The organism is Denitratisoma sp. (genome assembly GCA_032027165.1).
Classification (GTDB): Bacteria; Pseudomonadota; Gammaproteobacteria; order Burkholderiales; family Rhodocyclaceae; genus Desulfobacillus.
In genome coordinates this window covers 849,495-1,299,347 of record JAVSMO010000001.1, presented here as the reverse complement: position 1 = coordinate 1,299,347, position 449,853 = coordinate 849,495, and the positions used below count along the sequence as shown (strand labels likewise).

Below are 449,853 nucleotides of genomic sequence, written 5' to 3'. Positions count from 1 at the left end.
TTCGGCGACCGGCAGACGCGGATGCGCACGCTGCTCGGCTCCTGCGTCTCGATCACCTTGTGGCATCCCGGGCTGCTCATCGGCGGCATGTGCCATTACATGCTGCCGGAACGCGCCGCCCGCCGCCAGTCCAGCCCGGACGGGAAATACGCGGACGAGGCGTTCTGGCTGCTGCTGCGCGAAATCGAGAAAAGCGGCACGGCGCTGCACGAGTACGAGGTAAAGATGTTCGGCGGCGGCAACATGTTCCCGTCCCAGAAACGCTGTCGGCAGGACCACATCGGCCAGAAGAATGCCGCCTTCGGCAGGCAGCTGCTGCACAGCCATGGCGTGCGGGCGAAAGCGTCCGACCTGGGCGGCATCGGCCATCGCACGGTGGTCTTCGACATCTGGAGCGGGCATGTCTGGGTGAAGAAGTTTTCGCAGAACGTGGCGGCGGCGTGCGGCGACTGCGAGATTCGCGATGCGTGCTTCGATCCCGGCCGGAGCGAACCTGCGCGGGGAACGGTGAATGCTTAAGAACGGTTCAAAGGTTGGCGTCTTCATCGTCGACGATTCGGCGGTCGTGCGCCAGGTCGTCTCCGAGGTGCTGGGCGGCGATCCCGGCATGGAAATCTTCGGGGTCGCCTCCGACCCGATCTTCGCCCTCGACAAGATGAACAAGCGCTGGCCGGACGTGATCGTCCTCGACATCGAGATGCCGCGCATGGACGGCATCACTTTCCTGAAGAAGATCATGGCCGAGCGTCCGACGCCGGTGGTGATCTGCTCCTCGCTCACCGAGAAGGGCGCCGAGACGACCATGGAGGCGCTGGCGGCCGGCGCCATCGGCGTGGTGACCAAGCCGGGCATCGGCGTGCGGCGCTTCCTGATGGAGGATTCGGCCGCCGAACTGGTGCATGCCGTCAAGGCAGCCGCCAGTGCCCGGGTCAGGCGGAGCAACGGCAGCGCACCCGCTGCCGCCCCGGTCGCGCCCAAGCTGAATGCGGACGTGATCCTGCCCAAAGCGGAGCACGCGCTGAAGCAGACGACCGAACGCATCATCGCCATCGGCACCTCGACCGGCGGCACCCAGGCGCTGGAGGTGGTGCTGACCGGCCTGCCGCGCACGGCGCCCGGCATCGTCGTCGTCCAGCACATGCCGGAGAAGTTCACCGCCTCGTTCGCGGCGCGGCTGAACTCTCTTTCGCAAATGGAAGTGCGCGAAGCGCAGAACAACGACCGCGTCGTGCCCGGACGGGCGCTGATCGCCCCGGGCGGACGCCACATGCTGCTCAAGCGCAGCGGCGCGCAGTACTACGTCGAGGTGGTCGACGGACCCCTGGTCAATCGCCACCGTCCCTCAGTCGATGTGCTGTTCCSCTCGRYRSMKMWRKWYGYSKRYAAGARMSMSRTRSKMSKYMKMRKKRSYSGMMKGRSCSMYGRYSRMKCGCSMSSSYYSMWSRRWMKRYRYGMTGYYSSSSYCKRYRSCGWRGYKCRSSRSSARGMRMGCMRYGKSSKYYAYSRYRWSCSGMAKGRGSSRSKRMRRCKCGSSSSGSCKGAWSGAARTSYWSSMYKCSGSCRSMTMYMCSGYGRSRYMGKMCGMKKCGMSYRRYRKCGWCYRYSGCMKSCMSRRSRMSSCSRKGRMACKCGRYKSRRYSSATSSRRSWYWWGSMYTMKGMYMGMYYTMCGRYGMGRYMRTMMGMWKMSMMKSMKMKYKRCCSYMGCSRMSWCGSYMMMSCSWRGSCAMGMSWYYSRMTCSMWGMKSSMKAWSGMWTATSRTYKYSYYRMKWYGSKRCAWTMWSMWGMCMRGMMSCWKYRSSCCAKMSMRSTSSYYCAWGCGWMKSYWMGMSWMSSRSKCGYWSMWYGMGMYYRYWKRTSSWWKWSYSKWYYSSKTWSWYYSKSCWKSSCRKRASCMGSRKSYSRYWSYGCYGSYYMWTGCGWCYGWYSSYSRRSRAGRMRTTCYWYSWGMYTWTYGSTKYMMKRSYGYTSMSCKKYSTSSSSRMMTGGCATSWSSYSGRYMYGGCYRTGYCGRMYAYKSSGKSCRWSGCYSSSSWRRWAAWTSTKMCYGRYWKYYKSYKYYSKSKSRSYSASCGSMYYSRYSMMSWGRCRKYWCGKCKWSWYSRSSRTGWCRMRCRSGMKSGGSRTSSCMKCSRYRMYWAWYKKGMCCGGCWGSWYGMRSYGRYTSASYCMSYGSAKYMMKGCSGMRRSGKKMMKGSYWKYKMRRKSKSRSMCKYGSSMKMRRRSYYSSMKSSRSAYMTMKCYSKSMYSGSYSRRMSRRSCRAYKSMCTSCSYRGRSTRSSSSGRCAGGKKSYRKSGSATSRARAKSGYGGCMWKGMCSSMARRMCKSKSSKSRRMKAKCKSYMYSATSSSSSARMSKSSMWWCKGSMKSSGSMGGMYGSSMKSRCMGSWKCYSKYRSRKSRRAAKSSKRSMARGSMSRSCRGSAMGCYRSKGAAMRWSYKGTMMMRYKCSGSWWSSTSGAYTYKSKRKYGSKSRKWMSSGWYCKSCKYRYCMYYYRCSKSSGRATCSKMSRMSSSYKRRSGSMAMKSSMGKSRRMMWSYRSKYMAKYTSSRSKYGSKSRRCKYGMYRKKSSYRRYKRCKKTCSYKCKYKCSAYSMGMYYGSRSAKCKYSSSYCSGYYKWSGMMRSYRKSGYCRRCCAGMWCGWSMTYKRCWKKCGSSMARYGSSMSMSGMKSMGCRGSWWYYSCKSRMKCGMSRRGAKSKGWYRSSYMRMYTYKSCCTKSSRSKSSAKSRYMRMCCRGWKYSRGYKSKRMTYWCSSMWRMKGRMSGCMGRWKYGMAKRWRYYMMKRMARMRYKWKSRGRWRYKRCSSRMWWYKYSCSKGRMGRKSSRRYWKRSCSCSSTSYCGSYRKYSWKMRSYSMKGCSKRRRGCMGGAKKSRRTWTKYSAMKASAWWWKKYWCRSMMWCSRMYSSSKMCGSSMRKGRMGMGGCGAWYKGCYGMSCYSSMRMMAKMMTGRSGWSCSGYYYKGRGMSRGMGKCRGYWTYYSMCSMSWTYWGGMMSAMCYKSSSAKSMKSMCSSMWWTSGYSSGSMKMAMYRMKGAKSYSRMMRARSRMWRGCRRGCCGWKSYGGRRRWSSKYMRGCAKMWCSCCSYWYYRGRRCRAASKGKGSMSGAKCRCMCRYKKCRKCKSMRYSAAYMRRRMYGKSAMCKRGMRSMMKYMRGCYRWKSCGKWGMYCRYSASSYRSRMSSSCSKMYKSGMGSRAWSRRYGGYYKWGCSMRYSYGSYRGMKSAGMRMWKCRARSSKKGMRCYRRRASSSWWYMGCTRKWCYRTTKMSCMCGMMYYSSGMGYGCSRCYSYGCGSRWKSRMSRSYTKWKCSASKMYSYKSKMGRMSWRYYSCRMGKGTYRCGCMRRGAMRKMMKCRSKGRRCYRWTYRRCCYGMRYMYGRWGTSSSRYYCKGYKCWYGRKSSACYKGMWCRMSSRCMKSCKYSMMSKSWSSYGCRKGTCWCSMWSGRRRAYSSSCWGSRRGCSGATSGMSMYRMRMMYSWTKTSSMSKWYGKYWYKSRAWRCMYKSKCRSMMRCGCMKSSRWSYWSRCRGSKRMRSGYSWYMRKSSASRMMKKSCYRYMGGCKGMYGSMRRSASRRCSSYKWWSSWSKMTKYYWYGKRMRMSMYRMYSGSSMMSGMYTSGAMRTKMASKRCGMMGMSMRRYWGKKCRSMCMYTKCCAKCGGCTGCMSSRASSRSRGSRGYKMRMGKGKMYYSKYMKYGSSCKWSMRMKGSKCCGSMKYMKMSWYGMMSTRCRYSGMSRMSSYGTYYGGSCSSWWYCRGCRKYKGMMSRRRSSGCMRSWKTYYRWKKSRMCCKGSRWCSSSMWTKSKMKSRWCSRCSKYMYCGWMSCSMYGCWTSGCSGSCGMSKSWKGSCKGAAWCGSYRYKSRMCSWRSRRGMCRCYYTSYMKKWSRCSMTSSGRSMMRAMKKSWMKYWMCKMMGYKCSCSRMMSGASRYYKMGCSKGCSMYGGWKSCSKKRWACRYYKYSSACCCKGMAARWYKCSCYRYMSKMGSSGMKMMSGSMRMWSSRYWRWKKYYKYASSGCKMYRCRGRRGAKSRRKYKYKYCSYSKKRCCRKYSTMSAYMTYCGRCCSSSRRAWKWWSSSSAKMSKMSCRKSSRMYKCCKSYGSRKYGRSSKKSYMSGSSKRYWMKGRKRWKSRGKYKCYTSGCSKSACCRKSCKMRRMAYSSSSSCGYMKKMKSRRKCRRWGCSRWSSRYSYGMKYMYYSSSSGSSGGSSSSSSCSGSSGRYYMTGGYRWTYGKKYSCSWKSYGRCRCMGRSSSWRSAMSSGCYRSGYAYTMSCGKYSAMKSSSRYKRSMYKSWKYWYCCRYYSSSSGRGMMGRYSRGCGAKSCYKRCKRKYKKYKCYSAKCKGMSGMWGRSSMYRYMSKYKMYMKSMAYYMSSSYYKMSRSSGKSTRYWYGSTYTKYCMMKKSRSMSRGMMKATGMSSRWSRCSWASYSGYTGYGMKSAKSRKYSKWYSGGMRSAYSRYKKWSCYYWMYSSSGCYWYCGRSMGKRKSWKMSGTCKGKSMCGGSRRASRKCSWATKCCGMWYMCGRMGSCSKKRTGRRGAKSWKYSYTSSRKAKSRSSACGSTSYYTTCCKSYSSWRSMSGCRRSRGSWGASSKSSKGGYSGSMGRARWTYSMRWKSMSMWYMCSGMKSSCRRRYKGRSMGMKSMGCWSSRKATCGRSRCGCTCKWKKCSYMKCGMGRWSSCSWSGKGYGRGMRGYKSRTSRCMGSAWYWWSMRMRGMCWKCASSGMKYGMMMGSYSKSCKRSSMSMRYYKGMYSKMGSSSMTCSRGRYSYMGCKCSMYKYCYKGSYGCSGSWRSTGSMYMRSYGCAKMRMGWRSMSMYKGYRSRKSGKSWSCRGSSYSSYKCGSCAKYKKGCCGKSKSGMRYYCKGMKMTCKCKYYCSYWSYGKCSSYSSSWGCKKGSMARSYKYRRWGCRKRSCCRKRKYGCMKSKGMYGYMSSSYCKSWMKGCRYCSSSYSSKKKSKRRYTSTSSRRTCKSRTKCGSWKCSKSKCKSSSWGSKKSKRAACSWWSWKRYMKWCMMKGMYSKCMRSTRWSGYSCYSKCKGMAWRMSSMYMCKSSTYGCYGWTTSTSKMGWYGSAKSSGGKKCCRGYSSYGMWGKYSSKRWMSKMAMTSMYSKYCAAYKSCSKCMRGKATKSSSYKGSCKGCRRMASSMKRSSMRTSGMCKYYWSTKKSKRKGCMKSSKGSKYCMKCSCYGRRGKSCGRAYCKTSMATSSCRGSMAMSKGMYGSCGRGRTTMSSKSSMCTKYGSYWSYSKGSCARYSGRCKMYMGWKSSYSRKYYYSSWSCKKCCTSMSCGGKSGGMRMMCCKYKYRWRRMRKSARYSSSRYSRSKASGKYRCGGCMWYKWKKCYTYTKKKCYWKMCSSSSWTSKWGCSSSAWTKMSGACMRRSYYRMRMSKTCGSMAMSSSGMWWRWRAWRWSMKTSSMSMMAKTRMKGYKYGKCAWYRAKKMMTTWWKWMWKYMYSMRMYWKTYGMRGGRWKKMSRRYWRRRKSASMRMTKYKSMWRRRKSAMMRKRAWARSCWKGRRSMARKYGRYGWYWRKSAWYWWKSMRTTRAYMWRSCSYGWMRCRTYYKWMGKSKSWYCARKYGGMRKRSSSMKSTKSMKKMMKSACMGSMRARSMMRGRAGRSMKGMSGMRRMARSKRYWKYGYYKYKRMCYYKYCGCSWMGCKYCYKKCKYSSSWYCWMGCSGMAYKSGYSGYYGCCGYMMRGRYWSMMGMSYWMSGWRSMGSYGAMKAMRWMKSKSMMSMSWWYSRRSCKSWTCGCCRMGYKMYSKKCWYSSRKCMKSGCYKMRYYRRKGSKSSSCGCMRMRRYYSMRRSSKKSYSWGCCGSMSMWWMSRYCTGKMWSSMCMRSGMGRCKSRWYGSSSMKYKWYGYYMWYYGRGCRGGSMTKMRKYAMSSSRSCGMKSCGSWMSCSMKRRRSGRYSRSMYGMMSSYAMKKYYYRTAKRGMCSGRKSSRMTSSWYRRGYWYSYYSRSMAWYWKSSSSGSCWKGMMGKRCCSSWSCGMWKCGRKMKCSRWSAMYKWMSSSAKGMSKKCAWYYKYMAKAKMGASRKMKKCRRYGCYSRMRYYSKSCSRSARMKMYYSGCGSYKSKSMKGRCCRYKSYGMWYSRMSRYYRSRSMSTKKACMRRRRMGKYMRYMMGSMRSRYCKRSMKMKYMMSCKSMSSCWSSRKSMSSYMRSSSMKRKCRKYGSYGWYSRCCWKGMKRMKSKRSCGCKMMKSMKKRGMMRMKRRARGCRSSAAGGCKSGCYKRCSRWYSAYSCYRACSSYKGMSMWKYYMMGCGMSWKSAYMRGSKKCSSSMWSKRSWYSSYGRYKMGCRKCWWGMGSRKMTKSRASYGCGMMGGMWRGSYGWCGAKSKMKRCCWWCGGCTGCSRTTTCMMGCSYYTSKWSMRGKKKYSCGMMMYSMYYSYSGWKWARMKKCYMSCGSGYAYKYRRMWSYKSSSSRWMRGSSKCRWGRWSSRCSKYCGGSTSSSSTTKSCMRSSTYKYYKRSGRTGYKSYKSSWSMMSSSYKSKKRRAAKKCSCCCKCGYWSSKRRARSWYSRSMSKYAGRSSYWYRRRSYSYKSMSKKSKMSSCWKGKCCRKKYCGKMRWGKAWKCGRKYRSYRRSGKSSYSRWRKMMGGCKSYCYSGTYKYSGRRSRAMSRSASGTRRAKYYYSRRRYTYYYMWGTKMRWCRSRKRKYCSYKCSSSRRYKYMRKMKWGSRMMAGGKTKSMRRRMTYYKSSWRKSYKKKSWWSGSRYRMMGGYRGGTKMRKWSYGRRWKKYSMAKRTGRWWYWRKWAGYMCCSMRMCSSCTSCGGMKYGGSAWMSRTTTCRMGRCKTTYCSMARSWWWRRMAGRSMYKYCKGWGRSKTSSGWKTRASYRRSSWRRAWSKTRYYRKRWKCAMSMMMWYCSYYGMSSCGMSSYMYSYMYTKMSSSMSGKYCMSCWMGWKGKSKWKRWSRGMCMCAACGGCTGCGGCAAATCCAACGTGATCGACGCCGTGCGCTGGGTGCTCGGCGAATCCAAGGCCACCGCCCTGCGCGGCGAGTCCATGCAGGACGTCATCTTCAACGGTTCCGGCCAGCGCAAGCCCGTCGGCCGCGCCAGCGTCGAGCTGCATTTCGACAACAGCCAGGGCCGCGCCAGCGGCCAGTGGTCGCAGTACGCCGAGATCGCCGTAAAGCGCGTGCTCGACCGCGACGGCGAGTCCTCCTACTACATCAACAACATGCACGTCCGCCGGCGCGACGTGATCGACCTCTTCATGGGCACCGGCCTGGGCCCGCGCGCCTACGCCATCATCGAGCAGGGCATGATCTCGCGCATCATCGAGGCCAAGCCGGAGGAGTTGCGCTTCTTCCTCGAGGAAGCGGCGGGGGTGACCAAATACAAGGAGCGCCGCCGCGAGACGGAGAACCGCCTCTCCGACGCCCGCGAGAACCTCGCCCGCGTCGAGGACATCCGCAACGAGCTGGGCAATCAGATCGAAAAGCTGGAAGGCCAGGCCGAGGTGGCGAAGCAGTACCACGAGCTGCACGCCCAGCTGACGCGCCGGCAGAACCTGCTCTGGCTCTACAAGCGCAACGAGGCGCGCGACCAGCGCGAGAAGCTGGCGCGCAACGTCGAGCAGTCCGTCACCAGGCTGGAGGCCGAGACGGCCAGCCTGCGCGACCTGGAAGCCCGCGTCGAGACGGCGCGCAGCGCCCACTATGCGGCCAGCGATGCGCTGCATGGCGCACAAAGCGAGATGTTCGCCGCCAATGCCGAGGTGGCGCGGCTGGAATCCGAACTCAGCCACCTGCGCGACCTGCGCCAGAAGGTCGAGTCGCGCCTCGCCCAGTTGGAGGCCGAGGACAGCCACTGGCGCGGCCAGTCGGAAACGCTCGACCGCGACGAAGCGCGCTGGAAGGAGTTGCTGGAGAATGCCGCGCAGCGCGTGCAGGGTGCCGCGGCGCGCCACGCCGAGGCCGCCGCCCGCCTGCCCGAGGCGGAGAGCGCCCTCAAGGCGGCCGAGGAAACGGCCCAGGCCCTGCGCCGGGAGCTGGCCCAGGCCGAACAGGGCCTGCGCGTCGAGGAAGCGCACAAGAGCCACGCCGACAAGACCCTTGATGCGCTGGGCCAGCGCCGCGGCCGGCTGGAGGCCGAACGCGGCCAGATCGAGCAGCCCGACGCCGCCGCGCTGGCGGCCCTGCAGGCCCGTGTCGCCGAACTTGGCACGCAAGTCGAGGCCAGGCGCAGCCGCGTCGAGGAACTGCAGCGGCGCCTGCCCGAGCACGAGGCACAGCGGCGCGAGGCGGCCGAAACCCAGGCCAGCGCGCAAAAGCGCCTGACCGAGGCGCGCGCCCGCCGCGACGCCCTCAAACAATTGCAAAGCCGCGTCCAACAGGAAGGCAAGCTGGGCGACTGGCTGAAGCGCCACGGCCTCGATGCCGCCGAGCCGATCTGGTCCAGCCTGAAGGTCGAGCCGGGCTGGGAGACGGCGCTGGAAGCCGTGCTGCGCGAACGCCTCGGTGCGCTCGCCGGCGTAGACCAGCCGACCGCCGAGCGCGTGCTGGCCGATCCGCCGCCGGCGACCCTGGCGCTGGTCTTCGCCAGCGACGTCGCCTCGGCAGGCGAGACCACCGGGCTCGATGCCGACACGCCGCTGCGCGACAAGGTCCGCTGCAGCGACCCGCGCTGGGAAGCCGCCCTCACCGAGTGGCTGTCCGGCGTCTATGTGGCGAACGATCTGGCCGGATTGGCGGCACGCCGCGCCGGCCTGCCCGGCGGACGCCTGTGGGTAAGCCAGGCCGGCCACGTCGTCTCGCGCCACAGCTTCGTGCTTTATGTTCCCGAGGCGCGCACCCATGGCGTCATCGAGCGCCAGCGCGAGATCGAGCAGCTCGACGCCGAATGCATCGGCCTCGAGGACGAGGCGCAAATTGCCGCGGCGACGCTGGCGGCGGCCGAGTCCGGCCTGGCCGAACATCGCGGCCACCTTGCCGAGGCGCAGCGCGAGGCGCAGGAGCTGCAGCAGTCGGCGCATGCCGCCCAGGTCGAAGCGGTCAAGCTGGGCGAGGCGGTGCAGCGCTACGAGGCCCGCATTGCGCAGATCAATGCCGACCTGAATGAAATCAACACCGGCGAGGAAACAGAGCGCAGCCGCCGGCAGCTGGCCGACGGCGAGGTGGCGCGACTGACTTCCGTCGTGCAGGAACTGCGCGCCAAGCTGGAGGCGGCGATCGAGGAAAGCCACAAGCGCGATGCCGCCCTGCGCGAACAGCGCACCGTCGAGCAGGCGCTCTCGCGCGAACTGCAGGAATCGCGCTTTGCCGAGCGCGAGTGCGCAGGGAAACTGGAAGAGATCGGCCGCTCGCGCGAAGTCGCGCGGGAGCAGGTCGAGCGCATCACCGGCGAGACGGCCGCACGCCGCCAGGAGAGCGAATCCATCAGCGAGGGCGCGACCGAGCAGCAGTTGCAGCAGGCCCTGGCGGCGCGCCAGGGCTGCGAGAGCACGCTGGCGAGCCACCGCGATGCGCTGGAAGGCGCCGCCACCGAGTTGCGCCAGCTCGAGGAAGCGCGCCTGAAGACCGAGCAGGGCCTGAACCCGTTGCGCGATCGCATAAGCGACCTGCGCCTGAAGGAGCAGGCTGCCCAGCTCAACGAGGAGCAGTTTTCGGCCCGTCTCGCCGAGGCCAATGCCAACGAGGAGGAACTGTCGCCGGAACTGACGCGCGAGGTGAAGGAGCCGCTCCTGGCCGGCGACATCGCGCGCCTCGGCGCCGAGATCGAGGCGCTCGGCCCGGTGAACCTCGCCGCCCTCGACGAACTGAACACTTCACGCGAACGCAAGGGTTTCCTCGACAGCCAGACCGAGGACCTGACCCAGGCCATCAACACGCTGGAAGACGCCATCCGCCGCATCGACCGCGAGACGCGCGAGCAGCTGCAGGATACCTACAACAACGTCAACCGCCAGTTCGGCATCCTCTTCCCGCAGCTCTTCGGCGGCGGCGAGGCCAAGCTGATCCTCACCGGCGAAGAGATCCTCGACTCCGGCATCCAGGTCATGGCGCAGCCGCCCGGCAAGAAGAACAGCACCATTCACCTGCTTTCCGGCGGCGAGAAGGCGCTGACCGCGATCGCCCTGGTGTTTTCGATGTTCCAGCTCAATCCGGCGCCGTTCTGCATGCTCGACGAGGTCGATGCGCCGCTCGACGACAGCAATACCGAGCGTTTCTGCGAGATGGTCAAGCGCATGTCGGCGCAGACGCAGTTCCTCTTCATCACGCACAACAAGATCACCATGGAGATGGCGCGCCAGCTGGTCGGCGTCACCATGCAGGAGCAGGGCGTCTCGCGCGTCGTCGAGGTCGATATCGAGGAAGCGCTGCGCATGAGCGACGAAGCCGTGCCGGCCTGAGCGGGGTACAGACATGAGCGACCTGCAACTCTCACTGATCGGCCTGGGCATCGTCCTGGTGGGAGGCGTGTTCGCCTACAACAAGTGGCAGGAACGCAAGCACCGCATGCTGGCCGACCGGGTTTTCCGCGGCGACCATCCGGATGTCCTGCTCGGCCGAAAGCAGGCCGAGCCTCCCGCCTCCGGCGAGGCGGCTGCGGAACGCCTCGAACCCGGCATCCAGCCGGCACAGGGCGACATGGGCGAGCCGATGGCCGCAGTGTCCGGCAGCGAAGCACCGGCCGACCTGCAAGGCATGCAGACTGCGGCGGAGCCGCCGGAGGAGTTGGCCGATCCGGCCATCGATTGCATTGTCCGCTTCGAGTCGGCCGAACCGATCGGCGGACCCTATTTGTGGCAGGCCCAGCACCAGGCCATGGGCAAGCTGACCCGGCCGCTCGCCTGGTGCGGCCTCAACGAGCGCACCGGCACCTGGGAGCGGCTGACGGCCAATGGCGTCGGCGATTACCGCCGCTTGCGCGCGGCGCTGCAACTGGCCGACCGGCGCGGCCCGCTGACGGATTCCGAGCTGACCCTTTTCTTCAACGGCGTGCAGCGGCTCGCCGACGAATTCCTTGCCGTGGCCGACCTGCCGGTGCGCAACGACGTGCTGGCGCGCGCGGCCGAGATCGACCGCTTCTGCGCCGGCGTCGACATCCAGATCGGCGTCAATGTCGTCGCCAGCGGCGCGCCGTTTGCCGGCACCAAGCTGCGCGGGCTCGCCGAGGCGGCCGGCATGGTCCTGCGCGAGGACGGCATGTTCCACGCCGTCGACGACAACGGCACCACGCTCTACACCCTCTCCAACCTCGAGGCGGCGCCGTTCGCCGCCGAGGAACTGAAGTCGTTCGCCACCCACGGCATCACGCTCACCCTGGACGTGCCGCGCGTCCTCGGCGGACCGCGCGTCTACGACAGCATGATCGTGCTGGCCAAGCAGTTCGCCATCAGCCTCGGCGGCTCGCTGGTCGACGACAACCGCGCGCCCCTGCCTGACAGCGCGCTGGCCCTCATCCACGACAAGATCGTCGAGATCGAGCAGCGCATGGCGGGACAGGGCCTGACCGCCGGCGGAACGCAGGCGCTGCGCCTCTTCTCCTGACCGCCATGCCGGCGACGCGCGAAGCCGCCGAGAGGGCCGAGGCGCTGCGCGCCGAGATCGAGCGCCACAACCGCGCCTATTACGTGCTCGATGCGCCGACCGTGCCGGACGCCGAGTACGACCGCCTCTTCCGCGAACTGCAGGCGCTGGAGGCGCAATACCCGGAATTGCAAACGTCCGATTCGCCGACCTTGCGCGTCGGTGGCCGTCCGTTGCCGGAGTTTGCACCGGTGCGCCATGCCGTGCCGATGCTCTCCATCAAGACCGAGACCGATACCGGACCGGAAGGCGCCAGGAGCTTCGACGCGCGCGTGCGGCGCGCGCTGGGACTGGAAGAGGGCGCACCCCAGGTCGAGTATGCCGCCGAACTGAAGTTCGACGGTCTCGCCATCAGCCTGCGCTACGAGGACGGCGTTCTGGCGCGGGCCGCGACGCGCGGCGACGGCGAGACCGGCGAGGACGTCACCCAGAACGTGCGCACCATCCATTGCATCCCGCTGCGTCTGAAGGGACGGCCGCCCGCCCTTCTTGAAGTGCGCGGCGAGGCCTACATGAGCCGTCCGGACTTCGAGCGCTACAACGCGCGCCAGCGCGGACTGGGCCGGCCGGCGCTGGTCAATCCGCGCAACGGCGCCGCCGGCAGCATTCGCCAGCTCGACCCGAAGATCGCCGCGGAACGGCCTCTGTCCTTCTACGCTTACGGAGTGGGCGAGATGCGCGGCTGGGACATGCCGCCCCGGCACAGCGCAGTGCTCGATGCGCTGGCGGCCTTTGGCATCCCCGTCTGCGAGCATCGCGCCGTGGTGCGGGGCGCCGACGAACTGATCGCCTTCCACGCCGGCATTCTGGCAAATCGCGATGCGCTGCCCTTCGACATCGACGGAGTGGTGTACAAGGTCAATTCCATCGCCCTGCAGGAACGTCTTGGATTCGTCAGCCGCGAGCCGCGCTGGGCGGTGGCACACAAATATCCGGCGCAGGAGGAGCTGACCATTGTCGAGGGCATCGAGGTTTACGTCGGCCGCACCGGCGCCATCACCCCCGTGGCGCGACTTGCACCCGTCTTCGTCGGCGGCGTTACGGTGACCAACGCCACGCTGCATAACGAGGACGAGGTGCGGCGCAAGGACGTCCGCATCGGCGACACGGTGATCGTGCGCCGCGCCGGCGACGTCATTCCCGAAGTGGTCGCCGTTGTGAAGGATAGGCGCAACGGCAACGAGACTCCTTTCGTCATGCCGGTCACCTGCCCTGTGTGCGGCTCGGCCATCCGCCGTCTGTCCGATGAAGCGGTGGCGCGCTGCACCGGCGGCCTCTACTGCCCGGCACAGCGCAAGCAGGCCATTCTGCACTTCGCCTCGCGCCGTGCCCTCGACATCGAGGGACTCGGCGAGAAACTGGTGGACCAGCTGGTCGAGCGCGGCCTCGTCAGGAACGCCGCCGACCTCTACCGGCTGGAGGCTCCGACCCTGGCCGAACTCGAACGGATGGGCGATAAGTCGGCGCAGAACATCGTCGACGCCATCGGACGATCGAAGAAGACGACCCTGGCGCGGCTGATCTTCGCGCTGGGCATCCGCAACGTCGGCGAAGCCACCGCCAAGGATCTGGCCCGCCGCTTCGGCAGCCTCGAGGCGCTGATGAACGCCGGCATCGAGGACCTGCAGCGCGTGCCCGACGTCGGTCCGGTGGTGGCCGAAAGCATCGCCGGATTCTTCGCCGAGGCGCACAATCGCGAGGTGATTGCCCGCCTCGAGGAGGCCGGCGTCAGCGGGCATGCCGAATCGCGCTCGGCCGCCGTGCTGCAGGGACTGACTTTTGTCCTGACCGGCACCCTGCCGCGGCTGACGCGAGAGGACGCGACGGCACTGATCGAGGCGGCCGGCGGCAAGGTCAGCGGCTCGGTGTCGAAAAAGACCAATTATGTCGTTGCCGGCGAAGAAGCCGGCTCGAAGCTGGACAAGGCCCGCGCGCTGGGCGTCCCCGTCATCGACGAGGGCGGACTGCGGCAGCTGCTCGGAACGTAAAACAAATGGAGCTTGTTAGATGAAGAAAATCACCAAGGCCGTCTTCCCGGTCGCCGGCATGGGCAGCCGCTTCCTGCCGGCAACCAAGGCCAGCCCGAAGGAGATGATGCCGGTCGTCGACAAGCCGCTCATCCAGTACGCAGTGGAGGAGGCGGTGGCCGCCGGCATCACCGACATGGTCTTCATCACCGGCCGCAACAAGCGCGCCATCGAAGACCACTTCGACAAGGCCTACGAGATGGAGAGCGAGCTCGAGGCGAGGGGCAAGCACGAGCTGCTGCGACTGGTGCAGGACACCGTCCCGTCCCACATCAACTGCATCTACATCCGCCAGGCCGAGCCGCTCGGACTGGGCCACGCCGTGCTGTGCGCCGCTCCGGTGGTGGGCGACGAGCCCTTTGCCGTGCTGCTGGCCGACGATCTGATCGACGCCGATCCGCCGGTGCTGCGGCAGATGGTGGAGGCATTCGGCAAGCATGAATGTTCCCTCCTCGGCGTGCAGAACGTGCCCCTCAGCGATACCGGCGCTTACGGCATCGTCAGCGTCGAGCCGGATCGGCACGGCCTGCAGAACGTGACGGCCATTGTCGAGAAGCCGGCGCCCGAGAAGGCCCCCTCGAATCTTGCCGTGATCGGCCGCTATGTCCTGACGCCGCGCATCTTCCATCATTTGCGCCGGGTGCAGGCCGGCGCAGGCGGGGAGATCCAATTGACCGATGCCATCGCTGCGGTGATCGAGGAGGAGCCCGTGCTGGCCTTCCCCTTCCATGGCGTCCGTTACGACTGCGGCTCCAAGCTGGGTTATCTCAAGGCGACCATCGCCTATGGCCGGAAGCATCCGGAGGTCGGCCAGGCCTTTACCGAGTACCTTGCCAGCCTGAACGTCGGGGGGCGCGCCTGATGCTTTCCGCGGAGGAGGCACAGCGGATTCTCGACGAGGCCGACCTGGTCGTGCCGGAAGGGATGGCAGCGACGGCAGTACGCCGCGTCGCCGGCGAGATTGCCGCGGCAATGCGCGGCACGCATCCGCTGGTGCTCTCGGTGATGGGCGGTGCAGTGATCTTCACCGGCCAGCTCCTGCCGCTGCTGGATTTCCCGCTGGAATTCGATTACCTGCACGTTACCCGCTACGGCGACACCACCACCGGCGGCGAACTGTCCTGGATCGTCGCGCCGCGCGCCAGCATCGCCGGCCGCACGGTGCTGGTGGTGGACGACATCCTGGATGAAGGCATCACGCTGGCGGCGGTGAAGCGGCGCCTGCTTGAGCAGGGCGCGAAGGATTGCCGGATCGTCGTCTTCGCCGACAAGGACCTCGGCCGCGCGAAGCCGGTGGCGGCGGATTTCGTCGGCGTACACCTGCCCAACCGCTACGTCTTCGGCTTCGGTATGGACGTCAAGGGTGCCTGGCGCAACCTGCCGGCGGTCTATGCGGTGAAGGGCCTGTAGGCCCGTATCCGGCTCAGGCGGCCTCGCGGCCGGCGCGGCGGCGCTCGTGTTCCTTCAGGTGGCGCTTGCGCAGACGGATCGACTTCGGCGTGATCTCCACCAGTTCGTCGTCGGCGATGAACTCGACGGCGGATTCCAGGGTGATCTGGATCGGCGGCACCAGCATGATGGCCTCGTCCTTGCCGGAGGCGCGCACGTTGGTGAGCTGCTTGGTCTTGACGGGGTTCACCACCAGATCGTTGTCGCGGCTGTTGATGCCGATGATCATGCCCTCGTACACCGGCTCGCCGGGGCTGACGAACATGCGGCCGCGTTCCTGCAGCTTCCACAGCGCGTAGGCGACCGCTTCGCCCTGCTCGGCGGAGATCAGCACGCCGTTCCTGCGCTCGGCGATGTCGCCCTTCATCGGTGCGTAATCGTCGAAGACGTGGCTCATGATGCCGGTGCCGCGCGTCATGGTGAGGAATTCCGACTGGAAGCCGATCAGGCCGCGCGCCGGGATGCGGTACTCGAGGCGCACGCGGCCCTTGCCGTCCGGCTGCATGTCCTGCAGGTCGCCGCGGCGCTCGCCGAGGGCCTGCATGACGGCGCCCTGGTTGGTTTCCTCGCAGTCCACCGTCAGCATCTCGTAGGGTTCGCACTTCTCCCCTTCGATTTCCTTCAGCACCACGCGCGGGCGCGAGACGGCCAGTTCGTAGCCTTCGCGGCGCATGTTCTCGAGCAGGATGGTCAGGTGCAGTTCGCCGCGGCCGGAGACCAGGAAGATGTCGGCGTCGGGCGTGTCCTCGACGCGCAGGGCGACGTTGCTCATCAGCTCGCGGGCGAGGCGCTCGCGCAACTGGCGGCTGGTGACGAACTTGCCTTCCTTGCCGGCGAAGGGCGAGGTGTTCACCTGGAAGTTCATGGTCAGCGTCGGCTCGTCCACCGTCAGGAGGGGCAGGGCCTCGGGCTGCTCGGGGTCGCAGAGGGTGACGCCGATGCCGACTTCCTCGATGCCGTTGATGAGCACGATGTCGCCGGCCTCGGCGACGTCGGTCAGCACGCGCTCGAGGCCGCGGAAGACCTGCACCTGGTTGACGCGCGCCTTGACCGGCTCGTCGTCCTCCGGCCCGTTCATGACGAGCACGTTCTGCAGGGGGCCGAGGCGGCCGCGCGTGATGCGGCCGATGCCGATGCGGCCGACGTAGCTGGAATAGTCGAGCGAGCAGATGCGCAGCTGCAGCGGGCCCTCGGCGTCCACCTTGGGTTCCGGCACGTGCTTGAGGATGGCCTCGAAGAGCGGGCGCATGTCGCTGCCGGGCTTGTCCGACTCGAGCATGGCGTAGCCGTTGAGGGCCGAGGCGAACACCACGGGGAAGTCGAGCTGCTCCTCGGTGGCGCCGAGCTTGTCGAAGAGGTCGAAGGTATGGTTGATGACCCAGTCGGGGCGCGCGCCGGGACGGTCGATCTTGTTGATGACGACGATGGGCTTCAGGCCCAGCGCCAGCGCCTTGCGCGTGACGAAGCGCGTCTGCGGCATGGGTCCCTCGACGGCGTCGACCAGCAACAGCACGCCGTCGACCATCGAGAGCACGCGCTCGACCTCGCCGCCGAAGTCGGCGTGGCCCGGCGTGTCGACGATGTTGATATGGGTGCCTTCGAACTCGATGGCGCAGTTCTTCGCCAGGATGGTGATGCCGCGCTCCTTTTCCAGGTCGTTGGAATCCATGACCCGTTCCGCCACCTGCTGGTGGGCGGCGAAGGTGCCGGACTGTTTGAGGAGCTGGTCGACGAGCGTGGTCTTGCCGTGGTCGACGTGGGCGATGATGGCGATGTTGCGGATGGCGCGGGTCATTGTGCGGTGCGGCAAGAAAAAAGTCCGGCAGTATAACACCTTAGCGCATCCCGGCTAAGCCCCATGCTAGAATTATCCACAATCGCCATTTTGATAAATAGATTTAAAACAAATGCTTGCAATCATCGGAGGCAGCGGCCTGACCCAGCTGGCGAATTTGGCCGTCGAAAGGCGCGAAGTTGTGCGCACCCCCTACGGCGAGCCGTCCGGCCCGCTCACCTTCGGACGGCTCTGCGACAGGCCGGCCGTGTTCATCGCCCGCCACGGTTACGGCCATACCATCCCGCCGCATGAGGTGAATTATTGCGCCAACCTGTGGGCGCTGAAGCAGGCGGGCGCCACCAGCATCGTTTCAATCGCCTCGGTGGGGGGCATTCGCGCCGATCTCGGCCCAGGCAACATAGTGATTCCGCACCAGATCATTGACTACACCTGGGGCCGCAAAGCCACCTTTCACGAAGGCGGCGACACGCCGGTGGTGCATATCGACTTCACCCAGCCCTACGACCCGGAACTCCGCCAGGTGCTGCTGGAGGCGGCGCGCGACGCCGGACAGGCGGTGACCGACGGCAGTATTTACGCAGCGATGCAGGGCCCGCGCCTGGAGACGGCGGCGGAGATCGATCGCCTGGAGCGCGACGGCGCCGACATCGTCGGCATGACCGGCATGCCGGAGGCGGCCCTGGCGCGCGAACTCGAGCTGCCGTATGCCGCCATCACCGTGGTGTCGAATCACGCCGCCGGGCGCGGCGACAGCAAGCTGGGCATCCAGTTCGCCACCCTGGAGGACATCCTCCGGGAATCGATGGAACGGGTGCGTCGCATCATCGAGATGATCTGCATCGAGCAATAGATAGGCTCTCATGATCCGGGAAATACTCAGGATGGGCGACCCGCGCCTGTTGGAGAGGGCGCGTCCGGTGGAGGCCTTCGGCACGCCGGAGCTGCATGAGCTGATCGACGACATGCAGGAGACCATGCGTGCCGCCAATGGCGCCGGGCTGGCGGCGCCGCAGATCGGCGTCGGCCTGCGCGTGGTGATCTTCGGCTTCGAGTCGAACCCGCGTTATCCGCAGGCCGAGCCGGTGCCATTTACCATTCTCGTCAATCCCATGCTGGCACCGCTCGCCGATGAAATGGAAGAGGGCTGGGAAGGCTGCCTGTCGGTGCCGGGTCTGCGCGGCGTGGTGCCGCGCTGGGCACGCCTGCGCTACAGCGGTTTCGATGCCGACGGCGCGCCGATCTCGCGCGAAGCAACGGGCTTTCATGCCCGCGTCGTGCAGCACGAGTGCGACCACCTGGATGGCATCCTGTATCCGATGCGCATCCGCGATTTCACGCAGTTCGGCTACACCGATGTCCTCTTCCCGGACGCCGACATCCCGGAAGACTGAATCAGGCTTGCTGCAGAAGGGTGCGATCCGCCTCGCGCAGCCGGCGCGAGAGGATGCGCGAGATGTTGCGGAAGATCTTGGCGCTCACCACCGGGTTCTTCCAGCAGGCGCTTTCCGGGATGCGGATCAGCACGCAATCCGCGGTGGCGGTGACGGAAGCCGAGCGGGGATCCTTGTCCACCAGCGACATCTCGCCGAAGCTGTCCCCCGAACCGAGCGCCGCCAGTTCGCTGGCTTGTCCGCCACGGCCCTTCTTGGCGACCGTCGCCGCACCCTCCATCATCACGTACATGAAGTGGCCCGTGCTGCCCTCGTTGAGGATGGCGTCACCCGGTCCGAAAGTGCACTTTTCGGCATTGGCGAGGAGGTCGATCAGTTCCTGCTGGCTGAGTTCGGCAAAGACCGGCACGCGGTCGATCAGCCTGGACATGATCCGTTGCAGATCCTGGAAGGTGAAGGCCTCCTTGATCCAGGTTCCCATGCCCGTCCCGCGGATCAGAGGAAGATGCAGGACTCGAGGTGGCCGGCAAGTTCCTTGTCGGTGGCCTTCGTGTAGTCCTTCTCGAAGCGGTCGGAGACGATGTTTGCCGTCGGACCATCGAGCTTTTCGTTGAGCAGTCCCATGAAGGCGGGCGGGGCGACCAGGATGACTCGCCCTGCCTGACCGCTGCTGCGGCCATGGTTCAGTTCGCGCGCCAGTTCCTGGGCGAAGTGGCGGGCCTCGTTGGTTTTCGGGTCGGTCTTCGGCTGGCTGGCACGATGACCGTTGCCCGGGCTGTGCATCTGGCCGGGCCGGTCGCTGACGAGGTCGGAGGCCTTTTCGCGGCTCTCCGGGTGTTTCATGTCCTTGACGAGTACGAGCCCCTTCTTGGGACCGGTATTGGCATAGAGCTTGGCTTGGCTGGCGTTGGCGACAAGAATCCAGGTGGTGGCCATGTAGGTACTCCCTTGAAGATGCTAGACTTATTCCGAACGACTGAATGCAACGTTTTCAGTTTGTCACAAAACCGTCCTCATGGCGACAAGCCGGCAGGGGGCAGCCAGAGGCGACAGGGGATAAAAGCAGTCATGTTTCTTTTCAGCAAAGACGAAGATTCACCCCGCATCAAGCAGTTGCGGACATTGTCGCTGTTTTCAACCCTGAGTCCGCGCGAACTGAAGACGGTCGATGGATTGCTGCACGAGCGCAGCTTTCTCAAGGACGAGGTGATCTTCGACCAGGGCGAGGAGGGGCAGGCGCTCTATATCATCGAGTCCGGCAAGGTGCTGATCTGCCGGCAGGGCCAGGCGACTGGCGGCAAGATCGCCGAACTGGGCGAGGGACGCCTCTTCGGCGAACTGGCGCTGCTGGACAATTCGCCGCGCGCCGCGCAGGCCCGCGCCGCGGAGAACTGCGCCATGGCGGTGCTGTTCCGCGCCGATTTCCTCGGCCTGCTGGAGACCCACGCCGTCATCGCCTCGAAGATCTCCCTGCAGTTGGCGCGCCACATCGGCCAGCGCCTGCGCGAGACCGTCACCGCACCGGGAAGCCAGTCGGAATGAACCGCAGTTCGGGGCCGGTCGTCTGGATCGGCATCATCGCGTCGACCTGCCTGCTGCTGCTCCTCTTCAAGAAGATCCTCTGGCTGGTGGTGCCTTTCCTGCTGGCGCTGATCATCTATTATTTCCTGCAGCCGGCGACGCACCGCCTGGTGCTCAACGGCTTCCATCGCAAGACCGCTGCCGCCATCACCGGCGGCGGCTTCATCGTGCTGCTGCTGATCTGCGCCGCCCTGCTGTTCCCCTGGGTCAGTTCGCACGCCGTCAGCTGGCAGGCCTCCCTGGCGCGCTACGTCGAGGGCGGCAGCCTGCTGCTGCAGAAGACCATGGACGGGCTGGAGGCGCAGTTCGATTTCCTCGAGCGGGCCAGCCTGAGCCGCAACGTCAGCGAGCAGATCGCCGCCTTTACCGAAACCTTCGCCCAGCGCTATCTGGCCGACTTCGTCGTCACCCTGGCCGCCTGGCTGCCCTCGCTGCTCCTGGCGCCCTTCCTCGCCTTTTTCTTCCTGCGCGACGGGCGCCGCTTCACCAAGTTCATCGCCAATGCCGTGCCCAACGCCTTTTTCGAGCGCACGCTCTACCTGATGCACGAGATGGACAAGACGGCGCGCGCCTATTTCCAGGGCCTGATCAGCCTGACCATCCTCGACACCATCGCGCTCGCCATCGGCCTGTGGGTGATCGGCTTGTCGGCACCCCTGATGCTCGGCCTGGTCTGCGCCGTGCTGGCCTGGGTGCCCTATGTCGGCTCCATCCTCGGCTGCCTGCTGGTGGTGCTGGTGGCGGCGACGGACTTTCCGCTCGACCCGTGGATGGCCTACGGCGCGATCATCGTGTTCATCCTGGTGCGGCTGCTCGACGATTTCGTCTTCATGCCGCTCACCATCGGACGCAGCCTGCGCATGCATCCCTTGCTCACGGTACTGATGATTTTCGTCGGCGGCGCGGTGGCCGGCGTGGCCGGCCTGATGCTGGTGCTGCCCCTGCTCGGCATCGCCATGGTGGTGGGTGAAACGGTCGGCATGATCGTCACCGATCCGCGCCTCCAGGCGCGCCATGCCTACGCCCGGCGGCTCAAGGCGCAGCAGGCGGCGGCCGACCTTCAGGCCTGATTGCGCATGCGGTCGGCGAGGCCGTCGTTGGCCTCGTAGGGCCTGCCGCGCAGCGCTCCATCCTTCACGTGCCGTTCCATCGCTTCCCGCGTTTTGAGTTCGCAGGGCGTCTTCGTTGCAATTCCGGAAGTCTCAGACTGACCGTGCCGGCAGGGTGACGCGCGCGATCAGCCCGCCGCCCTCTCGCGGCAGCAGGTCGAAGCGGCCGCCATGGCCTTTTGCGACGCGGTCTACGATGGCCAGGCCGAGGCCGGCCCCGGATGCGCCGGTTCTGGCCGCGTCGAGGCGCGTAAATGGCTGCTTGAGGCGTTCGATTTCCTCCTGCGGAATGCCGGGTCCGCGGTCCATGACGTCCAGCACGACGTTCGTCCCCTCGCGTCGCGTCGCGACCTCGACCGCGCCGGCCTCGCCGCCATGGTGCAGGGCATTGTTGATCAGGTTGCCGGCGAGGCGGAGCAGGGCCAGCGGGCGCAGCATGAACGGGGGCAGTTCGGCCAATCGCAGGTCGATGCGGGCGCCGCGCCGCTGCAGTGGTGCGGCGACATGGGCGATCACGGCATTCAGGTCCGTCGGCTCCGCCGGCTCGCCTTCCGTGTCACGAGCGAAGTCGAGGAACTGGCCGATGATCTTGTCCATCTCGTCGATGTCGGCAGCGATGCCTTCCCGCGCGGCTTCGTCAGCGGTCATCTCGGCAGCCAGGCGCAGCCGGGTGAGCGGGGTGCGCAGGTCGTGAGAGATGCCGGCGAGGATGAGCGCGCGGTCCTCGTCCAGACGTGCGAGGTCGCTCGACATCTGGTTGAAGGCGTGCGTCACGCTGCGGATCTCGCCGGGGCCGGTTTCGGCCAGCGGCGGAGGGCGGCGGCCGAGGCCGATGTCGTGCGCGGCGCCGGCCAGCGCCTTGAGCGGCCGCGTGACCCGGAACATGATGAGGTAGGCGCCGGCCAGCGCCAGCAGAAGGGCGGCAGCGCCCCAGCCCAGCCATTGCAGGGGAATGTTGCGCTCGACGCGTTCGCGCGGCAGCATCAGCCAGTACTCGTCGCCGCCATCGATGCGGAAACTGACCCAGAAGCCGGCCTTGCCGTCGCGGTTTCGCGTCATGCGCGTGTCGCCGCCGAGCTGCCGGCGCACCTCGGCGGCGACCAGCTGGAGGAATTGCGAGCGCTCCGGCAGCGGCGCGACCACCTCGTTCTCCTCGACCGGGTAGATGCGGATACCCTCGCGGTCCGACAGTTCCAGCAGCAGTTCGCGCCGTTTGTCGGGCTGTGCGGTGACGAGGGCGCTGCGCGTGAGATTGACGACGCTGACCACCATCTGGGCGAGCTGGCGGGCACGCGGCTCCCGCTCCAGGCTGTTGAAGATCGCCGCCCAGGCCGCCACGGCCAGGATCATGAGCGTGGCAAGCAGGAGGAAGGTGCGCCAGAGGAGGGTCTGCGGCAGCAATTTCATTGCTGCTTGCCGTCGGGGACGAACACGTAGCCGTATCCCCAGACGGTCTGGATGTAGCGCGGCTTGGCGGGATCGTCCTCGACCAGCTTGCGCAGGCGCGAGACCTGTACGTCGATGGCGCGGTCGAAGACCTCGTATTCTCGGCCGCGCGCCAGTTCCATCAGCTTGTCGCGCGAAAGCGGCTGGCGCGGGTGTTGCAGCAACACCTTGAGCACGGCGAACTCGCCGGTGGTCAGCGCGTGTTCCTTGCCCTTGCGTGTCAGGATCCGCGTGGCGAGGTTGACGCTGACCGAGCCGAAGCTGACTTCACCTTCCTCGGTTGCGGGCGCGCCGGCGGGCAGCGGCGCGGCGCGGCGGCGCAGAACGGCATGGATGCGCGCGACCAGTTCGCGCGGATTGAAGGGCTTGGGCAGATAGTCGTCGGCACCCATCTCCAGGCCGACGATGCGGTCGACGTCGTCGCCCTTGGCGGTGAGCATGATGATGGGTATGTCGTCCTTGCTTCCGCGCAGGCGGCGGCAGACCGATAGGCCATCCTCGCCGGGCATCATCAGGTCGAGCACGATCAGGTCATGGCGTTCGCGTACCAGCGCCTTGTCCATGGCGGCGGCGCCATCCACCCCCTTCACGGCGAATCCCTGTTCGTCGAGGTAGCGCTGGAGCAGGTTACGCAGCCGCTGGTCGTCGTCCACGACGAGAATCTTCAGTCTGTTTTCAGGCATGGGCGAATCCTACCGTCAGTGTCCCTGCCTTTCCAGTCGGATCGATCGACTTGGTAAGAACGTGTTGCGGTCAGGCAAGCATGAAACAAATTTTTACAAACTACGGGGAATCGTTCACAGGCTGCTTACAGGGGCCGCTTACGATGCCTCCAGTGCCCGGGCGATCGGGTGCCGGGAACCGAACGGGGAGACGGAAGACGACCTTCGTCGGTCGGTGCTCCCGACCGCGGCCTGCAACGCGGCCTTAACAGGCCGGGCCGGCACATTTAGAATGAACGGCATGACAACCGGCAACGTCAGGCGAAGCATGCGGTGCATGCCTGCAATGAAAGGATGAGCGCGTGAAGCAACTGGTTTTGCTCGCAGGAGTTCTCGTGGCACTGGCGGCGAGCATGCCGGCACTGGCTCAGCCGGGCGGCCGCGAGCGCGCCTGGGGTGACGAGCGGCAGCAGCGCGAGTACCGTCCGGATGAGGGCAGGCAGCGCCGGCAGCAGGACGGCATGTCGGGCGAGCAGGGCCGCGCCGGGCGCCTTACGCCGGAAGAACGCCTGCAATTGCGCCGGGATATCCGCGAGCATGGACGCGATGTTTATCGAGATCGCCCGAAACGTTTCTAGAGGGATGCCATGAAAGCCGCCGTTCGCCTGATGTATTTCTCATTGCTTGCAGTCCTTTCCATGCCGCCTTCTTCCCTGGCCGCCGGGGCACCCAGGGAAGGCGCACCGCCCCAGGCCAGCGCCGAGAAAGGCCAATCGCAACAGAAAATGAAGGAGCGTGTGCTCGAGCATATCGATGCCAAGATCAGGATCCTGCAAAAGGCGCGGTCGTGCGTACGCGCCGCATCCGGCATGGCTGCCATGGCCGTCTGCCATGCGCAGGAACGGAAACAGATGAAGGATCTGCGCGACAAGGACCGCCAGGCAATCCAGGCCGGCAAGGGCTGAGGGCAGGGCCAGGTGCCGGCAGGCAGGACGCGCAGTTCGCCGAAGGAAACGCCATGGATATGAAGCAGGTCAACGCCGGCAAGCTGCGCGCCATCGGCTACGATCCCGGCAAGCGGCTCCTGCGCGTCGAGTTCGACGACCGCAAGCTGGTCGAGTATGCCGGCGTGCCGCAGGAAACCTGGCGGCGCCTGAGCACCTCGGGATCGATGTGGAGCTATTTCCGCGACAACGTCGAGGAAGAGTATGCGGCGCGGCGCGTGAAGTAGCAGGCTTGTCCTTGATTCGGACGCCATCGGACGCGTTCGACGTTGCGGCGCAGGCTAACATCGGCGCAGCCGATGTTAAGCGCCGAAATCGCGGCCGGAGCCACAACGTCGAGGATGAGTATGCAGCCCGGCGCATCGGGTAATTCCCCCGTGGAGTCCGACGGCGTCGGGTAAAATCCCGCACGTGAAACTCCTCGCCCTCGAATCCTCAACCGATCTTTTCACCGCTGCGCTTTTCCTCGATGGCCGCGTTGTCGAGCAGGAAGGCGCGCGCGGTCTCCCGCATTCGGAAATCGCCTTGCCGCTGGTGCAGGCCCTGCTGGACGATCAGGGTACGGCACTGGCCGACCTGGACGGCATCGCCTTCGGTGCCGGGCCCGGGGCCTTCACCGGCCTGCGGCTCGCCTGCAGCATGGCGCAGGGACTGGCCGTTGGCGCCGGCCTGCCCGTCCTCGGCATCGCCAGTCTCGAAGCCCTGGCGCTGGGAGCGGGCGATGGCCTGGTGTATGCCTGCGTGGATGCACGCATGAACGAGGTCTACAGCGCCGCCTACCGGGTTTGCGGGGAGTCCATCGAGACGGCCGTGGCGCCTGCGGTGACCGCGCCGTCGCAGGCGCCGGTGCCGCCGGGGCAGGGCTGGATCGGCTGCGGCAGCGGTTTCGCCGCCTATGGCGCGGCGCTCGCCGCGCGGCTGGGCCCGTCGATGCTCCGCGTGGACGGCATGGCGCGTCCGCGAGCCGGCGCCCTCTTGCGGTTGGCCGTGCCGCGATTCGCGCGGGGCGAAGGCGTCGATGCCGCGCTGGCGGCGCCCCTGTACGTGCGGGACAAGGTGGCACGGACCACCGTCGAGCGCCTCGCCGCGGGGGGCAAGGCATGAGCGCCGTCCTGAGAAACGTGCCGGATTTCGAGCCGATGCGGCCGGAGGACATCGATGCCGTGCTGGCCGTCGAGCAGCGTGCCTTTCCTTTCCCGTGGTCGCGCGCCAATTTTGCCGACTCGCTGGCGTCCGGCTACAGCGCCTGGTGCTGCAGGATCGAAGGCGAACTGATCGGCTATGCCGTCATGATGCTGGTGCTCGACGAGGCGCACCTTCTCAACATCACGGTGGCGCCCGACTGGCAGCGGCACGGCTATGGCCTGCTCATCATGCATCATCTCTTCAGCCTGGCGCGCACGCACGGGGCCAGACGCATGTTCCTCGAGGTGCGGCCCTCCAACGTGTCCGGGCAGGGCCTGTACAGCCGCCTGGGGTTCGAGACGATCGGCCGGCGGCGCGGCTACTATCCGGCCGGGGAAGGGCGTGAGGACGCCGTGGTGATGGCACTGACTTTATGAGCAGGCGAGAGAGCATCCTGAGGGAGATGGGCCTGGCGCCGCTGTGGCGGCTGCGGGACAAACCTGCCGCTGCGGCAGAAACGCCGGCGGAAACCGCCCCGGCCGCCGCCCCGGCGGGGGACGAGCGGGCACTGCGCATTGCCGCCATGGGCTGGGACGAACTGAAAGACGCGGTAGCCGGCTGCCGCGACTGCCGCCTGTGCGAGCGGCGCAAGCAGGCGGTGCTCGGCGTCGGCGACGTCGACGCCGACTGGCTCTTCGTCGGCGAAGGGCCGGGCGCAGAGGAGGACGAGAAGGGCGAGCCCTTCGTCGGCCAGGCCGGCAAGCTGCTCGACGCCATGCTGGCTTCGATCGGCCTGCAGCGCGGCCGCAAGGTGTACATCGGCAATGCAGTGAAATGCCGCCCGCCCGGCAACCGCACGCCCGAGCCGGAAGAGACGGCCGCCTGCTTCCCCTACCTGCAGCGGCAGATCGAGTTGATCCGGCCGAAGCTCATCGTCGCCCTGGGCAAGCCGGCGGCGGAGACGCTGCTCAACGCCGAAGTGAAGGTCGGCGCCGCGCGCGGCCGGCTTTTCGATTACCGGGGCATCCCGCTCATCGTCACCTACCACCCGGCCTACCTGCTGCGCAACCTGACGGACAAGGCGAAGGCCTGGGAAGACCTGTGTTTCGCGCGGCGCACCATGCAGGGATCTTCCGATGTCGTCGCATAACGAAGGTTCGGTCCGGGCCATCCTCTACGCGCTCGGCGCCAACTTCGGCATCGCCGTGTCCAAGTTCGGCGCCGCCTGGTGGACGAACTCCGGTTCCATGCTGGCCGAAGCGATCCACTCGACGGCCGATTGCGTGAACCAGGTCCTGCTGCTGCTTGGCATGAAGGAGGCGAGGCGGCCCGAGAGCGTCGACCATCCTCTGGGGCATCACCGCGTCACCTATTTCTGGTCGATGATCGTCGCGCTGCTGCTGTTCTTCATGGGCGGCGCCTTCTCCGTCTACGAAGGCCTCGAGCGGCTGCGCCATCCGCACCCGCTGGAAAACGGGCTGGTGGCGCTGCTCGTGCTCGGCGTCGCCGTCGTGCTGGAGGCCTTCTCCCTGGCCGGTGCCATGCGCGAGATCCGCAAGGTGGCGCACGGCAAGCCCTTCCTGCGCTGGTTCCGCGAGACGCGCGAATCCGAGCTGATGGTGGTGGCGGGCGAGGACATCGCCGCCCTAGCGGGACTGACTTTGGCTTTCTGCGCCGTCGCCGCCGCGCTGCTGACCGGCAACCCGCTGTGGGATGCGCTCGGCACGATCAGCGTCGGCGTGGTGCTGATGGCCATCGCCGTGCTGGTGATGATCGAGGTGAAGGGGCTCATCGTCGGCGAATCCGCCTCCCCCGAACTGCGCGAGGACATCCAGCGCTTCGTCGCCGCGCAGCCCGAGGTGGCCGAGGTGCTCAACGTCATCACGCTGGCCTGGGGCGACAAGGTGGTGATCGCCGTCAAGGCGCGCATGGCGGAGGCGGAGCGCATCAGCGGCGCCGAGCTGGTCGGGCGCATCAATGCCGTCGAGGCGCGCATGCAGGAGCGTTTCCCCGCGGCGAAATGGGTATTCTTCGAGCCGGACGTCCGTTGAGCGCCTTGAAACCGGCGCCTCCGCCCTTACGTTAAACCCGCACCACAACCGAAGGAGATCGCGATGCGCCTCAAGCTACTTGCCCTGCTGGTCCTTGCCGCCAGCCTGCTGTCCGGCTGCGGCTACAACCGGATCCAGACGACCGATGAACAGGTCACGGCTGCCTGGTCGGAGGTGCTCAACCAGTACAAGCGCCGCGCCGACCTGATCCCCAACCTGGTGCAGATCGTGCAGGGCTATGCCGCGCACGAAAAGGAGGTGCTGACCAAGGTGACCGAGGCGCGCGCCCAGGTGGCTGGCATCAAGGCGACCCCGGAACTGGTCAACGATCCCCAGGCCTTCGCCCAATTCCAGGCTGCCCAGGCCCAGCTCTCCGGCGCGCTGTCTCGCCTGCTGGTGGTGGTGGAGAATTATCCGAACCTGAAGGCCGACGCCAGCTTCCGCGACCTGCAGGCGCAGGTGGAGGGGACGGAGAATCGCATTACCGTCGCCCGCAACCGCTACATCAAGGCGGTGCAGGAATACAACACCACCGTGCGCGTCTTTCCCAGCAATCTGACCGCCATGCTGTTCGGCTACAAGACCAAGGCCAACTTCACGGTCGAGGACGAGAAGGCGCTGTCGACGCCGCCCGCCATCAAGTTCGACGGCGGCGCCAAGCCGGGCGCGGCCGCCGGCAAGCCGGCAGGCAGCGCCCTTTCGGCCGGCTATTGAGCCTGCATGGGTTTCGCCGCGAGGCTGCTGCTTGCGCTCTGGCTGCCGGTTGCCGGCGCCCTGGCGGCGGATGACCTCGTTGCCGTGCCGCCGCTCAAGGCGCGGGTCACCGACCTTGTCGGCATCTTGAGCCGCGACCAGGCGGCGGCGCTGGAAGCCGACCTGGCCCAGTTCGAGAAAAGCCGCGGCAGCCAGATTGCCATCCTGTTGCTTCCCTCCACGAAGCCGGAATCCATCGAAGCCTATGGCATCCGCGTCGCGGAAGCCTGGAAGATCGGGCGGCAGGGCGTCGACGACGGCGTCATCGTTCTCGTCGCCCGCGACGACCGCGCCCTGCGCATCGAAGTCGGCCGGGGCCTGGAAGGGGCGCTGCCCGATGCCGTGGCAAAGCGCATCATCGAGGAAACCATGCTGCCGCGCTTCAGGTCGGGCGATTATTTCGGCGGCTTGCAGGACGGCGTGTCGCAAATCATGACGGTCATCGCCGGCGAGCCGCTGCCACCGCCCCGGAGACGCATGCAGGGCGCTGCAACCGCCGATTCCTGGGAGGACCTCCTGCCGCTGGCCATGTTGTTCGTTTTCGTCGGGGGCGGCCTCCTGCGAGCCCTCTTCGGCAGGCTGCTCGGCGGCGCGCTGGCGGGCGGCGTGGCCTTCTTCGGCGGCTGGCTCCTGCTCGGCAGCGCATCGGTTGCGCTGGTGATCGCCCTGGTCGTGTTCTTTCTGACGCTGTCGGGCATTGCCGGTGCGCATGGCCTGCACGGCTACGGGGGGCGGGGCGGGTCCGGCGGCGGCTTCTCCGGTGGCGGGGGCGGATTCGGCGGCGGGGGGGCATCGGGACGATGGTGAGCCTTTCACGACTGCTGCGACATCTGCTGACGCCGGACTGGCAGGTGGGCAAGTGTTTTCCTGCGCGGGTCATGCAGGCGGTGGAGGCGTCCATCGCCGCCTCCGAAACGCGCCATGCCGGCGAGATCCGCTTCGCCGTCGAAGCCGGTCTGCCGCTCGCCTCGCTATTGCATGGCGAGACAGCCCGGCTGCGTGCCGTAGAGGTTTTTTCCCGGTTGCGCGTGTGGGACACCGAGAACAACAGCGGCGTCCTGATCTATGTCCAGCTGGTCGACCGCGAGGTGGAAATCCTCGCCGATCGCGGCATCAACGCCCTGGTGCCGCAGGCCGAGTGGGACGCCATCTGCCATCGCCTCGAGGAGAGCTACCGCAACGGGAACTTCGAGCAGGGGACGATTGCCGCCATCGAGGAAATCGGCATCCGCCTGGCGCGGCACTTCCCGCCGCTTGGGGCCAATCCGAACGAACTGCCGGATCGGCCGGCGATTCTCTGATCAGTGGTGGGCGTTGACGTTTTTCGCGGCGGCGAGGAGCTGCTGCAGTTCCTCGCCGTGCTCGCGCATGTTGCGGCGGTGCCAGAAGCCGACCAGCAGCATGGTCAGGCTGACGAAAACGCCGAACAGGATGATCACCGCGTAGATCGACAGGTCCAGATAGACCAGCAGGGCGTACAGGCCGAGCATGACGAGGATGCTGGTGTTCTCGTTGAAGTTCTGCACGGCGATGGAATGCCCGGCGCCCATCAGGATGTGGCCGCGGTGTTGCAGCAGGGCGTTCATCGGCACGACGAAGAAGCCGGCCATGGCGCCGACTGCCACCATCATCACCAGCGCCACCGGCAGACCGGTGACGAAGACCATGCCCATGACGACGATGCCCATGGCGATGCCGACCGGCAATACCCTCACCGACTTGTCCAGCGAGACGGCTTTTGCGGCGATGACCGCGCCGGCGGCGATGCCGAGCGCCACGACGCCCTGGAGCACGGTGGCCTTGTCGAGCGGCAGGCCGAGCGCCTTGTCGGCCCACTTCAGCACGATGAACTGCAGGGTGGCGCCGGCGCCCCAGAACAGGGTGGTGACGGCGAGCGAGATCTGGCCCAGCTTGTCGCGCCAGAGCAGGCGTACGCAGTGCCAGAACTCGCGCATGAGGTACATCGGGTTCCTGTGCAGCGGCTTGTGGTCGACGCCGGTGTCCGGGATGTAGAAGTTGAAGACGGCGGCGATCAGGTAGAGCAGGGAGATCACCAGCATGGCCACTTCAGCGGGCGTGTCGACCGTGGTTTCGATGCCAGGCAGGTCGACGGTCAGGAGATAGCCGCTCACCGTCGGGTTGATCAGCACGCCGCCCAGTACCGTGCCGAGGATGATGGCGGCCACCGTCAGGCCCTCGATCCAGCCGTTGGCGATGACCAGCTTGTCGTGCGGCAGGTACTCGGTGAGGATGCCGTATTTCGCCGGCGAATAGGCTGCGGCGCCGAGGCCGACGATGGCATACGAGAGCAGCACGTAGTAGTGAATCGGGATGCCGAGAAGATCCAGGTTCGGCACCGTCGACACCAGCAGAAGGAAGCAGCCGGCGATCTTGATGGTGTTGCTGATCAACATGACGCGTCCCTTGGCCATCGAGTCGGCGAAGGCGCCGACGAAGGCCGCCAGGGCGACGTAGGAGACGGTGAAAAACAGTTTCAGCAGCGGCTCGTACTGGGCGGGCGACTGGATGTCCCGCAGCATGGCGATGGCGGCGATGAGGAGGGCGTTGTCCGCCAGCGCAGAGAAGAACTGCGCCGCCATGATGATGTAGAAGCCGAGATTCATTCAGCGATATGCCGCAGAGCGGTGTGTACGGCCGGCATCTTTTCTTATAAGACTGGGGTGGCGGCTTTATACCATGAAGCGGAAAGCGTGTCAGAACCCTGCGCCCACGACGGAATTTCGTAATGGATTCAGTCTGCAACTGAAGTAAAACTGGCGAATCAGGCTACCTTATGCTTCCAATTTGTGCTTGAATAACAGCTTATAAGAATTATGAGGGGAGCCGATTATGGCCGATCGGAGATTGCAGGTCTTCCACGCAGTTGCTAAGCAACTGTCGTTTACCAAGGCGGCGGAAGTGCTGTTCATGACGCAACCCGCCGTGACCTTCCAGATCAAGCAGTTGGAAGAACATTTCAACACCCGGCTGTTCGACCGCGGCCACGGCAAGATTTCGCTGACGCCGGCCGGCGAGACGGTGCTGGAATACGCCGAGCGCATCCTCGGCCTGTCGTCGGAGCTGGACGTGCGCCTGGCAGAAATGACAGGGCAGATCGGCGGGCCGCTGCTGGTCGGGGCCAGCACGAGCATCGCCGAATTCATGCTGCCGCGCATCCTCGGCGAATTCAAGTCCCAGTATCCCAATGTCAAGCCGCGCCTGATCGTCGCCAACTCGGAATCGATCGAGACGCGCGTGGCCGAGCATACGCTGGACATCGGCCTGATCGAGGCACCCTCGCACCAGGGCAACCTGCAGTGCGAAATATGCTGCGACGACGAATTGCTGGTCGTCTGCGCGCCGGGTTCCCCGCTGGCCAAGAACAAGGAGCTCACGCCGCAATTGCTGGCGACGCACCCCTTCGTCAGCCGCGAGCCGGGTTCCGGCACGCGCGAAGTGACGGACAACTACTTCCGCAGCGCCGGCGTGCCGCCGGAGAGCCTGAACATCGTCATCGAATTGGGCAGCCCGGAGGCGATCAAGGGCGTGGTCGAGACCGGCATCGGCTTCGCCATCGTCTCGCGCGCCTCGGTGGCCAAGGAGAAGCGGCTCGGCGACCTGCTCGCCATCCCGCTCAAGCCGCGTCTGACCCGCACGCTGTCGATGGTCTACCCCAAGGAAAAATTCCGCTCGCGGCTCGTCAACACCTTCGTCGAGTTCGCCACGGCCAAGCTCAAGCAGTTCGCGGCGAAACAAGGCTGACCAGCCGGCTTCGACTTGACCCGCCCGATCCGCGCCACCATCGACCTGTCCGCGCTGCGCGGCAACTTCGCCGTTGCCCGGCAACGCGCGGGAGGGGTTGCTCTGTGGGCCGTCATCAAGGCCAACGCCTATGGCCATGGACTGATGCGCACGGCCGAGGCACTTGACGATCTCGCCGACGGTTTCGCCTTGCTCGACATCGACGATGCCGTTGCATTGCGCGAAGCCGGTTTCCGCCAGCCCATCCTTTTGCTGGAAGGTTTTTTCGAGGCCGACGAACTGCCGCTCCTCGTCGAATACGGCCTGACGCCGGTGGTGCACTGCCTGGAGCAGGTGGAGATGCTGACGGGCGCCGCCTTGCCGGCGCGGCTGCCGGTTTACCTCAAGCTCAACACCGGCATGAACCGCCTTGGTCTCTCCGCCGAGGAATTCCTTGCCGCCCTGACTGCACTGGAGACGACGCCCAGCGTGTCCGGCATTACCCTGATGACGCATTTCGCCGATGCCGACCTCGCCCGAGGCATCGACTGGCAGATGGCGCGCTTCGAGGAGACCGTGCAGGGCTGCGACCATCCGGTCAGCCTGGCCAACTCGGCGGCGCTGCTGCGCTATCCCGAGGCACGCCGCGGCTGGGCGAGGCCGGGCATCATGCTCTACGGCTCCTCCCCATTTCACCAGGACGAGAGCGCGGAGGCGCTCGGCCTGCGCCCGGTGATGACGCTTTCCAGCCGGCTCGTTTCGGTGCAGGAACTGGCGGCCGGAGAGCGCGTCGGCTATGGCGGCATTTTTACGGCGGAGCGGCCGATGCGCATCGGCATCGTCGCCTGCGGCTACGCCGACGGCTACCCGCGACACGCCCCGAGCGGTACGCCGATCCTCGTCGAGGGCCGGCGCACGCGCACCGTCGGCCGCGTCTCGATGGACATGATCATGGTCGACCTCGAGGGCATCCCCGACGCCGGCATCGGCTCGCCGGTCGTGCTGTGGGGCGAGGGCCTGCCGGTCGACGACGTTGCAACGGCCGCCGGCACCGTCAGCTACGAGTTGCTCTGCGCGCTGGCCCAGCGGGTCCCCGTGATCGAAAAGGAATAGCGGGCTCACGCAGCGAGCCCGCCTGCCGGTAGTATTCCCGCATGGCCAAACAAAAGACCGTCTACACCTGCACCGAATGCGGCGGCAGCGCGCCGAAGTGGCAGGGCCAGTGCCCGCACTGTTCCGCCTGGAACACCCTCGTCGAAACCCTGGCAGAGTCTGCGCCGACCAACCGCTTCTCGGCCATCGCCGGCAGCGGCCGGCTGCAGCGCCTGGCCGAGATCAGCCCGCGCGAGGAATCGCGCGTCGCCACCGGCATCGAGGAATTCGACCGCGTGCTTGGCGGCGGCCTGGTGGCCGGCGGCGTCGTCCTGATCGGCGGCGATCCCGGCATCGGCAAGTCCACCCTGCTGCTGCAGGCGCTGGCGCAGCTGGCCGGGCGCCAGCCGGCGCTGTACGTCTCCGGCGAGGAGTCCGGCGAGCAGGTGGCCCTGCGCGCCCGGCGCCTGCAACTGGAGGTCGGCGGCCTGCAGCTGCTGACGGAGATCCATCTCGAGAAGATCCTCGCCGCCCTGGCCGAGCACAAGCCGCGCATCGCGGTGATCGACTCGATCCAGACGCTGTACTCCGATGCCCTGCAGTCGGCGCCCGGCTCGGTGGCGCAGGTGCGCGAATGCGCCGCGCAGTTGACGCGTTACGCCAAGCAGGCCGGCACCTGCATCGTCTTCGTCGGCCACGTCACGAAGGAGGGCGCGCTGGCCGGGCCGCGCGTGCTGGAGCACATCGTCGACACCGTGCTCTATTTCGAGGGCGATCCCAATTCCAGCTTCCGACTGGTGCGCGCCGTGAAGAACCGCTTCGGCGCGGTGAACGAGCTGGGCGTCTTCGCCATGACCGACAAGGGCCTGCGCGGCGTGTCCAATCCGTCCGCGCTGTTCCTCTCCCAGCACGACCGGCAGGTGGCCGGCTCCTGCGTGCTGGTGACGCAGGAGGGCACGCGGCCCCTGCTGGTGGAGATCCAGGCGCTGGTGGACGAGGCGCATTCGCCCAGCCCGCGCCGGCTCTCCGTCGGCCTCGAGCAGAACCGCCTGGCCATGCTGCTGGCGGTTCTGCACCGCCATGCCGGCATCGCCTGCTTCGACCAGGACGTCTTCGTCAACGCCGTCGGCGGCGTCAAGATCAACGAGCCGGCGGCCGACCTTGCGGTGATGCTGGCCATCGTCTCCAGCCTGCGCAACCGGCCGCTGCCGCAGAAGCTGATCGCCTTCGGCGAGGTCGGCCTGGCCGGCGAAATCCGCCCGGCGCCGCGCGGGCAGGAACGCCTCAAGGAAGCCGCCAAGCTCGGCTTCACGCACGCGCTCATCCCGAAGGCCAACGCACCGAAGCAACCAATCCGCGGCATCGAGGTCATAGCCCTGGAACGGGTCGAGCAGGCGGTGGACAAGATGCGGGAACTGCAGTGAACAGCTGGCACCTGTCGTGGCAGATGCTGAAGCGCGATTTCCGCGCCGGCGAGTTGCGCCTGCTTGGCCTGGCACTGCTGATCGCCGTCGCCAGCCTGTCGAGCGTCAGCTTCTTTTCGGATCGCTTGTCGCGCGCCCTGGCACGAGAGGCGCACCAGTTGCTCGGTGGCGATCTGCTGCTGCTGGCCGACCATTCCTGGGACAAATCCTATCGCTCGGAAGCGGAACGGCTCGGCCTGCGCGTCATCGGCAGCGTCAGTTTCCCGAGCATGACGGCGGTGAATGGCGCCAGTCACCTGGCCGACATCAAGGCGGTCGAACCGGGCTACCCCCTGCGCGGGGCGCTGAGGATTGCGCCGGCGCTCAACCAGCCCGATGCGGAAACGCAGGAGACGCCGGCGCGCGGCACGGTCTGGCTGGACGAGCGGCTGGCGGCGGCACTGGAGGCGAAAGTCGGCGACGTCGTGCAGCTCGGCAACGCCAGGCTCGCCGTCTCGGCGGTACTGACTTTGGAGCCGGACCGCGGCGTGAACTTTTTCAACATCGCGCCGCGCCTGATGATGCAGGCCACCGACCTGCCGGCCACGCAGCTGATCCAGGTCGGCAGCCGCGTCACCTGGCGCCTGCATCTGGCCGGCGAGGCCAAGGCCGTCGCCGCCTACCAGAAGTGGGCGGAAAAGCGCCTGGGACGCGGCGAGCGCATCGAGAGCCTCGACAATGCGCGGCCCGAGGTGCGCAACGCCCTCGACCGCGCCGAGAAGTTCCTGCGCCTGGCGGCGCTGCTGGCGGCGGTGCTGGCGGCGGTCGCCGTCGGCCTGGCATCGCGCCGCTTCATGCAGCGGCACCTCGACGGCTGCGCCGTGATGCGCTGCCTCGGTGCGCGCGAGGGCCAGCTGCTGCGCATCTACCTCGGCGAATTCCTGCTCTTCGGCGCCATCGTCTCGGCCCTCGGCTGCCTGGCCGGCTTCGGCGCCCAGTATGCGCTGGAGCGCCTGCTGGCGAATCTGCTGACGACCGCCTTGCCGGCGCCTTCTCCGCTGCCGCTCGTCTATGGCTTCGCCCTTGGACTGGCGCTGCTGGCCGGCTTCGCCCTGCCGCAGCTGATGCGCCTGCGCAACGTGCCGACGGTGCGCGTGCTGCGGCGCGAGTGGGCGGATGCCGAGCCGCTGGCTTGGGGCGGCTATGCCTTCGGCGCTGCAGTGCTGGCTGGCCTGATGCTGTGGATGGCGGCCGACCTCAAGCTCGGGCTGTGGGTGCTCGGCCTGTTTTCGCTCGCCGTCGCCATCTACGCTGGCGTGGCGCGCCTGGCGCTGGCGGCGGCCGGTCGCCTGCGCGGTGCGGCGGGCGCCGGCTGGCGCTACGGCATCGCCTCGCTCGCCCGTCGCCTCGGCACCAGCCTGATCCAGGCGGTGGCCCTCGGCCTCGGCATGACGGCGCTGCTGCTGCTGACCCTGGCGCGCGACGACCTGCTGGCCTCCTGGAAGCGCAGCATGCCGCCGGACGCGCCCAACCGCTTCATCATCAACATCCAGCCGGAGCAGCGCGAGCCGGTGCGTGCGCTGTTCGCCGCCAAGGGGCTGGAAAAGCCCGAACTGCTGCCGATGGTACGCGGCCGCCTGGTGGCGGTGAACGGCCGGCCGGTCGCAGCGGCCGACTACGCCGAGGAGCGCGCCCAGCGCCTGGTCGAGCGCGAGTTCAACCTGTCCTGGATGGCCGAGCTGCCGGAGGGCAATTCGCTCACGGCCGGCCGCTGGTTCGCCGCACAGGACGCCGGCCAGCCGCAATTCTCGGTGGAGCAGGGGCTGGCCGAGACGCTGAAGCTGAAGATGGGCGACGTCCTGAGCTATGAAATCGCCGGCCGGCGGCTGGAGGCGAAGATCACCTCGCTGCGCAAGCTCGACTGGGATTCGATGCGCGTGAATTTCTTCGTCGTCACGCCGCCCGGCGTGCTGGAACCGTTTCCGACCAGCTACATCACCAGCTTCCATCTGCCGCAGGAACGGGCCGGCTTCGTCGGCGAGCTGGTGGCGGCGCATCCCAACCTGACGGTGATCGACGTCGCCTCCATCCTGCGCCAGTTCCAGTCGGTCATGGACCAATTGGCGCAGGCGGTGCAGTTCGTCTTTGCGTTTTCCCTGATCGCCGGGCTGGCGGTGTTGTACGCCGCGCTGGAATCCACCCATGACGAGCGGGAATACGAGATCGCCGTGCTGCGCACCCTCGGCGCGCGCAACCGCCAGTTGCGTGCAGCGCTGGCGGCGGAGTTTGCGGCGCTGGGCGCCATCGCCGGCGTGGTGGCGGGGGTCGGTTCGGCCATCATCAGCTGGCTCCTGGGGCGTTTCGTCTTCCAGATGCCCTATGAGCCGGCCTGGCTGGTGCTGCCGGCGGGGGTCTTGGGCGGCATTCTCGGCATCACCCTGGCCGGGCTGGCCGGTACCGCACGCACCCTGCGCGCACCGGCGTTGCAGAGCCTGCGTGCGCTGGCGTGATTTTCGTGATAAATATCACGAAAGGGATAGGCAATCGAAAATCCCGCTGCTATACTCGGCATTAAAAATATAATGTAAACCTCTGTGATGGCGTGGTTTTTCCGTGCCTGGGCTCCATGGGGGGATATGAGGGGTTCATGCCCGATTTCTGGACGGCGGCCGCACTGCTCCTGGCAGTCGCGGCGGTAAGCTTCATCCTCTGGCGAATCGCCGCGCTTCACGCGGCGACGAAGGACCTCCCATCCCGCATCGAATCGGCACTGGCCGAGAATCATCGCGCCATGCTGTCCGACCTGCACGACGGCCTCAACCGCCAGGGCGACCGGCTGCTGTCGCAGAGCGCCGAATCCGGCGAGCGGCTGCAGAAGACGCTGGCGGAGCTGAATGCCTCTTTCCAGGCGAAGCAGGACCAGTTGCGCGCCGAAGTCCTCGAACAGATCATGCTGAAGCTGGCGGAGCAGGCGCGTGCCGACCGCGAACTGCTGCAATCGGGACTGGCGCAGGCCACGACCCAGCTGTCCGCCAGCATGGAAAGCCTCACCCGCAGCATCAACGAGCGCCTCGAGCAGATCAGCGGCCGCGTCAGCGAGCGGCTCGACGAGGGCTTCAAGAAGACCAACGAGACCTTCGCCAACGTCATGGCGCGACTGGCCACCATCGACGAGGCGCAGAAGAAGATCGACGGCCTCACCACCAACGTCGTCAGCCTGCAGGAACTGCTCGGCGACAAGAAGGCGCGCGGCGCCTTCGGCGAAGTGCAGCTCGAGGCCCTGGTGCGCAACACCCTGCCGCCCGGCAGCTTCGAGTTCCAGTACACCCTCTCGAACGGCACGCGCGCCGACTGCGTGCTGAAGCTGCCCGAGCCGACCGGCCTGGTGGCGGTGGACTCGAAATTTCCGCTGGAGAACTACCACCGCATGTTTGCGCCGGAGGCCTCGGAGTTCGAACGCCGTGCCGCGCAGACTGACTTTCGTGCCGACCTGAAGAAGCACATCGACGCCATCGCCGCGAAGTACATCCTGCCCAACGAGACCTCCGACGGCGCGGTCATGTTCGTGCCGGCCGAGGCGGTATTCGCCGAGATCCACGCCTATCATCCCGAGACGGTCGGCTACGCCATGCAGAAGCGCGTCTGGATCGTTTCGCCGACGACGCTGATGGCGGTGCTGAACACCGCGCGCGCCGTCCTGAAGGACGTCGAGACGCGCCACCAGATCCACATCATCAAGGACGCCCTCGGCAAGCTGTCGAAGGACTTTGTCCGCTTCGACGAGCGCATGCAGAAGCTGGCGGCGCACATCGACCAGGCGCAGAAGGACGTGCAGGACGTGCAGATCAGCAGCCGCAAGATCAGCGGCCAGTTCGCCCGCATCGAGGGCGTCGAACTGGACGGACTCGAGACGCCGCCGGCGATCGCTGCCGTGCCGTTGCGCAAGGCGGGCGAGGAATGATGTCGGCGCGCCGCCAGCTGATCGTCCGGCGTGCCCTGGCTGCCCTGGCCGTCCTCGGCTCCTGCGGCGCGGCCCTGGCGTTGGGTCCCGCCGACGAAGGCCGATCCATCAATGTTTTCTGGTTTGCCGGGCTGGGCGGAGTGAGCGCCTTCGGCGGCTGGCTGGCCTGGAACTCGATCGCCTCGTCCGGCCGGCTGCGCGACCAGCTCAACCTGATCGATACCGCCTTCCGTTGCGTCGACGTCGCCGTGGTCGGCCTCGACGACCGCGGCAACATCTTCTTTGCCAATGCCGCCGCGGCCAAGCTGGCGGACGTCGAGCCAATGGCGCTGACCGGTCGCGCCTTCGCCGAGGCTTTTCCTCTGCGCAGTGCCGCGGACGGGTCGCCGGTCGAACTGGCGCAGCTGCAGGCGGCCTGCGGCGAGGAGGCGTCTGCCGTGCGGGCAGTGCTGCGCGACGCCGCCGACAACGAGCATGTGCTCGACATCAGTTGCGCCTGCGAGGACAGCGGCCGCAGCCAGGTCAGCTTCCTCGCCATGGAAGACGTCTCCGTGCCGCGCGGCATCTCGCTCGAGCTGTTCTGGCAGGCCAATCATGATGCCCTGACCGGCCTGGTGAACCGCCGCGGCTTCGAGGACCAGCTGCGCAAGGCGATCGCCGTCGGCGGCGAACCGGACAAGCAGCATACGCTGCTCTTCATCGACCTCGACCGCTTCAAGCTGATCAACGACAGCGGCGGCCATGCCGCCGGCGACGAATTCCTGCGCCAGATTGCCGCCGTGCTGCGCCATCGCGTGCGCACCACGGACGTGCTGGCGCGCATGGGCGGCGACGAGTTCGCCGTGCTGTTGCACGCCTGCCCGGTGGAGCAGGCGCTGCGCATTGCCAACGCCATCCGCATGGATGTTTCCAATTTCCGCTTCGTCTGGCGCGAAAAGGTCTTCCATGTCGGCGCCAGCATTGGCCTGGTGGTGCTGTCCGACCCGACCGCCAGCGCGGAAGAGGTGATGGAACAGGCCGACGCCGCCTGCTACACGGCGAAGGAGGCCGGCCGCGACCAGATCCGCGTCTATCACGCCAAGGCCGCCAACCATCAGCCGCGCGCCGACATGAACATCGTCGAGACGATCCACGACGCCATCGAGCGCAACGGCTTCCGCCTGTTCCGCCAGCGCATCGCCGGCCTCGGCGAGGCGGGCGCCAAGGCGCGGCATTTCGAGCTGCTGCTGCGCATGGTCGACCGCGAAGGCAAGATCGTGCCGCCGATGGTGTTCATCCCGGCCGCCGAGCGGCACAACATGATGCAGGCCATCGACCGCTGGGTGCTGGCCAACGCGCTGCCGGCGATCCGCCGCGAATGCGAGGCGACGCCGGACAGCCTGCCGGTGTTCGACATCAACCTGTCCGCCGAGAGCATCAACGACAGCCGCTTCCCCGCTTTCGTGCGCGAGCAGATCGCCCTGCACAAGGTGCCGGCCGCGGCCATCTGCTTCGAGATCACCGAGACGCTGGCGGTGGCCAACCTGACCAAGGCGGCCGAGCTGATCCGCGAGCTGAAGGAGCTGGGGCTGCGCTTCGCCCTGGACGACTTCGGCGCCGGCATGTGCTCCTTCGCCTACCTGAAGCACCTGCCGGTGGACTACGTCAAGATCGACGGCGCCTTCGTGCGCGACATGTTCGCCGAACCGATGAACATCGAGGTGGTGTCGGCCATCAACAACATCGCCCACTCGCTCGGCATGCAGACCATCGCCGAATTCGTCGAAACCGAGGGCGCGCTCAACCGCCTGCGCGAGATGGGCGTCGACTTCGCCCAGGGCCACGCCGTCGGGCGGCCGTTCTTCTTCAGTTAAACCAGTCCCTCGAAGGGCTGCACGTCGACCGCTTCGCCCGGCTCGACGTTGCCGCGCTCGTGTTCGACGACGATGATGCAGTTCGCCTCCGACATCGAGCGCAGCACGCCGGAGCCCTGCGTGCCGGTTGCGCGAACCTTCCATTCGCCGTTTTCCCGGAACAGGATGCCGCGCTGGAATTCGCTGCGGCCGGGCCGCTTCTTCAGCGGCGTGACGCAGGGCACGCGGAATTGCGGCAGCGGCTCGACCGGCGCGACGCCCATCATCTTCAGCAGCGCTTCGCGCACGAACTCGTAGAAGGTCACCATCACGGCGACAGGATTGCCCGGCAGGCCGAACAGCCAGGCCGTATTTTTGTCGCTGCCGATCTTGCCGAAGGCCATCGGCCGGCCGGGCCGCATGGCGATCTTCCAGAACGCCACTTCGCCCAGCTTTTCCATCATGCCGCGTATGAAGTCCGCCTCGCCGACCGAAACGCCGCCGCTGGTGAGGATCACGTCGGCCTGGACGGCGGACCGGCGAAAGGCCGCTTCCAGTGCGTCCGGATCGTCGCGCACCACGCCGAGGTCGATCGCCTCGCAGCCCAGGCGCGTCAGCATGCCGTAGAGGGTGTAGCGGTTGCTGTCGTACACCTCGCCCTCCCCGAGCGGCGTGCCGACCGAACACAGCTCGTCGCCGGTGGAGAAGAAGGCGACGCGCAGGCGCCGCCTGACGTTGACTTCGGCGACGCCTAGCGAAGCGATCAGGCCGAGCTCCGCCGGGCGGATGACCTTGCCGGCGCGGATCGCCGGCGTGCCGGCGCGCAGGTCCTCGCCGGCGCGGCGGACGTGCTGGCCCTGCCGCTGCTTCGGCGGGACGACGATGCGATCATTCTCGGCGCGCACCAATTCCTGGATCACCACCGTGTCGGCGCCCTCGGGGATGACGCCGCCGGTCATGATGCGCACGCACTGGCCGGCCTCGAGGCTGCCCGCGAAGGTGCGCCCGGCGAAAGCCGTGCCGGCGAGCCGAAGCATGGTTTCGCCCTCGGCGGCGAGGTCGGCGTAGCGCACGGCATAGCCGTCCATGGCCGAGTTGTCGTGGCCGGGGACGTTGGCCGTCGCGAGGACGTCCTCGGCCAGCACCCGGCCCAGTGCATTGCGAACGAAGAGGCGTTCAGTGCCGGCGACCGGCTCGACGAGGCCGAGGATCAGTTTGCGGGCCTGCTCGACGGAGAGGGATTCCGGATCGTAGCCGTCGGCGCAGGAGAGTGTCTTCAGAAGCGAAGTCATGGTTCGAGTTGGTTCAGTTCTTCAAGCGTGTTGATGTTGGCGAAGGCGCGCTCGTCGGGGAACGGCACCTCGGCCACCTTGAGCGCGGCATACCAGGCGTCGACCTTGCGGCCGCCCGCCTCGAGAAAGGCCGTCAGGCCGTCCAGCACCTCGCGGCGCACCAGGGAGAATACCGGATGCGGCTGATCGCCGGTCTTCGCCACCGCGAGGTCGGCGCCGGCCGCCTCCAGCGCGCCGCGCAGTTTGCCGACCAGGTCCTCGGGCAGGAAGGGCGAGTCGCAGGGCGCCGTGACCAGCAGCGGCGTCTCGCAGGCGAGCAGGCCCGTGTGCAGGCCGGCCAGCGGGCCGGCGAAGCCGGCGATGCGGTCGGGGACGACCGGGTAGCCGAAGGCGGCGTAGGCCTCCAGGTTCTGGTTGGCGTTGATGAGCAGGGCGTCCACCTGCGGCGCCAGGCGCGCGATGGCCCACGCCGCCATCGGCTTGCCGCGGAAGGGCTGCAGGCCCTTGTCGCGGCCGCCCATGCGCCGGCCGAGTCCGCCGGCGAGGATGAGGCCGGTGATCTTCATGCGGTCGTCGCGTGCGATTTGTGAAAGCGCTGCGCGCCGGTGAACAGGAGGTAATGCTTGCCCTGGGCGCGTCCGATCATGGTGAGGCCAAGCTTGCTCGCCAGGTCGTAGCCCATCTGCGTCAGGCCCGAGCGCGAGACGAGGAAGGGGATGCCCATCTGCGCCGTCTTGATGACCATTTCCGAAGTGAGCCGGCCGGTGGTGTAGAAGACCTTGTCGCCGCCCTCGAGGCCGTCCAGCCACATCCGGCCGGCGATGGCGTCCACCGCGTTGTGGCGGCCGACGTCCTCGACGAACGTCAGGATCTCGCAGCCGCGGGCGAGGGCGCAGCCGTGCACCGCGCCGGCCTGCTTGTAGATCGATTCGTGGTGGCGCACCGCATCGAGCAGGCCGTAGAGCGTGGCCTCGTCGAGGCGGGCCGCCGGCAGCGAGATGCTCCCGATTTCATCCATCAAATCGCCGAATACCGTGCCCTGGCCGCAGCCGGTGGTGACGGTGCGCTTGCCCATGCGTGCCTCGAGATCGCCGGCGGAGCGGGTCGTCGTGACGGCCACCGAATCCGTCTCCCAGTCGACCTGCACGGCGGCGATGTCCTCCAGGCGCTCGACCAGGCGCTGGTTGCGCAGGTAGCCGATGGCCAGCGCCTCCGGCGCGCCGCCCAGCGTCATCAGGGTGACGATCTCGCGCTTGTCGAGGTAGAGCGTCAGGGGATGCTCGCCGGCGATGGGCGTCGGCACCACTTCTCCGTGCTCGTTGACGGCGGCGATGGTGACGGTGGCCGGGCGGGCGGCGTCGGTGAGTAGCGGGCGGTACGACACGAGGGATCAGCCCCCCGTCATCGACATGAAGCGGACGACCTTCGGGTCCTGCATCTGTTCGTTGAAGTCGTGGCCCTTCGGCTTGATGCCCATCGAGTCGACGATGGCCTGGCGCAGCGGCGCGTCGTCGCCGGGATGGGCGCGCAACACCGGCATCAGGGGCAGGGCATCGTTCTGGCCGAGGCAGGGATACAGCTCGCCCTTGCAGGTGATGCGCACGCGGTTGCAGCTGTCGCAGAAATTGTGCGAGTGGGGCGAGATGAAGCCGACCTTGGTCTTGGTGCCAGGGATGCGCCAGTAGCGCGCCGGCCCGCCCGTGGTCTCGGCCGAACTGACCAGCTCGAAGTGCGGCCGCAGCAGCGCCAGGGCGTCGTCCGAGCTGAAATAGGTATCGGCGCGCGGGTGGTCCACCGTGCCGAGCGGCATCTCCTCGATGAAGGACAGGTCGATGCCCTTGCCGACGGCGAAGCGCGCCAGGTCGGCGAACTCGTCGTCGTTCACGCCGCGCATCATCACCGTGTTGAGCTTGATGCCGTCGAAGCCGGCGGCGATGGCGGCGTCGATGCCGCGCAGCACCTTGTCGATCTCGCCGACGCGGGTGATCGACTTGAAGCGGTCTGCGCGCAGCGTGTCCAGGCTGATGTTCACGCGCTTGACGCCGGCCTCGCGCATTTCGGCGGCGTAGCGCTCGAGCTGCGAGCCGTTGGTGGTGACCACCAGTTCCTTCAGGCCTTCGAGCTTGCCCGCCTCGCGCATCAGCCAGAGGGCGTTTCGCCGCACCAGCGGCTCGCCGCCGGTGATGCGCACCTTGGTGACGCCCATGCCGACGAAGCTGCGGATGACGCGCAGGCATTCCTCCAGGCTCAGCAGATGGTCGCGCGGCAGGAATTCCATCTCTTCCGCCATGCAGTAGAAGCAGCGGAAGTCGCAGCGGTCGGTGATCGACAGGCGGATGTAGGTGATGTGGCGGCCGTACTTGTCCACCAGCGTGCCGGGGGCGTGGCTGGAGGTGGCCGGCGTCGTCGTCGGCACGAACTGCTCGAGGCCGACGGGAACCGATTCGGGATTCAGGGATTCGTTGCGCATGGCTGTTTCACATTCGACATTTCAACTTTCCGACAATTCATGACTATATGCAAGGGGCTGCATCAAAAACGAAACCCTTTCCTTTACAGGGACATGGGGCGCCGTGCCGGAGTGACTGACTTTGCCTCCGGACGCAGTGAAAGCCATAAGGAAGACAAAGTGTCCTAAGAGCGCGGGACAAAATGTCTCAACCGGGACGAAAAATCGCTGCGGCTTATGCATAACTACTTGAAATATAAAAAGCCTTTTTTTCGGCATGGATATTGCAAACATTTGTCCTGATTCACCAAACCGGCCCGCGAGGCCACCACAAGAGGAGGGAACGACGTGCAAGTCACCAGGCGGCAGTTCTTCAAGATCTGCTCCGCCGGGCTAGGGGGATCCAGCATCGCCATGCTGGGCTACTCTCCCACGGCAGCCCTGGCGGAAGTCAGAGAATTCAAGCTGGCCCGCGCCACCGAAACGCGGAACATGTGTCCGTACTGCTCGGTGAGCTGCGGCGTATTGGCCTACTCGATCGGCGACAAGTCGAAGAATGCCAAGGCCGAGATCATCCACATCGAGGGCGATCCGGACAACCCCGTCAACCGCGGCACCCTGTGCCCGAAGGGCGCGGGACTCCTCGACATGGTGCACAGCCCGAACCGGCTGAAGCATCCGGAAGTGCGCGAGGCCGGCAGCAGCGAGTGGAAGCGCATCTCCTGGGACGAGGCTATCACGCGCATCGCCAAGCACATGAAGGCGGACCGCGACGCGAACTTCATCGAGAAGAACGCGGAAGGCACCACGGTCAACCGCTGGAACACCTTCGGCTTCCTGGCGAGCTCCGCTGCGGCCAACGAGCCCGGTTACCTGACGTCGAAAATCCTGCGCGGACTCGGAGTCGTAGCGCTCGACACCCAAGCACGCATCTGACACGCCCCCACGGTATCCAGTCTGGGTCCGACATTCGGGCGTGGCGCGATGACCAACCATTGGGTTGACATCAAGAACACCGATCTCGCCATCATCATGGGCGGCAACGCCGCCGAGGCCCACCCCTGCGGCTTCAAGTGGGTGATCGAGGCCAAGAAGGAGCGCAAGGCCAAGCTGGTCGTCGTCGATCCGCGCTTCACGCGCTCGGCATCGGTGGCGGACTTCTACGCGCCGATCCGCGCCGGCACCGACATCGCCTTCCTCGGCGGGGTCATCAATTACCTGCTGGCGAACGACAAGATCCACCACGACTACGTCAGGCACTACACCAACGCGGCCTTCCTCATCGACGAGGGCTTCAAGTTCGACGACGGCCTCTTCTCGGGCTACAACGCCGAGAAGCGCAGCTACGACAAGTCGACCTGGAAATACCAGCTCGACAAGGACGGCTATGCCAGGGTCGACGAGACCCTGCAGGACCCGCAGTGCGTCTTCCAGCTGATGAAAAAGCACTACTCGCGCTACACGCCGGAGCTGGTGAGCAAGGTCACCGGCACGCCGAAGGAGGACTTCCTCAAGATCTGCGGCATGATCGCGGAGACGGCGGCGCCGAACAAGACCATGACGGTGCTCTATGCGCTGGGCTGGACCGAGCATACCGTGGGCTCGCAGAACATCCGCACCATGGCCATGATCCAGCTGCTGCTCGGCAACATGGGCATGGCCGGCGGCGGCATCAACGCGCTGCGCGGCCACGCCAACGTGCAGGGCATCACCGACATGTGCCTCTACTCCGAGGTGCTGCCGGGCTACCTGTCGGCGCCGACCGACGCCGACAAGACGCACGAGGAGTACCTCGCCAAGCGCACGCCCAAGGCGCTGCGGCCGGGGCAGATGAACTTCCCGCAGAACTTCCCGAAGTGGTTCAACAGCCTGATGAAGGCCTTCTACGGCAACGCCGCCACCAAGGAAAACGGCTTCTGCTACGACTGGGTGCCGAAGAAGGACGGCGCCTACGACGCCATGGCGATCTTCGAGCGCATGCACCAGGGCAAGATGACGGGCTTCGCCTGCCAGGGCTTCAACCCGCTGGCGTCGATGGCCAACAAGCGCAAGATCGGCGACGCGCTGGCCAAGCTGAAATACCTCGTCATCATCGATCCGCTGGCGACCGACACCTCGGAGTTCTGGAAGAACTACGGCGAGTTCAACCAGGTCGACTCCGCGCAGATCCAGACCGAGGTGTTCCGCCTGCCCGCCAACCTGTTTGCCGAGGAGTCCGGCAGCTTCACCAACTCCGGCCGCGTCGTGCAGTGGCACTGGAAGGCGGCCGACGGTCCGGGCGAATCGAAGGGCGACGCGGAAATCCTGGCGGCGCTGTTCCTCAAGCTGAAGGAGATGTACGCCAAGGACGGCGGCAAGTTCCCCGACGCCATCCTCAACCTCGCCTGGCCCTACCGGCAGCCGTCCAGGCCCGCCCCCGAGGAACTCCTCATGGAGATCTCCGGCAAGGCCCTGGCCGACGTCACCGATCCGGCCGACAAGACCAAGGTGCTGGTCAAGGCCGGCGACCAGGTGCCCGGCTTCGCCCTGTTGCGCGACGACGGCTCCACCGCCTGCGGCAACTGGATCTACGGCGGCTGCTGGTCGCAGGCGGGCAATCTCACCGCGCGGCGCGACGCCTCCGATCCGTCCGGCCTCGGCCAGACGCTCAACTGGGGCTTCGCCTGGCCGGCCAACCGGCGCATCCTCTACAACCGCGCCTCCGCCGACCTGGCCGGCAAGCCGTGGGATCCGAAACGCACGGTGATGAAGTGGACGGGCACGGCCTGGGGCGGCAACGACATTCCGGACATGCGACCGAACGCCGCGCCGGAAGAGCACGTCATGCCGTTCATCATGGCGCCGGAAGGCGTGGCGCGGCTGTTCTCGCCGATCATGGCCGACGGCCCGTTCCCCGAGCACTACGAGCCCTTCGAGTCGCCGCTGGACAACAACCCCTTCCACCCGGGCAACGCCAAGGCGAAGAGCAATCCGGCGGCGCGGGTGTTCAAGGGCGACATGGACAGTTTCGGCACGGCCAAGGACTTCCCTTACGTGGCGACCACCTACCGCCTGGTCGAGCACTTCCACTTCTGGACCAAGCACGCGCACATCAACGCCGTGCTGCAGCCCGAGCACTTCGTCGAGATCGGCGAGGCGCTGGCGAAGGAGAAGGGCATCAAGGCCGGCGACAAAGTGAAGGTGCGCAGCAACCGCGGCTACATCAAGGCCGTCGCGGTGGTGACCAAGCGCATCCGCAGCCTGGACGTGGACGGCAGGAAGGTGCACACCATCGGCATTCCGCTGCACTTCGGCTTCAAGGGGGTGACCAAGCCCGGCTTCATCACCAACACCCTGACGCCGTACGTGGGCGACGCCAACTCGCAGACGCCGGAATACAAGGCGTTCCTGGTCAACATCGAGAAGGCCTGAGGGAGGAACCATGGCACTGCAATCGCTAGACATCAAGCAGCGCTCGGCGACGACCACTCCGGCGCCCTCGGTGCGCAAGACCACGGAGGTGGCGAAGCTGATCGACGTCTCCGCCTGCATCGGCTGCAAGGCCTGCCAGGCGGCCTGCATGGAGTGGAACGACATCCGCGACGAGGTCGGCATCAACTACGGGGTGTACGACAACCCCGTCGACCTGACGGCCAAGTCGTGGACGGTGATGCGCTTCGCCGAAGTGGAGGAGAAGGGCCGGCTGGAATGGCTGATCCGCAAGGACGGCTGCATGCACTGCGGCGATCCTGGCTGCCTCAAGGCCTGCCCGGCGCCGGGCGCCATCGTCCAGTACGCCAACGGCATCGTCGACTTCCACGAGGAGAACTGCATCGGCTGCGGCTACTGCGTCACCGGCTGCCCCTTCAACATCCCGCGCATCTCCAAGGAGGACAGCAAGGCCTACAAGTGCACGCTGTGCTCCGACCGGGTGGCGGTGGGCCAGGCGCCGGCCTGCGCCAAGGCCTGTCCGACGGGCGCCATCCAGTTCGGCTCCAAGGAGGACATGAAGGACTACGCCGCCAAGCGCATCGGCGACCTCAAGGAGCGCGGCTTCGACAAGGCCGGGCTCTACGATCCCGCCGGGGTGGGCGGCACCCACGTCCTGTACGTCCTGCACCACGCCGACCGGCCGCAGCTCTACAACGGCCTGCCGGCGGACCCGGGCATCAGCCCGCTGGTGTCGCTGTGGAAGGGCATGGCCAAGCCGCTCGCCTCGCTGGCATTGGGCGCGGTGGCGCTGGGCAGCCTGTTCCACTACGTCATGAAGGGTCCCAACGAGGTGTCGAAAGAGACCGAGAGGGAAGTCGAGAAGGAGGGAAGCCAATGATCCGCGATCCGAAGGACCTGCAGCGCTACACCCCGCAGGAGCGGGCCAACCACTGGGTGGTGGGGATCAGCTTCATCCTCCTCGCCCTCTCCGGCCTGGCCTTCTTCCACCCGGCGTTCTACCCGCTGACGTACCTCTTCGGCGGCGGCACCTGGGCGCGCATCCTGCATCCCTACATCGGCGTCTTCATGGCCTTCTTCTTCGTCCTGATGTTCCTGCGCTTCAGGAAGCTCAACGCCATGACGAAAACCGACAAGGAGTGGCTCTCGCGCATCGGCGAGATGGTGGACGGCGACGACCACAACATGCCCGAGCAGGGCAAGTACAACGGCGGCCAGAAGGCGATGTTCTGGGCGTCGGTGGTCTGCATGGTGCTGCTCCTCGTCTCGGGCGTGCTGATCTGGCGCGCGCAGTTTTCGCCGCCGCTCGAGCTCGTCCGTTTCGGCGCCGTGGTGCATGCGGTGGCCGGCGCGGCCATGATCGCCCTGATCATGATCCACGTGTATGCCGCCATCTGGGTGAAGGGCACCATCCGCGCCATGTGGTACGGCACGGTCACCCGCGCCTGGGCCAAGCAGCACCATCGCGCCTGGTACCGCGAGATGACCGGCAAGTAATGAGGTAAGCTGCAACAACCTGCGGGCTGCGACGCCCGCAGGTTTTCTTTTCGGAAAAAATGACCACACTCCTCGAACCCGGACAAATCCCCCAGGCCAGCGGCGAGCCGCCGCGTGTCCTCACCGCCGATGCCAGGGACGTCTTTGCCCACCGCGCGCGCCGCTTCGCGCAGCTGGCGGAGGGCCATCCTCTCGGCGACTACCTGCGCTTCATGGGCCGCCTCGCGCAGGCGCAGCAGAAGGCGCTCGATGCCATGCCCGCCGTGCCGGTGCCGGACGACGCGGCCAAAAGTCAGTCGCGCCAGCACGGCATGCCGCTGGTGCCGGCGCAGTCCTGGCCGCGCGACGCGGCCTGGCGCGGCGCCTTGCGCGCCATCCTCGATGAAGTCGCGCCGGCGGCCAGCGAATCGGCCGCCGCGACGATCAAGGCCTTGCAGGCCATGGACCATGCGGCCCTCGATGCCCTCGCCGAACGCGTGCTGCGCACCGAGCTCTATGGCGAGCAGGCCGACAAGCTGCCCTTCGTCGCCGCCGCCCTGCAGGCCTATTGGACGAAGCTGTCCGCGCAGCTCGGCCATGCCGCCTTGGCGCCGCTCGACGTGCCCGGCGTCTGCCCCTGCTGCGGCGCGCTGCCCTCGGTGAGCGTCATCGGCGCCAACGCCGAGGTGCCGGGCCTGCGCTACCTGCACTGCTCGCTGTGCAACACCGAATGGCACATGACGCGCGCCCAGTGCACCGCCTGCGACGCCGGCGAGAGCGCCGTCGCCTACCAGCGCATCGAGGGCGATCAGGGCCTCGTCCAAGCCGAGACCTGCGACGTCTGCAAGTCCTACCTGAAGATCGTCCGCCGCGACAAGGACGCCGCCGCCGATCCGGTCGCCGACGACCTCGCCACGCTGGCCCTCGACATCCTGGTCGACGAATCGGGCTGCTCGCGCAGCGGGCCCAATCTCCTGCTGGTGCCCGGCGGGGGTTAATATTCCTTTTTCACTTTCTGCCCGGTCCGGGTGAAAGCATGAACGAACTCAAGAACCTTCCGTCCGTCGACCGCCTCCTGTCCGAGGCGACCCTGCAATCCCTGCTTGCCGAGCATGGCCGCGCCGTCGTCACCGACGCCGTGCGCACCGAACTGACTTTCGTGCGCGAGGCAGTGAAGGGCGGGGCGGCGCTGCCTTCGGCTGCCGCGCTCGTTGCCGCCATCCGGCGGCGCGTCGCGCACCGCATGCGGCCGCGCCTGCAGCCGGTGTTCAACCTCACCGGCACCGTGCTGCACACCAACCTCGGCCGCGCCGTGCTGCCCGAGTCCGCCGTCGACGCCATTGCGCGCGCCGCGCGCGCGCCCTGCGCCCTCGAGTACGACCTGGAGAGCGGCGGGCGTGGCGACCGCGACGACGTCGTCGACGGCCTGCTGCGCGAATTGACCGGTGCGGAGGCCGCCACGGTGGTGAACAACAACGCCGCGGCGGTGTTCCTGCTGCTCAACACCCTGGCGCAGAGGAAGGAAGTCGTCGTCTCGCGCGGCGAGCTGGTCGAGATCGGCGGCGCCTTCCGCGTGCCCGACATCATGCGCCGCGCCGGCGCGAAACTGGTCGAAGTCGGCACAACCAACCGCACGCATTTGCGCGACTTCGACGAGGCCCTCGATGCGAAGACGGCGATGGTGATGAAGGTGCACACCAGCAACTACGCCGTGCAGGGCTTCACCGCCGCCGTGCCGGAAGCCGGGCTGGCCACCTTGGCCCACGCACACGGCGTGCCCTTCGTCGTCGACCTCGGCAGCGGCACGCTGGTGAACCTGGAACAGTGGGGCCTGCCGCACGAGCCGACGCCGCGCGAATCCATCGCCGCCGGCGCCGACCTTGTCACCTTCTCCGGCGACAAGCTGCTCGGCGGGCCGCAGGCGGGGCTGCTGGTCGGCCGCCGCGAGCTGATCGCGAAGATCAAGAAGAACCCGCTCAAGCGCGCGCTGCGCGCCGGCAAGCTCACCCTCGCCGCGCTGGAGGCGACGCTCGCCCTCTACCGCGACCCCGAGCGCCTGCCGCAGCGACTGGAAGCGCTGCGCCTGCTGACGCGCCCCGAGGCCGAGATCCGCGCCCAGGCCGAACGCCTTCTGCCGGCCTGGCAGTCCGCGCTGGCCAAGTGGCCGCTCGACGCCGCCATCGAGCCGACGCTCTCGCAGATCGGCTCCGGCTCGCTGCCGGTCGACCGCCTGCCCAGCGTCGCACTCGTCGCGCGCCCGCGCGGCAAGCGCTCGGGCATCCTGCACAAGCTCGAGGAGGCGCTGCGCCTCCTGCCCGTGCCCGTCATCGGCCACATCGCCGACGACGCCCTGCGCCTCGACCTGCGCTGCCTGCGGCAGGAGGACGAGGCCGCCTTCACCGCGCAGCTGCATTTCCCCCCTTTGGAAAAGGGGGGCCAGGGGGGATTTAATCCGGCCGCTGTCGACGCTGGACCGCAAAAAATCCCCCTCATTCCCCCTTTGCCAAAGGGGGAGGACTAGTGATCGTCGGCACCGCCGGACACATCGACCACGGCAAGACCACGCTGGTCAAGGCATTGACCGGCGTGGACTGCGACCGCCTGAAGGAAGAGAAGGCGCGCGGCATCACGCTCGACTTGGGCTACGCCTATGCCGACGAGGGGCGCCTCGGCTTCGTCGACGTGCCCGGCCACGAGCGGCTGGTGCACAACATGCTGGCCGGGGCCACCGGCATCGACTTCGTGCTGCTGGTGGTGGCCGCCGACGACGGGCCGATGCCGCAGACGCGCGAGCACCTCGCCATCGCCGACCTGCTCGACCTCGGGCGGGGCGCCGTCGCGCTGACCAAGGTCGACGTCGTCGCGCCCGAGCGGCGCGCGGCGGCGCGGGCGGAGATTGCCGCGCTGCTGGCCGGCACCGCGCTGGACGGCGCGCCCGTCTTCGAAGTCTCCGCCACGCAAGGCGAGGGCGTCGCAGCGCTGCACGACCATCTGCTGGCCGAAGCCGGCCGGTTCGCCGCGCATGCCGCGGCCGGCGGCTTCCGCCACGCCATCGACCGCTGCTTCACCCTGCAGGGCGTCGGCCTGGTGGTGACGGGCACCACCTTTTCCGGCGCGGTCGCCGTCGGCGACGATGTCGTCGTCACGCCGCCCGGCTTCAAGGCCCGCGTGCGCGGCATCCACGCCCAGGACCGCAAGGCCGAGTCGGGCGGGGCGGGCGAGCGCCTGGCCCTCAACCTCGCCGGCGATTTCGGCAAGGAGGACATCGCCCGCGGCATGTGGATCGTCGATCCGTCCCTGCATGCGCCGGTCGCGCGTTTCCACGCCCGCCTGCGCGTCCCCGCTTCGGCGGAAGCGCCGATCCGCCACTGGATGCCGGTGCATGTGCACCTCGGCGCCTCCGACATCCTCGGCCGCGTCGCGCTGCTCGAAGGCGAGCAGTTGGCATCGAGCGAAGCCATGCTGGCGGAGATCCTCCTCGAGAAGCCGGTCGGCGCCCTGTGGGGCGACCATTTCATCCTGCGCGACCAGTCGGCGACGCGCACCCTCGGCGGCGGCCGCGTGCTCGACATCTTCCCGCCCACGCGCCACAAGCGCGCGCAGGAGCGCCTCGATTACCTGCGACTGCTCGACCAGGCCGATCCGCGGCCGGCGCTGACGCATGCGCTCGCGCGCCAGCTCGCCGGCGTGAACCTCGACCGCTACGCGCTCAGCCGCAACTTCGCGGCGGAAGAGGCGCAGGCGCTGTGGCGCGACATGGGCCTGGTCGTCGTCGACGAGGCGGGCGGCCGCAACGGCTTCTCGCCGGAGAACTGGCAGGCCCTGCGTCAGCGGCTGCTGGATGCGGCGCGCGCCGAGCATGCGCGCGCCCCCGACATGATCGGCGTCGAGCGCGACCGGCTGCGGCGCCTGGCGCTGCCGACGCTCTCGCGCGCCGCCTTCGACAGACTGATTTTCGAATTGCTCGGCAGCGGCGACCTTGCGCAGAGCGGCAGCTGGCTGCACCTGCCCGAACACCGCGCCGCGCTCGCCGTCACCGACGCCGACCTCTGGCGCACGTTGAAACCTTTGCTGGAAGCCGAGCCCTGCAACCCGCCGCGCGTGCGCGACGTCGCCCGTGCCACCGGCATCGCCGAGGAAACCGTGCGCGGCCTCATGAAGCGCGTCGCCCGCGTCGGGCAGGTTTACCCCGTGGCGCACGACCATTATTTTGCGGCGGAGGCGGTGGCCGACCTGGCGGGGCGCGTCGCCCGCCTGTGCGCGCGCGACGGCACCGCCCGCGCCGCCGCGTTGCGCGACGAGATCGGCGGCGGCCGCAAGGTCGCCATCCACATCCTCGAATTTTTCGACCGCGTCGGCTACACTCGCCGCGTGCGCGACGAGCACGCCCTGCGCGGCGAAAGCGAACGGCAATGGATAATTTGAACAACGGAAGAGATCGCACCCCGGTGGGGCGCTCGGTCTTCAAAACCGGGAGGGGCGGCCAAGCGGTCCCTGGTGGGTTCGACTCCCACTCTCTTCCGCCATCCAGATATGGCGACTGAAACCTTCCGCGGCAGCGTCCCCGCCAACCTCCTCTACGACACCCGCCACGACATGTGGGTGCGGCGCGAGGGCGATGAGGTCGTCATCGGCGCCACCGCCTTTGGCCTGCACCTCGCCGGCGAGGTGCTTGCCTTCACGGCCAAGCCGAAGGGCGCCGAGGTGGCGGCCGGGCGCGGCCTCGGCACCGTCGAATCCGCCAAGACCGTGCTCGCCGTGCACTCGCCGGTGGCGTTCCGCCTCGACACGCCGAACGAGGCCGCCGAGGAGCGGCCCGACCTCATCAACCGCGATCCCTACGGCGCCGGCTGGATGGCGCGCGGCGCGCCGCTCGATTGGGATGCCGACGCCGCGCGCCTCGTCGATGCCGCCGCCTACGTCGCCCACATCCGCGCCATCGAGCCGGCGGCGGTGATCGAGCCATGATCGGCAAGCTCGCCATCCTCGTCTGGTCGCTCTCGCCCGAGCGGCCCGAGCTCGCCGCCTCGCCCTTCGTGTACGCCGCCACCGCCTGCGCCATGGACTGCGAGGTGGAGATCCATTTCGCCGGCACCGCGGTGAAGCTGCTCGCACCCGGCGTGGCGGAAGCCATGCACCCGAGCGCCGGCCGCGAGCGCTCGATTTACGATTTCATGCGCGATGCGGCAGAGCAGGGCGCTGCCTTCTACGGCTGCCAGATGGCGCTGCGCGCCCACGGCCTGGTCGATTGCCCACTCATCCCGGAGTATTCAGGCGCCGCGGGCGCCGCGGCCTTTGTTGCGCGCACCCTCGATCCGGAATGGCGCACCATGATTTTTTAAAACAGAGAGCCGCACCCCAACCCCAACAGAGGAGAGACAACATGAAAACCACCCTGATCCTGGCCGCCGCCGCGGCCGTCCAGCTGTCAGCCTGCGCCGGCAGCTCGCGCAGCAACTCCTCGGCCGAAGCCCTGCTCGGCCCGACGAAGGGCCATACCGCCACCGGCACCGTCGTCTTCGTGCAGAAGGGCCACGACATCGAGGTGACGGCGCACGTCGCCGGCCTCACGCCCGGCGCGCACGGCTTCCACATCCACGAGAAGGGCGATTGCAGCGCGCCCGACGGCATGAGCGCCGGCGGCCACTTCAATCCGACCGGCCAGCCGCACGGCCACCCGCACAAAGGACCGCACCACGCCGGCGACATGCCGATGCTGGAGACCGATGCCTACGGCAATGCGAAGCTCATCGCCGTCCTGCCGGGACTGACTTTCGAGGGCGCCAACGGCATCGTCGGCAAGGGCGTCATCGTGCACGCCGCGCCCGACGACTTCAAGACCCAGCCCACCGGCAACTCCGGCGCGCGCATGGCCTGCGGGGTGATCGTCAAGCGCTAGGTCGTGTCAGTCCCCGGCGGCCTCTGGCCGGCGGAAGCTGACGAAGTTCGGCGCGATCGGCATGGCGTGGTCCACGCGCATGTTCAGCGCAAAGGGTTGGCCGAAGTCGTGCATCTCCTTCAGCGCGATGCGCTGCGGCGCGCAGGTACTGCCGGGTTCGGTCTGCTTCAGCGTGTCGACGAAGGGCGAGCCGCCGCCCGGCCTGGCCCACGACAGCGTCACCACGCCCTTCGGCACGGCCACCGGCAGGACCAGTTCCGTTTCGTTCCATGCGGGCTCGAAGGTCTCGGCGGCTGCGGCCGGTGCGGCCACCGTCCAGGTCGAGCGGTGCGCCGTGCCCGAAGCATCCTTCCAGTAAACCTGCAGCGTCGGGACGGGCCGCTCGGCCGGCCACAGCAGGTGCACGTCGCCGCCGCGCACGCACAGCGTCGAGAAGTCGCCGCGCGAGACGTCCTCGACCCGCACCCCCTGGGTCTCGAGCGCCACCCGGCTGACCCGGATGCCGGCGGGCGCCTGCCAGTGCACCGCCCACAGTTCGAATTTGTCCGGCAGCACCAGGCGGCGGGCGGCAGATTGCGTGTAGGGCGAGGGCGCCTCAGGCGTCGTGTCGGGGGGCGGCCGGTTGCGCATCGAATGCAGGTGCGCGCCGAGAGACTGCGTCAGCACGCTGCCGATGGCCGGCGGCATGCCGGCGATCAGCAGGCCGCTGAAGGCGATCCAGGCCGAGGCGCCGCGCGACAGACCCGCCATGCGCCCGACCAGCCAGTGCAGGCCGAAATAGGCCAGCGGGCCGACGGTAAGCAATACCAGGTAGGCCACCGCCAGACCCTCCATGCCGCGGATTCCAATGGCGGAGAAGGTGCCGTACATCGCCGCGATGGTCAGCGCCATGATCGGCAGCGTGGCGACGCGCAGCTTCAGCCAGGGCGAGCCCAGCCCGAGCTTGCGGAAGTGGCGGCCTTCGTAGGCGATGATCAGCGCCATCGCGACCAGCGCGACAAGCGCGATAAGGCCCCAGAGCATCAGGGTCGAGGGCGGGGGGTTGTCCGGAAAACCGAGCATGGCCGCATCCTAACCCATCTGCCAGCTTGACAGCGCGCGCGCCGTCTCCTACATGTGAAGTATCCGAGTCGAGTCGGAATGGCCAGGTAAGGAGATCGCGATGATGAACCCGACAACAGAGAGAAATTCAAACAGACAAGGCATTGCCGACAGCAGGGCTTTTCCCCATGCGCCGGAGGACTGGTCGCCAGGCACCGCCGAGGAAATCGCCCGCGCGGAAGGGATCGAACTGAGCGACGATCACTGGGAAGCCGTGCGCGGCCTGCAGGAATATTTCGCCCGGCACGAGGGCGACCCGATCATCTCCTTGCGCGAGCTGCATGACGCCCTGGACGAGCGCTTCCACTCGCGGGGCGGGATCAAGGCGCTCTACCTGATGTTTCCGGGCGGGCCCATCGCCCAGGGCTGCCGCATCGCCGGCCTGAAGGCGCCCTATCTTTCCAAGGACCTCAGCTTCGGCAGCGTGTCCTGAGCCAGCACCACCGACGTCTCGTTCTGCCGCTCGGAGATCGTCCAGTATTTCCGCAGCAGCGCCGTCTTCTCCGCCGCGTCGACGAGGCGGAAGCCGTGGCGCGCGTAGAAGTCGATGGCCCAGGCGGCGGCGCGCCAGGTGCCGACCAGCACCGGGCGGTCGGTCAGCGACAGCAGGTGCTTGAGCAATTTGCCGCCGATGCCGCCGCGCCGCGCGCGCGTGGCGACGTAGGCATGGCGGATCAGCGTCACGTCCTGCACATCCTGCATGCCCATCACGCCGAGCAGTTCGCCGTCCTCGAACCAGCCGAAGAAGCGCACGCCGGCGGCGATCTCGCCGCGCAGCTCGGCTTCGGACATGTACGGCTCGTGCAGGCAATCCTCCGGCACATGGCCGCGATAGGCCCGCGCCGCGTCGTTGATGACGGCGAACATGGCGGGGATATGGGCTTCGCTGCAGGGCGCGATCATTTGTCCGGCAGCGTCCCGACGAACTTCAAACTTTCCGCCACCCACCGCTTCAAATCGCGGTCCTCCTCGTAGCCGGGCGGGTCGACGAACACGTAGCCCTTCATCGGCCGGCCGGTGAAGTCCATCGGCCGCGCATGCGGCCGGCGCAGCGCCTTCTCGTAGTTCGCCGGGCCGACGCGCGCCATCAGCGCCTCGCCGACGATGCCGACGAACATGTGGCCGCGCGCGAGCAGGCACAGCCCGCCGAACATCTTCTTTTCAGTGATGCCGGGGTTGTCGGAACAGAGTTCGCGCAGGCGCTCGGCCAAGCCTTCGTCGTAGGCCATGGTTATCTCCCACCTGCCACGTCGAGGATCGCTCCCGTCGAATACGAGGCCTCGTCGGAGAGCAGCCACAGGATGGCCTTCGCCACTTCTTCCGGCTGTCCGCCGCGCAGCATGGGCACGGCCGACTTCACCCGATCCACCCGGCCCGGCTCGCCGCCGTCGGCGTGAATGTCGGTGTAGATCACGCCGGGCCGCACGGCGTTCACGCGGATGCCCTCGGCGGCGACCTCCTTGGCCAAGCCGACGGTGAAGGTGTCGATGGCGCCCTTCGAGGCCGCGTAGTCGACGTACTCGTTCGGCGAGCCCAGCGTCGAGGCGACGGAGGAGAGGTTGACGATTGCGCCGCCCGATCCGCCGTGGCGCGTCGACATGCGCTTCACCGCCTCGCGCGCGCAAATGAAGCTGCCGGTCACGTTGGCGGCGAGTACGCGCGACAGGCGCGCGGCGTCCATCTCGTCGACGCGCATGTGCTTCTCAAGGATGCCGGCGTTGTTCACAAGCGCCGTCACGCGCCCCAGCTCCGCATCCACCCGCTCGAAGAGCCGCACTACATCGGCTTCGGCGCTCACGTCAGCGGACACGGCAATCGCCTTCCCGCCGTCCTGTGCGATCTCCCGCACGACCGCCTCCGCCGCCTGGCTGTTGCGCAGATAGGCAATGCACACCGCGTAGCCCTCGGCCGCCGCCAGCCGCGCCGTTGCGGCGCCGATGCCGCGGCTGCCGCCGGTGATGAGAATGATCCTGTCCATGCCGCTAATTGCCTGCGCGCCTCGCCAGGAAATCGAAGATCCTCTTCCGCGTGTCTTCGGTCACGGCCTGGTCGTACAGGTAGGTCACGCGCTCACCGTTGTAGGCGGTCTTGGTGAAGCCGTGAAGCTCGGACTGGTCCCAGCCATGGGTGGCATCCGGGTACAAGTGCCATTCGACCGGCGCGCCGGCTTCCTTGAGCCTGGGCAATCGCTCCAGGCATGAAGCCGGGGGCGTTTCGTTGTCCTTGCCGCCCATGAGCATCAGCAGCGGGCGATCGCTGTCGGGCTGGAGAATCTGCACGCCTTGCGGCCGCTTGCGCGTGGGCGCCAGGGCGCAGAAACCGTAAACGGAAACGGCCGAGGCGATCGGCGGCACGCCCGGCCGCAGCGCATTCGCGACGCTTGAACTGGCGGCCCAGGTGGCGACCAGCGCGCCCTTCGAAAAGCCCAGGATGGAAATGCGCCTGGCGTCGACATACGGCAGCGTGGCGAGATGGGCAACGGCGTCGAGCGCATCCTTGATCAGGCGCGCATTCGCGATCTGCGGCGGCGAGCCGCAATCGTTCTTGAGGCCGCGCATGGCATCCGGCACCAGTACGACGTAGCCTTCCTTCAGTGCCTCTTCCGCCCAATAACGGATGTGCTGCTTGACGCCCCCGCAGGTGTGGAAGACGACGAGTGCGGGCAGTTTCCCGGAGCCCTTGCCGCCCGGCGTGAGCAAGGCGTTCGACAGGCTGGTAAAGGTTCCCAGTTCCGTTGCCTCTGCCGGGAAGGAAAGGTCGTCGCCTTGCTTCAGTTCGGCCTTCAGCGTTTCCGGCGTCCCGTATTGGGCAAGCGCATTCGCGCCGGGCACGCCCAGCAGGAGCAGAGCCAATCCAAGCATGAAACCGTTTTTCTTCATCGCATTTTCCTTTCTGGTCCGGGCTGAAGCATGTGTCGCTGGAAAAAAGTCAGTCGCCGGAACACGCCTCGGCGCACAGCTCGTCGGCCGTCCGCACCCGGGCGAACAGGCCGTTCAGGCCGGCGAGGTAGGCGAGCTGCACGGCGGCGGCCTCGATGCGCTGCGCACCCAACTGCAGATCGCGCGTGGCGCAGGCATCCGCCGCGAGCGAACACTGGAAGCCCAGGTCGACCGCCGCGCGCACCGTGGAATCCACGCACATGTGCGTCATCATGCCGGCGAACATCAGCTTCGTCGCCCCGGCCGCGCGCAGCGCCTCGAGCAGCCCCGTCTCGCGGAAGCTGTTCGGGAAATGTTTCACTACCACCGGCTCGCCCTCGTTCGGCCGCACCGCGTTGTGGATCTCGGCGCCCGGCGTGCCGGGCAGAAAGAAGGTCGCCCCGGGGCGCGTGGCGATGTGCTGGACATGGAAGACTGGTTGCCCTTGCTGCCGAAAGGCCTGCAGCAGCCGCGCCGCCTGCGCGACTGCGGCTTCCGCTCCAACCAGTTCCATCGTGCCGCCGGGGAAGTAGTCGTTTTGCAGGTCGATGAGTACTAGGGCTGTGGTCATGTTGCGTCTATTGGGGTTGGGTGTAGATTTGGGCTAGCCTCAATCAATTGAATTGCAGCCGATTCCGCAAATTTAATCATTTCTGAGGCACTTGCACACCGTCGATGAAACGTAGCGCGGGCGCGTCGAGATCCGGATCTGTGCTTGCGCCGCGGTGTGAATAAGCAGCAAAAAAACCGACCTCCTTCTGCGAGGGGTGGCGACAATACATGGAAACGACCTGCAATTTCATCGGCTCTCGCGTTCCGGATGTCGTCAGTGCCTCCTTGTCGTTGTAAAGGCACTTGTAACGCACGCATGGGTATCCGCGCAGGTCGGTGAACTCATAATTCGCCTCTAGAGGCTCGAAACGGGACGGAGGGTTGACCATGTCGATCCGTTCCCTGATCAGTTGGACGAACTCCACCCTGTTTTCGGCCGGAGTGAGTCTGAATAATATGGCCTGTGCTGCGTAGGTTTCGTCCCGCTCAGCACCTCGGCGGACGAATGCCAGGCCGCTGTTCCCGGCGGGGGCGAACACCCATCCTTCGGAGTCAGGCGCTCGAACACTGAGCAAGCTGCCTGTAAACACTTGTCCGGGCGTGATGGGTTGCCCGGGGGATTGGGCTTGAACTGCAGCTGACCATGTCGCGCAAAGAAAAAAAACCAATCCTGCAAGGCTGCGTGTCATATTTCCCCTTCATAAGTCAGTTGGATCCTGTGACAGGACGTTGCCGTTCGATTCGTCAATCAGCCTCATTCGGCAATAGACATCCCAGACGGCTTCGATACGGTATTTCCCTCCGGACACCAGCCTGACGGTGTGGTACGTGAACAATCTCGGCGTGTCGCTCCCACCGGGCTCCGGCGAGGCGGTGCAGACGAAACGGAATGTATGCAGACCGGGATCCACCTCGATGCTCGAAGCCCACATGCTTGCACTTTGGCCGTCGACCGTAAAAACGCGCGCTCCGCAGACTCGACTCGTGCGGAATGCAGATAAGGGGCCGCATAAGATCGAGCCGAAATTGGAAACAACCGCTGGCGGGCTGCCGCCCTTCGGGCCTTCATAGCTTGGGATGTTCGTGCAGCCGGTCAGGAAAACGACGATACCCAGCATTCGGAGGGTTGCTTGCATATCCGGCTCGATGTTTATGAAGTGGCCAAGGGTTAATTGTCGGCACCAAGGCCGCCCTTTTTGTACCATGTCATCGCTTGCTGCACGTCTTTCTCGACCCCCCATCCGAGTTCATACATGGTTCCGATTGCAGTGCACGCTTCACGATAAACATGGGTGCCTTCTTCAAGCGCCTGTGCCCGCATGAAGCATGCCAAGGCGGATTGGTACTCGCTTCGTGAGGACAATATCTTGCCGCGACGCAAAAGGTTCTCTGGACTGGCAAGCGGGTCGTCCGTCCCGCAATGCCTTCCTCCGAGTTCGTCGAGTTTCCTCGTTTGAGCCTCATCCTCTTCCATGGCCCTACGCTTCGCCTGTTCGTCCAGATAGGCGATTGCCTGGCTTCTGGTCATTCCGGAATTGTTGCAGAGGATGTGGCCGGTAATCGTGGTGTTGTAGTGTGGGGCGGACAGCGGTATGCCCGGTCGAACGTAGACCGTTGCCGCTCCCTGGTATCCGGCATCCTCTGATGCGACAATCTCCTGATACTGGTTGTGTCCGCAGAGCTGGTCGGCTCGAGCCCGCCATGTATCGATGGCTGCGCCAAAGGTTGGCCACAATGATCGGTTCGAGGAAGCCGTCATGCGATACAAACCAGGAAGGATTTCCTGGTCATAAAAGCCACCGCCGGAAGGATTGAAGCCATCCGTTTTCCGATTGTGGGTCGATGCGCAGCCGGCCTGGATGGCCACGACAATCATTGCGCACCATGTCAGAAATTTTCTGCCTAGCATGCTGCACTCATTGCGGCGAAACAGACAATATGATTTGGCCAATGTATCCGCATTGATACTTTTCCTGGCCGGCTCCCCCGCTTTGGTAGTAGGCAAACCCGGGGCCCACAAGAAGCAATGGCGGGGCCACAGTTCCCGTCGTAATGGCCAGTAAATTGCCTATACGGCGGGTTTCGGCGTGCATGACGGCGTATAGCGCTTCGGAAGGCACCGGGGCCATTGATCGCCATTGCCCACCTTCTTTTGTTGCTCCTGGGTGGTAAGACAGCATGAATAATTCAGTCGTGATGGGCTTGAAGTCCTCATCGTAGAACGTAACTGATGGACAGAAAACCTGAGGCTGCTCCAGTTTGGTGGCAGCCCAAAACGTACGCACGGATAAATTGGATCCGGCGCGATTTGATGGCGGCAGCTGGAAAGCGGCGAAATAGCTCTTCCCTGTATGGAAATTGAAAACCGGGCTAGATTCCGAAAAGGATGTCTTGATTTCTTCACCTTGTTTCAGAACTTCGAATCTGAATTGCGAGGCGTCAACGCAGCAAGGTGCAATCCCTGAAAGTTGCTCAATTTGACGGGGGAGGGACGAACATCCATAAAGTCCGATGGCAATAACGGTAGTAACCAACACCCATGCCATATTTGGCGATCTGATCTTGGAGGCGAGAAGTCTGTTCGGCAAAGCAAAGATGGGAATCATTGGCGATTATTGCCCAACATGCTAGTTCAGGAGCGCCATAGCCCGAAGGGCGGTGGGAGCAGAGTGGTGCAGTTCCCGGCAGCCGCCTCGAGGCGATTATTAAGGCGAAATCGCACGTGAATTCTGATGTTACGGATTGGCATCGACTTTGCTGCACGAGAGGATGCCAGCAACAGGCAGTTCATCAATGTGTCTTTCGGATATTTCCCATTTTCGAACGTTCACACTGGTCGATTCCGTGACAATGGGAACTGGTACATTCGATTTGCCGGCTGCTATAGGCAGAATGTCCACCATCGTGTTCGTACGTTCGGTCTCACTGACTTCAACGAAATATTCCATGTTCGGCCGAACCTCAAGAGTAGTCGTACCAACGTACCGGCGGTTGGAGCCTACCGGCGAATTGGCCGCCAACGCATACGGCCCTGGCTTGATGGAAATGACAAAGTATTCGCCTGCCCCAAGGAGGCCAACCCTTCTTCCGTCAAGAAGGATTTCAACGTAAATGTGCGATTTATCCTGTTGCGTGGCGCGGAAGAAATAGAGATTGGCCCTTCCTGTCTCTGGCCTGGATTCACGCAAGAACATTGTTTGTCCTAAAGCGGAAAGCGAAAGCATTGCGACGAGGATGCCAAGAATTCGAAATCGAAATGGACAGCGCATCGGACGGGGATCTAATGTCATAGATAACCGGTACGTCTTTATGAGTTCCTTATCTTTGCTGCTGAATGACCTTTAGCGCGTCTGCAAGGGACAGACCTGATGATGCACACACTATGTAACCTCGCCGTGTAGCAACAAATCTACCCGCCCCCCAAGGCTCTGCGGACGATTCCTCAACCTGCAATTCCTCATATTCCATACCTTTACAAAGCGCCATGGCTCGTGCCTTCCAAGTCTTCCGAGCAGAAGAATAATTCGGAAAAGGCGCAAAATTGCTATCTGCTTGCAACCAGTGAAGGCCCGGTTTGATTTCGTTGTCGTAAAACCCACCTCCGAGTGGGTTGAAGCCATCCGTTTTGATGTTGTGCATTGAGGTGCAAGCGGAAAGAAAGACGAGAATGCCTTGGATTGCAGTAAGGAAGCATGAACGCATAAAGATGATTTCAACGTGTTTGGAGTTGAGCGGCCCCCCGCCAGGGGCGAAGTCGCGAACGCAGTTCGCGAGGCCGCTCGAACGACGCGTTAGGCGTCATTTGTGCCGGCGAGAGTAAATCAGCAATTCTTAATCGCTCGAATGCCAAATTTTCATGCGGTTCCCTTGCTCTTTTCGCGGAGCGCGGAAGATCGGGATGCATAACTCCGTTATGCCTCGCGCTCTGCAGCGCTCCGCTATATAGCAGAGCGGTCCGCACTTTATAAAGCATCTTCAATGCATTTATCATTATCTGTTTTGCGTACGGCCGAGGCGCATATGATCGTCTAACGTAAAGTAGTCGTCATTAAAAGGTATCCATATGTGGATACAAGCATCCATATATGGATACTGGTGTCTATATATGGCAACCGGGAGGTATCCATATCTAGGCACATTCAGGAGCGTTGCCTATATCGGCAAATCGGGAAATCATTGCAGCAATATACCATCCGGATACCTGTGCCAACAGGCTTCCTGGCAGGCGGGGACATCCGAGGAAAAGTCAGTCCCCGCAGGACGGCGGGCAGGGGGTGTTACGGCGCCTTGCGGACGACTTCGAGCCGCGCCGGCGGCAGGGGGCGATAGCCTTCGGCGCGGCCGGTGATTTCCTGCCAGAGTTCGCCGAAGGGGATCTTGCGTTCGCGGTCGCGGGCGACCCATTCGGTGGGGACGGGCTGGGCGGGCTTGAAGCGCACGCCCCAGATCGGTTCGAAGGCGTCGGTGGCGAGCGAGTAGCGGGCGTCGGCGACGACGCTCGCGTCGCGCGACGCGCGTGTGACCCAGCCGGCGGAAAAATAGCGGAAGCGCTGGAAGTCGCGGCGCACGCGCGGGTCGGCGCGCTCGGCGTCGGTGAGGTGGCGCTCGTCCATGTGCGCCATGCGCGGGCCGGCCTTCCATTGCGCTTCGCCCGAGAGCGGCACGCGCACGCGGTCGGCGAAGAGGGTGTCGCCGCTGCGGTAGAGGGTGCGCCAGACGAGCGGGTTGCCGACGGTGGGGAAGAGTTCCCGGCGGTCGACGGCGTGGCCGCGCGATTGCGCGATGCGGTCGAGGGCTTGCTCCGCGCGGTCGCGCTGCCAGCCCGCCGCGCCGACATAGGCCAGGCACAGCGTCAGCGCGGCGACGGCCGGCGCGCGCGATTGCCTTCGCGCGGCGAAGAACAGGCCGAGCAGCAGGAACAGGGTGAACAGCGGCCCGATGGTGGTCATCAGGTTCCACGATTCGCGCACCGGCGAGAAGGGCCACGCGAGGTGCGTGCCGTAGGTGGTGCAGGCGTCGAGCACGCCGTGGGTGGCGTAGCCGAGGAGGCCCGCCGCCAGCACGCCGCGCCATTGTTCGCGGAATTTCCGCAAAGTCAGCCACGGCAGGGCGGCGAGGGCGCCGCCGAGCGGGATGGCGACGAGGGAGTGCGTGAACTGGCGGTGGTATTCGATGTTGAGCAGCGGGTCGGCGTCGCTGCGGATGAAGAAGTCGACGTCGGGCAGCATGCCGGCGGCGGCGCCGATCATCCAGCCGGCGTGGCCAAGGCGGCGACCGAGCACGGCCTTCGCGGCGACGGCGCCGAGCAGGCCGTGGGTCAGCGGGTCCATGTGCGAACGCAGCCTTGCGGTTGGCGCATGTCGCCTACTTGCGCTTGCAGGCCACCGGCCAGACGGTCTTGCTGCCCGGCGGGAAGATGCCGCCATCTTCGCCGACGATGGCGGGGCGGACGGTGCGGCGCGCCTCCGGCAGCTTGCGCACTTCGGACAGGTCGCGGAAATCCCGCAGGTAGAGGAGCAGGGCGTCGTCGAGGACGGCGTCCTTGCCGCTCACCATCGAGGCGAACATGCCCCTGATCTCGTACTCGCCGCTGGGGCCGAAGTAGGTGGACAGGTGCAGGTGCGGATAGCCGGTCGCGCCATAGTGTCCACCGGCCGTGCCGGTCGCACCCGAGGGGCCGACCGTCTGACCGGCCTTCACGCGCTCGCCGACCTTCAGCTTCGGCAGGGCGGAAAAATGCTGGTATTTGCTGAACACCCAGTACGGCAGGCCGGTGTCTTCCGGCGAATGGCGCAGCCAGAGATAGATGCCTTCCATGCGCCCGCCTTCGCCGAGCGCGATGACTTCGCCGTCGGCGATGGCCAAGAGCGGCGTGCCCTCGTCCAGGCTGAGGTCGATGCCGCCGTGCAGCCCGCCGTTGCGGTCGTTGGGCCGGCGGCTGCCGTCGTAGCGGGTGGGAGACGCGAAGGGGCAGGAGATGGGCTGGCAGGCATGGCCTTCGGGGAAGGCCGCTTCCAGGCCGCTGGCGTCGATGGCGTGGTCGCGCCGCTCGACGGTGTCGCGGGCAGGCGCGGCCGCATCTTCGCCGTTGCGCTTCCCCTGCATGGCATCGGCCCGTCCGCCGCCCATGCCCTTGCGTCCGAAGCCGCCCATCTGCGCCTGCGCCGGCATGGCCAGCAGCATGGCGAGCAGCACGAGCGGCAAAGCCGACGGTATTTTCGTCATGGCCGGCGCCTACGCCTTCAGCTTGGCGTTGAGGTGCGGCGCGATGATCTGCAGCAGCTGCACGAAGACCTTCGGGTTGCCGCCGACGATGTTGCCGGTGTCGAGGTAGTTGGCTTCGCCGCCGAGGTCGCCGACGAGGCCGCCGGCCTCGGTGATGAGCAGCGCTCCGGCCGCCATGTCCCAGGGCGCAAGGCCGAGTTCCCAGAAGCCGTCGATGCGGCCGGCCGCCACCCAGGCGAGGTCGAGCGCGGCGGCGCCGGGGCGGCGCACGCCGGCGGTCTTGTGCATCATGTCGCGGAAGATGCCGAGGTAGGCGTCGACGTGCTCGAAGTAACGGAAGGGGAAGCCGGTGCCGATCAGCGCCTCGTTCATCTTGGCGCGCTTCGAGACGCGGATGCGCCGCTCGTTGAGGTAGGCGCCGGCGCCCTTGCTGGCGGTGAACAGCTCGTTGCGGTTCGGGTCGTAGATCACCGCGTGCTGCAGCACGCCCTTGTGCGACTGGGCGATGGAGATGGCGTACTGCGGGAAGCCGTGGATGAAGTTGGTGGTGCCGTCGAGCGGATCGATGATCCAGACGTGCTCGGAGTCGCCGGAGGCGCCGGACTCCTCTGCTAGAATCGCGTGGTCCGGATATGCCTCGCGCAGCACGCCGATGATGGCCTCCTCGGCGGCCTTGTCGACCTCGGTGACGAAATCCTTGTCGCGCTTGGCGCTCACCTTGATCTGTTCGACGTCGCGCGAGGCGCGGTTGATGATGCCGCCGGCGCGTCGCGCGGCCTTGACGGCGATGTTGAGTGTCGGGTGCATGGGCGTCCGTTAATGAGCGTGCCGCATCGGCTGCGGCGAAGAAGGCCGCATTGTATATGAACAACACACTCGACCGCATCCGCATCGTCCTCTCCCACACCAGCCACCCGGGCAACATCGGCGCCGCCGCGCGCGCCATGAAGACCATGGGGCTGTCGCAGCTGTACCTGGTGAATCCCTGCGCCGATCCCGACGGCGTGGGGCGCGCCCGCTCCTCGAATGCGCGCGACGTGCTGGAAGGCGCCGTCGTCTGCGGATCGCTGGAGGAGGCGCTCGAAGGCACGGTACTCGCCGCGGCGATGACGGCGCGCATGCGCGAGCTCGCGCCGCCGCCGCTGTGGGCGCGCGAGGCTGCGCCGAAAATCGTCGGCGCAGCCTCGCATGGCGATGTTGCACTGGTGTTCGGCAACGAGACGGCGGGGCTCTCCAACGAGGAAGTGGCGCTGTGCCGCCTGCCGGTGATGATCCCGACCAATCCCGACTATTCCTCGCTCAACCTCGGCGCGGCGGTGCAGGTGATGAGCTACGAGCTGCGCCTGGCGGCGCTCGACCCCGGCGCGCCGCCGGCGCCGGAGAACCCGCCGGCGACGGCCGAGGAGATCCGCCATTTCTACGCGCACCTCGAAGCCGCCGTCACGCAGAGCGGCTTCCTCGACCCGGCCCACCCGAAGCGCCTGATGCCGCGCCTGCGCCGCCTGTTCGACCGCATCGCACTCGAGCGCGACGAGGTCAGCCTGTTGCGCGGCATGCTGAAGACCTTCATGAAAAAACCCGGCGATAAAGTTGACTAAAACCGAGGGTTTTTTGTAACATTTCAGCGTTTGCTGATACTAGGAATCCGAGATGTTCAGCCGCCTGCGTGAAGACATCGCCTGCGTTTTCGACCGCGATCCCGCCGCCCGCAACACCTGGGAGGTGCTGACCTGCTATCCGGGCCTGCATGCGCTGATCTTCCATCGCGTTTCGCACTGGCTGTGGGGCCACGGACTGAAGTGGCTGGCGCGCCTGAACTCGCATTTCGCGCGCTGGATCACCGGCATCGAGATCCATCCCGGCGCGACGATCGGCCGCCGCTTCTTCATCGACCACGGCATGGGCGTGGTGATCGGCGAGACGGCGCTGATCGGCGACGACTGCACGCTGTACCACGGCGTCACCCTGGGCGGCACCTCCTGGAACAAGGGCAAACGCCACCCGACCCTGGAGCGCGGCGTGGTGATCGGCGCCGGCGCCAAGGTGCTGGGCCCGATCACGTTGGGCGAGGGGGCCAAGGTCGGCTCGAACGCCGTGGTGGTGCGCGACGTGCCGGCGCGGGCGACCGCCGTCGGCATCCCGGCCCGCATCGTCGAGGACCGCAGCGAAATTGCCCGTGAAATCAAAGCCGGCCAGATGGGCTTCTCGGCCTACGCGGTGACGCGCAACGAGGACGACCCGCTGTCCCAGGCCATCCACGGCCTGCTCGACCATGCTGTCGAGACCGACCGGCGCCTGGATATGTTGTTGAAATGCCTTGAACAAACCGGAGTCTGCAAGGCGGACGAGTTGGCCACGGCCGACAAGTTCGATCCGCAGTACTTGAGCAAAATAGTTGACTAAATAGTTGACCGAACTTATTGGTCTTTGTATAGTCGACTTAAATGTTCAAGTATTAGGCGCGCAAGCGTCTTTTTTGGAGAGGATCCAAACATGAGACTGACGACGAAAGGCCGCTTTGCGGTGACGGCAATGATCGATCTGGCCCAGCGCCAGACCAACGGACCGGTGACGCTGGCGGGCATCAGCGAGCGCCAGAAGATTTCCCTGTCCTACCTGGAGCAGCTGTTCGGCAAGCTGCGCCGCCACCACATCGTGGCGAGCGTGCGCGGCCCCGGCGGCGGCTACCGCCTGGCGCGCGGCATGAACGAAGTCTCCGTCGCCGACATCATCGCGGCGGTGGACGAGCCGCTGGACGCCACCAACTGCGGCGGCCGCGAGAACTGCGCCGACGAGCAGCGCTGCATGACCCACGACCTGTGGACCAACCTCAACAAGCGCATGCACGAGTACCTGGCTTCGGTGTCCCTGCTCGACCTGGTGAACCAGCCGAAGGCCAAGGCCATCGCTTCCACGGTGGCGATCGACGACCGCCTGCGCGGCGCACGGCACGGCAACGTGGCGGTGTCCGCCTGAGGAAAGCTTCTCCGTGTTCGCCCCGGCCTACCTCGATCACAACGCCACGACGCCGCTCGACGCGCGCGTGCTGGAGGCCATGCTGCCGTTCCTCGGGGAACGCTACGGCAACCCGTCCAGCCGCCACGAGTACGGCCGCGCGGCGCGCGCCGCCATCGATACGGCGCGCCAGCAGGTCGCGGCGGCGGTGGGGGCGCATCCGACCGAGGTGGTGTTCGCCAGCGGCGGCTCGGAGGCCAACAACCTCTTCATCAAGGGCGCGGCGGCCTGCCTGAAGCCCGGCACCGTGGCGGTGTCGGCCATCGAGCACCCCTGCGTGCGCGAGCCGGCGGCCGACCTGAGGCGGCTCGGCTGGGACCTGCACGAGATCGCCGTGGATGCCGAGGGCCGTGTCGTGGAGACTGACTTTTCCGCGGCGCTGGCGAAGAAGGCTGCGCTGGTGTCGGTGATGCTCGCCAACAACGAGACCGGCGTGCTGCAGGACATTCCCGCGCTGGCGGCGCAGGCGCGCGCCGCGAAGGCCTGGTTCCATACCGACGCGGTGCAGGCGCTGGGCAAGGTGGCCATCGACTTCCGCGCGCTGAATGCCGCCGGGGTGAACGCACTGACTATATCGGCGCACAAGATCTACGGCCCGAAGGGCGCCGCCGCGCTGGTGCTGGACAAGCGCATCGAGTTGAAGCCGCTGATTTCCGGCGGCGGCCAGGAGCGCAACCTGCGCTCGGGCACCGAGAACGTCGCGGCCATCGTCGGCTTCGGCGCGGCCTGCGAACTGGCGACGGCGCGGCTGGAAGCCGATGCCGCGCAGCTGGCGGACCTGCGCGGCCGGCTGGAGCAGGGCCTGGCGGCCTCGGGTGCGGCAATCTTCAGCCGCAATGCGCCGCGCCTGCCGAACACGACATTCTTTGCGCTGGCCGGCATCGACGGCGAGACCCTGGTGGCGCAACTGGATCGCGCCGGCTACGCCGTGGCGAGCGGCTCGGCCTGCTCGAGCGTCTCGCCCGAGCCCTCGCACACGCTGCTGGCGATGGGCGTCGAGGCCGGCATGGCGAAGGGCGCGCTGCGCGTCTCGCTCGGCCGCGCCAATACGGAAGAAGACGTCGCGCGCTTTTTGCAGGCGCTCGGCGAAACGACGAGAAAACTGAAAGGGCTGGCCGCCGTGGCCGCCTGAGAATATTGGAGAAGAGCATGCTGAAATTCCCCATCTACCTCGACTATTCCGCGACGACCCCGGTCGACCCGCGCGTCGCCGAGCGGATGATTCCCTGGCTCGTCGAGAAGTTCGGCAACCCGGCCTCGCGCTCGCATGCCTACGGCTGGGAGGCGGAGAAGGCCGTCGAGGAAGCGCGGGAGAATGTCGCCGCGCTGGTGGGCGCCGACCCGAAGGAGATCGTGTGGACCTCCGGCGCCACCGAGTCGAACAACCTCGCCATCAAGGGCGCCGCCTTTTTCTACCAGGGCAAGGGCAAGCACCTGGTCACGGTGAAGACCGAGCACAAGGCGGTGCTCGACACCATGCGCGAGCTGGAGCGGCAGGGCTTCGAGGTGACCTACCTCGATCCGCAGGAGAACGGCCTGGTCGACCTGGAGCAGTTCAAGGCGGCGCTGCGCCCCGACACCATCCTCGCCTCGGTGATGTACGTGAACAACGAGATCGGCGTCATCCAGCCGATCGAGCAGATGGGCGAGATCTGCCGCGGCAAGGGCGTCCTCCTCCACGTCGACGCCGCCCAGGCGACCGGCAAGGTGGCGATCGACCTCGGCAAGCTGAAGGTCGACCTGATGTCCTTCTCGGCGCACAAGACCTATGGCCCGAAGGGCATCGGCGCGCTCTACGTGCGGCGCAAGCCGCGCATTCGCCTGGAAGCGCAGATGCACGGCGGCGGCCACGAGCGCGGCCTGCGCTCCGGCACCCTGGCGACGCACCAGATCGTCGGCATGGGCGAGGCCTTCCGCTTCGCGCGCGAGGAAATGGCGAGCGAGAACGAGCGCATCCGCATGCTGCGCGACCGCCTGTGGAAGGGCCTCTCCGACATCGAGCAGGTCTTCCTCAACGGCGACCTCGAGCAGCGCGTACCGCACAACCTCAACGTCAGCTTCGCCTTCGTCGAGGGCGAGTCGCTGATGATGGCGATCAAGGACGTGGCGGTGTCGTCCGGCTCGGCGTGCACCTCGGCCAGCCTGGAGCCGTCCTACGTGCTGCGTGCGCTGGGCCGCCAGGACGAGCTGGCGCACAGCTCGATCCGCTTCACCATCGGCCGCTTCACGACGGTCGAGGAAATCGACTACACGATCCAGCTCCTGCACCGGCAGATCGGCAAGCTGCGCGAGATGTCGCCGCTGTGGGATATGTACAAGGAAGGCATCGACCTGAACACCGTCCAGTGGGCGGCGCACTGAGTTTTTGAAGGAGCAGCGAAAATGTCATACAGCGAAAAGGTTCTCGACCACTACGAACATCCGCGCAACGTCGGCGCCTTCGACAAGGAGGAAGACGGCATCGGCACCGGCATGGTCGGCGCGCCGGCCTGCGGCGACGTCATGAAGCTGCAGATCAAGGTGAACAAGGAGGGCGTCATCGAGGACGCCAAGTTCAAGACCTACGGCTGCGGCTCGGCCATCGCCTCCAGCTCGCTCGTCACCGAGTGGGTGAAGGGCAAGACGGTGGACCAGGCGCTGGAGATCAAGAATACGCAGATCGCCGAGGAACTGGCCCTGCCTCCGGTTAAAATCCACTGCTCGATACTGGCCGAGGACGCCATCAAGGCGGCTGTGGCCGATTACAAGAAGAAGCACGACGCGTAAAGGTGAGGACATGGCAGTCACATTGAGCGAAAGGGCGGCGAAGCACGTCTCCAATTTCATCGCCAAGCGCGGCAAGGGCGTCGGCGTGCGCATCGGCGTGAAGACCTCGGGCTGCTCCGGCATGTCCTACAAGCTGGAGTTCGCCGACGAGGCGGCCGCGGAGGACATCGTCTTCGAGAGCCACGGCGTCAAGGTGCTGGTCGACCCGAAGAGCCTGCCCTACGTCGACGGCACGGAACTGGACTACGCGCGCGAGGGCCTCAACGAGGGGTTCAAGTTCAACAACCCCAACGTCAAGGACCAGTGCGGCTGCGGGGAAAGCTTCAACGTCTGACCGCCAGCGCACGATGGTTCCGGATTTCAGCCAGGATTTCTTCGCGCTGTTCGGCCTCAAGCGCGCCTATCGCATCGACGCGTCGCAACTCGACCAGGCGTACCACGCGATGCAGAGCAAGGTGCATCCGGACCGGCATGCCCACCTGCCCGAGACGGAGCGCCGCCTGTCGATGCAATGGGCGACGCAGGTCAACGAGGCCTACCGCACGCTGAGGAAGCCGCTCGCGCGCGCACACTACCTGCTTCGGCTGGCCGGCACCGATACCGAGCACGAGAGCAACACGGCGATGCCGCCGGCGTTCCTCATGGAGCAGATGGAGTGGCGCGAGGCGGTGGCCGAGGCGCGCGCGGCGGGCGACCATCACGAGCTGGAGAAGCTGATGCAGCGCCTGGAGAAGACCGCCGACGGCATCCTCGGCGAGATCGAGCGCGACATCGACGCGAGAAAGGACTATGCGTCGGCGGCCGACGCGGTGCGCCGCCTGATGTTCATCGAGAAACTGGAACATGAAATAGAAGACGCGCTCGAAGCGCTCGAAAGCCAAAACTAACAACTTCCTCATGGCGCTACTGCAGATTTCCGAGCCGGGCATGTCCGCGGCCCCGCACCAGCATCGGCTGGCGGTGGGCATCGACCTGGGCACCACCAACTCCCTCGTCGCCACCGTGCGCAACGGCATCGCCGTCGTGCTCAACGACGAGAACGGCCGCAGCCTGCTGCCCTCCATCGTGCACTACAAGGCGGATGGCGGCGTCGATGTAGGCTATGTCGCGCAGGGCACCCAGGCCAGCGACCCGCGCAACACCATCGTCTCCGCCAAGCGCTTCATGGGACGCGGCCTCAAGGACGTCTCCCACATCGAGTCGATGCCCTACGACTTCCTCGACGCCGAGGGCATGGTGCGCCTGCGCACCGTCGCCGGCGTGAAGAGTCCGGTGGAAATCTCCGCGGAAATCCTCAAGTCGCTGCGTCTCCGCGCCGAGGCGAGCCTCGGCGGCGAGCTGGTCGGCGCCGTCATCACCGTGCCGGCCTATTTCGACGACGCCCAGCGCCAGGCCACCAAGGACGCGGCCAAGCTGGCCGGGCTGAACGTGCTGCGCCTGCTCAACGAGCCGACGGCGGCCGCCATCGCCTACGGCCTCGACAACGCCTCGGAAGGCGTCTATGCCGTGTTCGACCTCGGCGGCGGCACCTTCGACATCTCCATCCTCAAGCTCTCGCGCGGCGTCTTCGAGGTGCTCGCCACCAACGGCGACGCGGCGCTCGGCGGCGACGACTTCGACCAGCGCGTGTACTGCTGGATCCTCGACGATGCCAAGATTCGCTTCCCCAGCATCGAGGACACGCGCAGCCTGCTGCTGAAGGCGCGCGAGGCCAAGGAGATGCTGACCGGCCACGACGTGGCGCCGATCCACGCCGAGCTGTCCACCGGCGAAAAGGTCGACCTGACGCTGAATATCGACACCTTCGCCGACATCACCAAGACCCTCATCTCGAAGACCCTCGGCCCGACGCGCAAGGCGCTGCGCGACGCCGGCCTGACGGTGGACGACATCAAGGGCGTGGTGATGGTCGGCGGCGCCACGCGCATGCCGCAGGTGCAGCGCGCCGTCGCCGACTACTTCAAGCAGGAGCCGCTGACCAACCTCGACCCGGAGAAGGTGGTGGCGCTGGGCGCGGCCATGCAGGCCAACGTGCTGGCCGGCAACCGCGCCGGCGCCGACGACTGGCTGCTGCTCGATGTCATTCCGCTCTCGCTCGGGCTGGAGACGATGGGCGGCCTCACCGAGAAGGTGATCCCGCGCAACTCGACCATCCCGATCGCCAAGGCGCAGGAATTCACCACTTTCAAGGACGGCCAGACGGCGATGAGCTTCCACGTCGTGCAGGGCGAGCGCGAGCTGGTCGCCGACTGCCGCTCGCTGGCCAAGTTCGAGTTGCGCGGCATTCCGCCCATGGTGGCGGGGGCGGCGCGCATCCGCGTCACCTTCCAGGTTGACGCCGATGGCCTGCTGGCCGTGTCGGCGCGCGAGATGACCTCGGGCGTCGAAGCCTCCATCATGGTGAAGCCGTCCTACGGCCTCACCGACGACGAGATCGCCGGCATGCTGAAGGAGTCCATCGACAAGGTCGACGCCGACGTGCAGGCGCGCAACTTGCGCGAGCAGCAGGTCGAGGCCGAGCGCCTGATCGAAGCCGTCGAGGCGGCCCTGGCCGCGGACGGCCGCCTGCTGCGCGCCGGGGAACGCGCCGACATCGACGAGGAGATCGCCTCGCTGAAGAAGCGCATCGCCGGCACCGACCATCGCGCCATCAAGGCGGGCATCGACTCGCTGAACGCCGCCACGCAGGATTTCGCCGCCCGCCGCATGGACCAGGGCATCAAGCGCGCGCTCACCGGACAAAAAATAGTCGAGTTCAAGATATGACCCAGATCATCGTTCTCCCGCATGTCGAGCTGTGCCCGGACGGGGCGGTGATCGACGTCCCGCCCGGCACTTCCATCTGCGACGGCCTCCTGCAGAACGGCATCGAGATCGAGCACGCCTGCGAGAAGTCCTGCGCCTGCACCACCTGCCATGTGGTCGTCCGCGAGGGCTTCGACGGGCTGGCCGAGGCCGAGGAGAAGGAGGAGGACCTGCTCGACAAGGCCTGGGGCCTGGAGCCGCATTCGCGCCTGTCCTGCCAGGCGCTGGTGACGCAGACGCCGCTGGTCGTGGAAATCCCGAAGTACACCATCAACATGGTGAGCGAGGGTCACAAGAAATGAAGTGGACCGACATCAACGACATCGCCATCGAGCTGGCCGATGCCCATCCGGACGTCGACCCGATGAAGATCAACTTCGTCGACCTGATGAACTGGGTGAGGGCGCTGCCGGACTTCGACGACGACCCCGGCCATTGCGGGGAGAAAATTCTGGAGGCGATCCAGACCGCCTGGATCGAAGAGAAGGAATGAACCGCGACGAAGGCGGCCTGCAGCGCAACGTGCTTGGCGGCCCGCTCGGCGTGTGCAGCGAGAAGCCGGTGACCGGCTTCTTTCGCACCGGCTGCTGCGACACCGGCCCTCAGGACGTCGGCCGCCACACCGTCTGCATCGTCGCCAGCGAGGAATTCCTCGCCTTCTCGAAGAGCCGCGGCAACGACCTGTCGACGCCGATGCCCGAGTACGATTTCCCCGGCGTGCAGCCCGGCCAGCGCTGGTGTCTGTGCGCCGCGCGCTGGGTCGAAGCCTACAACGCCGGCATGGCGCCGCAGGTGGTGCTCAACGCCACCAACGAGGCGACGCTGGATCTGATCCCGCTGGAAGCGCTGAAGCGCTACGCCGTCGACCTGCACTGACCATATGCCCAGCAAAAAGGCCGCCCTCGGGCGGCCTTTTTGCCTGCACGGAACGGCTCAGTCCAGCACGTGCGACACCAGGCCGTCGGCCAGCTTGGGCTCGAACCAGGTCGACTTCGGCGGCATCACTTCGCCGGCGTCGGCGACCGACATCAGGTCTTCCATGTCGGTGGCGTGCAGGGCGAAGGCCGCCGCCATCTCGCCGCTGTCGACGCGGCGCTCCAGTTCCTCCAGGCCGCGAATGCCGCCGACGAAGTCGATGCGCTTGTCGCGGCGCAGGTCCTTGATGCCGAGCACCGGCCCGAGCAGGTGGTCCGAGAGCAGGCTGACGTCGAGCCGCGCCACCGGGTCCTCGGTCGGGATGTGGTGCGGGTGGATGGTCAGGCGGTACCACTGGCCGGGCAGGTAGAGGCTGAACTCGCCGCGCTGCGACGGTTTCGTGCGCGGCGCGCACATCGAGACGACGAAGCGCTCGGTCAGGCGCGCCAGGAAGCCGTCGCGGCTGAGGCCGTTGAGGTCCTTCACCACGCGGTTGTAGTCCATGATGCGCATCTGGTGGTGCGGGAAGATCACGGCGAGGAAGTAGTTGTAGTCCTCCTCGCCCGTGTGGTGCGAGTTCTTGGCGTGACGCGCGGCGGCGACGCGCGAGGCGGCCGCCGAGCGGTGGTGGCCGTCGGCGATGTAGAGCGCATGCATGGCGTCGAAGGCCAAAGTCAGCCGCTGCAGCACGGCGGCGTCGCGGATCGCCCAGATCGTGTGGCGGATGCCGTCGTCGGCCGTCACGTCGGCGTCCGGCTCCCCGGCCGAAGCCTGCGCCAGGATGGCGTCGACTTCCGACGAATCGGGATGGGCCAGCAGCACCGGACCGGTCTGGGCGTTGAGCGCCTCGATCTGGCGCACGCGGTCGTCCTCCTTGTCCGGCCGCGTGAACTCGTGCTTGCGGATGCGGTTGCTGTCGTAGTCGGCGACCGAGGCGGCGGCGACCAGGCCGGTCTGGCTGTGGCCGCCCATCACCAGGCGGTAGGCGTAGTAGCAGGGCGCGTCGTCCTGCTTGAGCACGGCCTCCCGGATCATGCGGTCGAAGTTTTCGCGCGACTTGGCGTAGACCTGCGGCGAGTAGTGGTCGATCTCCGGCGGCAGGTCGATCTCGGCCTTGGAGATGTGCAGGAAGCTGTTCGGCTTGCCGGCGGCCCGCACCCGGGCCTCCTCGGCGGAGAGCACGTCGTAGGGCGGGGCGGCGATTTCGGCGGCGCGGCCGGGCGCCGGGCGCAGGCCGCGGAAGGGTTTGATGAGCGACATGTTGCTTGTTCTTCTGGTCAGGCGTTGCGGTTCGGCAGGATGTCCTTCAGCACCTCGCGGGCCTTGCGGATCATGGTTTCGGTGGTGGGCCAGTCGACGCAGGCGTCGGTGACGGAGCAGCCGTACTTCAGCTTGGAGAGGTCCTCGGGGATCGGCTGGTTGCCGCCCTCGATGTTGCTCTCGATCATCAGGCCGACGATGGACTGGTTGCCCTCGCGGATCTGGTGCACGCAGTCCGACATCACCAGCGGCTGCAGCGCCGGRTCCTTCAGCGARTTGGCGTGCGAGCAGTCGATGACGATGTTSGGCGCGATCTTCGCCTTGGCSAGSGCSCGYTCGACCATGCAGACGCTGACGGTGTCGAAGTTSGAGCGGCCGTCGCCGCCGCGCAGCACGACGTGGCCGTAGGGGTTGCCCTGCGTGCGCACGATGGCSGAGCGKCCCTGCATGTTGATGCCGAGGAAGCTGTGCGSGCTGGCGGCSGACTTGATGGCGTTGATGGCCGGCTGGATGTCGCCGTCGGTGGCGTTCTTGAAGCCGACCGGGGTGGACAGGCCTGAGGACATCTCGCGGTGGGTCTGCGATTCCGAGGTGCGCGCGCCGATGGCCGTCCAGGAGATCAGGTCGCCCAGGTACTGCGGCGCGATCGGGTCGAGCGCCTCGGTCGCCGTCGGCAGGCCGAGCTCGGTCACCTGGAGCAGGAATTCGCGCGCCTTCTGCATGCCTTCCTCGATGTGGAAGGAGTCGTCCATGTGCGGGTCGTTGATGAAGCCCTTCCAGCCGGTCGAGGTGCGCGGCTTCTCGAAATACACGCGCATCACCAGGTACAGCGTGTCGCTCACCTCGTCGGCCAGCTTCTTCAGGCGCTGCGCGTAGTCGTAGCCGGCGACCGGGTCGTGGATGGAGCAGGGGCCGACGACGATGAAGATGCGCGGATCCTTGCGGTCGAGGATGGCCTTGATGGCCTCGCGGCTGGCGAAGACGGTGTCCGAGGCCTTCTCGGAGAGGGGCACGCGGGCGTGGATTTCCTCGGGGGAGGGCATCAGGTCGAAGGCCCCGATGCGGACGTTTTCTAGCGGTTGCTGGGTCATGACTGCTTTTTGGATGGTGAAACGGGGGTATTCAATAGCGAAATGATCTCACGGATCGCCGCTGCACGCTCGGGCAGGGCGGCGGTTTCGCGGGAAACGACGAGCCTGTCCGGTCCGGCCAGCTTCCAGCGGCGGTCCTGCTGCACGAGCTGGATGATGCGCGCCGGATCTATCGGCGGGTTCGGTATGAACTGCAGCTTGATGACGGCCTCGGTGGCGTCGATCTTGGCCAGCCCGACGGGACCGGCCAGGATGCGCAGGCGATGGGTCTCGAGCAGGGTGCGCGCCTGATCCGGCAGCTCGCCGAAGCGGTCGATCAACTCCTCCTGCAGGCGCAGCAGTTCCTCCTCGCTGTCGCAGTTGGCGAGGCGCTTGTACAGCGTGAGCCGCTCGTGCACGTCGCTGCAGTAGTCGCTGGGCAGCAGGGCCGGGGCATGCAGGTTGATTTCCGAGGTGATGCCGAGCGGCTGGGAGAGGTCGGGCTCCTTGCCTTCCTTCAGCGCGCGCACGGCGGCGTTCAGCATCGAGGTGTACAGGTTGAAGCCGACTTCCTGGATCTCGCCGCTCTGCGATTCGCCCAGCACCTCGCCGGCGCCGCGGATCTCCAGGTCGTGCATGGCGAGGAAGAAGCCGGARCCGAGCTCCTCCATGGCCTGGATCGCCTCSAGSCGGCGCTGCGCCTGGGCGCTSGGYTTSGCRYTGCGGTCGGTGAGSAGGTAGGCGTAGGCCTGGTGGTGCGAGCGGCCGACKCGSCCGCGCAGCTGGTGCARYTGSGCCAGGCCGAACTTGTCGGCGCGGTTGATGAKGATGGTGTTGGCGTGCGGGTTGTCGATGCCGGTCTCGATGATGGTCGTGCACAGCARCAGGTTGTGGCGCTGCTGSGTGAATTCCTTCATGACGCGCTCSAGCTCGCGCTCGGGCAGYTGGCCGTGGCCGACGACGATGCGCGCCTCGGGCAGSAGCTTSGCCAGGCGCTCGCGCACCGTCTCGATGGTATCCACCTCGTTGTGCAGGAAGTACACCTGGCCGCCGCGCTTGAATTCGCGCAGCACCGCCTCGCGCACGATGCCGTCGGAGTGGGGCACGACGAAGGTCTTGATGGCCAGGCGCTTCTGCGGCGCGGTGGCGATGACGGAGAACTCGCGCAGGCCCTCCAGCGACAGGCCGAGGGTGCGCGGGATCGGCGTGGCGGTCAAAGTCAGCACGTCGACCTCGGCGCGCAGCGCCTTCAGCGCCTCCTTCTGGCGCACGCCGAAGCGGTGCTCCTCGTCGATGACGACGAGGCCGAGGCGGGAGAATTTGACGTCTTTCTGCAGCAGGCGATGGGTGCCGATGGCGATGTCGACCTTGCCCTCGGCGAGCTGCTGCAGGGCGGCCGTCTGTTCCTTCGCGCTCCTGAAACGGGACAGCTCGACGATTTTCACCGGCCAGTCGGCGAAGCGGTCGCTGAAGGTGTTGAAGTGCTGCTCGGCGAGCAGCGTGGTCGGCGCCAGCACCGCCACCTGCTTGCCGTCCATGACGGCGGCGAAGGCGGCGCGCAGCGCCACCTCGGTCTTGCCGAAGCCGACGTCGCCGCAGACCAGGCGGTCCATCGGCTTGCCGGACTTCATGTCGGCGACGACCGCGGCGATGGCGGCGGCCTGGTCCGGCGTCTCCTCGAAGCCGAAGCCGTCGGCGAAGGCCTCGAGGTCGTGTTCCTTGAAGCTGAAGGCATGGCCCTGCCGCGCGGCGCGGCGGGCGTAGAGGGCGAGCAACTCGGCGGCGGTGTCGCGCACCTGCTGGGCGGCCTTGCGCTTGGCGCGGTCCCAGCGGTCGGTGCCGAGCTTGTGCAGTTCGACCAGCTCCGGCTCGGAGGCGCTGTAGCGCGAGATGAGGTGCAACTGCGCCACCGGCACGTAGAGCTTGTCGCCGCCGGCGTATTCGAGGTGCAGGAATTCCGTTTCGCCCTCGCCGAGGTCGAGGTGCACCAGGCCCTGGTAGCGGCCGATGCCGTGGCTCTCGTGCACCACCGGGTCGCCGATCTTCAGCTCGGTGAGGTCGCGCAGCCAGCCTTCGAGGCTGGCGCGGCGGGCGTCGGTGCGCCGTCCGCGTGGCCGCGCCGTGGCGGCGTACAGCTCGTTTTCCGTGACGACGGCCAGGTTCGCCCCGGGCAGCAGGAAGCCGGCCGAGAGCGGCGCCACCGCCAGCAGGAGTTTCTCCCCTGTTGTCGTGCAGCCGGCGAAGTCCGCGCAGGAGGCGGGCGTCAGGCCGTACTCGGCGAGGTACTGCAGCAGGGTCTCGCGCCGGCCCGGCGATTCGGCCAGCAGCAGGATGCGGCCGTCGAAGGAGGCGGCGAAGGCCTTCAGCTTGTGCAGCGGGTCGTCGGCGCGGCGCTCGACGGCAAGATCGGGCAGCGGCTCAGCCGGCGTGCCCGCTTCCGCCGTGCCGGCAGGCAAAGTCAGTCTGCCGAAGACGGCGGCGGCGACGAAGAACTGCTCGTCTGAGAGGAACAACTCGGCAGGCGGCAGCAGCGGCCGGCTGCGGTCGCCGCCGAGCAGGCGGTAGCGCGAAGCGGTGTCGGCCCAGAACTCGCGGATGGCGCCGGGCACGTCGCGGTGCAGGCACAGCACCGTGTCCTTCGGCAGGTAGTCGAAGACCAGCGCCGTCTTCTCGAAAAACAGCGGCAGGTAGTACTCGATGCCGGCCGGCGCGATGCCGTTGGAGACGTCCTTGTAGATCGGGGAGCGCGAGGGATCGCCCTCGAAGGTCTCGCGGTAGCGGCCGCGGAAGCGCGTGCGGCCGGCTTCGTCCAGCGGGAATTCGCGCGCCGGCAGCAGGCGCACCTCCGGCACCGGATAGACGGTGCGCTGCGAGTCGACGTCGAAGCTGCGCAGGGTCTCGACTTCGTCGTCGAACAGCTCGATGCGGAAGGGCAGCGTCGAGCCCATCGGGAAAAGGTCGATCAGCCCGCCGCGCACGCTGTACTCCCCCGGCGAGACGACCTGGGTGACGTGCTGGTAGCCGGCCAGCGTCAGTTGCGCGCGCAGGGCGTCGACGTCGAGGCGCGCGCCCTGCTTGAGGAAAAAGGTGTGCGCCGCGAGATACTCCGCCGGCGGCAGGCGGTGCAGCGCCGTGGTGGCCGGGATCAGCGCGATGTCGCAAGCGCCGCGGCTGATCTCGTAGAGCGTGGCCAGGCGCTCGGAAATCAGGTCGTGGTGCGGCGAGAGCGTGTCGTAGGGCAGGGTCTCCCAGTCCGGCAGGAGATGCACGCGCAACTGCGGCGCGAACCAGGCGATCTCTTCCTGCAGGCGCTGCGCATCGAGCGGATTGGCCGTGACCACCGCCAGCATGCGGCCGCTGCCCGCGGACTGCGCCAGGGCGAGGGCGTCCGCCGATCCCGCCAGCGCGGGCAGATCGAGGCGCGCGCCGGGCCTGGGCAAAGCGGGCAGCTGCGGCAGGAGCGCAGAGGAGGCGGTGATCATGGGAGGCGAATCGGGAGGGCTTGCAAAACGCGGCTTTTCAAAGAGCGAATTATACCGGTCTGGACAGGCGTTCAGGGCGGGGTTAAGGTGCTTCGGTCAGAGGGAGGAGCAATGATTTTCAGCGACAGGGAAGAGGCCGCCCGCCGGCTGGCCGACAAGCTGGCCGCCTACAAGGGGCAAAACCCGCTGGTCCTCGCCATCCCGCGCGGCGCCGTGCCGATGGCCAAGATTGTCGCCGACGCGCTCGGCGGCGAGTTCGACGTGGTGCTGGTGAGGAAGCTCGGCGCCCCCGGCAACCCGGAATTCGCCATCGGCGCCATCGACGAGACCGGCTGGGCCACCCTCGGTCCCTATGCCGCCATGGCCGGCGCCGATTCCGGCTACATCGAGCGCGCCAAGGCGCGCGAGCTGGAGACCATCCGCAAGCGTCGCGCCCAGTATTCGCCGCTGCACCCGCCCATCGATCCCGGGGGCCGCATCGTCATCGTCATCGACGACGGGCTGGCCACCGGCTCGACCATGCTCGCCGCCCTGCATGCCCTGCGCCAGCGTGCGCCGCAGAAGCTGGTCTGCGCCGTGCCCGTGGCGCCGCCCGACACGCTGGAGAAGGTCGGGGAACAGGCCGACGAAGTCGTCTGCCTCTACGCCCCGGAGAACTTCCAGGCCGTCGGCCAGTTCTACGCCGACTTCGGCCAGGTCGAGGACGATGAAGTGATTGCTCTGCTGTCTGAAAGGAAAAATCCATGAAACTGCTTGCGATGGGATTCGCCCTCGCACTCGCCGCCTGCGGCGTTTCCGAAACCGCCACCGTTGCCGCCACCGCCGGCTCGGCCAAGGCCAAAGAGGCCGAGCAGGCCAAGAATGCGCCGGCGCAGGTGCAGGGCAGGGTGGACGAGTCGTTCAAGCAGGCGGAGCAGAAGCGCGAAGCGGCCGAAACGCGCTGAATCCAGTCGGCGCGAAGCCGGAACCAATCGCCCGCTGCGCCATCAAATCGGCGTGGCTCATGCAAGGATCCCAACATGATCGGCGGCATTGCCTGGATCGCGGCCGCGGTGGCCAGCCTCGCCGCAGGTGCCTTCCTGGTTTGCCCCGCCGGAGAATGCCGCACGCTCGCCTTCGACGAGGCCGCCCTCGTGCTGGCTCAGGGCTGGCAAGCACGATGGCTCGATGCCGGCTTTGCTGCGCTCACCTGGCTGGGTTCGCTGTATGTCCTGATTCCGCTGTCGCTGCTGCTCGCCTGGCGGACGCGGGCGCCATGGCGCGGCTACCTGCCGCTGGCGGTGGTCGGAGCGGCCGTGCTGGCGCATGCGGCCAAGCTGATCGTCCTGCGGCCGCGCCCGGATCTCTATCCCGCGCTCGCCGACATGCCGGCTGATGCCAGCTTTCCGAGCGCCCACGCCATGCAGGCGGCGGCCTTCGTCGTCGCCTGGTTGTGGCGTCCGGGCGCCAGCCCCGGCATCGGCGCGTTGCTGGCCGCCGCCAGCCTGGCGCTTCTGGTTTCCTTCTCGCGCATTCACCTGCAGGTGCATTTTCCCAGCGACGTCGTTTTCGGCGCAGCGGCCGGTATCTGCTGGGCGATGGCGCTGCGGAGTCTGTTTCTTCGCAGGGCGGCCCTGACATGAGGCACAAGTTCCTCGGCATCGGCGAGCCGGGCTACCACCCCGTGCGCAAGCTGCGCACCATCGTCTCCGGCCTGCGCTACGCCATCCTCTACGACTGGTCGGTCACCTACAAGCTGGTGCTGTCGGCCTTTGTCCTCGCCGGCGCCTTCGCATTGCGCGCCTGGGTGGACTTCCTGCTCATCCTCGTCGCTACGGCCTTCGTCGTCTTCGCCGAGATCGTCAACAGCGCCATCGAGGCGCTGTGCGATTTCGTCGAGGAGCGCCACAACGAGAAGATCAAGGTCATCAAGGACATGGCGGCCGCCGCCGTCGGCATCGCGATGTTCGCCTGGCTGGCGGTGATCGTCGTCGAGCTGGCGCGCTATTTCCAGCGCTAGGCGGCGACCAGCCGCCGCAGGCCGCGCATCAGGCAGCCGACGGCGGGCAGCTTCATGTAGAGCTCCTCGGCGGCGTCCCAGTAGTCGCGGTGGTAGGTGACCTTGCCGGCGGCGTCGAAGCGCAGATGGCTGACGCCGCGCAGGACCTGGTCGCCGCCGCCGGCCAGGCGCCGGCTGCGGAAATGGAAGGTCCACACCAGCACGGCGCCGTTGTCGGCGACGATGCGCTCCTCGACACGGAAGCGCGGCGCCTCCACCTGGCCGAACATGTGGCCGAAGATGCGTTTGATCGCCGGCAGGCCGCGCACCTCGTTGAAGGGATCCTTGAACCAGGCGTCTTCGGCGTAGAACGCGCCGAAGCGCGCGATGTCCGCTGACGAGAGGTTTTCGTAGAAAGCGATCAGTTCGTCGAGTTGCGCCATCTCACGCTCCCGTGAATCGCTTGACGAGGGGGAAGTAGAGGCGGTGCGGCAGCAGACGAAGCAGCTTGAGCACGCAGGTGAAGCGCTTCGGGAAATGGATCTCGAAGGCATCCGTGGCGAAGCCGCGCAGGATTTCGCGCGCCGCCTCCTGCGGGGTGATCAGCGCCGGCATGGCAAAGTCGTTCTGCACGGTGAGCGGCGTGGCGACGAAGCCGGGGTTGATCACGCGCACGCCGACGCCGCGCGGAGCGAGGTCGAGCCAGAGCGTCTCGGCGAAGTTGATCAGCGCCGCCTTGGTCGGGCCGTACACCAGCGCCTTGGGCAGGCCGCGGTAGCCGGCGACGCTGGAGACGAAGGCGAGCTGGCCGGTGCCCTGCTTGAGCAGCAGCGGCGCCAGCGCCGCGGCGAAGGCCATGGCGCCGGAGAGGTTCACCGCGATCATGCGCGCCGCCGCCGCCGCGTCGTAGTTCCAGGCGCGCATCGGCACGTAGTCGCCCGCCAGGTAGATCGCGACATCGACGCCGCCCCAGTCGGCGGCGAGCCGGTCGCGCGCGCGGGCCGTCGCCTCCCCGTCGGTGGCGTCGCAGGGCAGCGCCAGGGCCTGCGGCAGTTCGCCGGCGAGCGCCGCGATGCGCTCGGTGCGCCGCGCCGAGAGGGCCACCTGCGCGCCGGCCGCAGCCAGCGCGCGCGCCAGCGCCTCGCCGATGCCGCTGGAGGCGCCCATCAGCCAGACGCGTTGGCCCCGCCAGTCGCGGATCGGCGCGTTCATCGCTTGCGGAAAGAGAGCGTCACTTCGCCGAGACGGAAGCCCCATTTCGACATGACGGAGCGGTTGAGCATCACCTGCTCGTCCATGAGGAACATCCAGTCGTCGAAGTCGACGTGCCAGGTCCTGCCGTCCACCGGCAGCGCCAGCACGTAGCGCCAGCGCAGGGCGTTGCCGGCCGCCTCGCCGACGGCCGTGCCGATGACGTCGTCGGCGCGGCCGCTGTAGCGTCCCCCGGCCTCGCGCACGATGGTCCACACGCGGCGAGAGGTGCTGCCGTCGGACCAGGCGAATCTTTCATCGAGCGTGCCGGTGTCGCCCTGCCAGCTGGCCTCGATGACGACGTGGAAGCGCTTCACCACCTCGCCCGAGCGGTCCTGGAACATGCCCCAGCCGTCGAGCGTGCCGTTGAAGTAGCGGGCGAGGTCGAGTTGCGGCTGCTCGGCGCGGTATTTCTCCACCGGCACGCCGGCGCAGCCGGTCAGCCCGAGGGCGAAGGCGAGGGCGTACAGGGTCTTCATGGCGATTCCTCCAGGGTGTGGCGCCAGCGCCAGGCGAGCGCGGCGGAGACGAGCTTGAAGCCGACCGGCAGCAGGCAATACACGGCGGCCAGCGCCGCCGTGCCGCCGGCCTCGCTCGGGCGGTAACCGAGCCAGGCGAGCAGCGGCAGGCCGATGCCGGCGGCGAGCGCAAGATTCAGTTTGGTGGCCAGGCCCCACCAGCCGAAGTAGCCGCCGGCGCGTACGCCGGTTCGCTCGCGCTCGGCCAGGTCGGCGAGCAGCGCCGGCGGAAAGGCGAGGTCGGCGCCGAGGGCAAGGCCCGACAGCAGGCAGATGGCGGCGAAGGCAGCGACGTCGCCGGCGCCCAAGCCGTAGGCCCAGACGAAGGCCAGCGAGGACAGCGCCATGCCGACGATCCAGGCGCGCACGCGGCCGATCTTCCGCGCCAGCGTCACCCAGGCGGGCAGGCCGGCCGCGCCGGCAACGAAATAGAGGGCGAGGAAGGCGCCGCCCCAGGCTTCCGCCTGCAGCACGTCGGCGACGAAGAACAGCACCAGGGTGGCCGGCAGCGCGGCGGCGATGCCGCTGGCGAGGTAGACCGCGAGCAGGCGCCGGAAGGCGGCGTCGCCGAGCGCGGCGAGCGGCGGCGCGGCATTCTGCGTTCTGGCCTCGAGCCGCGGCGGGCGCGGCGCGCCGAGCAAAGTCAGTCCCGCCAGCACGGCGAGCGTGGCGACGAAGACCCAGGCCAGGCGCGACAGCCCGCTCGCGGCATCGGCGGCGAGCAGGCCGGGCAGCACCGCGGCGATGACGACGCCGAGCAGGCCGAAGCCCTCGCGGCTGGCAGTGAGCAGGGTGCGCTCGCGCGCGTCGCGGCCGAGTTCGGCGCCCCAGGCCTGCAGGGCGATGGTGGCCAGGCTGTAGCCGAAGTAGGTGAGGGCGAGCGCGCCGGCGAGCCACGGCAATGCGTGCGCCGCGGGCGGATGCATGAGCGCCAACATGCCCAGCGCCAGGCAGGGCAGCGCCAGCAGGATCATGCCGCGCCGCGCCTGGCGCCGGTCGCCCCACCAGCCGATGAGCGGATCGAGTCCGGCGTCGAGCAGGCGCGCGGCGAGCAGGACGGCGCCGAGCAGGGTGAGGTCGATGCCGACCGACTCGGCGTAGAAGCGCGGCACATGCACGTACACCGGCAGCGCCGCCATCGCCAGCGGCAGGCCGAGCGCGCCGTAGGCGAGCCAGTGGCGCGGCGCGAGTGCGGTGTTCACTCCGGCGGCCCCTGCAGCAGGGCGCTGCGCACGGCCGGTGCGCGCGTGCGCGGATCGAGCCAGATGTCGAAGAAGCGTTGCGCGAACTCGGCGTCGGCGATGTCGCCGAGCAGCCGCTCGCGGAAGTAGAAGCGCGTTCCGCCGGACGGCAGGTGGATGCCGGTGAGGGTGTCGCCCGGCGCGACGTCGGGAAACAGCGCGCGCATCGCCGCGCCCCAGCGCGCCAGCGCCGCTTCGTCGGCGCCGAGGCGGCGCATCTCCTCCTCGCTGGCGCGGACGATGCGCTCGCCGGGGATGGCGCGCCGGTATTCCAGCACCAGGGCGAGCGGCGGCCGGGGTTCCGCCGGCGCTTCGCCCGCCACCCACAGCGTGGCGCGGTAGAGCTTGAAGCCGAGCCAGCTCATCTCGCCGCTGCCCCAGCGCCGCCAGTCGGTTTCGGCGCGCACCGCCTCGGGCAGCGCCTGCGCCGGCGCGGCGAGCAGCATGAGTAGGAGCAGCCAGGGCCTCATCGCGCGCGCGCCAGCTCGAACTGCACGACGTCGGTGGAGCCGGCGGCAAAGCCGGCCTCGCAGTAGGCGAGGTAGAAGCGCCAGAGGCGGCGGAAGCGCTCGTCGAAGCCGAGGCGGGCGATCTGCGGCCAGGCCGCCTCGAAGCTGCGCGCCCACTCGGCCAGGGTGCGCGCGTAGTCGCGGCCGAAGGCGAAGGCCTCGCGCACCTCCAGTCCGGCCTTGTTCGCCTGTTTCGTGAAGGCGGCGGCGGACGGCAGCATGCCGCCGGGAAAGACCATCTGCTGGATGAAATCGGTGCCCCTGCGGTAGCGCGCGAAGAGGTCGTCGCGGATGGTGATGACCTGCGCCACGGCGCGACCGCCCGGCGCCAGGTTGCGCGCCACCGCATCGAACCAGGCCGGCCACCAGCGCTCGCCCACCGCCTCGAACATCTCCACCGAGACGATGTGGTCGTAGCGGCCGGCGAGGTCGCGGTAGTCGGTGAGCGAGAGCCGCACGCGCTCGCCGAGGCCGGCGCGCGCCATGCGCTCGCCCGCATAGGCGAGCTGGGACGGCGAGAGCGTGATGCCGTGCACTTCCAGCCCGTCGCGCGCCGCCAATTCGGCGAAGCCGCCCCAGCCGCAGCCGATCTCGAGCACGCGCTGGCCGGGCCGCGCGGCCAATTTTGCGAGGATGCGGCGGTTCTTCGCGTCCTGCGCGTCCTGCAGCGGCCGCTGCGGTTCGTTCGCATAGAGCGCCGAGGAGTAGCTCATGCTCGGGTCGAGCCAGAGGCGGTAGAAGTCGTTGCCGAGGTCGTAGTGGGCCAGGATGTTGCGCTTCGCGCCGGCGCGCGTGTTGGCGTTGAACAGGTGGCGCAGGCGCGCGCCGGCGAGTGCCCAGGCGCTGCCGTAGAGGGCGCGCGCGATGACATTGCGGTTCTCCGCCAGCAGGGTGAGCAGGGCGGCCGGGTCGGGCGAGGTCCAGCGGCCGTCGATCCAGGCCTCGGCCAGGCCGATGTCGCCGCGCGCCAGCACTTCGTCGAAGACGCCCCAGTCGGCGACGTCCATTGAAGCCTGCCGTGGCCCCTCGCCGCAGCGCTGGCGCAGCCCGCCCGGCAAAGTCAGTTCCAGCGCGCCGCCGCGCAGTCCATCGAGCAGGCGCAGCGCTGCCCGCGCGCGGCGCGGCAGCGCGGTGTTCGGCAGGTCGAGTGTCAGGGTTTCGTTCATCGCGTCGTCTCCTCGAGCGGGGGTTCGGGTTTGCGGAAGAAGGGCACGCGCTTCAGCCACAGCCGCAGCGCCTGCCAGTGGATGCGCGCCATCACGCCCAGCGTCATCCACGGATAGCCGAAGAAGGCGCGCATGAGGCGCGCGCCGGTGAGCGGCGCGGCGCGGCCGGAAATCGCCGTGTGCAGCAGGTCGCCGGCGGCATCGGCGAGGTCCACGCGCGCCAGGCGGCGCGGGTCGTCGAGGCGGGCGCGGAAGCGGAAGCGGTAGACGCCGTCGAGCGCCATGAAGGGCGAGACGTGGAAAACCTTTCGCGCCGCCAGCGTCTCGTCCTCGCCGATCGGGCGGCCGTCGGCATGGGCGACGAGGTAGTTGTGGCGCTCGCCGAAGGTGTTGTTCACCTCGGCCAGTACGGCGAGGAGGCGGCCTTCGCGGTCGTGGCAGTACCAGAAGCTGACCGGGTTGAAGACATAGCCCAGCATGCGCGGAAAGCACTGCAGCCAGATCTCGCCGTCGGCGGCGATGCCCTCGCGCGCCAGCAGCGCACGGATCCAGGGCAGCGGATGAGAGCCGTCGCGCGCGCCGTGGTCGGCGTAGCGGAAGGAGAACAGGTTGGGCCGGTTCAACGAGAAAAAGGGCGCCGCGGCTTCGTCCAGCCGGTCGAGCGGCAGCAGCAGGCCGAACACCGGATAGACGAAGCGGTGCTGCGCCGGCCGCAGCCGGCGGTGCATCACCGTGCCGAAGAGGATTTTCGCCGAGCTCATGCCGCCTTGCCCAGCTTGCCGTGCCAGGGCGCGCGGCAGCCGAAGGCGCCGGCCACGGCGAGCCCGGAGCGCAGGCCGTCCTCGTGGAAGCCGTAGCCGCTCCAGGCGCCGCAAAACCAGACCCGGTCGCGCCCCGAGAGGGCGGGCAGCTCGTGCTGGGCGGCGATGGCCGGGCCGTCGAAGATCGGGTGCGCGTAGGTGAACGAAGCGAGCGTCTTGTCCTGCGCCGGCGCCCGCTGCGGATTGAGCGTCACCACCACCGGATGGCGGAAGGGCAGCGGCTGCAGGCGGTTGATGAGGTAGGACACCGACACCGGGCCGGCCTCGGCGCCTTCACGGCGCGACAGGTAGTTCCAGGCCGACCAGAGGCCGCGGTCGCGCGGCAGCAGCGCGGCATCGGTGTGCAGCACGGCGTGGTTGGGCTGGTAGCGGATGGCCGAGAGCACGCGCCGCTCGTCCGGGCTGGCGTCCTCGTCGAGGATGTCCAGCGCCTGGTCGCTGTGGCAGGCGAGCACGACGTGGTCGAATTCCTCCGTCTCGCGGTCGTGCGCCAGCAGCAGGCCGCGCGGCGTGCGGAAGACGCGCCGCACCGGCGTGCCGAGGCGAATGTCCTCGATGCCTGAAGCGAGCTTGCTGACGTACTCGCGCGCGCCGCCCTTCACGGTGCGCCACAGCGGCCTGTCGAAGACCTGCAGCAGGCCGTGGTTGTGGCTGAAGCGCACGAAGGTGGCGAGCGGGTGATCGAGCATGCGGCCGGCCGGGCAGGACCAGATCGCCGCCGCCATGGGCAGCAGGTACCAGTCGCGGAAGGCGCGCGAGTAGCCGCCGGCGTCGAGGAAGGCGCGCAGCGTCAGTGACTCGTCGGCCTCGCGCTGCAGCCAGTCCACGCTCTCCCGGTTGAAGCGCAGGATGTCGGACAGCATGCGCCAGAACTCCGGCCGCACCAGGTTGCGCTTCTGGCCGAACACCGTGGACAGGCTGGAGCCGGCCCATTCGAGCCGCGGCGCCTCGAGGCTGACGGCGAAGGACATCTCGCTCTCGACGCTGTCCACGCCGAGATGCGCGAACAGTGTCGTGAGGTTGGGGTAGGTCTTGTGGTTGAAGACGAGGAAGCCGGTGTCGACCGGATGGGTGACGCCGTCGAGCGTGACGTCGACGGTGTTGCTGTGGCCGCCCAGGCGCGGCGCCGCCTCGTACAGCGTGACGGCGTGGCGCTGCGCCAGCAGCCAGGCAGCGGAGAGGCCCGAGATGCCCGCGCCGACGACGGCGATGCGCTTGCGCCGGGAAATCATTCCGCCTCCCCGTTGCTGCCGCTGATCTCGGCGTAGGCCGAGTGGTTGTGGATGGATTCGAAGTTCTCCGACTTGACGGTCCATGCGGCGACGCGCGGCTCGCGCTTCAGGCGCAGGGCGATGTCGCGCACCAGGTCCTCGACGAACTTCGGGTTGTCGTAGGCGCGTTCGGTGACCCACTTCTCGTCCGGGCGCTTGAGCAGGCCGAACACCTCGCAGGAGGCTTCCTCCTCGGCCAGGCGCAGCAGTTCGTCGGGCGACATCGGTTCGCGCAGGCGCACGGCCAGCGTGATGTGCGAGCGCTGGTTGTGGGCGCCGTAGTCGGAGATCTTCTTCGAGCATGGGCACAGGCTCGTCACCGGCGCCACCACTTCCATGTGCAGCTCGGCGGCGCGGCCCGGGCGCTTTTCCGCGCGCAGGCGGACGTCGTAGTCGAGCAGGCTCTCGACGCCGGAGACCGGCGCCTCCTTGGAGACGAAGTAGGGGAAGGCCAGCTCGATCTCGCCGCTGTCGGCCTCGAGGCGGCGCAGCATCTCGTCGAGCAGGCGCAGCAGGCGTTCCATGGTCAGGGCCGGGCGCTTCTTTTCCAGCAACTCGACGAAGCGCGACATGTGCGTGCCCTTCACTTCGTGCGACAGGCCGACGGCCATGTTGACCTCGGCCACGGTGTGCTGCACCTGGCCACGGCCGTCGAACAGGGCGAGGGGATAGCGCAGGCCCTTGACGCCGACCTTGTCGATCGCCTGCTGGCGATGGTCGGCGCTGGCCTGGATGTCGGGCAGGAAGATTCTTTCGGGTGCGTTCATGCTTGTCTCCATTGCGGTTGGGTCGTCGAAATCATTTGTTCAGCCGGCTACTGTGTCCGGACGCGGTGGCGCTTTGCCGCAGGGCGACGGCACCGCGCCCCGGACGGGGTTGTGATAGAGCAGCATCAGACGGATGCTTTCGCTGTCCTGGACAAAGCTGCAGCCTCTGGGTTCGGCTGCCTGTGGCGCTGACGACGCCTGCTCCATGCCTACAGCCATGAATGCTGCAAATAGCGCGCCGACAAATAGAATGGAGTGAGCCGTTTTCATATGATGTCCTGGACAAACATTGAACTTGTGGCTAATATAGACATCAGATCTTTACTTGTCAAGTAATTGTCCAGGACAAATATGAACAAAACTTTTCTGAGCATCGCGGCCGTGGAGCGTGAAACCGGGCTGGGCAAGGACACCCTGCGCGTCTGGGAGCGCCGCTACGGCTTCCCCCGGCCCGAACGCGACCAGCACGGCGAGCGTGCCTATCCCCTTGAACAGGTGGAGAAACTGCGTCTGATCAAGCGCCTGATGGGGCAGGGCTGGCGTCCCGGAAAGCTGCTGGCGACGGCCGATGAGGACCTGGCCAGCCTGGCCGGGGCGGCCCAGACGCCCGTCGCGGCGGAAGACAAGGGTGCCCTGGCGGCCGGCGTGGTCGAACTGATCCGCAGCCACGACACCCCGGCCCTGGGCAGCGCGCTGCGGCAAGCCCTGCACCGCCAGGGCCTGCAGCAGTTCGTCCTCGAGTCGGTCAGCGCACTCAACCGCGCCGTGGGCGAGGCCTGGATGCGCGGCGAGATACAGGTCTTCGAGGAACATCTGTACACGGAACAGATGCAGGCCCTGCTGCGCCAGGCCATCGCCTCGCTGCCGCCGGGCACGGGACGGCCGCGCGTCCTGCTCACCACGGTGCCCGAGGAGCAGCACGTCCTCGGCATCCTGATGACCGAGGCGCTGCTCACGCTGGAGGGCGCGGCCTGCGTCTCGCTCGGCACGCAGACGCCGCTGGCCGACATCCGCCAGGCGGCGCTGGCGCATCGCGCCGACATCGTCGCCCTGTCGTTCTCGTCGGCGTTCCCGCAGCGTCAGGTGCTGCCGCTGCTGGAGAAGCTGCGCGAGATGCTGCCGCCCGCCATGGAGATCTGGGCCGGCGGCGCCGGCGTCGAGCGGCTCGCCGCACCGGACGGCGTGCGGCTCATCACCGAACTGGCGCAGGCGGTGGAAGCGCTGGCGGTCTGGCGCACCGGCACACCGGCGGCCTGAGCATGGCCCCGCGCCAAGGCGGCGCGCTGGCCTGGCTGCGCCGCGACCTGCGCCTGGACGACAATGCCGCGCTCGGCCATGCGCTGGAGAAACACGAGCGCGTCTTCTGCGCCTTCGTCTTCGACACAGAGATCCTCGACCCACTGGCATCGCGCACCGACCGGCGCGTGGATTTCATCTGGAATTCCGTGCGCGAGCTGCGCGAGCGACTGCGGGAGGCGGGCGGCGACCTGATCGTGCTGCACGGGCGCGCGCGCGATGTGCTGCCCAGGCTGGCGGCCGACCTTGGCGTGGGGGAAGTGGTCGCAGCGGAGGATTACGAGCCGGCGGCGGTGCGCGACGACGAGGTGGCCGAGCGGCTGCGCGCTTCAGGCATCGGCTTCACTGCCGTCAAGGACACGGTGGTCTTCGCCGGGAGCGAGCTGCTCACCCAGGGCGGACGGCCGTTCACGGTGTTCACGCCCTACAAGAATGCCTGGCTGAAGCTGGTCGGCGAGGCGGAACTGGCGCCGCGGCTGGACGAGGCGAATCTGAAGCGCCTGGCGCGGCCGCCGCACGAGACGCACCTGCCTGAGCTGAACGAACTCGGCTTCGCACCGACCGATCTCGCCGCTTCGGGCATCCGGCCGGGCGAGACGGGCGCCCAGGAAACCCTGGCGGCCTTCCTCGGCCGCATCGACGCCTACCACGAGCAGCGCGACTACCCGGCGCTCGATGCCGGCTCGGGACTCGCCATCCACAACCGTTTCGGCACGATCTCCATCCGCCGCCTGGTGCACGCGGCGCGCGAACGCCGCACCGCGGGGGCTGACCTTTGGCTGGCGGAACTGATCTGGCGCGACTTCTTCTTCCAGGTGCTGCACCATCACCCGCGCGCGGCGCGGGAGGCCTTCCGGCCGCAGTTTGCGGACATCCCCTGGCCGAACGACGAAGCCCTGTTTGCGGCCTGGCGAGAGGGGCGCACCGGCTACCCGCTGGTCGATGCCGCCATGCGCCAGCTGAACGCCAGCGGCAACATGCACAACCGGCTGCGCATGGTGGTCGCCTCGTTCCTGGTCAAGGACCTGCTGGTGGACTGGCGCTGGGGCGAGCAGTACTTCGCGGCGAAGCTCAACGACTTCGACCTTGCCGCCAACAACGGCAACTGGCAGTGGGCGGCCTCGACCGGCTGCGACGCCCAGCCTTATTTCCGCATCTTCAATCCCGTCGCGCAGTCGGAGAAGTTCGACAAGCAGGGGGAGTTCATCCGCCGTTACGTGCCGGAACTGGCGAACGTCCCGGTAAAATCCATCCACGCGCCGTGGCGCATGAGTCCGGTCGAGCAGGCCGCCATCGGCTGCGTCATCGGCCGAGACTATCCCGCGCCGGTGGTCGACCACGCCGTCCAGCGCGAACGCGCCCTGGCGCTCTACAGGAAGGCCCGCCCATGAAGACCCGCCACGCCGACGTCGAACCCTACGTCACCAAGGACGGCTCCGAGATCCGCGAACTGATGCACCCCGACCTGCACGGCAGCCGCAACCAGAGCCTGGCCGAGGCCGTCGTGCCGGCCGGTACGCGCACGCTGCTGCATCGTCACCGCGAGACCGAGGAGCTCTACCACGTTACCTCGGGCGAAGGTCTGCTCACGCTCGGCGAGGAAAAGATAAAAGTCAGTCCCGGCGACACGGCGCTGATTTCGCCCGGAACGCCGCACTGCATCGAGGCGACCGGCACGCAGGCGTTGCACATTCTCTGCTGCTGCAGCCCGGCCTACCGGCACGAAGACACTGAAATTCTCGATCAGTCCTGATGCCTTTCGCGCCAGTGGCGCGCCGCGAACACCGTCAGCGTGACGGCGGTGAGGGGGATGACCACGGTTGTCATCGCCGTGCCGAAGGTGTCGAGCAGGTCGTGCTGCTGCGATGCCAGCAGCAGGTAGGCCGTGTAGGCGAAGAAATAGGCCAGGAAGAGCGCGCCTTCCCAGCGCGCGATGACGTGCCCCGTGAAAAAGATCGGCAGGCAGGCCAGCGCGACGCCGATCATCACGAGAAGGTCGAAGTTGAGCATCGCCGGCGGCACCGGCAGGGCGTGCGGCGCCGCCAGGCTGGAGAGGCCGAGCACGCCGAGCAGGTTGAAGGTGTTGCTGCCGATGACGTTGCCGACGGCAATGTCGCGCTCGCCGCGCAGCGTGGCGACGAGCGAGGTGGCCACCTCGGGCATCGAAGTCCCGGCGGCGACGATGGTCAGGCCGATCACCATCTCCGAGAGGCCCAGCGCGCGGGCGAAACTCACCGCCGCATCGACCAGCCAGTTGGCGCCGAGCACCAGCAGCGCCAGTCCGCCGCCGATCAGCGCCAGCTGCACCGCCCAGTGACGATCCCAGGCGCCGGCGGCCGGCGCGGCGAATTCCTGCGCGTATTCGTCCTGCGTCGCCCGGCTCTCCCGTCGGCTCTGCCGGATGAGGAAAACCGTGTAGGCGGCGAGCAGGCCGAACAGCAGGGCGCCGTCGGCGCGGCCGATGCCGCCATCGAGGGCCACTCCGAACACCAGCAGCGAGGCGCCGATCATCAGCGGCACCTCCTGGCGGATCAGCTGCGGCGCCACCAGCAGGGGCGCCACCAGCGCCGAGAGGCCGAGGATGAAGAGCACGTTGAAGATGTTGCTGCCGACCACGTTGCCCAGCGCGATATCCACCTGGCCGCCCCAGGAAGAGCGCACCGACACGGCCATCTCCGGCGCACTGGTGCCGAAGGCGACCACGGTGAGCCCCACCACCAGCGGGGAAATGCCGAACGACAGTGCCAGCTTCGAGGCGCCGCGCACCAGGAGCTGGGCGCCGGCGACCAGCATGGCCAGGCCGAGCACAAACATTGCGATGGTCATTTGGATATCCAGGCTGTTGCGGACGCGGCAGCATAGCCGAATTCGGGCCCGTTCTGAAAAATCGGCCCGTGCGGGGCGCCGGAGCGTCTGGCGGCCTGTAGAATCCGCGCGACAGCGGCAAGGCGCACGGGGCCTGTAGCCATTTTTCCTGACGACATGCAGAAGCGGGCGATCCTAGAAAGCGCGGAAGGCTACATGCTGGTCGCCGGCCTGGTCCTGGCCGGCCTGCTGCTGCTCGGCTTCGGCATCGGCTGGACCCTGTTCCCGGACGACATCCTCCAGTACGCCGCGATGACCGGGCTCAACCTGCTGATCGGCCCGGGGGCGGGCATGAGCTTCGGCTACGCCAGCGGCATGAGCCACCTGCAGGTGGTGCCCCTCAACATGCTGGTCGAGACCCTGCACGTTCTCGTCTTCTACCCGCTGTTCGTCCTCGGCTGGCGACACCTGCTCGACCTGCCGGCGCTGAAGTCCTTCGTCGCCCGCATGCGCGAGGCGGCCGAAATGCGCGGCGGCATGGTGCGCAAGTTCGGCATCGCCGGCCTGATCGTCTTCGTCTTCGTGCCGTTCTGGATGACCGGGCCGGTGGTCGGCTCGATCATCGGCTTCCTGATCGGCCTGCGCCCGTGGGTGAACCTCGCCATCGTACTGACGACCACCTACGTGGCCATCAGCCTGTGGGCCCTGCTGCTGAACGAACTGAACGCCTGGGCGGCGACCTTCGACCGCCTGGCGCCGTGGGCGCTGCTGCTGGCCATCGTCCTGATCGTCGCCGCCGGCCACCTGCTGCATCGGCGCCGGAGCAGCCGTGCGGCAGGCCCGGCGGGGCGAAACTGAATCGGGCGCGAGACGCGTTCAGGCCGCGCGGTCGCCGGGCGGTTCGTCCTGCGGGACGTAGCGGTCCAGCCAGATCCAGTGGAGTGCCTTGTCCTCGGTCAGCTTCGCCAGCGACTCGCCGTAGCCGAGCAGGTTGCGCAGCGGTCCCTCGGCGCGCAGCACGCACACGCTGGGATGCTCATGTTCCTCGAGGATTTTCAGCTTGCGGCCGGCGAGGTCGTTGCGCACGGCATCCAGGTGGCGGGGGGCGGTGCGAACGCGCAGGAGCATGATCGGCTCGTACACCCGGTTGCCAAGGCTCATGTAGCGAACCCTGGGCGGCAGCAGCTTCAAATCGTCGCCGTAGAGATCGCACAGCATGGCCATCGGCTGGGCCAGGGCGTCTTCGTTTTGCGCGCGCATCAGCAGCCCTTCCAGGGTGGCCTCGAAGGCGATCAGGTCGGAGGGATGCAGCACGCGCATGACCTGGCGGGCGAAGCCCATCTGGAACGGGCTCGAGGTAAGCTGCACCAGTTGCTCGATGGGAAACTCGGAATGCTCCATGCGTCCGCCTATGTGAGCGAGGCCTCGGGCTGGTAGACCAGCGCGGCGATCCGCAACTGCAGGTTGCCCCGTTCCGTCTCCACCACCACGGCGTCGCCCACCGCGCGTCCCAGCACGGCGCAGCCGATGGCGGACAGCACCGACAACCTTCCGGCGGGCGGATCGGCCTCTTCCGGGAAGACCAGCTCGATCTCCTTCGAGGTGCCCGAGAGGACATCCTCGATGCGGATGCGCGAGTCCAGGGTGACCACGTTGCCCGGCGTGTCGGACGATTCCATCAGACGCGCCATCGTCATCAGCTCGTCCAGGACATGCAACTGCCTCTGGATGCGCTGCGACTGCGATTTCAGCGCTTCTGCCATGTGGGCGAGGCGTTCGGCATCGGGCCGGGTGAGTCGGATCGCGTGCCGCATGCTCATTCCAGGGGGGCTACCGTGCGCTCGACGCGAAGCTGCCGGCTGCGTCCGTCCGGAAACGGCCAGTCGATGGCCTGGCCTTCCGCCAGTCCGAGCAGGGCGGAGCCGACCGGGGCCAGCACCGAGATCTTTCCGCTGGCCATGTCCGCCTCATCGGGGAACACCAGTTCCACTTCGCGCCGTTCGCCCGAGCTCTCGTCCAGGTAGGTCACGCGCGAGTGCATCCTGACGACATTCTCAGGCATCTGTTCCTTCGGGACGACAGTAGCCCGGCTCAGCTCCTCGGCCAGGTTCTCGCCGGCGGCCAAGGCGCGCAGGCGGACATAATCCAGGTCGGCAATCATCAGGTCTTCGGATTTCATGTCTAACATCCCGTTCCAAAAAGGAAAAGCCCCGCCGCTGGGGTGGGGCACGGGAGTAATCATACGCAGGGTGGCGGTGCCGGATAAGCCTCTTCAAACGAACATTACTGTTTCCGTGAGGGATACAATGCCGGCATGCGCGACCTGAACCTCATGGCTGTATTTGCCCATGTGGCGGAGACCGGCAGTTTCTCGGCTGCCGCCCGCCGCCTGGGCATGTCGCGCTCGGCGGTGAGCAAGGCCGTGGCCAAGTTGGAGAAGGAACTGGGCGCGCGCCTGCTCAATCGCAGCACCCGGCACCTGAGCATGACCGAGGTGGGTGCGGCCTACGTCGAGCATTGCAGCCGCATCCTCGACGAGGCCGTTCGCGCCGAGCAGGTGGTCGACCACCTGCATGCGCAGCCGCGCGGCGTGCTCAAGGTGGCGGCCTCGGTGGCGTTCGGCACGCTGCATGTCGCGCCCGCGCTGGCGGATTTTCTCGGCCGCTATCCCGAACTGGACATCGACATGACCATCACCGACCGCGCCATCGACATGGCGGAGGAGGGCTGCGACGTCGTCGTGCGCGTCGCGCGCGACCTGCCGCCCAATCTGGTCGCGCGCCGCCTGGCGCCGGTGCGCCGCAAGCTGTGCGCCACGCCGGCGTATTTCGGGAAGCATGGCGTGCCGCGCATTCCGCAGGACCTGGCGCGCCACAACTGCCTCGACTACACCCATTCCGGCGAGCAGGGGCTGTGGCGCTTTACCGGACCGGAGGGCGACATCGCCGTGCCGGTCTCCGGCCGGCTGCGCATCAACGACGACGAAGCCCTCTCGCAGGCGGTGCTGGGCGGGCTGGGCCTGGCGCTGCTGCCGACGTTCATCATCGGCAAGGACCTGCAGGCCGGGCGCCTGCGTGCCGCGCTGTCCGAATACATCCCGGTGGAACGGCACGTGTATGCGCTCTACCTGCCGACGCGGCACCTGCCGGCCAAGGTGCGTGCCTTCATCGATTTCCTGCTGGAACGCTTCGGCCCCGATCCCGACTGGGACCGGGATTAGCGTCGCGTATGAGCCGCGGATCGGTGCGGACGGCCGTTCAATGCGGCATCGGTTCCGGCGCCGCCAGGCGCAGGCCGACGTTGAGGACGGTCACGCGGTGGCCGAGCAGGACCACGCTGCCGCGGCGGCGGTTGTCTCCGGTGTCGCTGTACTCGAAGGCATAGGCCCGCTGCAGCAGGAGGCGGCCGTCCTCGTTCCGTGCCGGCTTCAGGCCGGCGATGGCGACCGTGTCGTCGAGCAACTGCAGGCCCTCCGACTGGCAGGCCGCCCGCGCGGCGGCGATGCCGATATCCCTGGCCTTGAGGCTGTCCAGCCACAGCCAGATGCCGCCGGCCACGAGCAGCAGGCCGAACAGCTCCAGCAGGGGCAGGCCGCTCATCGGTTGGAATTCTGCATCAGCCTCGCTTTGCTCTGCGCGCCCGCCTTGTTCTCGGCGCTGACGCGCCTGCCGAAGCCGTCGCGCTCGGCCGTGCTGCGCTTCGTTGCCTCGATGCTCTTGATGCAGCGCCAGCGCTTGCCGGACTTGGTTTCGATCTGCCGCATTTCCGCCCGCGGGTGGTGGACGCCGCAGTGATAGCAATAGGCTGTTTCAGACATCTATGCCCTGGTCTTTCCCGGTGTTTCGAATCAGGCTTCGTACTTGAACGACATCGACACGCGCGCACGGTAGGCGACCACCTTGCCGGACTTGTCGATCTTCATGTCGAGCTTGGTGATTTCGGCGACGCGCAGGTCGCGCAGCGTCTTGGCGGCCGCCTCGACCGCGGTACGGGCGGCGTCCTCCCACGATTTCGGGCTCGAGCCGACCACTTCGACGATTTTATAGACGGCGTCCCCGGATTTCTTCGATGATTTCTTGGCCATTTCAAGTCTCCTGACGGTTCGATATCGTGGTGGTCCGGCGCCTTGCGGACCATGCTTGATCATAGCCCTTTTGGGCGGTTTCAGGCAGGGGTTCCTTTGTTAGGATAGGCGACCCGGCGGCAGTCCGGCCCGGTGCATGAGTCACTGAGATACGCAGCCATGACCCTGAACGGCACGCCCGAGTTTCGCCCCCTGACCGGCCTTTACGAGCCGTCCGCCATCCAGCAGCTTCCCGATGGGCGTTTTCTCGTTCTCGAAGATGAGAAGGCGCATCCGTTCAGCCTGGTCACGATCGGCCCCGATGGCGCCGTCTCGGCCACGCCCCTTCGCCAGAAGCCGCCGGACCTGCCGAAGCTGAACGATCTCGAAGGCATCGCCCTCGACCGGTCGGGCCATGTCTACGCCATCACCTCGCATTCGCGCAACGGCGACGGCGACGAGAAGTCCTCCCGCGAACGGCTGGTCCGCTTCTGCATCGAAGGCGACCGTGCGCTCGCGCCCAGGGTGTCGAAGGCGCTCAAGCCCGCCCTGCTGGCGGCGCACCCCGTACTGGCCGCCGCAGCGGAGATACGCGACGTCAAGGACGCCGGCGGGCTGAACGTCGAGGCGCTCGACCTCACTCCCGACGCGCAGCGCCTGCTGATCGGCTTTCGCAGTCCCTTGCTCGGCAAGCGGGCCCTCGTCGCCTGCGTCGAGAACCCCGCGGCGATTTTCGAGTCGGGCGAGGCGCCCCGAATCTCCGCCACCCTGGAGAAGCTGGACCTCGGCGGCAACGGGATACGCGGCATGTCCTATTTCCCGGGCCTCGACGGATACCTCCTCATCGGCGGGCCGGTCGCGCGCGAGCCCGTACAATTCCATCTCTGGTTCTGGAGCGGCCGCTCCGGCACCCCGGCGCGCCGCGTCACGATTTCCGGACTGTCCGGCCTGGAAAGGGCCGAGGGCGTCTGCCCGGCGACGATCCATGGCCGCCAGCGGATCATGATCGTCAGTGACGACGGCAACCGGAAGGAGGGGCGCTTTGCCCGCTTCCTGCTGCTCGATCCCGGGCAATTGCGGATTGCGACCTAGCGTCCCATGTGCCCTGTTACCCGCGGCGGGAAGGGGGATAATGTCCGGCGTCGCCACCTTCCCGTCATCCAAAAAGGAGGACCGCCATGACACCGCTGCCCAGCCGCCTCTGCCTCGCCCTGTTTGCCGCCAGCCTCTCGACTGCCGCGCTGGCAGAAGTCCTCTCGCCCGTCGGCGCCTGGACCACCATCGACGACGAGACGAAGAAGCCGAAGTCCGTCGTCCGCATCGTGGAAAAGGACGGCGTCTATTCCGGCATGGTCGAAAAGATCTTCGACCCGGCCAAGCAGGACTCGAAGTGCGACGAATGCGCCGGCGACGACCCGCGCAAGGGCAAACCGGTGATCGGCATGACCATCCTCACCGGCCTGAAGCAGGACGGCGACAACGTCTACGCCGGCGGCACCATCCTCGACCCCGCCAACGGCAAGACCTACAACGCCAAGGTGACCGTCACCGAAGGCGGCAGGAAGCTCGAGATGCGCGGCTCCGTCCTCTTCATCGGCCGCACCCAGACCTGGGTGCGGGCGGACTAGCGTCGCAGTTTCTTTATCAGGGGAGGCCGGCATGAGCGAAGGCGTCATGAGCAACCCGGTGGTCATCCAGATTTTCCTGGAGACCCTTTACCAGTTTTTCTTCGTGTTCGGCCTCATCGGCATCGCGGTCGGCATCGGGCTGGTCTTCAGCCACGCGCGCATGCAGCAGCTTTCCAGCCGCGCGAACCAGTGGGTATCCATGCGCCGCAGCACGAAATGGCTCGCAATCCCGCGCGACAGCGCGGCGGCGGAACGGCGCTTCCGCTACCTGCTGGGGACGGTCTTCGTGCTGCTCCCGGCCTTCTCCCTGTTTGTCCTGATCGCGAAAATCGACGGCAACACGCTCGCCGCGGCCTTGCACCTGGCGGCTGCTTATCCGAATGCCGCCATGCTGCTGGAGAGCGTGCGCTGGTTCCTGATCGCGGGCAGCATGTTGGCGGTCGCCGTCGGCGTCATGCTGCTTTTCTTCCCGAAGGCCCTGCAGGCGCTCGAGGCGCGCACCAATCGCTGGTACTCCACCCGCAACATGGCGCGCGGCGGGGAAGTCGAGCATTTTGGATTTGACGCGTGGGTCGAATCGCATCCCCGCGCCATGGGCCTGGCCATCGCGCTGGGCGCCCTCTTCGTGACGGCCCATTTCGGCATGCTGCTGTTCCAGCGCGGCTGATCTGCGTCAGACCTTCTTCAGGTAGCACGCCTTCAGCATGAAGCTGCCGGCGTCCATCCTGCAGCCCACCTCGTGGTCGCCGCTGCCGGCCAGGCGGATGCTCTTCACCTTGGTGCCCATCTTCAGCGTGATCGACGAGCCCTTCACCTTCAGATCCTTGATCAGTACCACGGCATCGCCGTCGGCCAGCACGTTGCCGTTGGCGTCGCGCACCACCGCCGCCGCATCCTCATCCGCGCCCGCCGCCGCCATCGGCCACTCATGGCCGCAATCGGCACAGACATGGTTGGCGCCGTCCTGATAGACGTTTTCCATGGCGCATTGGGGGCAGGGCGGAGTGGTGGGCATGGTTGTGTCCTGATTGGGTTCGTCGGGGGGGCTGCAAGGGTAAACGGAACTAACGGCGTTCGGCAACCTGCCGGGGAAAGTCGGTCTGCGTGACGCCCCGAAGGAAGTCCCCTTGGGGGATACGGCGGCTTGCGGACACGGCGCCGCTTAATCGTCCTTGCGCCTTATCGGCCTCGCGGGTTCAGGTGCTCGCGGTTGCCTGACCGTCGGCTGTTCGGGCCTGATCGGGGGCGGCGGCCTGTGCGGGGCGGCGCGCGGCCGGGTGAGGATCACGGTCTGGCCGGTGCCGGCGCCGGCGTCGGCGGGCGGGTCCATCCCGCAGGCCTCGTACATCAGGTGCTTCATTTTCTCGATGGCCTCGGGCGAGCGCGACTCGAGTTCGTAGTTCCGCCGCGCGTCGCGGCATTCCTGGCTGGCGCCTTTCTCTGCGCGCAGGTCGGCCTGGGTGCGGCCCGTGACGGGCTGCACCTGCTGGTTTTGCTCGGCTTCCGCTATCCACTCCCAATGCTGTGCGGTGACGGCCAGCCCCTTGGCGCGCGGCAGGTCGCGGGAGGCGATCGCCGCCTTGACCGCTGCGTCCAACTGGCGCATGACCGGCGAGGAGGCGCTGTCGGTGGCGGGGTGCGCTGCGCTGCCCGGGGGCGATTCCGGCGTGCCGATGCGGGGTGACTGGCCGCAGGGAAAATCCTGGTAGGTGACCTTGCCCCTGGCATCCACGCACTTGTGGAACTGCCCCTGCGCGGAAACCGGCGCTGCGGACAGGGTCAGCAGAAACGCGAATGCGAGGCGGGCGGGATGCGGGGCCATGCGGTCCGTCGGGTGAAGGAGGTCGGCAGCAGACTACACCGGGCCCGAACGTGGAACAAGCTGGACGCTCAAGCCTTCGCGGTCTTGAGATGCGCGGCAAACCACCGCGCCGCGTGCTCCGCCGCCTGCTCCAGCGTGCCCGGCTCCTCGAAGAGGTGCGTCGCGCCCGGCACGATCTCCAGCTTCTTCTCGCAACGCAGCAGGTCATACGCCAGCCGGTTGAGGTCTATCACGACGTCGTCCCGGCCGCCGACGATGAGCAGGGTCGGTGCGTGGACCAAAGTCAGTGCCTGCGGGCCGGCGAGGTCGGGGCGGCCGCCGCGGGAAACCACGGCGGCAATGCCCGGTCGCTTGGCCGCCGCCTGCAGGGCCGCGGCGGCGCCGGTGCTGGCGCCGAAGCAGCCGAGCTGCATGGCCTTCGTTTCCGAATTGCCTTCCAGCCAGGCGAGGGCGGCGAGCAGGCGTTCGGTGAGGAGGCCGATGTCGAAGCGCGTTTCGTAGGTGCGGTCCTCCTGCGGCGTGAGCAGGTCGAAGAGCAGGGTGGCGATGCGGTGTTCGTGCAGGACGCCGGCGACGTACTGGTTGCGCGGGCTGTGGCGACTGCTGCCGCTGCCGTGGGCGAAGGCGACGACGCCGAGCGGCTTGTCCGGCAGGGACAGCGTGCCGGGGAGACTGACTTTTGCGGCCGGGATGAGGACTTCCATCAGGCGCCCATGCGCACGCGGACGGGAATGCGGCGGCGGCCGAACTGGCCTTCGTATTTGCCGAAGCGGCCGGCAACGGGCGTGCCGCAGTGCTGGCAGTGGCCTTCCTCGGTGAGGTCGTAGGCGAGGATCTGGTGCCAGTCGCGCACGATGACGCCCTTGCCGCAGCCGGGGCAGAAGGTGGTGCCGCCCTCGGCGTCGTGCACATTGCCGGTATAGACGTAGCGGATGCCCTCGTCGAGGGCGATGCGGCGCGCGCGCTGCAGCGTGGCGGCCGGCGTCGGCGGCAGGTCGTCGAGCTTGTAGTCGGGATGGAAGGCGGTGAAGTGGATGGGCACGTCGCGGCCGAGCTCCCTGACGATCCACTTCGACATGGCCTCGATCTCGGCGGCAGAGTCGTTTTTGCCGGGGATGAGGAGCGTGGTCAGCTCGAACCAGCAGTCGGTCTCCTGTTTCAGGAAAGTCAGTGTGTCCAGCACGGGTTGCAGGTGGGCGCCGGTGAGCTTGAAGTAGAAATCCTCGGTGAAGGCCTTCAGGTCGACGTTGGCGGCGTCCATTTTCGCGAAGAACTCGCGCCGCGCCTCCGTCCCGATGTAGCCGGCGGTGACGGCGACGGTCTGTACGCCGCGTTCGTGGCAGGCGTCGGCGACATCCATGGCGTACTCGGCGAAGATCACCGGGTCGTTGTAGGTGAAGGCCACGCTCCTGCTGCCGCCCTCGGCGGCGACGCGGGCGATCTCTTCCGGCGAGGCCTGGTCCATCAGGCGGTCCATGTCCTGCGACTTGGAGATGTCCCAGTTCTGGCAGAACTTGCAGGCCAGGTTGCAGCCGGCGGTGCCGAAAGAAAAGACGCTGCTGCCGGGGAAGAAGTGGTTGAGCGGCTTCTTCTCGATCGGATCGATGCAGAAGCCGGAGCTGCGCCCGTAGGTTGTGAGCACCATGCCGTCGCCTGCGCGCTGGCGCACGAAGCAGGCGCCGCGCTGGCCGTCGCGCAGTTTGCAGTCGCGCGGGCAGAGGTCGCACTGGATGCGGCCGTCGTCGATGAAATGCCACCAGCGGCCGGGATACTGCTCCATTACCGGCCTTCCTTCCACTTGGTCACCTCGTAGCGCGAGATGCTCACTTCTTCGTGCCAGAAGTTGGGCGGCAAGCCGGCCTTGCGCTTGAGCTGCTGCATGAACTGCTGCGGTTCGGGCAGGCTTTCCCACACCTGCGGCAGGAAAGTGCTGCGGTGGCGGCCGTACTGGAAGACGATGCCGTCGACGCCGGGTCGCAACTGGGCCATGAAGTCGGCCTCGTCGCGGAAGGCCAGCGGCAGGGCCGGCGTCAGCAGCGAGACTTCGACCGAGGTGAATTCGAATTCCCCGGCCGAGAGAGGCGTGAAGCGCGGGTCGCGGAAGGCGGCGGCGAGGGCGTTCTCGCGCACGTCCTGAGCGAGCGGCCGGTGCGCCTCGAGCGAGCCGATGCAGCCGCGCAGATTGCCCTGCTGGGTGAGGGTGACGAAGGTGGCACCCGGATCGTGCAGCCGCGCGTGGCTGGCGTCGGCCGCAGCCGGTTGGCCGAGCCGCTCGCCGATGGCGGCGCGGGCCAGGCGCAGGAGGATGGCGCCGAGTTCAGTGTTGGGCATGGGGCTTCTCGGTGAGGGCAAACGAGGCGTAGCCGACGACGCGGGAGCGGTCGCCGGCGGTGTCGCCGGAGTTGCGCAGGTCGAGCAGTTCGATCTGCATGCCGCGCCGCTTGGCGCAGAGCAGCAGACCGTTGATCGGCGTCGCGCCGCAGGCCTGCTCGTGCTCGACGGACGGCTCGAAGGCGAGGATGGCGCCGACCGTGCCCTTGTCGATGCCCTGCGCCGTGGCGTAGGCATGGAAATGCGAGAGGTCGGAACTGATGAGGATCAGCGTTTCCGGCCCGCCCCAGAGGAGATCGAGCACCTCGGCGACTTGGGCGGGCGTCGCCGTGCCGACGGCGAAAGGCAGCAGGGCGAAATCGTCGAGCACGCTCTGCAGGAAGGGCACCTGCACCTCCAGCGAGTGCTCCAGGTTGTGCGCCACGTCGCTGGCGGTGACTTGTGGCAGCTCGAGTGCGGTGGCGGCCCCTTCGGCATCGATGCGCACGCCGCCCAGCGGCGTGGCGAAGGCTTCGGCCACCGGGAGGGCGAGGCCGCGGATCGGCACGCGATGCGCCGGGCCGAGCAGCACGACGCGGCGGATGCTGCTGTGCGCCGGGGCGAGCAGGGCATAGGCACTGGCGGCGACCGCGCCGGAATAGGCGTAGCCGGCGTGGGGGACGATGAGCGCCTTCGGCGCCGCATGCCTTGCGGCTGGCACGGCGGCCAGGTAGGACTGTATGTCCCGGGCGAGTTCCGCCGCATCGGCCGGGTAGAACATGCCGGCGACGGCAGGCGGGCGGATGTGCAGGGAAGGGTTCATTGTCGTCACAGGTTGGGCGATTGTTGAAGGAATCAAGCCTCTCTTTTAATTATAGGAAGCCGGCTACGATGCGCTTATCGCCGTATTGCGGCGCAGCATCGAAATCTTCCCGGTTTGAGAAATATTGTTTTACTATATGAAAAACAAGTCCAACTGCCCGCCACGTATAAGAAAAACTTTGGGTAATCATATATAAGACTTTGTTGTTGCAACGCCGCGAAATTCCTATACTTCCTCAAACACGAGCGTAAGTAGCGCAACCGCGCTGTTTGCGTGTCACCCGGCCTGGCGCACCACGCCAGGCTGTCCAGTAAGCCGGATCCGATCTCCGGCTGCACCGTGAGTGGCTGCCGCCGCCGCGCCCGCAAGGCAAGGTCCGGTACCCGCCAGGTTCCAGAGTCTGTTTTTTTTGCCCGGGACGCGCTCGGTGTGTCCGCGTGGCTTCCAGACCCTGGTGTAGTCATGGTTATTTGAACCTTAAAGGTTTTGACTCGCAGCATGGGATCGATCTCGAACCTCGCTTATGCCGGCGCCTTCATGGCGCTGCTCGGCGTTGCCCTCGCGGGCGTGATCGCCTTCGCCAACCGGCGGCTCTACGTCTATGAAGACCCGCGCATCGACCAGGTCGAGGAACTCCTGCCGAAATCCAACTGCGGCGCCTGCGGCACCGCCGGCTGCCGCAACTTCGCCGAGAAGGTCGTCGCCGGCGAGATCATGCCGGCGCAGTGCACGGTGAATGCGCCGGCGCAGAACGTCGTGATCGCCGACCTGCTCGGCGTCGATGCCGGCTCGGTTGAGAAGCGCGTCGCGCGACTGGCCTGCGCCGGCGGCCGCCACGTCGCCTTCATGCGCGCGCGCTACGCGGGCCACACCTCCTGCCGCGCCGCGGCGGTGGTGAGCGGCGGCGGCAAGGACTGCGCCTGGGGCTGCCTGGGGCTGGCCGACTGCGCCGAGGTCTGCGACTTCGACGCCATCCACATGGACGCCCACGGCCTGCCGGTGGTGGACGCCGACAAGTGCACCGCCTGCAACGATTGCGTCGAAGTCTGCCCGAAAGGTCTGTTCTCGCTCGAGCCGGTCTCGCGCAAGCTGTGGGTGGCCTGCAAGAACCTCGCCGACGGCGATACCGCCGAGAAATCCTGCGAGGTGGCGTGCACCGCCTGCGGCAAGTGCGTCGTCGATTCCGCCCCCGGCGTGATGAAGCTGGAGAACAACCTGGCGGTGATCGACTACGCGCAGAACGCGCGCGCGGCGAAGCAGGCCATCGAGCGCTGCCCGACCGGCGCCATCGTCTGGTTCGACAACCCGAATTTTTCCATCAAGGGCGCGGAAGCGAAAAAGATCCTGCGCCAGAACGAATTACCACTTATCTCCGCGTGAGGTGATGCCATGCTGAAGAAGCTCAAGGAATACAAGCTGTTCGAGACCGCCCCCGGCTCCGGCAAGGAGAAGGCCAAGGTGAAATACCCGGGCGTGCGCGACGCGGTCGACGGCAACACCGCCGTCATCCATGTCGAGCGCGAGGCGTCCGACGCCGCCGGCGCCTACCCGATCACGCCGTCCACTCAGATGGGCGAATACTGGGCCGAGGCTGTCGCCCAGGGCCACCTCAACATCTCCGACCGCCCGCTGATCTTCATCGAGCCGGAATCCGAGCACGCCGCCGCCGGCGTCACTGCCGGCATGTCGATGACGGGCCTGCGCGCCACCAACTTCTCGTCGGCGCAGGGCGTCGCCTTCATGCACGAGTCGCTCTACGCCGCCGTCGGCAAGCGCCTGCCCTACGTGCTCAACATGGGCTGCCGCGCCATCACCAAGGCCAGCCTCAACGTGCACTGCGGCCACGACGACTACCATTGCGTGGACGACACCGGCTTCATCCAGGTCATGGCGAAGGACGCCCAGGGCGCCGCCGACCTCAACCTGATCGCGCGCAAGGCCGCCGAACTGTCGCTCACCCCGGCCATCGTCGGCCAGGACGGCTTCCTCACCACCCACCTGATCGAGTCGGTGCGCCTGCCCGAGCGCGAACTGGTGGCCGAATACCTCGGCAAGCCGGACGACCTCATCGACACGCCGACGCCGGCCCAGGCCATGCTCTACGGCCCGAAGCGCCGCCGCGTGCCGGCGATCTGGGACGTGGACACCCCGCTGCTCTCCGGCTCGGTGCAGAACCAGGACGCCTACATGCAGGCGGTGGCCGGCCAGCGGCCGTATTTCTTCGACCACATCGAGCAGATCACCGACCGCTGCATGACAGAGTACGCCGAGCTGACCGGCCGCCAGTACAAGCGCGTGTCGACCTACCGCTGCGAGGACGCCGAGTACCTGATCCTCGGCATGGGCAGCATGATCGTCCAGGCCGAGGCCGTCGCCGACTGGTTGCGCGAAAACCGCAAGCTGAAGGTCGGCGTGGTCGACCTGACCCTGTTCCGTCCCTTCCCGGGCGACCTGCTCGGCGCCATCCTCAAGGGCAAGAAGGGCGTGGCGGTGCTGGAGCGCACCGACCAGCCGCTGGCCGAGGACCTGCCGCTGATGCGCGAGGTGCGCGCCACGGTCACCAAGTGCCTGGAGAACGGCGCCGCAGACGGAAAACTTCCCTACGAGGGCTACGCCGCCTACGCCTCGGCGAAGGACATGCCGCGCCTCTACTCGGGCTGCTACGGCCTGGGTTCGCGCGACATGCAGCCGGAGGCGCTGATCGGCGCCGTCGAGAACATGCTGCCGAACGCGCCGCAGAAGAAGTTTTTCTATCTTTCCGTGGACTTCGTGCGCGACACGCCGGCCAACCCGAAGGACGAGATCCACAACCAGAACATCCTCGAGGCCTACCCGCGCATCCGCGAGATGGCGGTGCGCGGCAGCGAGAACCCGAACCTGCTGCCGAAGGACTCGATCACGGTGCGCATGCACTCGGTCGGCGGCTGGGGCGCCATCACCACCGGCAAGAACCTGGCGATGACGCTGTACGAGCTGCTCGGCTGGGACATCAAGGCCAACCCGAAGTACGGCTCGGAGAAGAAGGGCCAGCCGACCACCTATTACCTGTCGGCGGCGCCGGAGCCGATCCGCGTGAACTGCGAGTACGTGTACGTCGACGTCGTGCTCTCGCCCGACCCCAACGTGCATGAGCACTCCAACCCGGTGGCGGGCCTGAAGAAGGGCGGCGTCTTCATCGTGCAGAGCAACCGCTCCGCCGAGGATCTCTGGGCGAGCTTCCCGCTGTGGATGCAGAAGCAGATCGTCGACAACGACATCCGCGTCTTCTACCTCGACGCCTTCCAGATCGCCCGCGAGGAGGCCGGCTCGGCCGACCTCCAACTGCGCATGCAGGGCATCGCCTTCCAGGGCGCTTTCTTCGCCGCCTCGCCGGTGATGAAGAACGCCGGCCTGACCGAGGAGAAGCTGTTCAAGGCCATCGAGGACCAGCTGCAGGCGAAGTTCGGCGGCAAGGGCAAGCGCGTGGTGGATGACAACCTGCGCGTGGTGCGCCGCGGCTTCAGCGAGCTGAAGGAAATCACCGAAAAGTCAGTCGGCGCGACACGGCGCAACCTGCGCGACAAGGCCGCCGGCCTGCCGGTGATGCTCAAGCAACTGCCCGAAGGCGACGGCCGTGTCGCCGACATCCACCGATTCTGGGAGCAGACCGGCAGCTTCTACGCCTCCGGCAAGGGCTCGGACAACCTGGTCGATCCCTTCATCGGCGCCTCGCTGGTGCCGGCGGCAACCGGCGTCTTCCGCGACATGACGCAGATCCGCTTCGAGTACCCGGAATGGATCGCCGAGAACTGCACGGCCTGCGGCAACTGCTACACGGAGTGCCCGGATTCCGCCATCCCCGGCCTGGTCAGCACGGTGGCCGACGTCTTCAACACGGCGGTGACGCGCGTCGAGCGCGGCGGCCGGCCGACGCGCTATCTCCGCCGCGCCGTGCGCACGCTGGAGAAGAAGCTGCGCGGCATGATCGACGGCGACGGCGTATCGGTGCGTCCGCTCATCGACGACGCCATCAACGCCACCGTCGCCGAGGCGCCGGAGGCCGAGCGCCAGGGCCTCGCCGAGGAGTTCCGCCTGTTCCGCGAGTCGCTCGGCGACTTCCAGTTCGGCACCACCAAGCCCTACTGGACGCAGAAGGAGAAAAAGGGCAAGGGCAGCGGCGGCCTGTTCTCGATCACCATCAACCCGTACACCTGCAAGGCCTGCGCGCTGTGCGTGAAGGTCTGCGAGGACGACGCCCTGCGCATGGTGACGCAGACCGAGGAATCCACCGAGCGCCTGCGCCGCGACTGGAACTTCTGGCTCGACCTGCCGACGACGCCGAAGGAGTACGGCCGTATCGACAGCCTCGACGAGAAGATCGGCGCGCTGGAGACGCTGCTGCTCGACAAGCAGAACTACGGCTCGATGCCCTGCGGCGACGGCGCCTGCCTCGGCTGCGGCGAGAAGACCGCCATCCACCTGTTCACCGGCACCGTGACCGCGCTGATGCAGCCGCGCGTGGAGAAGCACGTCGCCCACCTCGAGGACCTGGTCGGGCGCCTGGAGAAGCACATCCGCATGAAGCTGACCGAGTCGGTGGACCTCTCCGACACCGGCGCCGTGCTGCAGGCGGTGAACGCCACCAAGGACCAGGACCTGACCCTGGCCAGCCTGGCGGCGAAGATCATGGAGAACAAGCCGTCGCGTCCGCTCGACCCGGCCTGGGTGAAGTGGGCGACCCAGCTGATTGAGAAGCTGAAGGACCTGAAGTGGCGCTACGCCGAGGGCCCGGCCAAGCGCGGCCGCGCCGCGATGGGCATCGTGAACTCCACCGGCTGCACCTCGGTGTGGGGCTCGACCTATCCTTTCCATCCGTATCCCTTCCCCTGGACCAGCCACCTGTTCCAGGACAGTCCGTCGGTGGCGATGGGCATCTTCGAGGGCCACATGGCGAAGATGGCGGAGGGCTTCAAGGCGGTGCGCATGGCCGAGCTCGAGCTCGCCGGCGAGTACAGCGCCGAGAAGCACGAGGACTTCTTCCGCCGCTTCAATTGGCAGCAGTTCTCCGAGGAAGAATGGCTGCTCTGCCCGCCGGTGGTCTCGCTCGGCGGCGACGGCGCCATGTACGACATCGGCTTCCAGAACCTGTCGCGCGCCCTGATGTCGGGCATGCCGATCAAGGTGCTGGTGGTCGACACCCAGGTGTATTCGAACACCGGCGGACAGGCCTGCACCTCGGGCTTCATCAGCCAGATCTCCGACATGGCGCCGTTCGGCGCCGCCCAGCGCGGCAAGCAGGAGACGCGCAAGGAGATCAGCCTGATCGGCATGGCGCACCGCACGTCCTACGTGATGTCGGGCACCATCGCCCACACCAACCACCTGATCGAGAGCTACATCGACGGCCTCAACTCGCGCCGGCCGGCGCTGTTCAACATCTACGCGGTGTGCCCGCCGGAGCACGGCATCGGCGACGACAAGAGCGTGGACCAGAGCAAGCTGGCGGTGGAGGGACGCGCCTATCCGCTGTTCCGCTTCAATCCGGATGCCGGCACCACCTTCTCGGAGTGCGTCAGCCTCGAGGGCAACCCGGCGCTCGAGCAGGACTGGCCTACCTACACGCTGAAGTACGTCGACGAGCAGGGCGCCGAGCAGAAGATGGAGCTGCCGATGACCTTCGCCGACTTCGCCGCGACGGAAGGCCGCTTCGGCAAGCAGTTCAAGAAGGCGCCGCCGGAGACCTGGAACGACGACATGGTGGCCATCGCCGACTTCCTCCAGCTCGGCAAGGACGAGCGCGAGGGCAAATTCCCCTTCATCTGGGCGACCGACCAGAAGAACCGCCTGACCCGCCTGCTGATCACCGAGGACCTGGTGCGCGCCACCGAGGAACGCCTGAACTTCTGGAAGCAGCTGAAGGACGTCGCCGGCCTCAATCGGGCCGAGGTGGACACCGAGATGCTGGCCGACCAGGTGCGCGCCGAGTTGCTGGCGAAGATCACCGCCAGCCTGGGCGTCGGCGGCATGGACATGCCGGCAGCGAACGCGCCGCTGCCGCTGGCAGCCCAGCCCGCCGCCCCGGCGGCGGACGGCTACGAGCCGGTGTGGGTCGAGTCGCCTGAGTGCACCGCCTGCGACGAGTGCACCAGCATCGCGCCGAAGGTGTTCGTCTACAACGACCAGAAGCAGGCCATCGTGGTGAACCCGAAGGGCGCCAGGTTCGCCGATATCGTCAAGGCGGCGGAGAAGTGCACCGCCGGCTGCCTGCATCCCGGCACGCCCTGGAACATGAGCGAGCCGGGCATCGAGAAGCTGATGGCGAGGGCGGCGAAGTACAACTAAGCCCGACATGAAGCTGCTCTCCTACTTCCGCGGCGAGGCTTTCCAGCGCGGCGTGCATCCGCCCGGCTGCAAGCACACCGCCGACACGCCGATCCGCCGGCTGCCCTTCGCGCCGCGGCTGGTGGTGCCGCTGTCGCAGCACATCGGCAAGCCGTCGCGGCCGATCGTGCGCGTCGGCGAGGAAGTGCTGCGCGGCCAGCCCATCGCGGAAGCCGAAGGCTGGCTGTCGGTGCCGCAGCACGCGCCGGCCACCGGCGTGGTCGAGGCCATCGAACTGCGGCCGAGCGCGCGCGGGCCGTGGACCGAGTGCATCGTCATCCGCGTCTACGAGGCGTCCACCCAGGAAGTGCTGTGGGGCACGCCGCAGGACCTGGACGCCTTCCCGCCGCAGGAGATCGTGCTCGCCGTGCAGCGCACCGGCATGGTCGGGCTGGGCGGTGCCGCCTTCCCCAGCCACGCCAAGCTGACGGTGCCGGAGGGCGCCAAGGTGGAGACGCTGGTGGTGAACGGCTGCGAATGCGAGCCGTACCTCACCTGCGACCACCGCCTGATGGTCGAACAGGCGAACGACCTGATGATCGGCATCCGCCACGCCATGCGCGCCACCGGCGCGCGCCGCGCCATCATCGGCGTCGAGGACAACAAGCCGGAAGCGGCCGAAGCGATGCGGCGAGCGCTGCCGCCGGGCAGCGAGATCTTCGTCGAGGAAGTGCCGACCAAGTACCCGCAGGGCTCGGAGAAGATGCTCATCACGGCGCTGTTCGGCGTCGAGGTGCCCTCCGGCAAGCTGCCGCTGTCGCTCGGCATGGTGGTGAACAACGTCGGCACGCTGGCGGCGCTGGGCAGGCTGCTGCCGGCCGGGCAGGGGCTGATCGAGCGCGTCGTCACCGTCACCGGACCCGGCGTGGCGCGGCCGGGCGACTACCGCGTGCCGCTCGGCACGCCGATCTCCTTCGTGCTCGACTACGCCGGCGCGCCCGCGCAGGCGAGACAAGTGATCCTCGGCGGGCCGATGATGGGCCAGTCGGTGGCCTCCCTCGACGTGCCGGTGACCAAGGGTGTTTCCGGCGTGCTGGTGTTCCGCGGCGAGGACATGGCGGGCCGGGAAGGGCGGCGCAGCTATCCCTGCATCAAGTGCGGCGAGTGCGTCGAGTCCTGCCCGATGGGGCTCAACCCTTCCATGCTGGGCATGCTCGCCGCGCGACGCGAATACGACGCGATGGGCGAGCAGTACCACCTCGGCGACTGCTTCGAGTGCGGCTGCTGTACCTATACCTGTCCGTCCAACATTCCGCTGGTGCAGCAGTTCCGCGTCGCCAAGCAGATCCTGCGGGAGAAGGCGGCAGCGTGACTGTTCAGACCGAAATCCGCAGCGCCCCGCACATCAAGGGGCCGCGCAGCGTCGAGCAGATCATGGCGAACGTGGTGTATTCGCTGCTGCCGATCTGCGCCTTCTTCGTCTACCAGTACGGCATCTCGGCGGCGGCCTCGATCCTGGTCGTCACGGCGTCCTGCCTGCTGGCCGAGCGGGCCTTCGTGCGCACCGGCACCCAGGCCGGCAGCCTGTCGGATTTCTCCGCCACCATCACCGGGTTGCTGCTGGCGCTGACTTTGCCGCCCGGCTTCCCGCTGTGGATGGGCGTCGTCGCCGGCGTTTCCGCCATCGCGCTGGGCAAGGCACTCTTCGGCGGCATCGGCTTCAACGTCTTCAACCCGGCGCTGGTCGGCCGCGCCTTCGTGCAGGCAGCCTTTCCGGCGGCGATCGCCACCTACACGCCTTCGTTCCTGCCCGGGCGCTTCACGCAATTCATCCCGTCCTCGCTGGCTTGGCCGCTGATGGCGCCGGCCGATACCGCGGCCTGGCTGAAGGCCATGCAGTTCGATGCGCTGGCCAGCGCGACGCCGCTCGCCAAGTGGAAGTTCGAAGGCACCCTGACCGCCGCCGGCGACCTGCTGACCTCGCTCGCCGGCCACATGGCGGTGGGGCCGTCGCCGGTGCTGATCCTCGCCTGCGGCGCCTATCTCGCCCTGCGCCGTTTCATGGACTGGCGCATTCCGGCCGCCGTGCTCGGCAGCGCCGGCCTGACCGCCTGGCTGATTTATCTCGCTGGCGGCACGAAGTACCCCGATCCTTTCTTCATGCTGTTCTCCGGCGGCCTCATCCTCGGCGCGGTCTACATGGCCACTGACATGGCCACTTCGCCGGTGACGCCGCGCGGCATGTGGGTGTACGGCGGCCTGATCGGCGTGCTGACCGTGGTGATCCGCTACTACAGCGGCCTGCCGGAAGGCGTCATGTACGCCATCCTGATCGGCAACGCGGCGACGCCGCTGATCGAGCGCATCACCCAGCCGACGCCGTTCGGCAAGGGCGCCTCGATCCGGGCGCGCAAGTCGGCGTCCTACACGCTGCATCCCGACTACATCTCGCGCGAGGAGGCCGGCGCGAAAACGCCGAAGAAGCGCTTCTTCAAGAACAAGCCCAAATGAGCGCACCCGCAACCCCGCCCCAGGCCACGCCGGCGACCTCGCTGCTGAAGACGCTCGGCCTCGTGTCGACCGTCTGCGGCCTGATCATCGTCGGCGCCTACCAGGGCACCTACGATGCCGCCGCGGCGAACCGCCGCCTGGCATTGGAGCGGACGGTGTTCAAGGTCGTGCCGGCGGCGAAGTCGATGGTCGAATGGCAGTCGACGCCCCAGGGCATCCGCCCGGCCGGCGGCGAGGCTGTGGCCGGCGCGGTGAAGTTCTATGCTGCCTACGATGCAGAAGGCGTACTGGCCGGCATCGCCGCCGAAGGGGCGGCCAAGGGCTACGCCGACACGGTGCGCATCCTCTACGGCTACTCGCCCGCCTGCCAGTGCATCACCGGCTTCGGCCTGGTGTCGTCCAAGGAGACGCCGGGCATCGGCGACAAGATCGTCACCGACCAGGAGTTCCTCGCCAACTTCGCGGCGCTCGACGTCAAGCTCAACGCCGAGCTGTCGGCGCTGGCCAACGAGGTGAAGGCCGTCAAGCACGGCACGAAGACGAACCCCTGGCAGATCGACGCCATCGCCGGCGCCACGGTGACCTCGCGTGCCGTCGGCAAGGCCATCAACGACAGCGCGCAACTGCTGCTGCCGAAGCTGCTGCCCGAGATGGAAAAACTCCGGAAAAACGAATCATGAGCGATCTCTCCCAGGCGCGGACCTTCGACGAATTCATGGAGGGCATCTGGCGCCAGAACCCGGTGTTCGTCATGGTGCTGGGCATGTGCCCGGTGCTGGCAGTCTCGGTCTCGGCCATCAACGCGCTGTCGATGGGCCTGGCGACGATGTTCGTGCTGGTGTGCTCCTGCGGCCTGGTGTCGCTCATCCGCAAAATCGTGCCGAAGGAGGTGCGCATCGCCACCTACATCGTCATCATCGCCACCTTCGTCACGGTGGTCGACTACGTCATCCAGGCGGTCAGCCTCGAGATCTACGAGGCGCTCGGCGCCTTCATCCAGCTGATCGTCGTGAACTGCATCATCCTTGGCCGTGCCGAGGCGCACGCCTCGAAGCACCCGCCGGTTACGGCGATGGTCAACGCGCTGGGCATGAGCATCGGCTTCGTCATCGGCCTGTTCGCCCTCGGCGCCGTGCGCGAGGTGCTCGGCGCCGGCACGCTGTTCGGCGTATCGCTGTTCGGGCCAAACTTCCAGCCCTGGGTGGTGATGGTGCTGCCGCCCGGAGGCTTCATCGTGCTGGGAGGCTGGCTGTTGCTGTTTTCGGCGCTGAAGCGCCGCAAGGAAGCGCGTCTGGCGGCGCAGGGGGGCGGCCATGGCGACTGAATCGCTCGGCCAGATCTTCCTTGCCGCGGTGCTGGCCAACAACTTCGTGCTGGCGATGTTCCTCGGCCTGTGCCCCTTCCTCGGCGTCTCGGCGCGGCTCGACACGGCTTTCCCGATGGGCGTGGCGACGACCTTCGTCATGCTGGTGGCCTCGCTCTGCGCCTTCGGCTTGAACCTGCTGCTGACGATGTTCCAGCTGGAATTCCTGCGCCTGATCTCCTACATCGTGGTGATCGCCTCGGCGGTGCAACTGGTGGAAATGTTCCTCAAGAAGACCAGCCCGGCGCTGTTCCGCGCACTCGGCATCTACCTGCCGCTGATCACCACCAACTGCGCGGTGCTCGGCGTGGCGCTGTTCCAGACGGCGCGCGAGTACAGCTTCGCCCAGGCCATGGTGTTCAGCTTCGGCGGCGGCGCCGGCTTCACCCTGGCGCTGGTGCTGATGGCCAGCGTGCGCGAGCGCCTGCAGCTCTCCAGCGTGCCCGGCGTCGTGCAGGGCACGGCGCTCTCGCTGATGCTGGCGGGGCTGCTGTCGATGGCCTTCATGGGCTTTGCCGGGCTAGGCGGCTAATGACGACCTACCTGCTCACCATCGGGCTGATCTTCGCCCTCCTGGCGGGCGGCATTGCCGTGCAGAATCTCTACCGGCGCTTCGCTAAACGCCATCCCGAGCTGGGCCCGTTCCGAGAGGAAAAGGCTTGCGGCAGCTGCTCTGCCGGCAGCGGCTGCAGCGGTTCCTCCTGTTCCACGATTTCCCGTTAATCCGGCCTGGTTCCGTCGTCGCGCGACGACACTCGCCGCCGTTCGATTTGGCGTCTAGAATAGTTCCGTCAGAGGGGGTGGCATGCTGCTTGGAAGGGTACTGCGGGATGGGGTTTTGGCTCCCCGACCTGGGCTCGAACCAGGGACACACGGATTAACAGTCCGTTGCTCTACCGACTGAGCTATCGGGGAATTGCCGAGGCGCGAATGTTAGACATTTCGTCGCAGTGCGTCAAGCCGTTTGCTTCCGAATAATGTGTAGAATCGCCGCAATTACCTGGTTCGCATAAAAATGGACAAGAAAACGGTTTTCGTCAAAACCAAGGAGGGGGAAGAGGCGATGCGCCAGCGCACCCGCCTCGTCCAGCGCAACCTGCGCAGCATTCTCATCATGGTCGACGGTCAGACCACGGTGGCGGAGTTGTCCAGGCGATTCGGCGACAAGAATGCCGCGGAGGCTGCTCTTGCCGAACTGCTGGCCGGCGGCTTCATCGCCGAGCAGTTGGACCAACTGGACTTCACCAAGGTGCAGCCTCCTGAACTGAAGAAGGAGCCGGTCGAGGATGTGCCTGAGCTGACGAGCCAGATCACGCCGCCGCCCGCCCAGAATCCGCTGCCCGCTCCGCCACCTGCGGCCGAACCGCCGCCCCTGCAGCCGGTGATCGAGGAAATCGAGCTGACCGCCCCGGAATATGAATCCCTGCCGCCGCCCGCTCGGCCGGTGCCGCGCCCCCAGCCTGAGCGGGCTGCAGCCGGAGCAGGCTGGATGGGCAGGATCAAGACACTCTTTGCCAAGCCGGAAAAGCCGGCAATCCGGCCTCAACCGGAAAAGGAGAAGAGGAAAGCGGAGCGACAGGAGGAAGAGTACGAGGGGGAGTCGATCGGCGGCGCCGACCTGGAGCCGATCAGGCGCGGTCGGAAATTCAATATCGGCTGGCCTGTTCTGGCCTTGTCCGCCGTCGTCGGCATTCCCGTCCTGCTGGTGCTGACTTTGCTGCTGTATCCCTATGGCCGCCATCTGCCGGCCATCGAGCGAAATGCCTCGGCCTATCTGCAAGCTCCCGTGAAGGTCGGCGATATCGGCTTTTCATTCCTGCCGCGCCCGCATATCGCGCTGCGCAACATCAGTGTCGGCAAGGACGAGGCGCCCCTCAGCATTGCGTCGGTGCGAGCGGTGCCGGATTTCTTCTCCCTGCTGGGCGAGAGGAAGGTTTTCCACGAACTGACCTTCAGCAAGATCGCCGTAAAGGATGCCGGGCTGGGGAAGTTGGCCTTGGCCGCTGCCGGAAGCCCGCCTGCGGAAATCCGTCACATTTCGCTGAGAGAGTTGAGTCTGGCGGCGGGCGATGCCAGACTGGGTGGTCTCAACGGCGAGATCAAGATGACCGCTTCGGGCACGGTGGAGACCATCCAGTTGAGCAACTCGGATGCGTCCCTCAAGGTCGACCTGCAGCCTCAAGGCGAGGCTTATCGGGTCGCAGCCACCGGGAACAACTGGACATCTCCTTTCAATCCGAAACTGACATTCCAATGGCTGGAGGTACAGGGCGAATTGCGGCCTGCCAGCCTGGCGCTGGGCAAGATCGACGGCAGGGCCTACGAGGGATTGGTCGAGGGGAAGGCCTTGCTGGGCTGGTCCGGCGGCGCGACGCTCAGCAGCGATCTGGAACTCAAGCGACTGAGTGCGGACAAGCTTCTGACTGCACTTGGATCGGCGCTTTCCGCCGAGGGCGAGCTGAGCGCACGACTGAAACTCGCTGCCAAGGCGGGCAGTCTTGGCAAGCTGGCCGAGGCGCTGCACGTCGACGGAACCTTCGAAATGAAGCGCGGCACGGCCAAAGGCTTCGATCTGGGCGAGGCCGTGCGCAACACCGGGCGCGGTCCGACGCGGGGCGGCGAGACGAAATTCGAACAGCTGTCGGGAACCGTCGATGTTGATCCGAAGGATTGTCGCCTGGGCAATCTGCACCTGGTGTCCGGCCTGCTGACGGCCGGGGGCAGTGTCGGCATCGCCCGCAGCGGTTCGTTGGGCGGCGCCGTGAATGTCGAACTGAAGAGCTCGGCGGCGACGCTTAGAGTGCCGCTGGCTGTCGGCGGCACGACGAAGGATCCGATGCTGACGCCGAGTCGCCGATAATCCGCGCAGGATTGCAAACGGAAACGGGCGCCCGAGGCGCCCGTTTGCTTTCGGCGCTTGCGCGCGTTATATCTTGATGACGGCGGCAATCGCGTCGGCGACATAGTCGAGGTTACGCGTGTTCAGCGCGGCAAGGCAGATACGCCCGGTGCTGACGGCATAGATGCCGAACTCGGTCTTCAGGCGCTCGACCTGCTCGGCAGTCAGGCCGGTGTAGGAGAACATGCCGCGCTGCCTGGCGACGAAGGAGAAGTCCTGTGCGACCCCGCGGGCCGCGAGCTTGCCGACCAGACCGGTGCGCATGGCGCGGATGCGGTCGCGCATGCCGGCCAGTTCCTCTTCCCACGTCTTGCGCAACTCGGGGCTGGAAAGCACTGCCGCGACGACCGCGCCGCCGTGGGTCGGCGGGTTGGAGTAGTTGGTGCGGACGACGCGCTTCACCTGCGACATCACGCGCGCCGATTCGTCCTTGCTTGCGGTGACGATCGACAGCGCGCCAACCCGTTCGCCGTAGAGCGAGAAGGACTTCGAGAAGGAGCTGGAGACGAAGAACTGCAGGCCGGAGGCGGCGAACAGCTTGAGGACCAGCGCGTCGGGCTCGATGCCGTCGGCGAAGCCCTGGTAGGCCATGTCGATGAAGGCGACCAGGCCGCGTGCGCGGACGACTTCGAGCACTTCCTTCCACTGCGCTTCCGAGAGGTCGGCGCCGGTCGGGTTGTGGCAGCAGGCGTGCAGGACGATGATCGAGCCGGCTTGCAGGCCTGCCAGGCAGGATTTCATTCCGTCGAAGTTCACGCCCTTTGTGGCGGCATCGTAATAGGGATAGTTTTCCACCGCGAAGCCGGCTGATTCGAAGAGGGCGCGATGGTTCTCCCAGCTCGGGTCGCTGATATACACCTTAGCCGCCGGCAGCAGGCGCTTCAGGTAGTCGGCGCCGACCTTGAGGGCGCCGGTGCCGCCGAGCGCCTCGATGGTGACGACGCGGCCGTCCTTGACCAGGGCGGAGTCGGCTCCGAACAGCAGGTTCTGCACGGCCTGGTTGTAGCTGGCCGGTCCCTCGATCGGCTGGTACCCGCGCGCGGGCATGGATTCGAGGCGGGCCTTTTCCGCCGCACGCACGGCGGCGAGCAGGGGAATCTTGCCGTTGTCGTCACAATATACGCCGACGCCGAGGTTGACCTTGGTGGTGCGCGTGTCGGCGTTGAAGGCTTCATTCAGGCCGAGGATAGGGTCGCGGGGGGCCAGTTCCACCGCTGCAAAAATCGAGGATGTCATGACGAATCGAAAACCGGGAATGAAAAGGCGGGCGTATTGTACCTGCGGCGCGGCTCTGCCCCAAGTGAAGGCGTTTATCGGCTTATAGGGCAAGGAACGGCTTTGCGCCCGCCTCCATTACGGCGGATTCCAATGCGATTACAATCGCATCATGACGCGCAATTTTGCCTTGGTGCCTGCTGCCGGAACGGGTACCCGCATGGGCGACGGACAGCCCAAGCAATACCATCTGCTCGCCGGGCGGCCCATGATTCGGCACGCCCTCGAGGTGCTGTGCGCCTCGCCCCGCATCCAGCGGGTGTTCGTCGTCCTGGCCGAGCGGGACGATCTCTGGGAACGCTTCGACTGGTCGGAACTGGGCGTCAAGCTTTCCATCCTGCGCTGCGGCGGGCCGACGCGGGCGGACAGCGTGCTGAACGGCCTGACGGCCATCTCGGCCGTGGTGAAGCCGGACGACTGGCTGCTGGTGCACGATGCGGCGCGGCCCTGCCTGTCTGCGGCGCAGCTCGATGGTTTGATCGAACGGGTCGGCAATGACGAGACGGGCGGCATTCTTGCCGTGCCGGTGGCCGATACACTGAAGCGGGCCGGTCCAGATGGCCGCATTGAGGCGACGATGCCGCGCGAGCACCTGTGGCAGGCGCAAACGCCGCAGATGTTCCGCTACGGCCAGCTGCACGAGGCGCTGTCCCGCTGCCGGAGCGTCACCGACGAGGCCGGCGCGCTGGAGGCGCAGGGACACCGTCCGCTGCTGGTGGCTTCAGACGCCAGCAACCTGAAGGTGACCTATCCGGCCGACCTGGCCCTTGCGGAAAAAATCTTGCTGGAAAGGAAAGGAACGTGATGCGCATCGGCCAAGGCTTCGACGTACATGCCCTTGTGCCGGGCAGGAAACTGATCATCGGCGGGGTGGACATCCCCTTCGAGCGCGGTCTGCTCGGCCATTCCGACGCCGACGTGCTGCTGCATGCCGTGACGGACGCCTTGCTCGGCGCTGCCGGCCTCGGCGATATCGGGCGGCATTTTCCCGACAGCGATGCGCGTTTCAAGGGGGCCGACAGCCGCAAGCTCCTGCGCGAGACGGCGCGCTTGCTGGAAGCGGCGGGCTATCGCACGGTCAACCTTGACGCCACGGTGATTGCCCGCGCACCGCGCATGGCACCGCACGTGGCGGCGATGGCGGCCAACATCGCCGCCGACCTCGGCATCGCGCCCGGCGACGTCAACATCAAGGCCAAGACCACCGAGGGCCTCGGTTTCACCGGCCGCGGGGAGGGCATCGCCGCCCAGGCGGTCGCCCTGGTCGAGCGTGTCGGCGGGTAAGACGCACCGCGTCTTCTTTGCCCTCTGGCCCGACGACGACGTCGCGCGACGGTTCGACGAGGCCGGGCGCCGGGCACATTGGGCGCTGGGCGGGCGCCGCATGCGGCGGGAGACCCTGCACCTGACCCTGGCCTTCGTCGGCGACGTCGCGCCCGATCGTCTCGCTGAATTGTGTGAGATCGCCGGCGCAATATGCCTGCCGGCCTTCGATCTCCTGTTCGACCGTGGCCAGTGCCTGGCGCGCAAGCGGATCTTCTGGGCGGCGGTCGGCACGATTCCCGTGGCATTGCGCGATTTGGCTGTCGGGCTCAAGGAACGGCTCGGGTCGGCGGCGTTTCGCACCGAAGACAGGCCTTTTGCCGCCCATGTCACGCTGCTGCGCCATGCCAATTGCGCGGTGGCGCCCGGAGACGACCTGCAGATCGAATGGCCGGTGCGGGATTTCGTGCTGGTCGAATCGGAACTGAAGCCGGAAGGTGCAAGCTACCGCATCGTCGGCCGCTGGCCCCTGCAAACCGGCAGTTGACAGGAAGCTGTCAGACCTGCAGCCTTTCGAGCAGCTCCGTCTCCAGACGCAACAGGGTGGCCGTCTTGGCCAGTTCCACGCCGCTGATCAGGAAGGTGTCTTCGACACGTTCGCCGAGGGTGGCGATCTTGGCGGTGTGAACATTGATGTTGTGTTCGTCCAGAGTGCTCGCCACGGTGAACAGCAGGCCGGGCCTGTCCGCCGCGATGACCGACAGCAGGCATTGGCCGGCCTTTTCCGTCGAACGAATTTGCACTTCCGGGCTGATCGGGAAGTTGCGCACCTGGCGCGAGATGCGGCCGCTTGACACTTTTTCGGGCGCCACTCCGCAAGCCAGCCGGGCCGCCAGGTCATGCTCGATTAGGCTGATCATGTCCCGGTAGGCCAGTGTGCCGTCCGGATCGAGCAGCATGAAGCTGTCGAGCGCGTAGCCGTGCCGGGTAGTGTGGATTTTCGCTTCGACGATGCTGTAGCCGAGTCGGCTGAAGAAACCGCACAGGCGGGCGAAGAGGTGAGGCTGGTCCGGTGCATAGACCATCACCTGCAGGCCTTCTTCGCCGATGTGAGGCAGGCGTGCCTTCACTACGGGCTGCAGCGGCGAGGGCCGGTGGTAGAGGGCGCGCGTGTGCCAGGCGATCTCCTCGGCGTCGTGGCGCAGGAAGTACACCGTATCCAGTTCCTTCCAGAAGGCGTCCTCGATGCCCTGGCGCAGGCCGAAATAGCGCAGGAGGCGGCGCGCCTCCTCCTGCCGCTCGCTGATGCCCATGGCCTGCTGCGGCGAGGCGCCGCGCAGCAGGCGCAGGCTGGCGTTGTAGAGGTCCTCCAGCAGCTTGCCCTTCCAGCCGTTCCAGACTTTGGGACTGGTGCCGCGGATGTCAGCTACGGTGAGCAGGTAGAGCGCCGTCAGGCGGCGTTCGTCGCCGACCAGGTCTGCGAAGGCGCGCACCACGGCAGGGTCGGCCAGGTCCTGTTTCTGCGCGACGTTCGACATCGACAGATGGTGCTCGACCAGCCAGACCACCAGCGCCGTATCCTCTTCGGCCATCTCATGCTCGCGGCAGAAGCGACGTGTGTCGGTCATGCCCAGTTTCGAGTGATCGCCGCCACGTCCCTTGGCAATGTCGTGGAAGAGGGCGGCAAGGTAGAGCAGCCAGTGCTTCTCGAAGCCGGCCATGAGGCGGCTGCAGAAGGGGTATTCGTGGGCGAACTCAGGCAGGGTGAAGCGGCGCAGGTTGCGCACCACCATGAGGATGTGCTGGTCCACGGTGTAGACGTGGAACAGGTCGTGCTGCATCTGGCAGACGATGCGGCGAAAGGCCGGAATGTAGCGGCCGAGGATGCCGTACTGGTTCATGCGCCGTAGCTCGTGCACCAGGCCGCGCTTCTGCTGGAACAGCTGCAGGAAGGCGGCCCGGTTGCAAGGGTTCCGGCGAAAGTCAGGCCCGACGAGACGGCGCGCCCGCCACAGGGCGCGCAAGGTGCGCGCCGTCATGCCCTTCAGTTCGGACCGTTGCTGCATGAGCAGGAAGCTCTCGAGGATGGCCGAGGGGGTTTTCTCGAAGACGTCCTCGTTGCGCACGTCCAGCAACTCGTGGTCCATCTGGAAGCGGGCGTTGATGATGATCGGCACCCTGTTCGGTTCTGGGAAGATTTCTGCACCGAGGTTCTGCAGCAAGATGGTGTTGAGCTGGGTGACGGATTTCGCCGTTCTGTAATACCGCTGCATGAGCAGTTCGGATGCGCGCCGGGTTCTGCCGGCGGCGATGCCGAAGCGGCTGGCAATGGCTTCCTGGTGATCGAAGAGGAGCCGGTCCTCGCGCCGCCCGGTGAGGTAGTGCAGACGGATGCGGGCATGCCTGAGGAAGGTCTCGAGGCCCTTCAGTTGCAGCGCCTCGCCACGGGTGATGTAGCCGCGGCGGGCCAGATCATTCCAGGATTCGCCCAGGCCGGCCGCGCGGCTGATCCACAGGATGACCTGCAGGTCACGCAGGCCGCCGGGACTCTCCTTGCAGTTGGGCTCCAGGGCGTAGGGCGTTTCCTGGTGTCGCACGTAGCGTTCGTCCTGCTCCAGACGCTTGCCCTTGAAGAAGGCCTTGGGATCGAGCTGTGCCCGCATTTTTCCGGCGAAATCGGTGAACAGGCTGCGACTGCCGCAGATCAGGCGGGCTTCCAGCAGGTTGGTCTGCACGGTGATGTCGCGCGAGGCCTCGTCGGCACATTGCCAGACGGTGCGGACGCTGTGGCCGATGTCCAGGCCGATGTCCCACAGCAGGCCGATAAGATCCTCGAGCTGGCGCTCGGTGTCCCGGGCGACGCTGTCCGGCAGGAGGAAGAGGAGGTCAACATCGGATGCAGGGAACAGTTCGCGCCTGCCATAGCCGCCGACTGCGACCAGGGAGAGTCCCAGCGGCAGGCGGGCCTCCTGCCAGAGTGTTCTGAGAACATCGTCGACCAGCTGGCTGTGACCGCGCAGCAGCCTGAGCGCATCGCCTTTGGCTTCGTAAGACTGGCGCAGAGCTGCCTGGCCGCTGGCCAGTACGCTCTTGAGACGGCCGGCATGTTGCCGCAGGGGGGTGGTTTCCCCGGTCGGCGCAGACTGCATGCTCAGCCCCGGAGCTCCGGTTTGGGCGGCGAGCCGGCAGACAAGGTCAGCACTTCAGCACCGGATTCGGTCACCAGCACGGTATGTTCCCACTGGGCGGACAGGCTGCGATCCTTGGTGACGATGGTCCAGCCGTCGGGAAGTTCCGAGATGGCTGCCTTGCCGGCGTTGATCATCGGCTCGATGGTGAAGATCATGCCGGGGCACAACTCCGGCCCGCTGCCCGGTCGGCCGTAATGCAGCACTTGCGGTTCTTCATGGAATTGGCGGCCGATGCCGTGGCCGCAGAACTCGCGCACGACCGAAAAACCGTTCGACTCGGCGTGGCGCTGGATGGCATGACCGATGTCGCCCAGATGGGTGCCCGGCCTCACTTGTTCAATGCCCAGCCAGAGACACTCGTAGGTCACCGCGCAAAGCCGCTTGGCCAGGATGCTGGCTTCCTTGCCGACGATGAACATGCGCGAGGTATCGCCGTGCCAGCCGTGCTTGATGACGGTGATGTCGAGATTGACGATATCGCCTTTTTTCAAGGCCTTGTCGCCCGGCACGCCGTGGCAGACCTGGTGGTTGACCGAGGTGCAGATGGACTTGGGGTAGGGCTTGTAGCCGGGCGGGGCGTAGTTCAGGGGTGCCGGAATGGTGCCTTGCTCGTTGACCATGTAGTCGTGGCACAGGCGATCGAGTTCCGCCGTGGTGATGCCCGGTTTGACGTGGGGTTCGATGTAATCGAGGACTTCCGAGGCCAGTCGGCCGGCGACCCGCATCTTTTCAATTTCTTCGGGGGTCTTGATGACGATGCTCATGTCTCTGGGGGTGCGGTACATAGGGGTGCTCAAAGATGAATTATGCTTGAAAATGCAAGGAAAAAACCGTTATAATGCGCGACTTGCCAGCCTTCGGGCCGGCAAAATTCACACGCCCGGCGCCGAAAGGGTGCCCGCAACAACGCAGCACGGCCGGGCGGAGGCCAACCCTTATCGGAGAATCTGATGTCTACGACCATGCGTCAAATGCTGGAGGCGGGTGTCCATTTCGGCCACCAGACCCGTTTCTGGAATCCCAAGATGGCCCCCTTCATCTTCGGCCATCGCAACAAGATCCACATCATCAACCTGGAAAAGACCCTGGTCAAATACCAGGAGGCGATGAGTTTCCTGCGCAAGATGTCGTCGAACAAGGGCACCGTGCTCTTCGTCGGCACGAAGCGCCAGGCGCGCGAGATCGTGCGCGAGGAAGCCCTGCGTGCCGGCGTGCCTTTCGTCGACGAGCGCTGGCTGGGCGGCATGCTGACCAACTTCAAGACGGTCAAGCAGTCGATCAAGCGCCTGAAGGAGCTCGAGACGATGTCGCAGGACGGCACCTTCGAGCGCCTTGGCAAGAAGGAGGCGCTGATGCTCCAGCGCGAGTTGGTCAAGCTGGAGAAGAGCATCGGCGGCATCAAGGACATGAACGGCCTTCCCGACGCGATCTTCGTCATCGACGTCGGCTACCACAAGATCGCCATCACCGAAGCCGGCAAGCTGGGCATCCCGGTGGTCGCCGTGGTCGACACCAACCACACCCCCGAAGGCGTCGCCTACGTCATTCCGGGCAACGACGATTCCAGCCGGGCCATCCGCCTGTATGCGCGCGGCGCGGCCGATGCGGTGCTGGAAGGCCGCAGCCAGTCGGTGCAGGAAGTCGTCGCCGCGGTTTCCGACGACTTCGTCGAGGTTGACGAGGGCGGCGAAAGCGCAGCGGCCTGAGCATCGGACAGAAAGAACCCCGCGGGGCGGCACGGCCGCCCCGCTGTGCATCAACAGCATGAATTCAGGAGCAAGCATGGCGGAAATCACCGCTTCGATGGTTAAAGAACTGCGCGAGAAGACCGACGCGCCGATGATGGAATGCAAGAAGGCCTTGACCGAAGCCGGCGGCGACATGGCCAAGGCCGAGGAGATCCTGCGCGTCAAGCTGGGCAACAAGGCCAGCAAGGCCGCCTCCCGCGTGGCGGCCGAGGGCATGGTCGGCGTCTTCATCGCCCCGGATGCCAAGCTGGGCGCGATCATCGAGGTCAATTGCGAAACCGATTTCGTCGCCAAGAACGACGACTTCCAGGCCTTCACCAAGGCTTTGGCCGAACTGGTGGCGAAGCAGAACCCGGCCGACGTCGCCGCCCTGTCGGGACTGACTTTGAACGGCGCCACGGTGGAAGCCACGCGCACGGCGCTGGTGGGCAAGATCGGCGAGAACATGTCAATCCGCCGCTTTGCCCGCTTCGAGGCGAAGGGCAAACTGGTGAGCTACATTCACGGCGGCGCCAAGATCGGCGTGCTGGTGGACATGACGGGCGACGACGCCTTGGCCAAGGACGTCGCCATGCACATCGCCGCTTCCAAGCCGAAGGCGCTGGACGCTTCCGGCGTGCCGGCCGACCTGCTGGACACCGAGCGCCGCATCGCCGTCGAGAAGGCGCGCGAAGCCGGCAAGCCGGAGGCTATGCTGGAGAAGATCGCCGAGGGCACGGTGCAGAAGTACCTCAAGGAAGTGACCCTGCTCGGCCAGGTGTTCGTCAAGGCCGAGGACGGCAAGCAGACCATCGAACAGTTGCTCAAGGCCAAAGGCGCCTCCATCGCCGGCTTCCAGCTCTACGTGGTCGGCGAGGGCCTGGAGAAGCGTTCCAACGACTTCGCTGCCGAAGTGGCCGCCCAGGCCGCCGCGGCCGCCGCCCGCTAAGCATGGGAACACCCGCCTACAAGCGCATCCTGCTCAAGCTGTCGGGCGAGGCCCTCATGGGCAGCGAAGCCTACGGCATCAACCGGGAGACGCTGGCGGGGATCGTCGCTGAGATCAAGTCGGTCGCCGACCTGGGGGTCGAGATCGGCGTGGTCATCGGCGGCGGCAACATCTTCCGCGGCCTGGCCGGCAGCGCCTCCGGCATGGATCGCGCCACCGCCGACTACATGGGCATGCTGGCGACGGTGATGAACGCCATGGCGCTGGCCGACGCCCTGCGCCAGGCCGGCCTAAACGGGCGCGTCCAGTCGGCGCTGAACATCGAACAGGTGGTCGAGCCCTACATCCGCGGCAAGGCCATCCGCTACCTGGAAGAGGGCAAGATCGTCGTCTTCGCAGCGGGCACCGGCAACCCGTTCTTCACCACCGATACCGCCGCCGCGCTGCGCGGCTCCGAGATCGGCGCCGAGATCGTCATCAAGGCGACCAAGGTAGACGGCGTCTATACCGCCGATCCGAAGAAGGATCCGACAGCGAAACGCTACCACCGCGTCAGCTTCGACGAGGCGATCGGCAGGAACCTGCAGGTGATGGATGCCACGGCGCTGGCCCTGTGCCGCGACCAGAAACTGCCGATCAACGTCTTCAGCATCTTCAAGTCTGGCGCGCTGAAAGCGGTCGTCCTCGGCGAGGACGAAGGCACCATGGTTCATTGTTGAGGAGAGATCAGGATGATCCCGGAGCTCAAGAAATCGACTGAACAGAAAATGCAGAAATCGCTCGAGGCGTTGAAGAACGACCTCGGCAAGGTGCGCACCGGACGGGCCCACGCCGGCATCCTGGACCACGTTCAGGTGGACTACTATGGTTCCATGATGCCGATCAACCAGGTGGCCAACATCAACCTGATCGATGCCCGCACCATTGGCGTGACGCCTTGGGAAAAGAAGCTGGCGCCGGCCATCGAGAAGGCGATTCGCGATTCCGATCTGGGGCTCAACCCCTCCTCGGTGGGCGATACCGTGCGCGTGCCCATGCCGGCCCTGACCGAGGAGCGCCGCAAGGACCTCATCAAGGTGGTGCGCGGAGAGGCGGAAAATGCCCGCGTGGCCGTGCGCAACCTGCGGCGCGACGCCAACCATGCCCTCAAGGAGGCCATGAAGGCGAAGACCATTTCCGAGGACGACGAGCGGCGCGCGCAGGAAGACGTGCAGAAGCTGACCGACCGCACCATCGCTGAGATCGACAAGGCGCTCGCCCAGAAGGAAAGCGACCTGATGGCCGTCTGACGGTCCATCACGCGGCGCCCGGAGAAGCTGCCGTGACCCTTTTTCCCAGTTCCACGCAGGAAATTCCGACGGTCGGCGACGTGCCGCGCCATATCGCCATCATCATGGATGGCAATGGCCGCTGGGCCAAGAAACGCTTCATGCCGCGCGTGGCCGGCCACAAGCGCGGCGTCGAAACCGTGCGCGAAATCATCAAAGCCTGTGTTCAGCGCGGCGTTTCCTACCTGACCCTGTTCGCCTTCAGTTCCGAAAATTGGCGCCGGCCCCAGGAGGAAGTGTCGTTCCTCATGCAGCTTTTTCTGCGAGCACTGGAAGATGAAGTGGTCAAGTTGCATGAAAACCGTATCCGTTTCCGCGTCATCGGCGACCTCTCCCGGTTTGATCCGCAGATCGTTGCGCTTATCAAGCGAAGCGAGGCGCTGACGGCCGGGAACTCCGCACTGACCCTCACCATTGCGGCCAACTATGGTGGTCGATGGGATATCCTGCAGGCGGTGGAGAGGATGCTGGCCGCCAATCCGGACAAGAGGGGCAGCTTCACCGAGGCCGATCTAGCCGCCCATCTGACCCTCAATTACGGCCCGGAACCCGATCTTTTCATACGCACCGGCGGAGAGCAGCGGGTCAGCAACTTCCTGCTGTGGCAACTGGCCTACAGCGAGTTCTATTTCACTGACACGCTCTGGCCGGAGTTCGATGCGGCCGCGCTCGATCTGGCCATTGCCTCATACCAGCAACGGGAACGCCGCTTCGGCCGCACTTCCGAACAGCTCCAGACGGATGGCACGCCGGCAAGGCCGGAGGATCCGGCCCGTTCCTCGGCCGCAAGCGAGAATGCTTAAGGCGCGGGTCGTCACCGCATTGCTTCTCCTGGCGGGTTTCCTCGCCGTGCTTTTCCTGCTTCCGTTTTCCGGCTGGCTGCTGTTTGCCTCCGTGGTTGCCGGCGTTGGAGCCTGGGAGTGGGGTGGCCTGATGAAACTGGACGCCCCTGGCCGGCGGAACTACGCATTGGCCTTGATGGCCTTGTGCGCTGTTCTCGGCTGGCTTGCTTTCGACATCGGGACGGGGGCCACCCGCCAGGTGGCATTGCTGTCGGCGATTTTCGTTCTGGCTACGGTGTTTTGGCTGTTGGCCGTTCCGCTCTGGCTGAGAACAAAATGGCCGACCTCCGCCCGAATTCCCGGCCTGCTGGCAGGAGCTGCCGTTCTTATTCCAGCCTGCCTGGCGCTGATGCAACTGCGTGTATTTGCACCGCTTTTCCTGCTGGCTTCCATGGCCTCCGTTTGGGTGGCCGACATTTCAGCCTATATCTGCGGACGCACCTTTGGTCGCCATAAACTGGCGCCAGCCATCAGCCCGGGAAAGACCTGGGAAGGAGCGATGGGAGCTGTTGCCGGGGTATTGATCTATGGATTGGCAGTCGCATGGGCCGCCGGCAGAATGCCGACCACTTCAGGTGCCTGGATCCTGTTCACGATGTCTCTGGTCGTGCTCACGGCCGTCAGCATTCTTGGCGATTTGTTCGAGTCGCTGGCCAAACGACAGGCAGGCGTCAAGGACAGCGGAGCGACCCTGCCGGGGCATGGCGGTGTGCTTGATCGAATCGACAGTCTGACCTCCACCTTGCCTCTGGTCGCCCTTGCAGTGCTTCTTTGGGAAAGGCAGACGCCATGAGCCCCCCCAGGCAAAAGCTAGTCGTGCTGGGCGCAACCGGGTCCATCGGCGTCAATACCCTCGATGTGGTCTCGCGTCATCCCGATCGCTACGAGGTACTCGCGCTTTCGGCCCTGAACAGGATCGATCGACTGGCCGAGCAGTGTGCCCGGTTCCACCCACGTTTTGCAGTGGTGGGGTCGGATGAGGCGGCTGCCAGCCTGAAAGAGTTGTTACGCCAATCCGGTAGCGGGACAACCGTTCTGGCCGGTGTGGAATCTCTGGAAAGAATTGCCAGCCTGCCCGAGGTCGATACCGTCATGGCAGCCATCGTCGGTGCCGCTGGCCTGCGTCCGACCTTGGCGGCGGCCGGGGCGGGCAAGAGAATTCTCCTTGCTAACAAAGAAGCGCTGGTCATGGCTGGGCCGGTCTTCATGAAAGAAGTGCAGCGGAATGGATCTGTCCTGCTTCCGATAGATAGCGAGCATAACGCGATATATCAGTCACTTCCAAGAAATTATTCAAGTAATTTAGAGGACAGCGGAGTGCGCCGTATATTGCTTACTGCCTCCGGCGGGCCGTTCAGGCAAATCCCATTAGAGGATCTCGAACAGGTGACACCCCAGCAGGCTTGTGCCCATCCGAACTGGGTGATGGGTCGCAAAATATCGGTCGATTCGGCAACCATGATGAACAAGGGCCTGGAAGTAATCGAAGCACATTGGCTGTTCAATGCCCCCCCTGATCGCATCGAGGTCGTCATCCACCCGCAAAGCGTAATCCATTCCATGGTCGAATACGCCGACGGCTCGGTCATCGCCCAGCTCGGCAACCCGGACATGCGCACCCCCATAGCCTATGCGCTGGGTTTTCCAGAGCGCATTGAGGCGGGCGTCGAGCCTTTGGATCTCTGCAGAATCGGCACCTTGAATTTCGAGCGCCCCGATTTTCAGCGCTTCCCCTGTCTCAGGCTGGCATACGAGGCTTTGGCAGAGGGAGGAAACGCACCGGCCGTCCTGAACGCTGCAAATGAGGTTGCGGTCGAAGCTTTTTTGGGCGGGAACCTTGGATTTACCCGCATTCCTGGGGTGATCGCCCAGACGCTGGCTGATGTTCCTTGGAAAGAGGTCGCAAGCTTGGAGGACGTTCTGGCGGCCGATGACGCCGCGCGCGAAGTGGCGCGACTTCATGTAGCCGTTCTCGGCCATTCCGCATGAGCAATTTCCTGTTTTATCTGGGTGCGTTCGCCTTGGCTTTGGGGTTGCTGATCGTGGTGCACGAAGCCGGGCATTTTGCGCTTGCCCGCTGGTGCGGCGTCAAGGTGCTTCGCTTTTCCGTCGGCTTTGGCAAGCCCCTTCTGTCGTGTCGCTTCGGTCGGGATCAAACAGAACTGGCTTTGGCGATTTTCCCCTTGGGCGGGTACGTCAAGATGCTTGATGAGCGGGAAGGGGAGGTCGAGGCCGCAGAGTTGCCGCGCGCATTCAATCGACAGCCGGTGTGGAAGCGATTTGCCATCGTTCTGGCCGGCCCCGTGGCCAATTTCTTGCTGGCGATCTTCATGTACTGGGTTCTCTTCGTCCATGGCGTGGAAGAACCCAGGCCCGTGCTGGGCAAGCCTGCGGCACAGTCGATGGCCGAACAGGCCGGGTTCAAGGAGGGGGAACTGGTTCGCAGCATCAATGGCCAGGCAATTGCTTCATGGCAGGAGCTGCGCTGGGAACTGTTGCAACAGGCGATTGCCAAGAGCGGAGTCACTATGGAAGTGATCAACGATAGGCAAGAGGTATCCTTCCGAAAACTCGACCTTGCCTCAATCGACACCTCCGACCTGGAAGGGGACATCCTTCAGCAAATGGGTTTCCGCTTCTTCCGGCCGCAATTACCGCCGGTTGTCGGCAAGATTGCTCCCGGCGGGGTGGCCGACTTGGCTGGCCTGCGCGAAGAGGACAGAATCCTGGCCATCGATGGCGTGCCGATTGCAAGCTGGACGCAAGTGGTGACGATTATCCGAGAGGCGCCGGGACGGCCCCTCGGTCTTGCTGTGGACCGCCAGGGCAAGACAATCAGCCTGTCGGTAACGCCGACTGAAGTGGATGATCGTGGCAAGCGCATTGGCCGCATCGGCATCGGAGTGCAGGAGGTGGCGGTCGACCGTGCGGCACTGACGATCGTAGTCAGATACGGACCGCTCGAATCCCTAGTCAAGGCCTCCGGCCAGACTTGGGAAACTTCCGTTTTCAGCCTGACAATGTTGGGACGGATGATCGTGGGGGGAGTGTCCTGGAAAAACCTGAGCGGGCCCGTAACGATTGCGGATTATGCAGGGCAATCGGCAAAGCTCGGGCTGGCGTATTACATCAAGTTCCTGGCTCTGATCAGCATCAGCCTGGGTGTCCTCAACTTGCTGCCTATACCCTTATTAGATGGCGGACACTTGATGTATTATATTGTCGAGATAATCAAAGGTGGTCCGGTTTCCGAACGCGTGATGGAGATTGGCCAGCAGATCGGCTTGGCGTTGCTGGCCATGCTGATGGCTTTTGCCTTTTATAACGATATCAACCGCCTTGTTTCCGGCTGAATCAATGAAAAAGAAAATACTCCCGGGCCTGCTAGCCGCGCTCTTTTCCGCTTCCGGCTTCGCCTTTCAGCCTTTTGTGGTGAAAGACATTCGAGTCGAGGGCATTCAGCGTACCGAAGCCGGCACGGTATTCAGCTATCTGCCGGTAAAGGTCGGCGAAACCATGACCGACGAGAAGGCAGCCCAAGCCATCAAGGCGCTTTTCGCCACGGGATTTTTCAAGGATGTTCGGATCGAGGTCGAGAACGATGTGATCGTTGTCGTCGTGGAAGAACGCCCGGCCATTGCCACCGTGGATTTCGTTGGCATCAAGGAGTTCGACAAGGACGCCCTGAAAAAAGGTCTAAAGGAAATCGGCCTAGCCGAATCACGCATTTTCGACCGCTCGATGCTTGAAAGGGCCGAACAGGAGCTTAAGCGGCAATATCTGAGCCGTGGCCGTTATGCCGTCAATATCACCACCACCGTAACGCCCCTCGAGCGAAATCGGGTCGGCATCAACTTTGCGGTTGATGAAGGCGATGTTGCCAAGATCCGGCAAATCAATATCGTCGGCGCACAAGCCTTCAAGGAAAAGGATCTGCTCGACTTGTTCGCTCTGCGCACCCCAAACTGGATCAGCTGGTACACGAAGAACGACCAGTATTCCAAGCAGAAATTGTCCGCCGATCTCGAATCGCTCAAGTCGTATTATCACGACCGCGGCTACATTGAATTCGACATCGAATCCACCCAAGTTTCCATCAGCCCCGATAAAAAAGACATTTACATCACCATCAACGTCAAGGAAGGCGAAAAATACACGGTTTCCGCCGTCAAGCTGGCGGGCGAACTGACTTTGCCTGAAGACGAGTTGCGCAAATTGGTCAGGATCAAGCCAGGTGAGGTGTTTTCCAGGGAAAAGCTGACCGAAACCACCAAGCAAATCAACGAAAAGCTTGGCAACGATGGCTTCGCGTTTTCGAATGTCAATGCGGCGCCGGAGATCGACAAGGAGAAGAAACAGGTTGCCTTTACGATCTATATCGACCCAGGCCGGCGTGTTTATGTGCGGCGGATCCACGTAACCGGCAACACGCGGACCCGTGACGAGGTCATCCGTCGGGAGGCCCGGCAGATGGAAGGGGCCTGGTACGACGGTGAGAAGATCAACAAGACCCGGACTCGTGTGGACAAGCTGGGTTATTTCGACGAGGTTAACGTCGAAACGCCGGCTGTGCCCGGCACTACCGATCAGGTAGACGTTAACCTGAATGTGAAAGAGAAGCCAACCGGCAATGTGATGCTCGGCGCCGGCTTTTCAAGTTCCGAAAAACTTGTGCTGTCCGGCTCTGTATCGCAGAACAATATTTTCGGTAGCGGCAAACATCTGTCTGTTAACGTCAATTCAGGCAAGGTCAACAAGGTTTACTCGGTCTCCTTCACGGACCCCTATCACACTGTTGACGGCATCAGCAGGGGGTTTGACTTTTACCGGCGAGACACCGACCCAACTTCGACAGCGATTGCGAACTACAAAACCTCATCGTATGGATTGGGTGTCCGGTACGGATTCCCCATCGCAGAGGACAATTCCATTGGCGTCGGTTTGTCGTTCGATTCCACCAAGGTAAAAACTTTTTCCAACAGCCCTCAGCGATACATCGATTTCGTAAATCAGTTCGGCTCAACGAACACCACATTACTGCTGAATACCACCTGGGCAAACGACCAGCGGGATAGTCTGATTTACACTACGAAAGGATCGTTACAGCGGGCCTACGGCGAGGTGGGCTTGCCCGGCGGCGATCTGAAGTTCTACAAACTCAACTACCAGCATCAGAAGTTCTTCCCGCTCACAAAGGACATTACCCTGATGCTGAATGGCGAATACGGTTTCGGTGACGGCTACGGCGGCGAACCGTTGCCGTTCTTCCGGCATTTCTATGCCGGAGGCATCGGATCGGTCAGGGGTTTCAAGTCCGGCACTCTCGGCCCGCACGACGTCTACCCAAACCACAAGGATGCGCTGGGCGGAAACAAGCGGCTTGTTGCAACAGCCGAATTCCTGATGCCTATTCCAGGCATTGGCTTGGATAGGTCTTTCAGGTTCGGAGGATTCGTCGATGCCGGGCAGGTTTGGGCTACGGGGGCAAAAATGCGCCTGTCCGATTTGCGGTACAGTGTAGGGGTGTCCGTTGCCTGGTCTTCGCCGTTCGGGCCACTCAAGTTCAGTATTGCTCAGCCCATTAATAAAAAATCAGGTGACCAGATCGAGCGCTTCCAGTTTCAGATGGGTACGGCATTCTGAGATTATTTATTCGCAGGAGAATTATGTTGAAAAAAATTGCTATTGTTGCCTTGGCCGGTCTCATGGTGATGGCCATGCCGGCACATCATGCCGCTGCCGCAGAGACCAAGATCGGCTTCGTGAATACGGAGAAGATCTTCCGCGACGCCGCTCCCGCGGTGCGGGCGCAAAAGAAGATCGAGAAGGAATTTGAAAAGCGCGATCAGGAAATGCAGCGCCTTGCCAAGCAACTCCAGACCACCCAGGAGTCCTTGGAGAAAAACTCGGTTACCATGTCCGAGTCGGAGAAACGTAACCGGGAACGTGAATTCAATGAACTGAATCGCGAATTCCAGCGCAAGCAACGCGAGTTCCGCGAGGACCTCAACCAGCGTCGCAACGAGGAACTCGCTGCCGTTCTCGAGCGGGCAAACAAGGCAATCAAGGCGATTGCCGAGGCCGAAAAGTTCGATGTGATCCTTCAGGAAGCCGTGTATGCCGCCCCGCGCATCGACATCACCGACAAGGTCATCAAGGCCTTGGCTGACGGCAAGTAAAGCAGCACATGCATGAGCGAGCGTGCTGACGGCTTTGCGCTCGATGAAATCGTCTCGCGCTTCGGTGGTGCGCTGATCGGCGACGGCAGCCTCCGCGTAGTTCAGGTGGCAACACTTGAGAATGCGGGGCCTGCCGAGATCACTTTTCTGGCAAATCCAAAGTACCGCAAGCAGCTCCAGGCCTGCCGGGCCGGTGCTATCGTGCTTTCTTCCGAAAACGCCCGCGATTGCACACTCCCCTGCATCGTCAGCGACAATCCCTATGCCTACTATGCGCGGGTCGCACAGTTGCTCAATCCGCCCCCGCGACTCCCTGGGGGTATTCATCACTCGGCAGTTGTCGAAGCGGAGCTTCACCCCAGCATATATGTTGGAGCAGGAGCTTATATCGGCAGAGATGTGCGCATCGGTGAAGGCAGCGTCATTGGCCCGGGCTGCATCATTGGGGACGGCGTCGAGCTCGGTGCGCAGGGGCGACTTTACGGCAACGTCACGATCTACTCGGGATGCAGGATCGGCATGCGTGCCATCGTCCATTCCGGCGCCGTGATCGGTGCCGATGGCTTCGGGATTGCGCGCGAAGCCGATGGGAGCTGGACCAAAATTCCGCAGATTGGCCGCGTAATCGTTGGCGATGACGTTGAAATCGGTGCCAACACCACCATTGACCGCGGTGCGCTCGACGACACGGTCATCGAAGACGGCGTCAAGCTCGATAACCAGATCCAAATCGGTCATAACGTGCGCGTCGGTGCCCACTCTGCAATGGCCGGCTGCGTCGGCATTGCTGGCAGTGCCCGTATCGGGCGACGCTGCACCATTGGCGGCGGTGCAATCATACTGGGACACCTGACCATAGCCGACGACGTGAATATTTCCGCTGCCACGTTAGTCACGCGGTCGATCAACCAGGCCGGCACCTATACGGGTGCCATCCCGTTCGAGTCGCATCGAGACTGGCTGAAGAATGCCGCCCATGTCCGCCATCTGGATGCGATGGCGGATAGAATCCGCGAACTTGAAGCGCGGCTGGCACAACTGGAGAAAAAAACTTGAGCCGAATGGACATCCACGAAATACTCGAACACCTTCCGCATCGGTATCCGATTTTACTGGTCGACCGGGTTCTTGAAGTCATACCCGGTGAGCGCATCGTCGCCCTGAAGAACGTCAGCGTCAACGAGCCATTCTTCCCCGGCCATTATCCGCACCATCCGGTGATGCCGGGAGTGCTGATCGTCGAAGCTCTGGCGCAGGCCGCCGCCATCCTTTCCTTCAAGACGCTGGGCGGCAAGCCGGACGACAAATCCGTGTATTATTTCGTCGGCATTGACGGAGCCCGCTTCAAGCGCCCCGTCAGCCCCGGAGACCAGTTGATTCTGGAGGTGTCCATCCAGGCGAACAAGCGCGGTCTCTGGAAATTCGCGGCGCAAGCCAAGGTCGAGGATCAGGTCGCAGCCGAGGCCGAGCTCATGTGCACGGTGCGTACCATCGAATGAGCAACCCGCTAATTCATCCGACGGCCATCGTCCATCCGAATGCGCGTCTAGGCAGCAATGTTGCAGTTGGCGCTTATACGATCATCGGAGAACACGTCGAGATCGGCGACGACACCTGGATCGGACCGCATGTTGTCCTCAACGGACATACCCGCATCGGGAATGGCAATCGGATTTTTCAGTTTTGCTCGATCGGGGAGATGCCCCAGGATAAAAAATACGCCGGAGAGCCGACACAACTCGAGATCGGGGATCGCAATACCATCCGCGAATTCTGCACGTTCAACTGCGGTACCGCGCAAGACGTCGGAGTAACCCGGCTTGGATCTGACAACTGGATCATGGCCTATGTGCATCTGGCCCATGACTGCCAGATCGGCAACAACACCATCTTCGCCAATAATGCCCAGTTGGCCGGCCACGTCCATGTCGGCGATTTCGCGATACTGGGCGGGTTTACCGTAGTACACCAGTTCGTGCGCATCGGCGCCCACAGCATGACGGCGATGGGCAGCATCCTCCTGCAGGATCTGCCGCCATATGTCACGGCCGCCGGCAATACAGCCAAGCCCTTCGGCATCAATTCGGAAGGGCTCAAACGTCGTGGTTTCAGCAGTGACGCCATTGCAGCCCTCAAGCGATCCTATAAACATATCTATCGCTCCGGGGCGACTCTGGAAGAAGCGAGGTCGACGATATCCCGGGAAGCCGAGGCCCAGCCGGCGCTGGCCTTGCTTGCCGATTTTCTCGCCACGCCCGGCCGGGGCATCATCAGATAGGTTTCGTTCGTGTCAGGAAAGATCCGGATTGCGATGGTCGCCGGGGAGGCCTCAGGCGATTTGCTGGCCAGCCACCTCATCCAGGCCCTCAAGCGCCGTCTTCCGGACGCTGACTTTTACGGCATTGGCGGGCCGAAAATGCAGGCGGCCGGCTTCCAGGCGCAGTTTCCCTCGGAGAAACTCGCGGTGCGCGGCTATGCGGAAGTGCTCCGGCATTACCGCGAGATCACGGGCATCCGGCGGCAACTGCTGACCGGATTGCTTGCCGATCCGCCGCAGGCCTTCATCGGCGTCGACGCGCCGGATTTCAACCTCTTCCTCGAAAAGCGGCTGAAGGCGCGCGGCATCCCGGCCATTCACTACGTCAGCCCCTCCATCTGGGCCTGGCGCGGCGGCCGCATTCGCGGCATCGCCCAATCCGTGTCGCATATGCTGGCCTTGTTCCCCTTCGAAGAAGAAATCTACCGGCACAACAACATTCCGGTCAGCTACGTCGGCCATCCCCTGGCCGACGTCATCCCGCTCGAAGTGAATCGCCCGGCCTTGCGCGAGAAGCTCGGCATCCCGCAGGATCAACTGGTGTTTGCGCTGCTGCCCGGCAGCCGGCAGTCGGAACTGCAGTACCTGGCCGACACCTTCATCGAAACCGCCAAGCGCCTGAACCAGCGCTTTCCGCATGCGCGCTTCCTCGTGCCGCTGGCCACACGCGAAACGCGGGACATGTTCGAACTGGCGCTCTACCGCTTGTCGGCCCAGGACCTGCCGATCACGCGCCTGTTCGGCCATGCCCAGGATGCGATGGGCGTGGCGGACGGCGTGCTGGTCGCCAGCGGAACGGCCACCCTCGAGGCGGCCCTCCTGCAAAAACCGATGGTCATCGCCTATCGCATGTCGCCCTGGTCCTGGCGACTCATGCGCCGCATGAAGTATCAGCCCTGGGTGGGACTGCCGAACATCCTGTCAGGGCGCTTCGTCGTGCCGGAATTCCTGCAGGACGATGCAACGCCTGACAATCTGGCGCAAGCCTTGGGGAATCTGGTCGAAGATCAGGAAACCTGCCGCCGCATTGCCGCAACATTCGACCGACTGCACCAGCAACTGAGGTTGAATTCGGCGGAGCGGGCTGCCGACGCGATCCTGCCCTACCTGAACGGGACGGAAGCATGGGCCTCGGCGCCGCAGGCAGTCTGATTTGCGGCGTCGACGAGGCGGGCAGGGGCCCGTTGGCCGGTCCGGTCTATGCCGCCGCCGTCATCCTCGATCCGGCGAATCCCGTCGAGGGGCTGGCCGACTCCAAAAAGCTCAGCGAGAAAGCCCGCGACAGGCTCGCGCCGCTGATCCGCGAGCGCGCCCTGTCCTGGGCAGTCGCGAGTGCTTCAGTTGAGGAAATAGATGCCCTGAACATCCTGCAGGCCACGCTGCTGGCCATGCGCCGCGCCGTCGAGGCGCTGGGCCTGCAGCCCGAGGAAGTCCTGGTCGACGGCGCGCACTGCCCGCGAATAGCGTTGCCCGTCAGGGCAGTGGTGAAGGGCGACAACACCGTAGCCGCCATTTCCGCCGCCTCGATATTGGCGAAGACGGCGCGCGATGCGGAGATGCTTCGTCTGCATGTTCAGTACCCCCAGTACGGCCTCGATCGGCACAAAGGGTATCCAACGGCCGCACACCTCGCGGCCCTGCGGGAACATGGGGTAATCAGCATCTACCGCCGCAGCTATGCCCCAGTACGGAACTTGCTCAAGCAGTCCTGAAGCCCAATTCCATCATCAGGTTCTGCCAGGATCGGCGTTCGCGTGCGGGAGCGACCAAGGAACGCCGCCGCTTTACTGCCGCTCCAAGGCGAGACAGGAACCTGCGATTGCCCATGATCTGCTCCAGCATCCTGGCAAGACAGGCATCGTCGCCTACCGGGAAATAGGCCGGGTACTCTTCGCCGAGAAGTCCGCGATTGCCGGGGATATCCGATGCGATCACGGGCACACCTACGGCGACCGCCTCCGAAACCACATGCGCACCGCCCTCCATTTTCGAACTGATCACCATGACGTGACTGCGAGACAACAGACGCATCGATGCCCAGTGGGGCAGCTCACCGACCCAACGGTAACGCGGCTCGTTGCGCATGTGCCGGTTTGCTTCGCGGCCAAACTCCGGCGCAAGTGACTGTCCGGCCTGGACAACCTCGATTTTCGCATCGGGCAGCAGACGGATCGCTTTGACAGCGCAAAACGGATCTTTTTCCTCGCGCAAATGGCCAAGGACACAAACGCGGAATGTGCGAACTGGAGGGCAAGGAGCGAGGGATGTCCTGACCGACTGATAAATAACGCGTGTCTTGCGTCGCTGTTCCGGCGTCAATTCCGCAAGGGCATCCTCCTGCAGCACGACCAGCCGGGTTGCCATGTTCAAGGATGCCGCGGCAGCCACATCCTCGTGGATATCTCGGTAGAGATCGGTGCCGGTCAACGCCAGTACGGCCGGAAGGTCAGGGTGATGTTTGCGGAAGGCGCTCAGATCACGATGGCTTTTGCGCGCATGAAGGGCGATTAGCAGATCGCAAGGCTGGCCATCCCATCGCGTCAGGACCGAGACACGACAGCCGAGATCGCGCAGGATCCGTGCCCAGCGTACCGCGGTATTGCGGTTGCCGGCCCGAGAACCGGCCGGGGCTGGAGTAACGATGACGACTTTGGCCACAGGCATGAGATTGTCACTATACTTTTGAACCACGATGAAGAAAATTACTTCCCGCGACAATGCCACCTTCAGGCAGCTTAGGCTGCTTGCGGAATCCTCGCGTGAAAGACGCAAGCAGGGCAAGACCGTACTAGACGGCATTCACCTGGTATCAGCCTGGATCGATCGCTTTGGCCCGCCAAGCCTGCTTGCCGTCAGCGAGAGTGGTGCGCAACAGGCCGAAGTAGTCGATTTCCTTGCGTTGCATCCGAAAACCGTGGCGCAAGTGTTCAGCGACGCCCTGTTCAGGGAAGTCAGTCCCGTCATCACGCCGACCGGCATTCTCGCCGTGGTTCCCATTCCGCACCCGCCTTCGTCTGAAACGGGAAAGGGCTCCTGCGTCCTTCTTGAAGCCATACAGGATGTCGGCAACCTGGGCTCGATCTTGCGCTCCGCTGCAGCGGCCGGGATCGTCGACATTTTTCTTGGCCCCGGCTGTGCCCAGGCCTGGTCTCCACGGGTCCTCCGCGCGGCCATGGGGGCTCATTTCCAGTTGCGAATTCACGAACATGCCACGCTGGCTGAGGTTATCAGCAATTTCAACGGGACCAGCGTGTCCACCCGGCTCGACGCGGCTGCCACGATCTTCGAACTCGACCTGGCCGGGCCTGTGGCGTGGGTGTTCGGCAATGAAGGAAGCGGGCTGACGGCGGACATGGCCGTCTTGACTCACCAAGCTGCTCGCATTCCCATGCCAGGAAAGTCCGAATCGCTCAATGTTGCGGCGGCGGCCTCGATCTGCCTGTTCGAGGAAGTACGCCAGAAACTGTCCGCGCGCGTCCCTCAGAACACGTGACGATCGAGCTTGACTTCCTGCATGATCGTCGCAGCGATTTCCTCGATGGATTTCGTTGTTGAGTCCATCCAGCGCACGCCTTCCCGCTGCATCAGCTTCTGAGCCTCCTGGATTTCAAACCGGCAGTTGGCCAGGGAGGCATACTTGCTGTCGGGTCGCCGCTCCGTACGTATCTGGTGCAGCCGCTCCGGCGTAATGGTCAGGCCAAAAAGCTTGTCGCGATGACGATAGAGCACCTCTGGCAGCCTCTTTCGCTCAAAATCCTCTGGAATCAATGGGTAATTCGCGGCACGGATGCCGAACTGCAGGGCCAGGTACAGGCTTGTGGGTGTCTTGCCGCTGCGCGAAACGCCGACCAAAATCACCTCGGCCTTGTCCAGATTCTGATCGGAGGCGCCATCATCATGCGCCAGAGTGAAGTTCACTGCCTCGATCCGATTGGTGTAATCCTGGCTGCTGGCCTGACCATGAGAACGGCCGATGGTGTGTGAGGATTTCGCCCCCAACTCGTCTTCAAGCGGCACGATAAAAGTTTCAAAGAAGTCGAGGAAAAGCGCATCGGCTTCGCTCAGCAGCTTTCCGATATTGGGATCCATCAATGTCGTGATGACAATCGGACGAGTCCCATCGCGTTTTGCGGCTTGCTGGATTTGCATCAGGCAGTCCTGCGCCTGGGCCAAGGTGGAAACGAAGGGAATCCGCACCTGGCGAAAGCGGATACCTTCGAATTGCGTGAGCAGGCTGTGTCCCAACGTTTCCGCGGTGATGCCGGTGCCGTCTGAAATGAAGAAGACGGTTCGGGCTTGTCCTTCCGGCATTGGCAAATCCCCAGACGATAAAAGCGGTAAAATTTGTATTTTATAGCCCTTGGCACTCTGGAAAGCGTGAAATGAGTCAATACGTAATCGCGTTCGACGCCCTGCGCATGAACGACGTCGATAAAGTGGGTGGCAAAAATGCCTCCTTAGGCGAAATGATCAGCCAACTCGCCCACTTGGGCGTGCGGGTTCCCGGCGGCTTCGCCACGACGGCCCAGGCCTATCGGGATTTCCTGATGCATCAGGGCCTGGATCGGCGCATCAATGCCTTGCTCGACAGCCTGAACGTCGATGATGTCGAGGTATTGGCCGCGACCGGAGCCAAGATCCGCGGCTGGATTGCCGATCAGCCCTTTCCGGAGCAGCTCGAACAGGAAATCAAGACGCATTACCAAGCACTGGCCGGAAGCGGGGCGGCGGATGCCTCCTTTGCCGTCCGCTCAAGCGCCACGGCAGAAGACCTGCCGGATGCCTCCTTCGCCGGGCAGCAGGAAACCTTCCTCAACATCCACGGCCTGGACAATGTGCTCCATGCCGTCAAGCACGTCTTCGCGTCGCTGTACAACGATCGCGCCATCGCCTACCGCGTGCACAAGAGTTTCCATCATGCCGATGTCGCCCTGTCCGCGGGAATCCAGCGCATGGTGAGAAGCGACGTCGGGGCGGCCGGTGTCATCTTCACCCTGGACACGGAGTCGGGTTTCCGCGATGTCGTTTTCGTGACGGCTTCATACGGTCTTGGTGAAACCGTCGTCCAGGGTGCGGTCAACCCCGACGAGTTCTATGTGCACAAGCCCAAGCTCGCCGAAGGGCGCCCGGCCATCATCCGCCGCAACCTGGGTTCGAAGCTGATCAAGATGGAGTTCGCCGACGCCAAGCAGGCGGGCCGCTCGACCCGCACGACAGACGTCGCCGAGTCCGACCGCAACCGCTTCGCCCTCACCGATGCTGACGTGCTGGAACTGGCCCGCTATGCCGTCACCATCGAGCAGCACTACGGCCGGCCGATGGACATCGAGTGGGGAAGGGACGGCAACGACGGCAAGCTCTACATCCTGCAGGCGCGGCCGGAAACCGTGAAGGCGGGCGAGAGCCAGCACGTCCTGCAGCGCTACCGCCTGAAGCAGCATTCGAAGGTGATCGTTTCCGGACGCGCCATCGGCCAGAAGATCGCCACCGGCCCGGTGCGCATCATTCCCGACGCTTCGCAGATGTCCAAGGTGCAGCCGGGCGACATCCTCGTCACGGACATGACCGACCCGAACTGGGAACCCGTCATGAAGCGCGCAGCGGCGATCGTCACCAACCGCGGCGGCCGCACCTGCCACGCCGCCATTATCGCGCGCGAGCTGGGCATCCCCGCCGTGGTCGGCTGCGGCAACGCGACCTCATCCATAACGGAGGGCGAATCGGTCACCGTCTCCTGCGCCGAAGGCGATACCGGCTACATCTACCGCGGCATCCTCGACTTCGAGGTGACGACGCAGGAACTGGGCAACCTGCCCAAGCTGCCGGTGAAGATCGCCATGAACGTCGGCAATCCCGAGCTGGCCTTCGAGTTCCAGGGCATTCCCAACGCCGGCGTCGGCCTGGCGCGCATCGAATTCATCATCAACAACGTCATCGGCATCCATCCCAAGGCGATCCTGGAGCTGGATCGCGTGCCGGCCGGCCTGCGCGACGAGATCAATCGCCGTTCGCGCGGCTACGCCAGCCCTAAGGATTTCTTCATCGAAAAGCTGGCCGAGGGCGTGTCGACCATCGCCGCCGCCTTCTGGCCGAAGCCGGTCATCGTCCGCCTGTCCGACTTCAAGTCGAACGAATACCGCAAGCTGCTGGGCGGCGAGATCTACGAGCCGGAGGAGGAAAACCCGATGCTCGGCTTCCGCGGTGCCTCGCGCTACGTCGCGCCGTCATTCCGCGACTGCTTCGAGCTGGAATGCCGCGCCCTGAGAAAGGTGCGCGACGACATGGGCCTGACCAACGTCGAGATCATGGTGCCGTTCACCCGCACCGTGGAGGAAGCGAAGGGGGTGGTCGGCCTCCTGGCGACGAACGGACTCAAGCGTGGCGAGAACGGGCTGCGCCTGATCATGATGTGCGAGATTCCCTCGAACGCCCTGCTGGCGGAGCAGTTCCTCCAGCACTTCGACGGTTTCTCGATCGGTTCCAACGATCTGACCCAGCTCACGCTGGGCCTGGATCGCGATTCCGGTCTGGTCGCCAACCTGTTCGACGAACGCGATGCCGCCGTGAAATCCCTGCTCAGCATGGCCATCAAGACCTGCCGCCGGCTGGATAAATACGTCGGCATCTGCGGCCAGGGCCCGTCGGACCACATCGACTTCGCCGAATGGCTGATGGATGAGGGCATCGTGACGATTTCGCTCAATCCTGATACGGTGGTGGATACCTGGATGCGGCTGGGCGCGCATCTGGCGCAGCAAGGCAAGTAGGCAACCTACAAGGAGGCGGCATGCAACCCGAGTGGTGGCATTGGGCGGTACTGGGCATCGGGCTGATCATCGCGGAACTCGCCATTCCGGCGTTCTTCATCGTCTGGTTCGGCCTGGGCGCGCTGTTGGTGTCGCTCGTGCTGCTGGTGGCGCCTTCCCTCAGCCTCACCACACAGTTGCTGACGTGGACGCTCGCCTCGGTGGCGATGGTCGTGCTCTGGTTCCGCATCTTCAAGCCCGGCATGCACAAGACGCGAATCGGCATGTCCGACTCGAACATCGTCGGCGAGGTCGGCATGCTGATCCGCGACGTGGCACCCTTCCAGAAAGGGCAGGTGCGCTTTCAGAAGCCGCTGGTCGGCTCAGAGGTGTGGGAATGCATTTCCGATGAATCGATCAAGTCCGGCGAGCGCGTCCGGGTGCTCGGCATCGAGGGCAGTTTTCTCAAAGTAGGCAAGGCCTGAGGGGGAGTCATGAGCGCAGGATTTATCGTTGTCGTAGCGGTACTGGTTTTCGCCTTGGTCACGGTCTGGAAGGGCGTGCGCATCGTGCCGCAGGGCGAAGAATGGATCGTCGAACGCCTGGGAAAGTACAACGGCACGCTGCATCCGGGCCTCAACATCGTTGTTCCCTATATCGACCGCATCGCCTACAAAGTAGTGACCAAGGACATCATTCTCGACGTGCAGGAACAGGAAGTCATCACCAAGGACAACGCGGTGATCCTCACCAATGCCATCGCCTTCATCAAGGTCACCGATCCGGTCAAGGCCGTTTACGGCGTAGTGGACTTCGCCGAAGCCATCCGCAACCTCATCATGACGACCCTGCGTTCGATTACCGGCGAGATGGAACTCGACCAGGCACTGTCCTCCCGCGACAAGATCAAGGTGCGCCTGCGCGAGAGTATTGCGGATGAGGCAGTTGACTGGGGGCTGACGGTGAAGTCGGTGGAAATCCAGGATATCAAGCCTTCAGCCTCGATGCAGAAGGCCATGGAGATGCAAGCCTCCGCAGAACGCGAAAGGAAGGCCATGGTCACGCGGGCCGAAGGGGAAAAGCAGTCGATGATCCTGCAGGCTGAGGCGCGCGTCGAATCCGCGCGTCGCGATGCGGAAGCACAGGTCACGCTGGCAGAGGCTTCGTCTGAGGCAATCAAGCGGGTCGCCCAGGCGATCGGTGACCGAGACACGCCGATGCTCTACCTGCTGGGGGAGAAGTACATCACCTCGATCACCCGCTTGGCCGACTCGGAGAACGCCAAGATGATTGTCCTGCCGGCGGACGTTCAGGAAGCCGTGCGCGGGGTGCTGGGCAGGTTCAAGGCCTGATCAGGCCTTCACCCGCATCAGGCGCTGCTTCTCGCGCTCCCAATCGCGCTTCTTCTCGGTTTCACGCTTGTCATGCTGTTTTTTGCCGTGGGCCAGCCCGATGGCGATCTTCACGCGTCCTTTGGCGTAATGCAGATCGAGGGGAACCAGGGCATAGCCGGCGCGCTCGACCTTGCCGATCAGCTTGCTGATCTCTTCGGCATGCAGCAACAGCTTGCGCGTGCGCACCGGATCGGGATGGATATGAGTCGAGGCCGTTGGCAGCGGGCTGATATGGCACCCGATGAGGAAAACCTCCTCGCCGCGCAAAATCACATAAGCCTCCTTCAACTGCACCCGTCCGGCGCGGATCGCCTTGACTTCCCAGCCCTCCAGGACCAGGCCCGCCTCGAAGCGCTCCTCGATGAAGTAGTCATGGAAGGCCTTCTTGTTGTCGACAATGCTCATGATGGCTTTTGCGCTAGAATTCGCAGGATTCTATAGCATGTGGCGATCATGGCCGAAGTCAGGAAGTCCGTCCTGATCGAATACAGCGCCGGACAGATGTTCCGCCTCGTCGATCAGGTGGAGGATTATCCCCGGTTCCTGCCGTGGTGCGGCGGCACGGAGTTGATTCATCGCGACGAATCCAAGACGGTTGCGACACTGCACATCAACTACCACGGGATCAAGGCGGATTTCTCCACCGAGAACGACAAGGAAGCTCCTCATTTCATGAAGATCAACCTGCGGCACGGCCCCTTCGAGCACCTCGACGGTTGCTGGCATTTCAAGCCCCTCGGCGAAACGGCCTGCAAGGTCGAATTCCAGCTTCATTATGAATTTTCCAGCAAACTGCTGGAGAAGGCCCTGGGGCCGGTTTTCCACCATATTGCCAACACCTTCGTTGACTCGTTCGTAAAGCGGGCGGGGCAGATCTATCCTCAAAATGGCTGAATCCGAATCGCTGTTGATCGAAATTGCCTTTGCCCTGCCGCACAGGCAGGAACTGGTGCATGTACAGCTGCCCGCCGGCAGCACCGTCCAGCAGGCTATTGAAGCTTCAGGATTGATGCAGAAGTATTCCGAGATCGACCTAAAAAGAAACAAGGTCGGCGTTTTCGGCAAACTGAGCAAACTCGACGCGCCGCTGCGGGATCGCGACCGCGTCGAGATTTATCGGCCTCTGATCGCCGATCCGAAGGAAGTCCGCAAAAAGCGTGCGGACGAGGGCAAGGCGATGAAGAAGGGCGGGGGAGACCTGGAAGAAGGCTAGGGCGAGCCTATTTGCACCAGGACTGAACGGATTTCCTGGCTTTTTCGATCTCCTGGGCCCGCATTTCGTCGTCCAGCGGAATGCGCTCCCCTGTCGAATCAATCCGGCTCATGCGCTGGCCGGACTCCAGCGCATTGAGCTGGTTTCTGGCGTCGTCGCAATTACGCCTGTTGTCTTCCGCGGTGCTCCTTTCCTCCGCCGCCTTGGCTCGCGTCTTTTCCGCCTCAGCCTGACGTTTGCGGAATTCCGCCTCTTGCTCAGCCAGGCTGCGTCCGGCGGCACCGGATGTCTGCGCAGAGTCGGACTGTACTCCTGCACGCATTCGCTTGGCATCGACACCCGGCGGCGGGGTATCCGAGTAATGGACCTTCCCGCTGGCATCGCGCCACGTATAAACCTGGGCTGAAGCAGCAGTCGCCAGACAGGCCAGGATCAACAGGGTTATTGCGCGCATTACCTTCACCTCCGTTTGCCGCCAAAAGGCCACCTGCGTATAATACGGATTTGGAACTGAGGTTGAAAGCCATGCGAGTGATAACCAAGGCACTCACATTCGACGACGTCCTGCTCGTCCCCGCGCACTCCACCATCCTTCCCCGCGATGTCAGCCTGGCGACCCAGGTATCGCGCAACATCCGCCTGAACATCCCGCTGGTGTCGGCGGCCATGGACACCGTGACAGAGGCGCGCCTCGCGATCGCCTTGGCGCAGGAAGGCGGTATCGGCATCGTGCACAAGAATCTGCCACCCCGTGCCCAAGCCGCAGAAGTGGCCAAGGTCAAGCGTTTCGAGTCAGGGGTGCTGAAGGATCCGATTACTATCCCGCCCGACATGCCAGTGCGGGAAGTGCTGGCCCTGACCCGGCAGCACAAGATATCGGGCCTGCCGGTGGTCGAAGGAAACAAGGTTGTCGGTATCGTCACCAACCGCGATCTGCGTTTCGAGACCAAGCTCGACCAGCCGGTGCGCAATATCATGACCCCGCGCGAACGCCTCGTTACCGTGAAGGAAGGCTGCAATCCGGAAGACGCCAAGGCACTGATGCACAAGCACCGGCTCGAGCGAGTGCTCGTCATCAACGGCGACTTCGAGCTGCGCGGCCTGATCACCGTGAAGGACATCCTCAAGTCCACCGAGCACCCTTCCGCCTGCAAGGATAACTTTGGACGCCTACGGGTCGGTGCGGCCATCGGCGTCGGTCCCGGCACGGAAGAACGCGCAGAACTGCTGGTTGAGGCCGGCGTCGACCTGATCGTAGTCGATACCGCACACGGTCATTCACAGGGTGTGCTTGACCGCGTCAAGTGGGTCAAGACGCATTTCCCCCGGGTGGATGTTGTCGGCGGCAATATTGCCACCGCCAATGCGGCGCGCGCCCTCGTCGATCACGGCGCCGACGGCGTCAAGGTCGGCATCGGCCCCGGTTCGATCTGCACCACCCGCATCGTCGCCGGTGTCGGCGTGCCCCAAATAACGGCAATCGACAGCGTCGCCACTGCGCTGCGTGATTCAGGGGTTCCTCTCATCGCCGACGGCGGCATCCGCTATTCCGGGGACATCTCCAAAGCCATTGCCGCCGGCGCCTATGCCGTCATGCTGGGCGGCCTGTTCGCCGGTACCGAGGAAGCGCCCGGCGAGATCGAGCTGTTCCAAGGCCGTTCCTACAAGTCCTACCGCGGCATGGGCTCCCTCGGCGCCATGCAGCAGGGGGCGGCCGACCGCTATTTCCAGGAAGCCGACGCCAATGTCGAGAAGCTCGTGCCGGAGGGCATCGAGGGACGCGTGCCCTACAAGGGGCCGGTCGGCGCCGTGATCCATCAGCTGATGGGCGGGCTGCGCGCCAGCATGGGCTATGTCGGATCGAACGGCATCGACGAGATGCGCAGCCGCGCCGAGTTCGTCGAGATCACCTCAGCAGGCGTGCGCGAATCGCATGTCCATGACGTGCAGATCGTCAAGGAAGCGCCCAACTACCGCGTCGAATAGCGCCACGAGGCGCACCACCCATGCATAAAAAAATCCTGATTCTCGATTTCGGGGCGCAATACTCGCAGCTGATCGCACGCCGCGTGCGCGAGCAGCAGGTCTATTGCGAACTGCATCCCTACGACGTTTCGGAAGCCTTCATCCGCGAGTTCGCGCCTGTCGGCATCATCCTCTCCGGCGGACCGAACTCGGTGTATGAAGAAGAGGCCTATCGCGCCTCGCAGGCCGTCTTCGAGCTGGGCATACCGGTCCTGGGCATCTGCTACGGGATGCAGACCATGGCGGCACAACTGGGCGGCAAGGTGGAAGGGGCGAAGAAACGCGAGTTCGGCTATGCGGAAATCCGCGCCCGCGGCCACTCCAGGCTGCTGGAAGGCATCCAGGACAGCGTCAATGCCGAAGGCCACGGCCTGCTCGACGTCTGGATGAGCCACGGCGACAAGGTCACCGAGCTGCCGCCGGGCTTCAAGGTCATCGCCAGCAACGAAGCGACGCCCATCGCCGGAATGGCCGACGAGTCACGCCGTTTCTACGGCGTTCAATTTCACCCGGAGGTCACCCACACCATCCAGGGCAAGGCCATCATCGCCCGTTTCGTGCTGGACATCTGCGGTTGCACGGGCGACTGGAACATGCCGGATTACATCGGCGAAGCCGTCGACAAGATCCGCGCCCAGGTCGGCAATGAGGAAGTCATCCTCGGCCTGTCGGGCGGCGTCGATTCGTCCGTTGCGGCAGCACTGATCCATCGCGCCATCGGCGACCAGCTCACCTGCGTTTTCGTGGACAACGGCCTGCTGCGCCTGAACGAGGCGGAGCAGGTTATGAAAACCTTCGCCCGCAGCCTCGGCGTCAAGGTCATTCATGTCGATGCCAGCGACCAGTTCCTCGGCCGGCTGGCCGGCGTCACGGAACCGGAGCAGAAACGCCGTATCATCGGGGCTGACTTTGTCGAGGTATTCCAGGCCGAGGCGAAAAAACTGCCGAAGGCCAAGTGGCTGGCGCAGGGCACCATCTACCCGGACGTGATCGAATCCGCCGGCGCCAAGACCAAGAAGGCCCACACCATCAAGTCGCATCACAACGTCGGCGGACTGCCGGAAACGCTGCATCTCAAGCTGCTGGAGCCGCTGCGCGAACTGTTCAAGGACGAGGTGCGCGAATTGGGCGTGGCGCTCGGACTGCCGCACGACATGGTGTATCGCCATCCCTTCCCGGGCCCCGGCCTGGGGGTGCGTATCCTCGGCGAGGTGAAGCGCGAATACGCCGATCTTCTGCGCCGCGCCGACGCCATCTTTATCGACGAACTGCGCGCGGCGGACTGGTACGAAAAGACCTCCCAGGCCTTTGCCGTCTTCCTGCCGGTGCGCTCGGTCGGCGTCATGGGCGACGGCCGCACCTACGAGAACGTGGTCGCCTTGCGCGCCGTGCAGACACAGGACTTCATGACTGCCCAATGGGCCGAACTGCCTTACGGTCTTCTGGCCAAGGTCTCCAACCGCATCATCAACGAGGTGCGCGGCATCAACCGCGTCGTCTACGACATCTCCGGCAAGCCGCCGGCGACCATCGAGTGGGAGTAGGGCGGTTCAGTCGAAGCGGTTGGATAGCCTGCCTACACCCTCGATCTCGATTTCCACCAGATCGCCTTCCTCGATCGGGCCGGCCCCCAGTGATGTGCCGCAGGCGATAACATCGCCCGGCATCAACGTCATGTCCTGGGACAGGCGGCTGACGATGGCGCGCGGCCTGAAGAACATGTCGGCCACGGGGTAGTTCTGCTTCTCCACACCGTTCACCAGTGTCCGGACGAAAAGGGTGTCAGGCTCGATGCCCGTGGCGATGGTCTGCCCGAAAGGCCCGAAGGTGTCGAAGCTCTTGGCGCGGCTCCATTGCGGAAAGCTCGGATCGCTGCGCAAGATTTGCCGGGCGGTGACGTCGTTCACGCAGGTGTAACCGAAAACATACTGGTCGGCTTCCGCCTCGCTGACATTCCGGCAGGGCTTGCCGATGACCACGCCCAGTTCCCCCTCGAAGACCACCGGGCCTGCGTAGCCCACAGGCCGCCGGATCGGCTCACCATGCGCCATGAAGCAGTTGTTCGTCTTGACGAACCAGAGGGGATGATCGGGGCGCTGCAGCTTTTCAAATTCCGCTCGAGCCGCAAAGTTGTTCCAGAGCCCCAGCATCTTGCTCGGCTGGCAGGGTGGCAGTAGGGTTACCGCATCCAGGGCCAGGCGCTCGCCGCTCGGGTTCGCGCCGGCAAACAGATCGCCCAAACAGACCTGGATGGTATCCTTGTCCACCATGCCGAAGCCGATCGAGCCTTGGTGTGCAAACCGCAACCAGCGCGCCATGATTTATCCTTCCTTGTGTCCACGAAACCGGGGCGTGACATGCCAATCGAATTGAATGCTACAGCACTCTTCATGGCAAGGGGAAGCCGTAAATGACCGAATCCGCAGCAATGGACGAGGGCTACATGACCGAAGCGCTGCGCTTGGCGCGTGAGGGCGGCGCGCTGGGGGAGGTGCCGGTCGGGGCCGTGGTGGTCAAGGACGGCGAAATCATCGGGCGCGGCTTCAACGCGCCGATTTCTCGTCAGGATCCGACCGCCCATGCCGAAATTGTCGCCCTGCGGGATGCTGCCCGCAAATTGGGAAATTACCGCCTGCCCGGCTGCGAGCTCTACGTCACTCTGGAACCCTGCGTCATGTGCGCCGGCGCCATCATCCACGCACGAATCGCCCGGGTGGTGTTCGGCGCGCGAGATCCCAAGACCGGGGCCAGTGGCAGTGTTGTGAATCTTTTTGGCGAGTCGCGCCTGAATTTTCATGCGATAGTGAAAGAAGGCGTGCTCGCCCAGGAGTGCGGCGCGCTCCTTACCGGATTCTTCGCTGCAAGGCGCGGCAGGACGGAAACCGCCTGAAATGAAGATCCGCGTCTCGCTCTCCCGCCAATCTCTCGAACTATTCGACGACTCGGGGAAACGCCTGCGTTCCTACACGGTCTCGACCTCCAAGATGGGGCCTGGGGAACAACGCGGCAGCTACCGTACGCCGCGCGGCCGCCATATCGTGCGTGCGAAAATCGGTGCAGGACAGCCCGAGAACGCCGTGTTCGTCCGAAGACGGCCGACAGGCGAAATCTATTCACGCGAACTTGCAGACAAGCATCCGGGGCGCGACTGGATCCTGACGCGCATCCTCTGGCTTTCCGGCTGCGAACCCGGCCGCAACCGATTGGGCGATGTCGACACCATGCGCCGCTTTGTCTACATCCATGGCACGCCCGACGGTACCGAGCTGGGCCAGCCCGGCTCGATCGGCTGCATCCGCATGCACAACCGGGATATTGTCGAGCTCTTCGACCTTGTTCCGGCGAGAACGGCGGTGGAGATTACCGAATAGCCGGTCCGGAAACGGCGAAAGCGAACTCGCGCCTCTCGCCTGGCGAGGCATCCGGCAGGAACCCCTGCTCGATGAAGCGAACCCTGCCGGATCGGTCTCTCAGCAGGACGGTGGCCGAACGCGTTCCATATTGAGGTGAACGGACAAAAGCTGCGGACAACAGCCGCTCCCACTCCAGGCTGACCCCGGTGCGCGGCAGCGCCTCGTCCGGCGCGATGCTGTCGTCGCGCAACAGGGCGAAAAGCAACGCTTCGTCGGGCAAGGCCTGAAGGGCGCCGCTCAGGGCCGACTTGCCCCGCGCAACCTTTGGCCAGGGTGTGTCGAGCAAATGGTTCGACAGGCCATACACGCCGGGCGCGAGCGCCTGTTCTCCTTCGCCACAATTCGAAAAGCACCATAGGCCATTCAGGTCGCCGAAGACAAGATTGAAGCCGTTGTAACGATGCGCGCTGGATTCGAGCTCCGACAAATAGTTCTCGGCAGGCTGGTCGTCTGCCAGGAAGCGACTAACCAGTCCGCCGCGCGTAGGTGCGCCCGTCTTGTTCCGCGCAGGATCACGATAGTTGGTCAGCGCGGCAAAGCGCCCGCTTCGGGTCACGCCCAGCCAGGTGCCGCCTGCCTCGAGATCGCGTCCAGCCAGAACGTCCGGCGCATCGCTCCAAAAGTCAGCCGCTGCAGTACGGCGGGAAAAGTACTCGTCGCGATTGGCCGCCACCACCAGGGGGTAGTCGGGGTGGGCCTGCCAGGCAAGCAGGATCAGGCACATGGCCTGTGACGGCTATTCGAGCGCGTAGGGCAGGGAGCGGAATTCCAGCCGCGGGCCGTCAGCGCTGCCCAGGCGCACATCGCCCGTTTCGGCACTCGACATCAGCATCGAGGCCAGCATCTCGCACCCCCCCGCAGGACTCGGCACGGCCTCGATGACTTTGCCGCACGACTGGTCCGGCAGATCGGGGCTGAAAAGATCCGTGCCGGGCAGGGGGCAGTTTCCCTGGACATGCGCGCGATAGGCGCGGCGCTTGACCTTGCCGAGATATTTCGTCCGCGCCACCACTTCCTGGCCGGGATAGCAGCCCTTGGTGAAACTGACGCCGCCGATCAACTCGAGGTTGGCCATTTGCGGCACAAACTCTTCCTGGGTGAAAGAAGTGATGTGCGGAATGCCCGCCGCAACCTCCAGCCAGCGCCAGGTTGTCGCGCCGGCCGGCGTCATCAGGGTAGCCAGCTGATCCCACATCCGGACAGCCGCGTCAGGCCGCAGCGCCAATTGGTAGCGGTGCGCGTCCAGACGGATGGCCGAACCGTCGGCGAAATGCGCCACATCGAACGGCGCAGCAGGAATTTCCAGTCCCAGAGCCTTAAGGGCGACTGCTGCCCCATCGCCGGCAATGCCGAGCAGGACGGTATCGACGCTCGCATCCGAGAGCTTCACTTTCGAGCGCAGAACATACATGCCGAGTTTCTTGAGGATCGCCGGCTTGATGTCGGTGGACAGCTGCAGCAGGTAATCGTTGTTCTCGCGCCAGATCAGAAAGTCGGCCAGGAGGCGCCCCTTCGGGCTGCAGAACCCGCATCGTTCGGCATGATTTCGTCCGAGGTGCTGGATGTCGTTGGAAAGCAGATTGTGCAGGAATGTCGCGGCATCTTCGCCGGTCGCCCGGATCAGACCGAACTGAGTCAGGGGCGCTAGCACGGTGCCAGATTCGGCAGCTGCAAGCTCAGACTTGGCATCGCCGAAATCAAGCACCTGGCCAGCTTCAAAGCGCGCGCCACGGGTTGCGAGGAAGTTCTGCCAGTTCGAATTCATGTTGTCTTCGTCAGATTGGGGGTGGGTTATTATATCTTTTTGCGGACCTGCCCCTTTTCAATCCCTGTCCGATAATGCGCTGGATGTTTCGCCTGTTCGGCTTGATGTTTGCCGTAGCGCTCCTCTTTGTTGGCTGGATGGGGTATTTCGCCATCTCGCCGATCTTGTTAAAAAACAGCCCGCTCGACTTCACGATCAAGGCGGGCAGCCCCCTGCGCAGCGCCTCGCGCCAGATCGAGGAGGCTGGCTTCTCGATGCCGGCCTGGCAATTCACCTTGCTTGGGCGTGCCTTGGGCAAGGCTGCAGAGATCAAGGCAGGCAGCTATGAGGTTTCCCGGGGCATCACCCCATTGCAGTTGCTGGAAAAACTGACGCGGGGCGACGTCACCCAGGCGGAAGTCGTATTCCTGGAAGGATGGACGTTCCGGCAGATGCGATCCGCCCTCGATGCCCATCCGGATATCCGCCATGACACGGCTGGCTGGACGGAAAGTCAGATCATGGACAGGCTGGGCATAGAAGGACCGGCCGAGGGCCGTTTTTTTCCGGACACCTATCTCTTCGCCAAGGGGTCGGGCGACATCGACATACTCAGGCGATCGCATCGACAGCTGAACCAGATACTGCAGGCTGAATGGGCAGGCCGCGAGACCGGCCTGCCCTACGCATCAGCGTATGAAGCCCTGATCCTGGCTTCGATCGTGGAAAAGGAAACCGGACAATCCCGGGACCGCACGCAAATCGCCTCCGTTTTCCTCAACCGGCTGAAAAGGGGGATGTTGCTGCAGACCGATCCCTCGGTCATCTATGGCCTGGGCGATAAGTTCGACGGCAATCTGCGCAAGCGCGACCTACTGGCGGATGGCCCCTACAATACCTACACGCGGCCCGGCCTGCCGCCGACACCCATCGCCATGCCCGGACTGGCCTCGATCCAGGCGGTACTGCATCCTGCAAGAACCGAGATGCTGTATTTCGTCGCGCGCGGCGACGGCTCCAGCCAGTTTTCCCGCACTCTGGACGAGCACAACCGGGCCGTGGCGAAATACCAATTGCGAAAAGGGAATTGAATGCGCGGCAAATTCATCACTCTGGAAGGCATCGACGGAGCAGGAAAGAGCACCCATCATGCCTGGCTCATCGATTTTCTGAAGCACCAGGGCAGGGAAATCGTCGCAACCCGTGAGCCCGGCGGGACGCCGCTTGGGGAAAAACTGCGCGCCTTGCTGCTGTCCGAACCCATGCATATCGAAACGGAGGCGTTGCTGATGTTTGCCGCTCGGCGGGAGCATCTGGACAAGTTGATCCTGCCGGCCTTGGCAGCGGGGAAATGGGTGGTTTCAGACCGCTTTGCCGATGCCTCCTATGCCTACCAAGGCGGAGGAAGGGGGCTGGCTCCGGAGAAAATCATGGCGCTGGAAAGCTGGGTCCAGGCCGGCTTCCAACCTGATCTCACGATTGTTTTCGACCTGCCCCCCGAAATCGCCTGCGGGCGATTGGCAAAAACCGGAAATGCACCTGATCGTTTCGAGAAGGAAACGCAGGAATTCTTCGAACGCGTCAGAGACACATATTTGCAACGGGCAGGCGCCGAACCAGATCGCATCAAGGTGATCGACTCCAGGAAAAGCATACCCGAAATACAGAAATCACTTGAACTAATAATTGCAACATTATAATTATAATGATTTATTCGTGGCATAGCGAGCACTGGAACCGACTTATCGGGCAGGCTGATCGCCTACCGCATGCACTCCTTCTTGGAGGTCCGCAGGGTGGTGGCAAAATGGATTTTGCACGAGCCATGGCGGCCAGGCTGCTGTGCGAGAGTGCAAGCGGGATTGCGGAGGCTTGCGGGAAATGCCCGTCCTGCACCTGGTTTTCGGCTGGCAATCACCCCGACTTCAGGTTGATTGAACCAGGTAGCGACGAATCTGACGGGGCGGATGACGATACGGAACCGGCCACCCAAAAGAAAAAGTCAGAGCAGATCCGCATCAATCAAATTCGCGTCCTTGACGACTTCCTTGGCATCGGCACCCACCGCCAGGGGGCCCGCATCATCATCATCCAACCAGCCGAAGCAATGAATCAGGCCACCGCAAATGCACTTCTTAAAATGCTTGAAGAACCATCATCAAGTACATTGTTTATATTGATAACTAATAACAAAAGAAGGTTATTGCCGACGATACTCAGCCGGTGCCACACATTCAACTTCCCGAAACCAACAACCTCTCAGGCAATGGCCTGGTTACGGGAATCGGGCATCCCGCATGCCGAGGACCTGCTGGCCCACGCCGGCGGTATGCCGCTGGCCGCTGCAGGAGAAGCTGGAAACTGGGAGCGCCTGGATGGCTTTTATCGGGATTTGGCGCAACTTGAACTTGCCGGTCCCGTCGCGATAGCCGGGCGTTGGGAGGTCTGGCTGAAGGAAAACAAGGAAGGGGAGGCCTCGGTAGATAGGCGCACGCTGGTAAGCTGGTTGCAAAAATGGGTGTTCGATCTGGTCATCATGAAACTATGCGGTCTGGCAGTTTTTCACACCCATAAAATGCAGGAAGTTCGCGCAGCTGCGGGACGAGCTTCGATAACGGCTTTAATTGACTGCTACAATGAGTTGCTGCGGATAAAGGCCGTATCGCAACACCCATTGAATCCTCGACTGTTCCTTGAAGACATGCTGTCTCGTTATGCGCGAGCAGCCTTGAGTGGGAGATAACGGACTTCATGTCAGAGCCTGCAAAACCCCAGCCTGTAGGTGCCCGCCCAAGCGTTCTATCACTAAACATCAATTCAAAATCAGCGCTTTATGCAGCATACATGCCCTATCTGAAGCGCGGGGGGATCTTTGTGCCCACCGCCAAGCCTTATGCGATCGGCGATGAGGTATTCATGCTGCTGTCGCTGATGGATGAACCCGGGAAACTGCCCATCGCTGGATCAGTTGTTTGGGTCACCCCGGCAGGCGCGCAGAACAACAAGACGCAGGGCATTGGGGTGCAATTCAGCGAAGACGAATCCGGACAGGCGGCCAAGCGCAAGATAGAAACCATCCTGGCCGGCTATCCTGCCGGCCGCCAGACCCATACCATTTAGCAGTGTCGCACCTTGATGCTGGTTGACTCGCATTGCCACCTTGATTTCCCTGAACTCGCCGGCAGAATCGACCAAGTCCTCAATTCAATGAAAGATGCCGATGTTGGCGCAGCGCTTTGCATTGGCGTCAGCCTGGAAAAGTTGCCGGACGTGCTTGCTCTAGCCGAGCAGCACATGAATCTTTTTGCATCGGTTGGCGTGCACCCAGAACACCAGGATTGCTCCGAGCCAGGTGTGGCGGAACTAGTGCGCTATGCTCAGCACAAACGTGTCATAGGGATTGGCGAAACCGGACTTGATTACTACTGGCATAAGGACCGACCGGAATGGCAACGGGAGCGTTTCCGAGTTCATATCAGAGCCGCCAAGGACTCAGGTAAGCCTTTGATTATTCATACAAGAGATGCCGCGGAGGACACCCTGAAAATCATGCGCGAAGAGGGTGCCGAAGCGGTTGGAGGGGTAATGCATTGCTTTACGGAAACCTTGGCCGTAGCAGAAAGTGCAATTGCCCTCGGTTTTCATATTTCGTTTTCTGGAATTGTTACCTTCAAGAACGCCAAACAACTTAAGGAAGTCGCAAAATCTATCCCTCTAGATCGGATATTGGTGGAAACTGATTCGCCGTATTTGGCTCCCGTACCGTATCGCGGCAAGACCAACGAACCGGCTTATGTCCGCTATGTGGCAAATGAAATTGCCAACCTCAGAGGCTTGGACGTCAAGGAGGTAGAACGGACCACGACCGCAAACTTCTGTCGCTTATTCAAGGTTGCAATAAATTGACCAAATTGACTTTGTTTCTAATAAGGAAGGTGACAAGGATTGCAGCGCTTGGCATGGCGCTGGTTATCTCTTCCGGCACAGCTTCCGCGGGCATTTATGAGGACTTGTTGCTGGCTATCGAGAATGACGATACGCGGACTGTCACCTCGATTCTGCAGCGTGGAATGGACGTCAATACCGTCGACAGGTCGGGGAATTCCCTGCTTATGCTGGCGGTACAAAAGGGGAATGTAGAGCTCGTGCAATTCCTGGTTGAGCATCGGGCGCGTGTGCGGATAAGGAATCAATATGGGGACACGCCCCTGATGTTTGCTGCCCTGAAGGGACATCTGGATATCGTGAAACTTCTGGTGGCGGCTGGGGCAGAAATCAATCACTCTGGATGGACGCCTTTGGCCTATGCCGCTTTCGATGGGCATGAAGAAGTCGTTGCGTACTTATTACTCAAGGGCGCTGATGTCGATGCGCTGGTGCCTAACCAGGCAACTGCGCTGATGCTAGCCGCAAAGAATGGTCACATAGAAACGGTCAAGTTGCTGCTCAAGGCACATGCCGACACTGACATTCGCACCCCAGGGGGAGGGACCGCATTGAAGTGGGCATTTGAAGGCGGCCACAGGGAGATCGTTGATTTACTCAAAGAGGCTGGAGCAAGGGAATAGTTAGCGCGCGGCTGGAACAAAGTCAAACAGAGTTCAGTTATCGACATCTTGTTCGTATAATCTGTATTATGTTAAATTTCTTAAAGGATACAAAAGCCTTATCTATATTCAATTCAGTATGCTGGGCACAAGTAAGCTTTGATGGTGCCCGGAGCCGGAATCGAACCGGCACGCCATTGCTGGCTAGGGATTTTAAGTCCCTTGCGTCTACCAATTTCGCCATCCGGGCGAGGAAAGGAACGAAACCGTAAAGGATTGGAGGCGGGGGTCGGAATCGAACCGGCGTAGACGGCTTTGCAGGCCGCTGCATAACCACTTTGCTACCCCGCCGCGGAATATCCGGGCTTGATGAAGCTAAAAGGGGAAAACGCAGTTGGCTACGCTTTCCCCGGAAATCTGGAGCGGGAAAGGAGTCTCGAACTCCCGACCTCAACCTTGGCAAGGTTGCGCTCTACCAACTGAGCTATTCCCGCGGAACAGGCGAGCATTATAGCGGCGCTGCCTGGAGTGTCAAGCTTCCCTGCCCTATCCTTACGCCCTTTCCACGATGTGCGGCCACGCCATTCGCATGTAATAAATCATCGACCACAAAGTGAGTACGGCTGCAAGATAAATCAGCCACGTTCCAACGCGCTGCGGATCGAATAGCGACAAAGGATCGTGATAGAGCAGCATTGGAATGGCGACCATCTGGCTGGCTGTTTTCACCTTGCCCAGGAAGGATACTGCGACACTTCGGGAGGCGCCGATTTTGGCCATCCACTCGCGTAACGCGGAAATGGTGATTTCCCGGCCAATGATGATGAAAGCAACGATTGTATCCGCACGGTCCAATTGGACCAGCATGATCAGGGCCGCCGCTACCATTAGTTTGTCCGCCACAGGATCAAGGAACGCACCGAACGCTGAAGTCTGCTTCAAGGTGCGCGCCAGATAGCCATCTAGCCAATCGGTCAGAGCCGCCACGATGAAAATGGCCGTCGCCGCCAGGTTTTGCTCCTGCGGCGCCAGCCAATCGTGATGAATGTAGAAAACACCGACGAAAAGCGGAATCAGGAGGATGCGGCCCCAGGTCAGCAGGTTGGGAATGTTGAGTGGCATCGTCCGTTCTCTTCGCGGTCAGTGCAGCTGATTGTAAATCGCTTCGGCCAGTTTGCGGCTGATACCATCCACCCGACACAAGTCTTCGACCGTAGCCGACCTTACGCCCTGCAAGCCACCGAACTGCGCCAGCAGTCGCTTGCGCTTGGCAGGGCCGACCCCGGGAATATTCTCAAGGCTTGAGCGAATTCGCACTTTGGCGCGGCGTGCGCGATGACCCGCAATCGCAAACCGGTGCGCTTCGTCGCGAATTTGCTGGATGAGATGCAAGGCCGGATCGTTTGCCGGCAAGTTGAGTGGCAACTCGGTATCCGGCAGCAGCAGGGTTTCCAGTCCGGGTTTGCGCTCTTCACCTTTCGCCACACCGATGGCGGGCAAGTCGGCCAGCCCCAGCTCCGACAGGACTTCGCGCGCGGCACCCACCTGCCCCTTGCCGCCATCGATCAGGATCAGGTCGGGGCGGACCCCCTCCCCCGCTGCAACTTTTTCGTAGCGGCGCGCCAACGCCTGGCGCATCGCCGCATAGTCGTCGCCGGGCGTGATCCCCGCGATGTTATAGCGCCGGTATTCACCCTTCTTCATGGCGCCGTCGACGCACACCACGCAGGAAGCGACTGTCGCCTCCCCCATGGTGTGGCTGATGTCGAAGCACTCGATGCGCCGCAGCGCCTCCGTGCCACCGAGCGCATCGCGCAGCCGTTCCAGACGTCCTTCAACATTGAATTGTTGCGTGGCCTGCGCTTCGATGGCGAGGCGGGCATTACGCTCCGCGACGGCCAGCCAGGCGCGTTCCATCTCGTTGCGGGGACGCTGCAGGGAAACCGCATGACCTGCCGCCTCTGCGAACATCGCCTCGCGGTCTTCCGGCGCCTCCAGATTGAGCAGAATGCGCGGCGGTGCAGGGTGATCCGCGTAATGCTGCTCAAGGAAGGCCAGCAAGCCCTCCTCGGGAGAGCACTCCTGGGCATTTAGCGGGAAGTGCGCCTTGTCGCCGAGATGCCGCCCGCCCCTCACCATGGCGTGATTGATGACCAGCATGCCGCGCTCGGCTACGGCAGCGACGATATCGACGTCCTCCTCACGTGCGCTCTCGGCATATTGCCGATGCAGCACATTTTGCAGGGACCGAATCTGGTCGCGCAGCGCTGCCGCCTTTTCGAATTGCAGCCGATCCGCCTCAACCTGCATGGCCTCGGTCAGGCGATCGATGACTTCGCCGTGCCGGCCCTTGAGGAACATCTCGGCCAGGCGCACGTCCGCTGCATAATCGGATTGGGAAATCAGCCCAACGCAGGGTGCGCTGCAGCGACGGATCTGGTGCAGCAGGCAGGGGCGCGACCGGTTCTGGTATACCGAATTCTCACAGGTGCGCAAAAGAAAGATGCGCTGCAAAAGGTGGATGCTCTCGCGCACGGCCTGGGCATGCGGAAACGGCCCGAAGTAGCGCGCACCCTTGTCGAAGGCGCCGCGGTGGAAGGCGATGCGCGGGCAGGCATCGGCCGACAGTTCTATATATGGATAGGACTTGTCGTCACGGAAGAGGATGTTGAACTTCGGCGACAGGCTCTTGATAAGGTTGTTCTCGAGGATCAGCGCCTCGGCTTCGGAACGGGTGGCGGTCACCTCGACGCTGGCCACCTGCCCGACCATGAGCCGGATGCGCGGGCTCAGGTTGGTCTTCTGGAAGTAGGAGGCGACGCGCTTCTTGAGGGCTTTGGCCTTGCCGACGTAGAGCACGCGGCCCTCGGCGTCGAGCATGCGGTAGACCCCGGGTTCCTCGGGCAGGGAACGGATCAGGGTCTTGCTGTCGAACATGTCAGCGCTTCAGATCTGAGCGAATGGATTCGAAGACGGCGTGAAAGGCCGGTTCGGTCAGCCGACCGGTCTGCGTGTTGTAGCGACTGCAGTGATAGCTGTCGTGCAGGATGCGACCGTCCGGCAGGACGTGACGGGCGCCGTGGGCGAACTTGCAGGCGCTGCGCTTCAAAGTCAGCGCCTGCAGCACGGCGTTGTGCGCCACCAGGCCCAGCGCCAGGACGACACGCGCCTGCGGTGAGGCGGCCAGTTCGGCGGCCAGATAGCGATTGCAGGTCCTGATCTCGTCCGTTTCCGGCTTGTTCTCCGGCGGCACGCACTTCACGGCGTTGGTGATGCGGCAGCCGGCGAGCTGCAGGCCGTCGTCTGCCGAGATGGACTGCGGACGGTTGGCGAAGCCGAAGCGATGCAGGGTGGAATACAGCAGCACGCCGGCGTAATCGCCGGTGAAGGGTCGCCCGGTGCGGTTGGCGCCGTTGTAGCCCGGCGCCAGGCCGACGATGAGCAGGCTTGCTTTCGGGTCGCCGAACGGCGGCACCGGCCGTGCGAAATAGCCGGGCTGGGCGCGGCGGCAATCCGCGAGGAAGCCCGCCAGACGCGGGCAGGCACGGCATTCGAGCAGCGTCGTCGCGGTCGCCACCATGCCCTACTCCTTGACCGCCTCGAGCATCGCCAGCGCCTGCCGGTAGGCGGGCTCGCTCTGCTGGGCCACAAGGGAAGGCGCCGGCGTGGCAGGAAGCAGCTCCTCCAGCCGTCGCGCGGAGACGGGGTCGTGCTGCGGCCGCCACTCGCGCAGCAGCCGCCGCGCCGCGTCCGGGTTGTTGCACACCAGCACCATGTCACAGCCGGCGGCGAGGGCGGCATCGGCGCGGTCGACGAAGCCGCCAGCGACGCTGGCGCCCTCCATCGACAGATCGTCGCTGAAGATCACGCCGTCGAAGCCGAGTTCGCCGCGCAGCACATAGCGCAGCCAGTAGGAGGAAAAACCGGCCGGGCTGGGATCGAGGTCTTCGTAGATGACGTGCGCCGGCATGACGGCGGCGAGATCCATCTTGCGGTGGGCGCGGTAAGGTGCAAGGTCCGGATACAGCGCCTGCACCGGCCGCGTGTCGACCGGGATCGCCACGTGGGAATCGGCGGCGACGAAGCCGTGGCCGGGGAAATGCTTGCCGACATTGGCCATGCCGGCGCGGCGCAAGCCGGCGATGAGAGCGCCGGCGAGCGCCGTCACCGCGGCGGGATCGTGATGGAAGGCGCGATTGCCGATGATCTCGCTGGTGCCGTGGTCGAGGTCGAGCACAGGCGTGAAGCTGAGGTCGATGCCGCAGGCGCGCAGCTCGGCGGCCAGCACGTAGCCGGCTGCCTCGGCCGTCTCGAGGGCATGGGCGGGGTCGCTGTCCCACAGCGCGCCCAGCGCGCGCATCGGCGGCAGCACGGTGAAGCCGTGGCGGAAGCGCTGCACGCGCCCACCCTCGTGGTCGATGGCGATCAGCAGCGGTGGCTCTCGCAGCGTGTGAATCTCGAAAGTCAGTTCCTGTAATACGGCGAGCGACTCGAAATTGCGTTTGAACAGGATGACGCCGCCGACCAGCGGATGCTGCAGGAGCTCGCGTTCTTCATCAGTGAGGCGCGGCCCCGCCAGGTCGAGCATCAGCGGGCCGAGCGGCAGGGAAGCGGTCATGGCGTGTCTTCCTTTTCCACGACGACGAAGGCGATGGCGGTGTCGGATTCGTCACTCAGGCTGAGATGGGCCCGTAGCCGCCTTGACAGCATCCAGTCGGCGAGCGGCGGCGCGTACTCAAAGCTGGGGCGGCCGATGCCGTCGCTCTGCACCGCGATGTTGTGCAGCGTCGCCGGATCGCGCAGGCCGAGGCCGAGGGCCTTGCCGAGCGCCTCCTTGGCGGCGAAACGCTTGGCCAGGAAGGCGGCCGGCCGGGACGCCTGGCGATAGCGGTCCATCTCGGCGGCCGCCAGCAGCTTGGCGGCGGTGCGTTCGCCGTGCTCGGCCAGCATCTGCTCGATGCGCGCGATGGCGACGATATCGGTGCCGACGCCGTGGATCACCGCCGTGCCTCCAGCATCAGCTGCTTCATGCGGCGCACCGCCTCCTGCCAGCCGCAGAAGATGGCCTCGGCGACGATGGCATGGCCGATGTTGAGTTCGACGATCTCGGGGATGGCCGCCATCGGCTTGACGTTCTCGTAATGCAGGCCGTGGCCGGCATTCACCTTGAAGCCGAGCTTGTAGGCGTAGCGCGCCGCCTCGGCGACGCGCTCGAGTTCCTCGCGGATTTCCGCCGGCGCTACGGCCTCGGCGTAGCGGCCGGTGTGGATCTCGATGGCCGGCACGCCGCATTCCCGGGCGGCGTCGATCTGGCGCGCCTCGGCATCGATGAAGAGCGAAACACGGATGCCGGCCTCGGTGGCGGCGCGGCAGGCGGCGCGCACGCGCTCGAAGCCGCCGATCACGTCGAGGCCGCCTTCGGTGGTGAGCTCCTGCCGCCGCTCCGGCACGAAGCAGACGTCGTGTGGACGGATGCGCAGAGCGAAGGCCACCATCTCGTCGGTAACGGCCGCCTCCAGATTCATGCGCGTTTTCAACCTGCCACGCAGGATCTCGACGTCGTGATCCTGGATATGCCGGCGGTCCTCGCGCAGGTGCAGGGTGATGAGGTCCGCCCCGCTCCCCTCGGCCAGCAGCGCCGCGCGGACGGGGTCGGGATAGGAGGTGCCGCGCGCCTGGCGCAGCGTCGCCACGTGGTCGATATTGACGCCGAGTTCAATCACAATTCCTGCAGCTCCATGAAAACGCGGCGCGAACTCAGTCGCTGGCCGCCGAGGTAATGGTGTAACAGCATGCGCATCAGCTGCTTGCACTGCGCCAGTGTTTCGGCCTCGCTGTAATCGTCCCGCGCGATGGCCAGCAGCGCGCGTCCGGAAAACGATTCGGCTGCGCTCGCCTCGGCAGACAGGGGCACCGGCCCGCGCTCGAGGACGTAAGCGTAGTGCCTTTGCGGGTCCACCGGCCGGCCGCTGTCCGCCTCGCGGTCCAGCGTCAGGCCGTAGCCCAGCTCCTTCAGCAGCGTTTTCTCGAAGCGCCTGAGCGAGGCTTGGCTCGGCTCGCCCACCGCTAGGGCATGCACCGCCTCGGCATAGGCCTGGAACAGCGACGGATGCGCATCTTCGCGCGGCAGCAGCTTGAGCAGCAATTCATTCATGTAGTAACCAAGCAGCAGCGCCTGCGCCTGCAGTAGCGGTTGGCCGCCAATCCATTCGACCTTGGCTAGGGTGCGCATTTCGCCCTGGCCGAACCAGCCTAGTTCGAGCGGCTGGAAGGCCATCAGCAGCCCGCGCATCGCCGAGCGCGGCCGGCGCGCGCCGCGCGCCACCAGTGCGATCCGGCCGTGATCCCGGCTGAAGGCCTCGACGATCAGGCTGGTCTCGCGGAAGGGATGGGTATGCAGGACGTAGGCCGCCTGCCCATCCATCCTGCCCTTGCCGGACCCGCTCATTCGTAACCCAGGCTTTTCAGCGCCCGCTCGTCGTCCGCCCAGCCGCCCTTGACCTTGACCCAGATCTCGAGGAACACCTTGCCGCCGAACAGTTTCTCTAGGTCGCGCCGCGCGTCGCTGGCGATGGCCTTCAACTGCTCGCCGCCCCTGCCGATGACGATCGCCTTGTGCGCCGGCTTGTCGACGATGATGGCCGCATGGATCCGCCGCAGCGCGCCTTCCAGTTCGAAGCGCTCGATCTCCACCGTCATGCCGTAGGGCAGTTCCTCGCCCAGGCGGCGGAACAGCTTTTCGCGCAGGAATTCGGCCGCCAGGAAGCGTTCGCTGCGGTCGGTCAGGTCGTCCTCGCCGAACAGCGGTGCCGATTCGGGCAGGTAGCGGGCTGCCGCATCGAGCAATTCATCGCCGCCGATGCCGCTGGCGGCGCACACCGGAACGATCTCGGCGAAGGGATAAGTCCGGGCCATTTCCGCGATGAAGGGCAGCAAGCGTTTTTTGTCGGCGAGACGGTCGATCTTGTTGATCACCAGCAGCACCGTCTTGCCCTCCGGAATCATCCCAAGGATGCGCTTGTCGTCTTCCGTGAAGCGCCCCGCCTCGATCACCAGCAGGACGATGTCGACGTCGTGAAGCGCCTGCGACACGCCGCGGTTCATCAGGCGATTCAGCGCATTTTTGTGCCTGATCTGGAATCCGGGCGTATCGACGAAAATGAATTGCTGTCCGGTCCGGGTGAGCACGCCAGTAATGCGATGGCGTGTCGTCTGCGCCTTGCGCGACACAATGCTGAGCTTTTGGCCAACCAGACGGTTGAGCAATGTCGACTTGCCCACGTTCGGCCTGCCGACGATGGCAATGTGGCCGCAGCGAAAACCGTCCGATACGTTCATTTCGTACCTATCTGTTCGAACGCACGCCTCGCGGCTTCCTGCTCGGCGGCACGGCGGCTCGAACCGTGTCCGGTGGCGGATATGCCGAGTTCGGGTATCAGGCACTCGACTTCGAATTCCTGGGCATGGGCCTCGCCCCGTGTGGCGCGCAATTGGTACTGCGGCAAGGCCAGCCTGCGTCCCTGCAGGAACTCTTGCAGAGTTGTCTTGGCATCCTTGCCCGAACGTTGGGGGTCTAGGTTTGAGAGAGAGGGTTCGTAGAGGCGAAGAATCGTGTGCCGGGCCTGATCGAAACCGCCATCGACGAAGACAGCGCCGAAGACAGCCTCCAGCGCGTCGGCAAGAATCGAGGGGCGGCGAAACCCGCCGCTCTTCAGTTCTCCTTCTCCGAGGCGCAATTGCTCGCCAAGGCCTAGCCTTTGTGCGATTACCGCCAAGGTCTCCTGACGTACCAGATTGGCGCGAAGGCGGGACAGATCCCCTTCGCGCACCCCCGCAAAACGCTCATACAAGGCTTGTGCGATTACGCAGTTGAGAACGCTATCGCCGAGAAACTCCAGCCGCTCATTATGCTGCGCGGCAAAGCTGCGATGCGTCAGCGCCTGATCCAGTATGCCTCGGCTAACGAAAACGTAGCCGATGGCACGCTCAATGGATGGCAGGCTCATTCACCAGCGACTTACTCGATCGGTCGTTTGCTGCCGGAACTGCTGCCCGCATAATCAATGAGGATGCTGACGTTGCCGGCAATCGGGATTTTCTTCGCGTATTCGAAGGAGATGACCAACTGGTTGCCTTCCTTGGTCACTTCCAGATCGGCGCCAGTGATGCTGGGGGTTTCATCTACGGTGGACTGACGATCATAGGCACTCCGCACCTCTGCCACCGTGGCGGCCCCGCTGTTCGCGATGGTTTTGATGTGCTTGATGATCGTGAAGTACTCAATCACCGAAGGCACCACCTTCATGCCGATGACGGCAACGCCAATCAAGACGACACTGACTATGATCAGGCCTATCAGGCTCAAACCCCGCTGCTTTTCAATCATACCGTGCTCCTTCAATGGAAGCTGCCGATGCGTTTCAGGTCGCCAAAGTTGAACCAGATCAGGAAGGCCTTGCCGACGATGTTCTGATCCGGCACGAATCCCCATACCCGGCTGTCGCTGCTGGCGTCGCGATTATCACCCATGACAAAGTAATGTCCAGGGGGAACCTCGCAAATCACTCCGGCGCTATTGTAGATGCATTTGTCGCGGCCGGGAAACTGCAGCACCTGGGTAACGAAGGCTGGCGCATCCTTGTCCAGAATGATTCTATGATCGACCTCGCCCAACCTTTCCTGATACTGGGACGAATAGTAAAGGCGGTCAGGGTGCAGGTAATCGGATTGCTTGGTGAGGGGGATCTCCTTGCCGTTGATGGACAGGCGCTTGTTCTGCCAGGCCACTTTGTCGCCTGGCAAACCGATCACACGCTTGATGTAATCAAGGGAGGGGTCCTCCGGCCAGCGGAACACCATCACGTCGCCACGCTGCGGGGTGTTCAAATCAAACACCTTCTTGTTGATGACCGGCAGGCGAATACCATAGGTGTACTTGTTTACCAGTATGAAATCGCCGACCAGCAGTGTCGGTATCATCGAGCCGGAGGGGATTTTGAACGGCTCCACCAGAAAGGACCGCAGGAGGAATACAACAAGGATTACCGGGAAGAAGCTGGCACCGTATTCCACCCACCACGGCTCGCCGGCATCCGCCCCTCGCCTTTTCTTCATCACCAATATGTCAAGTAGCCAGATGGCGCCGGTTGCAACTGTGAGCAGAAAAAGAATGAGAGCAAAGTTCAAGATCAAATCCCTATTTTGAGTCGACACGCAGCACGGCCAGAAAGGCCTCCTGCGGGATTTCGACACTGCCAACCTGTTTCATGCGCTTCTTGCCAGCCTTCTGCTTCTCCAGCAGCTTGCGTTTGCGGGTAATGTCGCCACCGTAGCATTTCGCCAGGACGTTCTTGCGCAAGGCCTTGATGTTCTCGCGGGCGATGATGGTGGAACCGATGGCCGCCTGGATCGCCACGTCGTACATCTGGCGTGGGATCAACTCACGCATCTTGGCGGCGAGTTCGCGGCCGCGGTATGGCGCATTGGCGCGATGCACGATGACGGAAAGCGCGTCGACGCGGTCGCCATTGATCAGGATGTCAAGCTTGACGACGTCGGCCGAACGATACTCCTTGAACTCATAGTCGAGCGAGGCATAGCCGCGTGAGACGGACTTCAGCTTGTCGAAGAAGTCCATGACCACCTCGGCCATAGGCATGTCGTAGGTCAGCATGACCTGGCGGCCGTGGTACTGCATGTTCACCTGTGTGCCGCGCTTCTGCTCGCACAGGGTGATGACCGCACCCACATAGTCCTGCGGCACAAATACTGTCGTGGTGATGATCGGCTCGCGGATTTCCTCGACTTTCGAAGGATCCGGCAGCTTGGAAGGATTCTCCACGGTCAGCACCGAACCGTCGCGCAACAGCACCTCGTACACCACGGTGGGCGCCGTCGTGATGAGGTCCATGTCGTATTCGCGCTCCAGGCGCTCCTGCACGATCTCCATGTGCAGCAGGCCGAGGAAGCCGCAGCGAAAACCGAAGCCCAGCGCCTGCGACACCTCGGGCTCGTACTGGAGCGAAGCATCGTTGAGCTTGAGTTTCTCGAGGGCCTCGCGCAGGGCATCGTACTGGTTCGCCTCGACCGGATAGAGGCCGGCGAAGACCTGCGGCTTGATCTCCTTGAAGCCGGGCAACGGTTCGGCGGCACGGCGGTCAGCCAGCGTGATGGTGTCGCCAACCTTGGCGGCCTTCAGTTCCTTGATTCCTGCAATGATGAACCCGACTTCGCCTGCCGAGAGCGCGCTACGCGACTGGGATTTCGGTGTGAACACGCCAACCTGTTCGCACAGGTACTGGGAATCCGTGGACATCAGCAGGATCTTGTCCTTAGGGCGCAGTGCGCCGTCCACCACCCGCACCAGCATGACGACACCGACATAGTTGTCGAACCAGGAATCGATGATGAGCGCCTTCAGGGGGGTGGCCGGATCGCCCTTGGGCGCCGGGATGCGGGCAATGATGGCCTCGAGGATGTCCTCGACCCCCAGCCCGGTCTTGGCGCTGGCCAGCACGGCCTCGGTGGCGTCGATGCCGATCACGTCCTCGATCTCCTCCCGCGCGCGATCCGGGTCCGCTGCCGGCAGGTCGATCTTGTTCAGGACCGGGACGACCTCGACCCCCTGCTCGATGGCCGTATAGCAATTAGCCACCGTCTGTGCTTCGACCCCCTGCGAAGCATCCACGACCAGCAGCGCGCCTTCGCAGGCCGACAGCGAACGCGACACTTCGTAGGAAAAGTCGACATGCCCGGGCGTGTCGATCAGGTTGAGGTTGTAGATGCGGCCGTCGCGAGCCTTGTACTGCAGGGCAGCGGTCTGCGCCTTGATGGTGATGCCCCGCTCGCGCTCAATGTCCATCGAATCGAGCACCTGCGCTTCCATCTCGCGCTCGGACAGGCCGCCGCACAGCTGGATGATCCGGTCGGCCAGCGTTGACTTGCCGTGGTCAATGTGGGCGATGATTGAAAAATTGCGGATGTGATCCATCAGAGACGAAAGGGTGCTGCAAAGCACCCTTTCGGAGGCATACGAAAGCGAGAAATTTTACCGGAAACTCAGCAAATAAGCACGAACTGCCGCAGTATCCAGAAAGTAGTGGCAGAGCTCGGTTCCGCCACCTACAACGACCGGAACCCGCTCGCCGTGCGCATCCTCGTGCTCGGGATGGGCATCGACGTCGACGACTTCGACATCTGCGCCCAGTTCTTCGCAAATCGGTCTGAGGGCGGCCAGTAGTTCGTCGCAGAGATGGCACCAGGCCCGGCTATAGACCGTCAGGTGCGCCCTCTGCCTACTTGTCATCGTTACCTTTGAGCGTGATGTAGGTCTGCTGCTCGCCGCGTTTCACCAGGAGGGTGATCGTCGCCGACTTGTCGAACTGGGACAGCAACTTGTTGAACTGGTCGACGCTCTTCGCTTCCGCGCTCGACCCCTTGTGCACGACAGCCAGGATTACGTCTCCCGGGCGCAGGTCGGCCCGGCTGCCGTTGGCGCGCACGTCTTCGACCAGAAGACCATTGGCGACTTTCAGATCGCGCTTCTGCTCGGGTGTCAGCTCGCTCAATACCAGACCCAGCCGGTTTGCCGTAGCTTCCGCCTGCTTCCCTCGTTTTTGGCCGCGCTGCGCCGTTTTTTCCTCTGGGATTTCGCCGACTGTCACCGTCAGGTCTCGGGAGCCCCCTTTTCTCCAGACTTGCATGGATACCTTGCTGCCGGGCCGGGTGGCACCGACAATTCGCGGCAGATCGCTGGAAGCATTCACAGTCTTGCCATCGAACTTCAGGATGATGTCGCCCGCCTCTACACCGGCCTTCTCGGCAGGACCGCCCTTCTCCACGGAATTCACCAAGGCTCCCGCAGCCTTGGGCAGGCCAAAGGAATCGGCCAGTTCCTTGGTCAATTCCTGAATGACCACGCCGATGCGCCCACGGCTGACGCGGCCACTGGTGCGCAGCTGGCTCTGCACTTCCATAGCCACATCAATGGGAATCGCGAACGCTACGCCCATATAGCCCCCAGTGCGGCTGTAGATCTGCGAATTGATGCCGACCACCTCGCCTTTCATATTGAACAATGGCCCGCCGGAGTTGCCCGGATTGATCGCCACGTCGGTTTGGATGAATGGAACGAAGTTTTCCTGCGGTAAAGCCCGCCCCTTGGCGCTGACGATTCCCGCAGTCACTGAACTCTCGAAACCGAAAGGCGAGCCGATCGCCACCACCCATTCGCCGACTCGGAGCTTGCCGGGGTCGCCCAGCTTGACGGTCGGCAGACCATTCGCCTCGATCTTGATCAACGCCACGTCGGTTCGCTTGTCGGTACCGATCACTTTGGCCTTGAACTCGCGCTTGTCGGTGAGCTTGACAGCGATCTCATCGGCCGAATCGACGACGTGGGCATTCGTCAGGATGTAACCGTCCGAACTGATGATGAAGCCCGAGCCCAAGGATTTGTTCTGGAAATCATGCGGTATCCCAGGCTGGCGTGGAATAAATCGCTTGAAGAACTCGAACATCGGATCATCCTCGTCGAGCTCCGGGAACTGTGGAAAGGCGCGGTTGCCCCGAATCGTCTGCGTAGTGCTGACGTTGACGACCGCCGTCCCATGCTTGTCGACCAAATCGGTGAAGTCGGGCAACTCCCGCCCTTGTGCAGCGACGTTCAGCGCAATAATCGACAGCAAAGCGGCGAAAAACAGTCTGATGCTCATCGACAGGCTTCCTTGGTAAGACAAGATGATGTGTTACGGCGGATGAGAACGGGCTCCGCCGCTGCGCCGATCCGGGCCCTGCGCAAAGTCAGTCCCGCCAGGACGCCGAGGGCAAGCCCAGCCAGCGCGCCCAGCGCTGCCAAGGCTTCGCTGCGCCCTGCTTCGCCCAAGTGGTTACCCGCAACGGCCCCCGACAGCAGAAACAGCACAGGCAGGATATACGTCAGTAGCGCAGCGCGCAGGGTCGCCCCATCGGCTACGCGCACAACAACATGATCGCCAGGCACGGCGCCAATGCGGTTGGCAATGCGGAATTGCCGCGGCTTGCTGCTGAAAAGCTGACCGAGAATGCCGCTTTGGCAGCCGCCAGTCTCATGACAACGCCCGCATCCGCCGCCGCCACCTACTTCAACATAGGCGTGATCGCCCTCGACGCGGGCGACGATGGCTTCCTGATCCATCATTTCTTCCTGAGTTCCATGCCGTCGCCCAGACGCATCAGGGTCGTCATGGGCACTTCGCCCAGCACCGTCAGCAGATGCTTGCCGGCCACGCGTTTGTACACATTGATGGCGCCCACGGAATAGGTCGCCTTTTCCGCCTTCTCGTCCCCCAGTGGCTCGATGAATACGGAGATGGAGGCCAGACCATCGGTAAACACGAAATGGGTGGTTTCCGTGCCGCCTCCCCGCCTTGCCTGCCGTTTCATGCCGGAGCTTTTCTTGAAGCCCGGCAGTTGGGCCTTGAAAAGCCAGTCGCTCCCGGCCGAAAGACTTTGCGATGCCCGGGCGTTGTGTATCCGCCAGGCCTTGCCCTCCGTGTCGAACCTGGGTTTCAGCGTTGCCCTGTCGATGATCCCGTTGATCTGAAGCTGGTTGAACGCGAATTGCTCAATGGTTTCGTTGCGCTCATTGACCGTGCGCGCCTTCAGGATCAGACCAGAAGCGATATCCGCCCAGAGATGATGGCCATAGCGCAGGGAGTCCTTCGGCTCAAGGATGACGAGTTGGCTGTCCAGTCCGGCCACCCGCGACACGTCTCCCTTGCGGATCTGGTAATGCTCTCCCAGGCTGCCGACTGATGCCGGCAGCAATGCCGGAAAAGCCTTGTGCTGGCCGCGTTTCTCGACAATGACGACCTTGTCGTCGGGCAGGAAACACTTGACCTCGTCATTGCTGCGCACCACTTCTCGGGGGCTGCCATCCAGCACTTCGAGCCTCTCCTGTTCGCCCGACGCGTCCACGAGGTGGGTAATGCGCGATGTTTCGGAACTGTCCCCGCTTTGATAGGTGAACGTGCCGGTGTAATTCAATTTTTGCGCAGCGGCTGCCATTTTCTGTAGCCAAGCCAATGCATCCCCGTGCTGATCGCCGTAGGCTGGGGCGGCAAGGGCGCCACCGAGGGCAAGCAGCATCAGCATACTCCTCATGGCCTGCCGCCTTGGCGAATCTCCGAAACCGAGCGCACGTAAGGCGCTACGCCCTGAATACCGCCGCTCGGGGAATGCGCCTGGTGGGCAACAAGGTATTCCTTCAGAGCACTGGAAGGGGATCGCTCTACGACAGGAGCCGCCTGCCCACTCAAGGGGCGCGGCTTGGCGGCAAGCTCCGTCGGCGGCAATGGCGAGTTGAGTGACAGCGCCACCCACCCTACTGCAGCCATCCCCATGACCGCGGCCGCCAGGGGCAGTGCGAAACGCAAGGGGGCGCGTTTCGGTTGGGCGGAAGGAGCGAACAAGACAGGCTCCTCCGACAGTCGCGCCATGACCCTTGCTGACAGATCGGACGAATAAGCGGGGGAGCGGCGAAGAGTGTCGCCAATCAGGTGATAGACATTCCAGGCCTTCCGCAACTCCCGGTCGCGCCGCAAGGCATCAATCGCACGGCTTGCTTCACCCGGTTCCAGTTCATCATCCAGCAGAGCGGATATGTCAGATTTCATTCTCACCACCTCTTGTCCGGAGCCGTATCGAGCAACGGCCTGAGTTTCTCGGCAACGGCCTCACGCGCCCGAAATATCCTTGAACGCACCGTTCCGATCGGGCAATCCATCATTTTCGCGATGTCCTCGTAGCTCATCCCTTCGATCTCGCGCAGTGTAATGGCCGTGCGCAGTTCCTCGGGCAACGCCTCCATTGCAGCATTTACCGTCTCTCCGATCTCTTTCGAAAAGAGCATGCGCTCAGGCGTATTGTTGTCCCGCAGCAACTCGCCCTCTTCGAAGCTTTCCGCCTCCTCGGAGTCGAACTCCGTGCTGGTTGGCGCCCGCCGGCCTTGCGACACCAGATAATTCTTCGCGGTATTTATGCCGATGCGGTACAACCAAGTGTAGAAGGCGCTGTCACCCCTGAAACTGCCCAAGGCTCGGTAGGCCTTGATGAAGGTTTCCTGCGCCACATCCTCCACTTCGGCCGGATCCCGGATCAGCCGCGACAGCAGTCGTGCCAGCTTGCGCTGGTATTTAGACACGAGCAGCCCATAGGCCTGCTGGTCCCCGTGCTGAGCACGGACGACCAACTGCTGGTCTACTTCACGTTCTCCCATTCGAGCGGCTGTGTTATTGGAAGTTCATTCGGACCGAAGGGCCGGACCGGAAGCCGCAAGTATAGCCGACGCGCTCCGCGCAGCGTCGCCGACAACCAAATGACAATGCAGCCCAAGAATAGTTCATTGGGAAGGGCCTTTTCCCGGCCCTGCCGCCCAGTGGTATAGTTTCGGGCCCTCAATTACCTTGTCCCTCACGTGCAGGTTTTCGACGTTCTGATTATCGGCAGCGGCTTGGCAGGGCAATCCTTGGCTCTACAGCTGGCCCCGCACAAAAAGGTCGCCCTGGTCACCAAACGCTCACTCGAGGATAGTGCCAGTAGCCGCGCCCAAGGTGGCATCGCTGCCGCCCTGGACGATGCTGACTCGATCGAGGCGCACATCAAGGACACCCTGGTTGCCGGAGCCGGCCTCTGCAACCTCCGCACGACCCGCTTTGTCGTGGAACGTGGGAAGGCGGCGATCGACTGGCTTATCCGCCAGGGAGTGCCGTTTACGCGCGACGCTTCCGGTGCCGGCTACCACCTCACCCGCGAAGGGGGACACAGCCATCGCCGCGTCATTCACGTGGCGGACGCCACCGGCTCGGCGGTGCAGGATACCCTTACGCAGCAACTGCGCATCCATCCGAATATTTCGGTGTTCGAGCACCATATCGCCATCGACCTCATCACCGGCGCCAAGTTCGGACTGCCCGACAGCGGCTGTTACGGGGCCTACGTTCTCGACAAGCAGGCGGACCATGTGGAAACCTTTTCCGCCCCGCACACGGTGTTGGCCACCGGCGGCACAGGCAAGGTCTATCTCTACACCACAAATCCGGATACTGCGACGGGGGACGGCATTGCCATGGCCTGGCGGGCCGGGTGCGCTGTCGCCAACATGGAATTCATTCAGTTCCACCCCACCTGCCTGTATCACCCGCATGCAAAGTCCTTTCTCATCACGGAAGCCATGCGGGGGGAAGGCGGAATCCTGCGCCTGCCCAATGGCGAGCGCTTCATGCCGGAACATGATCCGCGCGCTGAATTGGCGCCCCGCGATATCGTCGCCCGGGCCATCGATCTCGAGATGAAGAAACGCGGCCTCGACTGTGTCTATCTGGACATGACGCACAAGCCGGCCGGCTTCCTGATCGAGCACTTCCCGAACATCCATGCCCAATGCCTCGAACTGGGCATCGACATTACCCGCCAGCCCATACCGGTCGTACCGGCGGCGCACTATTCGTGCGGCGGCGTCGTCACGGATTTCTCCGCCCGAACCGCCCTGCCCGGCCTCTATTCGGTAGGCGAAACCGCCTTCACCGGCCTGCACGGCGCCAACCGCCTGGCCAGTAATTCGCTGCTTGAATGCCTGGTGTTTTCCGCCGCAGCGGCCGAGGACATCCTCAGGTCGGGACGCCGCCACCTGTCTGCCCTCCCGCCATGGGACGAGAGCCGCGTCACGGATGCCGACGAGGAAATTGTCCTGTCGCACAACTGGGATGAATTGCGCCGCTTCATGTGGGACTACGTCGGCATCGTGCGCACCAACAAGCGCCTGGAGCGAGCTCGCCACCGCATCCGCCTGCTGGAGCGGGAAATCGACGAGTACTACGCCAATTTCCGCGTCACGAACGACTTGATTGAATTGCGCAACCTCGTGCTGACCGCCGACCTCATCGTGCGCTGCGCCCAGCGGCGTCGGGAAAGCCGGGGCCTGCACGCCAGTCGCGATTATCCGGAGACCCTGTCCGCGGCACGCAACACCCTGTTGCGAAACCGCCTCAATTAAGCTTCCAGCAAAGCCAGGAACGCAGGATACGGTCATCCTCCTCTGGCAGAGAATCGGGCAGGATCAGCAGTGGCTGCAAACGGCGTGAACCGGGTAACTGGAGCAGCATAACGATCAGCCAAGGCAGGACGGCGGTTTGCCCGGACACCGAGGCTTCGAACTGTCTGCCATCATTCCGTCGTACCTCGATCGAGCCATCGTCCCTCAGGACCAGTTCGCATATTGCGGACGTTGTCAGGAGCAAGGCATGATGGCGAATCGACATCCCAAGCGAGGCCATTATTGCGCTTGCGAGAGCCAGCTTAAGCCAGATATGGATATTGAGCGGCACCAGACTGCCCAAGGCTGCAAGGTGCAGCAGGGCAAGCATTAGTGCTAGGCAAGGCGAGGAACGGAGCCCTAGCCGATGCGGGAGAAGCATCCGGCTAGGGGATCGGTCGCATCAGACCCGCCGGAAAGCCAGCGTGCCGTTGGTACCGCCGAATCCGAAATTGTTCTTCAGGGCGACATCGATCTTGAGCTGACGCGCCGTGTTGGCACAGTAGTCGAGATCGCACTCCGGATCCTGTTCGAAGATGTTGATGGTCGGTGGCGATATCTGATGATGTACCGCCAGCACCGTCAATGCCGACTCGAGTCCGCCAGCGCCGCCGAGCAGATGGCCTGTCATGGACTTGGTCGAATTCACCACTAGATTGCGAGCAGCGTCGCCAAACGCCAGCTTGATGGCATCCGTCTCGTTCTTGTCGCCCAGCGGGGTCGATGTGCCGTGAGCGTTTAGATACTGGACCTGATCCGCGTTGATCCCCGCATCCTGGAGCGCATTGATCATGCTGCGGCGCGGCCCATCGGTGTCCGGTGCCGTCATGTGGAAGGCATCCCCGCTCATGCCGAATCCTGCCAGTTCGGCATAAATCCGTGCCCCGCGCTTCATCGCATGCTCGTATTCCTCAAGGACCAACACACCCGCGCCTTCGCCGAGCACGAACCCATCGCGCTCCTTGTCCCACGGGCGGCTGGCCGTCGCCGGGTCGTCATTGCGGGTGGACAAAGCCTGCGCCGAAGCAAAACCGCCTATGGCCAGTGGCGTCACGGTGGATTCTGAGCCGCCACAGACCATTGCGTCGGCATCGCCGTACTGGATCATGCGGTAACTGGTGCCGATGGCATGCAGACCCGTCGTGCATGCCGTCACGACGGCGAGATTCGGCCCCTTCAGCCCGAACATGATCGAGAGGTTTCCCGAAATCATGTTGATGATGGTGCCCGGGATGAAAAACGGCGAAATCTTGCGTGGGCCACCGCCGAGGAAGTCGTTGTGCGTATCCTCGATCATCGGGAGTCCGCCAATGCCGGAGCCGATATTGACGCCGATTCTGTCGGCGTTTTCTGGCGTCACTGTCAGGCCGGAATCCTTTATCGCCTGGATTCCCGCCGCCATGCCGTAATGGATGAAGACATCCATTCGACGCGCCTCCTTGGGAGGAAGATAGGCAGTCACGTCGAACCCCTTCACCTCGCCAGCAATGCGCGACTTGAAGGTCGCTGCATCGAAGCGGGTGATCGGGCCAATACCGCTCTTGCCTGCAACGATGCTGTCCCAGGTTTCCTGAACCGAATTGCCCACGGGCGAAATGACGCCCAAACCGGTGACCACTACCCTGCGGCGTGCCACTTCGCTCTGCTCCTGCTCGGGGAATTTAAGGGGTTACTTCTTACTTCTTGAGGTGGGCGTTAATGTAATCGATCGCCTGCTGGACGGTGGTGATCTTCTCGGCTTCCTCGTCCGGAATCTCACACTCAAACTCCTCTTCCAGGGCCATCACCAGCTCCACCGTGTCAAGGGAGTCCGCTCCGAGGTCATCCACAAACGACGACTCGATTTTGATCTCGGACTCGTTGACGCCAAGCTGCTCGGCGACGATCTTCTTGACGCGTTGCTCGATGTTCTCCATGTGTTTTGCTCCTTCCCTTTTTAGCGGGTATGACGAGAAAAAAACCGGGCTATTTTAACAGAAAGGGCTCGCCCGACCAAACCCGATGTCAATCCATGTACATGCCGCCATTGACATGCAAGGTCGTGCCGGTGACATAGCCCGCCCGCGGAGAAGCGAGGTAGACCACAGCCGCCGCAACCTCATCTGCATGTCCGAGCCGGCCAAGCGGAATCTGGCCTAGCAGCGCATCGCGCTGCATATCCGGCAAGGCCTTGGTCATGTCGGTATCGATGAAACCGGGCGCCACGCAATTAACGGTGATATTTCGGCTGCCCAATTCGCGTGCCAAAGCACGGCTCATACCGGCTACACCAGCCTTGGCGGCTGCATAGTTGGCCTGCCCCGGATTCCCCGAACTGCCCACCACTGACGTGATATTGATGATGCGGCCATAGCGTGCCTTCATCATGCCGCGCATCACTGTCTTGGACAGACGGAACACCGCCTTGAGGTTGGTCTCGATCACGGCATCCCACTCTTCGTCCTTCATGCGCATGGCCAGATTGTCGCGCGTGATGCCGGCGTTGTTCACCAGCACCGAGACGGGGCCGAAACGCTTTTCGATCTCCCCCATGACTGCATCGCAGGAGGCGGCATCGGTAACATTCAGCACCGCGCCCCACCCTTGAATCCTGGCGGCATCCAGCGCCTTCTGGATATCGGCGGCGCCCGCTTCAGTCGTGGCCGTACCGATCACCGTGGCGCCTTCACGACCCAGATCCAGCGCGATTGCACGCCCTATACCGCGCGAGGCCCCCGTCACCAGTGCTATCTGACCTTTGAGCACATTGCCCCCTATGCGTTCGTCGCAGCCAAGGCCGCTTCAAGCCCGGCCAGATCGGCCATGGCACCGCCTACCAGCCCGTCGGCGCAACGTTTGACGAGCCCCGCAAGCACCTTGCCCGGGCCGCATTCATAGACGTGACTGACACCCTGATTCGCCATGGCCTGCATGATCTCGACCCAGCGCACCGGGGAAGCAGCCTGCCGCACCAGCGCATCCTTGATTGCCTGCGGATCCGATAGGCAAGCCACGTCTGCGTTGTTCACGACAGGTATCTGCGGCATCGACAGAGACAACTCAAGCAGCCTTTGGCGTAGCCGCTCGGCAGCTGGCTTCATCAGCGAACAGTGAAACGGCGCCGACACAGGCAGCATGACGGCACGCTTGGCACCCTTTGTTTTCGCAGTATCGGCGGCACGCTGGACAGCGGCGGCATGACCGGCAATCACGGTCTGTTCTGGGGTGTTGAAATTGACGGCTTCGACAACCTGGCCCTGGGCGCTTTCCTCGCAAGCCGTTTTCACTGCGGCGGCATCGAGTCCGAGAATGGCTGCCATTGCGCCCTCCCCAGCCCGCACCGCTTCCTGCATCGCCTTGGCGCGGAGCTCGACGAGGGGCACCGCATCAGCGAAACGCAGCACCCCGGCAGCGACCAGCGCCGAGTACTCCCCCAGGCTATGCCCGGCAACCATGTTGGGTACCCTGCCGCCCTTTTCCCGCCACAGGCGAAAGACGGCAATGCCGGCTGTCAGCATCAACGGCTGGGTATTCACCGTCTGGTTGAGCGCCTCTGCCGGGCCCTCGGAAACCAGCTGCCAGAGATCGCGTCCCAACGCAGCAGATGCTTCAGCAAACGTATCGCGGATGACTGTACTGTCACCGTAGGCGGCCATCATGCCGAGTGACTGCGAGCCCTGTCCAGGGAAAACAAGTGCAAATTTCATGAGATCGTCGGAGTCAGAATTTGAGAAGCACTGCGCCCCAGGTGAAACCGCCGCCGACACCTTCCAGCATCAGGGTGTCGCCACGCTTGATGCGCCCATCCCTGACGGCAGCATCCAACGCCAGCGGAATCGAGGCAGCCGAGGTATTGCCGTGGCGATCCACCGTCGTGACGACCTTGTCCATCGGCAGGCCGAGTTTCTTTGCAGTCGACTGGATGATGCGGATGTTTGCCTGATGCGGAATCAGCCAATCGATGTCGGCGGCGCTCATGCCGGCCCGATCCAGCACCTCCTGTGCAACCTCGGCCAGCACCTTGACGGCGAACTTGAACACGGCCGGACCATCCATCTTCACGAAAGGCTGGCCGACCACCTTGCCGCCGCAGATATTCCCGGGCACTTCGAGGATGCCGTGCTGCGAACCATCGGCATGCAGTGCGCTGGCGAGAATGCCCGTCTCTTCACTGGCTTCGAGGACCACCGCACCAGCACCGTCTCCGAAGAGGACACAGGTCCCCCGATCATTCCAGTCAAGAATCCGTGAAAAAACCTCGGTACCAACCACCAGTGCGCAGCGGTGACTGCCGGACTGGATGAATTTCTCGGCCATGGTCAGCGCGTAGGCAAAACCGCTGCAGACAGCCTGTACATCGAAGGCGGCTGCGCCGCTGATGGCGAGCTTGGATTGCAACAGGCAGGCAGTGCTGGGGAAAATGTAATCCGGCGTCGATGTGGCCACAATGATGAGATCGATCTTCTCTGCGCTGATGCCGGAAGCTTCGATAGCCTTCAGGCTGGCCGCCAGAGCAAGATCGCTCGCTTGCTGCCCCTCATCGGCGATGTGACGGCAACGGATGCCTGTGCGCCCGACGATCCATTCATCCGAGGTATCAATGCCACGCGCAACCAGATCGTTGTTGGTTAGCGCAGTGGGGGGCAGATAGCTGCCCGTGCCGGTTATGCGTGCATGCATTTACTGGACCATTTGTGGCGCGTTACGCGCCATGCGTTCGCTGATGCGATCGACCAGGCGGTTGCGAGCGGCTTCTGCTGCACGCTCGATGGCTTTGGCAAAGGCCATCTGATCCGCCGAACCGTGGCTCTTGACGACTATGCCGCGCAGTCCGAGCAGACTGGCGCCATTGTAGCGGCGAGGATCAGCGCGCTTCTTGAAGGCCTTGAGTGCCGGCAAGGCGATAAGTGCAGCGATATTTCTGAATAGGCTACGACTGAACTCCTCGCGCAGGAAGGTTGCCAACATGTGCGCCAAGCCTTCCGAAGTCTTCAGGAGGACATTCCCGACAAAACCGTCGCAGACCACGATATCTGTCGTGCCTTTGTAGATATCGTCCCCCTCGATATTGCCGAAAAAATTGAGGCCGCTTTCCTTGAGCAACTCCCCGGCCTGCTTCACCACCTCATTGCCCTTGATATCCTCTTCTCCAATATTGAGGAGACCGACCGAAGGGCGATCTTTGTGTTCCACCGCCGAAACAAGCATCGCCGCCATGATGCCGAACTGGAGCAAGTGCTGCGGCTCGCAATCTACATTGGCGCCCAGATCGAGTACGTAGGTATGCCCCTTCAAGGTGGGAAGGGCAAATGCAATGGCTGGGCGATCGATACCGGGCAGCGTCTTCAACACGAAGCGGGAAATTGCCATCAATGCGCCGGTATTGCCGGCAGAGACTGCCGCTTGAGCATCACCGGATTTGACCAGATCTACGGCGACCCGCATCGAGGAATCTTTCTTGATTCGTAGCGCGGTGGCTACCGGGTCGTGCATGCCGACCACTTCGCTGGCCGCCTGAAAACGCAACCGATTGCCAAATCGCTCCTTCTCCTTCAATACCGCGGACTCCACCTCGCCGGGCAGACCAACCAATATCACGCCTGCCTGTGCGTCGCTCTGGAGAAAATGAAAGACGGCAGGCAAGGTGACGGATGGGCCGTGGTCGCCGCCCATGCAGTCGATTGCGATGGTGACGTCCATCGACGCGCTTTGGATTCCGGAGGAGGCAGATGACGGCCGCTCCACCCCAAAGGGTGGGTGCCGGCAACCACGAATTACTCGCCCTTGGCCTTGACGACCTTCTTGCCGCGGTAATAGCCGCTCGGGCTGATATGGTGGCGCAGATGCGTTTCCCCGGTGGTCGGCTCGACGGCCAGCGGCGGATTGGTCAGGAAGTCATGGGCGCGGTGCATGCCACGCTTCGAAGGCGACTTCTTGTTCTGTTGGACAGCCATGTTGTACTCCTCAAAAACGTATTCGAAAAAACTAGTTGCACTTGATCCGGGCCAATTTCGCAAACGGTGAAGCTTCCTTCGAAGCTGTCGTCGCCACCGGCGGCTCGCAATGTTCATGCCGCGGCGCGATCGGCAAGGCAAGCAGGATTTCCTCCTCCAGCAGGGGAGCGAGATCCAGGTCGCCCGAGACCTGGATCGCATCGCAGGCCTCGTCCTCCAACCCGCCGGCTTGACCGTCATCGGGCCACGGCGAACCCGGCTCGACCAGCATCATCCGGCTGCTCACGTTCAATGCAAACACCAATTCGCCCAAGCAGCGCTGGCAGATCAGTGGCAGTGTCCCTTCTAGCTTCACTGCGAGAAAGGCATCGCCTCCCGCTGTTTCGCCAGATACCTCAAAACCGAGGCTGCCGGAGGCATCGAAAAGCACCTCGGCCAGCCGCGGCAGTGTGCTGAGTTGAAGACGGCCGGACAATGCCTCATGCCGTCGTGCAAACTCAAGGCTGTCGATGACCATGCCCCGTTGCGACATAAGCACGGAATGATATCATTCCACGACTTTTCCTGTCAAAAGAATAACATCCGAAATACGGACCAATCCAATGCCCCGTCTCGTTCTTGCCTCCACCTCGTCGTTCCGCCGTGAATTGCTGGCCCGCTTGCAAATCCCGTTTGAGATAGCCAACCCTGAAACGGATGAATCCGAATTGCCGGGGGAAGACCCGGCCGCGACGGCCGAAAGGCTCTCCGTCGCCAAGGCCATGGCCGTCGCCGGCCGTTTTCCCGACGCCCTGATCATCGGCAGCGACCAAGTCGCCTATCTGGACACCCAGCGTTTCGGAAAGCCGCTCACGCACGATCGCGCAGCCCAGCAGTTACGCGCCATGCGCGGCCGAACGGTGATCTTTCATACCGGGCTTTGTCTCTACAACAGCGCCAACGGCAATACCCAGGTTTGCGGCATCCCCACCGAGGTGACCTTTCGCCAACTGACAGATGCCGAGATCGAGCGCTATCTGGTCAAGGAGCAACCCTACCACTGTGCCGGCAGCGCCAAATCCGAGGGGCTGGGAATTTCCCTGCTAACCAGCATGCGCGGCGACGACCCGAACGCCCTCATCGGCCTGCCATTGATCGCACTTGGCGAAATGCTTCGCGCGGAAGGCGTCCAGGTCCCCTGATGTCGGCGGGTTTGCTTTATCTTGTGCCCGTCGCCGTTGGCGACAGCAATCCTGACTCCATACTGCCGGAGGAAGTGCAGCGCATTGCACGCAGCCTGCGTTATTTCGTTGTCGAGAACGCGAAATCCGCACGAGTCGAGTTGAAACGCATCGGCATTACCCATCCGATCCGGGAGATCGACATTCGGGAACTGCCACGCGGGCCGAGCCAAGCCGATCTTGACGCCCTCCTCGCCCCCCTTGCTGCGGGGCAATCCGCCGGTCTGATGTCCGAGGCCGGTGCCCCGGCCGTGGCGGACCCCGGCGCCTTGCTTGTGCATGCTGCCCACGCCAAGGGCATTCGCGTGGTGCCGCTGGTAGGTCCCTCCAGCCTATTGTTGGGGCTGATGGCATCCGGCCTCAACGGCCAGTGCTTCTCCTTTCACGGCTACCTGCCGGTGCGCGAACCGGAACGCTGCAAGCGCATCATCGAACTGGAAAGGCAATCGCATCGGGAAACGCGCACCCAAATCTTCATCGAGACGCCATACCGCAATGCTACGTTGTTCGCTGCGCTGCTTGAGACCTGCCGACCGGATACTCGGCTCTGTGTGGCGTCCGAACTGACGACTAGCAGGGAAAGCATTGCAACGAAACGGATTGATGATTGGCGTGGAGGCCCGGTCCCCACACTTGATAAAAGACCGACGGTATTCCTGCTGCTGGCCGCTTGACCCTATCTGAGACCTACCTTGCCGACGACATCCATGATGCCTTCGGCCAGGTCCGTGCCAAACTGCTTTGCAAAACGCTCGGTCAGGCTGGCCCGCATCGTGTAGTCGCGGATGTCCTCGGCCTTGATCACATCGCGCGCTACGTATTCAACGCTGCCCAGTTCGTCGGCAAGCCCGAGTTCGATGCTCTTGGCACCGGTCCACATGAGGCCGCTGAACAGTTCAGGTGACTCCTTCAGACGCTTGCCTCTGCCTTTTCGCACTACGTCGATGAACTGCCTGTGGATATCGTCGAGCAATATTTGGGCATGCTGTTTATGCTGGGCGTCCTGGGGCGAGAAGGGATCCAGAAAGCCCTTATTCTCTCCGGCGGTCAGCAGGCGCCGCTCAACCCCGAGCTTGTCCATTGTCCCAGTAAAGCCGAAACCATCCATCAAGACGCCGATAGATCCCACGATGCTGGCCTTGTCTACGAATATCTTGTCGGCCGCAGCTGCGACGTAGTAGCCACCCGAGGCGCACACGTCCTCCACCACGGCATACAGCGGAATGTTCGGGTGCTTGGCGCGCAGGCGACGAATCTCGTCGTTGATGATGCCGGACTGGACCGGGCTTCCTCCCGGGCTATTGATGCGCAGGATCACTCCCTGCGTGCCATGGTCCTTGAACGCCGCCTGAAGCGATTCGGTGATCTTTTCCGCACTCGCCTCACCGGTCGGCTTGATGACGCCATTCAGCTGGACCAGCGCCGTATGCTTCTTGCCATCGCCGAGCGTATCGGAAGCCCCCCCCCAGTCACCCAGGGCAACGATCAGAAAGGTCAGGTACGCAAAACCCAGAACCCTGAAGAAAATGCCCCAGCGACGACGGCGCTTTTGCTCGGCCAACGTCTCCAGTGCCAGCTTTTCGATGATCTTCCGCTCCCAGACGGGATCGTTGTCGGGTGTGTCTGGCATATTGCTCAGGTCGCTATTTCAGGTAAACAACGCCATCATGCTCATGGATGTCCAGTCGCGTCAGCCTGGCTCCCCGGCAGGGTCCGGCAATGCACTCTCCGCTATCCGGCAGATAGGCCGCGCCATGCGTCGCGCAAACCAAGTATAGCCCGGAATCGTCGAAGAACTCCCCGGGCTGCCAGTCCAGCTCGACACCAATGTGCGCACAACGATTGATGTAGCCGTACACCTGCCCGCCATGCCGCACGACAAAGGCCGGTTGCAGGCCTGATTCCGTCGGAATCTCAAAGCGAACCCCCTTGCCACCGTCTGTCACTTCGACACTGGCGCAAATCATCCGTGTCGTCTCAGCCATTCCGTCAATTGTGCAAATTCATCAAACAGACCGAGGGGCCGTTCCGCCTGCAGCGCCTCGCGTGGATGCGCACCATAACCAACCGCCAGCGCATCAACGCCTGCATTTTTTGCCATCTGCAGATCATGCGTCGTATCGCCAACCATCAGGGTCTGGTCCGGCGCCGCACCGAGTTCATCCATGATCTCCAGCAGCATGTCGGGTGCAGGCTTGGAACTGCACTCATCGGCGCAACGCGTGGCATGAAAGAATCCCTTGAGGCCGGAGGCCTCCAGCGCTCGATTCAAGCCCAGCCGGCTCTTGCCGGTGGCGACCCCCAGGAGGCATCCGGATTCGTGCAATTCCCCCACCAGTTCGTGGGCGCCGGAAAATAGCGAAAGCTCATGGTCCCGGGAAAGATAATGATGCCGGTAACGTTCGGCAATGCGCTTGTATTCGCCGGAAGGCACGCCCGGCAAGGCTTGCGACAGTGCGTCGTGCAAGCCAAGGCCAATAACCTGCCGCGCTGTTTTTTCGTCCGGCGGGGTCAATCCGAGATCGATGGCTGCCGCCTGCATGCAGGTGACAATCGCCCCTGCCGAGTCCAGCAGCGTGCCGTCCCAATCAAACACCACCAATTGGTAATTCCGCCCCATACTCTCTCTTTTCGCTTTCTTCCAGTCGCTGGAGAAACGCCGACAAATCCTCCGGCAGCGCTACGGCCAGATCCAACCGCTCGCCCGTTGCAGGGTGGTTCAGCGCCAGCTTCGCCGCATGCAAAAACATGCGGCCGAGGCCCCGTTTTTGCAAGGCCTTGTTCAGGGCAAAATCGCCATACTTGTCATCTCCGCAGATAGGATAGCCAAGATGTGCCAAATGCACTCGAATCTGGTGCGTCCTCCCCGTTTCAAGTTCCACCTCGACCAGGCTGAAGTTTTCCCAGCGGGCGACCAAGCGAACGATACTATGCGCAAATTTCCCTTCTTTCGACACGCTGACGCGGCGCTCCCCTTCCTCGGTCAGGTGCTTGTGCAACGCCAACCTGACATGCCGCAGCGGCTCACGCCAGCGGCCCTTGACGAGGGCCAGATAACGCTTTTCGATACGCCCCTCTCGGAACATGTCATGCAACGCCGTCAGAACCGAACGTTTCTTGGCAATCAGCAGCAGGCCGGAGGTCTCCCGATCGAGCCGATGCGCGAGTTCCAGGAAGCGCGCCTGCGGCCTTTGCCGGCGCAACTGCTCAATGACACCGAAGCTCACCCCGCTGCCGCCATGCACCGCCATGCCTGCCGGCTTGTCGACCACCAGCAGGCCATCGTCCTCGCGAACGATGCAGTATTCCCGCCCAGCCGGCACCACCGGTTTCGGCTCCGACCCAAGCTTCAGGGGCGGTATGCGCACTTCATCACCGGATTGCAGCCGGTACTCCGGTCCGACCCGCTTGCTATTGACCCGTACCTCGCCGCTTCTGAGGATGCGATAGACGTGACTCTTCGGTACGCCCTTGCAGACGCGAACCAGATAGTTGTCGATTCGCTGGCCCTCCGCCTCCTCGCCGATCTCCCGGCGGGTAACGGAAGCTTTGCTTAACTCCTTCATTTTGAATATACTGCCGGCTGGTTTGCCCATTCTTGGGGACCGGCCATGAAGAATAATTCAGGTTGGTTCCGGATGCGCGCCCCATGACCCGAAGCGGCATTGGACGGTACGCCGGAATGCAGTCGGTCAATCGACTCAAGCGAGCCGCACAAAGGTTAATTCGCTCACCGCAAGCAGCGATACTACTTGATTTGCGCGCACTTAGCACTCGCGGAACACACAGTCCTGACGTCATTTCAGGACAAAAAAGACAAACCTGACATTAGTTTGCCCTTGACGACTTTGATGATTTCAAACCAGCCAAACTAATTACAATCCGTCTGAACCGGATGCGGCTTGTCTTCCCGTGTTTGCGCGCGGGAGAACAAAACAATGAAACGCATGCTGTTCAATGCGACGCAGGCCGAGGAACTCCGCGTCGCGATCGTCGATGGCCAGAAACTGATTGACCTCGATATCGAATCGGCCGCCAAGGAACAACGCAAGAGCAACATCTACAAGGCCGTGATCACCCGCATCGAGCCCAGCCTCGAAGCGGCCTTCGTCGATTACGGCGCYGAGCGTCACGGCTTTCTCCCCTTCAAGGAAGTCTCCCGCGCCTATTTCAGGGAAGGCGTCGAGCCGAACCGCGCGACCATCAAGGAAGCCCTCAAGGAAGGCCAGGAACTCATCGTCCAGGTGGACAAGGACGAGCGCGGCAACAAGGGCGCCGCACTGACGACCTTCATCTCGCTGGCCGGCCGCTACCTCGTCCTGATGCCGAACAATCCGCGCGGCGGCGGCGTCTCGCGCCGGATCGAGGGCGAAGACCGCAACGAACTGCGCGAGGCCATGGACCAGCTCGACGTGCCGCAGGGCATGAGCCTGATCGCCCGCACCGCCGGCATCGGCCGCAACGCCGAAGAGTTGCAGTGGGACCTCAATTATCTGATGCAACTGTGGCGCGCCATCGACGGCGCCGCCGGCAGCCAGAAAGGGCCCTTCCTGATCTACCAGGAAGGCAGCCTGGTCATCCGCGCCATCCGCGATTATTTCCAGCCGGATATCGGCGAGATCCTCATCGACACCGACGATATCTACGAGCAGGCGCAGCAGTTCATGAGCCACGTCATGCCGGGCAACGTGGCGCGCGTGAAGCGCTACCGCGACGACGTGCCGCTCTTCTCGCGCTTCCAGATCGAGCACCAGATCGAAACCGCCTTCGGCCGGCAGGTTACCCTGCCCTCCGGCGGCGCCATCGTGGTGGACCACACCGAGGCGCTGGTCGCCGTCGACGTCAACTCGGGACGCGCCACTCGCGGCGCCGACATCGAGGAGACTGCGTTGCGCACCAACCTCGAGGCGGCCGACGAGATCGCGCGCCAGTTGCGCCTGCGCGACCTGGGCGGCCTCATCGTCATCGACTTCATCGACATGGAAAGCCCGCGCGCGCAACGCGAGGTGGAAAACCGCCTGCGCGACGCCCTGCACTACGACCGTGCCCGCGTCCAGACCGGCAAGATCTCCCGCTTCGGACTGCTCGAATTGTCGCGCCAGCGCCTGCGCCCGGCACTGGCCGAGATGACCTACATCCCCTGCCCGCGCTGCACCGGCACCGGTCATATCCGCAGTACCGAGTCGGCCGCCCTGCACATCCTGCGCATCCTCGAGGAAGAGGCGATGAAGGAGAACACCGGAGCCGTGCATGTTCAAATCCCGGTCGATGTCGCCACCTTCCTGCTCAACGAGAAGCGCGACGACATCCGTACGATCGAACTGCGGCACAAGGTGAATATCGTCCTGATTCCGAACATCCACCTCGAGACGCCGGCCCACGAAATCGTCCGCCTGCGCCATGACCAGTTGAACCAGGAAGACCAGGCCCTGCCGAGCTACAAGATGGTCGAGGCGCCGCCGACCGAGGCTTACCAGCCGCCTTCGGCGCAGACCGAGGCGCGGCCCAGCCGCCCCGAGGCTGCCGTGAAGGGCATCACGCCATCTCAGCCAGCGCCCGTGATCGAGCCCAAACCCGCAGCACAAGCGGCCCAGTCTGCCCAAACCAGCGCAGCGGTACAGCCCGGTATCATCGACAAGATCTTCGGCTGGTTCCGCGGCAATCGCAAGGCCGAGCCGGCGCCAGTCGCCAAGGCGGAACCGCCAGCGCGCCGCGAGCAGACGCGTGAAGGCCGGGGCGAACGTGGCCGCGGGCGTGACCGTGGCGAGCGCGGGGAACGCGGCCGCCAGGAACCGCGCGAGCGGCAGGAACAGCGCCAGCGCGGCCAGCAAACGCCTCGCCCCGAGCAGGAAGCGCGGGGCGAGCGCCGTCCGCGTCAGGAGCGGCCCGAGCGGCAGGAGCGTGGTGAGCGCACGGAACGGCAAGGGCAGGAACCGCGCCAACCCAGACAGCCCCGCCAACAGGAGCAGCGCCCGCCGCAACCGCAGCCGACGGAGTCGCCCATCGCACCCATGGCTGGAGCCCTTGAGTCGCCCCCCCACGGAACCGAGCAGCAGGAAGAACGTCGCGGCCGCCGCGGCCGTCGTGGCCGTGGCCGGGACCGCGGTGAGCGCCGTCCGGAGGGACAAGCTCCCGAAGCGCCCCCCCCCCTGGCCGAGCAGCATGCCGTTTTGCCTGAAAGCGAACAGCCCGTCCTGCCTTTCGAGCCAGCCATGCCGGCAGCACCTGTGGTCGAGACCGCGCCCGCTCCGGTCCCCCTGCCCGTCGAGGCCACAATGGCCGATGAGGTTGCCAGCCCGCCTGCCGAACCGGCCCTGGCACCTGTCCCGGTCGAGATGGCACCGGTGCCGATTGAAGAAGCCGCCGCTCCTGAGTCTGCACCTGCGCCGGTCGCGGCAGCCGAGCCGGTGCCCGCTCCGGTTTCCATGCCCTCCCCGGTCAAACCGAAAGTCGATATTTCCGTCAGTTTGCAGGAAAGCGGCTTGGTAATGGTGGAAACCAGCCGGGAGAAGGCATCGATGTCGATCCCGGCCGAGCCGGAAATACGCCTCGGGCGCAAACCCAAGGCTGCGGTACCCGTCAGCAGCGAGCCCATGATGCAGGTGGAAACCCGCAAGTAACCGAAGGGGCTCCTGGACAGAAAAAGGCCAGCTTTGAGCTGGCCTTTTTTCATTTGCGGCGCTGCAAGGCCTCGATCAATCCGCGAGCGGCGTCCTCGGCCATATCCAGCACGAGTTCAAATCCTTGTTCACCACCGTAGTAGGGGTCGGGCACCTCGTCTGTATCGAAACGGGAAGCATAGCTCATGAATAACCCCAGCTTGGCATGGTGTTCAGGACGTGCGCCACGCTTTAGCAGTTCCAGATTGTCGCGGTCCATGGCCAGCAACAGGTCGAAATGCTCAAAGTCCTGCGGGATCACTTTGCGTGCCCGCAAGCTCGACAAGTCGATGCCCCGCCTCAAGGCTGCCTTGCGGGTGCGCGGATCCGGCGGTTCGCCAATGTGGTAGCCATGCGTCCCCGCAGAATCTACTTTAATTATTTCATGCATTCCTCTGTTTATTATTATTTTTCTAGCAACACCTTCAGCGGTGGGAGAACGGCAGATGTTACCCATGCAGACAAACAGGATGCGAGTCATGCGGCATCCTTCTTGTCGACTGCATCGTGTTCCTCCACCCCGAAAGCATGCTTCCTGAGCCGGAACAGTTCATCCCGGGCGGCAGCGGCTTCCTCGAATTCCAGGTTCTTGGCGTGCCCCTGCATGCGTTTCTCGAGCTGACGAATTGCCTTTGCCAGGGACTTTTCGTCCATTGCCTCGTAGCGTGCCCGCTCTTCCGCCACTTCCAGGGCTTCGGCAGCGATCTCATGGTCATAGACGCCGTCGATGATGTCCTTGATGCGCTTGGAAATGCTTTTCGGGGTAATGCCGTTCGCCTCGTTGAAGATGACCTGCTTGGCACGCCGTCGCTCGGTCTCGGCTATGGCGCGCCGCATGGAATCGGTCATCGTGTCGGCATAGAGGATGGCTGTGCCATGCAGGTGGCGTGCCGCCCGGCCGATAGTCTGGATCAGGGAACGCTCGGAGCGCAGGAACCCCTCCTTGTCCGCATCCAGGATGGCCACCAGCGATACCTCGGGAATATCCAGCCCCTCGCGCAGCAGATTGATGCCGACCAGCACGTCGAACTCGCCCAGGCGCAGGTCGCGGATGATCTCGACCCGCTCCACCGTTTCAATGTCCGAGTGCAGGTAGCGCACCTTGATGCCGTTCTCGCCGAAGTAGTCGGTCAGGTCCTCGGCCAGTCGCTTGGTCAGGGTAGTCACCAGCACGCGCTCGTTCTGCGCGGTGCGCAGCTTGATCTCGCCAAGCAGATCGTCCACCTGGGAGGAGGCCGGCCGCACGATCACCTGCGGGTCGATCAGCCCGGTTGGCCGCACCACCTGCTCCACCACCTGGGATTGATGGGTCCGCTCATACTCAGCAGGTGTGGCCGAAACGAAAACGGTCTGCGGCATCAGTTTCTCGAACTCGTCGAAGCGCAGCGGCCGGTTGTCCAGCGCGGACGGCAGCCTAAAGCCGTACTCGACCAGGTTCTCCTTGCGCGAACGGTCGCCCTTGTACATGCCGCCCAGTTGCGGCACGGTGACATGAGACTCGTCGATGAACATGAGGGCATCCGGCGGCAGGTAGTCGATCAGGGTTGGCGGCGGCTCGCCTGGCTTGCGCCCCGAGAGATGGCGCGAATAGTTTTCGATGCCCTTGCAGAAGCCGAGTTCGTTGAGCATTTCCAGGTCGAAGCGGGTGCGCTGCTCGACGCGCTGGCATTCCACCAGTTTCTGGTTTTTCTGGAAATGCTCGATCCGTTCGCGCAACTCGAGCTTGATGGCTTCGACGGCACGCAACACGGTCTCCCTTGGCGTAACGTAGTGGCTGGAGGGATATACCGTGAAGCGGCCGAGCTTCTGCCGCAAGTGGCCGGTGAGCGGATCGAACAGTTGCAGCGACTCGATCACGTCATCGAAAAGCGACAGGCGCAGGGCGTATTCCGCGTTCTCGGCCGGAAAGATGTCGATCACGTCGCCCCGCACGCGAAAGGTGCCGCGCCGGAAGTCCACCTCGTTGCGCTCATACTGCATCTCGGCCAGTCGCTTGATGGCGTCGCGCTGGCCGATGCGCTCGCCCTCCCTCAGGTGCAGGATCATGCCGTGGTAGTCGACCGGGTCGCCGATGCCGTAGATGGCCGAGACGGTGCCGACGATGACCACATCGCGTCGCTCCAGGAGGGATTTCGTCGCCGAGAGACGCATCTGTTCGATATGCTCGTTGATCGAGGAATCCTTCTCGATGAACAGGTCGCGCGAAGGGACGTAGGCTTCCGGCTGGTAATAATCGTAGTAGGAAACAAAATACTCGACGGCGTTCTCCGGAAAGAACTCGCGAAATTCCGAGTAGAGCTGCGCCGCCAGCGTCTTGTTCGGCGCCAGCACCATCGCCGGCCGGCCCAGCCGGGCGATGACATTGGCCATGGTGTAGGTTTTGCCTGAACCGGTGACGCCGAGCAGCGTCTGGTACATCAGGCCGTCCAGGATGCCTTCGACCAGTTTTTCGATAGCCTCCGGCTGGTCGCCGGCCGGCGGAAACGGCTGATGCAGGGAAAACGGGCTGTTGGGATAGGTGACGGTCACCGGGTTGCGTGATCTGAGTGAAGGATGTGAATTCTATCAAGCCGGTTGAGTCTCGCGCACTTCCAGTTTCCCCGAGAACAGGCTTGCGGCAACGATCATCGCGCCGCCGACCCATTCCTTCAGGGTCATGGCTTCCCCCGCCAGAAGCCACGAAGACAGGGCGGCGACCACCAGTTCGAACAGGAAGATGACGATGGCCCTGTTGGCGGGCGTGTGGGTCAGGCCGTACTGGACGAAGAGATTGGTCGCCAGCAGGACCAGACCGATCACGCCAACGAGCAGCCAGCCCGCCATTGGCGGCAGCACGATGGTGCCCGGTTCGAAAGGCAGCGCAACGAGTCCCACCGCCACCACTCCCGCAAAAACGGCCATCGACTTGACCTCGATCGACAGGTCGTGCGCTTTCCGTATGAGTACGTTGGCAAGAGAAAACAGAAAACCGGCCGCCAGGCCAAGCCATTCGGCCTTGTTCTGGGGCAGAGGCATGCCGAGTTGCGGCTGCCAAAGCATGACGACGGCGCCGGCCAGCGAAAGCGCGATCACCGCCGTACCGGCAGGACTGACTTTCTCCTTCAGCAGCATCCGGGCCAGCAGGACGGTCCACAGCGGAGCCAGATAGAACAACAACAGCACCCGCATCACCTCGCCATGCACCGTCGCCAGGACATAGCCCAGGTTGCAGCCGCCGGCGACAAGCGCAATCGACGCCAGCATCCAGCTCGGCCTGAACCCGGCCAGCTGCTTGCGAAACAGCGCAAATCCAATGAGGAACGCGATGAAATAGGTCAGCGTAGCCCCCAGTGCGGCAGACACGGCCATGCCTTCCAGAACGCGATAGGGATGCCAGATGAGGCCCCAGATCGTGGCCCCGGTAATCAGCGAAACCAGAGCGACGGTGTTTTTGGCGAAACTCGCTTCGCTCATTTTCTTGGCCGGCATGGCGGGCGCACTTATAATTCGCGTTTTACCGAGAAGAAGCGGCGGAACAGATCATGCCGCGAACCTGACGTGAACCCCAATCTCGCCAAACTCCATCCCTACCCGTTCGAGAAGCTGCGCCAGTTGTTCCTGGGCATCCAGCCCCCCCGGGGCCTCGGCGAGATAAGGCTTTCGATCGGCGAACCGCAGCATGAGACACCGGCCTTCATCAAGGAAGCGCTCGCTGCCAATCTCCAGGGCCTGGCGAATTATCCCACGACATCCGGCAGCGATGCCCTGCGCAACGCCATCGCCGGCTGGCTGGGGCGGCGCTACGGCATTCCCGCGCCCGACGCCCAGGACCAGGTGCTCCCGGTCAACGGTTCACGAGAGGCGCTGTTCGCCATAGCCCAATGCGTCGTCGACCCCTCGCGCGGCGACGCCCTGGTGCTCAGTCCGAATCCCTTCTACCAGATATACGAGGGTGCCGCGCTCCTCGCCGGTGCCCAACCGGTGTTTCTGAACCACCTGCCGGGAAGCGACTTCCACTCCGACTTCGACGCAATTCCTGAATCCGTCTGGAAGCGTATCCAGCTCGCCTATGTCTGCTCGCCGGGGAACCCTACCGGCAAGGTGCTTGGGATCAGTGAGTGGAATCGCCTGTTCGAACTGGCCGACCGTTACGGCTTCGTCATCGCCAGCGACGAATGCTATTCCGAGATCTACTTCGACGAGGCTGCCCCGCCGCTCGGCGTCCTGCAGGCGGCACATGCCCTCGGCCGCGACGATTACCGCGGCATCATGATGTTCTCCAGCCTCTCCAAGCGCAGCAACGTCCCCGGCCTACGCTCCGGCTTCGTGGCTGGTGATGCCGCCCTTCTGAGGAAATTCTGGCTTTACCGCACCTATCAGGGCTGTGCAATGAGCCCGCCAGTTCAGCATGCCAGTGCCGTGGCCTGGAACGACGAGGTTCATGTGCGCGAGAATCGCCGCCTCTACCGTGAGAAATTCGACGCCGTCACCCCGCTCATCGCCGCGCACCTCGGCACGGCCCGGCCGGACGCCGGGTTCTACCTGTGGGCGCGCACGCCGATCGCTGACACCGAATTCGCCCTCGGCCTCCAGCGTGAATATAATGTGACCGTGCTGCCCGGCAGCTACCTTGCGCGCGAGTCGGGCGGCGTCAATCCGGGCGAAAACTTTATCCGCATCGCGCTGGTTGCTTCCCTCGATGAATGTCTGGAAGCTGCGCGGAGAATGCAGGAATTTTGCAGGAAACTATAAAGGGAACCGCAATGCAGGACTATCAGCAGATCATCGAGCAGGCCTGGGAAGACCGCACTGCCATCCAGCCCGGCAAGGCACCTGCCAAAGTGGGCGAAGCGGTCGAGTTCGTCCTTGCCCAGCTCGACTTGGGCAAGCTGCGCGTCGCCGAGAAGATCGGCGGCGAATGGACCACCCACCAGTGGATCAAGAAAGCTGTCCTTCTCTCCTTCCGCCTCGAGGACAACCGCATCATGGAAGGCGGCGCGCTGCGCTACTGGGACAAGGTGCCGACCAAGTTCCAGAAGTACGACCAGGAACAGTTCGAGCGCGGCGGCTATCGCGTCGTGCCGGGTGCCGTGGTGCGCCGCGGCTCCTACATCGGCCGCAATGCAGTGCTCATGCCCTCCTTCGTGAACATCGGCGCCTACGTCGACGAGGGCACCATGGTGGATACCTGGGCGACGGTCGGTTCCTGCGCCCAGATCGGCAAGAACGTGCACCTTTCCGGCGGCGTCGGCATCGGCGGCGTGCTGGAGCCCCTGCAGGCCAACCCGACCATCATCGGCGACAACTGCTTCGTCGGCGCCCGCTCCGAGGTGGTCGAGGGCGTCATCCTCGAGGACGACTGCGTCATCTCGATGGGCGTCTTCATCGGCCAGAGCACGCGCATCTACAACCGCGAAACAGGCGAGATCACCTATGGCCGCGTGCCGGCCGGATCCGTCGTCGTGTCGGGCAGCCTGCCATCGGCCGACGGCAAGTACAGCCTCTACTGCGCCGTCATCGTCAAGCAGGTCGACGCCAAAACCCGCGCGAAGGTCGGCATCAACGAACTGCTGCGCGGCATCTGACCGATACCCCACTCGGGAGGCAAGGCATGATCTTCGACAAGCTCTTCCAGCTGATGGCCGAGAAAAGGGCCTCCGACATCTTCGTCTCCGCCGGGGCGCCCATCCACATCAAGATTCAGGGCAGCACCATCCCGATCAACCAGCAGATCATGGATCCGGAAACGATCCAGCGCATGGCCTACGAAATGCTGAAGCCGGAGCAGATCAAGCATTTCGAGGACGAGAAGGAGATCAATCTCTCCTTCGGCATCCGCGACGTTGGCAACTTCCGCGTCAACATGTTCTGGCAGCGCGGCACCATCGCCATTGTCGTACGCTTCATCCAGGGCGAAATCCCCAAGCTGGACGAGCTCGGCCTGCCCACGGTGCTGGCCGACGTCATCATGGAAAAGCGCGGACTCGTGCTGGTGGTCGGCTCGACCGGCTCCGGCAAGTCCACCACGCTCGCTGCGATGATCGACCACCGCAACGCCAACCGATCCGGGCACATCCTGACGGTCGAGGACCCGATCGAGTACCTCTTCAAGCACAAGAAATCGGTGGTCAACCAGCGCGAGATCGGCCTGGACACGAAGATTTGGGAAAACGCGCTGAAGAACGCCATGCGACAGGCTCCGGACTGCATCCTCATCGGCGAGATCCGCGACCGCGAGACCATGGCGGCGGCGCTGGCCTATGCGCAGACCGGACACCTGTGCCTGGCCACGCTGCACGCCAACAACAGCTACCATGCGCTGAACCGCATCATCAACTTCTACGCCCTGGAAAACCGGCCCGCACTGTATCTCGACCTTTCCGTCAGCCTGAAGTGCATCATCTCCCAGAGACTCGTGAAGAAACCGGATGGCAAGCGCCTCCCGGCGGTGGAAATCCTGCTCAACACCCGCCATATCCAGGAACTGATCGAGAAGGGCGAGATCAACGGCATCAAGGAGGCCATGGAGCAGAGCCTGGCTCCGGGGTCCCAGACCTTCGAGCAGGACCTGTTCCGTCTTTACAAGGAAAGCGTCATCACGCTGGAAGAGGCGCTGGCGAACTCCGACTCGCCGACCAATCTTTCGTGGCTCATCAACAACTCGCAGCTCGATGCGCCCTCGCCTGGCGACAAGAAGTCGAACGCGTCCGCCCCCGCGCTCGATTTCGACCAGGCGAATGGCGGCGCCTCCTTCACCGAATTCACCCTCAACGTCGACGACGCCGCCGGATAATGGCCGGATCCGCATTCGAACTCGCCTGCGAACTGATTGCGTGCCGTTCCGTCACGCCGGCGGACGGCGGTTGCCTGGAGCTCGTCTCCCATAGGCTCGCCCCGCTCGGCTTCAACCTCGAACGGATGGATCGCGAGGGCGTCTCCAACCTGTGGACGCGTCGCGGCGGCGCTGGACCTGTTCTCTGCTTCGCCGGCCATACCGACGTCGTGCCGCCCGGCCCGCTCGACCAGTGGCGTTCCGATCCCTTCAAGCCCGAGGTGCGCAACGGCTTCCTCTACGGACGCGGCGCGGCAGACATGAAGACCAGCATCGCCGCCTTCGTCACGGCGGTCGAGCGCTTTCTCGCTGCCCGCCCCGATCACGCCGGCGCCATCGCCTTGCTGCTGACTTCCGATGAGGAAGGACGCGCGGTAGATGGCACCGTGCGCGTCGTCGAAGCACTGAAGGCCCGCGGTGAAACGCTCGACTACTGCATCGTCGGCGAACCGACTTCGGCGGAGAGACTGGCCGATACCATCAAGAACGGCCGCCGGGGCTCCCTGTCCGGCAAGCTTGTAGTCAAGGGCGTCCAGGGGCACATTGCCTATCCTCACCTCGTGAAAAATCCGGTGCACAAGGCGGCCCCTGCCATTGCCGAGCTCGCTGCAACGGTATGGGACGCCGGCAATGAATATTTCCCGCCCACCTCCTGGCAGATCTCCAACTTTCACGCCGGCACCGGGGCGGACAACGTGGTGCCCGGCACGGCGGAGATTCTCTTCAATTTCCGATTTTCCACCGCCAGCACGCCAGACGGATTAAAGGCTCGGGTGCATGAGATCCTCGATCGCCACGGCGTCGAATACATACTGGACTGGACCCTATCGGGCAAGCCGTACCTCACCCCGCGCGGCAGGTTGGTGGAGGTGGTATCGCAGGCGATTCGTGAAACCGTGGGCATCGAAACCGAACTCTCCACCAGCGGCGGCACCTCGGACGGCCGCTTCATCGCCGACATCTGCCCGGAGGTGATCGAACTGGGTCCGCTCAACGCCACCATTCACAAGATCGACGAGTGCATAGCGGTCGCCGACATCGAGCCGCTCTCCCGCATCTACGAGCGCGTCCTCGAACTCCTGTTGAAATGATCCCGCACGAATTGGTCACGCTGCGCGATATCCTGCGCTGGTCAGTCAGCCGATTCAACGAAGCCGGACTGCACTTCGGCCATGGCACGCAGAATGCCTATGACGAGGCGGTCTATCTCCTGCTGCACGCCCTGCACCTGCCGCACGAACGCATCGAGGTCTTTCTCGACGCAGTCCTGACCGGCAGCGAACGGCAAACCGTTCATGCCCTGCTGGAACGGCGCATCCGGGAACGCATACCGGCCGCTTACCTGACGCACGAAGCCTGGCTGGGGGACTTTCCCTTCTACGTCGACGAACGGGTGATCGTTCCACGTTCCCATATTGCCGAACTGCTGCTGGACGAACCCCTGGCGCCGTGGATTACGGATCCCGACGCGATCGAATCGGCACTCGACCTGTGTACCGGCTCGGGTTGCCTGGCCATCCTGCTGGCGCACGCCTTCCCGAACGCCCACGTCGATGCCGCCGACATTTCTGCGGGGGCTCTCGAGGTTGCCGCCCGGAACGTCAACGACTATGAACTGGGCGACCGCATCGAATTGGTTTGCTCCGACCTCTTCGCCGGCCTTGCCGGCCGCCGCTACGACGTCATCATTTCCAACCCGCCCTATGTCACGGGGGAGTCGATGCGTACCCTCCCCGAAGAATACCGCCACGAACCGGCACTCGCCCTGGCCTCCGGCGAGGATGGCCTGGATGCGGTGCGGGGCATCCTCGCCGGCGCCCGTGCGCACCTCGAGCCGAACGGCATGCTTGCCGTAGAGGTAGGCGGGAACCGTGCTATCGTTGAGGAAGCCTTTCCGCGCCTGGGCTTCACCTGGCTCGAGTCGGAAAGCGGCGAAGGCATGGTTTTCCTGCTACAGCGGGAACAACTCCCCAATTAACCCGCAGCCTCAGGCTGCGCGCCATGGGAACCGCCGTTGATGCGTATTCTGCGCATTCTGCTGATCCTGAGCTTCGCCAGCCTGTTGCAGGTTGCGAAGGCCAGCGAGCCCAGGCCGTTCGAACTGGGCGTCGTCCCGTACCTGCCGACCACCAAGCTGGTCATGGCCTATCAACCCCTGCGTGCCCACCTGGAAAAGGAGCTGAAGCGCCCGGTCGTGCTGTCGACGGCCCCCGACTTCGTTACCTTTCTGGAGCGCTGCCTGCGCAAGGAATACGATGCCATCGTGCTGGGGCCCGGTCTGGGGCGCTACGTGCAGCTCGAAGCCGGTTACCAGCCGCTGGCCGTGACGCGCCGTAACGTCAAGGCCATCATCATCGTCGAACGCAATGCCCCGCACTCCAGGCTGAAGGATCTATCCGGCAAGCGGGTGGCGATGCTGGACCCCATGATCGTCCTATCGCAACTTGGCAGGGAAACCTTCCGCCGGTCCGGCATGGAACCCGATCGCGACTATCGCATTCGGATCGTCAAAACGCCCAGCAACGCGGTCCACGCCGTGCTGCAGGGTGAAGTCGAGGCCGGCGTCACAACGGCCAACCTCGTCCCGCAACTGGCCGAGGACATGAAGCACCGGCTGCGCGTCCTGGCCGAATCCAGGGAGATCCCGGGCTTGATGTTCATGCTGCAGCCGACACCTGCCCTTGGCGTCGGCCAAGCCCGGGATATCCTGACGAGATTCGAGAAAACCGAAGCGGGGCGTCAATTCATCGATGCCATGGTTATGGATGGCTTGCGCTTGCCGAGCGAGCGGGAGATCAAGGCACTGGACGTCTTCCTGCCCGAGTTCAGGAAGCGCTTCAAGCGCTGAACCGTCGCCATGCGACCTATTTTCGACTGGCTCGCACAACGATCCTTCCGCCTCAAACTGGTCGGCGCTGCAGTGCTGACTGAAATTGCCGTCATCGCCATGCTGGCGTATCTGGGCATCCGGCAGATGGACAGCGCCCTGACCGACCAGGTCCGGGTGCGGATCGAACAGGGAACCGTGCTCTTCAATGCCGCATTCGGGCCGGAACTGGTCGAACGGAATTATTCCGCCCTGCAACTCGCGCTGGAACATGCGCGCAGCGAGCGGGAAATCGAGTATGCGGTGCTCCATGACAGACGCGGGAATCTGATCGCCACGACGGGATGGGATTCTCGGCAGCCTCTCCCGGCCGTGGATACGGACGTGCGCAAATCCGCGGATACCGGCATCGTGAACCTTCGGCAGTCCGTGATGCTGGACGGGCAGAACGTCGGTGAATTGCGCTATGGGCTGTCCACAGCGTTCCTCGTGGAAGCCCGGCAGACCCTGCTCAGGCAGACCCTGATCGTTGCTACAGCAGGCATCCTGGTTTCCCTTCTGGCCCTGACTTTTCTGGGCTTCGGCATGATGCGGCGCCTGGGCAGCCTGGCCAATGTTGCCCGCCGGCTGGCCGATGGCGACCTCTCCGTCAGGGTCGGCAATGGCAGCCGTGACGAAATCGGCCGTCTCGGCGCAGCCTTCAACAACATGGCGGAGGAACTCGAAGGACGCGTACGCGAACTGCGCGCCAGCGAGGCGCGGCTGGCATTGGTCATGCGCGGCACATCCGACGGCATCTGGGATTGGAATGTGGCACTGGATCGCTACTACGTCTCGCCGCGCTACCGCGAATTGCTCGGGTATTCGGAGGACGAACTGCCGAACAGGCGATCCAGTTTCCTCGACATCGTCCACCCCGATGACCGTCCGGCCGTCGAGTCAGCCGTCAGCCGGCATTTCAAGCAACGCATACCCTACGACGTCGAATACCGCATGCGCCACAAGGATGGCGGCTACCGCTGGTTCCGCGGTCGCGGCCAGGCGGTATGGAATGCCGAAGGCCGGGTCATCCGGTTTGCCGGGGCAAGTTCCGACATCACGGCTCAGCGAAAGGCGCAAGACGACCTCCAGACCCTGCTGGCCGAACAGAAAGCGCTGCTCGACAACGTCATCGTCGGCATCGTCTATCTCAAGAACCGGGTCATCCAGCGCTGCAACCGGCGTTTCGAGGAACTTTTCGGCTACGAGGAATACGGCATGGTCGGCCACACCACCGAACTGGTCTACCCGACGCGAGAAATCTTCGAGGCCACCGGCGAGCGGGCGTATGCCGTCCTGGGACGGGGCGAGACCTACAGCGAGGAGCTGCAACTGCGTCGCAAGGATGGCAGCCTGTTCTGGGGTTTCATCACCGGACGGGCCATTGATGCCGCCCATCCTTGGGACGGCAGTGTCTGGATTTACGTCGACTTCACGGAGCGCAGGCTGGCACAGGAAGCGCTGCAGGAGGAAAAGGATCTGTCCGAGGCACTGCTGGCGGGACTCCCCGGCATTTCCGCCCTGTACGATCCTGAGTTGCGCCTGCTGCGCTGGAACCGCAACCTGGAAACGGTAACCGGCCATGCGCCGGAACGGCTGCGGGACATGCGTGCGAACGAGTTGTACGAGGAGGCAGCGGCCGTGCGCAAGGCCAGCCTGGTTGCGCTCGAACGGGGCATCGTCACCCATGGCGAGGCCACGTTGGTCACCGCGGACGGCAACCGCATACCCTACTATCTCTATGCCGCCCCCATCCTCCGCAGCGACCGCAAGCTGGTCGTCGGGCTCGGCTTCGACATTTCCGGCCGCAAACAGGCGGAAGCCGCCTTGCGCGAAAGCGAGGAACGTTTCCGGAAGTTCTTCGAGGAATCAGCCGACGCCTCGCTCATCATCGAAGGCGACCGTTTCGTGGATTGCAACGCGGCCGCCTTGGCGATGCTCCGCATGCGCTCCAAGGACGAGTTGGGAACCGTCCACCCCTCTGAACTCTCGCCGGAGCGGCAATTGGATGGCCGCCCTTCCGCCGAGAAGGCCAACGAAATGATCGAAATCGCGTTCGCACGCGGCAGCCACCGCTTCGAATGGCTGCATCGCCGCGCAGACGGAGAGATCTTCCCGGCCGAAGTGCTGCTCACGCGCATCGTCCACCAGGGGAAACCGCTCCTGTACACCGTCTGGCGCGACATCACCGACCGCAAGAAGGCCGAAGCAGAAATCAGCAAGCTCAACGAGGAGCTTGAACAGCGCGTCCGTGAGCGCACCGCGGAACTCACGGCCGCAAACAGGGAACTTGAAGCCTTCAGCTATTCCGTCTCCCATGACCTGGTCGCGCCTTTGCGCGCCATCGACGGCTTTTCGCGCATGATCGAGGAAGACTACGGCCCCCTGGTGGACGCGCGGGGGAAGGGATATATCGACCGGATCCGGGGCGGCACCCAGCGCATGCACCGGCTGATCGACGATCTGCTGGCGCTGTCGCGGGTGACGCGCGACGAAATGAAGCGTGAAAGCGTCAGCCTGTCAGGCATCGCAGAACAAATCCTTAGTGATTTGAAGCAGATGCAGCCAAACCGCAAGGTGACGACGCGTATTACCTTGGATATACACGCCAATGGCGACCCCAACCTACTGCGCATCGCCCTGGAGAATCTCCTGCGCAATGCCTGGAAGTTCACTGCGCGACAGAATGACGCACACCACTCTGCGAAAATCGAATTCGGCGTCTTGCGCGACGAAGACAAACCGGTGTATTTTGTCAGGGACAACGGCGCCGGTTTCGACATGCAGTATGCCGGCAAGCTGTTCGGCGCCTTCCAGCGCATGCACGGGGCGCAGGAATTCGAGGGAACCGGCATCGGCCTGGCGATCGTCCATCGCATCATCCTGCGCCACGGCGGCCGCATCTGGGCAAAAGCTGCGCCGGAACAGGGAGCAACGTTTTTCTTCACGCTGTCGTAACTGGATCAGAACATCAAAATGGCAAGCGACCGACCGATACTGCTGGTGGAAGACAACCCCGACGACGAGGCGCTGACGCTGCGCGCCTTCAACAAGAACCGCATCAGCAACCCGGTCGTCGTCGCACGCGACGGTGTCGAGGCGCTCGACTACCTTTTCGGCAACGGCCACCATGCCGGCCGCGATCTTTCGGTCATGCCGGCCGTGATTCTGCTCGACCTGAAACTGCCCCGCATCGACGGTCTGGAAGTGCTGCGCCGCATCCGCGCCAACGAGCGCACCAGCCTGCTCCCGGTGGTCATCCTGACGACATCGAAGGAACAGCAGGACATCTACGAAGGCTACAGCCTCGGCGCCAACAGCTACATCCGCAAGCCGGTGGATTTCGAGAAGTTCATCCAGGCCGTCGGACAACTCGGCCTCTACTGGCTGGTCCTCAACGAAGCCGTCGAAGTCGCGGCCGCCTGAGCGTTCCGTTGCGCCCCCGAATGTCAGTCGCCGTGGTACGGCGGCTGACTTTTTATTTCCAACCCTTGAAGTAGTTCCCCCGGCAGGCACCGGCGCGCACCGCCGCCACGAAGCTTGCCATGTCCGTCACCGGCTGCAGGAACTCGGTCGCGCACCGTCCCACCGCGGCCACCTTGTGGCAGTCGCTGCCGCCGAGGCCGGGCAACGCCATGTGCCGCGTTGCGGTGACGGCCAGGTCGTTGTCCGAATCGACATTGCCGCCATTGTGGGTTTCCACGGCGGCAATGCCCTTCAGTTCGAGCAGCCCGTCGAGCAGGCTGCAAACGCCGAATTCGCGGTAGGGATGCGCCGGCACGCATATGCCGCCAAGGTCGAGGATGCGCCCGATCACCTCGTCGAGCGGCAGCCACGTGTCCCGCCCCCAGGAATTCCATGAATCGTCCTCGACACCATAGGCCAGGAGATGGCCGCGATCGGTTGAAATCTCCACGCCGCGCAGCACGAGGAACCCCTCGTCGCGTCCGATCGCCTCGACCGGCGCCGAGGCCTCGTAGGAATGGTGCTCCGTGATTACCACGCCATCCAGGCCTATCGCCCTGGCACGGCGAATGAGATCAAGCGGCTCCAGCCAGTTGTCGTAGGAGTACTTGGTGTGGCAATGGCAGTCGATCCACATAAAAAAAAGCGGCGCGCATCCGCGAGAACGCGCGCCGTCTCCTCTTCCCCGGATCTGGTCAGAATCAGGGAAGCTGAAGTTCCAGGCTGATGCGCTTGGAGGGCACGAACTTGTGCCGGGAGAAGAAGCTCTCCAGCGCGAAGTCGCTCCAGTTCACCAGCGTGTAGACCTTCTTGACGTTGGCCGCCTTCATGTTCATGAGGAACTGATCCATCAGATCCGAGGCGACACCATGCTTCTGGAAGTCCGGGTGGACGCCAAGCGTATCGATGGTGGCCGAGGAATCGGCGATGCCATATTCGCCGAACAGCACGTCGCCCATCATGAAGCCGACCACCTTGCCGCCGACCTCGGCCACGACAGATGCGTTCACATTGTTTTCATTGTCCAGCGCCATCGCCAGTTTGCGCTGGTAGTACTCGCGCCGTTCCTGGCCGGTAATGATCTTGTCGATCGCCACCACCGCATCGAGATCGTTCTTGCGGATCATCCGCACGCTAACCTGCACTGCCATCGCATTCTCCTCGTTAAAACAATTCGTCTGCAGCGGCGTTCTTGCCGCCCTTCCCCTTGCGGATAAACACGTCACCGTAAACCTGGCCCAGCTCCGCGCCAGCGGTGAAACAGGTGTTGCATCCGCCGCTGGACTCCTCTTTGTGCTCGATCACATGCACCTCGTAGCCGAGCTGGCGGTAGTTCTCGACGATCTCCGACAGCCGCGGCTCGCCGATGGTGGTCTGCTTGACCCAACCCGCCGCCAGCAGGTCGGCCTCCTTGCCGTCCTTCACCAGTTTGAGCGGTATTTTCACGACCGGGTCGTTCCTACCAGGAATGCTTGATGGCCCCCGGCGTGCAGGCCGTACTGCACGGCAGGCTGGTGTAGCCCCCGGCCGGCTTGCAGTCGGAACAATCGAAGGCCAAAGAGCGGCGGAAGGCCTGCTTCACCGCCGCCACCTCGTCGTCGTAATCGTCGGTGATGGTCTCGAACATGCCTTTCGGGCACGCCGTCAGGCAGGCGCGTCCGGCGGAACACGAGGTGCACTTGTCCGTATCGATGCTGATGTAGTACTCGCCCGATCCGTCCTTGTAGCCGTAATTCGCTATCATGTCTGTTCCCCTGCCCCTTTTCGGGGGGTTAGAATCGTGAATCCCTAGGCTCCGGCCCGCTCAGTGGGAGAGGGGTACTTCGCGGACCGGAGCGTCGGGATCTTTCAAAGCCGCCTGCCTTCCGGTTCAGGCGGCTTTCGCTGAGGCGCCCTGCTTCTGCATCAGCGTGTAGCCGAACAACGCAGCGCCCAGGGCGCCGGCGATCTGGCTATCCAGCTTGGTTTCGACGGCCTTGGTGCCGAGCAGCTTCTCGATGCGCTTCACAACGCCGGGGTTCTTGGCAATCCCGCCAGTGATGAAGAAGTCGTTTTCCACGCCGATGCGCTCGATCAGCGACACCACGCGCTCGGCCATGGCCTGGCAGTAGGCGGCAATCACCTTGTTCTTCGAATAGCCGGCCTTGAGCAGGCCCAGCGCCTCGGACTTGGCAAACACCACGCAAGTCGAGGACACGGCTTCCGGCTCCTCGTCCACATCGAAGGAGCGCGGCCCCAGTTCGGCGATCGGGATCTGCATCAGGTCGGCGATCACCTCCATGCCGCGGCCGGTGCCGGCCGCGCACTTGTCGTTCATCAGGAAGTTGGTGACCTTGCCCTTGTCGTCGCAGTGGATGGCCTTGCAGTCCTGGCCGCCCATGTCGAGGATGGTGCGGACGGTGTTGCCGCCCATGTAGTTGGCGCCGCGCGCATGGCAGGCGATCTCGGTGATGGCCTTGTGTGCGAAGGGCACGTTGACGCGGCCGTAGCCGGTGCCGATGACATAGGTGATGTCCTCGAGCTTCATGCCGGATTTCTCCAGCACGCCGTTGATGGCGTTCCTGGCCGAGTCCGGGCTGTTGTTGCCCGTGCGCATGCTGTTATAGCCGTACAGTTCGCCGTCGACGCAGATGACTGCCTGCGAGCTCACCGAACCGACGTCGATGCCGGCCGTGATGATCTTGGCGTCGCGCCAGTTCTTCGATTCGTCGATCCAGCAGGTTTCCTGCCAGCGCCAGTATTCCTTCTTTTCTCCAGCGGTCATTTTGCTCTCCTTTCCGATTATCGGCTGACGCTCAGTCGTTGCCTTCGGCTGCGATCAGCGCGGCGCCGAGGGCGCTGACATATTCCGGCATCTCCGGCAGATGCACCTTTTCGACCCCGAGCGCCCCTTTCAGGGACTGGACGAAGCCTGGATTGTGAACCATGCCGCCGATCAGGATCACTTCATCCTCAATGCCGACGCGGCGCACCATGGCGCAGACGCGGCTGGCCACGGCATCCAGCACCGCCTTGGCGATGTCCTCTTTCGGGGTCGCGGAGTGGATCAGCGAAACCACCTCGGACTCGGCAAACACCGTGCACTGTGCGTTCATCGGGATGGTCTTGTCGGAGCGCAGGCTGGCTTCGCCGAATTCCTTCAGGCTCAGCTGCAGGGCGCGCGACATGGACTCCGCAAAGGCGCCCGCGCCGGCGGCGCATTTCTCGTTGCCCGCGAAGTCCACCACCTTGCCCTCGGCGTTGGCCTTTACGCCGCGTCCCTCCTCGGCGCCGACATCGACCACCGTCTTCGCCGTCGGGCACATGAACACTGCGCCGCGGGCCCCGGCACCCACCTCGGTCACATCCGAAGTGGCAAACTTGACCTGTTTGCGCCCGGCCCCGGTGGCGACGACCTTCTTGACCTGGTCGCGCGACAGGCCGGCGCCCTTCAGCGCGTCCTCGAAGGCCTTGTCGGCTGCCTGGTCGGCGTCGAGATCCTCCGGGAACATGATGTGCTTGCCCTTGACGCCCCAGCGCAACTGGGGGGCGCCGTCCACCTTCAGCTCCTCCAGGAACACCACCTTGACGGTGCGGGAGCCCATGTCGATGCCAGCGGTAATCATCTTTTGCTTCCTCCTTGCTTAGATCAGGCGTGCGCGAATTCGCGCTTGAGGCCGAGCGTTTCCATGAACGAGTCGACGCGGTTCTGCGTGCGGCCGAGGTCGAATTCGCGCTCGTCGCCCATGTTGCCCTCGAATGTCATCACCGGGATGCCGGCGGCAGCCAGGCCGAGGCGGTTCTCCATGATGCCGAGCGAAAGGCCCTCGCAGCCGCGGTTCAGGTGCAGCATCACGCCGTCGACCTGCCATTCCTTGACGATGGTCTTCATCATCTCGGTCTTCAGGCGCGGATCGTAGAAGTGCTGCCACTGCGGCTTCGACAGGTTCCAGTCGGCGTACAGGCGCATCGCCTGCTCGCGGGTGTTCATTTCGATGCCCTTCTCCCAAGGCAGGGTACGCGGACCCCAGGTACCGTCCGGCTTGGTTTCCCAGATGCCTTCCAGGCCGAAGGTGTAGAGCGAGCCGATGGAGACGGCGCCGAACTCCTCGAGGTAGCGGAACACCTTGAGGAAGCCCCAGGGCGGCTGCGTGTCGGACATGACGCGGCAGCGCTCGTTGGGCACGGCGGCGATGCCGCGCTTGACGCGGTCCTTCACCTCGTCGAGGCACTCCTGGTAGAAGTCGGCGCACCACTTCGACGACTTCGACAGCGTCGCCAGCACGTAGAGCGAGTACATGGTCTTCTCGTCGAGCGGCGCCGGCTTGACCTTGTTCTCGCAGCAGATGGCGGCCCACAGGGAGGTGGAACGCATCTCGTTCTTCACCGCCTCGATGAACAGCTCGTCGTTGAACTTGCGACCGGTGGTCTTCTCCAGCCACTCGACGGCTTCCAGGCCCTGGTTGGTGACGTAGTCCAGGCGCTCGGACGTCATCTCGTTATAGGGGCCGACGGAGACGTCGATGAAGAAGGTCGGCGTATCGTGCTCCAGCTTCGACGCCGCCTGGTACCACTTGGCGTGGGAGCAGCAGATCTGCGTCTGGAAGTTGAAGTCGGGCTTGGGGAACTCGCCGCCGAACGGATACTTGTTCAGGATGATCGAGCCCCAGTAGGTGCGCATGTAGGCACACAGGTCGCGGGCGAAGCCGTAGGACTCGGCCGCATCCTGGCATTCCTTGTTGAATTTCTTGTCGATCGCGATGGCGGCGCCGTAGGGCTCGCCGGTCAGCGAATAGACGTCATTGCCGAGGCCGGCGGGAATCGCGTCCAGCGCCCAGGCCGAGCCGGACCAGCGGATGCCACCCTTCTCCTTGGCCTTGGCGAAGTTGATGTAGTACTGCTCGCGCAGCTCCTTGGCCTTCTTCCAGCACTTGAGCGGCTCGGTCGGATAATTTGCCATTTCGTGTTGCTCCTCTTCTCTCTCGTCCTGATCAGAACAGCTCTTCTTCACCCAGCGTCTCGAGGAAGGCCTCGATGCGGATGCGGAACGGCCCGAGCGGGTTGGTGATGTCGAACTCCAGGAACAGCGTCGGGATGCCGTTGGCCTCCAAGTGACGCTTCAGGTCCGGGTAGTCGCCCTCGTGCGGATCGCAGAATTTCTGCTGCAGGAAGACCGCCGCCCTGGCGTTGTAGTCCTTGGCCAGCTTCAGCACATGGTCGAAGCGGGTGTGCGCCGGGTAGTCCTTGGTCGGGCAGGCCGGCCGCTCGCAGTAGCGGTCGGCAATGGTGGCGATCGGGTCGTCCTGCACGCGCGCCTCGTTCCAGAAGTAGCGGGTGCCCGAGCACTGGTCGTCGATGACGATGGTGGATCCGACAGACTCGACCATGGCCATGAAGGACACGTCGTCGTTCTCCGAGCCGATGGTCATGAAGCGGATCCCCTCGGGACGGTCGTTCTTGCGCTTCGGCAATTCGGCCAGCACGCGCTTGAGCTCCTTGTTGTGCTCTTCCTTGTCCACGAACTGGGCGGTGATCGATGCGTAGAGCGCCTCGACACCGGTGACGCGCGGGTTTGTTTCCTTGCGATACTCGAACAGCTCGCGCAGCAGGCGGCGGTTCTCGTTGACGATCTCGATGCCGCGCTTGAGGTCGGCATCCGGCAGCTTCCTGCCGATGACGCCTTCCATGTACTCGCGGAACTTCTTCACTTCCGCGTAATGCTGGGCGCGGGCGAAGCGCGACTGCACTTCGTTCGGCATCGGCAGGTAATAGTCCCACTTGACGGTCGGCACGTGCATGCGCCAGGAATTGAAAGCCTGGCGGTACTGGATGCACGACTGGGTCAGCGTCACGCCCTCGCAGTATTCGTAGCGGCCGAGCAGACCCTGCGCCAGCGAGTCGCGGCAGAACGGGCAGAACATGCCGAAGATGTGCGGCTCGGTCACGTTCTGGGGTTCATGGGCGCCCAGCACGCGAACCGGCAGCATGCCGGCGGCGATCAGGATTTCCTCGGGCGTGTAGGTGCACATGGTTGCCACGACCTGGCCGCCGGTACGGCTCTTCCAGGCGCGGGCATAGTCGTGGCGCTTTTCGTACCACTCCTTGAACTGGTCAAACAATCCGCTCATCGTCGATCCCCTGGTGTTTGGCGCGAGAGCCTGAGCCCTTCACGCCGTTGTTCCTCGTTGTATGCATTATCATGCGTTTGCATTAATTACTATGCATGATAAAGCATTGGTGCCGATTCTAGAAACCATTTTGGCCGCAAGGTTTGACCTGCATCAAGAAAACCGCATTATCCGGATAAAAGCGTACTAAATAATTTCTGAAGAGGAAGGATAAATAAGCAGTTACGAATACTCTGGATGACAACCCGGAATTCGATCCCATCCATTAATCTTTATTTGGCATGGCAGACGGAGATTTAATTGGCGGCTTGAGGCTAGTTCGACGGAAACGATATCAATCCTTATTTTTCATAATGTTATAATCCAAGTGGAAATACAAAGGCCTGTATGTGCGGAAGGTTTTTGCGTTTTCGCTTGACGCAGATCAAATATAGGGATGCATCTCCTCTCCTAGAATCGCCACAATGCATTCTAATACCTGCTAAATTATATGCATGCGCTATTTTGCATGCATATAAACGCAGGATGCGAGGGAAGCCGAACATGGAAACAATCACGCAAACGGTCAGATGGTGGAAGCCCGCCGCGAAGACGGCCCCGCCCGCGTCCTTGGTAACGATCACCCTGGACGGCAAGAAGGTCGAAGCGCCCGCAGGGTCTTCCCTGCTCTCTGCCGCTACCGCCGCCGGCATCTACATTCCCTCGCTGTGCGCCCATCCGGATCTGCCGCCTTCCTGCCAGCGCGGCGCCGGCGACAGCGGCTGCAACCTCTGCGTCGTCGAGATCGCGGGCAGTTCCGGCATGCGCACCTCCTGCTCCATTGCCGTGGAGGACGGCATGGTGGTCGCGACGAAATCGCCCGCCATCGACAAGCTGCGCCAGGAGCGCATCGCCAAGATCCTCGGCAACCATCCGCACAACTGCCTCACCTGCCCGCAGCGCGAGGGCTGCAGCCGCACCACCTGCTCCTTCGGCAACCCCGTCGAGCAGCGCTGCTGCTCGATCTTCCATACCTGCGAGCTGCGCAAGGTGTCCGACTACATCGGCATCCCGGCGACGACGCCGAACTACAAGCACATCCAGCTGCCCGTCATCAAGGACGAGCCCTTCTACGACCGCGACTACAACCTGTGCATCGACTGCCGCCGCTGCCTGGTGGCCTGCAACGAAGTGCGCGGCGTCGGCTGCCTCGAGGTGAAGGAGACCGAGGGCCGCAAGTGGGTCGGCACCATCGCGCCGACGCTGATCGAGTCCGGCTGCAAGTTCTGCTCGGCCTGCGTCACCGTCTGCCCGACCGGCGCCCTGATGGACCGCACGCTCGACGTGGCGCGCAAGGAGGAGTCGCAGGTGCCCTGCAAGCACACCTGCCCGGCCGGCATCGACGTGCCGCGCTACGTGCAGTTGGTCGGCCTCGGCAAATATTCCGAGGCCGTCGCCGTGGTACGCGAGAAACTGCCCTTCCCCGGCATCCTCGGCCGCGCCTGCTTCTCCCCCTGCGAATCGGCCTGCCGCCGCAAGCACCTCGACGAGCCGGTGTCGATCCGCAGCCTGAAGCGCATCGCCGCCGACAACGACACCGGCCTCTGGCGCCAGTACTCGAAGCAGCTGCCGCCGACCGGCAAGAAGGCCGCCATCATCGGCGCCGGCCCGGCCGGCCTCACCGCCGCCTACTACCTTGCCAAGAAGGGCCACAGCGTCACGGTGTTCGACGCCCTGCCTGCCGCCGGCGGCATGGCGCGCTACGGCATTCCCTCCTACCGCGTGCCGCTGGAGGTCATCGACAAGGAAGTCGCCGAGGTGACTGCTCTCGGCGTCGAGATCCGCTACAACAGCCGCGTCGAGAAGATCGACGACCTCTTCGCCCAGGGCTATGAGGCGGCCTTCATCGGCATCGGCGCCCAGGGCGGCGACAAGCTCGGCCTACCCGGCGACAACCTGCCCAACGTCATCGACAGCCCGACCTTCCTGCGCGCCGTGACGCTCGGCCTCATCGGCACGCCGGGCACCGACATCGTCATCGGCAAGAAGGTGGCCGTCATCGGCGGCGGCAACGTCGCCACCGACAACGCCCGCTCCTCTCGCCGCTTCGGCGCCGAGGTGGACATGGTCTATCGCCGCACCCGCGAGGAGATGCCGGCGCGCGAGGACGAGGTGCAGGGCTGCATCGACGAGGGCGTCAACCTGCGCTTCCTGCTGGCGCCGAAGAAGATCGAACTCAACGAATCCGGCTCTTCGCGCCTGAGGATCACCTACGCCAAGATGGAACTGGGCGAGCCCGACGCTTCCGGCCGCCGCCGCCCGGTGGAAATCCCCGGCAGCGAGTTCACCGAGGACGTCGACCTGGTCATCGCCGCCATCGGCCAATACCCGAAGAAGCATGAGGGCTTCGGCGTGCAGACCGACGGCAAGGGCCGCATCACGGTGCGCGCCGATTCCATGCTGACCTCGAAGCCGGGCGTCTATGCCGGCGGCGACTGCGTGCTCGGCCCGTCGACCCTGATCGAGTCCGTCGCCCAGGGCCGCATCGCCGCGGCTGCGATGGATAGTCAGCTCGGCGGGGACGGCGACATCGAGGAGACCCTGCTGCCCGACTGGGACACCGACCCGCACATCGGCCGCGACGAGGGCTTCAACCAGGTCAAGCGCTTCCACCCCATCTTCATCGACCCGGCCAAGCGCAACAACTGGGACGAAGTGGAGCTCGGCTTCGACGAGAAGACGGCGCAGGCCGAGGCGCTGCGCTGCCTGAAGTGCAACCTGGCGGCGAAGATCGAGGACATGGTGCTGCCGCCCGAGTCGTGGCTGGAACTCAGCGAGGGCAACGTCGCCGGCGTCACCACCGAATCCGGCGTCTACCAGCTGCTCGATGCCGACAAGAAGGTGCTCGCCATCAAGGGCGTGGAGAACCTGCGCGAGGGCCTGCAGGGCATGATCGGCAAGTCCGACGAGGCCAAGTACTTCGTCTTCGAGGAGGCGCCCTTCTTCAGCCAGCGCGAGAACCAGCTGGTGCAGGCCTTCATGGAGCAGTACGGCGTAATGCCGAAGGGCGTCGGCGCCGACGAGATGGACGACCTGTTCTGAACGAACGGAAATAGGGGAGCAAATGGAACAATTCAAGTTTCTCGAGTACACCGTCGCCGATGCGCTGGCGACCATCACCATCAACCGGCCGCCGCACAACGTCCTCGACATCGCCCTGATGGAGGAACTGAACCGCGCGCTGGACATCGCCGCGCGCGAAGAATCCGCCAAGGTGCTGATGATCACCGCCGCCGGCGAGAAGGTGTTCTCCGCCGGCGTCGACGTCATGGACCACACGCCGGACAAGGTGGTGCAGATGATCGACGTCTTCCACGGCATTCTCAAGCGCCTGATGGTGTTTCCGCTGCCGACGGTGGCGGCGCTCAACGGCTCGGCCATGGGCGGCGGCTGCGAACTGGCCATCGCCTGCGACATGGTGGTCGCCACCGAGGACGCCAGGATCGGCCAGCCGGAGATCAAGCTCGGCGTCTTTCCGCCCATCGCGGCGATCCTGATGCCGCGCATCATCGCCCTGCCGAAGGTGATGGAACTGCTGCTCGGCGGCGGCCTGATCACCGCCCAGGAGGCGCTCGGCCTCGGCCTGCTCAACCGCGTCTTCCCGCGCGCCAGCTTCGCCCAGGACACGCGCGCCTTCCTCGACCAGTTCCTCGGCCTGTCGCGCGTCGCGCTGATGTACACCAAGAAGGCGGTGCGCGAGGCGGCCGGCAAACCCTTCTTCGAGGCGCTGTTCACCGTCGAGCAGATCTACCTGAAGGACCTGATGGCCACCGCCGACGCCGTCGAAGGACTGAACTCCTTCATGGAAAAGCGCAAGCCGGTCTGGCAGAACAAATAAATCCACTGGAGGAGCGATGATTCCGAAAACCATCCAAACCTGGCAGATGACCGAGCCGGGCAAGCTCGTGCGCACGGAGATCCCGATGCCGGCGCTCGGGCCCGGCGAGGCGCTCGTCGAGATCCGCGGCTGCGGCGTCTGCCACACCGACCTGTCCTACTTCTACATGGGCGTGCCGACGGTGCAGAAGCCGCCGCTCTCCCTCGGCCACGAGATTTCCGGCGTGGTCGTCGCCGGCGACGACCCGCGCCTGGTCGGGCAGGAAGTCATCGTGCCGGCGGTGCTTCCCTGCAACAACTGCGAGATCTGCCGCTCCGGCCGCGGCAACCGCTGCCTGAACCAGAAGATGCCGGGCAACTCGATGGGCATCTACGGCGGCTACTCCAGCCACATTCCGGTGCCGTCGAAGGACCTCTGCGTCGTGCATGGCCGCGGCAACATCCCGCTCGAGCACCTCTCGGTGGTGGCCGATGCCGTCACCACGCCCTACCAGGCGGCCAAGCGCGCCAACCTGAAAACCGGGGACCTGGTCATCGTCATCGGCGCCGCCGGCGGCGTCGGCAGCTTCATGACGCAAACCGCCAAGGGCTTCGGCGCCAAGGTGGTGATCGGCATCGACATCAACGACGAGAAGCTCGAGTTCATGAAGGGCTATGGCGCCGACGCCGTCATCAACCCGAAAGGCAAGAGCGCCAAGGAAGTGAAGGAGCTCTTCAAGGCCATCTGCAAGGAGAAGGGCGTCCCCTCCAACTACGGCTGGAAGATCTTCGAGGTGACGGGAACCAAACCCGGCCAGGAACTGGCGCTGTCCCTGCTCTCCTTCGTCGGCACCCTGGTCATCGTCGGCTACGGCACGGACGAAACCTCCTACATGCTGTCGAAACTGATGGCCTTCGATGCCGAGTTGATCGGCACCTGGGGCTGCCCGCCCTCGGCCTACCCGCAGGTGCTCGACATGTGCGTCGACGGCCGCATCGCGCTCGGCCCCTTCGTCGAGACGCGGCCGATGAGCCAGATCGAGCAGGTCTTCGACGAAGCCCACCACGGCAAGCTGAAGAAGCGCGTCGTGCTCACCCCCGATTTCTGAAGCGAACACGAAACTAACAGGAGAAACCACATGGCACTCGAATGGCTGCGCCGCGACAACGAGCTGAAGGACCACCAGCTCTTCGACAATTCCCACTTCGGCAAGGAAGCGCCGACGGTGATCTACGAGGAGCGCCCGGTCCTCGACGAAAAGGGCGCCAAGGTCGACGGCCTCTACTCGGCGTGGATCTGGCTGAACAACCCGTCGCAGTACAACTCCTACACCACCGAGATGGTGAAGGGCGTCATCGCCGGCTTCCAGCGCGCATCGAGCGACCGCAAGATCGTCGCCGCGGTGTTCACCGCCGTCGGCGACAAGGCCTTCTGCACCGGCGGCAACACCGCCGAGTATGCCGCCTACTACTCGCGCCGGCCGAATGAATACGGCGAATACATGGACCTCTTCAATGCCATGGTCGACGGCATCCTCAACTGCAAGAAGCCGGTAATCTGCCGCGTAAACGGCATGCGCGTCGCCGGCGGCCAGGAGATCGGCATGGCCACCGACATCACCGTCTCCTCCGACCTCGCCGTGTTCGGCCAGGCCGGGCCGAAGCACGGCTCGGCGCCGGTCGGCGGCTCGACCGACTTCCTGCCCTGGTTCCTCTCGATGGAAGATGCCATGTACAACTGCATCTCCTGCGAAACCTGGAGCGCCTACAAGATGAAGTCCAAGGGCCTCATCACCAAGGCCGTGCCGGTGCTGAAAAAGGACGGCAAATGGGTGCGCAACCCCCTCGTCCGCACCGACACCTACGTCGACGACGGCGAGATCGTCTACGGCGAACCGGTGTCGAAGGACGAAGTCGCCAAGGCCAAGGAACTGATGGCCGCCTGCACCACCGACTTCGAGCAGCTCGACGCCGAGGTCAACCGCCTCGTGTGGAAGTTCGCCAACCTGTTCCCGAACTGCCTGATCAACTCCATCGACGGCATCCGCGGCAAAAAGAAGTTCTTCTGGGACCAGATGAAGCTCGCCAACCGCCACTGGCTGGCCGCCAACATGAACCACGAGGCCTGGCTCGGCTTCAACGCCTTCGATGCCAAGAAGCCCACCGGAAAGGACGTCATCGACTTCATCAAGTTCCGCCAGCTCGTCGCCGAAGGCGCCCTCTTCGACGAGAAATGGGCAGAGCAGGTGATGGCGAAGCCGAAAGGCTGAGGCTGTCCGGCCCGCTTCGGCGGGCCTTTTTTGAATTTCCAGGCATTCGCGAATTGACTTGCCCGGATGCAATGTATACAGTATCCAGAGTAACGCCGAGCCCCCGGAAACAGGAGTCCGGCACTAAGGAGGACAGACGTGACCCGACCCGGTGAACTCAAGCTCAAGCACCTCTTCCAGCCCGGCCAGATCGGCAAATACAAGACCAAGAACATGGTCAAGTACGGCGCCTGCTGCGTTTCCAACTACAACACCCGGGACGGCTACATCACGCCGCGCGAACTGGCGCGCATGCGCGTCATCGCCGCCACCGGCTGCGGCATCATCACCAACCAGGGCGCTTATCCGGATCCGCTCGGCGAAGGCAAGTCCTACTTCCGCCAGGTGGCGATCTTCGACGACAAGTTCCTGCCGCAGTTCGAGACCATCGCCCAGTACATCCACGACGGCGGCGCCGTGGCGATCCAGCAGATCCTCCACGCCGGCCGCTACGGCGGCATCGACCTCGGCTACTGCGTGCAGCCTTCGGTGGTACCCCAGACCCTGCCGCACTTCCGCCCGCCGCGCGAGCTGACCAAGGAACAGATCAAGGCCGTCGTCCAGCAGCACGCCGACGCCGCCAAGCGCGCCATCCGTGCCGGCTTCGACGGCACCGAGGTCACCAGCTTCATGGGCTACCTGCTCGCCAACTTTAACTCGCGCTTCACCAACCAGCGCACCGACGAGTACGGCGGCTCGCTGGCCAACCGCGGCCGCTTCATGCGCGAACTGATCGACGCCATCAAGCAGGCTACGCCCGAGCACCCGCTGGTGATCCGCCTCAACGGCGCCGAGCTGATGGACCGCTGGGGCGGCAACACCGAGGATGACTGCTTCGAGCTGATGCAGCAGGCCGTCGACTGCGGCGTCGACATGATCTCCGTCACCGTCGGCTGGCAGGAAGCACCGGAGTCCTCCATCGGCCGCGACGTGCCGCCGGGCCACTGGAACTACCTCTCGGCCAAGGCCAAGAAGCTCTTCCCGAACACCCTGATCACCTTCGGCAACCGCCTGCCCGACCCGCGCATGGCCGACGAGTGCATCCGCGACGGCGTCTTCGACTACTGGGAAGTCTGCCGCCCGCTGCTCGCCGACCCGGAGCTGATCCACAAGGCCGCCGAGGACCGCCTCGACGAGGTGCGCCGCTGCATCGGTTCCTTGAACTGTTTGTCGCGCCTGTTCCGTGATTTGCCCTACACCTGCGCCATGAACCCGGCGCTGGGCCACGAGGTCGAGCCCGAGTACGCCATCACCGAGGCGGCGGTGAAGAAGAAGATCATGATCATCGGCGCCGGCCCCGCCGGGCTGGAAGCCGCCATCACGGCGAAGAAGCGCGGCCACGACGTGACCATCTACGAGAAGGGCGACAAGATCGGCGGCAGCCTGCTCGGCTATGCCGGCAACGACCTCGCCCGCCCCGACGACCTCTTCAGCGTGGTGCGCTACTACGAGACCATGGTGAAGAAGCTCGGCATCGAGGTGAAGTTCAACACCGAGGCCAACGCCAAGTTCATGAGGAGCGTGCTGCACCAATACGACGTCTGCCTCGTCGCCGCCGGCGCGCGCACCGACATGGCGGCTTACCGCCACATCGAGGGCCACGAGCGGCTGGTCGATGCGCTGGAAGTGGCCAAGGGCAACGTCAAGGCAGGCAAGCGTGTCGTCATGATCGGCGGCGGCAAGATCGGCCTAACGCTCGCCGAATCCCTCAAGAAGCAGGGCCACGAGGTGGTCCTCGTCGAGGAGGAGAAGCGCATCGCCGGAGACGTCATGCCCTCCTTCAAGTGGCGCCACACTGCCTGGATCGAGGAACTGGAGATCCGCACCCTCACCTCCTCGCAGCTCACCAAGGTTACCGAGGACGGCGCCCGCGTCAGGAATGCCAAAGGCGAAGAGACCTTCCTCCCCGCCGACACCGTCATCGTTTCCGGGCCGCGCAAGCCGAATCACGACCTCTTCCACGAATTCCAGTGGATGGTGGATGAACTGCATGGCGCCGGCGACACGGTGATCGCGCGTGGCCTCGACGCGGCGATCCACGAAGGCTACCGGCTCGGCTGCCGGATCTAGGGCGTTCATGCAAGCGGGACGGCACTTTGCTTCATCTTTACACGCCCATAAGGCGTGTATACAGTATCCACCGTACAGGGCCGATTCATCCAATCCATCCCGCAGCGGAGGACCATCCGTGGTTACGTCCATCAAGCCGCTCCAACGTCCCCTCGCCCTCGGCGATCAGGTTTACCAGACGCTCCGCGCCCACCTTCGCGACGGCACCATCGTCGCCGGGCAGCCGCTGCAGGAAGTCCAACTGGCGGAAAAACTCGGCGTCTCGCGCACCCCGGTGCGCGAGGCCCTGACGCGACTGGCCAGCGAAGGCCTGCTCGCCTCCGACGGTCGCAGCTTTGTCGTGCCTGCCCTGACCTTGAAGGATGTCGAGGACATCTACGAGGTGCGCTTCCTCCTTGAGCCGGCCGCCGTGCGCCGCGTCGCCGAGACGACCACCGACGCGGCGGTCCGCGCCCCGCTCGACGAAGCGCTCGCCGCAGCGATGGCCGCCTACAAGGCGGAGGACGCCGACGCGTTCCGCGAGGCCAATATCCGCTTCCGCAATGCCTGGAAGGACCTGGTGCCGAACCGCCGCATGGTGCGCGCCATCGAGCAGTACGCCGACCACATGATGCGCATCCGCGCCCTGACGCTGGGCGACGCGAAGGTGCGCAACATCGTCCTCAAGGGTCTCAAGCGCATCGCCGAGGCGCTCGCCGCCGGCGACGGCGATGCCGCCGCCGGCGCCATGCGCGACCATCTCGGCGAGGCGAAGCGCTGCTTCATCGCCGCCACCGGCCTGGATCGTCCGGACAACGAAACCAACAAGGAAAACGCATGAGCTACAAGGCCGAAATCCCCTACGGCGCCTACTGGAGCACGCCCTTCGCGCGCTGGCAGGGCAGTTTCGCCAACCTGCACAGCATCGAGTTCGCCGCCCACGTCGCGAAGAACGAACTGGCAAAGCGCAACATCGACCCGAAAATCTTCGACTACGGCGCGCTCGGCTTCTCCGTGCCGCAGAAGCATTCCTTCTACGGCCTGCCCTGGCTCGCCGGCCTCGTCGGCGCCGGCCAGGCCGGCGGCCCGACCCTGATGCAGGCCTGCGCCACCGGCGTGCGCACCCTGCTCGCGGCGGTGCAGGAGATAGAAGTCAGTCTCTGCAGCACGGCGCTGGTGGTCAATTGCGACCGCACCTCCAACGGCCCGCACCTCTACTACCCGAACCCGAAGGGCCCGGGCGGCACCGGCATCGCCGAGGACTGGGTGATGGACAACTTCGGCTGCGATCCGCTCGGCCGCCACTCCATGCTGCAGACGGCGGAGAACGTGGCGAAGAAGCACGGCATCGGCACCGCCGAGCAGCACGAGGTGGTGCTGCGGCGCGAGGAGCAATATCGCCAGGCACTGGACAACGGCGCCGCCTTCCTCAAGCGCTTCATGACCCTGCCCTTCGAGGTGCCGGCGCCGAACTTCAGGAAGACCGTCGGCACGATGGAGGCTGACGAGGGCATCAACCACTCGACGGCGGAAGGCCTGGCCAAGCTGAAGCCGGTCATGGAAGGCGGCACGGTCACCTTCGGCGGCCAGACCCACCCGGCCGACGGCAACGCCGGCATCGTCGTCACCACCGCCGCAAAGGCGCGCGAGCTCTCGCGCGACCCGAAGATCGCCGTGCGCCTGCATGGTTTCGGCCTGGCCCGGGCCCCGCTCGCCTACATGCCCGAGGCCACCGTGCCCGCGGCGCAGCGCGCGCTCGAGCAGGCCGGCAAGTCGATCAAGGACCTGGCCGTGATCAAGACGCACAACCCCTTCGCCATCAACGACCTGTTCTTCGCGCGCGAGACCGGCGCCGACCTGAAGAGCATGAACAACTACGGCTGCTCGCTGGTCTGGGGCCACCCGCAGGCACCGATGGGCACGCGGGCGATCATCGAGGTGATCGAGGAACTGGCCCTGCGCGGCGGCGGCTGGGGCCTGTTCACCGGCTGCGCGGCCGGCGACACGGCGATGGCCGTGGTGCTGGAAGTGACCGGCGCCTGAGGCCTGGCCGACATGATGCGTCTCACAGAATGGATCGACCACCATGCCGGCGCAACGCCCGGCAAGACGGCGATCCGTTTCGGCGGCCAGGACATCAGCTATGCTGCGCTGGCGCAGAAAATCGAGCGGCTCGCCTCGGCGCTCGCCGCCGCCGGCGTCAGGCGCGAAAGTTGCGTGGCCTGGCTCGGCTACAACAGCCCGGAGCTGCTGGCGCTGCTGTTCGCCTGCGCCCGGCTCGGGGCGATGTTCATGCCGCTCAACTGGCGGCTGGCCGCCCCGGAGCACAAGCAGATGCTGGAGGACTGCCCGCCTGCGGTGCTGTTCGTCGAGCCCGACTTCGTCGCCCAGACGGAACCCATCCTTGCCGAACTCGGCGATCTGCGCAGCGTCGTCATGGGCGGCCCCCGCGCAGGCTGGCAGGCGTGGGAAGCCTTTTACGCAACCGGCACTGCAGCCGCGCCGCGCGCCGAAGCCGACCCGCATTCGCCCCTGCTGATCTGCTATACCTCTGGCTCGACCGGCAGGCCGAAGGGCGTGCTGCTCTCCCAGGACGCGCTCGCCTGCAACGCCGTCAACAGTGCCGACATGCACGACCTGACGGCGGAGGACCGCATCCTCACCACCCTGCCGCTGTTCCACGTCGGCGGCCTCAACAACCAGACCACGCCGGCACTGGCTGCCGGCGCAACGGTGGTGCTGCATCCGCGCTTCGAGGTCGAGGCCACCTTCGACGCCATCGCACGCGAGCGCATCACCCTTACCGTGCTGGTGCCGGCCCAGCTCGACATGATGATGGCGCACCCGCACTGGCAAAGCGCCAACCTCTCCAGCCTGCGCTCGATCACCACCGGCTCCACCATCGTCCAGGAGCGCCTGATCCGCGCCGTGCATGCCCGCGGCGTGCCGCTGATCCAGGTTTATGGCTCGACCGAGACCTGCCCCATCGCCGTCTATCTGAAGGCCGCCGACGCCGAGCGCAAGCTCGGCTCGACCGGCAAGGTGGCGGCGCACTGCCGCATGCGCATCGTCGACGATCTCGACCGGGACGTGGCTGCTGGCGCCACCGGCGAGATCCTGATCCAGGGGCCGAACGTGATGAGCGGCTACTGGCGCAACCCGCAGGCCAGCGCCGACGCGCTGCGAGGCGGCTGGTTTCACAGCGGCGACATGGGCCACCTGGACGCCGAAGGTTACCTGACCGTCGACGGCCGCAAGAAGGAAATGATCATCTCCGGCGGCGAGAACATCTATCCGGCCGAGATCGAGAACGTGCTGCTCGACTGCCCCGACATCGCCGAAGCCTCCGTCGTCGGCCGGCCCGACCCGCGCTGGGGCGAGATCGTCGTCGCCGTGGTGGCGCCGAAGGAGGGCCGCCGCCTCGAGGCGGAACAGGTGCTGCGCCTGTTCGAAGGCCGCATCGCCCGCTACAAGCATCCCAAGGAAGTCGTCTTCGTCGGCCAGCTGCCGAAGACCGCCCTGGGCAAGATCCGCAAGGAAGACGTGCGCCAGATGGTGGCGCGCGAGACAACTGCCTGAACAAACATCTCGTGCCAATGCATACGGAGCCAAACTCATGGCATTAAAGATCGGAATCGACGTCGGCGGCACCTTCACCGACTTCGTCGTCACCCGCGACGGCGAGGAGCCGGCGATCTTCAAATCGCTGTCCACCCCGTCCGACCCGTCCATCGCCGTCGTGAACGGCCTCACCGACATCGCGGCGGCGCAGAATCCGCCGATGACGCTGGAAGCCTTCGCGCCGACCATCGATACCATCGTGCACGGCACCACCGTCACCACCAACGCCACGCTGACGCACACCGGCGCCAAGTCCGCCCTGCTGACGACGGAAGGCGTGCGCGATGCGCTGGAGATGCGCCGCGGCATCCGCGAGGAACAGTACAACAACCGCTACGCCAACGTGAAGCCGCTGGTGCCGCGCTACCTGCGCGCCGGCATCAAGGGCCGCCTCGACCGCGCCGGCCGCGAAGTGGCGCCGCTCGACCTGGCGCAGGTGTGCGAGGCCATCGCCCTCTTCAAGCAGGAAGACGTACAGGCCGTGTCTGTCTGCTTCATGAACTCCTTCGCCAACCCGGCCCACGAGCAGGCGGCGGCGGAGATCGTGAAGAAGGAGATGCCCGGCGCCTACCTGTCGGTGTCCACCGACCTGCTGCCCTCGATCCGCTTCTACGAGCGCATCAGCACCACGGCGCTGAATTCCTACGTCGGCCCCAAGCTCAACCACTACCTCGATCAATTGGTCGGGCGCCTGAAGGGCATCGGTTTCAAGGGCCTCCTGCTCATCATGCAATCGAACGGCGGCGTCATCTCGCCGCAGCTGGCGCGCGAGAAGGCGGCGCTGACCCTGCTCTCCGGCCCCGCCGGCGGCCCCGGCGCCGGCCTCTTCTACGTGCGCCCGCACGGCCAGGACAAGTGCATCACCACCGACATGGGCGGCACCAGCTTCGAGGCCTCGGTGGCGGTCGGCAGCCCGATGATCAAGAACGACGGCGAGATCGCACGCCACAAGATCGCCCTGCCGATGCTCGACATCCACACCATCGGCGCCGGCGGCGGCTCGATCGGCTGGCTCGACGAGGGCGGCCTGCTGCGCATGGGCCCGCAGAGCGCCGGCGCCGACCCCGGCCCGGCCTGCTACGGCAAGGGCGGCACCCTGCCCGCCACCACCGACGCCAACGTCGTGCTCGGCTACCTCGACCCGAACTATTTCGCCGGCGGCAAGATGAAGCTCGACGTCGCCGCCGCGCGCAAGGCGATCGAGACGCACATCGCCAAGCCGATGGGCCTCAGCATCGAAGAGGCTGCCGCCGGCATGTACCGCGTCGCCTGCAACAACATGGCGCAGGGCGTGCGCGAGGTGACCATCAAGCGCGGCTTCGACCCGCGCGAATTCCCCTTCATCCCGGCCGGCGGCGCCGGCCCGATCCATTCCTGCCTGATCTGCGAGGAGCTGGAGATCCCCTTCCAGATCGTGCCGCGCGAGTCCTCCGTGCTGTGCGCCTTCGGCATGCTGATGAGCGAGCTGAAGCACGACTTCGTGCGCACCTTCGTCGCCCGCCTGGAAGCCATCGACTGGCCGCGCCTGGCGAAAATGCTCGACGAGATGTCGGCCGAGGGCGCGCGCCAGCTCACCGAGGAGCGCATCCCCGAGGCGCGCCGCCGCCACGACATCAAGTTCGACTGCCGCTACATCAAGCAGTACCACGAGGTCTCCTTCCTGGTGCCGCGCGAACTGATCGACAAGCGCGACGTCGCCGCCATCGCCCGCCTCTTCCACGACGAGCACAACCGCCTCTACGGCTATTCGCTGGAGCAGGAGAACGCACCGATCGAGATCATCAACGTGCGCGTGCAGTCCATCGGCTTCACCGACAAGCCCTCCTACCGCGAGGAAGCCTGGGCCGGCGCCGACGCCTCGAAGGCCGTCAAGGGCCGCCGCAGCATGTACATCCCGGAAACGAAATCGTTCCTCGAGGTGCCGGTCTACGACGGCCACAGGATGCGCCACGGCAACCGCATCGCGGGCCCGGCCATGATCGAGCAGGAGACCACCGCCATCTTCGTCAGCGATTCCTTCGACTGCGTGGTGGACGCCCTCGGCTCCTTCGCCCTCTTTCGCAAGGGGCGCGAAGACCTCGTCAAGTCGTGTTTGAGCAAGGAAAAGGTGACCGCATGAGCGCCAAGATCGACCCCATTCTGTTGTCGGTGTATGCGCGGACCTTCAAGTCCATCACCGACGAGATGAGCATCTCGATGGAGCAGACCACCCGCTCGCCCATCCTGTGCGAGGCCAAGGACTACGTCACCGGCCTCTACGACGGCGACGGCAACATGCTCGAGCAGACCGAGAACCTACCGATCCTCGCCTTCTCGCTGGCGCCGGTGTGCAAGTACATCAAGGACTACTTCGGCGACGACCTGCATCCCGGCGATGTCATCTTTCACAACGACGTCTTCAGTCTCGGCAACCAGAATAACGACGTCGCCGTGTACAAGCCGATCTTCCACTCCGGCAAGCTGGTCGCCTGGACCGCCGTCAAGGGCCACCAGGCCGACATCGGCGGCAACGTGCGCGGCGGCTACAACCCGAACGCCGTAGAGGTCTGGCAGGAGGCGCTGCGCATCCCGCCGATCAAGGTGGTCGAGAAGGGCAAGCTGCGCAAGGACGTCTGGAACCTGATCTTCGCCAACATCCGCCTCGACATCGTGCAGCACGACATGAAGGCCGAGATGGGCGCCTGCACCGTCGGCGAGCGGCGCCTGCTGGAACTGCTCGACAAGTACGGCCTGGAGAGCTACGAGTCGCACAAGCAGGCCCTCTTTGAGGCGACGCGCAAGATGATGGAAGCCGAGATCGCCAAGATCCCCAACGGCAAGTACAGCGGCGAAGGCTTCATCTACTACGACGGCCGCCACGAGGGCAGCAAGTTCACCATCCGCGTCGACATCGAGGTCAGGGACAAGCACATCAAGTTCGACTACTCGCGCACCGACGCCCAGACCAACGGCTTCGTGAACGGCACCTTCACCTCGAGCGCCTCCGCCACCATCCTCACCTTGCTGCAGATGGTGAACCCGGACATCCCGCACAACGAAGGCATGGTGCAGCCGATCGAGATCGTCATCCCCGAGGGCACGGTGCTCAACGCCGCCTACCCGAAGGCCACCACCTTCGGCAACCACCTCTGCCCGCCCAACGCCGACGCCATCCAGCGCGCCTTGGCGCCGGTGATGCCCGACCGCGTCACCGCCGGCTGGAACAACCTGCTGTGCTCGCTCACCACCGGCACCGACCCGGAGAAGAACGAGCAGTACGTCGACATCGGCTTCATGGGCCTGAAGGGCGGCTCCGGCGCCATGCAGGGCATGGACGGCTACGACCACATCGGCATGATCGACGCCTCCGGCGGCGTGCTCGACCAGGACTACGAGATGTTCGAGCAGCAGACGCCGCACCGCCTGGTCAAGCACGAGCTGCTCACCGATTCGGCCGGCGCCGGCGAGTGGCGCGGCGGCCTCGGCGTGGAAACGATTTTCGAGATCGGCTCCGAGGACACCCAGTTGGTCACCTTCGGCGACGGCGACTTCGAGCCGGCCTTCGGCCTGTTCGGCGGCAAGGACGCCGGCCTCAACTTCATCCGCCTGCACTATCCGGACGGCAGCACGGTGGTGCCGAAGAACAAGGATCTCATCACCGGCGTGCCGAGGGGCACCGTCTACCATCAGGTCGCCAGCGGCGGCGGCGGCTACGGCGACCCGAAAAAACGCGACCGCAAGGTATTGGCCGAGGAGATCCGCAACGGCGTGATCTCCAAGGAGGCGGCGATGCGGGATTACGGCATGACGGAACAGGAGTTGAAGTGAGATCTTCTCTGGAGTCGAGGTGGGTGCGCGATCGGGACGGCGGGGTGTTCTGCTGCGCTCATGTCCCCCGGCAGCAGCCTGCGGCCGCTGCCTCCTCCTTTACTTCGCTCCGCAGAACACCCCGCCGTCCCGATCCGGACAGGCTTGCGCAGTTTTACGGTTTGGAAGCGCAGACGTATCCGGCCCGGGGTGTCGGGTGTCCGATTCCCGGAACTAAAGGGGGAGGAACAGGCGAAGCCCGTTCCGGAGGACATGGAGGGAATCGGACACCCGGCAACCCGGGCACGCGACTCCCTCAGGAAAACTAAGATGAATTTCGACCTCACAGACGAACAAAAACAAATCCGCGACACCTTCGCCCGCTTCTGCGACGAGCGCATCGCGCCGCAGGCGGCGGCGCTCGACGAGGCGCGCGCCTTCCCGCGCGCCCTCTTCCAGGAACTGGCCGACCTCGGCTTCTTCGGCATGCGCTACCCGGAGGACGTCGGCGGCTCCGGCCTGGCGCTGACCGAGTTCGCCCTTGCTCTTTCCGAAATTGCGCGCGGCTCGATGTCGCTCGCCGGCGCGGTGGCCATGCAGTCGCTGATGGGCACCAAGTTCCTGCACATGCTCGGCAACGCCGACATCCTCGAGCGCCTGTTCAAGCCGGCCCTGCGCGGCGAGAAGATCGGCGCCATCTGCATGACCGAGCCGAACGCCGGCTCCGACCTCGACTCGATCGCCACCACGGCGAAGAAGGTCGACGGCGGCTATGTCATCAACGGCCAGAAGACCTGGATCACCTCGGCGCCGCTGGCCGACTTCTTCACCGTCTTCGCCAAGGCCGGCGAGGAGAAGAAGCTCACCATCTTCCTCGTCGAGAAATCCTTCAAGGGACTCATCGTCGGCCGCGAGATCCACAAGATGGGCGTCTGGGCCCTGCCCACCTCGGAAGTCGCCTTCGACGAGTGCTTCGTGCCGGACAGCCACCGCCTGTCGCAGGCGGAAGGCGACGGCGAGGGTCACCTGAGGAAGACGCTCGCCGAGATCCGCATCATCACCGGCGCCATGGGCCTCGGCGTGGCCCAGGCCGCGCTCGACGAGGCAGTGCGCTACGCCGCCGAGCGCAAGCAGTTCGGCAAGCCGATCAACCGCTACCAGGCCATCCAGTTCAAGCTGGCCGAGATGGCCACCGACCTCGAGGCGGCCCGCCATCTGGTGTACTACGCTGCCTGGCTGCGCGACGCCGGCCGGCCGCACCACAAGGAGGCCGCCATGGCCAAGCTCAACGCCACCGAGGCGGCCGCGCGCATCTGCGACCAGGCCGCCCGCGTGCTCGCCTCCTACGGCTACGCCATGGAATACCCGGTGCAGCGCTACCTGCGCGACGTCCGCTTCACGCTGATCGGCGGCGGCACCAGCGAGATCCTGAAACTCATCATTGCCAAGGAAGTCAGCTCATGACTGCTGCGCAAAAGTCAGTCGCCACGGAACGGCGAATTAAAGTCCTCCTGGCCAAGCCCGGCCTCGACGGCCACGACCAGGGCGCAAAAGTCGTCGTGCGCGCCCTCATGGACGCCGGCATGGAGGTCATCTACACCGGCCTGCGGCAGACGCCGGAAGCCGTCGCCCGCATGGCGCTCGACGAGGACGTCGATGTCATCGCCCTGTCCAGCCTGGCCGGCTCGCACGTCCCCTTCTGCACCAAGCTGAAGCCGCTGCTGGAAGCCAACCACCTGCAGGACAAGCTGTGGGTGATCGGCGGCAACCTGCCGGCGCAGGACCACGACGCCCTGCGACAGCTCGGCTTTTCAGGGATCTTCCCGACGGGCAGCAAGCTCGACGCCATCGTCGATTACATCCGGGAACACGTCAAATGAACGACCGCGCCAAAGACGATCTTAAGCCGATCACCAACGAGTCTGGCATCGAGGTCAAGCCGCTGTACACCGCGGCCGACGTCGAGGCGAGCGGCGGCCTGTCGATGCTCGGCCAGCCGGGCGAATACCCCTTCACCCGCGGCATCCACCGGCTGATGTACCGCAAGCAGCCGTGGACCATGCGCCAGTACGCCGGTTTCGGCAACCCGGCCGACACCAACAAGCGCTTCAAGTACCTCATCGCCAACGGCCAGACCGGCCTCAACGTCGCCTTCGACCTGCCGACGCAGATCGGCCTCGACTCCGACGACCCGCTCGCCGAGGGCGAGATCGGCCGCGTCGGCATGTCGGTGGACACCTTGCGCGACTTCGAGGTGGCCTTCGACGGCATCGACCTCAACAAGATCACCGTCTCGCTCACCATCAACGGCGCGGCGGCCATCCTCATCGCCATGTACCTGGCGATGGCGGAAAAGCGCGGCTACGACGTCAAGCAGCTGCGCGGCACGGCGCAGAACGACATCCTCAAGGAGTTCATCGGCCGCGGCACCTGGATCTTTCCGGTCGAGCCCTCCATCCGCCTGGTCGGCGACACCATCGAGTACTGCGCCGAGCACGCGCCAAAGTACAGCCCGGTCTCCGTCTGCGGGTACCACATCCGAGAATCCGGCGCGAATCCGGCGCAGGAGATGGCCTACGCCTTCTGCATCGCCAAGGCCTACGCCGACGACGTCATCAAGCGCGGCCTGCACGTCGACGAGTTCGCCGGCCGCCTCTCCTACAACTTCAACATCTTCGGCAACATCTTCGAGCAGGTGGCCAAGTTCCGCGCCGGCCGCGGCCTGTGGGCGAAGATCATGAAGGAGCAGTACGGCGCCGAGAAGCCCGGCTCTATGTGGCTGCGCATGATCGCCGCCGGCGGCGGCGGCGGGCTGACCTTCGAGCAGCCCGAGGTGAACATCGTGCGCGGCGCCTACTACGCGCTGATCTCGGCGCTCTCCGGCACGCAGACCATGGCGCTGTGCTCCTACGACGAGGCCTACACCATCCCCACCGAGTACTCGGCGCGCATCTCGCTCAGGACGATGCAGCTGCTCATCGAGGAGATGGGCCTCACCGAGACGGTCGACCCGCTCGGCGGCTCGTTCTACGTCGAGACGATGACCAACCAGATGCGGCAGAAGATGGAGGAGATCATGGCCGAGGTCGATGCCCAGGGCGGCATCGTCAAGCTGGTCTCCGAGGGCGCCATCCAGTCCAAGGTCTCGGCCCAGGCCTACAAGATGCAGCGCGACATCGAGTCCGGCAAGTTCCGCAAGGTCGGCGTCAACTGCTACCGCAACGAAAAGGAAGAAGAGCATCCCGTCGAGTTCCACCCCTACAACGAGGAGGACACGCGGGTGCAGATCGCCGGCCTCGACAAGATTCGCGCCGAGCGCGACCCGGCCAAAGTGAGCCAGGCGCTGGCGCGCCTGTCGGCCGATGCCTCGGCAGGACGCAACGTCATGCCGGCCCTGGTGGAAGCCGTCAAGGCCTACGCCACGGTCGGCGAGATGACCCAGGAGATGGTGAAGATCTTCGGCCGCTACCAGGAACCGATCCGCTTTTAAGAAGGAAGAAGCATGACAGCACTCGACAATTACGTGGCGCCCACCAGCCTGGAGCAGGCCGTGGTGCAGCTGCAGGAACTCGGCGAGGTGACCATCCTCGCCGGCGGCACCGACCTGATGCCGCAATCGCACGCCGGCCGCGTGAAGTTCAAGCGCACGCTGATGAACATCCGCCGCATCCCCGAGCTGCGCGGCATCGTCCGCGAGGGCGACGAGATCCGCATCGGCGCGCTGACCACCATCAGCGAGATGATGGCGCATCCGCTGGTGCGCGAGCACCTGCCGCTGCTCGTCTCGGCCGGCGACCATTTCGCCAGCGACCAGATCCGCAACGCCGGCACCGTCGGCGGCAACATCTGCAACGCCTCGCCAGCCGGCGACACCCTGGTGCCGCTGATGGTGCTGGGCGCCAGCGTCGAGCTGGCCTCCAAGCCCGACGACAAGCTGTTCCGCCGCAGCATGCCGCTGCCGGAGTTCTTCGTCGGCCCGGGCAAGACGCGCATTGCGCCGGCCGAGCTGCTCACCGCCGTGCGCGTGCCGATCCCGCCGCAGGGTTTCGTCGCCCGCTTCCACAAGTTCGGCACCCGCCCCGCCCTCGACATCTCGGCGATCTCCATCGGCGTCGGCGGCGTGCTGAAGGACGGCAAGTTCTCCCAGGTGCGCGTCGCCTTCGGCGCCGTCGCGCCGACGCCGGTGTGCGGCTGCGCCACCGAGGAGGCGCTGGAGGGCAAGAAGCTCGACGCCGCCACCATCGCCGCCGCCGCGAAAGCGGCGCAGGACGAAGTGCATCCCATCTCCGACGTGCGCGCCAGCGCCTGGTACCGCAAGGAGATGATCCACAACATGACGAAGAGGATCCTCGAAGATGTCTCAGCAAACCATTAACTTCACCCTCAACGGCGTGCCGACCCGCGTGACGGTGCCGGTGCAGATGAGTGCCCTCGAGATGATCCGCAACGTCGCCGGCCTGACCGGCACCAAGTACGGCTGCGGCGAGGGTGAGTGCGGCGCCTGCACCATCATCCTCGACGGCGTCTCGCTGAATTCCTGCCTGCTCTTTGCCGTCGAGTGCGACGGCCGCCAGGTCACCACCGTCGAGGGCCTCGCCGACGACCCGCTCGGCCGCAGGATCGAGAAAGCCTTCGTCGATGCCGGCGCCGTGCAGTGCGGCTTCTGCACGCCGGGCATGGTCATGCAGGCGCGCCAGCTGCTGGAAAAGAACCCGCACCCGAGCCGCGAGGAGATCCAGCGCGGCATCGAGGGCAACCTGTGCCGCTGCACCGGCTACGTCAAGATCATCGACGCCATCGAAGCGGCGACCAAGGAGTAAGCCATGCCTGAAGCCATCCAGAAAGACTCGCTGATCGGCAAGCGCATCACCAAGCTCGACGCGCCCGAGAAGGCCGGCGGCAAGACCCGCTACATCCAGGACCTCGACGTGCAGGGCCAGCTCTACGGCAAGATCCTGCGCTCGGCGCGCGTGCACGCGAAGATCAAGTCGATCGACACCGCGGCGGCGAAGGCGCTGCCCGGCGTGCACGCCGTCATCACCGCCGCCGACGTGCCCTACCAGCGCCCGATCGGCGTCGCCAAGGACCACTTCCCGCTGAAGACCGATCGCGTGCGCAGCCTGCGCGACGAAATCGCCGCGGTGGCCGCCGAGACCGAGGCCATCGCCGAGGCGGCGCTGAAGCTGATCAGGGTCGAGTACGAGGACCTGCCGGTCCTCTCCGACCCGAACGACTCGCTCAAGCCGGACGCGCCGCTGATCCATCCCGAGCCGCACGGCGCGACGGCCAAGCACGACCACCTCAAGCAGGCGCAGGGCATCGCCTACCGCGGCAAGCCCGACAACATCGCCATGACCTTCGACTACGAGCAGGGCGACGTGGCGGCAGGCGAGCGCGAGTCCGACGTGGTGTTCGAGGACACCTTCCACCTGCACTACGTCACGCACTGCTGCATGGGGGTGTCCGGCATCATCGCCGAGTTCGATCCCTCCGGGAACCTGCTGATGTACTCCAACACCCAGGTGCCCTTCCTGCACAAGCGCGAGTTCGCCGAGATCCTCAACATGGACCCGGCGCGCATCCGCATCATCCAGCCGCCCATCGGCGGCGGCTTCGGCTCCAAGCTCGACATCTATCCCTTCGAGCCGATCGCGGTGTTCCTCGCCAAGGCCACCGGACGCCCGGTCAAGCTGGTGTTCACGCGCGAGGAGGAGTTCCTCGCCTCGCCGACGCGCCAGCCGGTGATCCTCACCCTGCGCTCGGGCTGCAAGAAGGACGGCACGCTGACCTTCCGCACGGTGAGCACGCTGCACGACAACGGCGCGTACACCTCGTGGGGGGCGACGACGCCCTTCGTCATGATGCAGACCATCTCTTCGCTCTACCGCGTGCCGCACTGCCTCTACCACACCAAGGCGGTGTACACGAACAACCCCTACGCCGGCTCCTTCCGCGGCTACGGCAACCTGCAGGCCACCTTCGCCGTCGAGCAGCACATGGACATGATGGCGGCGGCGATCGGCATGGACCCGCTGGCATTCCGCCTGAAGAACGCCCAGGACCCCGGCGAGGTGACGCCGCAGGGCATGCACTTCAAGAGCTGCGGCTTCAAGGAGTGCCTGACCACCGCCGCCGAGGCGAGCGGTTTCCTCGCCAGGTTCAAGGCCAACGAGGCCGACAAGGCCAAGCCCGGCCGCTTCAAGCGCGGCATCGGCATGGCCTCCATGCTGCACGTCGGCGGCGGCGCCAAGATCTACCCGTCGGACGGCTGCGGCACCATCCTCAAGATGGACGACTTCGGCTCGGTGACGCTGATCACCGGCGCCTCCGAGATCGGCCAGGGCTCGGAGACGGTGCTGGCCCAGCTGGTCTGCGAGGAGCTCGGCGTGCCGCTCTCCGCCGTGCGCGTCGTCAACAACGACACCGAGATCACGCCGTGGGACGTCGGCGTGCACGCCTCGCGCACCACCTTCATCGCCGGCAACTCGGCGATCGGTGCGGCGCGCAAGGCGCGCGGCAAGATCCTCGACGCCGCCGCCAAGATGGCCGGCCTCGACGCGGCCGACCTCGACCTGCGCGCCGGCCACATCGTCGAGGCGAAGAACGGCACTGTGGTGATGACCCTGGCCAAGCTGCTGCGCCAGCTGCACTTCAGCGACAAGGCCGAGCTGGTGATGACCTCCTTCTACTACGAGCCGCCCTCCAAGCACCAGGACAAGCACTTCAAGGGCGACGTCTCAGCCGCCTATGCCTGGGCGACGCAGGTGGTCGAAGTCGAGGTGGACACCGACACCGGCATCGTGCGGCTGCTCAAGGTCACCGGCGCCCACGACGTCGGGCGCATCCTCAACCGCCTCGGCCTCGAAGGGCAGATCGAGGGCGGCATCGTCATGGGCCAGGGCTACGCGCTGACCGAGGAGCTGATGGTCGAGAACGGCGTGGTGAGGAACCCCGGCTTCCGCGACTACAAGCTGGTCACCGCGCCGGAAATCCCCGAGATGGACGTGCGCTTCATCGAGACCATGGACGGCGAGGGCCCCCAGGGCGCCAAGGGCGTCGGCGAGGCGCCGGCGATCTGCATCGCCGCGGCCACCGCCAACGCCATCCACAACGCCACCGGCGTGCGCATCATGGCGTTGCCGTTCACGCCGGAGAAGGTTTACCGGGCACTCCACGCCGCCAAGGAGAAAGCCGCAGCATGAAGCGCCGCACCGTCCTCTCGATGGAGCAGGCGCTGTCCCTGCCCTACGCCACGCTGCGCTTCGCCCAGCTCGGCTGGCGCGTCATCCGCATCGAGTCGACGCCGGCCGGCGACGGCCTGCCGGGCGATCCCAACCGCTACATCGGCGGCAAGGTGCTCGACGACGACCGCCGCACCTACTTCATCGCGCCCAACGTCGGCAAGGAAGCCATCGCGCTCAACCTGAAGGACCCGCAGGGCCAGGCGCTCTTGCGCAAGCTGCTCGTGGAACTCGACGTCGACGTCTTCTGCTGCAACACCGTGCCGCGCCGCTACAAGCAGCTCGGCATCGACTACGAGACGCTGTCCGCCGCCAAGCCGGACCTGATCTGGGCCGGCATCTCGGCGATGGGGCCGGACTACCCCGACGCGCCCGGCTACGACCCGGTGATCCAGGCCATGGCCGGCTACATGGAGCTGACCGGCCCGGCCGACGGCCCGCCGACGCTCTCCGGCGTGCCGCTGGTCGACCTCAAGGCCGGCGACGAGGTGTACGCCAACGTCATGCTGGCGCTGGCCGAACGCGCCGAGACCGGCAAGGGCATGCGCATCGACGTCTCCATGCTGCAGGCGGCCGCCTCCTGGCTGATCACCACCCTGCCGCTGCTCGACTTCGACTGCCAGCCGAACGAGATCACCCGCTGCGGCAACGAGCACCGCAAGTTCATCCCGACCAACGTCTATCCGACATTGGATGGTTTCATCTACATGGCCATCGGCAGCGACGTGCAGTGGAAGCGCCTGACCGAGATTCCGAAGTTCGCCTCGATCGGCTCGCTGGCGCGCGCCACCAACGAAGGGCGCCACCAGGAGCGCGAGGCCATCCACCGCGACATGGCGGCGGAGACGCGCAAATACGCCACGGCGGAGATCGCCGCGGACTTCCGCCAGGCCACCATCCCGCACGCGCCGATCCACGACATCCCCGCCGTGCGCAACATGGACGCCGTCTCGCGCAAGCTGACTTTGACGCGCATGCCCGGCGGCAAGCAGGTGCACATGCAGCCGATGGCGGTGGACCTGCCCGCCGTGCCGCAGGAACTGACTTTTCCGCCGAAGTACGGCGAGCACACCCGCGCCGTGCTGAAGGAAGCCGGCTGCGCCGACAACGAGATCGCCCGCCTCGAACAAGAACGCATCATCGCCTAGAACCATGACGACACAGAACCCGCTCCTGCACACACCCGCCCGCCCCCTGCCGAAGCACGTCGCCATCATCGGCGCCGGCACCATCGGCCCGGACATCGGCTACTACCTGAAAAGCGCCCTGCCGCAGATCCGCCTGACGCTGGTCGACGTGAATCAGTCCGCCATCGACAAGGCCCTGCAGCGCTGCCAGGACTACGCCAAAAAGGCCGTCGCCCGCGGCAAGATGGGCGAGGCGCAGGCTTCAGCCGTTGTCGCCAACATCGCCGGCACGACGGACTACGCGCAACTCGCCGACTGCGACTGGGTGATCGAAGCCGCCACCGAGAACCTGCCGCTCAAGCGCCGCATCTTCGCCCAGGTCGAAGGCATCGTGCGGCCGGATGCCCTCATCACCTCCAACACCAGCTCGCTGCCGGCCGAACGCATCTTTTCGGAGCTCAAGCACAAGGGCCGCGCCACCGTCACGCATTTCTTCGCGCCGGCCTGGCGCAACCCGGCAGTGGAAGTCATCGCCTGGGAGAAGACCGACCCGGCGGTGGTCGACTATCTGCGCTGGCTGTTCTGCATCACCGGCAAGGTGCCGCTGGTCACCTCGGACGCCGTCTGCTTCATGCTCGACCGCATCTTCGACAACTGGTGCAACGAGGCGGCCCTGCTGCTCGACCGCGCCACCGCCGCCGAGGTCGACAGCGTGGCCGCGGAATTCGTGCACGCCGGCCCCTTCTTCGTGCTCAACCTCGCCCGCGGCAATCCGATCATCACCGAGACCAACACCCTGCAGGCCGAGGAGGAAGGCGCGCACTACACCCCGGCCCCGATCTTCCGCTCGGTGGACACCTGGGTCACCGTGCCGCCCGGCAAGAAGGTCGACGTCGCGCCGGAGACGAAGGCGGCGATCCGCGACCGCCTGCTCGGCATCCTCTTCTCGCAGTCGGTGGACATCCTCGACCGCGGCATCGGCGAGCCGGCCGACCTCGACCTCGGCTGCCGCACGGCGCTGGGCTTCAAGAAGGGCCCGCTCGAGCTGATGCGCGACCTCGGCGAACCGGAAGCCGGCCGCATCCTGCAGCGCCTGGGCAGAGAGCGCCCCGGCATGCCCTGGCCGCAGCGGCCCTACGCCGCCTACCAGGACTTCTGGCGCCATGTTCTCGTGGACGAGGTTAACGATGGCGACGGCGTCATCAAAATCATCACGCTGCGCCGCCCCGAGGCGATGAACGCCCTGCACGACGAGCTGACCGACGAGGTGCTTGCCGTCATCCGCAAGTTCGAGAACGATCCGAAGGTCAAGGGCTTCGTCCTCACCGGCTACGGTGCGCGCGCCTTCTGCGCCGGCGCCGACATCGGCCGCTTCCCCTCCATGCTCGGCGACGCCAAGGCGGCGACGCAGTACGCGCGCGACTGCTCGCGCCTGCTGGTGCACCTCGACGCCATGCGGAAGCCGGTGGTCGCCGCGCTCAACGGCATGGCGCTGGGCGGCGGACTGGAGCTGGCCATGCGCTGCCACGGCATCGTCGCCGTGAAGGACGCCTGGATGCAGCTGCCGGAGATCACGCTCGGCATCGTGCCGGGCATCGGCGCCATGGTCGTGCCCTACCGCCGTTGGCCGCAGGCCGCCGCGACCTTCCATGGCATGCTGCGCCGCGCCGAGAAGCTCAAGGCCGCCGAAGCCCACAAACTCGGCGTGGTGGACACCCTCGCCGACGACCTGCCCGGCCTGATCGCGGCCGCCGTGGCGCGGGTGCAGGCGCTGGCCGGCCAGCCATCGCCCATCGCCCGTGGCGCCGTGGCGCTGTCGCCGCCGGAGAAGATCGAGCCTGCCGCCGCCAGTGGCCAGCCGCTGTCGAAGGAAATCCTGGGAATTCTGGAAAAGGCTGTGCGCGATGCCGCGCAGGCTGGTACCCTCGACGAGGCTCTGGAGATCGGCTACCGCGCCTTCGGCGCCAGCGCCCTCACCGCCGCCGCACGCGAGGGCATCGGCGCCTTCCAGGAAGGCCGCAAACCGGATTTCAGCCGCACGGCTTGATCCCACAAGCTTGACAGGGATTTAATCTGTTACACAATGTAGGCTGCGGAAAACGAAATACGTAACACATAAACCAGTCGTCCGCTCAAACCAAAGGAGGAATCACATGAAAAAGCTCGCAAGCCTTGCCGCCACCCTGCTGGCCGGCGTTCTCGCCTGGGCCCCCGCCCAGGCGCAGACGACGCTGACCATATCGTCCTGGCTGCCGCCCAGCCACATCATCACCAAGGACATGCTCATGGGCTGGGCCAAGGAGGTCGAAACGGCCACTCAGGGCCGCGTCAAGTTCCGGCTGCTGCCGAAAGCCGTGGCGAGCCCGCCCGGCACCTTCGACGCCGTTCGCGACGGCCTGGCCGACGTGTCGATCTCGGTGCACGGCTATACGCCGGGCCGCTTCCCGATGACCAAGATGGCGGAATTCCCCTTCATCGGCGACTCGTCGGAAGCGATTTCGGTGGCCTACTGGCGCACCTACATGAAGCACATGGCCAAGCTCGACGAGCACAAGGGCGTCGTCCTGCTCGGCCTGATGACCCACGGCCCCGGCCAGATCTACATGACCAAGCAGAAGGTCGCCTCGCTCGCCGACATCGCCAACCAGAAAATCCGCGTCGGCGGCGGCCTGGTGGTGGACATCACCAAGGCGATGGGCGCCGTGCCGCTGCTGAAGCCGGCATCGGAGACCTACGAGATCATGAAGAGCGGCATCGCCGACGGCATCTTCTTCCCGAAGGACTCCGTGCCGGCCTTCAAGCTGGTGCCCCTGGTCAACCACATGACGGTGGTGCCCGGCGGCCTCTACAACGTCAGCTTCGGCCTGTGGATGAACGAGGCCAAGTTCAAGGGCCTGCCGAAAGCCGACCAGGACGCCATCCTGAAAGTTTCCGGCGAGCACTACGCCCACATGGCCGGCAAGGTCTGGGACCGCGAGGATGCGGCCGGCCTGAAGGCGATGGAAGCGGAAAAGATCGTCATCCGCAACGCCAGCCCGGAATTCGTGGCCGAGATCAAGTCCAAGACCGATCCGCTGGAGAAGGCCTGGTATAACGAGGCCAAGGCCAAGGGCATCGACGGCGCCGCCGTGATGGCCGAATTCCGCGCCGAGATCAAGAAGCTCTCCGGCAAGTAAGCGTGTCCGGCTTGTCGACGAATCCCGGCGGCCCGCTCCTGGGCCGCTGGGAAAAGCCTTTCGAGATGCTGCTGGGATCGGCCACCGCGCTGATCCTGGCCTGCATCATGCTGCTTACCTGCGCGGATGTCGCCGGCCGCTATGTTTTCAGCGAACCGGTGCCGGGTGCGCTGGAAGTCACCGAACTCATGATGGGCGCGCTGATCTTCGCCTCGCTTCCCCTGGTAACCCTGCGCAACCAGCAGGTGACCATCGATCTCTTCGCAAACTGCATCCCGAGGTTCGTCAGGCCCGCATTGCATGCGCTGATCCAGCTGGTGAGCGCGCTGTGCATGGCGGTCATCGCCTGGCGCCTGTGGGTCAAGGGCGGACAGATGATCGAGCAGGGCGACACCACGGCGGTGTTGCAATTGGAGGTATGGCCGCTGGTGTATTTCATGAGCGTGCTGGCGGCCTTCACGGCCCTGATTCTTTTTCTCATGATCCGGCAGAAGGAAGCCACGGGCGGCGCCGGCGAAGTCTAGGTAACCAACCATGCAAGAAGCACTCATCGCCTTCGCCGTCATGCTGGGGCTGACATTCCTGCGCCTGCCCATCGCCTTTTCGATGGCGCTGGTCGGCTTCCTCGGCTTCGCCTACATGGTGAACTTCACTGCGGCGCTGTCGATGGTCGGCTCGGTGGCTTTCGAGACCGGCATGTCCTATACCCTGTCCATCGTGCCGCTGTTCATCCTGATGGGCAACCTGGTCACGAAGGCTGGCCTGTCCGCCGAGCTCTACCGCGTCTCCTATGCCTTCCTCGGCCACCGCCGCGGCGGCCTGGCGATGGCCACCATCCTCGCCTGCGGCGGCTTCGGGGCCATCTGCGGCTCAAGCCTGGCCACCGCCGCCACCATGAGCAAGGTGGCCATGCCGTCGATGCGCAAGTACGGCTATTCGGATGCGCTCGCCGCCGGCTCCATCGCTGCCGGCGGCACACTGGGCATCCTCATCCCGCCCAGCGTGGTGATGGTGATCTACGGCATCCTCGCCGAGCAGAACATCGGCAAGCTGTTCATCGCCGGCATCCTGCCCGGACTCGTCGCCGTCGCCTGCTATCTGGCCGCCGTTTCGGTGACGGTGCGGCTGGATCCCAAGGCCGGGCCGCCGGGCGAGCGCGTTACCTGGCACGAACGCTTGGTCGCCCTCGGCGACGTCTGGGGCGTGCTGATCCTGTTCCTCGTCGTCATCGGCGGCATCTACGGCGGCATCTTCACGCCGACCGAGGCGGCCGGCATCGGCGCCGGGGGCGGCCTGGTGTTCCTGCTGGCGCGCCAGGGCTTCGACTGGCGCCTGCTGCGCCTCATCCTGGTGGAAAGCGCCATCACCACCGGCATGATCTTCACCATCCTGATCGGGGCGCTCATCTTCGCCAACTTCATCAACATGACCGGCATGCCGACGGAACTGACGCAATACGCCGAACGGTTCCGCGAGACGCCGCTTCTGGTCATCATCGCCATCCTGCTCATCTACCTCGTGCTCGGCTGCGTGCTGGAGAGCATGTCGATGATCCTGCTCACCGTGCCGATGTTCTACCCGCTGGTCGCCCACCTCGGCTACGACCTGATCTGGTTCGGCATCATCGTGGTCGTCGTCACCGAGATCAGCATGATCACGCCGCCGGTCGGCCTCAATGTCTTCGTCCTGCGCAGCGTGCTGCCCGACGTACCGACCCAGTCCGTCTTCCGCGGCGTGATGCCCTTCATCGTCGCCGACGTCGTGCGCCTGGGCCTCCTGGTCGCCTTTCCGGCGATCTCGCTCTACCTGACGCAGTTCGTGAAATAGCCCATCAACCTGCCATCGGGAGCCGTCCATGAAGCTGGCACCGGTAACGCTGGAAGACAAGTACAAGCTCGACCAAGGCCGGGTGTTCCTCACCGGCGTGCAGGCCCTGGCGCGCCTGCCCATGCTGCAGCATGCGCGCGACCGCGCCGCCGGCCTGAACACTGCCGGCTACGTCTCCGGCTACCGCGGCTCGCCGCTCGGCGGCCTCGATACCGCGCTGCACGACGCGCAGCGCTTCCTCGCCGGCCACAACATCAAGTTCCAGCCGGGGGTGAACGAGGACCTCGCCGCCACCGCCATCTGGGGCACGCAGCAGCTGCACCTGTTTCCCGACCCGCAGGTCGACGGCATCTTCGCCATGTGGTACGGCAAGGGACCCGGCGTCGACCGCTGCGGCGACGTCTTCAAGCACGCCAACTACGCCGGCACCGCGAAGCACGGCGGCGTGCTGCTGGTCGCCGGCGACGACCACTCGGCGCGCTCCTCAGCCGTAGCGCACCAGAGCGAGCACATGTTCTCCGCCTGCGGCATCCCGGTGCTGGCGCCGGCCGGCCTGCAGGAGTACCTCGACCTCGGCCTGCACGGCTGGGCCATGTCGCGCTATTCCGGCTGCTGGGTGGCGATGAAGACCACTTCCGACACCGTCGAGAGCTCGGCCACCGTCGAGGTCGATCCGTCGCGCGTGCAGATCCGCCTGCCCGAGGATTTCGTCCTGCCGCCGGACGGCGTGAACATCCGCTGGCCCGACCCGCAGCTGGCGCAGGAGCACCGCATGCAGGAATCCAAGGTGTATGCGGCCCTCGCCTACGCCCGCGCCAACCGGCTCAACTACCTGGTCTACGACAGCCCGCGGCCGCGCCTCGGCATCATCGCCTGCGGCAAGGCGTATCTCGACGTGCGCCAGGCACTCGACGACCTCGGCATCGACGCACGGACGGCCGCCGACATCGGCCTGCGCCTGTACAAGGTCGGCATGCCCTGGCCGCTGGAGGCCGACGGCGTGCGCCACTTCGCCGAGGGGCTGGAGGAGATCCTCGTCGTCGAGGAGAAGCGCCAGATCATCGAGTACCAGCTGAAGGAGATGCTCTACAACTGGCGGGAGGATGTCCGCCCGCGTGTCGTCGGCAAGTTCGACGAGACCGGCGAGTGGCCGGCGCCGCACCACGCCTGGCTGCTGCCGCCGACGGCGGAGCTCACACCGGCCATCGTCGCACGCGCCATCGCCGCGCGCATCGGCCGCTTCCACACCTCCGAGCGCATCCGCGAGAAGCTGGCCTTCCTCGAGGCCAAGGACCAGGCGCTGTCCAAGCCGAAGCTGGCGCTGATGCGCATGCCCTACTTCTGCCCGGGCTGCCCGCACAACCTGTCCACCCGCGTGCCGGAGGGCTCCTGCGCGCTGGGCGGCGTCGGCTGCCACCTGATGGCGGTGTCGATGGGCCGCAACACCGTCACCATCAGCCAGATGGGCGGCGAAGGCGCCACTTGGCTCGGCATGGCCGGGCACAGCGGCACCAGGCACGTCTTCGCCAACATGGGTGACGGCACCTACTACCACTCCGGCCTGCTCGCCATCCGCGCCGCCGTCGCCGCCGGGGTGAACATCACCTACAAGCTGCTCTACAACGACGCCGTCGCCATGACCGGCGGCCAGCCGGTGGACGGCCCGCTGACGGTGCCGCAGATTACCCGCCAGATCGAATCGGAAGGCGTCGCGCGCATCGTCGTGCTGGCCGACGACCCCGGCAAGTACGGCGACGCCCCCGGCTTCGCCGCGGGCGTGGAAATCCGTCACCGCGACGAACTGGAGCGGACCCAGCGCGAACTGCGCGACACCCCGGGCGTCACGGTACTGGTGTACGACCAGACCTGCGCCGCCGAGAAGCGCCGCCGGCGCAAGCGCGGCAAGTTCCCCGACCCGGCCGTGCGCGTCTTCATCAACGAACTGGTGTGCGAAGGCTGCGGCGACTGCAGCGCCAAGTCGAACTGCCTCTCCGTCGTGCCGGTGGAGACCGAGTTCGGCAGGAAGCGTGCCATCGACCAGTCCACCTGCAACAAGGACTATGCCTGCGTCTCCGGCTTCTGCCCGAGCATCCTCACGGTGCACGGCGGGCAATTGCGGCGCGGCAAGGCGCTGCAGGCCGCCGAAAGCGCCTTCGCCGAACTGCCCGAGCCGGCGCTGCCGAGCCTGGAGAAGCCCGTCGGCATCCTCGTCGCCGGCGTCGGCGGCACCGGCGTGGTGACCATCGGCGCACTGGTCGGCATGGCCGCCCACCTCGAGGGCAAGGGCGTCACCGTGCTCGACATGACCGGCCTCGCGCAGAAGGGCGGCGCCGTCATGTCGCACGTGCGTCTCGCGGAAAGGCAGGAACAGCTGCATGCCCCGCGCCTTGCCACCGGCGAGGCCGACACCCTGCTCGGCTGCGACATCGTCGTCGCCGTCGGCAACGACGCCCTCGTCAAGACGCAGATCGGCCGCACGCGCGCCATCGTCAACACCGGCAAGGCCATCACCGGGGACTTCGTGCGCAACCCCGACCACCCCTTCCCGCTCGCCACCATGGAAGGCCAGATCCGCGAGGCCGTCGGCGAGGGCCGCGCCGACCTCCTCGACGCCAGCCGGCTCGCCACGCTGCTGCTGGGCCACTCCATCGGCACCAACATGTTCATGCTCGGCTACGCCTGGCAGAAGGGCCGCGTGCCGCTGTCCCTCGACGCGCTGATGCGCGCCATCGAACTGAACGGCGTCGCCGTCGACGACAACAAGGCCGCCTTCCTCTGGGGCCGCCGCGCCGCCCATGACCCGGCGGCGGTCGAGCGCCTGGTCGCCGAGGCCGAGCCGGTGCTGCCGACCCACGTCCTGTCGCAAAGCCTCGACGAGACCGTCGCCCGCCGCCGTGCCGCGCTGACCGACTATCAGGATGCGGCCTACGCGCAACGTTACGCCGCGCTGGTCGAGCGCGTGCGCGCTGCCGAGTCGGCGCTCGCGCCCGGCAGCACCCAGCTGGCCGAGGCCGTCGCCCGCAACTACTACAAGCTGCTCGCCTACAAGGACGAATACGAGGTGGCGCGCCTCTACAGCGATCCGGAATTCGAGCGCACCCTGGCGTCCACCTTCGAGGGCGACTACCGCCTGCGCTTCCACCTGGCCATCCCGCTGTTCAGCCGCACCGACCCGAACACCGGCCTGCCGAAGAAGTTCGCCTACGGCAGCTGGATGCGGATGGCCATGAAGCCGCTGGCGAAGCTGAAATTCCTGCGCGGCACCGCCTTCGATGTGTTCGGCCGCTCGGAAGAACGCCGCCTCGAGCGGCAACTGATCGGGGAGTACGAAAGGACGGTGGAGACGCTGCTGTCAGGTCTCCGCGCCGACAACCTGGCGACCGCCACCGAGATCGCCCGCCTGCCGGAGACCATCCGCGGCTTCGGCCCGATCAAGCAGCGCAACGTGGCCACGGCGCGAGCGAAGCAGGTTGAACTGATGCAGCGGTACGGCCAGCCGCCGCAGGACGCCCGCACCGCCGTCGCGGCGTAACCTTTCAGCGCGAAGCGGGCGGCGGCGGCGGGTACGGCGTTGCGGCCGGCGCGGGGGCGGCGGGCATCCGGTCCGGCGAATAATGACCCGAGACGGGCACGCGATGCCCCTTCGCATACATGCACTGCACGAAGGCGTTGTCGTAGCGCTTCTGGGCTTCCTGCGCGGAAAGCTGCGCCGCACCGGCGCCGGACACGGTGCCCACCATGAGGCCGGTGCCGGCGCCCACCGCGGCGCCATGGCGGCCGTTCAGCGCCGCCCCCGCCACCGCGCCGATCACGGTGCCGACGGCCGCGCTGCTCACCGTCGTCTGGGTCGCCGCGCCTTCCGCGGTCTGCCCGATCTCGCCGGAGGCATACTGCCGGCACAGCATGTCGTCCTGGCGGAACTGCTCGAAGCTCATGCCGGTGCCCGGCAGTACCATCACGCTCGGCCCGCTCGGCGTGGAGACGCAGGCGGCGAGCACGAACGGCACGGCCGCCAGCATGAGTTTGTTTGCATGGCGCATGGAAAACCTCCCCCGGTTTCCGGTCAATTCGGCGGCGGCGTCGGCACGACGCGCTCCCAGCCGCCCGGACAATCCTTCACGTAAGGATAATACGTCCGCGACGCACTGCAGTAGTACCAGACCGCCTCGGCCGGCGCCGCCGCCTGGGGCGCGGCGCGCTCGATATAGACCGGCTCCGGCCGCACGATCACCGTTTGCGGGTAGCGATAGTAATAGGCAGGCGGGCCGTACCAGTAATACCCCAGCGGCACGCCGAAATATACGCCGACCCCGACACGCGAACCATGGTGATGGTGCCGATGACCGCGCCCGTCCGCCCACGCCGGGCCCGACGCCGCCGCGCACAGCAGCATCAGGCCGAGAATCCATTTGTTCGCTTTCATGTTCGCCTCCTGCCGGGCCGGAAATCCGCCGGCCCGATCGCTGTATTCCTTTTTCAATATAGCGCTCCGGCAGCATCCCGAACGGTCCTGCAATCAATCGTTACAATTTTCCCGGCCTGCAGCCGCGATAGAATGGCCGCATGCCCCCACCCCTGTTGTCCAGCGCCTTCCGGCCCTTCTATTTCCTCGGCACCCTGTATGCCCCGCTGCTCGCCGCCGCCTGGCTGGGGGCGTATCTGGGCATCTGGGAAGTACCCTCGGTCGGCACGCCGCTGCGCCTGTGGCACGGCCACGAAATGCTGTTCGGCTTTGCCGCCGCCATCATCGCCGGCATCGTCCTCACCGCCCTGCCGAGCTGGGCCGGCACCGAAGAAATCTGCGGCTGGCGCCTCGCCCTGCTGGTCCTGCTCTGGCTGGCCGGACGCGCCGCCTTCTGGGCGGCGCCCTGGCTGCCGCCGCTGGCGCCGGCACTCGTCGACCTGCTGCTCTTCCCCGCCCTCTTGCTGATGGTCGCGCCGCAACTGGCGCGCGCCTCCAACCGCCTGTACCTGCTGCTGCTGCCGATCCTGCTGGCGCTGGCGGCGACGAATGCCGCCTACCACTACGGCATCCTCGCCGCCAACACCCACCTCGCCGGCCTCGGCCTGCGCGGGACGTTGTACGCGATCATCGTGCTGTACGTGCTGAAGGGCGGCGTGCTGGCGCCGATCTTCACTGGCAACGCCCTGCGCGAGAAGGGCCGCGGCGGGCAGGCGCCGTTCAACCTCGAACTGGAAATGCTCTCGGTGGGCGTGGTGCTGCTGCTTGCCGCGCTCGACCTCGCCGGCGCGCCCTCGCTGTGGATCGGCCTCGCCGCCCTCGCCTGCGCCGGGGTACACGCCGCGCGCACGGCGCGCTGGAAGGGCTGGCGCCTGCACGACGTGCCGCTGGTCTTCGTCATGCACCTCGGCTTCGCCTGGCTGGTCTTCGCCTTCGTGCTGAAGGCCGTGGCGGAGCTCACCGGCCTCGTGCCGGAGGCGACCTGGGTGCACGCCTTCACCGTCGGCAGCCTCGGCCTGATGATGCTCGGCCTGATGACGCGCGTCAGCCTGCGCCACACCGGCCGGCCGCTCGTCGTGCCGGGCGCGATGAAGCTCGCCTACGGGATGATGTTCGCCGCCGCGCTGATCCGCCTGGCGGCAACGGTGCACGGCCTCGGTGCCTGGGCGGTGGCCCTGTCCGCCGTGCTATGGGGACTGACTTTCCTGGCTTACTTCGTCGTGTTCGCGGCGATGCTCCTGCAGCCGAGCCTGCCGCGCGACGAGCCGGAGGGACCGGCCCGCATCAGCCCCGAAGGTTGAGCAGGCCGGTCTTGATTTCCAGGACGTCCATCGTCCTGATCGTGGCGAAGTCGCCGTCCTTGTAGATCTGCCTGAGCTTGACGACGCAGGCATCCGCCGCCGATCGGAAAATCATGCCGCGGATGCGGTAGGAGCTGGCGGCATCGCCGAGATTGATGACGACGGACACCTTGTCGTTCGGCTTCAGCGGCGGCAGGGGCTGGCCGGGGACCGCCGGCCGCAGGCGCAGGGAGACGTCGGAAAAGTCGCCGAGGATGCAGCCCAACGGGGGCGCATCCTCCTTCAGGTAGAGGCTGACCGGCACCTCGCTCTGCACGCGCGCCTTCTGCCGCTGGTCGGCGATCTGCAACGTGTCGAAATCCGGCCGCAGCAGCACCATCTGGTTGTCGGCGTAGGGGCCGTCCGCCATGCGCAGGCGGCTATCGACCTGGGTGTCCACGCTGGGGATGCCGTTGCGGCAGGCGTCGGAGATCAGCGTGATGGTGTTGCCGCGGACGAACTGCCCGTTGCGGCCGAGGCTGGCCCGGCGCACGTAGTCGAGCGAACGCTCCATGTCCGTCGTGTCGGGCACCATCAGCTGCAGCCGGGCGACCTTCTCGAGGGGCAGCTGCGCCCTCTTCACGCCGACGAGGAAGGCCAGCGGCGTGCCGTCGGCGTCCCGCTGGATCGCCTCGCGCGAGTAGATGTAATGCTCGTTCACGCGGTAGGCGATGATGATGGTGTGGAAAACGATGTCGCGCTGGTATTCCGGGTAGTAGCGCACCTTCTTGCCGATCGGAAAATGCTCGCCCAGCATCTTCATGCTGTCGCCCTCGAGGGCCATCTCCGCGGCATCCTCGCGGCCCCTTGACGGGCGGGGGTTGTTCCACAGCAGCTTGAACATCGCGGACTCCGAATCTACAGGTTCAGAGTCGGTCTACGGCAGCGGAACCGGGGGCTTTAGGGAAGACTTGCCGGCTGCAAGGCCTCGCACAGCGCCTCGAACGGCAGCAGCACGCAACCGTGGCGGTTGCGATGGGGGCGCACCGGCTCGAAAAGGGCGAGTTCCGGCCAGCCGGGCGGCGGCGCACTGCCGGCAAGCGTGGCGGCGACCTGCTCGCACAGCGCCTTTGCCTCTTCCGCATTCAGTCCGGCGCCGTGCAGGCCAACCAGCGAGGCGGCGGCCTGGCAGAGCAGGCAGCCCTTCACGTCGTGGGCGAGGGTCTTGACGCGGCCGGCGTCGAGCGCCACCTGCATGCGCACGCGGTCGCCGCACAACGGGCTGTCGCGCAGCGCGGTGCCGTCGGACACTGCCAGCGCGCCGGCGCCATGGGCGGCCCTGGCGAGGTCAACCAGGGCCTGCTGGTAGAGGTCGGCACTCATCCCAGCCTCCTCATCGCATCCTTGAGGCCCGCCAGCAGCGCATCGACGTCGGCCTCGTCGTTGTAGGGGACGAGGCTGGCACGGACGGCGCCCGGCACGCCGAAGAAATCCATCAGCGGCTGGGCGCAGTGATGGCCGCCGCGCACGGCGACGCCGTGCGCGTCGAGGATCTGGCAGACGTCGTGCGGATGGATGCCGGCGAGATTGAACGAAACGATGGGCAGACGCTGCTTCATGTCGCGCGGCCCCAGAAAAGTCAGTCCCGGCAGCACGGCGAGCTCCTCGATCATGCGCTGCGCCAGGCGCGCGGTGTGGGCATGCAGGTCCGCCCACGACTGCGTGCGCAGCCAGTCGAGCGCAGCGCCCAGCCCGATGGCCTGCGCGATGGGCGGCGTGCCGGCCTCGAAGCGGCGCGGCGGCGGCGCCCAGGTGGTTTCCTCCGCCGTCACGCGCCCGATCATGCCGCCGCCGCCGAGGAAGGGCGGCAACTTGTCCAGGGCCTCCGCCTTGCCCCACAGCACGCCGACGCCGGTGGGGCCGAAGGCCTTGTGGCCGGAGAAGGCGTAGAAGTCAGCGCCGAGCGAGGCAACGAATACGGGGCCGTGCTGCACCGCCTGCGCGCCGTCGACCAGCACGCGGGCGCCGACGGCATGCGCCGCCGCGATGAGCGGCGCCAGGTCCGTGACGGCGCCGGTGACGTTGGAGGCATGGGTGACGGCGACCAGCCTGCAGCGCGGCGTGAGCGTTTCGCCGAGGCGCGCCAAGTCGATGCGCCCGTCCGCCGCCAGCGGCAGGATGCGCAGCACGACGCCGCGCCGGTCGCGCAGCATCTGCCAGGGCACGAAGTTGCTGTGGTGCTCGGCCAGGCTCAGCACCACCTCGTCGCCGGCCTTGAGCCCATCGCCGAAGGCATGGGCGACCAGGTTGATCGAGGCGGTGGTGCCGGCGGTGAACACCACCTCCTCCGTGCTGGCGGCGTTCAGGTAGGCGGCGACCTGCCGCCGCGCGTTCTCGTAGGCGGCGTCGGCCTGCTCGGCAAGGCGGTAGGTGCCGCGCAGGACGTTGGCGCGGTGCGTCAGCTCATGGTGCGTGACGGCGTCGAACGCCGCCTCGCACAGCTGGCCGGTGGCGGCGTTGTCGAGGTAGTGCAGGCGGGGATGATTCGCCAGCAGCGGAAAGTGCTTGCGCCAGTCTGCCGGAGAAAAGCTCATTCCCCCTCCAGCGCGCGCAGGGTGTCCGGGGTGTCCACGTCGGCGTGGATGGCGTCGTCGTCCATGTCGACGCCGCGGATGCGCTGCGCATTCGCCTCGAGCAATCCGCGCGCGCCCTGGTCGCCGCTCACCGCCTGCATCGGCGCGAAGAACTCGCGCGGCCAGAGGATGGGGTTGCCGCGCTTGCCATTGCGCTGCGGCACGACGATGGCCGGCTGCTTTCGCTCGAAGGCGTCGATCAGGCGGTCGACCTGCACGGCGCTGATGCGCGGCATGTCGGCGAGCAGCACCACGGCGGCTTCGGCCTCGGCCGGCAGCGCGGCGATGCCGGCGCGCAGCGAGGTGGACATGCCCTGCGCGAAATCGGGATTGCGCACGATGCTGATCCTGCGCCCGGCGAGCAGCGCCTCGGCCTGCTCCGCCTCGTGTCCGAGCACCACCGTCACCGAAGCGGCCTTCGAGGCCAGCGCCGCATTCACCGCGCGCAGCAGCATCGGCACGCCGCCGACTTCGGCGAGCAGCTTGTTGGTCCCGCCCATGCGCGAGGACTGCCCGGCGGCGAGCACCAGCGCGGCGACGTTCGGCGTGCCGGCGGGCACGCTCGGCACGCTCTCGACCTCGCCCTCCTCCTCGTCCTCGGGTTCGAGCGGGCTGCGGATGAGGCCGCCGACCCCCATGCGCATGATCTCGGCGCGGCCGACTGGCAGGCCGGCGTGCAAGCGCTGCAGTACCCAGTCGAGGCCGTTCGAGCGGCGCGAGCGGGCGCAGCCGGGCAGCACCAGCACCGGCACTTCATCGATGTGCGCCAGCAGCAGCATGTTGCCCGGTTCGACCGGCATGCCGAAGTGGTCCACGACGCCGCCGACGGCCGTCACCGCGGCGGGCACCGTGTCGAGACGGTCCTTGGTCACCGTGGCGCCGGCAATCAGCAGCAGGTCGCAGCCGGCGGCGAGCGCCTCGCGCAGCCTGGCTTCATATTCGCCGCGTTCGTGGCGGCAGCGCAGCACCAGGGCCAGGCGGCTGCCGAGGCCCTCGAGGCGGTTGCGCGTGGCGGTGACGGTGCCGCGGAAGACGTTCTCCTTCATGCCGGGCAGCTCGCCCATGATCAGCGCGGCGCGACGCGGCGCGAGCGGGGCCAGGCGCAGCAGCGGCGCGCCGCCGGCAATGGCGCGGCAGCGCTCGACCAGCTCGCGCGACACGGCGAAAGGGATGATCTTGATGGTGGCGAGCACCTGGCCCTGGCGCGCCAGGGCATAGTCGGGCAGCGTGCCGACGGCGATCGCTTCGTCGAGTTCGTTGAGGGCGTCGATGCGCGCGGCATCCACCCGCAGCACGCCGCGCGCCGAGGCATGCACGTTGCAGCGGCCGGTATAGGGGCGGCGTGTTTCCGTGTTTGGCCCGACCAGCAGCGCGGCGATCTCGGCGGCGCCGGCGTTCTCGTCGAGGTCGCCCTCGCCCATGCGCGCACCGGTGACGGCGGCGATGCCGGCCTGCCGCAGCAGCGCGACATCCTGCTCCGTCAGGACGCGGCCTTTCCTCAACGTCTTTTCGCCGAGGTTGAGCGTGTGGGCGAGCGTGACGCCCTCGGCCTCCTCGCAGCGGAATTCGCCGAAGATCATTTGGCGTATCTGGCTTGTATTACTTGCGCGAGCACCGAGACGGCAATCTCGGCCGGCGAACGGCCGCCGAGGTCCAGCCCGACCGGCGCATGGATGCGCGGGAGGGCGTCGGCAAGCCCGGCCTCAGTGAGCCGCGCCACGCGCTTGGCGTGGGTGCGCGAACTGCCCAGCGCGCCGATGTAGAAACACCGGCTTTGCAGCGCGGCGATCAGCGCCGGGTCGTCGAGCTTGGGATCGTGCGACAGCGTCACCACGGCGGTCTGCGCGTCGAGGCCGATGCGCGCCAGCGCCTCGTCCGGCCATTCCGTCGTCACCGTCACGCCGGGCAGGCGCTCCGATGTCGCGAAGGCGCGGCGCGGGTCGACGACGACGACCTCGAAGCCGGCCATCGCCGCCATCGGCGCCAGCGCCTGGGTGATGTGCACGGCGCCGACGATGACCATGCGCGGGGCGGAGGCGTAGCAGCGCGCGAACAGCGCGCCGTCGGAGGACGCCAGCGCGCCGCTCTTGTCCGACCGCAGCAGGGTCTGAACTTCGGCGCGCTGCTCATCGGATAAAGTCAGTTCCCCCGACACGGCGCCGTCGCGCACCAGTGCCTGGGCGCCGTCGGCGAGGCGGGTGACGACGGTCACCGAGCGCTTGGCGGCGCGCTCGGCCAGCAATTGTTCGAAAAGTTCGGCTTTCATCAGCGCAACGCAAAAAGAAGGGCGACTATAGCGGCAATGGCGGCGGCGATCCAGACCCAAATCGGCACGCCGGCTGCCGGTTTCGGCGCGGCCGCCTCCGCCGCCCGGGGCGCGACGCGGGCGTTGAAGGTCTCGAAGAAATCGTCGGCGAGCTTCTTCGCCGCCGCATCGATCAGCCGCGAGCCGACCTGGGCGAGCTTGCCGCCGACCTGGGCGTGCACCGTGTAGTTCATCAGCGTGTCCGCGCCGTCGGCCCGCAGGCTGACCCGGGCCTCGCCCTTGGCGAAGCCGGCGACGCCGCCCTGCCCCTCGAAGCCGATGCGGTAGGAATGCGGCGGGTCGAGATCGCCCAGATGCATCTTGCCCTTGAACTTCGCCTTCACCGGGCCCACGGCGGCGGTCAGCGTGACGTGGTGCTCGGTGTCGGAGACCTTCTCGATCGACTCGCAGCCCGGAATGCAGGCCTTGAGCACCTCCAGGTCGTTCAAGGCCTCCCACACGGCCTGCTGGCCGACGGGGATGCGCTGTTCTCCGTTCATGTCCATGGTTTCTTCTCCGTAACGATCAGGCGGCGCGCGGCTCCAGGCGGCGCATCGCGGGCGGCATGGCGAGGACCCGGCCGAGGTCGGCCAGGCTGTCCAGGTTGTGCGCCGGCAGGAACAGGTCGACGTGCGGCCGCATGGCGACGATGCCGGCGGCGCGCGCCTCGAAGCCTTCGTAGCGCAGCAGCGGATTGAGCCAGATCAACTGGCGGCAGGACTTGTGCAGGCGCTCCATCTCGGCCGCCAGCCCCTCGCCGCCCTCGCGGTCGAGGCCGTCGGAGAGCAGCAGCACGCAGGCGTTCTGGCCCAGCAGCCGGCGCGACCAGAGGCGGTTGAAGTCGTGCAGGCAGGCGCCGATGCGCGTGCCGCCGGCCCAGTCCTTGACCCGCGCCGAGACGCGGTCGAGCGCCACGTCGACGTCGCGCTGGCGCAGCTCGCGCGTGATGGACGTCAGCCGCGTGCCGAAAAGCAGCACCGAGACGCGGCGGCGGGCCGGGTTCGCATTGTTCGCAAGGGCGTGCACGAAATGCAGGAACATGCGCGCATGGCGGCTCATCGAGCCGGAGATGTCGACCAGGATCACCAGCGGCGGCGGCACGCTGCGCGGCGTGGCGCGGCGCAGCGGGATCACGTCGCCGTGCGCGGCGATGGCCGCCTTCAGCGTGGCGCGCCGGTCGATGCGCCGGCCGCGCGCATCCGGCGCCAGACGCCGCGTGCGCACTTCGCGCAAGGGCAGTTGAAGGCGCGCCAGGAGCCGCTTCGCCGCCGCCAGCTCGGCGGTGGTCATCGATTCGAAATCCATCTGCTGCAGGAGCTCGCGCGACGAGAAGCTGAGGAAGGCGTCGATCTCGATTTCCTGCTCGGGCTGCTGTTCGAGCTTCGGCGTCTCGGGGGCGCCGCGGCCGAAGGCCTCCTGCAGGCGGTGATGCGCCTTGTCGCGCTCGGCCGGCAGGCCTTCGACCTTGGGCAGCATCATGTGCATGATGCGGCCGAGCAGATCCGGGTCGCGCCAGAACATGTGGAAGGCCTGGTCGAAGAGTTCGCGCTGCTCGCGGCGGTCGACGAAGACGCTGGCCAGCGTCCAGTAGAAGTCCTCGCGGCGGCCGATGCCGGCGAATTTCAGCGCATCGAGCGCCGCCAGCACCTGGTGCGTCCCCACCGGCATGCCGGCGGTGCGCAGCACGCGGGCGAAGTGCATGACGTTCTCGGCGAGGCGGCCGCCCTTGGCGGCCGGCATCCGCAACAGGCTCATGGCGCCGCGGAAAGCTCGGCCTGCACCTGCGCCAGGATGGAAGCCGCCTCGCTGCCCTTGATGCGGGCGATGTCGTCCTGGTATTTGAGCAGCACGCCGAGCGTGTCGTTGATGGTCTCGGGGTCGAGGCAGATGCGGTCGAGCTCCATCAGGGAGCGCGTCCAGTCGATGGTCTCCGCCACGCCCGGCAGCTTGAACAGATCCTGGCCGCGCAGCGTCTGCACGAAACCGACGATCTCGCGCGACAGCCGTTCGGCGGCGCCGGGCGCCTTGCGCCGCACGATCTCCAGCTCGCGGACGGCATCGGGGTAGTCGACCCAGTGATAGAGGCAGCGGCGCTTCACCGCGTCGTGGATTTCGCGGGTGCGGTTGGACGTCAGGATGACGACGGGCGGCGCCGCCGCCTTGATGGTGCCGAGCTCGGGGATCGACACCTGGAAATCCGACAGAACCTCGAGCAGGTAGGCCTCGAAGGGCTCGTCGGTGCGGTCCAGTTCGTCGATGAGCAGCACCGGCGGCGCGGCAGGGTCGCCTTCCAGCGCCTGCAGCAGCGGCCGGCGGATGAGGAAGCGCTCGGCGAAGATGTCGGCGGCGAGCTGCTCCCGCGTGGCTTTGCCGGTCGCCTCGGCCAGGCGGATTTCGATCATCTGGCGCGGGTAGTTCCATTCGTACACCGCCGAGGCCAGGTCGAGGCCCTCGTAGCACTGCAGGCGGATGAGTGGGCGGCCCAGCGTGGCGGCCAATACCTTGGCGATCTCGGTCTTGCCGGTGCCCGCTTCGCCTTCGAGCAGCAGCGGGCGGCCCATGCGCAGCGCCAGGAAGGCGGCCGTGGCGAGCCCGCGCGAGGCGATGTAATCCGCCCCGGCGAGGCGCTGTTGCAGTTCGTCGATGGTCTGTGGCACGAGAATGTCCGTTCGTAAAAATGAGGAAGGGCGCCCGCGGCGCCCTTCCCGCTGCTTGCCCGACTATATCTCAGCCCAGCGCCGCCGCAACAGCCCGCTTGGCCATCACCGACACCAGGTGCGCGCGGTACTCGGCGCTGGCGTGGATGTCGCCGTTGCAGTTGCTCGCCGGAACCTTGACCGCACCCGCCGCGTCGGGCGTGAAGCTCGCCGCCAGCGCCTTCTCCAGCTCGGCCGAACGGAACACGCCGTTGCCGGCGCCGGTCACCGCGACGCGCACGGCGCCGTTGGCGGCCTGGCTGACGAAGACGCCGATCAGGGCGAAGCGCGAAGCCGGATTGGCGAACTTGGCGTAGCCCGCCCGCTTCGGCACCGGGAAGCTGAGCGACTTGATCAGCTCGCCGGGCTTGAGCGCCGTCTCGTACATGCCGGTGAAGAATTCGTCCGCGCCGAGGCTGCGCTGCGTGGTGACGATGGTGGCGCCGAGGCCGAGCACGCCGGCCGGATAGTCGGCGGCCGGATCGTTGTTGGCGATCGAACCGCCGAGGGTGCCGACCGCGCGCACCTGCCGGTCGCCGATGCCGCCGGCCAGATGCGCCAGCGCCGGGATGCGCTTCCCGACGTCGGCGGAAGCGGCAACGTCGGCGTGGCGCGTCGTGGCGCCGATCACCAAATTGTCTCCATCGGCCCGGATGCCGGACAGTTCGGCGATGCCGCCGAGGTCGACGAGGTCGGAGGGCTGGGCGAGGCGCAGCTTCATGGCAGCGATCAGGGTCTGGCCGCCGGCCAGCGCCTTGCCGTCGCCGAGCTTGCCGAGCAGGGTCGCGGCTTCATTGAGACTGCCCGGACGGTGGTATTGGAATGCATACATGGCGTTCTCCTCCTTTCAGGCGCGGGCGGACTGGATGGCTTGCCAGACGCGGTAGGGCGTCGCCGGCATCGGCACTTCCTTGACGCCGAGGTCCTTGAGGGCGTCGATGATGGCGCTGATCACCGCCGGCGGGGAGCCGATGGCGCCCGCCTCGCCGCAGCCCTTGACGCCGAGCGGATTGTGCGTGCAGGGCGTCACCTGCGTGTCCACCTTGAAGCTCGGCACGTCGTCGGCGCGCGGCATGGCGTAGTCGGTGTAGCTGCCGGAGAGCAGCTGGCCGGTCTCGTAGTCGTATACCGCCTGCTCCAGCAGCGCCTGGCCGATGCCCTGCGCCAGTCCGCCGTGCACCTGCCCTTCGACGATCATCGGGTTGATGATGTTGCCGAAGTCGTCGGAAGCGACGTAGTTCGCCACCCGGGTGACGCCGGTCTCGGGATCCACCTCGACCTCGCAGATGTGGCTGCCGGCCGGATAGGTGAAGTTGGTCGGATCGTAGAAGGCCGTCTCGTTGAGGCCGGGCTCCAGCTTGTCGAGCGGATAGTTGTGCGGCACGTAGGCGGCGAAGGCGACCTGGCCGAAGGCGACCTGCTTGTCGGTGCCGGCGACCTTGAAGTTGCCGTTCTCGAAGACGATGTCGCTGTCGGCGGCCTCGAGCAGGTGGGCGGCGATCTTCTTGCCCTTGGCGACCACCTTGTCGATGGCCTTCATGATCGCCGTGCCGCCGACGGCCAGCGAACGCGAGCCGTACGTGCCCATGCCGAAGGGTATGCGGCCGGTGTCGCCGTGCACCACATCGACGTTCTCGAAGGGAATGCCGAGGCGTTCGGCCACCACCTGGGCGAAAGTCGTTTCGTGGCCCTGGCCGTGGCTGTGCGAACCGGTGAACACCGTGACCGAGCCGGTCGGGTGCACGCGGATCTCGCCGGCTTCGAACAGGCCGGCGCGCGCCCCGAGGGCGCCGGCAATGTTCGACGGCGCCAGGCCGCAGGCCTCGATGTAGCACGAGTAGCCGATCCCGCGCAGCTTGCCGCGCTTCTTCGCCTCCTCGCGCCGCGCCGGGAAGCCGGCGACGTCGGCGATCCTGATCGCCGCGGCCAGCGTCGCCTCGTAGTTGCCGGTATCGTAGGTGAGGCCGACCGGCGTCGCATAGGGGAAATTCCTGATGAAGTTGCGGCGGCGGATCTCGGCCTGGTCGATGCCCATCTCCAGCGCCGCCTTCGACACCAGCCGCTCGACGACGAAGGTCGCCTCGGGCCGCCCGGCGCCGCGGTAGGCGTCCACCGGCACGGTATTGGTGAACACCCCGGTGACCTCGGCGTAGATCGCCGGCGTGGTGTACTGCCCGGCAAGCAGCGTGGCGTAAAGGATGGTCGGCACCGAGGAGGCGAAGGTGGACAGGTAGGCGCCGAGGTTGGCGGCGGTCTTCACGCGCATCGCCAGGAACTTGCCGTCCTTGTCCAGCGCCAGCTCGGCCTTGGTGGCGTGGTCGCGGCCGTGGGCGTCGGACATGAAGGACTCGGACCGCTCGCAGGTCCACTTGATCGGCCGGTTCACGCGCTTGGCCGCCCAGGTGATGACGGTCTCCTCGGCATAGAGGAAGATCTTCGAGCCGAAGCCGCCGCCGACGTCGGGGGCGATGACGCGCACCTTGTGCTCGGGCAGGCCGAGGACGAAGGCGGTCATCAGCAGGCGCTCGACGTGCGGGTTCTGGTTGGCGACGTGGAGCGTGTAGGCGTCCTCGCTGCGCGAGTACTGCGCCACGGCGGCGCGCGGCTCGATGGCGTTGGGGATCAGCCGGTTGTTGCGGAACTCCAGCGTCGTGACGTGCGCCGCGCCGGCGAAGGCCTTGTCCACGGCGGCCTTGTCGCCGTGGCCCCAGACGTAGCAGGTGTTGTTCGGCGCGATGTCGTGCACCTGCGGCTTGCCGGGCTGCGTCGCCGTGGCGACGTCGGCGACGGCGTCGAGCACGTCGTAGTCGACCTCGATCAGCTCCGCCGCGTCCTTGGCCTGCAGGTAGGTCTCGGCAATGACCACCGCGACCTGGTCGCCGACGTGGTTCGCCTTGCCCTGGGCGAGCAATGGGTGCGGCGGCTCCTTCATCGGCTGGCCGTTGACGTCGGTGATCAGCCAGCCGCAGGGCAGGCCGCCCACCTTGGCCTCGGCGAGGTCGGCGCCGGTGAAGATGGCCACCACGCCGGGCGCGGCGGCCGCGGCCCTGGTGTCGATCTTTCTGATGGCGGCGTGCGCATGCGGCGAGCGCAGGAAATAGGCGTAGGTCTGGCCCTGAATGTTGATGTCGTCGGTGTAGTTGCCGGCGCCGGTAAGGAAGCGCTGATCCTCCTTGCGCCGCGGCGAGGCGCCGATGCCGTTCGGAATGTTCGCACCCATGGCCTACCTCCCGCCGGCGCAGGTCTGCACCGCCTTGACGATGTTGTGGTAGCCGGTGCAGCGGCAGAAGTTGCCGTCGAGACCGGCGCGGATCTGTTCTTCGGTGGGCTTGGGATTGTCCTTGAGCAGCGCGGTGGCGCTCATCACCATGCCCGGCGTGCAGAAGCCGCACTGCAGGCCGTGGCACTCCTTGAAGGCGGCCTGCATCGGATGCATGTCGCCGTTCGGCGCGGCAAGCCCCTCGATGGTGGTCACCTCGGCGCCTTGCGCCTGCAGCGCCAGCAGGTTGCAGGACTTCACGGCGCGCCCGTTGAGATGGATGGTGCAGGCGCCGCACTGGCCGGTGTCGCAGCCGACGTGGGTGCCGGTCAGGTGCAGGTGGTCGCGCAGGAACTGCACAAGGAGCGTGCGCGGATCGACGTCCGCCTCCACCGCCTTGCCGTTCACCTTGAGTGACAGCTTCACGTTCATTTTTGTCTCCTCTTTTTTAATTGATATGCCGACTTTAGGACTGACGATGCTGCGTGCAACGGAAACCTGGCAACGCGCTGCCTGCGGGGCTGACATCCTTGCACGGCAGGGCATGGCTGAAGCAGCGGAAGGGAACTGCACATTCCGCATTATTGAAGCTTAATCTTCCTTTAGCGAAATGTCATCGGGACGCGCAGTTTTTCCGATGCTGCTGCGCGGCAATCCCTGATCAGCGGTCCGGGTATTGGAGAGAAGCGGATTTGATGAAGCAGAAGCCTGCGCAGCCGTGCCTTCAGCCGACGCGCTCGACGAACACCTGCACGCGGCCGCCGCAGGCGAGGCCGACTTCCCAAGCGCGCTCGTCGGAGACGCCGAACTCGAGCAGGCGCGGCCGGCCGTCGGCGATGGCGGCTTGCGCCTCGCCGATGACGGCGCCCTCGATGCAGCCGCCGGAGACCGAGCCGACGAAGGCGCCGCCCTCCTCGACCGCGAGATGGCTGCCCTCCGGCCGCGGCGAGGAGCCCCAAGTCTTCACCACGGTGGCGAGCGCGACGCCCTTGCCGGCGGCGCGCCAGCGGCGCAATTGGACGAAGAGTTCTTCGTCCGTCGCCTGCGGCGCCGGCCCGGACGGCGCATGCTTCAGTCGCTTGCCGATGCCGGTGGCGGCGGCGTGCTCGCCGATGGCGTCGACCAGCGCGGCGACGCCATCGCCGCTGGTCGCCACGGTCTTCAGCACCCTCACCTTCCAGTCGGTGCGGTGGCGCAGGTGTGTGGCCGTGGTGAGGTCGAGCACGGTGCGCTCGGCCTGCGGCAGGTCGGCCTTGTTCACCACCAGCAGGTCGGCGATCTCGATGATGCCGGCCTTGATGGCCTGCACGTCGTCGCCCAGCCCGGGCGGACAGACGACGATGTTCGTGTCGGCGAAATGGCGGATCTCCACTTCCGACTGGCCGGCGCCGACCGTCTCGACGATCACCACGTCGTAGCCGACGGCGTCGAAGACGTCGATGACGCGGCCGGTCGTCTTCGACAGGCCGCCGAGGTGGCCGCGCGAGGACACCGAGCGGATGAAGACGTCGTCGCGACTGCCGTGCTCGTCCATGCGCAGGCGGTCGCCGAGGATGGAGCCGCCGCTGATCGGGCTGGAGGGATCGACGGCGACGACGGCGACGCTGCGCCCGCGCTGCGTGAGTTTCCCGATCAGGGCGTTGATGAGGGTGGACTTGCCGGCGCCGGGTGCCCCGGTGACGCCGACGACGTGGGCGCGGCCGCAGCGCGGCGCCAGTTCGGCCATCAGTTCCGCCGCGCCAGGACGATCGTTTTCCAGCAGGGTGATGGCCCGTGCCAGAGCCGGACGGGAACGCTTCAGAACCGCCGCCAAGTCAATCCCCGTAGCCGGCTTCATCGTTTTCTCCTCGCCAAACATTCTGCATTATTGTGCATTTATAGATTTCTTGATGCAGTACGTTGCAGTTTTTGATCTTATCATGCTATATAACCAACTGTTACCTGACTTGGCGTCATGGGCTTCGATGGAAGACGGTTTCTTCAATCGTGCAGGCTGGCAATCCATGCTGGATCGCGAAGGCATGCCGATGTCGACGGCCTCGATCGGCTTGCTGCGGCGTGAGGATTTCGCCGCGCGCCGCGGCACCCTGCTCCTCTGGCGCCGCGACGACGGCGGCTGCCGAGCCGACCTCCGCGAGTATAACGGAGCGGCCGGCGACGACGTGGCCGTCCTGCTGGTGGCCGACGATGCGGCGCTGGCGGCCCTGCGCGAAGACGGCTGGGCGCCCCTGCCGGCATTGGTCCGGCAAGGCCGCCTGCATCCGTATATGCTGAAAACCATGGACGAACTCGAAGAGGCAGGGCTGGCCGAGTTCGTCGAGGACCTTGGACTGGTGTTTCCCAAGCACTGACATGAGCGTAGCGACGACAAGCGTATTCGGCGAACTCGATGAATGGCAGGCCATGCTGGACCGCCACGAGGAGCTGTTCACCGAGATGGTGCCCGGCTCCAGCGTCGCCATCGTGCCGAAGGAAGGCTCGGGCATCCAGCCGGGCAAGCACGTCGCCGGCCTGATGGCCGCCGAGGGCGCCGGCGAAATGCTGCGCTGGGAGGTCGTGCCGGGCGGCATGCACGCAGAAGTCGTGCCCTACCGCGGCTTCCAGGATGCGAAAGTGGATCTGCTCTTCGTCGCCGACGCCGAGGCGCTGGACAGGCTGCGAAACAACATCGGCGACGACACGCTGTCGCTGATGAAGCGACAGATCCGCGCCGGCAACATCATGTTTTTCGTCATGCGCACGAAATACGAACTGCAGGACGCCGGCTACGAGGAATTCCTCGACACCCTCGGCCTGGCCTTCCTGGGAGCCTGTCGATGATCTTCTTCAACCCGGCCGGCGCCCCGGAACTGGCCTGCGACCAGTGCGGCTGCCGCTGGTTCGACCGCATGACCAACACCTGCTACGAGTGCGGCGCCGAAGTGACGCCGCAGATGGAGGCGGAATTCAAACAGGCGCTGGCGGATTTCGCCGCGCGGCAGAACGAAAAGGGGAAACCGGCATGAGCACGACGGAAAAGAGCGGCGCCGACCTGGAGAAGGCGCTGGCCCGCAAGGAGCGCGACTGGCAGTCGATGATCCGCATCACCCACGACTTCTTCCATGCCTGGCGCAAGTCGGTGAAGGACAAACATGGCGAGGCGGCGGCGAAGGAGATGGAACTCGCCTTCTGGGAGAACGTCGGCGTCGGCACAGGAGAGATGTATTTGAAGCGCGGCGGCAAGCCGGAGGATCTGGAGCAGATCGCCTTCACCATGCAGCGCGCCAGCGACGTCATGGGCGAGACGGCGCACATGAACAAGGACGGCAAGGACGTGCTGGTGGTGCACACCGCCTGCCCGTGGATGGATTCCTTCCGCGCCGCCGGCCTGTCGAACCAGTGCGGCGAGGGCTGCGACCGCTGGTTCCAGGTGGCGGCGCAGACCATCTCGCCGAAGGTGCGCGTGGTCACGGAAAGTCAGCTTCCGCGGGGCGGCGACACCTGCACGCGGCGCTTCACGCTGATCGGTTGAGCGGAGAGAGATAACCAGGGAGGTCGGGCACCACATGTTTCTGAAAGACAAGGTTGCAATCGTCACCGGCGCCGGACAGGGCATCGGCGCCGCCATCGCGCAGGCCTACGCCCAAGAAGGGGCAAAGGTCGCCGTAATCGACATGAATGCCAAGGCCGCCGACGACGTCGCCGCCGACATCCGCCTCGCCGGCGGACAGGCCAAGGGTTTCGCCTGCAACGTCGCCGAGCGCGAATCGGTCAACCGCATGGCCGCCGACGTCACCGCCGAATGGGGCCGCGTCGACATCCTGGTGAACAACGCCGGCATCACGCGCACCGCCATGCTGCACAAGATGACGCCGGAGCAGTGGCAGCAGGTCATCGACGTGCACATGAACGGCAGCTTCTACTGCCTGCAGGCGGTGGTGAACGGCATGATCGAGCGCAAATCCGGCCGCATCATCAACGTCACCTCGACGGCGGGCCTGCTCGGCACCATCGGCCAGATCAACTACAGCGCCGCCAAGGCCGCCATCGCCGGCATGACCAAGTCGGCGGCCAAGGAGCTCGGCCGCCACGGCATCACGGTGAACGCCATCGCCCCGGGGGCGGCGACGCCGATGACCGAGGTGATCCGCACCGACGACCGCTTCAAGGACAAGTACCTCGAGCGTATCCCGCTCGGCCGCTGGGCCGAGCCGTACGAAGTGGCGCCGGCCTTCGTCTTCCTCGCCTCCGACTGGGCGAGCTACATCACCGGACAGATCCTCGCCGTCGACGGCGGACTGACCATTCGCTAATTTTTCAACACGGACATCGCCATGAACAAAGCCAAAGCCTCCTTCAAGTGGGACGACCCCCTCCTCCTCGACCTGCAGCTCACCGAGGAGGAACGCATGGTGCGCGACACCGCCCAGCAGTACTGCCAGGACAAGCTGCTGCCGCGCATCCAGGACGCCTTCCGCAACGAGACCACCGACCCCGCCATCTTCCGCGAGATGGGCGAGCTGGGCCTGCTCGGGCCGACCATCCCCGCCGAGTACGGCGGCGCCGGCCTCAACTACGTCTGCTACGGCCTGATCGCCCGCGAAGTCGAGCGCGTCGACTCCGGCTACCGCTCGATGATGAGCGTGCAGTCCTCCCTTGTCATGGTGCCGATCAACGAGTTCGGCACCGAGGCGCAGAAGAAGAAGTACCTGCCCAAGCTCGCCACCGGCGAATGGATCGGCTGCTTCGGCCTGACCGAACCGAACCACGGCTCCGACCCCGGCAGCATGGTCACCCGCGCCAAACAGGTGAAGGGCGGCTATTCGCTCTCCGGCTCGAAGATGTGGATTTCCAACTCGCCCATCGCCGACGTCTTCGTCGTCTGGGCGAAGACCGAGGACGGCATCATCCGCGGCTTCATCCTCGAGAAGGGCTGGAAGGGCCTCTCCGCCCCCGCCATCCACGGCAAGGTCGGCCTGCGCGCCTCGATCACCGGCGAGATCGTCATGGACGAGGTGTTCGTGCCGGAAGAGAACCTGATGCCCGGCGTGCAGGGCCTGAAGGGGCCGTTCACCTGCCTCAACTCCGCCCGCTACGGCATCGCCTGGGGCGCGCTCGGCGCGGCGGAGGACTGCTGGTTCCGCGCCCGCCAGTACGTGCTCGACCGCAAGCAGTTCGGCCGCCCGCTCGCCGCCAACCAGTTGATCCAGAAGAAGCTCGCCGACATGCAGACCGAGATCACGCTCGGCCTGCAGGGCTGCCTGCGCCTCGGCCGCATGAAGGACGAGGGCGTCGCCTCGGTCGAGATCACCTCGATCATGAAGCGCAACTCCTGCGGCAAGGCGCTCGACGTGGCGCGCATGGCGCGCGACATGCTCGGCGGCAACGGCATCTCCGACGAGTTCGGCGTGATCCGCCACATGGTGAACCTGGAGGTGGTGAACACCTACGAGGGCACCCACGACATCCACGCCCTCATCCTCGGCCGCGCCCAGACCGGCATCCCGGCCTTCGGCGGCTGAGCGTCTCGTCATTCCCGCGCAAGCGGGAATCCATGAAAAAGCCGGCTTGCGCCGGCTTTTTTCTCCCCATGAAAGTCAGTCCCCGCGACACGGCGCCACAGCCGCGCTATTCTTCCGTTCCGGATCAAAACACGAACCTGCAATGATTGGACAAGTCTTCCGCTGGCTCATCATTACGGCCATTCTCGCCGCCGTGCTGGTCGCCGTCTTCGTCGCCTGGTGGCTGGCCCTGCTGATCGCCCTCGTCGCGCTGGCCCTCGGCGCCCTGCGCCGCCTGTTGGGGGGCAAGCCTCCCGAGCGCACATCCGGCGAAGCCGTCATCCTCGAGGGGGAATACACCGAGGTCGAGCGAGAGGCCCGTCCCCTGCCCGACCGCGACAAGCCGTCGCCATGACGACCCGCAAGTCCGCGCCGCGGCGGGTGCTGATCACCGGCGTCAGCCGCGGCCTCGGCCATGCCATGGCCGAGGAATTCGCCCGTCACGGCCATGTCGTGATCGGCTGCGGCCGCAGCCACAAACCCATGGAGGCCCTGCAGGCGCAACTCGGCGCGCCGCATCGCTTCGACGTCGTCGACATTGCCGACGACGCGGCGGTGAAGGCCTGGGCGAAAGACGTGCTGGCCTCCCACGGCGCACCCGATCTGCTCATCAACAACGCCGCCCTGATGAACCGCAACGCGCCGCTGTGGAAAGTGCCGGCCCAGGAATTCGACTCGGTCATCGACGTCAACATCAAGGGCACTGCCAACGTCCTCCGCCACTTCGTGCCGGCGATGGTCAAGGCCGGCAAGGGAGTCATCGTGAACTTCAGCTCCGGCTGGGGCCGCGCCGTCGACGCCGAGGTGGCGCCCTACTGCGCCACGAAATGGGCCATCGAAGGCCTGACGCGCGCGCTGGCGCAGGAACTGCCGGCCGGCCTGACCGCCGTGCCGCTCAATCCGGGCATCATCGACACGGCCATGCTGCGCAGCTGCTTCGGCAACGGCGCCGCCGGCTACCCCCGCCCGGAGGAATGGGCGCGGCAGGCAGTGCCCTTCCTGCTCGCGCTCGGCCCGCGCCACAACGGCAAGCCGCTGACGGTCGAATAACGCCAGTCCCGGCAAATGTGGTAGTTTAGTCCTGCAGTACCTTCGCTACCCGCTCCGTGCGCCGCTGCAACAGTCCGGTGCCACGTAACTCAAACAACGATAAACAGGCTGTCTGACGCCCCTGTCCGGCTCGCGCCGGCGGGCGGTTCATCCACTTCGTCGAGGAGGACAGATCATGCGACACCCAGCACTGCATGCGGGCCGCGCGCTGGCCGTGGCCATCACCGTAATCCTGGTAGGCGGCAGCGCGCTCGCCGACAAGCCGGCCTGGGCCGGCAGTGGCAAGAACGGCAAGCCCGAGCGCGCAGCCAGGGAGAAGCAGACGCCGGCGCGCCATGAAAGGCTGACACCCGCGGCTGGCGTCTATTTCGCGGACCGTCACCGTACGGTAGCCAGCGGCTACTACGCCGAGCGCTTTCGTACCGGCCACTGCCCGCCCGGCCTGGCGAAGAAAAACAACGGCTGCCTGCCGCCCGGCCAAGCGAAGAAATGGGCGATCGGCCAGCCGCTGCCGCGCGGCGTGATCTTCTACGATCTGCCCCCGGCCCTCGTCGTCGAACTCGGCCCGCCGCCGCCGCGTCACCGTTACGTCCGCGTGGCGGCGGACATTCTCCTGATCGCGATCGGCACCGGCATGGTCGTCGACGCGCTCCAGGACCTGGGCAATATGTAACCGAAGGCGGCAGAAAACAAAAAACCACCCATGCGGGTGGTTTTGTTGTTTGGCGTCCCCACGGCTATCCCACCAAATTCCCCATCTTCGGGTTCTAGGCGCGTCCAGGCGCGCCGCCTGACATTACCCCACGCCGGCCGCCATGGCCGGCCCCCACTAGTCTGTCGATCGAGATCCGCGCAGGAATCTACACGTGCGCGTGCCCGCGCACGCATAGCGGGCGCGAAGTTCAAAATGGTGGGGCCATCGGAAAAAGGTAATCTCGGTAACATTTTTTGAAAACAGCCGCGCAAGCCGCGCCAATACTAGCGATACGACATATAAATAAGAGTAACTTTAGGGTAACTTTTATGTAACCTCATTACCATTTCGAAGTGTCATTTCTCCAAAAAATAACCCACTTAATATCAATTAGTTGCAAAAGATTACCTTTTTAATTACCTCAAATTACCTTTCAGAGGTAACCGCCATTCTCATTGATAATCAGGTAGTTAGACAACTTTCCCAAAGCGTGTGACCGAGATTACCTTTTTCCGATCATCGAACTGATAACAGGCCGTCCCACACACATTGACGTGGCCACGGCCATCCCGCATACCTACGCCGCATGGTTCTGCATGCCTTTCAAGCTGCTCTGGCTGCTCGCCGAGGCCTGTACTGGCGCCGCTAGTCGCATTTCGTGCATCTGCACACTTCGCTGGCCATAAAGCGGGCAGGCGGGGCGGGGTCCCGACCGCGCGCTGGGGGGTGGAGGTGCCCCTTTTATGGGGTTGGTCGTGGGTGGTGGACGAAGATGGGGGGTGCCCGGGCCTGGCGGCCCGGGCGGGTGGGACAGGGTCAGCGGGGGAAGTTGGTGATGATCAGCTCGCCGCTCTTGGCCTTGGAGCGGCCGGCGCCGCCGACCGAGTAGCGGATCTCGGCGGTGTCGATCGTCAGGCCCTTGAAGGCGCGGCGCATCTCGGGGATGTCGTTGACGCTGATCACCATCCTGCCCTGGATGGTGCGCGCCAGCTCGGCCATGCGGGAGTACTCATCGAGGCCGAAGCCGACGCCGTAGCCCTCGGTGCCCCAGTAGGGCGGGTCGCAGTAGAAGAGCGTGTGGGGCCGGTCGTAGCGCGCGATGCAGTCCGCCCAGGGCAGATGCTCGATCGTCGTGCGCGCCAGGCGCAGGTGGGCCTGGGACAGCTCCTCCTCGATGCGCAGGAGGTTGATCCTGGGCGGCGTGGTGGTGGCGGTGCCGAAGGTGCGGCCTTCGACCTTGCCGCCGAAGCCGGCCTTCTGCAGGTAGTAGAAGCGCGCGGCGCGCTGCACGTCGGTGAGCGTCTCGGGACGCGTGGCGTTGAGCCATCCGTACATCTGCCGGCTCACCAGGGCCCACTTGAACTGTCGGATGAACTCCTCCAGGTGGTGCTGCACGACGCGGTAAAGATTGACGAGGTCGCCGTTGATGTCGTTGAGGATCTCCGCATCGACGGGCTCCTTGCGGAAGTAGAGGGCGGCGCCGCCGGCGAAGGCCTCGACGTAGCAGGAATGCTCGGGGAAGATGGACAGGATGCGCTTGGCGAGACGGCTTTTGCCGCCGATCCAGGGGACAAGTGGGCTAGGCTTCATGTGTTACACAGGCTCCAATCGTGATAGCCTTCGGCCCGCCGTCGCGACGGTGGCGGTGCCTCGGCCGAACGCAGCCTGTTCTGCGGGAGGTGGCCGCGCCGGGTGCGCCAACACCCTGCGCGGTCGCACCGTCTTCTTCTTCGCTACTTCATCACCGGCCCGGAGGCCTCCGGCGGCCTGGCCAGGCTGTAGGGCCCGAAGCGGATCACCTCTTCGCCAATCCAGTCGTTGAGCTCCTTCAACCGCTCCTGCAGGGGCTGGATCTCGTTGGCCATGAAGACGGCGGCGGCCTTCTCGGCGTCGCCGAAGCCGCCGGTGTTGTTCGGGATGATGCCCATGAGCTGAGGCGGCACGCGGTGGGCGGCGAGTTGATCGTCGCGCGTCACGTTCTTGATGTTGAGGAACTCGTCTTTCGCCGCGACCTCGGACACCGGGATCAGCTGGATGCCGTCCTTCTTCCCGTTGGGCGCGTACATGAAGAGGTTGCGGAAATTCCCCGGCCCCTTCGAGCTCTTCAGCGCGGCGCGCAGATCGTCGATGTCCTTCTGTTCATGAGCGGGGTCGGTCATGTAGAGGATGAAGCCGGCGTGGCTGCCGTTCTTGTAGTAGCGGCGACGGAACAGCGTGGCGGATTCGTTGAGCCAGGCCGAGTGCAGCGCGGGGATGTAGTCCGGCAGCCCGTAGATCTCCTGGTTGATGTCCGGCTCCATGAGGTGAAACACCGCGCCCTTGGGGAACTCGTGCTCCTGTTTCCAGCCCTGGACGAACCAGTAGCTCTCCATGTCGATGCCGCGGCGCGTGTAGCGGGCCAGCGCCGGCTCGAGCGCGAGCGCCCTGCCGCTGCGCGCCAGACGGCGCTCGAGGTAGCCGTTCCCGAACACCAGGAAGTCGACCACCCAGCGCGCGAAAGCGGTGCGCGTGAGCAGCGGGTGCGGAATATAGGTGCTGGCGAGGATGTTGCGCTTGACAGTCATCGAGCTCGCGTGGTGCACCGAGGCGCGTGAGCTCCTGGCCAGGCCGTCGAACGAGATCGGCGGCTCGTACCACTTGCTCATCATCGCGCACTCCAGATAATCGAGGATGTCGCGGCGATCGAGGACGGCTTCGGGATCGCCGAAGGTGAAGAATTCGGCGCGCGGCTGCGCCGGCGCGGTGGCATCGTGGGCGGCAGTGTCGTTCGTGGTGTCGTTCATCCTGATATCTCCATGAAGCCCGTATTCCGGGCGGTTTGACCCTCAAGCGGCTCGTTCGCCATGGCGTGCATGCACGCCCAGGCGAGATCCGCGTGACTGATGTCCTTGGCGCGCCCGGCCTCGAAGGTGACCTGGCGGCCGCTGGCGGTGGTGGTTTTGCGGATGGCCATGAAGGCAGCGGCCAGATCCGTCGCGCCGGCGTCGAATTCCAGCCGGCCCTTGCGGACCACATCGAGCGCCTTCAGCACCAGGCGCGTCTTCACCTCCGGGCTGTACTGGAATGCCGTCGCCCCCGGGAAGAACTGGCGCACCAGCTGATAGACGCCCTGGCCGATGCCGGTGACGTCGATGCCGATGTAGGTGACGTTGTAGCTCTCGCAGACCTTGCGGATCCGCTCGGCCTGCTCGGCGAAGTCGAGCCCCTTGAACTGGACCCGGTCGAGCACGCGGAACTTGCCGCCGGCGACCAGCGGCGGCGCCAGCACCACCAGCGCGGCGGAATCGCCCGTGTGCGACGGGTCGTACCCCAGCCACACCTCGCGCCAGCCGAGCGGCCGCGGCGCCAGCGGCTTGAAGTCGTCCCACACCACCCACGAGTCCACCATGCAGCGCTGCAGCATCGCCAGCGGGAACACGCTCTGCCCGTCGTCGATGAACTGGCACATGAGGAGGTTGAGGAACTCCTCCGGGCTGTAGTCGAGCCGCAGCTGCTCGATGTCGAACAGATCGCAGCCGCCGGCGACCGCGTCGAGCACCGTGACGATCTGGCGCCACTGCCCGTCCTCGCAGCGCCGTCCGTCCTTGAGCGCCGCGTGCGAGACGTCCAGGTTGATCTTCTCGGCGGCCGCCCGCCCCTTGTTGAACAGCTCGCCGGACCAGAACGGGTAGGCCTCGTGCGAGAGCGCCGATGGCGTCGAAAAATAGGTCAGACGCCAGTGCTTGTGCATGGCCATGCCGCTGGCCACCTTGCGGAACTCCTGGAACTTCGGAATCCAGAAATACTCGTCCATGTAAAGGTTGCCGTGATAGCTCTGGGCCGTGCGCACGTTGGTGCCGAGAAAATACAGCGTCGCCCCGTTCGGCAGCACGATCGGATCGCCCTGCAGATCGACGTCGATGACGTCGCGCGCGAACTGCTTGATGTAGCCCTTGAAGACGTGGGCCTGCGCCTTCGAGGCCGACAGGAATATCTGATTGCGCCCCGTCTCCAGCGCATCTACCAGGCCCTCGCGGGCGAAATACCAGGTGGCGCCGATCTGGCGGCTCTTGAGCAGGTTGCGGATCCGCTCCACCAGGCCCGCCCGGTACCAGTGCTTCTGGTACGGGAAGAGGCTCTCCATGAAGGCCTCGACCAGCCTGGCCTGCTGCTCCTCGCCGATGGCGTTGCGCGCCGGCGGCTTCTTCGGCCCACGGTTGCGGTTGCCCACCTTCGGATTCAGGTCCGCCTCGTTGCCGCCGTCGGAAAATTTCCTCACCCGCGCCAGGCGCTCGATCTGCCGGCCGAGGAGATCGATCTCCTTGTAGTCCCTGCCCTCCTTCGGGTCCTTCGCCAGCAACTGGATGATGCGCGCCTCGACCGAGGCCTCCACGCGATCAATGGGCGCCGTGTCGTCCCACTTGTCACGCCGCTTCCAGGAGTGCAGAGTGGCGGCCTTCACGCTCAGCTCATCGCTGATTCGCGCAATGCGCCACCCTTGCCAGTAGAGGCTTCTGGCGCGCCGGCGCGGGTCCATGTCCACGTGCATATCCATGCGCCGAGGCTAACTGCCGCGCGCCGCGCGCCCATCCCGCCCACGTTGTATCGCGCGCGCAGCCAACCGCCGCGCATTGCCTCACTGCGCGCCGCTCCCCGACCATGCGCTTGTCGTTACAGCCAAACCTGATGAGGGGAAACAGCATGGCCAAAAGCAAGTTCTTCCGCGTCTTCACCGAAGGCGACACCACCGACGGTCGCGTCATCCAGCGCAGCTGGATCGAGCAGATCGTCAAGCATTTCAACCCGGCCAAATTCGGCGCCCGGGTCTGGCTCGAGCACATCCGCGGCATCCTGCCCGACAGCCCCTTCAAGGCCTACGGCGACGTCACCGCCGTCAAGGCCGAGGAAGTCGACATCGACGGGAAGAAGAAGCTGGCGCTCTACGCGCAGATCGACGCCACCGAGGACCTGGTGGCGATGAACAAGAAACGGCAGAAGGTCTACACCTCCGTCGAGATCGATCCGAACTTCGCCAAAAGCGGCGAGGCCTACCTGATCGGCCTGGCCGTCACCGACAGCCCGGCGAGCCTCGGCACCGAGATGCTGGCCTTCGCCGCAAACGCCAAGGTCAATCCGCTGGCCGAGCGCAAGCAGGGACCGGAAAACCTTTTCACCGCCGCGCAGGAAGTCGCGCTCGAGTTCGAGGAAGAGACGCCTGCTCCGCAGGCCGGCGAATCCCTCTTCACCCGCGTGATGGATCTGCTGAAGGGCAAGTCGAAAGACGACGCCGGCCGCTTCGCCGACATCGGCCAGGCCGTGGAAGCCGTGGCCGACTCCCAGCGCGGGCTGCTCGGCCAGTTCGCCGCGCTGCAGGCCGCCCTCAAGGACGCCACCGGCAAGCTCGCCGCGCTCACCGCCGCGGCGGAGGCCGACCGCAAGGCCTTCGCCGACTTCAAGGCCGCCATGGACAAGGCGCCTGCAGGCGACAAGCGCCCGCCGGCCGCCGGCGGCAACGGCGCCAAGGTGACGGACTGCTGAGCCGCCGCACGCCGACGAGACCGACGAACCCCTGAAGAAACCACGGAGAAACGAACATGCGCAACGAGACCCGCATCGCCTACAACGCCTACCTGGCCCAGATCGCGAGCCTGAACGGCGTCCCCTCTGCCGCCGAGAAATTCACGATCGACCCCAGCATCCAGCAGACGCTGGAGAGCAAGATCCAGGAGTCCAGCGACTTCCTGCAGAAGATCAACATCGTCGGCGTGCCCGAACAGTCCGGCGAGAAGCTCGGCCTGGGCGTGAGCGGCCCCATCGCCGGCACCACCGACACCGCGGCGCAGGATCGCGCAACCTCCGACCTGTCGGCGATGGACGCCAACGGCTACGTCTGCACGCAGACCAACTTCGACAGCCACATCGGCTACGCGAAGCTCGACCTGTGGGCCAAGTTCCCCGACTTCCAGACGCGCCTGCGCGACGCCATCCTGCGCCGCCAGGCGCTCGACCGCATCATGATCGGCTTCAACGGCACTGCTCGCGCAGTCACGAGCAACAAGGTCGCCAACCCCCTGCTGCAGGACGTCAACAAGGGCTGGCTGCAGAAGTACCGCGACAACGCCGCCGCGCGCGTCATGGACGAGGGCGCCAACGCCGGCGCCGTGCGCGTGGGCGATGCCGCCGGCCGCGACTACTACAACCTCGACGCCCTGGTGTTCGATGCGGTCAACAACCTGATCGAGCCCTGGTACCGTGAGGACACCGAGCTGGTGGTGATCCTCGGCCGCGACCTGCTGGCGGACAAGTATTTCCCGCTCGTCAATGCCGCCAACCCGCCCACCGAAAAGATCGCCGCCGACCTGATCGTCAGCCAGAAGCGCGTCGGCGGCCTGCAGGCCGTGCGCGCCCCGTACGTCCCGGCCGGCACGCTGATGATCACCCGCCTGGACAACCTGTCGATCTACTGGCAGGAAGGCGCTCGCCGGCGCACCGTGGTGGACAACGCCAAGCGCGACCGCATCGAGAACTACGAGTCCTCGAACGAGGCCTACGTCATCGAAGACTATGGCTGCGGCGGTGTGGTCGAAAACATCGTCGGCGCCTGGGTGTAAAAAATGGACAGCCCGGCCCGCCGCCACTTCCAGCGCGTCTCTGCCGCCAATCGCCAGGCGGCGGAGACGCCCGCCACCCGCTCCGACGCCACCGCCTACGAGCTGATGCTGCTCAAGCTGGCCGAAGACAAGCGCCGCCTCTCCGACATCCAGTCGCTCGAGCGCCGCGCCGAGATCAAGCGCGAGCTGCTGCCGGAATACGCGCCCTGGGTGCAGGGCGCGCTCGAGGGCGGGCACGGCGTGCAGGACGACGTCCTCATGACCGTCATGGTCTGGAGCATCGACACCGGCGACCTCGAACAGGCCCTGCGCATCGGCGCCTACGCCCTCGCGCACCAGCTGGCGATGCCGGACCAGTACAAGCGCGGCACCGCCTGCCTGATCGCCGAGGAGCTCGCCGACCACGCCTTGCGGCTGAAGGACGGCATCGACGAAGCCACCACGGCCTCGCTCATCGCCGCCGATGGCATCACGGCCGGGCAGGACATGCCCGACGAGGTGCGCGCCAAGCTGCTCAAGGCCATCGGCCTCGGCCTCGACCTGCGCGGCGACAAGCCGGCGGCGCTCGACCATCTCAAGCGCGCCCTGGCCCTGCACGACAAGGTCGGCGTGAAAAAGGACATCGAGCGCCTCGAGCGCGAGATCAAGAACTTGGCCGGATCCCCGACGGGAAACGGCTGACACCGGGCGGACCCCGCACGGGGCGGCTCGGTGGCGCACCGGTTTCTCTCCTTTGCCGGTGCCGCCACCGACCACCGCCCGACTGACCGCAAAGGACCATGAGCTTCGTCGTCACCTCACCCGCAACCCCGGCCGCAGAGCCGCCCATCGACCCGGGCCCGTTCTGGCCGGAAGTCGATCCGGCGAAGATCCGCGAAGCCCAGCGCATCGACGGCACCGTCACCGCCGAGCGCCTGAACGCGGCGCTGATCGAGGCGATCGCCTCGGTGAACGGCGAGCTCGCCGCCTGGCGCGAGACGCAGCAGGCCGCCGGCGCCGCCACGCTCGCCGACGTGGACGCAGCGCAGATCAACGACGTCTCGATCCACGTTCACCGCTACCTGCGCGCCGTCGGCTGCCTGGCCAAGGCCGGCCTGACCGAGCGCCATCCCGATTTCGACGCCACCGGCAAGGGCGAGCGCAAGGCCGACGCCCTGGAAGGCACGATCGACGATCTGCGCCGCGACGCCCGCTGGGCCATCGCCGACATCCTCGGCGTGCGCCGCACCACCGTGGAGCTGATCTGATGCGCGCCGGGCAGCCCCAAGCGCATCGCGCCCCCCCTGGGGGGGCAGCGAGCCGCCTCTGCGAGCGTGGGAGGCACCTCTGATGCGGGTCACCGCGCAACAGGGCGACACGGCGGATCTGCTCTGCTTCCGCCACCTCGGCCGCACCGGCGGCGTCACCGAGCGGGTGCTGGAAACGAACCCTGGGCTGGCCGCGCTCGGCCCCGTCCTGCCCGTCGGCACCGTCGTCGAACTGCCCGATCCGGCCGACGCCGCGCCGCGCACGAACGACCTGCTCCAGCTCTGGGATTAAAACTGACATGGCCGAGCCGACCACCAGCAGCGCCTTGATCGCCGTCAGCGTCGCCGGCATCACTCTGTTCGGCATTGCCACCGGCCTGCATCCGCCGATGCTGCTGGCCGGCCTCTTCGGCGGCATGTGGGCCCTGTCCCACCAGCCGCCCGCCGGCCTGCTTGCACGTATCCTCTCAATGATCGGCTCGGCGATGATCGCCGGCTACCTGGCGCCGGTCGCCGCCGCCGTCGCCGCCTCCGCCGCCGCCAGGCTGCTGCCCTGGTGGCCGGCCGACATCACGCGCGAAGCCATGCAGTTCCCGGTGGCCTTCTGCATCGGCTTCCTCGGCATCAGCGGCTTCGGCCGCATCCTGCTGCGCGTGGCGGCACGGGCGGAGGCCAGGCGATGAACGCCCTCGCCCTTTTCGCCCAGCTGCTCGGACTCGCTCTCTGCACGATCATCCTCGCCCGCGCCGAGCCGGCCATCAACCGCATGAGCCGGGACACGCCGCGCCTCGTCCGCCTCGCCTTCATCCTGCTCGCCGGCGGCGCCGTCGCCGGCATCTTCGCCATCGCCTCCGGAGCCGTCCCGGAATGGCACGTCCTCATGCTTGCCGCCGGCATTGCCGCGCTGCTGGTCTGCGAGCGCCGCCTGCGCATCCTGACGCGCGCCCCGACCAACCTCGACAAAGGAGCCCATCATGCGCAAGGGTGACACAGGCGCCAAGGTGCGCGAGCTGCAGCATCGCCTCGCCGCCGCCGGCTTTGAAGTGGAAAAGGACGGCTGGTTCGGCGACCGCACCGAGGACGCCGTCAGCGGCTTCCAGCAGCGCGCCGGCCTGGTGGTCGATGGCATCGCCGGTCCCAAGACGCTGGCGGTCCTGGAAACGGGCAGCCGGCCCGCCCGCCTGCTCGGCCAGGCCGACATCGCCCGCGCCGCCGAGGATCTCGGCGTCGCCGTCGCCGCCGTCATGGCCGTCAACGAGGTCGAGAGCCTCGGCCACGGCTTCCTGCCGGATGGCCGCCCCGCGATCCTGTTCGAGCGCCACGTCATGCACCGCCTGCTCGCCGAGGCCGGCCGCGATGCCGACGCCCTCGCCGCGCAGTACCCGAACGTCGTGAACGCGAAGCGCGGCGGCTACGCCGGCGGCGCCGCCGAGCACGCGCGCCTGGCCACCGCCTGCGGCATCGACCGCGCCTGCGCCCTGCAGTCCGCGAGCTGGGGGCAGTACCAGATCATGGGCTTCCACTGGCAGACCTGCGGCTACGACAGCGTGGAGGCCTTCGTCGAGGCCATGCGCGGCGGCGAAGCCGCGCACCTCGAAGCCTTCGTCCGCTTCATCGCCGCGGACCCGGCCCTGCACAAGGCGCTGAAGGGCCGCAAGTGGGCCGAGTTCGCCAAGCTCTACAACGGTCCGGCCTGGCGGGAAAACCTCTACGACCAGCGCCTGGCGCGCGCCTATGCGCGCTACAGCGGCGCCGGCGCCGCCGAGGAAGCGGCCTGATGCTCGGCCTGCTGACCAAGGGCCTGCTGACCAAAGCCCTGCCGCTGCCGTCGCTGCCGATGCGCGCGATCGGCATCCTGCTCGTCGCGCTCGCCCTCGTCGCCTTCGGCTGGGTCAAGGGCAACGAGCACGGCACGCAGAAGCTGATCGACTACCAGGGCGCCCAGGCCAAGGCGGCGGTGAAGATCGCCGCCGCCCAGGGCGCCGTCACCACCCGCGTCGAGGTGCGCGTGCGCGAGCGCATCCGCATCGTCCGCGAAGCGGGAGAAACCATCGTCAAGGAGGTCCCTGTTTATGTCACCCCTGAAGCTGATGCCGCTTGCGCTGTCACTCGCGGTTTTGTGCGGCTGCATAACGCCGCAGCCGCTGGTGAAATTCCCGGCCCCCCCGGCCTCGGTGATGGAGCCGCCGGAGGCGTTGCGCTCTCTGCCGTCGCCGCCACGGTTGTCCACAACTATGCCACCGCCCTCGGCTGGCGCGAGCAGCTCCTCGGCTGCCAGGCGTGGATCCGCGAGCAGCAGGCCATCGAGCAGTGAAGAAGCCGACTGAACTGCGCGCCTGGCTGGCCGAAAAGGTGCCGCACCTGGCCAAGCACCCGGACCGGCTGCAGGTCTTCATCGAGAAGGGGCGGCTGGCGAGCCGGCTGGGCAGCCTGTCCTTCGAGTACCGCTACGAGCTGCAGCTGCTGTTCACCGACTTCACCGATCACGCCGACACGCTGATGATCCCGCTGCTCGCCTGGCTGCAGGTCAACCAGCCGGAGCTCCTGCAGAGCGCCGAGCGGCAGGACAGCGCCATCCGCTTCGAGGCCGAGATCCTCGACAACGAAAAGACCGACATCCTCGTCACCCTGGAACTCTCCGAGCGCGTAGTGGTGACGCTGGCCGGCGGCATCTACACCGCCACCCACTGCGACGAGCCGGCCCTGCCGGATCTCACCGGCCCCACCGGCTGGTCGATGGAAGCCAACGGCGTGGAAGTGGTCCAGTGAACGAGCTCGCGCCGCTGGAGAGCTTCGCCTCCGGCCTGCTGGCGCGCCTGGCGCCGGCGGAACGCCGCAAGCTCGCCCGCACGCTGGCCAGCAGCCTGCGCGAAAGTCAGTCCAGGCGGGTCGGCGCCCAGCTCAACCCGGACGGCACGCCCTACGCGCCGAGGAAGCCGCGCCTGCGCCGCAAGCCGGGCAGCCTGCGCCGGCGAACCATGTTTTCGAAACTGCGCACGGCGCGCTGGATGAAGGCCGAGTCCTCGCCTGACGCCGCCGTCGTCACCTTCGCCGCCCAGGTGCAGGCCATGGCCAAGGTGCACCAGCACGGCCTGCGCGACCGCGTCAACCGCCGCGGCGGGCCGGAAGTCGACTACCCGGCCCGGCAACTGCTCGGCCTGACGGATCCCGAGATCGCCGCCGTCGAGGACGCCGTCCTCGCCTACCTCGCCGGGTGATGTAGCCATGCGCCGCACAACGCCACGGCCCCGAAACCCGCGCACGCGAGAGGCATATTGACCGCCATGGACATCGTCGAACTCTCGCGCCGCCTGGAAAACCTGATCCGCATCGGCACCATCCTCGCCGTCGACCATCAAAACGCGCTCTGTCGCGTCAAGTCGGGCGGGCTGGACACCGACTGGCTGCCCTTCATGCCGGCCCGCGCCGGCAACACGCGCAGCTGGGACCCGCCCACGGTCGGCGAGCAGGCCATCGTGCTCTCGCCCAGCGGCGAGCCGGCCGGCGGCATCGTGTTCACCGGCATCTACAGCACCGCGCACGCGGCGCCGAGCCAGAGCCCGGACGATCACGTCATCGACTACCCGGACGGCGCCCGCATCGCCTACAACCACGCCACCGGCGCGCTGACCGCCACCGGCATCCAGACCGCCCGCATCGAAGCCGCCGTCTCCGTCACCCTCGACACGCCGATGACTCACCTCACCGGCGAGCTCGAGGTCGACGGGCTGATCACCTACCACAACGGCATGATGGGCGAGGCCGGCGACTACGGCCACGCCGTCACCATCATCGGCGACCTGCTCCACGAGCAGGGCATCCTGCGCAGCAACGGCGTCGTGCTGCACACCCACCACCACGTGGGGCCGGACGCCGGCGACCCCGTCCCCAGCGGAGGCAGCGGATGGTGAACGCCACCGGCATGAACGCCGCCACCGGCCGCGCCCTGGGCGACATGGACCACATCCGCCAGAGCATCCGCGACATCCTGACCACGCGCATCGGCAGCCGCGTCATGCGGCGCGACTATGGCTCGCTGCTGCCGGAGCTGATCGACCAGCCGGCCAACCCCGCCAACCGCCTGCGCCTGATGGCCGCCACCGTGATGGCCATCATCCGCTGGGAGCCGCGCGTGCGCGTCCTCAAGGCCACGTTCACCGTCGACGCCGACGGCACCGCCGTGGTCGACATGGAAGGCGTGCGGCGCGACGGCCCGCGCAGCAACCAGGCCGTCAGCCTGGCCGTGAGGCTGTGAGGCCCCGATGAACGGCGTCGATCTCTCCATGCTGCCGCCGCCGGCCGTCATCGAGGAGCTGGCCTTCGAGGCCATCCTCGCCGACATCAAGGCGGACTTCGTGGCGCGCCACCCGGCCGCCACCGCACTGATCGACCTGGAGTCGGAACCCGTCGTCAAGCTGCTCGAGGTATGCGCCTACCGCGAGACCCTGCTGCGCGCCCGCTACAACGACGAGGCGCGCGCCCTGCTGCTGGCCTTCGCCACCGGCACCGACCTCGACCACATCGGCGCCACCTACTACGACGGCGAATCGCGCCTGCTCGTCACGCCCGAGGACCTCGACGCCACGCCGCCGGTGGCCGCCGTGTGGGAGAGCGACGACGACTTCCGCTACCGGCTCTCGCTCAAGCCGGAGAGCTATTCCGTCGCCGGCCCGCGCGACGCCTTCGAGTTCCACGCCCTCTCGGCCGACGGCCAGGTGAAAAGCGCCACGACCTCCACCCCGTACGGCGGCACCAGCGAGGTGTTCATTCTGTCCCGCACCGGCGACGGCGTGCCCGACCAGGCGCTGATCAACACCGTTGACGCCGCGCTCAACGTCGAGCAGGTGCGGCCGCTCTCCGAGGAGGTACTCGTCAGCCCGGCGACGGTGATCGCGTACGCGCTCGACATCGACCTCATCCTGTTCCCGGGCGCATCCACCGAGGTGGCGCTGGCGGAAGCGACCGCCCGGCTCGACGCCTTCGCCGCCGCACATCACCGCCTCAACGCCGACATCATCAAGTCGGCCATCGATGCCGCCGCCCACGTGCCCGGCGTGAAGAAGGTCACCATCGCCTCGCCGCCAGCCGACATCGACTGCGGCATCGGCGAGGCGCCCTACTGCACCGGCATCGCCGTCACCGTCGCGGGGATCGAAGCATGAGCGGACCGGAAGCCCTGCTGCCGAAGAACGCCACCGCGCTCGAGCGCGCCGCCTCGCAGGCGACCGGCCGCTTCGCTCCGCCGCGGATCGTCCCAACACTGTGGAACGCCGCCGCCTGCCCGCCGGCCCTGCTGCCCTTCCTGGCCTGGGCGCTGTCTGTCGACGAGTGGGATCACGGCTGGTCGGTCGAGAAAAAGCGCGCCGTCATCGCCGCCGCCCGGCAGATCCACAAGAAAAAGGGCACCCCGCACGCCATCCGCGTCTCGCTGGCCAGCGTCGGCCAGCCCGACGCCGACATCATCGAGCGCGCCGACTGCCTGCGGCACAACGGCGAGGCCACGCGCAACGGACTGCGCCGGCGCTTCGGCCTGGCCGGCTGGCCGACCTTCCGCGTCATCCTCAAGCGTCCGGTCACCATCGACCAGGCCTTCCAGATCAGGCGGCTGCTCGAGTCCACCAAACGCAACTGCGTCGTGCTGCTCTCCGTCGATTTCGCGCAGGCCGCACTGCGCCGCAACGGCCTGCACGTGCGCGACGGCAGCTACACGCGCGGCGTCGTCAACACCAGCATCAACTAGGAGCTAGAACATGGCAAACATCCCGGAAACCGTCGCCGCCGTCGATGAATTCGACGCCTGGGTACAGGGCATCTACCAGCTCGAGCAGGAGGATCTTGTGCTGGGCGGCGCCGACGGCATCGACAACCTGCAGGCCAAGCAGCTGCTCGCCCGCAGCAATTGGCTGAAGATGCAGGTCCTCGGCCTCGGCGCCGGCAAGCAGCCGCTCGACGACATGCTCACCGCGCTCTCCGCCCTGGTGACCGCGGCGGACCAGACGCTCTACTTCACCGGCCCCGACGCGCCCGCGCTGACCGCGCTGACCGCCTTCGCCCGCACCCTGCTCGCCGCCGCCGACGCCGCCGACGCGCGCGCCACCATCGGCGCCGCCTCGCCCGCCGACGTCGCCGCCGCCATCGCCGCCCTGGTGGACAGCTCGCCGGGCACGCTCGACACCCTCAACGAACTGGCCGCCGCGCTCGGCGACGACGCGAACTTCGCGGCGACGGTAACCAACGCGTTGGCACTTAAGGCCGCGCTGGCATCGCCAGCTTTCACCGGGAACCCGACGGCTCCGACGCAGGCGCAATTCGATAGCAGCACAAAGCTGGCGACGACGGAATTCGTAGAAAAAGAAGCACAGAAATTCGCCGGACAGGTCAGCTATGCAGCAAGCGCCGCGTTAACAGATGCCGACTTCGGAAAACTGATTTCTGTGTCCGGCAGTGGCACTGTCATCACGCTCCCGGCAGTGAGTGCATCCAATGGCAAGCATGTACTGACTTTTTTTAATGGCGGATCGGCCGATGTAACAATTCAGAGAGCTGGTGCAAACGTCTTTTATCCGGACGGCGGCACTACTCAGATTGTGCTCGGACAATACGACACGCTCTCCATTGAGTCGAACGGCGTCAACGGGTGGATGGTTGTGAGCGGCTCAGCTCAGTTGAAGCGAGCCGGAGTGTTCGCCAACTCTCTCAATGGCGCAGGTTATCAAAAGCTCCCGGGCGGCCTTATTCTGCAGTGGGGCGCCTATTCGTTTGTGTCATCCAACAGCGCCTCTGTAACTTTTCCCATCACGTTCCCTAATGTCGTTTTGCAATTCGGGACATTCCTGCCAAACGTCACGACATTGGTCACCACTGTGAGCGCAACGACGTCAGGAATGACACTGGCGGGCTCGGTCAGCGGCAGCTACTCAGGAACTTATTTTGCTATTGGCAGATAGGACAAAAAATGTTTTTCTCTAAAATCCAGAATGGCTTTTACGACGCCTCCATCAACGGCGACAACATCCCCGCCGACGCCGTCGAAATCACCTCCGAGCAGCACGCAGCACTGCTGGCGGCGCAGGGGACCGGCAAGATCATCACCGCCGATGCAGAGGGTTTTCCGATTGCTGCCGACCCTCCGGCGCCGACGCTAGAAGAACTGAAGCTGTCGAAGAACGCCGAGATCAACGCTGCCCGCGCAGCGGCGAACGCCGGCACGTTTGCGCATGGGGGCAAGACGTTCGCCTGCGACGCGCTGTCGCGCGGCGACATCGACGGGGTGAATGGTTACGTGGCGCTCTTCGGCGCGCTGCCGCCGGAGTTCCCCGGTGCCTGGAAGGCAGCCGACAACAGCTACCTGCCGATCGAGGATGTCCCGGCCTGGAAGGCCTTCTACGCCGCGATGGTGGCCCAGGGCGCGGCGAACTTCGCCCACGCCCAGGCGCTCAAGGCCCAGCTCGCGGCGGCAACCACGCCGGAAGCCGTGGCGGCCATCGCGTGGTGAGCGCCATGAAACTCGCCCTCCTCTTCCTCCTCCTGCTGCCCGTGATGTGGACGCTGTATCTCGCCGTGATGCACCTCGACACCGCCCGCCGGCAGGGCACGCTCACGACGGCGGCCAAGATCATCGGTTATCCAATCCTCGCCGTCGGCCTGGCGGTCGACGTGCTCTTCAACGCGCTGTGGGGCTCGCTGCTCTTCCTGGAGCCGCCGCGCGAGTGGCTCTTCACGACGCGCATCAGCCGGATGAACGACGCCGCCGGATGGCGCGGCCGTCTGGCCTGCTGGATCTGCCTGGAACTTCTCGACCCGTTCGACCCCAGAGGGAGGCACTGCCGATGAAATACGCCGAAGCGCGACCGCTCATCAAAACCGGAGATCTCCTCGCCTGGAGCAGCGGCGGCTGGGGGAGCTGGCACGACATCCAGGTCAACCTGGTACGCATCGCCACCCGCAGCGAATACAGCCACGTCGGCCTGGCGCTGGTCGGCGCCGGGCGCGTCTTCGTCCTCGAGGCGGTGAGCGCCGGCGTGCGGCTCTTCCCCCTGTCGCGCGCGCTGCCGTTCTGGTGGGTGCGCCGGCCGGACGAGCTTGGCGAATTCAGCGCCGAGGCGGTGGACTTCGCCTTCGACCGCCTGGGCGACCGCTACTCCCGCCTGCAGGCGATCCGCGCCTTCTTCGGCACTCTGGCCGCCGGGCAGGACGATCGCTGGCAGTGCGCGGAGTATGTCCTCGGCGTGCTCGACGCCGCCGGCGAGCAGCTCACCGGCGCCGCCACCCCCACCGGCGTGGTGCAGGCCGCCGCCCGCGCCTGGGGCCCCATCCATCTCGTGGAGCAGGACCTGTGACTGGCGTTGTATCGCCGGCCGCAACAGCAGCATTGAGTACACGCCCGCGCGCGGCGCGGCCATCATCAACGCAGCACAACACCGGAGGCCACCATGCCAGTTGATTACCACCACGGCGTACGCGTCATCGAGATCGATGGCGGCATCCGCCCCATCCGCACCATCTCCACCGCCGTCATCGGTTTCGTCGCCACCGCGTCCGATGCAGACGCGGCCGCCTTCCCGCTCGACACGCCGGTGCTGGTCACCAGCGTGCTGGACGCCCTGGGCAAGGCCGGCACGCTGGGCACGCTCGCGCGCGTGCTCAACGCCATCGGCGACCAGACCAACGCCCTCTGCGTTGTCGTCCGCGTGGCCGACGGCGTAGGCGCCGACGACGCCGCCAAGGAAGCCGACCAGAACAGCAAGGTGATCGGCACGGTGACGATCACCGGCCAGCGCACCGGCATGCAGGCCCTGCTCTCCGCCCAGGCGCAGCTCAACATCAAGCCACGCATCCTGGCCTGCCCGGGGCTCGATACCCTGCCGGTGGCCACCGAACTGGCCGCCATCGCGCAGAAGCTGCGCGCCTTCGCCTACGTCTCCGCCTGGGGCTGCGAGACCAAGGAGGAGGCCGTCATCTACCGCGACAATTTCGGCCAGCGCGAAGTCATGCCGCTGTGGCCGGATTTCCTCACCTGGGACACCGTCGCCTCGCAGAGCGCAGACGCCTGGGCCCCGGCCCGCGCCCTCGGCCTGCGCGCCAAGCTCGACGAGCAGATCGGCTGGCACAAGACGATCTCGAACATCCCGGTCAACGGCGTCACCGGCATCAGCAAGAGCGTGTTCTGGGATCTGCAGGATCCCGCCACCGACGCCGGCTATCTCAACGCCAACGAGGTCACCACCCTCATCCGCGAGGGCGGCTTCCGCTTCTGGGGCAGCCGCACCTGCAGCGCCGACCCGCTGTTCGCCTTCGAGAACTACACGCGCACCGCCCAGGTGCTGGCCGACACCATGGCCGAGGCCCACCTGTGGGCGGTGGACCTGCCGCTCAACCCGAGCCTGGCGCGCGACATCATCGAGGGGGTGAACGCCAAGTTCCGCGAACTGCGCGCCCTGGGCTACCTCATCAACGGCGAGGCCTGGTACGACCCCGACGTGAACAGCCCGGTCACCCTGAAAGACGGGAAGCTGTACATCGACTACGACTACACCCCCGTTCCGCCGCTGGAGAACCTGATGTTCCGCCAGCGCATCACCGACCGCTACCTGGCCGACTTCGCCGCGGCCGTGGGCGTCTAACCCGAAAGGAGACCGACATGGGACTGCCTAGCGTCCTCAAGAACTTCAACGTCTTCAACGACGGCGTCAGCTACATGGGCGTCGCCGAGGAAGTCAAACTGCCGAAGCTCGGCCGCAAGATGGACGACTTCCGCGGCGGCGGCATGAACGGCCCCGTCGAGATCGACCTCGGCCAGGAAAAGCTGGAGATGGAGATCGTCTGCGGCGGCATCATGCAGCAGGTGTTCGAACAGTACGGCGCCTGCAAGGCCGACGGCATCATGCTGCGCTTCGCCGGCGCCTACCAGCGCGACGACACCTGCGCCGTGCAGGCCGTCGAGATCATCGTGCGCGGCCGTCACAAGGAAATCGACATGGGCGACGCCAAGGGCGGCGACAAGGGCAAGTTCACCGTCAAGAGCACCCTCACCTACTACAAGCTCCTCATCGACAACGACGAGGTGATCGAGATCGACCTCCTCAACATGGTCGAGAAGGTGAACGGCAAGGACATGCTTGAAGAGCAGCGCAAGGCCATCGGCCTGGCCTGACGCCAGGACAGCAGTAGCACCGGGGGCATGGCTCACACCTTGCCCCCGTTTTTTTAGGAGAGAACAATGAACGAAACCCGAAGCATCGCCCTCGACACGCCGATCGCGCGCGGCGAGACCACGATCGCCAGCGTGACGATCCGCAAGCCCAAGGCGGGCGAGCTGCGCGGCGTCACCCTCACCGACCTGCTGCAGATGGACGTCACCGCCCTCACCCGCGTGCTGCCGCGCATCACCGAGCCGACCCTCACAGAAGCCGAGGTCGCCAACCTGGACCCCGCGGACCTGACCCAGATGGGCACGGCGGTGGCCGGTTTTTTGCTGCCGAGGGCGGCGCTGGCGGCAGTGGCGCCGGCCTCGCCCTACCCGATGCAGTAGAGGACGCCATGGCGGACATCGCCGCCATCTTCGGCTGGACGCCGCCCGACATGGAGGCCATGAGCCTGGCCGATCTCGCCGCCTGGCGCGAACGGGCGCGCGCCCGTAGCGGAGCCGAGTCGTGAGCGGCGAGAAGCTCAAGCTCGAGGTCCTGCTCGCCGCCATCGACAAGGTGACGCGGCCCCTGAAAGCCATCACCGCCGGCAGCAACGAGACGGCGCGCGCCCTGAAGGCGGCCAAGGACCAGCTGAAAGAGCTGAACGCCGCCAACGACCGCATCGACGCCTTCCGCAAGGTGTCGAAAGACAGCGCCATCACGGCCAACCAGCTCAAGGCCGCCCAGCAGCGCCTGCGGGAAGTCAAGCAGGCCATGAGCGAGACGCTGACGCCGAGCCGGGAACTCAAGAAAGCCTTCGCCGATGCCCGCCAGGAGGTCTCGCTCTACGGCATGCGGCTCACCACCCTGATCGACAAAAAGAAGCGCCTGCGCGGCGAACTGGAGGCCGCCGGCGTGCCGCTGAAGGACCTCAAGCGCCACCAGGGCGACCTGGCCAAGCAGATCGACGCGGCCACCGCTGCCGTCAACAAACAGACGGCGGCCATGAAGGCGCAGAACGAGGTGGCGAAGCGCATGCATGCCGCGCGCGCCGCCTACGACAAGACCATGGCCAATCGCCAGAGGATGATGAATGCCGGCACCAGCGCATTGGCCGGCGGCGCCACCATCGGCCTGCCGGTGGCCAAGGCCGCCAAGGACTACGCCACATTCGAGGACGCCATGCTGGGCGTGGCGCGCCAGGTGGAAGGCGCCCGCGACGACAACGGCCGGCTGACGGCGACCTACTACGAGATGGGCCGGGCCATCAAGGAAATGGGCGAGCGGATCCCGATGGCCACTACCGAGATCGCCAGGATCGTAGAGGCCGGCGCGCGCATGGGCATCCAGGGCAAGGAGAACCTGCTCATTTACGCCCAGACCGCGGCGGTGATGGCTCACGCCTTCGACCTGCCGGTGGACAAGCTCGGCGAAGACATCGCCAAGGTGGCGCAGCTCTTCAAGGTGCCCATCAAGGAGATCGGCGCGCTCGGAGACGCCATCAACTGGCTCGACGACAATGCGCTGGCCAAGGGCGGTGACATCATCGAGGTGATGAAGCGACTCGGCGGCACCGCCGCCATGGTGAACATGAACTTCAAGGAAGCGGCCGCCCTGGGCAGCACTTTCCTCAGCCTCGGCGCCGTGCCGGAAGTGGCGGCGTCGGCCTCCAACGCGATGATCCGCGAGCTCTCCATCGCAACGATGCAGACGAAACGTTTCCGCGGCGGCCTGGAGATGCTCAAGCTCGACGCGAAGTCGATCCAGTTCGGCATGACCAAGGACGCCACCGGCACCATCATCAAGGTTCTGGAGGCGATCAAGGCTCTGCCGCAGGAGAAACAGCTCGAGGCGGCCACGCGAATGTTCGGCAAGGAGTTCGGCGACGACGCGGCGAAGCTGGCCAGCAACCTGGACGAATACCGCCGGCAGCTGAAGCTGGTGAACGACGAGCGTGCCAGGGGCTCGATGCAGCGCGAAGGCGATGCCCGCAGGGACACCATCAACGCCCGCCTGCTGATGGCGAAAAACGCCTTCTTCAACCTCAGCTCCGACCTCGGCGAGACACTCAGGCCGGCCATCGTCGCCACCATGGAGAAGACGCTGGCCGTCGTCCAGGCCGTGCGCGCCTGGGCGCAGGAGAACCCGCGCCTGGCCAGCGGCATCATGTCGGTGGTGAAGTGGCTGGCCATCGGCGTGACGGCCATCGGCGGCCTGCTGATCGTCGCCGCCGGCGTGCTGGCACCGCTCGCACTGCTCAAGTTCGGCCTGGCCGGCATCGGCCTGACAGGGGGCGCGGCGGCGCTCACCGTGGGGCTGTTCGTCGCCAAGGCGGCGCTGATCGCCGGCGTGTTCTATGCCGCCTGGAAGGCCGGCGAATGGCTCGGCGAGAAGCTGGGCGACCTGGTTTCCCGCATCGCCGGCTATAAAACGACCCTGGGCGGTTTCGTCTTCGACGTGATCCAGATGTTCAAGAACGGCGACTGGTCGGCCATCGGCGGCTTCATCGTGCGCGGCATCGAGGCCGGCATCGACATGCTCACCGCCGGCCTGTATTCCAAGGTCAAGGGGCTCCTGCAGGGCCTGGTCGATGCGGCCAAGGAGAAGCTCGGCATCAAGAGCCCCTCGCGCGTGTTCGCCGAGATCGGCGGCTTCACCATGGAGGGGCTGGAACAGGGCCTGCTGGGCGGCCAGGGCGGCCCGCTCGGCGCGGTGCGCGACATGGCCAGGCGCATGGCCGCTGCCGGCGCCGGCGTGCTGATCGGCGGCAGCGCCATGGCCGGCGAGCTGCCGCGCATCGACACCCGGGCGGCCCTCTCCACCATGGGCGCCATGGCATCCGGCGGTGGCGCGCCGATGATTGTGAACATCACCATCAACGCCGCGCCAGGCATGAACGAGACGGCGATCGCGCGGCAGGTGGCGGCCGAGCTGCAGCGCATCGAGGCCAGCCGCGCCGCCCGCGGCCGCAGCCGGCTGCGCGACGCGGAGTAAGCGGCCATGCTCGACGATCTCGACCTCCCGAACTTCGCCGGCCTGGGCGGCCTGCCCAGCCTGCCGAGCCTGCCCGGGCTGGGCAGCATCCCCGGCATGCCGAACCTGCCCGGGCTGGCCAGCCTGCCCGGCTATGCCGGCCTGATGCCGCAGATGATGATGACGCTGGGCCTGTTCGTCTTCGGTCTCTACTCGGTGCCCTACCAGCAGCTGCAGCGGCAGACGCAATGGCGCCATCCGTCGGCATCGCGCGTCGGCCGCCGGCCGGCCCGGCAGTTTGTCGGCCCGGGCGACGACGGCATCGACCTTTCCGGTACGCTCTATCCGGAGCTCACCGGCGGCCGGATCTCGCTGGCGCTGCTGCGCGAGATGGCCGACACCGGCAAAGCCTGGCCGCTGATCCAGGGCGACGGCACCTTCTACGGCCTGTTCGTCATCGAGAGCATTTCCGAAACGGGCAGCATCTTCTTTCCCGACGGCGCGGCGCGCAAGATAGACTTCGGCATCAAGCTCACGCGCGTCGACGACGAAGAGGTCGACATGCTCGGGGCCATGACCGAGACACTGATGGCGCTGCTGTGAGCCAGATCCAGTGATCCGGCCACATCCCCACCCCGCCTACGATCTGACGGTCGACGGCCAGAACATCACCGCCAGCCTGCAGGGCCGCCTGGGCAGCCTCACCCTCACCGACAACCGCGGCTTCGAGGCCGACCAGCTCGACATCGTGCTGGACGACACCGACGGCCGCCTGGACCTGCCGCCGCGCGGCGCGGAGATCCGCGTGGCGCTGGGCTGGCAGGACACCGGCCTCGAGGACAAGGGCAGCTACGTCGTCGACGAGATCGAGCACAGCGGCGCGCCGGACCAGCTCACCATCCGCGCCCGCAGCGCGGATCTGCGCGGCGGCCTGTCCACCCAGATGGAGCGCTCCTTCCACGGCAAGACGGTGGGCGACATCGTGCGCACCGTCGCTGCCGAGAACGACCTGGTGCCGGTGATCGACGCGCGCCTGGCGGCGCAGGCGATCGAGCACATCGACCAGACCAACGAGTCCTCCGCCAACTTGCTCACCAGGATGGCGGGCATGTTCGACGCGATCGCCACGGTCAAGGCCGGCCGGCTGCTCTTCCTGCCCGTCGGCGCCGCTGCGAGCGCCAGCGGCGCCCCGCTTCCGCGCGTTGTCATCACCCGGCAGGACGGCGACAGCCACCGCTTCAGCATCGCCGACCGCGAAACCTATACCGCCGTCCGGGCGAACTGGCACGACACCGAGCACGCCACGAAGGGCGAAGTGATCTGGGGCAAGGAAGAGGACGACGCCGAGCGCAACCGCCGGCCGGAGCCTCAGCCTGCGGCCGCAGCGCAGTACAAGAGCGTGGGAACAACCCAGAAAAGCCGCGCCCGTGCCCGCCGGCTCGCCGCGAAGGAGTGGAAGCGGCTGTCGAAGACGGCCGGCTTTCGCAGCCAGTACGCCGGCGTGCGGGTCGCCTACGACGACAGGGTGCTGGGCACGCAGGGCGAGGTCACCTATGGCGCGGCCGACGAGGAGAAGGCGAAGAAGAATGCCGCCCGCCAGGCCCGGCGCGACGCAGAGCGCATCACCGGCGCGCGGCCGGAAACAGCCTTCGACCACAGCGCCGACAACATCAAGACGCTGCGCCACGTCTACGCCAACAAGACCAACGCAATGCGCGCCGCGCGCGCCGAATGGCGCCGCCTGCAGCGCGGCATGGCCACCTTCGGCATCACTCTGGCGCGCGGCCGGCCGGAGCTGTTTCCGGAGATCCCCGCCACCGTCACCGGCTGGAAGCCCTCGATCGACAATACCGACTGGCTCATCACCCGCGTGACGCACAGCCTCACCGACAGCGGCTACACCACTACGCTCGAGCTGGAGATCCGGGCGACGGAGATTCCTGGGTAAAAGTCAGCTTCTGTAGGGCGGCGGCTATCCCCGCCCCGGACACAGCGTCAGCGCCTTCTCGACGAAGATCCCGAACGCCACCGCGTTCCCCGTCTTTGAGGCATCGTCGCACCGCTCCATGCCGGCAGACAGTGCCTTGCCGTTGAGCGCGCAGCGACGGCCGGCGATCTCGATGAACGCTTTCGATGGCGGTTCGCAGCCGATCATGGCTTCGCCGGCGAGCAATGGCCACTCGCTGCCGTAGTCGGCTGCCTTGACCGCGACGGTTCTCTTCGCCGCCTTCGGCGTCGGCTCTGGTGCTTCACTGCATCCGCCCACCGCGACGACGGCCAGCGCGAGCGCTGGCAGGCCCATGGCAATTTTTCTCATTTTCGCTTTCCCTTCTCCCTTGTATCGATCGCCTTGCCCTGCTTCTGCGGCGCCACACAGACCCGCTTCGATCGGCTCACCGTGCCATTGTTGCAGATGAATCTGCCGTTCTCGCAGTGAGACACGCCGCCGGCGCCGCGATCGCACGGTTCGCGCCCGTTCCCGCGGGCAGCGGCATCCGCGACGGACAGCGCCAGCGTCAGCACAATCGCGACTGAATATTTTCTCAACACTGTCCTCCCCTCGACATGCGCCTGGCGACCGCCATGAGCAGCTCCGCATCCTCGTTCGACAGCGACATAGCCGATATTTCAGAAGCCAGGCGCTGGGCCGGCGACGCATAGGGGGCCCGATCCATGGTGAGCGACGGCACGGCGTGCACCCCGCTGACGATGTAGAGCACGTCCGCGCCGGCAGCGACAAATTCAACCAGGTCGAACAGGGTTGGAGCCGTCGCCCCGCTCTCCCAGCTGCGCAGGGTTTTCGGGTCTTTCACCCCGATCAGCTTGCAAAGGGCTTCCTGCGAAAACCCGAGCCTCTTTCGCTCGGACTTAAGCCTTTTCCCGATTTCGGGGAAAAAACCCCCATCTTTTGTTGACATCCGGGAAAATTCCCCCTAATCTGTTGTGTAACACTTATACAGATTGCACTATGCCCAAGCGCACCACCGCCCGCAACCCGAAGGGCGTCGTCACCACAAAGCCCATCGCCCTCCGCCTTATGCCGGGCGAGTTGGACGATGCGAAACGCATCGCCAGGGACAAGGGTTGCTCGCGCTCTTCACTCGCCCGCGAAGCCTATCTCGCCGGGCTGCCGCTGGTGATGGCCGACGTAGCACCATCCAAAGCCTAGACACCCGGAGCCGACAGGTCATGCAGCATCGCACGCACACGCCCCTCACCTGGATCGCCACGCTGCGCGGCTGCATCGAGGAGTGGCGGCGGGACAACGGCTGGAGCCGGGAGACGGCGGCGGACATGATCGTGCAGGCGCACGAGCGCATCGGCGGGCCGCGCGCGACGGGCATCGTCTTCGACCCGCCGACGCGCGACACCTTCGAGCGCATGCGGGTCAACGCCGACCGCATCTTCCGCTGGCTGGACGACGTCACCAAGGACCGCAACCACCTGGAGGCGAACTTCATCCCGTCGATCCTGGCGGCGCTGCCGGAGGGGCTGCGCCTGCACGCGCTGGACGAGATGCTGCGGCCCTTCGGCATCGCCTGCCGCACGGTGGGCGGGGACGCCGCCATCGGCGACGTCGGCCCGCTCTTCCGCGCCATGCTGACGGAGGGCGCCCAGGCCGAGGTGGCGGCGGCGGATCTGCTGGACGGGGCCTCGCATGAGGAACTGCGCATAGCGCAGCGCGAGATCGCCGAGGACATCGCCGCGCGCAGCCGCATGCTGGAGGCAGTCGAGTCCGCACTCGCGGCAGGAGCGAAGCCGTGATGCGCGCCGGGCCGTCCCAAGCGCATCGCGCCCCCCTCGGGGGGGCAGCGAGCCGCTTCTGCGAGCGTGGGGGGCAACAGTGATCCGCGCCATCCTCTCTGGCATCGCCGCCGGCCTCGCGGCGCTGGCGATCGCGGCGCTCCTCCTGGCCGTGCTGGTGTCGCTCACATGAGGATCAAGTGCCCGCATTGCGGCGCGACGGCGAAGATCCGCACCAGCCGCGCCATGAGCGAGTCCGTGCAGGAGCACCACCTGCAGTGCCTGAACATCGAGTGCGCGCACACCTGGGTGGCGCACACGGCGGCGGTGCGGACCATCGCGCCGTCGATGACGCCCAACCCTAAAGTCTTCATCCCCCTGTCGCCGCGCTCGCCGGCAGTCAAGAGCGCCGACAAGCAGCAGATGGAGTTGCCCATGGATTCCCTCCACCCGCGCGCCATGGCCATGAACACCGGCTAGCCGCCGCCGCGCTCCACCACTGAAGCATGCATGTGACATGCCGGTTTCCGGCGTGCAGGGATTTTTTTTGCCAAAAAAATGGATCAACGACTACACAGCGACATCGTCTCCCGCCTCGAGCGCGACTACGGCTTCGAGGCGAAGAAGGACTGGCTCCGCAAGGGCAAGTGCCCCTCATGCGGCAAGAAGGAGATGTACACGTCGGCCGAGCATCCCTGGGTGCTGCGCTGCCCGCGAGGCAACAAGTGCGGCGCCGAGTATCACGTAAAGGAACTCTACCCGGAACTGTTCGCCAGCTGGAGCGACCGCTACAAGCCGACGCCGACGGAGCCCAACGCATCGGCCGACGCCTACCTGCGCAACGGCCGTGGCTTCGACCTGGCGAAGATCGCCGGCTGGTACGTCCAGGAGAACTACTACCACCCCGAGCTCAAGATCGGCTCGGCGACGGTGCGCTTCCAGCTCGCCGATGGCGTGTGGTGGGAGCGGATCATCGACCGGCCGGAGCGCTTCGACCGCAAGGCGAACTTCCGTGGCGCCTACGGCGGCATGTGGTGGATGCCGCCGTCGATCGTCGAGATCCCCGAGGAACTGTGGATCGTCGAGGGCATCTTCGATTCGATCGCGCTGCTGCATCACGACATCGCGGCGGCTTCGGCGATGAGCAGCACCAACTATCCCGCGGCGGCGCTCAAGGCGCTGGCCGAGCGATGCGCGGCCGAGGACAAACCGCGGCCGAAGCTTGTCTGGGCGTTCGATGGCGGGCGGGCGGGCCGCAAGGCCTCGCGCCAGTTCCACCAGCGCAGCGTCGAGGACGGCTGGGACGCATCGGCGGCGTCGATCCCGATGGAGGGCAAGAAGGAGCTCGACTGGAACGACATGCACCAGCGCGGGCGGCTCGGCCAGAAAGACATGGAGCGTTACCGCTACCACGGCGCGCTGCTGCTGGCCAAGACTGCCCAGGAAAAGGCGCTGCTGATGTATCGCCACAACGGCTGGAACGCCTTCAGCTTCGAGTTCGACAACCGGCTGCACTGGTTCAAGCTCGACCTGGAGCGCTACCACAAGGTGATGGAGCAGTACGAGGGCGACAAGGCCCTCTCGGACGAGAAGAAGCGCGATCTCGCGCTGACGGAATCCGGCACCGTCACCGAGATCGCCAACTGCTACCCGACCGCGCTGTACTACCAGGCGAACGCCATCACCGACGAGAGCTGGTACTACTTCCGCATCGACTTTCCGCACGACGGCCCGTCCGTCAACAACACCTTCACCGGCGGGCAGCTCGCCTCGGCCTCGGAGTTCAAGAAACGCCTGCTCGGCATCGCCGCCGGCGCCGTCTTCACCGGCACGGCCGGCCAGCTCGACGCCATGCTGAAGAAATGGCTCGGACGCATCAAGACGGTTGAGACGGTCGACTTCATCGGCTACAGCCGCGAGCACGCCGCCTGGGTGTTCAATGACGTGGCGGTGAAGGGCGGCAAAACGGTAAGCCTCAACGACGAGGACTTCTTCGACCTCGGCCGGCTGTCGATCAAGAGCCTGAACCGCTCGGTGGATCTGGCCATCAACACCGACCTCAAGGACTTCTCGACCGAGTGGGTTGGCCTGCTGTGGCAGTGCTACCACCACAAGGGCATCGCTGCCCTGGCCTTCTGGCTGGGCACCTTCTTCGCCGAGCAGATCCGGGCGAAGTACAAGAGCTTCCCCTTCGTCGAGCTGGTGGGCGAGCCGGGCGCCGGCAAGTCGACGCTGATCGAGTTTCTCTGGCGGCTGGCCGGCCGCTCTGACTACGAGGGCTTCGATCCGTCCAACTCCTCCATGGCCGGTCGGGCGCGCAATTTCGTCCAGGTGTCGAACCTGCCGGTGGTGCTGATCGAGGGCGACCGCACCGAGGAGGACCGCGTCAAGCAGAAGAGCTTCAATTGGGACGAGATGAAGCCGCTCTACAACGGCCGCAGCGTCTATTCGCGCGGCGTCAAGAACAGCGGCAACGAGACCTACGAGCCGCCCTTCCGCGGGGCACTGGTGATCTCGCAGAACGCCCCCGTGCAGGCCTCCGACGCCATCATGCAGCGCATCTGCCACATCGGCTTCGACCTGGCCTCGCACACGCCGGAATCGAAGACGGCAGCCGACGCCCTCGGCCAGATCGGCGTCGAGCGCCTGTCCGGCTTCATTCTCAAGGCCACGCTCGCCGAGAAGCAGATCCTCGCCACTTTCGAAGAGCGCATCCCGCACCACGAGCGCCGGCTGCTGCAGGTGGAGGGGGTGCGCAACCTGCGCATCGTCAAGAACCACGCCCAGCTCGCCGCCCTGGTGGATGCGCTGGTGCACGTGGTGCCGCTCGGCGCCGTCGAGTTGCGCCAGACGCAGGCCTTCATCGAGGACATGGCCGCCGAGCGCCAGGAGGCGATCAACGCCGATCACCCGTTCGTGCAGGAGTTCTGGGACACCTACGAGTTCCTCGACGGCGACAACCGCCTGGATCATTCGCGCAACGACGGCGTCATCGCCATCAGCCTGCCGCAGTACATCGCCAAGGCGGCCGAGGCGCGCCAGCAGATCCCCGACCTGCGCGACCTGAAGAAGGCGCTGAAGACCAGCCGCACCCGCAAGTTCCTCGGAAACAAGACGGTCAACTCCGCCCTCAACGCGGAATGGAACCGCGAGCATTGCCCGCCCAATCAACCCCGCCCCGGCACCGTCAAGTGCTGGGTGTTCGAGGACACCCCGCGGGAGCCCTCCCGCTAACCCTGAAGGAGAAAGCCATGCACTCGATCCACGACACAAGGGAAGTTTTCAGGCTCATGGAAGCCGCCATCGCCATGCTGGACCTCGTCCAGTCCGGCGAGATCGCATCGGAAGCGCCCGAGCACCTGGCCAAGGCCACCAGCGTGGCGGACCGGCTGGAGGCCGCCGTCGAGCGGCTGCGGCCGTCCCTGCAGGCGCACGAGAGCCCGTTCCTCACCCACCGCAAGCAGATCCTCGGCGGCTACGGCACGGCGCGCAAGCTGGCGGACCTGACGCTGCACCTGTTCAACGACGGCCATCCGGTGCGTCTGGGCAGCCTGCTGGCCAACGCCGACGAGGACCACCTGCGCATCGCGCTCGAGCTCGTCGCCGGCTACGCCAACAACGGCGTGCGCGACCCCCACTTCATGCGGCTCGCTCGCGAGATCCTCGACCAGCGCGAAGCCGAGCAGCAGCAGGCGGCCTGAGCGGAGGCGCGCCATGGGCCAGCAGACGCAGATCCTGAATCCGCTCGACGAAGCCAGGCGCATCGCCCGCAGCCACAACATGTTCGTGGCCGAGAAGGGCGGGCGGTTCCTGCTCTACCGCTGCATGCCGGGGCGCCCGGTGCTGATCGGCACGCGAGGCACGGACAAGGATCTGCTCGGCCTCGTCCGCCGTTCCGCCGGGTCGAGGCGCTGACATGCAGCGCGGCATGCCAACCCTGAAGGACTGGCGCGACGCCCTGCTGGCCCTCGTCGCTTATTTCCTGCTGCTGGCGCTCTGCGACCCCGCGCCGGCAGCCGAGTTCCACGGGGACGCGAACAAGGAGAGAACCATGGCAGCCATCACCATCCCGGACAACGCCGAGGTGCTGGCGGTCGCGCAGCAAGCGCGTGCCGCCGGCATGCAGATCATCCACAACGGCCGCGACATCGTCGTATCGCCGGTCTGCCCGCCCGGCTGGCGGCCGGTGATCGTCAAGGTCAAGACCAACGACACCCTGGAGGACCACGATGGAAACTAGCCCAACCGAACCGATGCCTGGCTGGGCGACCGGCGAGGCCGCGAGCCCCATGCAGATGGGCGCCCAGCTGCGCACCCGCGACGGCCGGCGCATCGGCAACGCCGTCACGGTCGGCATGCGCGAGCTCAACGGCAAGACGTATGCCGCCGTCGTCACGGATGCCGGCACCTGGCTCAACCTGACCAATCAGGAGCTGGACCAGCTGTTCCACCCGCCGCAGTGGTTGATGCGGATCGAAGACCATCCGGCCATGAATCGCCAGGGCTACCGCATCGCGCTGGACGATCTGCGCATCCTGGCCGACGCGGTCTGCGCCCTCGACGCGGCCACCCTGCCGGACGACAAGCGGCTGGTCACCGGCTGCCACACCATCATCCGCCGTGCCCTGGGGACTGATTTTCAGCTGATCTATTGCGAAGAGGACGCCGCCGCTGCGCAGGGGCAGGAAGCCGGCAATGAGGCGGAGGTGCAACCATGACCGCCTGGCCCGACATCGTCAACGGCAGCTTCGAGGCCGCCGCCGGCATCGCGGTGATCAACCATTGCTTCGCCCTCTGGCGCGACAAGGAGGTGCGCGGGCTCTCCGTGGCGTCGGTGGCCTTCTTCGCGGCCTGGGGCGTCTGGAACCTCTTCTACTACCCGCATCTGGACCAGTTCTACAGCTTCGCCGGCGGGGTGTTCATCACGTTCGCCAACGCCATCTACGTGGCGATGCTGGTGCACTTCACCGGCGGCTGGCGCGACCTGGGCCGGCGGATCCGCGAGCGGCTCGCCGGCTGGACGGTGTGCCCGGTCGCGGGCTGCCGCTACAACGCCTCGGTGCTCAGGCTCAACACCCTGTATTTCTGCCGCCGCTGCGGCAAGGAGATCGCCGGACGCACCTTCGCCGATCTGGAGCCCATGAGCGCCGAGGACATCGAGGAAATGCACAGGGAGATCGAGATGGGAGCCAGGCCATGAGCGCGCCGCTGCTGACCGAAGACCAGGTCCGCGAGATCGCGAAGGTCTACGACGGCACCACGGAGACGATCGAGGGGCTGATCAGGCAGTACGGCGTCAGGCGCCACAACATCATCACGGCGGCGAAGCGCGGCGGCTACAAGAGCGCCCGCAAGCGCATCGAATGGACGCCGGAGAAGGACCAGTATCTGCGGGACAGCTGGGGCAAGCTGCCGCCGCAGGAGGTCATGGCGCACCTCGGCTGCGGCATGTCGGGGATCGTGAACCGTCTGAAGAGGATCGGCCACTCGACCAGGCACAACGAGGACTTCACGGTCTACGACCTGGAGCACCTGCTGAAGCTGGATCACCGGCTCTGGCGGCGCTTCATCGACGACGGCTGGCTGAAGAGCTATCCGGAGTACGGCCGCAACGGGGAGGTCTGGTCGCGGCGGGTGAAGGTCGAGTGGCTGACGGCCTTCCTGCGCCGGCACCCGGAGGTGGTCGATTACCGGGCGGCAGATAAGTACGCGCGCGGCGTGCTCGAGCTGGACCGGCTGCCGGATCCGCCGAAGTTCATGCGCCTGACCTGCCGCTCGGATAGCTGGAAGGACGGCTCAAAAATGACGCCGACGGGCTTCCGGATCCACCACGGCGAGGTCGAGCTGGTCGAGCGCGAGCACCAGTACAGCCTGGAGAGCTGCGCGGCCGTGGGCGGGACGGATTTCTGGGCGCCGCTGTATGCCAACGCGACCTGCCCGCGCTGCGGCTGCATCGTCTCAAGGTTCAGCGAGAAAGCGCTCTTCGCCGACGAGGATCCCGGCGAGGCCGACACGCTGGCGGCGATCGCCGGCAAGCTGGGCCTGGCCTGGCGCGACGGGCGCTTCTGGACGCAGGCCGGCGCGCCGGTGAGCGAGGACGAGCTGCTGCGCTATGTGTTCAGCACGAAACGCAATGCCGGCCGCGCCTTCCTCTCCTTCCGCCGCCTGCTGGAGGCGGGCATGTCGGTGGCGCCGCCCAACCCGGTGCCGCTGCACCGGTTCCTCTCGAACGTGATGGACTACGAGCTGCGCGAAGGCCAGCCGCGCGCCTTCGAGGCCTTTCTGGCCAGCGGCAACGTCGGCGTCTTCTGGCCGCCCGGCCAGGGCAAGATGTATTTCCTCGGCATGGCGTTTTCGCGCATCGCCGGCGAGCACGTGCTGTTCGTGCACACACGCACGATCCGCGACCAGTGGATCGCCTTCTTCCGGGAACACGGGCAGGTGCGGGTGGCCGAAGTCTGGAAGCCCTACCACCACCGCGTCGACATCCTGGACGCCGAGGGCATGATTCGCAGCCGGGTGCGGATCTACGGCTACGCGACCCGGCACCGCTTCGACCACGACCGCTTCACCGTGGCCGGCTTCGACGAGGCGCAATTCCTGCCCGGCAACAACGCCAGCAGGCTGGCGACCATCGGCTCCGAGTACCGCGTCGGGCTCTCGGCGACGCCGTTCCGCGAGGACGGCCGCGCCGACCTGATCCAGATGATGACCGGCCTGGCCCTGGGCGAAGACTGGCAGGAGTTCCGCGACGCCGGCACGATGCCCGACGTGCCGGTGCGGGTGCTGATCGTGCGCGACCTCGAGGGGAAGCACCGCGCCCTCGGCCGCGTCCTTAGCCGGCGCAAGACGATCGTTTTCTCGGACGCGATCGCGGACGGGAAGCGCATTTCCTCCGAGCTGGGCATCCCCTTCATCCACGCCGAAACGAAGCGCCGCCTGGACGTGCTGGCCGGCCACCGCGCCGTGGTGATGTCGCGGGTGGGCGACTGCGGCATCGACGTGCAGGACCTGGAGGAGGTGATCGAGTTCAACTTCCACCACGGCAGCCGGGCGCAGTCCCTGCAGCGCCTCGGCCGGCTGCTGCATTCCCGCAAGCCGTACCGCCACACCGTGATGATGACGGTGAAGGAGTTCGGCCTCTACCACAAGCGCCTGTCGGCGCTGGAGGGAAAAGGCTTCCGCATCGGCATCGAGATGTACCGCGAGAAACCCAGGCGCGGCCGGCCGCCGGCGGCGCAGCCGGTGAGCGCCTGGGCGCAGCTGCTCGGCTTCAAGCCGGCGCCGGCGAAGAACGCGCCGATCGAGAGCCAGGCCGAAAAGCGAGCACGGGTGATGCGCAGGATCGAAGAGCGGTCCGGGACGAGGGTGGCGGCATGAGCCTCCCCTACGAAAACGCCACCAGCGGCTCGGCGGCGCTGGACGACATCCGCAAGGTCCTCACCCGATTCGGCTGCAGCCGCTTCGGCACGATGACAGACAACGTCGCCGGCGAGCTGATCGTGCAGTTCAGTTTTCGCAACCGCGACGTGACGGTGAAGGCGAGCTTCAAGGGCTACGCCGCAGCCTGGCTGCGCGAATACCCGTACAACCCGTCCAGACATCGGCGCACCCGGCAGCAGCACGAGGCGCGCGCCTTCGACCAGGCGCAGGTCAGCGTGTGCTCGATCCTCCGCGACTGGATCAAGGGGCAGATCACCGCCATCGAGGTCGGCATCCTCAGTTTCGAGGGCGCCTTCCTGGGACAGATTCTGCTGCCGAGCGGAAAGACCGTGCTCGAGCATGCCCAGGCCGGCAATCTGTTGCCGGCTCCGGAAGATCAACCGAAAGGATAAAAAATGTCTTTTGCCAAGCTCTATGGGCCTGACAACGACCAGGTCCTCGTCATGCTCAGTAACGACGAGGAGAGAGCGCCGGAGGTTCGCGTGTATTTCCAGCCGAAAGACCTCGGCCTCTGCTCGACCGCGTTGAAGTTCCCGGACACCGACAGCGGCTGGGACACGGCCGAAGCGGCGTTCGCTGAGATGAACGAAGAGAAAGCCAGGAGGATGGTCAGTACGGTCCTCAACGGCATCGGGCTGGGGGACATCAATGGCTGACAATAGCGCCATCGAATGGACCGAAGCCACCTGGTCGCCCGTCACCGGCTGCGACCCGATCTCGCCCGGCTGCAAGCACTGCTACGCCAAGCGGGAAGTGGAAACACGATGGTCTAAGAATCCGAAGAGCGTGTGGTACGGCCGCCCGTTCAACGACGTGCGCTGCCACCCGGAAGCGCTGGCAGGCGCCCGCAGCCCGCTCACCTGGAAGCGCCCGCGCAGGATCTTCGTCTGCCCCAGGGCGGACCTGTTCCACGATAACGTCCCGGTCGATTTCATCCGCGCCGTCTTCGACGTCATGGCGGCCTGCCCGCAGCACACTTTTCAGGTCCTCACCAAGCGGGCCGCCCGCATGCAGTTCCTGCTGTGGTCAGAGTTCGACTGGACGCCGCTGCCGAACATCCAGATCGGCGTGAGCGTTGAGGACCAGGCAGCGGCCGACGAGAGGATTCCGCTTCTGCTGCAGACGCCAGCGGCGATGCGGTGGGTTTCCGCCGAACCGCTGCTTGGGCCGGTCTCGCTCGGCCAATGGATCGGCGTTCACCATCACCCGGACAACGATGCTAGCAACTTCGCCGTCAAAGAACTGGTGAAGGCAGCCCGCAAGATGATGGGGCCGTCCATTGACTGGTGCATTGTCGGCGGCGAGTCAGGGCCGAAGGCGCGCTCCATGCACCCGAATTGGGCTCGGTCCCTGCGCGACCAGTGCGCCGCGGCCGGCGTGCCGTTCTTGTTCAAGCAGTGGGGCGAGTGGCTCCCTCGCGCGGACGCCTTCCGACAGAACCTGCTGATTGGTGGCGGCGCGGCTCACCATACGTTTGGCGACGTTGCGATGGCGCGCGTCGGCAAGAAAGCCGCCGGCCGCCTGCTCGATGGCGTTCTGCACGACGAATACCCGGAGGTGCCCCATGCGTGAGCGGCCGATCCTGTTCTCGGCGCCGATGGTGCGCGCCATCCTCGACGACACTAAGACGAAGACGCGGCGTGTGATAAAGCCGCAGCCCGTTTCGACGAGAGGCAGCAAAAAGCCATGGTGCAGCATTGAAGATTTGCTGAAGGCTTGTCCTTACGGACAGCCTGGCGACCGGCTCTGGGTGCGGGAGAACGGTTGGGAACGACCGGAGCGCACGCCCCGCATGATGCGTGAGGGGGCGGATACATGGGAGCCCTACTACTACGATGCCGACAGATGGTTCGATGAAGACCATGCAGACTTCAAGCGATGGGGATTCAAGCGCCGGCCATCCATCCACATGCCACGATGGGCATCGCGCATCGACCTGGAGATCGTCGCCGTCCGAGTCGAGCGGCTGCAGGACATCAGCGTAGCGGATGCCATCGCGGAAGGGCTCTATCAGGAAACCATGCCTGGGACAGCCGCTGCCCTCTGGCGCTACGCGCCAGGTAGCGACTGGTATAGCCACCCGGTGCAGTGCTATCGCGCTCTGTGGGAACACATCAACGGTCCCGGCTCCTGGGCGGCGAATCCCTGGGTGTGGGCGGTCGAGTTTCGGAGAGTCAAATGACCAGCCAGCACAAGCGCCGCCCGCGCCCCGCCCGCTGTCCCACCCTGGTGGCCATGCACCTGGCGCCGGAGGTCGGCCTCACAGAGCGCCTGGCCATCGAGGGCCTGGCCGGCGGCTGGGCCAAGCCCTACCAGTTCGACGTGTTGGCCGATTGCCGGGATCTCCTCGCCCTGGCCGCGAACCACAAGGGCGACCAGGCCACCCTCGCCGTCTGCGACCTGGCCAGCATCGCCCTGGAGAACATCCGCGACCGCTTCAAGGCGCGCGGCCGCCTCGGCGCCACCGGCGACGAACTGCGGGCGCTGCGCGCCATGGCCGACGTCTCCGAGGACTTCTGGAAGAGACAGAGCGGCGAGCTGTTCCGCGCGGCCAACGAGGCGCTGGACAAGGAGCGCGGGCACCAGCGAAGGGCGGCTCGATGAAGCGGCTCTACCGATTCATCGCGCGCTGGCGCTGGATGTGGATGTACGAGAGATCCCTGAACGAGCGCGCCAAGGTCGAGCAGGAGCTGATCGACTGCGCGAACGGCAAGCGGCCGCTGCCCGATGCCTGTCAGTGTCGCGACTGGGCGCGGCGTCTCGGGGTGCCGGCCGAATGGAGGGCAAAGTGACGGTCTACGTCGACAACATGCGGGCCAGGTACGGCCGCCTGGTCATGTGCCACATGATCGCCGATACCGAGGCGGAGCTGCACGTGATGGCCGGGCGAATCGGGATGAAGCGGCGCTGGTACCAGGGCGACCACTACGACATCTGCCTGGCCAAGCGGGATCTGGCCGTCCGGTTCGGCGCCGTCGAGGTGACCATGCGCCAGCTCGGCTGCATGGCCATGCGCCGCCGGGCAACCGGGCAGCTCGGCTCCCCGTCGGACGCCGTCGAATGGGCCCGCAACACCTGCGTCGGCCACCAGCGCAACCACGGAAAGACCGCGCTGGCGCACCTGGCGGAAGGGCATAAACGCTTCGTGGAACTGTACGACGAGGGGAAATCGTGACCGCCCGCGACCTCTCCCTCTTCGAGACCGGCGCGCGCCTGCAGATGACGGAGTCGATCGAGCTGACCGTCCAGAGCATGCAGGCATATGGGCCAGAGCACGACCACTGGGTAGTCGCCTGGTCTGGCGGCAAGGACAGCACCGCCACGCTCACGCTTCTCTGCTGGCTCATCGACAGCGGCCGGATCGCGGCACCGAAGCGCTTCACGGTGCTCTATGCCGATACCCGCCAGGAGCTACCGCCGTTGGCTATCGCGGCCCAGGAGATCATGGATGATCTGGACGGGCGCGGCATCGAATTCCGTGTCGTGCGCGCGCCGCTGGACAAGCGCTTCCTCGTCTACATCCTCGGCCGCGGAGTGCCGCCGCCGAACAACAATACCCTGCGCTGGTGCACCCGGCAGATCAAAGTAGACCCGATGGCTGCCGCGATCGCCGAATCGCTCGGCGACGGCACAGCGCTCACCATCACCGGCGTGCGCCAGGGCGAGAGCGCGATCCGCGACCGACGAATCGAGATGAGCTGCGGCAAGGACGGCGCCGAATGCGGCCAGGGCTGGTATCAGCAGGTGCTGCCGGAGAGCAAGGGAATCAAGGGCCGCATCGCCACCCTGGCGCCACTGCTGCACTGGCGCGTTTGCCACGTCTGGGAATGGCTGCGCCATTGGGCGCCGCGCGACGAGTTCGGCGGCTGGCCCACCGAGATCATCGCCGACGCCTACGGAGGCATCGAGGCCGAGGAGATCAACGCTCGCACCGGCTGTGTCGGCTGCCCGCTGGCCCAGGAGGAAAAGGCGCTGGACAGCATCCTGGCCATGTCGCGCTGGACGCACCTGGCGCCGCTGCACGAGCTGAAGCCGATCTACCGCTGGCTGCGCGAGCCTGCCCAGCGCTTGCGCAAGTCCAGCGTCGAGCGTCTGAAGGACGGGTCGATCGGCAAGAACCCGCAGCGTATGGGGCCGCTGACCTTCGAGGCCCGCCTGAATGCCCTTGAACAGATTCTCGACATACAGCGCCGCGTCGGCGACACGCGCTTCAGGCTGATCGACGCTGAGGAGGAGGCGCGCATCCGCGAACTGATCTCCGCCGGCACCTGGCCGGACGGCTGGGACGGCTCGGAGCCGACCGCCGACACCTGGTTGCCTGTGACGATATACGGCAATGGGGCGGAACAGCACGACTTGTTTGGGCTGGAAGAAACCTGACATGCCGCGCCGCCGCCATGAGCCTGAACTCACCCTCCTGCCATCGGTCGGGTTGCCCGATCGACGGCTTGCGGTTAGGCTGATGGCCCCTGTGATCCTGTCGATTTGGGAGAAAAATGGATCTCGCCGCCCTGTACCTGCGCAGCTCGAAGGACCGTCACGACGTGAGCCCGGACGCGCAGCGCCGGGAGCTGATGGAACTTGCGAAGTCGCGCAGGCTGACGGTCGTTGAGACATTCCAGGACGCGGTCGAACGGGCCGACGACGAGTTCCGGCCGGGGTTCCAGGCGCTGCTGCGCAGCCTGAAGAGCGCCGACCGGCGCTGGAACTATCTGCTCATCCTAGACACTGCCCGCATCGCGCGGCAGCACCAGCACCTGGCCGCCGTGTTCAACTACGAATGCGAAAAACGCGGGGTCAAGGTGCTCTATTCGAAGCTGCCCGAGACGAACACCATCATGGACGTGGTGATCAAGCAGGTGGTGCGCGCCTTCGACATGCTGCACAGTCTGATGTCGAAGGAAAAGGGCCTCGGCGGGATGGCCGAAAACGTGCGCCAGGGCTGGCGCGCCGGCGGCCGGGCACCGCTTGGTTACCGCCTCGAGCACGTCGAGACAGGCGCGATCCGCGACGGGCAGCCGGTGACAAAATCCCGCCTGGTGCGCGGCGAGCGCGCCGACCAGGTGCGGGACTATCTCAAGGCCAGGGCGGCTGGCATCAGCAGGACAGCAGCGATAGCCGAGGCCGGGCTGACCGGCGTCAGCACGTCGAGCCTGATCGGCATCGAGTGGAACGCCCTCACCTATGCCGGGCACACGGTCTGGAACGTTCACGCCGAGCGGATCAACGGCGGCGGCTACAAGGGCGGCATGAAGCGCCGGCCGCGCGCGGAATGGGTGGTGAATCACGACACCCACGAGCGCCTGATCTCGACCGAGGAGGCAGAGGCGATTCTGTCCCGCCTGGAGGCCGGCAGGCCGGCCAGCTACCGGACGCGCTCGGAATACCTGCTGTCCGGGCTGCTGCGCGCCCCGGACGGCCGCAAATGGGTGAGCGATGGGGATGGGTGCTATCGCATTGGAAAAGGCCGCCGTATCGCCCGCGAGCGGGTGGAGCGCCTGGTTATCGAGGGGATCAAAAGCGACCTGCTCTCCGATCGCTTCGTGCGCGAGCTGGCGGCCGAGGCGCGCCGGATGAGCTGCCCGCCAGACGAGGAACAGATCCGCACCCTGCACAAGCGGCTGGCGGATCTGACTGCGCGGATCGGCCGCATGGCCGACCTGGCGGCCGACACCACCGAGCCGCGGCCATTCCTGGACCAGATCGAGCGCCTCGAGCGCGATCGCGCCCGGCTCGTTGACGAACTGCGCGGGCTCGATGAAGCGCGTGAGTCCGCCCAGGTCCTGCGCGCAATCGGGGAATCAGACGTGTCGGCCATCCTGTCCGGCATGGCCAACCTGATCGACCAGGCCGACGCAACCGCAACCAAGGAGCTGGTGGCCAACCTGGTTGAGCAGATCGAGCTCTGCCCGACCTCATTCACCACCCGGCTGCACTACACCTTCGCGCCGGGGAATTTGTTGGCGTCCCCACGGGGATTCGAACCCCGGTTACCGCCGTGAAAGGGCGATGTCCTAGGCCTCTAGACGATGGGGACCCGAGGTGCTACTCGAAAGTCGTAGTGTCTTGTGGTGGAGGTAAGCGGGATCGAACCGCTGACCTCTTGCATGCCATGCAAGCGCTCTCCCAGCTGAGCTATACCCCCACAGAGGAGCGCGCATTATACGTAGCGCCCCCGTCCTTGTAAACCCTCCGGAGCGCCTCAAATCACCTTGCCCGGATTCATCAGGCCGTGCGGATCGAGGGCCTGCTTGACGGCGCGCATCAGGTCCATTTCGACGGCGCTCTTGTAGCGCAGGATTTCGCCGCGTTTCAGCTGCCCCAGCCCGTGCTCGGCCGAGATCGAGCCGTCCAGCTCGGCGACGATGTCGTGCACGATGCGGTTGGCCTGCGGCGTCTGGGCGATGAAGTCGGCGTTGGCCGCCGCATCGGGCTTGGACAAGTTGTAATGCAGGTTGCCGTCGCCGATGTGGCCGAAGGCGACGATGCGCACGGCGGGAAAGGCGCGCTGCAATGCCTCGTCGGCGAGCGAAATGAACTCGGCGATGCGCGATACCGGCACGGCGATGTCGTGCTTGATGCTGATGCCCTCGATGCGCTGCGCCTCGGAAATGTTCTCGCGCAGGTGCCAGAAGGCCTGCTGCTGGGCGAGATCCTGCGCCACGGCGGCATCCCCCACCCGCCCCGCTTCGATCTCCGCGCCGAGGATCGCCTCCAGCGTGCCGGCCAGGTCGAAATCCGCCAGCGTGTCGGTCAGCTCGGCCAGCACGTACCACGGCGAAGCACTTGCGAGCGGATCGCGCGCGCCGGGGATGTGCTTCAGCACCAGCTCCAGCGCCGGACGGGCGACGATCTCGAAGCCGGTGACGCGCTCTCCGCAGGCGCCGCGCAGGCGAGACAGCAGTTCGACCGCGGCGGCCGGGTCGCGCACCGCCAGCCAGGCCGTGGCGCTGTTGCGCGGACGGGGAAACAGCTTCAGCACGGCGGCCGTGATGATGCCCAGCGTGCCCTCGGCGCCGATGAAAAGATGCTTGAGATCGTAGCCGGTGTTGTCCTTGCGCAGGCCGCGCAGGCCGTGCCAGATGCGCCCGTCGGGCAGCACTGCCTCGATGCCCAGCGTCAGCTCGCGCATGTTGCCGTAGCGCAGGACGGCGACGCCGCCGGCATTGGTGGACAGGTTGCCGCCGATCTCGCAGCTGCCTTCGGACGCCAGCGAGAGGGGAAACAGGCGGTCGGCGCCCGCGGCGGCGGCCTGCGCCTCGGCCAGCAGGCAGCCGGCCTCGGCGGTGAGCGTGTTGTTGGCGGCGTCGATCTCGCGGATGCGCTTCATGCGCGAGAGGTTGATGACCACCTCGTCGCCGTCGTGCCGCGGCGTGGCGCCGCCGACGAGGCCGGTGTTGCCGCCCTGCGGCACCATCGAAATGCGCTCCTGCGCGCAGAGGGCGACGACTGCGGCGACCTCTTCGGTGGAAGCCGGCTTGACGACGCAGCGCGCCCGGCCTGTGTAGCGGCCGCGCCAGTCGGTGTAGTGGGTTGCGGCGTCGGCGCCGGTGGCGACGCCCTGTTCGCCGACGATGGCCGCAAGGTGCCTGATCAGGTTAGCATCGCTCATGCCGACGTTCCGCCCCCGACTCCGAGGGCCACCTCCAGCACCGGCAGCATGCGCCTCATCGCCGTACGTCCTTCCGCGATCGCCTCTACGCCGCGATGGTAATCCATCAACCCGAGCTGGGCCAGGCGCGGCGCCACCAGCACGTCGGCGGGCTCTCCGGCCAGCCGGCTGCGCGCTATGCGCACCTGCATGATGTGGATGCTGGTGGCGAGGACGCTGACCAGCGAAGGCAGTCGCGCAGCTTCTTTTTCGTTCTGCGCCATGCCGAGGCGGGCAAGGATCCGGTGCGTCCAGCCGGTCTCGCTTTCCGCGTCGGCGGCCGACAGCCTGAGCGCGCTGCCGACAACGTCGGATCCGAGATCGACGGCAATCACCACGTCCGCACCCAGCGCGCGGCACAACGATACCGGCACGGGGTCCACCAGCCCGCCATCGACGAGAAAACCGCCCTGGTACGGAACCGGCGTAAACAGCCCCGGAAGCGCGATGGAGGCGCGCACTGCATCGGCCACGCTGCCCTCGCGCAGCCAGCGCTCCCGTCCGGTCTCGAGATCCGTCGCGACGACGGCGAAGGGAAGATCGAGATCCTTGAAATCGCGGTCTACGAAATGCTGCTCGAAGAACTGGATCAGCTTCTCTCCCTTGATGAGGCCGCTCGTCAGGCTGACGTCAAGGAGAGAGACCACGTCCTTCCAGGCAAGGGCGCTCACCCATGTCTCAAGCTTCTCGATATCGCCGTCCGCATAGACGGCACCGACGAAGGCGCCGATGGAGCAGCCGCAGACGATGTCGGGCACGACGCCTGCGGCAGCCAGTTCGCGGATGACGCCGATGTGCGCCCAGCCGCGCGCCGAGCCGCTGCCCAGCACCAGACCGATCTTCGGCTTGCGCGCCGGGGGCATGGCTAGTCCTGCAACGCTTCCGCGTATAGGTCGTGCACGTCGCAGTCCGTCACGCGCACGCGGGCGAATTCGCCGACCGGCAGGTGCCCGCCGTCCGGGATGCGCACCAGGCCGTCGATCTCCGGCGCGTCGGCCTGGCTGCGGGCGACGGCGCCTTCCTCGTCGACCTCCTCGACCAGCACCTCGATCTCGCGGCCGATCTTGCGCTCGAGCCGCTGCGTGCTGATGTCCTCCTGCAGTTCCATCAGGCGGCTCCGGCGCTCCTCGCGCAATGCCTCGGGCACCGGGTCCGGCAACTTGTTGGCCTCGGCACCCTCGACCGGCGAATAGGCGAAGGCGCCGACGCGGTCGAGCTGCGCCTCCTCGAGGAACTGCAGGAGCAGTTCGAAGTCCTCCTCCGTCTCGCCCGGAAAGCCGGTGATGAAGGTGCTGCGGATAGTCAGTTCCGGGCAGGCGGCGCGCCAGGCGCGCACGCGCGCCAGCACGTTCTCGGCGCTGGCCGGCCGCTTCATCAGCTTGAGGATGCGCGGGCTGGCGTGCTGGAAGGGCACGTCGAGGTAGGGCAGGATATTGCCCTCGGCCATCAGCGGGATCAGGTCGTCCACGCTGGGATAGGGATAGACGTAGTGCAGGCGCACCCAGATGCCAAGTTCGCCCAGCGCCTTCGCCAGTTCGTAGAGGCGCGTCTTCACCGGCTTGCCGCCCCAGAAGCCGGTGCGGTACTTGACGTCGACGCCGTAGGCGCTGGTGTCCTGCGAGACGACGAGCAGTTCCCTGACGCCGGCGGCAACGAGGTTCTCCGCCTCGCGCATGACGTCGCTGAGGGGGCGGCTGACGAGGTCGCCGCGCATCGAGGGGATGATGCAGAAGGTGCAGCGGTGGTTGCATCCCTCGGAAATCTTCAGGTAGGCGTAGTGCCGCGGCGTCAGCTTGATGCCCTGCGGGGGAACCAGGTCCTCGAAGGGATCATGGGGTTTCGGCAGGTGCCGGTGCACTTCCTGCATGACCTGCTCGGTGGCGTGCGGACCGGTGACGGCCAGCACCTGCGGGTGGGCGGCCAGCACCACGTCCTCCTTGGCCCCGAGGCAGCCGGTGACGATGACGCGGCCGTTCTCGTCGAGCGCCTCGCCGATGGCATCGAGCGACTCGGCCACGGCGGCGTCGATGAAGCCGCAGGTGTTCACGACGACGAGGTCGGCGCCGTCGTAGTCGGGCACGATGTCGTAGCCCTCGGCGCGCAGGCGCGTCAGGATCTGCTCGGAATCGACGAGGGCTTTCGGGCAGCCGAGGGAGACGAAGCCGACCTTCGGCTGAACAACTTTCTTGCGTGGCATGCTGTCGGGGAGTCTTGCGGCAGGGGCCGGCCGCTGACGTTGCGCTTACTTTTTCTCGGGCGTCGGCGCGTCGGCGGCTTCCTTCCTTTCGTCCGGCTTGCCGGCGGCCGGCGCGGCGAAATTGGGGAACTGGAAGCCGGAGAACATGTTGCGCGTCTGGCTCTCGATCTGTTCCTGCATCTGCATGAACATGTTCTTAGACTGCTCCATGTAGGCGCCCATCATGCTCTGCATGGCGGGACCCTGGAAGTTGAGGAACTGCGCCCACAGGTCCTTGCTGGCGGGATTGTTCTCGCCGTACATGGCCTGGGCCTGCTCCTGCAGCTTGGATTGCATGTCGGTGAAGGCCTTGATGTTGCCCTCGAGGTACTTGCCCATCATGCCCTGCATGGCGTTGCCGTAGAAGCGGATCATCTGCGACAGCAGGTCGCTGGTGAACATCGGCATGCCGCCGGTTTCCTCCTCGAGGATGATCTGCAGCAGGATGCTGCGCGTGAGGTCCTCGCTGCTCTTGGCGTCGACGACCTGGAAGTCCTCGTTCTTCAGCACAAGTTCCTTGACGTCGGACAGCGTGATGTAGGAACTCGTCCTGGTGTCGTAGAGACGCCGGTTCGGGTATTTCTTGATCAGTCTGGACTGCTCGGCCATGTTCTCTCTCCCCCTCAACCGTTCGATTATACGCAGAAAGCCCAGGGGCTTTCGTCCGTTCAACTCATGTGCAGGCCGCCGTTGATAGACAAGGTCGATCCCGTCATATAGCCGGCGTATTCCGAAGACAGGTAGGCCACCAGCTTGCCGATTTCCTCCGGCTTGCCGAGGCGACCCATCGGGATCTGCGCGACGATCTGCTCGCGCACCTCCGGCTTGATCGCCATCACCATGTCGGTGCCGATGTAGCCCGGCGCGATGGCATTCACGGTGACGCCCTTGCGCGCCACTTCCTGGGCGATGGCCTTGGTGAAGCCGAGGATGCCGGCTTTCGCCGCCGAATAGTTGGCCTGGCCGAACTGCCCCTTGACGCCGTTCACCGAAGAGATGTTGATGATGCGGCCCCAGCCGCGCTCGGCCATGCCGTTCAGCACCTGGTGGGTGACGTTGAAGACGCTGTTGAGGTTCACATCGATCACCGCGTTCCAGTCGGACGCCTGCATCTTGCGGAACATGGCGTCGCGCGTGATGCCGGCGTTGTTCACCAGGACGTCCACCGGCCCGATCTCCGACTCGATGCGCCTGACCATCGCGCTGCAGTCCTCGTAGTCGGACACGTTGCCCTCGGCCGCGTGGAATTCGAAGCCGGCCGCCCTGTTCTGCGCCAGCCACTCGTCCTTCTGCGGGAAACCGGGCAGGCAGTTGGCCACCACGACGAATCCGTCCTCGGCCAGGGCGCGGCAGATCGCCGTGCCCAGTCCGCCCATGCCGCCCGTAACGAGCGCTACCCTCTTTGACATTGCAGTGCTTCCCATGACAACAAAAAAACCGAAGGCCGGCCGCCCGAGCCCGTGGCGGCCGGGAAATGCATCAGAACATGTGCTGGCCGCCGTTGATCGAGATGTTGGCGCCCGTCACGAACGCCGCCTCCTCGGAAGCCAGGTAGGCCACCAGGCCGGCCACTTCCTCCGGCTTGCCCAGGCGCCCCTGCGGGATCTGCGGCAGGATTTTCGAATCCAGCACCTCCTGCGGGATCGCCATCACCATCTTGGTGCCGATGTAGCCCGGGCTGATGGTGTTCACCGTCACGCCCTTCTTCGCCACCTCGAGCGCCAGCGCCTTGGTGAAGCCGTGCATGCCGGCCTTGGCGGCGGAATAGTTGGTCTGGCCGAAGGCGCCCTTCTGGCCGTTGACCGAGGAGACGTTGACCACCCGGCCCCAGCCGCGCTCCATCATGCCGTCCATCACCTGCTTGGTCATGTTGAAGACGCTGTCGAGGTTGGTCTTCATGACCACGTCCCAGTCGCCCTTCGTCATCTTCTTGAAGGTCATGTCGCGCGTGATGCCGGCGTTGTTGACCAGGACGTCGACCGGGCCGATGTCCTTCGTCACCGTGTCCACGCAGGCCTTGCACGAATCGAAATCGGCCACGTCGCAGGGATAGGCGTGGAAATCGAAACCCTGCGCCTTCATCTGCTTCAGCCAGTCCCCGGCCTTGGTGTTGCTCGGGCTGTAGGTCGTCACGACCTTGTAGCCCAGCGCGGCCATCTTGATGCAGACCGCCTCGCCCAGTCCGCCCATGCCTCCCGTTATCAGTGCGACTCTCGACATGATTCTCTCTCCTTTGCTTGACGGGGACTCGTTGCGTCCGGCCGCGTTTCCCCTGTTGCGCGGTCGGTCTAGGCCTTTTCCTTCACGTAGCGCCCGGGTGCCGCCTCGATCGGCTTGTGGCTTTTGCTGCCCTGCTTCTTCGGCGCCGCGCGCTCCTCGCCGGCGTAGCGCCTGAGCCATTCTATCCAATGCGGCCACCAGCTGCCCTTGTGCTCCGTCGCGCCGGCCAGCCACTCCTCCGCCGTGGCGGCCACGGCCTCGTTGCGCCAGTGGCTGCGCTTGCCCTTGGCCGGCGGGTTCACCACGCCGGCAATATGGCCGCTGGCCCCCATCACGAAGGTCGTCTCGCCGCCGAGCAGGTCGCGCGACAGATAGGCGCTCTTCCAGGGCACGATGTGGTCTTCCCGGCTGGAGTAGATGTAGGCCGGCATGTCGAGCCGGCCGAGGTCGGCCGTCGTGCCGCACATCGCCAGCCGGCCGGGCTCGCGCAGGGCGTTCTCCAGGTAGAGGCGGCGCAAGTACCAGACGGCGAAGGGTCCGGGCAGGTTGGTGCTGTCGGCGTTCCAGTAGAGCAGGTCGAAGGCCGGCGGCTTGCCGCCCTTCAGGTAGTTGCCGACGACGTACTGCCAGATGAGGTCGTTGGCGCGCAAGCTGGAGAAGGCCGAGGCCAGCTCGGCGCCGCGCAGCAGCCCGCCGCTGCCGATCACCTTCTCGCGCGCCGCGACGGAGGCTTCGTCGACGTAGTTCGTGACCTCACCGCCGTCGGAAAAGTCGAGCAGCGAGGTAAGCAGGGTCAGGCTCGCCACCCGGTCCTCGCCGCGCGCCTTGGCGACGGAGAGTGCGGCGGCGAGGATGGTGCCGCCGACGCAGAAGCCGAGCGCATTGAGCTTGTCGGCGCCGCTGATCTCCTGTGCCACGTCGAGCGCCGCCAGCGCCCCCTTCTCGATGTAATCGTCCCAGCCGAGATGGCCGAGGTCGGCCTGCGGGTTGCGCCATGAGACGAGGAACACCGTCATGCCCTGCTCGACGGCGTGGCGCACGAAGGAATTTTCAGGCTGCAGGTCGAGGATGTAGAACTTGTTGATGCAGGGCGGCACGATCACCAGCGGCCGCGCGCGCACCTTCGCCGTCGCCGGCGCGTACTGGATGAGCTGGATCAGCGCGTTCTCGAAGATCACCTGCCCGGGCGTCACCGCCAGGTTGCGCCCCACTTCGAAGGCGGCATCGTCGGTCATCGAGATGCGGCCCTTGCCGAGGTCGGCGACGAGATTCTGGATGCCGGTCGTGATGCTGGCGCCCTGCGTGGCCAGCGCCGTCCTGATGAATTCCGGATTGGTGGCTGCGAAGTTGGAGGGCGCCATGGCGTCGATGAACTGCCGGCTGAAGAATTTGAACCGGCCGCGCACGGCCTCGTCGTCCATCGGCACTGCATCGGCCAGCCTGCCGAGGAATTCGGCATTGAGCAGATAGGCCTGGCGCAGATAATCGAAATAGGGACTCTCGGACCACTCCGGCGCGGCGAAACGCTTGTCCTTCACGTCGACCGCGCCGCCGCCCTGCCCGCGTTGCAGCATGTCCTGCCAGAGGGCGACGTGGCGCGCGGCGAACTCCTTCTGCAGGCTGGCGAGGGCTTCGTTCTGTGGAAATTGCGGCACCGGCATGGCCTGGCCGGCCTGGGTGCCCTGCTGCTGCGTCATGAAATTCATGAACCCCTGCGCGAACGCCTGCCCGGCCTGAAAAAGGTTCTGCATGGCAGCCGCGTCGGGCTGTGGGTTACCGGACATCTACCGCATCTCCCTATGGCGATTGCAAATGGTGCAACCGTCGGATTGGAGAAGGATTTTGCACCGCACCATACCCCCTGTCAACGACGTGCCGGCAGGTAGAATGGGGCCATGTACATCGTTGCCATCGGCTGGCTCTGGGTCGTCCTGATGATGGCCGTGACGGAGTCCAGCGTCACCGCCGGCATCCTGACCTTTTTCTTCTACGGGCTGGCCCCGCTCGCCCTCTTCCTCTGGCTGGTCGGCACCCCGGCGCGACGCCGGCGACGTTCAGTCGTGATGGCCGACGAGGAAGTGCGCCAGCAGGATGGTGGCGACGCCGGCCGCAATGAGTAGCACCTGCTGCAGCGTGGCGCGCAATTCGGTGCGCTTGTGCAGGCCGGGAATCAGGTCGGCCACGGCGACATAGATCATGCTGGCGGCCGCCAGCGCCAGGAATACCGGCACCACCCCTTGCACCGCCGAAAGCGCGAAATAGGCGAGCAGGCCGCCCACCAGGGTGGCGACGCTGGAGAGCAGGTTGAAGACCAGCGCCTTCAGGCGCGAATAGCCCGAGTGCAGCAGGATGAGGAAGTCGCCGACCTCCTGCGGGATCTCGTGGGCGATGATGGCCAGCGCCGTGACGACCCCCAGACGCACGTCCTGCATGAAGGCGGCGGCAATCAGCACGCCATCGACGAAATTGTGGAAGGTGTCCCCCACCAGGATGAGCAGGCCGCTGCGGCCGTGGTCATGCGCGGGCGCCTGCGGCTCGTGCCCCTCGCAATGATCGTCGTGGCAATGCCGCCACAGCACCAGTTTTTCCAGCACGAAGAAGCCGAGGATGCCGGCCAGCACGATCGCGGTCGCCGTGCCGGCGTCGCCATGCGCCTCGATGGCGTTGGGCAGCACCTCGAGGAAGGCGGCGCCCAGCAGCGCGCCGATGGCGTAGCTGATCAGATGCGGCACCCAGCCGCCGCGCGCCGTCAGGGCGAACAAGGCGGCGGCCATCACCGACAGCGCGCCGCCGGCGAGCGAAGTGACAAGAATCCAGGCGAGAACGGACATGGGCGCGGATTATACGCGGTGACTCAAGCCGCTCTCGGCGGCCGGTTGACCAGCCAGATGCCGAGCACGACCAGCACCAGCGCCGCCGCCAGCACGGCGCTGATACGCTCGCCGAGCAACAGCGCGCCGGCCAGCACGCCGAACAGCGGCGTCAGGAAGGAGAAGGCCGCCAGCCGCCCGGCCGGATAAGTGGATACGAGCCAGAACCAGGCGAGGTAGCTGGCGAAGGCCACCAGCACCGTCTGGTAGGCGAGGCTCGCCAGAGCCAGCGGCGTCAGCGCGATGATGCCGGGCTCGCCCAGTGCCAGTGCGACGATCGGCAGCACCAGCGCCGAGCCGGCCAACTGGTAGAACAGCGTCTTGGCGGGACTGACTTTGGCGAGCGCGCTGCCCTTGATCACCAGCGTGGTGGCCGCCCACAGCACCGCGGCGAGGAACAGCATGCCGTCCCCCAGGAGCTGACTTTGCGACGGCAGGCCGAGCGATTCGCCGAAGGCGGCGAGGATGCCGGCAAAGGCACAGGCCAGGCCGAGCCATTGCAGTGGGCGCAGCTTCTCGCCGGGCAGGAACCAATGCGCCCCCAGGGCGATCATGAACGGCGCCGTGTACAGGAACACCACGCCGCGCGAGGCTGAAGTGTAGGTGAGGCCCCAGTAGATGAAGGCGAATTCCCCGGCGAAGAGCGCCGCCGAGAGCAACCCGGCGCCGAGCGTGCCGTCGCGACCGAACAGCCGGATGCCCTTCACCGCTGCCCAGGCCCACACCAGGAGCGCCGCGCCGATCGAGCGCAGGCTGGCCTGCCAGACCGGCGAGATGCCGGCCATGGCCAGCTTCACCGCCACCTGCTGCAGTCCCCAGGCCGCGCACAGCACCACCATCAGGGCCATGGCCGTCGAATCGAGATGCGTTTTTCTTTCCATCACTCCATCCAGATCAGGGAGGCCATGCGGCCGGTGGCCTTCTCGCGGCGGAAGGAATAGAAGCGCTCCGCCTCGCTGTAAGTGCAATAACCGCCGCCGAAAACGCGCGAGAGGCCCAGCGCATTCAGCCGCAACTCGGCCAACCGGTAGAGGTCCGCCAGCCACTTGCCGTTCGCCTTCGGCGTGAAGGCCGTCGTCGCCCCGGGCGCATGCGCGAGGAAGGCCTCGCGCACCTCCGCCCCGACTTCGAAGGCCCGCGGGCCGATGGCCGGGCCAAGCCAGGCCATCAGTCGCGCCGGCGGCACGTCCATTGCATGCACGGCCGCTTCGAGGACGCCGCCGGCGAGGCCGCGCCAGCCGGCATGCGCCGCGCAGACGACGGTGCCGGCATCGTCGCACAGCAGCACCGGCAGGCAGTCCGCGGTGAGGACGGCGCACACCCTGCCTGCGCGGCGCGCAAAGGCGGCATCGGCCTCGGCGCCCTCGACGGCATCCTCGGCGCGCACGACGGAGACGCCATGCACCTGGGAGAGCCAGAGCGGCTCGGCAGGCACATGGGCGCGCAACCGGCGGCGATTCTCCGCCACGGCAGCGGCATTGTCTCCGACATGCGCGGCGAGATTCATCGAGGCATAGGGCCCCTCGCTGGCGCCGCCCGCCCGCGTCGTGACGAGGGCCCTAACCTGCGCCGGCGCCGGCCAGTCGGGGGCGATCCAATCCGTCATGCGGCTTCTGCCCGAAGGGACGCGAGCAGTGCCGCGAAATCTTCCGGCAGCGGCGCCTCCCAGCCCGTCTCCGTGCGCGTCGCCGGATGCACCAGCGCCAGGCGCCAGGCATGCAGGGCCTGGCGCGGAAACGCCTCCAGCCGCGCCTGCCTCGGTTTGCGCGGCCCGTAGACCGGATCGCCGACGAGGGGATGGCCGATGTCGGCCATGTGCACGCGAATCTGGTGGGTGCGTCCCGTCTCCAGCGCGCACTCGAGCAGGGTGGCGTGCGCGAAGCGCTCCAGCACGCGGTAGTGCGTGCGCGCCGCCCGACCGCCGCCGACCACTGCCATCTTCGTGCGCTGCACCGGATGGCGGCCGATCGGCGCATCGACGACGCCGTCGCGGGCGACGCGGCCGTGCGCCAGCGCCAGGTAATGCCGCCTCACCGTGCGCGCCGCGAGCTGGCGCACGAGGTCGGTCTGCGCCTCCAGCGTCTTGGCGACGACGAGCAGCCCGCTGGTGTCCTTGTCCAGGCGGTGCACGATGCCGGCGCGCGGAATGCCGGCGAGCTGCGGCGCATGGTGCAGCAGGGCGTTGAGCAGCGTGCCCTGCCAGTTGCCGCTGCCCGGGTGCACCACCAGCCCGGCCGGCTTGTCGATGACGAGGATGTGCGCGTCCTCGTGCAGGATCGCCAGGGGAATGTCCTCCGGCTGCTGCGCCGTCTCCCCGGGCAGCGTTTCCTCCTCGAGCGTGATCCGCTCGCCGCCCCAGACCTTGCGCTTGGCGTCCGCCGGCGTGTCGTCGAGACTGACTTTCCCCTGCTTCACCCAGGCAGCAAGCCTGCTGCGCGAATGCTCCGGCAGCAGGCGCGCCAGCGCCTGATCGAGGCGCAGCCCGGCGCAATCCGCCGGAATCTCAAGGACGCGTGCCGGGCCGTCGGATGCCTTTGCGCTATAATCTGCGCGCTTTCTTTGCAGGGAATTCATCATGCGTAGTCTAGCGTTTATTCTTGCCTTGCTGCTCGGCGGCTGCGGACTGCTGCCGGAGCTGAAGGACGAGACCGCCGGCTGGTCGGCCAACCGCCTGTATTCCGCAGCGAAGGAAGCCATGGGCGATGGCTCCTACGAAAAGGCCGTCAAGTACTTCGAGATCCTCGAATCGCGCTATCCCTTTGGCCGCTACGCGCAGCAGGCGCAGATCGAGATCGCCTACGCCTACTACAAGGCCAACGAGCCGGCCTCCGCCATCGCCGCCTGCGACCGCTTCATCAAGCTGCACCCGAACCACCCCAACGTCGATTACGTCTATTACCTGAAGGGCCTGGTGAATTTCAACGAGGATCTGGGCATCCTCGGCTACGTCAGCATGCAGGATATGTCGGAACGCGATCCGAAGGCGGCGCGCGAATCCTTCGACGCCTTCAAGGAGCTGGTCGCCAAGTTCCCCGACAGCAAGTACGCCGCCGACGCCGCCGCGCGAATGAAGTACCTGGTGAATGCCCTCGCCTCGCACGAGGTGCACGTCGCGCGCTACTACCTCAAGCGCGGCGCCTATGTCGCGGCCGCCAGCCGCGCCCAGACCGCCGTGAAGACCTACGTCGATGCGCCGGCCAACGAGGAGGCGCTGTTCATCCTGGTGAAGTCCTACGATGCGCTCGGACTGAACGACCTGCGCGACGACGCCGAGCGCGTCATGCGCACCAACTTCCCCAACAGCGATTACTACAAGCGCGGACTCGACCGCAAGGAGCCCTGGTGGAAGTTGTGGTGATCCGGTAGGTCGGGCTTCGGACCGGCCTATACGCCCCACTGCGCCAGCTTGCGCTCGACCGTCTTGCGCGAGACGCCGAGCCGGCGCGCCGCCTCCGACTTGTTGCCGCTGCAGGCGGCGAGCACTTCCAGGATGTGGCTCTTCTCCACCGCATCGAGTGCCGCGGCCGAGGCGGCCGATTCCGCCTGCCCCTCCCCGGGCAGCGCGTCCAGCGGGAAATAGCCGAGGATGAGCGAGCGCTCGACCAGGTTCTTGAGTTCGCGCACATTGCCGGGCCAGCCGTAGGAGCGCAGGCGGGCGGCGGTATCCTCGTCGAGCGGCACGGCGGGCAAGCCGAGGTGCGAAGCCAGCTGCGCGGCAAAGTGGCTCGCCAGCGGGAGGATGTCCTCGCGCCGCTGGCGCAGCGGGGGGATCACGATATTCACCACGTCGAGGCGGTAGAACAGGTCCTGGCGGAAGCGGCCGTGCCTGACTTCGTCGGCGAGGTTGCGGTTGGTCGCCGCCACGATGCGGATGTCCACCGGGATTTCCCGCGTCGAGCCGACCGGGCGGATCATGCGGTCCTCCAGCACGCGCAGCAGCTTGGCCTGCATCGGCAGGGGCAACTCGGCGATCTCGTCGAGGAACAGCGTGCCGCCGCGGGCGTAGTAGAAGAGGCCGTGGTGCGCATCGCTGGCGCCGGTGAAGGCGCCCTTGACGTGGCCGAACAGCTCGGACTCGATCAGCTCGGGCGAGATGGCACCGCAGTTAACCGGCACGAAGGGCCGTTGCGCGCGCGGGCTCATGCTGTGCAGGGCTCGCGCCGCCACTTCCTTGCCGACGCCCGACTCGCCCTGCAGCAGGACGGTGCTGGGCATGGCGGCGACGCGCTTGATCATCTGGCACAGCCGGCTCATGGCGTCCGAGCAACCGACGATGCCCTCGATGCCGCCGGAGCGCTCGGCCACCTCGCGCCGCAGCACGAAATTCTCGCGCAGCAGGCGGGCACGGTCGAAGCACTTGCGGATGGCGTTGAGGATCTGGTCGACGCGGAAGGGCTTGAGGATGAAATCCGAAGCCCCGGCGCGCAGGGCGTGGATGGCCGTGTCGATGTCGGCGAAGGCGGTGATCAGGATGACGTCGCCCTGGAAGCCGCCGTCGCGCAGCTCGTCGAGCCACTCCACCCCGCTTTTGCCGGGCAGCGAGATGTCGAGGATGATCAGGTCGAAGTGGATGCGGTTGAACAGCGTCCGCCCCTCTTCCGCGCTGCCCGCCGTCTCGACCAGGCCGCAGCGGCTGGCGAGCGTCTTGTGCAGAAAGCTGCGCATGCCTTCCTCGTCGTCGACGACAAGGACGGAGTACTGCTGCCAGGCATTGGCCCGGGCAGCGGGACGGACGGGCGCCGGCGCCGGGTGGTTCATCGGGCCAGCGCAATCAGCACGCTGCAGGGGGCGTCCTCGATGAGGGTCGAGCCCACCGAGCCCTTCCACCAGCGCGACATGAAGAAGGCGTGCTTGCGATGGCCGACGACGATCAGGTCGGCGCCCAGCTCGCCGGCAAGCCGGCAGATCTCGTCGACCGGCTCGCCGGTGACGACGTGGCCCTCGGCCTTCACCCCCTTCTCCGCGAGCAGCCTCAGCCCCTCGTCGAGAATGTCCTTGAAGCGCCGGTTCTCGTCCTCCTGCAGCGTGTCCGGCACGAAGCCCTCGGTCAGGTAGAGCCCGGCCATCAGCGGCGCCACCGCCAGCAGGTGGATCTCGGCATGCAGGAAATTGTTGATGTCGGCGCACTCGAGCAGCGCGGTTCTCCCGCTCTGCGAACCATCGTAGGCCAGCAGCACCTTGCGGTACATATCCCCCTCCGCTCTGTAATTGTCGCGATCCGGCGATGGTAATGGAAGGGACACGCCGGTTCAATCGTGACTTATACTTCGGCGTCCGACGATTCCGCGAACATGAAACCCGACATCGACTCCCCCGACCTGACCCTGGGCATCGCCGGCGCCGGCGCCATGGGCCGCGGCATCGCGCAGATCGCCGCCCAGGCCGGCATCCGCGTCCTGCTCTTCGACCTCGCGCCAGGCGCCGCCGCCGCCGCACAGCAGACCATCGCCTCCACGTTGTCCGGACTGGCCGCCAAGGGCAAGATCGCCCGGGAGGCCGCCGACGCAGCGGCCGCCCGCATCGTACCCGCCGAGTCGCTGGACGCCTTTGCGCCCTGCCACATCGTCGTCGAAGCCATCATCGAGAAGCTGGAGGCCAAGCGCCAGCTGTTCGCCGCGCTCGAAGGCATCGTCGGCGAGGGCTGCATCCTCGCCAGCAACACTTCCTCGCTGTCGGTGACGGAGATCGCCGCCGCCTGCCGCAGGCCGGGCCGCATCGCCGGCTACCATTTCTTCAATCCGGTGCCGCTGATGAAGGTCGTCGAAGTCGTCGATGCCCTGCTCACCGAGCCGTGGGTCGGCGAGGCCCTGACCGGACTGGCCCGGCGCATGGGCCATACGCCGGTGCGCGCCAAGGACACGCCGGGGTTCATCGTGAACCACGCCGGCCGCGGCTACGTCACCGAGGCCCTGCGCCTGCTCGGCGAGAACGTCGCCGAATGCCATGTCATCGACGCCATCCTGCGCGGGGCGGGCGGCTTTCGCATGGGGCCGTTCGAGCTGCTCGACCTGACCGGCCTCGACGTCTCGCATCCGGTGATGGAGTCGATCTACCACCAGTACTACCAGGAACCGCGCTACCGGCCCTCCGCCTTGGCGGCGCAGCGCCTGGCCGGCGGGCTGCTCGGGCGCAAGAGCGGCCGCGGCTTCTACGAGTACCCGGACGGCAAGCAGCAGGTGCCGCCGACGCCAATCGCCTCCGCCGCGCGCCCGGCCCGCGTCTGGGTGAGCAGTGCGCGTCCGCCGCTGGCTGCCGCCGTGCGCGAACTGGTGCGCAAGCTCGGCTGCACGCTCGACGAAAGTCAGTCTCCGCAGGACGGCGCCCTCTGCATCGTCACGCCGCTCGGCGAGGACGCCAGCACCTGTGCGGCACGCGAGGGGCTGGATGCCACGCGCACCGTCGCCATCGACGCACTCTGCGGCCTCGACCGGCACCGTACCCTGATGACCACGCCCCTCACCTCGACCGCCATGCGCGAGGCGGCGCACGGCCTCTTCGCCGCCGATGGCGTGGCGGCGTCCGTCGTCCGCGACAGCGCCGGTTGCGTCGCGCAGCGCGTGCTGGCGCACATCGTCAACATCGGCTGCGACATCGCCCAGCAGGGCATCGCGCTGCCTGCGGACATCGACCGCGCCGTCACCCTCGGCCTCGGCTATCCCAGTGGCCCGCTGGCGTTGGGCGACGCGCTTGGCGCGCGCACTGTCCTCGCCATCCTGGAAAACCTGCAGGCCGGCTGCGGCGATCCGCGCTACCGGCCCAGCCCCTGGCTGAAGCGGCGCGCACAGCTCGGCGCCTCGTTGCTCACGCAAGAGGCCTGAGTTGCTGCTGCTCGACGCGCGCACCATCCTGCTGCTGATGGCCTTCACGGCGGTGCCCACCGCCCTGGTGCTGCTGGCCGTCTCTCGCTTCTATGCAGCCAGCGTGCGCGGCGTCTGGCACTGGACCGGCGCCAACATCGCACTCGCCGCCGGCCTGCTGCTGCTCGGCCTGTCCCAGACCGCCAATGAACTGCCCGCACGCGTCGTCGGCAATACCCTGCTGGTGGCGACCACGGCGCTCTACTACCTCGCCATCCAGCGCCTGCTCGGCGACAAGCCCAGCAACCGGCTTGCCTGGGCGACAGTGGCCGCCGCCGGCGTCATCTTTGCCATGCTGTGGAGCTCAGCGGCACCCCATCGCCTGGCGGTGGGAACGCTGTCCATCGCGCTGATGATTCTCACCGGCCTCAGTTCCGCCCGGCTGCTGCTGCCGCTGTCTTCCGAAAAGCCGGTTTCGCACCGCTTCACCGGCCTGCTCTTCCTGCTCGGCTGCGCCCTGATGACCGGGCGCCTGCTGCACGCCATATTCTCCGACAACCCCCCGGCCCATCTCTTCGCACCCCATTTCTGGCAGGGGATGATTCTCGGCGGCGCCCACATCACCACCATGCTGATGAGCCTGGGCTTCGCCCTGATGATCGTCGACCAGCTCGCCTCCGAACTGAACCGGCTGGCCACGCTGGATGCGCTCACCGGCATCGGCAACCGCCGGGTCTTCTATGCCCGCGCGGAATCGGAACTGGCACGCTGCCGGCGCAAGGGCACGCCGCTGTCGCTGCTGATGATCGACCTCGACCGCTTCAAGTCGATCAACGACGCGCTCGGGCATGCCGCCGGCGACGAAACGCTGCGCCGCTTCGCCGCGCTGGTGCACCCGCACCTGCGCGAATACGATTTCTTCGCCCGTCTGGGCGGCGAGGAATTCGCCGTACTGCTGCCCGACGCCACCGAGGAGGTCGCATTGGGCATTGCCGAGCGGCTGCGCGAACTGACCGAGGCCGAACGCCTGCCGGCACCCGGCTTCCCGGTGCCCACCACGGCCAGCATCGGTGCCGCCCAACTGCTCGCGCACGAACGCGCCATCGACCAGCTCATGCACCGCGCCGACCAGGCGCTGTACGCCGCCAAGAGCGGCGGACGCAACCGCGTCGTGGCCGCCTCCTGGCTGGAGGAGACGACGGCGGTCCTGGCGTCGACGTCAGGGCATTCCGCCGCATCTGCGTCGGCACTGCGGACCAATAGGAAATGATCGACTGGCGCGCCATCGACACCGTCCTCCTCGACATGGACGGCACGCTGCTCGACCTGCATTTCGACAATCACTTCTGGCAGGAACACGTGCCGGTGCGCTATGCCGAACGGCACGATCTGCCGCACGCGGAAGCGCGCCGCCGCCTGACCGACATCTACCGCGCCAAGGTCGGCACGCTGGACTGGTATTGCGTGGATTTCTGGACGCGCGAATTGCAGCTCGATATCGCCCGGCTGAAGGAGGAAGTGGCGCATCTCATCGCGGTGCATCCGGACGTGCCGCGCTTCCTCGAAGCGCTGCGCGCGGCGGGCAAGGGGGTCGTCCTCGTCACCAACGCGCACCAGAAGAGCCTCACGCTGAAGATGGCCCGCACCGGCCTGCAGGTGCACTTCGACCTGCTCATCACCTCGCACGAGGTCGGCCTGCCCAAGGAGGATCCCGCCTTCTGGCCGGCCCTGCGCGCCGTGGTGCCCTACGACCCTGCGCGCACCCTCCTCATCGACGACAGCCTGCCGGTGCTGCGCGCGGCGCGCCAGGCCGGCATCGCCCACCTGCTCGCCGTCTACCGGCCCGATACGCGCCAGCCCGAGAAGGACGTCGGCGAGTTCGCCGCATTGCGGCACTTCGCCGAGATCCTGCCGCAATAGCATTCCTGCGGGGCGAAGGCCGCGCCCTAAACGCGACCTTTCCCCAGCGTGAAGCGGAACGTCGCGCCGCGGTCCGGCTCGGCTTCCGCCCAGACCCGTCCTCCGTGGCGCTCGACCAGCCGCTTGACGATCGCCAGGCCGACGCCGGTCCCCTGGAAGTCGCTTTCCGGATGCAGCCGCTGGAACATGCCGAACAGCTTGTCGGCATAGCGCATGTCGAAGCCGGCGCCGTTGTCCTGCACGTGGATCACGACCTCGTCCTGTCCCTCTTGCGCGCCGATCTCGACCATCGGCTGGGCGCGCCTGGACGAATACTTGCAGGCGTTGCCCACCAGGTTGATGAGGATCTGCCGCAGCATGGTCGGATCGCCTTGGACCGTCGGCAACCCGCCCACCGTGATGGCGGTATGCGGGTAGGTTTCCTCCAGTTCGCCGGAGATCTTCTGTGCCAGGACGCGCAAGTCGACCCGCTCGTCCGCCTTGGCCAGCCGGCCGGCCCGCGAGTATTCGAGGACGTCGTCGATCAGCTGGCCGAGCCTGGTCGCCGCCTTCGCCACGCGGTCGAGCAGGTCCTTGCCGTCCGCCGAGAGGCGTTCGCGCTCCTCGCTGGCGAGAATGCTGGAAAAGCCGTTGATGGCGCGCAGGGGTGCCCGCAGGTCGTGGGAAATGGAATAGGAGAACGACTCGAGGTCCCGGTTGGCGCGTTCGAGTTCGGCGGTGCGCTGGTGCACGCGCCGCTCCAGTTCGGCATTGAAATCGCGCAGCCGGCGCTCCGCCACCTTGCGCTCGGTGATGTCGCGCGAGACGCCATAAACGACAAGGTGCCCGCTCGTCGGGTCGCGCTCGAAGCGGGTGGAGGTCTCGGTCCACACCGCGCTGCCATCCTTGCGCGGCTGCTCCACCTCGTTGATGTAGGTCTTGCGGACCCCGCGCTGGAATTCCGCGATGTTCTCGGGAAGGATGCGCTGCAGCAGCTCGCGCGACTGTGGCGTCAGGGCTTCGAGCATGGGTTGGCTCATGACCTCCTCCGGCGTAAAGCCGCGCAGCCGCTCCACCGAGGGGCTGACATAGAGGAAGCGCTGGGTGTCCACGTCCAGCAGCCAGATCACGTCCGAGGCGTTCTCGGTGATCAGGCGGTATTTCCGTTCGCTTTCGCTCAGGGAGCGGGTCATGCGTTCCGCCAACAGCACGGCGCGCCGCCGCATCGAAACGACCGACCACATCACCGCGAACAGCAGCAGGCTGATCACGATGCCGATGGCCAGCACCTGCAACGGGCGGTTCGCTGCCGCGGCTTTCTCCAGAGACGGCTCGCTGGCGAAGCTCAGCACCCATTCGCGGCCGGCGACAGGCATCCTCTCGCTGGCGGAAAACCGCGGCGTATGGTCGGCCTTCTCCCTCGGCCCGCGATAGAGGAGGGCCGCTTCCGTCATTTCCACGCCGTCGTGGATGGCCAGGGCCACGCCGGCCACGTCCGGCATGCGGAATGGACTGAGGACGAATCCGTGCAAGGTCGTGCGGCTGCGGTCAAATACGGGCAGGTACATGATGAAGGCCGGGACCGGGGCCCCCTCATCAACTTTCAGCGTGATCTTCCGCGTGATGGTGGCACGACCGGACTGCAGGGCCTGCTCCATCGCCTGGCGCCGAATGCCGTCCTGCCACATGTCGTAGCCGAGCGCCTTAACGTTCAGCCCTGAATAGGGCTCGGTGAAGACGTTGACGACATAGTGCTCGCGCCGGCCCTCCGGCCAGACGGTGAAATCCGCCACGCCCGAAGCCCGCACCTGCCGAACCAGGCTGTCGAGTCCGCCGGCAGGCACGTATCGGGCAAAAGCGACGGCCTGGATGGCCGGATACTCGCTGGGCAATTGCAGGCCGGCGACGTATTCATGCCAATCCTCGCGCGTCACCTCTTCGCTGGCCGAGAACAGGGCGGCGGCACCGCGCAGGACCAGCGAATACCCGGCCAGGCGGGATTCAAGGCTGCCGCGGATATCCGCCACGCGGGCCTGGAAATCCGTGCGCATTTGCTCTTCGATCCTGGCGGCCGTCCACTGCCAGATGGCCGCGGTCGCGACCAGCGAGATGAGAAGGACCAGCCACGCCGGCCACATGCCGAGTCCGTTGCCGGGCGGGGCGGCTGCATTGTCCTGGCGCCGCCTTGCTTGCGTCGATTCCATTACGATCAAGTTGCCATTTTCCGGGGCAGGCCCGCTCGGAGCCGCAACGCGAATAGTACCGAAGCGGCGGTGGGGGGCAATAAAAAGCCCCGCATTCGGCGGGGCTTTTCAGGGATGCGGCAAAGGCATCAGTCGGTTCGCCGCTTCGCCTTGCCGTAAAAATAGGCGCTGCCGAGAAACGCCACGAGCAGGGTGGCCAGCGCATGCGTGCCATAGAAGCTCTTGACGTAATCCAGCCCGCCGACGAACCAGGACAGCAGGATGGAGCCGATCGCCAGCGCCGAAAGGCACATGACGCTCAGCGCCAGCAGGAAACCCCCGCCCCGCCTGCCGTTTGCGTGCAATTCACAGCTTGTCTTCATGATCGCTCTCCTCCGTTGATATGCCTTGGGTCAAACCGGCTTGATGTTATGGCCACACCCTATAGCGAGTTGCGGCTCCGGCTCAAGCAATTTTGACGATGCTGCAGTGCGATTCACGAATGAATTTTTTTATCCTCCCCTATGCCCACCGTATAGGCATCCGGAATATCCTTGGAGCCTTGATCCTTCACGCGACTGTCGCCGCGCCTTCGTGTATGTAACGGCGAGATTGAATAGGCGAGTGCCGTCATGTTATTTTCGATTTTCTTAAGCCCAAATCAAACGGGAGAAACGCATGCACGGCCTGATGCAGCACATGCCCTTGATGATCTCGTCGCTGATCCGGCACGCCGACCGCAACCACGGCGATACCGCGATCGTCTCGCGCGAAACCACCGGCGGCCTCTACCGTTATACCTATCGCGATGCCCACCGCCGTTCCCGCCAGCTGGCCCGCGCCCTGCTGTCGCTCGGCGTGAAGCCGGCCGACCGGGTGGCAACCCTGGCTTGGAACAACCACCGTCACTTCGAGCTGTACTACGGCGTCTCCGGCATGGGCGCCATCCTCAACACGGTGAACCCCCGCCTGTTTCCCGAGCAGATCGCCTACATCATCAATCATGCCGACGACGGCCTGGTCTTCTTCGACCTGACCTTCCTGCCGCTGATCGAAGGCGTTGCGCCGCACTGCAAGGGCGTCAAGTCCTGGGTGGCGATGACCGACCGCGCCCACATGCCCGAGTCGAAGCTCGACCTGCTCTGCTACGAGGAGCTGGTCAACGCCCATTCCGACGACTACGAGTGGCCGGAATTCGACGAGCTCACCGCCTCGTCGCTATGCTACACATCGGGCACCACGGGCAACCCGAAGGGGGCCCTCTACTCGCACCGCTCGACGGTGCTGCACGCCTACGGCTCGGCCCTGCCGGACGCGCTCAACCTCTCCGCCCGCGACACCGTGCTGCCGGTGGTGCCGCTGTTCCACGTCAACGCCTGGGGCCTGCCCTATGCCTGCGCGCTGGCCGGCGCCAAGCTGGTGATGCCGGGCCCTCAGCTCGACGGCGCCAGCCTGCACGAACTCTTCGAGACGGAAAAGGTCACGGTCAGCGCCGGCGTGCCGACGATCTGGCTCGGCCTGATGCAGCACCTGCAGGGCACGGGCCTCAAGCTGTCCACCGTCAAGCGCCTGGTGATCGGCGGCTCGGCGGCGCCGCCGGCCATGATCCGCAGCTTCGACGAGCAGTTCGGCGTCACCGTGCTGCACGCCTGGGGCATGACCGAGATGAGCCCGCTCGGTACGGTGAACACCTACAAGGCCAAGCACCTTGGCCTTTCCGACGCCGAACGCGACAGGGTGCGCCTGAACCAGGGCCGCCCCATCTACGGCGTGGACATGAAGATCGTCGACGACGAAGGCAAGGAGCTGCCGCGCGACGGCAAGGCCTTCGGCGACCTGCTGGTGCGCGGGCCGTGGATCGTCTCCGGCTACTTCAAGGGCGAGGGCGGCAACGTCCTGCGCGAGGGCGGCTGGTTTCCCACCGGCGACGTCGCCACGCTGGACCCGGACGGCTACATGCAGATCACCGACCGCTCCAAGGACGTCATCAAGTCCGGCGGCGAATGGATCAGCTCGATCGACCTGGAGAACCTCGCCGTGGCGCATCCGGCCGTGGCCGAAGCGGCGGTGATCGGCATCGCCCACCCGAAATGGGACGAGCGGCCGCTGCTGATCGTGGTGAAGAAGCCCGGCCAGGAGGTCACGCGCGAGCAGCTGCTCGACTTCATGCGCGACAAGATCGCCAAGTGGTGGATGCCCGACGATGTCGTCTTCGTCGACAGCCTGCCCCACACCGCCACCGGCAAGCTCCTCAAGACCAAGCTGCGCGAGGAATTCCGCGGCCACCAGTTGCCGACATGAGCGCTCCCTACAGTTTTTTTCACCAGCTGCGCGTACGCTGGGCCGAAGTGGACCGCCAGGGCATCGTCTTCAACGGCCACTACCTGACCTACTTCGACGTCGCCATCACCGAGTACTGGCGCGCCATCAACCTGCCCTACCCGGACGGCGTCGCCGATTCGGGCAGCGATCTGTACGTGGTCAAGACGCTGATCAACTACAAGGGCTCGGCCGAATACGACGACATTCTCGACATCGGCGTGCATGTCTCGCGCATCGGCCTGACCAGCATCACTTTCCAGCTCGGCATCTTCCGTGAGGGCCGCCTGCTGGTCGACGGCGAAGTGGTGTATGTCAACGCCGATCCGGAGACGCGCCGCCCGGCGCCGGTGCCGGACAAATTGCGCCACGCCATCGAGCACTTCGAGGCCGCGCACGCCAAAGCATCGGCTTGATCCGCTCTGCGGAACACGCCATTTGGGCAGGTAGACATTCAAGGCCGTTCGGGTAAAGTGGAACCAAGCATCTGCTTTTCATCCGGCTCGGCCATTATTAGATGATCTACGCGCTTCACGAACTGCAACACGCCGCCAACGCGCCCCTGCGTTTCTGGGCGGAAACCAGCCAGCAACTCTTCACCAACCCTTTCAGCCCGCTCGCCTACCTGCCGCACAGCAGCCGCGTCGCCGCCGGCTCCGAACTGCTTGCCCGAGTCGTCAGGCGCTATGAAAAGCCGGAATTCGGGCTCGACCATACCGTCATCGGCGGGAAAACCGTGGCGGTGCGCGAAGAGGTGGTGGAGTCGAAGCCCTTCTGCAACCTGCTGCGCTTCCGCCGGGAGGCAACCTTCGAGCACCCGAAAGTGTTGGTGGTGGCGCCGCTTTCAGGCCATTACGCCACCCTGCTGCGAGACACCGTGCGTGCGCTGCTGCCCGACCACGACGTCTATATCACCGACTGGATCGACGCCCGCCAGGTGCCGCTCGCCGAAGGCTACTTCCACTTTGCCGACTATGTCGCCTACGTGCAGGATTTCCTCCGCCTGCTCGCGCCGGACGTGCACGTCGTTTCCGTTTGCCAGCCGACCGTGCCGGTGCTGGCCGCCGTCTCGCTGATGGCAGCTGCAGACGACCCCGCCCAGCCGCGCAGCATGACGCTGATGGGCGGCCCGATCGACACGCGCCGCGCGCCGACGGAGGTGAACCGCTACGCCAAGACGCGCAGCCTGCGCTGGTTCGACACCCACGTCATCACCCGCGTGCCGCTCAAGTACCCGGGCTACATGCGGCGGGTCTACCCCGGCTTCCTGCAGCATTCCGGCTTTGTCGCCATGAACCCGGACCGCCACCTGCAGGCGCACATCGACTTCTACAACCACCTGGTGGAAGGCGACGGCGAATCGGCCGAGGCGCACCGCAAGTTCTACGACGAGTACAACGCGGTGATGGACCTGCCGGCAGAGTACTACCTGGAAACCCTGGAGATGGTGTTCATGAAGCACCAGCTGCCGCAGGGCGAGATGACGGTGTCCGGGCAGCGCGTCAAGCCCTGGGCCATCCGCGAGACGGCGCTGTTCACCATCGAGGGCGAGCTGGACGACATTTCAGGCCCCGGCCAGACCGAAGCGGCGCATGAACTGTGCCGCAACATCCCGGCCGAAAGGAAGGAACACTTTCTCGTGCCGGGGGTCGGCCACTACGGCATCTTCAGCGGCCGGCGCTGGCGCGAGACGATCTGCCCGCGCGTGCGCGACTTCATCCGGAAAAGCGGCTGAACGCGCCGCCGGAAGGCGGCGCGGCAGCAATTCCCTGCTTCAATCCTCCTCAGCCACCTGCGGCCTGTTGTTGGCGTGGTGCTTGACGTCCCCACGCTGACGCCGGCCAAATTCCTCCACCTGCCGCTTGGCGGCATCGAAGGCGTCGCGCAAGGCGACATAGATATCCTCGTGCTTGTCCCGGTTCACCACGATCTCGCTGCCCGGCACCTTGATGTCGATGCGCACGTTGTGCAGCTTGCCCTGATGGTGGTGCTTGTGCGGCAGTTCCACCGTGACGTGACAGCCGATGATGTTCGGATAGAAGGTCTCCAGCTTGGCGACCTTCTCGCGGATATGGGTTTCCACCGCATCGGAATGGGGAATGTCCTTGAAGGTGATCTGGACGGGTCTTTGCATGACGACACCTGACTGTGAGTGGGTTGATAGCCGATTTCAGGATAACCCGCGGGAGCGGCACGGCTTTGAGCTAAATCAATCTACGGCTGTCCGCGCATCGACTTCCCGTGCCAGGGCGCGCAGAGGTTGGTCCACCCCCACGGCATAGTCAGGCGCGGCAGACAGTGCCCGCAGTGCGGCCGGCAGCCGCTCCAGTTCCGCCTGCGCATGGCGGCGCGCGTCCTGCAGGGAGGGCTGCGTCCCCAGGCGGCGACCGCTGCGCATGACTTCATTCAGCAGACCGCATGCGGCGGGGGCGGCATCCGTCGTGGTCAGCAGGTCGCCTGTCATGCGACCTGCCTCGTCGTAGTTGCGGATCACCTGCTTGCGGCCCGGCCAGGTGGCCTTGCCTTCGGAGCGCTTGCGCCGCGGCAACCCGGCGTATTCCTGCAGCTTGTAGGCGCAATCGAGATAGGGCGCATCGGCCGAGGTGTTCATGCGCGTGCCGACGCCGAAGCCGTCGATGGGCGCGCCGCCGGCCACCAGGTCCCGCACGCGGTACTCGTCGAGGTTGCCGCTGGCGAAGATCTTCACCGCCGGCAGCCCGCCTTCGTCGAGAATTCGCCGCACGCTGCGCGCGTGCGCCGACAGGTCGCCGCTGTCGATGCGCACGGCGCCGACGTCGATGCCCTCGCCTGCCAGCCGCCTGGCCAGCGGCACCAGCCGGCGCGCAGCGCCTTCCGTGTCGTAGGTATCGATGAGCAGCGTGTTCGCCTTGGGGTGGGAGCGGGCGAAATCCTCGAAGGCCTGCATCTCGCTGTCGTGCGCCTGGATGAAGGAATGCGCCATGGTGCCGAAAAGCGGAATGCCCCACAGCATGCCGGCCTGGACGTTGGAGGTGCCGTCGAAACCGGCCAGGTAACTGGCGCGCGCCGAGAGCAGCCCCGCCTCGGCGCCGTGGGCGCGGCGCAGGCCGAAATCGACCAGCAGCCTGTCCGGCGCGGCCAGGCGTACCCGGGCCGCCTTCGAGGCCACCATCACCTCGAACTGCAGCAGGTTGATGATGCGCGTCTCGACCAGCTGTGCCTGCGGCAGCGGCGCAACGATGCGCAGGATCGGCTCGTCCGGAAAAAAAGGCGTGCCCTCGGGCATGGCGGCAACGTCGCCGTCGAAGCGCAGGTCGGCCAGCGAGTCCACGAAGTCTCTGCTGAAGCGCCCGCTGCCGGCGAGCCACTCAAGTTCCTCGCCCGTGAAGCGAAGCGTCTCCAGATAGCCGAGCACCTGTTCCAGCCCGGCTGCGACCAGGAAATTGCGGTGCTCCGGCATCTTGCGCACGAAGAACTCGAATACTGCCGTCTGGTCCATGCCGCGGTCGTGATAGACCTGCAGCATGGTGAGCTGGTAGAGATCGGTGAGCAGCGCGCTCATTTCATGCAGTCAGCCTGCCGTAATCGATTGGAACCGCTCCGAAGCGGCGCATTTCGTCGATGGCGTGACCGCCATCGCCCGCTTGCACGTCCACCGCGCGCACGGCATCCAGCAGCAGGAAGACCGCATAGCCCAGTCGCAGTGCATCGCGCACGGTGTTCAGCACGCAGTAGTCGGTGGCCAACCCGCCGACGAAGACGCGCGAAACGCCGGCGTGCTTCAGCCAGTCGTCGAGGTCGGTGCCTTCGAAGCCGGAGTAGGCATCCTTGTCCGGCGCCGTCGCCTTCGACACGATGCGCGCCTCGCAGGGCAGGTCGAGCAAGGGAGCGAAGCGCGCGCCGTCGGAACCGGCCACGCAATGCGGCGGCCAGGGGCCGCCCTGGGCTCGAAAGGAGCAGTGATCCGGCGGGTGCCAGTCGCGCGTCGCCACGACCGGAAAAGTCAGTCCCCGGAACACGGCGATGTAGCGATTGAGCGCCGGCACGACCTCGTCGCCGCGCGGCACGGCGAGGCTGCCGCCGGGAAGGAAGTCGAGCTGGACGTCGACGAGGATCAGCGCATCGCCCGTCCGTGGCCGGATCGCTTCAGCCGCCATGCGGCCTACTCCTTGGCCTTCTTGGCGGCGCCGCGCTTCTTGCCGGCGGCGGCATAAGCCTGCCGCAGCGCCGTCAGCTCGGCAAGCTGCGTCGCCACCAGGTAGTTGATCGAACCCTCCGGCACCAGGCCCTGCGCGTCCGGCTCGCCGGCCGGCACGCCGGTCAGCAGCTCGACAGCCTGGTCGGCGTCCTCGACGGCGTAGACGCGGAACTTGCCCTCGGTGCAGGCGGCGACAACATCCTCGCGCAGCATGAGATGCTTGACGTTCGATTGCGGGATGATGACGCCCTGCTCGCCGGTCAGGCCGCGCGCCTTGCAGATGTCGAAGAAGCCCTCGATTTTTTCATTGACCCCGCCGATCGGCTGCACCCGGCCGTACTGGTTCACCGAGCCGGTGATGGCCAGCGACTGGCGGATCGGCACGGAGGAAAGGGCCGAGAGCAACGCGCAGAGTTCCGCCAGTGAGGCGCTGTCGCCCTCCACCGGGCCGTAGGACTGCTCGAATACCAGGCTCGCCGAGAGCGACAGCGGCAGGCTGCGCGCATAGCGCGCGGCGAGGAAGGCGGAGAGGATCATCACGCCCTTGGAGTGGATCGCCCCGCCCAGCTCGGACTCGCGCTCGATGTCGATGACATCGCCCTCGCCGATGCGCGCCGTGGCGGTGATGCGCACCGGATGGGCGAACATGAAGTCGCCGAGATCGATCACCGCCAGGCCATTTACCTGCCCGACATGGCCGCCGGAAACGGCTATCAGGAGGTTGTCGCGCAGGATCTGCTCCTGCATGGATTCGTGCAGGCGGCCGGCGCGGTGGCGCTGCGCCGCCAGGGCCGCCTCGACATCCTCGCGCCCGACGACCTGCCGTCCGACCGTGCCGGCGAGGTGGTTGGCTTCCTGCATCAGGTCGGAGAGGCGGCGCGTGCTGGCAGAAAGCTTCTCGGAGTCGCCGGCCAGCCGCGCGCTGTGCTCGATCATGCGCGCCACCGCCTGGCGGTCGAAGGGACGCAGGCCGTAGTGGCGTGCGAGCATGCCGAGGAAACGGCCGTAGCTGCGGGTATTCGGCTCGTTGCGCGCAACTTCGCTCTCGAAGTCCGCACCGACCTTGAACAGCTCCTCGAATTCCGGATCGTATTCCTTCAGCAGGTAATACAGGATGCGCTCGCCGACCAGCACCACCTTGACGTTGAGCGGCATGGCCTCCGGTTCCAGCGGCAGCGTGCTGGCAAAGCCGAAGACCTGGCCGAGCGATTCGATGCGCAGCTGGGCCGAGCGCAGCGCCCGCTTCAGGCCCTCCCAGGCGTAGGGCTGGGTCAGCACCTTGGCGGCATCCAGCACCAGGTAGCCTCCATTGGCGCGCTGCAGCGCCCCCGCCTTGATCATGGAGAAGTTGGTCACCAGCGTGCCCATGTGGGCGACGCTGTCGACGCGTCCGACCAGGTTCGGGTAGATCGGGTTGTCCTCGAAGACCACCGGTGCCGCCTTGAGGGCGCCATTATCGACCAGCAGATTCACCTGGTAGCGGGCCAGTGAAATGCTGCCGCTGACGATGACGCCGCTCATGTCGCCGTCGGCCTTGGGCTGCTCGCGCAGCTCCTCGCCGCTTTCGATGACGTCGCGCATCACCTCGTCGAGGAATTCGAGTACGTTGAGCAGGTCGGAATAGCGCTCCTTCAATTCCTCGATGAGATGGCCGACGGCCAGGCCCATGGTCTCGCGGCTGGCATCCTTGATGCGCGTTTGCATCTCGCGCCGCCACTGCGGGAACTGGTGCATCAGCTTGTGCAGCCGCTCGCCGTACTCCTCGATCAGCTTGCCGATGCGGGACTTCTCTTCGTCGGACAGCTTTTCGAATTCATCCGGCCCCATCGTCTCCTCGCCCTTGATGGGGGCAAAGACGAAGCCGTGCGGTGTGCGCAGCAGTGCGACACCCTTCTCGCCGGATTCCTGGCCCAGTTCGCGCAGGGCGTTTTCCTCGCGCTGCTTGAACTCCTCCTGGATGGCCTCGATGCGGACGCGGTATTCCTCGCTCTCGAAGGCGGCGCCGATGGCCTTGGCCAGCTCGGCGACGAACTGCTGCATGTCGTGCTTGAACTGATCGCCGCGACCGGGCGGCACGCGCAGCAGGCGCGGCCTGTTCGGGTCGGAAAAGTTGTTGACGTAGCACCAGTCGCTCGGCGCCGGCTCGCCCGCCGCCTTCGCTTCCAGCAGGCGCCGCACGGCGGCGTGGCGGCCGCTGCCCGGTTCGCCCAGGACGAAAAGATTGAAGCCGGGCTGCTTGATGTCGATGCCGAAGCTGACGGCATCGAGCGCGCGCGACTGGCCGACGATGTCGGCCGAATCGGTCAGTTCGGCGGTGGTGCCGAAGTCCAGCAGAGCGGGGTCGCAACGGCGCAGGAGCGACTGCGCATCGAGGGATGGGATCGGTGGCATGCAGGCTTTTCTATATTCGAATTTTCGAAACAACTATAGCGCCCGGTCAGGCAGCGCACAAGGATTCAAGTTCCCGTATTTGGGCCGTTATAGCATTCAAGGCGTGTCGTTTGACTCCGGTCAACGAACCGCCTGACGAATCGCCATAGCTTTTAGCAAAAAAAAGGTTCAAGATAACCACAGCGAGAAGGAGATCGCCATGCCGAAAAATATACCCGCCACACCTTCAGGCTATGACCGTGCCCGCATCATCGAAAGACCGGACGGTTTCTATTGGCAGGACAAGGACAGCGGCGAGGAATATGGTCCCTTCCCGACGCTGATCGAGGCGGCGGAGGATATGGAGTACAGCGACGAATCCGACTTCGAACCGGGTGAGACCCTGGCCGAAGCCGAAGACGAACTCGGCATCTCCGACTGGATCGATCCCGATACGGGTGCGCCGGCCGAGGAAGGCGGGCCGCATCTCGAGGACCACTGAGGTAACGCGCCCTGCAGAACATGCCCCTGACGCTGACTTCCTCCGCGTTTTCCCCCGGCCGCCACATCCCCGTTGAGTACACCTGCGAAGGCGACGACCGCTCGCCGCCGCTTGCCTGGATCGGTACGCCTGCCGGAACGAAAAGCCTCGTCCTGATCGTCGACGATCCAGATGCCCCCGACCCTGCCGCACCACGCATGACCTGGGTGCATTGGGTGCTCTACAATCTGCCGCCGGACTGCAGCGGTTTGCCTGAAGGCGCCGCTGCCTTGCCTGCGGGCACGCGCGAAGGCCTCAACGACTGGAAGCGTACCGGCTACGGCGGCCCCTGCCCGCCGATCGGTCGGCATCGCTATTTCCACAAACTGTATGCGCTCGACACGATGCTGCCCGACCTCGGCCGGCCCGAGAAGGCACGGATCGAGCAGGCCATGCAGGGCCACATCCTGGCGCAGACAGAACTGATCGGCACATACCAGAAGCGCCAGTAAGGTGATCCGTCCAGACTACGAGGGCGGCAGCATCGTCAACCTGATGCGTTCGCTCGGCGACGCCTGCGGCGCACAGCCTCCCCTGCCCCATGCGCCGCTGCGCGACGCAATAGTCAGTCGCGGCGATACGGCGCGACACATCGTGCTGCTCGTGGTCGACGGCCTCGGCTATCACTACCTGCAGCGCCACGGCACAGGCGGTCATCTGCACAATCACCTGCGGGCCAGGCTGACCTCGGTCTTTCCGTCCACTACCGCCAGCGCGGTCACCACCTACCTGACCGGCCTGGCGCCGCAGCAGCACGCCCTGACCGGCTGGCACATGTATTTTTCGGAACTGGACGCCATCGCCGCAGTGCTGCCGCTCAGGCCGCGCGGCCCGGGCGAATTCGATGCGCCGCCCGGCACCCTGCCGCAACGCCTTTTCGGCCATGCGCCGTTTGTCGATCGCATCGCGCGGCGCAGCATATTCGTCTCCCCGCAAGCCATCGCCGGCTCGGCCTTCAATCTTTACCACAGCGGCCGCGCCGAGGTGCGCGGCTACCAGACCTTGGCCGAGCTGTTCGGGCAGATGACCGCAGCCATCCGGGAGTCGGCCGAACCCACCTACCTCTACGCCTACTACCCGGAACTCGACTCGCTGTCGCACATTTATGGCGCCGACAGCCCGCAGGTCGCCGCCCAGTTCGCCGCGCTGGACGAGGCCTTCGGCACCTTCCTCGCCGCCATCGCCGGCAGCGACACCGTCGTGCTGGCATGTGCCGACCACGGCTTCATCGATTCCCCGCCCGAGCGCCAAATCGACCTGGCGCAGCACCCTGATCTCGCGGCGACGCTGGCCCGGCCGCTGTGCGGCGAACGCCGCGTCGCCTATTGCTACGTCAGGCCGGAGCAGGCGTCCCGCTTCGAGGGCTATGTGCGCGAGGTCTTCGCCGGGCGCATGGATCTTTTCACCGGCCACGAACTGATCGAGCAGGGGTGGTACGGCCCCGGAGCGGCGGATCCCCGGCTGGCCTCACGCATCGGCGACTACGTACTGGTGATGCGCGAGAACTGGACCCTGCTGGACTGGGTGGAAGGCGAAAAACGCTATCGCCAGCTCGGCGTGCACGCCGGCGTCAGTGCCGACGAGATGTACGTGCCGCTGATGGCCGCGCATTGTGCCCGATGAGGATCCGCCAACGCCACGCCTGGGACCTAGCGCCCAAGGAGGCGATGGCGCTGCAGGCGCGCCTCGCCACGGAAATCGTCCTGCGCGACGAGTTCGGCCCGGTCCGCCAAATCGCCGGCGTGGATGTCGGCTTCGAGGACAACGGCGCCACCACGCGCGCCGCCGTCGCGGTGCTCGCCTTCCCGTCGCTGCAGCTGGTAACCTCGGTTATCGCGCGCAAGCCGACTTGTTTCCCCTATGTGCCGGGGCTGCTCTCCTTCCGTGAAGTGCCGGCCGTCCTGGCTGCCATGGAACAACTCGATGCCCTGCCGGACCTCCTGCTCTGCGACGGACAAGGCATCGCGCATCCGCGTCGGCTGGGCATCGCCAGCCACCTTGGCCTGCTGCTTGACGTACCTTCCATAGGCGTAGCGAAGACACGCCTGGTCGGGAAGCACGATGAGGTGCCGGACATACGCGGCGCCTGGGTACCGCTCCGGGACGGAAACGAGACCATCGGCGCGGTGCTGCGCACCCGGCAAGGCATCAAGCCGCTGTACATCTCGCCCGGCCACCGCATCGGCCTCGAATCGGCGATCGCCTGGGTCATGGCCTGCCTGACCCGCTACCGTCTCCCCGAGACGACACGCTGGGCGCACCGGCTGGCGTCCGAGAAGCGGAAAAATCCTAGAGAGCCTTGACGACGCTGATGGTGTCGCCCTCGCCCAGCTCGCGATGGCATTCGAAGCCGAGCTGGTGGCAGAATTTCAGCATCTTGTGGTTGCTGGCAAGCACGAATCCGACCATCGTCTTCAAGCCCCTGCCTCTCGCCACGGCCATCAGCTCAAGCATCAGGATGCCGGCCACGCCGGTACCCTGCCACGCATCGTCGACTGCAATGGCGAATTCGCAGCTTTCGCTGCCGGGCGTGACGACATAGCGGGCCACGCCGATCTCCACCTCGCGGCCCTCACGTTGAACCGTGGCGATCAACGCCATGTGCTGGTCATAGTCGATCGTCGTCATGTATTGCAGCTTGCGCGGCGCCAATTCGCGCAACTGGCCCATGAAACGGTTGTAACGGGAATCGTCGGACAATCCGCGCACGAACGCCTGCTCGATCGCGGCATCTTCCGGACGAATGGGCCGGATGACGACTTCGCTGCCGTCGAACAGGCGGTGCGGGTGAACCAGATGCTGAGGATAGTCGGCCATCTTCGTTGGTTTTCTTCTTGGTGGCGCCAATGATAGCGCGTCGGGGAGAACGTACAATGTCGGCATGGACTCCGGCCAGCATCCCTATTCCGCCCTCACCCCCGATGTCGTCCTGAACGCTCTCGAGAGCGTCGGCCTGCAGTGCGATGGCTCCCTGCTGGCCCTCAACAGCTACGAAAACCGCGTCTATCAGATCGGCATTGCCGACGCGAAGCCGGTAGTGGCGAAATTCTATCGGCCGGCCCGCTGGAGCGATGCGGCCATACTCGAGGAACACGCCTTCGCGACCGAACTGCAGGAGCGGGAGATCCCCGTCGTGGCGCCCCTGGTCCTGGCCGACGGGAAAACCCTGCATGCTGCCGGAGGATTCCGCTTCGCGGTGTTTCCTCGCCGTGGCGGCCGCGCCCCGGACCTGGACAGGCCGGATACCCTGCAGTGGATGGGGCGCTTCCTGGGGCGCATCCATGCCATCGGCGCGGTAACGCCATTCCGCGAACGTCCCACGCTGGACATCGCGAGCTTCGGCGAGGATTCCCTCGCATACCTGCTTGCAAACCGATTCCTGCCGGAGGACCTGCTGGCAGCCTGGCAAAGCGTGGCCGAGCAGGCGCTGGACGGCGTGCGCCGCTGCTACGAGCGCGCCGGCCCGGTCGCCTCCCTGCGCCTGCACGGAGACTGCCACGCCGGCAACGTGCTATGGACGGACGATGGCCCGCACTTCGTCGATTTCGACGACTGCCGCATGGGGCCGGCCGTGCAGGACCTGTGGATGCTGCTATCGGGGGAACGCGCGGAGATGACGCGGCAGTTGGGCGATGTGCTAGCCGGCTACGAGGATTTCTGCGCGTTCGACACGCGTGAGTTGCATCTGGTAGAGGCCCTGCGCACGCTGCGCCTGCTCCACTACTCGGCGTGGCTGGCCCGCCGTCGGGACGACCCGGCCTTTCCGGCGGCCTTCCCCTGGTTCAATACCCAGCGCTACTGGCAGGACCGAATTCTGGAGCTGCGCGAGCAGGTTGCGTTGATGGACGAGCCGCCGCTGTCGGCATGATCGTCTAGCGGTCGATCTTGGTGATCTTCGACCCCTCGAAGGTCAGGTTGTACATCAGCCCCTTGTTCGAGAAGATAAAGCCGATGATCGGCTTCTTCGCCGTCTCCGTGTCGATCGCTCCGCCCGCACCCAGCGTGGCGAGCGCCACGCTGCCGTCGACGCCCGCCTTCCAGCCTTCGCTGTTGCGGAATTTCGACAAGGCATTCTCCGTCATGAACAGGATGATCTGGCTGCGCGCCTGGGCGCCCAGCTGGAAACCGATAGAGGCCGCCGCGATGTTGTAATAGGCCACCGGCTTGCCGCCGATGAGCAGCGATCCCTCACCGTACTCGCCGCCGACACCGATGCCGGCCTTCACCACGCTGGGAAACACCAGCATGCCTGCCGCCTTCTGCGACAGCTCCTTGCCGGCACTGGTGTGCTTGTAGAACTCCTTCACCGCCTGCCTCACCTCGGCATCGATTTCCTCTCGGGACGCCGCCCAGGCGTTCGTCGCAAACAGGAGCGCAAGCGCCCAGCCCAAAACCAGTCGAATCCGATTCGATGCCATGATCCCCTCCTCAAATGGCTGCCCAAGGCACATCGTATCGCAACTTGGGCGCCTAAGCAGGCAAGAAAAAAGGGCCTGCAGAAGCAGGCCCTTGGGAATTGGCGCGCCCGAAGAGATTCGAACTCCTGACCCCTTGGTTCGTAGCCAAGTACTCTATCCAGCTGAGCTACGGGCGCGTAAAGCGAATTATATCAAACTGTGGCGGAGAGAGAGGGATTCGAACCCTCGATGCAGGTTTAAGCCCGCATACTCCCTTAGCAGGGGAGCGCCTTCGACCACTCGGCCATCTCTCCAGGAACCCGCGCAACGACTGCACCGGCACCAAAAAGGCTGGCGATATTACCGCTTTCGCCCTGCCCGGTCAAACCGTTAGGCCGGCACCTGATCGAGGTCGAACGCCTTGTGCAGCACGCGCACGGCCAGTTCCAGGTACTTCTCGTCGATCACCACCGAGATCTTGATCTCCGACGTGGAAATCATCTGGATGTTGATGCCCTCCTCGGCCAGAGTGCGGAACATCTTGCTGGCGATGCCGACATGGGAGCGCATGCCGACGCCGACGACGGACACCTTGGCGATCTTGTTGTCGCCGGTGATCTGCCGCGCACCGATATGGCCCTTGACCTGTTCGAGAATGGCCGTCGCCTTGGCAAACTCGCCGCGCGGCACCGTGAACGAGAAGTCGGTCGAGCCGTCGTGGCCGACGTTCTGGATGATCATGTCGACGTCGATGTTGGATTCGGCCACCGGGCCGAGAATCTGGTAGGCGATGCCGGGGCGGTCCGGGACGCCGAGAACGGTAAGCTTGGCTTCGTCCCGGTTGAAGGCAATGCCGGAAATGGTCGGTTGTTCCATCATGTTGTCTTCCTCGAAAGTGATGAGCGTGCCCGGGCCTTCCTGACCCAGTTCTTCCAGGCTGGAGAGCACGCGCAGCTTGACCTTGTACTTGCCGGCGAATTCGACCGAGCGAATCTGCAGCACCTTGGAGCCCAGGCTGGCCATCTCCAGCATCTCCTCGAAGGTGACGGTCTCCAGACGGCGCGCCTCGGGCACGATGCGCGGATCAGTCGTGTAAACGCCATCCACATCGGTGTAGATCTGGCACTCGTCCGCCTTCAGCGCAGCGGCGATGGCCACTGCCGAGGTGTCCGATCCACCGCGTCCCAGCGTGGTGATGCTGCCGTTTTCATCCACGCCCTGAAAACCCGCCACGACCACCACGAAACCATTGTCCAGGTCGCGCTTGATGTTGCCTTCGTCGATGCTGACGATGCGCGCCTTGGTGAAGGCGCTGTCGGTGAGGATCCGCACCTGGCCGCCGGTATAACTCCGCGCCTTGACGCCGATATTCATCAGCGCCATCGACAGCAGGCCGATCGTCACCTGCTCGCCGGTAGAGGCAATGACGTCCAGTTCGCGGGAATCCGGATTCGACTGGACCTCCTTCGCCAGGGTGATCAAACGATTGGTCTCGCCGCTCATGGCTGAAACCACCACCACAACCTGATGCCCCCTCGCCTGCCAGCTGGCGACGCGTCGGGCGACATTCTTGATCCGTTCGGGTGAGCCGACCGAGGTGCCACCGTACTTCTGAACTATGAGTGCCATGAGCTGCTGTTTCTTCTAGTGCGTTGAAAAACGGCGGATTTTACCCGATTTTGGCGCCCAGGCGTAGCACCGTCCGATTATCAGGACGAGATTGAAAAACCCATTCTGAAATGGCGGATATGCCAAGCTTGTATGTAGATAGAATATTGCCTATACTTGGATCGCTATAACTAAGGTAATAGCATGCTTGGCTCGGCAAATATTTAATATTTCTTGAAATTAAGTTCTTAAGGACGGCATTAATATGAAAACCGAAACTATCGACGCACGCGAAATCCGGCGCAAGCTGGGGCTCAACCAGCAACAGTTCTGGTCCAAGGTCGGCGTCACCCAAAGCGGCGGTTCCCGTTACGAAAGCGGTCGTAACATGCCCCGCCCGGTGCAGCAACTGCTCAGGCTGGTGCATGTCGAACAGATCGACATCAGCAAGATCAAGCGCGACGATTGGGAAGTGGTGGAATACCTGAAAACCAGTGATCCGGAACTGTTCAGATCCCTCAAAAAGGCCGCCAAGGCCAAGCCCAGAAAGGGCAGTTGAGTAATCCCTCAGGGGCTGGTGCGAACGCTCAGCCCCATCGCACGCAAGCGGCCGGCAATCGCCTCCAGTTTTTCTTCCGGCAGACGCGATAGCCGGCTCGCTTCCGGTTGTGTCGATGGACGCGCCAGCCCGTAGAGGTGCACCCCAGCCAGCTTCTCGATGCCGGCCAGCTTGAGCACATCGAGATATGCCGACACTTCTTCCTCCGTCGGCCCCTCGCCGTCGATGGCGAATGCGCAGGTTTGCACCCAGGTCGCACACAGCATCGCGCAAAGGTGAAGGTTGCGCGCTACCGATGCCGGCGATAATTCCACATTATTGATGCGGCTATAGCCTTCAGCGGTTCCCGCATCGACCTTGAACCAAGCCTCCCCGCCCAATTCCCCCAGTCGGCGCAAGCCGTCCTGTACCCGGCTGCGGCCCACCAGGCTGCCGTTAGTGATGAGACGAAGTGCCACGGTACCCTCGAGCCCCGCCTCCCGTCGCACCCTGCCGGCCAATTCGATCGCGAGGGGAAACTCCTTCGCCGAGGTCGGTTCACCATTGCCTGAGAAGGCGATATCGACGATTTGCCGCATCCCCTCGGGAACACGCAAGCCCATGAAATCACCATGCAGCAAGACGTCGATGAAGCCGCGCAGTTCACGCTCCAGTTGCGCCAGTTCGATCGGCGGCGCCGAGCCGCGCCTGAGATCGGGCACCTGGCAGTAGATGCAACGCCAATTGCAGGCGTTGTTGGGGTTCAGGTTGATGCCGACCGACACGCCGCCCGCACGGCGCGAAACAACAGGATAGACATAGGTCAGCCCGGCGCTATCCCTGCTGTGATCTGCCACTTCGAGTTGCCTTGACTCTCCGCTCATCTCCGGTTGTCCCATGGACGGGTGTTATAATTCGCACCTGCTCCCGACTATTTCCCTGAGGCATCATGCGCATCACCCGCCGCCTCGAATTCGATTCCGGCCACCGCATACCCGACCATCAGAGCCAGTGCCGCCACCTGCACGGCCATCGCTACGCCATCGAAATTACGCTGCTGGGCGACATTATCCGCCAGGCGGGATCGCCCTTGAATGGCATGGTGATGGATTTTTCCGACATCAAGACCCTGGCCAGACAAAACCTGGTCGATGCCTGGGACCACGCTTTTCTCGTCTGGCGTGGTGACTCTGCCCTGATGAGTTTCCTCGAAAGCCTGCCGGGGCACAAGACCGTGGTGCTGGAGGTGGTGCCCACGGCCGAGAATCTGGCCGCCGAGGCATTCCGCCTTCTCGACCGGGTATACCTCGACACTTACGGCAATCACTTGCGCCTGGAACAAGTGCGGCTCTACGAGACTCCCAACTGCTGGGCGGATGCCCTGCGGGGGGAAGCCGGGCAGGACTGATGGCGGAAGGTGTGAGATTCGAACTCACGGTGCCCTTGCGAGCACGCCGGTTTTCAAGACCGGTGCATTAAACCGCTCTGCCAACCTTCCCATGAGGGTTGAAATTTTATCACGGCACCCCCAACGTCCTTGCCGGAGACGATTGAAACTTTAACCCGTCTTCGCTAGTCTTATGTTCACAAGTTCCGCTCATTGGAGGGATTCGATGCAACCCAACATACAGACTGTTGGACAAGCGACCCAAGGGATCGCGCTCCAGCAGAATCGCGTCCTGCGCAATACCTACCTGCTGCTTGCACTTTCCCTGGTGCCGACAGCCATCGGTGCGTTGTTCGGCGTTCAGCTCAACTTCGCCTTCATGGCCGGCAGCCCGGTCATCTCCTTCCTGTTGTTCCTGGCGGTTGCCTGGGGCTTCATGTGGGGCATCGAAAAGACCAAGAACAGCGGCCTGGGTATCCTGCTGTTGCTGGGTTTCACCTTTCTGATGGGCGTCATGCTCGGCCCGATCCTGCAGGTCAGCCTGGGCTTCCGCAATGGCGGTGCCCTGATCGCCACCGCGGCGGCCGGCACCAGCATCATTTTCCTCACCCTGGCAGGCATCGCCACCGTGACGAAGAAGGATTTCAGCTTCATGGGCAAGTTCCTTTTCATCGGCGTGATCCTGCTGCTGGTGGCGATGCTGGCGAACATTTTCCTGCAGATGCCGGCGCTGTCGCTGACCGTCTCGGCCGTGGCCGTGCTGATCTTCTCGGCCTACATCCTCTATGACGTCAGCCGCATCGTCACGGGAGGCGAGGACAACTACATCGTCGCCACCCTGTCGATCTACCTGGACATTTACAACCTGTTCGTGCACCTGCTCAACCTGCTGCTGGCCTTCGCCGGCGAACGCGACTGAGGCATTGCCTCAAGGCGGAAAAGGCGGCCACGGCCGCCTTTTTCATTGCCTCTCGAACAAGGCGATGGACTCGACGTGGGACGTATGTGGAAACATGTTGGCGATGCCGGCACCGCATAGCCGGTAGCCCTTCTCATGCACCAGCACGGCCGCATCCCGCGCCAGGGTGGCGGGATTGCAGGATACGTAAACGATGCGGCAGGGGCCTCCCCCCCCGATTGCCTTGACCAGCTCAATGGCGCCCTCGCGCGGCGGGTCGACCAGCCATTTGTCCAGCGTCCCCCATTCGGAGAGCATTGCCGGCGTCGCCTCGAAGAGGTTTCCGACGGCAAATTCAGTGGAACCGGACAAATCGTTCAGCGCGGCGTTCTCTCTCGCCCGGCTCACCAGAGCCTGACTGCCTTCCACGCCGAAGGCGAAGGCTCCACTACGCGCAATCGGCAGGGTGAAATTGCCCAAGCCGCAGAACAGGTCGCCTATCCGCTCGCCCGGACGCGGCTGCAGGAGATGCATGGCGCGCCTCAGCAGCATGCGGTTGATGCCGTAATTGACCTGTGTGAACTCATTCGGCCTGAATTGCAGTTCCAAACCAAAATCCGGCAGGGCATAGCTGAGGAGCGGCGCAGCGAACGGATGAAAGGGAAAGGCCGAATCCGGCCCGCCCGGCTGCAGCCAGAACTGAATGCCGTGCTCGTCGGCAAAGGTGCGCAACAAGGCCTCATCCGCCGGCGCCAACGCCTGCAGGATACGCATGACCAGCACCGTAACCGCATCGCCCACCGCCACTTCGATCTGCGGCAAGCGGTCGGCTATGGACAGTGCGCCGACCAGCTGTCTCAGCGGGACCAGCAATGCGGAAATCCGGGGCGGCAGCACCTCGCAGCTGTCCATGTCGGCGATATAGCTGCTGCGCTTCTCATGGAAGCCCACCAGCACCCCCCCCTTCTTCGGCACCAGGCGAACCGACAGGCGCGCACGGGAGCGATAGCCCCAGACCGGGCCATAAATGGCCGGATAGACAACTTCCGGGCGTGTGCGCGCGATATGCCAGAAGGCATCTTCCAGAACGCGTTGTTTGGCCGCAGCCTGCCCCGATGCCTCAAGATGCTGCATGCTGCAGCCACCGCAAATGCCGAAGTGCCTGCAGCGCGGTTCGGTCCGCAGGGCACTTGACCTGAGTATCTGTCCGGCCGTGGCGAGCTCGTAGTTCGGCTTTCTGCGATAGCTTGAAAAGACTACCCGCTCCTGGGGCAAGGCGCCTTCGACAAAGATGGTCTTGCCCTCATGGCGGGCCACCCCTCTGCCTTCATGGTCGAGCGATTCGATGTTGGTTACAGGCATTTCCGGCAGGACAAGGAACGGGAGGCGCAATTGTATGCATGGCTGGGGGATTTGCAACGATCCCGTCCTTGCCATAGGATGGCGTCGAACAATTCAGCCCAAGCACCCCATGCCGGACAGCCAACAGGTCACTTTCGATACCCGCGTCGCATATCAGCAGGCAATTGACACGGTTTTGTCATCTGCAAAAAGGGAACTCTGCATATTCGATCCCGATTCCAAGGCCCTTGAGCTCGACACCCGTACCAGGGCGGACACGATTGCCGCCTTTCTGTCAGGTGGGCGCGACCGAAGCCTGCGCATCGTCCTGCATGACCTCGATCACCTGGTCCGGTACTCGCCGCGCATGCTGGGCCTGCTCAAGCGCTATGGCCATTGCTTCTCGATCCGCCAGACACCCGAGCCGCTGCGCAACATAGCCGATTCCTTCGTGCTGGCCGACGAGGCCAGCGGGGTGATCCGTTTTCACGCCGACCATTTCCGCGGCAAGGTGCTTCTGGAACAGCCGGCTGAAATCCATGACTGGCATCAGCGCTTCGAGGAACTCTGGGTTGAATCGATGCCGGGCGCTTCGGCAACCCCCCTGGGTTTGTAGCATTCTGGGCAGGCCATTCTCCTATGGGCAGAGATAGTATTTTTATGTGAATTTGCTAAAATTTCGTTCGGCTTGAACTCGTTCAGGCCAAATCCTAAATTTCGGCTGTGATATAAGCAAAACATTCACTCTATCGTTAAGGAAATCAAATGAAACACTCTCTCCTCGTTGCTGCACTCGTCGCCGTGGCCCTGTCTGCCTGCGGCAAGAAAGAAGAAGCCAAGCCGGCTGCCGCCCCCGCTGCTGCTCCTGCTCCGGCTGCTGCTCCTGCTGCCGCTCCGGCCCAGCCCGCTGGCATGGAAGGCATGTCTGGCATGGGCGGCATGGCCGGCGCTCCGGCTGCTGCCCCGGCGCAGCCCGCTGGCATGGAAGCCAAGAAAGAAGAAGAGCCGAAGAAGTAACCAGGCTTTGATTCAAAAAAAGCCGGCCTGCGGGCCGGCTTTTTTCATTCGTCCTACAGATCGCGCCAGCCGAATCCGGCGTCCTGATCGGCGATGCCCACCCACGATTCTGAGCAGCCCAGCGCCTCTGCCAGCGCTTTCCTCGCCAAAGCCGGCGTATTGTTCTGCTGGCTCAAATGGGCCGCAATGATATGTCGTAACTTTCGGGTATCCAACGCTGCAAGCAGCGCTGCCGACGCGGCATTGTCGAGATGGCCGAAGCGTCCCGCAATGCGGCGAATCAAATGAGGCGGATAGCCCCCGTGCCGCAACATATTTTCATCATGGTTGCACTCCAGTACCAACGCGTCGCAGTCCGTCAGCATCCGCTCCACGTGAGGAGTTGAACTGCCCAGGTCGGTCACCACTCCAAGACGGTGCTTGCCATCCGAAAAAACGTATTGGACGGGCTCGCGCGCATCATGTGGCACGGGAAAGGGGTGTATTTCCAGATCGCAGACCTGAAAGGCCTGATGACTGTCGATCAGTTCCACTTTCGGCAGTTCGCCCCGACCTTTCGGCGCGGCAGCAAAGGTGCCGTGCGTCATCCACATCGTCAGCCGATGACGGGCTGCCAGCTTGAAGGCACCGGCGATGTGGTCGCTGTGTTCGTGGGTGACGAGAATGCCCGACAGGCCTTCCGAATCAAGGCCAAGCCGGGCCAGCTTGGAAAGCATTTCGCGCGGACCAAACCCGCAATCAAGCAGAAGGCGGGTGGTGCCTGCTTCGACGAGCAGGGCATTGCCGCGACTGCCACTGCCCAGCGAAGCGAAACGCATTACTTCAACTGGTCGTAGAGCAGGCCTAGAATCTTTTTCGCGGTTTCGGAGTTATCCACGCCGCCTTCGCGCGTCAATATCTGCACCGTGCTCGCGCCGCCGTCCCCCTGGACCAGGATGCGGAACTGCTGGTTGGCCGCCGGCTTGCCGCTATCCCAGAACTTGAGCTTGCTGAGGAATCCGCCATCCGTTTTCTTGGCATCGCCGGCTTCCGTGTCGACGTAACGGACGTAGTAAAGGCCTTTGGCGCGATCCCGGTCCTCGACGGTGAAACCGACGCGATCCAGCGCCAATCCAACGCGACGCCAGGATCTATCGAATGCCTCCAATAGCTGAAGCGAACCGGCACCGCCCGTGGCCCGCAACAATTTGGCGCGCTCCTCCTTCTTCGATTCGCCGGCCATCATGGTCTTGGAACGGCTTTCCTCCGTGCCGAGGCGGACCATCAGCCGTCTCAGCATCTCGGCCTCAAGTTCAGGGTCGGCCGGACGGGGCTGCCACACGGTACGGTCCTGGCCCTCGTTCGCATAGACCTCATACATGCCGCGGTGGCTGATATAGATTTCGGTGGTGCCCTCCTCCGCCCCCTTTTCCAGGCGGGTGCGGAATTTGTCGCGCTCCGGCGTCGAATAGATCTGGTCAAGGAATCTGCCGAGGGTAGCGCGGATCATGTCCTGCGGCAGCTTGGCCCGATTCTCGGCCCAGTCGGTTTCCATGATTCCGGCATCCGGCAGTTCTAGGTTGACGATAAAGCCCAACTCCTGCCAAAACTCCTTGAGCGTCGGCCAGATCTTGTCAGGCGTGCCCGCCACTACCAGCCAGCGCTGGCTGCCGGAGCGCTCGACGCGCATTTTCTCAATCTGCGGCAGCACCTCCTGCGCAGCGGCATCTCTCGTGCCGGTTCGCTCCGAACTGTAGGCGGAGAAGGTGGCGGATCCGCGCGGCGAAATGTCCGGAACGGTATAACGCTCGTCGCGGTTGGGCGAAGTGAGGTCGGGGGGGATTTCCAGCGGCGGCAACTTGCCGGCCGACTTGTAATCGATTTTCTTCGATTCGATCATCGTGCTGGAGCATCCGGCCAGCACTACGGAAACAGTAAACAGGAAGAACTGCCTGAACCACTTGCGGATCATGCCCCGCCCTCTTCAAGTTCGAATTTATACGTCAAACGGCTACGCCGGCTTCGCGCATGGACTGGAGCACGCGCTCGTGGTACTCCGCCGACAATCGCGTCAGCGGCAGGCGGATACCCGCCTCCATCAGGCCCATCCTGCTGACGGCCCATTTCACTGGAATCGGGTTAGCCTCGACAAACAACTGACGATGCAGACCGAGCAGACGGCTATTGATCTCACGCGCCCTGGCGACATCACCGGCCAAGGCGGCCGCACACATTTCATGCATCAAGCGTGGTGCAACGTTGGCGGTCACCGAGATCGTGCCATGACCGCCCAAAAGAATGAAGGCCAGCGCACTGGCATCGTCGCCACTGTAGAGGGCAAATCCCTTTGGCGCCCGCTTGATGAGATCCGTACCGCGCTCAAGATTGCCGGTAGCATCCTTGATGCCGACGATGCCGGGCACCTGCGCCAGACGCAGCGTCGTTTCATTGCTCATGTCGGCAACCGTGCGACCTGGCACGTTGTAGAGAATCATCGGCAGATCGACTGCTTCGGCAATCGCCTTGAAATGGAGGTAGAGCCCCTCCTGCGTCGGCTTGTTGTAATAGGGCACGACATTCAAGGAAGCGGTTGCACCGACCTTCTTGGCATAGGCCGTTAGCTCGATCGCCTCGGAGGTCGAATTGCCGCCTGTCCCGGCAATGACAGGAAGATGGCCGGCCGCGTATTCGACCGCCGCGCGGATCAGTTCGCAATGTTCATCGACGTCAACGGTGGGCGATTCGCCTGTGGTGCCGACGATGACAATGCCGTCGGTACCTTCGGCTGCATGAAAATCCACAAGGGATTTCAGCCGGGGGTAATCCAGACTGCCGTCCTCCCGCATGGGGGTGACGATAGCGACTATCGAGCCTTGGATCATGGGATCACGCCTGCATGAAAACTGTCGATTTTACTTGATGAAAGCCACTTCTGAACAAAAATGAACGAGTTGCCGGGAAGTTGACATCACCAATACTGGCCAGTTCCCGGCACGCTCATAGATCCGCCAACGTCTTGACGTGAGTCGTAACGCTGCGCGCCAGCGCGGACAAGGCGTACCCCCCCTCAAGCATCGAGACGATGCGGCCCTGTGCAGACTCCGCCGCAACTGCCTTGATTTGCTGGGTCACCCAGGCATAGTCGGCCTCGACAAGCCCAAGCGAGGCCATGTCGTCTTCGTAATGCGCATCGAAACCGGCGGAAATGAAAATTGCTTCAGGAGCAAAGCGTCTCAGTGCCGGCATCCAGATATCGGCCACCGTCTGGCGAAAACCGTCGCTGCGCGTGCCGGCCGGCACCGGAACATTGATCATGTTTCCGGCCGGAGACTCTGTCCCGCTGTAGGGGTAGAAGGGATGCTGGAAGGTGCTGACCATCAGCACGCGCGAATCGTTGGCGAAGATATCCTCGGTGCCATTGCCGTGATGTACGTCGAAATCGACAACCGCCACTCGTTCGAGGCCATGCACTTCAAGCGCATGAACTGCAGCGATGGCGATGTTGTTGAGGAAACAAAATCCCATGGCCTTGGTGCGTTCGGCATGGTGTCCCGGCGGGCGCACGCTGCAGAAGGCGTTCTCCACCTCACCAGCCATGACCAGATCTGTCGCCAAAACGCCGGCGCCAGCCGAACGCAGTGCCGCCTGCCACGTACCGGCGCTCATCGCCGTATCTGGATCCAGATGGACAATGCCGCTTTGCGGAGCGCTTTCGGCTATGCCGAGCACGTATTCCAGCGGATGCACGCGCGCGATCTGTTCCAATGTTGCAAGCGGAGCGTCGTAAAACGATAGATACAAATCAAGTCCTGCGGCGATCAGGCGGTCGCTGATGGCGGACAGGCGTTCCGGACATTCCGGATGGTGCGCCCCCATGTCATGAAGCCAGCAGTCGCGGTGGGTAATAAAGGCGGTAGTCATGTGAAGCCCCGGTCATCGCCGGGTCTCTTCAAAGTGGAATTGCAATAGAATGGCCGCTATAGACGCCATTATCCACTGATTGCAGCATCCGCCTCAAGTCATGCCTTATTCCCCTATAGATGAAACCATTCGCAATGCCGGACGCATTGTGCTCGGCAAGGAGCGCCAGATTCGCCTCGCCCTGGTCTGTCTTCTCGCCCGCGGCCATCTGCTCATCGAGGATCTGCCGGGCGTGGGCAAGACAATCCTGGCGCATGTGCTGGCCAAGCTGCTCGGGCTGAACTTCCACCGAATCCAGTGCACGGCCGACATGCTGCCGGCAGATATCATCGGCGTGTCGATTTATGACCGCAACACGGGTGGTTTCCAGTTTCATCCCGGCCCGATCTTTGCCCAGCTCATTCTGGTTGATGAGATCAACCGAGCCACGCCAAAATCCCAGAGCGCACTGCTGGAGGCAATGGAGGAGCATCAGGTCACCTGCGAAGGCGAAACGCGCCCCTTGCCGGACCCCTTTTTCGTCATCGCGACGCAAAACCCCTCGCACCAGATCGGCACCTTTCCCCTGCCAGAGTCCCAACTCGATCGTTTCCTGATGCGCATCGAGATGGGTTACCCGGACCAGGCCGCGGAACGCGAACTGCTCGGCGGCGCCGATCGGCGCGACATGGTTGCCACGCTGCGTCCCTGCATGGAGCCGGGTGAACTGATCGAGCTGCAGCGGGCCGTACGGGAGGTGCATGTCTCCGAGGCGCTCATCGCCTACGTGCAGGCCCTTGCCGAGCACACCCGCCGCTCGCCGGATTACGAGACCGGTCTGAGCCCGCGCGCGGCACTCGCCTTGCTGCGGGCCGCGCGTGCCTGGGCATTGATCGACCACCGCGACCTGGTTCTGCCGGAGGACATCCAGGCCGTGCTGCCGGCGGTGGCGGGACACCGGCTGCATCCGGCCAGCGGCGCGACAGGCGCCCCCTCCGCCGACATCGCCGCGGCCTTGATCGGCGCCGTACCGATTCCCTAGCGCCCACATGCAGGCAGTCGCTTCATTCAAGCGCTGGCTGTTCCGCCTCTATGGCCCGGAAGTCGCGCCGATCATCCTGACCCAGCGCCGAGTCTATGTCCTGCCGACAAGGGCCGGATTGGCCTTCGCCACTGCGCTCGGATTGATGCTGATCGGCGCCATCAACTACAACCTGAGCCTCGGCTACGCCCTGATCTTTCTCCTTGCCGGACTGGGTCTGGTGACACTCCTGCATACCTTCCGCAACCTGGTACAGATCGAGATTTCGCCCGGACGCATCGAGCCGGTCTTTGCCGGAGACATCGCGCATTTCGGCCTGCGATTGCACAACCGGCGCAAACAAGGGCGGTTTGCCATCAGCCTGAATCTGGTCGGCGGGGATGCAGTATCGGTCGATCTGGCACCCGACACGACGACTTCGATCAACTTGCCGCTGCAGGCCAAAAGGCGCGGCTGGATGCGCCCCGGGCGCGTCACGCTGGAGACGCGTTACCCCCTTTGCCTTGTCCGAGCCTGGAGCTATGTCGAGCCGGATATGCGATGTCTGGTGTATCCCCGTCCCGAGGTCTCCCCGCCGCCCCTGCCGCTATCGGCCATCGGCGAGGCGGGAGGCGCACACAGCGGTAAAGGCACCGAGGATTTCTCCGGCCTGCGGACGCACCAACTGGCCGACTCGCCGCGCCACGTCGCCTGGAAGGCAGTGGCGCGGGAGCAGCCCATGCTCACCAAGCAATTCACCGGCGCCAGTGCCACCCAGGTCTGGCTCGACTGGAACGAACTGCCGACTGGGCTGGGGATCGAGGCCCGTCTGTCGCGCCTGACCAGGTGGCTGCTCGATGCCCATGCCCAAGGTCTGGCATATGGACTGAGCCTGCCCGGAAGAAAGATACCGCTGGGCCATGGCGCACGACAGTTCCAGGATTGCCTTGAAGCACTAGCCTTGCATGGCGATTAAGCGCGAAAGTCCTCCACTCGCCCGCAGCCAGGAGCTTTGGCTGCTCGCCTGCGCCCTGCTAACGCTGACGCCGGATATTGAGCATGTCCCGGCTTGGCTGACTGCGGCCGTTGCCGTGGCCATCGCCTGGCGGGTGTCGATCTGGTGGCGACGAGCTACACTGCCGCCACGTTGGCTGCTGAGCATTCTCGTCGCTGCCGGATCGGCTGGTGTCTTTCTCACCTACCGCCATTTCTTCGGCAAGGATCCGGGCATCGCCCTGCTGATCCTCTTTCTCGCCCTCAAGCTGCTGGAGATGCGCCAGGTGCGAGACGGCCTGGCCGTCATCTTCCTGTGCTATTTCCTTTTGCTCACCCATTTCCTCAACGCGCAAGGGCTGGATGTCGCCGGACTCACGCTAGCCGCCCTTGTTGTCATTACCGCTGCATTGGCCAGCCTGGGACATGCGGCTCAATCCGTCGTCGCCCACCTGCGTCTGTCCGCCCTCATGCTGGCGCAGGCTGCCCCTTTCATGCTCGTCCTGTTCTTGCTCTTTCCCCGCGTGCAGGGTCCGCTCTGGGGCATGCCGGCCGATGCCTACAGCGGCATGAGCGGGCTCTCGGACAACATGTCCCCGGGTTCGATCAGCAATCTGAGCCTGTCAGGTGAAATCGCCTTCCGCGTCCGTTTCGAGGGTGAAGTTCCGCCGAAATACCTCCTGTACTGGCGCGGCCCGGTATTGCGCCTGTTCGATGGCCGGACCTGGCGTGCAGGGGCGCAACAGGAAAAAGTCAGTCCCCCGGACACGGCGACCGGTGAACCCGTCCGCTATGCGGTCACCCTCGAACCGCACAACAAGCACTGGCTGTTCGCTCTGGAAATGCCGGTGGCGCCACCAACCGGCGCCATCGTATCGCGTGAATACCAGGTGCTTTCGAAGACGCCCGTGCGCAGTCGCCTGCGCTATGAAATGCAGTCCCGGCCCGACTCCCTGCCGGGCATGGACGAGTCCGAGGCTTCCCTGCGCAACAATCTCATTCTGCCCGCCAACAACCCGCGCACACGTGAGCTCGCCGAGGAATGGCAGCGCGAGGCCGGGGGTCCGGAGGCGATCATCCGCCGCATGCTGGACCACTTCCGCAAGGAGAACTACTTCTACACCCTCACGCCACCCTTGCTCGGCGAGAACAGCATCGACCAGTTCATGTTCGAGACCCGGCGCGGCTTCTGCGAGCACTACGCGTCGGCCTTCGTCTTCGGCATGCGTGCAGCCGGCATTCCCGCGCGCGTGGTCACCGGTTACCAAGGCGGCGAACGCAACCCGGTGGACGGCTACCTCATCGTACGCCAATCGGACGCCCACGCCTGGGCTGAAGTCTGGCTGAAAGGCAAGGGCTGGGTACGTGTGGATCCAACGGCGGCGGTCGCCCCGAACCGCATCGAGGCTGGCCTGGCTTCAGCCGTTCCGGCCGGCGAGCCCCTGCCGTTCCTGGTGCGGTCGGACCTGTCCTGGCTGCGGCAACTCCGTTTCCGCTGGGAGGCTGTGACCAACACCTGGAACCAGTGGGTGCTGGGTTACGATCCGGTGCGCCAGCGCGAGGTTCTGGCGCGCCTCGGCATGCGCGACCCGGACTGGAAAGCCATGACGGCGGCCATGGCCGCGCTTTGCGGATTCCTGCTGCTGGGACTGACCGCCTGGGCGTTGCACAAGCGGGTCCGTATCGACCCGACAGTACGCGCCTGGAACAGGCTCAGCCGCAAGCTGGCCCGCATTGGCCTTGCACGCAGGGATTGGGAAGGGCCGTCGGATTATGCGCAACGGGTTGCGCTGGCCAGGCCGGAATTGTCGCGGCCCCTGTCTGCGATCACCGCACTTTACATCGGTCTGCGCTATGGCAAACTGACCGGCAAAGTGCCCCGGCAAAAATTCCGCGAAATGATTGCCGACCTGAAGATTGCCAACGAGTGATGACACGCGTCCTGCCCGCTGTTGTCCTCTGCTCGATCGTTCTGGCAATGATGCCTGGCGCCTCCGCGGCCGGTTTCGCCCAGCGCGAAGAGGTCCGGGCATTTATCGAGGAAATGCATGAAAGGCACGGCTTCGATCGCATCCGCCTGATGCGGTTGTTCGAACAGGCGCAGCCTCAACCCAGAGCGATCCAGGCCATCCTGCCGTCAAAGGATCCCACAGTGCGTTCGTGGCAAGCCTACCGCGCGCGGTTTGTCGAGCCGTCCCGCATCGAAGGCGGGCTGCGTTTCTGGGAAGCGAATCAGCATAAGCTCGAAGCGGCGCAGCATAACTACGGCATACCGGAAGAAATCATCGTCGCCATTATCGGCATCGAAACGATCTACGGACGCAACATGGGCAAGTTTCCGGCGCTGGCCACCCTGGCCACGCTGGCCTTTGACTACCCGCCGCGAGCCGAGCTTTTCCGCCGCGAACTGGAAGCCCTGCTGCTATTGGCTCGCGAGTCGCATCGCAGCCCGACTGCTTACTCCGGCTCCTATGCCGGGGCACTGGGCATTCCGCAATTTCTGCCCAGCAGCATACGCAACTGGGGTGTGGATTTCGATGGCGACGGACAGGTGGATCTCGCGTCAAGCAGCGCGGACGCTATCGGCAGTATCGCCAATTTCCTTGCCAGCCATGGCTGGGAAACCGGCAGCCCGATCGTTGCACCCGCGAATGTTGCTGGCGACCGCGCCGGCGTACTCATCGACGCCGGCATCCTGCCCCGGTTCACCCCTGCTGAAATGGCTGCCTACGGCGTCATCCCCGCAGCGGATGCGCCGCAACTGCCCTGTGCCCTGATCGATCTGGTCACGCCGAATGAGGCGACTGAATACTGGCTGGGATACCGCAACTTTTACGTCATTACGCGCTATAACCGCTCCAGCTTCTATGCCATGACGGTATTTGCGCTGTCGCGGGAGTTGAAGGCGGAAAGGGCAGCCCGCCTCGCCAAACGCTAAAGCAGGACATCCTTCGAAACACCGTGCCGCTTGAGAATGCGCCGCAATTGGGCGAGCGCCTCTATCTGGATCTGCCGAACACGTTCGCGTGTCAGCGACAGGCGCTCGGCAAGCTCCTCCAGAGTCGCCACTTCACAGCCGTTCAGGCCATAGCGGTATTCGATGACCTGGCGCTGCTTGTCGCTGAGCATCCCGATCCATTCCGTGACCAGGTGCTCAACCTCGGCGGCGTGAATTTGCATTTCCGGCGGTGCCGCCCCGTCGTCCGCCAGCGACTCACCGATAGATAGACTTGGATCGATTTCCAACGGCGCGTCCAGCGAGGCGACATGCTCGTTAAGCGCCAGTACCTGACGCACCTCCTCGACGGGCTTGTCGAGCAGTTGGGCAATTTCCTCGAGACCGGTTTCGCGCGCACTGGCCGCTTCAAGATGACGCATGGCGCGCAACACCGAATTGAGTTCCTTCACGACATGAACCGGCAGGCGGATGGTTCGCGACTGATTCATGATGGCACGCTCGATGTTCTGGCGTATCCACCAGGTGGCATAGGTCGAAAAGCGGAAGCCTCGTTCCGGGTCGAACTTGTCGAGGGCGTGGATCAGGCCTAGATTGCCTTCCTCGACCAGATCGAGCAAAGGCATACCGCGGTTGAGATAGTGCTTGGCGATGTTCACCACCAGGCGCAGGTTGTGCTCGATCATCTTTTGCCGTGCCGGCTCGTCGCCCTGGCGAGCAAGCCGGGAATAGGCAAGCTCCTGCTCCGGCGTCAGAAGCGGATTGGCTCCGATCTCATTGAGATATATCTGGGTAACATCATTGAGAAACTCCGGTTCGGCCGCAGGTGCGGTCTCGGATACGGCCGGCTCGGCAACCTCCCCTTCTTCCGGTAAGGCCTCGTCACGCATTCACTACCTCTGCGGCAGCAATTTGAGGGGATCGAGCGGCTTGCCTTGGCGGCGAATCTCGAAATGGAGCTTGGCCTGGTCCGCATCACTGTTGCCAAGCTCGGCGATCTTCTGTCCTCTTGCCACCTGTTGTCCCTCCTTGGCCAAGAGCTTGCTGTTGTGTGCATAGACGCTGGACAGGCCGCTGGCATGCTGAATGATGAGCAGGTTGCCGTAACCGCGTATGCCGCTACCGGCATAAGTCACCTTGCCTGCCTCGGCCGCCAATACCGGTTCGCCGACCCGGCCCTCGATATCGACTCCCTTATTGCCACCTTCCACGTAGGCCATGATCACTTTGCCGCTGCTTGGCCAGGTCCAGTTCAACTCGCCTCCGGCAGCAGGCTCTGCCGGCCTGGGCTCAGTCCTCGATTGCACGGCGGGCGGCTGCGCGTGCGCCGCCTCGGTTTTCTGCGCTGCGGCCATGGCCTGTTCCGTATAGGGCTGCTTACCCCCTTTCGGCTCGCGCTTGACGGTATCGGAACTGGGCGGAGTCGGACTGCTCGCGGCAAGAGGCCGTATTTCAACGGCTGCCGGCCCTGCAACCGGCTTGACCACCGCTACCCCCTCCGGAGGCGCAACACGCAATTGCTGACCGATCCGGATCACATTCGGGTTGTCGATGTTGTTCCAGGCGGCCACGTCACGATAGGATTGCCCATGTTCCAGCGCAATGCTGTAGAGCGTTTCGCCTCTTTTCACGGTATGGAACTCGCCGGGTTTGGCGGGTGTCGCCGCCGGGGCGGGCCCTTTGCCAGGCGCACTGCCCCGCTCGATCACCGGCGCGGGCGTCCTGGACGCGCACCCCCCCAGCAGGCCGGCTGCGAGCACGGCGAGCAGAATCGCATATCGGGACACAGGGTTCGCCATGCTTATTCGACTCCGGCTACAAGGGGTACGAAGCGCACCGCATCGAGACGCGTCTCAGTATAACCGCGCGGGCTGCGCTCGATCATGCAGAGCGCCTGCTCGCCCCCCCCGAGAGGCAAGAGCATTCGCCCGCCCAGGGCAAGTTGTCCCAGCAACGCTTGCGGCACGCGCAACGCGGCAGCGGCAACGATGATTGTATCGAATGGCGCGGCATCTGCCAGACCCAGGCTGCCGTCGGCATGCTTGAGCCGCACATTGGGCAGGCGCAGGTGGCGTAAATTGGCGCGGGCCTTGTCAAGCAACTGGGCGATTCGCTCGACGGCATAGACATCCTTGGCCATCTGCGCCAGGACAGCCGCCTGATAACCGCAACCCGCACCGATTTCCAGCGTCTTGCCAAGTTCGCGGCCGGCCGCCAGAAGTTCGATCATCCTCGCCACGATGAACGGCTGGGAGATCGTCTGTTTCAGTCCGATCGGCAAGGCCGTGTCCTCATAGGCACGCGAAGCCAAGGCCTCCTCGACAAAGATGTGGCGTGGTACGGCCGCCATCGCCGCCAGCACCCGTTCATCCCGGATGCCATCGGTGCGCAAGCGCTCGATCATTCGTGCGCGTGTGCGCTGAGAGGTCATGCCGATACCGGACAACTCACGCTTCATGCCTCGATCCAACTCCTGACGGCGCCGATCTGCGCCCCATGGGTCAAATCGATCTGCAGCGGGGTAACCGAGGCATAGCCGTTCTCCACGGCGTGGAAATCCGTCCCCTCTCCAGCATCCTGTGCCGACCCTGCTGCGCCAACCCAGTAAACGGTCTCGCCGCGCGGGTTGATTTGCCTGACGACCCCCTCGGCCTTGTGACGCTTGCCGAGTCGCGTCACCCGCGTGCCCTTGAGCCTATCTGGGGCAATGTCCGGAACATTGATATTCAGCAGGACCGGCTCAGCCAGCGGGCTGCGCTGGCATCGCTCGACCAAGCTGCGAGCCACCATCGCGGCCGTTTCGAAATGGGCTGCCTTGTGGCTGGTCAGCGACACCGCAATCGAAGGTACGCCCAGCAGGTACCCTTCCGTAGCAGCTGCCACAGTACCGGAATATATCGTGTCGTCGCCCATATTGGCGCCCAGATTGATGCCGGAGATCACCATATCGGGCAGATGGTCCAGCATTCCGGTTACCGCCAAGTGCACGCAATCAGTCGGCGTGCCGTTAACGAAGTAGAAACCATTGGCGGCTTGCCGCAACCTCAGGGGCCTGTCGAGAGTCAGGGAATTGCTGGCACCGCTGCGGTCGCGTTCCGGGGCGACGACGGTGACTACGGCAAGATCTGACAGCGCTTGGGCAAGAATCTCGATGCCCGGCGCGAAGTAGCCGTCGTCGTTGGAAAGGAGGATGCGCATGGTATGCCGCGCGGCGATGGCTGCCTCTGGGAAAGAATGGTCGGGGCGGCGGGATTCGAACTCGCGACCCCTTGCACCCCATGCAAGTGCGCTACCAGGCTGCGCTACGCCCCGACTGGAGGTGAATTATATCAGAGAGCGGGAAGGTGCGATGCGCAGAAAGACGAGATTCAGGTGCGCAGCATGGCGATGATGCCGGCAATCTCGCCGCGCAGCGAATCGGCTGGTGTATAGCGCTCTGTTAAAGCCCCTGCATGATTTGGCGCCTCCTTGCCGGGACCTTCCTCGAGACGGTTGCGTGCGCCGCTGATGGTAAACCCCTCACGGTACAGCAGCTCGCGGATACGCCGCACCAGCAGCACCTCGTGGTGCTGATAATAGCGGCGGTTTCCGCGCCGCTTGACTGGTTTCAACTGGGTGAATTCCTGCTCCCAGTAACGCAACACGTGCGGCTTGACGCCGCACAGCTCGCTTACTTCCCCAATGGTGAAGTAACGCTTGGCCGGAATGGGAGGCAGGTCATCCTTGCTTGCCATGGCTGCTCAGCTTCTCGACAGAGGCCTTGAGTTTCTGGCTGGCATGGAAGGTGACGACGCGGCGGGCAGTGATGGGAATTTCTTCGCCGGTCTTGGGGTTGCGACCGGGACGCTGCGGCTTGTCACGCAACTGGAAATTGCCGAAGCCGGACAGCTTGACGCTCTCGCCTCGCTCCAAGGCCGTGCGGATTTCCTCGAAAAACCCCTCGACCATATCTTTAGCTTCACGCTTGTTCAAGCCGACCTTTTCAAAAAGGAGATCGGCAAGTTCTGCCTTTGTTAACGTCATTTCTGCTCCCTATGAACGCAGCTTGGCAGCGAATTTTTGGGTGGCTGCTTCGATCATTTTGACCATCGCGGCCTCCACTTCGCCATCAGAAAGCGTTTTCTGAGTATCTTGCATAACTACCCGGAATGCAAGACTTTTTTTATCCGGATCAACTCCTTTTCCATGGTAGACGTCGAACAAGATGATCTCCCTGACGTAGGTCGGAGCGACGGCAATCAATCCCTCAAGCAATGCTTGAGCTGACTGTTCATGGGCTACCACCAGTGCCAGGTCACGCACCACGGCAGGGAAGCGGGAAACCTCCTGGTATGCCGGCAATGGCTGCCGCAACACCGCATCCAGGTCCAGTTCGAATACCACTGGTGCCGCATCCAAGTCATATTTCTGAACCCAGCGTGGATGCAGTTCGCCAATCAGGCCGATCGTCTTGCCAGCCACGATGACTGCGGCGGAACGGCCAGGATGAAGGGCCGGGTGATCCAATCGCTCGAAACTGGCCCGCATAGGAGCCAACAAGGCTTCGACATCAGCCTTGGCATCGAAGAAGTCCGTGCGGCGAGTAGCCACACCCCACTGTTCCGGCGCCGCCGGTCCCGACGCAAGGGCCGCAATCCGCTTTGGTTGCACGAAACCGGGGATCTGGCCGCCCTCGCCATTTCGCAGAAAGCAGCGGCCGGTTTCGAATACCCGTACCCGATCCATGCGCCTGTTGAGATTATTGACGAGATTCGCCACCAGACCGCCGATCAGGCTGGAGCGCATAACGCCCATCTGGCTGGCTATCGGATTGGCAAGGACCACAGGATCCCGGTTGTTGCAGAAATCCTGCTCCCAAGAGACATCCACAAAGCTGTAATTCACCACTTCCTGATAATCGCGCGCCGCCAGCAGCCGGCGCAAGCGCCAGACCGTGCGACTCTGCTCATGCTGCGGCAGGATGGCCAGCGAACCATGCGGCAGCCGTGCCGGAATATTGTCGTAGCCGTGCAGTCTGGCCAGTTCTTCAACCAGGTCTTCCTCGATGGCTATGTCGAAGCGGTGCGAAGGCGGCACCACGGTGAAGGTGTCTCCTTCCCTCGAAAAGGGGAAGCCAAGCCCCTTGAACAGGCGTGCCGCAACTTCGGCACCAAGCTGGATGCCGAGGATCTTTTCCGCCCGCGTCACACGCAGCCGTACCGCTTCACGCATCGGCAAATGGCCACGGTCAATAGCTTCCGTCACCGGGCCGGCTTGCCCCCCACAAATGTCCAGAATCAACTGGGTCGCCCGTTCCAACGCTTCGCGCGTGGCGGCAAAGTCGACGCCGCGCTCGAAGCGATAGGAGGCATCCGAGGAAAAACCCAGAGCACGCGCCTTGCCGGCAACTGCATCGGGGGAAAAGAAAGCACTCTCCAGAAAAAGTTCGGTGGTGGTCTCTCCGATGCCGCTGTCCTCGCCGCCCATGATGCCGGCCAAAGCCAAGGCACGCTTTTCGTCGGCGATCAGGGCCGTATCGGCGGAAGGCTCGACGGTTTGCTCATTCAGCAGCAACAGTCTTTCGCCCGGCATCGGATACCGCACATGCACCGCCCCGTGGAGGCGTGCGTTGTCGAAGGCATGCAGGGGCTGGCCAAGCTCCAGCATGACGTAATTGGTGACATCAACCACTGCGTTGATGGAGCGGATGCCGCTACGCTCGAGACGGCGTTTCATCCAGTCCGGTGTAGGCACCTTCGGATCAATTCCGGTCACCACGCGGCCACAGTAGCGCGGACAAGCGCTAGGCGCATCCAGAACCACTTCGCGGCGCCTTTCGCTGGTGGCCTTGAGTTCCCGGACTGACGGCAGCGCCACGGTCGCTCCGGTCAGCGCGCCAACTTCGCGGGCCACTCCCTTCAGGCTGAGGCAATCGGCCCGGTTCGGCGTGAGTTTCAAAGTAAACAACTTGTCTTCGAGGGCGAGATAGGAACGGATATCTTCGCCAACAGGTGCATCGGCCGGCAGCACCATGAGGCCGCCATGATCTTCCGACAGGCCAAGTTCGCGCGCCGAGCAGAGCATGCCGAAGGACTCGATGCCACGCACCTTGGCGGCCTTGATCTTCATCCCAGGCAGTTCGGCGCCGACCAGGGCACAAGGCACTTTCATTCCGGCGGCAACATTCGGTGCGCCGCAGACAATCTGCAGTGTATCGCCCTGTCCCGCATCAACACGGCAGAGCTTCAGTTTGTCGGCATCAGGATGCTTGTCGACGGCGACTACTTGTGCCACCACAACGCCGCCAAAGGCCGGCGCAATGCTTTGCAGTGCCTCGACCTCAAGTCCCGCCATGGTCAGGCTATGCGCCAGCTCGGCACTAGTAAGCGGCGGATTGACGAACTCTCGCAGCCAATGTTCGGAGAACTGCATGATTATTTAAATTGCGAAAGAAAGCGCAAATCGCCCTCGAAGAACAGGCGCAGGTCGTTAACCCCATAGCGCAGCATGGTCAGGCGATCTGGACCCATGCCAAAGGCGAAACCGATGTATTTCTCGCTGTCGATGCCCACTGCCTTGAGCACGTTCGGATGCACCATGCCACTACCTGCGATTTCCAGCCAACCTGTATGGCTGCAGACGCGGCAGCCGTTACCGTTGCAGAAAACGCAACTCATGTCGATTTCGGCGGATGGCTCCGTGAAAGGGAAAAACGAAGGCCGGAAGCGTGTGCGCAGGTCCGGCTTCTCGAAGAAATTCCGCAGGAAATCGGTAAATACGCCCTTAAGGTCGGCGAAACTGACCTCCTCGTCGATCCACAATCCCTCGACCTGATGGAACATGGGTGAGTGCGTTGCGTCAGAGTCGACGCGATACACACGCCCCGGTGCAATGATGCGGATTGGAGGTTTATGCGTCTCCATGTAGCGCACCTGGATCGGGCTTGTGTGCGTGCGTAGAAGCAATCCCGGCGCGTTTTCCAGGTAGAACGTGTCGTGCATCGAGCGCGCGGGGTGGTTCTCGGGTGTATTCAGCGCAGTAAAGTTATGAAAATCGTCCTCGATCTCCGGTCCGTCGGCTACATCAAAGCCAATGGACCGAAACAGCGCCTCGATGCGCTCCAACGTGCGCGTCACCGGATGTAGCCCACCAGTGGACACCCCGCGGCCAGGCAGGGTGATATCGAGTGCCTCGGCCTTCAACTGCACTTCCAGCGCCGCTTGCCGCAACGCTTCACGCCGGGTGTTCAGTGCCTGCTCGATTCGTTCCTTGGCACCGTTGATGGCGGCCCCTGCGCGCTTACGCTCTTCGGGGTCAAGCTTGCCCAGCCCCTTCAGCAACTCGGTCACTGAACCGCTCTTGCCAAGGTAGCGCGCCTTGGCCTGCTCCAGCGCAGCAGCATCGCTGATGCCGGCGAATTCGGCAGCCGCCTGCTCGACTAAGCGTTCAATATCACTCATGGCTCACACGTAAAAAAAAGGAGGCTTGGGGCCTCCTTTTTCAGCGCGTTACGCGCTCAGGCAGCGAGGCCCGCCTTGGCCTGATTCGCGATCTGTGCGAAGGCAGGCTTGTCGAACACTGCCAGATCCGCCAATACCTTGCGATCAACCTCGATGGAAGCCTTCTTCAGACCGTTCATCAACACGCTGTAGGTCATCCCCAACTCGCGCGCTGCGGCATTGATGCGGACAATCCACAGGGAGCGGAACTGGCGCTTGCGCTGGCGGCGATCGCGGTAGGCATATTGCCCCGCCTTCATCACAGCCTGCTTGGCAATCCGATAAACGCTACCCCTCCGGCCGCGATAACCCTTGGCCTGGTCCAGGACCTTTTTGTGGCGCGCATGCGCCGTTACACCGCGTTTAACTCGTGGCATGGTCTGGTCTCCTTATGCGTAGGGCAGCATGGCCCGGATGGATGCAGTGTCCGAATCATGGACATTCGTGATCCCGCGCAGGTGACGCTTGGCCTTGGTGGTTTTCTTGGTCAGGATGTGGCGCTTGAAAGCCTGGGAACGCTTGACGCTGCCTCCCGGCCGTACCTTGAAGCGCTTGGCAGCACCCGATTTGGTTTTCATCTTCGGCATCGAAGAACTCCTTCTTTTAACATGGCGCCGGGTGGCTCCCGATCCAGGAGCACTTCGACAACCCGCAACCACTTGTGCATGAACCTGTTGGCCGGCTCATTCCGCCTTGCACCCACAGGGGGTGCGAAACCGTATCAATGCTTTAGCTGCTTCTTGATTGGCGCCAGCACCATAATGAGCTGCCGCCCTTCCATCTTGGGAAACTGCTCGACCGTGCCATACTGTTCCAGGTCGGCCTTCACCCGCTCCAGCAAACGCACACCAAACTCTTGGTGCGCCATCTCCCTGCCGCGGAATCGCAGGGTAACTTTCGTCTTGTCACCTTCCTGCAGGAAACGAACCAGATTTCTCAGCTTGATCTGGTAGTCGCCCTCGTCCGTTCCGGGCCTGAACTTTACTTCCTTTACCTGAATCTGCTTCTGCTTCAGCTTGGCTTCATGGGCCTTCTTCGCCTCGGCGTACTTGAACTTGCCGTAATCCATGATGCGGCAGACCGGCGGGGTGGCAAGAGGCGCTATCTCGACCAGATCCACCCCTGCCTCTTCGGCCATCTTCAGCGCTGTCTGGACCGAAACGATCCCGACCTGCTCACCTTCCACCCCGATCAGGCGTATCTCGGGGGCGTTGATCTCTTCATTCAGGCGCTGCGCCTTCTGCTGTGGCTGTGCGATGGTTCAAGTCTCCAAAAAATCAAAAATCAGATCGCCCCTGCCCGCGCATCGCGTTCTCGCGTCAGGCGTTCGACAAACGTCTCGAGGGACATTTGCCCGAGGTCCTGTCCGCCTCGGGCACGCACGGCGACCAACCCAGCCGCCTTTTCCTTGTCACCGACGACAATCTGATAAGGCAGCTTTTGCAAGCTATGTTCGCGTATTTTATAGTTAATTTTCTCATTACGCAAATCTGCAACGGCCCTCAGACCGGCCTGGCGTAGCTTTTCCGCAACAGTTTCGGCGTAATCCGCCTGATGTTCGGAAATGTTCATCACCACCGACTGGAGCGGAGATAGCCAGAGCGGGAAGGCGCCGGCATGGTGCTCGATCAGGATGCCGATGAAGCGTTCCATCGACCCGAGAATGGCCCGATGCAGCATGACCGGCTGCCGACGGCTGTTGTCTTCCGCCACGTATTCCGCGCCTAGCCGACCTGGCAGCGAGAAATCGAGCTGCAGGGTGCCGCATTGCCAGACGCGGTTCAGGCAATCCTTCAGCGAGAACTCGATCTTCGGCCCGTAGAAGGCGCCCTCGCCCGGCTGCAACTCGTATTTCAGCCCCTTGGCATCGAGCGCCTGGGCCAAGGCGGCCTCGGCGCGGTCCCAGGTTTCATCAGAACCAATGCGTTTTTCCGGCCGGGTGGACAGTTTGACGAGAATGTCGTTGAAACCGAAATCCGCATAGACCTTGCGCAGCAGATCGATGAAGGCCGCCGACTCGCCGAGGATTTGCTCCTCGGTACAGAAGATATGGGCGTCGTCCTGCACGAACCCACGCACACGCATGATGCCGTGCAGCGCACCTGACGGTTCATTGCGGTGACAGGAACCGAACTCGGCCAGCCGCAAGGGGAGATCGCGATAACTCTTGATGCCCTGGTTGAATATCTGCACGTGGCCGGGGCAATTCATTGGCTTGACCGCGAAGTCGCGCTCCTCCGCCTTGGTGGTGAACATGTGCTCGGCATAGTTTTCCCAGTGACCGGACTTCTCCCACAGCACGCGATCCATCACCTGTGGCGTACGCACTTCGAGGTAGCCATTCGCGGACAGCAATCGACGCATGTATTGCTCGACTTCCTGCCATATCACCCAGCCCTTGGGATGCCAAAACACCATTCCGGGCGCCTCGTCCTGCAGATGGAAGAGATCGAGCTGCCGGCCCAGCCTGCGATGGTCGCGCTTTTCAGCTTCCTCAAGCATGTGCAGATAGGCATCGAGTTCGTCTTTCTTCGACCAAGCGGTGCCATAAATACGCTGCAGCATCTCGTTGCGTGAATCCCCGCGCCAATAGGCGCCGGCCACTTTCATCAGCTTGAAGACCTTCAGCTTGCCGGTAGAAGGAACGTGAGGGCCGCGGCACAGATCAACAAAATCGCCCTCGCGGTAGAGTGAGACGTCCTCGCCGGCAGGAATCGAGGCGATGATCTCTGCCTTGTAGTGCTCGCCGATGGACTTGAAGAAGCCGACGGCCTTGTCGCGCGGCCACACCTCGCGCACAACGGGAATATCTCTTTTTGCCAGCTCGGCCATACGCGCTTCGATCCTCGCCAAGTCTTCCGGCGTAAACGGGCGCTTGTAGGAGAAATCGTAGTAGAAGCCGTTCTCGATGACGGGACCGATGGTGACCTGGGCGTCGGGAAACAGCTCCTTGACGGCATAGGCCAGCAGGTGCGCTGTCGAATGGCGCAGGATTTCAATGCCATCGATGTCCTTGTCCGTAACGATGGCCAAGGTACAGTCTCGCTCGATGAGGAAGTTGGTGTCGACCAGCCGGCCGTCGACCTTGCCGGCGAGCGCCGCCTTGGCAAGGCCGGCGCCGATCGAAGCCGCCACCTCGGCCACTGTGACCGCTTGGGGAAATTCCCGCTTGGAACCATCCGGCAATGTGATCGTCAGCATCCTGGACCCGCCATAAACAACAAAAGCCAGAAAACCGAAGCCGCTTCGGCCTCCGTCCTCTGACTTCTGTTTTCGAATTGGTAGGCGCGATAGGACTCGAACCTACGACCCCCACCATGTCAAGGTGGTGCTCTAACCAGCTGAGCTACGCGCCTGAAGGTGCGCATTGTAGCCGAAACCACTTCCTTTTCAAAGCTCTTCTTGTAATAATTTAAATTTAAACGTGATATAAAGTTGCTTGCCAGTTTGCCGTTAGCCATAACTGGCGACTGGCTTGCCGCAATCCCCAGCGCCATCCCGGGCCCAGATCCGCCCAGACCAGATTGTCGTACTGCCGTGCCACTACGCACGGCACCGGAATCTGCCCTATCCCCGCAGGCTTTTTCGATATCCGGCAACACCCGGCATAACGTATAAAGGGCCCATGAATATTGCAACGGATTCATGCCAGGAGAAGGGGCAGGCGATGCAAAACGCATCGCTGTTGCACCGTGCTATGCGCCTGACGATCCGGAAGAAACTCATGCTCCTCTTTGCCGTGCTGATCATAATCGGCGCCGGCAACGTCTTCGTGATCCAGTCCTCGTTTCTGCGCCTCCAAGGAACGGCCATACTGATCAATCTGACAGGTAGCCTGCGCTGGATCAGCCAGAGCATCCAGCTCGACACTTACCGTCTCGTGCAGGGGCAGGATGCCGACCGTACGGCGATTGAAGACAGATTGAAACGTCTCGATGAAACCCTTGCCGTGCTCGACGGTGGGGGCAGGCTTTCTGGCCAGGAAGTCAAGGCCTTGCCGCCGCATCTGCAGGACGCCATTGAATCGGCCTGGAGGCACTCGATCAATTACCGGCAGAAAATAGATGGCATCCTGACAGGAGCCATCTCTGAACAGAACATCAAGGCCGAACTGGACCACCTATATCGCGACGGTAAGGCCATCCTCGAGTTGGCGGACGTCATCGCTGCCACCCTCGCCACGAACGCCGAGCTTATCGAAGACGAGGCGATGCGCAACCTCTATCGGCTGGCCATGCTGGATCTAGCCATGCTCATTTTCAGCCTGCTGGTTATTCGCTACCAGGTGGTGCTACCGCTCCGCCGCCTCGTGAGGGCCAGCCGCGCTTTCGCAAGCGGGCGCCACGATGCCCGCGTCGGCTACCGTTCCCAGGATGAGATAGGAGAAGTCGCGCTGGCTTTCGACCAGATGGCGGACACCATCCAAAAGGACATGGAGCAGATTGCCGTGGATGTCGCCCAATTGAGGGAAACCGGCCACAACCTGCGCAAGATGTCGCAGGCGATCGAATCCAGCCCCGCTACTGTCGTCATCACAGACCCGCAGGGCATAATCGAATACATCAATCCAAAGTTCTCCGAGGTCACCGGCTATACGCCACAGGAGGCGCTCGGAAAAACGCCTGGCATCCTGAAATCGGGCCTAACCCCATCGGCCATCTATCGCAATCTCTGGGCAACCATTCGAGCCGGCCGGGAGTGGCGTGGCGAACTGCTGAACCGGAAGAAGAACGGCGAACTATTCTGGGAGGATACGCGCATCTCCTCGCTCAGGGATGAGCATGGCCGGATAACGCATTTCATTGCGGTCAAGGAGGACATCACGGCGCGGAAGAAGGCCGAAGACAAGATTGTTCAGCTCAATGCCGACCTGGAACGACGCGTGGCGGAGCGCACCCGACAGCTTACTGCCACCAACAAAGAACTGGAGGCGTTCAGCTACTCCATCTCCCACGACCTACGCGCGCCACTGCGCGGCATCAACGGCTTTGCCCATCTGATGGAAGAAGGCTGCCAGGGCTGCGACAAGAGCGAGTCACTGGACCATCTGAAGCGGATACGGAAAGCCAGTGTCCGCATGGGGGATCTCATCGACGACCTGCTTGAACTTTCCCGCGTCGCCCGCAGCGAAGTCCGGCTTGAGTCGGTTCGCATCAGCGACATGGCACACGCCATGCTTCTGGAACTTGCCGAATCGGAGCCTGAAAGAAAGGTCGAGACGCGTGTGCAGGAAAATCTCGTAACACAGGGCGACCCCGTATTGCTGCAGGCCGTCCTGCAAAACCTGCTCGGCAATGCCTGGAAATTCACCTCAAAACGCAACAATTCGATCATCGAGTTCGGCTGCCGGGAGGAAAACGGAGATCACGTGTTCTATGTCAGGGACAACGGTGCGGGGTTCGATATGAAATACGCCGATAAGCTCTTCGCCGCATTCCAGCGACTGCATAGTCCGGAGGAGTTCGAGGGCACCGGCATCGGACTGGCGACTGTTCAACGTATCATCCACCTGCATGGTGGCCGCATCTGGGCAGACAGCTGCCTCGAGGCCGGTTCGACCTTCTACTTCACCCTGACCGACCAACGGGCGAGGCAACCCGGAAATTCAACCTCCTGAAATCGGCCAGATGCAGTTGCCCTTGCTTTCCTTGCCTATTTCCGCAAGGACCTTCTCATGTTCCGTCAACTCGTCAGCGCTGGCTCGCAGCACACGCAGTGGCGGACGTTGTTCCGCCAGTCCGGCCTGCAGAACAGGGGTTGCTGTCGCGTCGATCTCCATGATCAGGCTTTCCTGGCCGCGCGTCATGGACAGATAGACCTCGGCCAGGAGTTCGGCATCCAGCAGGGCGCCATGCAGCGTGCGGCCGGAGTTGTCGATGGCATAGCGCTCGCAAAGCGCATCCAGGGAATTCCTCCGGCCGGGATGCAGTTCGCGCGCCATCTTCAGCGTGTCCACCACCCCCGCGCAGGCCTGCTCCAGCGCAGACTCCTTCTGCAGGGCCAACTCGTTGTTGAGGAAGCCGACATCGAATGCCGCGTTGTGGATGACCAGTTCGGCCCCACGGATGAAATCGAGGAATTCCGCAACGATTTCGCCGAACCGGGGCTTGTCCTGCAGAAATTCGTTCGACAGGCCATGCACGGCCAGCGCGCCCGCCTCGACCTCGCGCTCCGGGTTGATATAGCGATGAAAGCGTTGCCCGGTGAGCTTGCGGTTGAGCAACTCAACGCACCCGATCTCGATGACACGATCGCCAAGGCGAAAATCGAGACCGGTTGTTTCCGTATCGAGGACAACCTGTCTCAAGCGTGCGTTCCTTTCAAGGTATCGATGCCACGGCGCGCGAGCGCATCGGCGCGTTCGTTCTCGGCATGGCCGGCATGGCCCTTCACCCAGCGCCATTCGATGCGATGGCGCGATGCCAGCTCGTCCAGCTCCCGCCACAGCTCGGCATTCTTCACCGGCTGCTTGTCAGCGGTGCGCCAGCCGCGTTTTTTCCAGGCGTGGATCCATTCGCTGATGCCTTTCTGGACATATTGCGAATCGGTATGCACGCGGGCATGCACCGGTCGCTTGAGGGCCTCCAGGGCGCGGATCACCGCGGTGAGTTCCATCCTGTTGTTGGTCGTATCCGCCTCGCCCCCGAACAGTTCCCTTTCGTGGCCGCCCATTCTCAGCAGGGCACCCCACCCGCCAGGACCCGGGTTACCTCTGCAGGCGCCATCGGTGTAGATCTCGACAATCTCCGTTGCCGCGCTCACCGGCCGCCCTTCTGGATTCTCTGTACCGCAGGCGCCAGCGCCTTGGCACGCGCCTTGCGGTCATGCCAGGCCGGCGTAAGCAGGCGCAGGCCGTGCTGACGCTTGACGCCCTGCAGGAGGTACACGGCACCGGCAATCGGCCACCAGCGGTCGCCCGCCAGTTCGAGAAAATGCCATCGGCGCAGCCATTTTTCCTGCGTCACCGCAGGCGAATAACGGCCGAAGCAGCCAGCCTGAGTTTCGAAGCTGAGCAAGGTCAGAAGGTCTTTCAGACGCCGCACACTGAAGTACTGTCCCTGCCAAGGGAAAGCTGCCCTCCTGCCAGCCAGGCGCCGCTTGATGCCCCAGAGACTGAAGGGATTGAACCCCGAGATCAGCACCTGCCCTTCCGGCACCAGTACGCGCTCCACCTCGCGCAGTATCTGGTGCGGATCGGGCGCGAATTCCAGGATATGCGGCAGTACGACCAGGTCGACGCTGTTTCCGGCCAGGGGCAGGTGATGGGAGTCGCCGATCACTCTGGCTGGCGGAGCAGAATCATAGACAAAGCGCAGCGGCATGCGATTCGCCCGCAGACAATCGCATTGCGGCAGGCCGACCTGCACAGCATTGAAGCCGAAAATGTCGACCACCATCTGATCAAAACGCGCCTGTTCCCATTCGAGGATGTATTTCCCCTGCGGGGTCTCCAGCCAGGCATCGAGTCCGGGAATTGACATTTCGCTCCGAAGTCCGAGAATCACGCAATGGACATTCAAGCCTTGCGCGCGTTCGAGGACAATTATATCTGGCTGCTGCGGGAAGGTCGCAGCGTCATCGCAGTCGACCCAGGCGACGACGCCCCCGTGCTGCACTACCTGGCGGACGAGAACGCCAGTCTGGCCGCCATTCTCCTCACGCATCATCACGGCGACCACGCCGGCGGGGTCGCCGGCCTGATCGCACGGCATCCGGCTCCGGTTTACGGCCCTGCGAACGAGCCGATCGCCGGCGTCACGGTTCCGTTGCGCGAAGGGGATACTGTCGCCCTGCCGGGTTTCAAGGTGACTTTTCAGGTCCTGGAGGTTCCCGGCCATACACGTGGCCATATTGCCTATTACGGCCATGGCGCACTGTTCTGCGGCGACACCCTTTTCGGCTGCGGCTGCGGCCGGCTGTTCGAGGGGACCGCGGAGCAGATGTGGGCCTCGTTGAGCAAGCTGGCCGCCTTGCCCCCCGACACGAAGGTGTTCTGCGCGCACGAGTACACGCAGTCGAACATACGCTTTGCCCTGGCCGTCGAGCCCGGGAACGCAAGGCTGCTGGAGCGGGCCGGGCAAGTGGCGCGGCTGCGCGCCAGCGAACAAGCGACCGTACCCTTCACGCTTGCTGAAGAATGCGAGACCAACCCCTTCCTGCGGGGCGCGGAACCTGAGGTCGCTGCCTCTGCGACACGCCACTGCGGAGCCCACCTGGCTGGCCCCAATGAGGTATTTGCCGCCTTGCGGGAATGGAAGAACAGCTTCCGCTGACAGTCAGTCCGTCACGAGCATCGGATCGGCGACCCGCACGCAATTGCGTCCTTCGCGCTTGGCTTCGTACAATGCCCAATCGGCGGCACTCAGCAGCCGGGGCAGTCCCTCGACCTGCACGGGAACAAGGGTTGCCACGCCCACGCTGACCGTGAGGGTGCCGAACGCCGAGCCCTCATGCGGTATGCCAAGCTTGAGGATTGCCGAGTTCATGGCTTCGGCCACCAGAATGGCCCCTTCCGAAGCGGTGTCGGGCAGCACCGCCGCGAACTCCTCGCCCCCATACCGCGCCACAATATCGGCCGGTCGCCGCAATTTGTTCCGCAGTGTGCCGGCTACCACCTTGAGGCACTCATCCCCCGCCTGGTGGCCGTAGCCATCGTTGTACTGCTTGAAGTAATCCACGTCCACCATCAGCAGCGACAACGGTTCTCGTTCGCGCAGGCAGCGCCGCCATTCACGCAGCAAGGCCTCGTCGAACTGTCTTCTGTTGGCTATCCCGGTCAGGCCGTCGACGGCGGAAAGCCGCGTCAACTCGCGATTGGCGCTGTCCAGTTTGCGCGTCAGCACGAGCAGCGAGTGACGCATCTGGATGATGCGTTGCATCGCCCGCACCTTGGCGCCCAGCACCACTTCGCTCACCGGCTTGAGCAGATAATCATCGCCGCCTGCCTCGATGCCGCGTTCCAGGTCCTCATCCCTGGTGAGTGCGGTCAGGAAAATGATCGGCGTCCACTCGCCCGGCCTTTCCATGGCCCGAATGCGTCGGGCTACTTCAAAGCCATCGATACCCGGAAGTATGATGTCCAGGAGGATCAGATCCGGCTGCTCCTTCTCGAAACTGACAATGCCAGTCAGCCCATCACGCGCCTGGACCGGCTGTATGCCCAGACGCTCCAGCAGATGACAGATCACCGCCTGGCTGGTCGCGGTATCTTCTATGACGAGTGCTTTCATCGGGAATCGTTGGACCATTCCTGCTTTTGGCGGCAAGCATAGCCGAATACAGGCCGGATAGAGTTATTTTCAGCGGATTGCAGAGAGAGAAATTGACGCCCCGGAGGGGCAACGGTAGCATTGGGTTTTCGCACTCTCAGGTTCCATGTTCACGCTCAAGACCGCGCTGCCGGGAATCCTTGCTTGCCTTGTCTTTTGCCAGTTTCCTGCCTCGGCTGCCGCTGAGGAGGGTGATTCGACTGTGGCGGCCCCCATGCCGACGCAGGCAGCATCGCACGAACCCGTCCAGACCATTGAGCTGAAGGAAGACCCGCCGCCCTTGGCGACGATCGATCTGACGCTGCCGCCCGACGACCTGTGGGTCCGCATCCGCCATGGCTTCGGCATGCCGAATCTCGACAGCCCCCTGGTCCAGCAGCAGCAAGCCTGGTATCTCGCCCGCCCCGACTACCTGCGACGCGTCGTCGACCGTAGCCGCCGCTACATGCACCATATCGTCGAGGAATTGGAAAAGCGCGGCATGCCCACCGAGCTGGCGCTGCTGCCGATCGTCGAAAGCGCCTATAACCCGATGGCCTATTCGCGCGCCCATGCCTCTGGCATGTGGCAGTTCATACCTTCCACCGGGAAGACCTACCAGCTCGACCAGAACTGGTGGATGGATCAGCGACGCGACATCATCGCTTCCACCAGCGCCGCACTCGATTACCTGCAATCGATATACGAGATGCACGGCGACTGGCATCTCGCGCTGGCCTCCTACAACTGGGGCGAGAACGCAGTGGCCCGCGCCATCAACAAGAACATGGCCAAGGGACTGCCGACCGACTACCTGAGCCTGACCATGCCCAATGAAACGCGCTGGTACGTGCCAAAGCTGCAGGCCCTCAAGAACATCATTGCCCAGCCGGGGCTCTTCAACGTCAGCCTGGACCCGATTCCCAACAAACCCTACTTCCAGACGGTGGAGGTCTCCGCCCACATGGATGTCGCCATTGCTGCGCGGCTGGCGGAAATGACCATCGAGGAATTTCTTGCCCTCAATCCGGCCTTCAATCGGCCGGTCATTCCGGACAAGGGCGGAGCCAACATCGTGCTTCCGGCAGAAAAGGTCGACGTGTTCATGTCCAATCTCGAGGCGCACAACAAGCCGCTGACGAACTGGCAGGCCTACACCATCAAAAAAGGCGAAAGCCTGGCTGCGGTCGCGAACAAGCACGGCCTGACGGTAACGCGACTCAGGCAGGTCAATGGCATCAGCGCGAGAATGCGCATCGGGCCTGGTCATACCCTGCTGGTGCCGGCCAAGGGAGAGCCGGTTGCGGATAACCTTCTGAAGGTAAACCTCCCCGTGATCAAGCCAAGCGTCAGGAAGGCCCCCGTCAGGGGCAAGAAGAAGATGGCCGCCGGCAAGCGCCAGAAGAACGCCGCCAGGAAAAAACCTGGGACGCCTCCCAAAAACGTCGCTGCCAAGAAACAGCCGCCACGCAACTAAGCACGGATTTGCTCATACAGGTAGCAGCATACGCTACGCCCGCCCTCAAGTTGCGTCTCCGCAGGATAGCCGACCGAACACTGCGGCATCGCCCGCGGACATCGCGGATGAAAGTGGCAACCCGCAGGCGGACGGGCCGGCGAAGGCATATCCCCCTTGAGCACGATGACCGGCCGGCCCGTATCGACGTCCAGGCGCGGTACTGCCGAGAGCAACGCCTCCGTGTAGGGGTGCTTGGGGTCGCGCAGGATTTCCCCCACCGCGCCCCGCTCGACAATCCGGCCGAGGTACATCACCGCCACTTCATGCGCCAGATACTCCACGACGCCAATGTTGTGCGTGATGAACAGGTAGGCGAGGCCGAGGGAGGCCTGTAGTTCCTTAAGCAGGTTGAGGATCTGCGCTTGCACGGAAACGTCGAGCGCGCTGGTCGGCTCGTCGCAGACCAGCAGGCGGGGTTCGACCGCCAGCGCCCGGGCTATGGCGATGCGCTGCCGTTGGCCGCCGGAAAATTCATGCGGGTAACGACCACGCATTTCGGAAGAGAGGCCGACCCGCAGCATCATTTCATCGATCTGCCGGTTCCGCACCGCAAGCTCGGATGCCGTGCCCAAGGCGGCCATGCCTTCCTCAATGATGTCGCCCACCCGCATGCGCGGGTCCAGCGACCCGTAAGGGTCCTGGAACACGATCTGCATTTCCGCTCTCAATGCGCGCAGACGTGCGTCCGGCAGGGAGGTGAGTTCCTCGCCGGCGAAACGTACGCTACCGCCGCTGGGTTGCAGCAACTGTAGGACAGCCTTGCCCACGGTCGTCTTGCCGCAGCCCGACTCCCCCACCAATGCCAGGGTGCGCCCCAAAGTCAGTCTCAGCGACACGCCGTCGACCGCCTTGACCTGCCCGACGACGCGCTTGAAAACGCCTTGACGGATCGGGAAATGCACTTTCAGACCGGCCACCTCCAGCAGCGGCGCCTCGGAATCCGGCGGCATGGAATCACTCTCGCCACTGTGCAACGACGACGTTTCCGCGACGCGGGCGCTTCCCTCAACGGCCGGTGTCTTCGCATCGTAAAGGTGGCAACGCACGACATGCCCCGCCTCTGCCGCATGCCAGGATGGCACCTCCTCCCGGCAGCGCTCCCGGACACTTGGGCAGCGCTCGGCGAAGCGGCAGCCGGTAAACCTCGTCGACAGCGGCGGCACGCTGCCCGGAATCGTTTCCAGCGCCGCGCCCCGCCGCTCAGGGCGCGGCAGCGCGGCAAACAGCTTGTTCGAATAAGGATGTTTCGGCGAGGCGAAGAACGCCGTGCGTTCGGCGACTTCCACCAGTTCGCCTGCATACATGACGCCGACCCGCTGCGCCAGCTGCGAGACTATGCCCAGATCGTGTGTGATAAGCAGCATCCCCATGCCGCGGCTGCGCTGCAGCTGTCCGAGCAGGTCGAGCACCTGGGCCTGGATCGTCACATCGAGCGCGGTCGTCGGCTCGTCGGCAATCAGCAAGGCGGGATCGCCGGCCAGCGCCATGGCGATCATGACCCGTTGCTTCATGCCGCCCGAAAGCTGGAAGGGGTACTCGCCGAGGCGACGCCCGGGGTCGGGAATGCCGACAGCGGCAACGAGTTCCAGGGCGTGTCGGCGCGCGGCCGCCCCTCTCATCGATGCATGCCGTTCCAGCACTTCGACGATCTGCTCGCCGACGGTCAGAACCGGATTCAGGCTGGTGGCAGGCTCCTGGAAGATCATCGCCAACTCGCTGCCGCGCACCTCGCGCATCTCCGACTCGGACAGGGCCAGCAGGTCGCGCCCGCCCAGCAAGACCCGCCCGCCGACAATCGATCCGGCATCGGGCAGCAGCCGCATGAGCGAGAGCGCCGTCATCGACTTGCCGCAGCCAGACTCGCCCAGCAGGGCAAAGGTTTCTCCCGCGGCGAGCTCGAACGAAACATCGTCGACTGCGCGCACGACACCCGCCGCACTCGCGAGCGAAGTTTGCAGGGAGTCGACGCGCAACAGGCTCATGCCGCCTTCTCCTGCGCCGGGGCCGCGACACGGCGGCTGGCAACGCGCGGATCGAAAGCATCCCGTACCGCGTCGGAAAACAGGTTGGCCGCCAGGACCAGCACGAACATGAAGGCAAAGGCGGCGATCAGCGACCACCAGACCACCGGCTCGCGCGCCAGCTCGAGGCGCGCCGTGTTGATCATGGTGCCGAAGCTGATGGTGCTGGGATCGACGCCGATGCCGATATAGGAGAGAACCGCCTCGGCCAGCACCAGGCCGGAAAAGTCCATCACCACAGCGATCAGCACGATGTGCATGACGTTGGGCAGGATGTGGCGCCCCATGATGCGCGAGGGCGAGGCGCCGAAGGCCTGCGCCGCCTGAACGTACTCCAGCTCACGCAGCTTGAGAGTCTCGGCGCGCAGCAGCCGGCACAATCCCGTCCAGCTCGTCACGCCTAGGATCAGGCACAGTGCCAGCAGGCGCGCATCGGCACGCTGGGCTGCGGTGGCAAACCAGTCCGGATGCGTGTCGATCGCCACCTGAACCATCAGCACCGAGGCGGCAATGAGCAGCACGCTGGGGATCGAATTCAGAGTCGTGTAGAGATACTGGATGAAGTCGTCGATCCAACCGCCGCGATATCCGGCGACAATGCCCAGCGCCACCGCGAAGGGCAGCATCGACAGCGTGGTGATGGTACCGATGACCAGTCCGGTGCGGATGCTCTTCAGCGTGAGATACAGCACATCCTGTCCAACCTTGTCGGTGCCGAAGACGTGGTAGCCGCCGGCCAGCGAAATGACCGGCCCGGCCAGCAGCATGAGGACCGCCAAGGCGGTCAGGACTGCATTCCAGGCAAACTGCGTGTCGCCCTTCCAGATGCGGCGCCAGGTTACCTGCCAGCCAAGCCCCCAGCGCAGTGCCGCCGCTTGCACGACGATCGCAGAAAAAGTCAGTCCCGCCAGCACGGCGAACGCCAACCCGCGGACGGTCCGGGCGGCCACGTCCTTTCCCCAGTCCTGCTCGGGGTTCTCAAGGTGCGCGCCGCCATGCTGTAATCGCGGGAACACCCGCGTCTGGCTGCCGTCCGGCAGTTCAACCGTCTCCCTGGCATAAAGGTGTGTGGCCAGCGGTGCGGAATAGGTCTTCTCGGTACCAGCCCGCAAGGGCAGCAGCAGCGCATCCAGGGCGCTGCGCACCTCACTGCTGTAGCCGCTGGCCGTCCTGCCCGAGACGTCGTCGAGACGCGGCCGATAGTGCAGCGAATCCAACAGACCGATGGCGATGAAAGCCGCCAACACCGTCAGCGACGCCATGCCGGCGCGGCTCTCGCCGACGCGGCGCCACGACGCCAGCAGGTATTCGCGGCGGATGACGTAGAAGCCGGCACCGATCGCGGAGGCAATGAGGAGGAAAATCAGGGCATCGGTCCACAAGACGATCGGCATCACTGCAGCCTCACGCGCGGATCGACCAGGGTGTAGGACAGGTCTGTCAGCAGCAAGCCGGCGATGTACAGCACCGAGCCGATGAAGACCATCGAGCGCACCACGGCGAAGTCCTGCGCATTGATGGCGTCGATGGTGTAGGAACCGAGCCCCGGAATGCCGAAGAAGGATTCGGTGAGCAGCGAGCCCATGAAGAGCAGCGGGATCACCACGACGACACCGGTGAGGATCGGAATCATGGCGTTCTTCAGTACATGACGAAACAACACCGCCAATTCTGACAGGCCCTTAGCACGCGCCGTGCGGACGTAGTCCTTGCCGATCTCCTCGAGGAAAATGGTGCGATACCAGCGCGTGCTGCTGCCGATGCCGGCAACCACGCTGATGATTACCGGCAGCAGCAGGAAGCGCCCGGCATCCAGGCCACCGGCATAGCCCGAGATTGGCACCAAATGCCAGACCTTGCTCACCAGGTATTGCCCGCCGATGATGTAGAACAGGCTGGAGATGGACATCATGGCCACGCACATGACCACGCCCCAGAAATCGAGATAGGTGGCGCGAAAGAAGGCCAGCAGGAGGGCAAAGGAGATCGTTACGAAGAGCCCGAGGATGAAGGCCGGCACGGCGATAGCCAGGCTCGGCGCCATGCGCATCCTGATTTCGTGGCCGATGTCGCGGCCGTCGTCGGCGCGTCCGAAATCGAAGACGAAGAGCTTCACCGACTTTTCGAAGAAGATGGTGCGCGTGATTTTTCCCGCGCCCTCTGCCGTCCCGTTGTAGAGCAGCGGCTTGTCATAGCCCCGCTCCGCCTTCCACTTCTGGATGGCCTCCGGTGTGACGCGCTTGATGCCGAGCTGCATGCGCGCCATGTCGTCGGGCGTGTTCACCACGAAGAACAGCGTGAAGGTCAAAAGATTGACGCCGATCAGGATCGGAATGGCGTAGAGCAGGCGGCGGATGATGTAGGCCAGCATTACGCCCTCCCCTGCGATCGTTCCCGGCGGCGCCAGCCGATGACCGCCGGCGCCGCGCTGGCGGCAAGGATGGCAGCCATCAGGCCGAGCGGCCAGAGCACCGGACGGTTCCAGGCTGCACGCAGCCGCTCGCGTTGCACCGCATCGATCTTTTGATACTTGAGGCCGTTCCTCGCCATGTGGTTCGGCTTGAGGTTCGCCACCCAGCCGTGGTGCAAGCTGTAGTCCTTCGGGTGGAAGCCGAACGACCAGGGCGCATCCTCGCGCAGGATGGCCATCATGCGGTCGATCAGTGCCTGCCGCGCCGGGCTGTTCTCCATGTGTTTTACCTGCTCGAAGAGCCGGTCGTATTCCGGGTTGGCGTAATTGGCGGCATTCTCGCCCTGGAACTTGGCGCGGCTCTGCGGGCCGTGAAAGAGGAAAAGGAAATTCTCCGGATCGGGATAGTCTGCGTTCCAACCCCATACGAAGATCTGCGCCGCGCCCTTGCGCACCTTCTCCTGGAAGCGGTTGTAATCGGTGCCGCGGACTTCCAGCTGGATCGACAGCTTGGCGAACTGCTTGCGATACCAGTCCAGGCGTGGCTTGTCGCCGGGGCCGCGGTCGGTGGTGTCGAGATAGAGCACCAGGGGCTGGCCGCTCTTCGCGTCGCGCCCGCCCGGATAGCCGGCATCGGCGAGCAGCTTCTTTGCCGCTTCGAGAGACTTGCGCCGCGGCGTGCCGTCCACCCAGTCGTACACCACTGGGTTGATGCCGACATCGCCCGCCCTGAAGCCGAAGATGCCGGGGGGTATCGGCCCTTGCGCCGGAATGCCACGACCGTTGGCAAAGATGGAAATGAACTCCTCCCAGTCGAGCGCAATGGAGATCGCCTGACGCAGCTTCCTCGCCCGCTCGCGTGCCGTTGCGTCGGCCTGGTTGCCGCCGACCACCGGGTCGAGCCAGTTGAAGGCAAAATAGCGCGTGGCGGTGCCGACCGACGTCACCAGCTTGATGCCCTTTGCCGTCATCTCCGGCGAAACGCCGGCTTCACCCTCGACGGAAATGCGCACGGCCTGGTCGAAGCTGTCGGAGCTGATGCCGGAAAGATCGTAGTATCCCTGAAGGAACTTGTTCCAGTACGGGATGCCCTCACGCTCGCGCGAGAACACGACCTTGTCGATGAAGGGCATGCGCTTGCCGGCATCGGCGAGCAGGCCGGCGGCAGCGTCCCTCTCCTCGCCCTCGCCCGGATAGTCCTCGCCTCGGTAGTTCGGATTGCGTTCGAGGATCATTCGTGCATTGGGATTGTTCTCGGTCAGCATGTAGGGGCCGGTGCCGACTGGGTACCAGTCGAGAATCAGGTTTTTGTCGGCCATGCCGGGCTGGGCGTAAAAGCGGTCGGCCTCGATCGGCACCGGCGCGAAGAAGTTCATCGCCAACCAGTAGGCGAACTGCGGATAGCGGCCCTTGATGCGGATGCGATAGCTGTACTTCCCCGTCAGCTCGACGCCGGCGAGCGGAATCTTCGACAGATCGAGCCAGGCATGTTTTCTCCCCGAGGCCGCCAGCGACCTGTCCTCCGCCTTCAGCGCCTCTGCGAATTCCTTCAGGCCGACGACGTACTCGCTCATCAGTCCGAAGACCGGCGAATGCAGGCGCGGGTGAGCCAGTCGTTTTATCTGGTAAATGTAGTCCTCGGCCGTCAGTTCGCGCGTGCCGCTGTGCGGGAAATCGCGCAGGGTATAGATGTCCTTCAGGTCGTTCTGCGTGAGCCCGTGATAGAGCAGGTTTCCGTCGGAGCCGCGGGCAAAGGCCGGATGCGGCTGGTAGAAAATCCCCGGCCGGATGCGGATCTCGTAAAGCGTGTGGGCCACGCGGGGGGAATCTGCCGGCACGTCGCGGTCGGCGGCATCCACGGTACGCGGCCGTGGCACCGTCTCTGCCGTCAGCGGAATCAGCATATAAGGTCGCTTCAGGTAGTGGTACTGCAGCGGCGGCTCGTAGACTTGCGCATTGAACTCGGCCTCATCCTCGCTGTAGGACTGCACCGGATCGAGGTGCTTGGGGCGTTCGGTGAAGGCGCTGTAGAGGATGTTTTTGCCGCTGTCCTGAGTCGGGTAGGGATTGTTCCACACCTCGCCGCAACCGGAGAGGAGTGCGGCAATGGCTAGCATCCAGCAGACAGGCGTCGGAAATTCGCGCATCGTGCGTGGAGTGTAGCGGATGGGCGAATTGGCGTCATCTGCCGGGCTCCGCTATAATTGCGCGGTCATTTTCATAAACACGCGGTCATTTTTACGGGATTCGACGATGGGCTTCCTCGCAGGAAAACGCATCCTCATCACCGGCCTGCTATCCAACCGCTCGATCGCCTATGGCATTGCCAAGGCCTGCCATCGCGAGGGCGCCGAACTGGCCTTCACCTACCAGAACGACCGATTCAAGGAACGCATTGCCAAATTCGCCGATGAATTCGGCAGCAAGCTGATCTTCCCCTGCGATGTGGCGGAAGACATGCAGATCGATGCGCTCTTCGCCGAACTCGGCAAGCACTGGGACGGGCTGGAGGGGCTGGTTCACTCCATCGCTTTTGCACCGAGTGAGGCCATCGAGGGCGATTTCCTCGAAGGCATTACTCGCGACGCTTTCCGCATCGCCCATGACGTCTCCTCCTATAGCTTCCCAGCTCTGGCCAAGGCGGCCCGGCCGATGCTGCTGAAGGGCCGTCATCCCTCGTTGCTGTGCCTGTCCTACCTCGGTGCCGAACGCACCCTACCCAACTACAACACCATGGGCCTGGCCAAGGCCAGCCTCGAGGCAGGCACGCGCTACCTGGCCTTCTGCCTGGGTCCGCAGGGCATCCGTGCCAACGCCATTTCGGCCGGACCGATCAAGACGCTCGCCGCCTCAGGCATCGGCAACTTCGGCAAGCTGCTCGCCTACAATGCGCACCACGCGCCGTTACGACGGAACGTCACCATCGAGGAAGTCGGCAATGCGGCCGCATTCTTGCTCTCCGACCTCGCCAGCGGCATCACCGGCGAGATTCTCTACGTCGACGGCGGCCTCAACACCACAGCCTTGGGCAATCCCGATCCCCTGCCGCAGTAGCAACGCTTCGCCGGAACGAAAACGGGCTGCCGCGGCAGCCCGTTTTCGTTCCGTGCCACTCAGGCACACGGCAAGTCCGTCGCCGGACCCTATTCTCCGTCGCCTTTCGCCAGCGCCGCCTTGTTGATCTTGACCCCGTAACGTTGCTGCAACGCTGCCAGATAGGCATTGAAGTCCTCGGCGCCCGACAGTTGTGCGAGTTGCGCCCGCTGCATTTGCGCCCGCTGGTCATCCCCGCCTTTCCCAGCACCGGAACGGACCTGCGAAATGCGATACACGACATAAGCGCCGTTGGGCAGTCCGATTCCAGCGTAAGCGGGCAGCTTGCCGGCAGGAGCGGCGAAAATCACTCGCTGCGCCTCCGGCGACAGGCCGCGCATCGGCGACCGCATGACCGACTGCGGCTGTCCCCAGGCGAGCACAACTGCCTCGCCCCGCTGCAGCCGGGCGAGCTTCTCTTCGCCGTCCTTCTGCGCCAGGCGGGCCGTCTCCTCCGCAATCAACTTTCTTTCTATGTCGCCCTTGACCGATTCGAACGACCGCAGTTCGGCCGGGCGCACCTCCATCACACGCGCAGCAACCAGGGTATTCGGCGCCACCTCGACGGCATCCGTGTTGCGCCTGTTCTTCAAGGCATCGTCGGAAAACAGGGCTGCGAACAGCTTATCGTTGCCAGCCAACGGCCCCGCCGCAGCGCGATTACCCTGATCGAAGAAGCCGGTCTGCCGAATCGACAACTTGAATTTCTCAGCGGCCGGTTGCAGGCTGTCCGATTGTTCATACACCATATTCGAGAAGGTCTCCGCAGCCTCTGCGAACTTCCGGCCTGCCGCCTGGAGCTTGAGTTCAGCAGCGATTGAATCGCGTGCCTCCTCGAGGCTGCGCACCTTGCCGGGCTTGATGCCGGTCAGCCGGATGATGTGGAAGCCGAACTCGCTGCGCACCACACCGCTGACCTGATTCTCTTTCAACGAAAATACGGCATCCTCGAACGGCTTGACCATCGCGCCGCGCGGAAAAAAGCCGAGGTCGCCGCCCTTCGGGCCCGATCCCGGATCCTGCGAGTGTTCCTTGGCCAGCTTGGCAAAGTCTGCCGGATTTCTATTCACCTGCTGGAGAATCGCGTCGGTCTTCGCGCGGGCGGCCTTCAATTCCGCCTCGGGCGCATCCGCCGGGGCCTGGATGAGGATGTGGCTGGCGCGGCGCTCCTCCTGCGTCACGAAATTCTTGGCGTTTTTCTCATAGGCGGCCTTGATCTCCTCCGCGCTGACCGCGGTCTGCTCCATCAGGGCTTCACGACTCAGCACGACGAACTCCGCGCGGATCTGTTGCGGTATCTCGAAAAGCTTGCGGTTCTTTTCGTAGTAATCCTTGACAGCTTCGGCAGACAATTTGACCTGTGCGGCATACTGTTCCGGCCGGATCGCCGCCTCGCTCACCTGGCGTTCCTCGAGTTGGATCGCGATCACCCGTTCAGCCGCGGCATTTGAAATGACGGCGGTGTCGGAAACCGCCTGCACCAGCTGCTGCAGCGTCAGATCCTGGCGCAGCTTGGCTTCGAAACCGGCTTGCGTCAAACCCTGGGCGCGAAGCGCTTGCTCATAACGCCGCCTTGAGAACTTGCCGTCTTCCTGCAGCGCCGGAATCGAGCTGATGACTTCGATCAGCTGCGCATCACTGGCCGTCAGGCCCGATTTGGTCGCATGCAGTAGCAGCAGGCGCTGGGTGATCAGCGAGTCGAGCATGGCCTGGCGCGCTTCCGGCGTCTCCAGCATGGCGGGATTGAAATCGCCTCCCATTTGGGCGCGCAGCCGTTCCTGCTGGTCCCGCACGGCCTGGGCGAATTCCTGGCGCGAAATTGGACTCCCGCCGACAGTGGCCATTTCACTTGAGCCGCCACCGCTGCGGAAATAGGAATCCACGCCCCAGAAAGCGAAGGGCAGCGTGATCAGGACCAGAAAGCCCTGGACGATCCGTTTGTTGTTGCGTACCGCGTCGAACATGCTCGGCCACCGTATTCAAACGTGGGGAAGATAGAAAAAAAGGCGAACTCGCGTTCGCCTTTTTTCCGATTTTGGCGGAGTGGACGGGACTCGAACCCGCGACCCCCGGCGTGACAGGCCGGTATTCTAACCAACTGAACTACCACTCCTGAATCCTGTTGCTGCAAGCCAGAACCGTCACTCATCCTGACTGGTGGGTGCTGACGGGATCGAACCGCCGACATTCGCCTTGTAAGGGCGACGCTCTACCAGCTGAGCTAAGCACCCGCATGCTTCGCCGTCCGCGCCACGCGACCCAGCAAAAGCGCGCTAGTTTACCGCATCTTTCAGCGCTTTTCCAGCACGAAACTTCGGCACGCGTGCAGCCTTGATCTTGATCATCGCGCCGGTGCGCGGATTGCGGCCGCTGCGCGCCGCACGCTTGCCCACGTAAAACGTTCCAAAACCGACCAGCGTCACCATGCCTCCCTTCTTCAGGGAGGTCCTGATCGCGCCCACGGTGGCGTCCAGCGCCCGGCCGGCAGCCGCTTTGGAAATATCGGCCGACTTGGCGATCTGATCGATGAGTTCTGACTTGTTCACAAAGGCCCCCTCTGACTCTGGATTGATGAATGACAAACAATGAAAGGCGAAGGCGCTTTATAGCAAGCCGAAAAACCTCGTGTCAAGCGACTTTCGGATGGGGGCGCAGATGTGAAGACGCAAACGTGCGCATGCATTGCCGCGGCTGCGGCAATGCATGCGTGTAGTCGAATGGATTCAGTGCGTAATCAGATTCGAAGCGGCCGCTGCCTCGCCCGACGCTACGGCAGCCACATCGGCCGACTCTGGCAACGGCTCGGGCTTGCGTTCGAGCGCCAGTTCCAGCACCTGATCGATCCACTTCACCGGAACAATCTCGATCGCATTCTTGATGTTCTCCGGAATGTCGACCAGGTCCTTGACGTTTTCCTCAGGAATCAGCGCAGTGCGAATGCCACCACGCACTGCAGCGAGAAGCTTCTCCTTCAGCCCTCCGATCGGCAGCACTTCCCCGCGCAACGTGATTTCGCCGGTCATGGCAACATCGGCACGCACGGGAATGCCGGTCAGGATCGAGACAAGCGCCGTCGAGATCGCAATGCCGGCGCTCGGGCCGTCCTTCGGCGTCGCTCCTTCCGGCAGATGGATGTGGATATCGCTCTTCTGGTAAAAGTCCTCCGAGATGCCGAGCGCCCTGGAACGCTTGCGCACCACCGACAGCGCCGCCTGTATCGACTCCTGCATCACCTCGCCGAGCTTGCCGGTCGTCATGGTCTTGCCCTTGCCGGGCAGCACCACCGCCTCGATGGTGAGCAGTTCGCCGCCGACCTCGGTCCAGGCCAGGCCGGTGACCTGGCCGACCTGATTCTCCTTCTCGGCCATGCCGAAGGTGTATTTGCGTACGCCGAGATACTTGTCGAGATTGCGGGCGTTCACCACGACCTTGCTGTGGCGCTTCTTCAGCACCAGGGATTTCACCACCTTGCGGCAGATCTTGGAGATTTCACGTTCCATGCTGCGCACACCGGCCTCGCGCGTGTAATAGCGCACGATGTCGCGCAGCGCATCCTCGGTGACGGACAATTCTTCCTTCTTCACGCCGTTGTTCTTCAGCTGCTTGGGCAACAGGTAGCGCTGCGAGATGTTCACCTTCTCGTCCTCGGTGTAGCCCGAGAGGCGGATCACCTCCATGCGGTCCAGCAACGGCGCCGGAATGTTCAGGGTGTTGGCAGTGGCGACGAACATTACGTCTGACAGGTCGTATTCGACCTCGACATAATGGTCAACGAAGGTGGAATTCTGTTCCGGATCGAGCACTTCCAGCAGGGCCGAACTCGGATCGCCGCGGAAGTCCTGGCCCATCTTGTCGACCTCGTCGAGCAGGAAGAGCGGGTTCTTCACGGCAACCTTGGTCATGTTCTGCAGTATCTTGCCCGGCATGGAGCCGATGTAGGTGCGGCGATGGCCACGGATCTCCGCCTCGTCGCGCACGCCGCCCACGGACATGCGCACGAACTTGCGGTTGGTTGCGCGGGCAATCGACTGGCCGAGCGAGGTCTTGCCGACGCCCGGAGGGCCAACCAGGCAGAGGATCGGCGCTTTCAGCTTGTCTACGCGCTGCTGCACCGCCAGATACTCGAGAATGCGCTCCTTGACCTTCTCCAGGCCGTAGTGATCCTTCTCCAGAACCTTCTCGGCGACGGTTAGATCCTTGCTGATGCGGCTCTTCTTCTTCCAGGGCAGGTTGGTCAGCGTCTCGATGAAGTTGCGCACCACTGTCGCCTCGGCGGACATGGGCGACATCAGGCGCAGCTTCTTCAGCTCGGCGAGCGCCTTGTTCTGCGCCTCCTTGCTCATGCCGGCCGTCTTGATCTTTTTCTCCATCTCGTCGAGGTCGGCACCTTCCTCGCCCTCGCCAAGTTCCTTCTGGATGGCCTTGACCTGTTCGTTCAGGTAGTACTCGCGCTGGCTCTTCTCCATCTGGCGCTTGACGCGGCCGCGGATGCGCTTTTCGACCTGCAGGATGTCGAGCTCGGTCTCGAGCTGCGAGAGCAGCTTCTCCAGCCGGCCGCCGACGTCGAAGATCTCGAGGATTTCCTGCTTCTGCTCGAGCTTGAGCGGCAGATGGGCGGCAATGGTGTCGGCCAGGCGTCCGGCCTCCTCTATGCCGGCCAGGGAGGTGAGGATTTCCGGGGGGATCTTCTTGTTGAGTTTCACGTACTGGTCGAACTGGGCAATGATGGCCCGGCGCATGGCTTCGACCTCGTGCGTCGTCCGTTCGTCGGCCGGCAAGGGCATGACCGTCGCGGAGAACATGCTGCGCTGATCCACAACACGTTCGATGCGGGCGCGCTGGCCGCCTTCGACCAGCACCTTCACTGTGCCATCGGGCAGCTTGAGCATCTGCAGAATGTTGGCGACGCAGCCGATCTCGTACATGTCCTCGACGCCGGGCTCGTCCTTGGCCGCCGATTTCTGCGCAACGAGCAGGATGTGCTTGCCCGCCTCCATGGCGGTTTCCAGCGCCTTGATCGATTTCGGCCGCCCGACGAACAGCGGAATCACCATGTGGGGGAAAACCACCACGTCCCTGAGGGGAAGCAGCGGCAGTTCAATTTGTTCTGCGGGGAGGTCAAGCGCGCTTGACATGATGTTTTCCTTTATAGAGACAGCCGTTGAACCTATGTGGGGATCAACGGCAGGAAATTCAAGAAGTTCAGTGGGGGCCCAGGAAAACCGGTTAGGCCATCAGAAACAATCAGTTGGAGCCGGCCACCTTGGGCTGGTCGGCGTAGATCAGGATCGGCTTCGAGGTGCCCTCGATCATGCCCTCGTCGACCACCACCTTAGAGACATTCTCCATGTTGGGAAGTTCATACATGGTATCGAGGAGAACCGATTCGAGAATGGAGCGCAGACCGCGCGCCCCGGTCTTGCGTTTGAGCGCCCGGCGAGCGATGGCCTGCAGCGCCTGGGGGCGGACCTCTAGCTCGGCGCCCTCCATCGCGAAAAGCTTCTGGTACTGCTTGATGAGGGCATTCTTCGGCTCGACGAGGATCTCCATCAGCGCCGCCTCGTCCAACTCGTGCAGCGTCGCCACCACCGGCAGACGGCCGACGAACTCGGGGATCAGGCCGAACTTGATGAGGTCTTCCGGTTCGACCATGCGCAGGGTTTCAGTGACGTCCTTGCTGTCGCGACTCTTCACCTCCGCGCCGAAGCCGATGCCGGCCTGCTCGGTGCGGTTGCGGATAACCTTGTCCAGGCCGTCGAAGGCGCCGCCGCAGACAAACAGGATGTTGGTGGTGTCGACCTGGACGAAGTCCTGGTTCGGGTGCTTGCGGCCGCCCTGCGGCGGCACCGAGGCGATGGTGCCTTCGATCAGCTTCAGCAGCGCCTGCTGCACGCCTTCGCCCGAGACGTCGCGGGTAATCGACGGGTTGTCGCTCTTGCGCGAAATCTTGTCGATCTCGTCGATGTAAACGATGCCTTGCTGCGCCTTCTCGACCTCGTAGTCGCACTTCTGCAGCAGCTTCTGGATGATGTTCTCCACGTCTTCGCCGACGTAGCCGGCCTCGGTCAGCGTCGTCGCATCGGCCATGACGAAAGGCACGTTGAGCAGGCGCGCCAGGGTCTGCGCCAGCAGCGTCTTGCCCGAGCCGGTCGGGCCGATCAACAGGATATTGCTCTTCGCCAGCTCCACCTCATCGCTCTTCGACAGATGCTTGAGGCGCTTGTAATGGTTATAGACGGCGACCGACAGGATGCGCTTGGCCGGGTCCTGGCCGATGACGTACTGGTCGAGGATGGTGCAGATCTCCTTCGGCGTCGGCAGTTCGCCCTTGGCGCCCTTGCCGCCGTGGTCGGCGGCAATCTCGTCCCGGATGATGTCGTTGCACAGCTCGATGCATTCGTCGCAGATGAAGACGGAGGGCCCGGCGATGAGCTTGCGCACCTCATGCTGGCTCTTGCCGCAGAAGGAACAGTAGAGGAGCTTTTCGCCCGGGGTCTTCTTTTCCGTCATCTCTGTCTCCGTATTCTTACGCCGCGCGCTTTTATCACGCTTCTGCGCGGTTCGTCAGTACCTTGTCCACCAGGCCGTACTCGACCGCCTCAGCGCCCGAGAGGAAGTTGTCGCGGTCGGTGTCGCGCTCGATGCGCTCGATCGGCTGGCCGGTGTGCTTGGCCATGATCTCGTTCAGGCGCGAACGCAGGTAGAGGATTTCCTTGGCGTGGATCTCGATGTCCGAGGCCTGGCCCTGGAAACCGCCCATCGGCTGGTGGATCATCACGCGCGAGTTGGGCAAGCAGAAGCGCTTGCCCTTGGCGCCGGCCGTGAGCAGGAAGGCGCCCATGCTCGCCGCCTGGCCGACGCACAGCGTCGATACGTCCGGCTTGATGAACTGCATGGTGTCGTAGATGGCCAGGCCGGCCGAGACGGAGCCGCCCGGCGAGTTGATGTAGAAATAGATGTCCTTATCGGGATTTTCCGACTCGAGGAAGAGCAGCTGGGCAACGATCAGGTTGGCCGTGACGTCGTTCACCGGGCCGACCAGGAAGACGACGCGCTCCTTGAGCAGGCGCGAATAGATGTCGTAAGCGCGTTCGCCGCGCCCGCTCTGCTCGATCACCATGGGAACCAAGCCCAGTGCCTGGGGATCCCACTGATCCTGCTGCCCGTTGCGGTTGCCGTAGCTCATGCTTGGTTTGAACGGCATCATGCCGCATTTCCCATCAGTTCGTCAAAAGAGGCCGCCTTGTCCGTGCTCCGGGCATTGGCCACCACCCAATTCACCACGTTTTCCTCGATCGCCAGCGCCTCGACCTGCGCCAGGCGTTGCGGTTGCGAGTAGTACCAGCGCACCACCTCCTCCGGCTGCTCGTAGGACTGCGCCTGCTCGTCGATCAGCGCGCGCACCTGCTCGGGCTTCGCGTGCAGGGCATTTTCCTTCACCGCTTCGGCAATGATCAGTCCCAGCTTGACCCTGCGCTCGGCTTGGGCGGTGAACCAGGTCGCGTCGACCGGCATGTTCTTGATGTCTACGCCCCGATTCGCCAAATCTTGACGGGCGGCCTCGGCCATCGATTCGGATTCCTGCTCGATCAAGGCCTTGGGCACTTCCATCGGGTTGGCCTCCAGCAGGGCCTGCATGGCCTGATCCTTGATGCGTGCCTTGATGCGCTTTTTCACTTCGCCTTCCAAGTTCGAACGAATTTCGGCGCGCATCTTCGCCACGTCGCCATCCTCGATGCCAAGGGACTTGGCGAATTCCGCATCGACTTCCGGCAGCTGCGGCGCCTCGACGCCCTTCACAGTGACGTCGAAGCTGACCGTCTTGCCGGCGAGGTCGCCCGCTTGGTAGTCGGCCGGAAAGGTCAGGTCGAAGGTGCGGCTCTCGCCCGCCTTGAGGCCCGCAATGCCGTTCTCGAAATCCGGCAGCATGCGCCCCTCGCCCAGAACTACCGGGTAATCGGTGGCCTGGCCACCCTGGAACACCTCGCCGTTCAGCTTGCCGGTGAAGTCGATGGTGACGCGGTCACCCTTGGCCGCCGCACGCTCGGCCGGGGCAAACGTCGTACGCTGCTTGCGCAGCACTTCCACGGTCTTGTCGACTTCAGCATCGCCCACTTCGAGCTGGGGTCGCTCGATGCTCTTGTCGCCGATGCCGTTCAGCTTCACTTCGGGGTAAACCTCGAACACCGCGGAAAACTCCAGCTTGGAGGCGTCTTCACCGCTCTTCGGCTCGATGCGAGGATAGCCGGCGACGCGCAGGTTCTGCTCGCGCACGGCATTGCCGAAGGCTCTTTCGACCGCTTCGCCAATGGCTTCATTGCGCGCCTGGGCGCCATAGTGCTGCTCCACCATCTTGAAGGGCACCTTGCCCGGGCGGAAACCCGGCATCTTCACGGTGCGCGCCATTTTCTTCAGGCGCTGGGCGACGTCTTTTTCAATATCCGCCATCGGCACCGTCATATCGATGCGGCGCTCCAGGGGGCTTGCGGGTTGAGGGTTGGTCTGCATGAAAAATCCTAGGTTGAATCAATTGGTTGTGCTGGGCAGTCAGCCGGCCTGGTGCGAAGGGCGGGATTTGAACCCGCACGCCTCGCGGCGCTGGAACCTAAATCCAGTGCGTCTGCCAATTCCGCCACCTTCGCGTGCTGTCATTCTAACCCATTACCCCCTATACTGGCGACCCCGAAAAGAGGCGCAAGTACCCGCCAAATCGGGATTTTCCAATGTCGGCCGACCATTACGAGAACTTCCCCGTCGCATCGCTCCTGCTGCCTGCGCGCCTGCGCGAGCCGGTCAAGGCCATCTATGTCTTTGCCCGCAGCGCCGACGACATTGCCGACGAAGGTACCCTCACCGACCGGGAGCGCCTGGCCGGGCTGGATCGCTACCGGGCTGAACTGGATGCCATTGAAGCCGGCCGGCCGACGCAGGATCCGGTTTTCCTGCGCCTGCGACCGGCCGTCGCGGAGCACCACCTGCCTATGTCTCTGTTCCGCGACCTGCTCGACGCCTTCAGTCAGGACGTAGTGAAGAAACGCTACGCCAGTTTCGGAGAATTGATGGATTACTGCCGTCGTTCCGCCGATCCGATCGGCCGGCTGCTGCTGCATCTCTACGGGATCGACGACGCCAAAAGTCAGTCCCTGTCGGACGGCGTCTGCAGCAGCCTGCAGCTCATCAACCACTGGCAGGACATCGCGATCGACTGGCAGAAGGGACGCGTCTACCTGCCGCAGGACGAACTGGCGCGCTTCGGCATCAAAGAGTCCCAGATCGCCGAGGGCCGCTGGGACGCTGCCTGGGCAGCCATGATGGATTTCCAGACCGACCGCGCCCGCAGCATGATGGAGGCCGCCAGTCCCCTCGTGCACGTGCTGCCCGGCCGCATCGGCCTCGAGCTGCGGCTCATCATCGCCAGCGGCTTTCGCGTACTGGACAAGCTTCAGCGCGTGCGCGGCGACGTCTTTCGCCGGCGGCCGGTCATCACGAAACGGGATTGGCCGGCCATCCTGCTTCATGCTGCAGCGGGGTGAATGCATGGCCCCGGACGAATACTGCCGACGCAAGGCCGCCGGGAGCGGCTCCAGCTTCTACTACAGTTTCCTCTTTCTGCCGCCGGAGCGCCGCCGCGCCATCACCGCCCTCTACGCCTTCTGCCGAGAGGTGGACGATGTCGTCGACGAATGCCCCGACCCGCAACTGGCCCGCACCAAGCTGGCCTGGTGGCGTGCCGAACTGGCCGGCACCTACGCCGGCCGGCCGAGCCATCCCGTGACGCGGTCGCTGGCAGACGCCCTGCGCAGTTTCAGCCTGCCCCAGGAATTGCTCGTCGAGATCATCGACGGCATGGAGATGGACCTGTCGCAGGCCCGTTATGCCGACTTCAAGGCGCTGCACCTCTACTGCTACCGCGTCGCCAGCGTGGTCGGCCTGCTGGCCGCGGAAATCTTCGGCTATGAGGACCGCCGCACCCTCAAGTACGCCCACGATCTCGGCCTCGCTTTCCAGCTCACCAACATCATCCGCGACGTCGGGGAGGACGCCCGCCGCGGCCGCATCTACCTGCCCCTCGACGAACTCGAGCGCTTCGGCGTCCCGGCCGAGGACATCCTCCACGCGCGCTACTCGGACGCCTTCCGGCGCCTCATGGAATTCCAGATCGAGCGCGCCGAACAGCAATACGAGCAGGCCTTCGCCCAGCTGCCGGCGCAGGACCGGCGCGCGCAGCGGCCGGGGCTGGTCATGGCGGCGATCTACCGCACCCTGTTGCGGGAAATCCGCCGCGACGGCTGCCGCGTCCTCGACCGCCGTATGGCACTGACGCCGATCCGCAAGCTGTGGATCGCCTGGCGCACCTGGGTCAGAGAGTAGGTCATGAGGGTCGCCATCATCGGCGCGGGCTATGCGGGCATGGCGGCAGCCAGCGAGCTGGCTTCGCGCGACATTCCCGTCACGGTGTTCGAAGCCTCGCGCACGCTGGGCGGCCGCGCACGGCGCGTCGAATCGCATGGCCATCGGCTCGACAACGGCCAGCACATCCTGGTCGGCGCCTATGCCGAGCTGCTTCGCCTGATGCGCCTCGTCGGCGCCGATCCGGACGAACTGCTCGAGCGGCGGCCGCTCAACCTGGTCTTTCCGGGCCGCATGCGGCTCAGCGCACCGCGCCTGCCGGCGCCCCTGCACCTCGCGGCTGCCCTCCTCACGGCGAGCGGCCTGTCCTTCGGCGCCCGGCTCGCCGCCGTGCGCTTCATGCAGTCCATGAAGAAGGCCGGCTTCCGGCTCGGTCTCGACATCCCCTTCGCCGAGTTGATGGCGCGGCATGGCCAGCACGCTTCGACGGTTCGCTATCTGTGGCAGCCGCTCTGCGTCTCGGCGCTGAACACCCCGCCGCATGAAGCCTCCGCCCAGGTCTTCCTCAACGTCCTGCGCGACAGCCTGGCGGCGGCGCGCGAAGCCAGCGACCTGCTGCTGCCGCGCACGGACTTCTCCGCCCTGTTCCCGGAACCGGCCGAGCGCTTCGTGCAGGAACGCGGCGGCGAGGTGCTGCGCGGAACGGCGGTCCGTGCCGTCACGCGGCACGCCGACGGCTTCCGCCTCGAAGGAGACCCCTCCGGGCGCAGCTATTCCCGCGTCGTCGCCGCGGTGGCGCCCTATCACCTGCAGCGCCTCGCCGAGGCGCTGCCGCAGCTGCAGCCGGTGCTGGAGGACGTCGCGCGATTCGACTACGAGCCGATCCTTACCGCCTATCTCGGCTATCCCCGCCCGGTGCGCCTGCCCGACCGCATGGTCGGCATCGGCGGCACGGCGCACTTCCTGTTCCAGCATGCCGACGACGTGCTCGCCGCCGTCACCAGCGCCCGCGGGCCGCACCTCGAGCTGTCGCACGAGGCGCTCGCCGCGCGCATCCACGCCGAAGTGTGCGGCGTCGTCGGCGAGGCGCCCGCGCCCGCCTGGACGCAGGTGATCGTCGAGAAGCGCGCCACTTTCGCCTGCCGACCCGGCGTGCGGCGACCGTCCGGCGAAACGCCGCTGGCGGATTTCTACCTTTGCGGGGACTACGTCGCCTCGGACTACCCGGCGACGCTGGAGGCGGCCGTGCGCAGCGGCGTCGCCTGCGCGCGCCTCGTCAGCTCACGAGCCGGCCGCTGCCCAGCTTGAGCACGCGGCCGCAGCGGCGGGCGATGGCCTCGTCGTGCGTCACCAGCACCAGCGTCGTGCCCAGCTCGGCGTTCATGGCGAACATCAGGTCGATGATGTCGGCGCCGGTGGCGGCGTCGAGGTTGCCGGTCGGCTCGTCGGCCAGGAGCAGGCCCGGCTTCGCGGCGAAGGCCCGCGCGATGGCGACGCGCTGCTGTTCGCCGCCGGAGAGGTGCTTCGGGTAATGGCCGAGGCGCTGTGCCAGGCCGACCCGCCCCAGCATCTGCTCCGCGTCGGCGCGTGCGCCGCTGCGCCCGGCCAGTTCCAGCGGCAGCATGACATTCTCCAGTGCGGTCAGCGCCGGCAGCAACTGGAACGACTGGAAGACAAAGCCCAGCATGCCGCCGCGCAATTCCGCCCGCGCATCCTCGTCCAGCGCATTGAGGTCGCGGCCACCGAGCAGCACGCGCCCCTGCGTCGGAACATCCAGGCCGGCCAGCAGTCCAAGCAGCGTCGATTTCCCGGAACCGGAAGCGCCGACGATGGCCACCGCCTCGCCGGCCATGACCCGGAAGGAAATCTCGTGCAGAATCACCAGCCGATCGTCGCCGCTCGGCACTTCCTTGCCGAGTGCGGCGGCTTCGACCATGGGTACCGAGGGTTCAATGCTGAAGTTCATCTCTGTCGGAATCTTTGTTCTGTTTTCGTTCGCTGCGCAGGCGGCAGGCAATATCCTCGTAGTCGGCGACAGCATCTCGGCCGGTTACGGCCTCGCCCAGGGACAGTCCTGGCCGTCGCTGCTCGAGAAGCGCCTGCGCGAACAGCGGCTGGATTATAGCGTCGTCAATGCCAGCATCAGCGGCGACACCACCGCGGGCGGCCGCAGCCGCATCGGCGCCGCGCTCGACCAGGCGCGCCCGGCGGTGGTGATCATCGCACTGGGCGGCAACGACGGCCTGCGCGGCCTGCCTGTCGCCGCCATGCGCGAAAACCTGGATGCCATGATCGGCGCCGCCCGCGCGCGCAAGGCGCGCGTCGTGCTGGTGGGAATGAAACTGCCGCCGAACTACGGCATCGACTACACGCGGGCCTTCGAGCGCAGCTATGCTGAACTGGCCAAACGCCACAAGTCGTCCCTGGTACCCTTCCTGCTGGAGGGTGTGGCCGAGAAGCGGGAGTTCTTCCAGCCTGACGGCATTCACCCCATTGCCGAAGCGCAACCGATCATCCTCGACAACGTCTGGAAGGTCCTCAAGCCGCAACTCAAATGACCTGCAGGCGGGCGGGCCCGGTTTCCAGGCGGCCGATGGCGGCCGCTTCGGCGAAGCCGGCGCCCTGCAGCTCGGCCAGCACGGCCCGTTCCGCTTCCGGTGCGCAGGCGACGAGCAGCCCGCCGCTGGTCTGCGGGTCGGTGAGCAGCTTCTGCTGCCACTCCGGCGCATCTGCCGGCAACGCCACGTCCGAACCGTAGCCGTTCCAGTTGCGCGTCGACGCGCCGGTGGAAATGCCTTCCTGGACGAAGCCGAGCGCCTCGGGAATGAACGGCAGGTCGGCGAAGCGCACCGTGGCGGACAACGACGAGCCGCGGCAGATCTCGAGCAGGTGGCCGGCCAGGCCGAAGCCGGTAACGTCGGTCAGCGCATGCACGCCGTCCAGCCCGGCCAGCCGCGCGCCGGGCGTGTTGAGCTTCGTCGTGTGGCGGATCATCGTGGCGTATCCCTCCGGCGTCAGCAGGCCCTTCTTCAGCGCTGCGGAGAGGATGCCGACGCCGAGCGGCTTGCCCAGGATGAGCACATCGCCGGCCTTGGCGCCGCTGTTGCGCTTGACGTGCTGCGGATGGACCAGCCCCAGCGCCACCAGGCCGTAGATCGGTTCCAGAACGTCGATGGAATGGCCGCCGGCGATGGGAATGCCGGCCTCTGCGCAGACCGACTCGCCGCCGGCGAGGATCTTGCGGATCACCTCCGTCGGCAGCTTGTCGAGCGGCATGCCGACCACCGCCAGCGCCATGATCGGCCGGCCGCCCATGGCGTAGATGTCGGATATCGCGTTGGTCGCGGCGATGCGGCCGAAGTCGTAGGGATCGTCGACGATCGGCGTGAAGAAGTCCGTCGTGGCAACGATGGCCTGCTCCTCGTTGAGCTTGTACACCGCTGCGTCGTCGCTGGTCTCGGTGCCGACGATGAGTTCCTTCGGCATGACGCGCAAGGGCGTGTCGGCGAGCAGTTCGGTCAGCACGGCCGGGGCGATTTTGCAGCCGCAACCGCCGCCATGCGAGAATTGGGTGAGTTTGATGTCCATGAAAACGATGAAGATACAGGGTGTCGCGAACGTAACACAGGCCGGCGAATTTGACGAGATCATCGACGTGCGCTCGCCGGCCGAGTACGCCGAAGACCATATGCCGGGCGCGGTCAATTGCCCGGTGCTCTCCAACGAGGAGCGCGCCCGCGTCGGCACGGTCTACAAGCAGGAGTCGCCCTTCGCCGCCAAGAAGATCGGCGCCGCCCTCGTCGCCCGCCACATCGCCGAGCACATCGAGACGCGCTTCCTCGACAAGCCGCGCGAATGGAAGCCGCTGGTCTACTGCTGGCGCGGCGGCAAGCGCAGCGGTGCCATGACCCATGTCCTGCGCCAGATCGGCTGGCACGCCTGCGCTCTCGACGGCGGCTACAAGTCCTGGCGCCGCCACGTTGTCGAGCAGCTCGCCGATCTGCCGCGGCGCTTCGCCTTCCGCGTCGTCACCGGCGCCACCGGCAGCGGCAAGAGCCGCCTGCTCGAGACGCTCGCCGCCCAGGGCGCACAGGTGCTCGACCTGGAGGCGCTGGCCGCGCACAAGGGCTCGGTGCTGGGCGGCCTGCCGGATGAGCCGCAGCCCTCGCAGAAGATGTTCGAGAGCCGCCTGCTCGCCGTGCTGCAGGGACTGACTTTTTCCAAACCCGTCTATGTCGAGGCGGAGAGCCGCAAGATCGGCCGGCTGCAGGTGCCCGACGCCCTGCTGGAGACCATGCGCGCCGGCCCCTGCCTGCGCCTCGAGGCGACTTTGCCGGCGCGCGTCGCCTTCCTCATCGGCGACTACGACTACTTCCTCGCCGACCCGGCCTCGCTCAAGGAAAAACTCGCCTGCCTGCGCGAGCTGCAGAGCGGCGAAACGCTGGCGCAGTGGAATGCGCTCATCGACGCGCGCGACTGGCCGGCGCTGGTGGGGGAACTGCTGGAGAAGCACTACGACCCGCTCTACAAGCGTTCGCAGGGCAGGAACTACGCATTTTTCGCCGACGCGCCGCGCTATGCCACCGACGACCTTTCGCCGGCAGGGCTGGACAGCCTGGCTAGACGGATTCTGGCAAACGCAGCCTTGCCGGATCTTCAGCCCTGACGGCGCACAAGCGCTGCACGCATGCAGGCTTGGGCCGGGCCACCTCGCCCTGCTCGAAGGCGACAATCTGGAGCGTGGTACCGAACACCTCGATCAGTTCGCTCGGGCGCAACAGGAAGTCCGGATTCGACGGCCGTCCGAAGCGCTCGTTGCCCAGCATGAATGTCTCATAGATGAGTACGCCGCCATCCGCCAGCGCCGCCACGAGATGCGGGAACAGCGGCCGGTGCAGGTAGTTGGACACGACGATGCCGTCGAATCGCCGACCCGCATAGGGCCAGGGACCATTCTCCAGGTCCGCCATGCGGATCGTCACGCCTGGAATGGCCGACAGGCCGGCCAATGCCTCCGCATCCCGATCGACGGCCTCGACCGCATGTCCCATGCCGGACAGAAGTCGCACATGGCGGCCGCGGCCGCAGGCCACATCCAGCACCGCAGCCGCCCGGGGCAGCAGAACGGCGCAACGCCTCACCCAGTCGGAGGGGGCATCCGCATGCGTGTGGCTCAAGTTCTCGCGCATTCAGTACGTTAACGTCTGTTGCCAGGGGCGAATGCAAATTATAAGCTGCGATCATGCAGGGACTGTCCGCCAAGATCCGAGACCAAGATCCGCCCCGCGGCGGCTTGTCTCCTCGCATGACGGCAGGCCTCGTGCTGGCGGCCGGGGTGCTGATTTCCTGTCTGGCAGCATGGGCGCTCTCGGACCATCTGGCGCGCGAGGCCCGGGCACGCTTCGAGTCCAGCGCCGAAACCGCCTTCGCCCAGCTTGAGAAGCGGCTGGACGACTTCCGCAACCTGATTCTCGGCCTGCAAGGCCTGTTCATCGCCTCAGAGAGGGTCGATCGCCGAGAATTCCATCGCTACAGCGAGAACCTGCAGCTCAATCAGCGCCTTCCCGGCCTGCAGGCCCTGTCCTTCCAGCGTCATGTCCGCCACCGCGACAAGGCCGCCTTCACCGAACGCGTACGCAAGGACCGCAGCCTGGACCCGAAGGGGTACCCCGCCTTCAGCATCCGGCCTGAAGGCAACCGGCCGGACTATGTCGTGATCGAGTTCATCGAGCCCATGGCCGCCAATCTGGCGGCGTTTGGCTATGACGCAGGCACTCAGGCCGGCAATGTCGATGCCATCCGGCTGGCACGGGACAGCGGTCGCTTCCAGATTTCGGCGCCGTTCAAGGTCGTGCAAAGCCCCGACGGCGCACCTCGCCTGGTCCTGCGTGCCCCCGCCTACCGCCATGGCGCGCCCGTCGGCAGCGTCGAGCAGCGCCGTGCCGCCCTGGAAGGCTTCGTCGTACTGACGGTCGACAGCCATGCCGCATTCGGCGATTTCTTCCACCGGCTCGACGTCGACGGCGTGCGCATCCACGTCGAGGACGCCGGACTGTCCCAGCCCGGCAGCGCCGGCTCGCGCATGACGGTCTTCGAGGGCGGCACCTCGGTGGAAGGGCTGCCGCTGTACTCGCGGAAAACCGCCATCGAGTTCGGCGGCAGGAATTGGGAAGTAAGTTACGACGCCCATGCCGCGTGGCTGCGCGGCCAGCCCGGCCGCGGCATGCCCGCCCTGGTCCTGATCGGCGGATTGATCATCAGCCACCTGCTGGCTGCGCTTTACCTGGTGCAGGCCCGCTCGCGCGAACGCGCCCACCGGCTGGCGAGGGACATGACCCAGGTGCTGCGTACCACTCTGGAGACCATGTCACAGGGAATCAGTGTCGTCGACGCGGACCTGAGGCTGATCGGACACAACCGGCGCCTCCTCGAACTGCTGGACTTTCCGCCGTCCCTCATCCACGAGGGCACGACGCTCGAGGATGTCTTCCGCTTCAACGCCGAGCGCGGCGAATACGGCCCCGGCGACGTCGAAGCGCAGGTGCGCGAGCGCGTCGAGCGTGCCCGGCATTTCGTGCCGCACCGGCTCAAGCGCACGCGACCCGACGGCAAGGTGCTGGAAATCATCGGCACCCCCCTCCCGGACGGCGGCTTCGTCACCACCTACGCCGACATCACCGAGCAGGAACGCATCGCCGCCGAAATCCGCCGCGAGCGGGACTTCCGCCAGCGCCTGATCGAATCCGTGCCCGGCATTTTCTACCTGATCAGCCAGGATGGACGTTTCCTGCTCTGGAACCGGAACTTCGAGACCATTGCCGGCTACTCGAGCGAGGACATGTCCGCCGCGCATCCTCTCGATTTTTTCGAGGGCAGCGACAGGGAACTGATCGCGTCGCGCATCGGCAAAGTGTTCGCCGACGGCTCCACTACCGCCGAGGCCCGCTTCAAGTCGAAGGACGGCACTGCGCGGCCCTTCTTCTTCACCGGCGAGCGCATCGAACTGGAGGACGGCCGTCCGGGCCTGATCGGGGTAGGCCTCGATATCTCGGAACGCAAGCAGGCGGAAGCCGCGCTGGCCCGCCAGACGGCCATCCTGCAGGCCACACTGGAGGCGATGGACCAGGGCATCAGCGTCGTCGACGCCGACCTCAACATGTCGGCGCTCAACAAGCGATTCTGCGAGTTGCTCGACCTTCCCGAATCGCTGGCCGGCGGCGGCGCCAGCTTTGCCGACTTCGCCCGCTTCAACGCACGGCGCGGAGAATACGGACCCTGCGATATCGAGACGAAGGTGCAGGAGATGGTCGAGCGCGCCCGCAACTTCCAGCCGCACTGCTTCCGCCGCACCCGTCCCAATGGTCGCGTCATCGAGGTGCGCGGCAACCCCATGCCCGGCGGCGGTTTCGTCACCACCTACACCGACGTCACCGAGCAGGAACTCGCACAGACGGCGCTCAAACGCTCGGAGCAGCGCTACCGCCAGCTGATTGAACTCTCGCCTGACGCGGTTTATGTGCACAGAAACCACATCATTCTTTTCGCCAATCCGGCGGCGGCGCGGCTGTGGGGCCTGGATTCGGCCGATCAGGCCATCGACCGCAACCTGCTCGACTTCATCCATGACGAATCGCGCGAACTGGTCAGGCAGCGCATAGCCAGGGTCGAGGCCGAACCGGCGCCGTTTCGTCTGCCCTGGGCCGAACAGGAATACCGGCGTAGCGACGGCACGACGATTCCGGTGGAAGGCTCCGCAACGGCGATCGAGCTGGAGGATGGGCCCGCCATCCTCTCGGTCATCCGGGACATCTCAGCGCGCAGACAGGCCGAAGCCGCGCTGCGCGGGAGCGAGGCCCGCTTCCGGCACATCGTCGAACAGAGCCCCATTTCGATGGCGATCGTCAGCATGGACGGCACGATCGAATTCATCAACCGCAAGGCGATCGACACCTTCGGCTACCAGCTCGAGGACATCCCCGACATGGGCGCCTGGTGGGTCAAGGCCTACCCCGACGAGACCTACCGCAGCGAAGTCGTCGCGCAGTGGATGGGCCTCGTCGAAAAGGCCATCGCGCTCAACCAGGAAATCGAGGCCAGGGAATATCGGGTCACCTGCAAGGACGGCAGTGTCAAGACCATGTCCATCTTCGGTGTCCCCGTGGCGGAGAAGGTCTTCGTGATGTTCGACGACATCACCGCGCGCAAGCGCGCCGAAGCCGAGATACTCCTGCTCAACGAAACTCTCGAGCGACGCGTTCACGAGCGCACCGCCGAACTGGAGGCCTCCAACCAGGAACTCGAGTCGTTCAGCTATTCGGTCTCCCACGACCTGCGTGCCCCCCTGCGTGCGCTGAACGGATTCAGCCACCTGCTCGAGGAGGAGTACGCTCAGAAGTTCGACGAGAACGGCCTCAACTACCTTGCCCGCATCCGGGCCGCCAGCAAACGCATGGGCGAACTGATCGACAACCTGCTCGACCTTGCCCGCGTCAGCCGGCAGGAGCTGAGGCGGGTTCCGGTCGACCTCAGCGTCCTGGCGGACGAGATCCGCGAATCCCTGGAGGACCAGTTCCCGCAGCGCAAGGTCGACTGGCAGATCGCGCCCGACCTGCATGTGAACGCCGACCCCGTGCTGATGAAGGCCCTGCTCGACAACCTGCTGAGCAATGCCTGGAAATTCACCGCGGAGCGGAAGGATGCCCGCATCGAACTGTCCGCCGACCTCAGTGGGCGCGGCAAGGTCTATTGCGTGCGGGACAACGGCGCGGGCTTCGAGATGGCCTACGCCGACAAGCTGTTCAAGCCCTTCCAGCGCCTGCACGACCCGAAGCGCTTCGAGGGCACCGGCATCGGCCTGGCCATTGCCCATCGCGTCCTGCTCCGCCATGGCGGACGCATCTGGGCCGAGAGCAGCCCCGGCCAGGGTGCGGCCTTCTTCTTCACCCTGTCCTGATGACAATCCGCCAAGCAGACTGTCGCCACCGTTCCTTGTATCCCCGGCGGTTGGATGCTATTTTCCAATCTTGTACGGTATTCATTTCGCGTATGCCGAAGCGGGTTCTGAAATTGCTGGCGCTGTGCTTCGCCTTCCTCCTCGCCGGGCCGGCATCCGCCACGGAGTCCAGAGCGCTGGTTTTCGGCGTGCTCAACCAGCAGAGCCCGCTCCTCACCGCCGAAAGGTGGAATCCCCTCCTGCAATACCTGACCGAAGTCACCGGCATCCCCCTGCAGATGAAAATGGGACGCACGGTGCAGGAAACCGACGCCATGATGGGCCGCGGCGAATTCGACTTCGCCTATACCAACCATAATTTCCAGAAGGAATTCGACGGCCTCTACAGGGTGATCGCCCGCTGGGGCGGCGATCCCATCCGCGGCGTCATTGCCGTCCCTGCCGACAGCCCCCTGCAATCGCTGAAGGACCTGGAGGGCAGGCGAATCGCCTACCCGTCCGAGGAGGCCTTCGTCGCGTATGCCGTTCCCAGGGTGGCCCTCGATTCCGCCGGCATTCGCGCGGTAGCCGTGTTTGCCGGCAACCAGGAGGGTGCGCTGGCCCAGCTCAAGGCCAGGCAGGTGGACGCCGCCGCGGTCAATTCCCGCTTCCTGGCCCAGTATGCCGAACGGGAGGGGCTCCTCTATCGCCTGCTGTTCGTCTCCGAGGAATTTGCAGAGCTTCCGGTCATCGTCCATCCGCGCGTCCCCCGGGACAAGGCGGAAGCCATCCGGCGCGCCCTGATCGGCATGCAGCACGATCCCGGGGCCGTTCCCCTGCTGCAGAAGATCAAGTCGCCCGGCTTCGAGCCGGCCGGCGAGCGCGACTACGACAACGTCCGCCGCATCTACCGGATGATCGGCCAGTGAGAATCGGATTGCAGGCGCGCATCCTCTTGCTTGCTGCGGCCGCCATCGTCACGATCTTCACGGTCGACTTCGCCACCGAGGCCATCATCCAGGTGCGCAACGCGCAGCAGCGCATGGCGGAGCAATCCCGCAGCATCGGCGCCGCGCTGGTGCCCACGCTGAGAAACGCACTCGTCGTCGGCGACCTCGCCACCGCCCAGCAAACCCTGGACAGCGTCCTCCGCCACGGCCACTTCCAGCGACTGGAACTGCGCGATGCCGCCGGCGGGATGACGCTCGTCGAAGGCCGTCTTCCCGAGCGTCCCGAACATGAAGACGGCGCCCCCGGATGGTTCTCGGCCCTCCTGGGCCTGCGCGCCGAACCCGTTCGCATGCCCATCGACGCCGGCGGCGTCCGCTACGGAGAACTCCTCGCCGAGCCCTCGGCGGACATCCTGGCCGCCGATCTGTGGAGACAACTCGGGCTGACCTTCCTGTTCTCGCTGGCCATCCTGTCCATTGCCCTGCCCCTCTTCATCCTGACGCTGCGCAGCGGCCTGAAGCCGCTGCGGGAACTTGCCGCCAGCGCCCGGAAGTTCGGCGACGGCGACCTTACAAGGCGCGCACCGGAATCCAATGTGCTTGAAATTGCCCAGACGTCGCGGGCCTTCAACCGCATGGCGGACAACATCGAGAAACTGCTCGGCGAACTGCAGGCCGGCAATGCCACAATCCGCAGCATGAACGAGACGCTGGAGCAGCGGGTGCGCGAGCGTACGGCAGCCCTGGAGGCGGCCAACCATGAACTGGAAGCCGCGAACCAAGAACTGGAGGCCTTCAGCTACTCGGTTTCCCACGACTTGCGCGCACCGCTGCGGGCGCTCGACGGCTTCAGCCACCTGCTCGCCGAAGACCCGGATTCGCAGGTCAGCCCGCAGGGCCGCCAATTCCTGGAGCGCATCCGCGCCTCCAGCCAGAAGATGGGTCTCCTCATAGACGACCTGCTCAACCTGGCCCGCGTCGGCCGGCAGGAACTGAAATGCGTGCCCGTAGACCTCAGCGCCCAGGCCGGCGAGATCCGCAGCGCCCTGGAGGAGCAGGCGCCGGAACGCAAGGTCGACTGGCACATCGCCGATAACCTCACCGCCCGGGGCGATCCCGTCCTGCTGAAGACCCTGCTCGACAACCTGCTGCGCAATGCCTGGAAATTCACCGCCGAGCGCCCCGATGCCCGCATCGAAATAACCCTCTGCACGACGGACGGCGGCAAGGTCTTCTGCGTCAGGGACAACGGGGCCGGCTTCGAGATGGCCTATGCCGACAAGCTGTTCAAGCCCTTCCAGCGCCTGCACGATGCCAAGCGCTTCGAGGGCACAGGCATCGGCCTGGCCATCGTCTATCGCATCCTGCGCCGCCACGGCGGGCGCGTCTGGGCGGAAGGCGCGCCGGACCAGGGCGCCGCCTTCTACTTCACCCTGCCCTGAATTCCCCTGCTGCTCACACGGTTTAGTATTTCGCGCTTGCGCCGTTATGGCTGATTAAGGCATAAAGCCTGCATGGCTGCCAAAACCATTGCAGCCTCGACAAATGACCGGCTCGCTTCCTGATACCCGTGTTGCGCGATGGACCGTCCCGGCGGTGCTGTTGCTCGGCCTCGCGTTGAGCATCATCGGCGGCGTGCTGGCCGACCGCCATGTCCGGGAAAAGGCCGACGATCGCCTGAACGCGCTGGCCGACCTGACCGCCGGCAATCTCGCCGAGCATGTCGCCCACTTCGCCGGCCTGACACGGGCCCTGCAGGCCTCGTTCCTGGACCTGCCCGGGATGCCCGCCGGACAATTCCGCGGGTTCGTCGACATCCTGCGCCTGCATGCGGGCACCCACCCCATTCAGGCCTATTTCTTCGCGGAGCGCCGGGGCGGCAACCTGTTCATCCGCCACGCCGAGCCCGCCGCCGGGAACGAATGGCTGCCCGGCCTGAGACTTACCGACAATCCATCCGTGACCGCGGTGCTCGGGCGGCTGGAAGCGGAAGGCGCACTGGCGGCGACACTGCCCTTTGCGCACGACCGGACGAACGCCGGCACGCCCGTGCTGGCCTTCCTCGCGCCCGTGTACCACACGGACTCGCAGCCGCCGCGCTTCGCCCTGACAGGCAGAGGGCTGACGGGCGTGGTTGCCATCACGGTCAATCTCGACAGGATGCTCGCGCCGCTGGTCGCGCAGTTGCGCGACCAGCAGGTACGGCTGCGCGTCGCCGCCCTGCCGCCGGGTGGCGCGCCCGAAGCCAACGTGCCCATCCTGTCCGGCAGCGAAACCGCCCCTGCCGGCGGCGTGCGCTACACCGCGCAGCGCAATGTCGACGTACAGGGCACGCAATGGCATCTGACCCTCGAGGCCGGCCCGGAACTGATCCTGTTTCCCCAGCGCCACCTCGCCATCTACGTGCCCGCCGTCCTGCTGACACTGACTTTGCTGCTGGCAGCGCTGGCGCACGCGCTGGTACGCTCGCGCCGCCTTGCGGAACGCCACGCCAAGGAAGTCACGCGCGACCTCCGGGAAAGCGAAGCGCGCTTCCGCGACCTCGCCGAACTGTCCTCCGACTGGTACTGGGAACAGGACGAACGCTTCCGTTTTACCCAGATGTCCGTCGGCGTCTCCAGCAAGAGCGGCGTAGACGCGTCCTCCACCATCGGCAAGTTGCGCTGGGAACTGCCGATCGAGGGGGTCGGCGAGGCGGACTGGGCCAGGCACCGGGCGCTGCTGGAGGGGCACGAGCCGTTCCACGACTTCACCTACCGCATGCGCTCGCCGGACGGAAGCCTGCGCTGGTTCGTCGTCAGCGGGCGGCCAATTTTCAGTCCGGACGGACGCTTTGCCGGCTACCGCGGCACCGGCAAGGACATCACCGAACGGAAGGCCTCGGAAATGGCCCTGCGCGAGAGCGAGGAGCGCTACCGGCTCCTGTTCGAGCTGTCGCCGGACGCCATCATGGTGCTGCAGGACCGGGTCGTCGTGCTCGCCAACAAGGCGGCCCTGGCCCTGCACCGGGCGGCTTCGCCGCAGGCCCTCCTCGGCCGCCCGCTGCGCGACCTGGTCACGCCCGAGGACTGGCCGCACAAGGAGGCGCGCCTGGAACTCATGGAAAGCGGGACGGAAGCCATGCTGCCCCTGATGGAGCGGCGCTACCTGACGCTGGATGGCGACATCGTGAACGTCGAGACGGCGGCGGTGCGCATCACCCTGCACGGCCGCCCCGCCGTCATGAGCGTCGCCCGCGACATCGCAGAGCGCAAGCGCGCCGAAATCCAGCTGCGCCTCGCCGCCACCGTCTTCGAGAACAGCCGGGAAGGCGTCACCGTCACCGACGCCGAGCAGAACATCATCTCGGTCAATCGCGCCTTCACCGAGATCACCGGCTACACGGAAGCGGAAGTGCTGGGCCGCAACCCCAGCCTGCTGCAGTCCGGCCGCCAGGACCGCGCCTTCTACGCAGCGATGTGGCAGGCGATCGTGCGCGACGGCTACTGGAGCGGCGAAATCTGGAACCGCCGCAAGAACGGCGAGGTGTACCCGGAACTGCTCAGCATCACCGTCGTGCGCGACGAGGCGGGGAAACCTTTGCGTTACATCGGCGTGTTCACGGACATTACCGAGCGCCATCGTGCGGAGGAAGCCGTGCAGCGCGAGCGCCAGTTGCTCGAGGCGGTGATGGATTCCCTGCCCGTGGGCATCTGGCTGATGGACGGCCAGGGCCGCATCAGCCGCAGCAACCCCGCCGCCACCCGCATCTGGGCCGGCGCCCGCTATGTCGGCGTCGAGCAACTCGGCGAATACAGGGGCTGGTGGGCCGACAACGGCCGCGAAATCCAGCCCGGGGAATGGGCCGCCGCACGGGCTTTCTCCAAGGGGGAAACCTCGATCAACGAGAAGATCGTCATCCAGTGCTTCGACGGCAGCCGCAAGACCATCCTCAATTCGGCGATTCCCCTGTTCGATGCCCAAGGCGCCATCCGCGGCGCCGTCATCGTCAACCAGGACATCGACTCGCTGGAAGCCGCCCAGCAGGAGATCCGCCAGCTCAACGAGGGCCTGGAGCAGCGCGTGCGCGAGCGAACCGCCGCCCTGGAAGCTTCCAACCGCGAACTGGAAGCCTTCTCCTACTCGGTCTCGCACGATCTGCGCGCGCCCCTGCGCGGGATCGACGGCTTCGCCCACATCCTCGCCGAGGATTACGGCACCCGTCTCGACGACGCCGGCCGAGAACACCTGGAGCGCATCCGCAAAGCCAGCCAGCGCCTCTCCCAGACCATCGACGACATGATCGAACTGGCGCGCATCACGCGCATGTCGCTGCACCGCCGCGAAGTCGATCTCTCCTCCATGGCACGGACCGTCCTGCTGGAGCTTGCGCAGCATTCGCGTCATCGTCCCGAGATCGTCATTGCCGAAGCCTTAACGGCGCAGGCCGATCCGACGCTGTTGCGCATCGTCCTCGAGAACCTGCTCGACAATGCCTGGAAGTTCACTTCGCGGAACGAAACCGCGCGCATCGAATTCGGCACCCGGGAAATCGACGGCGAGCGCGCCTACTTCGTCCGCGACAACGGCGTCGGCTTCGACCCGGCCTATGCCGGCAAGCTGTTCCAGCCCTTCCAGCGCCTGCACCGGCCCGACGAATTCTCCGGCACCGGCATCGGGCTGGCCACCGTCCAGCGCATCATCCAGCGCCACGGCGGCCGCGTCCGCGCCGAGGGCAGTCCCGGCGCCGGCGCCGTCATCTACTTCAGCCTGCCATGACGGGCACACTCACGCGCTGCGGCTGGTGCGGCAGCGATCCGCTCTACGTCGCCTACCACGACACGGAATGGGGCGTGCCGGTGCACGACGACCGGCTGCTCTTCGAGTTCCTCATCCTCGAGGGCGCGCAGGCCGGCCTGTCCTGGATCACCATCCTGAAGAAGCGCGAAGCCTATCGCCGCGCCTTCGCCGGCTTCGAGGCGGCCAAGGTCGCCCGCTTCGGCCCACGCCAGGTCGAACGCCTGCTTGCCGACGCTGGCATCGTGCGCAACCGCCTTAAGATCGAGGCCGCCATCAACAATGCGCAGCGCTTCCTCGAAGTGCAGGAGGCGTTCGGCAGCTTCGATGACTACGTCTGGCGCTTCGTCGACGGCAAGCCGATCGTGAACCGCCGCAGGACGCTGAAGCAGGTGCCCGCCAGCACCAAGGAATCCGATGCGCTCAGCCGCGACCTCAAGGCACGCGGCTTCAAGTTCGTCGGCTCCACCATCTGCTACGCCCACATGCAGGCCACCGGCATGGTGAACGACCACCTCGTCGGCTGCTTCCGCCACGCCGAACTGGCACGAAAAGGACGCTGACAAGCAGAGTCGGCGCATCACAACCGGCTGTCGCGCCGGGCTCCTGCTGCAAGCATCAGCATATTCATAACTCCGGCTTGTGCTTTTTATTGCATATTTCAATGGCACGCCAAGCCGTCTACACTCGATACATATTTATCTTTTTCTAAGTTATTTTTTGTATCGTTTGAAGGCGGGAGGCCAGATGGGATCGAACACAGAAGCGAAATGGGTGCCGACCTACTGCTTCAACTGCGTGGCGGGCCCCGACCTGCTGGCGGTGAAGGTGGAGAACGGCGTCGCCACCGAGGTGGCGCCGAACTTCAACGGCCGAGGCATCCACCCCGGCGACGGCAAGCCCTGCGTCAAGGCCTACGGCCTGATACAGAAAACCTATTCGCCGCACCGGGTTCTGTCGCCGATGCGGCGCACCAACCCGAAGAAGGGGATCGGAGAGGATCCCGGCTTCGAACCGATCTCCTGGGACGAGGCGCTCGACATCGTCGCCGCGAAGATGCGCGACATTCGCGCCAAGGGCATCATCGACGAGGCCGGCCTGCCGCGCGTGGCAGCCAGCTTCGGCCACGGCGGCACACCCTCCAACTACATGGGCACCTTCCCGGCCTTCCTCTCCGCCTGGGGGCCGATGGACTTCAGCTTCGGCTCCGGCCAGGGCGTCAAGTGCGTGCACTCCGAGCACCTCTACGGCGAATACTGGCACCGCGCCTTCACCGTCGCCGCCGACACGCCCTACACGGAATACAACATCGCCTTCGGCGCCAACGTCGAGGTCACCGGCGGCGTCTGCGCCGCCGCCCGCCACGCCAAGGCACGCGTGCGCGGCATGAAGCGCGTCTATGTCGAGCCGCACCTGGGCGTCACCGCCGCCGCCTCCGCCGAGTGGATCCCCATCAAGCCGAAGACCGACGGCGCTTTCATGTTCGCCCTCATCCACGTCATGCTGCACGAGCGGCGGCGCGAGGACCTCGACCTGCCCTTCCTGCGCGACCGCACCGCCTCGCCCTACCTGGTCGGCCCGAACGGCTACTACCTGCGCGAGCCGGCCAGCGGCAAGCCGCTGCTGTGGGACACCCGCAGCAACGCCGCCGTGCCCTTCGACACGCCGGGCACCCTGCCCGCCCTCGAGGGCCGCTTCACCGTGCCGTCGGCGTATGAACAGGGGCCCGACGAGGATCGCTGGACGCACCGCGACGTCGAGTGCGAGCCGTCCTTCGCCAAGCTGGTGGCCCACGTGCAGCCGTATTCGCCGGAGTGGGCGGAAAAGGTCTGCGAGGTGCCGGCCGAGCGCATCCGCCGCGTCGCCAACGAGTTCGTCGACCACGCCCATGTCGGCGAGACCATCGATATCGACGGCGAGGTGCTGCCCTTCCGTCCGGTCTCGGTGACGCTCGGCAAGACCGTCAACAACGGCTGGGGTGCCTTCGACTGCTGCTGGTCGCGCACGGTCATGGCCGTGCTGGTCGGCGCGCTGGAAGTGCCGGGCGGCACGCTCGGCACCACCATCCGCATCAACCGCCCGCACGAGGACCGGCTGCAGAGCGTCAAGCCCGGCGAGGACGGTTTCATGGTGCACGGCCTCAACCCGACCGACCCGAAGCGCTGGATGCGCAAACCGACCGGCCGCAACGCCCACCGCACCCTGGTGCCGCTGGCCGGCAACGGTCCCTGGAGCCAGGCGCTCGGCCCGACGCACCTCGCCTGGATGTGGCAGAAGGAGGCGCCGGAGAACCTCATGGACCCGGCCTTCCCGGAACTGTGGATCACCTTCCGCACCAACCCGGCGATCTCCTTCTGGGACACGCGCGGCCTGTCGGAAACCATGGCGCGCTTCCCCTTCATGGTCTCCTTCGCCTACACCATCGACGAGACCAACTGGATGGCCGACATCCTGCTGCCGGAAGCCACCGACCTGGAGAGCCTGCAGCTGATCCGCCTCGGCCGCACCAAGTACATCGAGCAGTACTGGGACCACCAGGGCTTCATCCTGCGCCAGCCGGTGGTCGATCCGCAGGGCGACACGCGCGACTTCACCTGGATCTCGACGGAGCTCGCCCGCCGCGTCGGCATCCTTGGGGAGTACAACTCGGCCATCAACCGCGGCGCCGGCAGCGTGCCGCTCAAGGGCGAGGGCTTCGACTACACGCTCGACCCGGCGGTGCCGCACGAGGTCGATGAGATCTGGGATGCCGCCTGCAAGGCCGCCACCGCCGAACTCACCGGCGGCGCCGAGGTGCGCGACCTGGCCTGGTTCCGCGAGAACGGCTTCTACAGCAAGCCCTGGTCGCGCCGCGGCTGGTACCTCACGCCCAAGCTCGTCGAACTGGGCCTGCGCTACGAACTGCCCTACCAGGAGCGGCTGACCCGTTCGGGCCGCGAGCTGGAACGCCGCCTGCATGAGCAGGGCATCCACTGGTGGGACAACCAGCTCACCGAGTACCAGTTCCTGCCGGCCTGGCACGACATGCCCGGCCTGTGGGAGAAGGCGCTGGTGAACCAGGGCGCACGGCCCGAAGATTTTCCCTTCTGGCTGCTCACCACCAAGAGCATGCAGTTCCACGCCAGCGGCAACGCCTCCATCCAGCTCATGGACGAGCTGTCGCAGAACGTGCGCGGCCACCGCGGCGTGGTGATGAACACGCGCACGGCGGAGCAGCTCGGCATCGAGGAAGGCGACCTGGTGGACATCGTGTCGACCGTGCGCACCACGCGCGGGCCGGCCATCCTCAACCAGGGCATCCGCCCCGACACCCTGCTCATCGTCGGCCAGTTCGACCACTGGGCGACGCCCTACGCCAAGGACATCAAGGCACCGAGCCTGAACACCGTCGCGCCGATGTCGCTGGAACTCACCGACGCCACCGGCTCCGGTTCGGACGTGGTGCGCGTCGCCCTGCGCAAGGTCGCCTGAAAGGAGCCGGCCATGTCTTACATCCATCAGCACGGCATCCGCGCCGTCAGCGCCCAGCGCTTCGACGAGGCCTCCCGCAGCGACGACGCCTGCTGGGTGGTCGAGGAGGAAACCCTGACCGTCGACGTCGAGGACATCGGCGCCTACACTTTGATGTGGACGCCGACCGAGCCGGTCGCCGCGCCGTGTGGCTTCACGCCCGAAGACGGCGTGCTGTCCGAGGGTGGCGTGCCGGAAATCCTCGCCTTGGCTGCCGGCTTCGCCTTCACCGAAGGACTCTTCGACCGGATCGCCGACATTCGCTCGCTGGCCGTCTGCCCGGACAATCCCGGCGTGGTGCGGCTGGCCCTGGCCGACCCGCAGCAGGCACAGGTGCGCCGCCGCAACGTGGTGGTCGGCTCCTCCTGCGGCATCTGCGGCGGCCGCGAGCGGGTGGAGGACGTCGTGCGCGGCATCCCGCCAGTCGGCGATAGCCTGCGGCTGGATCCCGGCCGCCTCGACGCTATCATGTCCGCCATGCGACAGCGCCAGGCCGTCTGGCTCGCCACCGGCGGCACCCACGCCGCGGCGATCTTCGACGCCGATGGCCGCCTGCTGGTCCTGGCCGAGGATCTCGGCCGTCACAACGCCCTGGACAAGGCCATCGGCCAGTGCCTGCTCGCCGGCCGGCCGCTGGCCGGCTGCGGCACGGCGCTCACCAGCCGCGTCACCCTGGAAATGGCCAGCAAGGCCGCCCGCGCCGGGCTGGAACTCGTCGCCGCCGTCTCCGCCGCCTCGTCCCTGGCGATCGAGGTGACCGGGCGTTTCGGCATCACGCTGTGCGGCTTCGTCCGCAACGGACGCGCCACCGCCTTCACCCATGGCCACCGCATCCAGGCCGCGGAGGATGCGGCGGGCTGCGGCCAGCTGTGCAAACCCTTGCATATTGCTTGATTGCAAATTGTTGTGTTCCAATCTATCATCTCGGCCGGGATCAATCTTGGCAATGATGGAAGGACGGGACCATGAAACGCATCCGGCGCATCCAGGTAAACGGCCGCTGGCGCGAAGACGCCGTGGCGGACAACACCCTGCTGATCGACTACCTGCGCGGCCCGCTGCAGCTGACCGGCACCAAGCAGGGCTGCGACGGCGGCGAGTGCGGCGCCTGCACGGTGCTGGTCGACGGCAAGCCGCGCCTGGCCTGCTGCACCTTTGCCGCCTCGGTCGAGGGCTGCCACGTCGAGACCATCGAGTCGCAGTCGCAGAACGGCCGCCTGTCGCCCCTGCAGCAGGCCTTCCATGAGAGGCTTGGCGCCCAGTGCGGCTTCTGCACGCCGGGCATGATCATGGCAGCCGAGGGCCTGCTGCGGCGCAACCCGCAGCCTGACGAGGCGGCGATCCGCGAGGCGCTCGGCGGCAACCTGTGCCGCTGCACCGGCTACGTCAAGATCGTCGAGTCCGTCCAGGCGGCCTGCGGCGCGGAGGAAGCGGCATGAAAGCGAACCGCAGCGGCGCGGGCGCGCGGCGCCCGCTCATCGACGGCGTCGACAAGGTCACCGGCATGGCGCAGTACACCGCCGACCTGCCGGCGCCGAATGCCCTCGTCGGGCGCATCTTCCGCAGCCCCTACGCCCACGCCGACATCCTCGCCGTCGACACCGCCGAGGCGGCCGCCCTGCCCGGCGTCGTCGCCATCGTCACCGGCCAGGACTGCGACAAGCCCTACGGCATCCTGCCGATCTCGCAGAACGAGTTCCCGCTGGCGCGCGAGCGCATCCGCTACCGCGGCGAGCCGGTGGCGGCGGTGGCCGCCGTCGACGCCGAGACCGCCGAGCGCGCCCTCAAGCTGATCCGCCTCAAGGTGGCCGAGCGGCCGGCCTACTTCGCCGCCGCCGACGCGCGCAGGGAAGACGCCGTGCTGCTGCACGACAACAAGCGCGGCAACCTCGAGCGCGAGGTGCACAACGAGTTCGGCGACGTCGCCGCGGGCTTCGCCCGCGCCGACCTGGTGCGCGAACAGACCTTCCATTGCGCCGAGGTGACCCATGCCCACATGGAGCCGCACGCGGCGCTCGCCAGCTACGAGCCGGAGCGCGGCCACCTGACGCTGCACTCGGTCACCCAGGTGCCCTACTACGTGCACCTCTCGCTGGCGCGCTGCCTCGACATGGACCCGTCGCGCATCCGCGTCGTCAAGCCCTTCATCGGCGGCGGCTTCGGCGCGCGCACCGAGACGCTCAACTTCGAGATCATCTGCGGGATGCTCGCCCGTGCCGCGCGCGGCACGGTGCGCCTCGACCTGACGCGCGAGGAGACCTTCCTCACCCACCGCGGCCGGCCGGAGAGCGACATCCGCATCCGGATCGGCATGACGCGCGAAGGCCGCCTCACCGCCTGCGAGATGGAGATGGTGATGCGCGGCGGCGCCTACGGCGGCTACGGCATCGTCACCATCCTCTACGCCGGGGCCCTGCTCAACGGCCTCTACGACCTGCCGGCGGTGAAGTACGACGGCTACCGCGTCTACACCAACACGCCGCCCTGCGGCGCCATGCGCGGCCACGGCACGGTCAACGCCCGCTACGCCTTCGACGCCCTGATGGGCGAGATGGCGACGGAACTCGGCCTCGACCCGATCGAGGTGCGCCGCCGCAACCTGCTCAAGGCGCCGACCGAGACCATCAACGGCCTGCGCGTCACCTCCTACGGCCTGCCCGAGGCGCTCGACTGGGTCGAGCGCGCCTCCGGCTGGCGCGAACGCTACGGCAAGCTGCCCAAGGGACGCGGCCTCGGTATGGCCTGCTCGCACTTCGTCTCCGGCTCGGCCAAGCCGGTGCACTGGAGCGGCGAGCCGCACGCCACGGTGATCCTCAAGCTCGACTGGGACGGCGGCATCGTCATCCTCACCGGCGCCTCGGAAATCGGCCAGGGCTCGTCCACCGTCATGGCACAATGCGTCGCCGAAGTGCTCGGCGTCGACTGGGAGCGCATCCGCGTCGTCGCCTCCGACAGCCTGGTGACGCCGAAGGATAACGGCTCCTACTCCTCGCGCGTCACCTACATGGTCGGCAACGCCACCATCGACGCGGCGGAGAACCTGAAGAAGCTGCTGGTCGAGGCGGCCGCGCGCAAGCTCGGCACCACGCCGGACGACATCGAGTGCCTCGGCGAGGCCTATCGCGCCATCGGCAGCGACAAGACGCTCAGCTTCAACGAGACCACCGTCGAGGCGCTGGTCGGCACCGGCACGCTCACCGTCAAGGGCACCTTCACCTGCCCCGAGGACTTCCAGGGCGGCAAGCACCGCGGCGGCGCCGTCGGCTCGACCATGGGCTTCTCGTATGCCGCCACGGTGGTGGAGGTCAGCGTCGACGAGGTCACCGGCCTGGTCAAGGTTGAGCGCGCCTGGTGCGCCCTCGATTGCGGCTACGCCATCAACCCCCTCTCCGTCGAGGGCCAGATCCAGGGCGCGGTGTGGATGGGCCTCGGCCAGGCGATCTGCGAGGAGACGCGCTACGAGAACGGGCTGCACACGGCCGCCAACTTCCTCGACTACCGCGTGCCGACCATCGCCGAGTCGCCGCCGATCGAGGTCGGCATCATCGAGAGCCTCGACCCGAACGGGCCGTTCGGCGCCAAGGAGGCCAGCGAGGGACCGCTCTCCAGCCTGCCGGCGGCGATGGCCGAGGCGGTGCGCAACGCCACCGGGCTCGCCTTCCGCGAGCTGCCGCTGACGCCGGAACGCATCGTCGACGCCATGGAAACACGCGAGCGGGAGGAACGCGCCGCCGCCCGCAAGGCCGCGAAGCAACCCGCCACCGAAGGAGCCGCCTGATGCAAGCCCTCGCCATCCTCAAGCCCGAATCGGTCGCCCAGGCCATCGCCTTGCACCGCCCCGGCGAATCCCGCTACCTCGCCGGCGGCACCGACCTCGTGCCCAACCTGCGCCGCAACATCCAGAAGGCGCAGACGCTCATCGATCTTTCGGGACTGGCCGAACTGCGCGAGATCCGCGCCGAAAGTCAGTCGCTGCGCATCGGCGCCGGCGTCACGCTGGAAGCGCTGTGCGCCTCGGACGCCGTGCGCGCCCACGCGCCGCTGCTGGCCGAGGCCGCCGCGCAGGTGGCCGGACCGACGCACCGCGTCGCGGCCACGCTCGGCGGCAACCTGATGCAGGACACGCGCTGCTATTTCTACAACCAGGGCGACTGGTGGCGCACCGCCAACGAGTTCTGCATGAAGTGCGAGGGTGACACCTGCCGCGTCGCGCCCAAGTCGGACCGCTGCTACGCCTGCTACAGCGGCGACGTCGCGCCGGCCCTGCTGGCGCTCGGCGCCGAGGTCGACATCGCCGGCCCGACGGGCAACCGCCGCGAACCGGTCGCCGCCCTTTTCGCCGACGACGGCATGCGCCACCTCAAGCTCGCCCCCGGCGACCTGCTCGTCTCGGTCGACGTGCCGGCCCAGGCCGGCTGGACGGCCGGCTACGAGAAGGTGCGCATCCGCGGCGCCGTCGACTTCCCGCTCGCCGGCATCGCCGTGGCGCTCAAGCGCGACGGCGACCGCGTCGCCGCGCTGCGCGTCGCCTGCACCGGGGTGAATTCCTACCCCGGCCTGGTGCCGGGCCTCGACGCCCTCGCCGGCCAGAAACCGGACGACGCCTTCTACACCGCGCTCGACAAGGCGGTGCGCAAGGAAATCCAGCCGATGGCCTCGACCCTGGTGGCCGCCGGCTACCGCAGGCGCGTCGCCGCCGGCCTGGCGCGGCGTCTGGTCAAGCGGCTGTTCGAATCCGCCGCCGCCTGATCCAGATCATCTCCGGCATGCTCATGGCGGCCTAGAATGTCGCCATGAGCGCCTGGTCCTGTCCCCACGATCTGAACGGCATTTGCCAACTGGTGCAGGGCGCCGCCTGCGATCCCGGCATGCGCGGCTGCGTACTGCACGGCAAAGTGCGTTTCGCCAGCGAAGCCAAGAACCAGCCGCGCAAGCCGGTCAAGGCCGCCCCGCCCGCCACGCCTGCCAAAGCACCCAAGCGGCGCATGCCGTTCTAGCCGTCCTATCACTTAAGTTATCTCCTGCAGTGCCGTAGAGCACTGATAGGGATGAGAAAACAGGGAACGGATGGCGATCATGGCGCAAGCCGTCTTCAATGAAAATCAAAGAGTTGGCTCGCTGGATTTCTCCGTCAGGCTGATGGAGCATCTGGTCGTGCCGACCTTCGTCCTCGATGCCGAAAGCCGGGTCATCATCTGGAACCGCGCCTGCGAGCGCCTGACCGGCATCCCCGCCGCAGAACTCATCGGCACCCGCGAACACTGGCGCGCCTTCTACGGCGAGCCGCGCCCCTGCCTGGCCGACCTGATCGCCCAGGGCCGCACCGAGGAAATCGACAAGCTCTACACAGACTGGGACCATGCCGGCTGCGACGCCGTACCGGCCCACGGCCGCCGCGCCGAGAACTGGTGCGTCATGCCGCAGATGGGCACCCGCCTCTACCTCGCCATCGACGCCGGCCCGATCTACGACGAATCCGGCCGGCTCATCGCCGTGGTGGAAACGCTGCGCGACATCACCGCGCAGAAAGTGGCGCAGGACGAGCTGAAGCGCCTGGCGACGCGCGACGGCCTCACCGGCGTCGCCAACCGGCGCTGCTTCGACGAGACCCTGGCATCGGAGTGGCTGCGCTGCACGCGCGACGTCAAGCCGCTGTCGCTGATCCTCCTCGACGTCGACCACTTCAAGCGCTACAACGACACCTTCGGACACCTCGGCGGCGACGCCTGCCTGAAGACGATCGCCTCCGCGCTGGGGATCTCCTGCCACCGCTCGGCCGATCTCATCGCCCGCTACGGCGGCGAGGAGTTCGCCGCCATCCTGCCCGGTACTACCGTCGCCGGCGCGCTGACGCTGGCCGAGCGCATCCGCGCCGACATCGCCGCCCTGGAAATGCCCCACCCGGGCAACGACGGCGTCGGCCGGGTGTCGGTCAGCCTGGGGGTGGCGACGGTCGTGCCGGATCGCACGCTCGAACTGGACTGCCTGATCGACGCCGCCGACCGCGCGCTCTACGCCGCCAAGCGCGCCGGCCGCAACCGCGCCCTGCACGCCGAGCAGATCGACGAGCGTCCCTGCCTGAAGCTGCCCTAGCGCCCCGGCAGGCGCCCGACGCCCAGCGCGGTCAGGATCGCCGCGCCCTGCAGCAGCGCCACCCCGACCAGCACCGCGCCAAAGCGGCCGGCATCCATGAGCGGGCCGAACACCAGCGGCGACACCGCCAGGCCGAGGTCCAGCCCCGAATAGACGAAGCCATACACGCGGCCGAAGGCCTGCTGGCCGAAGCGCGCCGTCGCGGCATGGCGCACCAGCAGGTCGCGCGACGGCCCCGCGATGCCGGCGCAGAAGCCCATGGCGCCCATCGCCAGCGAGACGCTCCAGGCCGGGAGCACGCCGCCGGCGATGACGACCGCCATCAGCGCCGCCGCGCCGAGCGCCGCGGCGATCAGCCGGTCGTGCGCGCCGCTGCGGCCCGCCAGCACGCCGCCGGCGACGATGCCAGCGGCGCCGCCGAGCAGGAAGGCCGTCAGCGTGGCCGCCGCAGCGGCCACCGACAGTCCGTACACGTTCTGCATCACCGGGGTGGCGAAGTTCTGCAGGGCGCCGAAGGCCGTGGTGATCAGCAGGAAGAAGGCGAAGCACATCCACACGGCGCCGGCGCCGAGGAAGCCGAAGGTGCTCGCCGTGCCGCCGTGACTGACTTTTGCGCCGTCCCCGGGTAGCTCGGTGGCGTCTCGCCGCAGCCACACCACCGCCCAGGCCAGGGCGCCGAGCGCCGCCGCGCCGAGCGCCGCCGCACGCCAGCCCGCCGCCGCGGCGATGCCGGTGAGGTAGACCGGGGCGATCGCCCAGCCGAGGTTGCCCGACAGGCCGTGCACCGAGAAGGCGTGGCCGAGCCGCGCCGGACTCACCTTGCGGTTCAGCACCGTGAAGTCGGCCGGATGGAAGACGCTGTTGCCGAGGCCGGCCAGGGCGCCGACGGCGAGCAGCGCCGCGTAGCCGTTCGCTGCGGCGAGCAGGAGGCCGGCAAGGACGAAGCAGGCGATGCCGGCCAGCAGCACGCGGCGCGGCCCGATGCGGTCCACCACGAAGCCGGACGCGGCCTGCCCGAGCGCCGACACGACGAAGAAGACCGTCATCATGGCGCCGGCCTGGGTGAAGCTGAGGCCGAACTCCGGCATCAGCCAGGGAAACAGCGGCGGCAGCAGCAGGTGGAAGAAGTGCGAGGTGCCGTGGGCGAAGCCGACCAGGCCGATGACGCGGACGTCGCCGCGGATGGCGGCGGAGGCGGCGGTCATGGCGGCGCGGCCGCCGTGAAGGCGCTCGCCAGGTGCAGCTGGCGCAGCATCGGCCGCTTCTTGTCCTGGTGCCGGCGCATGCGGTGCAGGATGTCGTCGAGCGTCTGCACCGCGCGCAGGATGTGCGGCCCCTTGTTCAGCATGACGCATTCGGCGCGGTGGCCCATCGCCGCGTCGGTGATCTCGGCGCGCGAGGGAATGCCTTCCTTGGCCAGCGTCTCCAGCACCTGGGTGGCCCAGATCACCGGCACGTGCGCCGCCTCGCAGATCCAGAGCATCTCCTCCTGCACCTCGGCCAGCCGCTCGTAGCCGCATTCCACGGCGAGGTCGCCGCGCGCGATCATGACGCCGCAGGCCGCCGAACGCATCGCCGCCAGCAGCATGCTGGGCAGGTGGTCGAAGCCTCGCCGCGTCTCGATCTTCAGCACGATGGCCGGCGTGCCGCGGCCGAGCCGGGCGATCTCCGCAGTGAGCGCCTCGACGTCTTCCACGCTGTTGGCGAAGGACATCGCCACCATGTCGGCATGCTCGACGATGAAGCGCAGGTCGTCGCGGTCCTGCTCGGTCAGCGCCGGCAGCTGCAGCGGGCTGTCCGGCAGGTTGATGCCCTTGTCGGCGCGCAGCTTCTCGCCGCGCTGGCGGGCACGCGCGATGCGCACATGCAGGCCGGCGCGGTTGACCTTCTCAACCGTGCCGCCGATGCGCCCGTCGTCGAGCCAGATGGCGTCGCCCGGCCGCACGTCGGCAAACACCTGCGGCAGCGTGCACCCGATGTGCGCCGGCGTCAGCAGGCGGCCGGCGCGGTCGTGCGTGGCCGCTTCGCCGGGCTCGTCGTCGGGCGTCAGCAGCAGCAGGTCGCCCAGGTTGAGCAGGAGCGCCCCCTCCTGCGGCGGCAGGTCGCCGATCCGCGTCTCGCGGTGCTTGCCGTGCCCGCCTTCCCGTCGCAGCACGGTGCCCGGCGCCAGATAGGCGGTGTTGGCGCACAGCCCCCAGGCATGGCCGGGTCCGATCTCGACGATTTCCAGCTGGCGCGTGCGGCCGCCGGCATCCTCGAAGACGGCGCGGTCCCCCTCGGCCAGATGCCGCAGCCAGTCCTCGGCGACCGGCAGGCTGGCATCCGCCTCGCTCGGCGGCTCGGCCGCTGCGGACGCATGCAGCCAGAGGCGCGCCGGCGCGGTGACGCGGCCGAAGGCGTCGCGCTGCGGGCGCACCTTCTTCACCTTCGGGCCCGGGGCGACCGGCCCGGTGCGCAGCTTCGGCCCGGCGAGATCCATCAGCACCTTGCAGCGCCGCTTGAGCGCCTGCTCGGCGCGGCGCAGGTGCTCGATCATGCGCAGCCAGGCGCCCGGCTCGTCGTGGGCGCAGTTGATGCGCATGCAGTTCATGCCGCCGGCGAGGAGGTCGTGCACCAGCTGGTAGTCGAAAGCCGCTTCGCTCGGCATGGTCACCATGATGCGCACGTTGCGGCCGACCGGCGTCTCGCCGAGCAGGGCTTCGGTATGACCGTTCAAAAGCTGGGTGCCGGCCTCGAAGCCGAACGGTGCCGGCCCGGCGGTCGCCGGCGCCTCGCGGCCGGCGAGCCGGTGCAGCACGCCCAGCACGGCGTCGACGCTGGCCAGCACATGCGGTTCGGAACGGCCGAGGGAAGACAGGCCGAGTTCGGCCAGGCGCGCCTGCAGCGGGCGCAGGTCGTGCTGCCGCATGGCGAGGTAATGGACCAGGTTGCGCGCGCTGTCGCGGTAGTGCGGATGGATCGCCTCGGCCGAGCCGACGGCCTTGTCGGCCAGTTCGACCAGTGCGGCGCGCAGTCCGCCGACCTCTGCGATCAGCGCATCGAGAACGGGTGACGCTTCGGACTTCTTCATTGCTCGGCCGCTGCAGAAACGGGAGGCCCGATTCTACAGCGCCGGACCGCCTCAGACCGCCTTTTCGAAGGCGATGACGCCTTTCTCAGCACCGACGCGGACGACGTCCTTCGACGCGAACTTCCCCTCGAGGATCTGCTTCGCCAGCGGGTTCTCGATGTACTGCTGGATGGCGCGCTTCAACGGCCGCGCGCCGAACACCGGGTCGAAGCCGGCCTTGGCCAGCTCCGCCAGCGCGGCATCCGTCACCTCGAGCTTGATCTCGAGCTTGGCCAGGCGCTTCTCCAGGTAGCCCAGCTGGATCTTCGCAATGGCGGCGATATGCTTCTCGTCGAGGGCATGGAACACCACCACCTCGTCGATGCGGTTGATGAACTCCGGCCGGAAATAGGTCTTCACCTCGGCCATCACCGCCAGCTTGATGACGCCGTAGTCGTCGCCGGCCATCTGCTGGATCATCTGCGAGCCGAGGTTGGAGGTCATGACGATCACGGTGTTCTTGAAGTCCACCGTGCGGCCCTGGCCGTCGGTCATGCGGCCGTCGTCGAGCACCTGCAGCAGCACGTTGAAGACGTCCGGGTGGGCCTTCTCGACCTCGTCGAGCAGGATCACGCTGTAGGGCTTGCGCCGCACCGCCTCGGTCAGGTAGCCGCCCTCCTCGTAGCCGACGTAGCCCGGCGGCGCGCCGATCAGGCGGGCGACGGAGTGCTTCTCCATGAACTCGCTCATGTCGATGCGGATCAGGTGCTCCTCGGAATCGAAGAGGAAGGAGGCCAGCGCCTTGCACAGCTCGGTCTTGCCGACGCCCGTCGGGCCGAGGAACAGGAAGGAGCCGTAGGGCCGGTTCTCTTCCGAGAGCCCGGCACGCGAGCGGCGGATGGCATCCGACACCAGCCGCACGGCCTCGTCCTGGCCGACCACGCGGCCGTGCAGGCGCTCTTCCATCTTCAGCAGTTTCTCGCGCTCGCCCTGCATCATCTTCGAGACGGGGATGCCGGTGGCGCGCGACACCACCTCGGCGATCTCCTCGGCGCCGACCTGGGTGCGCAGCAGCTTCTTCGCCGTGTCCTGGGGACTGACTTTCTCCGCGGCCTTCAATTGCGCTTCCAGCTGCGGCAGCTTGCCGTACTGCAGTTCGGCCACCTGCTCCAGCCTGCCCTCGCGCTGCAGCCGGGCGATCTCGGCGCGGATGCGGTCGATCTCTTCCTTGATGTGGGCCGAGCCCTGCACCTGGGCCTTCTCCGCCTTCCAGACTTCCTCGAGGTCGGAGTATTCCTTCTCCAGCTTGCCGATCTCGTCCTCGATCAGCGCCATGCGCTTTCGCGAGGCCTCGTCCTTTTCCTTGCGCACCGCCTCGCGCTCGATCTTCAGCTGGATCAGGCGGCGGTCGAGCCTGTCCATGACCTCCGGCTTGGAGTCGATCTCCATCTTGATGCGCGCGGCCGCCTCGTCGATCAGGTCGATGGCCTTGTCCGGCAGGAAGCGGTCGGTGATGTAGCGGTGGGAGAGTTCCGCCGCGGCGACGATGGCCGGGTCGGTGATGTCCACGCCGTGGTGCAGCTCGTATTTCTCCTGCAGGCCGCGCAGGATGGCGATGGTGGACTCCACGCTCGGCTCGTCCACCAGCACTTTCTGGAACCTTCGCTCCAGCGCGGCATCCTTCTCGACGTACTTGCGGTACTCGTCGAGCGTGGTGGCGCCGACGCAGTGCAGCTCGCCGCGCGCCAGGGCGGGCTTGAGCATGTTGCCGGCGTCCATGGCGCCTTCCGCCTTGCCGGCGCCGACCATGGTGTGGATCTCGTCGATGAAGACGATGATGCGGCCCTCGTCCTGGGCGATTTCCTTCAGCACCGCCTTCAGGCGCTCCTCGAACTCGCCGCGGTATTTCGCCCCGGCCAGCAGCGCCGCCATGTCGAGGGAGAGCACACGCTTGCCCTTCAGCGTCTCCGGCACCTCGCCGTTCACGATGCGCTGGGCGAGGCCCTCGACGATGGCCGTCTTGCCGACGCCCGGCTCGCCGATCAGCACCGGGTTGTTCTTGGTGCGCCGCTGCAGGATCTGGATGGCGCGACGGATCTCGTCGTCGCGGCCGATGACCGGATCGAGCTTGCCCTGGCGGGCGCGCTCGGTGAGGTCGAGGGTGTATTTCTTCAGCGCCTCGCGCTGGCCTTCGGCTTCCTGGTTGTTCACGTTCTGCCCTCCGCGCACCGCCTCGATGGCCGCCTCCAGCGCCTTCTTCTGCAGGCCGTGCTCCTTGAGCAGGCGTCCCGCCTCGCCCTTGTCTTCCGTCAGGGCCAGCAGGAACATCTCCGAGGCGATGAACTGGTCGCCGCGCTTCTGCGCCTGCTTGTCGGTGAGGTTGAGCAGGTTGGCGAGGTCGCGGCCGACCTGCACCTCGCCGCCGGTGCCCTCCACCTTGGGCAGGCGCGCCACGGCCTTCTCCAGCGCGGCCTTCAGCGGCGGCACGTTCACGCCGGCGCGCTGCAGGAGCGAAGCCGTGCCGCCGTCGTCCTGCAAGAGCAGCGCCAGCAGCAGGTGCTGCGGCTCGATGAATTGCTGGTCGCCGCCCACGGCGATGCTCTGGGCATCGGCGAGGGCCTGCTGGAACTTCGTGGTGAACTTGTCGAAGCGCATGTTTTTCTTCCGAAAAGGGTGTCTGGCGGGTAGATGGGGCTGGCACGGGGGTTTTCAAGCCGGGGTGCTCCCTGTATTCTGATTTCCTATATCGAAAGTAATACTTGATCGTTCCACTCCCACAAACGGATGCTCCCGATTCGGCTCGGTCGGGGGAGGGCTTCATGGCAACGCTGCGCGGCTGGGCGCTGCCGATCCTTGCGGTGGCGGTGCTTGCCGCCACGCTTTCATGGGACGCCTGGCAAAGCTATCGTCGCAACCTCGAGCAGGAGTACCGTTACCTCGATTCCCATGCCCGCATCGCCGACGCGCAGCTCTCCGGCGCGCTGCGCGCGGTAGACCTGAGCCTCCAGGAAATCGCCAACCTCCTGCATCCCCCATCCTCGAAGAACACCGCCGCGCTGAACGGCATCCTGGCCGACCGGGCCAGCCGTTTTCCCGAAATGCGCGTCGTCTTCGTCAGCGACCGGAATGGCCGGATCGTGGCGATTTCGGACCCGAAGTACGCCGGATTCGACGCCTCCGGCCGCGAATACTTCGCCCATCACCGCGACGCCCCGAAGCCGGGCGGGCTATTCGTCTCCCGACCCTATCTTTCGGCCCAGAACCAATACGTGGTCGCCATCTCGCGCGCGCTATTCGATGCGGAAGGGGGCTTCGCCGGCATCGTCGGCGCATCGATCGACCCCGAATTCTTCAAGGCGGTGCTGGAAACCGTCCGCCCCGAGGGCAGCGGCCATGCCCTGCTGGTGAACACCGACGGGGATATCCTCTACGACGTGCCGCAGCCCGAACTGACCGGTAAGAATCTCAAGGGAGGCCTCGCCTTCGAGGCGCACCTCGCAGCGGGATCACGCACGACCCGCCACCTCAACCCCGTCAAGTTCACGGGCATCGAACGCGCCTCGGTCCTGCGCCGCCTCGATGTCAATCCCGGCCTGATCGTCTTCGTTTCGCGCGACTACGACGAGGTTCTGGCGGCATGGCGAGGCAACCTGCTCAACCGTATCCTGATGTTCGCTGCAGCAGCAGCGGCAATTTTCTATCTGGGCTGGCTCGGCCGCCGCCGCCAGGATCAGCTGGCCTCGGCCAAGGCCGACCTGCAAAGGCTGATCGTCGAATCCCCCCTGCCGATGATGATCGCCCAGGGCGCAGGCCATAACGTCATTTTCCTCAACCGGCGCTTCAGCGAGCTCACCGGCTACGAGAGCGCCGACCTGCCCGACGTCGGCCACTGGTACCGTCTCGCCTACCCGGATACCGAATACCGCCGCAGCGTCCGCCGGGACTGGCAGGCGCACTACGAGCGGGCGAAGGACTGCGGCGGGACGATGCCGCCGTTCGAGGCCGCCATCCGCTGCAAGAACGGGGAGGAACGCACCTTCGACTGCTACCTGACGCGCTTCGACGACCGCGCCGTCGTCGTCTTCGTGGATCTCACCGAGCGGCGGCGGCTGGAAGCCGTCCTGCGCGAAAGCGAAGCGCAGCTGCGCAAGGCGCAGGAGATCACCCATATCGGCAGTTGGTCGCTGGACCTGCACGACAACCGGCTGGCCTGGTCCGACGAGGCCTATCGCATCTTCGACGTCGTGCCCGGCACTCCGCTCACCTACGAGCTGTTCCTCTCGCGCGTGCACCCCGACGACCGCGAGGCGGTAAACCGGGCCTGGATGGCCGCTCTTGGCGGCGCCCCTTACGACTTCGAGCACCGCATCGTCGCCCATGGCGAAACGCGCTGGGTCCGCGAACTGGCCGAACTGGAGTTCGACAAGGACGGCAAGGCCCTCGCCGCCGTCGGCACGGCCCACGACATCACCGAGAAGAAGCAGGCCGAACTGCAAATGCGCCTGGCCGCCACCGTCTTCGAAAGTTCGCGCGAAGGCGTCACCATCACCGACCTGCACCGCAACATCATCTCGGTCAATCCGGCCTTCACCGCGATCACCGGCTACGCGCAGGAGGAGGTGATCGGCAAAAACCCGCGCCTGCTCCAGTCCGGCCGCCAGGACGCGGCCTTCTACAAGACGATGTGGGATTCGATCGACTACAGGGGCTACTGGAGCGGCGAGATCTGGAACAAGCGCAAGAACGGCGAGATCTATGCCGAAATCCTCAGCATCTCGGTGGTGACGGACAGCCAGGGCAGGCCGACGCACTACATCGGCGTGTTCACCGACATCTCGGAGCGCAAGCGCGCCGAGGACGAGATCCGACAGCTGAATGCCGACCTCGAGCGGCGCGTGCGCGAGCGCACGGCGGAGCTGGAAAACTCCAACCGCGAACTGGAATCCTTCAGCTACTCCGTCTCCCACGACCTGCGCGCGCCGCTGCGCGCCATCGACGGTTTCAGCCACGTCATCGCCGAGGACTACGGCGAGGCCATCGGCGAGGCCGGCCGCGACCACCTCCAGCGCATCCGCCGGGCGACCCAGAAGATGGGCACGCTCATCGACAACCTGCTCGACCTGGCCCAGGTCAGCCGGCAGGAACTGCGGCCCCACCGGGTGGACCTCAGCCAGGTCGTCGCCGAACTGGCGCAGGAACTGGCCGAGGCGCATCCGTCGCGCCAGGTGGCCTGGGCCATCCAGCCGGGGCTGAGCGTCGCGGGCGACCCCGTCCTGCTCAAGGTGGCGCTGAACAACCTCCTGCGTAACGCCTGGAAATTCACTGCGCACACTGCCGACCCACAGATCGAATTCGGCCGCCGGGAGGCCACCGGGGAATACTTCATCCGCGACAATGGCGCCGGCATCGACATGGCCTACGCCGACAAGCTGTTCCAGCCCTTCCAGCGCCTGCACGACCCCAAGGATTTCGAGGGCACCGGCATCGGCCTGGCCATCGTCCACCGCGTCATCCGCCGCCATGGCGGCAGCATCCGCGCCGAGAGCGCGCCGGGCCAGGGCGCCGCCTTCCTCTTCACCCTCGGCTAAGGTCCCGGCTTTTCAAGCCCGCATAATCGGCGCATCATATCCCGGCGGGTTTCGACATCCATCCAGGAGGGAAACACATGAGCAACGAACAGTTCGCGGAAATGCACCGGAAAAACCTCGATGCCGCCATGAAGCTGACGCAGATGTCGCTGGAGAACTCCAGGCGCATCATGGAGCTTCAGGTTGAGACGGCGCGCGCACTCTTCGAAGAGAGCGTGAAAAACGCCCGGGCGCTGACCGAGGCGAAGGATCCGCAGGATGCGCTGGCCCTGCGCACCCGCTTCGCCCAGGAAACCTCGCAGAAGATGATGGAGGCCATGCGCGAAATGGCCGACATCACCTCCGAGGCGCAGAGTGCGTTCAACCGCATGCTGGGCCAGCAGATGGCCGGCACCAGCCAGGAAATGATGGACAACTTCAAGAAGATGATGTCGGTGAGCGGCCTGCCCGGCGGCGGCGAGGACGCCTTCGCCACCATGCAGAAGGCCTTCGGCACCGCCAAGGACGCCTTCGACCAGATCGCCAAGGCCTCGGCCGCCGCCTTCACCATGCCCGGCACGGGCAAGGGCAAGAGCGTAAAAGTCCAGTGATGCTTCAACCGTGAGGGACGGACGTTCCGTCCCTCACGTTTCCCACTTCTCCGCCGCGACGTCGTCCGACTCGCGCGCGTCGACCCAGCGCCCGCCCTCCGGGGTTTCCTCCTTCTTCCAGAACGGCGCGCGGGTCTTCAGGTAGTCCATGATGAACTCGCAGGCGGCGAAGGCGTCGCCGCGGTGCGCGCTGGCGACGACCACCAGCACGATATTGTCGCCCGGCTTCAGTTCCCCCACGCGGTGGATCACCGTGGCGTCCATGACATCCCAGCGGCCGCGCGCCTGTTCGACGATCTCCTCCAGCGACTTCTCGGTCATGCCGGGATAGTGCTCCAGTGTCATCCGCGAGATGCCGGCGCCGTCGTTCGAATCGCGCACCAGGCCGACGAAGCTCGCCACGGCGCCGATGTCCGTGCGGCCGCGCGTCATCGCGGCACACTCGGCGCCGAAATCGAAGTCTTCGGTCTGCACGCTGATCTTCACGCTAGCCACCCGTCACCGGCGGGAAAAAGGCCACCTCGTCGCCATCGCGGATCGATGCATCCATCGCCGCCATCCGCTGGTTCACCGCGATGCGCAGGTTTTTCGTCTTCCCCAGCGCCTCCCAGGCGCCGCCGCGCGCAACGAGATGGGCATGCAGCTGGCCGACATTGCCGACCCCGGCCGGCAAGGCCAATTGCTCGGAGGACTGGCCGAGCGCCTCGCGCAGCCCGGCGAAATAGAGAACTTTAAGCATGATTCAGTATAACAACTCGGAAAACGGCAGAAAGCGCACCAGCTCGCCGCGTTGCACGGCCTGCGCCGGCGGATTGTCCACCACGCCGTCGGCCCAGGCGCAGGAGGTCAGCACGCCCGAGCTCTGGTTGGGGAACAGGTCGAGTCCGCCATCATTGTTGATGCGCACGCGCAGGAACTCGCGCCGCCGGTCCGGCTTCGGCCAGTCGAAGTCGGCGCGCATCATCAGGCCGTGCGGCGCCGTGACGCGCGCGCCCTGGCAGGCGAGCAGGAAGGGCCGCACCAGCATCAAAAAGGTGACGAAGGTGGACACCGGATTGCCCGGCAGGCCGATGAACGCCGTGTCGCGGCGACTGACTTTGCCGAATGCGAGCGGTTTCCCGGGTTTTATCGCGATCTTCCACAGGTCGAGGGCGCCTTCCGCCTGCACCGCCGCCTTGACGTGGTCTTCCTCGCCGACGGAGACGCCGCCGCTGGTGATGATGACATCGCTCTCCGCCGCCGCCTCGCGCAGCGCGGCGCGCGTCGCCTCCAGCGTATCGCGCACGATGCCGAGGTCGCGCACCTCGCAGCCGAGCGCGGCAAGCAGCCCGCGCAGGGTGTAGCGGTTCGAGTTGTAGATGCCGCCCGGCTTGAGCGTCTCGCCCGGCATCGACAGCTCGTCGCCGGTGAAGAACACCGCCACGCGCAGCCGCCGGAACACCGGCAGCGTCGCCAGCCCCACCGAGGCGGCCAGGCCGATGTCCTGCGGCGCCAGCCGCGTGCCGGCGGCGAGGATTTCGGCGCCGTTTTGAATGTCCTCGCCGGCGCGGCGGATGTTCTCGCCGGGGCGCGGCACATGGTTCACCTGCACGACGCCCTCGCCGGCATGCTCGCACAACTCCTGCATCACCACCGCATCGGCGCCCTCCGGCACCGGCGCGCCGGTGAAGATGCGCGCCGCCGTGCCGGGCTGGAGCGGCGTGCCGACGCTGCCGGCGGGGATGCGCTGCGCCACCGGCAATCGAACGCCCGAAGCGGCGATGTCGGCAAGACGCACGGCATAGCCGTCCATCGCCGAGTTGTCGAGCGGCGGCACGACGATGCCGCTCGCCTGCGCACGCGCCAGCGTGCGGCCGGCGGCGGCGACGGTATCCACCGCCTCGATCTCCGTCACCGGGCGGGCGGCGGCGAGGAGCTTATCCAGGGCTTCGTCGAAGGACAGGAGGCTCATTTCAACTCCAGCAATTGCACGATGAACTGCGCGATGGCGTCCGGGTCGTTGATGTCCAGCACCGGCAGCGTCGTATCGATTTTCGCATCGCTCGCCACGGCGACGATGTTCGGGTGCTCGGTATGGATCGGCGGCTTGCCGACCGAGGGCCGGTACACCTCCAGTTTCGGAATCAGGTCGTTGGTCTTGTAGCCTTCCACCAGGGCCAGGTCGCAGGGCGACAGCAGTTTGATCTGCTCTTCCAGCGTCGGTTCCCGCTCGCCGCGAAGCTCGTGCATCAGCACCCAGCGCTGGTTCGAGGTGAGCAGCACCTCCGAGCAGCCGGCCTCGCGGTGGCGGTACGAATCCTTGCCCGGCTGGTCGATGTCGAAGCCGTGGTGGGCATGCTTGATGAGCGAGACCTTCAACCCGCGCGCGACGAAGCGCGGGATGAGCTGCTCGATCAGCGTCGTCTTGCCCGAGCCGGAATAGCCGGCGAACCCAAAAACCTTCATGAAGCCCCTTCAATCCTCGGCACCGTCAGCACCGGCGCGAAGCCGCCGCCCGGCGTGCGGAAATTCGTCGTCTGCCCCTGGTACAGGCGCGCCGTCACCAGCTGCACCCGCCCCCGATACGTATAGTTGCGCAGGTCGATCTTCAGTTCGACCTGCTCGGCGTCCGTGCCGACGCGCCGCGCCGAGGGCGGCACCAGCGCCTGCACGACATAATCGCCCTCGAGGATCTCCTCGAACACCCGCTTGGTCAGCTTGTCGCCGCGGTAGGCCGCCCGCCCGCCGAAGCCGGCGGCCGGCTTGAAGAACAGCTGCTTGCGGCGCGCCCACAGGTCCTCGGCCTCCTCGCGCCGCACGCGGCGCGTGCGCGGGATGCCGCCCAGCAGCACGGCGCGCGTCGCCTCGTCGACGCCCAGTTCGGCGAGCACCGCCTCGTCGGTCAGCAGCGTCAGGTTGCGCTTGTCGGCGTAGAGGGCATGGGCGCGCGGATGCGGCGTCAGCACCACCGCCCCCGCCAGCCAGGCCTGCCGCAGCGCGGCGCTGGCCGGCGTCTCCAGGCCGAAATCCGTCAGCCGATTGTAGACCAGGTCGATGCGCTCGCCGCCGAGCCGCAGCGCGCCGTCCGCAAATGCCAGATCCGCCGGATCGCAGACGACCGCCGCGATGCCATGGCGCTCGAAGAGCTTCCTGAAGAGCAGGAATTCCGGGTAAAGATATTGCTCCTGCGGCTTCTCATCGACGATGGCGATGCGGCGCAGCAGCGCCCCGCCCCGCTCGGCGCGCCACTCCTCGCGGAACATGTCGACGTAGTCCTGCTCCAGCGTCGGCGCCGGATGCACCCCGGGCAGCATGGCGGCCACCTCCTCGCAGCAGGCGAACTGCGCCTGCGAGAGGGCGGCATTCAGCAGGCCGCCGCCGGCATTGGTGTTGATCTCGATGAGCTGCGGGCCGTCCTCCCCCAGATGGAAGTCGTAGCCCATGAAGACGCCGGCTGCGGCGGTCTCGTGCCGCGCCGTCTCCGGCGCCCAGGCCAGCACGCGCTCGGCCCAGGCCGGCAGCGCCGCCACGCGCTCCACCGCCGCGACGACCTCGGCCATGCGCTCGACGCTGGCCTGGCCGAGGAAAACGGTCGTCTGGGCGAAGAGGTGCGGCCGCTCCTCCTCGATCAGGCGGATCATGTCGGCGCCGGCCTCGCCCTGCGCCAGGGCGCGGCGCAGCCTGTCGCGGTCCACGCTGACGCACTGGCAGTCGCGGTTGAGGGTTTCCGCCAGGCGGATGCATTTCGAGCTCATCAGGTACTCACAATCGTATCTAGGCCTTCCTGTTCGCGGAACACCGGTTCGGCGAGCAGGAAGACGCTGAATTCGGTGCCCTCGCCCAGGCGGCTGTCTACCGATATGGTGCCGCCGTAGCGCTCGATCAAGGCCAGCGAGATGGAAAGTCCGAGACCGGTGCCCTGGGTCTTCTTGGTCGTGAAGAAGGGATCGAACACCCGCGCCAGGTTCTCCGGCGGAATGCCCGCGCCGGTATCGCGCACGCCGATGCGCACGCCCTTGCCCTCCCAGTTCTCCGTGACGAAGGCCAGGCGCCCGCCGGCCGCCATGGCGTGGATGGCGTTGACGGCGAGGTTGATCAGCACCTGCTGCAGCTCGTTGCGGTTGAGGCGCACCGGCTGCGTGGCGCGCAGTTCCTGCACCACCGCGATGTCGCCCTTCTTCAGTTCGTGCCGCACCAGCACCAGGCAGTCGGCCACCACGGCGTTGACGTCCACCGTCTCCACGTAGCCGGCGAATTCGTCGGGGCGGGCGAACTGCAGCAGCTTGGTGACGATGACGCGGACGCGGTGGATCTGCTCGTCGAGCAGCCTGAGCTCGTTCCGCGCCGGCGCGGCGGCCTCGCCCAGTTCCTCGCGCAGCAGGTCGAGGTTGCCCTGCATCACGGCGATCGGGTTGTTGATCTCGTGCGCCACGCCGGCGGTGAGCTGGCCGATGGCGGCGAGCTTCTCCGAGCGCACCAGCTGCTTCTGCGCGGCGCGCAGCTCCTCCAGGGCGAGGGCCAGCTCGCGCGTGCGCTCGATCACCTTGAAGTCGAGTTCGGTGTTCAGGCGCGACAGCTCGGCATTGCGCTCGTGCAGGGTGTCGAGCAGCCGGTCGAAGTGCTCTGCCAGGCGCGCGATCTCGTCGCGGCCGGGCACGGCGCCGACGCGCGCCGTGACGTCGCCCGCCTCCACCGCCGCCATCGTCGCGTCCATGGTCTCCAGCGGCTTGAAGACGCGACGCGCCCGCCACAGCAGCAGCGCGCTGCTGGCCGCCATGACGGCGGCGAAGAGGCCGATCAGCGTGGCGAAGATGGTGTGCTTGACCCGGGCGAAGGGCGTCTCGAGGTAGCCGACGTAGAGCATGCCGACGCGCCTGCCCGCGCCGTCGAGCACCGGCTCGTAGCCGGAGACGTACCAGTCGTTCACCACGAAGGCCGAGTCGAGCCAGGTGCGCCCCTCGCCCAGCACGGCGTCGCGCACCCTTTGCGAGACGCGGGTGCCCAACGCCCGCGTTCCGGATTCTCCGCGGTCGCCGCCGAACAGGCGCACGTTGGTGGCGATGCGCACGTCGCCGAGGAACAGCGTGGCGGTGCCCTTGCTGCCGAGCGGCAGCGAGCCCTCCGGATAGACGATGTCGTTGATGGTGTCGACGAAGTCGAGGTTGTGGTTGAGCATGACGCCGGCCACCACCACGCCGGCGAGGCTGCCCTGGGCGTTCCATACCGGCGCGGCGGCATGGATCAGCATGCCCTGGGTTTCCTCGCTGCGCGGGTCGGGCGCGGCGTTCGGCGTCGGCACCAGCGGCACGCGGGCCCGCTGGGCCAGTTCCGGCGAAATCTCGGCGAGCTGCGCGGCGTTGAAGATGTCGATGGCCACGCTCTTGCGGCCGTCGAGGGCTTCGCGCACCACCGGCCAGTCCTGCCAGCGGCCGGCGGGCGTGTCGCCGCTGGCGGCAATGATGCGGCCCTCGGCGTCGAGCAGGCGCACGAAGTCGAAGCGCTCGCTGGCGGCGGCCTGCTGCAGCAGCTCGCGCAGGCCGCCGTTTTCCATGGCGCGCGCCAGCCGCGCCGAATCGGCGAAGCCGGCGACGGCGCGCCGGTTGGTGTCGAGCACCCGGTCGAGATACTGGTGGGCGGTGATCAGCTCCGCGCTGACGCGCGACACCAGCAGCTTGTCGTAGGCGGCATCGCCCCAGTAGAAAAGCAGGCCGGCCAGCCCCGGCACCATCACCAGGGGCGGCAGCAGGACGATCAGCACCAGCTTGGCGCGGACCGAGCCGAGGAAGTCAGGCCAGCGCATCGCCCGCCTCCGCCGTGTCGAAAAACGCCACCGCCTCGTCCTCCTCTCGCGTGCGCCGCATCGGCGGCAGGGAGCGCCAGACGCGCTTGCCGTAGGGCTTCGTGATGAGCCGCGGGTCGCAGATCATCAGCACGCCGCGGTCGCTCTCGTCGCGGATCAGGCGGCCGGCGCCCTGCTTGACGCTGATCACGGCGCGCGGCAACTGGTATTCCATGAAGGCGTTGCGGCCCTCCCGCTTCATGTGCTCGATGCGCGCCGCCAGCACCGGATCGTCGGGCGGCGCGAAGGGCAGCTTGTCGATGACGACGAGCTGCAGCGCCTCGCCGCGCACGTCCACGCCCTCCCAGAAGCTCTGGCTCGCCACCAGCACGGCGTTGCCGAGGCGGCGGAAGCGCGCCAGCAAATCGCTCTTGCTCCCCTCGCCCTGCAGCAGCAGCGGGTGGTCGAAGCCCTCGTTCGCGAAACGGTCTTTCAGCAGCTCGTGGATGCGCCGCATGGCGCGCAGGCTGGTGCACAGCACGAAGGCGCGGCCGCGGCTGGCATGGATCAGCGGCCAGGCCGCGTCGACCACCGCCTCGTTGTACTCGCGGCTGTTCGGGTCGGGCATGGCCTGCGGCGCGTAGAGCAGCGCCTGGTTCGGGTAGTCGAAGGGGCTTCCCCAGCAGCCGGTGTCGGCGGGATTCTCTCCGCCATTCAGGCCGAGTTCGTTGCAGTAGTGCGAGAAGTCGCTCTCCACCGCCAGTGTCGCCGAGGTGAATATCCAGGCGCGCGGGTGGCCTTCCATCTGCTTTTTGAAGACGTCGGCGATGACCAGCGGCGTGGCGTTGAGCGCCAGCGACTGGCTGAACACCTCGGCCCACCTGACCAGGCCCGGCTCCTCGACGTCGCGCCAGCGCTTGAGCACGACTTGCAGTTCCTGTGCGCGGCGCCAACAGTGCTCCAGCCCCTCCGAGCGTTCCGCCTGCGTCTCCAGCAGCGCGCCGAAATGCGCCAGTTCGGTGGCCGTCCTGTCGAGCGCCTCGAGGAAGGCCGGCGGCAGCTGCGCCGCGGCGAAGCGCGCGTTCTCGCCGGGCACCGCCAGGCGCAGGTCGCGCGCCGCCTTCTCCAGCAGGCGGGCGCCCTCCGGCAGGTCGAGGAAATCCTTCGCCGCGGCGAGACCCTCCAGGCGCGCGTCGCGCGCCAGCTCGACGAGCTGCGCCGTCGACACGCTCTCGCCGAAGAACAGGCTGGCCGTCTCCGGCAGCTGGTGCGCCTCGTCGAAGATCACGGTGTTGCAGGCCGGCAGCAGCTCGGCGACGCCGGTGTCGCGCAGCATCACGTCGGCAAAGAAGAGATGATGGTTCACCACCACCACGTCGGCCGCCTGCGCCTCGCGCCGCGCCGCCATGACGAAGCACTCCTTGGCGTTCGGGCATTCCTGGCCGAGGCAGTTGTCGCGCGTCGAAGTCGCCTGAGCCCAGGCGCCGGAATCCTCCGGCACGGCGGCGCATTCGGCCTTGTCGCCGGTCGTGCTGGTCTTGGCGAAGCGGGCGATGGCGAGGATGTGGCCGGCCTCCTCGCGCGAGAGGAAGCGCCCCTCCGTGCGGGCACGCTCGAGGTGGTAGTGGCAGACGTAGTTGGCGCGGCCCTTGAGCAGCGCGAGGGTGGCCGGCGCCTTCAGCGCGTCGCGCACCGTCGGCAGGTCGCGCTGGAAGAGCTGGTCCTGCAGGGTCTTGGTGCCGGTCGACACGATCACCTTGCCGCCGGCCAGCAGCGCCGGCACCAGGTAGGCGAAGGTCTTGCCGGTGCCGGTGCCGGCTTCCGCCACCAGCACGCCGTGCGACTGGATGGCGGCGGCGATGCGCTCCGCCATCTCGACCTGCTGCGGGCGCAGGCGAAAGCCGGGAATGGCGCGGGCGAGCGCGCCGTCGGCGGCAAAAACGGTGGAAAGTTCGGGCATTTACGGTGCAGGGACGATGCGCAGAATGGTAGCACGGCCAATGGGGCCATCCGGTGCGAATCGAAGGTGTCCGGCTGCGGGCTTGGTCCGGTTGGATGCTATGATAAATTCATTGGAACACCGAGTTCCGCGGGGGTATGCGCTCATGCAACCGGACAAAAAGAAAAAATGGCAGCTTTCCCGCCCAGCCAGGATCTCGCTGGGCTATCTGGCGACAGCCGTGCTGTGGATATTGGTTTCCGACGCGCTGACCGCCACGCTCGTCCAGGATCACGAAACGCACTTCCTCGTCCAGTCCTGGAAGGGGCTCGGCTTCGTGACCGTGACGGCGCTGGTGATGTACGTGCTCATGCGCACGCCGGCACCGGCCGCCGCGGCCGCGCCGGACACCCACGGCGCCGTGCTGCTGGGACTGACTTTCCTGCTGCTCGTCGCGCTCATCGCCGGCACCGGCACCCTCGCCTATCGCCACCAGGCCACCGCCTTCAAGAAGCAGCAGCATAGCCAGCAAGCCGCCATCGCCGAGCTCAAGGCCGTCCAGATCCGGCGCTGGGTCGACCGGGGTCACCAGCAGGCGGAAATCCTGCGGCGCGACCCGGACCTCCTCGAGGCCGCGCGGCGGCTCGCGACCGACAACGCGCCGGACGCAGACCGCCACGTCCGCCTGCATTTCGATGCCCTGCTCGAAGCCGGCGAGTGGACGGCGATCGGCCTCTACGCCGCGGACGGCCGCCCCCTGCTGCAGGCCGGCGAGGCCCGCGAACCCGAAACCGCGCTCAGGCAGGCGATCGCGCACACCGCCGCCGACGGCGGCTTCCGCCTCCACGACGTGCATCCCGTCGATGCCGCCGGCCGGACCTACCGCATCGACTTCCTGCTGCCGCTGCCGGAAGCCGCGGGCGTGCTGGTCCTCAGCGCCGATCCGCTCGCCCTGCTGTTTTCGATGGCGCAGTCCTGGCCGATTCCGAGCGATTCCTCGGAAGCATTGCTGCTACGGGTGGAAGGCGACCACGTCGTCTTCATCACGCCGCCGCGCCGCTCGGGCGCGCGCCCGACGGAGCAGCGCGTTCCGCTCGCCGATACGGCCTTGTCGTCGCCCAGGGACCGGAAGGACGGAAAAGGCATCTTCGAGGGCCGGGACTTCCGCGGCATCGAGGTCATTGCCGCCTTCGAAAGCGTGCCCGGCACGCCCTGGCACATCGTGGCCAAGACCGACACCGAGGAGGTGCTGCGGCCGCTGCGCCGGCAGGCCGGCCAGATATTCGCCATGGTCCTGCTCGCGATCGGCATCTCCGCCCTGTTCGTCGTCCTGCTCTGGCGCAACCGCCAGGCCGTCCATGCCGCCAGCGAGCGGCAGGCGCAGGCGGAGCGGACGGCGCTGGCCCTCCGCTTCGAGGCGCTGTTCCAGCAGGCGCGCGACATCATCCTGCTCGCCGACCCGGCGGGCCGGATCGTCGAGGCGAACGAGGCGGCGCTCGCCGCCTACGGCTACACGGCAGAGGAAATCCGCACGCTCCAAATCCGCGACCTGCGCGACCCGGACTCGCTCGATTCCCTCGACCGCCAGTTCAACGCCGCCGACAGGCCGGGCGGCATCCAGTTCGAGACCGTGCACCGGCGCAAGGACGGCAGCCCGTTCCCGGTGGAAATCAGCTCGCGCGTCGTCGAGATCGGCGGGCAGCGCTTCCGCCAGAGCTTCATCCGCGACATCGGCGAGCGCCGGCGCGCCGAGGAAACCGTGCGCAGGCAGCTCGACGAGCTGCGCCGCTGGTACGAGGTCACCCTCGACCGCGAGGACCGCATCGGCGAACTCAAGGCCGAAGTAAACGCATTGCGGCAGCGGCTCGGCGAACCGCCCCGCTACGGACAGCCGCAGGACGCCGCGCCGCCCAGCGAGGCGCATCCCTCCAAGGCCGCTCCGACATGAACGCGCCCCTCTCCGTCCTGATCGTCGAAGACTCCGCCGACGACGCCCGCCTGCTGGTGCGGCATCTGCAACAGGCCGGCCACGAAGTCCTGCATGAGCGCGTCGAAACGGCCGGGGCGATGGCCGCCGCGCTGGAAAGGCAGCACTGGGACGTCGTGCTGTCCGACTACCGCCTGCCCGATTTCGATGCCGGCGCCGCGCTGTCCCTCCTGCAGGAGAGCGGGCGCGACATTCCCTTCATCGTCGTCTCCGGCGCCATCAAGGAGGAGGCCGCCGTCGAGCTGATGCGCCGGGGCGCCGACGACTTCATCATGAAGAGCAATCTGTCGCGCCTCGCCCCGGCGGTGGTGCGCGAGCTCGCCGATGCCGGCGAGCGGCGCGAGCGGCAAAGGGCCGAAGCCGCCCTGCGCGAGAGCGAGGCACGCTTCCGCGCCATGGCCGACTCCGCGGCCGACGCCATCGTCGCCGCCGACGACGACGGGATCATCCGCTACTTCAGCCGCGGCGCGGAAACCGTCTTCGGCTACGCCGCCGCCGAGGCCCTCGGCCAACCGGTCACCCTGCTGATCCCCCCAAAGCACCATGACGCCCACCGCACCGGCATGCGGCGCTACCTGGAAACGCACGAATCCCGCATCATGGGCCGGGTCGTCGAGATCGAAGGGCGCCGGAAGGACGGCAACCCCTTCCCGATCGAGATCGCGCTGTCGGCGGCCGGGGTGGGCGGCCGCACGCAGTTCACCGCCGTCATCCGCGACATCACCGCGCGCAAGGCCCTGGAAGCCGAGCTGCAGCGGCGCATCGAGGAGAACGCGCGCGCGCGCGCCGCCCTGCTCAGCCTGCTGGAGGACCAGCACGCGGCGGCGGCGCAGATCCGCCGCCTGTATACGGCCTACGCCGTGCTCAGCCAGACCAACGAGGCCATCGTCCGCATTGGCAGCCGCGACGAACTGTTCGAGCGGATCTGCCATATCTGCGCGGACACCGGCGGCTACCTCGGCGCCTGGATCGGCCTCATCGACGAGGCCACGGCCAGGCTGGCGCCCAACGCAAGCGCCGGCAACCTTGGCGATTATCTGAGCAGCATCGGCATCAGCCTCGATCCGGCCCTGCCGGAAGGCCGCGGCCCCTCGGCGATCGCCCTGCGCGAAGGACGCCCCTACTATTGCAACGACTTCCTCGCCGATCCGGCCACCGCGCCCTGGCACGAGGCGGCCCGGCAGGCCGGCATCCGCGCCTCGGCCGCGCTGCCGCTGACGCGCCGCAACTTCGTCGTCGGCGCGCTCAACCTGTATGCGGCCGAGGCGGGCGTCTTCGACGCGCAAACCTGTACCCTGCTCGAGGAGATGGCCAAGGATGTCTCCTTCGCCCTCGAGAACTTCGACCGGGAGGCGCTGCGGCGGCTGGCCGAGGAATCGGTGCGGGAGCGGGAAATCCTGTTCCGCAGCGTCGTCGAACAGAACATCGCCGCCATCTTCATGCTTGACGGCGGGCGCTTCGTCTTCGCCAACCCGCGCGCCTGCGAGATTCTCGGCTATGCGCCGGGCGAGCTCGACGGCAGGGAGATCCTGCCGCTGGTCGCCGAGGCGGATCGGGCCAACGTCGCCGAGATGCTGCGCGCCGTCGCCGCCGGCGAGGTGGCATCGGTCGAGCGCAACCTCACCGGCCTGCGCAAGGACGGCGGCACGGTGGACATCGGCGCGCGCGCCACGCTCGCCCATCTCGAAAGCAAGCCGGTGATCCTCGGCGTGGCGCAGGACATCGGCGAGCGCAGGAAGGCGCAGGAGGAGATCGAGCGCTACACGCGCAAGCTGGAGCACGCCATGATGGCCACCGTCGAGGCGGTCTCCGCCATGGTCGAACTGCGCGACCCCTACACCTCCGGCCACGAGCGCCGCGTCGGCGAACTCGCCGCCGCCCTCGGCGAGGAGCTGGACTTGCCCGCGGAAACCGTCATCGGCCTGCGCATGACCGGCTACGTGCACGACATCGGCAAGATCAGCGTGCCGGCGGAAATCCTCAGCAAGCCGGGGCGGCTGACCGACCTGGAATACGAGATCATCAAGAACCACGCCCGCAGCGGCTACGACATCCTGAAGGGCGTGGAATTTCCCTGGCCGCTGCCCGAGGTGATCCTGCAGCACCACGAGCGCCTCGACGGCAGCGGCTACCCGCAGCGCCTGAAGGGCGAAGCCATCATCCTCGAAGCGCGCATCCTCGCCGTGGCCGACGTGGTCGAGTCGATGGCCTCGCACCGGCCCTACCGGCCGGCGCTCGGCATCGACAAGGCGCTGGAAGAGATCGAGCAGAACAGCGGCCGGTTCTACGACCCGCAGGTGGCCGCCGCCTGCCTGCGCCTGTTCCGCGAGAAAGGCTACGAGCTGCCCAAGTGACTCAGGGCAGCTCCTCCACCTTCAGCTGCACGCGCCGCCCCGTGCTGCTGCCGCGCGAGGAATAGCGCGTCAGGCCGGAGGATTCGCCCGCGCGCTCCTCGACCGAGCCGCCGAGGTCGATCCACTCGCCCAGCCGCCCCGACACCGTGGTGGTGAGGCGCTGCACGTTGGCGCTGCCCGGGCCGTAGGCGCCCGGCGTGTCGTGCGTCGGGCTGATGGTCAGCGTGACGTTGTCGCCGGCCAGCTGCGGCTCGGCGCTGAAGCCGGTGCCGAGGTCGCGGTACACCACCGACTCCGACACCACCGCCCCGCCCGGCCCCAGCACCACCTGGCGCAGCGGCACCGGTACCGAGGTGCCGACGTTGATGAACGCCCTGCCGCCCTCCACCACCTGCACCTGCTGCGCGACGCGCTCGGCGCCCGCGCTGCGCGAATCGTAGACCTGGCCGCGCACCGCGTCGCCGCCTCGGCGCACCTCCACGCCCGACCCGCCGATGACGGTGCGGCGGCTCTCGATGCGGACATCGCCCGAACCCACCCGGCCCGACACCTCGCCGCCGCGCGCCACGGCCGTGCTGTCCGTGTCCTGCCGCACCGAGATCACCAGCCGCCGCGGCGGCCGGTCGATGGCGCCGAGCAGCTCCCTGATCTGGCGCCGATTGGCCTCGGAAGCGCGGATGAATATCTTGTTGTTCATGCCCGAGAGCGTGCCGCCCGGCTCGACGAAGGGCCGCAGCTGCGGCAGCACCTGGTCCGCCGTGCGGCTCTTCAGGTCGATGATCTCCAGCTGCTGCTGGGCATGGGCCGCACCGGAAAGCAGCGCCAGCAGGCAGGCCAGCGTAAATACGATCTTTAGCATGATTCCTCCCGCCAATAGAGTTTCTGCGCGGGCCGAACGGTCAGACCCGCTTGACAGCAATCTTGTAGACGAAATTTCTCTCGCGTCGGCCGACTGCAACCACCACGACCGTCACCGTCCTGTCCTCGACCTGGTAGACGAGGCGATAGCCGGCGCTCTTCAGCTTGATCTTGTAGCAATCCGGCATGCCCGACAGGCGGGCCGACTCGACGCGCGGACGCTCCAGGCGCTCGGCCAGCTTTTTCTTGAACTGTTCCCGGATCGGCGGATCGAGCTTCTTCCACTCCTTCAGCGCCGACTCGCGGAAGGCGAGGCTATAGGTCATCGAGCGAGACCTTAATCTTGCGCTCCTTCTGGCGGCTGCGCACCAGCGCCGCCAACTCGACATCCTCAAGCTTGTCCATCAACAGCTCGAACGATGCCGCCGGCACCAGGTAGGCCGCCGGCTTGTTGTGGTTGAGAATGGCAACCGGAAACCCCTCCGCCTGCTCGATGACGGCGGTCGGGTTCTTCTTTAGGTCGGTGACGCTGACCGAGGCGTCCGCATAGACTTTTTCCATGGGCTCTAATTAGGTCTTAATAATGGTCATAAAATAGCCCATATCGCCGTCTTGCGCAAGCTGACTTTGCCAGGGAGGCCCGTCAAACCCGGTCGAGAGGGCTCGTCACGCCGCGGCCGCCTTTATTGAGCACGTGGGTGTAGATCATCGTCGTGCTCACGTCGGCATGGCCGAGCAGTTCCTGCACCGTGCGGATGTCGTAGCCGCCTTCCAGCAGATGCGTGGCGAAGGAATGGCGCAGGGTGTGCGGCGAGACCGGCTTGACGATGCCGGCCTTCTCCGCCGCCGCCTTCACCGCCCGCTGCACGCGCTTTTCGTCGATGTGATGGCGGCGCTCCGCGCCCGAACGCGGATCGACGGAGAATCCGGCGGCCGGAAAGACATACTGCCACCCGATGGCGCGCGCCGCGTTCGGATACTTCTCCGCCAGGGCGTGCGGCAGCCAGACCTCGCCGCGGCCGCGCGCCAGGTCCGATTCATGCACCTGCCGGGCCCGGGCGATTTGCGCGCGCAGCGGCTCAATAAGCCGCAGCGGCACCATGGTGACACGGTCCTTGCCACCCTTGCCGTCGCGGACAACGATTTCGTTGCGTGCCAGGTCCACGTCCTTCACCCGCAGGCGCACCCCTTCCAGCAGGCGCATCCCGCTGCCGTAGAGCAGGCTCGCGATCAAATGCAGTTCAGCATCGCCGATCCGCTCCAGCAGGGCTGATGCCTCCTCCCGCGTCAGCACCGTCGGCAGGCGCGCAGGCTTCTTTGCCCGCGTGATCTCGTCGAGCCAGGGCAGTTCGATCCCCAGCACCTCGCCGTAGAGGAATAGCAGGGCCGACAGCGCCTGGGCCTGCGTAGCCGCGCTGACGTTGCGCTCCACCGCCAGGCTGGTGAGGAACGCCTCGACATCGGCCTTGCCCAATTCCCGCGGGTGGCGCTTGCCATGGAAGTGAATGTAGCGTTTAATCCATCCAACATATGCCGTTTCGGTACGCAGGCTGTAATGCTTCAGGCGCAGCCGATCGCGCACCTGGGACAGCAACCGGGGTGGCGAAGAGACCGATCCGGTGTTTTCTATTGAAAATGTTTTATTGGACATCTCGTTAGCTTTGTTATGTTATTTTTTCATTATTATCCATGCGTTACGAATTCTAGCAATTCCAATGTACTTGTCCAATAATATTTTATTTGTCTTTATGTCGTCTACTTTACGTTAGCCATCATGAACTCGCTCTATGCCTATGCGGAAGCGAAGTCGGTTCTTCTCAGCATCCTCAACCGCGAGGCCACGCTGCATGAGTCAGGCCGCTACAGCGAACTCGGCGAAAACTATGACGAAGTTGACCAAAGGCTTCCGCGCAATGGTGGCCCCGAATTCGCAAAGTTGCTCCTTGCACTTGACTTCTGGTCTGGCTGGCTCGACTCAGCCGAACACGACTGGTTCTTTTACGAGCCAATTCACGAAAACGACTGGCCCAAATTGGCCCGCGCCATCGTGCGCGATCTGGAAGCAGATCGCGAGCCTAATGATCCTGTGTTGCTCAAACATTTCGCACCTAGACCAAAGGGGCCCTCCTTGCTTTCACGAGTTCGCGCATTGTTTTCGGGGGAGAACTAATGGCTAACATGGCGCTCAACCTCGCTCCCTTCGGTCGCTGGACTCGCCAAAGCTGCGCTTTGGCGAGCCGGTTAGCTCTACGTTAGCCAGCCCCACATGAGCGCCCACATTCGAAACATTCGCGTACTGAGCATTATGTTTGGGTTTGCGTTCATGGCCTGGGGTGTTTGGGGTCTGATTGCTGAAGAGCACTCCCGCTCGGTTGTCGAGTCCTGGCTTATTGTGTTGGGCTTTGGGGCGCTGCTGGTTTCGGCCGGCGCTACGTTCCGGCACGATCGTCTTGTCGGCCGCATCCTCATTGGAATTGCATCAGCGGTTATCTTTTTGTATGCGTTGGCCTGGCTACTCCTCGGTGGAGTAGCGGACGCAAGTGGCTACTGGCCAGGTATCACTATTGCTATCGTCTTTGCCAGCTATGCAACGTACGTATCAGCTACTGCAAGAGCAGGCTAACCCGCCGGTCGAGAGGGACCGCCAACAAGCTGCGCTTGTTGGTTCCCTCCGCGGCTTCGCCGCTCCGGCGGCCCCTCACCTTCGACGTTGAAGCTGTAGAAAAACCCTCTTTCCCCTCTGAACAGAGCACATAAAAATCGGCGCGGATCATTACCGCGCCGTTTTTCATTCATGATTTGATTTCTCGCCGTCCCGCAGCGACTGACTTTTCCCCAGGCGGAGGTTTTCCCCTCCGTTTCCTACCTTCCGAACCCGTGGTGCGCCAGCTTCTCGATGTTGTGCACCAGGCAGTAGAGCTTCCACTGCGCATCGACCTTCTTCCTGCCGCGCAGCGTGAAGCGGTTGAGGCCCTTGTTGTGGCGAATGTTGGCGAAGACCGGTTCCACTGTGGCGAAGCGCCGCCCGTAGAGGGCACGCCCCTGCGGACTGTCGATGGCCCGTTTCATGATGTCGGTGTAGCTCTCCGGCGTGTCTTTCGCCTTGCCGCGGAAGAAGCACACCTGCCGGGTCTTCGTCTTCTGCGGCGTGCGCAGGCAGCGTTCCCGCTGGCTGCACGGCAGGCAGTCGCGCAGCGCGCCCTGGAACTTCACGGCAACGTAGCCGTTGTGGATGCAGTTCGCGCCGTTGCGGTAGAGCGCCTTGCCCGCCGGGCAGGTGCAGGTGCCGGCGGCTGGATCGTAGGCGAAGTCTTCGGGCCGGTAGTGCTGCGCCTTGTCCGCCGGCCGCATCTTGTCGTGGAGCGGATCGGGCAGCGCTTTGTATTTGGCTCTCCCCTTGAAGCGTTCGTCGCGAGCGCGCAGGCCGTTGTCGGCAATCAGCGCAGGGATGTTGCGGCTGGCCAGGGCCTTCAAGTTGGCTTCCGAGTGGTAGCCGGCGTCAGCCGTGATCAGGGTCTCGTCGCTCATGTGCGGCTCGAGCGCCGCGACCACCGGCAGGAGCAGCGCCTGCTCGCTGCCCGTGCCCCAGGCTTGCGCCTCGACGATGATCTGGTGTTTGGCATCGACCGCCGCCACTCCGCAATAGCCCTGCACCACGCCCTTGTCGGTGGCCATCTTGGCGCTCTCGTTGTCGGTGCGGTTGCTCTTCCTGACACTGCCCCTGGTGCCGCGCCGATCCTCGGGGTTCTCCTTGAGCCAGGCCCTCATCTGTGCCGCTTCGCGTTCGAGTCGCGCGACGCGACGCGCCGACTTCTCGGCCAGGTCAGGCTCGATCCCGCGGGCGTCTTCGGCACGGTGGCGCGCGAGCATGGCGCAGGCGGCAGCCTCCAACTTCACCGCCTGCCGTTCAAACTCGGCCCGCGTGCCGCTTCTTTGCTTGGCGGCGTTGGACGGCAGCTTGACGCCGTCGATGGCGAACATCTGGCGGCCGATCAGGCCCTGGCGGTCGCACAGGTACAGGATCTGGGCAAAGAGGGGGACGATGGCGTCCCCCAGTTCGGAGACGAAGGCGGCGATGGTGGTGAAGTGCGGCGCGCTATCCCCCGACAGGGCGATGAAGGTGACGTGCTCGCGGCAGGCCCGTTCGATGGCCCGGCTGCTGACGATGCCCTGGCTGTAGGCGAAGAGCACCACCTTGAGCAGCATCCCGGGCGGATAGGCGGTGGCGCCGGTCAGATCGTTGCGGTAGCGGGCATCGAAGCCGGTCAGGTCGATCTCATGATCGATCAGATGGTGCAGGGCGTGCTCGAAGGTGCCGGGCAGGAGCTGGCGCTCCAGATCGACGGCAAGAAACCGCGGATTGGTATCAATGTGCTTGTAGCGGGCCACGCCGGTCTCCCAAAACCGAATACCCCTTCGAGCCTTGATATTCCATTTGGTTCACGGCAGGATGCCGGCATGAAAAGAGTTTTTCTACACCCTCGTTACCTCTTTCATTCACGCCTTTGAGCCATGACTGAAGCTATTGGAATTGACCATATCTACATCAACGTGTCCGATCTTCAGCGCTCAGAGTCTTTCTACGATCGCGTCTTCCTTGAAGCACTCGGCTTTCGAAAGAACAAATTCACTTTGTGCGACGATCCGCACATCCAATACTTCAATCGCCACTTCGGCTATGTTCTTCGTCCGTCGCGCAGCTCCAGCGGGCACGATTCTTACGCTCCTGGGCTTCATCATTTTTGCCTTCGTGTCGCATCGGTGGCCGATGTGGTAGCGGTTGCCGATCAGCTACGCGCGGCAGGCGTGGGTGCCTCCGAGGCAAAGCTCTACCCCGAGTATGCCCCCGACTATTGGGCAACCTTCTTCACTGACCCCGACGGCGTACGCCTGGAAGTCACGAACTATCGCCAGGAGCGCCGAGACCGCCATGACAATTGGTACGCGGATTGATCATGGCCCCTGACGAACAGATGGTTTTCTCCGGCATGGTGCTGGTTCCCGTCGTGACCGGCATCGCCTCGGTGTTTCTGCTGCGCTCCGTGCGCCGCGGGGCGATGTCGTGGCCCATGTCGTGCGTCGGCTTCTGCGCCGCGCTGGCGCTGGGCATGGCCGCCAGCTTTGCCTATGTGTGGAGCTTCAGCCATCTTCTGCATGGGGACGGCGCGCTGGCCATCATCGCCGCGCCGGTCACGGGGGCGATCGTCTCCATCCCGGTGCTGGTCGTGTTCGTGGTCGCACTGGCCGTCATGACGGCAAGGCGGCGCCGGTCCGGTGCCTGACAGGCCAGTCCGCCCGACTGGGCGCCGATCGAATCGGCTTGCCCTATCACCCGGCGTCAGGGGTAAGCTGTTTCCTGCCGGCGAAAGTCAGTCCCCGCAACACGGCGGATGCAGTCAAGGAGAACGCCATGCCCCACGCCAACGAAATCTTCTGGCCCGAACTGCATCCGGCGCTGATGCCGCCGCATTTCAACGATTATCCGCAGCTCTTGCTGGCGGAGGGGGATTCGTGGTTCGCCTGGGCCTGGATGGGCGTTGACGTCTCGCCGAGCATCCTCACCGAGCTGGCCTTCGACCGGCGCACGGCGACGCTGTGCTACGCCTATTCCGGCCACACCAGCGGCGAGATGGCGGCGATGGCGATGAGCGCCGGCTTCATGCAGGAGCTCTCGGCGCGGCGCTTCTCGGCGGTGCTGCTCTCCGGCGGCGGCAACGACCTCTTCGACGCGCTTGCGGACGGCCATATCCTCAAGCCGTCCGGCGGCGCCGACCCGGACGACCCGGCGAGCTACATCGACACGGCGGAACTGGATGCGCTGAAGGATTACGTCACGCGCAACTACGCGCAGATCCTCTCCTGGCGCCTGCTGCCGACTTCGCTTAACAAGGCGACGCCGGTGCTGCTGCACACCTACGACTACCCGATGCCGCGGCCGGCGCCGGCCAAGGTGTTCGGCAAGCCGAAGGTGGGGCCGTGGCTGCTGCCGGCCCTGCAGGCCGTCGCGGCGCCGGCGGCGCTGCACTTCGACATCATCCGGGAGATCGCTTCCGACATGCTGGACTGCATCCGCGCCTTCGACGATCCGGCGGCGGGCATTCATGTGGTGGAGACCGGCGATACGCTGACGCCTTCATCGCCCGCCGCGACGGGGGACGATGCCGACTGGGTGAACGAGATCCACCCGAACCGCGGCGGCTACGCCAGGCTGGCGGCGAAGTTCAAGCCGCAGCTGGCGGCGCTCGGCGTGAGCTGACTTTTTACCCCTGCTTCATCCAGATCACCGGTTTGGCCTTCACGGCGGGTGCCGGCTTGGCTTCCTCGTAGGCCAGGGCGGCCTCGCGCGCCTTGCGGATGGCGGCCTTGAGGGCGTCGGCGCCCTTGGCGACGGCCTGCTCGTTCTCGACCAGGTCGTCGAGGATCTTGACGAAGGCGGCGCGGCTCTTGCGCCAGGTCTCGCCGTAACCGCGCACGAGACGGGCGCACTGCACGATCTCCAGGGCCAGTTCGTTGTCCAGCGCGGCGAAGCCGAGGCGCTTGAGCGCGCCGAGCCAGCGCTCGATGAGGGCCTGCTCCTCGATGAACCTCGAACTCTTCCGCCGCAGCGGCTTGAGCGCCGCCATCAGGCGCATGGCGAGGAAGCCGGAGACGGCGCTGGTGGGCAGCTTGACGGCGCGGCCGGCGCCGGCATTTTTTCTGAGGCGCTCGGCCCAGGCCGGCGGCAGGATGTCGGCGATCTCGTTGGCGCTCGGCTTGAGGTAGTCGGTGACGAGGACGATCTGGCCGTCCTTTGCCGCGGCTTCCTTGCGCACGCGGGCGAAGCGGCTGGCGCGGGTCTTCAGGTCGGCGACGCGGATGACGTCCTCGTAGCTCATCCACAGGGCGAGCAGGCGCGCCGCTTCGCGCGTGAGCGGCCAGCCGGCGGGCTCGCCGCCCGCCTCGCGGTCGACGGCCAGCACGCCGCGCACGCGGTCGAGGTAGAGGGCGGCGTAGGCCGGGTCCTGGTAGTCGGCGAGGCGCGCGACGGCGTCGTCGAGCAGGGTGTGCAGCGGGATGGGGAATTCGCGGCGGACGCGGTCGCTCTCCCCCCTTTGGAAAAGGGGGGCCGGGAGGGATTTCGCCGCCGTCAAATCCCCCGGCTCGCTTTGCTCGCCACCCCCTTTTGCAAAGGGGGTTGTGGATGCTGCTTGCGCATACCCGGCCGCGAAACCGCGCAGGCTGGCCTCGGCGCCCTTGCCGGCGCCGCGGATGGCGTGCTCGCAGGCTTCGCGCGAGAGCGGCAGCGCGCCGCTGCCGGCCATGGCGCCGAACAGCACGGCATTGATCACCGTGCCGGCCTCCTGCGCCAGGCGCGACATGTCGAACAGCACGGCCTTCTGCGCCACCTTCGGCGCGGCTTCGAGGATCTTCTGCGCGTCGTAGCGGCCGTCGGTCGGCAGCATCTTTTCCGAGGTGGCGTAGATGCGATGGGTGGAGGCCACCAGCGTGGTGCGCTCGGGCGTGATGAAGGCGTTCTGCATGGCGCGGCCGGCCTCGACCAGCTCGGAGGCGGCCATCAGGTCGATGCCGCCGGGGCTGGGCACCAGGGCCATCACCGGCGGGCGGGCGCCTTTTTCCGGGAAGATCTCGACGTAATAGGTGGTGGCGCCGGTGCGCTGCGAGACGCCGGGGATGGAGGTCTTCTGCGCCGGGAAGCCTTCGTGCAGGGCGGCCTCGATGAGCCAGTCGGCCAGCACGCCGCCGCCTTCGCCGCCGAGGGCGGCGACCAGGATGGTGATGGGGCGGGTCATTTCGCACCTCCGAAGAGGCCGATGACGCCCTGTCTTATGCCGTGCACGAAGCGGTCCCAGCCGCTCGGGTTCTGGATCACCTCGATGCGGTGGAAGCTCGGGCAGAGCGCGGCGGCGTGGGCCGCCTCGCCGCACAGGCCGCAGCCGACGCAGCCGCTGTTGATGGTGGTGACGGGTTCCGTGCGCAGCGGGTCGGGCGAGTCCTTGATGGTGAGCGAGGGGCAGCCGGAGAGGCGAATGCAGGCGCGGTCGCCGGTGCACACGTCGTCGTCGATGCCGAAGCGCGTGCGCACGACGCGCTCGCCTGAAGCCAGCTTCTGCGCCGTGACGGGCCGCTCGCGGCGGGTGCGCTCGAGCATGCACTCGCCGTCGGCGATGATGATCTTGAGGCCCTGCTCTTCCGTGGTCATGGCGCGTCGCAGGGCGTCGGCGACGTCGCTGACCTGGTAGTTGGGCACGCGCTCCAGCCACTTCACGCCGAGGCCGCGCAGCGTGGCCTCGATGGAAATCGGGCTGCCCTCCTTCGCGGAGAGGTCCGGCGAGGACGGGATGTTCTGCGTGCCGGTGGCCGAGGTGTAGCCGTTCTCCATGATCACCAGCACGCCGTCGTCGTTGCGGAAGATGGCGTTGGTGATGCCGGTGACGAGGCCCTGGTGCCAGAAGCCGCCGTCGCCCATGACGGTGATGATGCGCTTGCCGAAGTTCGGCCCCATGGCCGAGGCCGCCGCCAGCGAGAGGCCGTAGCCGAGCACGGTGTTGCCGAGGTTGAAGGGCTGCAGCGTGGAGAAGGTGTGGCAGCCGATGTCCGAGCTGATGTGGATGCCGCCGAGCTCCTTCTCGATGAGCTTGAGCGCGGTGAACACCGGCCGCTCCGGGCAGCCGATGCAGAAGCCGGGCGGGCGCGTCGGCACCGGCACGCCGAGCAGCTCGGCGGCGCGGGCCTTGGCCTGGGCCACGCCGTCGAGCACGGCATCGACGGCCTTCAGGTCGACGCCGTCCGGCATGATCAGCTTGAGGAACTCGCCGACGCCCTTCAGCACCACTTCGCCGGTGTACTCGCCGGCCACCGGCAGGACGTCCTTGCCGACGACGTGCGGGTCGTTGATGTCTGCGCGGCGCAGGATCGAGTTGATGGCCTCCTCGATGTGGGCGGGCTGGCCTTCCTCCACCACCAGGACGGCGCGCTTGCCCGAGCAGAAGCGGGTGATCTCCTCGTGCACCAGCGGATAGGTGACGTTGAGCACGCAGAGCGGGATGCGGGAGGTTCCATGCGCATCGGCCAGGCCGAGCTGCTGCAGGGAACGGATCGTCGTGTTGTACATGCCGCCCTGCAGGACGATGCCGACCTGGGAGAGGTCGCCGGGGAAGAATTCGTTGAGCTGCTCGCGCTGGATGAACTTCAGCGCCTCGGGCAGGCGCACCTCGATCTTGTGCTTTTCCTGCGTGTAGTTGGCGGGCGGCAGCGGGATGCGGTCGAGGCTGAAGACCGGCTTCACGATCGGGTTGCGGCGGGAATATTTCGGCGCGACGTTGTCCTTCGTCTCGAAGCTGCCGTGCACGTGGCAGGCGCGGATGCGCAGCTCCAGCATCACCGGGGTATTGCTGGCTTCCGACAGCTCGAAGCCCTTCTCCACCATGCGCACGATGGAAGGCAGGTTCGGCCGCGGGTCGAGCAGCCAGATCTGCGATTTCTGCGCGAAGGAATGGCTGCGCTCCTGGATGATCGAGGCGCCCTCGCCGTAGTCCTCGCCGATGACGATCATGGCGCCGCCGACGACGCCGGCCGAAGAGAGGTTGGAGAGCGCGTCGGAAGCGACGTTGGTGCCGACCACCGATTTCCAGGTGGCGGCGCCGCGCAGCGGGTAGTTGATCGAGGCGCCGAGCATGGCGGCGGCGCCGGCTTCATTGGCGCAGGCCTCGAAGTGCACGCCGAGCTCGTCGAGCAGCTCGCGCGCATCGGCCAGCACGTCCATGAGGTGCGACACCGGCGCGCCCTGGTAGCCGCCGACGTAGGAGACGCCGCTCTGCAGCAGCGCCTTGGTGACGGCGAGGATGCCCTCGCCCGTGAAGGTATTGCCGGCGCCCAGCCGCAGCTTGGCGACTTCCGCCTTGAAGGATCGTTCCATGTCTCTCTGTCGGCGGCCCGGCGTACCGGGACCGCTCAAGTTATTTGTTCAACTCAGGCGATTGCTCGCCGCCTATTTCACATCGAACCGCTTCACGCCGGCGCGCTTGGCGGCCTTCAGCAAGTCTTCATCCAGCGTTGCCAGCGGCAGACTTTCGCGCAGGGCCAGCTCGAGGTACGACGCATCGTACGCCGACAGCTTGAAGCGGCGCGCCAGCTGCAGCGTGCTGCCCAGCGCCTGCGCCGAGGTGGCGCCGTCGATGGCGATATCCATCCGCTGCAGCATGCCGACGAAGGCCTCGCTGCGCGCTTCCGTGCCCAGTTCCCTTGCCTCGGCCCGCGCCAGGACGTTGGCGACTTCCAGGCTCCAGATGCCGGGCACGACCGCCTCGGCACTCTTCATGGCCTCCAGCACGCGCGAGGCATAGCCCAGTTCCTGCGGCTTGCCGTCGCCGAAATACCAGCGCATGGCCACCGAGTTGTCGAGCACGAAGTTCATGAGCGGCCTTCTTCGATCAGGGCCTTGATATCGACGCCCTTGACCGGCTTCTCGGCCATGAAACGCTTCATTTCCTCAACCGCCTGGGCGGCGTCGTGCCGCCCGGCTCCCTTCGCGGGAACCAGATCCGCAATCGCTTCCCCGCGATGCGTGATCGTATACCGCTTGCCGGACTGCACGCCGCGCAGCAGTTCCGGAAGTTTCGTCTTGGCCTCGTAGGCCCCCACTTCGATCTTCATGGCCGGCTCCTTTCCGTTGCCGACCAGTATATAGACCGGTCTTTTAGAAATCAAATATCACGCTGCCCGACCCGCCATCGCGGGATGGCGGCCCTCGGCGAGGCCCTTGATGAAGCCGACGTTCTTCTCCACCGTCGCCTCGATGTGGCCGACCTGCTCCGGCTCGAGGTGGCGGTACTTGCCGAGCGCCTCGAGGTACTCGTCGATCGGGCGCGGGTCGTCCACCGCACGCGACAGGCGCAGGCCGTCGCGCGGGTTGAACTCCCACAGCATGACGAAGTTGGTCTCGACGGCCTTCCTCGCCACCTCGATGTTCTCCGCCGAGGGGAAGCGCCAGCCGGTGGTGCACGGCGAGTAGATGTGCAGGTAGGCGAAGCCGCGCTTCGATGCCTCGATGGCGCGGTCGAGCTTGGCGTAGAGATCCTCCATGAAGGCGGTGGAGGCCGTGGCGACGTACTCGCAGTTGTGCATGACCATCAGCAGGGGCATGTTCTTCGCGTCCTGCGTCTTGCCCTTGCCGCGCTCGCCGACCGGCGTGGTGGACGTCCACGCGCCGAATGGCGTGCAGCTGGAGCGCTGCATGCCGGTGTTCATGTAGCCCTCGTTGTCCACGCAGATGAAGAGGATCTGCTCGCCGCGCTCGGCGGCGCCGGAGAGCGACTGGAAGCCGACGTCCGACGCCCCGCCGTCGCCGGCCAGCGCCACGGCGTTCACCTCGCGGCCCTGGCGCTTGTAGTGGCGCTTGACGCCGGTGAGCATGGAGGCGGTGTTGGTGAGCAGCGGATGGAAGACGGGCACCTTGGTGCCGGTGAGGCCGTTGTAGCCGACCGAGCCCATGCCGGGGATGCAGCCCGGCGGCGTGGCGAGCACGGTGTCGGGACCGATGCGGCGCAGGGTGTGGCGCATGATGAGTTCGGTGTTGCAGCCCTGGCAGCCGGCGAGGCCCGGCACGAAGAGGTCTTCCAGGTCGCCGACTTCGTTGTAGATGTTGGCGGTGGTGAGGTAGGTCAGCGCGCCGCGGTCGCAGGCTTTCACGCAGGCGGGATCGCCGTCGCAGGTGTCGCACTTGACGACGTGGCCGGCGGCGGCGTTGTAGACGATGCCGCCGAAGGCGCAGCCGACGGTGCACAGCAGGCAGTTCACGCACTTCGAGCCGTCCCAGTCGATCACGCCGTCCGCGCCGTCCTTGGCGAGCGCCGCCGCCGGGCAGTTGGCGACGCACTTCGGGTCGCCGCACTGGCGGCACATGGCCAGCTCGAAATTGTCGCCATCCGCGACGATCTGGATGCGCGAGTTTATGATGTCCGCGCTGCCGGTCTTCGCCATGGCGCAGGCCGTCATGCAGGCGTTGCAGCCGTCGCAGTGCTCGGGCTTGAAGGCGATGGTGTTGTAGGCGCCCATGTTATTGCTCCTTGATTCCTTTTTTCACTGCCCCGGCCATGCGAACTGTGCTGTGAAATACAGGCAGGCGACGGTGTTGAGTGCCATCAGAGCGCCGTCGACCACGAATATGAACAGCATGGGTCCGCTCAGCACGGGCCACAGGGCATCGCCCTGCCGGCCGCCGCCCCTGGCCACGGGCACGTTGAAATAGAACTGGCTGCCGTGGGCGAGTGCGAATACGAAAGCGAACAGGGCATTCTGGCGTGGATCGGGGAAGAGGCTGGAATTGAAAAGGATCAGCAAGGCCAAACCGGCAAGGGCCAGGTTCATGCCGCCCAGAAACCGGATCGAGGCTGAAATAGTCCTGAAGAGCGGAGTGTCGCGCGCATGACGCGGCACCAGAACCTTCGCCGCCGAGTCGGGCTGGGTGCTGAAATAGCGAAATGCCGCAGCAAACCACAAGGCATTCAGTCCCATCAGAATTCCCAGCATGATCATTGTCCAGTCCATGAAATCGACTCGCCTTCAACGCCAGGTCCTCGACATGATGCCGCGCGCGGTTTTCTGCGGGTCGGCGATGAAGGCCTCGCGCACGGACGAGAGATCGATGCGGCGCAGGATGATCTCCCACATCACGCCCGGATCGAAGGGCACGTTGATGCCGAAGATGCCGGTCAATCGGTTGTCCTGCATGACGATCTTCAGGTAATGCTTCGCGTCGGCTTCCTTGCGCACCACCTCGCCAACCTCCTGGCTGCCGACGGAGACCGCCTGCTGGCCGAAGAAGGTGTAGGTGTTGAGCGGCACGCCGCCGGGCCAGGGCTTGATGGCCGGGTCGCCGGCCATCGCCATGCCGGCGATGCGGCCCTGCTCGACGGCGCTCGGCAGGATGCCGTTGAGGGTCTTCTCGCCGCTGTAGAAACCCTTGGCCTGGGCGACGTCGCCGGCGGCCCAGACGCCGTCCACGCTGGCGCGCATGGCGTCGTCGACCAGCACGCCGCGGTCCACCGCCACGCCGGAGCCGGCGAGGTAGTCGGTGACCGGCGCCACGCCGGCGGCGACCAGCAGCAGGTCGGCGTCGAGCGTCGCGCCGCCGTCGGTGGCGACGCGGGCGCCCTGCTCCGCCGTGTCGCAGCGACTGACTTTTGCGCCGAGCATCAACTTCACGCCCTTGGCGGCGAAGGCGGCCTCGATGATCGCGGAGGCCTCGGCGTCGAAGTAACCGGCCAGCACGCGCGGCTGCATTTCGACGACGGTGACCTGGGCGCCGGCCTTGGCGAGGTTCTCGGCGGCGTGCATGCCGACGAGTCCGGCGCCGAGGACGACGGCCTGCTTGGTCTGCGGCAGGGCCCGGTGCAGGCCGACGGCATCGTCGAGCGTGCGCAGGACGTGGAACCTGACGTCCTTCAGACCGGGGATCGGCGGCAGGATCGGCGCCGCGCCGGTGGCGAGCAGCAGCTTGCCGTAGGCGATCTCCTCGCCGCTGGAGAGCTTCGCGCGCCTGGCGGCGGCGTCCACCGACGTCACGGCGGCGTTGCGGATGAAGCCGACCTTGTTCTGCTCGAACCAGGCGCCGTCCTTGAGCGCGACGCGTTCGGGCGCGGAGCGTCCGGACACCACGTAGGGCAGCACGGTCGGCGAGTACGGCAGGGCGTCGTCGCGCGTCACCATCGTGATGCTGCCCTCGGCGTCCTGCATGCGGATCGCCTGCAGCGCCGAGAGCGCGGCGTGGCTGGCGCCGACGATCAGATATTGGGTCTCTTGCATGGTCAGTCCTTCTCGTTCAGCCAGACCGTCTCGCCGGGCTGGCCGTCCTTCGCCAGCGCCTGCACGCGCTCGATGGCGCGGCCGAAGTGGTCGGTGGTGATGTCGGCGCCGGCCAGCCCGCCGATGAAGCTCATGGCGGCGGGACGCTGCGGCGCGAACTGCAGGGCGCCGATGACGTCCTGGTAGAGCGGGCCGCAGTTCCAGCCGAAGCTGACCGAGCGGTCGACCACGCCGACCGCCTTGACGCCGGAGAGTGCCTTGGCGATGGCCTGCACCGGGAAGGGGCGGTAGGTCTTGACCTTGACGAGGCCGACGCGATGGCCGCGGTCGCGCGCTTCGTCCACGGCGTCCTTGGCGGCGCCGGTCATGGAGCCGAGGGTGACGAGGGCGACGTCGGCATCGTCCATGCGGTAGGACTCGACGAGCGGCGCGTGGCGGCGGCCGACGATGCGCGCCCAGTCCTCGTGCGCCTGTTCGATGACGGCGAGCGCATTCTGCATGCCGGCGCACTGGCCCTTGCGGTAGCGCACGAACAGCGACGGGCCGGGGCCGCCGGCGCCGCCGGTGAGCGGGTCGATGGCCATCGGCCGCGACGGGTCGAGGGCGGCATGCCAGTTGGTGGACGGCGGCGGCAGGAAGGCATCGACCTCTTCCTGCGTCGGCAGCTCGACGCGCGCGGCGCCGTAGGAGAGGTAGTTGCCGTCGTGGCAGACGTTCACCGGCAGCATGACGTCGCGGTGCTCGGCGACCTTGTAGGCCAGGATGGTGGTGTCGAGGACCTCCTGCACGGTCTCGCAGTACATCTGGATCCAGCCGACCTCGCGCACGCTCATGGCGTCCTGGTGGCCGCCCCAGACGCTCTGCGGCGTGAGGGTGTCGCGGGTGACGATGGACATCACCATCGGCATGCGCAGGCCCGGCGTGCGCAGATACGGCTCGAACATGAAGGCCAGGCCGGGTCCGCAGGTGCCGGTGTAGGCGCGCGCGCCGGCAAGCACGCCGCCATGCAGCACGGAGAGCACCGAGTGCTCGCCCTCGACGTCGACGATCTCGGCGTTGAGCTTGCCGTCGGCGACGAACTTGGCGAGGTATTCGACCAGCGAGGACTGCGGCGTGATGGGATACACGGCGACCATGTCGACGCGCGCCAGGGTCACGGCCCAGGCGGCGGCCTCGTTGCCGTCGCAGACGATGGCCTTGGATCTGGGTTTGAGCACGGCACTCATGCGCCCTCCTCGACCATGGCGATCGCGCGCTGCGGGCACTCCTTGGCGCAGATGCCGCAGCCCTTGCAGGTGGCGAGGTTGATGTCGAACCAGGCGGCCTTCTCGACCACGCACTGCACCGGGCAGTAGAGCCAGCAGACGGCGCACTTGACGCACTTGGCGCGGTCGACCACCGGCTTCATGCTGCGCCAGTCGCCCGGCAGCATGGGGTTCATCTTGGTGGCGATCGGGCACAGGTCGCCGGGAACCTGCGACGAATCGAACATCGGATAGGACTGTTTGGTCGTCATGCCGCCACCTTCCTCTCGATCTTGTGCACGATGGTCTCGTTGTAGCCGCGCTCGAGCGCCAGCAGGTTCTGCTTGAGGCCGGCGTCGCGGAAGTCGGAGTCCTCCACCGCCGCGCGCAGCGAGTCGAGCGAGACGAGGCCGGTGGTCCTGGCGAAGGCGCCGAGCATCAGGGTGTTGGTGATCGGGCGCTTGAAGATCTCGAGGGCGATGGCGACGGCGTCGCACAGGCCGACGGTGGCGACCTTGTCCGGCACCTGCAGTTCGCCGATCGGCCTGGCGGTGGTCTGGATCCAGGTGCCGTCGTCCTTGATGCCGTCGAAGACGTTGACCGCGCGGCCGACCGTGGGATCGATGCACAGCACGCAGTCGGGCCGGTAGATGTTGGTCATCTGCCGGATCTCGCGCGTGTCCATGCGCAGGAAGCTCGCCACCGGCGCGCCGCGCCGCTCGAAGCCGAAGGACGGCACGGCGACGACGAACTTGCCCTCGTTGACCAGCGCAGCGGCAAGGATGCCGCCGGCGAGCACGGCGCCCTGGCCGCCGCGGCCATGGATTCTGATCTCGTACATCCCCGTTCTCCTCCTGGAGAATCTCTGTCGGGGGAATATCGGGGCCGGTCGAACCGGCTCTGTTTTACTTGGTCCAGCCCGGCTTGATGCCGGGCTTGACTTCGCCCTGCCCGCGCACGGGCAGGACCGGCAATGCGTAGCCCTGATTGTAGGCCGCGCGCGCGACGATGGTGTACTTCAGCCACCAGCCCGATGCCGCGGCGACCAGGCCGGCGACCAAAGTCAGTCCGGGCAGCACGGCGCCGTAGAAGATGCCGGCGACGATGAGGATCTCCGGTGCCAGCTGGCCGAGCATCTCGAATTTCGCGCCGAAGGGCCGCAGCACGTCCATGGCCTTCTTCGGCAGCCCGCTCTGTTCGACCGCCTTGAAATACATCGTCCAGGCGATGCGGCGCAGGATCAGGGCGCCGAGCAGCACGCCGGCCAGCCAGCGCGGACCCTCGCCCGGCAGCACGGCGGAAAGGACGGCGGCCAGGCCGGCGCCCTCGACGAAGCCGGTGGACAGGATCAGCGGCACGATCTTCGGCTCGCGCCAGGCGGGAATGCCCTTCGAGGCCTGCAGGATGCGTCCCTGGCAATAGAGGAAGACGATGCCGAGCAGCGCCGCCATGCCGACGAAAATGCCGCCGCCGAACCAGGCTGCGGCGAGGCCGCAGAGAAACACCGGCACCGCGACCATGCCCTCGCGCGTCATCCACGAAGTGTGCGGATGGAAGAAGACGTTGATGGCGCGGAAGGGCTTGCCGATCTCCAGCCAGACGCAGGTGAGGCCGCCGCCGATGAAGGCCAGCGCGATGAGGGCCATGATGCGGTAGCTGTCGGCGCTGCCCGCCGCCAGGGTGGAGAAGAACAGCAGGCCGGTGCCCGTGCCGCCGCCGATGAAGTTGCCGGCGGCGCGCCAGTCCCAGTTGGTCTGGTGCCAGGGGGTGACGCGGCCGGGGGGGATCTTGATGTCGCTCATTTCGCCTCTGCCCTCGTCATTTCGTGTCGAAGATGTAGTACATGCCCGGGTCGGTGCCCAGCTCCTCGTGCATGCGGAAGAACTGGTTCTCGGCGAGCAGCTGCGAGACGTTGCTGTTCGGGTCCTCGCGGTCGCCGAAGGCCAGCACGCCGGCGATGCAGGAGTTCACGCAGGCCGGCGTCACTTCCGGGTCGACGCCCGGGGTGAGGCCCTTCTCCTTGGCCAGGTCGACGCGGTCGCTGCAGAAGGTGCACTTGTTCGCCACCGACATGCGATTCGGGTCGAAGCGCGCCTCTTCCTGCTCGGTCGGGCGATCGCCGTAGGCGAACTCGCGCTTGTGCACGATGTAGCGCGCCTGGTAGGGGCAGGCCACGGCGCAGTAGCCGCAGCCGATGCACAGCTCGTAATTGATGCCGACCAGGCCGTCGGCGCGCTGGTAGGTGGCGGTCGACGGGCAGACGTGCATGCAGGGCGGATCGCCGCAGTGCATGCAGCCGACCGGCACGAAGCTGCGGCGCACGTCGGGGAACTCGCCGCTCTCGATGTCGAGCACCTTGCGCCATTGCACGCCGGGCGGCGTGGCGTTGGCGTGTCGGCAGGCGGCCGTGCAGGTCTGGCAGCCGATGCAGCGGCGCAGGTCGACGGTCATGATGTAGCGGGCCATTACGCAGCCTCCAGTTTCTTCACGCCTACCCGCACCAGATCGGCGGCGGAGCCGGTGGCGTCGGTGAGGGCGATGTTCATCGGCGTCAGTCCGTTCATCGACGGCGCCTTCATGTCCTTGGCGTAGGGCGTCACCCAGTGGTCGAACTGGCCGATCATCAGCAGCGTGTCGGGGCGGATGCCCTGGCGCAGGATGGCCGGGCCCTTGGTCGACTTGAGGTAGGAGGTCACTTCGACCATGTCGCCCTCGGCGATGCCCAGCTCCTGCGCGCGCTGCGTGTTGATGACGACGCCGCCGTGGCCGCGCAGGTTGCCGCCGACCTCGTCCATCAGCTGGATGCCGACGTTGCTGCCCCAGGCGTACTGCATGCTGCGCGAGGTGATCAGCCAGAAGGGGTAATCGGCGAGGTTGCCGTGCGCGGCGGTGTCCTTCTCCCAGACGCCCGGGAAATCCTTGATCGGGGGCAGCGCCTGGTACTCGGTGAGCTGCGTGTCCCACCATTCGATGCCGTTCTCGTGCAGGCGGCGGCCGAGCTGGATGCCGATGCGCAGGAGCTGCTCCTGGTAGGGCAGCTCGAAGCGGATGCCCTGTTTCTTCAGCTCGGGGAAGAGATACCAGGTCAGGCGCGAGATGGGCCGCGTGCGCAGTCCCTTCTCCTTGTACCAGTCGAGGCCGTCCGTCTCCCTGCCGTCGGTCAGCTCGGCGCTGGCGGCGCGGCAGGCGTGATCCCAGATGGTGGCGGCGTCGTGCTTCTTCTTCGGATCGAGCTTGAAGTCCCAGGTGTGGTTGGAGAGCACCACGCCGGCGGCGCCGCGGTTGATGGCCTCGTTGTACTCGCTCAGCAGGCCGGTGCGCTCGGCCAGTTCGGTGGCGATGTCGGTGAAGTCCCGGGTCTGCCCCTGCGGCGCGACGGCGGGCTGGCGCAGCACGTAGCCCTCGTGGTCCCAGAACTGCTCCATGAACTTGGTGCCGCCGACGCGCAGGAGCTGGGTGCTCTCGATGTCGGTGCACTCGGGCAGCAGCACGTCGGCCATGTGGTTGGTCTCGTCGCGCGTATAGGCGAAGGCGACGATGAAGGGGAATTCCGCCACGCGCTCGACAATGGCCTGCGTGTCCCAGAAGGAGATCGACGGATTGGTGCGGTAGCAGAACCAGATGGCGGGCGCGGTGACCTTGGGCCAGTTCTCCGGCGACTGCTTGCGGAACATCCAGGCGAGGTGGGTCGGGCCGAGCGCCGTGCTCCAGGGCGAG

Annotated in this window: 449 protein-coding genes, 15 tRNA genes and 3 pseudogenes (2 of these 467 running past the window's edge); 246 read left to right on the top strand and 221 right to left on the bottom strand. The window is 65.5% G+C overall.

The window, feature by feature from the left end; translation table 11 throughout:
• The 7 genes and pseudogenes from ROZ00_06410 to ROZ00_06380 form a co-directional block, all read left to right on the top strand.
• On the top strand, positions 1-519 hold the 3' portion of the coding sequence (locus tag ROZ00_06410; GenBank protein ID MDT3735835.1) for a chemotaxis protein CheD. Its footprint begins 54 nt before the window's first position; the window shows 519 of its 573 coding nt (coding positions 55-573); its start codon lies beyond the left edge, outside the window; its stop codon occupies positions 517-519.
• Positions 512-5,551 (top strand): annotated as a pseudogene (locus ROZ00_06405) (chemotaxis response regulator protein-glutamate methylesterase). Before ROZ00_06410 ends, ROZ00_06405 begins: the two are co-directional and overlap by 8 nt.
• A 932-nt stretch (positions 5,552-6,483) precedes the next feature.
• Positions 6,484-10,368, top strand: a pseudogene (gene smc / locus ROZ00_06400) (chromosome segregation protein SMC).
• A 13-nt stretch (positions 10,369-10,381) separates the two neighbouring features.
• Positions 10,382-11,509 (top strand): cell division protein ZipA C-terminal FtsZ-binding domain-containing protein, encoded by a 1,128-nt coding sequence (locus ROZ00_06395; GenBank protein MDT3735834.1) that lies wholly within the window; start codon positions 10,382-10,384, stop codon positions 11,507-11,509.
• Between the two features lie 5 nt (positions 11,510-11,514).
• Positions 11,515-13,536, top strand: coding sequence for an NAD-dependent DNA ligase LigA (gene ligA, locus ROZ00_06390; protein ID MDT3735833.1), 2,022 nt, complete (start codon positions 11,515-11,517; stop codon positions 13,534-13,536).
• Between the two features lie 19 nt (positions 13,537-13,555).
• A complete protein-coding gene (gene galU / locus ROZ00_06385; protein ID MDT3735832.1) occupies positions 13,556-14,437 on the top strand; it encodes a UTP--glucose-1-phosphate uridylyltransferase GalU in 882 nt (293 codons plus the stop codon).
• On the top strand, positions 14,437-14,985 hold the full coding sequence (locus ROZ00_06380; protein MDT3735831.1) for a hypoxanthine-guanine phosphoribosyltransferase: 549 nt from the start codon (positions 14,437-14,439) through the stop codon (positions 14,983-14,985). The genes galU and ROZ00_06380 overlap by 1 nt, the downstream gene beginning before the upstream one ends.
• A 13-nt stretch (positions 14,986-14,998) precedes the next feature.
• Here ROZ00_06380 and typA read toward each other — a convergent pair whose 3' ends face one another.
• Positions 14,999-16,819, bottom strand: coding sequence for a translational GTPase TypA (gene typA, locus ROZ00_06375; protein ID MDT3735830.1), 1,821 nt, complete (start codon positions 16,817-16,819; stop codon positions 14,999-15,001).
• 112 nt (positions 16,820-16,931) lie between these two features.
• Here typA and ROZ00_06370 point away from each other — a divergent pair, with 112 nt between their 5' ends.
• Positions 16,932-17,672, top strand: coding sequence for an S-methyl-5'-thioinosine phosphorylase (locus ROZ00_06370; protein MDT3735829.1), 741 nt, complete (start codon positions 16,932-16,934; stop codon positions 17,670-17,672).
• 10 nt (positions 17,673-17,682) lie between these two features.
• A complete protein-coding gene (gene def / locus ROZ00_06365; GenBank protein MDT3735828.1) occupies positions 17,683-18,213 on the top strand; it encodes a peptide deformylase in 531 nt (176 codons plus the stop codon).
• 1 nt (position 18,214) lies between these two features.
• Here the strand turns inward: def and ROZ00_06360 are convergent, their stop codons facing one another.
• Positions 18,215-18,694: a cyclic nucleotide-binding domain-containing protein gene (locus ROZ00_06360; protein ID MDT3735827.1), complete on the bottom strand. Its 480-nt coding sequence runs from the start codon at positions 18,692-18,694 to the stop codon at positions 18,215-18,217.
• A gap of 14 nt (positions 18,695-18,708) precedes the next feature.
• The gene (locus ROZ00_06355) at positions 18,709-19,149 is read right to left on the bottom strand and encodes a host attachment protein (protein MDT3735826.1); all 441 of its coding nucleotides are present in this window, start codon (positions 19,147-19,149) and stop codon (positions 18,709-18,711) included.
• 132 nt (positions 19,150-19,281) lie between these two features.
• Here ROZ00_06355 and ROZ00_06350 point away from each other — a divergent pair, with 132 nt between their 5' ends.
• Entirely contained in the window at positions 19,282-19,755 is a 474-nt protein-coding gene (locus ROZ00_06350; GenBank protein MDT3735825.1) for a cyclic nucleotide-binding domain-containing protein, read from the top strand.
• Positions 19,752-20,864, top strand: coding sequence for an AI-2E family transporter (locus ROZ00_06345; protein ID MDT3735824.1), 1,113 nt, complete (start codon positions 19,752-19,754; stop codon positions 20,862-20,864). The genes ROZ00_06350 and ROZ00_06345 overlap by 4 nt, the downstream gene beginning before the upstream one ends.
• Before the next feature lie 132 nt (positions 20,865-20,996).
• Here ROZ00_06345 and ROZ00_06340 read toward each other — a convergent pair whose 3' ends face one another.
• Positions 20,997-22,310, bottom strand: a complete 1,314-nt coding sequence (locus ROZ00_06340; protein MDT3735823.1) for an ATP-binding protein — start codon at positions 22,308-22,310, stop codon at positions 20,997-20,999.
• Positions 22,307-23,032, bottom strand: a complete 726-nt coding sequence (gene ompR, locus ROZ00_06335; protein MDT3735822.1) for a two-component system response regulator OmpR — start codon at positions 23,030-23,032, stop codon at positions 22,307-22,309. The genes ROZ00_06340 and ompR overlap by 4 nt, the downstream gene beginning before the upstream one ends.
• Positions 23,033-23,373: 341 nt before the next feature.
• On the opposite strand from ompR, the gene ROZ00_06330 reads away from it, so the two are divergent.
• From ROZ00_06330 to ROZ00_06285, 10 genes are all read left to right on the top strand, one after another.
• Positions 23,374-23,649, top strand: a complete 276-nt coding sequence (locus tag ROZ00_06330; GenBank protein ID MDT3735821.1) for a hypothetical protein — start codon at positions 23,374-23,376, stop codon at positions 23,647-23,649.
• A gap of 9 nt (positions 23,650-23,658) precedes the next feature.
• The gene (locus ROZ00_06325; protein MDT3735820.1) at positions 23,659-23,976 is read left to right on the top strand and encodes a hypothetical protein; all 318 of its coding nucleotides are present in this window, start codon (positions 23,659-23,661) and stop codon (positions 23,974-23,976) included.
• A gap of 53 nt (positions 23,977-24,029) precedes the next feature.
• A complete protein-coding gene (locus ROZ00_06320) occupies positions 24,030-24,242 on the top strand; it encodes a KTSC domain-containing protein (GenBank protein ID MDT3735819.1) in 213 nt (70 codons plus the stop codon).
• Between the two features lie 184 nt (positions 24,243-24,426).
• Positions 24,427-25,119: a tRNA (adenosine(37)-N6)-threonylcarbamoyltransferase complex dimerization subunit type 1 TsaB gene (gene tsaB / locus ROZ00_06315; GenBank protein MDT3735818.1), complete on the top strand. Its 693-nt coding sequence runs from the start codon at positions 24,427-24,429 to the stop codon at positions 25,117-25,119.
• Positions 25,116-25,577: a ribosomal protein S18-alanine N-acetyltransferase gene (rimI, locus tag ROZ00_06310; protein ID MDT3735817.1), complete on the top strand. Its 462-nt coding sequence runs from the start codon at positions 25,116-25,118 to the stop codon at positions 25,575-25,577. The genes tsaB and rimI overlap by 4 nt, the downstream gene beginning before the upstream one ends.
• Positions 25,574-26,290: a uracil-DNA glycosylase gene (locus ROZ00_06305; protein MDT3735816.1), complete on the top strand. Its 717-nt coding sequence runs from the start codon at positions 25,574-25,576 to the stop codon at positions 26,288-26,290. Before rimI ends, ROZ00_06305 begins: the two co-directional genes overlap by 4 nt.
• Complete coding sequence (locus ROZ00_06300; protein MDT3735815.1) at positions 26,277-27,191, top strand: cation diffusion facilitator family transporter; 915 nt, start codon at positions 26,277-26,279, stop codon at positions 27,189-27,191. The genes ROZ00_06305 and ROZ00_06300 overlap by 14 nt, the downstream gene beginning before the upstream one ends.
• A gap of 63 nt (positions 27,192-27,254) precedes the next feature.
• Positions 27,255-27,905 (top strand): LemA family protein, encoded by a 651-nt coding sequence (locus ROZ00_06295; GenBank protein MDT3735814.1) that lies wholly within the window; start codon positions 27,255-27,257, stop codon positions 27,903-27,905.
• A 6-nt stretch (positions 27,906-27,911) separates the two neighbouring features.
• Positions 27,912-28,751 carry a TPM domain-containing protein gene (locus tag ROZ00_06290; protein ID MDT3735813.1) on the top strand — a complete coding sequence of 280 codons (840 nt, stop codon included), beginning with the start codon at positions 27,912-27,914 and terminating at the stop codon, positions 28,749-28,751.
• Positions 28,745-29,245 (top strand): TPM domain-containing protein, encoded by a 501-nt coding sequence (locus ROZ00_06285; GenBank protein MDT3735812.1) that lies wholly within the window; start codon positions 28,745-28,747, stop codon positions 29,243-29,245. Before ROZ00_06290 ends, ROZ00_06285 begins: the two co-directional genes overlap by 7 nt.
• Here ROZ00_06285 and lplT read toward each other — a convergent pair whose 3' ends face one another.
• Positions 29,246-30,568, bottom strand: coding sequence for a lysophospholipid transporter LplT (gene lplT / locus ROZ00_06280; protein ID MDT3735811.1), 1,323 nt, complete (start codon positions 30,566-30,568; stop codon positions 29,246-29,248).
• Between the two features lie 226 nt (positions 30,569-30,794).
• Between lplT and ROZ00_06275 the strand changes: the two genes are divergently transcribed.
• The 6 genes from ROZ00_06275 to ROZ00_06250 all read left to right on the top strand — a co-directional run bounded on the left by ROZ00_06275 (position 30,795) and on the right by ROZ00_06250 (position 39,994).
• The gene (locus ROZ00_06275; protein MDT3735810.1) at positions 30,795-31,706 is read left to right on the top strand and encodes a LysR family transcriptional regulator; all 912 of its coding nucleotides are present in this window, start codon (positions 30,795-30,797) and stop codon (positions 31,704-31,706) included.
• A 15-nt stretch (positions 31,707-31,721) separates the two neighbouring features.
• Positions 31,722-32,798: an alanine racemase gene (gene alr / locus ROZ00_06270; GenBank protein ID MDT3735809.1), complete on the top strand. Its 1,077-nt coding sequence runs from the start codon at positions 31,722-31,724 to the stop codon at positions 32,796-32,798.
• Positions 32,799-32,839: 41 nt separating this feature from the next.
• Positions 32,840-34,201: a DNA repair protein RadA gene (gene radA / locus ROZ00_06265; GenBank protein MDT3735808.1), complete on the top strand. Its 1,362-nt coding sequence runs from the start codon at positions 32,840-32,842 to the stop codon at positions 34,199-34,201.
• The gene (locus tag ROZ00_06260; protein MDT3735807.1) at positions 34,198-36,690 is read left to right on the top strand and encodes an FtsX-like permease family protein; all 2,493 of its coding nucleotides are present in this window, start codon (positions 34,198-34,200) and stop codon (positions 36,688-36,690) included. Before radA ends, ROZ00_06260 begins: the two co-directional genes overlap by 4 nt.
• 137 nt (positions 36,691-36,827) lie before the next feature.
• On the top strand, positions 36,828-38,141 hold the full coding sequence (gene rmuC, locus ROZ00_06255; GenBank protein MDT3735806.1) for a DNA recombination protein RmuC: 1,314 nt from the start codon (positions 36,828-36,830) through the stop codon (positions 38,139-38,141).
• Entirely contained in the window at positions 38,138-39,994 is a 1,857-nt protein-coding gene (locus tag ROZ00_06250) for an EAL domain-containing protein (GenBank protein ID MDT3735805.1), read from the top strand. Before rmuC ends, ROZ00_06250 begins: the two co-directional genes overlap by 4 nt.
• Here the strand turns inward: ROZ00_06250 and ROZ00_06245 are convergent.
• The 4 genes from ROZ00_06245 to moaA are packed head-to-tail and all read right to left on the bottom strand — an operon-like array spanning position 39,991 to position 43,735.
• The gene (locus ROZ00_06245; protein MDT3735804.1) at positions 39,991-41,265 is read right to left on the bottom strand and encodes a molybdopterin molybdotransferase MoeA; all 1,275 of its coding nucleotides are present in this window, start codon (positions 41,263-41,265) and stop codon (positions 39,991-39,993) included. The two genes, ROZ00_06250 and ROZ00_06245, sit on opposite strands and share 4 nt — an antisense overlap.
• Positions 41,262-41,831, bottom strand: coding sequence for a molybdenum cofactor guanylyltransferase MobA (gene mobA, locus ROZ00_06240; protein ID MDT3735803.1), 570 nt, complete (start codon positions 41,829-41,831; stop codon positions 41,262-41,264). The genes ROZ00_06245 and mobA overlap by 4 nt, the downstream gene beginning before the upstream one ends.
• On the bottom strand, positions 41,828-42,649 hold the full coding sequence (locus ROZ00_06235) for a formate dehydrogenase accessory sulfurtransferase FdhD (protein MDT3735802.1): 822 nt from the start codon (positions 42,647-42,649) through the stop codon (positions 41,828-41,830). Before ROZ00_06235 ends, mobA begins: the two co-directional genes overlap by 4 nt.
• Before the next feature lie 6 nt (positions 42,650-42,655).
• Positions 42,656-43,735 carry a GTP 3',8-cyclase MoaA gene (gene moaA / locus ROZ00_06230; protein MDT3735801.1) on the bottom strand — a complete coding sequence of 360 codons (1,080 nt, stop codon included), beginning with the start codon at positions 43,733-43,735 and terminating at the stop codon, positions 42,656-42,658.
• A 327-nt stretch (positions 43,736-44,062) separates the two neighbouring features.
• Between moaA and fdnG the strand changes: the two genes are divergently transcribed.
• The 10 genes from fdnG (at position 44,063) to ROZ00_06180 (ending at position 54,518) form a co-directional block, all read left to right on the top strand.
• Positions 44,063-47,125 carry a formate dehydrogenase-N subunit alpha gene (gene fdnG, locus ROZ00_06225; protein ID MDT3735800.1) on the top strand — a complete coding sequence of 1,021 codons (3,063 nt, stop codon included), beginning with the start codon at positions 44,063-44,065 and terminating at the stop codon, positions 47,123-47,125.
• Between the two features lie 10 nt (positions 47,126-47,135).
• Positions 47,136-48,023, top strand: a complete 888-nt coding sequence (fdxH, locus tag ROZ00_06220; GenBank protein MDT3735799.1) for a formate dehydrogenase subunit beta — start codon at positions 47,136-47,138, stop codon at positions 48,021-48,023.
• A complete protein-coding gene (locus tag ROZ00_06215; protein ID MDT3735798.1) occupies positions 48,020-48,640 on the top strand; it encodes a formate dehydrogenase subunit gamma in 621 nt (206 codons plus the stop codon). The genes fdxH and ROZ00_06215 overlap by 4 nt, the downstream gene beginning before the upstream one ends.
• Before the next feature lie 59 nt (positions 48,641-48,699).
• Complete coding sequence (gene fdhE / locus ROZ00_06210) at positions 48,700-49,617, top strand: formate dehydrogenase accessory protein FdhE (protein MDT3735797.1); 918 nt, start codon at positions 48,700-48,702, stop codon at positions 49,615-49,617.
• 38 nt (positions 49,618-49,655) lie between these two features.
• Positions 49,656-51,140, top strand: coding sequence for an L-seryl-tRNA(Sec) selenium transferase (gene selA, locus ROZ00_06205; GenBank protein ID MDT3735796.1), 1,485 nt, complete (start codon positions 49,656-49,658; stop codon positions 51,138-51,140).
• Positions 51,140-53,044 (top strand): selenocysteine-specific translation elongation factor, encoded by a 1,905-nt coding sequence (gene selB / locus ROZ00_06200; protein ID MDT3735795.1) that lies wholly within the window; start codon positions 51,140-51,142, stop codon positions 53,042-53,044. The genes selA and selB overlap by 1 nt, the downstream gene beginning before the upstream one ends.
• A gap of 5 nt (positions 53,045-53,049) precedes the next feature.
• Positions 53,050-53,145, top strand: a tRNA-Sec gene (locus tag ROZ00_06195).
• A gap of 7 nt (positions 53,146-53,152) precedes the next feature.
• Positions 53,153-53,587, top strand: coding sequence for a glycine cleavage system protein H (locus tag ROZ00_06190; GenBank protein MDT3735794.1), 435 nt, complete (start codon positions 53,153-53,155; stop codon positions 53,585-53,587).
• Complete coding sequence (locus ROZ00_06185) at positions 53,584-53,961, top strand: DsrE family protein (GenBank protein ID MDT3735793.1); 378 nt, start codon at positions 53,584-53,586, stop codon at positions 53,959-53,961. Before ROZ00_06190 ends, ROZ00_06185 begins: the two co-directional genes overlap by 4 nt.
• A 41-nt stretch (positions 53,962-54,002) precedes the next feature.
• Positions 54,003-54,518, top strand: a complete 516-nt coding sequence (locus ROZ00_06180; protein ID MDT3735792.1) for a superoxide dismutase family protein — start codon at positions 54,003-54,005, stop codon at positions 54,516-54,518.
• Between the two features lie 6 nt (positions 54,519-54,524).
• Here the strand turns inward: ROZ00_06180 and ROZ00_06175 are convergent, their stop codons facing one another.
• A complete protein-coding gene (locus ROZ00_06175; protein MDT3735791.1) occupies positions 54,525-55,580 on the bottom strand; it encodes a hypothetical protein in 1,056 nt (351 codons plus the stop codon).
• A 103-nt stretch (positions 55,581-55,683) separates the two neighbouring features.
• Between ROZ00_06175 and ROZ00_06170 the strand changes: the two genes are divergently transcribed.
• Complete coding sequence (locus tag ROZ00_06170; protein MDT3735790.1) at positions 55,684-56,052, top strand: TusE/DsrC/DsvC family sulfur relay protein; 369 nt, start codon at positions 55,684-55,686, stop codon at positions 56,050-56,052.
• On the opposite strand, the gene ROZ00_06165 is transcribed toward ROZ00_06170, so the two are convergent.
• The 13 genes from ROZ00_06165 to ROZ00_06105 form a co-directional block, all read right to left on the bottom strand.
• Complete coding sequence (locus tag ROZ00_06165) at positions 56,013-56,522, bottom strand: GNAT family N-acetyltransferase (GenBank protein ID MDT3735789.1); 510 nt, start codon at positions 56,520-56,522, stop codon at positions 56,013-56,015. The two genes, ROZ00_06170 and ROZ00_06165, sit on opposite strands and share 40 nt — an antisense overlap.
• A complete protein-coding gene (locus tag ROZ00_06160) occupies positions 56,519-56,848 on the bottom strand; it encodes a TfoX/Sxy family protein (GenBank protein ID MDT3735788.1) in 330 nt (109 codons plus the stop codon). The genes ROZ00_06165 and ROZ00_06160 overlap by 4 nt, the downstream gene beginning before the upstream one ends.
• A gap of 2 nt (positions 56,849-56,850) precedes the next feature.
• The gene (locus ROZ00_06155) at positions 56,851-57,597 is read right to left on the bottom strand and encodes an SDR family oxidoreductase (GenBank protein ID MDT3735787.1); all 747 of its coding nucleotides are present in this window, start codon (positions 57,595-57,597) and stop codon (positions 56,851-56,853) included.
• Between the two features lie 4 nt (positions 57,598-57,601).
• Positions 57,602-58,498 carry a dienelactone hydrolase family protein gene (locus tag ROZ00_06150; GenBank protein ID MDT3735786.1) on the bottom strand — a complete coding sequence of 299 codons (897 nt, stop codon included), beginning with the start codon at positions 58,496-58,498 and terminating at the stop codon, positions 57,602-57,604.
• A gap of 49 nt (positions 58,499-58,547) precedes the next feature.
• Positions 58,548-59,108 (bottom strand): cysteine hydrolase family protein, encoded by a 561-nt coding sequence (locus tag ROZ00_06145; protein MDT3735785.1) that lies wholly within the window; start codon positions 59,106-59,108, stop codon positions 58,548-58,550.
• Between the two features lie 76 nt (positions 59,109-59,184).
• Entirely contained in the window at positions 59,185-59,778 is a 594-nt protein-coding gene (locus ROZ00_06140) for a hypothetical protein (protein MDT3735784.1), read from the bottom strand.
• A 9-nt stretch (positions 59,779-59,787) separates the two neighbouring features.
• Positions 59,788-60,207, bottom strand: coding sequence for a hypothetical protein (locus ROZ00_06135; GenBank protein MDT3735783.1), 420 nt, complete (start codon positions 60,205-60,207; stop codon positions 59,788-59,790).
• A 50-nt stretch (positions 60,208-60,257) separates the two neighbouring features.
• Positions 60,258-60,956, bottom strand: coding sequence for a hypothetical protein (locus ROZ00_06130; GenBank protein MDT3735782.1), 699 nt, complete (start codon positions 60,954-60,956; stop codon positions 60,258-60,260).
• A gap of 49 nt (positions 60,957-61,005) precedes the next feature.
• Positions 61,006-61,695 (bottom strand): hypothetical protein, encoded by a 690-nt coding sequence (locus tag ROZ00_06125; protein MDT3735781.1) that lies wholly within the window; start codon positions 61,693-61,695, stop codon positions 61,006-61,008.
• A gap of 129 nt (positions 61,696-61,824) precedes the next feature.
• A complete protein-coding gene (locus ROZ00_06120) occupies positions 61,825-62,283 on the bottom strand; it encodes a hypothetical protein (protein ID MDT3735780.1) in 459 nt (152 codons plus the stop codon).
• 1,083 nt (positions 62,284-63,366) lie between these two features.
• Entirely contained in the window at positions 63,367-64,419 is a 1,053-nt protein-coding gene (locus ROZ00_06115) for a metal-dependent hydrolase (protein MDT3735779.1), read from the bottom strand.
• Positions 64,420-64,453: 34 nt separating this feature from the next.
• Positions 64,454-65,314, bottom strand: a complete 861-nt coding sequence (locus tag ROZ00_06110) for a M23 family metallopeptidase (protein MDT3735778.1) — start codon at positions 65,312-65,314, stop codon at positions 64,454-64,456.
• A gap of 9 nt (positions 65,315-65,323) precedes the next feature.
• Positions 65,324-66,121, bottom strand: coding sequence for an inositol monophosphatase family protein (locus tag ROZ00_06105; GenBank protein MDT3735777.1), 798 nt, complete (start codon positions 66,119-66,121; stop codon positions 65,324-65,326).
• 56 nt (positions 66,122-66,177) lie between these two features.
• On the opposite strand from ROZ00_06105, the gene ROZ00_06100 reads away from it, so the two are divergent.
• From ROZ00_06100 to ROZ00_06045, 12 genes are all read left to right on the top strand, one after another.
• On the top strand, positions 66,178-66,912 hold the full coding sequence (locus ROZ00_06100) for an RNA methyltransferase (protein MDT3735776.1): 735 nt from the start codon (positions 66,178-66,180) through the stop codon (positions 66,910-66,912).
• A 52-nt stretch (positions 66,913-66,964) separates the two neighbouring features.
• Positions 66,965-67,717 carry a serine O-acetyltransferase gene (gene cysE, locus ROZ00_06095; GenBank protein MDT3735775.1) on the top strand — a complete coding sequence of 251 codons (753 nt, stop codon included), beginning with the start codon at positions 66,965-66,967 and terminating at the stop codon, positions 67,715-67,717.
• Positions 67,718-67,807: 90 nt separating this feature from the next.
• Positions 67,808-68,290, top strand: coding sequence for a Fe-S cluster assembly transcriptional regulator IscR (gene iscR, locus ROZ00_06090; GenBank protein ID MDT3735774.1), 483 nt, complete (start codon positions 67,808-67,810; stop codon positions 68,288-68,290).
• Positions 68,291-68,303: 13 nt separating this feature from the next.
• The gene (locus ROZ00_06085; GenBank protein MDT3735773.1) at positions 68,304-69,461 is read left to right on the top strand and encodes a cysteine desulfurase family protein; all 1,158 of its coding nucleotides are present in this window, start codon (positions 68,304-68,306) and stop codon (positions 69,459-69,461) included.
• A 17-nt stretch (positions 69,462-69,478) separates the two neighbouring features.
• Entirely contained in the window at positions 69,479-70,690 is a 1,212-nt protein-coding gene (locus ROZ00_06080; protein MDT3735772.1) for an IscS subfamily cysteine desulfurase, read from the top strand.
• Between the two features lie 21 nt (positions 70,691-70,711).
• Positions 70,712-71,095 (top strand): Fe-S cluster assembly scaffold IscU, encoded by a 384-nt coding sequence (iscU, locus tag ROZ00_06075; GenBank protein ID MDT3735771.1) that lies wholly within the window; start codon positions 70,712-70,714, stop codon positions 71,093-71,095.
• A gap of 10 nt (positions 71,096-71,105) precedes the next feature.
• Positions 71,106-71,429, top strand: coding sequence for an iron-sulfur cluster assembly protein IscA (gene iscA / locus ROZ00_06070; protein MDT3735770.1), 324 nt, complete (start codon positions 71,106-71,108; stop codon positions 71,427-71,429).
• Between the two features lie 13 nt (positions 71,430-71,442).
• Positions 71,443-71,982 carry a Fe-S protein assembly co-chaperone HscB gene (gene hscB / locus ROZ00_06065; protein MDT3735769.1) on the top strand — a complete coding sequence of 180 codons (540 nt, stop codon included), beginning with the start codon at positions 71,443-71,445 and terminating at the stop codon, positions 71,980-71,982.
• 10 nt (positions 71,983-71,992) lie between these two features.
• Positions 71,993-73,861, top strand: a complete 1,869-nt coding sequence (gene hscA / locus ROZ00_06060; GenBank protein ID MDT3735768.1) for a Fe-S protein assembly chaperone HscA — start codon at positions 71,993-71,995, stop codon at positions 73,859-73,861.
• Positions 73,858-74,202: an ISC system 2Fe-2S type ferredoxin gene (gene fdx / locus ROZ00_06055; protein MDT3735767.1), complete on the top strand. Its 345-nt coding sequence runs from the start codon at positions 73,858-73,860 to the stop codon at positions 74,200-74,202. Before hscA ends, fdx begins: the two co-directional genes overlap by 4 nt.
• On the top strand, positions 74,199-74,393 hold the full coding sequence (gene iscX / locus ROZ00_06050) for a Fe-S cluster assembly protein IscX (protein ID MDT3735766.1): 195 nt from the start codon (positions 74,199-74,201) through the stop codon (positions 74,391-74,393). Before fdx ends, iscX begins: the two co-directional genes overlap by 4 nt.
• Positions 74,390-74,776, top strand: coding sequence for a DUF2237 domain-containing protein (locus ROZ00_06045; GenBank protein MDT3735765.1), 387 nt, complete (start codon positions 74,390-74,392; stop codon positions 74,774-74,776). The genes iscX and ROZ00_06045 overlap by 4 nt, the downstream gene beginning before the upstream one ends.
• Positions 74,777-74,833: 57 nt before the next feature.
• Here the strand turns inward: ROZ00_06045 and ROZ00_06040 are convergent, their stop codons facing one another.
• The 3 genes from ROZ00_06040 to mfd are packed head-to-tail and all read right to left on the bottom strand — an operon-like array spanning position 74,834 to position 80,627.
• Positions 74,834-76,075, bottom strand: a complete 1,242-nt coding sequence (locus tag ROZ00_06040) for a DUF1015 family protein (GenBank protein MDT3735764.1) — start codon at positions 76,073-76,075, stop codon at positions 74,834-74,836.
• A gap of 17 nt (positions 76,076-76,092) precedes the next feature.
• Positions 76,093-77,166: a 3-deoxy-7-phosphoheptulonate synthase gene (locus ROZ00_06035; GenBank protein MDT3735763.1), complete on the bottom strand. Its 1,074-nt coding sequence runs from the start codon at positions 77,164-77,166 to the stop codon at positions 76,093-76,095.
• Positions 77,163-80,627 carry a transcription-repair coupling factor gene (mfd, locus tag ROZ00_06030; GenBank protein MDT3735762.1) on the bottom strand — a complete coding sequence of 1,155 codons (3,465 nt, stop codon included), beginning with the start codon at positions 80,625-80,627 and terminating at the stop codon, positions 77,163-77,165. Before mfd ends, ROZ00_06035 begins: the two co-directional genes overlap by 4 nt.
• Positions 80,628-80,738: 111 nt before the next feature.
• Between mfd and ROZ00_06025 the strand changes: the two genes are divergently transcribed.
• From ROZ00_06025 to ROZ00_06010, 4 genes are all read left to right on the top strand, one after another.
• Positions 80,739-81,374: a phosphoribosyltransferase gene (locus ROZ00_06025; protein ID MDT3735761.1), complete on the top strand. Its 636-nt coding sequence runs from the start codon at positions 80,739-80,741 to the stop codon at positions 81,372-81,374.
• On the top strand, positions 81,371-81,571 hold the full coding sequence (locus ROZ00_06020; GenBank protein MDT3735760.1) for a hypothetical protein: 201 nt from the start codon (positions 81,371-81,373) through the stop codon (positions 81,569-81,571). The genes ROZ00_06025 and ROZ00_06020 overlap by 4 nt, the downstream gene beginning before the upstream one ends.
• Positions 81,572-81,646: 75 nt before the next feature.
• Positions 81,647-82,249, top strand: coding sequence for a phosphatase PAP2 family protein (locus ROZ00_06015; protein ID MDT3735759.1), 603 nt, complete (start codon positions 81,647-81,649; stop codon positions 82,247-82,249).
• Positions 82,246-82,626, top strand: a complete 381-nt coding sequence (locus ROZ00_06010; GenBank protein ID MDT3735758.1) for a diacylglycerol kinase — start codon at positions 82,246-82,248, stop codon at positions 82,624-82,626. The genes ROZ00_06015 and ROZ00_06010 overlap by 4 nt, the downstream gene beginning before the upstream one ends.
• Here ROZ00_06010 and ROZ00_06005 read toward each other — a convergent pair.
• Genes ROZ00_06005 through folE2 form a run of 9 tightly spaced genes read right to left on the bottom strand, consistent with a single transcriptional unit; the run spans position 82,623 to position 90,149 of the window.
• Positions 82,623-83,048 carry a nuclear transport factor 2 family protein gene (locus tag ROZ00_06005; protein MDT3735757.1) on the bottom strand — a complete coding sequence of 142 codons (426 nt, stop codon included), beginning with the start codon at positions 83,046-83,048 and terminating at the stop codon, positions 82,623-82,625. The two genes, ROZ00_06010 and ROZ00_06005, sit on opposite strands and share 4 nt — an antisense overlap.
• A 1-nt stretch (position 83,049) precedes the next feature.
• Positions 83,050-83,817 (bottom strand): SDR family NAD(P)-dependent oxidoreductase, encoded by a 768-nt coding sequence (locus ROZ00_06000; protein ID MDT3735756.1) that lies wholly within the window; start codon positions 83,815-83,817, stop codon positions 83,050-83,052.
• Positions 83,814-84,335, bottom strand: coding sequence for a DUF3833 domain-containing protein (locus ROZ00_05995; GenBank protein MDT3735755.1), 522 nt, complete (start codon positions 84,333-84,335; stop codon positions 83,814-83,816). Before ROZ00_05995 ends, ROZ00_06000 begins: the two co-directional genes overlap by 4 nt.
• A complete protein-coding gene (locus tag ROZ00_05990) occupies positions 84,332-85,576 on the bottom strand; it encodes an MFS transporter (protein MDT3735754.1) in 1,245 nt (414 codons plus the stop codon). Before ROZ00_05990 ends, ROZ00_05995 begins: the two co-directional genes overlap by 4 nt.
• Positions 85,573-86,085, bottom strand: coding sequence for a chalcone isomerase family protein (locus tag ROZ00_05985; protein ID MDT3735753.1), 513 nt, complete (start codon positions 86,083-86,085; stop codon positions 85,573-85,575). Before ROZ00_05985 ends, ROZ00_05990 begins: the two co-directional genes overlap by 4 nt.
• Entirely contained in the window at positions 86,082-87,290 is a 1,209-nt protein-coding gene (locus tag ROZ00_05980; GenBank protein ID MDT3735752.1) for a cyclopropane-fatty-acyl-phospholipid synthase family protein, read from the bottom strand. The genes ROZ00_05985 and ROZ00_05980 overlap by 4 nt, the downstream gene beginning before the upstream one ends.
• Entirely contained in the window at positions 87,287-88,051 is a 765-nt protein-coding gene (locus ROZ00_05975) for a DUF1365 domain-containing protein (protein ID MDT3735751.1), read from the bottom strand. The genes ROZ00_05980 and ROZ00_05975 overlap by 4 nt, the downstream gene beginning before the upstream one ends.
• On the bottom strand, positions 88,048-89,343 hold the full coding sequence (locus tag ROZ00_05970) for an FAD-dependent oxidoreductase (GenBank protein MDT3735750.1): 1,296 nt from the start codon (positions 89,341-89,343) through the stop codon (positions 88,048-88,050). The genes ROZ00_05975 and ROZ00_05970 overlap by 4 nt, the downstream gene beginning before the upstream one ends.
• Complete coding sequence (folE2, locus tag ROZ00_05965) at positions 89,340-90,149, bottom strand: GTP cyclohydrolase FolE2 (protein MDT3735749.1); 810 nt, start codon at positions 90,147-90,149, stop codon at positions 89,340-89,342. Before folE2 ends, ROZ00_05970 begins: the two co-directional genes overlap by 4 nt.
• Before the next feature lie 351 nt (positions 90,150-90,500).
• On the opposite strand from folE2, the gene ROZ00_05960 reads away from it, so the two are divergent.
• The 3 genes from ROZ00_05960 to ROZ00_05950 are packed head-to-tail and all read left to right on the top strand — an operon-like array spanning position 90,501 to position 93,198.
• Entirely contained in the window at positions 90,501-91,406 is a 906-nt protein-coding gene (locus ROZ00_05960; GenBank protein ID MDT3735748.1) for a MerR family transcriptional regulator, read from the top strand.
• Between the two features lie 2 nt (positions 91,407-91,408).
• Positions 91,409-92,836 (top strand): deoxyribodipyrimidine photo-lyase, encoded by a 1,428-nt coding sequence (locus ROZ00_05955; GenBank protein ID MDT3735747.1) that lies wholly within the window; start codon positions 91,409-91,411, stop codon positions 92,834-92,836.
• Positions 92,833-93,198: a cupin domain-containing protein gene (locus ROZ00_05950; protein ID MDT3735746.1), complete on the top strand. Its 366-nt coding sequence runs from the start codon at positions 92,833-92,835 to the stop codon at positions 93,196-93,198. Before ROZ00_05955 ends, ROZ00_05950 begins: the two co-directional genes overlap by 4 nt.
• On the opposite strand, the gene ROZ00_05945 is transcribed toward ROZ00_05950, so the two are convergent.
• On the bottom strand, positions 93,189-94,271 hold the full coding sequence (locus ROZ00_05945) for a calcium/sodium antiporter (GenBank protein ID MDT3735745.1): 1,083 nt from the start codon (positions 94,269-94,271) through the stop codon (positions 93,189-93,191). The two genes, ROZ00_05950 and ROZ00_05945, sit on opposite strands and share 10 nt — an antisense overlap.
• A gap of 195 nt (positions 94,272-94,466) precedes the next feature.
• On the opposite strand from ROZ00_05945, the gene ROZ00_05940 reads away from it, so the two are divergent.
• A complete protein-coding gene (locus tag ROZ00_05940) occupies positions 94,467-95,108 on the top strand; it encodes a small multi-drug export protein (GenBank protein ID MDT3735744.1) in 642 nt (213 codons plus the stop codon).
• An 18-nt stretch (positions 95,109-95,126) separates the two neighbouring features.
• Here ROZ00_05940 and ROZ00_05935 read toward each other — a convergent pair whose 3' ends face one another.
• Genes ROZ00_05935 through rnk form a run of 3 tightly spaced genes read right to left on the bottom strand, consistent with a single transcriptional unit; the run spans position 95,127 to position 96,429 of the window.
• A complete protein-coding gene (locus tag ROZ00_05935) occupies positions 95,127-95,651 on the bottom strand; it encodes a hypothetical protein (GenBank protein MDT3735743.1) in 525 nt (174 codons plus the stop codon).
• A gap of 8 nt (positions 95,652-95,659) precedes the next feature.
• Positions 95,660-96,064 carry a GreA/GreB family elongation factor gene (locus ROZ00_05930; protein ID MDT3735742.1) on the bottom strand — a complete coding sequence of 135 codons (405 nt, stop codon included), beginning with the start codon at positions 96,062-96,064 and terminating at the stop codon, positions 95,660-95,662.
• Positions 96,065-96,066: 2 nt separating this feature from the next.
• Positions 96,067-96,429, bottom strand: a complete 363-nt coding sequence (gene rnk / locus ROZ00_05925) for a nucleoside diphosphate kinase regulator (GenBank protein ID MDT3735741.1) — start codon at positions 96,427-96,429, stop codon at positions 96,067-96,069.
• Positions 96,430-96,564: 135 nt separating this feature from the next.
• Between rnk and ROZ00_05920 the strand changes: the two genes are divergently transcribed.
• Positions 96,565-97,470 (top strand): LysR family transcriptional regulator, encoded by a 906-nt coding sequence (locus tag ROZ00_05920; GenBank protein MDT3735740.1) that lies wholly within the window; start codon positions 96,565-96,567, stop codon positions 97,468-97,470.
• 37 nt (positions 97,471-97,507) lie between these two features.
• Here ROZ00_05920 and ROZ00_05915 read toward each other — a convergent pair whose 3' ends face one another.
• The 3 genes from ROZ00_05915 to ROZ00_05905 form a co-directional block, all read right to left on the bottom strand.
• A complete protein-coding gene (locus ROZ00_05915) occupies positions 97,508-97,849 on the bottom strand; it encodes a DUF3301 domain-containing protein (protein ID MDT3735739.1) in 342 nt (113 codons plus the stop codon).
• Positions 97,846-98,013 (bottom strand): hypothetical protein, encoded by a 168-nt coding sequence (locus ROZ00_05910; GenBank protein ID MDT3735738.1) that lies wholly within the window; start codon positions 98,011-98,013, stop codon positions 97,846-97,848. Before ROZ00_05910 ends, ROZ00_05915 begins: the two co-directional genes overlap by 4 nt.
• A gap of 84 nt (positions 98,014-98,097) precedes the next feature.
• Positions 98,098-98,334 (bottom strand): dodecin family protein, encoded by a 237-nt coding sequence (locus tag ROZ00_05905; protein ID MDT3735737.1) that lies wholly within the window; start codon positions 98,332-98,334, stop codon positions 98,098-98,100.
• A 132-nt stretch (positions 98,335-98,466) separates the two neighbouring features.
• Here ROZ00_05905 and ROZ00_05900 point away from each other — a divergent pair, with 132 nt between their 5' ends.
• The 3 genes from ROZ00_05900 (at position 98,467) to ROZ00_05890 (ending at position 100,608) form a co-directional block, all read left to right on the top strand.
• The gene (locus tag ROZ00_05900) at positions 98,467-99,405 is read left to right on the top strand and encodes a hypothetical protein (GenBank protein MDT3735736.1); all 939 of its coding nucleotides are present in this window, start codon (positions 98,467-98,469) and stop codon (positions 99,403-99,405) included.
• Positions 99,406-99,491: 86 nt separating this feature from the next.
• Positions 99,492-99,941, top strand: coding sequence for a DUF2147 domain-containing protein (locus ROZ00_05895; GenBank protein ID MDT3735735.1), 450 nt, complete (start codon positions 99,492-99,494; stop codon positions 99,939-99,941).
• Between the two features lie 31 nt (positions 99,942-99,972).
• Entirely contained in the window at positions 99,973-100,608 is a 636-nt protein-coding gene (locus tag ROZ00_05890; GenBank protein ID MDT3735734.1) for a hypothetical protein, read from the top strand.
• Between the two features lie 6 nt (positions 100,609-100,614).
• Here ROZ00_05890 and ROZ00_05885 read toward each other — a convergent pair whose 3' ends face one another.
• The 6 genes from ROZ00_05885 to amrB form a co-directional block, all read right to left on the bottom strand.
• The gene (locus tag ROZ00_05885) at positions 100,615-100,956 is read right to left on the bottom strand and encodes a zinc ribbon domain-containing protein YjdM (protein MDT3735733.1); all 342 of its coding nucleotides are present in this window, start codon (positions 100,954-100,956) and stop codon (positions 100,615-100,617) included.
• 147 nt (positions 100,957-101,103) lie between these two features.
• Positions 101,104-101,763, bottom strand: coding sequence for a DUF4124 domain-containing protein (locus tag ROZ00_05880; protein ID MDT3735732.1), 660 nt, complete (start codon positions 101,761-101,763; stop codon positions 101,104-101,106).
• A 68-nt stretch (positions 101,764-101,831) separates the two neighbouring features.
• The gene (locus ROZ00_05875) at positions 101,832-102,467 is read right to left on the bottom strand and encodes an alpha/beta family hydrolase (GenBank protein ID MDT3735731.1); all 636 of its coding nucleotides are present in this window, start codon (positions 102,465-102,467) and stop codon (positions 101,832-101,834) included.
• Positions 102,467-103,543, bottom strand: a complete 1,077-nt coding sequence (gene amrS / locus ROZ00_05870; GenBank protein ID MDT3735730.1) for an AmmeMemoRadiSam system radical SAM enzyme — start codon at positions 103,541-103,543, stop codon at positions 102,467-102,469. The genes ROZ00_05875 and amrS overlap by 1 nt, the downstream gene beginning before the upstream one ends.
• A complete protein-coding gene (gene amrA, locus ROZ00_05865; protein ID MDT3735729.1) occupies positions 103,543-104,094 on the bottom strand; it encodes an AmmeMemoRadiSam system protein A in 552 nt (183 codons plus the stop codon). The genes amrS and amrA overlap by 1 nt, the downstream gene beginning before the upstream one ends.
• Entirely contained in the window at positions 104,081-104,896 is an 816-nt protein-coding gene (gene amrB, locus ROZ00_05860; GenBank protein MDT3735728.1) for an AmmeMemoRadiSam system protein B, read from the bottom strand. The genes amrA and amrB overlap by 14 nt, the downstream gene beginning before the upstream one ends.
• Positions 104,897-105,394: 498 nt before the next feature.
• On the opposite strand from amrB, the gene ROZ00_05855 reads away from it, so the two are divergent.
• From ROZ00_05855 to ROZ00_05820, 8 genes are read left to right on the top strand one after another with little or no spacing between them, the layout of a single operon-like run.
• On the top strand, positions 105,395-106,276 hold the full coding sequence (locus ROZ00_05855; GenBank protein MDT3735727.1) for an RnfABCDGE type electron transport complex subunit B: 882 nt from the start codon (positions 105,395-105,397) through the stop codon (positions 106,274-106,276).
• A gap of 9 nt (positions 106,277-106,285) precedes the next feature.
• Entirely contained in the window at positions 106,286-111,217 is a 4,932-nt protein-coding gene (locus tag ROZ00_05850; protein ID MDT3735726.1) for a 2-oxoacid:acceptor oxidoreductase family protein, read from the top strand.
• A 7-nt stretch (positions 111,218-111,224) separates the two neighbouring features.
• Positions 111,225-112,568, top strand: coding sequence for an electron transport complex subunit RsxC (rsxC, locus tag ROZ00_05845; GenBank protein ID MDT3735725.1), 1,344 nt, complete (start codon positions 111,225-111,227; stop codon positions 112,566-112,568).
• Positions 112,565-113,707 carry an RnfABCDGE type electron transport complex subunit D gene (locus ROZ00_05840; GenBank protein MDT3735724.1) on the top strand — a complete coding sequence of 381 codons (1,143 nt, stop codon included), beginning with the start codon at positions 112,565-112,567 and terminating at the stop codon, positions 113,705-113,707. The genes rsxC and ROZ00_05840 overlap by 4 nt, the downstream gene beginning before the upstream one ends.
• Positions 113,704-114,387, top strand: a complete 684-nt coding sequence (locus ROZ00_05835) for an FMN-binding protein (GenBank protein ID MDT3735723.1) — start codon at positions 113,704-113,706, stop codon at positions 114,385-114,387. The genes ROZ00_05840 and ROZ00_05835 overlap by 4 nt, the downstream gene beginning before the upstream one ends.
• Positions 114,384-115,031, top strand: a complete 648-nt coding sequence (locus ROZ00_05830; GenBank protein MDT3735722.1) for an electron transport complex subunit E — start codon at positions 114,384-114,386, stop codon at positions 115,029-115,031. The genes ROZ00_05835 and ROZ00_05830 overlap by 4 nt, the downstream gene beginning before the upstream one ends.
• Complete coding sequence (locus tag ROZ00_05825) at positions 115,021-115,602, top strand: RnfABCDGE type electron transport complex subunit A (protein MDT3735721.1); 582 nt, start codon at positions 115,021-115,023, stop codon at positions 115,600-115,602. The genes ROZ00_05830 and ROZ00_05825 overlap by 11 nt, the downstream gene beginning before the upstream one ends.
• The gene (locus tag ROZ00_05820) at positions 115,602-115,793 is read left to right on the top strand and encodes a chemotaxis protein (GenBank protein ID MDT3735720.1); all 192 of its coding nucleotides are present in this window, start codon (positions 115,602-115,604) and stop codon (positions 115,791-115,793) included. The genes ROZ00_05825 and ROZ00_05820 overlap by 1 nt, the downstream gene beginning before the upstream one ends.
• 116 nt (positions 115,794-115,909) lie before the next feature.
• On the opposite strand, the gene ROZ00_05815 is transcribed toward ROZ00_05820, so the two are convergent.
• Positions 115,910-115,985: transfer RNA gene (locus ROZ00_05815), tRNA-Asn, on the bottom strand.
• Between the two features lie 100 nt (positions 115,986-116,085).
• On the opposite strand from ROZ00_05815, the gene ROZ00_05810 reads away from it, so the two are divergent.
• Entirely contained in the window at positions 116,086-117,930 is a 1,845-nt protein-coding gene (locus tag ROZ00_05810; protein MDT3735719.1) for an AsmA-like C-terminal region-containing protein, read from the top strand.
• Between the two features lie 66 nt (positions 117,931-117,996).
• Here the strand turns inward: ROZ00_05810 and ROZ00_05805 are convergent, their stop codons facing one another.
• Complete coding sequence (locus ROZ00_05805) at positions 117,997-119,205, bottom strand: amino acid aminotransferase (protein ID MDT3735718.1); 1,209 nt, start codon at positions 119,203-119,205, stop codon at positions 117,997-117,999.
• Between the two features lie 151 nt (positions 119,206-119,356).
• Here ROZ00_05805 and ispD point away from each other — a divergent pair, with 151 nt between their 5' ends.
• Genes ispD through thpR form a run of 3 tightly spaced genes read left to right on the top strand, consistent with a single transcriptional unit; the run spans position 119,357 to position 121,054 of the window.
• Positions 119,357-120,049, top strand: a complete 693-nt coding sequence (ispD, locus tag ROZ00_05800) for a 2-C-methyl-D-erythritol 4-phosphate cytidylyltransferase (protein ID MDT3735717.1) — start codon at positions 119,357-119,359, stop codon at positions 120,047-120,049.
• Positions 120,049-120,528 carry a 2-C-methyl-D-erythritol 2,4-cyclodiphosphate synthase gene (gene ispF, locus ROZ00_05795; GenBank protein ID MDT3735716.1) on the top strand — a complete coding sequence of 160 codons (480 nt, stop codon included), beginning with the start codon at positions 120,049-120,051 and terminating at the stop codon, positions 120,526-120,528. Before ispD ends, ispF begins: the two co-directional genes overlap by 1 nt.
• Positions 120,515-121,054, top strand: coding sequence for an RNA 2',3'-cyclic phosphodiesterase (thpR, locus tag ROZ00_05790; GenBank protein MDT3735715.1), 540 nt, complete (start codon positions 120,515-120,517; stop codon positions 121,052-121,054). The genes ispF and thpR overlap by 14 nt, the downstream gene beginning before the upstream one ends.
• Positions 121,055-121,064: 10 nt before the next feature.
• On the opposite strand, the gene ROZ00_05785 is transcribed toward thpR, so the two are convergent.
• Together ROZ00_05785 and map are read right to left on the bottom strand one after the other, a co-directional pair.
• Positions 121,065-123,656, bottom strand: a complete 2,592-nt coding sequence (locus tag ROZ00_05785) for a [protein-PII] uridylyltransferase (GenBank protein ID MDT3735714.1) — start codon at positions 123,654-123,656, stop codon at positions 121,065-121,067.
• Between the two features lie 2 nt (positions 123,657-123,658).
• On the bottom strand, positions 123,659-124,462 hold the full coding sequence (gene map, locus ROZ00_05780; GenBank protein ID MDT3735713.1) for a type I methionyl aminopeptidase: 804 nt from the start codon (positions 124,460-124,462) through the stop codon (positions 123,659-123,661).
• Positions 124,463-124,648: 186 nt separating this feature from the next.
• Here map and rpsB point away from each other — a divergent pair, with 186 nt between their 5' ends.
• The 15 genes from rpsB to rnhB all read left to right on the top strand — a co-directional run bounded on the left by rpsB (position 124,649) and on the right by rnhB (position 138,752).
• On the top strand, positions 124,649-125,404 hold the full coding sequence (gene rpsB, locus ROZ00_05775) for a 30S ribosomal protein S2 (protein ID MDT3735712.1): 756 nt from the start codon (positions 124,649-124,651) through the stop codon (positions 125,402-125,404).
• 76 nt (positions 125,405-125,480) lie between these two features.
• Positions 125,481-126,374, top strand: coding sequence for a translation elongation factor Ts (gene tsf, locus ROZ00_05770; protein ID MDT3735711.1), 894 nt, complete (start codon positions 125,481-125,483; stop codon positions 126,372-126,374).
• A 2-nt stretch (positions 126,375-126,376) separates the two neighbouring features.
• Positions 126,377-127,093: a UMP kinase gene (gene pyrH / locus ROZ00_05765; GenBank protein MDT3735710.1), complete on the top strand. Its 717-nt coding sequence runs from the start codon at positions 126,377-126,379 to the stop codon at positions 127,091-127,093.
• 12 nt (positions 127,094-127,105) lie between these two features.
• A complete protein-coding gene (gene frr / locus ROZ00_05760; GenBank protein MDT3735709.1) occupies positions 127,106-127,663 on the top strand; it encodes a ribosome recycling factor in 558 nt (185 codons plus the stop codon).
• Between the two features lie 32 nt (positions 127,664-127,695).
• Entirely contained in the window at positions 127,696-128,505 is an 810-nt protein-coding gene (uppS, locus tag ROZ00_05755) for a polyprenyl diphosphate synthase (GenBank protein MDT3735708.1), read from the top strand.
• Positions 128,498-129,337 (top strand): phosphatidate cytidylyltransferase, encoded by an 840-nt coding sequence (locus ROZ00_05750; GenBank protein ID MDT3735707.1) that lies wholly within the window; start codon positions 128,498-128,500, stop codon positions 129,335-129,337. Before uppS ends, ROZ00_05750 begins: the two co-directional genes overlap by 8 nt.
• A complete protein-coding gene (gene ispC / locus ROZ00_05745) occupies positions 129,334-130,533 on the top strand; it encodes a 1-deoxy-D-xylulose-5-phosphate reductoisomerase (protein MDT3735706.1) in 1,200 nt (399 codons plus the stop codon). The genes ROZ00_05750 and ispC overlap by 4 nt, the downstream gene beginning before the upstream one ends.
• Entirely contained in the window at positions 130,530-131,897 is a 1,368-nt protein-coding gene (gene rseP, locus ROZ00_05740) for an RIP metalloprotease RseP (protein MDT3735705.1), read from the top strand. The genes ispC and rseP overlap by 4 nt, the downstream gene beginning before the upstream one ends.
• Positions 131,898-131,901: 4 nt before the next feature.
• Complete coding sequence (gene bamA / locus ROZ00_05735) at positions 131,902-134,187, top strand: outer membrane protein assembly factor BamA (GenBank protein MDT3735704.1); 2,286 nt, start codon at positions 131,902-131,904, stop codon at positions 134,185-134,187.
• A 23-nt stretch (positions 134,188-134,210) separates the two neighbouring features.
• Positions 134,211-134,723, top strand: a complete 513-nt coding sequence (locus ROZ00_05730) for an OmpH family outer membrane protein (protein MDT3735703.1) — start codon at positions 134,211-134,213, stop codon at positions 134,721-134,723.
• A gap of 12 nt (positions 134,724-134,735) precedes the next feature.
• Positions 134,736-135,779, top strand: a complete 1,044-nt coding sequence (lpxD, locus tag ROZ00_05725) for a UDP-3-O-(3-hydroxymyristoyl)glucosamine N-acyltransferase (protein MDT3735702.1) — start codon at positions 134,736-134,738, stop codon at positions 135,777-135,779.
• A gap of 5 nt (positions 135,780-135,784) precedes the next feature.
• A complete protein-coding gene (gene fabZ, locus ROZ00_05720; protein ID MDT3735701.1) occupies positions 135,785-136,222 on the top strand; it encodes a 3-hydroxyacyl-ACP dehydratase FabZ in 438 nt (145 codons plus the stop codon).
• The gene (gene lpxA, locus ROZ00_05715) at positions 136,219-137,001 is read left to right on the top strand and encodes an acyl-ACP--UDP-N-acetylglucosamine O-acyltransferase (GenBank protein MDT3735700.1); all 783 of its coding nucleotides are present in this window, start codon (positions 136,219-136,221) and stop codon (positions 136,999-137,001) included. Before fabZ ends, lpxA begins: the two co-directional genes overlap by 4 nt.
• A 9-nt stretch (positions 137,002-137,010) precedes the next feature.
• Positions 137,011-138,192: a lipid-A-disaccharide synthase gene (gene lpxB, locus ROZ00_05710; GenBank protein MDT3735699.1), complete on the top strand. Its 1,182-nt coding sequence runs from the start codon at positions 137,011-137,013 to the stop codon at positions 138,190-138,192.
• The gene (rnhB, locus tag ROZ00_05705) at positions 138,165-138,752 is read left to right on the top strand and encodes a ribonuclease HII (GenBank protein ID MDT3735698.1); all 588 of its coding nucleotides are present in this window, start codon (positions 138,165-138,167) and stop codon (positions 138,750-138,752) included. Before lpxB ends, rnhB begins: the two co-directional genes overlap by 28 nt.
• Here the strand turns inward: rnhB and senB are convergent.
• On the bottom strand, positions 138,739-139,704 hold the full coding sequence (gene senB / locus ROZ00_05700; protein ID MDT3735697.1) for a selenoneine biosynthesis selenosugar synthase SenB: 966 nt from the start codon (positions 139,702-139,704) through the stop codon (positions 138,739-138,741). The two genes, rnhB and senB, sit on opposite strands and share 14 nt — an antisense overlap.
• A gap of 28 nt (positions 139,705-139,732) precedes the next feature.
• Between senB and ROZ00_05695 the strand changes: the two genes are divergently transcribed.
• Positions 139,733-140,533 (top strand): RNA methyltransferase, encoded by an 801-nt coding sequence (locus ROZ00_05695; GenBank protein ID MDT3735696.1) that lies wholly within the window; start codon positions 139,733-139,735, stop codon positions 140,531-140,533.
• On the opposite strand, the gene ROZ00_05690 is transcribed toward ROZ00_05695, so the two are convergent.
• Positions 140,521-141,351, bottom strand: coding sequence for a pyruvate, water dikinase regulatory protein (locus ROZ00_05690; GenBank protein MDT3735695.1), 831 nt, complete (start codon positions 141,349-141,351; stop codon positions 140,521-140,523). The genes ROZ00_05695 and ROZ00_05690 overlap by 13 nt on opposite strands.
• 71 nt (positions 141,352-141,422) lie before the next feature.
• Between ROZ00_05690 and ppsA the strand changes: the two genes are divergently transcribed.
• Genes ppsA through ROZ00_05675 form a run of 3 tightly spaced genes read left to right on the top strand, consistent with a single transcriptional unit; the run spans position 141,423 to position 145,138 of the window.
• Positions 141,423-143,807, top strand: coding sequence for a phosphoenolpyruvate synthase (ppsA, locus tag ROZ00_05685; GenBank protein ID MDT3735694.1), 2,385 nt, complete (start codon positions 141,423-141,425; stop codon positions 143,805-143,807).
• Positions 143,808-143,827: 20 nt separating this feature from the next.
• Positions 143,828-144,271, top strand: coding sequence for an NfeD family protein (locus ROZ00_05680; protein ID MDT3735693.1), 444 nt, complete (start codon positions 143,828-143,830; stop codon positions 144,269-144,271).
• A 9-nt stretch (positions 144,272-144,280) separates the two neighbouring features.
• Positions 144,281-145,138, top strand: a complete 858-nt coding sequence (locus ROZ00_05675) for an SPFH domain-containing protein (GenBank protein ID MDT3735692.1) — start codon at positions 144,281-144,283, stop codon at positions 145,136-145,138.
• On the opposite strand, the pseudogene smpB reads toward ROZ00_05675, so the two are convergent.
• Positions 145,139-145,591: pseudogene (gene smpB / locus ROZ00_05670) on the bottom strand (SsrA-binding protein SmpB). It lies immediately after the preceding gene.
• A gap of 42 nt (positions 145,592-145,633) precedes the next feature.
• On the opposite strand from smpB, the gene ROZ00_05665 reads away from it, so the two are divergent.
• Both ROZ00_05665 and ROZ00_05660 read left to right on the top strand, forming a co-directional pair.
• Positions 145,634-146,074: a type II toxin-antitoxin system RatA family toxin gene (locus ROZ00_05665; GenBank protein MDT3735691.1), complete on the top strand. Its 441-nt coding sequence runs from the start codon at positions 145,634-145,636 to the stop codon at positions 146,072-146,074.
• Positions 146,067-146,393, top strand: coding sequence for an RnfH family protein (locus tag ROZ00_05660; GenBank protein ID MDT3735690.1), 327 nt, complete (start codon positions 146,067-146,069; stop codon positions 146,391-146,393). The genes ROZ00_05665 and ROZ00_05660 overlap by 8 nt, the downstream gene beginning before the upstream one ends.
• 7 nt (positions 146,394-146,400) lie before the next feature.
• On the opposite strand, the gene ROZ00_05655 is transcribed toward ROZ00_05660, so the two are convergent.
• Positions 146,401-146,847 carry a DUF4124 domain-containing protein gene (locus ROZ00_05655; GenBank protein ID MDT3735689.1) on the bottom strand — a complete coding sequence of 149 codons (447 nt, stop codon included), beginning with the start codon at positions 146,845-146,847 and terminating at the stop codon, positions 146,401-146,403.
• A 71-nt stretch (positions 146,848-146,918) separates the two neighbouring features.
• Between ROZ00_05655 and guaB the strand changes: the two genes are divergently transcribed.
• Together guaB and guaA are read left to right on the top strand one after the other, a co-directional pair.
• Positions 146,919-148,379: an IMP dehydrogenase gene (gene guaB / locus ROZ00_05650; protein ID MDT3735688.1), complete on the top strand. Its 1,461-nt coding sequence runs from the start codon at positions 146,919-146,921 to the stop codon at positions 148,377-148,379.
• Positions 148,380-148,399: 20 nt separating this feature from the next.
• Entirely contained in the window at positions 148,400-149,962 is a 1,563-nt protein-coding gene (gene guaA / locus ROZ00_05645) for a glutamine-hydrolyzing GMP synthase (GenBank protein MDT3735687.1), read from the top strand.
• A 6-nt stretch (positions 149,963-149,968) separates the two neighbouring features.
• Here the strand turns inward: guaA and ROZ00_05640 are convergent, their stop codons facing one another.
• The gene (locus tag ROZ00_05640; GenBank protein MDT3735686.1) at positions 149,969-150,736 is read right to left on the bottom strand and encodes a fumarylacetoacetate hydrolase family protein; all 768 of its coding nucleotides are present in this window, start codon (positions 150,734-150,736) and stop codon (positions 149,969-149,971) included.
• Between the two features lie 92 nt (positions 150,737-150,828).
• On the opposite strand from ROZ00_05640, the gene tadA reads away from it, so the two are divergent.
• Together tadA and ROZ00_05630 are read left to right on the top strand one after the other, a co-directional pair.
• Positions 150,829-151,308: a tRNA adenosine(34) deaminase TadA gene (gene tadA, locus ROZ00_05635; GenBank protein ID MDT3735685.1), complete on the top strand. Its 480-nt coding sequence runs from the start codon at positions 150,829-150,831 to the stop codon at positions 151,306-151,308.
• Between the two features lies 1 nt (position 151,309).
• Positions 151,310-151,789: a L,D-transpeptidase gene (locus ROZ00_05630; protein ID MDT3735684.1), complete on the top strand. Its 480-nt coding sequence runs from the start codon at positions 151,310-151,312 to the stop codon at positions 151,787-151,789.
• Here the strand turns inward: ROZ00_05630 and ROZ00_05625 are convergent.
• Positions 151,779-152,555, bottom strand: coding sequence for an NRDE family protein (locus ROZ00_05625; GenBank protein ID MDT3735683.1), 777 nt, complete (start codon positions 152,553-152,555; stop codon positions 151,779-151,781). The genes ROZ00_05630 and ROZ00_05625 overlap by 11 nt on opposite strands.
• 12 nt (positions 152,556-152,567) lie before the next feature.
• Positions 152,568-153,596, bottom strand: a complete 1,029-nt coding sequence (locus tag ROZ00_05620; protein MDT3735682.1) for a folate-binding protein YgfZ — start codon at positions 153,594-153,596, stop codon at positions 152,568-152,570.
• Positions 153,597-153,679: 83 nt separating this feature from the next.
• Between ROZ00_05620 and mltG the strand changes: the two genes are divergently transcribed.
• The 6 genes from mltG to ROZ00_05590 are packed head-to-tail and all read left to right on the top strand — an operon-like array spanning position 153,680 to position 158,143.
• Positions 153,680-154,666 carry an endolytic transglycosylase MltG gene (gene mltG / locus ROZ00_05615; GenBank protein ID MDT3735681.1) on the top strand — a complete coding sequence of 329 codons (987 nt, stop codon included), beginning with the start codon at positions 153,680-153,682 and terminating at the stop codon, positions 154,664-154,666.
• Positions 154,667-155,275 carry a dTMP kinase gene (gene tmk / locus ROZ00_05610; GenBank protein ID MDT3735680.1) on the top strand — a complete coding sequence of 203 codons (609 nt, stop codon included), beginning with the start codon at positions 154,667-154,669 and terminating at the stop codon, positions 155,273-155,275.
• Between the two features lie 5 nt (positions 155,276-155,280).
• Positions 155,281-156,318: a DNA polymerase III subunit delta' gene (holB, locus tag ROZ00_05605; GenBank protein MDT3735679.1), complete on the top strand. Its 1,038-nt coding sequence runs from the start codon at positions 155,281-155,283 to the stop codon at positions 156,316-156,318.
• An 8-nt stretch (positions 156,319-156,326) separates the two neighbouring features.
• Complete coding sequence (locus tag ROZ00_05600) at positions 156,327-156,695, top strand: PilZ domain-containing protein (GenBank protein ID MDT3735678.1); 369 nt, start codon at positions 156,327-156,329, stop codon at positions 156,693-156,695.
• A 15-nt stretch (positions 156,696-156,710) separates the two neighbouring features.
• Complete coding sequence (locus ROZ00_05595; protein ID MDT3735677.1) at positions 156,711-157,481, top strand: TatD family hydrolase; 771 nt, start codon at positions 156,711-156,713, stop codon at positions 157,479-157,481.
• Positions 157,482-157,534: 53 nt separating this feature from the next.
• Positions 157,535-158,143 carry an ankyrin repeat domain-containing protein gene (locus tag ROZ00_05590; GenBank protein ID MDT3735676.1) on the top strand — a complete coding sequence of 203 codons (609 nt, stop codon included), beginning with the start codon at positions 157,535-157,537 and terminating at the stop codon, positions 158,141-158,143.
• Positions 158,144-158,285: 142 nt separating this feature from the next.
• Here the strand turns inward: ROZ00_05590 and ROZ00_05585 are convergent.
• The 21 genes from ROZ00_05585 to rpoE all read right to left on the bottom strand — a co-directional run bounded on the left by ROZ00_05585 (position 158,286) and on the right by rpoE (position 173,378).
• Positions 158,286-158,372 (bottom strand) — tRNA-Leu (locus ROZ00_05585).
• Between the two features lie 27 nt (positions 158,373-158,399).
• A tRNA-Cys gene (locus tag ROZ00_05580) sits at positions 158,400-158,473 on the bottom strand.
• A 67-nt stretch (positions 158,474-158,540) separates the two neighbouring features.
• A tRNA-Gly gene (locus ROZ00_05575) sits at positions 158,541-158,616 on the bottom strand.
• A gap of 58 nt (positions 158,617-158,674) precedes the next feature.
• Positions 158,675-159,244: a CDP-diacylglycerol--glycerol-3-phosphate 3-phosphatidyltransferase gene (gene pgsA, locus ROZ00_05570; protein MDT3735675.1), complete on the bottom strand. Its 570-nt coding sequence runs from the start codon at positions 159,242-159,244 to the stop codon at positions 158,675-158,677.
• Between the two features lie 18 nt (positions 159,245-159,262).
• Positions 159,263-161,059, bottom strand: coding sequence for an excinuclease ABC subunit UvrC (uvrC, locus tag ROZ00_05565; protein MDT3735674.1), 1,797 nt, complete (start codon positions 161,057-161,059; stop codon positions 159,263-159,265).
• Between the two features lies 1 nt (position 161,060).
• Complete coding sequence (locus ROZ00_05560; protein ID MDT3735673.1) at positions 161,061-161,702, bottom strand: uracil-DNA glycosylase; 642 nt, start codon at positions 161,700-161,702, stop codon at positions 161,061-161,063.
• A gap of 3 nt (positions 161,703-161,705) precedes the next feature.
• Positions 161,706-162,740, bottom strand: coding sequence for a beta-N-acetylhexosaminidase (gene nagZ, locus ROZ00_05555; protein ID MDT3735672.1), 1,035 nt, complete (start codon positions 162,738-162,740; stop codon positions 161,706-161,708).
• A complete protein-coding gene (gene acpS / locus ROZ00_05550) occupies positions 162,737-163,123 on the bottom strand; it encodes a holo-ACP synthase (protein MDT3735671.1) in 387 nt (128 codons plus the stop codon). Before acpS ends, nagZ begins: the two co-directional genes overlap by 4 nt.
• Positions 163,120-163,845: a pyridoxine 5'-phosphate synthase gene (gene pdxJ / locus ROZ00_05545; GenBank protein ID MDT3735670.1), complete on the bottom strand. Its 726-nt coding sequence runs from the start codon at positions 163,843-163,845 to the stop codon at positions 163,120-163,122. Before pdxJ ends, acpS begins: the two co-directional genes overlap by 4 nt.
• A complete protein-coding gene (gene recO / locus ROZ00_05540) occupies positions 163,842-164,570 on the bottom strand; it encodes a DNA repair protein RecO (GenBank protein ID MDT3735669.1) in 729 nt (242 codons plus the stop codon). The genes pdxJ and recO overlap by 4 nt, the downstream gene beginning before the upstream one ends.
• Positions 164,567-165,460, bottom strand: a complete 894-nt coding sequence (gene era, locus ROZ00_05535; GenBank protein MDT3735668.1) for a GTPase Era — start codon at positions 165,458-165,460, stop codon at positions 164,567-164,569. The genes recO and era overlap by 4 nt, the downstream gene beginning before the upstream one ends.
• A complete protein-coding gene (gene rnc, locus ROZ00_05530) occupies positions 165,457-166,128 on the bottom strand; it encodes a ribonuclease III (GenBank protein ID MDT3735667.1) in 672 nt (223 codons plus the stop codon). Before rnc ends, era begins: the two co-directional genes overlap by 4 nt.
• An 11-nt stretch (positions 166,129-166,139) precedes the next feature.
• The gene (locus ROZ00_05525) at positions 166,140-166,508 is read right to left on the bottom strand and encodes a DUF4845 domain-containing protein (protein ID MDT3735666.1); all 369 of its coding nucleotides are present in this window, start codon (positions 166,506-166,508) and stop codon (positions 166,140-166,142) included.
• A gap of 11 nt (positions 166,509-166,519) precedes the next feature.
• Positions 166,520-167,308 carry a signal peptidase I gene (gene lepB / locus ROZ00_05520; GenBank protein ID MDT3735665.1) on the bottom strand — a complete coding sequence of 263 codons (789 nt, stop codon included), beginning with the start codon at positions 167,306-167,308 and terminating at the stop codon, positions 166,520-166,522.
• A 10-nt stretch (positions 167,309-167,318) separates the two neighbouring features.
• Positions 167,319-169,115 carry a translation elongation factor 4 gene (gene lepA, locus ROZ00_05515; GenBank protein MDT3735664.1) on the bottom strand — a complete coding sequence of 599 codons (1,797 nt, stop codon included), beginning with the start codon at positions 169,113-169,115 and terminating at the stop codon, positions 167,319-167,321.
• A gap of 54 nt (positions 169,116-169,169) precedes the next feature.
• Positions 169,170-169,427: a glutaredoxin family protein gene (locus ROZ00_05510; protein ID MDT3735663.1), complete on the bottom strand. Its 258-nt coding sequence runs from the start codon at positions 169,425-169,427 to the stop codon at positions 169,170-169,172.
• Positions 169,417-170,835 (bottom strand): DegQ family serine endoprotease, encoded by a 1,419-nt coding sequence (locus ROZ00_05505; GenBank protein ID MDT3735662.1) that lies wholly within the window; start codon positions 170,833-170,835, stop codon positions 169,417-169,419. Before ROZ00_05505 ends, ROZ00_05510 begins: the two co-directional genes overlap by 11 nt.
• Positions 170,832-171,296 (bottom strand): SoxR reducing system RseC family protein, encoded by a 465-nt coding sequence (locus tag ROZ00_05500; protein MDT3735661.1) that lies wholly within the window; start codon positions 171,294-171,296, stop codon positions 170,832-170,834. Before ROZ00_05500 ends, ROZ00_05505 begins: the two co-directional genes overlap by 4 nt.
• Entirely contained in the window at positions 171,296-172,249 is a 954-nt protein-coding gene (locus ROZ00_05495; protein MDT3735660.1) for a MucB/RseB C-terminal domain-containing protein, read from the bottom strand. Before ROZ00_05495 ends, ROZ00_05500 begins: the two co-directional genes overlap by 1 nt.
• An 11-nt stretch (positions 172,250-172,260) precedes the next feature.
• The gene (locus tag ROZ00_05490; protein ID MDT3735659.1) at positions 172,261-172,776 is read right to left on the bottom strand and encodes a sigma-E factor negative regulatory protein; all 516 of its coding nucleotides are present in this window, start codon (positions 172,774-172,776) and stop codon (positions 172,261-172,263) included.
• Positions 172,777-172,778: 2 nt separating this feature from the next.
• Positions 172,779-173,378, bottom strand: a complete 600-nt coding sequence (gene rpoE / locus ROZ00_05485) for an RNA polymerase sigma factor RpoE (protein MDT3735658.1) — start codon at positions 173,376-173,378, stop codon at positions 172,779-172,781.
• A 198-nt stretch (positions 173,379-173,576) separates the two neighbouring features.
• Between rpoE and nadB the strand changes: the two genes are divergently transcribed.
• Complete coding sequence (gene nadB, locus ROZ00_05480) at positions 173,577-175,154, top strand: L-aspartate oxidase (GenBank protein MDT3735657.1); 1,578 nt, start codon at positions 173,577-173,579, stop codon at positions 175,152-175,154.
• Here the strand turns inward: nadB and ROZ00_05475 are convergent.
• From ROZ00_05475 to ROZ00_05435, 9 genes are all read right to left on the bottom strand, one after another.
• Positions 175,147-175,575, bottom strand: coding sequence for a protein YgfX (locus ROZ00_05475; protein ID MDT3735656.1), 429 nt, complete (start codon positions 175,573-175,575; stop codon positions 175,147-175,149). The genes nadB and ROZ00_05475 overlap by 8 nt on opposite strands.
• A 21-nt stretch (positions 175,576-175,596) precedes the next feature.
• Positions 175,597-176,829, bottom strand: a complete 1,233-nt coding sequence (fabF, locus tag ROZ00_05470) for a beta-ketoacyl-ACP synthase II (protein MDT3735655.1) — start codon at positions 176,827-176,829, stop codon at positions 175,597-175,599.
• 40 nt (positions 176,830-176,869) lie between these two features.
• A complete protein-coding gene (gene acpP / locus ROZ00_05465) occupies positions 176,870-177,109 on the bottom strand; it encodes an acyl carrier protein (protein MDT3735654.1) in 240 nt (79 codons plus the stop codon).
• Between the two features lie 88 nt (positions 177,110-177,197).
• Complete coding sequence (gene fabG / locus ROZ00_05460; protein ID MDT3735653.1) at positions 177,198-177,938, bottom strand: 3-oxoacyl-ACP reductase FabG; 741 nt, start codon at positions 177,936-177,938, stop codon at positions 177,198-177,200.
• An 8-nt stretch (positions 177,939-177,946) separates the two neighbouring features.
• Positions 177,947-178,879 carry an ACP S-malonyltransferase gene (fabD, locus tag ROZ00_05455; GenBank protein ID MDT3735652.1) on the bottom strand — a complete coding sequence of 311 codons (933 nt, stop codon included), beginning with the start codon at positions 178,877-178,879 and terminating at the stop codon, positions 177,947-177,949.
• A gap of 13 nt (positions 178,880-178,892) precedes the next feature.
• Complete coding sequence (locus tag ROZ00_05450) at positions 178,893-179,852, bottom strand: beta-ketoacyl-ACP synthase III (protein MDT3735651.1); 960 nt, start codon at positions 179,850-179,852, stop codon at positions 178,893-178,895.
• Positions 179,853-180,872 carry a phosphate acyltransferase PlsX gene (gene plsX / locus ROZ00_05445; GenBank protein MDT3735650.1) on the bottom strand — a complete coding sequence of 340 codons (1,020 nt, stop codon included), beginning with the start codon at positions 180,870-180,872 and terminating at the stop codon, positions 179,853-179,855. It lies immediately after the preceding gene.
• A gap of 74 nt (positions 180,873-180,946) precedes the next feature.
• Positions 180,947-181,126 carry a 50S ribosomal protein L32 gene (rpmF, locus tag ROZ00_05440; GenBank protein ID MDT3735649.1) on the bottom strand — a complete coding sequence of 60 codons (180 nt, stop codon included), beginning with the start codon at positions 181,124-181,126 and terminating at the stop codon, positions 180,947-180,949.
• A 31-nt stretch (positions 181,127-181,157) separates the two neighbouring features.
• Positions 181,158-181,643, bottom strand: a complete 486-nt coding sequence (locus ROZ00_05435) for a YceD family protein (GenBank protein MDT3735648.1) — start codon at positions 181,641-181,643, stop codon at positions 181,158-181,160.
• A gap of 85 nt (positions 181,644-181,728) precedes the next feature.
• Here ROZ00_05435 and ROZ00_05430 point away from each other — a divergent pair, with 85 nt between their 5' ends.
• On the top strand, positions 181,729-182,307 hold the full coding sequence (locus ROZ00_05430) for a Maf family nucleotide pyrophosphatase (GenBank protein MDT3735647.1): 579 nt from the start codon (positions 181,729-181,731) through the stop codon (positions 182,305-182,307).
• The gene (locus tag ROZ00_05425) at positions 182,307-183,020 is read left to right on the top strand and encodes an SAM-dependent methyltransferase (protein MDT3735646.1); all 714 of its coding nucleotides are present in this window, start codon (positions 182,307-182,309) and stop codon (positions 183,018-183,020) included. Before ROZ00_05430 ends, ROZ00_05425 begins: the two co-directional genes overlap by 1 nt.
• 2 nt (positions 183,021-183,022) lie before the next feature.
• Here the strand turns inward: ROZ00_05425 and ROZ00_05420 are convergent, their stop codons facing one another.
• From ROZ00_05420 to ROZ00_05405, 4 genes are read right to left on the bottom strand one after another with little or no spacing between them, the layout of a single operon-like run.
• Positions 183,023-183,976, bottom strand: coding sequence for a S49 family peptidase (locus tag ROZ00_05420; protein ID MDT3735645.1), 954 nt, complete (start codon positions 183,974-183,976; stop codon positions 183,023-183,025).
• 13 nt (positions 183,977-183,989) lie between these two features.
• Positions 183,990-184,331, bottom strand: a complete 342-nt coding sequence (locus ROZ00_05415; GenBank protein MDT3735644.1) for a Rieske 2Fe-2S domain-containing protein — start codon at positions 184,329-184,331, stop codon at positions 183,990-183,992.
• Complete coding sequence (locus ROZ00_05410) at positions 184,310-184,966, bottom strand: HAD-IA family hydrolase (GenBank protein ID MDT3735643.1); 657 nt, start codon at positions 184,964-184,966, stop codon at positions 184,310-184,312. The genes ROZ00_05415 and ROZ00_05410 overlap by 22 nt, the downstream gene beginning before the upstream one ends.
• Positions 184,935-185,912 (bottom strand): RluA family pseudouridine synthase, encoded by a 978-nt coding sequence (locus ROZ00_05405; protein MDT3735642.1) that lies wholly within the window; start codon positions 185,910-185,912, stop codon positions 184,935-184,937. Before ROZ00_05405 ends, ROZ00_05410 begins: the two co-directional genes overlap by 32 nt.
• A 372-nt stretch (positions 185,913-186,284) precedes the next feature.
• On the opposite strand from ROZ00_05405, the gene ROZ00_05400 reads away from it, so the two are divergent.
• A complete protein-coding gene (locus tag ROZ00_05400; GenBank protein ID MDT3735641.1) occupies positions 186,285-188,966 on the top strand; it encodes an Rne/Rng family ribonuclease in 2,682 nt (893 codons plus the stop codon).
• Between the two features lie 49 nt (positions 188,967-189,015).
• On the opposite strand, the gene ROZ00_05395 is transcribed toward ROZ00_05400, so the two are convergent.
• The 3 genes from ROZ00_05395 to ROZ00_05385 are packed head-to-tail and all read right to left on the bottom strand — an operon-like array spanning position 189,016 to position 192,473.
• On the bottom strand, positions 189,016-189,486 hold the full coding sequence (locus ROZ00_05395; GenBank protein MDT3735640.1) for a low molecular weight protein-tyrosine-phosphatase: 471 nt from the start codon (positions 189,484-189,486) through the stop codon (positions 189,016-189,018).
• The gene (gene uvrB, locus ROZ00_05390) at positions 189,483-191,534 is read right to left on the bottom strand and encodes an excinuclease ABC subunit UvrB (GenBank protein MDT3735639.1); all 2,052 of its coding nucleotides are present in this window, start codon (positions 191,532-191,534) and stop codon (positions 189,483-189,485) included. The genes ROZ00_05395 and uvrB overlap by 4 nt, the downstream gene beginning before the upstream one ends.
• 36 nt (positions 191,535-191,570) lie before the next feature.
• Positions 191,571-192,473: a DMT family transporter gene (locus ROZ00_05385; protein MDT3735638.1), complete on the bottom strand. Its 903-nt coding sequence runs from the start codon at positions 192,471-192,473 to the stop codon at positions 191,571-191,573.
• Between the two features lie 69 nt (positions 192,474-192,542).
• Between ROZ00_05385 and dapC the strand changes: the two genes are divergently transcribed.
• From dapC to ROZ00_05345, 8 genes are read left to right on the top strand one after another with little or no spacing between them, the layout of a single operon-like run.
• On the top strand, positions 192,543-193,736 hold the full coding sequence (dapC, locus tag ROZ00_05380; GenBank protein MDT3735637.1) for a succinyldiaminopimelate transaminase: 1,194 nt from the start codon (positions 192,543-192,545) through the stop codon (positions 193,734-193,736).
• 11 nt (positions 193,737-193,747) lie between these two features.
• A complete protein-coding gene (gene dapD, locus ROZ00_05375) occupies positions 193,748-194,569 on the top strand; it encodes a 2,3,4,5-tetrahydropyridine-2,6-dicarboxylate N-succinyltransferase (GenBank protein MDT3735636.1) in 822 nt (273 codons plus the stop codon).
• Between the two features lie 26 nt (positions 194,570-194,595).
• A complete protein-coding gene (locus ROZ00_05370) occupies positions 194,596-195,777 on the top strand; it encodes a PilT/PilU family type 4a pilus ATPase (GenBank protein ID MDT3735635.1) in 1,182 nt (393 codons plus the stop codon).
• Complete coding sequence (gene dapE / locus ROZ00_05365) at positions 195,777-196,907, top strand: succinyl-diaminopimelate desuccinylase (protein ID MDT3735634.1); 1,131 nt, start codon at positions 195,777-195,779, stop codon at positions 196,905-196,907. Before ROZ00_05370 ends, dapE begins: the two co-directional genes overlap by 1 nt.
• Positions 196,904-197,794 carry a 50S ribosomal protein L3 N(5)-glutamine methyltransferase gene (prmB, locus tag ROZ00_05360; protein MDT3735633.1) on the top strand — a complete coding sequence of 297 codons (891 nt, stop codon included), beginning with the start codon at positions 196,904-196,906 and terminating at the stop codon, positions 197,792-197,794. The genes dapE and prmB overlap by 4 nt, the downstream gene beginning before the upstream one ends.
• A gap of 39 nt (positions 197,795-197,833) precedes the next feature.
• The gene (locus tag ROZ00_05355) at positions 197,834-198,664 is read left to right on the top strand and encodes a phosphate/phosphite/phosphonate ABC transporter substrate-binding protein (protein ID MDT3735632.1); all 831 of its coding nucleotides are present in this window, start codon (positions 197,834-197,836) and stop codon (positions 198,662-198,664) included.
• 9 nt (positions 198,665-198,673) lie between these two features.
• The gene (locus tag ROZ00_05350; GenBank protein ID MDT3735631.1) at positions 198,674-201,640 is read left to right on the top strand and encodes a PAS domain S-box protein; all 2,967 of its coding nucleotides are present in this window, start codon (positions 198,674-198,676) and stop codon (positions 201,638-201,640) included.
• Between the two features lie 18 nt (positions 201,641-201,658).
• Complete coding sequence (locus tag ROZ00_05345; protein MDT3735630.1) at positions 201,659-202,108, top strand: response regulator; 450 nt, start codon at positions 201,659-201,661, stop codon at positions 202,106-202,108.
• Between the two features lie 52 nt (positions 202,109-202,160).
• On the opposite strand, the gene ROZ00_05340 is transcribed toward ROZ00_05345, so the two are convergent.
• The 8 genes from ROZ00_05340 to bzdN all read right to left on the bottom strand — a co-directional run bounded on the left by ROZ00_05340 (position 202,161) and on the right by bzdN (position 208,254).
• A complete protein-coding gene (locus ROZ00_05340; GenBank protein MDT3735629.1) occupies positions 202,161-202,784 on the bottom strand; it encodes a PHP domain-containing protein in 624 nt (207 codons plus the stop codon).
• Between the two features lie 64 nt (positions 202,785-202,848).
• Positions 202,849-203,298 (bottom strand): GNAT family N-acetyltransferase, encoded by a 450-nt coding sequence (locus tag ROZ00_05335; protein ID MDT3735628.1) that lies wholly within the window; start codon positions 203,296-203,298, stop codon positions 202,849-202,851.
• Between the two features lie 13 nt (positions 203,299-203,311).
• The gene (locus ROZ00_05330; GenBank protein ID MDT3735627.1) at positions 203,312-203,593 is read right to left on the bottom strand and encodes a hypothetical protein; all 282 of its coding nucleotides are present in this window, start codon (positions 203,591-203,593) and stop codon (positions 203,312-203,314) included.
• 13 nt (positions 203,594-203,606) lie between these two features.
• On the bottom strand, positions 203,607-203,891 hold the full coding sequence (locus ROZ00_05325) for a hypothetical protein (protein MDT3735626.1): 285 nt from the start codon (positions 203,889-203,891) through the stop codon (positions 203,607-203,609).
• A gap of 126 nt (positions 203,892-204,017) precedes the next feature.
• Positions 204,018-204,911, bottom strand: a complete 894-nt coding sequence (gene bzdQ, locus ROZ00_05320; GenBank protein ID MDT3735625.1) for a benzoyl-CoA reductase, bzd-type, subunit Q — start codon at positions 204,909-204,911, stop codon at positions 204,018-204,020.
• Positions 204,912-204,942: 31 nt separating this feature from the next.
• Entirely contained in the window at positions 204,943-205,752 is an 810-nt protein-coding gene (locus ROZ00_05315; protein MDT3735624.1) for an acyl-CoA dehydratase activase, read from the bottom strand.
• 23 nt (positions 205,753-205,775) lie between these two features.
• Positions 205,776-207,086, bottom strand: a complete 1,311-nt coding sequence (bzdO, locus tag ROZ00_05310) for a benzoyl-CoA reductase, bzd-type, subunit O (protein ID MDT3735623.1) — start codon at positions 207,084-207,086, stop codon at positions 205,776-205,778.
• A 31-nt stretch (positions 207,087-207,117) separates the two neighbouring features.
• Complete coding sequence (bzdN, locus tag ROZ00_05305; GenBank protein ID MDT3735622.1) at positions 207,118-208,254, bottom strand: benzoyl-CoA reductase, bzd-type, subunit N; 1,137 nt, start codon at positions 208,252-208,254, stop codon at positions 207,118-207,120.
• A 543-nt stretch (positions 208,255-208,797) separates the two neighbouring features.
• Between bzdN and ROZ00_05300 the strand changes: the two genes are divergently transcribed.
• The 22 genes from ROZ00_05300 to ROZ00_05195 all read left to right on the top strand — a co-directional run bounded on the left by ROZ00_05300 (position 208,798) and on the right by ROZ00_05195 (position 240,777).
• Positions 208,798-211,335: an FAD-dependent oxidoreductase gene (locus tag ROZ00_05300; protein MDT3735621.1), complete on the top strand. Its 2,538-nt coding sequence runs from the start codon at positions 208,798-208,800 to the stop codon at positions 211,333-211,335.
• A gap of 22 nt (positions 211,336-211,357) precedes the next feature.
• Complete coding sequence (locus ROZ00_05295) at positions 211,358-212,131, top strand: enoyl-CoA hydratase/isomerase family protein (protein MDT3735620.1); 774 nt, start codon at positions 211,358-211,360, stop codon at positions 212,129-212,131.
• A gap of 16 nt (positions 212,132-212,147) precedes the next feature.
• Positions 212,148-213,218: a 6-hydroxycyclohex-1-ene-1-carbonyl-CoA dehydrogenase gene (gene had / locus ROZ00_05290; GenBank protein MDT3735619.1), complete on the top strand. Its 1,071-nt coding sequence runs from the start codon at positions 212,148-212,150 to the stop codon at positions 213,216-213,218.
• A 30-nt stretch (positions 213,219-213,248) separates the two neighbouring features.
• A complete protein-coding gene (gene oah, locus ROZ00_05285; GenBank protein ID MDT3735618.1) occupies positions 213,249-214,379 on the top strand; it encodes a 6-oxocyclohex-1-ene-1-carbonyl-CoA hydratase in 1,131 nt (376 codons plus the stop codon).
• A gap of 138 nt (positions 214,380-214,517) precedes the next feature.
• Positions 214,518-216,488, top strand: coding sequence for an NAD(P)/FAD-dependent oxidoreductase (locus tag ROZ00_05280; protein ID MDT3735617.1), 1,971 nt, complete (start codon positions 214,518-214,520; stop codon positions 216,486-216,488).
• A 118-nt stretch (positions 216,489-216,606) separates the two neighbouring features.
• Positions 216,607-217,308 carry a GntR family transcriptional regulator gene (locus ROZ00_05275; protein MDT3735616.1) on the top strand — a complete coding sequence of 234 codons (702 nt, stop codon included), beginning with the start codon at positions 216,607-216,609 and terminating at the stop codon, positions 217,306-217,308.
• The gene (locus tag ROZ00_05270) at positions 217,305-218,510 is read left to right on the top strand and encodes a thiolase family protein (protein MDT3735615.1); all 1,206 of its coding nucleotides are present in this window, start codon (positions 217,305-217,307) and stop codon (positions 218,508-218,510) included. The genes ROZ00_05275 and ROZ00_05270 overlap by 4 nt, the downstream gene beginning before the upstream one ends.
• Positions 218,511-218,522: 12 nt before the next feature.
• Entirely contained in the window at positions 218,523-220,046 is a 1,524-nt protein-coding gene (locus ROZ00_05265; protein ID MDT3735614.1) for a long-chain fatty acid--CoA ligase, read from the top strand.
• Positions 220,047-220,083: 37 nt separating this feature from the next.
• On the top strand, positions 220,084-222,207 hold the full coding sequence (locus tag ROZ00_05260) for a hydantoinase/oxoprolinase family protein (protein MDT3735613.1): 2,124 nt from the start codon (positions 220,084-220,086) through the stop codon (positions 222,205-222,207).
• Positions 222,204-223,895, top strand: coding sequence for a hydantoinase B/oxoprolinase family protein (locus ROZ00_05255; protein ID MDT3735612.1), 1,692 nt, complete (start codon positions 222,204-222,206; stop codon positions 223,893-223,895). The genes ROZ00_05260 and ROZ00_05255 overlap by 4 nt, the downstream gene beginning before the upstream one ends.
• A gap of 309 nt (positions 223,896-224,204) precedes the next feature.
• Positions 224,205-225,338 (top strand): acyl-CoA dehydrogenase family protein, encoded by a 1,134-nt coding sequence (locus tag ROZ00_05250; protein ID MDT3735611.1) that lies wholly within the window; start codon positions 224,205-224,207, stop codon positions 225,336-225,338.
• On the top strand, positions 225,335-225,754 hold the full coding sequence (locus ROZ00_05245; GenBank protein MDT3735610.1) for a cobalamin-dependent protein: 420 nt from the start codon (positions 225,335-225,337) through the stop codon (positions 225,752-225,754). The genes ROZ00_05250 and ROZ00_05245 overlap by 4 nt, the downstream gene beginning before the upstream one ends.
• Entirely contained in the window at positions 225,751-227,364 is a 1,614-nt protein-coding gene (locus ROZ00_05240; GenBank protein ID MDT3735609.1) for an acyl-CoA mutase large subunit family protein, read from the top strand. Before ROZ00_05245 ends, ROZ00_05240 begins: the two co-directional genes overlap by 4 nt.
• A gap of 12 nt (positions 227,365-227,376) precedes the next feature.
• The gene (locus ROZ00_05235) at positions 227,377-228,249 is read left to right on the top strand and encodes a xanthine dehydrogenase family protein subunit M (GenBank protein MDT3735608.1); all 873 of its coding nucleotides are present in this window, start codon (positions 227,377-227,379) and stop codon (positions 228,247-228,249) included.
• The gene (locus tag ROZ00_05230) at positions 228,230-228,694 is read left to right on the top strand and encodes a (2Fe-2S)-binding protein (protein ID MDT3735607.1); all 465 of its coding nucleotides are present in this window, start codon (positions 228,230-228,232) and stop codon (positions 228,692-228,694) included. The genes ROZ00_05235 and ROZ00_05230 overlap by 20 nt, the downstream gene beginning before the upstream one ends.
• Before the next feature lie 3 nt (positions 228,695-228,697).
• Positions 228,698-231,076 (top strand): xanthine dehydrogenase family protein molybdopterin-binding subunit, encoded by a 2,379-nt coding sequence (locus tag ROZ00_05225; GenBank protein MDT3735606.1) that lies wholly within the window; start codon positions 228,698-228,700, stop codon positions 231,074-231,076.
• On the top strand, positions 231,073-232,263 hold the full coding sequence (locus ROZ00_05220) for a CoA transferase (GenBank protein MDT3735605.1): 1,191 nt from the start codon (positions 231,073-231,075) through the stop codon (positions 232,261-232,263). The genes ROZ00_05225 and ROZ00_05220 overlap by 4 nt, the downstream gene beginning before the upstream one ends.
• Positions 232,264-232,267: 4 nt before the next feature.
• On the top strand, positions 232,268-234,289 hold the full coding sequence (locus ROZ00_05215) for a 3-hydroxyacyl-CoA dehydrogenase NAD-binding domain-containing protein (GenBank protein ID MDT3735604.1): 2,022 nt from the start codon (positions 232,268-232,270) through the stop codon (positions 234,287-234,289).
• 106 nt (positions 234,290-234,395) lie between these two features.
• Positions 234,396-235,418 (top strand): TRAP transporter substrate-binding protein, encoded by a 1,023-nt coding sequence (locus tag ROZ00_05210; protein ID MDT3735603.1) that lies wholly within the window; start codon positions 234,396-234,398, stop codon positions 235,416-235,418.
• A gap of 2 nt (positions 235,419-235,420) precedes the next feature.
• Positions 235,421-235,942, top strand: a complete 522-nt coding sequence (locus tag ROZ00_05205) for a TRAP transporter small permease (GenBank protein ID MDT3735602.1) — start codon at positions 235,421-235,423, stop codon at positions 235,940-235,942.
• Between the two features lie 10 nt (positions 235,943-235,952).
• Complete coding sequence (locus tag ROZ00_05200; GenBank protein ID MDT3735601.1) at positions 235,953-237,245, top strand: TRAP transporter large permease; 1,293 nt, start codon at positions 235,953-235,955, stop codon at positions 237,243-237,245.
• A 28-nt stretch (positions 237,246-237,273) separates the two neighbouring features.
• The gene (locus ROZ00_05195; protein MDT3735600.1) at positions 237,274-240,777 is read left to right on the top strand and encodes an indolepyruvate ferredoxin oxidoreductase family protein; all 3,504 of its coding nucleotides are present in this window, start codon (positions 237,274-237,276) and stop codon (positions 240,775-240,777) included.
• A gap of 4 nt (positions 240,778-240,781) precedes the next feature.
• On the opposite strand, the gene ROZ00_05190 is transcribed toward ROZ00_05195, so the two are convergent.
• Both ROZ00_05190 and ROZ00_05185 read right to left on the bottom strand, forming a co-directional pair.
• Complete coding sequence (locus ROZ00_05190) at positions 240,782-241,285, bottom strand: glycine zipper family protein (protein MDT3735599.1); 504 nt, start codon at positions 241,283-241,285, stop codon at positions 240,782-240,784.
• 23 nt (positions 241,286-241,308) lie between these two features.
• The gene (locus ROZ00_05185) at positions 241,309-241,668 is read right to left on the bottom strand and encodes a hypothetical protein (GenBank protein MDT3735598.1); all 360 of its coding nucleotides are present in this window, start codon (positions 241,666-241,668) and stop codon (positions 241,309-241,311) included.
• A gap of 140 nt (positions 241,669-241,808) precedes the next feature.
• Here ROZ00_05185 and ROZ00_05180 point away from each other — a divergent pair, with 140 nt between their 5' ends.
• Entirely contained in the window at positions 241,809-243,008 is a 1,200-nt protein-coding gene (locus ROZ00_05180) for an NnrS family protein (protein ID MDT3735597.1), read from the top strand.
• Here the strand turns inward: ROZ00_05180 and ROZ00_05175 are convergent.
• The 11 genes from ROZ00_05175 to ROZ00_05125 form a co-directional block, all read right to left on the bottom strand.
• The gene (locus ROZ00_05175) at positions 242,992-243,891 is read right to left on the bottom strand and encodes a hypothetical protein (GenBank protein MDT3735596.1); all 900 of its coding nucleotides are present in this window, start codon (positions 243,889-243,891) and stop codon (positions 242,992-242,994) included. The genes ROZ00_05180 and ROZ00_05175 overlap by 17 nt on opposite strands.
• A gap of 56 nt (positions 243,892-243,947) precedes the next feature.
• Positions 243,948-244,370 (bottom strand): iron-sulfur cluster assembly scaffold protein, encoded by a 423-nt coding sequence (locus tag ROZ00_05170; protein MDT3735595.1) that lies wholly within the window; start codon positions 244,368-244,370, stop codon positions 243,948-243,950.
• Positions 244,367-245,581, bottom strand: a complete 1,215-nt coding sequence (locus tag ROZ00_05165; protein ID MDT3735594.1) for a SufS family cysteine desulfurase — start codon at positions 245,579-245,581, stop codon at positions 244,367-244,369. Before ROZ00_05165 ends, ROZ00_05170 begins: the two co-directional genes overlap by 4 nt.
• On the bottom strand, positions 245,578-247,200 hold the full coding sequence (locus ROZ00_05160) for a molybdopterin-binding/glycosyltransferase family 2 protein (protein MDT3735593.1): 1,623 nt from the start codon (positions 247,198-247,200) through the stop codon (positions 245,578-245,580). Before ROZ00_05160 ends, ROZ00_05165 begins: the two co-directional genes overlap by 4 nt.
• Entirely contained in the window at positions 247,197-247,886 is a 690-nt protein-coding gene (locus ROZ00_05155) for an XdhC family protein (protein ID MDT3735592.1), read from the bottom strand. The genes ROZ00_05160 and ROZ00_05155 overlap by 4 nt, the downstream gene beginning before the upstream one ends.
• Positions 247,886-248,431: a carbon monoxide dehydrogenase subunit G gene (locus tag ROZ00_05150; GenBank protein ID MDT3735591.1), complete on the bottom strand. Its 546-nt coding sequence runs from the start codon at positions 248,429-248,431 to the stop codon at positions 247,886-247,888. Before ROZ00_05150 ends, ROZ00_05155 begins: the two co-directional genes overlap by 1 nt.
• A 19-nt stretch (positions 248,432-248,450) precedes the next feature.
• Positions 248,451-249,680, bottom strand: a complete 1,230-nt coding sequence (locus tag ROZ00_05145) for a VWA domain-containing protein (protein MDT3735590.1) — start codon at positions 249,678-249,680, stop codon at positions 248,451-248,453.
• Entirely contained in the window at positions 249,677-250,582 is a 906-nt protein-coding gene (locus ROZ00_05140) for a MoxR family ATPase (protein ID MDT3735589.1), read from the bottom strand. Before ROZ00_05140 ends, ROZ00_05145 begins: the two co-directional genes overlap by 4 nt.
• A 70-nt stretch (positions 250,583-250,652) precedes the next feature.
• Positions 250,653-251,453: a xanthine dehydrogenase family protein subunit M gene (locus ROZ00_05135; GenBank protein MDT3735588.1), complete on the bottom strand. Its 801-nt coding sequence runs from the start codon at positions 251,451-251,453 to the stop codon at positions 250,653-250,655.
• Between the two features lie 15 nt (positions 251,454-251,468).
• Positions 251,469-253,841 carry a xanthine dehydrogenase family protein molybdopterin-binding subunit gene (locus ROZ00_05130; protein MDT3735587.1) on the bottom strand — a complete coding sequence of 791 codons (2,373 nt, stop codon included), beginning with the start codon at positions 253,839-253,841 and terminating at the stop codon, positions 251,469-251,471.
• Positions 253,842-253,844: 3 nt separating this feature from the next.
• Positions 253,845-254,312, bottom strand: coding sequence for a (2Fe-2S)-binding protein (locus ROZ00_05125; GenBank protein MDT3735586.1), 468 nt, complete (start codon positions 254,310-254,312; stop codon positions 253,845-253,847).
• On the opposite strand from ROZ00_05125, the gene ROZ00_05120 reads away from it, so the two are divergent.
• Positions 254,290-254,475 carry a hypothetical protein gene (locus ROZ00_05120; protein MDT3735585.1) on the top strand — a complete coding sequence of 62 codons (186 nt, stop codon included), beginning with the start codon at positions 254,290-254,292 and terminating at the stop codon, positions 254,473-254,475. The genes ROZ00_05125 and ROZ00_05120 overlap by 23 nt on opposite strands.
• A gap of 129 nt (positions 254,476-254,604) precedes the next feature.
• Here ROZ00_05120 and meaB read toward each other — a convergent pair whose 3' ends face one another.
• Positions 254,605-255,717 carry a methylmalonyl Co-A mutase-associated GTPase MeaB gene (gene meaB, locus ROZ00_05115; GenBank protein ID MDT3735584.1) on the bottom strand — a complete coding sequence of 371 codons (1,113 nt, stop codon included), beginning with the start codon at positions 255,715-255,717 and terminating at the stop codon, positions 254,605-254,607.
• Between the two features lie 166 nt (positions 255,718-255,883).
• Here meaB and ROZ00_05110 point away from each other — a divergent pair, with 166 nt between their 5' ends.
• The 9 genes from ROZ00_05110 to ROZ00_05070 all read left to right on the top strand — a co-directional run bounded on the left by ROZ00_05110 (position 255,884) and on the right by ROZ00_05070 (position 261,143).
• Complete coding sequence (locus ROZ00_05110; protein MDT3735583.1) at positions 255,884-256,231, top strand: hypothetical protein; 348 nt, start codon at positions 255,884-255,886, stop codon at positions 256,229-256,231.
• 1 nt (position 256,232) lies between these two features.
• Positions 256,233-256,700: a hypothetical protein gene (locus tag ROZ00_05105; GenBank protein ID MDT3735582.1), complete on the top strand. Its 468-nt coding sequence runs from the start codon at positions 256,233-256,235 to the stop codon at positions 256,698-256,700.
• Positions 256,697-256,885 carry a hypothetical protein gene (locus tag ROZ00_05100; GenBank protein ID MDT3735581.1) on the top strand — a complete coding sequence of 63 codons (189 nt, stop codon included), beginning with the start codon at positions 256,697-256,699 and terminating at the stop codon, positions 256,883-256,885. Before ROZ00_05105 ends, ROZ00_05100 begins: the two co-directional genes overlap by 4 nt.
• Positions 256,882-257,391, top strand: a complete 510-nt coding sequence (locus ROZ00_05095; protein MDT3735580.1) for an L-2-amino-thiazoline-4-carboxylic acid hydrolase — start codon at positions 256,882-256,884, stop codon at positions 257,389-257,391. Before ROZ00_05100 ends, ROZ00_05095 begins: the two co-directional genes overlap by 4 nt.
• 34 nt (positions 257,392-257,425) lie before the next feature.
• Positions 257,426-258,172, top strand: a complete 747-nt coding sequence (gene fabG / locus ROZ00_05090; GenBank protein MDT3735579.1) for a 3-oxoacyl-ACP reductase FabG — start codon at positions 257,426-257,428, stop codon at positions 258,170-258,172.
• 21 nt (positions 258,173-258,193) lie between these two features.
• Positions 258,194-259,381 (top strand): acyl-CoA dehydrogenase, encoded by a 1,188-nt coding sequence (locus tag ROZ00_05085; GenBank protein MDT3735578.1) that lies wholly within the window; start codon positions 258,194-258,196, stop codon positions 259,379-259,381.
• Between the two features lie 142 nt (positions 259,382-259,523).
• Entirely contained in the window at positions 259,524-259,775 is a 252-nt protein-coding gene (locus ROZ00_05080; protein ID MDT3735577.1) for a hypothetical protein, read from the top strand.
• Complete coding sequence (locus ROZ00_05075; protein ID MDT3735576.1) at positions 259,772-260,470, top strand: SDR family NAD(P)-dependent oxidoreductase; 699 nt, start codon at positions 259,772-259,774, stop codon at positions 260,468-260,470. The genes ROZ00_05080 and ROZ00_05075 overlap by 4 nt, the downstream gene beginning before the upstream one ends.
• A gap of 175 nt (positions 260,471-260,645) precedes the next feature.
• Positions 260,646-261,143, top strand: coding sequence for a hypothetical protein (locus ROZ00_05070; protein ID MDT3735575.1), 498 nt, complete (start codon positions 260,646-260,648; stop codon positions 261,141-261,143).
• Between the two features lie 837 nt (positions 261,144-261,980).
• Here ROZ00_05070 and ROZ00_05065 read toward each other — a convergent pair.
• The 3 genes from ROZ00_05065 to ROZ00_05055 form a co-directional block, all read right to left on the bottom strand.
• Positions 261,981-262,754: a DNA adenine methylase gene (locus ROZ00_05065; GenBank protein ID MDT3735574.1), complete on the bottom strand. Its 774-nt coding sequence runs from the start codon at positions 262,752-262,754 to the stop codon at positions 261,981-261,983.
• Positions 262,755-262,897: 143 nt separating this feature from the next.
• The gene (locus ROZ00_05060; protein ID MDT3735573.1) at positions 262,898-263,947 is read right to left on the bottom strand and encodes a phage portal protein; all 1,050 of its coding nucleotides are present in this window, start codon (positions 263,945-263,947) and stop codon (positions 262,898-262,900) included.
• Positions 263,944-265,698 (bottom strand): terminase ATPase subunit family protein, encoded by a 1,755-nt coding sequence (locus ROZ00_05055; protein ID MDT3735572.1) that lies wholly within the window; start codon positions 265,696-265,698, stop codon positions 263,944-263,946. Before ROZ00_05055 ends, ROZ00_05060 begins: the two co-directional genes overlap by 4 nt.
• 146 nt (positions 265,699-265,844) lie before the next feature.
• Between ROZ00_05055 and ROZ00_05050 the strand changes: the two genes are divergently transcribed.
• The 26 genes from ROZ00_05050 (at position 265,845) to ROZ00_04925 (ending at position 284,049) form a co-directional block, all read left to right on the top strand.
• Positions 265,845-266,681, top strand: coding sequence for a GPO family capsid scaffolding protein (locus tag ROZ00_05050; GenBank protein MDT3735571.1), 837 nt, complete (start codon positions 265,845-265,847; stop codon positions 266,679-266,681).
• 56 nt (positions 266,682-266,737) lie between these two features.
• Positions 266,738-267,754 (top strand): phage major capsid protein, P2 family, encoded by a 1,017-nt coding sequence (locus ROZ00_05045; GenBank protein ID MDT3735570.1) that lies wholly within the window; start codon positions 266,738-266,740, stop codon positions 267,752-267,754.
• Between the two features lie 3 nt (positions 267,755-267,757).
• Positions 267,758-268,435, top strand: a complete 678-nt coding sequence (gene gpM, locus ROZ00_05040) for a phage terminase small subunit (GenBank protein ID MDT3735569.1) — start codon at positions 267,758-267,760, stop codon at positions 268,433-268,435.
• Positions 268,436-268,533: 98 nt separating this feature from the next.
• Positions 268,534-269,001 (top strand): head completion/stabilization protein, encoded by a 468-nt coding sequence (locus ROZ00_05035; GenBank protein MDT3735568.1) that lies wholly within the window; start codon positions 268,534-268,536, stop codon positions 268,999-269,001.
• Positions 269,002-269,083: 82 nt separating this feature from the next.
• Entirely contained in the window at positions 269,084-269,293 is a 210-nt protein-coding gene (locus tag ROZ00_05030; GenBank protein MDT3735567.1) for a tail protein X, read from the top strand.
• A 7-nt stretch (positions 269,294-269,300) separates the two neighbouring features.
• The gene (locus ROZ00_05025) at positions 269,301-269,684 is read left to right on the top strand and encodes a hypothetical protein (protein ID MDT3735566.1); all 384 of its coding nucleotides are present in this window, start codon (positions 269,301-269,303) and stop codon (positions 269,682-269,684) included.
• Positions 269,681-269,989 carry a hypothetical protein gene (locus ROZ00_05020; GenBank protein MDT3735565.1) on the top strand — a complete coding sequence of 103 codons (309 nt, stop codon included), beginning with the start codon at positions 269,681-269,683 and terminating at the stop codon, positions 269,987-269,989. The genes ROZ00_05025 and ROZ00_05020 overlap by 4 nt, the downstream gene beginning before the upstream one ends.
• A complete protein-coding gene (locus ROZ00_05015; GenBank protein MDT3735564.1) occupies positions 269,976-270,779 on the top strand; it encodes an N-acetylmuramidase family protein in 804 nt (267 codons plus the stop codon). The genes ROZ00_05020 and ROZ00_05015 overlap by 14 nt, the downstream gene beginning before the upstream one ends.
• On the top strand, positions 270,779-271,315 hold the full coding sequence (locus ROZ00_05010) for a hypothetical protein (GenBank protein ID MDT3735563.1): 537 nt from the start codon (positions 270,779-270,781) through the stop codon (positions 271,313-271,315). Before ROZ00_05015 ends, ROZ00_05010 begins: the two co-directional genes overlap by 1 nt.
• Positions 271,312-271,770 carry a phage tail protein gene (locus ROZ00_05005; GenBank protein ID MDT3735562.1) on the top strand — a complete coding sequence of 153 codons (459 nt, stop codon included), beginning with the start codon at positions 271,312-271,314 and terminating at the stop codon, positions 271,768-271,770. Before ROZ00_05010 ends, ROZ00_05005 begins: the two co-directional genes overlap by 4 nt.
• Entirely contained in the window at positions 271,767-272,219 is a 453-nt protein-coding gene (locus tag ROZ00_05000) for a phage virion morphogenesis protein (protein ID MDT3735561.1), read from the top strand. The genes ROZ00_05005 and ROZ00_05000 overlap by 4 nt, the downstream gene beginning before the upstream one ends.
• A 66-nt stretch (positions 272,220-272,285) precedes the next feature.
• Entirely contained in the window at positions 272,286-272,912 is a 627-nt protein-coding gene (locus tag ROZ00_04995; GenBank protein ID MDT3735560.1) for a phage baseplate assembly protein V, read from the top strand.
• Positions 272,906-273,256: a GPW/gp25 family protein gene (locus ROZ00_04990; GenBank protein ID MDT3735559.1), complete on the top strand. Its 351-nt coding sequence runs from the start codon at positions 272,906-272,908 to the stop codon at positions 273,254-273,256. Before ROZ00_04995 ends, ROZ00_04990 begins: the two co-directional genes overlap by 7 nt.
• Before the next feature lie 7 nt (positions 273,257-273,263).
• Positions 273,264-274,163, top strand: coding sequence for a baseplate J/gp47 family protein (locus tag ROZ00_04985; GenBank protein MDT3735558.1), 900 nt, complete (start codon positions 273,264-273,266; stop codon positions 274,161-274,163).
• The gene (locus tag ROZ00_04980; protein ID MDT3735557.1) at positions 274,160-274,741 is read left to right on the top strand and encodes a phage tail protein I; all 582 of its coding nucleotides are present in this window, start codon (positions 274,160-274,162) and stop codon (positions 274,739-274,741) included. The genes ROZ00_04985 and ROZ00_04980 overlap by 4 nt, the downstream gene beginning before the upstream one ends.
• Before the next feature lie 10 nt (positions 274,742-274,751).
• Positions 274,752-275,948, top strand: a complete 1,197-nt coding sequence (locus ROZ00_04975; protein ID MDT3735556.1) for a hypothetical protein — start codon at positions 274,752-274,754, stop codon at positions 275,946-275,948.
• 8 nt (positions 275,949-275,956) lie between these two features.
• Entirely contained in the window at positions 275,957-276,496 is a 540-nt protein-coding gene (locus ROZ00_04970; protein MDT3735555.1) for a DUF4376 domain-containing protein, read from the top strand.
• A 5-nt stretch (positions 276,497-276,501) separates the two neighbouring features.
• On the top strand, positions 276,502-276,834 hold the full coding sequence (locus ROZ00_04965) for a hypothetical protein (GenBank protein MDT3735554.1): 333 nt from the start codon (positions 276,502-276,504) through the stop codon (positions 276,832-276,834).
• The gene (locus ROZ00_04960; protein ID MDT3735553.1) at positions 276,831-277,340 is read left to right on the top strand and encodes a hypothetical protein; all 510 of its coding nucleotides are present in this window, start codon (positions 276,831-276,833) and stop codon (positions 277,338-277,340) included. The genes ROZ00_04965 and ROZ00_04960 overlap by 4 nt, the downstream gene beginning before the upstream one ends.
• Positions 277,341-277,433: 93 nt before the next feature.
• Complete coding sequence (locus tag ROZ00_04955) at positions 277,434-278,624, top strand: phage tail sheath protein (protein ID MDT3735552.1); 1,191 nt, start codon at positions 277,434-277,436, stop codon at positions 278,622-278,624.
• A gap of 17 nt (positions 278,625-278,641) precedes the next feature.
• Positions 278,642-279,154: a phage major tail tube protein gene (locus tag ROZ00_04950; protein MDT3735551.1), complete on the top strand. Its 513-nt coding sequence runs from the start codon at positions 278,642-278,644 to the stop codon at positions 279,152-279,154.
• Positions 279,155-279,220: 66 nt separating this feature from the next.
• A complete protein-coding gene (locus ROZ00_04945; protein MDT3735550.1) occupies positions 279,221-279,532 on the top strand; it encodes a phage tail assembly protein in 312 nt (103 codons plus the stop codon).
• 8 nt (positions 279,533-279,540) lie between these two features.
• Positions 279,541-279,657 (top strand): GpE family phage tail protein, encoded by a 117-nt coding sequence (locus ROZ00_04940; GenBank protein MDT3735549.1) that lies wholly within the window; start codon positions 279,541-279,543, stop codon positions 279,655-279,657.
• A complete protein-coding gene (locus ROZ00_04935) occupies positions 279,654-282,122 on the top strand; it encodes a phage tail tape measure protein (protein MDT3735548.1) in 2,469 nt (822 codons plus the stop codon). The genes ROZ00_04940 and ROZ00_04935 overlap by 4 nt, the downstream gene beginning before the upstream one ends.
• Before the next feature lie 6 nt (positions 282,123-282,128).
• Positions 282,129-282,704 (top strand): phage tail protein, encoded by a 576-nt coding sequence (locus ROZ00_04930; protein MDT3735547.1) that lies wholly within the window; start codon positions 282,129-282,131, stop codon positions 282,702-282,704.
• A 10-nt stretch (positions 282,705-282,714) separates the two neighbouring features.
• A complete protein-coding gene (locus ROZ00_04925) occupies positions 282,715-284,049 on the top strand; it encodes a phage late control D family protein (GenBank protein MDT3735546.1) in 1,335 nt (444 codons plus the stop codon).
• 24 nt (positions 284,050-284,073) lie between these two features.
• Here the strand turns inward: ROZ00_04925 and ROZ00_04920 are convergent, their stop codons facing one another.
• Both ROZ00_04920 and ROZ00_04915 read right to left on the bottom strand, forming a co-directional pair.
• On the bottom strand, positions 284,074-284,418 hold the full coding sequence (locus ROZ00_04920; protein MDT3735545.1) for a hypothetical protein: 345 nt from the start codon (positions 284,416-284,418) through the stop codon (positions 284,074-284,076).
• Positions 284,419-284,644: 226 nt separating this feature from the next.
• Positions 284,645-285,019, bottom strand: coding sequence for a helix-turn-helix transcriptional regulator (locus tag ROZ00_04915; GenBank protein MDT3735544.1), 375 nt, complete (start codon positions 285,017-285,019; stop codon positions 284,645-284,647).
• A gap of 50 nt (positions 285,020-285,069) precedes the next feature.
• On the opposite strand from ROZ00_04915, the gene ROZ00_04910 reads away from it, so the two are divergent.
• The 18 genes from ROZ00_04910 (at position 285,070) to ROZ00_04825 (ending at position 297,668) form a co-directional block, all read left to right on the top strand.
• Positions 285,070-285,270, top strand: coding sequence for a hypothetical protein (locus ROZ00_04910; GenBank protein MDT3735543.1), 201 nt, complete (start codon positions 285,070-285,072; stop codon positions 285,268-285,270).
• 20 nt (positions 285,271-285,290) lie between these two features.
• Positions 285,291-285,866: a hypothetical protein gene (locus ROZ00_04905; protein MDT3735542.1), complete on the top strand. Its 576-nt coding sequence runs from the start codon at positions 285,291-285,293 to the stop codon at positions 285,864-285,866.
• A 168-nt stretch (positions 285,867-286,034) separates the two neighbouring features.
• On the top strand, positions 286,035-286,325 hold the full coding sequence (locus tag ROZ00_04900; protein MDT3735541.1) for an ogr/Delta-like zinc finger family protein: 291 nt from the start codon (positions 286,035-286,037) through the stop codon (positions 286,323-286,325).
• Positions 286,326-286,403: 78 nt separating this feature from the next.
• Positions 286,404-289,079: a toprim domain-containing protein gene (locus ROZ00_04895; GenBank protein ID MDT3735540.1), complete on the top strand. Its 2,676-nt coding sequence runs from the start codon at positions 286,404-286,406 to the stop codon at positions 289,077-289,079.
• A gap of 17 nt (positions 289,080-289,096) precedes the next feature.
• The gene (locus ROZ00_04890; protein ID MDT3735539.1) at positions 289,097-289,546 is read left to right on the top strand and encodes a hypothetical protein; all 450 of its coding nucleotides are present in this window, start codon (positions 289,097-289,099) and stop codon (positions 289,544-289,546) included.
• A gap of 13 nt (positions 289,547-289,559) precedes the next feature.
• Positions 289,560-289,760, top strand: coding sequence for a hypothetical protein (locus ROZ00_04885; GenBank protein ID MDT3735538.1), 201 nt, complete (start codon positions 289,560-289,562; stop codon positions 289,758-289,760).
• 13 nt (positions 289,761-289,773) lie between these two features.
• A complete protein-coding gene (locus tag ROZ00_04880; protein MDT3735537.1) occupies positions 289,774-290,085 on the top strand; it encodes a hypothetical protein in 312 nt (103 codons plus the stop codon).
• Positions 290,075-290,563: a hypothetical protein gene (locus ROZ00_04875; protein ID MDT3735536.1), complete on the top strand. Its 489-nt coding sequence runs from the start codon at positions 290,075-290,077 to the stop codon at positions 290,561-290,563. Before ROZ00_04880 ends, ROZ00_04875 begins: the two co-directional genes overlap by 11 nt.
• Entirely contained in the window at positions 290,560-291,045 is a 486-nt protein-coding gene (locus tag ROZ00_04870; GenBank protein MDT3735535.1) for a hypothetical protein, read from the top strand. The genes ROZ00_04875 and ROZ00_04870 overlap by 4 nt, the downstream gene beginning before the upstream one ends.
• Positions 291,042-293,225 (top strand): hypothetical protein, encoded by a 2,184-nt coding sequence (locus ROZ00_04865; protein ID MDT3735534.1) that lies wholly within the window; start codon positions 291,042-291,044, stop codon positions 293,223-293,225. The genes ROZ00_04870 and ROZ00_04865 overlap by 4 nt, the downstream gene beginning before the upstream one ends.
• Positions 293,222-293,680, top strand: a complete 459-nt coding sequence (locus ROZ00_04860; protein ID MDT3735533.1) for a hypothetical protein — start codon at positions 293,222-293,224, stop codon at positions 293,678-293,680. Before ROZ00_04865 ends, ROZ00_04860 begins: the two co-directional genes overlap by 4 nt.
• A gap of 3 nt (positions 293,681-293,683) precedes the next feature.
• Positions 293,684-293,944: a hypothetical protein gene (locus tag ROZ00_04855; GenBank protein MDT3735532.1), complete on the top strand. Its 261-nt coding sequence runs from the start codon at positions 293,684-293,686 to the stop codon at positions 293,942-293,944.
• Positions 293,937-294,860 (top strand): phage Gp37/Gp68 family protein, encoded by a 924-nt coding sequence (locus ROZ00_04850; protein ID MDT3735531.1) that lies wholly within the window; start codon positions 293,937-293,939, stop codon positions 294,858-294,860. Before ROZ00_04855 ends, ROZ00_04850 begins: the two co-directional genes overlap by 8 nt.
• Positions 294,853-295,470, top strand: a complete 618-nt coding sequence (locus ROZ00_04845) for a hypothetical protein (GenBank protein ID MDT3735530.1) — start codon at positions 294,853-294,855, stop codon at positions 295,468-295,470. Before ROZ00_04850 ends, ROZ00_04845 begins: the two co-directional genes overlap by 8 nt.
• A complete protein-coding gene (locus ROZ00_04840) occupies positions 295,467-295,892 on the top strand; it encodes a hypothetical protein (protein MDT3735529.1) in 426 nt (141 codons plus the stop codon). The genes ROZ00_04845 and ROZ00_04840 overlap by 4 nt, the downstream gene beginning before the upstream one ends.
• Positions 295,889-296,080: a hypothetical protein gene (locus ROZ00_04835; protein MDT3735528.1), complete on the top strand. Its 192-nt coding sequence runs from the start codon at positions 295,889-295,891 to the stop codon at positions 296,078-296,080. The genes ROZ00_04840 and ROZ00_04835 overlap by 4 nt, the downstream gene beginning before the upstream one ends.
• Entirely contained in the window at positions 296,077-296,463 is a 387-nt protein-coding gene (locus ROZ00_04830) for a DUF4031 domain-containing protein (protein MDT3735527.1), read from the top strand. Before ROZ00_04835 ends, ROZ00_04830 begins: the two co-directional genes overlap by 4 nt.
• Positions 296,460-297,668: a phosphoadenosine phosphosulfate reductase family protein gene (locus tag ROZ00_04825; GenBank protein ID MDT3735526.1), complete on the top strand. Its 1,209-nt coding sequence runs from the start codon at positions 296,460-296,462 to the stop codon at positions 297,666-297,668. Before ROZ00_04830 ends, ROZ00_04825 begins: the two co-directional genes overlap by 4 nt.
• Before the next feature lie 341 nt (positions 297,669-298,009).
• On the opposite strand, the gene ROZ00_04820 is transcribed toward ROZ00_04825, so the two are convergent.
• From ROZ00_04820 to phaC, 10 genes are all read right to left on the bottom strand, one after another.
• Positions 298,010-298,903: a hypothetical protein gene (locus ROZ00_04820; protein MDT3735525.1), complete on the bottom strand. Its 894-nt coding sequence runs from the start codon at positions 298,901-298,903 to the stop codon at positions 298,010-298,012.
• 346 nt (positions 298,904-299,249) lie between these two features.
• A tRNA-Glu gene (locus tag ROZ00_04815) sits at positions 299,250-299,325 on the bottom strand.
• A gap of 32 nt (positions 299,326-299,357) precedes the next feature.
• A tRNA-Ala gene (locus tag ROZ00_04810) sits at positions 299,358-299,433 on the bottom strand.
• A 57-nt stretch (positions 299,434-299,490) separates the two neighbouring features.
• On the bottom strand, positions 299,491-300,900 hold the full coding sequence (locus ROZ00_04805; protein ID MDT3735524.1) for an FAD-binding oxidoreductase: 1,410 nt from the start codon (positions 300,898-300,900) through the stop codon (positions 299,491-299,493).
• Entirely contained in the window at positions 300,897-301,802 is a 906-nt protein-coding gene (rssA, locus tag ROZ00_04800; GenBank protein MDT3735523.1) for a patatin-like phospholipase RssA, read from the bottom strand. Before rssA ends, ROZ00_04805 begins: the two co-directional genes overlap by 4 nt.
• 2 nt (positions 301,803-301,804) lie before the next feature.
• Complete coding sequence (gene rimO / locus ROZ00_04795; protein MDT3735522.1) at positions 301,805-303,136, bottom strand: 30S ribosomal protein S12 methylthiotransferase RimO; 1,332 nt, start codon at positions 303,134-303,136, stop codon at positions 301,805-301,807.
• 45 nt (positions 303,137-303,181) lie between these two features.
• Positions 303,182-303,784, bottom strand: a complete 603-nt coding sequence (gene phaR / locus ROZ00_04790; protein MDT3735521.1) for a polyhydroxyalkanoate synthesis repressor PhaR — start codon at positions 303,782-303,784, stop codon at positions 303,182-303,184.
• Positions 303,785-303,843: 59 nt separating this feature from the next.
• The gene (locus ROZ00_04785) at positions 303,844-304,584 is read right to left on the bottom strand and encodes a beta-ketoacyl-ACP reductase (protein ID MDT3735520.1); all 741 of its coding nucleotides are present in this window, start codon (positions 304,582-304,584) and stop codon (positions 303,844-303,846) included.
• Between the two features lie 70 nt (positions 304,585-304,654).
• Positions 304,655-305,395 (bottom strand): beta-ketoacyl-ACP reductase, encoded by a 741-nt coding sequence (locus tag ROZ00_04780; protein MDT3735519.1) that lies wholly within the window; start codon positions 305,393-305,395, stop codon positions 304,655-304,657.
• A 68-nt stretch (positions 305,396-305,463) separates the two neighbouring features.
• Complete coding sequence (gene phaC / locus ROZ00_04775; GenBank protein MDT3735518.1) at positions 305,464-307,101, bottom strand: class I poly(R)-hydroxyalkanoic acid synthase; 1,638 nt, start codon at positions 307,099-307,101, stop codon at positions 305,464-305,466.
• Between the two features lie 189 nt (positions 307,102-307,290).
• Between phaC and ROZ00_04770 the strand changes: the two genes are divergently transcribed.
• Complete coding sequence (locus ROZ00_04770; GenBank protein ID MDT3735517.1) at positions 307,291-307,515, top strand: hypothetical protein; 225 nt, start codon at positions 307,291-307,293, stop codon at positions 307,513-307,515.
• Here the strand turns inward: ROZ00_04770 and ROZ00_04765 are convergent.
• From ROZ00_04765 to rluD, 4 genes are read right to left on the bottom strand one after another with little or no spacing between them, the layout of a single operon-like run.
• Positions 307,450-308,226, bottom strand: coding sequence for a ZIP family metal transporter (locus ROZ00_04765; GenBank protein MDT3735516.1), 777 nt, complete (start codon positions 308,224-308,226; stop codon positions 307,450-307,452). The two genes, ROZ00_04770 and ROZ00_04765, sit on opposite strands and share 66 nt — an antisense overlap.
• Before the next feature lie 23 nt (positions 308,227-308,249).
• Positions 308,250-309,146: a DMT family transporter gene (locus ROZ00_04760; protein MDT3735515.1), complete on the bottom strand. Its 897-nt coding sequence runs from the start codon at positions 309,144-309,146 to the stop codon at positions 308,250-308,252.
• Positions 309,146-309,871, bottom strand: coding sequence for a peptidoglycan editing factor PgeF (pgeF, locus tag ROZ00_04755; GenBank protein MDT3735514.1), 726 nt, complete (start codon positions 309,869-309,871; stop codon positions 309,146-309,148). The genes ROZ00_04760 and pgeF overlap by 1 nt, the downstream gene beginning before the upstream one ends.
• Positions 309,868-310,839: a 23S rRNA pseudouridine(1911/1915/1917) synthase RluD gene (gene rluD / locus ROZ00_04750; GenBank protein ID MDT3735513.1), complete on the bottom strand. Its 972-nt coding sequence runs from the start codon at positions 310,837-310,839 to the stop codon at positions 309,868-309,870. The genes pgeF and rluD overlap by 4 nt, the downstream gene beginning before the upstream one ends.
• Between rluD and ROZ00_04745 the strand changes: the two genes are divergently transcribed.
• Positions 310,838-311,623, top strand: coding sequence for an outer membrane protein assembly factor BamD (locus ROZ00_04745; GenBank protein ID MDT3735512.1), 786 nt, complete (start codon positions 310,838-310,840; stop codon positions 311,621-311,623). The two genes, rluD and ROZ00_04745, sit on opposite strands and share 2 nt — an antisense overlap.
• A gap of 26 nt (positions 311,624-311,649) precedes the next feature.
• On the opposite strand, the gene ROZ00_04740 is transcribed toward ROZ00_04745, so the two are convergent.
• Together ROZ00_04740 and ROZ00_04735 are read right to left on the bottom strand one after the other, a co-directional pair.
• A complete protein-coding gene (locus ROZ00_04740; GenBank protein ID MDT3735511.1) occupies positions 311,650-313,023 on the bottom strand; it encodes a sigma-54 dependent transcriptional regulator in 1,374 nt (457 codons plus the stop codon).
• On the bottom strand, positions 313,020-313,454 hold the full coding sequence (locus tag ROZ00_04735; GenBank protein ID MDT3735510.1) for a universal stress protein: 435 nt from the start codon (positions 313,452-313,454) through the stop codon (positions 313,020-313,022). The genes ROZ00_04740 and ROZ00_04735 overlap by 4 nt, the downstream gene beginning before the upstream one ends.
• 102 nt (positions 313,455-313,556) lie before the next feature.
• Here ROZ00_04735 and ROZ00_04730 point away from each other — a divergent pair, with 102 nt between their 5' ends.
• From ROZ00_04730 to yrfG, 3 genes are read left to right on the top strand one after another with little or no spacing between them, the layout of a single operon-like run.
• Positions 313,557-315,083 (top strand): 3-hydroxyacyl-CoA dehydrogenase, encoded by a 1,527-nt coding sequence (locus ROZ00_04730; protein MDT3735509.1) that lies wholly within the window; start codon positions 313,557-313,559, stop codon positions 315,081-315,083.
• A gap of 1 nt (position 315,084) precedes the next feature.
• Positions 315,085-316,332 carry a GGDEF domain-containing protein gene (locus ROZ00_04725; protein ID MDT3735508.1) on the top strand — a complete coding sequence of 416 codons (1,248 nt, stop codon included), beginning with the start codon at positions 315,085-315,087 and terminating at the stop codon, positions 316,330-316,332.
• Complete coding sequence (gene yrfG, locus ROZ00_04720; GenBank protein MDT3735507.1) at positions 316,329-316,982, top strand: GMP/IMP nucleotidase; 654 nt, start codon at positions 316,329-316,331, stop codon at positions 316,980-316,982. The genes ROZ00_04725 and yrfG overlap by 4 nt, the downstream gene beginning before the upstream one ends.
• 26 nt (positions 316,983-317,008) lie before the next feature.
• Here the strand turns inward: yrfG and ROZ00_04715 are convergent, their stop codons facing one another.
• The 3 genes from ROZ00_04715 to ROZ00_04705 form a co-directional block, all read right to left on the bottom strand.
• Positions 317,009-319,165, bottom strand: coding sequence for a CHASE domain-containing protein (locus ROZ00_04715; protein MDT3735506.1), 2,157 nt, complete (start codon positions 319,163-319,165; stop codon positions 317,009-317,011).
• A 128-nt stretch (positions 319,166-319,293) separates the two neighbouring features.
• A complete protein-coding gene (locus tag ROZ00_04710; GenBank protein MDT3735505.1) occupies positions 319,294-319,527 on the bottom strand; it encodes a hypothetical protein in 234 nt (77 codons plus the stop codon).
• Positions 319,528-319,640: 113 nt separating this feature from the next.
• On the bottom strand, positions 319,641-319,778 hold the full coding sequence (locus ROZ00_04705) for a hypothetical protein (GenBank protein MDT3735504.1): 138 nt from the start codon (positions 319,776-319,778) through the stop codon (positions 319,641-319,643).
• Between the two features lie 44 nt (positions 319,779-319,822).
• On the opposite strand from ROZ00_04705, the gene ROZ00_04700 reads away from it, so the two are divergent.
• The 3 genes from ROZ00_04700 to phaZ all read left to right on the top strand — a co-directional run bounded on the left by ROZ00_04700 (position 319,823) and on the right by phaZ (position 323,198).
• Positions 319,823-321,445 carry a 3-(methylthio)propionyl-CoA ligase gene (locus ROZ00_04700; protein ID MDT3735503.1) on the top strand — a complete coding sequence of 541 codons (1,623 nt, stop codon included), beginning with the start codon at positions 319,823-319,825 and terminating at the stop codon, positions 321,443-321,445.
• Positions 321,442-321,879 (top strand): thioesterase family protein, encoded by a 438-nt coding sequence (locus tag ROZ00_04695; GenBank protein MDT3735502.1) that lies wholly within the window; start codon positions 321,442-321,444, stop codon positions 321,877-321,879. Before ROZ00_04700 ends, ROZ00_04695 begins: the two co-directional genes overlap by 4 nt.
• 101 nt (positions 321,880-321,980) lie before the next feature.
• Positions 321,981-323,198, top strand: coding sequence for a polyhydroxyalkanoate depolymerase (gene phaZ / locus ROZ00_04690; protein MDT3735501.1), 1,218 nt, complete (start codon positions 321,981-321,983; stop codon positions 323,196-323,198).
• 39 nt (positions 323,199-323,237) lie between these two features.
• On the opposite strand, the gene raiA is transcribed toward phaZ, so the two are convergent.
• From raiA to ROZ00_04670, 4 genes are all read right to left on the bottom strand, one after another.
• Positions 323,238-323,597, bottom strand: coding sequence for a ribosome-associated translation inhibitor RaiA (gene raiA, locus ROZ00_04685; protein ID MDT3735500.1), 360 nt, complete (start codon positions 323,595-323,597; stop codon positions 323,238-323,240).
• A 75-nt stretch (positions 323,598-323,672) separates the two neighbouring features.
• Positions 323,673-325,004: a nicotinate phosphoribosyltransferase gene (locus ROZ00_04680; protein ID MDT3735499.1), complete on the bottom strand. Its 1,332-nt coding sequence runs from the start codon at positions 325,002-325,004 to the stop codon at positions 323,673-323,675.
• A gap of 1 nt (position 325,005) precedes the next feature.
• Positions 325,006-325,599, bottom strand: a complete 594-nt coding sequence (locus ROZ00_04675) for a nicotinamidase (GenBank protein ID MDT3735498.1) — start codon at positions 325,597-325,599, stop codon at positions 325,006-325,008.
• 5 nt (positions 325,600-325,604) lie between these two features.
• A complete protein-coding gene (locus ROZ00_04670) occupies positions 325,605-328,031 on the bottom strand; it encodes an ATP-binding protein (GenBank protein MDT3735497.1) in 2,427 nt (808 codons plus the stop codon).
• Between the two features lie 199 nt (positions 328,032-328,230).
• Between ROZ00_04670 and ROZ00_04665 the strand changes: the two genes are divergently transcribed.
• The 4 genes from ROZ00_04665 to nfi are packed head-to-tail and all read left to right on the top strand — an operon-like array spanning position 328,231 to position 330,854.
• Complete coding sequence (locus ROZ00_04665; protein MDT3735496.1) at positions 328,231-328,512, top strand: hypothetical protein; 282 nt, start codon at positions 328,231-328,233, stop codon at positions 328,510-328,512.
• Between the two features lie 20 nt (positions 328,513-328,532).
• Complete coding sequence (locus tag ROZ00_04660; GenBank protein ID MDT3735495.1) at positions 328,533-329,003, top strand: YbhB/YbcL family Raf kinase inhibitor-like protein; 471 nt, start codon at positions 328,533-328,535, stop codon at positions 329,001-329,003.
• A 1-nt stretch (position 329,004) separates the two neighbouring features.
• Entirely contained in the window at positions 329,005-330,174 is a 1,170-nt protein-coding gene (locus ROZ00_04655; protein ID MDT3735494.1) for an alkaline phosphatase family protein, read from the top strand.
• The gene (gene nfi, locus ROZ00_04650; protein ID MDT3735493.1) at positions 330,171-330,854 is read left to right on the top strand and encodes a deoxyribonuclease V; all 684 of its coding nucleotides are present in this window, start codon (positions 330,171-330,173) and stop codon (positions 330,852-330,854) included. Before ROZ00_04655 ends, nfi begins: the two co-directional genes overlap by 4 nt.
• On the opposite strand, the gene ROZ00_04645 is transcribed toward nfi, so the two are convergent.
• Positions 330,841-331,368: a GNAT family N-acetyltransferase gene (locus ROZ00_04645; GenBank protein MDT3735492.1), complete on the bottom strand. Its 528-nt coding sequence runs from the start codon at positions 331,366-331,368 to the stop codon at positions 330,841-330,843. The two genes, nfi and ROZ00_04645, sit on opposite strands and share 14 nt — an antisense overlap.
• 64 nt (positions 331,369-331,432) lie before the next feature.
• On the opposite strand from ROZ00_04645, the gene ROZ00_04640 reads away from it, so the two are divergent.
• Complete coding sequence (locus ROZ00_04640) at positions 331,433-332,419, top strand: serine/threonine protein kinase (protein MDT3735491.1); 987 nt, start codon at positions 331,433-331,435, stop codon at positions 332,417-332,419.
• A 4-nt stretch (positions 332,420-332,423) separates the two neighbouring features.
• Here ROZ00_04640 and ROZ00_04635 read toward each other — a convergent pair whose 3' ends face one another.
• The 4 genes from ROZ00_04635 to ROZ00_04620 form a co-directional block, all read right to left on the bottom strand.
• Positions 332,424-332,969 carry a YSC84-related protein gene (locus ROZ00_04635; protein ID MDT3735490.1) on the bottom strand — a complete coding sequence of 182 codons (546 nt, stop codon included), beginning with the start codon at positions 332,967-332,969 and terminating at the stop codon, positions 332,424-332,426.
• Between the two features lie 99 nt (positions 332,970-333,068).
• Positions 333,069-333,145 (bottom strand) — tRNA-Arg (locus ROZ00_04630).
• Positions 333,146-333,168: 23 nt separating this feature from the next.
• Positions 333,169-333,262, bottom strand: a tRNA-Ser gene (locus tag ROZ00_04625).
• Positions 333,263-333,338: 76 nt separating this feature from the next.
• Positions 333,339-334,577 carry an aspartate kinase gene (locus ROZ00_04620; protein MDT3735489.1) on the bottom strand — a complete coding sequence of 413 codons (1,239 nt, stop codon included), beginning with the start codon at positions 334,575-334,577 and terminating at the stop codon, positions 333,339-333,341.
• A gap of 244 nt (positions 334,578-334,821) precedes the next feature.
• Here ROZ00_04620 and ROZ00_04615 point away from each other — a divergent pair, with 244 nt between their 5' ends.
• Positions 334,822-335,115, top strand: a complete 294-nt coding sequence (locus ROZ00_04615; protein MDT3735488.1) for a transcriptional regulator — start codon at positions 334,822-334,824, stop codon at positions 335,113-335,115.
• An 8-nt stretch (positions 335,116-335,123) separates the two neighbouring features.
• On the opposite strand, the gene ROZ00_04610 is transcribed toward ROZ00_04615, so the two are convergent.
• Positions 335,124-335,951, bottom strand: coding sequence for a radical SAM protein (locus ROZ00_04610; GenBank protein ID MDT3735487.1), 828 nt, complete (start codon positions 335,949-335,951; stop codon positions 335,124-335,126).
• A gap of 92 nt (positions 335,952-336,043) precedes the next feature.
• Between ROZ00_04610 and queD the strand changes: the two genes are divergently transcribed.
• Positions 336,044-336,502 carry a 6-carboxytetrahydropterin synthase QueD gene (queD, locus tag ROZ00_04605; protein MDT3735486.1) on the top strand — a complete coding sequence of 153 codons (459 nt, stop codon included), beginning with the start codon at positions 336,044-336,046 and terminating at the stop codon, positions 336,500-336,502.
• Here the strand turns inward: queD and ROZ00_04600 are convergent.
• Positions 336,503-336,592, bottom strand: a tRNA-Ser gene (locus ROZ00_04600).
• Positions 336,593-336,707: 115 nt separating this feature from the next.
• Here ROZ00_04600 and ROZ00_04595 point away from each other — a divergent pair.
• The gene (locus ROZ00_04595; GenBank protein ID MDT3735485.1) at positions 336,708-337,400 is read left to right on the top strand and encodes a Bax inhibitor-1/YccA family protein; all 693 of its coding nucleotides are present in this window, start codon (positions 336,708-336,710) and stop codon (positions 337,398-337,400) included.
• A 42-nt stretch (positions 337,401-337,442) separates the two neighbouring features.
• Here the strand turns inward: ROZ00_04595 and rlmD are convergent, their stop codons facing one another.
• Entirely contained in the window at positions 337,443-338,741 is a 1,299-nt protein-coding gene (gene rlmD / locus ROZ00_04590) for a 23S rRNA (uracil(1939)-C(5))-methyltransferase RlmD (protein ID MDT3735484.1), read from the bottom strand.
• A 109-nt stretch (positions 338,742-338,850) separates the two neighbouring features.
• Here rlmD and ROZ00_04585 point away from each other — a divergent pair, with 109 nt between their 5' ends.
• Positions 338,851-339,336, top strand: a complete 486-nt coding sequence (locus tag ROZ00_04585) for a hypothetical protein (protein MDT3735483.1) — start codon at positions 338,851-338,853, stop codon at positions 339,334-339,336.
• A 149-nt stretch (positions 339,337-339,485) separates the two neighbouring features.
• Positions 339,486-339,737, top strand: a complete 252-nt coding sequence (locus tag ROZ00_04580; protein MDT3735482.1) for a hypothetical protein — start codon at positions 339,486-339,488, stop codon at positions 339,735-339,737.
• 53 nt (positions 339,738-339,790) lie between these two features.
• Here ROZ00_04580 and ROZ00_04575 read toward each other — a convergent pair whose 3' ends face one another.
• The 4 genes from ROZ00_04575 to ROZ00_04560 all read right to left on the bottom strand — a co-directional run bounded on the left by ROZ00_04575 (position 339,791) and on the right by ROZ00_04560 (position 343,637).
• Positions 339,791-340,555, bottom strand: coding sequence for an MBL fold metallo-hydrolase (locus ROZ00_04575; GenBank protein MDT3735481.1), 765 nt, complete (start codon positions 340,553-340,555; stop codon positions 339,791-339,793).
• On the bottom strand, positions 340,555-341,688 hold the full coding sequence (gene bamC / locus ROZ00_04570; protein MDT3735480.1) for an outer membrane protein assembly factor BamC: 1,134 nt from the start codon (positions 341,686-341,688) through the stop codon (positions 340,555-340,557). Before bamC ends, ROZ00_04575 begins: the two co-directional genes overlap by 1 nt.
• A gap of 31 nt (positions 341,689-341,719) precedes the next feature.
• Positions 341,720-342,598 carry a 4-hydroxy-tetrahydrodipicolinate synthase gene (gene dapA / locus ROZ00_04565; protein MDT3735479.1) on the bottom strand — a complete coding sequence of 293 codons (879 nt, stop codon included), beginning with the start codon at positions 342,596-342,598 and terminating at the stop codon, positions 341,720-341,722.
• 115 nt (positions 342,599-342,713) lie between these two features.
• Positions 342,714-343,637, bottom strand: coding sequence for a histone deacetylase family protein (locus ROZ00_04560; GenBank protein MDT3735478.1), 924 nt, complete (start codon positions 343,635-343,637; stop codon positions 342,714-342,716).
• 100 nt (positions 343,638-343,737) lie between these two features.
• On the opposite strand from ROZ00_04560, the gene ROZ00_04555 reads away from it, so the two are divergent.
• From ROZ00_04555 to mltB, 4 genes are read left to right on the top strand one after another with little or no spacing between them, the layout of a single operon-like run.
• A complete protein-coding gene (locus ROZ00_04555) occupies positions 343,738-344,658 on the top strand; it encodes an AAA family ATPase (GenBank protein MDT3735477.1) in 921 nt (306 codons plus the stop codon).
• 7 nt (positions 344,659-344,665) lie between these two features.
• Positions 344,666-345,613 (top strand): DUF58 domain-containing protein, encoded by a 948-nt coding sequence (locus ROZ00_04550; GenBank protein ID MDT3735476.1) that lies wholly within the window; start codon positions 344,666-344,668, stop codon positions 345,611-345,613.
• A complete protein-coding gene (locus ROZ00_04545) occupies positions 345,603-347,561 on the top strand; it encodes a DUF3488 and transglutaminase-like domain-containing protein (GenBank protein ID MDT3735475.1) in 1,959 nt (652 codons plus the stop codon). Before ROZ00_04550 ends, ROZ00_04545 begins: the two co-directional genes overlap by 11 nt.
• Positions 347,561-348,568, top strand: a complete 1,008-nt coding sequence (gene mltB, locus ROZ00_04540) for a lytic murein transglycosylase B (protein ID MDT3735474.1) — start codon at positions 347,561-347,563, stop codon at positions 348,566-348,568. Before ROZ00_04545 ends, mltB begins: the two co-directional genes overlap by 1 nt.
• Here the strand turns inward: mltB and rpoS are convergent.
• From rpoS to ROZ00_04470, 14 genes are all read right to left on the bottom strand, one after another.
• Positions 348,565-349,476 carry an RNA polymerase sigma factor RpoS gene (rpoS, locus tag ROZ00_04535; protein MDT3735473.1) on the bottom strand — a complete coding sequence of 304 codons (912 nt, stop codon included), beginning with the start codon at positions 349,474-349,476 and terminating at the stop codon, positions 348,565-348,567. The two genes, mltB and rpoS, sit on opposite strands and share 4 nt — an antisense overlap.
• A gap of 3 nt (positions 349,477-349,479) precedes the next feature.
• Entirely contained in the window at positions 349,480-350,385 is a 906-nt protein-coding gene (locus ROZ00_04530) for a peptidoglycan DD-metalloendopeptidase family protein (GenBank protein ID MDT3735472.1), read from the bottom strand.
• A 2-nt stretch (positions 350,386-350,387) separates the two neighbouring features.
• Positions 350,388-351,044: a protein-L-isoaspartate(D-aspartate) O-methyltransferase gene (locus ROZ00_04525; GenBank protein MDT3735471.1), complete on the bottom strand. Its 657-nt coding sequence runs from the start codon at positions 351,042-351,044 to the stop codon at positions 350,388-350,390.
• Positions 351,041-351,784, bottom strand: coding sequence for a 5'/3'-nucleotidase SurE (gene surE, locus ROZ00_04520; protein MDT3735470.1), 744 nt, complete (start codon positions 351,782-351,784; stop codon positions 351,041-351,043). Before surE ends, ROZ00_04525 begins: the two co-directional genes overlap by 4 nt.
• A gap of 37 nt (positions 351,785-351,821) precedes the next feature.
• Positions 351,822-351,898, bottom strand: a tRNA-Pro gene (locus tag ROZ00_04515).
• A 56-nt stretch (positions 351,899-351,954) separates the two neighbouring features.
• Entirely contained in the window at positions 351,955-352,320 is a 366-nt protein-coding gene (locus ROZ00_04510) for a MerR family transcriptional regulator (protein MDT3735469.1), read from the bottom strand.
• The gene (locus tag ROZ00_04505; protein ID MDT3735468.1) at positions 352,304-352,609 is read right to left on the bottom strand and encodes an integration host factor subunit alpha; all 306 of its coding nucleotides are present in this window, start codon (positions 352,607-352,609) and stop codon (positions 352,304-352,306) included. The genes ROZ00_04510 and ROZ00_04505 overlap by 17 nt, the downstream gene beginning before the upstream one ends.
• A gap of 9 nt (positions 352,610-352,618) precedes the next feature.
• The gene (gene pheT / locus ROZ00_04500; protein MDT3735467.1) at positions 352,619-354,997 is read right to left on the bottom strand and encodes a phenylalanine--tRNA ligase subunit beta; all 2,379 of its coding nucleotides are present in this window, start codon (positions 354,995-354,997) and stop codon (positions 352,619-352,621) included.
• Between the two features lie 2 nt (positions 354,998-354,999).
• Positions 355,000-356,025: a phenylalanine--tRNA ligase subunit alpha gene (gene pheS, locus ROZ00_04495; GenBank protein MDT3735466.1), complete on the bottom strand. Its 1,026-nt coding sequence runs from the start codon at positions 356,023-356,025 to the stop codon at positions 355,000-355,002.
• Positions 356,026-356,081: 56 nt separating this feature from the next.
• On the bottom strand, positions 356,082-356,441 hold the full coding sequence (rplT, locus tag ROZ00_04490) for a 50S ribosomal protein L20 (protein MDT3735465.1): 360 nt from the start codon (positions 356,439-356,441) through the stop codon (positions 356,082-356,084).
• 12 nt (positions 356,442-356,453) lie between these two features.
• Complete coding sequence (gene rpmI / locus ROZ00_04485; protein ID MDT3735464.1) at positions 356,454-356,651, bottom strand: 50S ribosomal protein L35; 198 nt, start codon at positions 356,649-356,651, stop codon at positions 356,454-356,456.
• A gap of 134 nt (positions 356,652-356,785) precedes the next feature.
• A complete protein-coding gene (gene infC, locus ROZ00_04480; GenBank protein ID MDT3735463.1) occupies positions 356,786-357,322 on the bottom strand; it encodes a translation initiation factor IF-3 in 537 nt (178 codons plus the stop codon).
• Between the two features lie 26 nt (positions 357,323-357,348).
• Entirely contained in the window at positions 357,349-359,265 is a 1,917-nt protein-coding gene (gene thrS, locus ROZ00_04475; protein MDT3735462.1) for a threonine--tRNA ligase, read from the bottom strand.
• Positions 359,266-359,343: 78 nt separating this feature from the next.
• Positions 359,344-359,420: transfer RNA gene (locus ROZ00_04470), tRNA-Val, on the bottom strand.
• A 269-nt stretch (positions 359,421-359,689) separates the two neighbouring features.
• On the opposite strand from ROZ00_04470, the gene ROZ00_04465 reads away from it, so the two are divergent.
• Positions 359,690-361,681: a PAS domain S-box protein gene (locus ROZ00_04465; GenBank protein ID MDT3735461.1), complete on the top strand. Its 1,992-nt coding sequence runs from the start codon at positions 359,690-359,692 to the stop codon at positions 361,679-361,681.
• Here the strand turns inward: ROZ00_04465 and dnaQ are convergent.
• The 3 genes from dnaQ to ROZ00_04450 are packed head-to-tail and all read right to left on the bottom strand — an operon-like array spanning position 361,670 to position 363,545.
• On the bottom strand, positions 361,670-362,371 hold the full coding sequence (dnaQ, locus tag ROZ00_04460) for a DNA polymerase III subunit epsilon (protein MDT3735460.1): 702 nt from the start codon (positions 362,369-362,371) through the stop codon (positions 361,670-361,672). The two genes, ROZ00_04465 and dnaQ, sit on opposite strands and share 12 nt — an antisense overlap.
• Positions 362,368-362,826, bottom strand: coding sequence for a ribonuclease HI (rnhA, locus tag ROZ00_04455; protein ID MDT3735459.1), 459 nt, complete (start codon positions 362,824-362,826; stop codon positions 362,368-362,370). Before rnhA ends, dnaQ begins: the two co-directional genes overlap by 4 nt.
• The gene (locus ROZ00_04450; protein MDT3735458.1) at positions 362,823-363,545 is read right to left on the bottom strand and encodes a class I SAM-dependent methyltransferase; all 723 of its coding nucleotides are present in this window, start codon (positions 363,543-363,545) and stop codon (positions 362,823-362,825) included. The genes rnhA and ROZ00_04450 overlap by 4 nt, the downstream gene beginning before the upstream one ends.
• A gap of 27 nt (positions 363,546-363,572) precedes the next feature.
• On the opposite strand from ROZ00_04450, the gene gloB reads away from it, so the two are divergent.
• The gene (gloB, locus tag ROZ00_04445; GenBank protein ID MDT3735457.1) at positions 363,573-364,337 is read left to right on the top strand and encodes a hydroxyacylglutathione hydrolase; all 765 of its coding nucleotides are present in this window, start codon (positions 363,573-363,575) and stop codon (positions 364,335-364,337) included.
• A gap of 3 nt (positions 364,338-364,340) precedes the next feature.
• Here gloB and ROZ00_04440 read toward each other — a convergent pair whose 3' ends face one another.
• Complete coding sequence (locus ROZ00_04440; GenBank protein MDT3735456.1) at positions 364,341-365,294, bottom strand: diguanylate cyclase; 954 nt, start codon at positions 365,292-365,294, stop codon at positions 364,341-364,343.
• A 145-nt stretch (positions 365,295-365,439) separates the two neighbouring features.
• Between ROZ00_04440 and ROZ00_04435 the strand changes: the two genes are divergently transcribed.
• Positions 365,440-366,789, top strand: coding sequence for a transglycosylase SLT domain-containing protein (locus ROZ00_04435; GenBank protein MDT3735455.1), 1,350 nt, complete (start codon positions 365,440-365,442; stop codon positions 366,787-366,789).
• On the opposite strand, the gene ROZ00_04430 is transcribed toward ROZ00_04435, so the two are convergent.
• From ROZ00_04430 to ROZ00_04415, 4 genes are read right to left on the bottom strand one after another with little or no spacing between them, the layout of a single operon-like run.
• The gene (locus ROZ00_04430; GenBank protein ID MDT3735454.1) at positions 366,786-368,813 is read right to left on the bottom strand and encodes an ABC transporter ATP-binding protein; all 2,028 of its coding nucleotides are present in this window, start codon (positions 368,811-368,813) and stop codon (positions 366,786-366,788) included. The genes ROZ00_04435 and ROZ00_04430 overlap by 4 nt on opposite strands.
• A complete protein-coding gene (locus tag ROZ00_04425; protein ID MDT3735453.1) occupies positions 368,810-370,246 on the bottom strand; it encodes an ABC transporter permease in 1,437 nt (478 codons plus the stop codon). The genes ROZ00_04430 and ROZ00_04425 overlap by 4 nt, the downstream gene beginning before the upstream one ends.
• Positions 370,246-371,223, bottom strand: a complete 978-nt coding sequence (locus ROZ00_04420) for an ABC transporter permease (GenBank protein ID MDT3735452.1) — start codon at positions 371,221-371,223, stop codon at positions 370,246-370,248. The genes ROZ00_04425 and ROZ00_04420 overlap by 1 nt, the downstream gene beginning before the upstream one ends.
• A complete protein-coding gene (locus tag ROZ00_04415; GenBank protein ID MDT3735451.1) occupies positions 371,223-373,379 on the bottom strand; it encodes an ABC transporter substrate-binding protein in 2,157 nt (718 codons plus the stop codon). The genes ROZ00_04420 and ROZ00_04415 overlap by 1 nt, the downstream gene beginning before the upstream one ends.
• A gap of 136 nt (positions 373,380-373,515) precedes the next feature.
• Between ROZ00_04415 and fabI the strand changes: the two genes are divergently transcribed.
• The gene (fabI, locus tag ROZ00_04410; GenBank protein ID MDT3735450.1) at positions 373,516-374,316 is read left to right on the top strand and encodes an enoyl-ACP reductase FabI; all 801 of its coding nucleotides are present in this window, start codon (positions 373,516-373,518) and stop codon (positions 374,314-374,316) included.
• An 89-nt stretch (positions 374,317-374,405) separates the two neighbouring features.
• Here fabI and ROZ00_04405 read toward each other — a convergent pair whose 3' ends face one another.
• The 9 genes from ROZ00_04405 to ROZ00_04365 form a co-directional block, all read right to left on the bottom strand.
• Positions 374,406-376,319, bottom strand: a complete 1,914-nt coding sequence (locus ROZ00_04405; protein MDT3735449.1) for a SurA N-terminal domain-containing protein — start codon at positions 376,317-376,319, stop codon at positions 374,406-374,408.
• A 72-nt stretch (positions 376,320-376,391) separates the two neighbouring features.
• A tRNA-Asp gene (locus tag ROZ00_04400) sits at positions 376,392-376,468 on the bottom strand.
• A gap of 42 nt (positions 376,469-376,510) precedes the next feature.
• Positions 376,511-376,586, bottom strand: a tRNA-Val gene (locus ROZ00_04395).
• A 42-nt stretch (positions 376,587-376,628) separates the two neighbouring features.
• On the bottom strand, positions 376,629-376,901 hold the full coding sequence (locus ROZ00_04390; protein MDT3735448.1) for an HU family DNA-binding protein: 273 nt from the start codon (positions 376,899-376,901) through the stop codon (positions 376,629-376,631).
• 177 nt (positions 376,902-377,078) lie between these two features.
• Complete coding sequence (lon, locus tag ROZ00_04385) at positions 377,079-379,490, bottom strand: endopeptidase La (protein ID MDT3735447.1); 2,412 nt, start codon at positions 379,488-379,490, stop codon at positions 377,079-377,081.
• Between the two features lie 109 nt (positions 379,491-379,599).
• Positions 379,600-380,865: an ATP-dependent Clp protease ATP-binding subunit ClpX gene (gene clpX, locus ROZ00_04380; GenBank protein MDT3735446.1), complete on the bottom strand. Its 1,266-nt coding sequence runs from the start codon at positions 380,863-380,865 to the stop codon at positions 379,600-379,602.
• A 34-nt stretch (positions 380,866-380,899) separates the two neighbouring features.
• Positions 380,900-381,541 (bottom strand): ATP-dependent Clp endopeptidase proteolytic subunit ClpP, encoded by a 642-nt coding sequence (clpP, locus tag ROZ00_04375; protein ID MDT3735445.1) that lies wholly within the window; start codon positions 381,539-381,541, stop codon positions 380,900-380,902.
• 17 nt (positions 381,542-381,558) lie between these two features.
• Positions 381,559-382,863: a trigger factor gene (tig, locus tag ROZ00_04370; protein MDT3735444.1), complete on the bottom strand. Its 1,305-nt coding sequence runs from the start codon at positions 382,861-382,863 to the stop codon at positions 381,559-381,561.
• Between the two features lie 49 nt (positions 382,864-382,912).
• Positions 382,913-382,997: transfer RNA gene (locus tag ROZ00_04365), tRNA-Leu, on the bottom strand.
• A gap of 81 nt (positions 382,998-383,078) precedes the next feature.
• Here ROZ00_04365 and hpnC point away from each other — a divergent pair.
• The 3 genes from hpnC to hpnE are packed head-to-tail and all read left to right on the top strand — an operon-like array spanning position 383,079 to position 386,013.
• On the top strand, positions 383,079-383,888 hold the full coding sequence (gene hpnC / locus ROZ00_04360; GenBank protein ID MDT3735443.1) for a squalene synthase HpnC: 810 nt from the start codon (positions 383,079-383,081) through the stop codon (positions 383,886-383,888).
• A 4-nt stretch (positions 383,889-383,892) separates the two neighbouring features.
• Positions 383,893-384,726 carry a presqualene diphosphate synthase HpnD gene (hpnD, locus tag ROZ00_04355; protein ID MDT3735442.1) on the top strand — a complete coding sequence of 278 codons (834 nt, stop codon included), beginning with the start codon at positions 383,893-383,895 and terminating at the stop codon, positions 384,724-384,726.
• Positions 384,727-384,729: 3 nt separating this feature from the next.
• The gene (gene hpnE / locus ROZ00_04350; protein ID MDT3735441.1) at positions 384,730-386,013 is read left to right on the top strand and encodes a hydroxysqualene dehydroxylase HpnE; all 1,284 of its coding nucleotides are present in this window, start codon (positions 384,730-384,732) and stop codon (positions 386,011-386,013) included.
• Here the strand turns inward: hpnE and ROZ00_04345 are convergent.
• Complete coding sequence (locus ROZ00_04345; protein ID MDT3735440.1) at positions 385,982-386,671, bottom strand: ABC transporter ATP-binding protein; 690 nt, start codon at positions 386,669-386,671, stop codon at positions 385,982-385,984. The genes hpnE and ROZ00_04345 overlap by 32 nt on opposite strands.
• Here ROZ00_04345 and ROZ00_04340 point away from each other — a divergent pair.
• Positions 386,658-387,263: an arylesterase gene (locus ROZ00_04340; protein ID MDT3735439.1), complete on the top strand. Its 606-nt coding sequence runs from the start codon at positions 386,658-386,660 to the stop codon at positions 387,261-387,263. The genes ROZ00_04345 and ROZ00_04340 overlap by 14 nt on opposite strands.
• Here the strand turns inward: ROZ00_04340 and selD are convergent.
• On the bottom strand, positions 387,256-388,293 hold the full coding sequence (gene selD / locus ROZ00_04335) for a selenide, water dikinase SelD (GenBank protein MDT3735438.1): 1,038 nt from the start codon (positions 388,291-388,293) through the stop codon (positions 387,256-387,258). The two genes, ROZ00_04340 and selD, sit on opposite strands and share 8 nt — an antisense overlap.
• Between selD and mnmH the strand changes: the two genes are divergently transcribed.
• Positions 388,286-389,371 carry a tRNA 2-selenouridine(34) synthase MnmH gene (mnmH, locus tag ROZ00_04330; GenBank protein MDT3735437.1) on the top strand — a complete coding sequence of 362 codons (1,086 nt, stop codon included), beginning with the start codon at positions 388,286-388,288 and terminating at the stop codon, positions 389,369-389,371. The two genes, selD and mnmH, sit on opposite strands and share 8 nt — an antisense overlap.
• Here the strand turns inward: mnmH and ROZ00_04325 are convergent.
• Positions 389,325-389,894: a class I SAM-dependent methyltransferase gene (locus ROZ00_04325; protein ID MDT3735436.1), complete on the bottom strand. Its 570-nt coding sequence runs from the start codon at positions 389,892-389,894 to the stop codon at positions 389,325-389,327. The two genes, mnmH and ROZ00_04325, sit on opposite strands and share 47 nt — an antisense overlap.
• Before the next feature lie 116 nt (positions 389,895-390,010).
• Between ROZ00_04325 and ROZ00_04320 the strand changes: the two genes are divergently transcribed.
• From ROZ00_04320 to ROZ00_04265, 12 genes are all read left to right on the top strand, one after another.
• Positions 390,011-393,658, top strand: coding sequence for a PAS-domain containing protein (locus ROZ00_04320; protein MDT3735435.1), 3,648 nt, complete (start codon positions 390,011-390,013; stop codon positions 393,656-393,658).
• A gap of 92 nt (positions 393,659-393,750) precedes the next feature.
• Entirely contained in the window at positions 393,751-394,566 is an 816-nt protein-coding gene (locus ROZ00_04315; protein MDT3735434.1) for a phosphate/phosphite/phosphonate ABC transporter substrate-binding protein, read from the top strand.
• Positions 394,563-396,029: an ATP-binding protein gene (locus ROZ00_04310; protein ID MDT3735433.1), complete on the top strand. Its 1,467-nt coding sequence runs from the start codon at positions 394,563-394,565 to the stop codon at positions 396,027-396,029. Before ROZ00_04315 ends, ROZ00_04310 begins: the two co-directional genes overlap by 4 nt.
• 103 nt (positions 396,030-396,132) lie before the next feature.
• Entirely contained in the window at positions 396,133-399,345 is a 3,213-nt protein-coding gene (locus ROZ00_04305) for a PAS domain S-box protein (GenBank protein ID MDT3735432.1), read from the top strand.
• Positions 399,342-399,926, top strand: coding sequence for a DNA-3-methyladenine glycosylase I (locus ROZ00_04300; protein MDT3735431.1), 585 nt, complete (start codon positions 399,342-399,344; stop codon positions 399,924-399,926). Before ROZ00_04305 ends, ROZ00_04300 begins: the two co-directional genes overlap by 4 nt.
• Positions 399,927-400,110: 184 nt before the next feature.
• A complete protein-coding gene (locus ROZ00_04295) occupies positions 400,111-402,834 on the top strand; it encodes a molybdopterin-dependent oxidoreductase (GenBank protein MDT3735430.1) in 2,724 nt (907 codons plus the stop codon).
• 12 nt (positions 402,835-402,846) lie between these two features.
• Positions 402,847-403,767: a formate dehydrogenase accessory sulfurtransferase FdhD gene (gene fdhD, locus ROZ00_04290; GenBank protein MDT3735429.1), complete on the top strand. Its 921-nt coding sequence runs from the start codon at positions 402,847-402,849 to the stop codon at positions 403,765-403,767.
• A 71-nt stretch (positions 403,768-403,838) separates the two neighbouring features.
• Positions 403,839-404,312 carry a 4-hydroxybenzoyl-CoA reductase subunit gamma gene (gene hcrC / locus ROZ00_04285; GenBank protein ID MDT3735428.1) on the top strand — a complete coding sequence of 158 codons (474 nt, stop codon included), beginning with the start codon at positions 403,839-403,841 and terminating at the stop codon, positions 404,310-404,312.
• The gene (hcrA, locus tag ROZ00_04280; protein ID MDT3735427.1) at positions 404,309-406,651 is read left to right on the top strand and encodes a 4-hydroxybenzoyl-CoA reductase subunit alpha; all 2,343 of its coding nucleotides are present in this window, start codon (positions 404,309-404,311) and stop codon (positions 406,649-406,651) included. Before hcrC ends, hcrA begins: the two co-directional genes overlap by 4 nt.
• Positions 406,651-407,622: a 4-hydroxybenzoyl-CoA reductase subunit beta gene (hcrB, locus tag ROZ00_04275; protein ID MDT3735426.1), complete on the top strand. Its 972-nt coding sequence runs from the start codon at positions 406,651-406,653 to the stop codon at positions 407,620-407,622. Before hcrA ends, hcrB begins: the two co-directional genes overlap by 1 nt.
• A 44-nt stretch (positions 407,623-407,666) precedes the next feature.
• A complete protein-coding gene (locus ROZ00_04270) occupies positions 407,667-407,870 on the top strand; it encodes a hypothetical protein (GenBank protein MDT3735425.1) in 204 nt (67 codons plus the stop codon).
• 79 nt (positions 407,871-407,949) lie between these two features.
• Positions 407,950-408,966: a diguanylate cyclase gene (locus tag ROZ00_04265; GenBank protein ID MDT3735424.1), complete on the top strand. Its 1,017-nt coding sequence runs from the start codon at positions 407,950-407,952 to the stop codon at positions 408,964-408,966.
• Here ROZ00_04265 and ROZ00_04260 read toward each other — a convergent pair.
• The 3 genes from ROZ00_04260 to clpB are packed head-to-tail and all read right to left on the bottom strand — an operon-like array spanning position 408,963 to position 414,670.
• The gene (locus ROZ00_04260) at positions 408,963-410,171 is read right to left on the bottom strand and encodes an MFS transporter (protein MDT3735423.1); all 1,209 of its coding nucleotides are present in this window, start codon (positions 410,169-410,171) and stop codon (positions 408,963-408,965) included. The genes ROZ00_04265 and ROZ00_04260 overlap by 4 nt on opposite strands.
• Positions 410,168-412,036 carry a pyruvate kinase gene (locus ROZ00_04255; protein ID MDT3735422.1) on the bottom strand — a complete coding sequence of 623 codons (1,869 nt, stop codon included), beginning with the start codon at positions 412,034-412,036 and terminating at the stop codon, positions 410,168-410,170. Before ROZ00_04255 ends, ROZ00_04260 begins: the two co-directional genes overlap by 4 nt.
• Before the next feature lie 51 nt (positions 412,037-412,087).
• The gene (gene clpB, locus ROZ00_04250) at positions 412,088-414,670 is read right to left on the bottom strand and encodes an ATP-dependent chaperone ClpB (GenBank protein MDT3735421.1); all 2,583 of its coding nucleotides are present in this window, start codon (positions 414,668-414,670) and stop codon (positions 412,088-412,090) included.
• A gap of 164 nt (positions 414,671-414,834) precedes the next feature.
• On the opposite strand from clpB, the gene ROZ00_04245 reads away from it, so the two are divergent.
• Together ROZ00_04245 and phaP are read left to right on the top strand one after the other, a co-directional pair.
• A complete protein-coding gene (locus ROZ00_04245) occupies positions 414,835-417,603 on the top strand; it encodes a PAS domain S-box protein (protein MDT3735420.1) in 2,769 nt (922 codons plus the stop codon).
• Between the two features lie 77 nt (positions 417,604-417,680).
• A complete protein-coding gene (gene phaP / locus ROZ00_04240) occupies positions 417,681-418,193 on the top strand; it encodes a TIGR01841 family phasin (protein MDT3735419.1) in 513 nt (170 codons plus the stop codon).
• A 33-nt stretch (positions 418,194-418,226) separates the two neighbouring features.
• Here phaP and moaE read toward each other — a convergent pair whose 3' ends face one another.
• Genes moaE through ROZ00_04205 form a run of 7 tightly spaced genes read right to left on the bottom strand, consistent with a single transcriptional unit; the run spans position 418,227 to position 425,911 of the window.
• On the bottom strand, positions 418,227-418,679 hold the full coding sequence (moaE, locus tag ROZ00_04235; GenBank protein ID MDT3735418.1) for a molybdopterin synthase catalytic subunit MoaE: 453 nt from the start codon (positions 418,677-418,679) through the stop codon (positions 418,227-418,229).
• 1 nt (position 418,680) lies between these two features.
• Complete coding sequence (gene moaD / locus ROZ00_04230) at positions 418,681-418,932, bottom strand: molybdopterin converting factor subunit 1 (protein ID MDT3735417.1); 252 nt, start codon at positions 418,930-418,932, stop codon at positions 418,681-418,683.
• Between the two features lie 3 nt (positions 418,933-418,935).
• Positions 418,936-420,144, bottom strand: coding sequence for a molybdopterin molybdotransferase MoeA (locus ROZ00_04225; protein ID MDT3735416.1), 1,209 nt, complete (start codon positions 420,142-420,144; stop codon positions 418,936-418,938).
• Positions 420,141-420,638 (bottom strand): molybdopterin-guanine dinucleotide biosynthesis protein B, encoded by a 498-nt coding sequence (gene mobB / locus ROZ00_04220; GenBank protein ID MDT3735415.1) that lies wholly within the window; start codon positions 420,636-420,638, stop codon positions 420,141-420,143. Before mobB ends, ROZ00_04225 begins: the two co-directional genes overlap by 4 nt.
• On the bottom strand, positions 420,635-421,927 hold the full coding sequence (locus tag ROZ00_04215) for a hypothetical protein (GenBank protein MDT3735414.1): 1,293 nt from the start codon (positions 421,925-421,927) through the stop codon (positions 420,635-420,637). The genes mobB and ROZ00_04215 overlap by 4 nt, the downstream gene beginning before the upstream one ends.
• The gene (locus ROZ00_04210; GenBank protein MDT3735413.1) at positions 421,927-423,972 is read right to left on the bottom strand and encodes a cache domain-containing protein; all 2,046 of its coding nucleotides are present in this window, start codon (positions 423,970-423,972) and stop codon (positions 421,927-421,929) included. Before ROZ00_04210 ends, ROZ00_04215 begins: the two co-directional genes overlap by 1 nt.
• Positions 423,959-425,911 (bottom strand): ATP-dependent DNA helicase, encoded by a 1,953-nt coding sequence (locus ROZ00_04205; GenBank protein ID MDT3735412.1) that lies wholly within the window; start codon positions 425,909-425,911, stop codon positions 423,959-423,961. The genes ROZ00_04210 and ROZ00_04205 overlap by 14 nt, the downstream gene beginning before the upstream one ends.
• A 145-nt stretch (positions 425,912-426,056) precedes the next feature.
• Between ROZ00_04205 and ROZ00_04200 the strand changes: the two genes are divergently transcribed.
• Entirely contained in the window at positions 426,057-427,838 is a 1,782-nt protein-coding gene (locus ROZ00_04200; GenBank protein MDT3735411.1) for a PAS domain S-box protein, read from the top strand.
• Complete coding sequence (locus tag ROZ00_04195) at positions 427,835-430,231, top strand: PAS domain S-box protein (GenBank protein ID MDT3735410.1); 2,397 nt, start codon at positions 427,835-427,837, stop codon at positions 430,229-430,231. The genes ROZ00_04200 and ROZ00_04195 overlap by 4 nt, the downstream gene beginning before the upstream one ends.
• A gap of 1 nt (position 430,232) precedes the next feature.
• Here ROZ00_04195 and ROZ00_04190 read toward each other — a convergent pair whose 3' ends face one another.
• The 4 genes from ROZ00_04190 to ROZ00_04175 all read right to left on the bottom strand — a co-directional run bounded on the left by ROZ00_04190 (position 430,233) and on the right by ROZ00_04175 (position 432,740).
• Positions 430,233-431,090, bottom strand: coding sequence for a hypothetical protein (locus ROZ00_04190; GenBank protein MDT3735409.1), 858 nt, complete (start codon positions 431,088-431,090; stop codon positions 430,233-430,235).
• Positions 431,091-431,130: 40 nt separating this feature from the next.
• Complete coding sequence (locus tag ROZ00_04185; GenBank protein ID MDT3735408.1) at positions 431,131-431,415, bottom strand: type II toxin-antitoxin system RelE/ParE family toxin; 285 nt, start codon at positions 431,413-431,415, stop codon at positions 431,131-431,133.
• On the bottom strand, positions 431,405-431,650 hold the full coding sequence (locus ROZ00_04180) for a type II toxin-antitoxin system prevent-host-death family antitoxin (protein MDT3735407.1): 246 nt from the start codon (positions 431,648-431,650) through the stop codon (positions 431,405-431,407). The genes ROZ00_04185 and ROZ00_04180 overlap by 11 nt, the downstream gene beginning before the upstream one ends.
• 82 nt (positions 431,651-431,732) lie before the next feature.
• Entirely contained in the window at positions 431,733-432,740 is a 1,008-nt protein-coding gene (locus ROZ00_04175) for an integron integrase (protein MDT3735406.1), read from the bottom strand.
• A 123-nt stretch (positions 432,741-432,863) separates the two neighbouring features.
• Between ROZ00_04175 and ROZ00_04170 the strand changes: the two genes are divergently transcribed.
• Both ROZ00_04170 and ROZ00_04165 read left to right on the top strand, forming a co-directional pair.
• On the top strand, positions 432,864-433,259 hold the full coding sequence (locus ROZ00_04170) for a hypothetical protein (protein MDT3735405.1): 396 nt from the start codon (positions 432,864-432,866) through the stop codon (positions 433,257-433,259).
• A gap of 96 nt (positions 433,260-433,355) precedes the next feature.
• Positions 433,356-433,712, top strand: a complete 357-nt coding sequence (locus ROZ00_04165) for a hypothetical protein (GenBank protein MDT3735404.1) — start codon at positions 433,356-433,358, stop codon at positions 433,710-433,712.
• 239 nt (positions 433,713-433,951) lie between these two features.
• Here ROZ00_04165 and ROZ00_04160 read toward each other — a convergent pair whose 3' ends face one another.
• Positions 433,952-435,478, bottom strand: a complete 1,527-nt coding sequence (locus tag ROZ00_04160) for an IS1182 family transposase (GenBank protein ID MDT3735403.1) — start codon at positions 435,476-435,478, stop codon at positions 433,952-433,954.
• Positions 435,479-435,601: 123 nt separating this feature from the next.
• Here ROZ00_04160 and ROZ00_04155 point away from each other — a divergent pair, with 123 nt between their 5' ends.
• The 3 genes from ROZ00_04155 to ROZ00_04145 all read left to right on the top strand — a co-directional run bounded on the left by ROZ00_04155 (position 435,602) and on the right by ROZ00_04145 (position 437,345).
• The gene (locus ROZ00_04155; GenBank protein ID MDT3735402.1) at positions 435,602-436,042 is read left to right on the top strand and encodes a VOC family protein; all 441 of its coding nucleotides are present in this window, start codon (positions 435,602-435,604) and stop codon (positions 436,040-436,042) included.
• Positions 436,043-436,044: 2 nt separating this feature from the next.
• The gene (locus tag ROZ00_04150) at positions 436,045-436,371 is read left to right on the top strand and encodes a hypothetical protein (GenBank protein MDT3735401.1); all 327 of its coding nucleotides are present in this window, start codon (positions 436,045-436,047) and stop codon (positions 436,369-436,371) included.
• 128 nt (positions 436,372-436,499) lie between these two features.
• Positions 436,500-437,345 carry a hypothetical protein gene (locus ROZ00_04145; protein ID MDT3735400.1) on the top strand — a complete coding sequence of 282 codons (846 nt, stop codon included), beginning with the start codon at positions 436,500-436,502 and terminating at the stop codon, positions 437,343-437,345.
• Between the two features lie 4 nt (positions 437,346-437,349).
• Here the strand turns inward: ROZ00_04145 and ROZ00_04140 are convergent, their stop codons facing one another.
• From ROZ00_04140 to ROZ00_04080, 13 genes are all read right to left on the bottom strand, one after another.
• Complete coding sequence (locus tag ROZ00_04140) at positions 437,350-438,879, bottom strand: indolepyruvate oxidoreductase subunit beta family protein (protein MDT3735399.1); 1,530 nt, start codon at positions 438,877-438,879, stop codon at positions 437,350-437,352.
• The gene (locus ROZ00_04135; protein MDT3735398.1) at positions 438,876-441,005 is read right to left on the bottom strand and encodes an indolepyruvate ferredoxin oxidoreductase subunit alpha; all 2,130 of its coding nucleotides are present in this window, start codon (positions 441,003-441,005) and stop codon (positions 438,876-438,878) included. The genes ROZ00_04140 and ROZ00_04135 overlap by 4 nt, the downstream gene beginning before the upstream one ends.
• Positions 441,006-441,077: 72 nt before the next feature.
• A complete protein-coding gene (locus ROZ00_04130; protein ID MDT3735397.1) occupies positions 441,078-441,503 on the bottom strand; it encodes a type II toxin-antitoxin system VapC family toxin in 426 nt (141 codons plus the stop codon).
• On the bottom strand, positions 441,500-441,742 hold the full coding sequence (locus ROZ00_04125) for a type II toxin-antitoxin system prevent-host-death family antitoxin (protein ID MDT3735396.1): 243 nt from the start codon (positions 441,740-441,742) through the stop codon (positions 441,500-441,502). Before ROZ00_04125 ends, ROZ00_04130 begins: the two co-directional genes overlap by 4 nt.
• A 57-nt stretch (positions 441,743-441,799) precedes the next feature.
• Positions 441,800-443,143 carry a thiamine pyrophosphate-dependent enzyme gene (locus tag ROZ00_04120; protein ID MDT3735395.1) on the bottom strand — a complete coding sequence of 448 codons (1,344 nt, stop codon included), beginning with the start codon at positions 443,141-443,143 and terminating at the stop codon, positions 441,800-441,802.
• 24 nt (positions 443,144-443,167) lie between these two features.
• On the bottom strand, positions 443,168-443,635 hold the full coding sequence (locus ROZ00_04115; GenBank protein ID MDT3735394.1) for a hypothetical protein: 468 nt from the start codon (positions 443,633-443,635) through the stop codon (positions 443,168-443,170).
• Positions 443,636-443,650: 15 nt separating this feature from the next.
• Positions 443,651-444,892, bottom strand: coding sequence for an NAD(P)/FAD-dependent oxidoreductase (locus ROZ00_04110; GenBank protein ID MDT3735393.1), 1,242 nt, complete (start codon positions 444,890-444,892; stop codon positions 443,651-443,653).
• A gap of 2 nt (positions 444,893-444,894) precedes the next feature.
• Positions 444,895-446,118 (bottom strand): hypothetical protein, encoded by a 1,224-nt coding sequence (locus tag ROZ00_04105; GenBank protein ID MDT3735392.1) that lies wholly within the window; start codon positions 446,116-446,118, stop codon positions 444,895-444,897.
• Complete coding sequence (locus tag ROZ00_04100; GenBank protein ID MDT3735391.1) at positions 446,115-446,408, bottom strand: 4Fe-4S binding protein; 294 nt, start codon at positions 446,406-446,408, stop codon at positions 446,115-446,117. The genes ROZ00_04105 and ROZ00_04100 overlap by 4 nt, the downstream gene beginning before the upstream one ends.
• Positions 446,405-446,977 carry a 2-oxoacid:acceptor oxidoreductase family protein gene (locus tag ROZ00_04095; GenBank protein MDT3735390.1) on the bottom strand — a complete coding sequence of 191 codons (573 nt, stop codon included), beginning with the start codon at positions 446,975-446,977 and terminating at the stop codon, positions 446,405-446,407. The genes ROZ00_04100 and ROZ00_04095 overlap by 4 nt, the downstream gene beginning before the upstream one ends.
• Positions 446,978-447,041: 64 nt before the next feature.
• Complete coding sequence (locus ROZ00_04090) at positions 447,042-447,938, bottom strand: hypothetical protein (GenBank protein MDT3735389.1); 897 nt, start codon at positions 447,936-447,938, stop codon at positions 447,042-447,044.
• Positions 447,939-447,954: 16 nt separating this feature from the next.
• Positions 447,955-448,602, bottom strand: a complete 648-nt coding sequence (locus ROZ00_04085; GenBank protein MDT3735388.1) for a 4Fe-4S dicluster domain-containing protein — start codon at positions 448,600-448,602, stop codon at positions 447,955-447,957.
• Positions 448,602-449,853, bottom strand: partial view of a molybdopterin-dependent oxidoreductase gene (locus ROZ00_04080; protein ID MDT3735387.1) — the final stretch only. 1,508 nt of this gene lie beyond the right edge of the window; the window shows 1,252 of its 2,760 coding nt (coding positions 1,509-2,760); its start codon lies beyond the right edge, outside the window — the gene reads right to left on this strand; the stop codon is at positions 448,602-448,604. The genes ROZ00_04085 and ROZ00_04080 overlap by 1 nt, the downstream gene beginning before the upstream one ends.

Coding starts and splice junctions, on each gene's coding strand:
- ROZ00_05020 (MDT3735565.1), top strand. CDS start 269,681: ATGAACGCCCTCGCCCTTTTCGCCCAGCTGCTCGGACTCGCTCTCTGC.
- dapA (MDT3735479.1), bottom strand. CDS start 342,598: ATGATCCAAGGCTCGATAGTCGCTATCGTCACCCCCATGCGGGAGGAC.
- ROZ00_05210 (MDT3735603.1), top strand. CDS start 234,396: ATGAAAAAGCTCGCAAGCCTTGCCGCCACCCTGCTGGCCGGCGTTCTC.
- ROZ00_04975 (MDT3735556.1), top strand. CDS start 274,752: ATGGCAAACATCCCGGAAACCGTCGCCGCCGTCGATGAATTCGACGCC.
- fdxH (MDT3735799.1), top strand. CDS start 47,136: ATGGCACTGCAATCGCTAGACATCAAGCAGCGCTCGGCGACGACCACT.
- ROZ00_06025 (MDT3735761.1), top strand. CDS start 80,739: ATGATTTTCAGCGACAGGGAAGAGGCCGCCCGCCGGCTGGCCGACAAG.
- ROZ00_05250 (MDT3735611.1), top strand. CDS start 224,205: ATGAATTTCGACCTCACAGACGAACAAAAACAAATCCGCGACACCTTC.
- ROZ00_04890 (MDT3735539.1), top strand. CDS start 289,097: ATGCACTCGATCCACGACACAAGGGAAGTTTTCAGGCTCATGGAAGCC.
- ROZ00_05435 (MDT3735648.1), bottom strand. CDS start 181,643: ATGGTCATCGACAGCCTTGAGTTTGCACGACGGCATGAGGCATTGTCC.
- ROZ00_05855 (MDT3735727.1), top strand. CDS start 105,395: ATGGGATCGATCTCGAACCTCGCTTATGCCGGCGCCTTCATGGCGCTG.
- ROZ00_05450 (MDT3735651.1), bottom strand. CDS start 179,852: ATGCATGCACGCATAACCGGCACGGGCAGCTATCTGCCCCCCACTGCG.
- ROZ00_04705 (MDT3735504.1), bottom strand. CDS start 319,778: ATGACGGCACTCGCCTATTCAATCTCGCCGTTACATACACGAAGGCGC.
- ROZ00_05185 (MDT3735598.1), bottom strand. CDS start 241,668: ATGAAAGCGAACAAATGGATTCTCGGCCTGATGCTGCTGTGCGCGGCG.
- ROZ00_06110 (MDT3735778.1), bottom strand. CDS start 65,314: ATGACGAAAATACCGTCGGCTTTGCCGCTCGTGCTGCTCGCCATGCTG.
- ROZ00_05875 (MDT3735731.1), bottom strand. CDS start 102,467: ATGGAAGTCCTCATCCCGGCCGCAAAAGTCAGTCTCCCCGGCACGCTG.
- ROZ00_04920 (MDT3735545.1), bottom strand. CDS start 284,418: ATGAGAAAAATTGCCATGGGCCTGCCAGCGCTCGCGCTGGCCGTCGTC.
- ROZ00_04880 (MDT3735537.1), top strand. CDS start 289,774: ATGCCAACCCTGAAGGACTGGCGCGACGCCCTGCTGGCCCTCGTCGCT.
- ROZ00_06145 (MDT3735785.1), bottom strand. CDS start 59,108: ATGACCACAGCCCTAGTACTCATCGACCTGCAAAACGACTACTTCCCC.
- ROZ00_06180 (MDT3735792.1), top strand. CDS start 54,003: ATGAAAACCACCCTGATCCTGGCCGCCGCCGCGGCCGTCCAGCTGTCA.
- ROZ00_04585 (MDT3735483.1), top strand. CDS start 338,851: ATGCCGGACAGCCAACAGGTCACTTTCGATACCCGCGTCGCATATCAG.
- ROZ00_04255 (MDT3735422.1), bottom strand. CDS start 412,036: ATGAAGAAGTCCGAAGCGTCACCCGTTCTCGATGCGCTGATCGCAGAG.
- ROZ00_05110 (MDT3735583.1), top strand. CDS start 255,884: ATGCTGGATCGCGAAGGCATGCCGATGTCGACGGCCTCGATCGGCTTG.
- ROZ00_06150 (MDT3735786.1), bottom strand. CDS start 58,498: ATGAAGAAAAACGGTTTCATGCTTGGATTGGCTCTGCTCCTGCTGGGC.
- ROZ00_05810 (MDT3735719.1), top strand. CDS start 116,086: ATGGACAAGAAAACGGTTTTCGTCAAAACCAAGGAGGGGGAAGAGGCG.
- ROZ00_04320 (MDT3735435.1), top strand. CDS start 390,011: ATGACGGCAGGCCTCGTGCTGGCGGCCGGGGTGCTGATTTCCTGTCTG.
- ROZ00_05630 (MDT3735684.1), top strand. CDS start 151,310: ATGAAGATCCGCGTCTCGCTCTCCCGCCAATCTCTCGAACTATTCGAC.
- ROZ00_06005 (MDT3735757.1), bottom strand. CDS start 83,048: ATGGCGCAACTCGACGAACTGATCGCTTTCTACGAAAACCTCTCGTCA.
- ROZ00_04970 (MDT3735555.1), top strand. CDS start 275,957: ATGTTTTTCTCTAAAATCCAGAATGGCTTTTACGACGCCTCCATCAAC.
- guaA (MDT3735687.1), top strand. CDS start 148,400: ATGCATAAAAAAATCCTGATTCTCGATTTCGGGGCGCAATACTCGCAG.
- ROZ00_04505 (MDT3735468.1), bottom strand. CDS start 352,609: ATGACGTTAACAAAGGCAGAACTTGCCGATCTCCTTTTTGAAAAGGTC.
- ROZ00_04560 (MDT3735478.1), bottom strand. CDS start 343,637: ATGACTACCGCCTTTATTACCCACCGCGACTGCTGGCTTCATGACATG.
- era (MDT3735668.1), bottom strand. CDS start 165,460: ATGAACGTATCGGACGGTTTTCGCTGCGGCCACATTGCCATCGTCGGC.
- ROZ00_04145 (MDT3735400.1), top strand. CDS start 436,500: ATGCCCCACGCCAACGAAATCTTCTGGCCCGAACTGCATCCGGCGCTG.
- bamC (MDT3735480.1), bottom strand. CDS start 341,688: ATGATCCGCAAGTGGTTCAGGCAGTTCTTCCTGTTTACTGTTTCCGTA.
- rimI (MDT3735817.1), top strand. CDS start 25,116: ATGAGCGCCGTCCTGAGAAACGTGCCGGATTTCGAGCCGATGCGGCCG.
- ROZ00_05295 (MDT3735620.1), top strand. CDS start 211,358: ATGGAACAATTCAAGTTTCTCGAGTACACCGTCGCCGATGCGCTGGCG.
- ROZ00_04345 (MDT3735440.1), bottom strand. CDS start 386,671: ATGAACTTCAGCATTGAACCCTCGGTACCCATGGTCGAAGCCGCCGCA.
- ROZ00_05195 (MDT3735600.1), top strand. CDS start 237,274: ATGAAGCTGGCACCGGTAACGCTGGAAGACAAGTACAAGCTCGACCAA.
- tmk (MDT3735680.1), top strand. CDS start 154,667: ATGCGCGGCAAATTCATCACTCTGGAAGGCATCGACGGAGCAGGAAAG.
- hpnC (MDT3735443.1), top strand. CDS start 383,079: ATGTCGGCCGACCATTACGAGAACTTCCCCGTCGCATCGCTCCTGCTG.
- ROZ00_06165 (MDT3735789.1), bottom strand. CDS start 56,522: ATGATCGCGCCCTGCAGCGAAGCCCATATCCCCGCCATGTTCGCCGTC.
- ROZ00_04595 (MDT3735485.1), top strand. CDS start 336,708: ATGCAACCCAACATACAGACTGTTGGACAAGCGACCCAAGGGATCGCG.
- rluD (MDT3735513.1), bottom strand. CDS start 310,839: ATGAATTCCCTGCAAAGAAAGCGCGCAGATTATAGCGCAAAGGCATCC.
- mltB (MDT3735474.1), top strand. CDS start 347,561: ATGACACGCGTCCTGCCCGCTGTTGTCCTCTGCTCGATCGTTCTGGCA.
- ROZ00_04670 (MDT3735497.1), bottom strand. CDS start 328,031: ATGCCACCGATCCCATCCCTCGATGCGCAGTCGCTCCTGCGCCGTTGC.
- ROZ00_04550 (MDT3735476.1), top strand. CDS start 344,666: ATGCAGGCAGTCGCTTCATTCAAGCGCTGGCTGTTCCGCCTCTATGGC.
- rssA (MDT3735523.1), bottom strand. CDS start 301,802: ATGCCCCCGGCGCGCAAGCCGAAGATCGGTCTGGTGCTGGGCAGCGGC.
- clpX (MDT3735446.1), bottom strand. CDS start 380,865: ATGACGGAAAAGAAGACCCCGGGCGAAAAGCTCCTCTACTGTTCCTTC.
- ROZ00_06325 (MDT3735820.1), top strand. CDS start 23,659: ATGAAAGCCGCCGTTCGCCTGATGTATTTCTCATTGCTTGCAGTCCTT.
- meaB (MDT3735584.1), bottom strand. CDS start 255,717: ATGAAGCCGGCTACGGGGATTGACTTGGCGGCGGTTCTGAAGCGTTCC.
- ROZ00_04090 (MDT3735389.1), bottom strand. CDS start 447,938: ATGAGCGACATCAAGATCCCCCCCGGCCGCGTCACCCCCTGGCACCAG.
- ROZ00_06345 (MDT3735824.1), top strand. CDS start 19,752: ATGAACCGCAGTTCGGGGCCGGTCGTCTGGATCGGCATCATCGCGTCG.
- ROZ00_05315 (MDT3735624.1), bottom strand. CDS start 205,752: ATGATTACCGCTGGCATCGACATGGGCTCCCGCACCGTCAAGGTGGTG.
- bzdQ (MDT3735625.1), bottom strand. CDS start 204,911: ATGACCGCTGGAGAAAAGAAGGAATACTGGCGCTGGCAGGAAACCTGC.
- ROZ00_05830 (MDT3735722.1), top strand. CDS start 114,384: ATGAGCGATCTCTCCCAGGCGCGGACCTTCGACGAATTCATGGAGGGC.
- ROZ00_05805 (MDT3735718.1), bottom strand. CDS start 119,205: ATGACATCCTCGATTTTTGCAGCGGTGGAACTGGCCCCCCGCGACCCT.
- ROZ00_04325 (MDT3735436.1), bottom strand. CDS start 389,894: ATGCGCGAGAACTTGAGCCACACGCATGCGGATGCCCCCTCCGACTGG.
- ROZ00_04710 (MDT3735505.1), bottom strand. CDS start 319,527: ATGAAGACAAGCTGTGAATTGCACGCAAACGGCAGGCGGGGCGGGGGT.
- ROZ00_05730 (MDT3735703.1), top strand. CDS start 134,211: ATGTTGAAAAAAATTGCTATTGTTGCCTTGGCCGGTCTCATGGTGATG.
- ROZ00_05300 (MDT3735621.1), top strand. CDS start 208,798: ATGGAAACAATCACGCAAACGGTCAGATGGTGGAAGCCCGCCGCGAAG.
- ROZ00_06105 (MDT3735777.1), bottom strand. CDS start 66,121: ATGCACCCGACACTCAACATCGCCGTCAAGGCCGCGCGACGCGCCGGC.
- ROZ00_04785 (MDT3735520.1), bottom strand. CDS start 304,584: ATGTCAAAGAGGGTAGCGCTCGTTACGGGCGGCATGGGCGGACTGGGC.
- hcrA (MDT3735427.1), top strand. CDS start 404,309: ATGAAAGCGAACCGCAGCGGCGCGGGCGCGCGGCGCCCGCTCATCGAC.
- mobA (MDT3735803.1), bottom strand. CDS start 41,831: ATGAAGATCACCGGCCTCATCCTCGCCGGCGGACTCGGCCGGCGCATG.
- ROZ00_04575 (MDT3735481.1), bottom strand. CDS start 340,555: ATGCGTTTCGCTTCGCTGGGCAGTGGCAGTCGCGGCAATGCCCTGCTC.
- pyrH (MDT3735710.1), top strand. CDS start 126,377: ATGGGAACACCCGCCTACAAGCGCATCCTGCTCAAGCTGTCGGGCGAG.
- ROZ00_05955 (MDT3735747.1), top strand. CDS start 91,409: ATGGCCCCGCGCCAAGGCGGCGCGCTGGCCTGGCTGCGCCGCGACCTG.
- ROZ00_05905 (MDT3735737.1), bottom strand. CDS start 98,334: ATGGCCAAGAAATCATCGAAGAAATCCGGGGACGCCGTCTATAAAATC.
- ROZ00_05095 (MDT3735580.1), top strand. CDS start 256,882: ATGAGCACGACGGAAAAGAGCGGCGCCGACCTGGAGAAGGCGCTGGCC.
- ROZ00_05085 (MDT3735578.1), top strand. CDS start 258,194: ATGAACAAAGCCAAAGCCTCCTTCAAGTGGGACGACCCCCTCCTCCTC.
- ROZ00_04980 (MDT3735557.1), top strand. CDS start 274,160: ATGAGCGGACCGGAAGCCCTGCTGCCGAAGAACGCCACCGCGCTCGAG.
- lpxA (MDT3735700.1), top strand. CDS start 136,219: ATGAGCAACCCGCTAATTCATCCGACGGCCATCGTCCATCCGAATGCG.
- ROZ00_06305 (MDT3735816.1), top strand. CDS start 25,574: ATGAGCAGGCGAGAGAGCATCCTGAGGGAGATGGGCCTGGCGCCGCTG.
- ROZ00_05240 (MDT3735609.1), top strand. CDS start 225,751: ATGAACGACCGCGCCAAAGACGATCTTAAGCCGATCACCAACGAGTCT.
- ROZ00_04260 (MDT3735423.1), bottom strand. CDS start 410,171: ATGACCGCCGCCTCCGCCGCCATCCGCGGCGACGTCCGCGTCATCGGC.
- ROZ00_04295 (MDT3735430.1), top strand. CDS start 400,111: ATGGGATCGAACACAGAAGCGAAATGGGTGCCGACCTACTGCTTCAAC.
- ROZ00_05010 (MDT3735563.1), top strand. CDS start 270,779: ATGCTCGGCCTGCTGACCAAGGGCCTGCTGACCAAAGCCCTGCCGCTG.
- had (MDT3735619.1), top strand. CDS start 212,148: ATGATTCCGAAAACCATCCAAACCTGGCAGATGACCGAGCCGGGCAAG.
- ROZ00_04640 (MDT3735491.1), top strand. CDS start 331,433: ATGGACTCCGGCCAGCATCCCTATTCCGCCCTCACCCCCGATGTCGTC.
- ROZ00_04885 (MDT3735538.1), top strand. CDS start 289,560: ATGGGCCAGCAGACGCAGATCCTGAATCCGCTCGACGAAGCCAGGCGC.
- def (MDT3735828.1), top strand. CDS start 17,683: ATGATCCGGGAAATACTCAGGATGGGCGACCCGCGCCTGTTGGAGAGG.
- ROZ00_05785 (MDT3735714.1), bottom strand. CDS start 123,656: ATGCAGTCTGCGCCGACCGGGGAAACCACCCCCCTGCGGCAACATGCC.
- rpoE (MDT3735658.1), bottom strand. CDS start 173,378: ATGGGAGAACGTGAAGTAGACCAGCAGTTGGTCGTCCGTGCTCAGCAC.
- ROZ00_06160 (MDT3735788.1), bottom strand. CDS start 56,848: ATGGCCTACGACGAAGGCTTGGCCGAGCGCCTGCGCGAACTCTGTTCC.
- radA (MDT3735808.1), top strand. CDS start 32,840: ATGGCCAAACAAAAGACCGTCTACACCTGCACCGAATGCGGCGGCAGC.
- ROZ00_06120 (MDT3735780.1), bottom strand. CDS start 62,283: ATGTTCTTGCGTGAATCCAGGCCAGAGACAGGAAGGGCCAATCTCTAT.
- map (MDT3735713.1), bottom strand. CDS start 124,462: ATGAGCATCGTCATCAAGACCCCCGAAGAAATTGAAAAGATGCGGGTC.
- ROZ00_04960 (MDT3735553.1), top strand. CDS start 276,831: ATGAAATACGCCGAAGCGCGACCGCTCATCAAAACCGGAGATCTCCTC.
- ROZ00_06000 (MDT3735756.1), bottom strand. CDS start 83,817: ATGAACGCGCCGATCCGCGACTGGCGGGGCCAACGCGTCTGGCTGATG.
- ROZ00_04265 (MDT3735424.1), top strand. CDS start 407,950: ATGGCGCAAGCCGTCTTCAATGAAAATCAAAGAGTTGGCTCGCTGGAT.
- ROZ00_05625 (MDT3735683.1), bottom strand. CDS start 152,555: ATGTGCCTGATCCTGCTTGCCTGGCAGGCCCACCCCGACTACCCCCTG.
- ROZ00_05245 (MDT3735610.1), top strand. CDS start 225,335: ATGACTGCTGCGCAAAAGTCAGTCGCCACGGAACGGCGAATTAAAGTC.
- fabI (MDT3735450.1), top strand. CDS start 373,516: ATGGGCTTCCTCGCAGGAAAACGCATCCTCATCACCGGCCTGCTATCC.
- ROZ00_04875 (MDT3735536.1), top strand. CDS start 290,075: ATGGAAACTAGCCCAACCGAACCGATGCCTGGCTGGGCGACCGGCGAG.
- ROZ00_04940 (MDT3735549.1), top strand. CDS start 279,541: ATGGCGGACATCGCCGCCATCTTCGGCTGGACGCCGCCCGACATGGAG.
- ROZ00_05885 (MDT3735733.1), bottom strand. CDS start 100,956: ATGCCCACCACTCCGCCCTGCCCCCAATGCGCCATGGAAAACGTCTAT.
- typA (MDT3735830.1), bottom strand. CDS start 16,819: ATGACCCGCGCCATCCGCAACATCGCCATCATCGCCCACGTCGACCAC.
- ROZ00_05750 (MDT3735707.1), top strand. CDS start 128,498: ATGCTTAAGGCGCGGGTCGTCACCGCATTGCTTCTCCTGGCGGGTTTC.
- rpmF (MDT3735649.1), bottom strand. CDS start 181,126: ATGGCTGTCCAACAGAACAAGAAGTCGCCTTCGAAGCGTGGCATGCAC.
- ROZ00_04850 (MDT3735531.1), top strand. CDS start 293,937: ATGGCTGACAATAGCGCCATCGAATGGACCGAAGCCACCTGGTCGCCC.
- ROZ00_06350 (MDT3735825.1), top strand. CDS start 19,282: ATGTTTCTTTTCAGCAAAGACGAAGATTCACCCCGCATCAAGCAGTTG.
- hscB (MDT3735769.1), top strand. CDS start 71,443: ATGGTTCCGGATTTCAGCCAGGATTTCTTCGCGCTGTTCGGCCTCAAG.
- ROZ00_05680 (MDT3735693.1), top strand. CDS start 143,828: ATGCAACCCGAGTGGTGGCATTGGGCGGTACTGGGCATCGGGCTGATC.
- ROZ00_04135 (MDT3735398.1), bottom strand. CDS start 441,005: ATGGAACGATCCTTCAAGGCGGAAGTCGCCAAGCTGCGGCTGGGCGCC.
- ROZ00_05995 (MDT3735755.1), bottom strand. CDS start 84,335: ATGAAGACCCTGTACGCCCTCGCCTTCGCCCTCGGGCTGACCGGCTGC.
- rsxC (MDT3735725.1), top strand. CDS start 111,225: ATGAAGCTGCTCTCCTACTTCCGCGGCGAGGCTTTCCAGCGCGGCGTG.
- ROZ00_05050 (MDT3735571.1), top strand. CDS start 265,845: ATGGCCAAAAGCAAGTTCTTCCGCGTCTTCACCGAAGGCGACACCACC.
- prmB (MDT3735633.1), top strand. CDS start 196,904: ATGATCCCGCACGAATTGGTCACGCTGCGCGATATCCTGCGCTGGTCA.
- clpB (MDT3735421.1), bottom strand. CDS start 414,670: ATGCGCTTCGACAAGTTCACCACGAAGTTCCAGCAGGCCCTCGCCGAT.
- amrA (MDT3735729.1), bottom strand. CDS start 104,094: ATGCCCAACACTGAACTCGGCGCCATCCTCCTGCGCCTGGCCCGCGCC.
- lplT (MDT3735811.1), bottom strand. CDS start 30,568: ATGAATCTCGGCTTCTACATCATCATGGCGGCGCAGTTCTTCTCTGCG.
- ROZ00_04965 (MDT3735554.1), top strand. CDS start 276,502: ATGAAACTCGCCCTCCTCTTCCTCCTCCTGCTGCCCGTGATGTGGACG.
- ROZ00_05495 (MDT3735660.1), bottom strand. CDS start 172,249: ATGCTGCTTGCCCTCGGTGGCGCCCTTGCCGCCCCAGCCTACGGCGAT.
- ROZ00_05180 (MDT3735597.1), top strand. CDS start 241,809: ATGCCCCCACCCCTGTTGTCCAGCGCCTTCCGGCCCTTCTATTTCCTC.
- ROZ00_05835 (MDT3735723.1), top strand. CDS start 113,704: ATGAGCGCACCCGCAACCCCGCCCCAGGCCACGCCGGCGACCTCGCTG.
- ROZ00_04140 (MDT3735399.1), bottom strand. CDS start 438,879: ATGACCCGCCCCATCACCATCCTGGTCGCCGCCCTCGGCGGCGAAGGC.
- ROZ00_04150 (MDT3735401.1), top strand. CDS start 436,045: ATGGCCCCTGACGAACAGATGGTTTTCTCCGGCATGGTGCTGGTTCCC.
- ROZ00_06395 (MDT3735834.1), top strand. CDS start 10,382: ATGAGCGACCTGCAACTCTCACTGATCGGCCTGGGCATCGTCCTGGTG.
- ROZ00_04530 (MDT3735472.1), bottom strand. CDS start 350,385: ATGGCGAACCCTGTGTCCCGATATGCGATTCTGCTCGCCGTGCTCGCA.
- ROZ00_04900 (MDT3735541.1), top strand. CDS start 286,035: ATGAGGATCAAGTGCCCGCATTGCGGCGCGACGGCGAAGATCCGCACC.
- thrS (MDT3735462.1), bottom strand. CDS start 359,265: ATGCTGACGATCACATTGCCGGATGGTTCCAAGCGGGAATTTCCCCAA.
- phaP (MDT3735419.1), top strand. CDS start 417,681: ATGAGCAACGAACAGTTCGCGGAAATGCACCGGAAAAACCTCGATGCC.
- gpM (MDT3735569.1), top strand. CDS start 267,758: ATGGACAGCCCGGCCCGCCGCCACTTCCAGCGCGTCTCTGCCGCCAAT.
- ROZ00_04440 (MDT3735456.1), bottom strand. CDS start 365,294: ATGAAAGCACTCGTCATAGAAGATACCGCGACCAGCCAGGCGGTGATC.
- fdhE (MDT3735797.1), top strand. CDS start 48,700: ATGACCACACTCCTCGAACCCGGACAAATCCCCCAGGCCAGCGGCGAG.
- selD (MDT3735438.1), bottom strand. CDS start 388,293: ATGGACATCAAACTCACCCAATTCTCGCATGGCGGCGGTTGCGGCTGC.
- ROZ00_05160 (MDT3735593.1), bottom strand. CDS start 247,200: ATGATCTTCGGCGAATTCCGCTGCGAGGAGGCCGAGGGCGTCACGCTC.
- ROZ00_05080 (MDT3735577.1), top strand. CDS start 259,524: ATGATTGGACAAGTCTTCCGCTGGCTCATCATTACGGCCATTCTCGCC.
- ROZ00_04695 (MDT3735502.1), top strand. CDS start 321,442: ATGAGCGCTCCCTACAGTTTTTTTCACCAGCTGCGCGTACGCTGGGCC.
- ROZ00_05490 (MDT3735659.1), bottom strand. CDS start 172,776: ATGAAATCTGACATATCCGCTCTGCTGGATGATGAACTGGAACCGGGT.
- rplT (MDT3735465.1), bottom strand. CDS start 356,441: ATGCCACGAGTTAAACGCGGTGTAACGGCGCATGCGCGCCACAAAAAG.
- ROZ00_04845 (MDT3735530.1), top strand. CDS start 294,853: ATGCGTGAGCGGCCGATCCTGTTCTCGGCGCCGATGGTGCGCGCCATC.
- ROZ00_05395 (MDT3735640.1), bottom strand. CDS start 189,486: ATGACTCGCATCCTGTTTGTCTGCATGGGTAACATCTGCCGTTCTCCC.
- iscA (MDT3735770.1), top strand. CDS start 71,106: ATGGCAGTCACATTGAGCGAAAGGGCGGCGAAGCACGTCTCCAATTTC.
- ROZ00_04185 (MDT3735408.1), bottom strand. CDS start 431,415: ATGACCTATAGCCTCGCCTTCCGCGAGTCGGCGCTGAAGGAGTGGAAG.
- ROZ00_05325 (MDT3735626.1), bottom strand. CDS start 203,891: ATGATAGCGAATTACGGCTACAAGGACGGATCGGGCGAGTACTACATC.
- nfi (MDT3735493.1), top strand. CDS start 330,171: ATGAGGATCCGCCAACGCCACGCCTGGGACCTAGCGCCCAAGGAGGCG.
- ROZ00_04865 (MDT3735534.1), top strand. CDS start 291,042: ATGAGCGCGCCGCTGCTGACCGAAGACCAGGTCCGCGAGATCGCGAAG.
- ompR (MDT3735822.1), bottom strand. CDS start 23,032: ATGCCTGAAAACAGACTGAAGATTCTCGTCGTGGACGACGACCAGCGG.
- ROZ00_04635 (MDT3735490.1), bottom strand. CDS start 332,969: ATGGCATCGAATCGGATTCGACTGGTTTTGGGCTGGGCGCTTGCGCTC.
- nagZ (MDT3735672.1), bottom strand. CDS start 162,740: ATGACCGCTTCCCTGCCGCTCGGCCCGCTGATGCTCGACCTGGCGGGG.
- ROZ00_04100 (MDT3735391.1), bottom strand. CDS start 446,408: ATGACGACCAAACAGTCCTATCCGATGTTCGATTCGTCGCAGGTTCCC.
- ROZ00_05355 (MDT3735632.1), top strand. CDS start 197,834: ATGCGTATTCTGCGCATTCTGCTGATCCTGAGCTTCGCCAGCCTGTTG.
- ROZ00_04420 (MDT3735452.1), bottom strand. CDS start 371,223: ATGCTGGCCTACATCATCCGCCGCCTGCTCTACGCCATTCCGATCCTG.
- moaA (MDT3735801.1), bottom strand. CDS start 43,735: ATGCGCAACGAATCCCTGAATCCCGAATCGGTTCCCGTCGGCCTCGAG.
- ROZ00_05235 (MDT3735608.1), top strand. CDS start 227,377: ATGACAGCACTCGACAATTACGTGGCGCCCACCAGCCTGGAGCAGGCC.
- acpP (MDT3735654.1), bottom strand. CDS start 177,109: ATGGAGAACATCGAGCAACGCGTCAAGAAGATCGTCGCCGAGCAGCTT.
- gloB (MDT3735457.1), top strand. CDS start 363,573: ATGGACATTCAAGCCTTGCGCGCGTTCGAGGACAATTATATCTGGCTG.
- ROZ00_05060 (MDT3735573.1), bottom strand. CDS start 263,947: ATGAACGACACCACGAACGACACTGCCGCCCACGATGCCACCGCGCCG.
- ROZ00_06115 (MDT3735779.1), bottom strand. CDS start 64,419: ATGGACCCGCTGACCCACGGCCTGCTCGGCGCCGTCGCCGCGAAGGCC.
- ROZ00_04430 (MDT3735454.1), bottom strand. CDS start 368,813: ATGAGCCTGTTGCGCGTCGACTCCCTGCAAACTTCGCTCGCGAGTGCG.
- ROZ00_06040 (MDT3735764.1), bottom strand. CDS start 76,075: ATGTCGCTCATCAAACCCTTCCGCGGCCTGCGCCCGGCGCCCGGCCGC.
- ROZ00_04305 (MDT3735432.1), top strand. CDS start 396,133: ATGACCGGCTCGCTTCCTGATACCCGTGTTGCGCGATGGACCGTCCCG.
- ROZ00_04510 (MDT3735469.1), bottom strand. CDS start 352,320: ATGGCAAGCAAGGATGACCTGCCTCCCATTCCGGCCAAGCGTTACTTC.
- holB (MDT3735679.1), top strand. CDS start 155,281: ATGATTTATTCGTGGCATAGCGAGCACTGGAACCGACTTATCGGGCAG.
- ROZ00_04660 (MDT3735495.1), top strand. CDS start 328,533: ATGCCCCTGACGCTGACTTCCTCCGCGTTTTCCCCCGGCCGCCACATC.
- ROZ00_05345 (MDT3735630.1), top strand. CDS start 201,659: ATGGCAAGCGACCGACCGATACTGCTGGTGGAAGACAACCCCGACGAC.
- ROZ00_05980 (MDT3735752.1), bottom strand. CDS start 87,290: ATGAACGAAACCCTGACACTCGACCTGCCGAACACCGCGCTGCCGCGC.
- ROZ00_04175 (MDT3735406.1), bottom strand. CDS start 432,740: ATGTCCAATAAAACATTTTCAATAGAAAACACCGGATCGGTCTCTTCG.
- ROZ00_04155 (MDT3735402.1), top strand. CDS start 435,602: ATGACTGAAGCTATTGGAATTGACCATATCTACATCAACGTGTCCGAT.
- ROZ00_06340 (MDT3735823.1), bottom strand. CDS start 22,310: ATGAAATTGCTGCCGCAGACCCTCCTCTGGCGCACCTTCCTCCTGCTT.
- ROZ00_04170 (MDT3735405.1), top strand. CDS start 432,864: ATGAACTCGCTCTATGCCTATGCGGAAGCGAAGTCGGTTCTTCTCAGC.
- ROZ00_06010 (MDT3735758.1), top strand. CDS start 82,246: ATGAGGCACAAGTTCCTCGGCATCGGCGAGCCGGGCTACCACCCCGTG.
- ROZ00_05260 (MDT3735613.1), top strand. CDS start 220,084: ATGGCATTAAAGATCGGAATCGACGTCGGCGGCACCTTCACCGACTTC.
- ROZ00_05350 (MDT3735631.1), top strand. CDS start 198,674: ATGCGACCTATTTTCGACTGGCTCGCACAACGATCCTTCCGCCTCAAA.
- surE (MDT3735470.1), bottom strand. CDS start 351,784: ATGCGCATCCTCCTTTCCAACGACGACGGCTACTTCGCGCCGGGCATC.
- ROZ00_04950 (MDT3735551.1), top strand. CDS start 278,642: ATGGGACTGCCTAGCGTCCTCAAGAACTTCAACGTCTTCAACGACGGC.
- ROZ00_05510 (MDT3735663.1), bottom strand. CDS start 169,427: ATGACAAGTAGGCAGAGGGCGCACCTGACGGTCTATAGCCGGGCCTGG.
- ROZ00_06125 (MDT3735781.1), bottom strand. CDS start 61,695: ATGATTCCCATCTTTGCTTTGCCGAACAGACTTCTCGCCTCCAAGATC.
- ROZ00_04210 (MDT3735413.1), bottom strand. CDS start 423,972: ATGCGCTGGCCTGACTTCCTCGGCTCGGTCCGCGCCAAGCTGGTGCTG.
- rseP (MDT3735705.1), top strand. CDS start 130,530: ATGAGCAATTTCCTGTTTTATCTGGGTGCGTTCGCCTTGGCTTTGGGG.
- ROZ00_05930 (MDT3735742.1), bottom strand. CDS start 96,064: ATGCGGCACGCGATCCGACTCACCCGGCCCGATGCCGAACGCCTCGCC.
- ROZ00_05500 (MDT3735661.1), bottom strand. CDS start 171,296: ATGGATCAGGAAGCCATCGTCGCCCGCGTCGAGGGCGATCACGCCTAT.
- ROZ00_04300 (MDT3735431.1), top strand. CDS start 399,342: ATGACGGGCACACTCACGCGCTGCGGCTGGTGCGGCAGCGATCCGCTC.
- ROZ00_04130 (MDT3735397.1), bottom strand. CDS start 441,503: ATGAACTTCGTGCTCGACAACTCGGTGGCCATGCGCTGGTATTTCGGC.
- ROZ00_05945 (MDT3735745.1), bottom strand. CDS start 94,271: ATGACCATCGCAATGTTTGTGCTCGGCCTGGCCATGCTGGTCGCCGGC.
- ROZ00_05370 (MDT3735635.1), top strand. CDS start 194,596: ATGATCTTCGACAAGCTCTTCCAGCTGATGGCCGAGAAAAGGGCCTCC.
- ROZ00_05960 (MDT3735748.1), top strand. CDS start 90,501: ATGAACAAAACTTTTCTGAGCATCGCGGCCGTGGAGCGTGAAACCGGG.
- uvrC (MDT3735674.1), bottom strand. CDS start 161,059: ATGTTCGACAGCAAGACCCTGATCCGTTCCCTGCCCGAGGAACCCGGG.
- ROZ00_04715 (MDT3735506.1), bottom strand. CDS start 319,165: ATGGAATCGACGCAAGCAAGGCGGCGCCAGGACAATGCAGCCGCCCCG.
- ROZ00_04645 (MDT3735492.1), bottom strand. CDS start 331,368: ATGGCCGACTATCCTCAGCATCTGGTTCACCCGCACCGCCTGTTCGAC.
- ROZ00_05975 (MDT3735751.1), bottom strand. CDS start 88,051: ATGAGCTCGGCGAAAATCCTCTTCGGCACGGTGATGCACCGCCGGCTG.
- ROZ00_05475 (MDT3735656.1), bottom strand. CDS start 175,575: ATGCTTCTCCCGCATCGGCTAGGGCTCCGTTCCTCGCCTTGCCTAGCA.
- ROZ00_05130 (MDT3735587.1), bottom strand. CDS start 253,841: ATGGGTGCGAACATTCCGAACGGCATCGGCGCCTCGCCGCGGCGCAAG.
- ispF (MDT3735716.1), top strand. CDS start 120,049: ATGCGCATCGGCCAAGGCTTCGACGTACATGCCCTTGTGCCGGGCAGG.
- ROZ00_05665 (MDT3735691.1), top strand. CDS start 145,634: ATGGCCGAAGTCAGGAAGTCCGTCCTGATCGAATACAGCGCCGGACAG.
- ROZ00_05025 (MDT3735566.1), top strand. CDS start 269,301: ATGGCCGAGCCGACCACCAGCAGCGCCTTGATCGCCGTCAGCGTCGCC.
- ROZ00_05225 (MDT3735606.1), top strand. CDS start 228,698: ATGCCTGAAGCCATCCAGAAAGACTCGCTGATCGGCAAGCGCATCACC.
- ROZ00_04620 (MDT3735489.1), bottom strand. CDS start 334,577: ATGGCACTCATAGTTCAGAAGTACGGTGGCACCTCGGTCGGCTCACCC.
- ROZ00_04765 (MDT3735516.1), bottom strand. CDS start 308,226: ATGTCCGTTCTCGCCTGGATTCTTGTCACTTCGCTCGCCGGCGGCGCG.
- ROZ00_06295 (MDT3735814.1), top strand. CDS start 27,255: ATGCGCCTCAAGCTACTTGCCCTGCTGGTCCTTGCCGCCAGCCTGCTG.
- ROZ00_06370 (MDT3735829.1), top strand. CDS start 16,932: ATGCTTGCAATCATCGGAGGCAGCGGCCTGACCCAGCTGGCGAATTTG.
- ROZ00_04955 (MDT3735552.1), top strand. CDS start 277,434: ATGCCAGTTGATTACCACCACGGCGTACGCGTCATCGAGATCGATGGC.
- ROZ00_04985 (MDT3735558.1), top strand. CDS start 273,264: ATGAACGGCGTCGATCTCTCCATGCTGCCGCCGCCGGCCGTCATCGAG.
- cysE (MDT3735775.1), top strand. CDS start 66,965: ATGTTCAGCCGCCTGCGTGAAGACATCGCCTGCGTTTTCGACCGCGAT.
- ROZ00_04245 (MDT3735420.1), top strand. CDS start 414,835: ATGGCAACGCTGCGCGGCTGGGCGCTGCCGATCCTTGCGGTGGCGGTG.
- ROZ00_04870 (MDT3735535.1), top strand. CDS start 290,560: ATGACCGCCTGGCCCGACATCGTCAACGGCAGCTTCGAGGCCGCCGCC.
- ROZ00_06170 (MDT3735790.1), top strand. CDS start 55,684: ATGAACCCGACAACAGAGAGAAATTCAAACAGACAAGGCATTGCCGAC.
- ROZ00_04085 (MDT3735388.1), bottom strand. CDS start 448,602: ATGGCCCGCTACATCATGACCGTCGACCTGCGCCGCTGCATCGGCTGC.
- ROZ00_05410 (MDT3735643.1), bottom strand. CDS start 184,966: ATGGGGCGGAATTACCAATTGGTGGTGTTTGATTGGGACGGCACGCTG.
- folE2 (MDT3735749.1), bottom strand. CDS start 90,149: ATGAACGCACCCGAAAGAATCTTCCTGCCCGACATCCAGGCCAGCGCC.
- ROZ00_05265 (MDT3735614.1), top strand. CDS start 218,523: ATGATGCGTCTCACAGAATGGATCGACCACCATGCCGGCGCAACGCCC.
- recO (MDT3735669.1), bottom strand. CDS start 164,570: ATGAGCGGGTCCGGCAAGGGCAGGATGGATGGGCAGGCGGCCTACGTC.
- ROZ00_06275 (MDT3735810.1), top strand. CDS start 30,795: ATGGCCGATCGGAGATTGCAGGTCTTCCACGCAGTTGCTAAGCAACTG.
- ROZ00_06140 (MDT3735784.1), bottom strand. CDS start 59,778: ATGACACGCAGCCTTGCAGGATTGGTTTTTTTTCTTTGCGCGACATGG.
- ROZ00_05820 (MDT3735720.1), top strand. CDS start 115,602: ATGACGACCTACCTGCTCACCATCGGGCTGATCTTCGCCCTCCTGGCG.
- ROZ00_04405 (MDT3735449.1), bottom strand. CDS start 376,319: ATGTTCGACGCGGTACGCAACAACAAACGGATCGTCCAGGGCTTTCTG.
- ROZ00_04945 (MDT3735550.1), top strand. CDS start 279,221: ATGAACGAAACCCGAAGCATCGCCCTCGACACGCCGATCGCGCGCGGC.
- ROZ00_05150 (MDT3735591.1), bottom strand. CDS start 248,431: ATGGACATGAACGGAGAACAGCGCATCCCCGTCGGCCAGCAGGCCGTG.
- dapD (MDT3735636.1), top strand. CDS start 193,748: ATGCAGGACTATCAGCAGATCATCGAGCAGGCCTGGGAAGACCGCACT.
- phaR (MDT3735521.1), bottom strand. CDS start 303,784: ATGGCCGAGCAGTCCAGACTGATCAAGAAATACCCGAACCGGCGTCTC.
- ROZ00_04110 (MDT3735393.1), bottom strand. CDS start 444,892: ATGCAAGAGACCCAATATCTGATCGTCGGCGCCAGCCACGCCGCGCTC.
- ROZ00_04545 (MDT3735475.1), top strand. CDS start 345,603: ATGGCGATTAAGCGCGAAAGTCCTCCACTCGCCCGCAGCCAGGAGCTT.
- ROZ00_04805 (MDT3735524.1), bottom strand. CDS start 300,900: ATGAGCGATGCTAACCTGATCAGGCACCTTGCGGCCATCGTCGGCGAA.
- raiA (MDT3735500.1), bottom strand. CDS start 323,597: ATGCAAAGACCCGTCCAGATCACCTTCAAGGACATTCCCCATTCCGAT.
- clpP (MDT3735445.1), bottom strand. CDS start 381,541: ATGAGCTACGGCAACCGCAACGGGCAGCAGGATCAGTGGGATCCCCAG.
- amrB (MDT3735728.1), bottom strand. CDS start 104,896: ATGAACCCTTCCCTGCACATCCGCCCGCCTGCCGTCGCCGGCATGTTC.
- hcrB (MDT3735426.1), top strand. CDS start 406,651: ATGCAAGCCCTCGCCATCCTCAAGCCCGAATCGGTCGCCCAGGCCATC.
- ROZ00_05430 (MDT3735647.1), top strand. CDS start 181,729: ATGCCCCGTCTCGTTCTTGCCTCCACCTCGTCGTTCCGCCGTGAATTG.
- ROZ00_05105 (MDT3735582.1), top strand. CDS start 256,233: ATGAGCGTAGCGACGACAAGCGTATTCGGCGAACTCGATGAATGGCAG.
- pgsA (MDT3735675.1), bottom strand. CDS start 159,244: ATGCCACTCAACATTCCCAACCTGCTGACCTGGGGCCGCATCCTCCTG.
- ROZ00_04860 (MDT3735533.1), top strand. CDS start 293,222: ATGAGCCTCCCCTACGAAAACGCCACCAGCGGCTCGGCGGCGCTGGAC.
- ROZ00_05145 (MDT3735590.1), bottom strand. CDS start 249,680: ATGAGCCTGTTGCGGATGCCGGCCGCCAAGGGCGGCCGCCTCGCCGAG.
- oah (MDT3735618.1), top strand. CDS start 213,249: ATGGCACTCGAATGGCTGCGCCGCGACAACGAGCTGAAGGACCACCAG.
- ROZ00_04180 (MDT3735407.1), bottom strand. CDS start 431,650: ATGGAAAAAGTCTATGCGGACGCCTCGGTCAGCGTCACCGACCTAAAG.
- ROZ00_04105 (MDT3735392.1), bottom strand. CDS start 446,118: ATGAGTGCCGTGCTCAAACCCAGATCCAAGGCCATCGTCTGCGACGGC.
- ROZ00_06185 (MDT3735793.1), top strand. CDS start 53,584: ATGATCGGCAAGCTCGCCATCCTCGTCTGGTCGCTCTCGCCCGAGCGG.
- hpnE (MDT3735441.1), top strand. CDS start 384,730: ATGAGGGTCGCCATCATCGGCGCGGGCTATGCGGGCATGGCGGCAGCC.
- ROZ00_05030 (MDT3735567.1), top strand. CDS start 269,084: ATGCGGGTCACCGCGCAACAGGGCGACACGGCGGATCTGCTCTGCTTC.
- tsf (MDT3735711.1), top strand. CDS start 125,481: ATGGCGGAAATCACCGCTTCGATGGTTAAAGAACTGCGCGAGAAGACC.
- mnmH (MDT3735437.1), top strand. CDS start 388,286: ATGTCCATGAAAACGATGAAGATACAGGGTGTCGCGAACGTAACACAG.
- ROZ00_05230 (MDT3735607.1), top strand. CDS start 228,230: ATGTCTCAGCAAACCATTAACTTCACCCTCAACGGCGTGCCGACCCGC.
- ROZ00_04735 (MDT3735510.1), bottom strand. CDS start 313,454: ATGTACCGCAAGGTGCTGCTGGCCTACGATGGTTCGCAGAGCGGGAGA.
- ROZ00_04700 (MDT3735503.1), top strand. CDS start 319,823: ATGCACGGCCTGATGCAGCACATGCCCTTGATGATCTCGTCGCTGATC.
- ROZ00_04115 (MDT3735394.1), bottom strand. CDS start 443,635: ATGGACTGGACAATGATCATGCTGGGAATTCTGATGGGACTGAATGCC.
- rpsB (MDT3735712.1), top strand. CDS start 124,649: ATGTCTACGACCATGCGTCAAATGCTGGAGGCGGGTGTCCATTTCGGC.
- ROZ00_06190 (MDT3735794.1), top strand. CDS start 53,153: ATGGCGACTGAAACCTTCCGCGGCAGCGTCCCCGCCAACCTCCTCTAC.
- fabD (MDT3735652.1), bottom strand. CDS start 178,879: ATGAAATTTGCACTTGTTTTCCCTGGACAGGGCTCGCAGTCACTCGGC.
- ROZ00_04665 (MDT3735496.1), top strand. CDS start 328,231: ATGCCGAAAAATATACCCGCCACACCTTCAGGCTATGACCGTGCCCGC.
- ROZ00_04165 (MDT3735404.1), top strand. CDS start 433,356: ATGAGCGCCCACATTCGAAACATTCGCGTACTGAGCATTATGTTTGGG.
- ROZ00_05175 (MDT3735596.1), bottom strand. CDS start 243,891: ATGTTCAAGCTGCTGTGGAACAACCCCCGCCCGTCAAGGGGCCGCGAG.
- ROZ00_05415 (MDT3735644.1), bottom strand. CDS start 184,331: ATGGCTGAGACGACACGGATGATTTGCGCCAGTGTCGAAGTGACAGAC.
- rpmI (MDT3735464.1), bottom strand. CDS start 356,651: ATGCCGAAGATGAAAACCAAATCGGGTGCTGCCAAGCGCTTCAAGGTA.
- ROZ00_04450 (MDT3735458.1), bottom strand. CDS start 363,545: ATGTCAATTCCCGGACTCGATGCCTGGCTGGAGACCCCGCAGGGGAAA.
- phaC (MDT3735518.1), bottom strand. CDS start 307,101: ATGAATTTCATGACGCAGCAGCAGGGCACCCAGGCCGGCCAGGCCATG.
- iscX (MDT3735766.1), top strand. CDS start 74,199: ATGAAGTGGACCGACATCAACGACATCGCCATCGAGCTGGCCGATGCC.
- ROZ00_04435 (MDT3735455.1), top strand. CDS start 365,440: ATGTTCACGCTCAAGACCGCGCTGCCGGGAATCCTTGCTTGCCTTGTC.
- ROZ00_06320 (MDT3735819.1), top strand. CDS start 24,030: ATGGATATGAAGCAGGTCAACGCCGGCAAGCTGCGCGCCATCGGCTAC.
- ROZ00_04680 (MDT3735499.1), bottom strand. CDS start 325,004: ATGAGCGCGCTGCTCACCGATCTCTACCAGCTCACCATGCTGCAGGTC.
- ROZ00_04615 (MDT3735488.1), top strand. CDS start 334,822: ATGAAAACCGAAACTATCGACGCACGCGAAATCCGGCGCAAGCTGGGG.
- queD (MDT3735486.1), top strand. CDS start 336,044: ATGCGCATCACCCGCCGCCTCGAATTCGATTCCGGCCACCGCATACCC.
- ROZ00_04730 (MDT3735509.1), top strand. CDS start 313,557: ATGAAACCCGACATCGACTCCCCCGACCTGACCCTGGGCATCGCCGGC.
- ROZ00_04095 (MDT3735390.1), bottom strand. CDS start 446,977: ATGTACGAGATCAGAATCCATGGCCGCGGCGGCCAGGGCGCCGTGCTC.
- selA (MDT3735796.1), top strand. CDS start 49,656: ATGAACGAACTCAAGAACCTTCCGTCCGTCGACCGCCTCCTGTCCGAG.
- ROZ00_05340 (MDT3735629.1), bottom strand. CDS start 202,784: ATGTGGATCGACTGCCATTGCCACACCAAGTACTCCTACGACAACTGG.
- ROZ00_04760 (MDT3735515.1), bottom strand. CDS start 309,146: ATGGAAAGAAAAACGCATCTCGATTCGACGGCCATGGCCCTGATGGTG.
- ROZ00_05170 (MDT3735595.1), bottom strand. CDS start 244,370: ATGAGTGCCGACCTCTACCAGCAGGCCCTGGTTGACCTCGCCAGGGCC.
- senB (MDT3735697.1), bottom strand. CDS start 139,704: ATGCCTGTGGCCAAAGTCGTCATCGTTACTCCAGCCCCGGCCGGTTCT.
- rlmD (MDT3735484.1), bottom strand. CDS start 338,741: ATGCCTGTAACCAACATCGAATCGCTCGACCATGAAGGCAGAGGGGTG.
- ROZ00_05890 (MDT3735734.1), top strand. CDS start 99,973: ATGAGCGAAGGCGTCATGAGCAACCCGGTGGTCATCCAGATTTTCCTG.
- mltG (MDT3735681.1), top strand. CDS start 153,680: ATGTTTCGCCTGTTCGGCTTGATGTTTGCCGTAGCGCTCCTCTTTGTT.
- dapE (MDT3735634.1), top strand. CDS start 195,777: ATGGCCGGATCCGCATTCGAACTCGCCTGCGAACTGATTGCGTGCCGT.
- ROZ00_06015 (MDT3735759.1), top strand. CDS start 81,647: ATGATCGGCGGCATTGCCTGGATCGCGGCCGCGGTGGCCAGCCTCGCC.
- ROZ00_05200 (MDT3735601.1), top strand. CDS start 235,953: ATGCAAGAAGCACTCATCGCCTTCGCCGTCATGCTGGGGCTGACATTC.
- ROZ00_04895 (MDT3735540.1), top strand. CDS start 286,404: ATGGATCAACGACTACACAGCGACATCGTCTCCCGCCTCGAGCGCGAC.
- ROZ00_05940 (MDT3735744.1), top strand. CDS start 94,467: ATGCTGGTCGCCGGCCTGGTCCTGGCCGGCCTGCTGCTGCTCGGCTTC.
- ROZ00_04205 (MDT3735412.1), bottom strand. CDS start 425,911: ATGCCCGAACTTTCCACCGTTTTTGCCGCCGACGGCGCGCTCGCCCGC.
- ROZ00_06290 (MDT3735813.1), top strand. CDS start 27,912: ATGGGTTTCGCCGCGAGGCTGCTGCTTGCGCTCTGGCTGCCGGTTGCC.
- ROZ00_04125 (MDT3735396.1), bottom strand. CDS start 441,742: ATGAAGATCGAAGTGGGGGCCTACGAGGCCAAGACGAAACTTCCGGAA.
- rpoS (MDT3735473.1), bottom strand. CDS start 349,476: ATGCGTGACGAGGCCTTACCGGAAGAAGGGGAGGTTGCCGAGCCGGCC.
- iscU (MDT3735771.1), top strand. CDS start 70,712: ATGTCATACAGCGAAAAGGTTCTCGACCACTACGAACATCCGCGCAAC.
- tadA (MDT3735685.1), top strand. CDS start 150,829: ATGACCGAATCCGCAGCAATGGACGAGGGCTACATGACCGAAGCGCTG.
- ROZ00_06020 (MDT3735760.1), top strand. CDS start 81,371: ATGAAACTGCTTGCGATGGGATTCGCCCTCGCACTCGCCGCCTGCGGC.
- ROZ00_04835 (MDT3735528.1), top strand. CDS start 295,889: ATGAAGCGGCTCTACCGATTCATCGCGCGCTGGCGCTGGATGTGGATG.
- pheT (MDT3735467.1), bottom strand. CDS start 354,997: ATGCAGTTCTCCGAACATTGGCTGCGAGAGTTCGTCAATCCGCCGCTT.
- ROZ00_04905 (MDT3735542.1), top strand. CDS start 285,291: ATGCAGCATCGCACGCACACGCCCCTCACCTGGATCGCCACGCTGCGC.
- ROZ00_05560 (MDT3735673.1), bottom strand. CDS start 161,702: ATGGTGGCGACCGCGACGACGCTGCTCGAATGCCGTGCCTGCCCGCGT.
- ROZ00_05190 (MDT3735599.1), bottom strand. CDS start 241,285: ATGCGCCATGCAAACAAACTCATGCTGGCGGCCGTGCCGTTCGTGCTC.
- ROZ00_05690 (MDT3735695.1), bottom strand. CDS start 141,351: ATGCCGGAAGGACAAGCCCGAACCGTCTTCTTCATTTCAGACGGCACC.
- hcrC (MDT3735428.1), top strand. CDS start 403,839: ATGAAACGCATCCGGCGCATCCAGGTAAACGGCCGCTGGCGCGAAGAC.
- ROZ00_05075 (MDT3735576.1), top strand. CDS start 259,772: ATGACGACCCGCAAGTCCGCGCCGCGGCGGGTGCTGATCACCGGCGTC.
- ROZ00_04995 (MDT3735560.1), top strand. CDS start 272,286: ATGGACATCGTCGAACTCTCGCGCCGCCTGGAAAACCTGATCCGCATC.
- ROZ00_04225 (MDT3735416.1), bottom strand. CDS start 420,144: ATGAGCCTCCTGTCCTTCGACGAAGCCCTGGATAAGCTCCTCGCCGCC.
- ROZ00_04415 (MDT3735451.1), bottom strand. CDS start 373,379: ATGCTAGCCATTGCCGCACTCCTCTCCGGTTGCGGCGAGGTGTGGAAC.
- fdhD (MDT3735429.1), top strand. CDS start 402,847: ATGTCTTACATCCATCAGCACGGCATCCGCGCCGTCAGCGCCCAGCGC.
- ROZ00_05970 (MDT3735750.1), bottom strand. CDS start 89,343: ATGATTTCCCGGCGCAAGCGCATCGCCGTCGTCGGCGCGGGCATCTCG.
- ROZ00_05695 (MDT3735696.1), top strand. CDS start 139,733: ATGAAGAAAATTACTTCCCGCGACAATGCCACCTTCAGGCAGCTTAGG.
- guaB (MDT3735688.1), top strand. CDS start 146,919: ATGCGAGTGATAACCAAGGCACTCACATTCGACGACGTCCTGCTCGTC.
- pgeF (MDT3735514.1), bottom strand. CDS start 309,871: ATGACGGATTGGATCGCCCCCGACTGGCCGGCGCCGGCGCAGGTTAGG.
- rnhB (MDT3735698.1), top strand. CDS start 138,165: ATGGGCCTCGGCGCCGCAGGCAGTCTGATTTGCGGCGTCGACGAGGCG.
- ROZ00_05425 (MDT3735646.1), top strand. CDS start 182,307: ATGTCGGCGGGTTTGCTTTATCTTGTGCCCGTCGCCGTTGGCGACAGC.
- ppsA (MDT3735694.1), top strand. CDS start 141,423: ATGAGTCAATACGTAATCGCGTTCGACGCCCTGCGCATGAACGACGTC.
- ROZ00_05220 (MDT3735605.1), top strand. CDS start 231,073: ATGAAGCGCCGCACCGTCCTCTCGATGGAGCAGGCGCTGTCCCTGCCC.
- tig (MDT3735444.1), bottom strand. CDS start 382,863: ATGCAGACCAACCCTCAACCCGCAAGCCCCCTGGAGCGCCGCATCGAT.
- ROZ00_05405 (MDT3735642.1), bottom strand. CDS start 185,912: ATGAAGGAGTTAAGCAAAGCTTCCGTTACCCGCCGGGAGATCGGCGAG.
- ROZ00_05950 (MDT3735746.1), top strand. CDS start 92,833: ATGAAGACCCGCCACGCCGACGTCGAACCCTACGTCACCAAGGACGGC.
- ROZ00_06080 (MDT3735772.1), top strand. CDS start 69,479: ATGCTGAAATTCCCCATCTACCTCGACTATTCCGCGACGACCCCGGTC.
- ROZ00_05935 (MDT3735743.1), bottom strand. CDS start 95,651: ATGGAGCATTCCGAGTTTCCCATCGAGCAACTGGTGCAGCTTACCTCG.
- ROZ00_05825 (MDT3735721.1), top strand. CDS start 115,021: ATGGCGACTGAATCGCTCGGCCAGATCTTCCTTGCCGCGGTGCTGGCC.
- ROZ00_05920 (MDT3735740.1), top strand. CDS start 96,565: ATGCGCGACCTGAACCTCATGGCTGTATTTGCCCATGTGGCGGAGACC.
- ROZ00_05640 (MDT3735686.1), bottom strand. CDS start 150,736: ATGGCGCGCTGGTTGCGGTTTGCACACCAAGGCTCGATCGGCTTCGGC.
- fabG (MDT3735579.1), top strand. CDS start 257,426: ATGTTTCTGAAAGACAAGGTTGCAATCGTCACCGGCGCCGGACAGGGC.
- ispD (MDT3735717.1), top strand. CDS start 119,357: ATGACGCGCAATTTTGCCTTGGTGCCTGCTGCCGGAACGGGTACCCGC.
- ROZ00_06300 (MDT3735815.1), top strand. CDS start 26,277: ATGTCGTCGCATAACGAAGGTTCGGTCCGGGCCATCCTCTACGCGCTC.
- ROZ00_05015 (MDT3735564.1), top strand. CDS start 269,976: ATGCGCAAGGGTGACACAGGCGCCAAGGTGCGCGAGCTGCAGCATCGC.
- ROZ00_04315 (MDT3735434.1), top strand. CDS start 393,751: ATGCCGAAGCGGGTTCTGAAATTGCTGGCGCTGTGCTTCGCCTTCCTC.
- ROZ00_04425 (MDT3735453.1), bottom strand. CDS start 370,246: ATGCCGATCGTCTTGTGGACCGATGCCCTGATTTTCCTCCTCATTGCC.
- ROZ00_04190 (MDT3735409.1), bottom strand. CDS start 431,090: ATGCTAAAGATCGTATTTACGCTGGCCTGCCTGCTGGCGCTGCTTTCC.
- ROZ00_05880 (MDT3735732.1), bottom strand. CDS start 101,763: ATGGCCCCGCATCCCGCCCGCCTCGCATTCGCGTTTCTGCTGACCCTG.
- ROZ00_05165 (MDT3735594.1), bottom strand. CDS start 245,581: ATGAGCTTTTCTCCGGCAGACTGGCGCAAGCACTTTCCGCTGCTGGCG.
- galU (MDT3735832.1), top strand. CDS start 13,556: ATGAAGAAAATCACCAAGGCCGTCTTCCCGGTCGCCGGCATGGGCAGC.
- ROZ00_05985 (MDT3735753.1), bottom strand. CDS start 86,085: ATGAGGCCCTGGCTGCTCCTACTCATGCTGCTCGCCGCGCCGGCGCAG.
- ROZ00_06355 (MDT3735826.1), bottom strand. CDS start 19,149: ATGGCCACCACCTGGATTCTTGTCGCCAACGCCAGCCAAGCCAAGCTC.
- ROZ00_04465 (MDT3735461.1), top strand. CDS start 359,690: ATGAATATTGCAACGGATTCATGCCAGGAGAAGGGGCAGGCGATGCAA.
- ROZ00_04270 (MDT3735425.1), top strand. CDS start 407,667: ATGAGCGCCTGGTCCTGTCCCCACGATCTGAACGGCATTTGCCAACTG.
- ROZ00_05070 (MDT3735575.1), top strand. CDS start 260,646: ATGCGACACCCAGCACTGCATGCGGGCCGCGCGCTGGCCGTGGCCATC.
- ROZ00_04215 (MDT3735414.1), bottom strand. CDS start 421,927: ATGAGCTCGAAATGCATCCGCCTGGCGGAAACCCTCAACCGCGACTGC.
- ROZ00_05915 (MDT3735739.1), bottom strand. CDS start 97,849: ATGAGCGGCCTGCCCCTGCTGGAGCTGTTCGGCCTGCTGCTCGTGGCC.
- ROZ00_06285 (MDT3735812.1), top strand. CDS start 28,745: ATGGTGAGCCTTTCACGACTGCTGCGACATCTGCTGACGCCGGACTGG.
- ROZ00_04990 (MDT3735559.1), top strand. CDS start 272,906: ATGGTGAACGCCACCGGCATGAACGCCGCCACCGGCCGCGCCCTGGGC.
- ROZ00_05255 (MDT3735612.1), top strand. CDS start 222,204: ATGAGCGCCAAGATCGACCCCATTCTGTTGTCGGTGTATGCGCGGACC.
- ROZ00_05215 (MDT3735604.1), top strand. CDS start 232,268: ATGACGACACAGAACCCGCTCCTGCACACACCCGCCCGCCCCCTGCCG.
- ROZ00_04915 (MDT3735544.1), bottom strand. CDS start 285,019: ATGTCAACAAAAGATGGGGGTTTTTTCCCCGAAATCGGGAAAAGGCTT.
- rmuC (MDT3735806.1), top strand. CDS start 36,828: ATGCCCGATTTCTGGACGGCGGCCGCACTGCTCCTGGCAGTCGCGGCG.
- ROZ00_05065 (MDT3735574.1), bottom strand. CDS start 262,754: ATGAAGCCTAGCCCACTTGTCCCCTGGATCGGCGGCAAAAGCCGTCTC.
- yrfG (MDT3735507.1), top strand. CDS start 316,329: ATGATCGACTGGCGCGCCATCGACACCGTCCTCCTCGACATGGACGGC.
- ROZ00_05600 (MDT3735678.1), top strand. CDS start 156,327: ATGTCAGAGCCTGCAAAACCCCAGCCTGTAGGTGCCCGCCCAAGCGTT.
- fabZ (MDT3735701.1), top strand. CDS start 135,785: ATGGACATCCACGAAATACTCGAACACCTTCCGCATCGGTATCCGATT.
- ROZ00_06380 (MDT3735831.1), top strand. CDS start 14,437: ATGCTTTCCGCGGAGGAGGCACAGCGGATTCTCGACGAGGCCGACCTG.
- moaD (MDT3735417.1), bottom strand. CDS start 418,932: ATGCTTAAAGTTCTCTATTTCGCCGGGCTGCGCGAGGCGCTCGGCCAG.
- bamA (MDT3735704.1), top strand. CDS start 131,902: ATGAAAAAGAAAATACTCCCGGGCCTGCTAGCCGCGCTCTTTTCCGCT.
- ROZ00_06360 (MDT3735827.1), bottom strand. CDS start 18,694: ATGGGAACCTGGATCAAGGAGGCCTTCACCTTCCAGGATCTGCAACGG.
- ROZ00_05035 (MDT3735568.1), top strand. CDS start 268,534: ATGAGCTTCGTCGTCACCTCACCCGCAACCCCGGCCGCAGAGCCGCCC.
- ROZ00_04855 (MDT3735532.1), top strand. CDS start 293,684: ATGTCTTTTGCCAAGCTCTATGGGCCTGACAACGACCAGGTCCTCGTC.
- ROZ00_05505 (MDT3735662.1), bottom strand. CDS start 170,835: ATGAGCATCAGACTGTTTTTCGCCGCTTTGCTGTCGATTATTGCGCTG.
- ROZ00_06155 (MDT3735787.1), bottom strand. CDS start 57,597: ATGGACAGGATCATTCTCATCACCGGCGGCAGCCGCGGCATCGGCGCC.
- ROZ00_05655 (MDT3735689.1), bottom strand. CDS start 146,847: ATGCGCGCAATAACCCTGTTGATCCTGGCCTGTCTGGCGACTGCTGCT.
- ROZ00_06250 (MDT3735805.1), top strand. CDS start 38,138: ATGATGTCGGCGCGCCGCCAGCTGATCGTCCGGCGTGCCCTGGCTGCC.
- ROZ00_05525 (MDT3735666.1), bottom strand. CDS start 166,508: ATGATTGAAAAGCAGCGGGGTTTGAGCCTGATAGGCCTGATCATAGTC.
- lpxD (MDT3735702.1), top strand. CDS start 134,736: ATGAGCGAGCGTGCTGACGGCTTTGCGCTCGATGAAATCGTCTCGCGC.
- ligA (MDT3735833.1), top strand. CDS start 11,515: ATGCCGGCGACGCGCGAAGCCGCCGAGAGGGCCGAGGCGCTGCGCGCC.
- fdx (MDT3735767.1), top strand. CDS start 73,858: ATGACCCAGATCATCGTTCTCCCGCATGTCGAGCTGTGCCCGGACGGG.
- ROZ00_06245 (MDT3735804.1), bottom strand. CDS start 41,265: ATGACTTCGCTTCTGAAGACACTCTCCTGCGCCGACGGCTACGATCCG.
- ROZ00_04195 (MDT3735410.1), top strand. CDS start 427,835: ATGAACGCGCCCCTCTCCGTCCTGATCGTCGAAGACTCCGCCGACGAC.
- ROZ00_05055 (MDT3735572.1), bottom strand. CDS start 265,698: ATGGATATGCACGTGGACATGGACCCGCGCCGGCGCGCCAGAAGCCTC.
- ROZ00_05125 (MDT3735586.1), bottom strand. CDS start 254,312: ATGAACGTGAAGCTGTCACTCAAGGTGAACGGCAAGGCGGTGGAGGCG.
- amrS (MDT3735730.1), bottom strand. CDS start 103,543: ATGGAGCAGTATCCCGGCCGCTGGTGGCATTTCATCGACGACGGCCGC.
- ROZ00_05590 (MDT3735676.1), top strand. CDS start 157,535: ATGGCGCTGGTTATCTCTTCCGGCACAGCTTCCGCGGGCATTTATGAG.
- ROZ00_04910 (MDT3735543.1), top strand. CDS start 285,070: ATGCCCAAGCGCACCACCGCCCGCAACCCGAAGGGCGTCGTCACCACA.
- ROZ00_05595 (MDT3735677.1), top strand. CDS start 156,711: ATGCTGGTTGACTCGCATTGCCACCTTGATTTCCCTGAACTCGCCGGC.
- iscR (MDT3735774.1), top strand. CDS start 67,808: ATGAGACTGACGACGAAAGGCCGCTTTGCGGTGACGGCAATGATCGAT.
- phaZ (MDT3735501.1), top strand. CDS start 321,981: ATGATCTACGCGCTTCACGAACTGCAACACGCCGCCAACGCGCCCCTG.
- ROZ00_05850 (MDT3735726.1), top strand. CDS start 106,286: ATGCTGAAGAAGCTCAAGGAATACAAGCTGTTCGAGACCGCCCCCGGC.
- ROZ00_06135 (MDT3735783.1), bottom strand. CDS start 60,207: ATGCTGGGTATCGTCGTTTTCCTGACCGGCTGCACGAACATCCCAAGC.
- ROZ00_05620 (MDT3735682.1), bottom strand. CDS start 153,596: ATGAATTCGAACTGGCAGAACTTCCTCGCAACCCGTGGCGCGCGCTTT.
- ROZ00_04780 (MDT3735519.1), bottom strand. CDS start 305,395: ATGTCGAGAGTCGCACTGATAACGGGAGGCATGGGCGGACTGGGCGAG.
- hpnD (MDT3735442.1), top strand. CDS start 383,893: ATGGCCCCGGACGAATACTGCCGACGCAAGGCCGCCGGGAGCGGCTCC.
- ispC (MDT3735706.1), top strand. CDS start 129,334: ATGAGCCCCCCCAGGCAAAAGCTAGTCGTGCTGGGCGCAACCGGGTCC.
- ROZ00_05385 (MDT3735638.1), bottom strand. CDS start 192,473: ATGCCGGCCAAGAAAATGAGCGAAGCGAGTTTCGCCAAAAACACCGTC.
- ROZ00_04525 (MDT3735471.1), bottom strand. CDS start 351,044: ATGAAGCGTGAGTTGTCCGGTATCGGCATGACCTCTCAGCGCACACGC.
- ROZ00_05100 (MDT3735581.1), top strand. CDS start 256,697: ATGATCTTCTTCAACCCGGCCGGCGCCCCGGAACTGGCCTGCGACCAG.
- ROZ00_04675 (MDT3735498.1), bottom strand. CDS start 325,599: ATGGCGGCTGAAGCGATCCGGCCACGGACGGGCGATGCGCTGATCCTC.
- ROZ00_05420 (MDT3735645.1), bottom strand. CDS start 183,976: ATGCCAGACACACCCGACAACGATCCCGTCTGGGAGCGGAAGATCATC.
- ROZ00_05270 (MDT3735615.1), top strand. CDS start 217,305: ATGAGCTACAAGGCCGAAATCCCCTACGGCGCCTACTGGAGCACGCCC.
- ROZ00_05155 (MDT3735592.1), bottom strand. CDS start 247,886: ATGAAAGCCGAACTTTTCGAACAATTGCTGGCCGAGCGCGCCGCCAAG.
- ROZ00_04555 (MDT3735477.1), top strand. CDS start 343,738: ATGCCTTATTCCCCTATAGATGAAACCATTCGCAATGCCGGACGCATT.
- ROZ00_05660 (MDT3735690.1), top strand. CDS start 146,067: ATGGCTGAATCCGAATCGCTGTTGATCGAAATTGCCTTTGCCCTGCCG.
- rimO (MDT3735522.1), bottom strand. CDS start 303,136: ATGCCACGCAAGAAAGTTGTTCAGCCGAAGGTCGGCTTCGTCTCCCTC.
- ROZ00_04340 (MDT3735439.1), top strand. CDS start 386,658: ATGCTGAAGTTCATCTCTGTCGGAATCTTTGTTCTGTTTTCGTTCGCT.
- ROZ00_06100 (MDT3735776.1), top strand. CDS start 66,178: ATGAACAACACACTCGACCGCATCCGCATCGTCCTCTCCCACACCAGC.
- ROZ00_04580 (MDT3735482.1), top strand. CDS start 339,486: ATGAAACACTCTCTCCTCGTTGCTGCACTCGTCGCCGTGGCCCTGTCT.
- ROZ00_06215 (MDT3735798.1), top strand. CDS start 48,020: ATGATCCGCGATCCGAAGGACCTGCAGCGCTACACCCCGCAGGAGCGG.
- rnc (MDT3735667.1), bottom strand. CDS start 166,128: ATGAGCCTGCCATCCATTGAGCGTGCCATCGGCTACGTTTTCGTTAGC.
- ROZ00_05335 (MDT3735628.1), bottom strand. CDS start 203,298: ATGGCAGTGCAGGTTAGCGTGCGGATGATCCGCAAGAACGATCTCGAT.
- ROZ00_04840 (MDT3735529.1), top strand. CDS start 295,467: ATGACCAGCCAGCACAAGCGCCGCCCGCGCCCCGCCCGCTGTCCCACC.
- ROZ00_04740 (MDT3735511.1), bottom strand. CDS start 313,023: ATGAACCACCCGGCGCCGGCGCCCGTCCGTCCCGCTGCCCGGGCCAAT.
- ROZ00_05135 (MDT3735588.1), bottom strand. CDS start 251,453: ATGTATGCATTCCAATACCACCGTCCGGGCAGTCTCAATGAAGCCGCG.
- ROZ00_06045 (MDT3735765.1), top strand. CDS start 74,390: ATGAACCGCGACGAAGGCGGCCTGCAGCGCAACGTGCTTGGCGGCCCG.
- ROZ00_05675 (MDT3735692.1), top strand. CDS start 144,281: ATGAGCGCAGGATTTATCGTTGTCGTAGCGGTACTGGTTTTCGCCTTG.
- ROZ00_04770 (MDT3735517.1), top strand. CDS start 307,291: ATGTACATCGTTGCCATCGGCTGGCTCTGGGTCGTCCTGATGATGGCC.
- ROZ00_06175 (MDT3735791.1), bottom strand. CDS start 55,580: ATGCTCGGTTTTCCGGACAACCCCCCGCCCTCGACCCTGATGCTCTGG.
- bzdO (MDT3735623.1), bottom strand. CDS start 207,086: ATGGCAAATTATCCGACCGAGCCGCTCAAGTGCTGGAAGAAGGCCAAG.
- ROZ00_04930 (MDT3735547.1), top strand. CDS start 282,129: ATGCTCGACGATCTCGACCTCCCGAACTTCGCCGGCCTGGGCGGCCTG.
- lon (MDT3735447.1), bottom strand. CDS start 379,490: ATGTCAAGCGCGCTTGACCTCCCCGCAGAACAAATTGAACTGCCGCTG.
- hscA (MDT3735768.1), top strand. CDS start 71,993: ATGGCGCTACTGCAGATTTCCGAGCCGGGCATGTCCGCGGCCCCGCAC.
- frr (MDT3735709.1), top strand. CDS start 127,106: ATGATCCCGGAGCTCAAGAAATCGACTGAACAGAAAATGCAGAAATCG.
- rnk (MDT3735741.1), bottom strand. CDS start 96,429: ATGAAATCCGAAGACCTGATGATTGCCGACCTGGATTATGTCCGCCTG.
- ROZ00_05045 (MDT3735570.1), top strand. CDS start 266,738: ATGCGCAACGAGACCCGCATCGCCTACAACGCCTACCTGGCCCAGATC.
- plsX (MDT3735650.1), bottom strand. CDS start 180,872: ATGGACGTCACCATCGCAATCGACTGCATGGGCGGCGACCACGGCCCA.
- pheS (MDT3735466.1), bottom strand. CDS start 356,025: ATGAGTGATATTGAACGCTTAGTCGAGCAGGCGGCTGCCGAATTCGCC.
- ROZ00_04200 (MDT3735411.1), top strand. CDS start 426,057: ATGCAACCGGACAAAAAGAAAAAATGGCAGCTTTCCCGCCCAGCCAGG.
- ROZ00_05895 (MDT3735735.1), top strand. CDS start 99,492: ATGACACCGCTGCCCAGCCGCCTCTGCCTCGCCCTGTTTGCCGCCAGC.
- mobB (MDT3735415.1), bottom strand. CDS start 420,638: ATGAAGGTTTTTGGGTTCGCCGGCTATTCCGGCTCGGGCAAGACGACG.
- ROZ00_04120 (MDT3735395.1), bottom strand. CDS start 443,143: ATGGGCGCCTACAACACCATCGCCTTCAAGCCCGAGCACTGCGACGGC.
- bzdN (MDT3735622.1), bottom strand. CDS start 208,254: ATGAGCGGATTGTTTGACCAGTTCAAGGAGTGGTACGAAAAGCGCCAC.
- ROZ00_05910 (MDT3735738.1), bottom strand. CDS start 98,013: ATGCGGCAGATCGAAACCAAGTCCGGCAAGCGCTGGCGCTGCATCAAG.